This is a genomic window from Gordonia jacobaea (genome assembly GCF_001186365.1).
GTDB classification, from domain to species: domain Bacteria; phylum Actinomycetota; class Actinomycetes; order Mycobacteriales; family Mycobacteriaceae; genus Gordonia; species Gordonia jacobaea.
The window spans coordinates 285,394-642,467 of record NZ_LDTZ01000014.1 but is presented as its reverse complement, the minus strand read 5'-3'; the positions used below and the strand labels follow the sequence as shown (position 1 = coordinate 642,467).

Here is a 357,074-nt window from a genome sequence, read left to right as displayed (position 1 = left end):
TGCGCGATCGGTGTGCATCGAGGTCGACACCCGCCAGCCGACGACCATCCGATCGAACAAACCCAGTATGAACGCCGACTACACGTAGCCAGCGTGAGTGCGACTACATGTCAGATCCGGCCACCAAAAGCGCGTTCGGTGCTTCGGCGCGAAACTTGCGGCCGACCCAGTAGGCACGCTGCGGCTCTTGGCAACCCTCACTGACGGTTGTCTCACGCTTCTTCAGTCGTGGTGTCCTCTACAGCCCATCGGCATTCATCAGTTGTTCAACAGCGCCGCGCTCCACATTGATCCCGTTGCGGCGCGACTTACGGGCGCCGTAAACCACAGGTTGTTCGGCGTGAACGGTGCGAATCTCGTCGAGGAGGTGACGATCGCACACTACACGGGGCGCGTCGACCTTGCGTGGCCTCAGATGGGCCGGCCAGTGGACACAGCGATGCGCGTGGCCCGATCTCGCAGGGCCGCGCAGATCGGATCGACTCTGTGTTCGTCGCGACGAGCGGCGACAAAATCCACAAGCATCGCTGTGGGCGGTCGATCTCCGCCGCAAAGGAATGCCGAGGCCTGCTTCGAGATCGTGTTTGTCCGACGTAACTCGCGGTTGTCCCGCTCCAGGGCGGCGATTCGCTCAGCGTCGCTTGTCGAGGGTCCCCGCCCCGCACACCGCCATCGATTCCGGCCTGACGACCCCAAGTTCGTACAGCCTCCGGTTGACCCCGAATTGATCACCGATCCGATTGATCGCACCACGCGCTGAATCCGGGTCTCGTCGCGCCTCGAACGCCATCCGCGTCGCCCGCTCTTTGAGTTCCTCACTGTACTTCCGTGCGATGCTCTCCATCCTTCACAGATTCGAGAGCCCCGACAGACCCGGGGCGATTCACGTGAACTCCCGACGCCACGGTGAAACCCTCTGCGTTGCGTCTGAGCGACTCGCGATCGAACGAGAAGCTGCACTTGTTGCCTTCGCTGCGTGCCTAGGCGAGTCTGCCACCGGTGACTCGTAAAGGCGACAGCCTCCTGAAGCCGGTACGCTCCGGCCCGCTACTCGGTGACCAACGAGTTCATCGGCACCACCGTGACCCTCATCCAGGATGGAAAGCGGCGCTGGTCACCGCACAGGCTCGCCCGCGGATATCGGTTCCATGGTCAGGGGAAACACCATAGCAAAGTACACAGCAGCGCCAGCCAAAGCGCCTAACGGCCACCAATCCACTGCAGGTGGTAGATGCCTAACTACAACAGATGCTAGTACACCAACAAATACAGGTGTGAAGATGGATCGCGGGAGCAGAACTTCGAACAGTACATCGTCGTTGGGTGACGCGTCCGCAGAATTTGTGCGGCGCACCGACTTCCTTCGTGTGTACTGTAATACTCGCCAAATGCGGGGAGCGGTCGCGATGGCCCCTCCCGCGAGCACTACTACGATCCCCTTTGCATAGGTGGCGTTGTCCGCCAAATTCCAGCCGAAGGCTTGTGATGCAATCGCCACTCCAACAGGCATAGCGAACGGGTCAAGTCGCTCGGCGCAGGCCCACCGCTTGCGTATCTTGGTGCTCTCGAGAGCAGAGCCCTGATTGGGTTCAACCGTCACAGACCCTCTGGCGCTGCCCGGAAGTAGGTGACGCAGGTAACCTCTCCAGAAGCCGCTTAGAACGTATACGCCGATGGTCAGTACAACAATGATCAATGTAAGCCCAGAGGCTGCACTCGCTACCGTCTTCGTCGACCAGCCCGCAAATTTCCCAACAGCCCCGATCAAACCAATATTGATCAGCAGAATCCCTGCGGTAGCGCACGTTACAACAACGAGATATGCGATTGCTGCGAGTATCCCCAAACCGATCGCGGCGATACGCTGCTTTATTGGGGGATTCTCAACGACCGTACGGCCGTCCGCCCACACCCCGAAGCGCCACGTTCCGTAAGCGAATGCGAGAACGATAACGCCTACTACAACTCCCAATAGCACTCCCCACCAACTCATTCAAGTCGCCTCCGACGAATTCTTCGTTGAGTCCACCGCTTAAATCCTCGCATAGGTCGCCCTCGCTACACAGCGAGAGATAAATCTCTATGCCACAGCTTCCAGCATGACAACCGTACGCCATGCGGATTTGGGCCTTGCCTCGGATGGCAAACACGGGATTGGATTGAGCAGTTTTGCCAGCGCAACCGACTCACGGATGACTTCGTAGCGCGCCCGGGGCCGGACCAGTCGCATTAAATCGTCCGAAGCGGCCTGACCGCACCATTGCTTTGAGCATGCGAATGATCGTTCGGCGAAGTTGCGGTCCTTATGGAGTTCGGCGTCGAATGCCGGTGGCCGCCCGCCTTTGCTGCGCGCTTCCTGCGAGATTTTATCAGGGTGGACTCATCCGAAATCACCGTGGCGATCCCCTTTCCTCACAGCATTTCTCGGGTGCGGTTCCGATAGAGTGAAGGAAGGTTACACGCCATCAGATTCGCGCTCAATGACATCTCATAGTTGATGGGGTTGAGAATTCCGATCGTTGAGTGCGGTTTCGCAATGTTGTAGCAACTCATCCAGTTATCAAACGCAGCAACCGATTGCGGCTTTAGAAGTAGCCGTGTCGGTAGTAGTGCTCATGTTTGAACGTCGACCATAACGATTCAGCACCATCAGTCCCAATACACTTTGGTCCGACCCGTCGACAGAGCAGACCGTGCGGCCGGAAGACCTTCAACATGCATGAGCTGTGTACTGAGACCCCCTGTCCTAGTGCGGATTTGTTCCTCTCGCTGCCCTCGACGTGTCGGCATTAGCGTCTCGGCTGCATCGATGCGCATGTGATCGGCGACCGCCTACCCCAGCACGTGCTTAGAGTGCTCATCTTTGATCGCACCCGGGGCACATATAGCCTTCACCGAAGGTCAAGTAGGTGATGTCCGACGTCCACAGTATCGATCCGACCCTGATCGAAGGCCCGATTAACCAGATCTGCTGCGGACGTCGCGAACGGACGGCAGCCGAGGCGAACGACATTTCCGCGATCGCGCGCACGGCGGGGGCACCTTTCTTGATCGCCCCTCAGACTTTCCACAGATCGGGCGGAGCATGCCTAGGTAGTCAGTACAGGCGACAAGACACAGCAACCGTGGAGTCTGGTCCCGATTGACCTGCGCCGACCAATCCAGCTGTCCCCAGTCGGGACTGCACTGCAGTGCGACGCGAGGCGGCACGGCATGACCCAGCGAACTGTTAGCGTTAGGGACCTGTCAGCAATCGGAGCATCTGTCTGGCGCCGGAACTGGGTCCTATCCGACGCTCAGGCGGCATTAGAGGTTATAGGTCGGATCAATCGGCTGGCCGCCAGAAACCCGACATCACTCGGGTTGACCTTCAATTCAAGCGGGCGGCGGTGGTCGGGTGCTAATCACCTCACCGCTCGAAAACGCCTTGACCTGCGCCTTCTCGTTGCTCCCCCACCAGGACTCGAACCTGGAATGCCTGAACCAAAATCAGAAGTGTTGCCGATTACACCATGGGGGATTACTCGCCTAGAAGTGTGCCACAGGCACGGCAGACGATTGTGCCACAGGGGCGTCGAGCTGGGCGGGGTGGTCTCGACAAGCTCGACCAGCGGTGGTCAGCCCCGCCAGCGGTGGTCGACTCGGCCGGCGGAGACCCCGGCCCAAATGTGTGTCGAACGTAAAGATGTGGGTGCTGCAGCGCACACATCCTCACAAACGACGCACATCTACCGAGCCAGGCCGCCGGGGGGGCGCGCGGACCGGTCCCGCGGGGTGGTCTCGACAAGCTCGACCAGCGGGTGGTCAGCCCGACCGGCGGAGCGTGCGCTCGGCCGGCGGAGTGGTCTCGACAGGCTCGACCAGCGGAGCGGGCCCAGCCTGAATGTGTGTCGAACGTAAAGATGTGTGTGTTGCAGCGCACACGTCCTTACGTTCGACCCACATCTACCCAGCGGGGTGGTCTCGACAAGCTCGACCAGCGGTGGTCAGCTCGACCAGCGGCGGGCGCGCTCAACCAGCGGGTGGTCAGCCCGACCGACGGAGCGTGCGCTCGGCCAGCGGGGTGGTCTCGACAAGCTCGACCAGCGGAGCGGGCTCGACCAGCGGTGGTCAGCTCGACCAGCGGTGGTCAGCTCGACCGGCGGTGGGCAGCGGTGGTCAGTCCCGCGGGCCGCCGGCGACGTAGATGACCTGGCCGGAGACGAAGCCGGCGCCCTCGGAGGCGAAGAACGAGGCGGTGTGGGCGATGTCCTCGGGCTTGCCGGTGCGGGCGACGGGGATGGCGGAGGCGTTGAGCTTCTTGAACTCCTCGAAGTCCATGCCGACGCGGGCGGCGGTGGCGGCGGTCATGTCGGTCTCGATGAAGCCGGGGGCGATCGCGTTGGCGGTCACACCGAACTTGCCCAGCTCGATCGCCAGCGTCTTGGTGAAGCCCTGCATGCCCGCCTTGGCTGCGGAGTAGTTGGCCTGGCCGCGGTTGCCCAGTGCGGACGTCGACGACAGGTTCACGATGCGGCCCCAGCCGGCGTCGACCATGTACTTCTGGCATGCGCGGCTCATCAGGAAGGCGCCGCGCAGGTGCACGCCCATGACTGCGTCCCAGTCGTCGACGCTCATCTTGAACAGCAGGTTGTCGCGCAGGATGCCCGCGTTGTTCACCAGCACGGTCGGCGCGCCGAGTTCGGCGGCGACCTTCTCGACGGCCGCGTTGACCGATGCCTCGTCGGATACGTCTGCGCCGACGGCGATCGCCTTGCCACCGGCGTCGTTGATCGCCTTGGCGGTGTCGGCTGCGGCCTCTTCGGTGATGTCGAGAACGGCGACGGCCAGACCGTCGTCGGCGAGGCGCTTGGCCACCGCCGCGCCGATGCCCCGACCCGATCCGGTGACGATTGCTGTCTTCTGAGCGCTCATTGCGAACTCCTCCGTTGCGTGTACGTCTCCTGTGACGTGCGTCCCCTCGGTTCTATCAGTCGCCGTTCGGGCGGTCGTCACCACCTGCACCCCGGCCACTACCTGCACTGACGCTTCTGCGCCGTAGACGAGTCAGTAGTATCGGTCCGTCGCCACGCCCGACGCCGTCACTCGGTGCGCGCGGCGCGCAGTCGTCGAATCCCGGAGGTGGACATGACAGAGAAGTCAGCCGCGACAGCCGTGATCGTCCTCGCCGCGGGCGCGGGCACTCGGATGAAATCCAAGACGCCCAAGATCTTGCACACCATCGGCGGACGCTCGCTCGTCGGCCATGTGCTGCATGGCGCAGCAGCGGCATCCCCTGATCAACTCGTCGCCGTCGTCGGCCACGAGCGTGAACGCGTCACTTCGGCCGTCAACGAGATCGCCGCCGAGATCGGCACCAATATTGTTGTGGCCGTTCAGGATTCACCCGCCGGCACCGGCGACGCCGCCCGCGCGGGTCTCACCGCACTCCCCGACGACTTCACCGGAACGGTGATCATCACCGCCGCCGACATCCCACTCCTCGACGGCCAGACGATCGAGGCGCTCGTCGCCACGCACACCGCGGGAGCAGGCGCCGCCGTCACGCTCACCGGCTTCATCGCCGACGAGCCGACCGGATACGGCCGGATCATCCGTACCAACGACGGCTCGGTGCAGGCCATCGTCGAAGAAAAGGACGCGAGCGACGCTCAGCGCGCGATCACCGAGGTCAACGCGGGCATCTACGCTTTCGACGCGCAGGCACTGCGCTCAGCGCTGCAACAACTCTCCACCGACAACGCACAGGGCGAGTTCTATCTGACGGACGTCATCGAGATCGCGCGCACCGCGGGCAAGACCGTCCGCGCGCATGTCGTCGACGATCCGCTGGTCGTCGCGGGCTGCAACGACCGTGCACAACTCTCCGCGCTCGGTGCCGCGCTCAATGCCTCGACCATCCGTCGCCACCAGCTCGCGGGCGTCACCGTCGTCGATCCAGGCTCGACGTGGATCGACGTCGACGTACGCATCGAGCGCGACGTACGCATCGAGCCGGGCACCCAACTGCACGGTGCCACCCGTATCGCCGAGGATGCCGTCGTCGGTCCCGACACCACGCTCACCGACGTGACGATCGGCCGCGGGGCGTCGGTGATCCGCACGCACGGCTCCGACTCGGTGATCTCCGACGACGCTTCCGTAGGCCCGTTCGCCTTCCTGCGGCCGGGTACCGAATTGGGTGAGCGCGGCAAGATCGGCACCTTCGTCGAGACCAAAAAAGCCACCATCGGTGCAGGTAGCAAGGTTCCGCACCTCACCTACGTCGGCGACGCGACGATCGGCGAGGAGTCGAACATCGGGGCGTCGAGCGTCTTTGTCAACTACGACGGGGTGAACAAGCATCAAACGGTGATCGGGTCGCATTGCCGGACCGGATCGGACAACATGTTCGTCGCTCCGGTGCAGGTCGGTGACGGCGCGTATACCGGGGCAGGTACGGTCATTCGGGACGATGTCCCGCCCGGCGCCCTCGCGGTCTCGTCGGGTCCACAACGCAACATCGACGGTTGGGTACCCCGCAAACGCCCCGACACGGCTGCCGCACGCGCAGCGATCGAGGCAGGCGCGGCCGATACTCAGCCCGAACAGCCCGGCTCCTAGCCAACGTGACCCGCTGGCAGAGCCGCCCACCGGCCGACGATCGAGTAGAAGAGTTTTCATGACCTGGACCACCGACAACCAGAAGAACCTGATGCTGTTCTCGGGGCGTGCACACCCCGACCTGGCGCAGGCTGTCGCCGACGAACTCGGCATCAAGCTGACTCCGCAGACCGCGCGGAACTTCGCCAACGGCGAGATCTTCGTTCGCTACGAGGAGTCGGTGCGCGGTTCGGATGCGTTCGTGATCCAGAGCTGCCCCGCCCCGCTCAACGAGTGGGTGATGGAGGCGCTGATCATGATCGACGCGCTCAAGCGCGGCTCGGCCAAGCGCATCAGCGTGATCCTGCCCTTCTACCCTTACGCACGCCAGGACAAGAAGGCCCGCGGTCGTGAACCGATCTCGGCACGCCTCATCGCCGACCTGATGAAGACCGCAGGCGCCGACCGCATCATCTCGGTCGACCTGCACACCGATCAGATCCAGGGCTTCTTCGACGGCCCCGTCGACCACATGCACGCCCAGGGTCAGCTCTCCGACTACGTCCGCGGCAAGTACGGCATCGAAAACCTCGTCGTCGTCTCGCCGGATTCGGGTCGTGTGCGCGTCGCGGAGAAGTGGTCGGATGCGCTCGGTGGCGCTCCCGTCGCGTTCATCCACAAGACCCGCGACCCGTTGGTCGCCAACCAGATCGTCGCGCACCGCGTGGTCGGTGAGGTCGAAGGCCGCACCTGTGTGGTCATCGACGACATGATCGACACCGGCGGCACCATCGTCGGCGCGGTGTCGAAGCTCAAGGAAGCGGGCGCGGGCGACGTCATCATCGCCACGACGCACGCGGTCTTCTCCGATCCGGCCGCCGAGCGCCTCGCCAACTCCGAGGCCGACGAGGTCATCGTGACCGACACGCTCCCGATCCCGCAGGAGAAGCGCTTCGACAAGCTGACCGTGATCTCGATCGCCCCGCTGCTGGCACAGACCATCCGCGAGGTGTTCGAACACGGTTCGGTGACAAGCCTTTTCGACGGCAACGCCTGACACTTCGATGACGACCACCGCCGCCCGACGCGATTGGGCGGCGGTGGTCTCGCTTGGCCTCGGTGTGTTCACCATCACTACCACCGAGATCATGCCCATCGGATTACTCCGTCCGATGGCCACCGACCTCGACGTCTCCGAGGGCACCATCGGCCTCACTGTCACGTTCTTCGCGTTCGTGGCCGCGGTCAGTGCACCCACGCTCTCCACGGCGACTCGACGCCTCGACCGCCGTCCGATTCTGCTCTGCGTGATGGCCGCATTCGTCGTCGGCAACACGCTCACCGCGCTCGCCGTGAACTACGCGATGCTCCTGGCGGTGCGCATGGCGATCGGTGTCGCCCTCGGGTTGATGTGGGCGATCGTCGCGGCGACCGCCGTGCGCCTTGTCCCGCCGAATGCTGCCGTGCGCGCGACCACCATCGCGTTCTCGGGAGTGTCGCTGGCGTCGGTGCTCGGCATGCCCGTCGGCACCGTGATCGGGCAGGCGTTCGGCTGGCGGGCCGCCTACTGGACGCTCGCCGGGCTGAGCTTGGTCAGCCTCGTCGCGCTGGCCGTGCTGCTGCGCTCGGTCCCCGGCGACAGCGAGACCATCGGGCTGCGGGGCCTGCCGCGGTTGCTCCGCATGCGCAACCTCCGGACGACGCTGATCGTCACCGCGCTCGTCATCACCGGCGCGTACGCCGCCTACACCTACGTCACCCCGTTCATCGTCGAGATCCTCGGAATCGACGCCGACCTGGTCGGTGTCGTCCTGCTGGTGATGGGCGTGGCAGGGGTCGCGGGCAACTTCACGGCCGGGGCATTCCTGTCCCGCACCCAATCCGTGCGGTGGTCACTCGCGGCGATCATCGCGGTCCTCGCGGGTGCACTGATACTCACGCCCGTCGCGAGTCTGTGGCTTCCCGCGGCTCTCGTCGGACTCCTCGTGTGGGCCGCCGGATACGCCGCTGCCCCGATCGGCCTGCAGACGACGGTGTTCCGCGTGGCGCCCGCCTACCGCGAGTCGGCGACGACGCTCTACTCCACGACGTTCAACTTCTCGATCGGCGTCGGCGCACTGATCGGCGCATTGGCGATCGAGCACGGCGGCGCGCTGGCACCCGTCGTCGTCGGAGCCGTGTGCGCGGTCATTGCCCTCGCCGTGGCCCTCACGCTCCCCCGACGCGTCACACCCGACGACGCCGCCGCAGCGTCCGGGTAGCGCTAGGGGTCCGAGTGGTTGGGCGCTTGGGTAGTGTCACCCTCATGGCTGCTGCGACCGACAACGCGACGATCTATCACAACCCCAAATGCTCGACGTCGCGCAAAGCCCTGCAGCGCCTCCGCGACGAGGGCGTCGAGCCGACGATCGTGAAGTATCTCGACGAGCCGTACACCCGCGAACAACTCGAACAACTCTTCGCCGATGCCGGCATCACCGTTCGCCAGGCCGCGCGCAAGCGCGAAGCGCTCTACAAGGAACTCGACCTCGACGCCGCGTCGGACGAGAAACTGCTCGACGAGATGGTCGCGCACCCGATCCTCGTCGAACGTCCATTTGTGGTGACCGCCAAGGGAACTCGCCTCGCCCGCCCACTCGACAAGCTCGACGAGATCCTGTAGCCGCGCCACATCCGACAGGACACAGCCGCACTCAGAACAGCAGCGGCCCGACGGCGTTCGCGAGTCCGCGCGCCGCGTCGGTGAGTGAGCAGATCGCCTCGAGCCTGCTCGATACCCCGCCGATCATCACCGCCCCGCGCACAGCGCCGGTGACGTCGTAGATCGGCACGGCCAGGTGGGCGTGGGCCACCACGAGTTCGCCGTCGTCGCGCGCAACGTCGGTGCGTCGGATCTCGGCGATCTGTTCCTCGAGCCGCGCCAGGTCGATGATCGTGGCGGGCGTGACGGGTAGCAGCGGCATCTCCAGCGCGTCGCGCCACTGCGACAGCGACGCGAGCAGCAGTTTGCCCGCCGCAGACGCGTGCAGGTACCGCATGAGCTCACCCACCCCGTCGAGCGGATGGTCTGGGTCGGCGTCGAGAACGCGCACCGACGCGGGGCGGAAGTAGAGCAGATGCACGGCGAACCGCACCGAGCCGCGGAACTCGTCGATCAGCTCCGCGGCACGCGCCGGGACCGGAGGCGTGACCACGCCGTCGACGAACGACGCGAGGCGCGTGCCGATCGCGAAGCCACGCAGATCAGCCGTCCGCACCAGAAACTCGTCGGCGACGAGACTGTTGAGCAGCCGATAGGTGCTCGCGGAGGGGAGGTCGAGCCGATCGGCGATGTCGCGGGCCGTCGTACCGATTCCGAGGTCGGCGACGGTCTCGATGATCTGCAGGGCGCGCACCACCGAATCCGACCGCGGCGCACGGCCTATCGCCATGTCGCCCCCTCACCGTGACATGCGCACGCGGGTCGCCGAGTTGTCACCGCAGAGTCGCAGTCGTGAGGATGTCGGCGCTGGTCGTCGCATCAAAGACACCGACACCGCCGAGCAGATGAGGTCGGCATCGCGCCACAAACAGCACGAACACGGTCACTACCGCCATCGACGCGACGTAGACAACGCCCAGAATGCGGCCGTGTCCGACGCCGGTCCCGAAGGCGGTCAGCAACAGCACTCCGAGAATGGTCGCGGTGAAGACGCCGAGCACCAGGATGCGCCTGCTGCTCTCCCCGATCCGCGCCAGTAGCCGCGGCGATGCGAGACACGCGGTGAGGTAACTGCCCATGTAGCCGAGGGCGCTGAGCGTCAGGAAGTCGCGGATCCCGTTCTGCGGATCGCCGCCGCACCAGAGGAACACCAGCGGCCCGAGCGTCACGACCGCCATCGCGCAGATCGTGGCGAACGCGGGGGTGTGAAAGCGCGGGTGCGTGGTGCCGAATGCCCTCGGTGCCACCCGCTCGCGCCCCAGCGTGAACAGGACGCGCACCAGCGCGTTGACCGAGGCGAGCGCGCATGCGAAGAACGACGTCGCGATCCCGATGTCGAGGATGACCGCCGTGACGCGGGTGCCGTCGGAGAGGAACAGGGCGGCCAGTGGTGTGGAACTCTCCCGTACGCCCGCCGGGGCGTCGAACATCGCGAGCGACTGGGTGGTCACCGCGAGCAGATAGATGACGCCCGCGGCGATCGGTGTCCAGCGCAGGGTGCGCGGAACGCTGCGGAAGGGTCGACGCGCCTCGGCCGACAGCGTCGTCGCACTCTCGAATCCGACGAACGCGCTGACCGCGACCACGATCATCAGACCCATCGACCCGACGTCGACCTGCGGTGCGAACACCTTCGACCAGTCCGCCGAATGATGCGTGATCCCGAGCCACACCATGAGGCCGACCAGGATGACAACGGCGACGACCTCGATCGCGAGTGTCGCGGTCGCAGAGACCTTGATCCCGCGAACCATCAGCACGGTCATGACGAGGGCGGCCACGACGATGATCACACAGACAATCGGCAGCCACACCGACGTCGACACCCCGATGCTGACGGCAATGTGGTTGAGGTACAAGCCAACTGCGAGAAGTCCCGCCATACTCACCGAGCCATAACCGACGATCGCCGACCATGCCGTCGGAAGGGCCACCCGCGGGCCGAATCCCTGAGCGACGTACGAATAGAGACCGCCCACGACGGCGAGTCGCTGCGCCATCGGCCGCACGCACGCCGAGATCATCATGACGACGACCATCGCGACGGCGAACGAGATGACACCACCTGCTCCGCTCATCGCGGCGATCACGAACAACGGCGTCACCGCCGACGTCCCTGCCGGCGCGATGGCCGCGACGGACTGCGCGAAGACGGGTATGAAGGGAAGCTGACGACGAGTCAGGCCGCGCACCGGCGACTCGTCGGCGACCAACGGGTACGTCGCTGACGGCGATTCTGCGCTGGACGATGATTCGGCGGTGGAGGATGTCGGCATAGCGCCCTCTACCGTGACGGAGCGGTCGTTGCGACGCATCGTTTTCGTGTTTCCAGCGTGTTAACCCGCGTGAGAAATCCGGGGTTCTCATTTCTCAGCCGCTCTTACGTCGACGCCATTGTGATGTGACACACACTCCGTACCGTCTTGCCGGAATCAAGTAAGCAGCGAGACCGACGGTCATCTCGCCTCCGCACGAAAGGCGCGTTCATGAGCACAATCGAATCCGGAGGCGGCACGACGGCTGCCACGTCGTCGGCAGCGAGTTCGACCGACTACCTCGACAAACGTCGACTCAAGACCGGCACGGCCGGGTGGGTGCTGCTCGCGGGTCTCGGGGTCAGCTACGTCATCAGCGGCGACTACTCCGGGTGGAATTTCGGGCTCGAGCAGGGCGGCTTCGGCGGCCTGGCCATCGCGGCCGTCATCATCGCCGCGATGTACTTCGCGATGGTGCTCGGCATGGCCGAGATGAGTTCCGCACTGCCCGCGGCAGGAGGCGGATACACCTTCGCGCGCCGAGCCCTCGGCACCTGGGGCGGGATGGCGACCGGTACCGCGGTCCTGATCGAATACGCGATCGCGCCCGCAGCGATTGCGACCTTCATCGGCGCGTACGTCGAGTCGCTGCACCTGTTCGGCATCACCGACGGTTGGTGGGTGTACCTCGCGGTCTACGCATTGTTCATCGGCGTACATCTCGCCGGTGTCGGTGAGGCACTGAAGGTCATGTTCGTGATCACCGCGGTCGCACTCGCAGGCCTCATCGTGTTCGCGGTCGCGGCAATCGGCGACTTCTCGTGGTCGAACCTCACCGATATCGCCCCGACGGATGCCGCGGGCGCGAGTTCGTTCCTGCCCCACGGATACCTCGGCATCTGGGCGGCAATCCCGTTCGCCATCTGGTTCTTCCTCGCCGTCGAAGGCGTGCCCCTGGCCGCAGAGGAGGCCAAGGACCCTGCCCGCAACGTGCCGCGCGGGATCATCGCGGCGATGTGCGCGCTGATCTTCACGTGTGCGCTGGTGCTGTTCCTGGTGCCGGGCGCCGGTGGGGCATCGGCCATGCAGAGTTCGGGTAACCCGCTCGTCGAGGCGCTGGGAAGCGGAACCGCACACACGGTCGTCAACTACATCGGCTTGGCGGGGCTCGTGGCGAGCTTCTTCTCGATCATCTACGCCTACTCGCGGCAGTTGTTCGCACTCTCGCGCGCCGGATACCTGCCGAAGTCGTTGTCCGTCACCAACTCTCGCAAGTCTCCGACGCTGGCGCTGATCGTCCCCGGCATCGTCGGGTTCCTCCTGTCACTCAGCGGACAGGGCGCGACGCTGCTGAACATGGCCGTCTTCGGTGCCGCGCTGAGTTATGTGCTGATGATGGTGAGCCACATCGTGCTACGCATCCGGGAGCCGGAACTGGCGCGCCCCTACCGCGCACCCGGCGGCATGGTCACGACGGGCTTCGCCCTCGTGATCGCTGTGCTCGCATTGGTCGCGACGTTCCTCGTCGACATCAAGGCCGCGACCGGCTGTCTCATCGTGTTCGCGCTCTTCATGACGTATTTTGGCTTGTACAGCCGCAACCGGTTGGTCTTCGCCAGCGCCGACGAAGAGTTCGAGGCCATTGCCGACGCCGAAGAGGGACTCTCGTGATCTACCGCCACACGCTTCGTGGGCACACCTACCAGTTCGCCGACCTGATCGATGTGATGGCCAAGGCCACCCCGGCACGTTCGGGTGACGAATTGGCCGGGTGCGCAGCACAATCCGACGCCGAGCGGGCCGCAGCAGCTTGGGTTCTCGCCGACCTTCCGCTCACCGTCTTCCTCGAAGAGATGCTCGTCCCCTACGAATCAGACGAAGTCACACGGCTGATCATCGACACCCACGACCGAGAGGCATTCGCCCCCATCGCGCACCTGACGGTCGGCGGTCTACGCGACTGGCTGCTCGAGCAGGTCGTGGCGTCGGGTGGAACGCAGCGCCTGCAGGCCGTCTCCCCCGGGTTGACCCCGGAAATGGTTGCGGCGGTGAGCAAGTTGATGCGCAATCAGGATCTGATCTCCGTCGCCCGCCGCATGGAGGTAACCGCCGGATTCCGCACGACGATCGGACTGCCCGGCCGCCTCGCGACACGATTGCAGCCCAACCACCCCACCGACGATCCGCGCGGCATCGCGGCAGGACTGCTCGACGGCCTGCTCCTCGGTTGCGGCGACGCGGTCGTCGGAATCAACCCCGCAACCGACTCACCACAGGCGACGTCGACGCTGCTCGAACTCCTCGACGACGTGCGGCAGCGTTTCGATATTCCGATGCAGTCGTGCGTGCTCTCGCACGTCACCACGACGATCGGCTTGGTCGAGGCGGGCGCACCGGTCGACCTGGTCTTCCAGTCGATTGCGGGTACCGAGGGCGCCAACCGCGGATTCGGCGTCGACCTGGCAGTTCTCAACGAAGGCAATGAGGCCGGGAGGTCGTTGCACCGCGGGACCGTCGGCGACAACGTGATGTACCTCGAAACCGGGCAGGGCTCGGCACTGTCGGCGGGCGCACACCTCGGGACCGGCGGGCGGCCCGTCGACCAGCAGACCCTCGAAGCGCGCGCCTACGCGGTCGCCCGGTCGCTGGAACCGTTGCTGGTCAACACCGTCGTCGGATTCATCGGCCCCGAGTATCTCTTCGACGGCAAGCAGATCATCCGCGCGGGACTCGAAGATCACTTCTGCGGCAAACTCCTCGGGCTGCCTATGGGCGTCGACGTCTGCTACACCAACCATGCCGAGGCCGACCAGAACGACATGGACACGCTGTTGAGCCTGCTCGGGATGGCCGGAGTCGGATTCGTCATCACCGTTCCGGGCGCCGACGACATCATGCTCGGGTACCAGAGCCTGTCGTTCCACGACGTGCTCTACCTGCGCGACGTCCTGGGCCTGCGCGCCGCACCGGAATTCGAGGCGTGGATGCAGACCATCGGCATGGCCGACGAGGGCGGCCACGTCGTGCCACTCGACCCGCAGACGTCGGCGCTGCGCGGACTGGCGGCGTCGTGAACACGCCCGAGACGCAGTCAATCCCGTCGGTCGATCCGTGGAAATCGATGCGCGGACTCACCCAGGCCCGAATCGGGTTGCAGCGCAGCGGAAATGCGCTGTCGAGTGCTGATGTGCTGCAGTTTCAGGCCGATCACGCGGCAGCACGCGACGCCGTGCACACCCCCATGGACTCCGACGGCGTCGTCGACGGTCTGAAGGGGCTGGGGTTGGGCGAGCCGGCGGTCGTCACGAGTCAGGCGTCGTCGCGGGCGGAGTATCTGCGCCGACCCGACCTCGGCCGAATCCCGAATGACCTTTCCGCAGTGCAACATTCGGGCGCCGACATCGGTTTCGTGATCGCCGACGGCTTGTCGGCGACGGCGGTGGACACGCACGCGGTAGCGCTCATCGAGACGATCGCTGCCGAACTCTCGCCGCAATTCTCGATCGCTCCGCCGGTCGTGGCCACCCAGGCGCGTGTCGCGCTCGGCGATCACATCGGGGAGGCGCTCGGCGTCGAGATCCTTCTCGTGATCATCGGGGAGCGCCCGGGACTGTCGGTCGCCGACAGCCTCGGCATCTACCTGACGTATCGCCCGGAGCCGGGACGTCGTGACTCCGAACGCAATTGCATCTCCAACATCCATCCGCCGGACGGGCTCGGATACCGCGACGCCGCCCGGATCGTCGGAGCACTGGTGTCCGGGGCACGGCAACTCGGCGCGTCGGGCGTCGCACTCAAAGACACCTCGTCTGCCGACCCCGCCGTCGCCGCAGCCGCTGCGCAGGGCGAACTCGGCTAGGTCGCGGGACTAGGTGATCCCGGGGGCGTCGACCCTGCGCGCTGGTAGCGACTGCACCGCCGACGGAACGACGACACCCGCAAGTCCACGCACGAAGCCCTTGGTGATGTCCCAGAAGTCGAAGTAGTCGCGCCACACGGCGATCGCACCGTCGAGAATCTCGAAGCGCCCGCACACCCAGAACCGGATACGTACGGGACCGAGCCGGATCTCGTCGATCCGCTCGGTGAGCACCACGGTGTCGTCGGTGGCGATGTTGATGATCCCGTAGTCGAAGCCTGCGAACGACGACGCGTCCATGGCACCAAAGACCTTGGCGACGTTGCGTTTGCCACGGATCGTCGGCAGTCCGACATTGGTGTAGACGATGTTCTCGTCGAGATCTGCCATGGCTGCGGAACTGTCGTCGCGGGCGAGAGCATCGAGGAAGTCGGTAACGACGCGATCAGGGGTACGGGAGGTCATGGTGTCACCGTACGGTGCGCGATGTGACTTCACCGCTGGTCGTCGTCTATCCTTGACGGGTTGTCTCGGCGAGGGTGAGCAGTCACCGTAATCGGCGCGACCATCGCACATCTCCTTGCGGACTCGAGTTTCCGCAGGTGGTCGTGGATTGTCGGCCTGCGGAACCGCTACGGAACGCCGAGCACCGACCACCCGGCTGCACGCACCGACGCGGCCGAACCACCAAGGAGAGTCACATGGCAACCCAGGCAAACGCACTGGCAGTCACCACCCGCACCGAAAAGGGCAAGGGCGCCGCTCGACGCGCTCGTCGCGCAGGCAACGTGCCCGCCGTGCTGTACGGCCACGGCACCGACCCGCAGCACCTCAACCTCCCGGCTCGCGATTTCGCCACCATCCTGCGTAACAACGGCACCAACGCCGTCCTCGACCTCGACATCGAGGGAACCAGCCAGCTCGCGCTGACCAAGCAGATCGACATCCACCCGATCCGCAACTACATCGAGCACGTCGACCTGCTCGTCATCAAGCGCGGCGAGAAGGTCACCGTCGAGGTCACCATCGTCGTCGAGGGCGACGCCGCTCCCGGCACCCTGGTCACCCAGGACGCCAACACCGTCGAGATCGAGGCCGACGCACTGTCGATCCCCGAGCAGATCGTCGTCGACGTCGAGGGCAAGGAAGTCGGCACGTCGGTCCATGCGTCGGACCTGGTCCTCCCCGAGGGCGTCGAGCTCATCACCGACCCGGAGACCCTCATCGTCGCAGTCAACGAGGCGACCACCGCCGCAGAGCTCGAGGAAGAGACCGACGCGGAGCAGGCCGACGCCGACGCTGCCGCCGCTGAGGCCGAGGCCGAGTAATTCGGCGTCACCTCCTCCGACGCTCCGCACCTACTGATGACACAGGAATCATGAAACTTGTTGTCGGACTCGGTAATCCCGGTTCCAAGTATGAGCGGACGCGTCACAACATCGGCGCGATGGTCGCAGACCATCTCGTCACGACGGCCGGCGAGCGATGGAAGGTGCACAAGCGCTCCGGCGCAATGGTGGCACCCATCACGCTCGCCGGCCAGTCGGTGTTGGTGGCACGTGCACGCACGTACATGAACACCACCGGCCGCGAGATCGGCCCACTCGCGAAGTTCTACTCGATCGGCCCGTCGGATCTGATCGCACTGCACGACGAACTCGACATCGACTTCGGTGCCGTACGCCTGAAACTCGGCGGCGGCGAGGGCGGCCACAACGGGCTGCGCTCGATCAGCCAGGCACTCGGATCGCGTGACTACTACCGCGTCCGACTGGGCATCGGTCGTCCGCCCGGCCGCCAGGATCCCGCCGACTTCGTGCTCAAACCCTTTCCGTCGTCCGCACGCGACGACGTCGAACTACTCATCCAGCACGGCGCCGACGCCACCGAGGCGCTGATCTCCTCGGGTCTCGAGGCAGCGCAGAACGTCGTCCACACCTGGTGATACCGCGATTCGACGACGCCGCCACTGACTGAGAAGCGGCACGCACTGCCCGACACCGCAGCATGAGTGCACTCTCGGTGCAACGATGGTCAAATGTCGGACGCCGCCCTGAGCCTCATTGTCCTCGGCGTCACGGTCGTGTTGTTCATCATCAACAAGCTGCCGGTCGGACTCGTCGCCATCGGGTCGGCGCTGGCGCTCTACTTCCTCGGACTCGTGCAGTTCGACGAACTGACCTCGGGTCTCGGTCAGAGCGTCATCGCCTTCATCGCGGCCCTGTTCGTGGTCAGCGAGGGACTCGAGGCGTCGGGAATCACCGCATGGCTGGGCAGCGTGCTGGCGCGCGTCGCAGGTCGCACACGCACCAGGGTGGTTGCCGCCATCATGGTTCTCGCCGCGGCGTTGAGCCCACTCATCACGATCAACGGTGCGGCGGCGGCGTTGGTCCCGGTCAGTGTCGCCGTTGCGCGGCGGGCATCTGTCACCGTCGCGCGTACTGCTCCCTCTCGCGTTCGCCGCGAGCGCCGGTTCACTGCTCACGCTGAGCGGCAGTCCGGTCAACGTCATCATCGACGAAGCCGCCACCGAGCAAACCGGTTCCTCGATCGGCTACTTCGGCTTCTCCCTCATCGGTGTCCCCCTGGTCGTGGTGACACTGGTCGTCATCGCGCTTGTCGGCGACCGGCTGATCCCGCGTCGCGAATCACAGTCGCTGCCAGAGGATTTCAGCAGATATCAGCGCGACGTCGTCGAGCATTACGAATTGTCGGGATTGGCGACGACCGGCGTGCGCACCTTTCGCCTGCACGTCAAAGCGGCGTCGACGCTCGTCGGGAAGACCGTCCGCGCGGCCATCACAGACGACGCGATCGACACGGTCGCCGCACAGTCCGAACGTGGCCGCGTACTCAGTTCGACGCATAAGCTCGAACCGTCGGACATACTCGTCGTCTCCGGTGTGGGCACCGCCGTCGAGACGCTCGCACGGGACACCGACCTCACCGTCGAGGACACCATCGGCAGGCGCATGAGCGGCCAGCGCGACAGTCTCATCAACCGCGACAACGGAATCTGTGAGTTGGTGATCCCACCGCGCTCGTCGTGGATCGGGCGGCCGGCGTTCGGCGGGATGGTGCGCGCAGAAGACGGGCTGCTCGTGTTGTCGGTGCGCAGGCAGAACGACGACGTCTCGTCACGTGCGTCGACGCTGCAGGAAGGCGACGCACTACTGGTGTACGGCCCGTGGGGCGCGCTCGACGCTCTCGCCGACGACAAGGACGTTCTGGTGGTCGCATCGTCGGAAACCGTTCGGCGGCAGACGGTTCCGCTCGGGCGAAGCGCTCCACGTGCGGCAGTCATCCTGGTGGTGACGATCGCGCTGCTGGCCAGTGGGGCCGTGCCGCCGGTGGTCGCGGGTCTGCTCGGAGCGGGTGCGATGGTGCTGTTCCGCGTGCTGTCGAGCGAGCAGGCATACCGTGCCGTTCCCTGGGCGACGCTCGTCCTGATCGCCGCGCTGATCCCGATGTCGGCGGCGATCACGAGCAGTGGCGGTGCCGAATTGATCGCACGACCCATCGTCGACCTGGTGTCCGGACACAGTGCGTATCTGCTGCTGGCCATGCTGTTCGTGCTGACCGCCGTACTCGGGCAGTTCATCTCCAACGTCGCCACCGCGCTGATCGTCATACCGATCGCGCTCGTCGCCGCGGCCGACGTCGGTGTCGACGCCCGAACGGTGCTCATGGTGGTCTGCGTCGCTGCCGCCGCTTCCCTGCTGACGCCTATCGCCACTCCCGCCAACATGATCGTGATGAATCCGGGCGGATACCGCTTCGGCGACTATTGGCGGCTGGGGATCGTCCTGATGGTCTGCTGGTTGGTCGTCACCGTGACCCTGGTCCCGGTGTTCTGGCCGATCAACGGCTGACGAGCAGGCGCCGTGAGAAGCGGCCTTGTTCGTCACCGGATGTGGCGGGGCCTACACTCTTTTCGGGCGCAGGGCTATCCGCTGCGTGATCCGTTTGTCGAAGGGAAGTACGCGTGACCGTCATCGCCGCCAACACAGGCCATCAGAACGTAGCGATGTTGGGCATCGGCGCGTACCGACCAAAACGCCTGGTCAGCAACGATGAGGTGTGCGAGGTTCTCGACAGTTCGGATCAGTGGATCTTCGAACGCAGCGGCATCCGTAATCGCCGGTGGATCAGCGGCGACGAGTCGGCACGGTCGATGGCCGCCGCCGCAGCCGAGCGGGCCATCGAAAACTCCGGGATCGACAAGGACAAGATCGGTGCGCTGATCCTGGCCACCAACAGCTGGAAGACCAAGATTCCGCACGGCGGCCCGATCGTGGCATACGACATCGGCCTCAACGGGATTCCCGCCTACGACATCGCCGCGGGATGCGGCGGCTTCGGGTACGCCCTGGGCGTCGCGGCCGACACCGTGCGCGCGGGCTCGGCCGAGTACGTACTTGTCGTCGGCGTCGAGACGATGTCGGTCGTCATGGAGCCCACCGACCGCAACACCGCCTTCATCTTCGGCGACGGCGCCGGTGCGGTCGTCGTCGGACCGAGCGACGAGAACGGGATCTCCCCGACCGTCTGGGGTTCTGACGGCGAGAACGCCGAGGCGATCGGCCAGAACTACGACATCCCCGAGTACATGGATCGCGCTCAGGAATACCAGCACAAGGATCCGGAGACCGAGCCTGTCGGCCGCATGGTGGTCACCATGGAGGGTTCGCGCGTATTCCGCTGGGCGGCAATCACACTGCCCAAGGCGTTGTCGTCGGTGATCGAGAGGTCCGGCATCGGACTCGACGACATCGAGGTGTTCGTCCCCCACCAGGCGAACGCCCGGATCAACGACTTGATGAAGAAGAACCTGGGCTTCCCCGACGACCTACCGATGGCCAACGACATCGAGAACACCGGCAACACGTCGGCGGCGTCGATCCCGCTCGCGATGGAAGAGATGCTGGCCACCGGCAAGGCCAAGGGCGGACAGACCGCGCTGCTGCTCGGGTTCGGCGCTGGCCTCTCCTACGCCGGGGCCGTCGTGACGCTGCCCCCGGCGCCGAAGGTGAGCAGCTTCGACGACCTCGGGTAGCACCGTGACGCTTCCCCCGGCACCCAAGGTGAGCAGCTTCGACGACCTGGGTTAGAACCGCTACGCGTTTTCCTTGCGGAAGACCGCTGTGCCCCACCATGTTCCGAGAAACGCGAGCGCGATGGCGGTGAGCAGACCCCACGCGACCGTCGATGTCGCGACGCCTCCGACGAAGCTGCTGCGGACGGCGTCGACGATCCAGCGGAACGGCATGAAGTCGCTGGCCCGTTGCAGCCACATCGGTCCGAGCGTCATCGGCAGCAGGATTCCCGACAGCAACAGCACCGGCATCATCACCATGTTGATGACCGGCGCCATGACGTCTTCACTCTTGGCGGTCAGGGCAAGCGCATTCGACGCCGCGGCGCACGCTGCGCCGATCAGCAGCGTGATGGCGATGCCGACGATCGCGCCGCTGACGGATCCACGCATGCCCATGGCGTAGCCGAGGAACACCAGGATCAGCGCCTGGACGAACAACTGCAGCACGTCGCGCATGAGCCGACCGGTCAGCAGTGCGGAGCGGCTCGCGGGCGTCACGCGTTCGGCCTCGACGACGCCTTCGCGCCACTCGCCGATCAGACTGAACCCGGCGAACATCGCGCCGAAGAACCCGAGTTGCACGAGAAGTCCCGGCACCAGGAACGTGTAGGCGTTGTCGGCGCCGCCGGGAAATTGGTCGACGATCGGTTTGAGCAGCGGGCCGAAGAGCACCAGATAGAGCACGGGTTGCAGCACCCCGATCAGCACCCAGGCCGGGTTGCGCAGATTCATCCGGATCTGTCGACGGAACACGATGGTGGAGTCGCGGAGGAAGTTCATCGGATGGCTCCTTCGTTGTCGAGTTCTTCGAGTGCGGCGTTTTCGGTCCCGCTTTGCGCGTCGCGCAGCGAACGCCCGGTCATCGTGAGGAAGACGTCGTCGAGGGTGGGTCGCAGCACCTCGATGCTGTCGAGCGCGATGCCCGAGGCGTCGAGTTCGCGGAGCAGTCCCGGTATCTCGCGTCCCGCGTGCCGCACACGTCCGCGCACGTGGCGGCCATCGGTCTCGACGGAGTTGGCGATGCGTCGTAGACGATCCGCGGCGATGTCGACCTCGGCTGCCATGTGGACCTCGAGGTCGACGAGGTCGCCCGACACCTGATCTTTGAGGTTCTGCGCGGTGTCGGCCGCGACGATCTTGCCGTTGTCGATGATGAGGATGCGGTCGGAGAGTTCGTCGGCCTCGTCGAGGTAGTGCGTGGTGAGGAAGACCGTGGCGCCACGCTCGGAGCGCAGCCTGCTGATGTGGTCCCAGAGGTTCGCTCTCGCCTGCGGGTCGAGGCCGGTGGTCGGTTCGTCGAGGAAGACCAGCGAGGGATCGTGGATCAGGCCCATCGCGATGTCGAGGCGTCGTTTCTGACCGCCCGACATGTTCTTGGGCTGCCGTTCCCACAGTCCGTCGAGTTGCAGTCGGGAGAACAGTTCGTGCCCGCGTCGAGTGGCGTCGGCGTGTGAGAGTCCGTAGAGCATCCCGTGGTCGACCACCTCGTCGCCCGCTCTGGCCTGGCTGAACGTTCCACCCGCCTGTGACACGTAGCCGATGCTGCGACGGACCATCACCGACTCGCGCACGACGTCGTATCCGTTGACGGTCGCGGTTCCGGCGGTTGGCCGCAGCAACGTCGTCAACATGCGCAGCGTGGTCGTCTTCCCCGCTCCGTTGGGGCCGAGAAATCCGACCACCTCACCCTCGTGAATATCGAGGTCGACGCCGTCGACGGCCCGCACCTCGCGTTTGTTCTTGCCTCGCCCCGTCGTGAAGGTCTGCACCAGACCTCGCGCTTGGATCGTCGTCGGTGTCACAGCTCGTCCCCTCTCTGTGTGAACGTCGAGTGAGCCGCTCACGCATCGTGTTCAAATTTGAATATAAGCCATCTAGTCAAAGTTGACTAGATGCTCACTTCGTCGCAGAAGTAGTCGTCGAAAGGCCCCTGAAACCCGACGGCGTCGTCGTGACTGTCTGCGTGTACTGATCACCTACGCGTCGATGATTCATCGAAATGCGGACAACCCCTGCCCTCGATTCGAAATCTTTCTCGACGCATTACTGTCAGGTCATGGCTTCCACGCCACCCATCCCACCGACGACGCCGCTACTCCTGCTCGGCGTCGTCGGCATCTTGGGGCCGGTCAACGGCTATCAGATCCGCCGCGAACTGTTGTCGTGGCAGGTCGACAAGTGGGCCAACGTGAATCCGGGCTCGATCTACCACGCGCTCGGAAAGCTCAGCGACTCAGGCGATCTCACACGCCGCGAGGTCTCCGACGGCTCGCGCGAGGTCAGCGTCTACGAGATCACGGAGTCGGGTCGGGCCAGGCTGCACAGCATGATCGAGCGCGCGATGATCGGCGTCGACGTCTTCGACCGCAGCGCGTTCCAAGCGGCGTTCAATCTCCTGCCACTCCTCGGCGACGACCATGCGACGACGCTGCTGCAGCAGCGTTTGGTGACGCTGAGGGAGGTCATACGCGAATACAGCGCGGACACCGAACCCGGCGCCAACCCCTACGCTCCACCACATGCCATGGAGGGCGCTCGCCTGTGGTTGCGTCTCGCGCAGGCCGAGGCGGACTGGCTCACCGACGTCATCGCCGACGTGCACGAGGGGAAGCTGTCGTTCCTGGAGAACGCCGACTGGACGCCACCGCCCGACGATCCCGGGCACCAGATGACCGCAGACCGCACTGACTACAGGCGCATTCTCGAAGGTCAGCCCGGCCACGATGTCCCCTCCTCGCGCATCGGTACTTCCGAGTAGCTCCGCGATGTGAGACGGTCTATGTCGGGTCGCATAACGGAAGGAAGATCATGGCAGAGATCGCGGACACATCGGGCGTCAACAACATCGGCATGCTCGGCATCGGTGCGTACCGCCCCGAGCGCGTCGTCACCAACGACGAGATCTGCGAGCACATCGATTCCTCCGACGAGTGGATCTACACGCGGACCGGCATCAAAACCCGACGCTTCGCGCGCCGCGACGAGGACGTCGTGGAGATGGGCATCAAGGCCGGGCGCACGGCGATCGCCAATGCTCTGCTTTCCGGCTCCGACATCGACGCCGTCATCCTCGCGACCAACACCCATCTGCTCATGACGCCTGCAGGCGCCACGAAGGTCGCCACCGAACTCGGCGCGAACGGTGTCCCCGCGTTCGACGTCACCGTCGGCTGCGCCGGATTCGGTTATGGGATGGCACTCGCCGCCGACATGGTGCGCGGCGGCAGCGCGACGCACGTCCTCGTCATCGGCGCCGAGCAGTTGTCCGTGACCCTCGACATGACCGACCGCACCAACTGCTTCATCTTCGGCGACGGCGCCGGCGCCGTCGTCGTCGGCCCCACCGAGGACCAGCAACTCGGACCCGTGATCTGGGGTAGCGACGGCAGCCAATACGACGCGATTCGTCAAGACATCGACTGGGTGACCTTCCTCGACGGCGACCGGGTGCAGCGGCCCTACGTGCGCCTGCAGGGCACCGCGGTATTCCGTTGGGCCGCTTTCGAAATGGGCAAGGTGGCGCAGCGCGCGCTCGACGCAGCGAAGATCGGCGCCGAAGACCTCGACGTCTTCGTCCCCCATCAGGCCAACACCCGCATCAACGATCTGCTCGCGAAGACACTGCATCTGCCCGAGGGCACCCCCGTGGCCAACGACATCGAGTACACCGGCAACACGTCGGCGGCGTCGATCCCGCTGGCCATGGAAGATCTGCTCTCCACCGGCAAGGCCAAGCCGGGCGACACCGCCCTGCTGCTCGGCTACGGCGCGGGCCTCAGCTACGCGGCACAGGTGGTCAAGATGCCGCCGGTCCCGTTCGAGTAGCGGCTGACCTGACCGTCGGGCAGCGTCGAGCGTTTTGCTCCGACGCTCGCCCGGCTAGTAGCCTCGTCTGGTGAGTTCTGACGCGCGTGAGCTGCGGCTCGAGGCCCAGCGTCGACGTACCTTCGCCATCATCTCCCACCCTGACGCGGGTAAGTCGACGATGACCGAGGCACTGGCGTTGCACGCGCACGTGATCAGCGAGGCTGGTGCCATCCACGGCAAGGCCGGCCGCAAGTCGACGGTGTCGGACTGGATGGAGATGGAGAAAGCTCGCGGAATCTCCGTCAGCTCGACCGCCCTGCAGTTCAACTACGCCCTCGAGGGCACCGACGGCCCCGGCGCGGTCATCAACCTCGTCGACACCCCCGGTCACGCCGACTTCTCCGAGGACACCTACCGAGTGCTGACCGCGGTCGACGCCGCAGTCATGCTCATCGACGCCGCCAAGGGGCTCGAGCCCCAGACGCTCAAGCTGTTCCAGGTGTGTCGCCATCGAGGCATCCCGGTCATCACCGTCATCAACAAATGGGACCGCCCCGGCCGCACCCCGTTGGAGCTCATCGACGAGATCAGCGAACGCATAGGCTTGATCCCCACCCCGCTGTTCCTGCCCGTCGGCATCGCGGGCGATTTCCGCGGGCTCCTCGACCGCCGCACCGGCGAGTACATCCACTTCACCCGCACCGCCGGTGGAGCCAAGATCGCGCCGGAAGAACTGCTCGACCCCGACGCCGCTCTCGAGCGCGAGGGCGACGCCTGGATCGCGGCCGTCGAAGAGAGTGAACTCCTCTCCGAGATGGGCCAGGATCACGACGAGGAACTCTTCCTCGCAGGCCAGACGTCGCCGATGATCTTCGCCTCGGCGATGCTGAATTTCGGTGTCCGCCAATTGCTCGACGCGCTCGTCGAGCTCGCACCCGCACCGTCGGGTCGCACCGGCATCGACGGGACCGAACGCGAGGTCACCGATCCGTTCAGCGCCGTCGTGTTCAAGGTCCAGGCAGGCATGGACTCCAGCCACCGCGACCGGTTGGCCTTCATGCGCATCGTGAGCGGCGAATTCGAACGCGGCATGGTCGTCACCCACGCGCAGACCGGAAAACCGTTCGCCACCAAGTACGCTCACACCGTCGTCGGCCGCGACCGCTCGACGGTCGACACCGCCTACCCCGGCGACGTCGTCGGCCTCGTCAACGCGACGGCACTCGCACCGGGCGACACCCTCTACGACGGCCCACGCATCCAGTACCCGCCCATCCCTTCCTTTGCGCCAGAACACTTTTCGACGCTCCGCGTCACCACCGCGGACAAGTACAAGCAGTTCCGCAAGGCCATGGATCAGCTCGACAGCGAGGGCGTGGTGCAGGTGTTGCGCAACGAGACCCGCGGAGACGCGTCTCCCGTGCTGGCCGCCGTCGGACCGATGCAGTTCGAGGTGGTCACCGCACGGATGAAGACGGAGTTCAACGTCGACACCGTGATCGAGCCGCTCGGGTACAGCCTCGCCCGACGCACCGACGCCGACAGCGCGTCAGAACTCAACCGCCAGCGCGGCGTCGAGGTGTTCACGCGGACCGACGGCGCGATCCTCGCTCTGTTCAGCGACAAATGGCGACTGCAGTACATCGAGAAGGAACACGGCGACCTGACGCTCGAACCGCTTGTCGCAACGGCTGATTGACCAGGGCGGGCTGACGTGATCGGACGATCGACCGCACGCCGCTCGAGCACGCTGCGGATCTGCGCGCTGCTCGCGGTCGCTGCCGCGCTCACATCGATCACCTCGGCGTGCGCCGACTCGACGTCGGTAACGCGTGCGGCGCAGTCGTCGTCAGCAACGCCAACCGTCTCCGCGCAACAGGATCCGGCGCGCTGCGCCGAGAAGCCCCCGTCTGGACCCATCGACCGGCAGGGCTCCGACCTGAGATTCACCCGGGGACACGTCCTGATCTCGCCGCGACAACTCACGGCATCGACGGGCCAGCCCGCCGTTGGCGGGCAGGTGGGCGTGGATGGACAGGTAGGGGCGGACGGGCAGGTGGTCGCACCCGCCAGCCCGACTGCGCAGCAAATGTCGCCTGCCCCAACATGTTACGAGTTCGGCCGCTGGGGTGAGCCGACGCCCGATGTCCCGCCCGACTCCCTGCTGTTCGTGTTCAAGGGCGACGGCACCGAGGGCGCACAGATCGAATTCCCGGTGGGCGCGCTGACCGGCGAACACCTACCGCCAACCGATGGTCCACGCCCGCCGGTTGGCCCCCTGACCACACCGATCAACGCCACCGTCGGACTGTCGGAGAAGGGGACCTACAGGTCGTCGACGGCGTGCAGGCTGACGCTGACCGCGATGTCATCGAAGCGGGCCGCAGGATCATTCGACTGCCCCGAAACGATTGTGTCCGAACAGAATCCGCTCGATCCGAACGACGATGTGCCCGTCGACGACGACAGCGCGGCGCCTGCTGCCGCACCGACGCCGGGCGCACCGACGACTGCTGCCGCACCGACACCGGGCGCGCAGCCCGAGCGCCCGACAAGCCTCACCGGATGGTTCGACCTGCAGCCGTGATCGGCTCAGTCCTCGACAATCGAGGCGACCACAGACTGATCGACAGCGTCGACGGTCGACGGCTCGAAGGACGGGCTGCGATCCTTGTCGACGAGCATCGCTCGCACGCCCTCGGAGAAGTCGTTGGTCTTCGTGATCGTTGTCGCCGCGTGCAATTCGCGGTCGAAGCACTCGTCGAGCGTCGAATCGCGGCCCACGTCGAGAAGCGCTGCGGTCACCCACAGGCTCGTCGGCGACGCACCTTCGAGGAGTTCGACCATCTCCGCGGCCCAGTCATCGCCTGCTGCGCCGCGTAACCCACCGAGGATCGCGGCGACGTTGTCGTCGCCGAAGTACTCGCCAATCGTGGCGATCGGGATATCGGAGACGGGCAATTCGCTTCTGCCACCGAGGATGTCGACGAGCGACTCGCCGGCGCGCAGCGCGTCTGCGACGGCTTCCAGCTCGGCCGCTGGCACGAAGTGAGTGGCAAGCCCCAGGTGTACGGCCTCGGCACCACGCACGCGCGAACCGGTGAGCCCCAACCACATTCCGACACCACGCGGCAGGCGAGGCAGAAAGTAGGTTGCGCCGATGTCGGGAAAGAATCCGATCGCGGTCTCGGGCATGGCCATCAGCGAGTTCTCGGTGACGACGCGAACCTCGCCGTGCACGCTGATCCCGAGTCCGCCACCCATCGCCACTCCGTCGATCAGCGCGACGTACGCTTTGGGATAGTGCGCGATCATCTGATCGAGTCGATACTCTGCGGCGAAGTAGTTTCGGATCTCGTCGTACTCACCAGCGACGGCATGCTCGCGGATCGCCCGGATGTCGCCGCCCGCGCAGAAAGCGCGATCGCTCGCGGAGGTCACCAACACCGTCTCGATCGAATCGTCGTCGCCCCAACGCCCGAGGACGTCGTGCATGTCGTCGATCATCGTCTGATCGAGCGCATTGAGTGCCTTGGGACGGTCGAGGATGATCTCACCGACGCCGTTGCCGACCTGAGTTCGGATGAAGGACATGCGTTTCACGGTAGCGCGTCGTCGAACACCGACTCCATCGGCTGGCGAACACAACTCTGTTGACAGGGGGTCGGTCGTCGGAGTTATGGTTGATTGGGTTCGCACGATGTGCGGCACCATTCTTCGATGAGCACAGGGGTGATCTGACAGACATGAACATCTGAGATTGGCATTCAGCGCGACCGCGTCGATCCGACGCCGTACGCACCCACCAATCTCTCGGAGTTGTTCATGTCCACACCGTCATCCGTCGATCTCGCACCGTCGATCACGCTCTCGGACGTCTCGTATAGCTGGCCGGACGGGACACCGGTATTCGACGAGCTCTCGTTCTCGGTTCCACGCGCTGTGTATTCGCTGGTCGGCGCCAACGGCGCAGGAAAGACGACGCTACTGCGGCTGATCGCGGGCCAGCTCGTACCGACATCGGGAAGTATCGCCACCACCGGCGAGGTCTCGCTCGTTCCCCAACACGCCTTCTCCGACACCTCGCTGACCATCGCGTCGGCGTTGGGGATCGAGCCGATCAGGGCCGCGATCAGCGCAATCGAAGCAGGCTCTGTCGACGGCGCACACTTCGATGCCGTCGGTGACGACTGGGACATCGAGGCGCGCGCGACCTCCGAACTGGCGGCGCTGGGGCTGCCCACCGACCTCGACAGGTCGGTCGGAACACTGTCCGGTGGCGAGGCGACGCTGCTCGCGATCGTGTCGCAGATCGTGCACTCGCCGGCGGTACTGCTGCTCGACGAGCCCACCAACAATCTCGACACCGATTCCCGGGCCAGGGTTTTCGAGCTGATCGACAGATTCGCGGGAACCGTACTCGTCGTCTCCCACGATCTCGAGCTCCTCGAACGCGTCGACGCCACACTCGAGCTGTATCACGGCGACGTGCGCGTGTTCGGTGGCCCCTATTCGTTCTATCGCGAGGTGGTCGAGTCTGAACAGGCGACGGCGCAGGCCGCAGTTGCCAACGCCGCCAACGATCTTCGCAAGCAGCGTCGGGAGATGGTGAACGCGCAGATCGCCCTCGACCGACGAGCACGGACCGCGGCCAAGGCCGAACGGGAGAAGCGTGTCCCCAAGATCATCGCGCATCTCCGACGCGACGCCGCCGAGAAGTCGGCCGGACGCTTCCGCAACGAGCACCGCGACGACGTGACCGCCGCCGCCGGACGGCTCGAGTCCGTCCGCGACGACGTGCGCTCCGATCGGGGCGCGCGGATCACCATGCCGGATGTGGCACTTGGCAGTTCGGCTCAGGTGATCGTCGACGATCGGCTACGAATGGACGGCCCAGAACGCGTTGCACTCACCGGACGCAACGGCTCCGGCAAGACCACCCTGATCGCCGACCTCATCGACAACGAGCGCATCGTCGTTCCTTACGCATATGTGCCGCAACAGATCTCGTTCGACGATCCGGCGCAGACCGTCGTCGAATTCGTCGGCAAGCGGCACCCAGAAGTCGACGGTCAGGATGTGCGAGCTCATCTCGCGCGATTCCTGTTCCGCGGCTCACGTGGCGATCGGCGCCTCGACGAACTCTCCGGCGGCGAACGGCTTCGCGTCGCGTTGGCGGATGCGCTACTCGTCGACCCCGATCCCAAGCTCCTCATCATGGACGAGCCGACCAACAACCTGGACATCGACACCGTCGAGGAGTTGGTCACGGCGCTACGGGACTGGTCGGGCGCGCTGCTGCTCGTCTCGCATGACGCGGGTTTCCGCGACGAGGTCGGAATCGACCGCGAGGTCACGCTCGGGTGAAAGTTGCGTGGGATCCACGGGGGCATTTTTGTACCTGTGGATCCCACGCAACTCTTTGTGGATACTGACTTTCGATGAGCACCGACAGCGCTGCCACCGACTTTCCCCCCACCACAGCACGCACACCGATCGTTCTGGTGCACGGATTGCGCGTGAGCGGACAGACCTTTCGACGCGTGGCCGGCTCGCTCGCCGACCGTGAGGTGGTGTGCCCCGACATGCCCGGCCACGGTTCACGCGCCGATGAGACGTTCACGTTGGACGGAGCCGTCGTCGCGGTGAGCGACGCGATCGACTCGGTCGGCGGCTCAGCGCTGGTCGTCGGTATGTCGATGGGCGGCTACGTCGCAATGGCGACGGCTGCGAGACATCCCGACCGCGTCGCAGGCCTCGGTGTGCTGTGTGCAACCGCGCAGCCGAGTGGCCTGCTCGCCGCGCCGTTTCGCCTCTTCGGCGCGGCGACCAGCGTCCTTCCGTCCGAAGCCGCCCAGGTCAGCAGGGTTCTGACGCGCATCGCCGTCGGCCGAGAGGTGTCCGACGACATGGAGGCAGGCGGCCTCGCGCTGCATTCGATCCGCGACGTCGTCGACGCGGTGCTCCACTTCGACGCCCTCGCCGCCCTCGCGGCCTATCCCGGACCGACGCTGTTCGCGAACGGCGCGTGGGACCAGTTCCGGCTGCACGAGAAGAGGTTCGTCGAGACCGCGGCCGACGGACACCTCGTCGTCGTACCGCGGGCCATGCACCTGTTCCCACTGATCCAGCCGGAATTCACCGCCGGGCTCATCGACGACTTCGCGGACACGGTCGACTCCGCTGACCGGGCCCCGCTCCACTGATCGAGCCCCCCGGCCCTAAATGTGTGTCGTATCGAAAGATGTGGCTGCTGCAGCACCCACATCCTTCAATTGGACACACATTTGGGGCCGGCTCCCCATCTCCGCCTAGCAGCACCGCCCCTGCGGGTTGCGGTCCTGGTCGGCGAAGCGTTGTCGCCAGTACTCGCGCTCGGTCAATGGAGCCGACGCGCCGTGCTCCGATGCGTGGTGTGCGAGGTAGCGGTCGTAGTCTCGATCGCCCATGACGCTCTGCACGTACCAGCGCACCGAGGTCAGGGCGTGGGTGAGGCCGGTCTTCATGTCATCGCCTTCTAGTGTCCGCTACTCCGAGCTGAAATCCCTTGGGCGGCATCATATTCGTCCCATTCGCGCTGCACCGCCTTCTCGGCACGTGTTGGGAACAGTCCGCGCGGCCCGAAGATCTTCGACGGAACGGGTTTCTCCTCGGTGGTGGGTAGTCCGCCCGCGCGCACGGCCTTGACCGCGACCCAGAGACCCGCCGCCACGACGATCAACACGAGCACGGCGAAGATGATCGACAGTGTTCCCTGGATGAACGTGTTGCGGATGACCGCATCGATCTCCGAGATGCTCTTGGCGGTCTTGAACGTGGTCAGACCGTCGTCCTTGGCGTTCACGAATGCGCGGTGCTGCGCCCAGTAGCCGATGGCGGGATTCGACGAGAAGATCTTCTGCCAAGACGCCGACATGGTGACGATGAGGTCCCATGCCAACGGCACACCGGGTATCCAAGCCCACTTCCACTGGCGCCGCTTGATCAAGACCACCGTCACGACCGTCAGCGCGATAGCGGCAAGTAGCTGGTTGGCGATGCCGAACAGCGGGAACAACGTGTTGATACCGCCGAGTGGATCGGTGACACCCATCAGCAGGATGGAACCCCATGCGGCACAGACGATCAGGGTGCACACCCACGCTCCGGGGCGCCACGACGGGTCTTTGAAACGACGAGCACCGGGCAGGTTGCCGATACCGTCGGACAGCATGAAGCGCGCCACGCGCGTCCCGGCGTCGACCGTGGTGAGGATGAAGAGCGCCTCGAACATGATCGCGAAGTGATACCAGAAGGCGCGCAACGATTCTCCGCCGAACCCACGCTGCAGCGTCTCCGACATTCCCATCGCGAGCGTCGGTGCACCGCCGGTCTTGGAGACGATCGACTTCTCCTCGACGCTCTGCGCGGCGTCGGCGAAATACTGTGCGTCGACCGGCTTTCCGCTGAGTCCGAGGCCGTTGACGTAGTCGGCAGCTCCCTGATTGGTTCCCTGAGTGAGCGCCTTCGGTGCGTTCATGCCGAAATAGAGGTGCTGATCGAGGATGCATGCGGTGATCAGCGCCATGATCGCGACGAAGGACTCGGTGAGCATGCCGCCGTAGCCGATGATCCGAGCCTGTCCCTCCTTGGCCAGCAGCTTGGGGGTGGTGCCCGACGCGATGAGCGAGTGGAAGCCCGAGAGCGCGCCACAGGCGATCGTGATGAACAGGAACGGGAACAGGGCACCGGCAAACGCCGGGCCGTTTCCGTTCCACGCGAACTCACTGACCGCGGGGGCCTTCATGACCGGCTGTACCACCAGGATGCCGATGGCCAGCAGCGCGATGGTGCCGACCTTCATGAACGTCGACAGGTAGTCGCGCGGAGCGAGCAGCAACCAGACCGGCAGCACGGCCGCTGCGATGCCGTAGATGATGATCGCCCAGCTGAGCACCACCGGCGAGAGGCTGAACCAGTCCTGCCCCCACGACGTCTCGGCGACGTACCCGCCGGCGACGATGGCCAACAGCAGCAGCACGACGCCGATCACAGACACCTCGCTGATCCGGCCCGGCCGCAGATACCGCAGGTAGACACCCATGAAGAGCGCGATCGGGATGGTCATCGCGATCGAGAAGACACCCCACGGACTCTCGGCCAGTGCGTTGACGACGACGAGCGCGAGCACCGCGATCAGAATGACCATGATGACGAGCACCGCCACGATCGCGGCCGTGCCGCCGACGGACCCGAGTTCGTCACGGGCCATCTGGCCGAGGCTGCGTCCTCGACGTCGAGTCGAGATCGCGAGGACGAGGTAGTCCTGCACACATCCGGCGACCACCGCGCCGATGATGATCCAGATCGTGCCCGGCAGGTAGCCCATCTGCGCGGCCAGCACCGGCCCGACGAGTGGCCCTGCACCGGCGATCGCCGCGAAGTGGTGGCCGAACAGCACCCGACGGTCGGTCGGCATGTAGTCGCGAGCGTTGTCGTACTCCTCGGCGGGAGTCGCGATGTCGTCGCGCGGCTTCACGACCTTCATCTCGATGAGCCGAGCGTAGAAGCGATACGCGACGACGTAGGTGCACAGCGCCGCGATGACGAACCACACCGCGTTCACCGATTCGCCACGGACGAGGGCGATGACCACCCAGGCAATGGCACCGAGGAGGCCGATCACCGCGAAGATCGCCTTCTTCGCGGGTGTCATCGGACTCCGGTCGATCACCGCTACGGGTGGTCGGTCGGGATCGGTAGTCACGAACTCGACGTCGGGAAACTCGTCACGCGTCGACGTCGAAGATTCTGACACGGTTGTCATCGCTCACTGCCCTTCCTTGGAAGCTCGCACATGCCGCGGATCACTCTACTCACGGATATGTGATTCACACCGCATACCAAAAATGTGTGCGAGACAACCTAAAGTTCATTCTGTGCAACCTGATGGGCTTGATCTGAAGCGGTTCCTACGACGGCCGATCGTCGCGATCGCGCTCGTGGTGCTGTGCACTGCGACCCTGCTGGCCGGCGGCGGATTCACGTCCTCGCGGGCCGGCGCGGATCCCGGCAGCACACCGGTGCGCTACTCGGGCGGGCCGTACGTGGCGCTGGGCGATTCACGCGCCTCGGGCAGCTTCTTCACTCCGACGCCCGGCTACTTCGGAGGATGCAAACGCTCGGCGCTGAACTACCCGACCGTGGTCGCGGCGCTGACGTTGCCGCGACGCTTCATCGACATCTCCTGCTCGGGCGCGTTGGCCGAGCATCTCTACCGCGTCGGCCAGCAGACCAGCGGTGGGTACAAGCCGCCCCAGGTGTGGTCGGTCCCGTCGGATGCGCAGGTCGTCACCGTGAGCATCGGCGGAAACGACATGGCGTGGGGACGCATCGTCGGACCCTGCGGCACTTCGCCGTTCGGCGACAGACACTGCCGCTCCAACCGCGGGCTGGCGCAGCTCGCCATCAACCGCATCGCCGTCATGGAGAACGCCGTCACACCGGCGCTCGCCGCCATCCGCAGAAAAGCCCCCCACGCTCAGATCATCGTCGTGGGTATCGGCGGTTTCATGGGTTCGCACGGATGCTGGCCGCTGGTACCGATCAGCGATCCAGACGTGCGGTGGCTTCACGGGGTTTTCGATCGGGCCAACCGTGCTCTCGCACGAGCCACCGCGAAGATCGACGGACAGTTCGTCGACGTCAATCGTGCGTCGGCAGGCCATGATCCGTGCGGTCTCACGTCGTGGTACGAGTCGAGCCTGAGTAATCGCATCGCGTATCCCTATCACCTGAACAAGGCGGGGTCGATCGGTGTCGCGACACTTGTCAACGGCGCGATACGCCGCTGACTACGCGCAAACAACTACTCTCGCAACCTTATTCGAGCTGCTCGGCGACTTCGAGCCACTCCATCTCGGCCGTCTCCTTCTCGTCGACGACGCCGCGCAACTCGGCGCCGAGCGTCACGAGACGGCCGGGATCGCTTGCCGCGTCGGCCAATTCGACGTGAAGCTTCGCCTCCCGCTCGTCCAGCTGCGCGATCCGCCGCTCGAGTCGGTTCATCGCCTTGCGTGCCTCGCGGTGCTCCGACGCGCTCAACGAAGGCGCGGCGGGCTGCGAGGTACCGGCCGTCACCGCCGACTTCTCCCCTGTCGATACCGTCGCCTTGTCCGCCACGCCCGACAGCACCGCAGAACGGTTGTCGCCGGAGCTGCTCGCCGCAATCTCCTTGCGCCGCTGCAGATATTGTTCGATCCCACCGGGAAGATTGGTGAGCTTGCCGTCGCCGAACAGAGCCCACGTGCTGTCGGCGACGCGCTCGATGAGGTAGCGGTCGTGACTGATCACGACCATGGTTCCGGCCCAGTTGTCGAGCAGGTCCTCGAGTTGCTGCAGGGTGTCGATGTCGAGATCGTTGGTCGGCTCGTCGAGTAGCAGCACGTTGGGTTCGCCCATCAGGATGCGGGTCAACTGGAGTCGACGTCGCTCGCCGCCGGAGAGATCCCCGACTGGGGTGCGCTGGCGTGCCGGCGAGAAACCGAGCCGCTCGGCGAGCTGGCTGGCCGAGATCTCTTTGTCGCCCAGCGTGATTCGCGTTGCCACCGACTCCACGGCGTCGAGCACCCGCTGGTTGGGGTCGAGGTCGTCGAGTTCCTGTTTGAGCCAACCGATGCTGACGGTCAGTCCCTCGACCCGGCGCCCTGGCTCGACGTCGACCTCACCGGCCAGCGCCCGCAGCAATGTCGTCTTGCCCGAGCCGTTGACCCCGACGAGACCGACACGTTCGCCTGGCGCGAGTCGCCAGGTGAGGTCGTCGAGCAGGACGCGTCCCGGCGCGCCGTCGTCGCTCGGAGGTGTCTCTATGTGCGCGTCCTCGAGTTCGATCACGACGCGACCGAGTCTGCGTCGCGCAAATGCCGAGAGCGCCACCGAATCTCGCGGTGGCGGGACGTCGGCGATCAACTTCTCGGCCGCCTCGACCCGATACCGAGGTTTGGAGGTACGCGCCTGCGGTCCGCGCCGCAGCCATGCCAACTCTTTGCGCGCAAGGTTCTGGCGACGTTCCTCCGCGACGTCGGCCTGTCGTGCCCGCTCGGCGCGCGCGAAGATCCAGTCGTTGTATCCGCCCTCGTACTCATCGACCTGACCGTCGTGCACCTCCCAGGTGCGCGTGGCGACGGTGTCGAGGAACCAGCGGTCGTGAGTGACGACGACGAGCGCGCCGCGTCGAGAAACGAGGTGCTCTGCAAGCCACTGCACGCCTTCGACGTCGAGGTGGTTGGTCGGCTCGTCGAGGATCAGCACGTCGGAGTCGGTGACCAGCGCGGCCGCCAGCGCGACGCGACGCCGCTGCCCGCCGGACAGTTCGTCGACGCGTCGATCGAGAAGGCCGTCGATACCGATTCCCGCGAGGACGCCGCGCACTCGCGCATCGCCCGCCCACTCGTGGACTTCTACATCGTCGCCAACGACGACGTCGGAAACTGTTGCGCCTGCAGGTAGTTCACCGCGCTGCGTGACGACCGCGACGTGGATACCGCCGGTCTGAGAGATGCGCCCGGCGTCGGGTTCGGTGACGCCGCCGAGGATCTCGAGGAGCGTGGTCTTGCCGCCGCCGTTGAGTCCGACGACACCGATGCGCTGACCCTCGTGCACGCCGAGGCTCACCTCGTCGAGCAGCGGTTTGATCCCGTAGCTCTTACTGATGCGGTCGGCGTTGATCAGCGCGGTTGGATTGGCAGGTGACACCGGTCGAGGCTACCAATGCGCGCGGCGCAGGTCGGCGTGGCCGTCTGTGGCCCCGTGCCCTGCCGACAGGCCTAATCGCGTCCGAACGCCTGCCCGATAGTGCGCATTTCGTCGTCAAGAGACTGTTCGACGACGCTCGTGTGATCTGCACGCGGGTGTGTGACGAACGAGACGTCGGCGCCCGCCGAGCGCAATCGACGCACCAGCGAGGCCGAGAGTACGTATGGCACAACAGGATCGAACAGGCCGTGGTCGATCCGGATCGGCACGTGCCAGTCGTTGGACGGAACCGATGTGTAGTCCGCGAGCGCGTCGGTGAATGCCTTGTCGGTGAAGGCGCGCGCCACGAGCGACCCCGGCGACACCGAGCGCAGCGCATCGGAGAAGTCGCCGGAGCACTTCTGGTGCGCGAGTTCGAGGTACTTCTCCCCGGTGTCGGTCAGATGATCGCGCACGTTCAGATCGGGGCGGGCGTGGTCGAGGCCCGCGAGGATGAACAACAGCAGCCCGCCGACGATGTTTCCCTTGCCGAGGCTCGGCACGTTGGGTGTGAACGCACTGAACACCGACTCGATCCCCGACGCGGGCGCAGCGGCGACAACCTCATGTAACCGCAGTTCAGGGGCATATGCGGCAGCCATGTGTCCGGCCCAGAGTGCGGCATGTCCGCCCTGCGAATGGCCCATCGACACCCAGTCGTTGCTCAGGCGGGATTCTTCCCATCGCGCCGCACGCAGCATGTCGAGCACGGAGTGCGCGGCGGCACGACCACCGAGGTACTCCGTCTGCTCCGCCGTACCGAGGCCCGCGTAGTCGGTTGCGGTGACGGCATATCCCGCCTTCAGCGCGGCGATGACTGCGGCGTCGACTCCCGACCCCGTCTTGGTCTTCGACGGCGCGCAGGAGTCGCCGATTCCGGTGGTGCCGTGAGCCCACGAGACGATCTTCCACCCGCCGGGAGGCGGCGTGCCCTGCGGAATCCAATAGATTCCCGACGACGGCGCGCTGCGTCCGGTCTGGTCGCGTGTGACGTATTCGACGCGCTCGGCCGCTGCGGCGCCCGGCGGGAGTTGTTCGGCGGGCACCCGCTCGCGCGTGATGACGGTCCCGCCGGGCACGAGATCCTCGGCGGCGGCCTGCGGTGCCAGCATCACGCTCGCCGAGGCCGACACGACCGCGGCGAGCAGTACACCGACACCACGCGGCAGACCGCGCCGCCCGTATCGCGTTCGCACAGCGGAGCGGCGTCGAAGACGGCTTGGTTGGGCGTCGCTCATCAACACGTCACTCATCGGTCACGCGTGCGCCGGGGACAGGTCCGCTCGCGGTGCGAACCGCGCGGGCGACACCCGCGCCCGACAGTTCGGCTGCGACGTTGACCGCTGACACGTCGTCGGCGCACAGGAACGCGCATGTGGGTCCAGAGCCCGAGACGATTCCGGCGAGCGCCCCGGCGTCGACCCCCGCACGCAGGGTTCGACGCAGCGTCGGCTGCAGGCTCAGTGCGGCGCGCTGCAGATCGTTGTGCAGGTGGGAGGCGACGGCGTTGGCGTCGCCGGATGCCAACGCCGAGATCAGGGCATCGGGGTGTGCGGTCTCCGGATCGACGTCGCCCTCGGGGACATCGTGAGAACCGTTGTCCCGCAATCTATCCAGCTCGTGATAGACAGCTGGTGTCGACAGTCCGTCGCGTGCGAGGGCCAACACCCAGTGCAGATCTCCGCGGGCAAGGACGGGCACGAGGCGCTCGCCGCGGCCGGTACCGAGTGCCGTGCCGCCGCGCAACGAGAACGGGACGTCGCTGCCGAGGCCCGCGGCGAGCTCGACGAGTTCCGCGCGGTCGACGTCGAGCTTCCAGAGCGCTGCCAACGCGACGAGGGTTGCCGCGGCGTCGGCGCTGCCACCCGCCATGCCACCCGCTACTGGGATGCGTTTGACGATGTCGATCGAGACCGCGGGCTCCCTGCCGACGTACTCGCCGAGAGCGATGGCCGCGCGTGCAGCAAGGTTGGTGTTGTCGACAGGAATGTCGGAGACATCGCGCGAGCCGGAACCCCTGCCGCTGTCCCTGGTCACAGACACACTCAGCGTTGTCGCCGGGGCAACGGAGACGTCGTCGTAGATCGAGAGCGCCTGGAACACGGTCACGAGATCGTGATAGCCGTCGGCACGCAACGGTCCGACGCCGAGGTGCAGGTTGACCTTCGCGGGCACCCGCACACGCACGGCGTCGGACACGACCGACAACGACGTAGGAGACACAATGTTCCAGCGTAATGGACTGCGGTCCGAGTGAGGGTCTGGGCGAGGAGCCGGGAGAGGTGCTGACGGCTCGACAGCCGGTGTGACGAATCGATGAGCGTAGCGTCGATGTCGAGGCGGATGTGTTGTCGAGGCGGGTGCGATCCGGTCCTGCGCCACATGCGTCGGTCTCATCGCCTTCCTCCGGGTCCAGCAAGCGGCCATCTCTCCTGCCAGAGTCTCGACGTTCGCGACCGATGGAGTTCACGACATGGCAATTCGATTCGGCTACACCTTGATGACCGAGCAGGCCGGGCCCCGACAACTCGTCCGGGACGCGGTCAGTGCCGAAGCCGCGGGCTTCGACTTCGAGGTATCCAGCGACCACTACTCTCCCTGGCTGTCGGCGCAGGGACACGCGCCTTACGCGTGGACAGTGCTCGGTGCCATCGCGCACGCGACCGAGCGCGTCGGGCTGATGACCTACGTGACATGTCCGACGATGCGCTACCACCCGGCCGTCGTCGCGCAGAAGGCCGCGACGCTGCAGATTCTCGCCGAAGGACGGTTCACGCTCGGCCTCGGCAGCGGCGAGAACCTCAACGAGCACGCTGTCGGAAAGGGGTGGCCGTCGGTCGGTGACCGGCAGGAGATGCTCGTGGAGGGCATCGAGATCATCGGAGCACTCCTCGACGGCGGACTGCTCGACTATCGCGGCGAGTTCTTCCAGGTCGATTCCGCGAAGCTGTGGGACGTCCCCGAGGACGGCGTGCCGATCGGTGTCGCAGTCGCAGGTGAGCGCGGCATCGGACAGTTCGCGCCGATCGCTGATCACCTCATCGCAGTACAGCCGGAGGCGTCGCTGATCTCGCTGTGGAACGAGGTCGACGACGCTCCGACGATCGGCACGGACGCACGCGCGATCGGCCAGATCCCGATCTGTTGGGATCCCGACGCAGACGTCGCGAAAAAGCGTGCCCACGAACAGTTTCGGTGGTTCAGCGGCGGCTGGGACGTCAACGCCGACCTACGCACCACTGCAGGATTCGCCGCGGCAACGAAGTACGTGACACCCGACGACGTCGCGGCGTCGATCCCGTGTGGACCCGACCTCGACGCGATCGTCGAGGCTGTGAGCGCCTACTGGAAGGCGGGCTTCACCGACGTCGCGCTCATCCAGATCGGCGCCGACTCACAGCAGGCATTCTTCGACGAAGCCGCCGAGCCACTGCTCGCGAAGCTGCGGTCAGCTGCGGGGTGAGCGCCCGGTCGACGGTCTCAAGCGCCCAGTCGACAGTCTCGAGCGCACAGTCGACAGTCTCGAGCGCCCAGTCGACGGACTCGAGCGCCCAGTCGACAGCTCAGGCGGGCTCGACGCCCGCGAGGCGCACGAAGTCGCCGACGTCGAGCTTCTCGCCGCGGATCTGTGGGTCGATGCCCGCCGCGCGGAGTCGTCGTTCGGCTTCGGCGGGCGATCCCGCCCAAGTGGCCAACGCCGATCGCATCGTCTTGCGGCGCTGCGCGAAGGCGGCGTCGATGACGGCGAAAACCTGTGCGCGGGTGGCTGATTCATCGACGTACGGGTCCGTACGGGTGATGCGGACGAGACCCGACTCGACCTTGGGCTCCGGCCAGAAGACGTTACGTCCCACGGCACCTGCGCGGGCCACGTCTCCGAAATATCGTGCTTTGACGCTCGGCACACCGTAGACGCGGGAGCCGGGGCCTGCCGCGAGTCGGTCGGCAACCTCGGCCTGCACCATGACGAGAGCCGTTGCAATCGAGGGAATTTCGGTCATCAGGTGCAGCAGCACGGGCACCGCAACGTTGTACGGCAGGTTCGCGACGATCGCGGTGGGGGTCACCGGCAGATCGTCGGCGGTCACGGCCAGTGCGTCGGCGGTGACGACGTCGAGTGCGTCGGCACGCTGGGGAGCGAACTCGTCGACGGTGTGCGGCAGCCGCTGAGCGAGTTTCGGGTCGATCTCGACGGCGACGACCCGTCCCGCGGTGCCCAGCAGCGCGAGCGTCAGCGAGCCGAGGCCTGGTCCGACCTCGAGGACGGTGTCGTCAGGCCCGACACCCGACGCCGCGACGATGCGTCGAACCGTGTTGGCGTCGTGGACGAAGTTCTGTCCGAGTGTTTTGGTCGGACGAACGTCGAGCTCCGCGGCGAGGCGTCGGATCTGTGCCGGGCCGAGCAGCCGCGGAGCGGGCGATTCCGCGTCGTCTGTCAGCGCAGGCCCAGACTCGACGAGCAGGCGGGCCAAGCGCCCCACCCCTGCGCTGCCTGGGTCTTCGAGGCAACCGCGATCTGCTCCTCACGCGTGGCGAGGTCGGCGCGCGGCGCGTACTCCTGGCCGCCCCAGCGATCCCAGGTGTTCTGGTCGAACTGGATGCCGCCAAAGAAGCCGTTGCCGTTGTTGATGGCCCAGTTTCCGGTCGACTCACACTGCGCGAGACGGTCCCAGACCGAACCCGACGGCACGTCGGGCGCGCCTTCCTTGGTGCCGATCTTGACGGTTGCGGCGATCGGAGCAGCGAGCTGGTCGGCGGAGAGCTTGTCGCGCTTGACGACCTTGCCGTTGACGATCGTGACGTTGTAGGTGACGTTTGCGCGTCCCGGCTTGCCCGCCTTCACGACGACCTTCTTGTCGCGGATGAGGGTCGGATCGTCCTGCTTGATCTCCGGCGGGGCGACGTCTTCGAGCACGGTGTCCCGCTCGGTCCGGATACGGGTGACGTCGATGACCATGTTCGGCGCGACCTTGGTGTCCGCAGCCGGAGTGACCTTGTCCTCGTCGGACAGCGGCTTGCCGGTCGCGGTGAGAACATCGGCGACGGTCGCAGCGGGCACGGTGGTGTTGAACCGCACTCCGCCGTCGACAACAGTGACGGCCTTGGGCAGGGTGACGTCGACGACGGCACCGCTGACCGGGATGGCTCCGCCGGCCGAGAAGTTGGTCTGGTCTTCGCCGTGAGCGAGTCCCTTCTCGGCGAGAAGCTCGTCGACCTTGACCGCGGTGGTCTTCACCTGCTGCTTTTGACCCTCGACGTCGAGGACGACGGTCTTGAGGCGCTTCATGGTGATCGTCGAGCCGTCGTCGAAGCCGGAATCTGCTCCCGGGCTGACCTGGTCGCCTTCGGCCGGGGTGTACCCCTGCGAGCGGAGCACCGAATCGACCGACATCGCCATGGTCGAGACCTTCATGGTGTGACCGTCGACGTCGAGCGTCACGTTCTTGTGCATCGCAACGCCCGCGACGCCACCGGCGGCGAGGGTGGCGAGCACGGCGCCAACGGCCACGCGAGCGCGCATCGATTCTGAGTTGTGAATTCTCGCAAGTACAGACAAGGTCCAAGCATCCTGATCGGCGACAGAGTCAACCCACGTCAGGCGTCGCAGGAGCGAGTTACAGAGGCTCTGTGGCCCCGAGATCACTCCCGAAGAAAGACCGAATCATCCGATCAATCGACGCCCACCATCACGCGGGATCACAATACGATAACGAGACGGGGCGATTACCGCAAAGGTAGCTGGTAGGCGCGTCGCGCGTTCTCGCCGAGCGTCCTGGCCAACGATTCGGCGTCGACTCCACGCGTCGACGCCAAAGACCTCGCCGTGTACGGCAGACAGTACGACTGATTGGGTTGTCCCCGATAGGGATCCGGCGTCAGGAACGGAGCGTCGGTTTCGACGAGCAGCAACTCATCCGGCACAACGCGTGCGGCATCTCGCAGCGACGCGGCATTGGCGAAGCTCACAGTGCCCGCGAAACTGAGGAAGTAGCCTCGTTCGACGCACTCGCGTGCAACGTTTTGGTCACCGGAGAAGCAATGCATGATCACGGTGTCAGGAGCGCCCTCATCAGCCAAGATGTCCAGCACATCGCGGTCGGCCTCGCGGTTGTGGATCATCAACGGCTTACCGATGCTCTTCGCGAGCCTGATGTGCCAGCGGAAGGCTTCGTGCTGGATCTCGGGCTTCGCACAGTCGTCGGACCGGGCGGGCCAATAGTAATCGAGACCGGTCTCGCCGACCGCCACCACCCTCGGATGCTGCGCCATCTGCTCCAGCTCCCGCGAGGTCGCGTCGTCGAGGTCGCCCGCGTGCATCGGGTGCAGCGCGACCGCCGCGTAGACCCGGTCATCCCAGTCCGCCGCCGATACGGCCCACCGAGCGTCGACCATGTCGTCGGCAACTGTGACAATCATCTCTACGCCGACACTTTCGGCATGGTCGACGATGGCGCGAACGGTCTCCGGCGAACGCCCGCCGCACGCGGCGAGGTGCGTGTGCGCGTCGATCAGCCCGTAGAGCGGCGTCGGGTCCGGCGGCGGCTCGCGGCGTCGACGCTTCTTTGCGGCCTTGGCGCTCTCGGTCGTCGATTCTCCAACCGGCTGCGTGCCGGCCGAAGTGTCTGCACCATCCGTCATGGACTCGACTCTAGAAGGTGACGGACGCGACCCCGTCGGAGAGCTAGAGAGCAGAAAGCAGCGATCAGAGATCGACGGTCCCGCTGATGACCGTCGTCGACTGCCCGCCGACCCAGATGTGCTCGCCGTCGTCGTCGATGTGGACTCGTCCCGAACGCTGCACGGCGGTGCCCTGCGATGCCACATAGCTCGCGCCCACGCGGCCGTTCGAACGCAGCCACACCGCGATCCCCGCGTTGAGACTGCCGGTGACGGGGTCTTCGCCGACGGCCTCGCCGCCCGCGAGACCGCGCACCTCGAACTCGACGTCCGGGTCGTCGGGGTGCCCGGACTCGTAGCGTCCGAGGAGGCCGACGTCGTGCGGCCCCAGTGCAGCGAGGTCGGGTCTCGCCGAGAGCACCCGTTCCGCGGAGTCGAGTTCGAGCACGAACCACGGCGGACCGTTGTCGATCCATTCCGCGGCGCGGACGTGCTCACGTGAGAGTCCGAGGGACGGAAGAACCTCGTCGACGAGGGCGTCGTCGACCGGACCCGATCGGCGCAGCGGGGGCGCCGCGAAGGCGAGCCGATCGCCGTCACGACGAATCGTGACCAGTCCGACGCCGCACTCCTGAACGACGTTCGCACCGCGCGGCGATCCGCCCGCGGCGAGCCACGCGTGCGCCGACCCGAGCGTCGGGTGTCCCGCGAAAGGGAGTTCGCCACCGGGAGTGAAGATGCGCAGTCGATAGTCGGCGGCGGGGTCGGTCGGAGACTGGATGAACGTCGTCTCGGAAAGATTAGTCCAGCGAGCAAATGCCGCCATATCATCGTCGGAGATCCCGTCTCCATCGACAACGACGGCAACGGGGTTGCCGCGCAACGGTTTCGAGCTGAACACGTCGACCTGGGCGAAACGTCGGGACTGCTGCACTGAAGACATGAACCCATGCTCGCCGCCGCGACCGAGGGTTGTCCAGCGATTTGCGACGACGGATCTCGCGCCGCCGGGCACCGGCGCGACGCGCCGCTGCGCACCTGGGCTCGACGTGTGGTCTGTGCGCATACCGCGCCGTGAACCCCCCAGGCGGGTAGCGTGTCGGACGTGTTGGGTTTGCCAGAACAGATCTCGGTCGCCCTATTCGACCTCGACGGTGTTCTCACGAGTACCGCCGTCCTACATCGCGTTGCGTGGAAAGCCGCCTTCGACGACTTCCTACGTGACCGCGACGGCGACGACTTCGTGCCGTTCACCGAACAGGACTACCTCGACTACGTCGACGGTCGTCCACGGGAGGACGGTGTGCGCGCGTTCTTGTCGTCACGCGGCATCGACGATGTCGATGAGACGACGACCGAGCGAATCGGCTCGGAGAAGAACGCGATGTTCCTGGACAAACTCTCCAGTGACGGCGTGAATCCCTATCCCGGGTCGGTGCGTTATCTGCAGGCCGCCCAGGAAGCCGGGCTACGCATCGCAGTGGTGACATCGTCGAAGAACGGAGAGGCCGTACTCGACGCTGCAGGACTGTCGAAGTACGTGGAAGTGCGTGTCGACGGACAGGAAACGGCCGCACGTGGACTGCGCGGGAAACCCGCGCCCGACTCATTTCTCTTGGGGGCAGAATTGATGGGCGTCGAACCGACGGCAGCAGCCGTCTTCGAGGACGCGATCTCAGGTGTACAGGCAGGCGTGGCAGGCCACTTCGGCTACGTCGTCGGTATCGACCGAGTCGGCGGCACCCAGGCTGAGGCGATGCGCACCACGGGCGCCGACATCGTCGTCAACGATCTCGACGAGCTGATCCCCGCATGAGCCGCACCACAGAACAGACCACCGGATTCGACATCGATCCGTGGCAGTTGCACTGGCGCGGAGTCGATCTCGAGAAGCTCGGTCGAAACGAGACGCTGTTCGCCCTGTCCAACGGCCACATCGGACTGCGTGGGAGCTTCGAAGAGGGTGAGCCGGTCGACCATCCCGGCACCTACCTCAACGGCTTCTATGAACTGCGGGATCTGCCGTACGCCGAAAGCGGCTACGGTTACCCCGAATCCGGCCAGACCGTCGTCAATGTGACCGACGGCAAGATTATTCGCCTCCTCGTCGAGGACGAGCCGATGGATCTGCGATACGGCCGCACCGAAGAACACTCGCAGACACTCGATTTCCGTACCGGAACGCTGCGTCGCAACACTCTCTGGACCTCGCCGACCGGCCGCACGGTGCGTATCAAGTCCGAGCGGCTGGTGTCGTTCACCAAACGCACCATCGCCGCAATCCACTACGAAGTGGAGCCCGTCGGCGAAGACATGAAGATCGTGCTGCAGTCCGATCTGCTCGCCAACGAGCCGGTTCCGGTGCCGGGCAACGATCCCCGACTCGCCGCAGCGCTCGAGTCGCCACTGGTCTCCGACCTCGCGACGTGTCGCAACTACTGGGGCATCCTGGTGCACCACACCAAACAGTCCGGGTTGCACATGGCGGCGGGCATGGATCATCAGATCGACTTCCCCGGTGCGGCAGACAGTTTCATCCGTGCCGACGACGATCTGGCCCGGCTGACCATCGCGGCGAACGTTCCGGAAGGAACGTCGTTGAAGATGACCAAGTACATCGGATACGGGTGGTCGGCGCGACGGTCGGTTCCCGCACTTCGTGCTCAGGTCGACGCCGCCCTCGCCATGGCGATGGAGACCGGCTGGGAATCGTTGAAGGCGATGCAGACCGCCTACATGGACGACTTCTGGCGCGACGCCGACATCGAACTCGACGGCGATCCCGAGGTTCAGCAGGCGGTGCGCTTCGCGCTCTTCCACGTGCTGCAGGCCGGTGCGCGCGGACAGTCACGCGCGATCCCCGCCAAGGGACTCACCGGACCGGGATACGACGGCCACACCTTTTGGGACACCGAGAGTTTCATCCTGCCCATGCTCACCTACACCGTCCCGGCGGCAGCAGGTGAGGAATTGCGTTGGCGCCATTCGACGATGGACAAGGCGAAGTCACGCGCAGCAGAACTCGGACAGCGTGGCGCCATGTTCCCGTGGCGCTCGATCAATGGTGACGAGTGTTCGGGCTACTGGCCTGCCGGTACCGCGGGTGTGCACGTCAGCGCCGACATCGCCAACGCGACCGCACGCTACATGCGCGCCACCGAGGACGAACAGTTCGAAACCGAGTGCGGCGTCGAGCTTCTCGTCGAGATCGCCCGTCTCTTCGCCGGCCTCGGGCATCACGACGTCAACGGACACTTCCGGCTCGACGGTGTGACCGGACCCGACGAGTACACCGCCGTCGTCAACAACAACGTGTTCACCAATCTCGCTGCGCAACTGGCACTTCGCGACGGAGTGGCCTGGGTCCATCGCCGCCCCGATCTCGCGCAGAAGTACGGCGTGACGAATGCTGAAGCGGCGCACTGGGAATCGTGCGCCGACGACATGACGATCCCGTACGACGACGCACTGGGAGTCCACCAGCAGTGCGAGGCGTTCACCCTGCTCGGCGCGTGGGATTTCGCGGCGTCGGTCGGCAAATACCCACTGCTGCTGAACTATCCGTACTACGACCTGTACCGCAAACAGGTGGTCAAGCAGGCCGACCTCGTGTTCGCGATGTACATGTTCGGCCGGGCGTTCACCGAGGAACAGAAGCTCCGCAACTTCGACTACTACTATCCGCTCACCGTTCGCGACTCCTCGCTGTCGGCGTGCTGTGAGGCCGTGACGGCTGCCGAAGTGGGCTATCTCGACCTCAGCTACGACCTCCTCGCCGAATCGGTCTTCACCGATCTTCACGACCTACACAGCAACGTCAGCAGTGGTCTGCACATCGCCGCGCTCGCGGGTGCGTGGATGGACTGCGTCGCGGGATTCGGCGGCATGCGCGACTTCGGTGGCCACATCACGTTTGCGCCCCGGCTCCCACCGCGACTGACCTACATGTCTTTCCGTATGACGGTGCGGGATTCGAAGATCGTCGTCGCCGTCGACAAGAAGACCGCGACGTACCGCCTGCTGTCCGGTCCGAAGATCGATCTCGCGCACCACGGTGAGAAATTCACGCTCACCGCGGAGCACCCGGTGACGCGCGACATCGCAGAGATCGAACATCGCGAGCCGCCGAAGGCACCGGTGGGCTGCGAGCCGTATCATCGAGACTGATTCCCGGGTGGCCGAGCCCGACGCCTCAGTGCGTCGGCTTGGCCTCCGGGTCGGCCTTGATGTTGCGCGCGATGCGCGTCCGCAGTTCTCTCAGAACGTCTTTCGACGCCTCCGCCCACGGCATCAGGATCGGGAAGACGTGGAACATACCGCGACCCTCGTATCCGTACACGCCGACACCGTTGGCCTCGAGTTTCCCGACGAAGTCGCGGATGCCGTCGCGGAACATCTCGTACTCGCCCCAGCAGACGAACGTCGGGGGAAACCAGTCGGGACTCGGTTCGGCGTAGACGATCGACACCCTGACGTCGTTGGGCTGCACGCCGTGCAGGTACGGGGTGACCGGGATGCTCCACGGCAGGATGTCGTACTTGGCGTTCTCGGTCACCGAGGCGTTGTCGAGGTCGAGGTCGATCTCGGGCGAGAACAGCGCAAGCGCCGCCGGCCGAGGCATGCCCTGGTTGTGCAGATAGCTGATCAACGACGTCGCGAGACCACCACCGCCGGAATCTCCCGCAACCATCAGGTGATCGGCGTCGATCCCCCGGTCGAGTAGGCCCTGGTAGACGTCGGCGGCGTCGAGAACTCCTGCGGGAAAGGGGAACTCGGGTGCCATTCGGTAGTCCGGGATGAAGATCTCGAAACCGGTGATCCGAACCAGCGCTGCGGCGAATGCCGAGTACATGATCGGCGTCGTACCGATGTATCCACCACCGTGCAGGTACAGAACAGTTGCCCCGATGGATTCCTTGGTTTCGTCGTCGTCGACGAATTCGTCGCTGCTGGCCTTGGCGCGGCACCAGATTCCCGACACGCCGTTGATCTCGTCTTCGGAGATGTCGACCTTGCCCGCGAGTTCGATGACCGGCGGCAGGACGACGTTGCAGATGTCGTCGAGCGCCTTCTCCATCGAACGGAACTCCTCGATGGGCAGTCCCATCGAATACCCCATGAACGCGCGAATGGTGTTCCTGGTGACGGACTGGCCGACGTTGTCGAGGAATCCGGCAGGCCCCTTCCACGGTTTTGAGAAGGGCACTCGCGCGAGACCGTTCAGCAGACTCTCGCCGAGGCCAACCATCGTCAACGCCGCGACGGGCTTGGATGCGGTCTCCACCTCGGGTCGATCAGCCATCACCATGCGGTCAGAATACGGGACGTGTCACTTCGATCGGCCTCGATGAACGCACGGTCGGCTGTCTCGAGCGCCCAGTCGGCACGATCTGGCGCACAGTCGGCACGATATGGCGCACGGTCGGCGATATCGAGCGCCCAGTCGGCCGTCTCGAGCGCCCAGTCGGCCGTCCCCGAGCGCGCGGTCGACGCGGGGCGCTCGGGCGTCGGGCGACCAAGTATCCTGGCAGGCACTATGCCCACTGATCTGACCAGCACCGACACGCGTACATCACACGGCGCCGGGCGTCCGTACTACATCACGACGGCCATCGCCTACCCCAACGGCGCACCGCACATCGGGCACGCCTACGAGTACATCTCGGCCGACGCACTCGCCCGGTTCAAGCGTCTCGACGGATTCGACGTCCGATTCCTCACCGGAACCGACGTGCACGGGCAGAAGATGCAGCAGACCGCGGAGAAAGAGGGCATCCCGACGGCGGAGCTGGCCAAGCGCAACTCCGATCGCTTCCAGGCTCTCCAGGACCGCCTCGGCTCCAGCTACGAGCGCTTCATCCGAACCTCCGACGACGACCACAAGCGCGCGTCGGAAGTCATCTGGAAGCGCATGGCCGACACGGGCGACATCTACCTCGACACCTATTCGGGCTGGTACGACGTCCGTGACGAGACCTTCTACGCCGAGACCGACACCACGGTCAACGAGGCGGGCGAGCGCGTGGCCTCCGACAACGGGCACGTCCTGACCTGGACCGAGGAACAGACCTACTTCTTCCGACTCTCGGCGTATCAGGATCGACTGCTCGAACTGTACGAATCGCACCCGGAGTTCATCGGACCAGATGTCCGACGCAACGAGGTGGTCAGCTTCGTCAAGGGCGGCCTCACCGACCTGTCGGTCTCGCGCACCACGTTCGACTGGGGCGTCCCGGTGCCCGGGCATCCCGATCACGTCATGTACGTGTGGGTCGACGCGCTGACCAACTACCTCACCGGCGTCGGCTTCCCCGACGACGCCGCCACGTTTGAGCGGTACTGGCCCGCCGATCTGCATGTGATCGGCAAGGACATCATCCGCTTCCACTGCGTCTACTGGCCGGCGTTTCTGATGAGCGCAGGAATCGAACTGCCCAAGCGGGTCTTCGCGCACGGCTTCTTGTTCAACAAGGGCGAGAAGATGAGCAAGTCGCTCGGCAACGTCGTCGATCCGGAGAGCCTCCTCGACGAGTTCGGCCTCGACCAACTCCGCTACTTCCTGCTGCGCGAGGTGCCCTACGGCCAGGACGGCTCGTACTCCGCCGAGAGCATGACCGCACGCGTCAACGCCGACCTCGCCAACGAGTTCGGTAATCTCGCGCAGCGCACGCTGTCGATGATCGGCAAGTACTTCGACGGTGCGGTCCCGACCCCCGGCGCCTACACCGACGCCGACTCCGAGATCCTCGACGCCACAAGCACACTGCTGCCGCGCGTGCGCGACAACTTCGACGTGCAGGCGATCCATCTGGGACTCGAGGCACTGTGGTCAGTGCTGGCGCAGACCAATCGGTACATCTCGGCACAGGAACCGTGGAAGCTCGCGAAGACCGACCTCGAGCGGACGGGCACCGTGCTCTACGTGTGCGCAGAGGTGGTTCGCGTGGTCGCACTGCTGGCGCAGCCGGTCATGCCGACGTCGTGCAACGCGCTGCTCGACCTACTGGCTGTGGGCGACGATCGAGAGTTCACAACCGTCGACGATCGCCTCACGCCCGGAACCCAATTGCCCAAGCCCACAGTGATTTTCCCGCGCCGCGACGCGTGAGCGGTGTGCGGTGACGCGTTGACCCCGACCGCGACGGACCTGCTACGCACGCTGCAGGTGGCGACCGCGCGTCGCGGATCACCGCCTCCCGCAGCCCTTGTGGGCGACTGGTGGGATGCCGACGCGGTCATCGCGCCGTCGATCGAGTTGCGCCCAGGTCTTACACCACCCGATCGTCCCGACCGATTCTGGTTGGGATACTTGGGTTTTCCGGTGCGCGGCGTCGAATCAGCATTGCCGACGATCGCCGGTGGTGAGACCGACCACCTCCTGGTGCTCAAGGATGGGCACTGGCAGCACGTCAGCGCCTCCGGCACCGGGCCGCCCGACTGGGTGCGCGAGGTATTGGCCGATGCCGCAACGGAAGTCGACGACTCGACCCGAGGGTGGTCGACCCGGTGGGAACCGCCAGACCCTCGACCACACCTGGCAGCGATCGAACACTGTCTCGAGGCCATCAGCGCTGGTGAGATCTATCAGGCATGCCTGTGTACCCGATTCACCGGAACACTCACCGGATCTGCGTGCGGGTTCTTCGCAGATCTCGCGTCGCACACCCGACCCGCGAAATCCGCTTTCCTACAGGGCGATTGGGGCGCAGTGGCGAGCTTCTCCCCCGAGACCTTCCTGTCCCGACGTGGCGAGCGTGTGTGGTCGGCACCCATCAAGGGCACGATCGCCGCGGGCGACGACCCGACGGTGCTCGCGGCGTCGTCGAAGGACATCGCCGAGAACATCATGATCGTCGACCTCGTACGCAACGACCTTGGTCGTGTGGCATGCACCGGGTCTGTGCGCGTCGAGAGGTTGCTCGAGGTCGTCGGCGCGCCGGGCGTGTGGCACCTCGTCTCGCGGGTCGGGGCGCAACTGCCGCCGGAGATCGGCAACGTGGCGTTACTCGATGCCACGTTCCCCCCGGCGTCGGTCACCGGAACACCCAAGCTCAGGGCCATGCAACTGCTGGCCGACTGGGAGCGCGACCCACGCGGGGTGTACTGCGGGGCAGTCGGATTGGCAGGTCCAGGAGGCCTGCTCGACCTCAACGTCGCGATCCGGACAGTCGAGATCGCACCCGACGGCTCGATGGCGCTGGGCGTCGGTGGCGGCATCACCGCCGATTCGGATCCGCGTCGTGAATGGCAGGAATGCCTCGACAAAGCCGCAAGTGTGATCAACGCGCGACCGAGTGTGCTCGGCTAACGTTATCGATATGAATTGGGCCGCGACCGTCCAGCAGGCCGCCGAGATCACCACCGACCTCGCCGATATCCGAGCCTCGATCATCAGTGAATCACTCGGCGCTGACGCGGTCGGCTCGACACAGACTGCGCACCGCTATCCGGACAACTACACGCCGCCGACATCAGTTCTCGAATCGTGGCTGCGCGCCCGCACCCGCGGACACCAACGCGACACTCATCAACCCGAACTGGTCAATGCCGACGAACTCGACCGTCGCCGTGAACAGAGTTCGCTTCGGCACGCGTCGACGGCAGCCCGGGCGATCGTCGAGGCAAGCGCCGACGAATCCGAGCTCGTCTTCGGGATGTTCGACGCCGACGGCGTGATGCTGTGGGGACAAGCGGATTCCCGACTCCGCGACGCGGCGCACGGGTTGCACATCACCGAGGGTGCGCGCTGGGATGAAGAATCGGCCGCAACGACCGTGGTGGGACAGGTACTCGCCGACCCCAGACCGCAGCGCGTCTACCCCGCCGAGCATTACGCGAAGGCACTGGGCGACTGGTACTGCACGGGAGCTCCCGTCCTCGATCGGGTCACCGGCGACGTCGCCGGGGTGATTGCCTTCGGAGGGCAGATGAATGCCGTCCAGCCCGCGACGCTCATGCTTGCAGCGTCTGTCGCCGAGTTCTGCGCCCGCGACGTCTCTGACGAGCACCAGCGCAGACTGAGCACGTTGCGTGAGGTCGGCGGAAAGACGTTGTCCGCCTTCAAGGCTGCGCTACTCGTCGACGACGACGGTCTCGTCGCAGACAGCCGCGGAGTGATCGCCCCGACCAGGATCGCCCCACCGAGCGACGGTGAGCTGCGCTTCGTGACGGGGCTCGGTGTGTGCGTCGCCGAGCGCATCGTCGGCGGCTGGGTGGTACGCCCGGCAGGACCGCCGGGTCCGATTCTCATCGAGCTCGACCTCCGCGGCGAACCGTCGATTCATGTCACCGACGGTCCCGACCACATCACCATCGTCATCACGCGACGTCACGCGCAGATCCTGCTACTGCTTTCCGACGCCGGGCGCGCGGGCCTCACCTCTGCGGAGTTGAGCAAGATGCTGTTCGGCGACGCGACCCACGAGGTGTCGGTGCGGTCCGAGATGTCGCGCCTGCGCCGGGCCGTCGGCACCCTCGTGGCCAGTCGGCCGTACCGGCTTGCCACCGACGTGACGCTGACCGTCGTCCCCGACTGACGGTCGGCTGATTGTCCAGCAGTCCCGGTCAGCTCGGTGACCTGCGACGCTAGTCCGTCTCGGTGCGTGCGGCCAGGACCGCCTCGTAGATGTCGCGCCGCGACACGCCCGTACCCTCGGTGACCTGTGCGCAGGCTTCCTTGAGTCGTAGACCACCCGCGACGAGCTGTTCGGCCTGTTCGACGAGGTCGTCGACGGCCGGTACCCGACGTTCCCCCGGCGCCAGGACGACGGTGATCTCGCCACGGACGCCCTCGGCCGCCCACTGCGCGAGGTCGGCGAGCGGGCCCCGACGGATCTCCTCGTACGTTTTCGTCAGTTCCCGACACACCGCCGCCTCGCGATCGGGTCCGAGAACGTCGACGGCGTCGACGAGGGTGTCGGCGAGGCGGTGGGGCGAATCGAAGAAGACAACGGTGCGCGGCTCGTCGACGAACTGGGTCAGCCAGTCGAGCCGTGCCTGATGTTTGCGTGGCGCGAAACCCTCGAAGCAGAAGCGGTCCGACGGTAGGCCGGAGACCGCCAGCGCAGTGGTCACCGCCGACGGTCCGGGCAGCGCGGTGACTCGCAGACCCGCCGCCGCACATGCTGCGACGATCTTGTGGCCCGGATCGCTGACCGATGGCATGCCGGCATCGGTGACCAGTAGCACTGTGCTTCCGGCGCGGATCGCATCGAGGAGCGCCGGGGTCCGTGCGGCCTCCACCTGGTCGTAGTAGCTGACGACGTTTCCGGTGATCGTCACGTCGAGCGCTTGGGCCAGCGCCCGAGTGCGTCGGGTGTCCTCAGCCGCCACGATGTCGGCGGTCGCGAGGGCATGCCGCAGACGCGACGACGCGTCGTCGACCTGACCCATCGGGGTCGCGGCCAGGACGAGTCGACCGTTGCCCGTGTCGGTGTCGGACGCGTCCGGAGCGGGAATCATGCGAATCACTGTACGAGCGGGACATTACGATGGTCCGGGTGACCATCGTCGACGGACCCATCGCTGCGCCCGCCGCCGATCCGACGCCCGCCCGCGGACGCCTGCTCAAGGTGGCCGCGCTGCGTTCGACGCGGGTCCGACCCGACCCCGAAATCGAGGTGCCGCTCTTCGGCGCACCCGACCGAACGCGGGGCCTGATCGTCGGTCTGATCATCACTCTGGTGGCCACCGCCACCCGCTTCTGGGGGCTGAACCACCCCACAGACCAGGGCACACCGGTCTTCGATGAGAAGCACTACGTTCCGCAGGGCTGGCAGGTGCTGACCGGCGGCAACTGGATCGAGGACAATCCGGCCTACGGACTCGTCGTGCATCCACCGGCCGGCAAGTGGCTGTTGGCCGTCGGCGAGTGGATGTTCGGATACAGTCCGCTCGGTTGGCGGGTCATGTCCGCGGTCGCGGGCGTCGCGATCGTGGTGTTGATCTACCGGGTCGTGCGTCGAATGGCACGGTCGACACTCATCGGAGCGATCGCCGCGGTATTCGCGATATGCGACGGCGTGCTGTTCGTGCAGTCACGCATGGGCATGCTCGACATCTTCCAGTGCCTGTTCGTGGTCGCGGCATTCACCGCGGTCATCTGCGACCGCGACCAGGTACGCGAGCGGATGTTCAACGCCTACCTCGACGGCCGCATCAACGACTCACAGTTCGGACCTCGCCTGGGCTTCCGGTGGTACCGCTTCACCGCGGGTGTGATGCTCGGACTGACGTGTGCGACGAAGTGGTCGGGCATCTACTACATCATTTTCTTCGGCCTGCTGGTGATCGGATTCGACGTCGCAGCGCGCAAGGCCTATCACGTTCGACGCCCCTGGGCGGGCGCGCTGGTTCGCGACGCCGTACCCGGCGTCGCGAGCCTCGTCGTGATGCCGATCGCCATCTACTTCGCGAGCTTTGTCCCGTGGTTCACGAGCGAGACGTCGGTGTACCGCTACCAGGTCGGCAACACGATCGGGACCGACGGACCGTACGCGTGGGTGCCCGGCGCGTGGCGATCGCTCTTGTACTACGAGGCCGGGGTGCTCAAGTTCCACGCCGGTCTGACGAACTCGGCGGGCAACCACCACCCCTGGGAGTCCAAGCCGTGGACGTGGCCCATGAGCCTGCGCCCCATGCTGTACGCACTGGAGAACGGACCCGACCAATGTGGCGGCGGCCAATGTGTCCGCGCCCAGATGCTGATCGGCTCACCGGCAATGTGGTGGCTGGCGATTCCGATGCTGCTCTGGGGGTTGTGGGCCTTTCTGATCCGACGCGACTGGCGCTACGCCGCGGTGATCGTCGGATACGGCGCGGGCTTTCTGCCATGGTTCGCCGAACTCGACCGCCAGATGTATTTCTTCTACGCGACGGTCCTGGCACCGTTCCTCGTGATGGGCCTGGCTCTGTGTTGTGGCGACACACTGCGCGCGACCAGATCGTCGCCGACCAGACCCCGGCCGGAACGGCAGGTTCTCGGCATCATCGTCGTCGCGATCTACATCGGGCTGGTCGTCGCGAACTTCGCCTGGCTGTGGCCGATCCTGACCGCGAGTCCCATCTCGCCCGAGGAATGGCACCAACAGATCTGGCTGCCGAGCTGGGGCTGACGCGCGGGCGGGGTGGTTTCGACAAGCTCAACCAACGATGGGCGGGGTGGTTTCGACAGGCTCAACCAGCGGCGGGGCGCTCAGCCAGCGGGGTGCTCGTCGCCGCCGACGGCCCGCGTGACCAGGTCGACGATCGTGGCGTCGTCGACTCCCATCGCACGCAGCGCGGCGACGTGGTCGACGGTGGCGCGCTGGGCATCGTCGAGCGTCGTGTTCGATCCGGCTTTGACGAATGTTCCGCGTCGGCCCCTGGTCTCGATGATCCCGGCGGCCTCGAGTTCGCGATAGCTTTTCGCGACCGTGTTGGGGGCGAGGTCGAGGTCGGCGGCTAGTGCGCGCACCGTCGGAAGTCGTTCTCCGACAAGCAGTTGGCCCCGTGTGACGAGGTCGATGACGCCGAGGCGGACCTGTTCGAAGGGTGCGTGATCGGAGTCGTGGTCGATGGCGAGCCGTGCGGCGAGGTCCATCGTCGACCTCAGAGCGGGTCCCGCGACAGCGGACACGACATGCACCGTGGACCGCCACGGCCGGAGCCGAGTTCACGGCCCTCGATCTCGATCACCTCGATACCCGAGTCGACGAGTCTGCGGTTGGTCTCGACGTTGCGGTTGTAGGAGACCACGACGCCCGGTTCGACAGCGAGAGTGTTGTTCCCGTCGTCCCACTGCTCGCGCTCTGCGGTGACCGGGTCGAGGCCGGTGTCGATGACGCGGAGTTTGCCGATGCCCATCGCGTCCGCGGCCGCCTCCACGAACGGGCGTGGCCCGCTCACGTCGACGTCGCCGTCGCCGAGGTCGCGCAACGTGAACGCCGACATGCTGTCGCGGATGTTCGGATACATCACGACGGCATCGGCGTCGACCATGGTGCAGACCGTGTCGAGGTGCATGAATGCGCGCTGCTGCTCGATCGGAACCGCCAGCGCGGTGTGCGCCAGTCCGTCGGCGAACAGGCTGCGCGCCAAGGCTTCTGCGCCGGCGGGGGTGGTGCGTTCACCGACTCCCACGGCGACGACTCCCGGCGCCAGCAGCAGCACGTCGCCTCCTTCGACGGGGGCGACCTGCGATTCGTACGCGCGGCGCGCACCCGTGAACAGCGGGTGGTGCGCGTAGATCAGATCGGTCAGTGAGGTCTCTCGCACGCGGGCGGGCAGAGCGAGCGAGGTGATCGCGAATCGAGGCCCGATCCAGAACGAACTGTCGCGGGTGAACAGCAGATTGGGCAGCGGCGCTATGGCGAACTCCGGCCCGACGTGCATGCGACGCACCAGCGACGCCGACTCCGCCGCCGGGGTCAACGGCAACTCGTCAAAGGTCATGCCGGCGGTCAACACGTCGGCGAGTTGTGGTGCGGGCAGGCCGCGCAGGTACCCGGCCAGTTCTTCGGCAAGGTGCGGTCCGAGTAGTCGGGAGTTCACTGCTGCTGCGATTCCCTGGATTCGCGCGGCGCCGCTGTGGTCGAGCGTCTCGGTGAGCAGATCGCCGAGGAGAAAGACGTCGACGCCGCGCGCGGTGAGTGCGGCCGCGAACTCGTCGTGCTCCTCTTGAGCGCGGGCGACCCAGGGCAATCCGTCGAACAGCAGTTGGTCGCTGTTGCGCGGGGTGAGGCGCAGCAGTTCGTCGCCGGGACGGTGCAGCATCACCGCGCGTAGTCGGCCGACCTCCGTGTTGGAGCCGAGTGTGTAGTCACCGCTGGCAGTCGACGCAGGCATGGATCAAATCTAGTCGCCGAGTGCCGCGCATGCTCGACGCCGAACATCAGGGTGCGTCGGGATCGGACTGCTGCGTCGGATGCAGTCGCGGGACGGCACCGACAACTTCGGGAGCCGACTCGCGGGCGAACAGCCATGCGACGAACGCAACGGCTGCCACCGCTCCGGTCAGCACGAATGCCGGGCCGAATCCGACAGCTCCAGCAACGAACCCGACGATCAGTGGACCGGTGACCGCACCGAGATCCGACGACATGCTGTAGGCCGCCAGCGCCGAACCACCCTGCCGTCTGGCGCCGAGAACGTCGGCGAGCGCGGCCTGATGCGTCGGGGCGAACAATCCCGATCCGACACCGGCGAACAGCGAGAGCACCAGCGCGAAGACGATATTCGGCGAAAACCCGAGCAGGGCTGTCGAGATCGCCATGATGGCGAGGCCGGGAAGCATCACCGGTCGACGACCGAGCCTGTCGGACATCCTTCCCGCGACCAGGATCGCGGCGACGTTACCGGCCGCGTACACGGCGAGGACCACACCGGTCATGGCGGCCGACTCGTCGAGTCCCTCGGTGATGAACAGCGGCACCACCGCGACGCGCACACCCATCGACGCCCAACCCTGCGTGAAGTTCGACGCGATGATCGCGCGGTAGGCGCTGTCGTGCAACGCGGTTCGCAGCGACATCGCACCTCGTTGCGGAACGTCGGAGACCTCGGGCGCTGCGGTGTCGCGCAGTTGCGTTGCGACGACCGCCGACGCGATCAACAGTGCGACGGCGTACACCACGAACGGCATGCGCAATCCGAACCCGACCAGCGCGCTGCCGATCAGTGGGCCGGTGATGTTGCCGATCAGGAAGCCCGCGGAGAAGAACCCCGAGACCTTGCCGCGGATCTCGTTGGGCGACAACCTGATCAGCAGTGCCATCGCCGACACCGTGAACATCGTCGAACCGATACCACCAGCACCGCGGAACAGCAGGAGCTGAATGTAGTTCTGCGCGAATGCACATGCCAATGTGCTCGCCGCGACGATCAGCAGACCGGTCAGGTAGATGCGTCGTTCGCCGAGGACCGTCACCAGGCGTCCGGTGGCGGGCGCGAAGACCAGTCGCATCACCGCGAACGCCGACACCACTGCCGACACAGCGGTGTAGCCGACGTCGAAACTGCGCGCGAAGGTCGGGAGTGCGGGCGCGATCAGACCGAAGCCGAGCGCGATGACCACGTTGGCAGCCAGCAGCACCCAGATCCCGCGAGGAATCTGCTTCACTCAGATCACGGCTCCTCCGGAAGCTTGTCGAGCGCTTCGGCGGTCAGTGCGCGACCCAGCTCGATCATCTCCGTGGCCTTGTGAAAATCCAACGTGCGCACGGCTTTACGTGGCACCCGAATCAGAATGTCCGGCGGGTATCCCGCGATCTGGTAGCGGGTCAGCGCGATCGACATGATGTCGAGAGAGCGCAGCAGGATCTCGATCCTGCCCATCGGAGCCGCTTTGGCACCGTCGTCGACCTCGCTCGCCGTTGACAGCGTCTCGACGTCGTCGGATCCGTCCGACAAGGCGGGCGCGTCCTCGTCGCGAGCGTCGTGGCTCCCGGAATCGTCGGCCTCGACGCCGAACCGTTCGCGAACCGAGCGCACCCAGTCGTTTTCCAACAACGGGGTGATGTTGCGGCGGATCACGCCCTTGGTCTTGGGTGCTCGACTCGCGCCGTGTTCTGCGCCCTCGTCGGCGTCGAGCACCACGCCGATCGTCACGTCGCTGCTGACCGCCGACGTCGGCGCGACGGGCAGTGGGTCGAGGATGCCGCCGTCTGCGAGGAGTCGGCCGTCGACCTCGTGGGGCCGGATCACACCGGGGATCGCGATCGACGCCCGGATGGCGTCGACGAGGCTGCCCTTCTGGAACCACACCGGTCGACCTGCGGCGAGGTCGGTGGCGACCGCGGTGAACGGGATCTCGAGGTCTTCGATCACGGTGTCGCCAAGGATCTCCCGGACCCGCGCCAGGATGCGCTCAGCGCCGATCATCCCGCCCGGCTTGGACAGCGAGACGTCGAGCAGACGCATCACGTCGAGCTGCGACAAACCGCTGATCCAGTCGACGTAGTCGTCGAGACGCCCGGCACAGTAGAGCCCGCCGACCAGCGCACCCATCGATGATCCGGCGACGCTGACGATCTCGTACCCGCGGGCGTCGAGTTCGGTGACGACGCCGATGTGTGCGTAACCGCGAGCTCCCCCGCTACCCAGAGCGAGGGCCACGCGAGACGGTCGGGCCATGATGCTCAGCCTAACGATGACGTCCGACGCCGCACGCGTCAGTCGATCGGAAGCCGCCTCGGACCCGGACCCTGCCGGTTCAACTCATCGCCAGGGTTGAGCAGGTGGCACGCACCCAACGAGAGGCAACCGCATCCGACGCACGATCCGATCATGTCGCGCATCGTCTCGAGCAGGTCGATGCGGTGATTGATGTCGGCGATCCACCGCTGCGACGCCGCCTCCCACATCGCCCGCGACGGCGACTCGTGATCGCCGAGCTCGGTGAACACCTCACCGATCACCGCAAGCGGTATCCCCGCAGCCTGGGAGGCGCGGATGAACGCGACCCTCCGCAGCATCGCGCGGTGGTAGCGCCGCTGATTACCCGACGTGCGCCGCGAGAAGATCAGCCCCTGGTCTTCGTAGAACCGCACGGCCGACGGCGCGATGCCCGCGCGCTGCGCCAGCTCACCGACGGACAATTCGATCTTCTTCAGGCCCATACAACGACAATAGGCGACTTCAAGTGAACTTGAAGTCGCCTTGCCCGCTGATCGAGCTTGCCCACCGCTGATCGAGCTGCCCACCGCTGATCGAGCTTGCCCACCGCTGATCGAGCTTGCCCACCGCCGATCGAGCCGCCCACCGCTGATCGAGCTTGCCCACCGCTGATCGAGCTTGTCGAGATCACTCACCCGAGCTCGCCGACCCGCCAGACCTAAACGTGTGTCCTATCGATAGATGTGGGTGCTGCAGCACCCAACTCCTTCGATTGGACACACATTTAGGGTGCGGCTCTCCGGTGGCCCAGCCCGGTCAGCTCCGGACGACCATCACGGGGGCGTTGGCCTCCCGCAGCACCTTCTGGCTCGTCGATCCCAGGAGCAGGCCGGTGAAGCCTCCGCGACCACGGCTGCCGACCACGATCAGCGACGCCTTGTCGCCTGCGGCGTCGAGCACGGCCTTGGCCGGGTCCTCGGGGATGACCTTCCGCTCGATCGTGACGTCGGGGAAGTCGGAGGCGAAGCCTGCCAGCCGCTCGGCGAGTGCCTCGACGGCATCCTGCGACATACGGGTGACCTCGTCGGGATCGATTCCGTAACCATGCAGGGCGTCGACGTCGAGCGGGGTCCAGGTGTGCACCGCGACCAGCGACACATTGCGCAGTGACGCCTGCCGGAATGCCTCCTTGATGGCGGCCTCGCTCACGGGCGAGTCGTCGATGCCGACGACGACAGGTCCGTCGGTGTTGCCCTCGCCGTCGATCACGACGACGCGGCCGTGGTGGTGTGCGGCAACCGTGATGCTCACGGAACCGAGGAAGAGTCCCTTCACGCTGCCGAGCTTGCGTGTTCCGACGACGATCAGAGCAGCGTCCTTGCCGAGTTCGAGGAGCACACGCGCAGCGTCACCGTCGACGATCGACGTATGGATGGTGATGTCGGGCGCAACTTCCTTGGCTGCGGCCGCAGCGCTCTGCACCGCATCGGTGGCGTCCTGCCGGATCGCATCGATCACGTCCTGCGGGATGATGAGCCCAGGCGCGTAGTCGCTCGTGCTCGCGTCGTAGACCCCGACCAGCTTGAGGTCGAGGTGCTCGAGTTCTGCTTCCTTGGCTGCCCAACGGACTGCTGCCGTTGCCGCTTCAGAACCGTCGACGCCGACGAGAATCGCATTCATCTGTTTTCCAACTCCTCACAACTGTCTGCTCAGTAACCCTCACCATCCATCGTGCCCGCCGACGGTTGCGAGGGCAATGGAACAAGGTCCCGAAGGTGCAGGCAGCGACTGCTGCAATGACCGACAGATGTACGGTGAATGAACCGCCGCCTACATCCCGAACAGCCGCACCCTTCACCCGAACCGATTGGTGGTGACCCAAAAATGACTGGGCCGCAAGATAATTCGCACAGCGATCAGCCTGGTCGCACCGATGGCGAAGCAACCGGCAGCCCGTCACCGTCTGAGCCGAGTGAGTTCCGTCGCGCGATGACGTCGGTCGTGATCACGGTGTTCTTCACGGTCGCCATCGTGCTGGTCGCGGCCGCGTCATCTGGCGGCCTGCAGACGCTCCTGCTCATCGTCGCCCCGATCGTCGTACTGATCGCAGCGCTCACGACAGCGGTACGCACGTACCGGGTCTGGCGCGCAGGCGGCCGCTGGCAGATCTGGCAGGGCGCAATGTGGTTCGAGTTCGCCTTCTTCGTCATCGTGCTGTTCAGCACGGCACCGCTGCTGCTGGTGGATTGACACCCACCCACCAGTTCGGCACGACCCCTACCCCGCCACCGGAGTAGTGGCGGGGTGCAGATGGGTTGCGACACAACCTGATTCGACGCTGCGCCCGGTTCGTTGGGCGGGCAGGCCAGCCAGGTTGGCGCGTCGTACTGGTCGCCGCGGTGGTCAGGCGGCGTCGGCCAGCGGTGGGCCGAGGCTGTCTGGCGGGTCGACGCCGTGGGGTGCGATGGGGTCGCCCGGTGGAGCTGGACCTGTTGGCGCGCCCGGGATTGTGGGCGGGTTGGGGTCTGTGGGCGGGTCGGGGTCGAGTTCGAGTGGCCTGGTTAGGTTCCATCGGATGTCGACCCGCCTGCTGAGGCGAGGAGTATCAGCGGAAGGCATCCCATCCGCCAGCGCGAGTTCGACGCCGGTGAGCGTCTGACGTGCCACCTGCCTGCTCGGCGGGTCCGGCACCGAGGGCGACGCCATCCAGGCACCCACTGCGTCCGCGACCACCATCTGGCCGCTGGCCGTGTCCGGGACGTTCTCGGCGCCCACTCTGCCTGTTGCTCGCGCACCGATCTCGGTGACCGTCGCGTCTGTGCCTGACCCGGTTGCTCGTGCAGCAGCTGCGGCTTGATTGCTGGAGTGTTCGGCGGCGAGGTAGTCATGGAAATCGGCTGTGACGTCGGCGATCCGGTTGATGCGTTCCGGATTCTCCGGCATACCCGGCTTGGCGTTCAATCGCCACGCAACCCGGCCGGTATCAGGTCCGTCGGTGATCATGCGGGTGGTGAACTGCCCCGGTTTCGTGCCAACTCTCCGGTTGTGCACATCGCACGCGGGCACCAACTGGTCGATATCGGTCAAGCCGCCGTCAGCCCAGTCTTTCGCCGCGTGATGCATCTGCACCCTGCTCGCGGGCTGATTACAACCCGGGGCCGAACACATCTTCCCGCCCGCCGAAGCGAATGAGGCCAACCGTTGCCCCAGCGACGCGATCCGCTTCGACCGACCCAAATACAGCGGCACGCTGGTGTGGTCGCCGAACACCGCCAAATACGGGCTCGCGCCACTCGCTGCGGCCATCTCGATCACGTCGTGGATGGGCAGGAGTGTTCCGGATGTGGTTTGTGCGATCCCCGCCTGCTCCTCCAACTCACGCAGGCTGGTGGTGACGATCACCTGGATCGGCAAACCGCGATGCGTGTTGCCCAGCATCCCGAATTCCAACACCTGGCCAAGTAGTGCGGAGAAGGCGTCGTGGTTGCGTTGGGCGGGTGAGCGTTCATCACGTAGCGCCGCGGCCGCGACCTGCTCAGCATTCGCGGTGGTGATCGGCCCGACCGGCGACTCCGGGTCATCCGGGTTGTTCATGCCCGGTTTGGCCCACGCATCCAACACTGTGTCGAGCCGGGCGCGGGCGATCGGATCGAGATCGGCGGTCAACCGCGACATGAGTTGCGCGTTCTGCCGGTTCACCCACAGGCGGCGTCGACGTTGACGGTCCTTCGAGGTGGTCAGCGTCCCGTCAGGATCGAGATGCGCCAACAATCGTGAACCGAGGTTGGTGATTTCGGCGGGCGTGAATTGGCTCGCGTAGCCGGCCATCTGCGCTTCGGCAGCAGCTTTCGTCTCGGCCGACACCTCACTAGGGATTGCCTCCAACACCTCGAGCACCGCCCGGACGTGCGCGCCCGCGACCCGGCCCTCGGCGACGTAGCCGGCCAGCGTCGGGCATGCGGGTGGTAGGCGGTCACCGCAGATCGTGGTGAACGAGCCGGTCGCCGCGATCACCCGATGCCGCGCCGCCGGGTCACCAATGTGTAGACCATGCCCCAGGAAACTGCGAACATCGCGGAAACCCAGGGCGCGGGGCAGGTCGCGGTCGGAGGCTTCCACAATCAAGCGATCGGTGACCGCACCGGCGGTCCGCAACGCCAGGCGTTCGGCCTCCACGGTGGCTTCCACCAGCGCGGCGTCCGATACCAACGACACATCGACGGCAGCCAACTCATCCAACACCCCAGCAAGGCGTGACAGTTTCTCCGCCACGACAGCGTCCGCGGAACCCACCGCAGCAGTCGCCAAAGCCGAAGGCGCGCCACCGGCCTCAACGTCATTGCTGTTGCTGTTCACGTGCCGCCACCCCCGCCCCACGTCATGTCGAATATGTGTTCTACATTACCCGACAAGACCGACAGCGTCGAGGAAATCTCGAACACAAGATCGAATCTGTGGAGACTCGTCGCAACGGACAATCCCGAGCGCGCGCAGCCGCTCTTCTACCGAACCCCTCCCCTTCCCGATGCGCCCTTCGCCGCATACTTCCGCCGGAAACGCTCGACGCGCCCCTCGGTGTCTACGACCCGCGCGGTGCCCGTCCACAGCGGATGCGACGCGCTCGTGATGTCGACGACGATCAGCGGATAGTGTTGTCCGTCATGCCATTCCACGGTCTGCGTCGACGTCGAGGTCGACCGGGTGAGGAATTGCGTGCCGGTCGCGGCGTCGCGGAAGACGACCGGGTGGTAGTCGGGATGAATGCCAGATTTCATGGGAGATCCCCTTTCTCGGAATCGTTGCGTTGTTGATCGGGGTCGAGACCGTCAGTGATGGAAAGCAATCCGGACCCGGGAGGCGTGGTGTCGGCGCACGGGTCCTCGTGCCGAGTGCCGAACGGGTCGTCGTACTCGCGCCAGGCATCCGACCCCTCCGCCATTTCGACGTCGGTGAGCGTGGCGGCGTTCAATGCCTCGACAATCTCGGTGACGTCCGCGCGGTGAGCCAGGATCGTCAGCGCGTTGTGACGGTCACCGAATACCTCGTCCCACCGAAGCGCCGCCATCGCGAGGCGCGTCTCCTCGACGTCGGCGCGCTCGTCGGCCGACATCGCACCGACCCACTGTCCGGCCTCCTCGACCCGTAGCGCCCCGCCGGCGGACTCCAGCCAGAACACGTCGTCGAACCGCGTTGCCAGCCAGATTCGGCCGCGGGAGCAGATCACGCCGTCGAGCAGATGGTCGAGGGCGTCGTGGAGGCGCGTCGGATGGAAGGGTCGGTCACTCTCGAATACGGCCATGGACACACCACATTCAGTGGTTAACGGTGGCGCCCCACGCAGGAGCGGGTCATGCGGACCGAAGACTGCGCCGCGTCGGGCGGTCGGGCCTATCGCGCGCAGCAACTGGATCAGGGTGCCCGGCCGGATGGGTCGTTGAGGCAGCTCCATCACGATCGGAGCGCCGGGCGCGAGGCGACGCAAGACCTCCATCAGCCTCGCCGACGACCATGCGTCGCGAAACGCCGGGTCGGCGCCCGCGAGTACCAGCGCGTCGGCGAAGGCGACCTGACCAACCGCCACCTGCGCCAGGGTGCGATCGTCCTCGGCCACGGCAGAATCCCACTCAGCAGACCACTCGACAAGCCCAGCTTCGCCGAGTGTGACGTCGCCGCTCGCGGCGTCGAGCCACTCCATCTCCGACACGCACGCGATCGTTGCGTCGACGGCGACGTCGTATCCCGCTGGCGCGTCGACGAATCCCGGCATGTCCGAGCAGACGACATGCTCGATCGACCAGCACAGCGCCTCGGGTTCGATGAGCGGATCGAGTTGCAGCACAATACGTTCCACCGTTGATCGCTGGTGCAGTCGACGCAGCAGCGGGAGAAGGTCGATCCGTAGCGTGCACGACACGCACCCGTGCTCGAGCGAGATCTCGCGGATGTCGGTGTGCTCGACGCCGTCGAGGTCGATCGTGCGCGTCGTGCGCAGCACCCGACCACTGGGCAGCGACGAGAGGTCGTGGTGGACCAGCGTGGTCCCTGCCATCGCGAGCGCGTCCGCGGTCCGCGCCACCGCTTCCCTGTCGAGCCCGGTGACCAGCGTCATCGGGGTACGCGGTCTCGACGGCCGGCGTCGAGCATCAGTTGAATCGGCCTGCACAGCGTCGCTCCTTTCACCCTAAATTATTGGCAATGATTTCCATTTAGTGTGCCGCCACGTTAGCGTGGAATACCGCACTAACGCCAATCGTTTCCAACAAGGAGGTTGTGCCGTGGCAGCACGATGTCAGGTCACCGGGAGAACGCCGGGGTTCGGCAATCAGGTGTCGCACTCGCACCGAAGGACCTCACGTCGCTGGAACCCCAACATCCAACGACGCCGCTACTACCTGCCCAGCGAACGACGTTTCGTGACGCTCGACGTGAGCGCCAAGGGCATCAAGACCATCGACCACAAGGGCATCGAGGCCGTGGTCGCACAGATACGCGCACGAGGAGAGAAAGTCTGATGGCTCGCAACGAGATCCGACCCATAGTCAAACTCCGGTCAACCGCCGGAACCGGCTACACCTATGTCACCCGCAAGAACCGCCGCAACGACCCCGACCGCATGGTGATCCGCAAGTACGATCCGATCGCCAAGCGTCACACCGAATTCCGTGAGGATCGCTGATGGCCAAGAAATCCAAGATCATCCGCAACGAGCAGCGTCGTGAGATCGTTGCCCGCTTCGCCGAACGACGTTCGGCACTGAAGCGCACCATCGTCGACGCCGCCGCATCACCCGAAGAGCGTGCACAGGCTCAACGCGACCTGCAGGCGCTGCCCCGCAACGCGAGCCCGACGCGCGTCCGCAACCGCGACGTCGTCGACGGCCGCCCGCGCGGCTACGTCGGCAAGGCAGGCGTGTCGCGCGTCCGCTTCCGCGTACTCGCCCACCGCGGCGAACTACCGGGCATCCACAAGTCGAGTTGGTGAGTACCGTCGGGTGTGGGCGCTCACAGCGCCCGCACCCTGCGGCCAACCACCCCATCACCCACTACAGAGGACTTCACCCATGGCGAAGCGAGCACCGCGTCGGCCACGGCCAGGCGCCGACACCAAGCCCAAGCAGACCCGCAATCAGCTCAACGCGCTCGGCATCACCGACGTCGACTACAAAGACGTCAACCTGCTGCGCAAGTTCCTGTCCGACCGCGGCAAGATCCGCAGCCGACGCGTCACGGGACTGACCCCGCAGCAACAGCGCCAGGTGGCCACCGCCATCCGCAACGCGCGCGAGATGGCGTTGCTGCCCTTCGTTTCTCAGCGCTGACTCTTCGCCACTGCTGAGTCTCAGCCGGTTCCGGTTGCCCACAAGCGCGGTATCCGCGCGTCTGGGCAACCGGAACATCCAGCGAGTCACGACCCGCGCTGCATGTCGAGGCTGATCTCCTCGGCGTCGAGTTGCCCGAGCGCGCGGCTCAGCGCCGACGAGCTGTACGTTCCCTGGCTACGCAGCGTGAGCAACTTCTTGCGCTGCGCGGCAATGATCTCGCGGCGGGTCCGGCGGATCTGCACGCGTTCTTCGAAGTTGAGGCCGTACGGCGTACTGGCGCCCGCGGGCACCACACCGCTCTGCGGATCGTCGGAATCACCGGCATCCGAAACGGCGTCGGCGTCCTCATCGGCCTCGCGGCTGACCTGTTCGAGTCGTGGTCGCAACCACGGGATCTGTCTGACAGTCTCGGACTCAGCCATCACTTTCTGGGCGGTCGCGTCGAGTTCTGCGCGCAGCCGTCGACGTTCGGCGAGCATCGATTCGGTGTCGTCGCCGATCTTGAGCTTGCGGATCAACCACGGAAGCGTGCCGCCCTGGATCAGCAACGACGCCGCCGCAACCACGAACGCGACGAGAACCAACAGTGGCCTGCTCGGGGTATCGTCCGGCAGCGTCTGTGCAGCGGCCACCGTCACAACACCGCGCATTCCGGCCCACACCACGATCGCCGACTCCTTCGGCCCCAGCGGCGCTTCGGTGTAGTAGTCGATGTCGGCGAGGGTGCGCGTGATCCGCGAATTGATGCGGGCCGCGGTGTCCGTGGAGACGGGCGGCATGTCGCCTGCCGCGAGTTTGGTGGTGTCGCGGTGGCGGCGGCGTCGAAACGCCCTGCGCCACCACTGCCGACTCCGACGTTCCTGATCGCGGTCGATGTCGGCGCTCGGCGTCACCGAGAAATCCGCGAGCATCGGGCGGATCTGATCGCCGCGTCGTCGCTTCCTGTCTAGCCACCACGCCAGCGGCACGACGTACAGCGCCCGCACGAGCAGCGCGACGCCCAACACCGACAGCCCGATCCACACCGCGTTCGGCACGCCTTCGTGGTCGTTGTGGACGTCGGACATGAGGGTGAAGAGCTCCAGACCCATCAGCAGGAACACCGCGCCCTCGGCGATCAGCTCGACGACGTGCCAGTTCTGCATGTCCGAGATGCGGTGCTGCGGCGTGAGATATTTGACCGCGCCTGCGCCGGTGATCAGACCCGCGGTGACCGCGGCGACGAGACCCGACGCTCCGATCGCCTCCGCCGGCACGTACGCGATGTAGGGAACGGTGAACGAGATCGCGGTGTTGGCGGTGGCGTCGCGCATCCGTGATCGCACCCACAGGTTGGCGACGCCCACCGCTGCACCGATGGCGACCGCGCCCGCAACGGCGAAGACGAAGTTCAACGCCACGCCCCAGAACGAGATCGTGGCCGCTGTCGCCGCTACAGCGGCCCGCAGGAGCACCAGCGCCGACGCGTCGTTGAGCATGCTCTCGCCCTCGAGCACGGCGACGACGCGCGACGGAACGCCCATTCGCTTGGCGATCGACGTCGCCACCGCGTCGGTGGGACTCACGATGGCACCCAACGCGACACCCGTTGCCAGCGAGATACCCGGCACCACAAGCGTCAAGAACCACCCGACGACCACGGCACTGAGGATCACCAGCACCACCGACAGTGTGCTGATCGCGGTGAAGTCCCTGCGGAAGTCCATCGTCGGCATACCGATGGCCGCCGAATAGAGCAGCGGGGGAAGCACTCCGACCAGAATCCACTCGGGATCGACGTGGAAAGCGGGTACGAACGGCATGATGCCGATGACCGCGCCGACGAAAACCAGGACCAGGGGCGCCGGAATCCGCAGGCGAGGAGCGATGTCGGTCACCAGCGCGATGAAGAGAACCGCTGCAACGACGATCAGCACTTTTTCCATCGCGTCTGCCCCTTCCAGGGTCTGTCGCCGGCCACCGAACAACACTTCCACCGAAAACTGTGCCATTGACTGTTGACAAAAATTTCGGTCCCACTTACCGTCGAAAGCCTACGGTGTGACACCCCACACTGTCGGTTGCGCTCAAGCACCGAATGCATCTCGCGGAAGGCAGTTCTCATGACGAAGGCACTGAGGTACGACCCCGACGAGACGGTGTCGATCGACGCCCAGCACGGCCTCCCCCGCGCTGAGTACGAGCAGGTCCTCGACGACCTTTCGTCGGCGTCGGTTCATCGAAACTTCGACCCCTACCTCGACATCGATTGGGACGCTCCCGACATGGCCGTCGTGCCCGACGATCCGCGATGGGTGCTCAACTACGAGGTCGATCCGATCGGCCGTCACCCCTGGTATCAGGAACAGCCGCTCGACAAGCAGATCCGCATCGGCATGTGGCGACAGGCGAACGTCGCGAAGGTCGGGCTGCAGTTCGAGTCGATCCTGATCCGCGGCCTGATGCAGTACAGCTTCAAATTGCCCAACGGCGCCAAGGAATTTCGCTACACCACGCACGAATCGAAAGAGGAGTGCAACCACACACTGATGTTCCAGGAACTGGTGAACCGCATCGGCATGGACGTTCCGGGTGCCAAACTCGGCTACCGCCTGATCTCTCCCGTGGTGCCGCTGGTATCCACGACGTTCCCCACCATCTTCTTCTTCGGCATCCTCGGCGGCGAGGAGCCCATCGATCATCTCCAAAAAGACTTCCTGCGTATGCGTTCCGACCTACATCCCGCGATGGCGGCCGTCATGCAACTACACGTCGCCGAAGAAGCACGTCATATCTCGTTCGCGCACCATCACCTCCGTGAGAACGTCGCCCGTAAGGGCCGTTTCCAGCGTTTCGTGCTGTCGCTGATGTTTCCCCTGGCCATGCGCATCCTGCTCGGTGCGATCATGGTTCCGCCGCGCGGATTCAGGAATGAATTCGACGTCCCGCGCGATGTGATGCGCGACATCTTCTGGCGCGCCGAGTCATCGAAGCGAGTGCGCCGCAACGTGTTCGGCGATGTACGGATGCTTGCCGAGCAGTGCGGCCTGATGAATCCGGCCTCGCGCGCGATGTGGCGAGCCCTCGGCATCTCGGGCCGTTCGTCGCGGTTCCGCAGCGAGCCGACCTACACCGCGACCTGAGCCCGATCACTTCACTTATGTCACCGAAAGAGTAACGGGCCCAACACATGCCACATGTCGTGACCCAATCGTGCTGCGGCGACGCCTCATGCGTTTACGCGTGCCCCGTCAACTGCATCCACCCGACACCGGACGAGCCGGACTTCGCGACGTCGGAGATGCTCTACATCGATCCGACGACCTGCGTCGACTGCGGAGCATGCGTCAGCGCGTGTCCGGTCGGGGCGATCGTTCCTTCTCATCGAATCCCCCTGGGGCAGGAACGTTTTGCCGACATCAACGCCCTCGCCTACGCGGCCGACGGACAGCTCGGTCTCACCGACGCACGGTTTCCCGTCGACCCGGTGCAGCGGCTTCCACTCGCGCCGATCGAGCACCCGCGGGCACTCGGCATCGAAGAGCCCGTGTCAGTGGGCATCGTCGGATCGGGGCCGTCGGCGATGTATGCGGCCGACGACCTGCTCCGCCACCGCGCGGTGTCGGTGATTATCTACGAACGCCTCCGACGCCCCTTCGGCCTCGCGCGCTACGGCGTCGCCCCGGATCACACACGAACCCGACAGGTCATCGACCTGTTCGACGACATCGCCCGCAATCCACGAGTCGAGATCCTTCTCGACACCGAGATCGGCCGTGACATCACGCTCGACGACCTGCGCGCACGGCATCACGCGGTGATCTGGGCGGGAGGTGCGCCGACGGATCGTCGCCTCGAGATCGAGAACATCGACGCTCCCGGCGTCGGATCGGCCACGTCGTTCGTCGGTTGGTACAACGGCCATCCCGACTTCGCCTCGCTCGATCCCGACCTGTCGCACCCCTGTGCGGTCGTGGTCGGAAATGGCAACGTCGCGCTCGACGTCGCGCGCATCCTCGTCGGAGGTGCAGGGCGCCTGGCCGACACATCGATCGCGCCTCGTGCGCTTGCCGCGCTGGAGTCTTCGTCGATTGAGCAGGTCACCGTGCTCGGGCGTCGAGGTCCGGAACATGCCGCCTTCACGTTGCCCGAACTCGTCGGCCTCGTCGACAACGGCGTGCGAGTGGTCACCGACGTCTCCGCCTTCACGGACGTCTCGCACGACAACCTCGACCCGGTGGCACGGACCAAGCTCGAACTCCTGGCAGAACTGGCGACCGACGAGCCCGTCTCGGGTCGCCACATCCGCCTCGCGTTCCACCACACACCGCAGGCGGTGTCGGTCGACGGGTCGGGGGCCGCCGATGGGCTCGTCGTCGCAAACTCGCAACGAACGGGCCCTTCCACGACGACGACGCTCCCCGCGGGACTGATTCTCACCTCGGTCGGGTACCGGGGTCAGCCCGTCCCGGGACTTCCCTTCGACGCCGCGCGCGCACTGATCCCGCACGACGCAGGACGCGTCGTCGACGACGGTCGTCGCGTGCCGGGCATGTACGTGACCGGCTGGATCAAGCGCGGGCCGTCAGGCTTCATCGGTACCAACAAGACCGACTCCGGCGAGACCGTCGCCTCGTTGTTGGCCGACCTCGAAGCCGGCCTGTTGCCGAGACCGACCCGGGGATCGAAGCGCAGACCGACGCGGGGGTCGCGCGCAACGCTCGTCCGGGCCGGCCGCTGATCGGTAGATTTGCGGGCATGAGCCCTTCGAAGCCGACTCAGCACGCCGAATACAACCGCACGACGACCGAGGCCAACCTGCCACTGCTCGCGACGGAAATGCGCCTCGGACTCCGCGAGTACGTCAAGGACGAGGGACTAGAACTTGACGATCAGTCCCCCGCGTGGGTGACGCGCAGTTCGCAGTCGGTGAAGCCGGGTCCGCTGGCGCCACAGAGCTTGGAGCCCGACACCGAGGACACCGATTTCGGGACTCTCGTCGTGCTGACGCCCGCGCATCTGATCGTCGAGGTGGTCGGGTCGAGTAAGGGGGTCGTCGTGACTTCGGTGCCATTTGCGCAGGCCACGCTGTCTCCGACGGACTCGTTGTCGACCGATCCTGCCCAACGCGGGTTCACGGTGTCCGGCTTCGGCGACGCCGGGCCGCTGGGCAACACCTGTCACATCGGGCTCGGGCCAGAGTCGGACGCCGACGACTGTTTTGCCGCTGTACGCTCCGCAATTTTGAGTGCCGCCGGTATCTGAATCGACGCAATGTCACAATTCGGTTTCCTACGTTCGAATGACACCGCCTGAGCATCGCATAGACATGCGCTCGCGAGTATCGTCATCCCGCGACGGGGGTGGCCTGGGGATGAACAACACGCTTTCACGCTTTGCCTATATCGACGCCGCACGAGCGACAGCTCAGAATTTCGTCGACCTCGTGTGCAACATCGACAATCCAGACGTGTCGCTGGGCAGGCGGTCGAAGTGGACCATCGCGGAGTGCGTCGGACACGTCGCCAGCGAGCCCTCCCGCTACCTCGAACTGGCATGTGGCGCCACGGCGTGGCCGAGCCGCCCGTCTGATCTCAAGGACATCTACGCGAAACAGATCGCGAATTTGCCCACGAGGGACGTGCACAAGCTCGCACAGAGACTCGTCGACGAACTCGACGAACTACTCGATCTCGTCGGCCGCTTCGGTGCGCGAGTGCCCGTCATGGCCGTCGAGGGCGACTGTCGTGGGGTCCGTGCCGACTCCGCACTGGGCATTCTGATCGGCAAGATGACCGTCCACGGCCACGACATCGCACGGGCGATCGGCGCCCACTGGGAACTCGACCCGGGCGTCGCACCGCTGGTCGCACGGGGCAGGCACCAGCTGTTGCCGTGCTGGATCGATCACCTCGGAGAATCGTCGCCACCCGACGCCACATTCGAAATCCGGTTCCGCGGAACCGACGAACGCTTTATCTACCAGTTCACCGACGGGCATCTCGAGATCAACCCCGACGAGCATGTCGACCCTGATCTCTATGTGAGCGTCAAACCAGCCGCGGGGGTGCTCATCGGCTACGGCCGCATGTCGCCGATGCGTGCACTACTGACAGGACGAGCCATGGCCTGGGGTCCCAGTCCATGGCTCGCTACCCATCTGATCAAGCGGTTCGCGCCGCTTGATGCCTGACGCGACCGCCGCCGCGCTGCTGACCGCGACTCTGCGTGTTCTGCTGACCGCGCGACTGTCCGCCGCGCGCCTGGCCTGAGCCGCGCTGGCTCGAGGCGCCCTGTCCGGAACTGCGCTGTCCGGAACTGCGCTGACCTGAACCGCCCTGCGCGGAGCCACGCTGGCCGGAGCCGCGCGAGCTCTGCGCACCGCGTCCGTCACGAGGTCCGCCGCTGCGGCGTCGTGCCCCGTTGGCGCCTCCGCGACCACGTCCACCGCCGGCTCCCTGACGGGACTGTCCGGCCGGGCGGGCGGGCTCCGGTGTCGGCTCGACTCGCTCGGCGCGTGCGCCGACGAGAGCGTCGACCTCCGCCGAGCTCGGGCGCACCCGAACCGGCTTGACCTTGATCGCAGCCTTGCCGAGCAGGCCGGCAACGTCGCGACGCTGGTCCGGCAGGCACAGCGTGACGACGTCGCCCGCGTTGCCCGCACGTGCGGTGCGGCCGGAGCGGTGGAGGTACGCCTTGTGCTCGGCAGGCGGGTCGACGTGGACGACGAGCTCGATGGCATCGACGTGCACACCACGCGCGGCGACGTCGGTGGCCACGAGCACGCGCACACCGCCCTCGCCGAACGCCTTCAGGTTCCGATCACGTTGCGGCTGAGACAGATTGCCGTGCAGGTCGACGGCGGGGATGCCATCGGAGGTGAGCTTCTTGGCGAGCTTGCGCGCCTGATGCTTGGTGCGTGTGAAGAGGATTCGACGTCCCGTTCCCGATGCGAGCTCGGCGACCATGGCGTTCTTGTCGGCGTGCTCGATCTCGAAGACGTGGTGCGTCATGGCCTCGACGGGCGATGTGGCCTCGTCGACCGAGTGCATCGTCGGATTGTCGAGGAAGCGCTTGGCCAGCTTGTCGACGCCGCGGTCGAGGGTGGCCGAGAAGAGCATCCGCTGTCCGTCGGCAGGCGTTGCGGCCAGGATTCGGGTGACTCCGGGAAGGAAGCCCAGGTCGGCCATGTGGTCGGCCTCGTCGATGACGGTGATCTCGACGTTGTCGAGACGAACGATGCGCTGCTGCATCAGGTCTTCGAGGCGTCCGGGGCATGCGACGACGATGTCGACGCCGCGCCCGAGCGCCTGCTCCTGACGAGCCTGTTTGACGCCACCGAAGATCGTGGTCACGGTCAGGCCGACGGCCTTTGCCAGCGGCTCGACCGCGGTGGCGATCTGTGTGGCCAGCTCGCGCGTCGGCGCGAGGATGAGGCCGGTGGGTGCGCCGGGGACGCGGTCGACGTCGAGCTCGGCGAGCCCGGCCACGAGCGGAATCGAAAACGCAAGTGTCTTACCAGATCCCGTGCGGCCGCGGCCGAGGACGTCGCCGCCGTCGAGCGTGGCGGGAAGGGTGTCGGTCTGGATGGGGAAAGCCTCGGATTTTCCATCCGCGGCAAGGACTTTCACGATCTCGGCAGGTACGCCGAGCTCGGCAAATGTAGTCATGTAAAAGGTCTCTCTACGTGCTCATCAGCACTGTGGACCACTATGGCCTGTGCTGTGGTGGCGAAATCGCGGGTGCGCGAAGTCGTTTCGCCGTATGAAGTCAAAGAGCGGTGGTCGACCCCGGGCTATGTGGGGGACCCGCCGCGAGAATTGCGATCTACGACGCGTTGGCTATGTCTGTGCACGCCAATATGTACACCGTACGCGAGGTCGTCCGAGTGAGCGAATCATGGTGAGCGCGGTCACGTTTGCGCTCCGAAGTGGTTGCGGCGGAAATGTCAGAAAGCTTCGCTGACCAGTACCGCGAACGTGCCGGGCTCCAGCGCGTCGAAGACATGGTCGGCATCTCCGGGATAGGAGATGAAGTCGCCGGGCAGCAGTTCCACCGGATCATCGAGAGGACCGACCAGCGCCTTCCCCGCGCACAGAACGACATGTTCGACGACGCCGCGCGCGTGCGGGCGAGACACTTTCGGCTCTCCCGGCTCGGCGCGCAGCAAGAAGATATCGCGCCGCGACGACGGCGACGCCGCGGACAAGAGCGTCGAGATGTACTCGGCGGTCGCAGAGGGAATCGCCGGCCCGTCGCCGAACCTGATCACCTCCACTCGACGGGGCGGGGTGTCGACGAGGTCGGAGAAGGTCAGGCCGAGCGCCTCGCTCAGCGCCCAGACGGTCTCGATGCTCGGGTTGCCGAGACCCTGCTCTAGCTGCGACAACGTCGATTTCCCGATGCCTGCACGCCGTGCGAGTTCGCCGATCGACAGGCCCACGCGAGCCCGCTCACGCTTGAGCGCCGCGGCGATCACCGCGGTGGGGCCGGACGCCGTCGGCGCAGCCTCGGCCCGACCAGCGGCACCACCGAGGTGATCGTTCGATGAATCGTCCGAGTGTTCATCTTGACGAACAGTACCCATATGTTCATCATAGTGGTCATGCGTTCGTCATGGGAAACACTCGGCTACGGCACGCTGCGCAGCGTCGCAGTGATGGCGATGTCGGTGTTCGTCATCGGATGCTCGTACGGCGTCGCCGGTCACAGCGCAGGGTTGAGTTGGTGGCAGATCCTGACCATCGCCTGCGTGGTGATGGCCGGTTCGAGCGAGTTCGTCTTCGTCGGCATCATCGCCACCGGCGGACTGCCTATCGTCGGCGCGCTCGCCGGCCTGCTCGTCAACACCCGCAACCTCGGCTACGGCTTGTCCGTCGGGCCGTACCTCGGGTCGGGCATGCGCCGACTCGTCGGCGCTCACATGGTGAACGACGAGACGGCCGCCCTGACCGCCGCTGCACCCGACGCCGAGCGTGCGCGTGCCGCCTTCCTGTGGTGCGGGATCGGTGTGCTCGTCTCGTGGCCGGCGGGATCAGCCGTGGGTTCCGCTGCGGGGCAGATCATCTCGAGCCCCGAGACACTTGGACTCGACGCCGCGTTCCCCGCACTCTTGGCCGCACTGGCGATCTCGGCAGTGCGCGCACACCGTTCCGAGCGCGGCAAGCTCGGCGCGTCGCTGGCCCTGGGCGCCGTGATCGCCGTTGCCACAACGCCGTTCGTCCCCGCGGGCGTCCCGGTCCTGCTCGCCCTTACCGGGCTCCTTGCCGGCGTGCCGCTCCCCCGCCGCGGCGCGGACCGTGCGCTCCGTACTGCCGAGCGTGCGCTCCATCCCGCCGACAGTGCGCCCTATACCGTCGAGCGTGCGCCTCATTACGCCGAGCGTGCACTCCATGCCGCCGAGCGTGCGTCGTGACGCACGGGACGCAACTGTTCATCGGCGTCGCAGTACTGGCCGCGGGTACCTATGCCCTGCGGTTGGCCGGCCCCCTGCTCCGATCACGAATCACAGTGTCGGACAATGTGCGAGCGCTGATCGACCGTGCCGCGCTGGTTCTCCTTGTTGCGGTCGCCGCGACCGGCGCCCTCTACGCCGGGCAGGATCTGTCCGGATGGGCGCGGCCGGCGGGAGTTGCCGCCGGGGTGGTGGCCGCACTGCTCAAGGCACCGCTGATCGTGGTGATCTTGCTGGCGGCAGGCGTCGCCGCTGGACTCCGTGCAGCCGGCGTCGGGTGAGTTTGCTCCTACACGGGGTACGCGGCGTGTACGTTATGCGCGCTTGACCCAAATCCCTTCTCCGCGAACCGGACACGACAGGACCACGGTTTCAAATCACCCCGCGTGAGAGCTTGTCATCGGCACACGAACGCCCGAAGATCGTTGAGTTCGCATCGATCTACCGAGGGACCCTCATGCGTAAGCGCTCGACGCCGCGTCTTCTGGCCATACTGACCGCAGCCATAGTTGGACTGGGTTCGGCCGTCACGTGTGCCGCAACCGCGCAAGCGGCTCCTCGCCTTCCGACCAACCCGATCGGCACCCCGACCTACACGGTGAACGTCAACAAGCCCGGCGGACCTTCGGGATACATCTTCTACACAACGGGGTGGGCCGCAGCGGTACCGCTACCAGTCGTTCCACGCGGACTCGGCAACACCGACCAATCCGCCGTGATCGTGGACAAGACGGGTCGGGTCGTGTGGCGATACACCGTCGCCCAAGGCGGCAGTATCTCGAACTTCCGCACGCAGACCTATCAGGGACGCAAGGTGCTCACGTGGTGGGAAGGCTCCGGCCAAGGTGGTCACGGCGCGGGCGTCGACGTCATCGCCGACACCCGTGGCCACATCATCAAGAAGATCACCCCTGCGGGACTCGGCTCCGATGTCCACGAATTCCGGCTCACGCCAGACGGTCGGGCTCTGATCACGTCATACCACCAGGTCAGCGCCGACCTCACGTCCGTCGGTGGCCCCAAGCACGGGACGCTCCTCGATTGCGTCGCCTCGGTCGTCGACGTCGCCAGTGGCCGGACACTGACCGAATGGTCTGCACTACAACATATTCCGCTCACGGCGTCGGCCGCCCAATATACCGGGCTCGGCGGCGCAGCCACCTTCGATCCGTTCCACATGAACTCGATAGTGCTCGACCCGGTCGGAAACCTGCTGATCTCTTTCCGAAACCTGAACGCCGCCTACAACATCGACGCTCGTACCGGTCAGATCCTCTGGAGCGCCGGCGGAAAGCACTCGAGCTTGCGCATGGGGCCCGGAACAGACTTCTTCGGCCAACACGACGTCGAGTACGCCGATCCCCACACGATTCGCTTGTTCGACAACAACATCAACGTTGCCACCCAACTCGGCGACTCCAGCATCAAGTGGATTCGACTCGACCCCACCAGACGCACCGCGACTCTCGTTCGACGCCAAGCGCATCCCGCAGGCCTGGCCACAGCCGCCACCGGCAATGCACAAGCTTTGGCCGACGGATACACCTTCGGGAGCTGGGGTACCGCCCCGCACATCTCGGAGTTCTCACCCTCGGGCGAAATGACCTACGACGCAACGCTTCCGGTCGGCACCTATCGCGCCTACCTCGACACGTGGCCGTGAACGCACGCGTTCGGCATTGAACGACACAAGATAGCGCCCACCGCTCAGCCGAGGGCCATCCTTAGATCCCACAGCGGCGCATGGGGTTCCATCTGCCACTGGCGTACGGCGTTGAGGCGGATGATCCGCGTGGTGCCCAGAATCAAGAGCGCGGCGAGGGGTAGTTCGGCGAGGAACGCGGTCAGTAGCGAGACCCACCGGTCGTCGGGGGCCGCGGTCATGATATCGAACCAGGCGTCGCAGATGAGCAGGATTCCGGTGGTGAATCCCGCGAGGACCAGCAGTTGGCGACGCAGGAACGCCAGCACCGCGGTCGCGGTCATCATGGTGACGAGCAGAACGTCGAAGCCAATCCAGGTGACCGACCAGTTGTGGGCGACGTAGTCGACCGGCAGGGTCAGCCCGAGAAAGACGATCCACGGGATGAGCGCAGTCGCGCCGATCGCCATCACGCCGATGCGCACACGCCGAATCCTGCTGCGCACAACCGGACTCGGCGCGATGCCGTCGAGCGGGCGGGACAGTCGGGCAATCAGATCCCGACGCTGCTGCGCAGTCAGTGCTGCGATCTCGGGGTCGGACAGGATGTCATGGCTCATGACGATCACCTCTCGGAGCGGACGATTCCGTCTTACCCGCTCGGGAGCCTCATCTGCCAACTACGCACCCGTTGCGCCGAAGAGTTGCTCGTAGCGTTGCTTGGGCTCGAGCGTGAGGCCGGACTTCACAAGCTTTGCCCAGTCGTCGGCCAGCACTTCCTGCTCCCCCGACTCGATGGCGTCGAGGCCAGCGTTTGCCAGCTCGGCGGGTGAGAGCTTGGGCGCGTCCATGCCCTGCGACATGTCGGTGTCGACCAAACCCATGTGGACGGCCGTGACCTGCGTGCCCTGCGCGGTCAACTCCAGCCGGGTGCTGTCGGTGAGCATCCACGCCGCTGCTTTCGACGCGGCATACGCGCCGGCGCCCGGTGCGGTGAACCACGACAACGCAGACACGACGTTGAGGATTGCTCCCCCACCATTCGATTCGAGGATCGGCGCGAAAGCACGGGTCAGAAGCAGCGGCCCGTAGAAGTTGGTGTCCATCTCGCGACGGATCGCCGCCTCATCCCCGGACACCAGCGGGGTTCCCGTGGAGATGCCCGCATTGTTGATCAGCAGATCGACGTCGGTCGCCGTCGCGGCAGCAGCGGCGATGTCGTCGGGATTGGTGACATCGAGCGAGATCGCCTCGACGCCGTCCGCGTGGATGGTGCCGGCGTCGCGAGCCGCCGCGTAGATTTTCGACGCCCCGCGGCGCTTGAGTTGTTCGACGAACGCCGCTCCGATTCCCCTGTTTGCGCCGGTGACGAGCACAACCGCACCCTCGATGTTCATGATGATTCCATTCTGTATCGATCGCTAGCTTATTAACTCAGCCACCGTAACACATTCTGTAACGGTCACTATGTTATTGTTTGCCCGTGGCTGGCCGACCTCGGAGTTTCGATCGCGACGCCGCCCTGCTGGCGGCCGTCGAGGAGTTCTGGCGTTCCGGGTACGACGGCTCCTCGATCGCGCGGCTCACCGCCGCCATGGGCATCACGGCACCGAGCCTCTACGCGGCCTTCGGCGACAAACAGCACCTGTTCGACGAGGCGTCGGCGCTCTACTTCGACCGCGCTATCGCAGCAGTCGACGACGCAACCGCGCTCCCGACCGTCGAGCAGGCGATCGCCCGAGTACTCGACGACACCGCGCACGCCCACACCGGCCCCACGACACCGCCCGGCTGCCTGATGCTCACCGAACCGCGCCTCGGTGCTCAGCGGGAGACCTTGCGGGCGCGTCTGCAGGCCCGACTCGACCAGGGCATGCGCGACGGAGACCTCGCGGACACGGTCAACAGCAATCAGTTCGCGGAGTTCCTCGTCGCCGTTCTTCGCGGAATGTCGGGATGCGCGCGCGACGGCGGCTCGACGCAAGACCTCCTGAACATCGCCGACACCGCGATGACGGCGCTACGGGCGGTGAGCACCGCAGCACAGGACACTGCGTGACCTGCCGGACATCACGCCTTCGAGAAACATCCCGCACAATGGCTCACTCGCGGTGAATCGCGCCTTGGAGAACGTCTTGGATGTATCCGGGTTCAGCAGGGCTGTTGTCGAGGAGGATGGCGGTGCATAGCCCGTCGGAGGCAGCAACCACGGCCGCGATGGCGGTGGGGTCATCGGTGAGGGCGGATGCGAGCTCGGCGATGTTCTCGCGCCAGCGTCGAGCAACCGGTCGCAGAGCGGGCCGTCGAGCAGCGAGAGTGGAGAGTTCGCGTTCGGCCAGGGCGCGTTCGCGTCCGGAGCCTGCGGTTTCGGCGATGAGTTCAGCCAGGCCCGTGAGCTTGTCGCCGGGTGAGTCGATTATCGCTCTGATCTTCGCGGTGTACGCGTCGGCGACGCTGGTGAGGGCGGCGACGAGCAGGTCGTCGAGAGTAGCGAAGTAGTACGTACTCAGGGACGTGGTGATTCCTGCCTGTTTGGCGACGGTGCGGTGCGTGACGCCTGCCGCACCGTCACGAGTCACGACTGCGAGCGTGGCATCGATGATCTCGGCCCGGCGCCTCGCGCCCCGAGCCCGGCGCCCATCGACGTGCCCGTCACCGCCCGTCACGTCACCATCTATCACGCCCCAACGATAGTCGAACCATCGTTCAACTGGCCGGGTCCTGCTGATGCACTTGATCGAGTCGGGGCACGTGCCCAAGCATTCGCAAGCAGAACGCTGTGACGACCGCGATCGCGATCCCTGCAACCGCAGAGGCCACGTTCAGGCCCATGGTGAAGGCCTGTTGCGCTTCGACGAGTGTGCCCGCGGGGAGCTCGTCGTCGATCGCCGTGGCCGTGGTGAGACCGTCGACCAGCGCTGCCCCCTCCTCCTCGGAGAGACTTTCTGGAATCGACAGTTGAGAGCGGTAGATCGCGGCGGTGAGGCTGCCCAGCGTGGCCACGCCGATCGCGATCCCAAGCTCTTGAACGGTCTCGGACAGAGAGGCGGCCGATCCGGATTTCGACGCCGGTGCCGCACCGACCACGATGTCGGTTCCCAGCGCGGCGATCGCACCGAGGCCGAGGTAGACGAAGGCGAATCCGGCAGCGACGGTGAGTTCGTCGTTCAGGCCTGCCGTAGCCAAGAGCACGTATCCGATCAAGGAGATGGCCAAGGAGCCGCCCATGACGTAGCCGGGCCGGATACGCCTGGCCAGCAGGGGCGCGCCGATGGCCGCACCGAACATCGCCAGCGCGGGCGGCCCCATCCATAGGCCCGCGACGAACGGGTCCAGCCCCTCGACCAGTTGCAGATACTGGGTGACCAGGTACATGCTTCCTCCCACCCCAACGAGCCCGATGAGTAGGACCGCCAACGCCACACTGAACGCCTTATTGCGGAAAAGGGTTACGTCCACAAGAGGGTCGTCGAGGCAGCGTTGTCGACGCCAGAAGACTGCGCCGGCGACTACGCCGACCATGGCCGCGACAACGGCACTGACGTTTGGGCCGTGGCCTGCGATGTGCTTGATGGCGTAGATGATCGGCAAGATTGCCGTCAGCGACAGCGCCACGCTGATCAGGTCTATCCGGCCACCACCGGGGTCGCGATACTCGGGCAGCACCGCTCGTCCCAGCAGCAGCACAACGATGGCGATCGGCACCGCCACGAGGAACGCCGCTCCCCACCAGAGTGAATCGACCAGCACTCCACCGACGATCGGTCCGGCCGCCATACCTCCAGCGAACAACGTCGCCCAGACACCGATCGCCACAGCCCGCTGTCGCGGGTCGGGGAACATGTTCGAGACCAACGAGAGGGTCGACGGCATCAGCGTGGCTCCCGCAATCCCGAGCAGCGCCCTGGCCGCGATCAGGAGCTCCGCACTCTGCGCGAACGCCGCAAGTAGTGAAACCACCGCGAACGCGGCGATCCCGACCATCAGCAAGCGGCGTCGTCCCACGCGGTCGCCGAGAGTGCCCATCGTGACCAAGAAACCCGCGAGCAGGAAGCCGTAAGCGTCCATGATCCAGAGCGTCTGCGTAGCCGATGGAGCCAGATCTTCGGCCATCGCCGGCATCACCAGATACAGCATCGTCACGTCGAGCCCGAGCAGAAAAGTTGGAAGCGCCAGCATCGCCATCCCGGCCCATGCCCGCGCCCCCGAGGGTGCCGCCGCCTGTCCACTCATCAACACCCCTCACTCGACTGATAGTAGTTGTACGATAATTCAACTAGAACTATCGTACAACTACTATCTGAGGGCAAGGTGTCCCCACACTTCCCGAGACTCACGTCATGGCTTCACCCTGTCGCCCGATCCGTTCGAGAAGGTAGCGGCGCTCGGCGGCGTTGTCGGTCAGTCCGGCAGAGATGCGGTAGTGGTCTGCGGCTCGGCCGTGGTCGCCGAGGCGCTCAAAGAGGTGGGCCCGAACAGCGTGGGCGCGCTGGGTGACGAGAGGGTCGTCGGTGAGGTGGTGCTCGCGGTCGACCTGATCGAGGAGCGCGAGTCCCCGCTGAGGGCCGAAGGCCTCGGCAACCGCGACCACGCGGGCAAGACGTACCGGAGCGGTCGGCTGAAGGCGCTCGAGCCAGATGGACAACGGAATCGCAGAACTGTTGAACCGCGACCGCGACACCCTGGCCAGACTCACCACAGTCGACACCGACGGATATCCACACGTGACACCGATAGGGTTCCTCTGGACGAGTGGCCGCTTCCACCTCACCAGCCGTCCACATCTGGCACGCATACGCGCCAATCCACGGGGTCGGGCTGGTTGTCGACATCGAAGACGACTTACGACCCGACGGCGAACGACCCAACAAGCAAGTACGCGCCTCCGGGCAATCGGAGTTTTCAACCGGCATCCAGCCGAGGGAATTCCACTCCGACCTAATCGCTCAGGCTAGCTCAGATAGGCACGCGCACGTTCAGCCATTGCCCACAGCTCGGTGTCGCTAATCTCGACTCCTGAGAATATGAGACTCACATTGACTACATCAGAGAACAATGACCACCCTCTGCGACCTGAATCGTCTGCCATCGTTCGGACGTATGAGTGTTGCCCGAATGTTGCCGCCTTTGCGGTCGGAATCGGCGCGAAAGAGTACGAAGACCCTTCGTACAATCGTCGCTCCTCATCCATGTCACCGACCTCGGAAGGATGTTGCGGAACAGTCATAACAAATGTGGCCGTCCGCGCGTAATCTTCTGATAGCACCAGGTTAGCGGCAAGAAATCGATCCGGCGCGACTTCGTCGTTGTCAATTTCGATGGCATACGCCCGAAGCTGGTTCGGAAGAATTTCGACCAACGCGGCATGATCGCCGCGAAGCGCAACTAGTCGACCTTCAGTTGCAGACACTGGCGCCGATGCCCCCGAACTCGAGCTTGTAGGTCTTATACTTTGATCTTGACAGCCCGAAACGCCAATGATCGCGATCGCCGAGACGGTACACCACCGAACGCTAGCTTGCCAGCGCCGCTGAGGGAGACCCTTCATGAGAACCCCCCACAGGCCGACGTCGATCCCGTCGATGGGTAAGCCGTGATTATCTTGAAACTGGAGTCGCTCACGACGACATTCGACCAGAAATACGAATTAGTGAGTTGTCCGGTTCGCTTGTTGAACCTCCAGATCTTACGCGCATAACACCGGGTCGAGTCTCGACCAGAGCTGGTCCGCAGCGAGAACTCTTCAGGATGTTTGAGCGTGGCCTCTATAGAATAGTCCATTAGGTCCATCCACTTATCCCCGGTAATCCCGGCCATATTGCTCAGTCGTCCAGATGATTGCCCTTTATGTGCCCGAAACCCCACTTGTTGGTTCCACAGTACATCCGCGCAATTCCACCGGTCGTCGTGTATCCAACTGTGTCAGTAAAGTCCGCGATATCGTATTTTGCGATCTCGCGCATTTCTGACGACGCGCCGCACGGTCGATAGGGTGGCACACCGGGCGAGTCGGCTTGAATCCTGCCATTGAATATCGGCCCCCGGACGACGGCACCCGAATCACTGGCGGTGTCGAACTTGGTCGAGCGGAGCCGGACTGTCCGGCCGACGGCACCGGCACGATGGGCTCCTGCCCCGGTGTTGGTGACGGAATGTCTGTCGGCGCGTGAACAAACGGCTGAGGTCCTGCACCTGACGTGGTGGCCGACGCTGTCGGGATCGTCGGCGCGGTGACCGACGGCATCGAGGTCGTCGTAGTCGGTGTGCCCGGATCGTGGCATATGTACGGCGGTGTCGGCTCAGGAGCATCCGAGATCGTCGTCCCGGGATGTGCTGCCACACACGCTTGCTTCCACGACTGGTTGTATATCGCAGTCTCTCGCGCGCAACGCTCCGCCGGTGAGCGAAGAGGGTCTCTGACCTGTAGTGGAGCTAGGGAGAATCGAACTCCCGACCTACTCGATGCGAACGAGATTCGTACCGAAACCACCCGACCCAGGTCAGGGCGTTGTTCTGTTCGGAACTCGTTGTCTGCCTGCGCTTCTCGACCCAAACGGTTACGTGCGGCTGCGTTGGCAACACGCACTCGTGTTGGTCGTCCTGCGGGACCACTGCGGGACGGCTGCGGGACGGGTCCCGCCGATCGAACACATGTACTCACGCGGCTGTTCCCGCGCGACGGGGGTCGGCGGATCGGTGCAGGAGGTGCGAGACGTCCACGCCAGAACCCAGGAGGGGCGCAAGTGAATGACATCTTGTCACTCACTCGTAGACCCCTCGTCTCGAACGGCAGACCATCTCACCGTGGCGCGAGCTACTTGCTGCGCACTCCCCACGAGTGCGAGAGTCCCAGGAGCAGAGCATCGAATACCCCGCACGGCCAAGGGTCACCACATGCCGCACACGGTTGGTTGACCTCATGCACGTCTGGTCGGTGCTCGCGATAGAGCTTCGGTTCGATGGGCTGCTCGGGGTGCTGAATGTAGCTGTAGGCGTACTCATCGAGTCGGCTGTACTCGTTTGCTTCGTAAGTCACTCGACGATTGTGCCGCGACTCGTACAACGAGGATTGTCAGTGGTCGGGTGTTCACTCGCAGCATGAGCACATACACAATCCGAGTGACCACACCCGACAATCAAACGCGGCCCGTGGAGGTCCGAAGTCATAGCGTCCTCGATAGCGGGGTTCTCAAGGTCGAGCAAGCAGACGGTTTCGTTCAGCACTACTCCCCAACAGGGTGGCTGCGGGTGCTAGTTAGACAGCCCAAACCAGCGTCTCCTGTGATGGCCTCCCGCAACAGCATGTCGACCGATCCGTTCAGACGCTCATAGCTCCCCGTAGACAGCACTCATCGCGCTACTCACGGCGGTCTTGCCCGCTGGGGCGAGGGCGTCGAGTATTCCGGTGCGCTGGAGGCTCTCCCGCAGTGCGCCCAGGCGTCGAGCGACCTCGTCGGCGAGGAACGAGACGGTAGTGGGGTGTCCTAGTTCATCGACTACCAGGCCGTTATCGAGGGCGTCGTCGAGACAGCGGGCGGCGGATTCGATGTCGTGGCAGCGGGCCAGGGCTTCGGATGCCTCGGGGGTGGCGGGCACCAAGAGCGTCGGGTTGAGCACTCCACGTTTCATCGCGACGAACTGAGTCACAGTTGATGTCAACGCGATGGCCGCGTTGTGGGGATTGGTCACAAAAGGCTCCTCAAGGTGTCGCAGGGCCAGGGGTCCCGCAGGTGCGGCAGACTCCCAGACGTGCGGGGTCGGTGTGGGTGCGGAGAATCTCCGCGTCGAGGTCGTGGGTCGGATGGCGGTAGCCGCGTCGGGCGATGGCGGCGGCTGCCTGCTCGGGGATGGTCACTGCCCCTCCTCGGGTGCGATGCCGGAGCGCACCGCGTCGATGGTGTCGTGGAGTTGGTCGGCTAGGGCGAGGGCTTCGCGTTCGGACAGATGCCAGTTGATGCCCGCGAGCCGGAGGCAGATCGGGTATGGCCCCCTGCCGATGTCGACCACGGGACGGATCGGGCGGCGTCCGCAACTGACCTTCATTAGCACCCGTCCTCGGCGATGGCGTCCTCGATGTCGTTGGCCAGGTCCCATATCTCTTGGGCAAGCTCACGCGCCCGATAGGGGGTGAGGTCGGTCTCGCATCCTCCGGTGATCAAGGTGACCGTGGGGACGGGGAGAGTCCTACCCCAAGCGATCGCCGGAGAGTCGACCGAGGGAACCCCGGTGAGGTCGAGGTCTAACTCGGTCTCGCGCAGGTGCCATCGGGTGGACCACACCGCGAGCCGAGAGGCGATAGCCCGCCTGAGTTCACGCAACATCGTTTGATCCCATCGTTCGAGCTGCCATCCGCAGACCGGAGGCTTGGCCCAGGAGGTACCAAGAGTCACCCGCGTGTGTCTGCGGGTACCCGTCCGCGATTCGGTCAAGCTGTTCAGCAAGCTCGCGCAGTTCTTCGGGGGTCATGCGTTCCACGCCTTTGCATTCATCGGCCCCCAGGAGAGGGGCATCGGGTCGGTCATGGGTCGCGGCGTTCTGGGAATCACCGTTTTCCCTGGGGTAGTGAGCATCTCGGGGCGTTTCGACTTGATGAGGTATTGAGGCCGCTCGGGTTCGTAGTAGGTGTTCAAACAGCTCGCGGCCTGCATGAGTGCCATCACGAGGTCGTCGTGCCCTTGGGACTCGGGAACTGAAATTCGGGTGAGACCGGAGTCGAGCGTCTCAAATGACAAGTAGGACAACTGTTTTAAGAGTTCCGGATGTCGCGGAAGAACCAGCCGCCCCTGTTGTAACAGCAGCTTGATTGTGGAGAAGCCCGCCATCTTTCGCCGCGCCGTTGTGGTTACCGGGAGCACTCCCGGCATAAGGGGCTCGTGTAAGAACTTCTCATAGAGAGCTTGTGTCGGCCCCTGACCAACACCATTGGTCTCACTGACAACCGAGACGAGTTCGTATCCCCTGCCCACCTGAACGATCCGCTCGACGAACTGGGTGAACGGCATTCTGTAGTGGTGTTCGAGCCACGGCACGTAGAACACAGGCAGGTCGTCGCGCCGTCCGATGAGGTGTTCCTCGTCGACGGCCCCCAGGAGGACTAGGGCATTCGCGTCCAAGCTGTAGCCCCAATCCACCCCCGCCACTGCGGTTGCGCCCCTGGCCCTCTCGGGGGCTAACAGTTCGTAGTCCGCTGTCGCGCTCTCGATCTCATTGGTAGAGAAGTACGCCCCCGCCTCGTCGGGCCACTCCGCGAGGTACTCACGGGCAAAGTAGTTCGACGGCTCGCGGGCTTCGATGTCGGTGAGGTCTTCGTCGCTGATGAGAGGTGAGACGATCGACGGCCAATGCCACGACGCAACTTTCGTGTCGGGCACCCTGCCGAGGGTCCACAGCCGTCGGAAAAAGTGCTGCGGGTTACCCCAGGGCGAAGAGGACAGGACCACGCGACCGCGTCGGGCGATCACCGCTGGTTCTGCCGCCCGCCAAATATCCTCAGCGACGAACCCCGCCTCGTCGATGATGAGGAGATCGACGGCCCAGCCGCGAATCTGCCTCTCCGACGCGGGAACCGAGACGATCCGCGACCCGTTGCTCAGCGTGAGAGTCGTCTTATGGTCGTCGACGACGCTGCCCCGCAGGATCGGTGCTTTCGTCGCGAGGGTCCCGCACTCGTCGAGCAACCGCAGAGAGGCCGTCTCACCGGCACTCACTAACAGGGTCAGCGAGCCGGGCACGGTGAAGGCTTGGTGCAACGCCAGGACCGCGAGAAGTCGCGACTTGCCGACCTGCCTGCCCGCGCAGACGATTCGGTACCGGGCCTCGGATTCGGCCATCTCTAACTGATGCGACCACAGTGGTTGCCCGATCAAGTTGTCGGCGAACCTGCCGACGTGCTGGAGGTCGTCGAGGGTTGTTGTCACGCGCTCCCCCTCTGCTCGCGGAGATACTCCTCTTGCGCTTTGGCGATGTCGACCTGAGACCGACCAGCCTCCCCCAGGTCGCGTAATACCCGAGCATGAGATACGGGCGTAAGCCCAAGTGCGCCAGCGAGATTGAGAGCCAACTTATCGAGATCGGCACGGAACTTGGCTGCGGGCTTGATGCTGCCGCCCTTGCCGATGACCCCGTGTTCCTCCAGCCAGGCGTCGAGGCGTTCAATCTGTGCGAGGGTCGTCCCGTACCGGGACAGTTGCGGGCCGTAGCCCTCGTTGTCCAAGTGCGGCATAGCCTGTCGTAGCCCCGCGACGATCTCGTCACGGCGGGGGTTCACGAGCTTCGGAGAGTGCGCACCGTGCCGGAGGGCGCATTCGTTGCCGTCCTTGAAAAACGGGGGCCGCTGTCCTGGGAATGCAGGCACCCACTCGTTCACGCGGCCACCGCCTGCCTGATCTCGACCATATGGCACCGGCATGAGGGATGGAACAGCCCCAGCCTCTCGGCCTGGGCCACCGTGAACATCCCCGGGGTCGGTCGCAGGGCGAGGTGTCGATTATGGAAGGGGCGACACTTGCCGCAGGCCCCCTGCTCGGTGATCACCTTGACCACCGTCGACCCTTTCGCGAGGAGTGTCCCCGTGTATGCCTGCCGCGCAGCGTTGAGAATCGCTGTGTCGACGGCTCGTTCGGTCCACTCGACCGCGTCGTACTCACGCCCCAGAGAGTCGGTAATCCGCAGGATGCCGCGTGCGACGAACTCCCGCACAATCTCGCGCAGCACGTCCTCCCGGGTCTCAGTAGTGATCCGGGAGAGGGCCTCGTCCGCGAGTTCGTGGAACCGCTTCACCGAGATCGTTTCCATCCGCCCCAAGGCCAACAGGACGGGAAGCGTCAGCTTCCGGAGGGACGGACGGTAGCCGCTGCCTGCGGTCCTCCAGGCGTTCACCGTGCCCGTCATGACATAACTACTCAGAGTCGTCACAGTGGACGAGATCGAACGCCTAACTGCCCCCTCCTGCCCCGCAGGGTTGCGAGTCACGATGGCACGCTCGAACGCCACCTGGACAGCGGTTTTCAACTTCTGGAGCGCACGCGCCACCGCCCCGGCGGTGTTCGCCGCGATCCGGTAAGCGCGGTTCAGATTCATCTCACTTGACCCAGCGCTTCCGGAGGCGGGCTGCGGTCTCATCGGCAGAGGCCGCGATGGTGTTCTGCACCTTGCGGGCACGAGTGCGAGTCACCTTCGCCCGCCCCTGCGGGGTGAGCTTGGCGTCGTCGACCTTCACGTCGGTCGCACCACATACCGGACAATCGTCAAGGCCCTTCTCGGGTCCGCCCTGCGGGCTGTCTGCGTTGCGGTAGCGGGCCGCGAGGTCTTGCGCTGCCAACTCCTCGCGCATGTTCCCCTTGGCGCGCCTGGCCATCCGATCCGCCCGCAGCGCTGAGATAGCGTTCTCGTCGGTGACCATCGTTTTGTCGATCTCCCCCGGCTGGGCGGGCTTCCACTTCGGATCGGCAGTCGGCAAGGGTTCGTGGAATCCCTGGGTGGGGGTGTTACATGCCGGGCACGGAACACCCGGCGACTCCTCAATTGCTTTCTTGCGCTTGGTGATTACTGCGTTGGGCTTCGTGGGCTTCATGGTTCTCCTAGCTTCGGCCTCCGGCATACGCCATCGCTTCTTTCTGCTCGCGCAGACGGGCTAGCCGCATAGCGGTTTGGGCGTCGGTGCCGCTGATGTGATAATTCGTGGTGCGATTGTGCGAGTTGACGTTCTTGGTAGCTGTCTCCTCGTGGGTGGTGAGGGTTTGGGCTGCGGAGTTCTTAAACGTCTGCGCGACACCGAGACCCGACTCGACCGCCGAGTTGAACGTGCGCATCGCACCTATCCCCGCCTGTACCGCAGGCCCAACCCCGGGCACCGTGTTCGCCGCGCTCGTCATGGCAGTTGCCGAGGTGTCGGCGATCGTGCGGTTCAGGTTGTCGAGTACGGGGCCAGAAAGCGCACCGAGAATCCCGGACACGTCCGACCATTGCTCATCTGTGAGCACCGCTTCGGGTTTGCCGGTCTGGTTGCGTACCCAGGTGTCACCCACGGGAATCCTGCCGCCTGCGTCATACCAGTGCGGCGACTGCGATGACCAGAACTGCCACGCGTCCGAGGGCGTGTGATAGCGACTCTTGATGTACTGCCCGCCACCGACGGCTTGCTCGGCTGCTGTTGCGCCGTAGGGGAATTGCGCTCGGGTCGTGTCGAGGAACTGGAAGAGACCCTGTGCAGTGCTCGACGGGTTCGCCGCCCCGACATCCCAGGAACTTTCCCCGTTGATGAGGCGAAGCGTATCGAGCCACTGCGCGGCCTCGGTCCACCCGTACTTGAGCCACTCCGAGTAGACGGCTTCCTTGGCCCCTGGGGTGCCTGCGGCGATTCCGCCCTCGGGGACATCGGTCGGCATAGACGGGGACGCGGGTTGATCCGACGCGGGGCCTTCCAGCTTCGCCTGACCAGGGGTGGTCTGTCCCGAGGTGGTCGGTCCCGAGGTGGTCTGTCCCGGGGTGTTCGTAGGCGTGTTGGGGTTGTTCTGGTCCGGAACGGTGACGGTCTTCGGTGCCGTGTACGCCCCGCGACTGTTCGTCTGGGCCTTCCCCGCCAACCCCGCGAGGCCTGACAGGGAGTCGTTGCCCTGGGTACCCACCGCGTTGCCGACGACGAACGCCGCATTGACCGCACCGGGGAGTTCGTCGGGAATCCCGAACACTCCCAGTGTGTCCTGTGCGTAGTACGTCGCGGCGTCCTGAGCGAACTTGCCCGCCCAGCCGGAGATGGTGGTGGGCTTGTCCGAGTCGGTCGTGGCACTGGGGTCAGTGCTAGCGGTGGTGTTTGTGCTGTTCGGTGTCGTTCCGGTGCCTGGGTAGGTCGGGTTCGGGAGATTGCCTCCCGATACGTTCACGTTGGCGTTCAGGAGGTCCTGCGGGGCAATGGCGAGATGCCAGAAGTCGGTAAAGATCGACTGGTCTGCACCTTGACCGGAGCCGTACTCGATCGGGGTTCCATCTGGCCCGTGCGCCTCGAAAGGGGTCCCCCCGGGCAAGGTTCCGGCTGTGTGCCCGAACGCCCCTCCACCCTGGTCGTAGAAGCCGATGGTGATGGAATCGTTGCCACCCTTGCCCAGGGTGAACCCTCGTGCGGATAGCCACGGACCCTCGACGGTGGTGTTCATCCGACCGACAAACGGGTCTTCGCCAAACAGCGCGTTGATGCCCGCCGAGACGAGTCCAGAGCAGTCGATATCGGTGCGCGAGAATCCGCCCATCGCATAGAGCGCCGTGCTCGCCATTGAGGAGAGAAACGACATCATGCCCGCGAGGTCAGAGGGCTTGCCGGTGGGCGACGTTGGGCCAGAGGGCTTGCCCTGCTCGGAACCCGGCACAAAAGTGCTGTTGCTCTTGGCGTTCGGGTCCTCCACGGCCCCGCCCGTAGCCAACCCGGGAAGGTTGAACTTCTCCCCCTGGTTCATCGCGGTCAGAATCTTCTGGTTACCAGGGTGATTCGAGGCGTCGGCGGTAACCACTGTCTCCTTGTCCGCCACGCGAACAATAGGGATTCCGTCGGCATTAACGCCCACGATTGAGTCAGAGGTTCCCGTACCTGGTCCCGACAGGCGACCGTTCTCATCACGGACCGCGCCACCTGCATAGAGCCGGGGAATCTGCGGCATAGAGACAGTGAGAGATGGCAGCTTTTTGCCCATGATCTCCCAACCGCCGACCTTGATCGTGAAGGCGTTCCAGCGGTCGATAATCCAGTTCAACGACTCTTTAAACGCCTCCGAAATTCCGTTCCACATGCCGGAGGTCTTCTGCGCGATCGAACTACCCAGTCCCCCAAGCCAATTCAGCATGTCGTCCATCTTCTGAACGACGGCGTCTTTCGCGCTGCCCGCCTTGGTGCCCAGGTCGGCGAACCACTGTCCGACGCCCTGCGCGGCTGTCGAGATCGTCGACCCCGCCGTCGATGCGGCGTTCGAGATCGAACCCCAGGCACTCGACCCGACGTTCTGGAGCTTGTCTAGCGCGGTCGAGCCGATGTTCTGCATACCTTGCACGAACGAGGTAATCGTCGGACCGATGTTTTTGTCGTAGCTGTCTTTGACCGACTTTCCGACGTTGGCCCAACGCTCGCCTGTTTGCTTCCAGGCTCCACCGTCCCAGGACCCTGCCCCGTCGTCTCCGTCGCGTGAGGAGTAGCCGAACAGACCCGCAACACCACGGCCTGCCTTCCCGATGATGCCGTTCTTTGGGATAACCGGGATCGTGGCCGCGAGACCCGACTCGCCCGGGTTCCATGCCGGGTTGCCCTCGGAGTCAACGGTGTTGCCGTCCTTGTCTTTCAGCCGTGCGGAGTTCGCCCCTGCGCCTGTTGACTTCGACTCGTCGATGTTGGTCGGCTTCTTTTTGCCGTCGTCACGGGGACCCATACCGGAGACGAGATGCACGATGTCTGCGGCTGCCGAGATCGTGCTCGCAATGTCTTTGGCCGACTGCTTGACGTCCTCGAAAAAGTCTTTGAGCTTCTGTTGCCCCTCCGGAGACCCGAGGAACTGATTCCACTTGTCGAGGGTCGTCGAGATGCTCTTGAGCATGTCGTCGCCGGTGTCTTTCCCACCAGAGAAGATGTTCTTGACGAGTTCGACAATCTTCGACCCGATGTCCCAGAGTTCGTGAAACTTGTCGATCGCACCTTGGATGAACTCTTTGAGCTTGCCGTTCGAGTCGAGGCCCTTAATCCACTCGTCGAACTTTTGCATCGTGTCTTGGAAGCTCTGCCCGATGCCGGGGAGAAAGTCAGACCCGACGGACGCGATCGTAGTCAGCGCCGACCCGAGGTAGCCCAGGCCGCCCAGGAACTTGTCCACCGACGCAGCCGTGTTCGAGAAGATGTTCGACCACGCGCTGATGTTCTCGGGGCGCGACATCTGGTCGATAATCTTCGACAGACCCGAGTTGAACCCCGATGCGATGTCACCGAGGCCCTTGTTCAAGGTGGGCAGATAGTTGTTGCTCAGATCGACAATCTTCTGACCTAGACCATCAAATAGCTTGTCCTGCACATTATTTCGCAGTTCGCCGAACGCCCCGGACAGGCTCTTGATGTCGGTCACGAACTGGCGTGCGTTGGGCGATAGCTTGCTCATCGCCTCGGCGTACTTGTCGACCCCGCCCGCAGCCGCAGCCGTGGAGTGCGCCTGCTGGTAGTAAGCCTCGTTCAGTGCCCACTGCGCATCTCGCAAACGACGATTCGCGTCGGTCTCGCGGTCGGCAGCGTCGCTGAGTCGCTTCTTCGCCTCGACCACCTTGTCGCCGCCGTCGACGCCTTTCTGATTGGCATCCCGGGCATCCTGACCGGCTCGTGTCTGGTCGGTGTTCGCCTTATTGAGGCGGTTCTGCGCCTGTTGGACGCGGAGTTGGTCCTCGGCAACGTCGAGGTCACTCGCCTTACCCAGGGCGCGATCCTGCCGAGTCTTCTGGAGGTCGGCCTTGGCCCGCGCGAGACCCAGCGCCGCGTCCTGGGTGTTGAGCGTCGCGTCGGTCAACTGCTGGTTGACGTCCTCCAGCTCGCGCGCCTGGTCCTTATAGGCGTCGTTGAGGTCCTTTGCGGCGTCTCGGGCGTCCTGCTGCGCGTCGGACACAGCCCTAGCGGCGTCGGTCACCGACTCCTGAGCCTGCGTGACGCGCTGCGCGGCTTGCTCTTGGTCGTGGGCCGCGTCGGTCGCAGCACCGCCCGCAGAGGTGGCCGCGTCGCCGGATGCCTTGAACGCGTCCACGACCCCGCCGAGACCCAGGCCCAGGGTTGCCACCGACGCCCCAGCGGCCCCGATCACCCCCGGCAGGAGAGCAAACACCCCAAGAGCCTGAGAGGCAGACGCGATGAGCGGAACGAGCGAGATCGCAGCCAAACCAGCGAGTGCCGCAGCCGCAAGGCCGATCGCACCACTCAGATTGCTAAACGACCCCGCAGCGGATGCTGCCGCGTTCCCCGTACCTCGAACCCCCGTTGAGGCAATACCTCCGAGGACGCGCCCCAACCGGTCAATCGCGGAGCGGTCGTAGTCGATGTTCACGTGGACCGTGGGCCGCAACGACCTTGCCCAGGTCTCTATCCGTGCGGTCGCTCCCGCGAAGTCGGGGTCGAGACCGACGTTCACTCGCGTGGACGACGCCAGGGTTGCCCGCCTGAGAGAACGTTCCAGGGAGCGAGGATTGACCTCCGCATCAACCTTGACCGTGGCGTTCGACGACCTCGTCGCAGTGCGCAGCGAACGCTGTAGAGAACGATTGTCGACCTCGACGGGTATCTTCACCGACGCGCTTTTGCGGGCCTGCTCCGCGACTGCGCGAACTTCGGAAACAAACCGGGAGGCATCCGGAGTGATGCGCAGTTTGAGAGTGCCGCCGTAGCGATCGGCCAACGCTGCTCACCTCCGAAAGGACAAGTGGCCCAGGCCCTTATGGGCTTGGGTTCCGTCCTTTCTCGGGTAAGCGCGGGGTTGCGCTTCTGCTCTCTATTCTACGGGTCGCGTTTCAAACGCGACCCTTGAAACGCCGTACGATCGGCGGCTTTTTTCAGAACACACGCTAGGGTTTCGGTGTACCTGGTTTCTCCTGAACTCGGAATCCGGTAGGCACAGGTACACAACACCCCCGGGGCGAACGCGAGCCGTCCCCGGGGGTGTTTCTGTGTACGCGGAAATACCGTGCAATGACGCGGAAATACCGTTCAGAACCGCCCGTAGACAACAGCGTTCATGTGAAACGCGAACATCTTCGGCGGTGTTACGGCGACACAAGGAGCTAGGTAGATCGGGTCCTCATGCTCTGGGACAACCCAGTCTGCACCGATCCTCAAGGGCTCAAAACACACGGGGCACAATGACTCGATCAGAAGGGGGCGCTGCTGATGCTCCACGGTGATGACTCCTCGTGTTCGTCCTGTGCGTGCCAATGATAATCGGCGATCAGCTCCTCTGCGTTTTCCGAGTAGTACCGCTCATCAAATACGGGGCTTAGCTCAAAAGCATCGTCGATGTCGTGGGCGACGATCTGGATAGCCGCCATGAGGTCAGCGCCCCAATTCGCACTGACCCTTTGCTTCCCGGTCGGCGTTTGAACTGCCGACTGCTCCCAGGCTGCGAACAGGGCGTCGGGATTAATGACTATGCCGTGGTCGCAGCGAAGGCTGTGAATCATGCGCCAATGCCGAGCGTTCGGCTCCCAGTCCCTCCACAGCGGTCCCTGGGCATCGTTTAGCCGTTCCGTCGGCAGAGTGACCCTTCCGTTGTGACCTGGGTCATTGGGGAAAAGTGCACTTTTGATCGCGCGCAGTTGATCCGGGACCCGAGTACCAGCATCCGCGAGGTCGTCTGTTTCGGTCCTCATCCGGTCAACTGCGCCATCACGAGAACCATCACTAGGAACGGTCTGTGAAGAGTTCTTAGGAACGGTATGTAATTGCTGTCCCGATTCTGGGACATCGCGTTGTCCCGATTCTGGGACATCGTGAGAGGTCGTTTCGGTCGTCTCGGGGTCTGTTTTCGACTTGTTGTCGCGACCCTTCAACGAGTCCTTGACGACCACGGACAGTCGATACTCACTAGTGCGATACCCCCCGCCGTTGCGGTACTGGTGTCGCCGCGTGAGGAATCCCTTATGCTCCAGAGCACTCAAATGCCGCAGTAGAGTTGAGCGCCCGATCTCCAGTTCCCGTGCCAACTTCTCCTGGTTGACGTAGAGCACGCCGTTCTGATCGGCGAAGGTGTACATCTGCGCAAGTACCCCGCGCTCAGCGAGAGTCAGACCCCCGCGCTCGATACTGGGGAACTTGCCGAATCGCGTTGGTGACATATCCTTGGTCTGTGCCTTTCTTCTGGTGATCGGTGCGACGCAGGAACACCCCCGGCTGACTACTCGCCGGGGGTGTTTCCGTTTCTGTTGATATGCCGGTGTCGACATTAATCGACCACGGTGACTCCGTCGACGATCAGCGTGACCCCCTCGCGCCTGGCGTAGTGGGAGAGAACACCCAACATGTCGGGTTCGGTGTTCCCCGTTGCCGCCTCGTATTCCTTGCGACGACGGATGCCTGAGCGAACAGCGGACTCCGACAACTTCTGACCTCCCGCGAGATCAGAGGCATCGACGCCCAGGAGGAGCGCAGTGCACCGGGCATCCAGCATTGGTTCGCCGTTGATGGTGCGAACTTCTGCGCGATTTTTCATCCCTCGCCCCCCGCAGGTTCACCGTCTCCGAGACCCGAATCTTCGATCCTGCCGAACTTTTCGGCTCGATCGTCAAACGACAGTGCCGATTCCCGCTGTTGGTTGGCGATTCTGGGCGAGTTTTGAGCCTTTGGGGTCCTACCAGACCCCCCGCTCCCTTTACTGGCCTCAGAACTCCCCTCCAGTGCTCGATAGGTGTCTACCCCCGCTGCCTCAACTCGCGCCTTCATCAGCGTGAGCACTTGAACACGATTCTTCATCTGGGTCATCTCGCCGCGTAGGCGAGCGATCAAGCGACCCAGCTCGATCGGGTTCATGTCCTCGGGGTCGGTCACGATGCATCCTTGAGCATGTCCGCAATCCACTGCTCAATGACCGCCCGTTCCCAGTACCGCCTGCGGCCAATCGTGATTGAACGGGGAAGCCGCCCCTGCGACTGCATAGCCCGCAGGGTCCCCAGAGGCAGATCGGGCAAGAACTCCCGCCTGATCCCCTCGTAACCGAGAAGCTCGGTTGTGTTGTCGTCCAACATCTTTCCTTTCGTTGTCGGTCGTGGGACAACACAACGATATGCGTTCAGAGATAGCCAACAACGACGAAAACATCTGCACCACAGTCGGTTTGACGACTACTGCCAGACGTCGCCAGACGTTGCAAGGCGTACGCCATTCGGCATTGTTACCCGATCGTTATTCCGTTCAACCCATCAAACAAAATGCCTCATGATGACGAACTCTGGTAATCTGTGAGGCATGGCAAGAACGAGACCCAAAGGCGACGACATGAAACAGCTACTCCAGCAACGCGCAAAGGTGGCAGAAGCCATCTCCGAGAACCGAGACTGGTCGGAGACGGCTGCGCAGAGGGCGGAACGCGCCCGCCACGAGTTCCATTGCTCGATTGTGCGGGGGTACCTCTGCGGCCTGCGCAAGGTCGACCTCATCGAATTGTCAGGGCTATCGCGGGCGACGATCGACAGGCTCACCACTCACGACTCGATGGTCGAGTTGATCGGTGAAGACCTCGTGAGAGCGGGTATGCGATGAGCCAGCACCGCAATCGCCGGGAAGGGATCACCGACGCCTGGCATACCTCCACCGGGGAGAAGTCCGCGAAGTACGGCAGGGGGCGGCGTTGGCTCGTTCGCTACGTCGTCGAGGGCCGCGAGCTGTCCAAGTCGTTCGACAAAAAGTCAGACGCCACCGCGTTCCTGTCCGAACTCACGACCTCGCGCAACCTGGGCAGGTTCGTCGATGACCGCGCGGGCAAGGTGACCGTGGCGTCGCTGTGGGAGGACTACAAGCGCCAAGCGGGGCACCTCTCGCAAAAGACCCTCGCCTCCCGCGAGACGGCCTACAGCGTCCACGTCGCTCCCCGATGGGGCACCGTCCCCGTGGGGGAGATCAGGGTGACCGCCGTGCGGGCCTGGGTGTCTGAGATGGCTACCGAGACAGAGGACCACCGCCCCGTGGGAGTCCCCACCATTGAGCGTGCCGTGGGTGTCCTGCGGGGCATCTGCGAACTGGCAGTCGAGGACCGACGGCTCTCGGCGAACCCGTGCAGCAACGTGAAGCTGCCCAGGCGGGCACACGCGGAGCGGGCCTACCTCTCCGTTTCCCAGGTGTCGGCGTTGGCCCAGGCGGTCACCTTCCGCCCCGAGGTCGTCGAGTTCCTGGCCTATACCGGGCTGCGGTGGGGCGAGATGGCTGCGCTACGGGTGCAGGATGTCGACATGCTGCGGCGTCGGGTCGAGGTCTCGCGGTCAGTAACCGAGGTCAGGGGCGCGTTGGTGTGGGGCACGCCGAAGACACACGAGCGACGCTCCGTGCCGTTCCCAGCGGTACTGGCACCGGCACTGAGTCAGCTCATGGTGGGCAAGGGCCGTGAAGACCTCGTGTTCACCGCCGAGGATGGTGGGGTCCTGCGAAACACGAATTGGCGTCCACGAGTGTTTGACAAGGCCGTCAAGAGCTGCCAGGAGGCCGCGACCAAGGCCAGGGCGCAGGAGAAGTCCAAGGGTGGCGAGCCGGTCACCCCAGAGTTCCCGCGCCTCGCACCCCACGACCTCCGACACACTGCGGCCTCCCTCGCGATCTCGGCGGGGGCCAACGTGAAGGCGGTTCAGCGGATGCTGGGCCACGCCAAGGCGAGCATGACGCTCGATACCTACGCCGACCTGTTCGACGACGATCTCGACCTCGTAGCGGGTGCGTTGGACCAGAAGATTCGAGGCGAGATGATGTCTCAGAACACTGCGATCAGGTCAAAAGTTTCTGGCCTGAGTGAAACTACTGCGGGACCACTGCGGGACGGTACCGCCGAGGGCTAAGCCCTCACCCCTCGAATAACGCCCTGACCTGGGCTTTCTCTGGTGGAGCTAGGGAGAATCGAACTCCCGACCTACTCGATGCGAACGAGTCGCGCTACCAACTGCGCCATAGCCCCGGGTGACCACTGCGTGATCAGCCGTAGGTCACTCTAGCAGCCATCTCGCGCGTGATCACAAACGCCTCGTCGTCGTGGCGACAAGCCGGACGTCGACGCCGCTCCGATACTCTCGGCACGTGGCCACAATGTCCGATAAAGAGCTCGCAACCGCCCTCGACCGCGCGGTCGCCATCATCAACCCGATCCTCGACGCACTCGCGTCGTCGGATCCGCTGGGGATCAAGGCAAGCACATTCGACGACGACTCCGAGGATCGTTCTCGCCTCGACAAGCTCCGACACGTCGTCGCCCACGGGTTCGACGTGGCCGATTGGCCGGGCACGCATGGCTGGTCGGAGCTGTCGATCAAAGAGCGCGGCAAGTGGTGGGTCAATCGCATCGGCGCGCTCAACACGATTGCCGTCTCCTACCCCGGCGTCTTCGGCGCATGGGCCAAAGCTCTGCCGCTCACCAGCGCGCTCGGCTACGCCAATCAGGCCATCGTGCTCGTCGCCATCGCACGCGAGTACGGGGTCACCGATCGCAATGATCAAGTGCGACTGCTTGCTTCGGTACTCAGCGATCGAGAACTGAGTTCCGACGCCGCGTCGAACACCGATCCTTTCGACGACACGTCGTCAGGAAAGAAGCGTCGCGGATGGTCGGTGATCGGTGGGCTCTGGGAGGTGGCTCAGATCCTGCGCAAGGTCAACGACGAACTCGATCGTCGACCCGGCCCGCCCAAGCTCCTCGGAATGCTCGGCTACATACCGGTTGTCGGTGCTCCGGTGACGTATGTCGGTGAGCGCGTTGCGCTTTGCCACGCTGTCACGGACGCAAGCAAGTGGATCAAAAACCACCCGGAGGCAATCACCGTCAGCCAGCAGCAGCCCGACGGAAGTCCTCGTCCTCACGCATGACACGACGCCGCTGGAACGGCGGGATGTGATCGAAAATCGGGTCCTCGTCGTCGATTTCGACGACGACGGCTCCGCCGGGCCTGCGCATCTGAGGCGCGGGCTCGACCACCGGGACGAACTGCGGCGCAGCCATCTCGCGACGTCGACGCTCCTCGTCCTGCCGACGCTGCCGCGCCACACGGGCTGCCCGCTGCGCGCGTAGCCGCTGCTCGTTGCGGACCGCACTACGCAGGTATGCCAGGTAGGCAAAGAGCATCACGACGGTGATCCCGGTAGCGATCCAACCGATGAGCCCCAGGAACGCTCCGAGCGCGATCGAGATGACCACAAACGTCAGCAGCGCGATGGCCACACGCTGACGCTCGCGGTAGCGAATCTTCCTGTCCCGCTCGTCAAATGACGTACCCGAACGTCGTGCATCGCGGGTGCGTCCGCGGTCGACGACGGTCGCGGGCTCGGCTTGTGCTGCGGCGGAACGCTTGTCGCGCGGCACCGGGTTTTCATAGCCGTCGACCTCGTCGAGGTAGTCGTCTTCTGCGTCTACGTCGTCTACGTCGTACTCATCCTCGACGTCGTACTCGTCGTCCTCGTACTCGTCTTCAACGTCGTAGTCGTCGTCCGAGCTGTCGTCTTCTACGGCGTAATCGTCCTCGTACTCGTCGTCCTCGTACTCATCGTCGAGGTTGTCGTCGTATTCGAGATCGTCGTACTCGGCTTCGTCCTCGACGTCCTCGACGTCCGAATCATCCTCAAGCTCAGCATCTTCAGCCTCAGCGCCCTCAGCCTCGTCATCCTCGACCTCGGCGTCGACGACGTCCGAAGCGTCCGCGGAGTCGTCGACCTCGTCAGCCTCAGTCTCGTCAGTATCGACGAGTTCGCCTGTGAGCGTGACGTTGTCGTCACCCGACTCGACGTCGTCGGCGTCGAGGTCATCAGCGTCGAGATCCGCCTCGACGTCCGGATCAGCCTTGGGCGCCTGCACCTTCGCCCCAGTTGCACGCTTGGTGCTGGTCGCCTTCTGCGACGTCGGAGCGTCGTCGGTGTCCGCGCCGGACTCGGTCGACACCTCTTCGTCGGACTCGGTCTTGTCGAGAAGCGATGTCGCGGCGCTACTCGCCGAACGTGACGAGCGGCGCGACGTCCACGACGGGTCGTGCGGGTGTGCGCCCGCCGAGCGTCGAGCAGTCGACGTGCGGGTCTTGGTGCCGCCGCGGTGAAGGAGGCGCGTCATGCGCGCGGCTTCGGTCGACTTGCGCATCTGAGGTCGGCCCTTGATGACCATGGGAACGAGGACGAAGAGCCACACCACGACGAGGCAGACCCACAGCACGGAGTTCGGCATTCGACCTCTCCCTTCAATCACTCTGGTTACACCGGACCACCCAATAATCTAGGTGCGACCATTGCGCGAACTGCGCAGACGCGCCGAGCCCCCGCCAGATTGGAGTGATTCATATGGCTTTCTCAGCGACTCGCGCGGTGCCCGGGTTCGCAACCGGCCGCTAGCTCGCGACGAAGCGCGCGTCCACCGAGACCGCGATGTCGATGTCCTCGGGCCGCAACTCCAACGTCGGTGCGTCAGCGGGCGCGCCCGCGAATGTCACCCGAGCCATCCGTTCGGGTCCACTCGACAGCATGTCCGGGTCGGCGAGCTGCACAGCCCGCACCTCGCCCCGACCCACCGCGTCGGCGTAGGCCTGCGCCTTCGCCACCGCGTCGTCGACCGCGCGACGTCGAAGTTCCCTCTCGTGCTCGGCTCGCCCCTCACGCGTGACATCCCAACGCACGCCAGCGACGTCGACCCCCTCGACCGTCGCCCACTCGTCGATGAACGAATTGAGTTCGTCGAAGTCGACGAACTCGGTGGTCACGCGAATCTTCGTGACGTACAGCAGTTCTCGTGGCTTACCCTTCGCATCGACCGGTCGATACGACCAGACGCGCACCGACTCGCTGTGCCACGTCGACACCGCTCCCCGCGCTTCAAGTGAGTTCAGCGACTCGACGATTCGCCCCTGCACCCCGATCGCGTCGGTGTATACAGTTTCGCGGTTCGAGCCAGAGAAGTCGATGCTGAGCGAGAGCAGCGCGCGCTCGGGCGGGTAACTGTCGCGCGCGTGTCCGCGCACCACGATCTCGAGCAACTCCGATGCGCTATGCGATGACTCAGCCATACGGCAACCCTACGCAGAAGGACAGGTCGCCCAGACAAACAACCAGAACTAGCCCTGCAAGAAGTTCGCCCGGCCCGATCGCACCAGTCGCTCGACGGCCCCTTCGGGAACCTCCTCGGCAGTCAGGGCGAACAGGTTGTGGTCGCGCCAACGCTTGTTGACGTCCATATAGCGTTCGAGGAGACCTTCATGCCGGAATCCGAGTTTGGTCAGCACCGCCTGCGACGCCCCGTTCGACGGCTGAACCGTGGCCTCGAGGCGATGTAACCCCACCGGACCGAAGCAATGGTCGACGCCCAAAGCGACTGCGGCAGTGGCGATTCCCTGACCGAAGTGCGCCTGGTCGATCCAGTACCCGATCCATGCGGTCCGCACGGCCCCACGTTGGATGTTCCCGACGGTGAGCTGGCCGACGTATGCGCCGTCGAGTTCGATGACGAACGGCAGGATGGTGCCGCGCTTCGCCTCGGATTTGAGGATCGCGTACAGCGGCGGCCACGACGCCGGCTGATGCCGGTCGGCCCAACTGCCGACGCCGGTCGGCTCCCACGGCAGCAGCGAGTTCTGGTTGCGGATGCGAAGGTCGCTCCAACTCTTGGCATCACGAACCCGCACCGGACGCACGGTCACCGCTCCACCACGAGAAAGCAATGGTCCCAACGTCGCCGGCCACCCGGGACTGGCCGGAACACCGCTCAACCATCTGAACACGCCAGTGAGTCTATTCGGTGAACGTCGTGGTGTGACCGGCTCGCGCACACGCGCCAATCGAACAGAATCGACGCAACCCGAACGCACTCATCCGCGCTGAGCGAGGAACGCGACCTCGACCTCGTCGCCCGTGCCCAACTCCTCAACGTCGGGCTCGACGATGATCAGGCAGTTCGCGTCGGCGAGCTCTGCCAGCAGATGCGACGATCCGGTCGGCGACGCCCCGAGCACCTGCACCAGGTACTCCCCCGACTTCTCGTCGCGCATCAACTGGCCACGCAGATATCCCTTGCGGCCCGCGACGGACACGATCGGCCCGATCGTCCGTGCGGTGATCACCCGTCGCATCGGCTGCCGCTTGCCCAGCGCGATCCGGATCAACGGTCGCACCATGACCTCGAAGGTCACGAGCGCGCTCACCGGATTGGCCGGCAACAGGAACGTCGGCACCTCGTCGCGGCCGAGTCGGCCGAAGCCCTGCACCGAGCCCGGATGCATCGCGACCCGAGCGATCTCGAGGTCGCCGAGGTCGGCCAGTGCGTCGGCGATCGCCCGCGACGCCGTTCCACCCACCGCTCCGCAGATCACGACGATCTCGGATCGAATGAGTTGCGCCTCAACCACTTCACGCAGCCGCGACGACTCGCGCTCGGCGAGTCCGACCCTGTTCACGTCCGCACCAGCATCACGTGCGGCGGCGGCGAGCGAGTAGCTGTTCACGTCGTAGATCTGGCCGGGCCCAGGAGTGCGGTCGATGTCGACGAGTTCGCTGCCCACCGAGATCACCGAGAGCCGCGGTTTGGGATGAACCAGCACACGCGACTGACCGACCGCGGCGAGCAACCCGACCTGCGCCGGGCCGATGATCGATCCGGCACGAACCGCGACATCGCCGGGCTGTACGTCGTCGCCGACTCGTCGAACGTAATCACCACTGTCGACGCCGTGCCCGACTTTGACCTTCTGATCGCCGCCGTCGGTCCAGCGGAGGGGCACCACGGCGTCGGCGAGCGTCGGCATCGGGGCGCCCGTCTCGACACGTACCGCCTGCCGCGGCTGAAGCCTGGTCGGGGTACGCGCACCCGGCGCAACCTCGCCGACCACGGGAAGAGACACGATCATCGGCTCACCGGGCTCGAGATCGACCAATTCGGCACCGCCGGCGTCGAATTCCTCGAACTCGTCGGGATCGCTCGGTGCCGACGCTCCGGCGAGCGCAACGTCGACTGCCCGCACGGCGTAGCCGTCGATCGCGGCCTGGTCGAAACCGGGCATTGGTCGCTCGGTGACGACCTCCTCGGCGCACATCAAACCCTGCGCCTCGGAAATTGCCACCCGTACCGGCCGCGGAGCCACCGCCGCAGCGGTCACCAGCGTCAGATGATCTTCGACGGACCGCATCTCACCTCATCGCCTCGCCGGACACACGTCAGGCAATGACGTTAGTGGCCGTGCCCGCGTCTGCGACGCAGGCGCGCTGAGGCAACGTCGAGTCGGACTGCGAAGTCGAGTCGAACGCGCAGCCGTTCAGTCCACCGACAGTCGGCCCACGAGCCATTCGCGCAGGTCGGGTCCGTAGTCGTCGCGGTCGAGAGCGAAATCGACAGCCGCTTTCAGGTAGCCACCGGGGTTGCCCAGGTCGTGTCGGGTGCCCTTGTGTACGACGACGTGCACCGGTTCGCCCTCTTCGATCAGTAGCGCGATGGCATCGGTGAGCTGCAACTCGCCGCCTGCACCCGGCTTGATGCGGCGCAGAGCGTCGAAGATCTTGCGGTCGAGGATGTAGCGTCCGGCGGCCGCGAGATTCGACGGGGCGTCTTTCGGCTCCGGCTTCTCGACCATGCCTTTGAGCTTCATCACATTGGGGTTGTTGGCGTCGGGCAACGTCTCGACATCGAAGACGCCGTAGGCGCTGATCCGGTCTTCCGGCACCTCGATCGCGCACAGCACCGAACCACCGCGACGCTGACGCGTGCGGGCCATCACCTCGAGAACGCCGCCCGGCAGGACGAGATCGTCGGGAAGCAGTACCGCGATGGCGTCTTCGTCGTCGTCGAGATACGGCTCGACGCACCCGACCGCATGCCCGAGCCCGAGGGGCTTCTCCTGGATGACCGACGCGACCTCCAGCAACGACGGTGCCTTGCGCACCTTGGCAAGCATCGCGGCCTTGCCCCGTGTGGCCAGCGTGTTCTCGAGGACAAGGTCTTCGACGAAGTGCGCGACGACTCCGTCTTTGCCCGGCGACGTGATGATCAGGAGACGCTCAGCGCCTGCCGACTTCGCCTCTTCTGCCACGAGCTCGATGCCGGGTGTGTCGACGACGGGCAGCAGCTCTTTGGGGACGGTCTTGGTCGCGGGCAGGAATCTCGTTCCCAAGCCTGCCGCGGGCACGACCGCGGTTCGCGGGATAGGCGGGGTGTTCGGTACAGACGAGTACTCGCTGAATTCGTCGGTGCTCGCCTTGCTCACGCTGGACGTCATACCGACACCCTAATGTCGGAGTCTGACGGCGTCCTTGTGAAGAGTTGCGGATCACCCGACTGACGGACGCGAGCGTGCGTTATACGTCACTTTCGAGCGCTACAGTGCGAGTGCGGATCGGGACGAGTGTATGTCGGGGCGAGTGCAGGTACGCAGAAAGGCGGAGGTCGCGGTGCCCACCCTCAAGAATCAGTTGCGCGAGGAGATAGCGGCAAAGCGACGAGACATGTCGCCGTTCGCGCGCGAACAAGCCGCGGGCGACCTCGCCGATTGGATCTACGCCGCGCCGTTCCGACTCGAATACGACGTCACCGTCGCCGCCTACGTCCCGGTCGGGACCGAGCCGGGATCACCGGCGATGCTCGATGCCCTCATCGATCGTGGGGTGAGCGTCTTGGTCCCGATCGTCCCCGACGGCGACCCCGCCCCCCTGGACTGGGTCCGCTACGACGGCGCGACCACCCTGCAACCCGGACGCTGGGGACTGCTCGAGCCGTCGGGCGAACGACTCGGCGTCGACGCCGTACACGCGGCGTCGGTGGTGCTTGTGCCCGCTCTCGCGGTCGACAAGACGGGTGTTCGTCTGGGCCGCGGCGCGGGCTACTACGACCGAACACTCATCGGAAGCTCTGCTGAGCTCGTCGCCGTCGTCTACGACGACGAGGTCGTCGACGCACTGCCGTCGGGCAATTACGACGTCCCGGTCGGGTGGGCTCTCACGCCCGCCGGGGGATTTCGGAAACTCAGCTAGGGTCCGAGCCTGGAATCAGCGGCGCCCAGCAATCACGAGGACGCAGCAATCACGAAGACGCAGCGGCGCTGCTCTTCGACTCGCTCTTCGACGACGTACTCGAACTGCTGCTACTCGACGACGAACTGTCCGACGACGAGCTGCTCGACGAACTCTCCGACGACGAACCGCCGTCGGACTTGCTGCTCGACGACGCCGTTTCGGAGCTCGACGAGCCCGAGCGGGAGTCGGTGCGATAGAAGCCGCTGCCCTTGAACACGATGCCGACCGAGTTGAAGAGCTTGCGCAGACGCCCTGAGCACTGCGGGCATTCGGTCAACGAGTCATCGGAGAACGACTGAACAATGTCGAACTTGTTGTCGCACTCCGTGCACGCATACGAGTAAGTGGGCACCGGTACCTCCGAAGACTTGAGTGATTCGCCACTGATTCTAACCAACTCTGGCACTCCTACATTCCGAGTGCCAAACCGGACGCCTCCCCGTTCCGCGACGGGTCCGCTCAACCGCCGATGACGTCGAGATCGGAGTCGACGACGCCGTCGCGATTCATGTCCGGATCGCGTGCTTTGCGCGCATTCCAGCGCAGCAGGACTGCGGCGGCGCACGCCGCGATCACCGATCCGGCGAGTATTGCCCCTTTCGCCGGCGCGGCGTGCTGGCCCTCTTCGAAGGAGAGCTCGGCGATCAGCAGCGCGACCGTGAAGCCGATCCCGGTGAGCATCCCCACCGGGATGAGGTCGCGCATACCGATCGCATCGGGAAGCCGTAGCGGCGTGAACCGGGTCATGAGCGCGGTGGCTCCGAGTACACCGACCACCTTGCCGACGCACAACCCCAGCACAATCCCTATCGAGACCGGCTGGAGCAGCGGTTCGTCGGCTCCCACCAGCGAGACGCCGGCTGCGGCGAGGGCGAATAGCGGCAGGGCCACCGCCGACGACCAGGGACGAACCGCCTCGTCGAGCTGTTCGGTACGCGGAAGCTCTTCACCGCGGATCGTCAATGCCGGAACGACGAGGCCCAGCAAGACACCCGCGACCGTCGAGTGCACACCGGAGGCGTGCATGCAGCCCCAAGCGATCAGCGCCAGTGGCAACAACAACCACCGGTACGCGCGTGACAGACGGACGACGACCCCGAACACCGCGATGGCCAACAGTGCGCAGCCGAGCATCACGAAGTTGATGGAGTCCGTGTAGAACACTGCGATCACGGTGATGCCGAGGAGGTCGTCGACAACCGCGAGGGTGAGCAGAAACGTCCGCAACGCCAGCGGCAGACCACGTCCGAAGATCGCCAGGACGGCGAGCGCGAACGCGATGTCGGTGGCGGTTGGAATTGCCCAGCCGCGCAACGCTTCTGGGTCGAGCGTTCCGACGACTGCCACGTAACACAGTGCGGGAACGACCATTCCGGCCACAGCAGCGGCGATCGGCACACCTGCCAGACGCATATCGCGCAGGCTTCCGGCAACGAACTCCTGCTTCAGTTCGACGCCGACGACGAAGAAGAAGATTGCGAGCAGACCGTCGGCCGCCCACTCACTCAGCGACAGGTGCAGGTGCAACGACTCCGGACCGATCTCGTAGGCCAGAATCTCGTGATAGGCCTCTCGCCACGGCGAATTCGCCAGGATGACCGCCACGGCCGCGCTGACGAGCAGCAGCATGCCACTGGTGGTGTCGAGGGAGAGATAGCGGCGCAAGCGCTCACGGGCGGGTGGGCGCCCGTCGAACGAGCTCTCTGCGGGCATAAATGATCCTGTCGGGCGATCCCGGCGCCAAGGCCGAGATGGGTCGAATACAAACCCGGATCGAGGTCCGGGTTGCCGACCAGACTTCCCGGCACACCGTCGTCCATTCTCCCCGACGACCGGCTGTGGCACCACTCGTGCTGGTCAGGCGGCGCGTCGCCACCGGACGCAGGCCACGCGTGCGCCGCGTCGAGTTATCCACCGACGACTACGAATGGACGGGTTGTCCACAACCTGCCGCGGCGTCGGTTTCCGCGACCTCCGGGCGGCTAACTTGCGCGCATGCGAACAGCCCGTGGAGACAGTCTCAGCCCGCGCCTCGTCGACCGTCTGGGAGCTGCCGTGCGTCCGGGTTGGGCGAGGTCGTTGTTGATTCGACGATGCGCCGCAGCGCTACTCGTCGTGGCCGCAGTGGGTTTCGCGACCCTCGGCGGGGCGGAACACGACGACGAAGCGGTCATGGTCGCCGCGCACGACCTGCTGCCGGGCACCGAACTTGCCGCGAGCGATCTCGTCGTGCGCAGGGTTGGCGCCGGGATGGTCCCGGCGGGCGCACTACGTATGTCGCGCGACGGCGCGGGCAAGACGGTGACGAGCATGGTCCGAACCGGCGAGATTCTCACCGACGCACGACTTCTCTCACCCCGGCTGCCGCAACAGTTGACCGGGTCGGCCGACGCCCGTCTCGTCCCGGTGCGTCTCTCCGACGACGCCGTGTCGGCGCTGTTACGAGCGGGCGATGTGGTCGACGTCGTCGGGCCTGAGGCGGATGTACTCGCCACACGTGCCGTAGTCGCGCTGGGCACCGAACGTCCGGTGTCGAGCGGGTTGTCGGCGCGGAATCAGGCATCGGCGCCGGTTGTACTCGCGATGGACCAGAAATCAGCGCTCCGCGTAGCCGCAGCCGGACTCGACATCGCCCTCGCCGTAATAGTGCATTGAACTGTGGTTTCGCGATTCCTTGCACAGCATCGAAGATTCATTGCACAGGACACAACATCGTTTGGTTCCACAACGCACATGCCTATCTCTACTAACATCACGGAGAACGGGCTGTGCACCACTGAGCAGATTCCGTCAACACCTCACCACAGGCACGTACCACCGACCGAATGAGAGGACCGGAAAGTGCTCAAGGGTTTCAGGGATTTCATCATGAAGGGCAACGTGGTCGATCTGGCCACAGCGGTCATCATCGCCACGGCCTTCACCGCGATCGTCACGGCTTTCACCGACGGCATCATCAAGCCGATCATCAACACCATCCCGTGGAGCCCGAACGAAGCCGACGGCCTCGGATTCGAGCTGGTCAGCGGCAAATCGTCGACGTTCGTCAATATCGGTGGAGTGTTGACGGCGGTCATCAACTTCCTGATCATCGCCGCTGTCGTCTACTTCCTGATCATCGTTCCGTACAACAAGCTCGCAGAGCTCGGCGGCTTCGGCAAGAAGGCCGAGGTCACCGAGGTTGCACTGCTCACCGAGATCCGCGACCTCATGGATCCCGATGGCGTATCGAAGGCCAAGGCCGAGGCCGAGAAGGATCTGCCCGACCACCTGAGCGACTCAGGCGGAGGCGGCGATTCCTCATCCGGTTCGGGAGCTTCCGATTCGCCCGACACGTATTCGCCGTCCTCCGACGCCTATCCCTCCGGTCGACTTGACGCTGCACCGCCCACACAGCGCCTCACGACGCCGCCACCGGCATCCCAGGCCCCGTATGAGGCACCGTCGACCTACGGCAACCCGCCGTCGTACCAGGCGCCCTCCGGGCAGCCGCAGCAGAACCCGCCGACCTATCCGGCAGGCGGCCCAGGTGCACCGCAAACCGGCTACCCGACGCCGAACCCGGCTCCGGGCAACTATCCCCCGCCCGGTAACTACCCGCCGAGCAGTTACCCGCCGCCGGGATCGCAGTTCCCCGGCGACAATCCCGGCGACTCGGGACGCCACTCCCGCTGATCAGAAGCCACAACGAAACGGCCACGCCCATCTCGGGCGTGGCCGTTTCGCTATGTCCAGCGGTTTGACAGCGACTTGACCATCGCATCCCAAGGTTCGATTCCTAGGTTGAAATCCGTTGGCGCTGATCTTGATTCAGAATGCGCCAACGAACGTCACGTCAACCGACGGCAACGTCACATCAACCCAACGGAGGAGCAACGATGCCTCAGCCTCACGGCAACCAGCGACCGGGCCAGAACAACCACGGCCGGCCGCAGCCCCAGCCGCGCCCACGTCCGCGTCCGTGGTTCCCGTTCCCCTTCTTCGGGAGCTGAATCCGGTAGCCGAGTCGATCGGTAGCTGACCGCTCCTGGCGTCTCAGACGCCACCGCGCAGATGGGTTCCGCTGCGTCGATAGTCGATCCCCGAGGCCATCGGCACACCGGCACCGCACTCGCTGAGCGAAAAAAGACCGCGGGGCGGGAACCATATCGGTTCCCGCCCCGCGGTTGTGTTCTGTTGTGCGACAGGCGCGATCAGCCGAGGCTGAAGGGCTTACCCGTGTAGGTGACGATCCCCTTGACGGAGTCCGTCTTGACGGTCACCTGGACGATCGTCCGGGCTGACGCGTATCCCGCGCAGCCGTTCAGTACGAAGTGCTCCTGGCTGTAGGTGACTCCACCGGTGGAACCGGTGAAGGTCAGATTGCTGGCGGTGTAGTTGTCATCATCCTTGTTCGTCACGTCCGACGACTGGATGCTGTTTCCGAGGCTGTCACCGCTGATGAGCCAGTACTTGGTCACGCCGCCGGGCCCGAGGGTCACCGACCCGTTGCCACCAGCGGAGCGACTCCAGTCGGCGTCGGTCCCACCGATGGCATTCGGGTTGGCAGCCCCCGGCTTGAACCCGCCGCCGGCTCCGAGACCGCCGGACACGCCGAAGTCAACCTGGCATCCCAGCTCATAGCCGACCTTGATGGTGCCGCCCTTGGCCTTGCCGCCCACGTTGACGCTGACCGTTCCCGATCCCCAGGCTTCGCGGCTCAGCGCACTCTGGTTGACCGGACGCTGGACGCTGATGCTCTCGTTCGAAAGCGTGATGCTGACCGGAGTTCCGTCGACAAGCGTCTTGGTGACCTTGCCGCCGGGCAGTGGCCCAGCGTCAGCGTGTCCTGCACTGACACTGCTCAGACCCATCGCGGCGGCACCCGCGACGGCGGCGACAGCCGCCAGGCGGCGAGTGTTGCTCTTCTTCATGATTCCCCTTCGTGGAATGTCAATCTGCCTACGAGCAGATAAATCTCAGAGTGAGTTGTTGAATTACCTGCTGCGGCTTAACTGACGTTGAAAGGCTGGCCGTACAGAGTGGACTTCACCAAAGGTCCGTCGACGTTCAGCGTGCCGCCCTTGGCATCGAATCCCTTGGCCGCGTAGACGGAGACGTACGAGCGTGCCGACGCGTAGCCGCCGCACTTGTCGAGAATCACCTGGAGATCGGAAACCTGGAGCGATGCCACGCCCTTGTCCGAGATGCTCATGTCGGAGAGCGCGTAGTTCGCGATCTGGCCCGGCTTGATCGGCAGAGTGACGCTGCCGCTGCCGGTCAGTCCGCCACCAACGATGTCAAAAGTGCCACCAAGGTCGAGGCTGATGCCGGAGATGTCGACCTGGCAACCGATGATGTAGCCGACGTTTACCTGGCCGCCGACACCGGCAGCGGTCTTCACGGTGTAGGTGCCGGAAATCGCCAGCCCCCGCGACAGCGGGTTGTTGGCCACTGTTCCGACTCGAGTGAAGTACTCACCGTTGCGCCAGGTCTCAACAGTCGTACCGTCGCTCGCGACGGCCTTCTTGTACCCGGGCGCGAGCTTCTGCGCCTCGGCGTGTCCCGCCCCCATGCTGGTTGCGCCAATCACCGCGGCAGCGGCGACGGCGACCGCAGCAGCTCCGCGGCGCCCAAGCTTGCTGAACTTGCTCATTCGTTCCCTCTCACAGGATTCGGCTGTTATCCGAGGGAGACGAACTCGTTCCCTCGGGTTGACCTTGGCGGCTCGCGGGAATCATCGTCCACTCCGGTTAACACGGTGTTTCATCGTGCTCTCCGAGGCGTTAAAGTCCCTGCCCCCTCGTTCCACTGCTGCTGGCCGACGTTGATCGGACTGCAGGACCACGGCCCCGGCCTCCCGCAGGGGCCGAGTGTTGTCGCAGCGAACGTTATCCGAGCGATATCAAGACGGGCAACAGCAACGCTCAGCGCGATCTCAAGATTCTCTTACACGATTACACAGGGAGAATTCACGTCAGCGTCAGGAAAAGTGTTAACAAATGGAAAACACCCTGCGCCCGCTATGCCGGAAGCGACATTTCACTCGTAATGCGGCGGCCGCTGGGCCCGGTACCACTCCTGAGAATCGCCTATGTGACCTTCGTCACTCTCGTCCGACGTGGTCTCGGGGAGGTCGTCGCCGAAAACGTCATCGATCCTGCGACGATGCCTCGATTTCCGTCGTGAACCGTCCGGCGTCTCACGATTCGAGCCTTCTTGCGACATATCGACTATTCCGTCTCAGCGAGAGAATGGCATGCTTTCGAATTCTCCGTGAACACAATGTGAACCGAAGTTATGCACACGTGCGCATTTCCTGATATTTGCGCACTATTCGATTAGCCCGACTCAGAACTCGCTGATCGACTCGATTACGTGCTTCGCGAGGGGCGCAACGGTAGCCATTCCGTCGCGAACGGCCGCACGCGACTCGGCGATGTTGACCACGAGCGTCTGCCCCGAGATGCCCGCGAGCCCCCGCGACAGTCCACCGTCTGTCGCCCCCGCGGCGAGACCGGAGCTTCGGACCGCTTCTTCGATACCGCGAAGTCGGCGGTCGAGCAGCGGCTCGGTGGCCTCGGGAGCCACGTCGCGAGCACCGACACCGACGCCACCGACCGAAACAACAAGGTCGACGCCCCCGATGACCGCGGTGTTGAGCGCGTTGCGGATCTCGATCTCGTCGCCGGACACCGCAAGCGTCGCGTCGACGTGGAAGCCCGCCTCGTTGAGCAGCTCGCCGACCAGCGGGCCGAGCGAATCGGCAACCTCACCGTGCGCAATCTGGTCGTCGACGACCACAACCAGTGCTCTACCGATCTCGTCGCCCAAGGTCCCGGCCGCCTCACTGCTATGGCGGGCAACGAACTCGCGCGCGGCAGCGTCCGCGGCGACCACGTCGGCGGGATCGACCTCGGAGGCCTCCAGCGCGATCGGATCGATCACGCTCGACGCGTCGTCGGTAAGGGTTGAGCCTTGCGGACTGCGGCTGGATTCGATCATGCTCGCCTCTTTCTCGTTCTCGCCTGTTCTCGCCCCTTGATCATGGTCTCAGATCAGGGGCTTCGATGATCAGTCGGCGACAGATCGCTCGGGGGCAGATGCTCGAGCGGTCGGCCGCCGGCGCCGTCAATTGGTGGTGAGCGTTCCCAGCGTCACCGACGCTGTTCGGGTCTGTCCGTTCGCCACATAGGTGACCGTCACCTTCTCGCCGGGTGCGTGGGAGCGCACCGCGGCGACCAACGCGTCACCCGACGCGATGGTCCTGTCATCGAGCTTGGTGACGACCGCATCCTTGGGGATACCCGCCTGCGCAGCTGGGCCACCGGCCGTGACATCGGAGACCACAGCACCCGGCGTGCTCGCGGGACTGTTCGGGCGCACCGACACCCCGAGGCTGGCGTGCGTCGCCCTACCGTTGTTGTTTCGTAGTTCGTTGGCGACGCGGATGGCCTGGTCGATCGGGATCGCGAAGCCGAGCCCGATGCTGCCGCTCTGCTGCTGTTCGGACGCCCCGAGCGACGCAATCGCGGTGTTGATACCGATCAGGGCGCCCCTGGCGTTGACCAGAGCGCCACCCGAGTTGCCCGGATTGATCGCGGCGTCGGTCTGAATGGCGTCGATCACCGACGTCGTGCCGCCGTCGCGCGAGGTTGATACGGGACGGTTCAACGCGCTGATGATGCCCGTGGTGACGGTTCCCTGAAGCCCGAGGGGTGCGCCGATCGCGATGACCGACTGCCCGACTGCCAGGTTCTTCGACGTTCCGACATTGATGGGTAGCAGGTCGTTCTTCTCCACCTTGATCACCGCGATGTCGGAGATCGAGTCGGCGCCGATCAGTTTCGCCGCTGCGCGCGTGCCGTCTTGGAAGTTCACCTGGATCGCCGACGGCTTACCGCTGCCGGAGGAACCGGCGACCACGTGGTTGTTGGTCATGATGTATCCGTCTTCGGAGAGGATGACGCCCGAGCCCTCGCCCGCCTCCGACCCGCTGACAACGTCGATCGACACCACGGACGGGAGCGTCTTGGCGGCAACCTCCTGCACCGACCCCGCGGGCGCGGCAGCAACGCTTTCGCTGTTGGTGTTCGGATCGCCGCCAAGCGGCGCCGAACTGCTCGACGTCGAATCATCGTCGGAGACCTTTGCTCCGACGACGCCGCCGATGCCTCCTGCGACCAAACCGATCACGAGCGCTCCACCGATGAGTGCTGCGACGAGGCCGCCGCGCGACTTCTTGGGTGGCGTCGACTGGCCTGTGTCCGACGTGTCGAATCCCGACGGAGACCCGGGCTGGAAACCACTGAAAGTCTGGTCCTGCGGAGTCGTCGACCCCGGCGCGCTCCACTGGTTGGGCTGCTGACCGGCGGGCGGTCCGTAGTACTGCTGCGTCGGAGGTGCGCCGAAACCTTGCTGCCCACCGAAGCCCTGCTGGCCGCCGGGACTCTGCTGGCCGCCGGGACTCTGCTGACCATCGCCGTGACCCGAGCCGTACGCAGGAAATCCACCGGTCTGCGGGTCGTTTCCGTACGGATTCCCCCCGTGCGGGCCTCCACCTGTCATCGTCGCGCTTCTTTCCTCGCCTTGTTCGGACCGCGCCTTGCCAGCCTGCGGACCAATCGACCGATATTCGACGCCGGACAGCGTTCTCGTCCAGCGCTCACTTGTGGCTCAACACTATGGGACCCGCTGTTCGGGTAGGTAAGCGATAGGCCTACGTGTCGTCTCCCGAAACTATTGACGAATCACCTTCGGCGAAGGTTCCACGGGCGTCGGTCGTCCGGGCAGCGTCATCGTGATCATCGCGCCACCGAGACTCGATTGATCAGCGCGGACGGTCCCACCCATCCGGTCGACGACCTGCCGCACGATCGCGAGGCCGAGCCCGGAACCCGGCATCGACCGCGACTGCGTCGACCGATAGAAGCGTTCGAACACCAACTCACGGTCCTCCGGTGGGATACCAGGGCCTGCGTCGGAGACGGCGAATTCGGCCATACCGGTGTCGAGTTGTCGCAGCGTCACAAGCACCGAACGCCCACGCGGACTCCACTTGGCTGCGTTGTCGAGGACGTTGACCACCGCACGCGAGAGCCCGTGCTGCTCTCCGAACACGAACCACGGCTCGAGATGCACCTCGAATTCGACGTCGACGCGGCGTCGACGCACTCGCTCGAGCGCTGTTTCGACGAGTTCGTCGAGGTCGACCTCCTCGAAGACCACCTCCGGGGTGTCCTCGCGCGCGAGGTCGACGAGGTCGCCCACCAGAGTCGACAGTTCCTCGATCTGGGCCACGATGTCGGAGCGGAGTTCGATCATGTCGGCCGCAGGCACCGCGGGCGCGCCGGGTTCGCTTGCGGCCATGAGCAATTCGAGATTCGTGCGCAATGACGTGAGCGGAGTACGTAATTCGTGGCCTGCGTCGGCAACGAGACGCGCCTGCTGGTCACGCGACTGTGCCAGCGCGTGCAGCATGGTGTTGAAACTCTCGGTGAGACGGGCCAGTTCGTCGTTTCCCGCCACCGGAATCGGCGTGAGGTCCTGCGTGCGGGCGACCCGTTCGGTAGCGCGAGTGAGGCGGGCCACCGGTCGAAGACCCGCGCGCGCGACGGTCGTGCCGGCAACCGCCGCGAGCGCGACACCACCGCAACCGACGACGAAGAGCACCCACGCCAGTCGTTTGAGGACACGATCGGTGTGCAACAGACTCTGCGCGAGGATGAGGGTGTTGCCGTCATCGAGCTTGCGCGCGAGCACCCGCTGATTGTTGACCGTTCGCAGACTCTGCAGGTTGTTTCCCGGATTCGACGGCGAGCGCGCGACTTTGCGTTCCACGTCCTCGAACGGCACCGAACCGACGAGGTAGGTCTGCCCGCTCGGTTTCACCAGCGCGAGAGAAATGTTGGTGGAGAACACCGTTCCCGCCACCAGCGACTCGGGCCTGTCGTTGAGTGTCCCCATCTTCGCGAGCGCGGTCATGCCGTCGGCGCGGGACTCGAGTTGGTTGTCGACCTCGTTGTACATCGCGCGATACACCACGAAATACGCGGCGGCGGCCATCAAACTCACCGAGACCAGAACGACCGTCGCCGACAACAGCGTGACGCGTAGGCGCAGCGAGACCAACCGGGTCAAGGGCATCGGGTCGCGCATCTCGCCTGACTTGCCCTTCGGACGCACCCGCAACCACAGCCGTGCGAGGCGGAGTCGAAGCACAGACGGCACTACGGCGGCGTCTCACGTAGCACGTAGCCGACGCCGCGCACGGTGTGGATCAGCCGCGACTCGCCGTCGGCTTCGGTCTTGCGACGCAGGTATCCGACGTAGACCTCGAGCGCGTTGCCCGAGGTCGGGAAGTCGTATCCCCACACTTCCTCGAGGATGCGGCTGCGCGAGAGCACTCGGCGCGGATTGGCCATCAGCATCTCCAGGAGCGCGAACTCCGTGCGGGTGAGACTGATCTGGCGTTCGCCGCGTGACACGTCGCGCGTCACCGGGTCGAGTGAGAGGTCGGCGAAGGTGAGCGCCTCCGAGTCGGCGTCTTCCTCTGGTGCCGCGCGACGCAGCAGTGCGCGCAGTCGCGCGAGCAATTCTTCGAGAGCGAACGGCTTGGGCAGGTAGTCGTCGGCGCCCGCGTCGAGGCCGGACACCCGCTCGGAGACCGTGTCGCGGGCGGTGAGCACCAGGATCGGCAGGTCGTCGCCGGTCGACCGGAGTCGACGACACACTTCGAGACCGTCGAGCCGGGGCATCATCACATCGAGAATCGCCACATCGGGCCGTTCGGCCACGATCTTCTCCAGCGCTTCGATGCCATCACCCGCCGTGTCGACGGTGTATCCGTTGAACGTCAGCGAGCGGCGCAGCGACTCGCGGACCGCCCGGTCGTCGTCGACAACAAGAATGCGCATGTAGATAGTCTTATCCACTTCGACTGAGAACCCGCTGAGCAACTCGCGGATTACCCCTAACTTCGTGATGCCTGGCGGGCGTCGACGCACGACGTCGGGCACGTAGATGGGTTGTTACCTGTGCGCAACAGCTCGCTCACGGTGCCGCACCCGAGGCGTCGGACACTTGCGCGATGACAACAGACATCGCTCTCTCGGAAGGTCCGGTCGAGTCGTCGAAAACACCGTGGTACCGATCGATGTTCACCTGGTTGCTGGTGGCGATCGTCGCGGGCATCGTCGTCGGCGCGGTCTGGCCGGACTTCGGCTCTGCTCTCAAACCGCTGGCAGACGGTTTCATCAAGCTGATCAAGATGCTGATCGCGCCGATCATCTTCTGCACGGTGGTTCTGGGGATCGCACACGTCGGCGATATGAAGGCCGTCGGGCGGATCGGGATCAAGGCACTCACCTACTTCGAGGTCGTCACCACGTTCGCCCTGATCTTCGGGCTCGTGATCGGCAACATCGTCAAACCCGGCGCCGGCTTCAACGTGAATCCCGAAACCCTCGCGACCGGAGCCGAAGCCGTCGCGAAGAAGACCAGCGACGGCGAACTCCCCCACACCGTCGAGTTCTTGATGAACATCATCCCGACGTCGGCGATCTCGGCCTTCGCTGAGAACGAGCTACTGCAGGTGCTGTTCTTCGCGGTCCTCTTCGGACTCGCACTCGCCAAGGTCGGCGCGAAGGCACCCATCGTGCTCGGGTTTGTCGATCAGTCCAGCCACGTCTTCTTCACCATGATCGGCTGGATCATGAAGCTGGCTCCGCTCGGAGCGTTCGGCGCGATGGCGTACATCATCGGCCAGTACGGCATCTCGTCGCTGGGCAGCTACGGCAAACTCATCGCATGCTGCTACCTCGCGGCGGTGCTGTTCATCCTGGTTCTCGGGGTGATCGTCCGGGTCTTCGCAGGCGTCAACCTGTGGAAGTTCATCGTCTACATCAAGGACGAGCTGTTCGTCGCACTCGGCACCGCGTCCACGGAAGTGGTGCTGCCGCGCATCATGACCAAGCTGACGTACGCGGGGTGTTCGCGGTCCGTCACGGGTCTCGTTGTCCCGACCGGCTATTCGTTCAACCTCGACGGCGCGACCCTGTATCTCTCGATCTGTGTGCTGTTCCTCTCACAGGCGATGGGCGTGCACCTCAGCCTCGGCGAGCAGTTGACGGCGGTGCTGGTGCTGATGCTGACGTCGAAAGGCATGGCAGGCGTACCGGGTTCGTCGTTTCTGGCATTGTCGGCCACGATCTCGGCCATCGGTCACGGATCGATTCCCGTTGCCGCCGTTGCCCTTCTGCTCGGCGCTGACCGCATCATGGACTCGATGCGGGTGTCGGTGAACCTGATCGGCAACTGCGTTGCCACCTTCGTCGTGGCCGCGTGGGAAGGCGAACTCGACAAGGAGAGAATGACACTCGTGCTCGACGGCCAGCCGGTTCCCCCGCTCGAGGAAACCAACCCGCTCACCGGCGAGAAACAACTACTCCCCGAGGAGGAGGGACTCGGCCTGCACACCGTCGAGTCCGAAGCCAAGCAGGACTAGGCGGGGCAGGTCGAATGCCCTGGGCTGCTACCGCTTACGCCAGCCGGCGGCGCCGACCATGTCGCCCACGCGGGTGAACTTCACCCGCGGACGGCCCTGTTCGGAGCCGCGTCGACGTTCGATCCGGTCGATCGCGCGCATACCGCGATAGCCGATGACGTGTCGAGTTCGCTTGCGCAGCAAAGAGGTGAACTCGCCGGGCTGACGCGTAGTGCGAATCAGTTTGCCGTCGACCGCGTCGCGGATGAAGTCCTCGACAGTCAACTGGGCGCACTTCTTGTTCGCCCCGATGCCGCCACTGGGACCGCGCTTGGCCCAGCCGAGCACGTACGAACCGGGAATGATCTCGCCCGAGTCGTCGAGCATCCGTCCGTCGACGTTGGGGAACAGTCCGCGAGCGTCGTCGAAGGGAAGTCCCGCGATGGGAACCGAGCGGTATCCGATGCTGCGCACGGCGAGGTCGGCGTCGATCCGATGTGTCTGCCCGCCGGTCGTGACGGTCACGCCTTCGACGCGCTCGTCGCCAAGGATCTCGTCGGGAGTGCTGTGGAACAGGAACACAATTCGTCGGTGGTCGGGGTCCGCAGGCCCGGTGAGGTCGGGAACTCCGGCTCCGTCGGCGTCGTCGACGACGAGCACCTCGACACCCGGAATCGTCGACAGCGCACGGTATTCGGCCGATGTGTAGGCGGCGTGCGCCTGATCTCGACGGCCCAGCAGGACAACCTCGTGGACGTTCTGCTCCTCCAGGATGCCCAGCGCGCGGTCGGCAATGTCGGTGGTGGCCAACAGTTCCGGTGGCGACACCAGGATTCGCGCGACGTCGAGGGCCACGTTTCCGGTTCCGACGATGACGGCGCGGCCGCTCGCCGGATCGGCGTCGGTCGAGCGTCGGATCGGCGGAGCCGCGTCGGCACCCGGAACCGCGTTGTACCAGGCGACGAGTTCGGTCGCCGACGTCGAGCCGGGCAGGTCCTCACCCGAAATGCCAAGGCGCCGTGACTCACTCGCGCCGACAGCGTAGAACACCGCGTCGAAGTGCTCGGCAAGTTCGGCGGGCGTGATCTGACCGTCCGACTCGCCGACCTCGACGTTGGTCGCCATCGTGACGCGAGGATCGCGGTAGAGCAGATCGAATCCGCGCAAGACGCCCTTGGTGCCGGGATGGTCGGGCGCGACGCCCGCGCGAACCAGTCCGCCGGGTGTCGGCAGTTTGTCGATAACGGTGACCGACGCCTCGGTGCGGTCGAGCAGCGTACGCAGCGCGTAGCCGCCCGACGGTCCGGTGCCCACCAGCGCAACCCTAAGTCCCGCAGGCAATTTCGGAATCTCGGGATAGACAACGTCAGACCAGCCCGACTTCACGTCCGGGTTGTTCTTGTAGTAGTCGGCGTTGATCTCGATGAAGACCTTGTCCCTGGTGCCGAGGTTCTCGGCCGGGAAGATCGCGTCGACGGGGCACGCATCCGCACACGCACCACAGTCGATGCATGCCTGCGGATCAATGTGCAGGATGTCGGAGGTGCCGAAACCGCGCTCCTCCGGCGTCGGATGGATGCAGTTGACCGGACACACGGATACACATGCTGCGTCGCTGCAGCAGGACTGAGTGATGACGAACATCAGAGCATGTGCACTTTCCGGTAGTAGTACGCGGCGGGCTCGGTCAGCAGGCCGACCTCGTCGAGGAACTCCATGAGGTGCGCACAGCTACCGCGGATCATCGAGTGGAAGTGCGAGTTGGTATTCATCTCTGCGACAGCGCGATCGGCGTCGAGCCCGGCGTCGACGAAGGCCTGACGCTGCACAAGGCTCGACACGATGAAGTAGCCGCCGAGCGCGACGTAGAGCGCGCTGAACTGACGGCGGAACCAGCCGACACCCTTCATCGAATCGCGAACCTCTTCACGCGCGAATTTCATGTGGCGCGACTCTTCGAGGACGTGAATCTCGTTGACGGTACGGATGAACGGAAGCACCCGCTCGTCGCGCATGCAGCCGCGCTGGAAGACGTCGAGCACCTCTTCGGCGACCAGGATGCCTGCGAACGCGACCTCGTTCTTGGCGGTGCGCTTGAACAGCTTGCCCGCGCGGCCAACCCACTTGGTCGGCTTGTACGACGTACCGACCATCTTCTCCGACGCCTTGGCGAACATGATCGAGTGACGGCACTCGTCGGCGATCTCGGTGAGCGCGAACTGGAACTCATTGCTGTGATAGGCACCGAGGTACTGGTCGCGGATGACCATCTCCTGCAGGATCATCTCGAACCAGATGCCGATGTTCATGATCGACGCGAACTCGTGACGGGTCACCGAGATCCGCTGTTCCTCGGTCATCTCGTCCCAGTAGTCCGTGCCGTAGAGCGACGACCACTCCGGGCTGCACCCGTACTTGGTCGGGTCCATCGGAAGGCTCCAGTCGATCTCCGTCATGGCGTTGCGCGAGAGCCGCGCCGCCGACGCAAGGAGACGCTCGGACACGGCGTCGGCACCCTCGTCACGAATACTCACGACATTGCCGACGACATCGTCGGTGGGTTCGGTGCGGTCCATTGCAGCAGTCATGATGCTCGACTTCCCATCTCCGCCTGCGGCGGAACTTGGCGACCTGGATTCACTGGCACAGCAGTAAGGTGATGACGATCTGTTTCGTATCAACAACCAGTGTCATATCAACAACCGATGTCATATCAACGCTTGTTGTCAAGATAGCACCCCGGTGTGACGTAGTAAACAACTCGGACATCTATACTGGCGAGTAAGTTACGGAAGCGGAACGTCGTCGCAGTTCAGAAGGGCAGGAACCTCATGTCATCGATCTTCATCACCGGCGGGGCCGCGGGTATCGGCCTGGCCACGGCGGAGCGTTTCGCACGTGAGGGGTGGACCGTCGGCGTGTACGACGTCGACAACGACGCGCTCGACAAGGTGAAGGCGAACCACCCCGATTTCATCACCGGCAAGATCGACGTCCGCGACCCCAAGGAATGGGACGACGCTCTCGCCGACTTCACCGCACACACCGGCGGAACCCTCGACGTCCTCGACAACAACGCCGGCGTCCTCACCGAGGGCAAACTCGCCGACATCTCCCCCGACGCCGTGCGCCGCCAGATCGACATCGACGCTCTCGGCGTCACACTGGGCGCTCAGGCCGCGCACAGATACCTCAAGAAGACGCCGGGATCGCACCTGGTGAACATCGCGTCGGCGTCGGCGATCTACGGGCAGCCGGGCATCGCCACCTACAGCGCGAGCAAGTTCTACGTCGCGGGTCTCACTGAGGCGCTCGAACTCGAGTGGGAACCCGACGGCATCCGCGTGGTGAGCATCTGGCCGCTGTGGGCCAAGACCGCGCTCGCGGCCAACGACGCCAAGTCGACCAAGACGCTCGGCGTGCGGATCACGCCCGAGCAGGTCGCCGACAAGATCTGGGAGTCGGTCCATCCCACCAAGAACGATCTGCGGCTGCACCGCACGAGTTACTCCGTCGGCACCCAGACGCTCGTCCTGGGCAACGCGGCGAAGTTCATCCCCAACTCGCTCAACCGACTGGTGAACAAGGTCATCGCTCAGTAGTCACCGCGAGACGGGCGGTGAGGAAGGTATATCGCCGCCCGTCATCCGCGACGACGCCGGTTGTAGCCGACGCCGCGTGGCGCCATCGGCAGTCGCCAACCGAGGACGAGCGCAACCAGACGTAGCAGCGCGCCGACGACGAGTCCTGCGACGACCCAGACCTGCGACGGCAGATCGGAGTACGTCCTGCCGATCGCGACCACCGCGGCGGCGACGATTGCGGGCACGGCGTAGAGATCAGCCGGTTGCAGCAGCAACGGAATCTCGTTGGCGAGCACGTCACGCAAGACGCCGCCGCCGATCGCTGCCAGCATCCCGATGAGGGTTGCAGCGAAGGCGTGCGCGTGATGATCGATCGCGATACTCGCACCGGTGGCCGCGAACAATCCCATGCCTATCGCGTCGAGGACGACAATCGTTCGACGCAGCAGCGCAAACGACGGGTGAAAGATCACCGTCACCAGTGCGGCGATCAGGGCTGTCGTGACAGGGACCCAGTTGTCCAGCGCCGAGGGCGGGGTGATGCCGAGCAGAAGATCGCGCAGTATGCCGCCGCCGACTCCGGTCAGCACGGCGACCGTCGCGATCCCCCAGATGTCGAAGTCCTTGCGGATTCCGACCAACGCTCCCGACGCAGCGAACACCCCGATACCCACGATGTTCAAGATCGCGAGCAGCATCGGCACCTCGCCTTCACGTCGTACTTCTCTAGCGGCGTACTTCACAGAACAGCACAACTGCCGCAACGTCTGGGACGTTGCGGCAGTTGTGCTGGATTTAAGTCGCTGAGGTTATGTCGCGATCAGCGGCGGTCGAGATCGATGATGCCAGCGCGCGCAGCCTTGACCAGACGACGCGGGATGCGCTGAGCGACACCGTTCACCTTGACCTCCTGCAGCGCGGGGTTGTCCGCTTTCCACTGCGAACGACGGCTGCGGGTGTTGGCCCGCGACATCCGGCGCTTCGGTACAGCCATGGTTGTGCCCTTCTCTACTGTGTCCTTACGGACTGTGTGTCACTGTGGTCCTCGCGGACAGGTCACTGTGGTCCTCGCAGACCTGCAACCGTGGCCCTCGCGGACCGTGCCCTCAGGTCGTCCGTTCTCCACAGAGTGGAGCGTCGACCGGCGTGGTGGACGTGCCACGCAACCCTCGGGCGCAGCACGCAACCTCTCTAGACTACCGGTCGCGCGGTCAACCTCCAAAACGACCGAGCTGACCGGCGCCGACGTCGGGTGCGAACTGTCACCGTCAGTACGTCGAGGTGTCGCTCAGATCCAGGTTGATCGCGTTCACGCCGACGAGAATCCAGTAGAGCACGCCGATGATCACGCCGATCGCGCCGACGATGATGCCCGCCAGCGCCATGCCGTCACCCGTCTGGGTTCCGTTGGAGTCACTGATCTGTTTACGAGCGACAAAGCCCAGCACGAGGCCGACTGCCGGAACGACGATGGTGAAGCAACACGCAAGGGTTCCGACGACCGACACGATCAGCGACGCGATCGCCATGCCGTTCGTCGTCTGTCCCGCTGCCGGGTAGCCCGGCTGACCGTACGCGGGTTGCCCGTACGCCTGCTGACCGTAGCCGGGCTGACCATAGGCGGGCTGGCCATACGCCTGCTGACCGTAGCCGGGCTGACCGTACGGGGACTGGCCGTAGCCCGGCTGACCGTACGGGGATTGCTCGGCGGACGGCTGACCAAAACCCTGCGGGGTGCCATAGTCGGGCTGCGCCGAGGGCTGGCCGTACTGGGGAGCCTGGCCGTAGTCGGGTGTCTGACCGTACTGGGGAGCCTGGCCGTAGTCGGGTGTCTGACCGTACTGAGGAGCCTGCGAGCCCGAGCCATAGTCCGGCGTCGAACCGTACTGGGGCGGCTGATAGGTCGGCTCGCCCTGTGAGGGCTGGCCGTAAGCAGACGGGTCGAACTTGGTTGTCGGAGACTCAGGCGCACCTGCGCTCGGCGTCGAACCCGATCCTGCTGAACCCGATGCCGCCGAACCTGATCCCGAAGAGTCGGCGGGGTTGGGCCGCTTGATCAGCGAGGTGGCATCGTCGCTCGGCGTCGCCCGTGGTGCGTCAGCACTTGGTGAACCGGTGCCGTCGGAGCCGGTCGGGGTCTTGTCGGGACGCTCTGGATCCGATGCGTTCGAACCTCCGTGCGGAGTGGACATCTGCGTTCACCTCTCTGGGTTCGTCTCTGTGGGATTCGCCGTCGGCGTCATCGCCGCGCCGACCGTACTGCTAGAGGGACCGTGCACACCCAAAAGGGCCAGGCCACTCCAAACCTGACGCCAGCTTAGTGAAAGCACACAAAGTGCGGCTGCATACACTCATCCGAGTGTCAGGCGTCGTCTCCGGTTTCACCGTCATCTTCATCCTGGTGGCCATCGGATTCGCCCTTGGGCGCACGCAGGTCCTCGGTGAACACGCACATGACGTGCTGTCACGACTGGTGTTCTTCGTCTGCACGCCAGCACTGCTGTTCACGTCGTTGGCGACTTCCGATCTCTCGGTCATCTTCTCATCGACGCTCGTCATCGCGGGAGTCTCGGCGTTTGCCACCGGAACGCTCTATATTGTGCTCGCGCGCGGGCTGCTGCGGCGTCGCGACATACCCGAGCTGACCATCGGCGCACTCTCGTCGTCGTACGTCAACAGCGTCAATCTCGGTCTGCCGATAGCGATCTTCGTTCTCGACGACGCCTCGTTCATCGCACCGCTGCTGCTGTTTCAGATCCTGATCTATTCGCCGCTGGCGTTGGGCGTACTCGACGTCACGGCGCTCGACCGCACCGCGGGAAAGTCGGTGCTGCGCGACACCGTGCGACTCCCGCTGACCAACCCGATCGTCATCGGAGGGCTGATCGGAGTGGTCGTCTCGCTGATCGGGTGGCACCCGCCGACCGCGATCCTCGAACCGATGAAAATGCTCGGCAGTGCGTCGGTGCCCGCAGCGCTCCTGGCCTTCGGAATGTCGCTGACTGGCGTGCCTCTGTTCAAGAAGGGGCAGAGTCCACGGCGCGAGGTCGCGCTTGCGACCGTGCTCAAGATGCTGTTCATGCCCGCGCTGGTGTACGTGGTCGCGCGATGGGGCTTCGGCGAGTCGGGACACACATTGTTCGCGCAGGTCGTGATCGCAGCATTGCCGACCGCCCAGAACGTGCTGGTCTACGCGACGCGCTACCGGCGAGGGCAGGTACTCGCACGCGACACCGCGCTACTCACCACCCTGGTGTCGATCCCTGTTATCGCGGTAATCGCCTGGTTGCTGGCCTGACCATTCTGGTTGCGTGGGATCCTCGGGGGCACTTTTGTACCTCTACGTCCCACACAACTGAGGCCGGTCCCGCGCAACCGGGCCGCGACCAGCTCAGTCGACGTCGACCGACCCGGTCGCGAACTCGCCCGCAGCACCGAGCGCGATCTCTTCCTCACGCTGATGTGCCGTGAGGTGGTGCCGGCTTCGACGTGGAATCCCGAAGAGCGCAAGCAGGGCAGCGAGCGCGAACGCACCCGCGCCGAGTAGGAACGCCACGCGGTAGGCATTCTCCGTCGGAAGCGAGACCGCGGTGCCTCCGACGAAGTGAATCGCGACCTCGGCAGCGAGCACAGTGATGATGACCGCACTGCCGATCGCGCCACCGACGGTGCGCATGATGGAGTTGATCGAGTTGGCGATGCCGGTCTCGTGCGGTTCGACGTTCTCCACCAAGAGCGCAGGCATGGCCGAATATGCCGCGGCCACAGCCACATTCGCAACGATGAGTCCCGCGATCATCTCACCGGTGTTCTCGTGCAAGAAGGTCAGCATGAGCATCCCGACGACACCGATCACGGTCGCGCCAAGCAGCACGACTCGAGGACCCACCCGTCCGACCAGCCCTCCCGCCACCGGCCCGACGAGGATCGACACGATCGCGCCGGGAAGCATGAACGCGACGCTCGTCCGTAGGACCGAGGCACCGAACCCGTAGCCCGCCAACGCATCCGGCGTCTGCACAAAGTAGGTCGCGCCGAGGAACACGCTGAACATCGCGAACCCGACACACAACGACGCAACGTTCGTGGCGAGAACCGCTCGTTGCTTGAGCAAGTCGACGGACACCAGCGGCTCGCCGCGTCGACTCTGCAGTGCCCAGAAACCGATGAGCACGACGACGGCGGCGACATAGAACCCGATCACTCGCGCCGACCCCCAGCCCCAGGTATGACCCTGCGACGTCGGCAGCAACAGACACACCAGGCCGACCGCGAGCACCAGCGCGCCGAAGTAGTCGACGCGTCCGCCCGCTCCCGGTCGAGACGGAATCGCGAAGATGACCAGCGCCAGCACGACGACCGCCATCGCGACGCACAGCCAGAAGATGCGACGGTAGTCGGCATTTCCCTGTGTGAGCAGACCTGTTGCCACAAGCGCCAGCCCGCTGCCCACTCCCAACGACGACGCGGTGATCGCCATCGCGCCGGTGAGACGTTCGCGGGGCAATTCTTGCCGCAACACGCTGATCGCGAGCGGGAAGAGCCCGAAGCTCGCACCCTGCAACACTCGACCGACGATCAGCCACTCGATCGAATCCGCCAGTGCTGCAATGAGACTGCCCACCAGCGTGATCACCAGCACCGCGACGATCACGCGCTTGTGCCCGTAGACGTCGCCGAGACGACCGAACAGCGGAGTGAATGCCGACGCCGCAAGCATCGTCGCCGTCGTCACCCACCCGACCGTCGTCAGCGATACGCCGAGTTGCTGACCGATCTGCGGCAGGGCGGGCACCGCGAGGGTCTGAATCATCGAGAGCAACAGCACGGACGCCGCCGCGGCAACGACGATCAGTGATGTCGACGAGCGCACCTTCGAGGGTGCCTGCTCCTGAGCTGCCGCTTGTGTCATAGGAGCCAATCTAGAACAGAATCGACGCTGCGTCGATTTTTATCGACGACTAGTCGAAATTGTCCGGATTTCCTACTATGGGATGTATGACGACCAAGGCGCCCGACGAACCGCAGGCCCACCCGGCCCGCCGTAGAGGTGCTCGCACCAAAGGCGACGAGCGTGAAGACCAGATACTGAGCGCGATGCGTTCGCTTCTCGCCGATCATCCGATCGACGACGTCACCATCGACGACATCTCTTCCGCGGCGGGCATTTCGCGAACCAGCTTCTACTTCTACTTTCCGTCGAAGCAGGCCGTTCTCACGACGCTCATGGAACGGATCTGGGACGACTTCGCCAGCACTCACGACTGGTTCGACGCCGACGGACCCGACGCCGACGGCCTGCGCGAGCAACTCGGCGCCGTCGCCGCGATCTGGAAAACGAACGGATCGATCATGGCGTGCGCAGCCCAGACCGGATACACCTCCGGTTACGCGCCGCTCCAGGACTTCCTCGCGAGAGCGCGCGCCCGATTCGTCGAGCGACTCGCGGCCAAGATCGAGCGCGATCGATCAGCAGGACTGGCACCCGACGGTCCGCCCGCAGCAGACTTGGCACTTCTCGTGGCCGTGATGCGCGACGCGGGCCTGAGTGAACTGACATCGTCTACGGCCACTACGCCGGCGGGCGACGGACAAAGTTCAACCGCCACCACTGCCGACGACGACGCCGCGCTGGACACACTCACCATTGCGATCCTGCGGATGATCTACGGTCGCATCGACTGACGACGCCGCGCGGGCGCGATCAGCGACGCCGCGCGGGCGCGATCAACGACGCTCCTTGCGCTTCACGTCCACGCCACCCATCAACGCGAATCCGGTCACACGGACCGTCGGGGCCCCCGGACGCCCGGGCCCATCGGCCTTGCTCTCGAATCCGCCCATGATGGCGAGACCACCGACTTCGAGGGTCACATCCGGCGGCACGATGACGTCGACGCCACCCATGATCGCCACACACTGGACAGTCAAGACCGGTTCGGTGAACTCGACTTCGCGTAGGTCGATCTCGACACCGCCCATGATCGCTGTCGCCTCGAGCTGATCTGCAACCGATGCATGGCCTTTCAGCTCTGAGCCGGACATGATGGCGAGGCGATGCCGCACCGGCTTACGTCCCGATCCCGTGCCGGGACGCGTCACACCTGTCGGGTACGGATCGCCTGGCCGCGGCAGGGGCACGCCGAGTTGCCCGACGGGAAGATCGTCGGTCAAGGCATCGAGATCGCCGAAAGTCTTTGCGGTAGAAGCCTTCAGCGCCCGCTCCTCGTACTCACTCGGCGTCAGTGCGCCACTCGTCATCGCCGCGGAGAGGATTTGGTGGACGAGTTCGCGGTCGGCGTCGGCTGCTCTGAGTCGGTGATCCGGCGCGGGTGTGTCGCCGGTGGCCGCGATCTCGGACCGGGCGGTCTCGTACGGGGCGGGACCGGGCTTGGTCAGATCAGGCTTGGTCAGATCAGGTTTGGCGGGCTCAGCGTTGGCCGGCTCAGGCTTTGTCAGATCCGGCCCGGTCGATTCAAGAGCTGCCGGGTCATGCCCGGTCGAATCGGGTTCTGGCAGTTCAGGCTCTGGCAGTTCGGCGGGAACGCTCATACCGTCGACGTTAGTGATCGCGTCCGGCGCCCAACACCCTGAAACACCCTGACTAGTCCCCTGATTTCTCCTGGATCAGCCCCGGGCCGCGATCAGCCGCGGCGCGGACGTCGTGACCGCAGGTAGTCTCCGACCACCGCGGCACCGAGTCCGTCGACGTCGGGAGCAACCACCCGACCACCGATCCTGCGGGCGATCTGGTCCATGAAGTGCGCGAGGCCGGGGTCCTCCCCCAGTCGGAAGAACGTGACCTGCGCTCCCATTCGTGCGACGTGGTCGAGTTCGCGCACGGTGAGCGCGATGGTCTGCGGGTGCGGCGGATAGAAGAAGAACGGCTCGCCGCTCGGGTCGAGGTGCGCGGTGGGCTCGCCGTCGGTGACAACCAGGACAACCGGCTGCGCGTTGGGAAATCTGCGCAGGTGCCGCTGTGCGAGCAGTAGTGCGTGATGCAGGTTGGTCCCCTGCTCCATCCGCGGCTGTAGCCCGGTGAGTTCGGCGATGTCGATGCTCCGGGCATACCGTCCGAAGGCGATCACTTCGAGCTCGTCGCTGCGAAACCTGGTGGAGATCAGGTGATTCAACGCGATCGCGGTCCGCTTCATCGGCGTCCAGCGACCCTCCATCTCCATCGAGAACGACGTGTCGACGAGCAGCACCACGGCGGCCTGTGTCCGGGCCTCTGTGTCGGCGACCTCGACGTCGCGCACGGAGATGTGCACACCGTCGCGGGCCATCGCCGACGGCGCGTGCGCGGGGTCGGAGCTCTCGGTGATGGTGCGCAGCACCGCATTCGAGACAGTGCGCGTAACATCCCACGGGTCGGTGTCGCCGAACTCCCACTCGCGCGTCGCCCCGGTCGGCTCGCCGAGCAATCCCGATTTGCGGGTCTGTCGGTCACCCCGACGCCCCGACATCTGGTCGGCGATGTCACGAAAGATGGTCTGCCCCAACTGCCTCATCGCCTTGGGGCTCAGGCGCAGAGTGCCGTCGGACGTACGGTCGAAGAATCCCTGCTCGGTCAACGCCTTCTCGAGCTCGGCGAGTGTTCTGGCGTCGACGGCCGCCTGGTCGCCGAGTTGTCGTGCGAGGGCGTCGAGGTCGATGTCGTCCATGCGCGCACCGGCGTACTGCTGCGAGAGTTGCTCGGAGAGTGCGTCGAGTTCGGAGATGTCGTGCAGCGCCGCCGCACCCTGCCCCAGTCCCATCTGCTGATCGCCCGAGAACGACTCGCCGCCGTCCCAATCGAGACCCGGTCTGGCCTCCCGCAACGCCGAATCCATTTGCGCGAGTTGATTCATCAGATCGGGTGAGCCGAACGCCTGCTGCGCGAGCTGATCGAGTTCTGCTCGTTGTTCGGGCGTCAACGAGTTATAAAACTGCTGCGCCGCTGCGGCACGTTGTGCGAGCGAATCGATGAGTTCCTCTGTGTTGCGCGGGTTTTCGGGGAAGTACTCACCGTGCTTACGCATGAAGTCGTCGAATTGCTCAGTGGTGTCCTCGCCACGATTGTGGGCGTCGAGAAGCTTGTTGAGGTCTGTGAGCATCTCGGAGATGGCCTCACGGTCCTGGTCGGAGGCACCCTCGAGCGCTTCCTTCATCCCCGCGAAACGCTGGTCGAGCAGTTCCCGGCCCAGCAGATCCTTGATCTTCTCGAAGTCCTCGCGCGCCTGCGGGCTCCGCCAGTTGTACTCCGACAGTTCCTCGACGGCCTGAGCAGTCGAGGGCGGCAGACTCCCGATCTGCATCTCGGCGAAACGCGCGTCGTCGTCGAGGTCGCGTGCGAGTTGTTTGCGCTCCTCGAGTACCGCACGGTCGAGGAGCTCGCGGATCTCATTGAACGTTCCGTCGAGGTTTCGTTGCTTCAACAGCTCCTGCCGCCGACGGTTGACTTCCTCACGCAGCTTGTCCAGGCCGCGCATGTCCGACGTTCCGCGGCGCAGGAATTCGCGGAGCGCGCGCTGCGGCGACGCTCCCGCCATCACGTCGTCGCCGATCTCCTCGAGCGCTTCGCGTAGATCGACCGGCGGCGCGAGCGGGTCGGGGCCACCGGTGTACCGCTGGTAGCGCGAACGGTGAAAGTTCTTCTGAGCCATGTGTATACGTCCAGCCCGATGTCGAACGGCGTAGATCAGCCGTAGATGGTCTGCCCCTCGTCGTCGGCTTCCTTGCCGATGCGACGGGCCAGAAATAGTCCCTCGAGCGCTAGTTCGAGTGCGCTCGCACGCTCGCCGTCCGCCTCGGCGTCGAGTCGCTCGGCGATGCCGTCGAGGACGCCGGCCGTCGTCTCGGGTGAGGGGATCGACGCCAAGAAGTCCGACGCCGTGACCCTGTCGCCGGTGACAACGGGTTCTCCGTTCTCCAGGGCGTCGACGAGCGGCGCCATGTCGATGCCACCGAGGTGTGCGCGAACGGTGTCGGCGACGGACTTACGGAGCAGGTGCTCGAGGATCTCGAGCTCGCGCCCCTCTTCACCCGACTCGAACTCGATCTTGCCGCGCAACACCTCGATCACCGATTCGAGATCGACGACGCGCGCAACGGGCACGTCCTCCCCGGTCACGGTGGCGCGATGCAACGCTGCGGCGGCCACGGTCTCTGCGGCCGCGATCGAGAACCGCGCCGAGACGCCCGACCGCTGATCGATCGACGGATGGTCGCGCGCATAGCGGGTGAAGCGGGCGAGGATCTCGGTGATGAAAGTCGGAACCGTCGCCGTGAGGTCGGCTTCCTGCTCGATGACGGAGATCTCGTCGTCGAGTTCTAGTGGGTAATGCGTCCGGATCTCGGCGCCGAAGCGGTCTTTGAGCGGTGTGATGATGCGGCCGCGGTTGGTGTAGTCCTCGGGGTTCGCGCTCGCCATGACCAGGACGTCGAGCGGGAGTCGCAGTGTGTAGCCGCGCACCTGAATGTCGCGCTCCTCCATCACGTTGAGCATGGAGACCTGGATGCGTTCGGCAAGGTCGGGCAGCTCGTTGATGGCGACGATGCCGCGGTGCGCACGGGGAATGAGTCCGAAGTGAATGGTCTCCGGATCGCCGAGGCTGCGGCCCTCGGCCACCTTCATCGGGTCGATGTCGCCGACGAGATCGGCCACGGACGTGTCGGGTGTCGCGAGCTTCTCGCTGTAGCGCCGGCTGCGATGACGCCATTCGATCGGGAGCTCGTCGAGAAGTGCGGCTGCGCGTCGAACCGACGCCGGCGTGATCGGCTCGTACGGATGCTCGCCGAGTTCGGAACCCTCGATGACCGGCGTCCACTCGTCGAGCAGGCCGACCAGTGTGCGCAGAATGCGCGTTTTGCCCTGGCCGCGTTCGCCGAGCATGACCACGTCGTGGCCCGCGATCAGCGCACGCTCGAGTTGCGGTATGACCGTCGCCTCGAACCCGACGATTCCCGGCCACGGGTCGTCGCCCTCGCGAAGCGCGGTGAGCAGGTTGTGGCGGATCTCGTCACGCACACTGCGCTGCACATGGCCGCTGGCACGCAACTCGCCGACGGTTCTTGGTGAGGGTGGGCGACTTTCGGTGGTTTGGGAGTTGGATGTGGTGAAGTTCTCCTCTGGCACCTTCTCCACGGTACTCCCGTCGAGCGTGCGGGCGCCGGGTTCGCGACTGCGTTCGCCGCCAGGGCTCAAGGGCGCCAGGCGGGATCGCGCCCGATGAATCCGACGAGCCTCGCGACCGGATCGGCGTCGTCGTCAACAGGCACCGCCGGTCCGTACTGACCCGACGATCGCAGCAGCTCCTCGATACCGGTCATGCCGTCGAGCAGGCGCTGCGCGAAGACGGGGTCGAGGTCGGGGGTCCTGCCCCCGGCCGCCGCGAGATCCCAGGTGTGCATGAAGACGTCGGCTGTATAGAACTGATCGACCGCGTCGGCGAGACGATGCTCACCGACCATCGGGTGCACGAAAGCCGAATTCGACGACGGGCCGTCGAGCAGTTCGCCGATCGCGGCACTGCGCGCCTGCCAGGCGGCGAGCGGGTCGTCGGCGACAGACGGCGCGTTGGGAAGCTGCACTCCCCCGGCGTCGAGGAAGCTCGCGAACCAGTCGATGAGATGAGCGACGACGTCGCGCGCCACCCATCCGTCGACCGGCGTCGGAGCATCCCAGTCTTGTACTGCTGCAACCTCTTCCGCGAATCCGTCCGCGATGATGCGATGACGGTCGGCAGCGCTGACCTCGGTGAGCGACGTCGTCATGTCAGACCTCTCCGAGCAGTCCGTCGAGTTTGGCGTAGCCCTCGTTGACCCCGACCTCCATGCCCGACGACAACCAGCCATCGCGGGCTTCGAAGCTGTCACAAAGGGATTGGGCGTGCAGGCGCGTCGTGCCGTCGCCGAGATCCTCGAAGTGCAGCGTCTCCAGCGCCACCTGATCGGGCATGCCCTCCCAGGTGAAGGTCTGCACGATCGTGTCGTCGGAAACGGTGTGGAAGCAACCGCGGAAGTAGTGGTCTTGATCGCCATGTGTCGCGGCGTAGCGCCAACTTCCACCGTTTCGCGCGTCCCACTCGATGATTCGACTGGAGATCACGTCTGGGCCAACCCAGCGTACGAACAGCTCGGGATCGGTGTGCGCTCTCATCAATTGTGCTGGGGTGCCGCGGAAGTCGCGTGTGATGCGAATGATCGGCACCTCCTTGTCGGCCTCGATGGTGGCTTCCGGATAGCGCGTCTGCGTGCTCATGATGCCTTGCCTTTCTTCGTCGGTGACTCGTCGCGGTGAACCGCGTCGTGCATCTCTGCGTTGTTCATCTCTGCCAGTACGACGTCCAGACGCTGATAGCGCTCCTCGGCCGCGCGGCGGTACCACTCGATCCACTTGGTCATGAGGTCGAACACCTCGGCTTCCAGGTGGACAGGGCGTGTCTGCGCCTCCCGGGTGCGGGTCACCAGGCCTGCGTCTTCGAGCACTTTCAAGTGCTTCGACACCGCCTGGATGCTGACGTCATACGGCTCGGCGAGCTGACCGACCGTCGCATCCGAGACCGCGAGCCGCGCGACCATGTCACGCCGGGTCGGGTCCGCCAGCGCGGCGAACACCTTGGACAACTCGTCTGCCACTCGCCCTCCTCAACCGTTTGGTTGAATACGAGTGTGCGACGCCGCCGCCTGGTTGTCAACCCTTTGGTTGAATACGCCGCGCGCTGGTGCTGGGGCTAGACCCGCTGGTCGAGCTGAACCCGCTGGTCGAGCCTGTCGAGACCACCCGCCGGTCGAGCCGCGCGCCGCCGGTCGAGCCGACACCGCTGGTCGAGCCGCGCGCCGCTGGTCGAGCTTGTCGAGACCACCCCGTCGCCGGTCGAGCCGCCACCGCTGGTCGAGCCTGTCGAGACCACCCGCTGGCCGAGTTGCCCCCGCCAAGGTGGTTTCGACTCGGGTGCTCGCTACGCTCGCGCCCGCTCAACCAGCGGAAAACGGGCCCAGCCCGCTGGTCGAACTGACCCGTATCCTCGCTACAGCCGCGCCCGCTCAGCCAGCGGAAGGCGGGCCCACCGGCTCGTCGCCGCGGAGCGTAATGCGGTGCATCACCCGGCGGTTGTCGCCGTAGTCGCGGTTGGCGTAGTGCAGGGTGTTGCGGTTGTCCCACAGCACCAGGTCGCCGAGGCGCCAGCGGTGTCGCACAATGTGTTCCGGCTTTGTCAGGTGCGCGTACAGCAGATCGAGAATGCCCCGGCTCTCGGCATCGGACACGCCCTCGATATGCGATGTGAAGCCCGGGTTGACGAACAACGACTTGCGCCCGGTCTCCGGATGTACTCGCACGACGGGATGGGTCACCGGTACCAACTCGGTGACTTCCTTTCCGTCCCAGACGTTTCCGCGACCACCCCGACGCTGCTTGAGGTAGTAGCCAAACTCTCGATTACCGTCGTGCACGGCAGAAAGATCTTCGACGAGCCGCTGTACCGGAGCCGACAACGACTCGTACGCGAGCTCGGCGTCGGCCCAGTTTGTGTCGCCTCCGTTGCGCGGCAACACAACCGGGCGCAGGATCGAGCCCATCGGCGGTCTCGGCATGAACGTGACGTCGGTGTGCCAGACGTCGGCGAAACCGTTGTCGGTGCTGTCGAGCGAGTACACCTCGGCAGGCACGTCGCCGCTGTTCCACACGGGATGTCCTGCGGTGAGATCGCCTACGCGACGGCCGAATTCGACGTGCGACGCGTCGTCGAGGTGCTGGTCGCGCAGCACGATCACCTTGTACTCGATCAGTGCGGCCCGGATGGCGCGGATCTCGTCGTCGGATGCCGAAGCGACGTCGACGCCGCGGATCTCGGCGCCGAATCGAGGGCCGAATTCGTCGATGTCGAACTCGACGCCCGACGCGACCGTCGCCGAATCAATAGGCGTCGAATCGAGTGGGGCTTGTGCGCCGGTACGTGAGGAATCAGGGAGTGAAATGGTCATGGTGGGTCCTTCTCGGGGAGTCGTAAGTGGTTGCGAGTCCGAGAGAGACCGGCGGCGAGCCGTGGTGGCTGCCGTCTGCCCATGTCATCCGGTGAATCATCTGCGCGTACCCCTGCTGCTCCTGAAAGGCCGTGGTCCGCGCCGACCCACCGTCGACAACAGAGTCCCACAGTCGACACCGATCGGCAGCGCGAAGCGTGCCGACGGGTGCGATGAGGTGGGAGGTTGTGCTCACACCACCTGTTTAGTCACCGACGAGCAGCCGGAACAGGGTTTACCGCAGCGCGATAAAAACCCCGACGCTCACTTCTTCCCAGCAGATTCGCCGCGCGCCGCACTCTTGACCGCGCTCGCGATCTCGGTGCGCAGGACGGTGTACTCAGCGGAGTCTCTGATGTCGTCGGCGCTGATACCGGTACGCGGAATCGGCGACGAGATGTCGAGGGCCACACGACCGGGACGGCTCGTCAACACGACGATCCGCGATCCGAGGAACGCCGCTTCCTCCGCGCTGTGCGTCACAAAGACATTCGTGCGGCCCAGCTCGGCACTAACGGTCCTGACGTCTTCCTGAAGCGTCTCCCGCGTCAGCGCGTCGAGAGCCGCGAACGGCTCGTCGAGCAGGAGCAGCGACGTGTCGCCCGCCAACGCACGCGCGATGGCGACGCGCTGCTGCTGACCACCCGAGATCTCCCAGATTCGACGATTCGCCGTGTCGGACAGACCGACTCGTGCGAGGAGTTCCTCCCGTCGTACCGGCCGGTCCGAACGCGGCACGCCCGCGTACTTCAGAGCGAGGTCGACGTTGCCTCCGACGGTGCGCCACGGAAACAGCCTCGGCTGCTGGAAGACCACACCGGATGAGGTGCCGGGCACCGGTTTGCTCCCAGAAACCTCTACGACGCCCGACGCGGGGTCCTCGAATCCGGCGATCAGCCTCAGGAGCGTCGACTTGCCACAACCCGACGGACCGACGAGTACGAGTACTTCACCGGGGTCGACCTCGAGGTCGACGGGCCCGACGGCCGTCACAGTGTCATTGCCTTTGCCGTACTGCTGGGTCACCGCGCGCAGGCTGATGCTGCCTTCGCCTTGCGCTGCAATGGGAGTCGACGACGCTTCGCCTTCGGTCACCGCAACGTCGACCTTCTTACCAGCGTCAACCTTGGTATCACTGTGCTGTGAGGACACCGGGAAGCCCCTTGGTGTAGATCGCGTTCTGGAACGTCGACAGCGGGGGCGCCGACGGGATCTGCTGTTGTTCCGCAAGGAATTCCGCGGCGCTGTGCAGGTTGTCGGCGACGTTGCCCGGCTTACCGTCGGTGCCGAGCCACTGCGGCGAGGTCAGCTCGTCGTTCGTCAGGTAGATACCCTGCTTGAGCTGGTTGGCCGCGTCCTCGGGTGTCGTATTCAACTGTGCGGCAATAGCCTTGGACGCCGCCTGCGGATCGTCGTGGATCTGCTTGAGAGCGCGTGCTTCGACCTTGCGCCAGGTGTCGACGACGTCGGGGTGATCCTTCGCGAAGCTCGACGACACGACGCCGAGGTCGAGCGTCGGCTTGCCCCAGGTGGCCACCTCACGGCTGGTCACGATGGTCTTACCGGACTTGCGCAACTCGTCGAGTGTCGGCAGCCAGGTGTAGACGGCGTCGACGTCTCCGCGCTGCCACGCGGCCAGCGATGCCTGCGGCTGAAGATCGATCAGATTGACATCTTTGGGATTCACACCGGCGTGGTTGAGTGCGGCGAGCAGACTGTAGTGCGAGGTCGATGCGAACGCCGTCGCCACGCGCTTGCCCTTGAGGTCGGCGATCGAATTGATCCCGGTTCCGTTGCGCGCCACCAGCGCCTCGTTGTCGCCCGCGACGTCGAGGATGAACGCGACCTGGTAGGCGATGTTCAACGGCGCGGAGAGTCCGCGCGCCACGGGACTCGAACCGATTGCGCCGAAGTCGATCTGCTTCGCCACGAACGCCGTGTTGATGTCGGCGCCTGAATCGAACTTGGTCCACTTGACGTTGTAGTTCGGTAGCGCGTCCTCGAGCCACTTGTTGTTCTTCACGATCAGATCGCCGCTCGGGAAGGACTGGTAGGCAAGGCGAATCGTCGGCTTGTCGCTGTCGCCGCCGGACTTGTCGACAGAGCAACCGGTGAGCACGACCGCAGCCGAACCGACGAGAGCACCGACCGTCACCCCCAGCGAGCGCAGCCGCGATCGACGAGCCTTGCTCGATGTCAGGAATGTCATTGTTGTTCAGGCCTTTCCGCGCCACGGCACCAGGCGGTGCTCGATCATCCGAAGTATTCCGTCAATGACAAGACCCGACAGTCCGATGAGGACAATGCCGACAAGCACGACGGGAGTGTTGTTGTAGTTACTGGCGTCCTTCACGACGCCTCCGATGCCGGGAATTCCGTTGAAGAGCTCCGCCGCGACCACCGACGAATAGGCGATGCCGACCGAAAGCCTGATGCCCGTGAATGTTTCGGGCAGTGCGGCCGGAATCACGACGTCGGAGATCACCTCACGCCTGCTTGCTCCCAGCGCGCGTGCAGCCTCGATCAGCGAGACCGGCGTGGCGCTGACGGCCGTGGTGGTCGCCACCGCCGCCGGCGGCAAAGCGGCCAACGCGAGAAGCGTGATCTTCGGCGCCTCGTCGATTCCCAGCCAGATGACCAGGAGGAAGAAGTACGCCAGCGGAGGCAGGGCGCGCAGGAATGTCAGCCACGGCTCGAGAAGTCGTCGGACCCACGGGATCGACCCCATGATCAGCCCGAGGACAACACCCGCCGCGACGCCGATCACAACACCGACGCAGACACGACGCAGCGTCATGTAGAGGTGTTCCCACCAGTAATAACCGGCATATCCGACGACGCCGTTGTGCGTCGTCGACATTTCGACGAAGGCGTGCCATACGGTGCCGAGACGCGGCACGAAGGTCTCGCTCCAGACGCCGCTGACGGCGACGGCTTGGTAGACAGCGAGGAACAGAACCACGGAGAGCACGGGGAGACCGAATTGCAGTGCAACAGAACGAAGCCTACTGCCGGTCGAGGTCTTCTCGACCCCTGGTTGCCCGCCCTGCTGCTCTTCGGGCGAGATGTCGACGAACAAAGTCACCGGCTATGTGTACCGGTCCGGGCAGCGCGCGACCATCTTTTTCCTCAGCGTGAGAAAAAGGCCCGCCGAAGTAGCGTGGTGGGTAGTCGCTTCTATGGGGACGTCGACGATTATGTGCGCCAAGCGTACGTTCGCGCAAGGGATCTCGACTCGACGACTGGTATCAGCTGAACGCCAACCACACAGCAAGACCGAGCCCGCCGAGTCCCACCGCGATACGCAGGGGCCCGGCGGGCAGTCGCTTGACCACAGGTGGACCGCACCAACCGCCGATCAAGCAACCGATCGCCATCGCGATCGCCGCGGGCCAGTGAACCGGGCCCCAGATGATGAACCCCACGGCCGCAACAAGATTGGCGACGCCCAGAAACAGAGACTTCAACAGCGTTGCGCGCCAGAGTGGTTCGCTCGTCACGACGAGAGTCAGGGCGAGTAGCACGATGCCCGCGCCCGCACCGAAGTAGCCGCCGTAGATGGAGATCAGGCCGAGTCCGACGACGAAGAGCCACGGACGGTCGGCATGACGTGAGGCGAGTCGTCGAAGCTGTGGTTGAACGAGCAGAGCGATCGCCGCAAAACCGACGAGGTACGGCACGATCACCTTGAAGCTGTCGGGGGGCGTGATCAAGAGAATGATCGCGCCGATCGTGCCGCCGATCAGCGACGCGACCACACCGGCGTACAGCGGCCGACGATCACCCGCGAGCAGTACTTTGCCGGACTGGCCGAGACTCCCCGCCCCCACCGCGACGAGCGACACCGTGTTGGTGACGTTCGCCGCGATCGGGCTGAGTCCCACTGCCAGAAGGGCGGGATAGCTGACCACCGACGCCAAGCCGGTGACGTATCCGATCAGCCCGGCGCCGAACCCCGCGACGAACAGCAGCACGAGGTCGAGCACGCTCATCGGTCACGCCCACTCGGCGCGACAGAGCGCCCACTCGGCAATACGGAGCGCCCAGTCGGCAGAACGCGACGCCCAGTCGGCTCGACGGAGCGCCCACTCGGCCCGACGGAGCGCCCACTCGGCCCGACGGAGCGCACAGTCGACGAGATCAGGTCAGTGCGCGAAGTGCCGTGCACCGGTGAGGTACAGGGTGATGCCGGCCTCGGCGGCGGCCTCGATGACCTCTTTGTCGCGGATCGACCCGCCCGGCTGCACGACGGCCGATACTCCACCGTTGATCAGCACCTGCAGCCCGTCGGGGAACGGGAAGAAGGCGTCCGACGCTCCGACGCTGCCACTGGCCCGCTCGCCTGCGCGGGTGACGGCGAGGTGCGCCGAGTCGACCCGGTTGACCTGCCCCATGCCGACGCCGACAGAGGCGCCGTCCTTGGCGAGCAGGATGGCGTTGGACTTCACCGAGCGGCATGCGCGCCAGGCGAATTCGAGGTCGGCGAGGGTGTCGGGGTCGGCGGGAGGTCCTGCGACGAGTGTCCAGTTCTTCGGGTTGTCGCCCTCGGCGTCGAGGATGTCGCGATCCTGCATGAGCAGGCCACCGGACACCGGACGGAACTCGAGTCCTGCGCGCACGGGCGGGACGGCTCGCAGGATGCGGATGTTCTTCTTGCGCTGCAACACCGAGAGCGCGCCGTCGGCGAAGCCCGGGGCGATGATCACCTCGGTGAAGATCTCGGCGACCTGCTCGGCCATCTCGACGGTGATCTCACGGTTGGCCGCGATCACGCCGCCGTATGCACTGACGGGGTCGCACGCGTGGGCTAGGCGGTGCGCCTCGCCGATCGTCTCACCGATGGCGATGCCACAGGGGTTGGCGTGCTTGATGATTGCGACGGCGGGTGCGTCGAAGTCATGGGCGCTGCGCCAAGCGGCGTCGGAGTCGGTGTAGTTGTTGTAGCTCATCTCCTTGCCGTGCAACTGTTCTGCCGACGCGAGGCCCTCGGGCGCCGCAGTGGAGAGATAGAGCGCAGCGGCCTGGTGGGGATTCTCGCCGTAGCGCAGCACAGCGGAACGCTCCCAGGTGAATCCGGACCATTCGGGGAACGTCGATCCGTCCGCTGCCGGCGCAACCTCCTGCGACATCCAGGAGGCGACGGCGACGTCGTAGTCAGCGGTGTGCCGAAATGCCTTGGCGGCCAACTCACGTCGCTGCGTCAGCGTGAATCCGCCCTCGGCAACGGCAGCGGAGACCTGCTCGTAGTCCATAGGGTCGACGACGACGGCAACGGTGGGATGGTTCTTGGCCGCGCCGCGCACCATCGACGGTCCGCCGATGTCGATCTGCTCGATGCACTCGTCGGGCGTGGCACCCGACGCGACGGTCTCGGTGAAGGGGTACAGGTTGACCACTACGAGATCGAAAGGTGCGACACCCAATTCCTCGAGCTGCGCGACGTGCGACTCCTTGCGACTATCGGCGAGGATGCCCGCGTGCACCTTGGGATGGAGCGTCTTGACTCGTCCGTCGAGGCATTCCGGGAATCCCGTAACCTCCGACACCTCGGTCACCGGAATACCTGCTGCCGCAATGGTTTTCGCAGTCGACCCGGTCGAGACCAGTTCGACGCCCGCCTCGTGCAACGACGACGCGAGATCGGCGAGGTCGGTCTTGTCGTACACACTGACCAACGCGCGCTTGATGGGGCGTCGACCTGTGTCTGCGGGGGTGGCTGCGTTCACGGAATCCGGGCCTTTCGTCCGTCGATGACAACTCCTCGGGTGACGAGTTTCGCCACAACGTCGGCGAGCAGGAATCGCTCGACCGACTTGATGCGTTCGTGCAGGGTCTCCTCGGTGTCGCTCGGTGAGATCATCACCGGCGCCTGCGCGAGGATCGGGCCGGTATCGACACCGTCGTCGACGAGGTGGATCGTCGCGCCCGTCACCTTGACGCCGTGCTCGAGAGCGTCGGCGACGCCGTGCGCGCCGGGAAACGACGGCAACAACGCCGGGTGAGAGTTGACGATGCGGCCACCGAAACGCGACAGGAACGCCGGGCCCAGGATCTTCATGAAACCTGCGGTCACCACCCACGCGGGCGCGACTGCTGCCACCTGCTCGGCCAGCGCTTCGTCCCAGCGGGCGCGGTCGGCGTGGTCGGAGACACGACACACGATGACGGGGATCTCGTGGCGTTGCGCGATCGACGCTGCGCGGCAATCACGGTCGACGACTACTGCCATCACCTCGAAGGCGGCATCGGGGCCGTCGGCACGGTCGATGAGTGACTCGAGCAGTGTTCCCGTACCCGACGCCATCACGACGATCGGGACGCGTACCGGGCTACCGGCAGCGTCTACGGGGGTTCTGTTCACATCTGCGAGCCTAGTGGATCGCTGTTCGCGCCCCGTGAGCGAGTCGCTGCGTCCGCGGTGCTGACGGAGTCGACGCCGCTTCCGTCATCGTCAAACCCGGTGCCGTCGTCCAGCACTGTGGCGTCGTCGAACACTGTGGCGTCGTCGAACACGGTGACGCTGTCATCCGCGCCACCATCGGGCTCGTCACTCGCGTCGTCGCTGACGTCGACGCCGCTGTCCTCGTACTCCGAAGCACTGTCCAAGTCCACGACGCCGTCGGCGTCGTCGTTCTCATCCCAGGAGCCATCCTCGTCCCACGAGCCGTCCTCGTCCCGGGAGTCGACGACGTAGTCGTCGTCGTATCCGGAGTCGTCGAGCCAGGTGTCGAGATCGTCGGAATCCTCACCGCCGGACTCGATCTGCAGCCTGGCGCGCCGAGTCGATGGCAGGCAGCCGTAAATGAGCGCGACGATCAGGCCGACGACGACAACCCAACCGAGCGTGAACACTCCCGCAGCCGCGACATTGATGCCCGTCGCGCCGATCTCGCCGAGTTGGCCGCCCGCGGGCCAGGCAAGCAGCACGATGATCGACGCCGCGACCGCTCCGGCCACGCCGACAGCGCGGACGTGCGCGATCGGGTCGAGCGATCGGCATCGCCAACCGACGTAGCCGGCGACGGCAGCGGGCACAACGAATCCGACGACGCCGAGCGTGCCGTAATCGGCATCGGGGAGCGCCGCGAGCAGTGGCACGGGCGGCAGCGGGCCGCTGCGTACGGACAAGAGGTCCACCGACATCGCCCCGACGTGGACGTCGGCGCCCACGAGAACTGCCGTCGCGCCCACGATCACGTTGGGAAGGTAAAGGATCGACAGCACTGTCAGCCCCAGGTAACCGTCGAAGCGGTAGCCGCCGCCGAGGAGCTGCCCGACGTCGGAGAAGCTCAGTAAGAGTCGCACCAGAACGAGCACCGACCCGGCCGCGAGGAGCGCAACCGCGGCAAGGAGACCGAAGCGAAACCCTCGACGGTCGGCGGGGGTCACCGAGGTCAGTGCTGCGAGGTCGCGACGTCGTCTCCAGACCACACCTGCGGCTGTCGCCAGCCCGTGCAGTGCGATCGTGCAGCCGAAGGCCAACAAGGCATTTGGCGCAGCAACGGGCATATCCGACGATCCGTCCATGAGGACAGCCAATGCCATCGCGGTGATCACGAGTGGTCCGCCGATCGCAGCGGCCGCGATCGCCGCGAGCTCAGACGGAGACCGTCCAACGCGGCTCGCCGACGATGCGAATCCGGCGGTTCCCGCTGCGACGAGGAGGGTCGGAAGCATGGGAAGTACGCCGAGCGTGACGCCGTTCATCGTCAGCGGCACCTGGTGGATCGCGAGCCAGCACGCCGAGATCACGTTCGCGATGCCCGACATATCTCCGCCGGACATGAGGAGCACTGCCAGCACACAGACCACGAGGACCATCAGCGTGATGACCGGAACCCCGAATGCGACGAGGATCAACTCGCGCGCGCTGCCCTCGGTGCCGAGACGCTGGGCACGGGTCGCCCGCCGCACCTGACGCAGACGCGCGGAAAGATTCTCTCTGGGCACAGACCTGATCGACGACATCGTTACGAGCGTGACACGAGTGACTGCAGTTGAGTCGGAGACGCGCCGAGAGACGACGCTCACGGCATACGCGCAGGGCCCCGCAACGTGGCGGGGCCCTGCGCGTATCGAATTATCTGGATGGCTCCCCCGGGGGATTCACAACCCAGGGGTGTCGGCCGCGTCGTCAGCTCGACTACGAACCGCCCCTGCCCGACTGATCTTCGGGCCGGTGGAACGCCGTGGTGCGCTCCCCGCGCTCCCCGTATCCGCTCTCGGCCGACGGCGCGGCGGTCGGCGAGGACCCCGCACCTCCCTTCGAGCCCTTCGAACCCGGCCCTGTCGACTCTGACGCTCCGGTGCCGCCCGGGTATCCGGGCTGAGCGGACGGACTCGCCGACGGCTGCGACTGCGAATACGACGAAGCCGAGTAGGGCGAGTACGACGATGAGTGGGGCGACGACTCCTGGGGCGACGACTCCGGTGCCGACGCTGCGCCCGCGCCGTACGCAGTTGAGCTGCCCGCCTGATGAGAGGGCGACTGGCCGTAGGTGTACGCCGACTGTCCGTAGCTACCGGCAGAGGAACCTGACGCTGGGGAATGAGAGCCAGCGGGACTCGAAGCGACAGGCGCCTGCGCCTTGCCCGATGCCTGTGCATCGCCGTAGCCGGTCGTTGTCGCCTGACCGTATGCCTGCGTAGCGGGCGTCGACTCGGCCACGATGGTCGTCTGCTCGACGGCCGTCACGGTCGCGCCGGTGGGCACCGAACCTGTCGTTGCGGCAGCGCCCGGCGCTGGTGCCACCTTGACCGCATCGAGCACGACGAGCAGCCAGAGGATCGCGAGTCCCGCGATCAGCAACGCCAGGACCAACTGCACGTAGTCCTGCCACGAGGTGGAGGCGGGCACGTAGCCGCCGTAGTTCGCGTAGTTCTGAGCGTCCGACACTGCGGAGCGAATGATCGAGTAGATCCGAGTCACCGCGTCGGCGCTGGTCCAAGCCGCCAAGACCGGAACGAGCGCGTTGACAGCGACTTTGTTCGGGAACAAAGCCGCGAGCAGCGACAGAGCGATCACGATGATGCCGGACGACAGCCCGGAGCCATAGCTCCAGAAGCCGATGAACAGGTTCAGCGCCGCGAGCGCGCACAGAGCGATGGCGAGGATGAACGAAATGTTCGCCGGAAGCCCCTGGCTCGCAGGCTTCGGCGCGGCACCGTAGCCGTATTGCCCCTGCCCGTATTGGTTGTAATCGGACTGACCGTATCCCGGCTGCGAGTACCCGGACTGGGGATATCCGGACTGTTGCCCATATCCCTGCTGCCCGTAGCCCTGAGCTTGTCCGTAGCCCCCGGCACCCTGCTGGCCATAGCCGGAAGGCTGTCCGTAGCCGTACTGACCGGGCGCCTGCTGTCCGTAGCCCTGCTGTGACGATCCTTGTTGGGACGATCCCTGCTGCGACGATCCCTGCTGGTCAGAGCTGCGCTGCCCGCTCCCGGCCTGCGGATATCCGGCCTGTTGTCCATAACCCTGGCCCGAGTCGGAAGCGCCGTAACCGGAGCTTCCCGGCTGATAGCTCATACGTCATATCTCCTGGTCGAAGCGTGCGAGCCGCACCCACATGCACACATGGCACGGCAGTTCCCCGACCACGCTAGTACATCGGTGTGAGACGCATCCCTCACCACTGATGTTCGCGACCGCGCTCCGAGTACCAGTCGATGAGGCCCGGATCGTCTATCGATCGAGGGTCGACGTCGACGCCGCTGCGGCCAGCGAGGATCGCCGTCACCGGCACCTCGAGCTTCTTGCCCGTGCGGGTGTGCGGGATGCCGGGCGCCTCGATCACCTCGTCCGGCACATGTCGTGGCGACAGTCGTGTGCGGATCGACGACGCGATCGTCGAGCGCAGATCATCGTCGAGCGTGGCGCCGGGCACCAGGGTCACAAACAGCGGCATCCAGTACTTGCCGTCGGGACCGTCGACGCCGAGCACGAATGCCTCTGCGATCTCGGGGAGGCTTTCGACGACCTCATAGATGTCGGCCGAGCCCATCCGCACGCCCTGCTTGTTGAGCGTCGCGTCGCTGCGGCCGTGGATGATGAGTGAACCCCGATCGGTGACCGTGACCCAATCGCCGTGTCGCCATACGGGTTCCGAGTCGGTCTCGGTGCCCGACCACTCGTGCGCAAAGTATGCCGCCCGATAGCGAGCACCGTCCGGGTCGTTCCAAAAGCTCACCGGCATCGAGGGCATCGGTGCGGTGACGACCATCTCGCCGACCTCACCGATCAGCGGCGTGGTGTCCGGAGCCCAACTGGCAAGCGCCACACCGAGGTACCGCACCGACAATTCACCGGGCACCACCGGCTGCCCCGACGATCCGCCCGCGAACGCGGTCACCACGTCGGTACCGCCACTGATCGACGACACCGGGATTCCGGGGCGCACGTTTTCGTCGATCCAGTCGAACAGGTCTGCCGACAACGCCGAACCGGTACTCCCGATTCCCCGCAGCGCCGCCAGGTCGTGGTCGCGGCCAGGTCGCAGACCTGCCTTGCGGCTTGCCTGCAACTGTCCGGGACTGGTGCCGAAGTAGGTGACGCGTTCGTCGGCGACGAGTGCCCAGAGCCGATCGGCGTCGGGGTAGAGCGGTGAGCCGCTGTAACAGACGATCTCGGCACCGACCAGCAATCCCGCTGCCTGAAAGTTCCACATCATCCAACTCAGTGCGGTGTGCCAGAAGAAGACGTCGTCACGCGACAGATCGGCATGCAGCCCAGCGGCTTTCAGATGTTCGACGACGACGCCGCCGTGCCCGTGCACAATTCCCTTGGGGCGCCCCGTTGTTCCCGAGCTGAACAGCACCCACAGCGGATGATCGAACCCGACCCGCACCGGGATGTCGGCGTCGCGAACGTCGGACTGCGCCTGCGAATTCGACGCAATGGCGCTCTCGTAGCTCAGAACTTCGATTCCGCGTGCGGGCTGGCGCGACGGATCGCCGACGACGATGTGGGAGCCCAGCCCTTCGAGAAGGCCTGCCAGTTCCGCGCTGTCGGCCGCCTTGTCCATGTCTTTGCCGTTGTATCGGTAGCCGTCGGCGGTGACCAGCACCTTGGGCTCGAGTTGGGCGAGGCGGCCCGCGGCACCTGAGGGTGCGTAGTCCTGCCCGCAACCCGACCAGATCGCGCCGACCGCCGCGGTTCCGAGGAACGCCACCAACGCCTCGGGAATGTCGGGCAGGTAAGCAGCGACCACATCGCCGACACCGACCCCGAGCCGGCGAAGCGTGCGCGCGAACGACAACGACTGTTCACGCAATTGTGCCCAGGTCAGCGACACAAGGGTACCGCTCTCGTCGACTCCGACGATCGCGGTCCGCGCAGCGGCGTCGGGATCGTCGGCATGCCGGAAGACCTGATCCACGTAGTTCAGGGTGACGTCGGAAAACCATTGCGCGCCCGGCATTTCCGTCGACGCGAGGACGGCGTCGTCTCCCTCGGCGAGCGGACCGGCAATGGCGTCGAGATCGTAGAAGTCCCACACCGCACGCCAGAACTGCGCCGGACTGTCCACCGACCACGACCACAGCGTCTCGTACGACGACGTGTCGACGCCGTAGCGCTCGGCGACCTGTCGCGCGAAGTCGTCGATGCGCGTAGTTATTTCGCCTCGCTCCGAAGATCTGGGGACGGTCGACGACGCCATTACGCCAACCCGAGAAGGTCGACGGACTCAGCGCGCATCGCCACCTTGCGCACCTTGCCGGTGACGGTCATCGGGAATTCCTTGACCACGTGGACGTATCTCGGGATCTTGTGGCGCGCGATCTTGCCCGTCGCGAACTCGCGCACGTCGTCGGCCGTGAGGTCGGCGACGCCGTCGCGCAACTGAATCCACGCCATCAGCTCTTCGCCGTAGCGCTCGTCGGGCACTCCGATCACCTGTGCGTCGAGGATATCTGGGTGGGTGTAGAGGAACTCCTCGATCTCACGCGGATAGATGTTCTCTCCCCCGCGGATCACCATGTCCTTGATGCGCCCCGTGATCCGTACGTACGAGTTCGGATCCATGACGGCCAGATCGCCGGTGTGCATCCAGCCGTCGGCGTCGAGCGCCTCATCGGTCTTCTCGGGTTCGTTCCAGTACCCACTCATCACGCTGTAGCCGCGGGTACAGAATTCGCCGGTCTCGCCGCGCGGCAGTGTCTCTCCCGTGATCGGGTCGATCACCTTGATCTCCAGATGCGGGCCGACGCGCCCGACTGTGCCGACCCGCAGTTCCAGCGGATCGTCGACTCTCGTCTGACACGACACCGGCGATGTTTCGGTCATCCCGTAACAGATCGAGACCTCGCCCATGTGCATGCGATCAACGACCTGCCGCATCACGTGTTCGGGGCACGGCGAACCCGCCATGATCCCGGTCCGCAGACTCGACAGATCGATCTGGCCGGGCTCGACGTGATCGAGGAGCGCCAGCTCGGCGATGAACATCGTCGGCACACCGTAGAGGCTCGTGCAGCGATAGTCCGCGACGGCGCGGAGCGCGGCTTCGGGATCGAATGTCGGCGACGGAATGACCATGGCCGCACCATGACTCGTCGCGGCCAGGTTTCCCATCACCATGCCGAAGCAGTGGTAGAACGGCACCGGGATGCAGATGCGGTCGGCGTCGGTATAGGCGAGGAGTTCGCCGACGAGATAACCGTTGTTGCTGATATTGGCGTGTGTGAGTGTCGCCCCCTTCGGGAAACCCGTTGTACCCGAGGTGTATTGGATATTGATCGAGTCGTCCGGCCGCAGCGTCGACGCGCGTTGCGCCACCGCAGCCAACTCGTCGTCCGACGGCCGGGTGAGCAGTTCATCCCACTCGGGCGTCTCGAACAGGATGACCTCACGCAGTTCCGGCGTCGAAGGCCGAGCGGCGTCGAGCATTCCCCGGTAGTCGGAGTCCTTGTAGCGGTCGGCGGCGAGCACGACGCTCGTACCCGACTGCGTGAGCGCGTAGTCGAGTTCGTTCTGGCGATAGGCGGGATTGAGATTGACGAGAATGGCACCGATCTCGGCGGTCGCGTATTGCACCATCACCCATTCGGGTCGGTTGGGCGCCCACAGCCCGACCCGATCGCCTGTCTGAACGCCGTGCCGCAGCAGTCCGGCGGCGAGCGCGAGGACCTCGGTGCGGAACTCTCGGTACGTCCAGGTGCGCCCGCTCGGCGCGTCGACCAGTGCGAGGTTCTCCCCGTACGCCTCGGTTGTTCGCGCGAGCGTTTGCCCGATCGTCTCCGTCAGCAGCGGCGGGTTGTCTTCACCACGGGCATAGGCCAATTCGACCGTCGGCTCGGCCATTCGGATCACTCTCTTCTCGTGGACTCATATCCTGATCATGCGGTCATTTAGGTGTCGAGGTTCTCGGCTGCGGCGGCACGCGCCAGCACAGCCTCGGCCTGACGAAGCACGGGGCCGTCGATCATCTGCCCGTCGAGGCTGAAGACGCCACCGTGATACTCCTCCGACTTCTCGAGAACCTGCTTGGCCCAGTCGATCTCGTCGGCATCCGGGCTGTAGCCAGCGCGGATGATCTCCACCTGCGAGGGGTGGATACATGCTGTCGCGGCGTATCCGAGTGCGACGGCGTCGCGGACCTCCGCAACAAGGCCGTCGGTGTCGGGGATGTCGATGTGCACCGAGTCGACGGCAAAGATCCCGGCGGCTGCCGAGGAGATCCGCACCATCGCGCGTGCGTAGCGGGCAACGTCACGATAGGTACCCGCTCCTCGCTCGCCCTGACCGAATCTGCTCGACTTGCCGCCGAGACCGGCAACGAGATCCTCTGCACCCCACATCAATCCGATGCAGTTGACGGCTTGAGCGATCTCGTTGACGTTGACGACCCCGAGTGGTGTCTCGATGAGTGCGATCGTCTGAAACGCCGTCTCGATGATCGACGTCGCGGTTTCGGCCTTCGCCTGCATGACCACCCGATAGTTGGTGTCACTCAGGGCTGCGAGATCACGCCGATAGTCGCCGGTACCTGCCGGGTTGATACGCACGACGGTTCGGTCGGGGTCGATCGGGTTGGCGATCAACGCTTCCCGCGCTGCCACGCGATTCTCCGGTGCGACGGCGTCCTCGAGGTCGAGGATGACGACGTCGGCTCGCTCGAGCGCCTTCTGGTAGCGATCGGGACGGTCCGCCGGACAGAACAGCATCGCCGGCCCCGAGGGCAGCCAGGCGTTGACCAACATCTGCGGTTCATTGCCGATCTGGCTGGAAATACCGAACTGATTGGGCGGCACGATCGGGCCGGTGGTCACGATTCTCACTCCTGTTCGTTCAGACGTCGCCGGAGTTGTCTCCGGCGGTGTCAGTCGTCGGGTCGCTTCCGTACCAGTGTGGCCCTCGCGGCTCGGGCGACAACCACCCCGTCCTGATTGCGACCGACGTGGAGCAGATTGACAACCCCTTCGCCGGGCCGCGACCGGGACTCGCGGATGCCGGTGCACTCCGTCTCCGCGTACAGCGTGTCGCCCGCGAACAACGGTGCGGGAAAGGAGACCTCGCTGAAACCGAGGTTTGCGACGAGCGTCCCCTGGGTCAGTTGCGACACCGACAATCCGACGATGGTCGACAGCGTGAACATCGAATTGATGAGTCGCTGACCGCCGAAGCCGGGTTGCTGCGCCGACCACGCAGCGTCGAGATGCAGTGCCTGGGTGTTCATGGTGAGCGTGGTGAACAGCACGTTGTCGGCCTCGGTCACGGTGCGTCCCGGCCGGTGCTCGTACACCGTGCCCTCGACGAACTCCTCGAACCACAACCCGCGTTGTATCACCCTCCGAGCAGTCGATGTGGGCGATTGGGCTCCATCACTCATGAGAACCCCAGCTCTCGCGCGATGAGCATGAGTTGCACCTCGGTGGTGCCCTCCCCGATCTCGAGGATCTTCGAGTCCCGGTAGTGGCGTGCCACCGGGTACTCGTTCATGAACCCGTAGCCGCCGTGGATCTGTGTGGCCATCCGCGCGTTGTCCATCGCGGCTTCGCTGGCGATCATCTTGGCGATCGACGCCTCCTTCTTGAAGGGCTTGCCCGCCAACATCTTCGCCGCGGCGTCGTAGTATGCGGTGCGGGCGACGTGTGCTCGCGCCTCCATGCGGGCGATTGAGAACGACACCGATTGATAGTTGCCGATGGGCTGACCGAAGGACTGCCGCTCCTTGGCGTACTTCACGCTCTCGTCGACGCACCCCTGCGCCACGCCCGTCGCGAGTGCCGCGATGGCGATACGTCCCTCGTCGAGGATGGACAGGAAGTTCGCGTAGCCGCGGCCACGCTCCCCCAGCAGATTCTCGGTCGGCACCCGCGCGTCGGTGAAGGTCAGCGGATGGGTGTCCGACGCATTCCAGCCGACCTTGTTGTACGCCGGCTCCGCGGTGAACCCGACCGTGTCCGACGGCACGATGATGGTCGAGATCTCCTTGCGCCCATTGTCTTTGACACCGGTCACCGCGGTCACCGTCACCAGCGACGTGATGTCGGTTCCCGAGTTGGTGATGAACTGCTTGGCGCCGTTGATGATCCAGCTGTCGCCGTCGTCGCGCGCAGTTGTGGCGGTTGCCCCGGCATCGGAGCCGGCTCCCGGCTCGGTGAGGCCGAATCCGGCCAGTGCGACACCAGATGTCAGGTCGGGCAGGTAGCGCTGCTTCTGCTCCTCGGTGCCGAACTTGTAGATGGGCATCGCTCCAAGCGACACACCCGCCTCGAGCGTGATCGCGACCGACTGGTCGACCTTGCCGAGTTCCTCGAGCGCGAGCGACAGTGCGAAGTAGTCGCCACCCATGCCGCCGTACTCTTCGGAGAACGGAAGCCCGAAGAGGCCCATCTTTCCCATCTGCGAGACAACCTCGTACGGAAAGCTGTGTTCCGCATCGTGTTTCGCAGCGACCGGCGCCACCACCGACTGCGCGAAGTCGCGCACGGTGTCGATCAGGTCGGTGTAGTCCTGTGTCAATTCCATCAGTTGGCCTGCTCCATCGAATTCTCGTCGGTTACGTGTGCAAGTGTCTGACCGGCCGCGACCTTGTCGCCGACCTGTGCCGCGAGCGCAACGACGCCTGCAGTCGGCGCCGTCAGCGTGTGCTCCATCTTCATCGCCTCGACGACGATCACGGGTGCGCCTGCCTCGACGGCGTCGCCGTCATCGACCGACACGGCAACGATGGTCCCGGGCATGGGCGAGGTGATCTCTCCGGCCTTCTCGTCTGCGGCCTCGTCGAGGATCGGTCGCGCGAGTTCGAGGGTCCACGATCCCGTGGGACCCGCGACCCACCACGATCCGTCGATCTCGGAGTGAGACCACGACTGACTGACGCCGTCGACGATCAAGCGGTCGACGTGATCTCCGTTGCCGCCCTGGTCGATTCGACGGTACTCGACGTCGGCTTCCCAGGAGTCGACGTCGTCGCCGGAGACCGTCGCATGTCCACGCAGAATATCGTCGGTGGCGGCGTCGACATAAAACGAGACCGTCCAGTGCCTGTTGTCGCCGTCGACGATGCGGGTCACCACCGGTGCGGGTACGCCGATGCGCCAACCGACTTCGGTATTCCAGACGTCGCCGGGCTGCCGAAACCCGGTGCGGGCAGCACCCAGGAGCACCAATGCTTCCGGAACCGGTTGCGGCGCAGCGTAGTCGACGACGAGCCTGTCGAGCAGTTCGGTGTCGAGTTCGGCGTCGCGTACGCGGTCCTGCGCCAACACGAAGCGACAGAAGTCGATGTTGGTCACCACACCGAGCACTCTGGTGTGCGCGAGAGCCTGGTCGAGGCGTTCGATCGCCTCGTCGCGGTCGCTGCCGTACGCGATGACCTTGGCGAGCATCGGGTCGTAGTCACTCCCGACGACCATGCCCTCGAACATCGCGGAATCGACACGGATGCCGCTGTATTCGGCATTCTCTCCGTGTCCACCCGGCTGTTCGAGCGCGACTATCGTGCCGCCGGTCGGCAGGAATCCTCGTGCCGGATCTTCTGCGTATACCCGCGCCTCGATCGCGTGGCCCGACAAGACGATGTCGGACTGGGTGAGCGCGAGCTTCTCACCGCGCGCAACCCGGATCTGCTGCTCGACGAGGTCGACTCCGGTGACCAGTTCGGTGACGGGATGCTCGACCTGCAGCCGGGTGTTCATCTCCATGAAGAAGAACTGGTCGGGTCGCTTGGCGGAGACGATGAATTCGACGGTGCCCGCACCGGTGTAGCCGACACTGCGTGCAGCGTCGCAGGCGGCCTCACCGATACGTGCGCGCGTCGCCTCGTCGAGGAGCGCCGAGGGCGCCTCCTCGATGACCTTCTGGTGTCGACGTTGCAGCGAGCACTCGCGCTCGCCGAGATGAATCACGTTGCCGTACTGGTCGGCTAGGACCTGCACCTCGATATGGCGGGGGGTGTCGACGAAGTGCTCGAGGAACAGCGAGTCGTCGCCGAATGCCGATCCGGCCTCTCGTCGTGCACGCTGGAGCGCTGCCGGGAGTTCGTCGGCGTTCTCGACGCGATGCATACCCTTGCCGCCGCCACCGGCGCTCGGCTTGATCAGCACCGGGAATCCGATCTCGGGCGCAGCCGCGATCAGATCCTCGTCGGTCAGCCCAGGCCGCGACAGACCGGGCACCACCGGGACGTCACGTTCGACGACGGCGGCCCGCGCGGTGATCTTGTCGCCCATCGTCGCGATCGCGTCCGCCGGAGGTCCGATGAAGGCAATCCCCGCGGCGTCGAGCGCGACCGCGAATTTCTGGTTCTCCGAGAGGAATCCGTAGCCGGGGTGCACCGCGTCGGCGCCGGTCTGCTGCGCGGCGCGCACCACCGCGTCGATGTCGAGGTAGCTGCGTGCGGCCGACGCGGGTCCCAGTCGTACCGCCACGTCGGCCATCCGCACATGCAGAGCGTCGGCATCGGCGTCGGAGTAGACGGCGATGCTCCGAATCCCCATGCGGCGCAATGTCTCAATGACGCGGCACGCGATCTCGCCTCGGTTGGCCACGAGCACGCTGCGGATCGGGCGGGCTGTCGGTGTCGTCATGACGTTCTCATCCATCTCGTGTCGCATCGGTCGGTCACATCCGGAAGACGCCGTAGCGCTGATCGGCCAGCGGTGCGTAACGGGCGGTTTCGAGCGCGAGCCCGAGCAACGTGCGGGTGTGTGCCGGATCGACGATGCCGTCGTCCCAGAGGCGCGCCGTCGAGTAATACGCATCGGACTGTTCGTCGAACTGCTCTCGAATCGGCGTCTTGAACGCCTCCTCGTCGTCGGCACACCACTCCTTGCCGGATCGTTCGATCTGGTTGCGGCGCACCGTCGCAAGAGTGTCGGCGGCCTGTGGTCCACCCATCACGGAGATGCGCGCGTTGGGCCACGACCACAGGAACCGCGGCGAGTACGCGCGGCCGCACATCGAATAATTGCCCGCGCCGAACGAGCCGCCGATCATCACGGTGAACTTCGGAACACGCGCGCACGCAACGGCATTGACCATCTTGGCGCCGTTCTTGGCGATACCGCCTTCCTCGTAGGCACGCCCGACCATGAATCCGGTGATGTTCTGCAAGAACACCAATGGAATTCGACGCTGGTCGCACAGTTCGATGAAGTGCGCTCCCTTGAGCGCTGATTCGCTGAACAGCACACCATTGTTGGCGATGAAGCCGACGGGATGGCCGTGCACGTGCGCGAACGCCGTGACCAGCGTGGTGCCGTAGTTAGCCTTGAACTCGGTGAATTCTCCTGCGTCGCTGATGATCTCGATGACCTGTCGAACGTCGTACGGGGTACGCGGATCGGTGGGCACGACGTCGTAGATGTCGATCTGGCTGCGCGCGGGTTCACGCGGGGCGATCGTGTCCCACTGCGGTTGTTCGCGCGGTCCGAGGGTCGCGACGATTTCGCGCACCTTGGCGAGCGCCTGCTGGTCGTTGTCGACGAGGTGGTCGGTGACCCCGGAGACCGACGAGTGCATGGCACCGCCGCCGAGGTCCTCCGCACTGACGTCCTCGCCGGTCGCCGCCTTCACCAGCGGGGGTCCCGCGAGGAAGATGGTGCCCTGATTGCGGACGATGACGGTCTCGTCGCTCATCGCCGGCACATAGGCGCCGCCTGCCGTCGACGATCCCAGCACCGCCGCGATCTGCGGGATACCTGCCGCGCTCATCGTCGCCTGGTTGTAGAAGATGCGTCCGAAGTGTTCGCGGTCGGGGAAGACCTCGTCCTGCGCGAGGAGCATCGCGCCACCGGAATCGACGAGGTAGATGCAGGGCAGCCGGTTGGCGGCGGCGATCTCCTGCGCGCGCAGATGCTTCTTGACCGTCATCGGGTAGTAGGTGCCACCCGACACCGTGGCGTCGTTGGCGACGATCATGCACTCGCGCCCGGCCACCCGTCCGACACCGGCGATCACACCGGCCGACGGCGCCTTGTCGTCGTACATCCCGAACGCCGCAAGCGATCCGACCTCGAGGAACGGCGACCCGACGTCGAGCAAGCCGTCGACGCGATCGCGAGGGAGCAGCTTGCCGCGCGAGATGTGCCGTTCCCGAGCCCGCTCGCCGCCGCCGACCGCGACCCGCGCAAGGCGCTCCCTCAGCGTCGCGACGTTGGACTCGTGCACCGCCCGACCGCTGGTCGAGCCCTTCCCGCCGGTAGAGCCCTTCCCGATGGTCGAGCCCTTACCGCCGGTCAAGCCGTCATCGCTGGTCGAGCTTGTCGAGACCACCCTGGTCGAGCCGTCATCGCTGGTCGAGCTTGTCGAGACCACCCTCGTCACAGGCAGACCTTTCGCTTGGCTGGAATGCGTGCAGCCACGCGCTTTCAGTTAGCTGCAATTAACTGAAAGCGACTCTAGCGGATCGCGGCGCGGCTGTCATCTACTTGTCATTGTTGTCCCTGACGTGACGGGCGTCACGCAATTTCGTAGTGTGGGTGATGAGGTCCACCACCCCCGGACCCAGCCCACACGTCGTCGGCCGTACCCCGTGCCGACGCCGACACACCACGAAGGCCAGGTGAACCCGTGACCCTCGCAGATGATCGAGCCGACCGATTCCGGCGCGACGCAACCGCGAAGAATTCAGCATCGACGCAGGCAGGAGCGCGTGCGACGACACGCCCCGCCGATTTCACACTCGACGACCGATACACCCGCGAAGAAGGTCCGATCTTCCTCGGCGGCATCACAGCGCTCGTCCGGATGATCGCCGATCGCGCCCGCGTCGATCGGAGACAGAATCTGCGCACGGCGTCGTTCATCTCCGGCTACGAGGGCTCGCCGCTCGCAGGCTTCGACCTCGAACTCATGCGACGTCAGTCGCTCCTCGCACCCTTCGACGTCGTACACCGCCCAGGTCTCAATGAAGAACTCGCCGCGACGTCGGTCATGGGATCGCAACTCGCCCCGACACTCGGCCCGCTCGCGGCTGACGACGACGGGCAGCAGCGCAACGGCGTCGTCGGCTACTGGTACGGCAAGGCACCCGGTCTCGACCGCGCATCCGACGCCATACGGCACGCCAACCTGATCGGCACGCATCCCGACGGCGGTGCCGTGGCGCTCGTCGGCGACGATCCCGCAGCCAAGAGTTCGACCGTCCCCTGCACGTCGGAGATGGCGCTCGCCGACCTCTACATTCCGACGCTCTACCCGGCCGATTCCCAGGACATCCTCGACCTCGGCGTCCATGCCGCGGTGATGAGCCGGGTCAGCGGCCTGTGGACCTCGCTCAAGATCTCCGCACACGTGGCAGACGGATCGTCGACCGCGGTGGTGCATCCCGATCGCGTCGTGCCCGTCTACGGCGATCTGGGGCGCAGCCCGCACGTACCCAGCGGCAAACTGCTCGGCGCCAATCTCATGGAGCTCGAACAGAATCAGTTGACGACGCGCATCCCCCGCGCGCTGGCATATGCACGACACAACGGCATCAACCGAATCGCGGTACGCAGTGGCGACGACAGGATCGGGCTGGTCGCCGCGGGAAAGACCTACCTCGATCTGCGGAATGCGTTGCGGCTCATGGGGCTCGACGACGCCGATCTGCAACGGGCCGGTATTCGCATCCTCAAACTCGGCATGGTCTACCCGCTGGACCGCGAGATCCTCGAACGCTTCATCACCGACACCGCCGCCGGTCGACTCGACGAGGTGATCGTCGTCGAGGAGAAGCGCGACTTCATCGAAACCATGATGCGCGACATGCTGTATCGCCATCCGCGCGCCCCGCGCATCGTCGGAAAGGTCCACGAAGACGGTTCGACGTTGTTCTCGCGTTTCGGCGAACTCGACGTCGACGCAGTCACTCTCGGCCTGGCAACACGCCTGGCAAGACACCATCACCTCGACGCCGCGCAGGCATGGCTCGACGAGCACAACGCGCGCCGGTCGAGTACCCGGATCGACCTTCCCCTCGCGGTGCGCACGCCGTATTTCTGTTCGGGATGTCCGCACAACAGCTCGACCAAGGTGAGCCCCGGCACGCTCGTTGGCGGCGGAATCGGCTGTCACGCAATGGTGTTGCTGATGGATCCGGATCAGGTCGGCGACATCGCCGGGGTCACCCAGATGGGCGGCGAGGGCGCGCAGTGGCTCGGTATGGCACCGTTCGTACCCGCGGACCACTTCGTGCAGAACATCGGCGACGGCACGTTCACGCATTCGGGATCTCTCGCCCTCCGCGCTGCGGTCGCCTCGGGCGAGAACATCACCTACAAGCTGCTCTACAACGGCACCGTCGCGATGACCGGCGGACAGGACCCCGTCGGCGAGTTCAGTCTCGCTCAGTTGACGCGTCTGCTTGCCGCGGAAGGGGTCTCGCGCATCGTCGTCACCTCCGACGACCCGTCGCGCACACGTTCCGCCGACCTCGCCGACGGCGTCGTGGTGCGTGATCGCGGCGACCTCGCCGACGTCCAGCGCGAACTCGCCGAGATCCCCGGCGTCACCGTCCTCATCCACGATCAGCACTGTGCCGCGGAGAAGCGCCGCAAGCGCAAGCGCGGCCAGATGCCAACTCCCACACAGCGCGTCGTGATCAACGAACGCATCTGCGAGGGCTGCGGCGACTGCGGCGAGAAGTCCAATTGCCTTTCGGTGCACCCGGTCTCGACCGAGTTCGGCCGCAAGACACGCATCGACCAGAGCTCGTGCAACCTCGACTTCTCGTGCCTGAAGGGCGATTGTCCGTCGTTCGTCACCGTCACGCCGGGCCACACACCCGCGACGCGGCGTGCAACCGAGATCGACGCCGCCGCCGTCCCCACTCCCCCGACCACTCGACCCGTCACCGCCGACACCGACTTCACGATGCGCATCACGGGCATCGGCGGGACCGGCGTCGTCACCGTCTCCCAGATCCTCGCCACCGCAGCGTTTTTGGACGGTCACGCTGCCCGCACGGTCGACATGACCGGCCTCGCCCAAAAGGGCGGCGCCGTGGTCAGCGACATCAAGGTCTCTGCGCTGCACTCCGCCGACGCCGCTGGTCCCGCTGGTCGAACCCCGAACGATGGTCGAGCTGATTCGACCGATGGTCGAGCTTGTCGAGACCACCCCACCGCTGGTCGAGCCGATCCCGCTGGTCGAGCCGATACCGCTGGTCGAGCTTGTCGAGACCACCTCCCCCGCCCCCTCGAGCAGGCCGCCAAGGCCGCGGCCGACACGTGCGACCTGTACCTCGCGTGCGACTCCCTCGTCGGCACCGACCCGGTGAACCTGAAGGTCACCGCGCCGGATCGGACCGTCGCGGTGGTGTCGACGACCCGGATTCCCACCGGCGCCATGGTCATCGACACCTCGGTCGGCTTCCCCGCCGACACCGCCGTCCATGACTCGATCGACGCGCGGGTCGCACGAGCCGCATACCTCGACGCGGGCGCGCTCGCGACAGAGTTGTTCGACGACGAGCAGTTCGCCAACATGCTGATGGTCGGCGCGGCATATCAGACCGGAGCACTACCGATCTCGGCCGAGTCGATCGAGCGCGCCGTCGAACTCAACGGCGTTGCGGTGTCGGCAAACCTGCAGGCGTTCCGGCGTGGTCGTCAGGTGATCGCGGATCCGGATGCCGTGTCGCGAGAGCTGACCGGCGTCGAATCGGTTGCGGTGGAGCCGAGTTCGTACGCTCGTGAGCGGGTCGCACGACTACACCTCGACGACGACCTCGCGCACAGCGTCGGCATCCGCGTCGACGAACTGGTCGCCTACGCCGACGAGCGTTATGCCGCTGAGTATCTGGACGTCGTCGACCGTGTGTCGCGCGAATCGGACAGCCCCGAACTCGTCGACGCGGTGGCACGCAACCTGTACAAGCTCATGGCGTACAAGGACGAGTACGAGGTTGCGCGCCTCACCGCCGATCCGACCTTCGCCGCGCAGATCACCGGCGAGTACGGCGACGACGCCAAAGTCGCTGTGCGACTGCATCCCCCGCTGCTGCGCGCACTTGGCCGCAAGGAGAAGATGTCGTTCGGTGCGCGGACAGCCCCGATGCTCGCCGGCCTCGCGAAGATGAAGAAGTTGCGCGGCACGCGCCTCGATCCGTTCGGCTACACCGAGATTCGACGCACCGAGCGCGAGCTCATCGTCGAGTATCGGGAACTCGTCGACGCGATCCTCGGCGCCGTCGGCTCAGGGTCTACCGATCCGGGCGCTCACGATCCTGGACGTCTGTCGGCGCTGGCCGAGTTGGCGGCCCTGCCCGACATGGTCCGCGGCTACGAGCAGATCAAGATGGACAACGTCGCACGGTATCGCGCCGAGGTCGCACGCCGCCGCGCCGAGCTCGGGATCTGACGGCCGTCCAGACTGGGTGCGCGGAAAGTGGGGGAAGGGTTCTTCCCCCACTTTCTGCGTAGCGCTCCGACCACCCCGCACCAGGCCGGCCGAACTCTTCCCCGTGGTTCTGACCGTTCCCCGCGAAACAACCCGCGGAAACGCACACAACCCGAGAAAACAACCCTTCCCCTAGTTTCTGCACGGCCCGACGCCGCCGAAGGCCCCGCTCACTCCCCCGCGCACTCCAGCGCGGCGGTGGCCATGGCGGTCAGGACGGTGCGGAGGCGGGAGCTGTCGAGTGAAGGCAGTCGCGGCGAGGAGTTGAGCAGGCCGAACATCGCGTGCACACGGACGCGGGCTTCCGGTCGCGCGAGGGTCGCGCCGCGTTCGGTCATCAGCGCGAGCAGCACGTCGACCCACTGCTCGACGTATCGGCGCTGCAGCGAGCGCACCTCGTGGTTGGCCTCGGGTGTCAGGTTGTGCAGATCGCGATCCTGCACGACGATCAGGTCCGGCTTGGTGACGAGCACGTCGATGTGGAAGTGGATCAGCGCCTCGAGGGTCTCCGCTGGCGCGAGGCCGCGGTCGACGACCTCGGCACCGCCGTCGCGGAGTCGGCGGCTGATGTCGAGCAGCATCTGATCGAGCAGGTCGGTCTTCGACGCGAAGTGTCGATACATCGCGGGGCCACTCACGCCGACGGCGCCGCCAATGTCCTCGAGGCGTACGCCCGCGAATCCCCGTGCGGCCATTTGCCGGGCGGCGGCGTCGAGCATTTCTCGACGTCGAGCGGCTTTCGCCTCGCCTCGCTTAGTGAGCGGCGGCGTGACAGACGCGGCGAACGTCGCGGTCTCAACGGGGTCTGCTGGGGTCATGGTGTCATCGAATCTACCGCCGGTACGGCGGTGCTCGCGCCGTTAATTCACCAACCGTTGATGTGTAGGACGTCGTCGAGCGGCTTGCGTTGTGCCGGGGTGAAGTCGGTGCCCTGCGTGTAGGCGACCGGCAGCAGCACTCCCTGGTGCACGCCGTCGGGAATCCCGAGCAGGTCGGCCACTTCCTGCTCGTACACGAGGTGCAAGGTGGTCCACGCCGAACCCAACCCGCGTGCGCGCAGGGCGAGCATCAGATTCCAAGCCCCCGGAAGCAACGACCCCCACACCCCGGCCTGGTTGCCCGTCGGCAGGTCAGCTCCCGTTTTGATCGCACCCAATATCAACACGGGCACCTCGCCCATCACGTCGGCAAGGTACTGGGCGCTGGCGGCGACGCGGCGGGCGGACTCGGTCGACAATGTGCGCTGCGCCGAGTAGTCGGCGAACGAGCGCGCGTAGTAATCGGCCACCTTGCGCTTGAGGTCGGCGTCGGTGATGACGATCCAATGCCAGCCCTGCGCGTTCGACCCCGTCGGGGCCTGAATCGCAACCTCGAGCGCTTCACGGACGACCTCGATCGGAACAGGTCGCTCCAGGTCAAGGCGCTTGCGAACCGAACGGGTCGTCGTCAACAACTCGTCGGGGTTCAGCGGCAGAAGGTCGGTCATCGTGCTCCTCGGGTCATCTGTGCCGTGCGCGGCGTGCCAGCCAGTTCCCAAAGTACTGGCCCGCTTGCACCAGGATGACCAGCAGGGCGATCACCACGACGGTCAGCTTCCAGTCGAACTGCTGATAGCCGTACTGGAAGGCGAAATCGCCGAGACCGCCACCGCCGACGTACCCGGCCATCGCCGACATGTCGACGATGGCGACAAAGATGAACGTGTATCCGAGGACCAGCGGCGCGAAGCCCTCGGGAACCACGACGGTCAGCAACGTACGCAGCCGACTGGCACCCGACGCCCGTGCCGCTTCGACGACGCCCGGGTCAACCGACACAAGACTCTGTTCGACGACGCGCCCGATGACCACCATCGCCATCAGCGTCATCGGGAAGATCGCCGCCTCGGTACCGATGCGCGTGCCCATCACAGCTTTGGTGAGCGGGGCGATCGCGGTGATGAAAATGATGAACGGGATCGGACGGACGATATTCACAACGACGTTGAACCCGTTGAAGATCCACGCGTTGGACCAGAGATTTCCGGGACTCGTCGCGTACAGGATCACTCCGATGACCAGCCCCAGCAAACCTCCGATCAGCAGCGTCACGCCGACGAGTTCGAAGGTTTCCCAGATGGATTGGATCAACAACGGCCGCAGCTCCGGCCCGAAGACCCGCGTGAAGCTCTCGCCGTCGGCGAGCACGAACGTCTGGGCGGTCACTGCTTCGTCTCCTCGTGTACGACGACGCCGTCGATGCGCACCAGTTGCGCACGCGCAGCGTCGACCGACGTTGCGTCGCCGGTGATCTCGTAGGTCAATGCGCCGAACGGTCGGCCCGCGATGTCGCTGATGCCGCCCGCGATCACCGTCGATCGAGCGCCGCGCTCCGCAACGGCCGCGGGCAGGTCGAACGTGGCGTCCTGGTGACCGCGAACCGCACCGTCGTCGCGTACCGACACTGTCGCGAGCAGTCCGGGGTGCCGCGCGCGCAAGGTCGCCAGTGCGTCGGCGTCTGGAACCCCCGCAACGGCATGCCGGAGCAGTCCCCGTGTGACGTCGGACGTGGGACGCTCGAAGACGGAGTACACATCTCCGTGATCGACGAGCCGACCGTGGTCGAGGACAGCGACCGACTCGCACACGTCACGTATGACGTCCATCTCGTGGGTGATCACGACGATCGTCGTACCGAGATCGGAGTTGATGCGGCGCAACAACTTCAGGGTGTCCGACGTCGTCTGCGGATCGAGCGCGCTCGTCGCCTCGTCGGCGATGAGGGTCGACGGTGAGGTGGCGAGTGCTCGCGCGATTCCGACGCGCTGCTTCTGTCCGCCCGAGAGCGCCGCCGGCCATTGATCGGCTTTGTCGGCGATGCCCACGAAGTCGAGAAGCTCGTCGATTCGACTGCGCCGCTTGGCCTTCGGAAAGTGAGCGACCTTCAATGCGAAGTCGACGTTTCCCGCGACGGTCCGCGAGTTGAACAGGTTGAACTGCTGGAAGATCATGCCGATGTCGGTACGCAGCCGGTTGAGCTCACGTTCCGACGCCCGACTGTGTTCTGCACCGTGCACGAATACCTGCCCGCCGGTTGGCCGTTCGAGACCGTTGATGAGCCTGGCGAGCGTCGACTTTCCCGCACCGGACGGACCGATGATCCCGACGATTTCCCCCGAGCGGACACTCAGATCGATTCCGTCGAGAACTGCCGGCCCCGACTTGTCGAAACGCTTTGAGACGCCGACGAAGTCAATCGCGGTGTCGGACCCGGCGGGTGAACCGATGTCCGACGCCGCGTCGACGTCAGGAGCCATTGGTGTTGACGGACGCCTGCAGGTCCTTCGTCGTCTGTTGGAGCTCGGAAGCCGAATTGTCCTTGATCACACCGCTGTCACCGAGCGAACGCTTGACGGCGGCGATCACCTCGGGGTCGTGGTAGATCTTCACGAGCTTCGCGTAAGTGGGGTTGTCCTTGTCGTCGTTGCGGGCGACGAACGCGTTGATGTATGGCTTGGCCCCGGGCGAGTTGGGATCGTCGGACGCGATGATCTGGTCCTTGGTCAGCTTTGCCGACGTCGCGTAGTTGTTGTTGACGATCGCGGCATCGACCGAATCCAGGTTGGCCGCAGTCTGACCGGCGTCGACGGCGATGACCTTCACCTTTGACTTGCCCTGGTCGATGTCGGCGAGGGTCGAGAACGCATTGCCCGGCTTGGTGAGGGTGATCAGGCCCGCCTGCTCGAGGACCAGCAGTCCACGCGCCTGGTTCGTCGGATCATTCGGGATCGCGACCTGCCCACCCTGCGGGATCTCCGACACCGACTTGTGCTTGGTCGAGTACAGCGGCAACGGGTAGACGGCCGTCGCACCGATCGGCACCAGGTTCTGCTTGTTCTTCGCGTTGTAGGTGGCGAGGTAGAGCAGGTGCTGGAATTCGTTGAGGTCGAGTTCGCCCTCTGCGAGCGCAGGATTGGGCTGGTTGTAGTCGGTGAAGTTCACCAGCTCGACGTCGATGTCCTGCGCAGAAGCCTTCTGCTTGAACACATTCCAGTATTCCTCGGACGCATCGGCGACGCCGATCTTGACCTTCGACGAGTCGTCGTCGCCACCACAGGCCGTCAGTACCGCCCCACCGAACACGAGCAACAACAAGACGGCGAGAACCTTCGAGCGCACGACGACCTCCGCGAATCACAATCGACACTGATCTGACTCTGCAAGACGCTAATGCCCACAAACCGGGCCTCCGACCACACGCCGATGTCACGATCATCACCCAACGTGCGGACCTGCGGATTCGACGCGTCGTCGAATTGTGTTCACGATGAACCGAATTGGCTCATTCGACGAACCCGCCCGCTGTCAGGTGCTCGAGCAAGCCGTCGGTGAGTGGCAATGCCCGCATCTCGTCGACCGTGAACCATCCGGCGTCAGCGGCGTCGTCGGCTGCGCGCACTGTGCCACCGACGGGGACCGCGACGAAATCGTGGATCTCGAAGGTCCCGCCCCTGCCGTCGGGTATGTCGACCACCCACGCCTTGGCGCCGACCTCGATGTCGAGTCCGGTCTCCTCGGCGATCTCGCGGATCACCGCGGCGACGAGTGTGCCTTCGTCGTCACGGATTCCATCGGGGCCGACAGCGTCGACCGGATCGACCTTGCCGCCGGGCACCGTCCACCGGCCTGCCTGGGGATCGCGAAGTCGTTGCACGAGGAGAAAGCGCCCGTCGACGTCGCGGACGATCGCGCCGACGGCGAGTGTCCGACGCCCGCCCCGGTCGGCCGAATGACGCACGCGCCGTGCATGATCGGGCACGAGTCCCGCCAACACCCGCCCGATGCTCGCGCGGAGACCGTCGGCTCCCCAGTGCACGATCTCGTCGATCTCACCGTGTTCGGCGAGGTCGGTGGCCGCGATGCCCTGCGCCGCGGCGAGTTCGGGTGCGTGTGCTGTATCGCGATGCACGATCACGCTCGCCCCCTCCGGCGGCAGCGGCGACAGCCATGCGTCGTCCACGGCAAGTCGACGATCCGCTGGGAACAACGCGAGCGCCGCTCCACCCGCCCCCTCACCGAGCAACACCGACACCGTCGGCCGCGGCACCGCGATGAGGTCAGCCAGGCAGAGCGCGATCTCACGCGCGAGGCCACCCTCCTCTGCGTCGACGGACAGGTCGGCGCCCGGTGTATCGATCACCGTGACGACGGGCAGGCGCAGTTCGGTTGCCAACGCCAGGCCCCGCCGCGCGACCCGCAGATCCGCCGGTCCGATCAGCCGACCGTCGGCCTGCACGGTTCTGTCCTGCCCGATCACCACGGCCGTCGTTCGCCCGAAACGGCTCAGCGCCAGGACAATTGGTCCGGTGTCGTGAATCATGGCGGCATCGGAAGCGAGCAGCAGCGCGCGCAGACCGGGACGATCCGCAGCGCGCGTCGCGAGCACGCGATCCCAGGTCTCGACAAGCTCGACCGGCGGCGGTGGCGGCTCGACCGACGGGGATGGAGCGTCGACCGACGGGGATGGAGCGTCGACCGGCGGGGAAGGAGCGCCGACCGACCGAGAAGGAGCGACGACCGGAGGTGACGCCGGCGGGTCAACCGGCTCGGCGAGCAATTCGACGACCCGGGCTACGCGGCCGGCGAGTTCGTCCACCGGCACGATGGCATCGACGATCCCGTGGGCGGCCAGATTCTCTGACACCTGCACGCCGTCGGGAAAAGGCTTGCGGTGCAGGCCTTCATAGACTCGTGGTCCCAGGAATCCGACGAGTGCACCGGGTTCGGCCCAGGTGATGTGTCCCATGGAACCCCACGACGCGAATACACCGCCGGTGGTCGGGTGGCGCAGATACACGAGGTACGGCAACCCCGCCCGTCGGTGACTTCCGACCGCCTCGGCGATGGATGCCATCTGCAGGAACGCCGCCGTGCCCTCTTGCATTCGGGTGCCGCCGGACGCGGGCAGAGCCAGCACGGGTAGTCTCTCGCGTGTCGCGCGTCGAACAGCGCCGACCACGCGTTCGCCTGCCGCACGCCCGATAGATCCGCCCAGGAATCCGAATTCGCTGACAACCAACACAATCGGAGCGCCGGAGATCTCTCCGACACCGGTGATCACCGACTCGTCGACGCCGGTTCGCTTGCGTGCCCGCCCCAACGCTTCGGCATAGTCCAGGTCGAGAGCAACGTAGCTGGGCGCCTCGTCCCAGGACTGCCAGGTGCCATCATCGACGAGCGCGGCTACCAGTTCGTCTGTCGTCATTCGCTCGACCACTTCACCAACGCTAGTCGCCGACGACGCCTCGGCGGGTGAAGAAACCCGGCGGGTGAGGAACCTCAGCGCGAGTACACGACCCGCGTCCGCAGCACCAGGTCGGCGACGGATCGTCGTTTCCTATCGACTCCGGCCCACAGCAATCCGATGGCGAAGAGCACGCAGATCGCAGCCCGAATCGCAGCCACGGATGGGCGCAGACGATCACCCTTGCGGTTCACCACCCGAATACCCATCACGACGCTACCCAGCGTGCGGCCCGACACCGCCCAACACGTGGCCAGGTAGACGATCGACACGACTATGAACGCACCGACAGTGAAGAACCCGTTGGTGCTCGGCATCGAAAAGTCGTGAACGTTGTAGAGCAGTCGGGCCATCACGACGCCCAGGTAGATGGCACTCATGATGACCAGCACGACGATCAGGTCGATCACCGCACCCGCTCCGCGACTCACGATGCCCGCTGTCTTCGAGGTGTCGTGCACCGCGTGGGCCTTGCTCTTCCTGGCCTCTGCGCGGGCTGCGTGCTCGTCGGCTGCGGTATCGGAGGGGTTGCTGCCGACGGACTCGTTGTGCGACTCGGGCTCAGAAGAATCAGGCTGGGACGAATCGGGCTGGGATTCAGTCACGCTCACGTGTCTCCACCTCCGCAACCACTCGTCGGCGCAACAGTCGGCCGACCATGTCGGCGACGGCGTCGTCGGCACGCTCGCTGGTGCTGCGCACATCAGTCATCACGTCCGCGGTCACCGACGTACTCGCCTCGCGGATGATCCCGGGAAGGTCGACGCCGTCGATGATGACGTCGGCGAGTCCGATGAGGTCGACGCGATTGATCACCGCGTCGACGTCCACATGCGAGACGGCACGGTCGAGGTCGACGGTGTCGATGATCGCGTCGAGGTCGACGGTCGCGATGACCGCCTCTATGTCGACGCGCGCGACCGCCGCGTCCAGATCCACCCGCGCAACCGCAGCGTCCAGGTCCACCCGCGCGACGGCCGCGTCCAGGTCCACCCGCGCAACCGCAGCATCGAGGTCGACGCGCGCGACAATGGCGTCGAGGTCGAGAAGGTCGACGATCGCGTTCATGTCGACCGACGCGATGATCTTGTCGAGGTCGACGTTGTCGAGCACCAGCGCGGTGAGGTCGATCTCGGACGTGAACACGTCGACGATCTCGCGGATCAGCGCGCCCATGCCGGTCTGCACACCCGCCGTTGCCAATCCGCTCGCCGAATCGACAACGTTGTGCGCGGACCGTCGCACATCACGAACAACCGAACCCGCCACGGGGACATGCTCAGCGGCGTCGAACACCGCCGACGCGGCGCGGAACGGGAGTTTCACCATGCCGGCGAGCGATACGCCGTCGACACTCGTCCCATAGCCACGATTTTGTCGCGCGCGAGCGTCACTGTTCACTGCCTGATTATCGCACCTGAAACACTGATGCGATCGGTTCCGAACCCTCGATTGCGATCGCTTTCGCACGTTAGACGGTACGAAAGCCGTCGGCGATGCGCGGATTGTCAGCCGAGGAGCACCGCGCTGGAGATCAGATGGTCAATCTTGCGAATATCCACGCCTTTGCCGAGCTTGACCTTGATATGCCCGGCCCGGGTCCACAGTTCCATCTCAGCGTTGAAATCGAGCATGCGCCCGGCGTTCTCGCTCGACCACATCGTGATCGACGAGTACGGCAGCGAGTAGATCTCAACCTTCTTACCGGTTAGTCCCTGAGCATCGCGAACGATCAACCGCTTGTTGGTGAAAATCGCCGAGTCTCGGAACGTCTTGTACGCGGCCCAGGGTTGCTCACCTTGCACCAATAGTGGACCGATATCTCCGGGAATCGGACACTCACTGACGAATGTCCATGCGGTGATAGCTGCGGTTTCCAAGTTGGATCCAATCGATAAGGCGACAAATACACATCGGGTACGACGCCGCGGTTGCGGCGTCGTACCCGATTGTGGTTTATGCGAAAGCTACGCGATCACAGATTCTCGTAGAGCTCGCGGGCCAGCTTGGCGGTCTCGCTCGGCGTCTTGCCGACCTTCACGCCCGCAGCCTCGAGCGCTTCCTTCTTCGCCTGAGCGGTGCCGGAGCTGCCCGACACGATCGCGCCGGCGTGACCCATCGTCTTGCCCTCGGGGGCGGTGAAGCCCGCGACGTAGCCGACGACCGGCTTGGAGACGTTGGCCTTGATGTAGTCGGCCGCACGCTCCTCGGCGTCGCCGCCGATCTCACCGATCATCACGATGACCTTGGTGTCGGGGTCCTTCTCGAAGGCCTCGATGGCGTCGATGTGCGTGGTACCGATGACCGGGTCGCCGCCGATGCCGATGGCGGTCGAGAAGCCGAGGTCGCGCAGCTCGTACATCATCTGGTAGGTCAGGGTTCCCGACTTGGAGACGAGACCGATCGGACCCTTGCCGGTGATGTTGGCGGGCGTGATGCCGACCAACGACTCCTCCGGCGTGATGATGCCCGGACAGTTCGGTCCGATGATGCGGGTCTTGGCACCCTTGTCCACGTTGTAGGCCCACGCGTACGCGGTGTCCTGCACCGGAACGCCCTCAGTGATGACGACGAGCAGCGGGATCTCCGCGTCGATCGCCTCGATGATGGCGTCCTTCGAGAACTTCGGCGGCACGAACGCGATCGACGTGTCGGCACCGGTCTTCTCGATCGCCTCGGCGACAGATCCGAAGACCGGCAACTCGATGTCGTTGCCGTCCTTGTCCTTGTGGGTGACGGTGGTTCCGGCCTTGCGCGCGTTGACGCCGCCGACGACGTTGGTGCCCGCCTTGAGCATCAGCGCGGTGTGCTTGGTGCCCTCACCGCCGGTGATGCCCTGGACGATGACCTTGTTGTCCTTGTTCAAAAAGATCGACATTGATTCTCCGCCTCTTACTTGCTCGCCAGTTCGGCAGCCTTGTCGGCGCCTGAGTCCATCGTTTCGGCGAGCGTCACCAGGGGGTGATTCGCATCGGCCAGGATCTTGCGGCCTTCTTCGACCTTGTTGCCGTCGAGGCGGACCACCAGAGGCTTGTTGGCCTCGTCGCCGAGCTTGTTGAGCGCACCGACGATGCCGTTGGCGACCGCGTCACACGCGGTGATGCCGCCGAAGACGTTGACGAACACGCTCTTGACCTGCTCGTCTCCGAGGATGACGTCGAGACCGGCGGCCATGACCTCGGCCGACGCGCCGCCACCGATGTCGAGGAAGTTGGCAGGCTTGACGCCGTTGTGGTTCTCACCCGCGTACGCGACGACGTCGAGCGTGCTCATCACCAGTCCCGCGCCGTTGCCGATGATTCCGACCTGGCCGTCGAGCTTGACGTAGTTGAGGTCGTTCTCCTTGGCCTTCTGCTCGAGCGGATCGGTGGCGTCCTTGTCCTCGAACTCGACGTGGTCGGGGTGACGGAAGTCGGCGTTCTCGTCGAGTGTCACCTTGCCGTCGAGGGCGAGGATCTGGTCGTCGGGCGTGCGGACCAGCGGGTTGACCTCGACCAGCGTGGCGTCTTCTGCGACGAAGACCTCCCACAGCTTGGCGATGGTCACGGCAGCGGCGTCGAGCACCTCAGCGGGCAGATGGCCCTGCTCGGCGATCGATCGCGCGGTGGCGATGTCGACACCCTTGACGGCGTCGACGGGCACCTTGGCCAGCCGTTCCGGCTTGGTCGCTGCGACTTCTTCGATCTCCATGCCGCCCTCGACCGAGCACATCGCCAGGTAGGTGCGGTTGGCGCGATCGAGAAGGAATGAGATGTAGTACTCCTCGGCAATGTCGCTGGCTTCTGCCACGAGGAGTTTCTTGACGATGTGCCCCTTGATGTCGAGGCCCAGGATGTTTTCTGCGTTGGTCTGCGCGTCGTCAGGGGTCGCGGCGTACTTCACGCCGCCTGCCTTGCCACGCCCGCCGGTCTTGACCTGCGCCTTGATCATCACGGGCTTGCCGATTTCCTCGGCGATCGCTCGTGCATCGGTGGCGGAGTCGGTGACCCGACCGGGTGTGGTGGGAACCCCATGCTTGGCGAACAGTTCCTTCGCCTGGTATTCGAAGAGATCCATTCAGCTCACCATTTCGTCGTTGTGCCCGCTGATGTTGGGTGTAACACGGGCCATATCGGACTCTAAACCTGCCGGACACAGCCCTGTTGGGGGCCTGCGTGGCTTGTGCGGCAGATCACTCGTTCGGTCGGCGTCCCCATCGCAGGACACCGGCCATCGATCAGCGCACCACGCTCCTCGTATAGAGTCTGCCCTCGGCTCGCCGCACGCGGGCACGAAGTCGGGAAGAAGGGCGTAGCGCAACGGTTTTGGGCGATGTTCGACATCTAGAACACCGTCTTTGCGATGGGTCCATGCACGGCTCTGACTCGTGACCCAGCTCACATTTGGGCGGGTTCTTACGGTCGATCGTTGGACTTGCCGCAATCGTTTCGTTACCGTCAGTCGAGCAGTACGGATCACGAATCGGTCACGAACGGTAACAAGATCGATATCGGGAACGAAGCAACAGGAATTGAGGTGGGCGACTTGGCGGAACGCGGAGCTCCGAGCAGGTCGACGTCGACGGTCGGCACCGTGACATCACGACGCGGCAGTACCTACGACGACATCCCAGCCGAGGAGATGACCGCGATCATCCCGATCGACGAGCTCGACTCGTACGATCCCTGGGCCACTGATACCGCCGAACACGAGTACGCGACGGACGGCTTCGACCAGACCACCTGGTCGCCTTCCACGTGGGACCCCTACTACCGGCCAACCCGCTCCGAACTGACGCAGGACATCCTCATCCCCGAGGGCGGATTCGAGGCGTATGCCGACGACCCCTTCGAGAGCGAGGGCGCGCAGCTCGATTCGTTCCCCTCCGACGCCGACCTCGACCTCACGCACAGCGGAGAGATCGACCTACGGCCCGCCGAGAAGCCTTTCCGCCAGATTCCTGAGCCCGGCCGTACCCGGACCCGCGGCAAGCACCGCCTTGCTGCACCTCCGACCGCCCTGCGCGGCGGTCGTGCCGCCCTCGTCGCGATGGCCGCAGGCGCAGCAGTGGCCGCGGCGGCCCACGCCGGCACCACCGAGAAGGCACCGGCACCCGCGACGGCTCCCACCAACACCGCGAACGTCGGCAACGCAGCTCCTGTCCCCGACCTGGGACCTGGCATCGCAGCACCCGACAACTCCTCGCAGGACATGAGCGTCTTCACCTCGCAGCTCGCAGAGGGTGAGCAGCTCGTCAAGGACGAGGCAGCGCGCAAGGCAGCAGCGAGCCGCCCGTACTACGAGTCACCGCTCCCGATGGGGCTCTACCAGTTCACCTCCGGCTTCGCGATGCGTTGGGGCAGCATGCATGGCGGCGTCGACTTCGCCGCCCCGCTCGGCACCCCGATCCACGCGGCAACCGACGGCGTCATCAAAGAAGCGGGACCGGCCTCGGGCTTCGGCAACTGGATTCAGGTGCAAGCCGCGGACGGCACCGTCACCGTGTACGGCCACATGTACTCGTCCGGCGTGCTGGTTCAGAAGGGTCAGACCGTCAGGGCAGGCGACGTGATCGGCCTCGTCGGGTCCGACGGTCAGTCGACCGGCCCGCACTGCCACTTCGAGGTCTGGAAGAACGGCACCACCAAGATCGACCCGGCCCCGTGGCTCGCCGAGCACGGCGTCCGGATGTCGGCCTACACGGGCTGATTCACCTCGCCCGGCCTTTGATCTGAGGGCCACACCGCCTGCCGCCTGAGTCTCCCCTTGCGGTGACGACGCAGCGCGCGTGTCAGAGCTTGTCGCCCGGGATTCCGCCCGCGGTCAGCAGGGTGATGCGACCGGTCTTGCCGCCGTAGTCGATGACCACTCGCTCGGTGGCACCGCTCCCCTCTTTGCCCACGACCTTCCCCATGCCGTACTTGGGATGGTTGTGTCGATCGCCGACGTCGAGGTGGATCTGCTTGTTCCGGCCGCGATTGGGGTCGGTCGAGTATTGCGAGCGACCGAGCGTGCGCGACGATCCGCCGTCGGATCGCCCGAAAACGCCTCCGGTGGAACCGAATCCACGCGCACCCCGCCTGGGCTCGGTGCGTCGCCAATCGATGAGATGCTGCGGGATCTCCTGCAGGAAGCGCGATTCCGGATTCGAGACGGGTTGTCCCCACGATGCGCGGGTCACCGAACGGGTCAGGTAGAGCCGTTCCTTGGCGCGGGTGATACCGACGTAGGCGAGTCGGCGCTCCTCGCTCAACTCGGCCGGGTCGCCGAGGGCACGCATATGCGGGAAATGGCCGTCCTCCCAGCCGGTGACGAACACGACCGGAAACTCGAGACCCTTCGCGGTGTGCAGGGTCATCAGTGTGACGACGCCATCGCCCTCGTCGGGCACCTGATCGGCGTCGGCGACGAGCGCGACCTTCTCGAGGAAGGCGGCCAGTGAGCCGGGTTCAGGTTCGCCGTCGGTTCCGCCCAGGTCTTCGTCGCCAACCGCTTCGTCGTCGAAGTCGACATCGAGTTCGGCTGCCTCCGTACTGAATTCGGCCGCGACGGAGATCAGTTCGTTGAGATTGTCGAGGCGCGCGGCGTCTTGCGGATCGCTCGATCCCTCCAGCTCCGCCCGATACCCGCTGCGATCGACGATCGCGGCGACCAACTCGCCGATGTCGGCGCCCTCCTCCGTGGCATCCGACACGGTCGCCACGTCGGCGCCCGCGTCGTCGGCCTGTCCGAAGGTGGTCAAAAAGTCGCGACGCAATCCCTCGATCAGGTCGACAAATGTGCCGATCTGCTTGACCGCACGCGAATTCAGCAGCGCCACTTTGCCTTCGGCGCCGTCGAGCAGTGCTTGATAGAAGCTGACACCCGCGTTCTCTGCGTGCACCGCGACGCACGCCTCGGCGCGGTCTCCGATGCCACGGCGTGGCGTGTTGAGGATTCGGCGCAGACTCACCGAGTCGTCGGGATTGGCGACGGTGCGCAGGTAGGCCACGACGTCGCGGACCTCCTTGCGCTCGTAGAAGCGGGTGCCACCGACCACCTTGTACGGAATGCCGTGGCGCACAAAGACTTCTTCGATGGGTCGTGAGCCGGTGTTGGTTCGGTAGAACACGGCGATGTCGGAGTACTTGTATGACTCCGAGACTCCGCCGATGGTGTGGTCGGTGAGGCGTTCGATCTCGGTGCCGATGAACATCGACTCGTCGCGGTCGGAATCCGACACGTATCCGACGATCAGTTCACCGTCGCCCGAATCCGTCCACAGCCGCTTCTCACGTCGATTCGGATTGCGCGCGATGACCGCGTTCGCGGCGGACAGGATGGTCTGGGTGGAGCGGTAATTCTGTTCGAGCAGAATGGTTTCCGCATTCGGGAAGTCGCGCTCGAACTCCTCGATGTTGCGAATCGTCGCACCGCGGAATGCGTAGATCGACTGGTCGGCGTCGCCGACGACGCACAGCTCCGACGGCTCGACGGCGCGAGCGTCGGGCTCGTCGTCGGAGTCGTCTGAAGTGCTGCCGAGCACCAACTCGCGGACCAGGACGTACTGCGCGTGGTTGGTGTCCTGGTATTCGTCGACCAGTACGTGGCGGAAGCGTCTGCGGTAGTACTCGGCGACCTCGGGGTGACGTTGCAGCAATCCGACCGTCTCGCCGATCAGGTCGTCGAAGTCGAAGGCGTTCGCCGTGCGCAGCCTGCGCTGGTATTCGGCGTAGATCTGCGCGATCGCCTGCTCGGTCGGGTCGCCTTCGGCCGTCGCGGTGATGGCTTCTTCGGGCTTGACCAGTTCGTTCTTGTAGTTCGAGATGATGACCGACACCCCGCGCGGCGCGAACTTCTTGGGGTCGAGGTCGAGATCTCGGATGATCATGCCGAGGAGTCGCTTGGAGTCGTCGGCGTCGTAGATCGAGAAGTTGGAGTTACGCCCCTCCAGTAGCGCCGACTGTGCGCGCAGGATGCGCACGCATGTCGAGTGGAAGGTCGAGATCCACATGAAGTTGGCGCGCGGACCGACGAGGCCGATGACGCGTTCGCGCATCTCGGCGGCCGCCTTGTTGGTGAAGGTGATCGCCAGCACCTGCCCGGGCGATACGTCACGCTCGGCGAGCAGGTACGCGATGCGTCGCGTCAGCACCGCCGTCTTGCCCGACCCCGCGCCCGCAACGATCAGCAGCGGCGAGCCGGAGTGCAATACGGCCTCGCGCTGCTGCGGATTGAGCCCTGCCAGCAGACGCGCGGACGCGTCGTCGGAGCTTGCTGCCGGGGCGCGGCCGGCGGGCGTGGCGGAGGTGCGGGTGGAACTGGTCATCGAGAGTTCAGGTTACTCGCCGCCACCGACAGACAGTCAGCCCCCGAGCAGGCGCGCGTCCACAACCTCACCCACGCGCCCGTCCCCGGTGTGCAGCGCGAGGCCGGGCGTGAGCGGCTGAACGTCGAGTTCGGTGCCGCGACCGCCCAACTGCACGTAGACGACGTGCAGACCAGCCGTCACAGGCACGGTGACCGGTGCCCCACCGTCGAGCGAGAAACGCACCTGCCCAGCGGAATTGGCGCAGTATCCCAGAGCGATGGTCCATTGCCACTGGATCAGCGGACCGTCGAGTTGGAGTCGACTCGGGCCGTCGAGTTCGGGACGCGCACACGACCCGCGCCCGGCTTTGATCGCACGCCGCGGCGTCACGGCACCGGGGACCGCGTTGCCCGAATTGTCGAGCACGATGAGACGGTCGGTGTGAGTGCCGAATGTCGGCCGATCGCGCAGCTTGCCGAAGGTATGGCTGATCTGGTTCTCCGGGTAGGCGACTGGGAGCAGCACTTCGAGGGGTAGCGCCTGGTCGAACATCGTCGTGTCCTTGTTCGCGGCGAGTGCTCGCTTCGCGTTCGCGAGATACGGGCCGGTCGCATCGTCATTCCACGACGCCGAGTAGGCCGCGGTGGAGATGATCGACGACGCGACAGCGAACGCCACCGCCATGACCCCGGCGAGCAGCAGCGGCGACGTCCCCGCCTCGCGCGCGTGCCGCGCGGCACCCCGATCGGTGCCATCCGGCTCCGACGCCCCGATGGACGCACGAAGCGGCGAGGCCACGAGCAGAGTGAACGCCAGGGCCAGCACGAGCGCGGCGTCGGGTAGATAGCGCATCGTCTGTGCGAGTTCGAGAGCAGTGTTGGCGCTCGACCGATTCCACATGGGCGGGATCTGCACGACCACCACGTACAGCGCGACGGCGACAAGCACGCCGATCGCACCGACGCGCGTCCTGATCGCCCAGATGACGAAACCGGCAACCACGATCCAGCCGAGGACGATCATCCAGATCGACGGGAATCCCATGGGCGGAGAAGGCACCCAGCGTTCCCAGTCCCACGGACCTCCGACCAGGGAGGGCACGAGTGCCTTGTTGATCGAGCGCCACACGAGTTGCGCGGTCTGCGACACCGAGTGCGTTCCCGCCGTCGCGTCGGAGACCGAGAAGTAGACGATGACCCACACCACGAAGACGACGGTCAGCGGCGTCCAGAGAGCGCGCCCACGCGTGAAGGCGGTGATGAGCGGGGTGCGCGGGAGCGCCGAGGCAGTGCGGTCGGCAGACTTCTCGCTGTCGTCCGAGGTTTCTGCGGTGCTGTCGAACCGCGCAACCAGCACGGCCGCGATGAAGGCCACCGGCAGGATGAACAGCGACTTCTCGAAGAAGGCGAGCGCGACGACGAAGATCACCGTCGACCGGATGACGACTAGTCGTCGCGACGACTCGGGGACGCGACCGGTGCACAGAAGCACGGCGTCGGCGACGATCCAGGCCATCGCCGCCTGCATCGGCAGCGAGTTCAGGCCGGCGGCCCACCAGATGTACGCGGGCACGGTCAGCGGAGTGAACAGATAGAACGCCAGGGCGGCCAGCGCGCCCACCTCGAGCGCGGGCCGTCGACGACCCGCACGGTCACCTCCCGCAGCCGATCCCACCACGCGAATCATTCGCCACACCGACAGCGACGCGAGCGCCTGCAACACGACCAACGTGACAGCCGGGATGACCCAGTTGACCGGCGCTGCCAGCGTCGAGAGACCAGCGACCAGGAAGGCTGCGGCCATGAAGTGGCCGTCGTGACTCTGGCCCAGGTAGTCCCACGACCAGATGGGCACGGTCGACGCACGTCCGATGAGGATGAGGTCGTCCCAGTAGAAGTTGCCGGTCGCGACCAGCCACGCGCGGACCACCAGGTGCGCAACGATCAGCACGATCGCCGCCACCACGGTGAGCGAACCGATCCGGCCCGCGAGGGATCGGGGTCGATGCGGCTCGTCGGATGTGTGTGACTGCGACGTCACCGTCGGGCTGCTCGGCATGGGATCTAGTAGAACCGCCGCGGGTGGCGCGTGGCAAAATCACCCCGGTGAGCGATGCGAGCAACGATCAGAACCCTGCGACGACACCCGACGCCGCGTCGGACGTGCCGGTGCCGTTCGAGGAGACGATCGATCTCGAGTACTACCGCCTCGACCCCTCCATCGACGACCTGTCAGACGAGATCGACGACCTGCGGGTCGAGATCGACCGCCTCGACGCGATCATCCTCGCCGCGATCAAGCGCAGGACCGCTGTGTCGAAGAAGGTCGGCGCAACCCGAATGGCGTCGGGTGGCCCGCGGCTGGTGCATTCGCGCGAGGTGAAGGTCATCGACCGGTTCGCCGCGCTCGGCCAGGAGGGCCACACGCTGGCCATGCTGCTGCTGCGTCTCGGCAGGGGTCCCCTCGGCCGCTGACCGCCCGCGGGTTCGCGATTGGTGAACCATCGGTTACGAGACGTCTGTCTGCCCTCTTATCGAGTACGCGCCACGCCGTGAAGACCTAGTGTTGGTTCATGGGCACCGACGTCTCGCGCAGCGGCAAGGACATCACCACTACTCAACCCTGGCAGGCGTTGGAGGCTCACAAGCCGATCCTCGCCGAACGCCATCTCCGGGAGTTGTTCGCCGACAACCCCTCCCGTGGGCGCGAGCTCACCATCGACGTCGGTGATCTGCACATCGACTACTCCAAACACCGAATCGACGCCGAGACCATCGAGCTCCTCCTCTCGCTCGCGCGTGAAGCAAATCTCGAACAGCACCGCGACGACATGTTCGCAGGCGTGCACATCAACACCTCCGAAGACCGCGCGGTCCTGCACACCGCGCTCCGCCTCCCCGCCGACGCGCAACTCGTCGTCGACGGCCAGGACGTCGTGCACGACGTCCACGAAGTGCTCGACGCGATGGGCGCATTCACCGACAAGCTGCGCAGCGGAGAGTGGAAGGGCCACACCGGAAAACCCATCACCGACGTCGTCAACATCGGCATCGGCGGCTCCGACCTCGGGCCCGTCATGGTGTACGGCTCGCTGCGCCACTACGTCGATACCGACATCCGCTGCCACTTCGTGTCCAATGTCGACCCGGCCGACATGGTCGCGGCACTCGCCGACCTCGACGCCGAGCAGACGCTGTTCATCGTCGCGTCGAAAACCTTCACGACGCTGGAGACGCTGACCAACGCGGCTGCCGCCAAGCGGTGGCTGCTGGACAAACTCGGCGCGGGTGAGGACGCCGTCGCCAAGCACTTCGCCGCAGTCAGCACCAATGCGGAGGCGGTGTCGAACTTCGGAATCGACCCGGTCAACATGTTCGGCTTCTGGGACTGGGTGGGCGGCCGCTATTCGGTGGATTCCGCGATCGGCCTCTCGGTGATGGCGGCGATCGGCAAGGAACGCTTCGCCGAATTCCTCGGCGGATTCCACACCGTCGACACTCATTTCCGTACGCAGCCGCTGGAGAGCAACGCGCCCGTACTGCTGGCATTGATCGGATTCTGGTACTCGAACTTCTGGGACGCACAGTCGCGGGTGGTGCTCCCCTATTCGAACGACATGGCGCGCTTCGCCGCGTACCTGCAGCAGTTGACGATGGAGTCCAACGGCAAGTCGGTCAAGGCCGACGGCGAGCACGTGACCACCGACACCGGCGAGATCTTCTGGGGCGAGCCGGGTACCAACGGCCAGCACGCCTTCTACCAACTGCTCCACCAGGGAACACGTCTGGTGCCCGCCGACTTCATCGGCTTCGCCAACCCCACCGACGATTTGCCCACCGCCGATGACACCGGCTCGATGCACGATCTACTGATGAGCAACTACTTCGCGCAGACCAAGGTGCTGGCGTTCGGGAAGACCGCGGACGAGATCAGGGCCGAGGGCGTCGACGAGAAGGTGGTGCCGCACAAGGTGATGCCCGGCAACCGACCGTCGACGTCGATACTCGCGTCCGAACTGACCCCGGCGGTGATCGGTCAGTTGATCGCGCTCTACGAGCATCAGGTGTTCGTCGAGGGCACGCTGTGGGGCATCAACTCGTTCGACCAGTGGGGCGTCGAATTGGGCAAGACGCAGGCCAAGGAGCTTCTGGGCGTCATCACCGACGCCGAAGCGCCTGCGCAGCAAGCTGATTCGTCGACCGACGCACTGGTGCGCTGGTACCGCGCCGAGCGCGGACGTAAGGCCTGAGTCAGGACCAGCGCTCGTCGTCGAACACCTCGGGCGGGATCTCATCGCCCGGTTGTACTCCGAGCGCCTCGAGCCGACCCATGAGCGCGGCCGCGACCGCAACGTAGGTGATGAGGTCCTGCGGCTCGTCGGCGCGTTCAGCCGGGTCGCCGCCGAGGAACTCGAGTACGAGCGGCGGCACACAGTCGCCCATCGCGAGTTCACGGGTGCCGGTCGCAACCCGCCAGGCGTCGAACCCGGACACGTCGACGGCCTCGGCGATCTCGCCGTCGCGAACCGCCGCGAGTACCTCATCGAGCGTGGCCAGCGGTCCCGACGCTCCGCTCGACGGGTCGAAGCCGACGACGGTATCGGGTGCGAGTTCCTCATCGTCGTCGAGGGTGAAGTAGACGATCCCGCGCCAATCCGCGCCGACCGCGGTGATGTCGTCGCGGCCGAAGATCGACTCGAGTAGTTCACTCATGTCGTCGACTCGTCGTCGTGAGAAGAGTGCGAACGCGCCATTGGCGACCACTTGCCCCTGTGTGGAACCCACATCCGCTACCTTACGCACGTGAGGACTACCGTTTTGCGGCCGCGACTGCTCGTGGTGTCGCTGGCCTGTGTCGCGGGCGTGCTCGGCGTCGCGGCATGCTCGTCCGACTCCGGTGGTACCGCCGAATCCGCGACGTCGGTGCCCCGATCAGCGGCCGTGACCGTCGCACCCGGGCAGCAGCATCCGCGCACCGCACCCGGAACCACGCTCGACTTCGGCGCCTCGGCGTCACTGCCCGCCGACGCCTATCGTGCGGGCGGGTCGACGGCGCTGTACACGGTCACCGGCATCACACAGGGCAAAGACGTACCCAGCGCGCAAACCCGCGGCGGCACAGCATATTTCGTCTACGTCACAGTGACGTCTCTGGCACAAGGGCCGGCGCCCGCCCCCAAGGTCCTCGGCCTCGCCGGTTCGGCCGATGGGCGCACCGCAGCGCTGACGCTGCCGCCGTCGACCTCACTGAAGGACTGCGCCAACCCGAAGCCCCCCGAGACGATGCGTCGCGGCGAGTCCTACGCCACCTGCCTCGTCGCCTACGCCGATGAGGGGCAAAAGCTGACTCAGGTCATCTACTGGGCCGACACCACCGGCGACGACTCACTCGACTACAAGCAGGCGCCCGTCGTGTGGCGCAATCCGGCCGACGTCGCGAGCAGTTCCCCCGCGCCACCCGCAGGCTGAGCCGCACAGCCGACGTCGCCTATTCGGATTAGAGTCTGCCTAAGGGGCAGCGAGTGCGACGACGGTCTGAGAGGTCTCCACGTTGACGACAACAGATGCGGTGCTGACCGATTCGCACGCCGTGGGACGCTCGGAGGTCCTCGCAGCACTTGATACCTCCGCGCAGGGCCTGACCAGTGCCGACGCGACACGACGACTCGAGCACGTCGGCCCCAATCGGCTCGCGGCCGCAAAGACTCGACCGGCGGTGCTGCGCTTCGCCGCGCAGTTCAACAACATCCTGATCTACATCCTCATCGGCGCAGGTGTGCTGAAGGCGATCCTCGGCGACTGGATCGACTTCGCGGTCATCGTCGCGGTCGCGGTGATCAACGCCGTCGTCGGGTTCGTCCAAGAGGGCAGGGCAGAGAGCGCACTCGCGGGCATCCGGAACATGCTGTCGCTGCACGCGCGTGCCCGCCGCGATGGCGAGTGGGTCGACGTCGACGCCGAGAACCTCGTTCCGGGCGACGTCGTGTCGATCAGGTCGGGCGATCGAGTGCCCGCCGACATACGGCTGCTCGAGGCGACGAATCTGCGTATCGAGGAGTCGGCGCTGACGGGCGAATCCGTCCCCGCCAGCAAAGACACCCTTGCCGTCGACGTCGACGCAGGCATTGGCGACCGACAATCGATGGCGTACTCGTCCACCATCGTCTCGGCGGGCACCGGCGTCGGCGTGGTCACCGCGACCGGACCGTCGACAGAGATCGGCCGAATCCAGTCGATGATCTCCGACATCGAGCAGGTCGATACCCCGCTGACCCAGCGCCTCGAGAAGTTCGGAACACAACTCTCGCTCGGCATCCTCGGCCTCGCCGCGGCGATCATGGTGATCGGCAAGGTCATCCACAACTTCACCATCGACGAGTTGATCTCGGCCGCAATCGGTTTCGCTGTCGCAGCAATCCCCGAGGGACTTCCCGCAGTCGTCACGATCACGCTGGCGCTCGGGGTGCAGCAGATGGCGCGACGACACGCGATCACACGCAAGCTCCCCGCGGTGGAGGCACTCGGCTCGGTCAGCGTGATCTGCTCCGACAAGACCGGCACGCTGACGCAGAACGAGATGACGGTGCGCACCGTCGTCACAGGCGCACAACGCTATTCCGTCGACGGCACCGGCTACGACCCGAGGGGATCGATCACCGCGGACGGACAGGTCGCATCGCTGAGCGCGGATCCCGATCTCGCACTGTTCGTCGAGACCATGGCGCTGTGCAACGACGCACGAGTCGCCGAGGTCGACGGGCGCTGGCAACTCATCGGCGAGCCGACGGAGGGCGCGCTACGGACTCTGGCCCTCAAGGCCGGGTTCGACGCCGACGTCGCGCGGCTCGGTGAAGTCCCGTTCGAGTCGCAGAACAAGTTCATGGCCACGCTCTCGGATCTACCCGACGGCGGGCGCACCATTCTCGTCAAGGGCGCTCCCGACCGCCTGCTCGACCGCAGCGAGTTCGAATTGGACGAGCACGGTGAACTCCGGCCCCTCGACCGACCTCGTTGGGAAAGCGTCATCGACGAGCTCAGCGCGCAGGGACTGCGAGTGCTCGCCGCGGCACGACGACCCGCACCCGACGCCGACTCGCTGACGCTCGACGACGTCGATCATGGACTGACATTCTTGGGCGTTGCGGGCATCGTCGATCCCCCACGGCCCGAGGCGATCACAGCGATCGCCAACTGCCACAGCGCAGGAATCCGGGTCAAGATGATCACCGGCGACCACGCGGGCACCGCACGCGCGATCGCGGCGGAAATGGGCATCATCGACGATCCGGCCGCTCCGGTGCTCACCGGCGCCGACCTGCAGAAGATGAGTCAGACACGGCTGCGCGAGGTGGCCGGTGAGGTCGACATCTACGCGCGCACCAGCCCTGAGCACAAGCTGCGGATCGTCACCGCACTGCAGGCACAGGGTGAGATCGTGGCGATGACCGGCGACGGCGTGAACGATGCGCCGGCACTGACGCGCGCCGACATCGGTGTCGCGATGGGCATCAAGGGCACCGAGGCCACCAAGGAGGCCGCGGGCATCGTCCTTGCCGACGACAACTTCGCGACCATCGAGCGTGCGGTCGAAGAGGGTCGTCGGATCTACGACAACATCCGCAAATCAATCCTGTTCCTGTTGCCGACCAACGGCGCGCAATCGCTGGTCATACTTGTCGCGATCCTGTTCGGATTCTCGCTTCCGTTGACGCCCGTCCAGATCCTGTGGGTCAACATGATCACTGCCGTGACCCTTTCGCTCGCATTGGTTTTCGAGCCCGCCGAACCGGGGATCATGTCGCGAACGAGACGGTCGACCGACGGTCCGCTGATCGCACGCGGCGACCTCGCGATGATCACCTTCGTCTCCATCCTCGTTGCCGCCGCTGCCATCTCGGTGTACTTCGTGGCGAAGTCGGACGGGCATTCCCTGGCCATTGCCCAGACGGCCGCGGTCAACATGCTCGCGCTCGGCCAACTGGCCTACCTGTTCAACTGCCGCTACCTCAGTGGTTCGAGCCTCAAAGTCGGTGCGCTGCGCGGCAATCCGATGGTCTGGTACACGTCGGCAGCACTCATCGTGCTGCAGTTGGTGTTCATCTACGCGCCGTTCATGCACACGTGGTTCGGGTCCGCTCCCCTCACCGGCGTCGGATGGGGCGTCACCATCGGTCTGGCCATCGCGATCTTCTTCATCATCGAAATCGCGAAAGCCGTTGCGCGACGATTCGAATCGGTCAGATCATCCGACGCGTGACAAACGCGGGCAGATACTTCAGTGCCGCGGCGATCGGAGTCCACGGCCACGGCGGCACCGGCGAGTAGCCCTTTTCGGCCTCGATGGCCTTGACCATCGCCGCGACTCCGGACTCCGTGTCGGCCATCAGAGCGGTCTTCACCCCGCGGTTGATGTCGGTCTCGATGTAGCCGGGCGCGACGACCGACACCGTGATCGGCGAGTTGACGAGTTCTGCCTGCAAACCCTGCCCGATTGCCGTGACACCGGCCTTCGACGCCGAGTACGCGGTCTGTGCCTTGGGAAGTCCACGGATTCCGCTGATCGAGCTGACCAGCACCAGATGGCCGTGGTTCTGCGCGCGGAAGATCTCCATCGCGGCCTCCGCCTGTGCGAGCGCTCCGACGAGGTTGGTCTGCACGGTCTCGATGTTGGCGTGCGCCTTGCCCGTCCCGATCGGGGCGCCCTTGCCCAGCCCCGCATTCACGATCACGCGGTCGAGACCGCCGAGTTCGTCGCGCAGCTTGCCGAAGACGACGGGCACGGCGTCGACGTCGGTGACGTCGAGTGCGCTCACGGCGACCTGCGACGCGCTCGGCCGGAGTTCGTCTGCGAGGGTCTCGAGGCGGTCGAGGCGTCGGGCGGCCAGGGCCAGCGAACGGCCGCGCGCGGCGAATTCACGGGCCATCCCCTCGCCGAGCCCCGAGCTCGCGCCGGTGATCAGGATCTTCTGTCGGGTCGTCACGCAGGACAACCTACCCCTGCGCGCGGGGACGTCGAACGAGACGTACCACCGCGGTCTGACCGTCGTCGCCGACGATCCGGTCGGCGTCGGCCCAGTCGTCGCTGCGCTCGGCGAGGATCTGCCCTGCCTGCGCGGTGTTCATCTCCATCAGCAGTGCGCCACCGTCGGCGAGCCAGTCAGGGGCGGCACCGACCAGCCGTCGAATGTGGTCGAGTCCGTCGCTGCCCCCGAGAAGTGCAGTCCGTGGTTCGTATTCGGTCTCGTGCGGTAGGAGCTCGACGGCACCGTCGGGGATATAGGGCGATACGGCCGCGATCACGTCGACCGCGCCGAGCAACCGCCGCGGCAACGTCGACAGTCCGTCACCGAGGTGAGCGTGCGCACCGGCGGGCAGGTTGCGGCGCGCGTAAGCCAGAGCCGTCGCGTCGACGTCGACGACGTGGATGCGCGCACCGCTCGCCGCTTCTGCCACCGCCGCCGCTACCGGCGCGACTCCGCAGAACGCCTCGATGACCACGGGGTGCTCGACGTGACGTTGGCGCAGCACCTCCGCAGCGACCTGCGCGAGCAACAGCGAGCGCTGTCGAGGGATGAACACCCCCGGCCCCACATGCAGGTCGATCGACCCGAACCGGACCTTCCCCACCACATGCTCGAGCGGCTCACCCGCACAACGCCGAGCGGTCATCTCTTCCAGCTGCTCGACGTCGCGCGCGGCGTCGACGAGGATGGCCGCCTCCTCCGCCGCGAACACACAGCCCGCCGCCCGCAGCCGCGCGGCCAGCGCTGCCGACTGGGCGCCTCGTACTGCCGACTGGGCGCCTCCTACTGCCGACTGGGCGTCTCCTCGCGCCGACTGTGCGTCCGTCACTTGAGCAGCCGTGACATTCGACGGTCCGCGAGCACCTTTCCGCCGGTCTGACACGTCGGGCAGTACTGGAATGATCGGTCGGTGAAGCTGACCTCCCGGATCGTGTCGCCACACACCGGACACGGCATCCCGGTGCGGGCATGCACCCGCAGCCCGGTTCGCTTCTCCGACTTCAGTTTTGCGACGCCGAGACCTTCGAGCCGCCCGGTCGCATCGGTGAGTACGCCCCGCATCGACTCGTAGAGTGTGTCGATCTGGGCGTCGGACAGTGTTTTCGACGACGCGAACGGCGAAAGCTTTGCGGTGTGCAGGATCTCGTCGGAGTAGGCATTTCCGATCCCGGCGATCACCCGCTGATCGGTCAGCACGTTCTTGATTCGGCCCGACGTGCCGTGCAGGATCTCGGCGAGCTCGTCGCGAGTGACACCCATCGCGTCGGGTCCGAGTGAGGCGATGCGCTCGACGTCGGACACATCCCGCACCACCCACACGGCCAGCCGCTTCTGGGTGCCGGCCTCGGTGACGTCGAAGCCCTCTCCGGGTAGCCCGCAGTGGACGCGCAGCGCGATCGGACTCTTGCCGCCGGGACGCAGCGGGCGCGGCGAGAGATCCTCGCTCCAGCGCAGCCACCCCGCGCGCGACAGGTGGATGACCAGGCTGATCGTCGGTTCGTCGACCTGTTCGGCGCTGCCGGGAATCGTCGTGATGACGAGGTATTTACCGATCCGCGACGCGGAGTCGACGATGCGCCCGATCAGCGCTGTGTACGGCGGATCTGCTGTTTTCAGTACCGACAGCGACGCGACGTCGACGCGTCGGATCGGGAAGCCGGCAGCGTGCTCGTCGACGTAATCGGCGATGGCGGCGACCTCAGGCAGCTCAGGCATGCCTCCAGTGTGCTCTAGTAAGTGCATGATCTCCGCACATTCCGACGCCGAGCTCGCCGCTCGGATCGCGGACGGCGCAGGCGAGATCCTCGTCGGAGTGCGCTCGGGGCAGTTGCTGGGTGGTCGACAACTCGGCGACCTCGGCGACGCGATGGCCCAGGCGTGGATCGGCAACGTGCTGCGCCGGCATCGCGGCTCCGACGCTGTGCTCTCGGAAGAAGCCGACGACGTCGGCGACCGCGCGAAAGCCGATCGCGTCTGGATCATCGACCCGCTCGACGGCACGCGCGAGTTCGCTTCCGGCACTGCCGACTGGGCAGTTCACGTCGCGCTCACCGAGTCCGGCGTGGTGACAGCGGCGGCGGTCTCGCTACCCGCGACCGGCGAGTTGTTCCGCACCGACACCGTCGAACCCACAAGCGAACCGCTACGACATCGCATGGCCGTATCCCGTTGGGGCGGAACGTATGAAGTGGCCGCGGTATCGCGCGCACTCGGTCTGGCGCCGGTCGAGATCGGGTCGGCGGGCGCCAAGGCGATGGCCGTGGTCCGCGGCGATGTCGACGCATACGTGCACTCGGGCGGCCAGTACGAATGGGACAACTGCGCCCCGGTCGGCGTCGCGCTCGCCGCGGGGCTGCACTGCAGCCGCCTCGACGGCTCGCCCATCGTCTACAACCGCCCACGCCCGTACATGCCCGACTTCGTCATCTGCCGATCCGAGATCGCCGACGACCTACTCGGCGTCCTCGCCCGGATCTGGTGACAACCCGCCCGCTCAGCGCTGTTTGCGCAGCAGGTAGATGTCCATGATCCAGCCCACGCGCTCGCGGGCCGCCGCGCGCTCCGCGGCGATGCGCTCGCCCACGTCGCCCACCCGGCCGCTGATGAGGATCTCGTCCGAGGTGCCCAGATAGGCGCCCCACCAGATGTGATCGTCGGGGTTTGCGGTCTGCCGGAACGCGAGGTCGGCGTCGAGCATCACGATCTGGTTGGAGTCGACGCCCGGCGGTGTGTCGGCGAGCCGACGCCCCGTGGTGATGTGGATGGGTTCGCCGATCCGGTTGGCGACGATTCCGTGCGCGGCGGTCAGCGCGCTCGCACTCGTCACGCCCGGAATGACCTCGACGTCGAGGGTCAGGTGGGGGCGGTCGGACAGATCGTCGACGATGCGCAGGGTGCTGTCGTACAGCGCCGGGTCGCCCCAGACCAGGAACGCCGCGACACCCCCGCCGGGCAGTTCGTCACGCAGCGCGGAAGCGATCAGCTCGGCTCGTGCCGCGTGCCAGCGCCGCACCTCGGCGTCGTAGTCGGCCGGCGTGCGATCACGCGGCGGGTCAGCGATCTCGATGAGCCGGTGCGACGAATTGGCATGGCTCGCAAGGATCTCTTTGCGGGCGTCGAGCAGCCTCGTCTTCGCACTCCCCTTTTCCAACGCGACGAATACCTCGACGTCGGACATCGCTTCGATCGCCTGGAGCGTGATCTGCCGTGGATCACCGGGACCGATCCCGATGACCCGCAACGTTATTCGCATCGTCGAAATCAGATCTTCACGCGCCGCAGCCCGTGTTTGCGGGCGGTCATGTCGAGGATGAACTGGCGCGGCAGGAGGCGTCGCAAGGCGAAGACGAGTCCCGCAGAATTTCCCTTGGCGTAGAACGGCTTCGGATGCTCGGCGAGTGCGGCGTCGACAATGACCGCCGCCATCTCCGCCCCACTGATGCCCTCTTCTTCGTTATGTCGCGTTGCGGCCGCGAGGGTTTCGTACTCGTCACGGTAGGGCGAGTTCTCACCGATGTAGATGCTGCGCCGATCGCCGATGCCGGTGGCGATCGTTCCCGGTTCGACGCTGATCATCCGGATCCCGTACGGCGCGACCTCACGTCGGGTCGCGAACGCATACGCCTTCAGCGCGGACTTCGTTGCGGCGTAGTTGGATCGGAACGCGACCGGGAAGCTCGACAGCATCGACCCGACCATCACGACAGTTCCCCGACGCCGCTCACGCATACCCGGGAGCACGGCCTTGGTCAGCGCGATCGGCCCGAACACGTTGATACGGAACAGATCTTCGACAGCACCGATCGGCGTGTCCTCGAGAGCGCCTGCCTGCGACTCGCCCGCGTTGTTGATCAGGATGTCGACGGCGCCGACCTCGTGGGCGCACTCCGTCGCGCTCTCGTAGTCGGCGTTGTCGAGACGTACGTAGGTCACGCCGGGAATCGGATCGGCCACCTTGTCGGGGTGTCGACTGGTGCCGAAGACTCGATGGCCCGCGGAGGCGAACTGCCGCGCCACCTCTTCGCCGATTCCACTGGTCGCGCCGGTCACGAGGACGGTGAGCTGAGATGGTGTCACCGCTTCACCGTATCGTCTCGCTGCGCCCGCGAGATCAGAAGCACCTAAGCCGAGCCCGCCCTGGCGCAACGGCTCCCGCTCCGATCGCGGATCGGCCCGTCACGTAGACTGCCTCCGTCGGTCTTCACGACCCGCCCTCGTAGCTCAGTGGATAGAGCACCGCTCTCCTAAAGCGGGTGTCGCAGGTTCGATTCCTGCCGGGGGCACACTGACATCCTTGCCGGCCTCCGGCCGGTGTGCGCCCACTGTGTGGCTAAAGAGAGATTCCCGCGGGCGCACCAAACAGTTGCGTGGGACACGCGGGTACAAAAATGCCCCCGAGGATCCCACGCAACTCGACGCCTCGACTCAGATCCGCGGCACTCCGGCGGCCAGGAGATCTTTGACCACTTCTTCGGGCTCCGTGCGCAATTCCACGGCGGTACAACGCAGCTGGCGGCGGCCGGGAGTAGACAATCGGCGCTGGCGACGTAGATCGTCCTCCCACGACGTGTGGTCCCTGTGAAACGACCCGTCGACCTCGAGCACCACCGTCGATCCGTCGGGCAGATCCCATTCGCCATCGGTGTAGCGGCGTCGACCATCGCTGTCGGTGCGAGGACGCTGACGCACGGGAGGTTGCAGGGAGAAGTCACGGCACATCGTGACCAGGTCGATTTCGGCCATCGACTCCGAGCCACCCGCGATGTCGTCGAGGAATCCGCGCAGCAGAGGCTTATGGCGCAGCCGCGGCAGCTTGTCGCACCAGGAGAGCAGAGCCTCGGCCGTTGTCAGTCGCTGTTGCACCACGGCGGCGAGAAGACCGCCCGCCGACCGTGCCGACGCATGCTCACCCCACGCACCAGCATTGAGCGCCGAAGCCAATGTGAGGGTCGCGGGCTCGACCCGCAGCGTCGCCATTCCCGCGCGTTGCACGGAGAGCGAGGTCAGGTCGTGGCGGGTACGGACGTAGTCGATTCCGTCAGGCGCCCTCCGCGCGCTGCGATCGTCTGCTCCGACAAGGAACACGACTGGCCCATCCTCCCAGCCCTTCAACCCATGCGCCGACAGAGCAGCGCGACCTGCCAGAGCTGTTGTGCCACAAGGGTGTAGCGCACCGATCCAGACGCGCTGAGTCTCGCTCGGAGCACCTGGAGCGAGCATCAGAACTCGCGGGCCGAACGCCTTCCACTCGCCGCTGCTGACTCGCCGCCGCACGGTTCGCTTGTCGACGCCTGCCTCAGCGAGCTGCGCACGTGTCGCGATGTTGTCCTGCCGGTGCGCGAGCGCCAGCCACCCCTCGTCGGATCGCACCCGCTCAGGATGTCGCACATCCGACGCGACGCCGAAAATCTATCCACAGGCCAAAGTTGTGTGGGACGTACGGGTACAAAAATGCCCCCGAGGGGACCACGCAACTCGGAGCCCGAGGCGTCAGACGAGCTGCGACCGCAGGTTGTTGTCGGTCTGCTTGATCGCCTGGCCGACGAACGGCTCGAGAATGGCACCGAGCGCACGCCCGCTGAGTCCGCCGGGCAGTTTGTACTGGAACTCCACCTCGACCTTCGTTCCACCGTCGGCGTCGGCGAATCGCCAGGTCGTGTTCGCGGGAAAGCCGTCGACCGACACCAGCGCGATCAGCTCACCGTCGACCCATTCCTTGGTCTCGACAGTGGACTTGAGCACCTTCGGCCCCACGCTCATCTCGGCATTGAACGTCGCGCCGAGACCTGAGGTGTGGTCAGTGGTCGGATCGAAGCGAGTGATCCCGAACATGTAGCCGGGCACGTTGTTGTAGTCGTTGACGTAGTCGAACACCCTTTGACGTGGCACATCGATCACCGCGCTGTGGCTCACCCCTGGCATCTGCACTCCTCGTGTTGTTCCGCCAAGACGGCGGTGGACGCAACTACGGACAATGTTCCATTACCCGTTGTCGACGTCGACAATCGGGTCGCGCCTCACTCGCCCAGGTCCGCCGAGATCCGTCGCAGAAGATCGACGAGTTGTGCGCGCTCGTCGGCGCTCAGCGGGGAGAGAACATCGGCGTCGTCGGCGAGTCTGTTGGGGAGTTCGGCGTCGACCAGTGCCCGTCCCGCCTCGGTCAGTTCCAGCAGCACCACCCTGCCGTCGCGCTCGGACTTTCGTCGCGCAAGCAGTCCGCGCCGCGAGAGCGTCTCGCTGATCTTGGTGATAGACGCCCCGCTCAGCATGGTCGTCGACACCACCTCACTGGCGCGCAGTGGGCGATCCGACCTGGCCAGAGCGCTGAGGACGTCGAACTCCGACCGTCCGATCCCGTGCGCCTCCAGCTTGCGGTCGAGTCGGTGGTTGGAGACCGTCGCGATGCGCTGAATCCGACCGAGGATGCCGATCGGCTCGATGTCGAGGTGCGGATACGACCGTGCCCATTCCGCTTCGATCCGGTCGACCAGGTCACGGCTCGCTCGGGCGTCGGGGATGTCGGTCACGTGACGATCATAACTAGCACCTTCATTTACTTCACTAGTAAAACAGTGATAAATTAGTCGAATGCAGAGCTCCCTGATCACCCCGCACGTCCGTGTCCGCGGCGCAGCCCTGCAGCACGTCGTGAGCCCGACCACCTGGCGCGACGCCCTGCGACTCGACTTCAGCCGCACCAGCGTTGCCGCCCCGCTGCGGGTGGGTGTGGCCGTGGGCGTTGTCCTCGTCGTCGGTGCACTGCTCGGCTTGCGCGACCTCGCGGGACTCGCTGCACTCGGCGCGCTGGTCTCGGCATTCTGCCGACCCGACCCCTACCCCGTCCGCGCTCCCCGACTCATCGCGCTCGGCGTCGGGGTCACCGCGGTCATCGCGGTCGGCGCGACGATGGGCACCTACGCGAATTCCATCGTCACCGAGATCGTCGTGACCGCCGTGCTGGCCGGGATCGCGTGCTATGTCGTGTCGGCGCTGCGCATCGTCGGACCGGGCGCCGTCATCTTCGTCTTCGCCGCGACCGGCGCAGCAGGGTACGCACACAGTGCAGCCGACATCGGCCGCGCGACGCTCGCCTCGGCGATCGGCGCCGTGATCGGCATTCTCATCGCGCTGGCTCCGTGGTTCGTCGAGCTACTCAGGTCGCGACTCCCGAAATCGAGAACACACGACAACACGTCGAAAACCGCTCCAGCGCAACGTGAATCGATCTGGGTCACCCTCGCGGGCGGACAGGCCCCCGCGCATCGCAAGCACCTCGCCGTCACCGCGATCCGCATCGCCATCGCTGCGGCGATCGCGGCGACGATCGCCGTCGCCGTCCATCTCGATCACCCGATGTGGGCCGCGATGGGTGCGGTCGCGGCGATGCAGGGCGTCGAGTATCACCTCACTGTTCGACGCGGAGTCCAGCGACTGCTGGGCAATCTGGGCGGCGCGGTGATCGCGGGAATACTCCTCGCGGTGCCGCTGGGATACTGGGGCGCGGTCGCGGGAATCGTCATATTCCAGGTGCTCGCCGAGATCCTCTCGACCGTCAACTACGCACTCTGCTCACTCGCGGTGACACCCATGGCACTCCTGCTCACCGGCCTCAGCGCGGGTTTGAGTCCCGAGGCGGCCGTCGATCGCGTTCTCGACACCGCGATCGGAATCGTGGTCGGCATCGTCGTGGCCGCCCTGGCGGTCCGCGGACACGATATTGCGGCGCTGCGTGCACACGCCGCGAACGCACCTGCGCCGGAGAACTCCGACACCGAGCTGTCCCAACCGAACTCGGCGTCGAATCGTTCGCGCAGCTAGCAACCTGACGGCTTCCGCACCATTGTGAAGCGTGTTTTCACGAGCGTCACATGGAGGCAATGACCTGGGTACCTGGTCCTCATAGCGTCGTTTTGCTTGAACCAACGACACTCACTCTTCGGGGCCACCCGGCCACGACAGGCGCACACGCGTCGCAACCGGAGAGCCGACCCAGGAGTTTATGTATGAGTGGCAGCATGTCCCGCCGTCAGGCCATCGAGGCCGTGACCACGTATGAGATGGAATGCGACGGCTTCCCCGAGCCCCTGGCAGACACCTTCGGCCGCAACGTCTTCACCCTCTCGGCGATGAAGACCCGCCTGCCCAAGCACGTCTTCAAGGCTGTCGCGGCAACCATCGACAAGGGCGTTCCACTCGACCCGACCCTCGCCGACTACGTAGCTTCCGCGATGAAGGACTGGGCCATCGAGAAGGGTGCGTCGCATTACGCGCACGTCTTCTACCCGCTGACCGGATTCACCGCCGAGAAGCACGACTCCTTCCTCGAACCCGACGGCGCCGACGGTTCGCTCGCCGAATTCGCAGGTAAGACGCTGCTGCAGGGCGAGCCCGACGCGTCGAGCTTCCCCAACGGCGGCCTGCGCGGCACCTTCGAGGCCCGCGGTTACACCGGATGGGACGTCACCAGCCCGGCGTACATCCTGGAGAACCCCAACGGCAACACGCTGTGCATCCCCACGATCTTCATCTCGTGGACCGGCGAGGCCCTCGACAAGAAGGTGCCGCTGCTGCGCAGCCAGCAGGCCATGAGCAAGCAGGCGATGCGCGTGCTGCGACTGTTCGGCCACGAGGACGTCGACACCGTCGTCTCGTACGCGGGCCCGGAGCAGGAGTACTTCCTGATCGACCGCCACTTCTACTTCGCCCGCCCCGACCTGATGACGACGAACCGCACGCTGTTCGGCGCCAAGCCGTCGAAGGGTCAGGAGTTCGACGACCACTACTTCGGGGCGATCCCCGACCGTGTGCTCGCGTTCATGATCGAGCTCGACCGCGAACTGTTCAAGCAGGCCATCCCGGCCAAGACCCGCCACAACGAGGTCGCACCGGGACAGTTCGAGATCGCCCCGGTCTTCGAGCGCTCGAACATCGCCCACGATCACCAGCAGCTCATGATGACCACCATCAAGAAGGTCGCAGAGCGCTACGGCATGATCGCGTTGCTGCATGAGAAGCCGTTCGCCGGAGTCAACGGCTCGGGCAAGCACGTCAACTTCTCGATGGGCAACTCCAACCAGGGCAACCTGCTCAACCCCGGCGACACCCCGCACGAGAACGAGCAGTTCCTCGTCTTCTGCGCGGCGATCATCCGCGGCGTGCACAAGTACGGCGGCCTCCTGCGTGCCTCGATCGCCTCGGCGTCGAACGATCACCGCTTGGGCGCCAACGAGGCGCCGCCCGCGATCATCTCGATCTTCCTCGGCGAGCAGCTCTCCGACATCTTCGACCAGATCGCGAAGGGTGGTGCCAAGGAGAGCAAGACGTCGGGCGTCATCGAACTCGGCGTCGACACGCTGCCGCCGTTCAAGGCCGACGCCGGCGATCGCAACCGCACCAGCCCGTTCGCCTTCACCGGCAACCGTTTCGAGTTCCGCGCGCCCGGCTCCAACCAGTCGATCGCCGACCCGATGATCGCGATCAACGCGATGCTCGCCGATTCGCTCGAGTACGTCGCCGACTTCCTCGACAAGGAGATCGCTGCGGGAACCGAGTTCCACGCCGCAGTGCAGAAACTGCTCGAGGGCATCATCACCGAGCACGGCAAGGTGGTCTTCAACGGCAACGGCTACTCCGACGAGTGGCAGGAGGAGGCCGCGTCGCGCGGTCTGCTGAACCTCCGCACCACCGTCGACGCGATGGAGCAGTACGACCTCCCGGAGATCAAGGAGGTGTTCAGCAAGTACGGCATCCTGTCCGAGCGCGAGCTCGAGGCGCGTAAAGACGTTGTGCTCGAACAGTATTCGTTGGCCCTGCTGGTTGAGGCCAAGGAGACACTCGAGATCGCCAAGACGATGATCCTGCCCGCGGCAACGCGTTACATGGGCGAACTCGCGAGCACCGCGGCCAGCCTCAAGGCTGCGGGCATCGAGATGGAGACCCCGGCGCTGGGCACCATGACCGGCAAGGTCAGCGAGCTCAACGCCGCCATGGATACGCTCGAGTCCGCTATCGAGGGCTTCCACGGAGAGACCGTCGAGGAGGAGTCGGAGTACGCACTGAAGTCGCTGATCCCCGCGATGAACGGCGTGCGCGACGTCTCCGACGCACTCGAGGGAGTCGTCGCCGACGATCTGTGGCCGCTTCCGACGTACAACGAGATGCTGACCATTCTCTGACGCGAACACCACGCAGCGTGCCCGCCGGGATATCTCCCGGCGGGCACGTCGCATTTCACGAACTTTCTTGGACGATCAGCCAGGTCTGGTCGGTATCTTTGTCGATATGGATGAATCCGGTGTCGGTGTGGGGCGGCTGTTGCTCGCGCTCGACGCGACGCTGGCGTCACTGGCTGCCGCACCGCGGGGCCTCGACGTCGTGATCGACTCGGTCGCGCTCATCGACCCCGACGACCTGCGCCTGCCGCTACACACGTCGGCGCGCGACGCGGACCTGTTCCTGATGGTCGGGGTCGACGCCGACGACGTTGTCGGTTGGCTCGACGGGTTCGGAGCGCAGATGCCCGTCGCCGTCATGCTCAAATCGCCGTCTGCCGAAGCCATCTCCCGCATCGCCGAGCATTCCGTCGCGGTCATCGACGTCGATCCGCATGCTCGGTGGGAACGCATCTACCGACTCGTGCTGCGGGTGCTGGATGCGTCGTCGGCACCGCCCGGGGCCGAATCCATGCAGGCGGGCAGCATCGGCGACCTCTTCGAACTCGCCGCAGAGGTCGCGCGCCGCACCGGTGGGCTCGTCAGCATCGAGGACGCGCGTTCCCATGTACTCGCCTACAGCAGCGCCGGCGACGAAGCCGACGAGCTTCGACGATTGTCGATCCTCGGGCGCGAGGGACCACCGGAGATGCTCGCCTGGTTGCGCCAGTGGGGCGTGCTGGATGCGCTGCGCACCACCGAGACACTGGTGTCCGTCGAGGAACGCAGCGAACTCGGGTTGCGCCCGCGGCTGGCGATCTCGATCCGCTCTCCGCACGAGCAGGGAGTCGGCGACTACCTCGGCGCGATCTGGTTGCAGGAAGGGCGAGATCGGTTCGCCGACAACACCTCCGACATTCTCGCGGGCGCCGCCGCTGTCGCAGCGCGCATCATTTCTCGACGACGCAGCGCGGGCAGCGGGCACGACGAACTGGTACGCAGACTTCTCGGAGCGCGCGGCGAGACGATCGACTCGGAGTTCCTTGGTAACCAACTGGGCATATCGTCCGACGCGGACCTTATGGTGGTTGCTTTCGGCGGCCTGCTCACCGACCCGTCGAGAGCATCGGTGGCCGCGCCAACACCCGCGATGATCTCCGCATTGACGTTGCACGCCAGCGCATTCAGCCCGTTGTCGGTGACGTCGACGCTCGGACCACGCGCCTACGTCGTACTTCCCGCTGCCAATCAGGCGACAACGGTCGCGTGGGCCCGCTCGGCGGTTGCGGCGGCGCGTCGACAGTTCGGTGTCGACGCACGGGCCGTGGTCGCTGGGCCCGCCGCGGGACTCGGGTCTGCACCGACATTGCGGACTCAGACTGATCGCGTTCTCGATGCGGCACAACGTGAATCGGATCTGATCGAGCCCGTCACGACGGTCGCGGCGTCGACGACGGGAGTGCTGCTCGGCGAGATCGTCGCGCTGATCGAAGAAAACCCGGAGCTGATCGACGCGCGCGTCCTCGACCTCGCGGCGCGCGACGAAACGTCGGGAAGTGAACTCACACCGTCGCTGCGCGCCTACCTCGACCATTTCGGCGACGTCCGCGCGGCCTCCGCCGCGCTTCACATCCATCCGAACACGTTGCGCTACCGCATTCGTCGCGTGCAGGAGCTGACGGGCATTGACCTCGACGACCCGACCACCCGCCTGGTCGTCGCGCTGACGCTCCGGGTCCCGCGGCCCGCCGGCTGAGTGCCCCGCTGGTTGAGCCAGCCGCGAGCGCAGCGAGCAGCCGAGTCGAAACCACACACCCACGCGAGGGTGGTCTCGACAAGCTCGACCAGCGGGAAATCGCTCGACCCTTCCGCTGGTTGAGCCGGCCGCGAGCGCAGCGAGCAGCCGAGTCGAAACCACTCGCCCCGCATCGCTCACTCCCGCAGCGTGGCCTCGAAGGCGATGCGGTCGCCGCGGAAGAGCGACCACACCACCTCGACGGGCAGGCCGGCGGCGTCGAAAGATCGCCTGCGCAGCAACAGCATCGGCATGGCGGTCGACGTTTCGAGTAGCTGGGCCTGCCGCGGGCTCGGCAGCGCCGTCTCGATCCGCTCCTCGGCGCTGGCGAACGTGACGCCCTCGGCACGGATCGCGGTGTACAACGAGGTCTCCGGATCGAAGGTCTCGTAGAAGTGCCCGAATCGCTCTTTCGGGAGAAACGTACTCTCCAGCCCGAGCTTCTGGCCGTCGGCGAGCAGCACGCGTTCAAGGTGCATCACGGTCGAACCAGGCGCCAAACCCAAACCTGCGCAGACGGATTCTTCGGGTACGGCGTCGGCGAATGTCACCATGATACGGCTGGGTACCCGGCCGAACTGGCGCGCTCCCTCGGTGTAGGACTTCAACGACAACGGCTGCACCATCTTTGGCGCCGACACGACCGTTCCGCGCCCGCGCCGTTCGATCCGGCCCTCGACGAGTAGTTCCTGCAACGCCTGCCGCACCGTCTCGCGCGCAACCGAAAAACGTTCGGACAGCACGCGTTCGGATGGCACCGAGTCGCCCTCTTCGAGATCGGCGAGGACGTGCTCGAGTTCAGTCCGCACCCGCACGTACTTCGGCTGAGTTTCGGGCGCCATCAGTGGCCACCCCGCTCGACGTCGAGCACACGCCGGGCCACCACCACGACCTCGTCGATCGAGAGTGCCGAAGCCCCGGGAATCTTCGCGGCGTCGTCGAATCGGCGCAATGCGAGGGCATCTGGCCACCACGGGTGCCGTGTCCACTCCGCACCGAGATCGCCTGCGCCTCCCTGCTCCGCGAGCGAGGCGACCGATGTCGCGGTCAGCCCATCCGTGTAGGCCGGATCGTGAGCCGCCAGCCACTTCTTCGCCGCGACATGCGAACCCGCAAGCCATCCGACACGTTCGCCGAATCGAGGAGTCAGCCAGGCCCGCGCATCGTCGTCGTGGCGAGCAGTGGACTCGACGAGGCGACTGTGCCCGACGTCGTGGAGCACAGCGGCGAGCACCAGTTCGTCATCCGCGCCTGCCACCACGGCATTGCGGCCCGCCTGCAGCGCGTGATCGAGCTCGTCGACGGCCTCTTCGTCCCAGACTCCGCGCAGCGAGCGCAGCACGTCCTCGACCTCTGCAACCACATCCGCACACATGAGATTCACTGTACCCAATCTGGTCTAGACCAAGAGTTAACCCAGAGTTCTCCGAAAGGACCTTTATTGGTCTAGACCAAACCAGCAGACTAGTTCGCATGAAGGTGATCATCATCGGAGGCGGAATCCTCGGTACGTCGCATGCGCGTGCCGCCATCGAGCGCGGACACGAGGTGCTGTTGCTCGAACGAGAGCGTGAGGCGCGCGGCGCTACAGTCCGAAACTTCGGACTCGTCTGGGTGTCCGGACGTTCGGCGGACGAACTCCCCGCGGTGCAGCGCTCACGTGACCTCTGGGAGAAGATCGGAGCCGACGTTCCCGGTATCGGCTTCCGGCCGTGCGGCTCGATCACACTCGTCCGCACCGCTGCTGAGCTGGCCGTCGCGGAAGAGACTCTCGCACAGAGTGATTCCGCCCAACGCGAGTTCACACTCCTCGATCCCTCCGACGTGCGCGCGATCAATCCCGCACTGCAGGGCACCTATGTCGCGGGTCTGCACTGCGCACGCGACGGAGCCGTCGAATCTCGTGTCGCACTCCCCGCATTGCGTGGGTTCCTCTCCACCACCGGGCGTTTCGAGTATCTCGGCGGGCGTGAGGTGCGGTCGGTGACGTCGACGTCGGGGACGGTCGAGGTCACCGACGACACCGGTGCCACCCATCGCGGCGACGCCGTCGTCGTGTGCACCGGCGCCGCGCACTCGGGTCTGCTACGCGAACTGGTCGGCGAGCAACCACCGGTCCGCCGGGTCAGGCTGCAGATGATGCAGACCGCGCCGTTCGATGAGAAGCTCACCACCGCGATCGCCGACGGCGACAGCTTCCGCTACTACCCCGCATTCGCAGGCGAGGCCCTCGACCACCTCGGCCGCGTGCAGTCGCAGTCACCGGTCGCTGCCGAACACCACATGCAACTGCTGTGCGTGCAACGCCTCGACGGCGGCCTGACGATCGGCGACACACACGCCTATGACCGCACCGCGGACGGCGACGACGCCGACATCTTCGGCTTCGACGTCACCGAAGACCCCTACCAACATCTGGTTTCGGTCGTCGAGAACCTGCTCGGGCGACGCCTTCCGCCCATCGCACGACGCTGGGCAGGTGTCTACTCGCAGTGCCTCGACTCCTCAGAACTCGTCTACCGCAGCGAGGTCTCGCCAGGCGTCTGGGTCGTCACCGGCCCGGGTGGGCGTGGAATGACGCTCGGCCCCGCGATCGGTGAAGACACCGCAGACCTCATGAACCTCTGACCACACGCCACACCTGAAGGGAAATACCTTGTCCGACAACCCGATCACACTCGCAGTCCTCGACATGGCAGGCACGACGGTCGCCGACGGCGGCTCGGTCCTCGCCGCGTTCGACGCCGCGGCAGCAGCCGCAGGCCTACCCACCGACGGCCCCAGCCACGACGAGGTGAGGCAATACGTCGTCGACACGATGGGGCAATCCAAGATCACCGTCTTCCGGCACCTCGTCGATGGCGACGAAGCACGCGCCCAGGCGGCCAATGCGGCCTTCGAGAAGGCGTACGACGCGCAGATCGCCGACGGCGGTGCCACCCCTATCGACGGTGCGGCACAGTCCATTTCACAGCTGCGTGACTCAGGAATCAAGGTCGCGCTGACCACTGGCTTCAGCGCGAACACTCAGAAACTACTCATCGACTCCCTCGGCTGGCACGATCTCGCCGACCTCGTCATCGCGCCGTCGGACACTCTGCGCGGCAGGCCCTTTCCCGACATGATCCTCTCGGCCCTCATCACGCTGCGCATCGACGATGTGCGTCAGGTTGCGGTCGTCGGTGACACCGCCAATGACATCACCAGCGGCGTGCGCGCCGGCGCGGGCATCGTCGCGGGCGTACTGACCGGCGCACATGACGAAGACACCCTTCGCGCGGCAGGCGCAACCGATGTCGTCGCCGACATCGGTGCCGCCGCAGCATTGTTCGGCAACTGATCACCCGGTCGACACCACCCAGAATTTCACCATCCATCCACATCCGTTGTGCTGCATCGGCGCAGCACAGCGCCATCCGCCACGCCCACTTCATCACCCACAGGGGGTTCTCTCATGCGCATTTCACGTCTCACTCGCACCTCGATGCGAGCCGTCGCTCTTGCTGCGACGGTCGCAGCGGTCACACTGACTGCGGCCTGCGGCGGTACGGGATCGTCCGATTCCGGCGGCGGCAAGACACTGACCGTCTACACCGCAGACGGACTCGGTACCTGGTACAAGAGCGAGTTCGCCAAATTCAAAGACCAGACCGGTATTTCGGTCAATATCGTCGAGGCAGGCTCGGGCGAGGTCGTCTCGCGCGTGCAGAAAGAGCAGTCCAACCCGCAGGCCGACCTGCTCGTCACGCTGCCCCCGTTCATCCAGAAGGCCGACGCCGACGGACTTCTCACGGCACCGGGCGTCGACACCACCGGCGTCGATCCGTCTGCCGTCGGCGGCAACTACGTCGGCATCGTCGACAACTATCTGTCATTCATCCGCAACCCGTCCGCACAGCCTGCGCCCGCGTCGTGGAATGACCTTCTCGACTCTCGTTTCAAGGGCAAGATCCAGTATTCGACGCCGGGCCAGGCAGGCGACGGCACCGCGGTACTCCTGCTCCTGCAACATCTGATGGGCAAGCAGGGTGCGCTCGACTACCTCGGCAAGTTGCAGGCCAACAACGTCGGGCCGTCGAGCTCGACCGGAAAGCTGCAGCCGAAGGTGAGCAACGGCGAACTCCTCGTCGCCAACGGTGACGTACAGATGAACCTCGCATCGATCCGCGACGACGGCTCGAAGTTCGACCTGTTCTTCCCCGCGATGCCTGACGGGTCGCGAACCACGGTGTCGCTGCCGTACTTCGCGGGAATCACCAAGGGAGCACCGCACGCCGACGACGCCAAGAAGCTGCTCACGTTCCTGCTCTCGAAGGACGTACAGAACACGGTCGGCACCGACGCTCTCGGCGTCTCCGTTCGCACCGACGTCGCCGCGCCCACCACGTCGCCGAGCCCCGCACAGACAATCCAAGGCGTGACGATCTGGCATCCGGACTGGAAGTCGGTGCTCTCCACGCTCGACGCCGACGTCGCCGCATATCAGAAGGCAACCGGTAACTGACATGGCACAGAATCCGTTGACTCGCAGGAAGGTCGACGCCGAGCTCTCGGCGTCGACCCCCTCGGGGGCCTCCCCACAGCAACCGGCGATCGCCTTCGATCGCGTGACCGTCTCCTATGGACGCGGTAAGAACTCCACAGATGCGTTGCGCGACTTCACGTTGCGCGTCAGCCGTGGTGAGACCGTCGCGCTGCTTGGTCCGAGTGGTTCCGGAAAGTCGACGGCACTCAAGTCGCTCGCAGGGTTCGTGCGCCCGACAGCCGGTCGGGTTCGACTGTCCGGCAACGACATCACCGACCTTCCGCCCGCACGTCGCGGGATCGGCGTCGTCGTGCAGTCGTACGCACTCTTCCCACACATGCGGGTGCGTGACAACGTCGCCTTCGGGTTGCGAGCACGCAAACTCTCCAAGCGCGAGGTCGGCGAGCGGGTCGAGGAAGCACTCGGCATGGTCAGCATGTCCGAGTACGGTTCACGCCTGCCCCGCGAACTCTCCGGCGGACAGCAGCAGCGCGTGGCCATTGCCCGGGCACTGGCCATCAAGCCCGACGTCCTACTGCTCGACGAACCACTCGCTGCGCTCGACGCCGCCCTACGCCAGACCATGGTCGGGGAGCTCCAACGACTGCGAGATGCATTGCCCGACACCACCATGCTGTATGTGACGCACGATCAGACCGAGGCCCTCGCGCTGGCAGATCGGATCGGCGTCATGCGCGATGCTCGCCTCGTCGACATCGGCACAACCGATGAACTGTGGTCTCGACCACCGTCGGGCTTCACGGCGTCGTTCCTCGGTGGCGCCAATCTTCTCCCCTGCAAGGTCGGACGCGTGTCCGGCGCAACGGCTTTGGTCGAGGTCGGTGAGAAGATGCTGTCGGCGACCGCCCCGGAACCGATGTCGAGGTGGACGCCGGGATTGCCTGCGCACCTGTGCATCCGCCCACACGAAATCGAAGTGACCGCAGTCGGTGCACAGCGATCACTGCGTGCCCGCGTGACGACGTCGGTCTGGCGCGGGGCGTCGACACGCTTGACGCTCGCCGTCGACGGTCTGCCCGATCAACTGATCGACGCCGACGTCGCGGGCCGCGCCGACCACCCGGTCGACGAGGTCGTCGGCGTGCGGTTGCCCGACCCGGCAGGCACATTGGTCGACACAGCCGGAGGTCCGCGATGACGTCGGCAACCCTCGCGGAGCAGGCGACGTCCGCACCACCGCCGTCGAATCAGGCACCGCGTCGCCTCGGAGCACTCGTCTGGGCGTTGCCGCCTCTCGTGGTGATCGCCGTCATCGCGGTGTATCCGCTGATCCGGATGCTGGCCGAATCCGCTGACGGTCAAGGTCAAAGCACCTGGGGCGCAGTGTTGAGCAGCGAGGCGTTCGTGCGGGCGTTGACCACGACCGCGTGGATCGCGATCGCGTCGACGGTCGGATGCGTTGTGCTCGGCACGTTTTTGTCCGTGGTCCTGGCGTTCGTGCCCTTCCCAGGTTCGGGCCTGGTGGCGCGCATGATCGATACAGTGCTCGCACTGCCCTCGTTTCTCATCACCCTGGCGTTCACATTTCTGTATGGCTCTGCGGGAGCGGTGAACTCGGCGATCGCCGCGGTGACCGGAGAACGTCCACTGCACTTTCTCACGACGCCGTGGGGCGTGATCCTCGCCGAGATCACCTTCTTCACCCCTTTCGTCGTCCGACCGCTGTTGGCCGCGTTCGCGATGATGTCGACGGATCAACTGAATGTGGCTGCATCGCTGGGCGCTTCGCCGTTGCGGGTGCTCCGCTCGGTGATCCTTCCCGAAGCGTGGCCCGCGTTGGCAGCGGGCGGAAGCCTGGTTCTGCTGTTGACGCTCAACGAGTTCGGCATCGTCGCCTTCACGGGCGCCAAAGACGTCACGACGCTGCCCGTCCTGATCTACACCCGTGGCATCGTCACGTTCGACCTGCCGGGGGCGGCGGTGATCGCGACTGTCCAGGTCGCACTGTCACTTGCCCTGTACGGCGCCTACCGATTGTTGTTCGCACGCATCACGACTCGCAGGGAGAAGATCTGATGTTGCTCTGGACTCGCGCCAGCCGGGTAATCACCTGGACGATCTTCGCGGTCGTCGTACTCGTGGTCTTCGTCGCACCGATTGCCACCGTCGTCATCGCCGGGTTCGCAGGCTCGTGGACGGGCCCACTGCCGTCGAACCTGGGTCTCAACCATTTCGGGGATGCGCTCTCGGGCGAGAACCTGGCATCGCTGTCGGTCAGCATTCAGACGGCCTTCATCGCCGGCGCCATCGCGCTGGTTCTCGGCACCTGGGCCGCGCTCTCGTCCAGGGAGGCGCCCGCGCCGATACGCCGATTCACCGACGCGGTCTTCCACCTGCCGATCGCGGTGCCTTCGGTCGCCATCGGGTTGGGTTTGCTGATCAGTTTCAACTCGAAGCCGTTGCTCTTGGGCGGCACCCGTTGGATCGTGATCGTGGCGCACACCGTGCTCGTCCTGGCCTTCGCGTTCAGTTCGGTCACCGCTGCGTTGGAACGACTCGATCCCGCCTACAAGCAGGCGGCGGAATCGTTGGGCGCCAGCCCGTTCCGCGTGCTGACCCGCGTCACGCTACCTCTGTTGACGCCCGCACTCGGGGCTGCCGCAGGTCTCGCGGTGGCACTCTCGATGGGTGAGCTCGGCGCGACGGTCATGGTGTACCCCGCGACCTGGAAGACGTTGCCGGTGACCATTTTCGGACTCTCCGATCGCGGTCAGGTCTTCTCGGCGGCAGCCTGCACGACGGTGCTGCTGGCGACGACGCTGGTCGCGCTCACTGTTCTCGGCAGAATCCGCACGCGAGCAGCGTAGGCGGCTGGCACGACGGACGTCCGGTTGCCGTGCAATCGGGCGCCGTTGCGCGATCTCCGTTGTGCAATCCGCTGAACTGTTTGCATCGACGTTGGCCGATTGGACATAGCCGAATCGTCTCCGTCTCGATGGACTGAGACCATGGATGCGATCACCACTCCCCCACGCCCAATCAACGAGCCGGTGCACACCTACGCGCTCGGCACCCCGGAACGTCGACGGATCGTCGAGGAACTCTCGCGACAGTCGTCGGCCGAACCGGCGGAGCTGCCGCACATCATCGGTGGCGCGGCGCACATCGGAGACGGTGAGCGACTCGACGTCGTGCAGCCACACTCTCATCACGAGGTGCTCGGCACGATGACCAACGCCACCCACGACGATGCCCGCGCCGCCGTCGACGCGGCGATGACAGCGCAGGAGTCCTGGGCGCACACCACTTTCGACGATCGAGCGGCCGTACTCCTGCGCGCGGCAGACCTGCTCAGCGGACCGTGGCGTGAAAAGCTAGCTGCCGCAACGATGCTCGGGCAGTCGAAGACTGTGCAGCAGGCCGAGATCGACGCGCCGTGCGAGCTCGTCGATTTCTGGCGGTTCAACGTCGAGTTCGCGCGGGAGATCCTCGCCGAGCAGCCGATGTCGTCGCCGGGTGTGTGGAATCGCCTCGATCACCGTCCGCTCGACGGATTCGTCTACGCCATCACACCATTCAACTTCACCGCCATCGCCGGCAATCTCCCGACCGCACCCATGCTGATGGGCAACACCGTGGTGTGGAAGCCCTCTCCGACACAGGCGTACGCCGCGCACATCACCATGAGGCTCCTCGAAGAGGCCGGACTCCCGGCCGGCGTCATCAATCTGGTGAACGGCGACGGACGCGCGATGTCCGACGTCGCGCTCGCCGACGAGAATCTCGCGGGCATCCACTTCACCGGCTCGACCGCAACCTTCCAGCATCTGTGGCGCGAAGTCGGCAACCGCATCAACGACTATCGCAACTACCCGCGCGTCGTCGGCGAGACGGGCGGCAAGGACTTCATCGTCGCGCATTCGTCAGCGGACCCGGATGTGTTGCGCACCGCCCTGATTCGCGGCGCCTTCGAGTATCAGGGGCAGAAGTGCTCGGCCGCATCGCGCGCGTATGTCGCGCGCTCGGTGTGGGATCGCATGGGCGACGACTTCCTCAGCGAGGCAGCCGAATTGACCTACGGCGATGTACGGGACCTGTCCAACTTCGGCGGTGCCGTGATCGACCGACGCGCCTTCGACAAGCAGGTCGCCGCGATCGACCGTGCGAAGACCGTCGCCTCGACGACCGTCGCGGTCGGCGGGCAGTGCGACGACACCGAGGGTTACTTCGTCCGGCCGACGGTGCTGCTCGGCGACGACCCGACCGACGAAGCCTTCTCCACCGAGTACTTCGGACCCATCTTGTCTGTCCACGTCTACGACGACGCCGACTTCGCATCGACGCTGCGCATGGTCGATTCCACCGCGCGGTACGCGCTGACCGGCTCGATCATCGCCACCGACCTCGCCGCCGTGTCGACGGCGTCGAATCTGCTGCGCAACGCGGCAGGCAACTTCTACATCAACGACAAACCGACCGGCGCCGTCGTCGGCCAGCAGCCGTTCGGTGGGGCGCGCGCATCGGGCACCAACGACAAGGCAGGTTCGAAAGCGAACCTGATGCGCTGGACGTCGACGCGGACCATCAAGGAAACCTTTGTACCGCCGAAAGATTCGGCCTACCCGCACATGGCAACTGATGCCACCGAGAAGGACTGAGGTGACATGACATGAGCGCACTCTTCGATTCGGTTCTGCGCCCGGTGATCACACGCGCGGCGGGGAGCCAACGCATCAAGCAGACATCGCAGCGGCTTCCGGTCACCGAACGCGTCGTCGACCGCTTTGTTGCGGGCGAGTCGGAATCCGACGCACTCGCGGCAATCGCCGACGCACTCGGCAGCGGACTGTCGGTGACCATCGACCACCTCGGCGAGGACACCACCGACGAAACTCAGGCGTCGGCGACGGTCGCGGCGTATCTGAGTCTCCTGCAGGGGATGTCGCAGTTCGAGGCGCCGCCAGGGGCACTGGAAGTGTCGTTGAAGCTCACTGCGCTGGGCCAGTGTCTGCCGCGGCATGGTCGAAAGATTGCCGAGGAGAACACGCACACCATCTGTGGTGCCGCTGCCGCGGCAGGCGTATTGGTCACGGTCGACGCCGAGGACCACGGCACCGTCGACGAACGACTCGACATCGTCAGGACTCTGCGCGGCGAATACCCTGAATTGGGAACGGTTTTGCAGGCATACCTGCGTCGCACCGAGGACGACTGTCAAGAGTTCGCGGCATCCGGCGCTCGCATCCGGCTGTGCAAGGGCGCCTACTCCGAGCCCGCGTCGGTCGCCTATCCCGAACGCTCACTGATCGACGAGGCGTATCTGAGATGTCTACGAATCCTGATGAAGGGCACCGGATATCCGATGGTCGCCAGCCATGATCCGACGATGATCGAGGCGGCCGAGCTGATGGCGATCGAGTTCGGCCGGGAGCCACACAGCTGGGAACACCAGATGCTCTACGGCATCCGAGCCGACGAGCAACAGCGCCTGGCCACCGCCGGCCACGCCGTCCGCGTGTACATCCCCTACGGCCAGGAGTGGTACGGCTACTTCGTCCGACGCCTCGCCGAGAAGCCCGCCAACCTGGGATTCTTCCTGCGCGCGCTGGTGTCGGGCTGAGGGGGGCCCTCCGCTGATCGAGCTGTTTTACCGCTGATCGAGCTCTACCCGCGGATCGAGCTTGTCGAGATCACCGCCGGCCAAAGTGGTCTCGACTCGGGTGCTCACTACGTTCGCGCCCGCTCGACCAGCGGTGGGGCCCGCCGATAGAGCCTTTCCCGCTGATCGAGCTTGTCGAGATCACCAGCGGGGGGCAGTGGTCTCGACTCGGGTGCTCGCTTCGCTCGCGCCCGCTCGACCAGCGGGGGGCCACCCGCGGAGCGAACCGTCTACCGCTGATCGAGCTTGTCGAGATCACCAGCGGGAGGGGTGGTCTCGACTCGGGTGCTCGCTACGCTCGCGCCCGCTCGACCAGCGGGGGGCTCGCTCGACCAGCGGGGGCTCACCCCAGCGGCTGCGCGCGCTTGACCTGTGCGGCGGCGCGGGCGGCGTCGAGTTCGATGTCGGTGACGATCGACGCCCGGCCCACGCGCAGCGTCCCCGAGGTCAGCGGCTGCGCCCGCAGGCCGCCGCGACCGATCAGCGCCTTACGGGCACCCTCGCCGGCCATCGTGTCCATCCACGCGCACGGGTGCGCCGGACGTCCGCCGCGGAATCGCACGGGACCGTCGCCGGTGTCGACGCTGAACTCCCTCCCGCGCAACGGGTCGAGTTCGAGGCCACGCACCACCACGTTGCGACGGGCGACAACCGGGTCGGCGTCACCGGCCGCCGCCTCCCACGCTTCTAGCGCCAAGAACGTCACGGCCGCTTCGGTGTGAGCGCGCACGCCGAAGAACCTGTCACCGCGAATCCCCTTGTCGGCGACTATCTCAACGCTCGACGGCGTCTCGGTCGGCACGTCTGCGGCCGGACCGTCCTTCGGTCGTCCGAAGTAGGCGTGTGCAGGCGAGACGACGAACGTCACGATCTCGACGTCGTACCTGAACTCCATGCTCCCAGGCTACGCAGCCCGCATCGACCGGTCATCTCTCCGAACGCGGCACGTACGTCAGCCCTCGGAACACCGCGCTGCTCGCGAACACCGATGCGTCGAGTTCGACGTCACGATGCCGCGCCATACGCAGCGCGAGCCGTAGGAGCATCTTGATGTCGCGCGGTGTGATGTCGGGGAACCCGCCCACGAGGTCGTCGAGCAGGTCCTCCCCCAGGATGACGTCGTTGCCGGCAGCCAGGATCTGCCAGACCTGTCGGGCGTCCTTCGGTCCGGGCGGCGCGTAAGAGATGATCGCTGCACAGCGGGCGAGGATCGCTTCGTCGACACCGTCGATGCGGTTGGTGGTGAGGAACAGCAAGCCGTCGAAATACTCGAGGGTGCGCAGGAATTCGGCGACGATGGCGTTCTGCGCGAGATCGAGTCCGCGCTCCATGACGAACACGTCGGCTTCGTCGAGCAGGAGAACCGCGTCCCATCGCTTGGCGCGATCGAAGATCACTTCGAGGTTCTTGCGCACCAATTCGGCTGTGATGCCCAGTGATCCGGAGTGGATCGAGTAGAGCGGACGTCCGGTGACCTCGGCATAGACCTCGGCGGTAAGTGTCTTCCCGACGCCCGGCCTTCCCTTGGCGAGGATGACGTTGCCTGCCGACTTACCGCCGATGATGTCGCCGGTGAACACCGAAATGTCTGTCGTGAGGATGTTCAGCAGTTCTCGTTGATCGTCGGGTAGAACGAGTTTGTCCTGCAGGTGTGTCTCGTAGACGTACTCGGCGAGGTCGGCGGTGTTGACGTCGAGGAAGTCCTGCGCTCCGAGATCGAATACCCGCACCGCTGTGGTGACCGGCACGGGACCGAAATCGTCTCCGCCGTAACGGTTGCTGTCGAACAGTACCGAGGCGGCGACCATGCGCAGTGGTGCGATCTCGTCGGGTGCGACGTCGTGCACCACCTTGCGATCGTTTCGCGAGTTGGGCGAGCGATAGTCGTCGTTACGAATCACCCTGCCGCTGAACGTGTATTGCTGTCCGAAACCGGTGTCGATGATGTGCTGGTAGCGGTCACGGCGCGCCTGGTACTCGGCCTTGAGGTCGCTGCTCTCCTTGTACGCACCGCCGGCCAACAGCACGTCCGCGGGTGTCTTTCCGACGACCTCGGTGTCTTCGAAGTAGAGAACCCGAGGCTTACGTGAGGGTCGCTTCACGGTGGCATTGTCTGCTTCCATCGTGAATTTGATTCGCGGACCATGTGTTCGGTCACCGTGCTCGAGCGTGATGTCCATGACGAGATACGGATGAAGGTAACCGTCGGACTCGCGGACGTAGAGCCAGCCGTCGATCATCTCGTGTCGTAAGAAGGTCCGGAAGATCTCGACGGCGGCGTCGAGGTGTGGGATCGGCGCAAAGTCGCCTGCCCGCGACGACACAATCGCGCCGACGACACGCGAGAACGAGTCCTCGCCAAGGGAATCCGCCGTCGCGATCAGGTCGCTCAGCGCCGCGTCGGTGAGATCCCGGTCGGCGATGGCGATCTCGGGCGAACGCCACGACGACGCCTGACCACGAACCCGCGCCAGGTCGTCCGACGTTGTACCCGCGACGAGTGTTGTCGGTGCTACCAACATGATCGACCTTCCCTGGTCGTCGATCGGGCGTCCGATTACGCGGACGCCCGATCTGAAAGCTGGACTCAGGCCTCGGGATCGAGGACGAAGTCGTACGTCACGGCGACGCCGCCGTCGACCGGCTGCGGGTCGAGCATCAGTTCAGGCTTGACGGCGGAGGCGATGTCGTCGTCGTTGTGCGGATCACCTGGGAAGTAGAGCTGCGTGGTGATCAGCTCGTAGCCCGGCGCGCTCACCTTGAAGTGCAGATGCGCGGGTCGCCAGGCGTGCCATCCCGCCGCCTCGATGAGCTGACCGCATGCACCGTCTGTGGGGATCTGATACGGCGCGGGCTGCAGGCTGTGAATCTCGAAGTGCCCCTCGCCGTCGGCGATCCAGGTGCCGCGGAGATTCCACTCCGGCAGTCCCGGCGCGAACTGCGAGTAGAAGCCGAGATCGTCTGCGTGCCAGAGCTCGAGCTTGGCGCCCGAGAGCGGTGTGCCATCGACAGCGCGCACCTGTCCGGAGAACACCATCGGTGTGCCCGGCTCGTCGTCGCGCATGGGAATGGTTCCGTTCCATGATAATTCGGGCGAGCCCTCGATGTAGTACGGTCCCTCGATGGTGCCCTTGCTGCCCTCGCGATGCTCGTTGGCAACCTCTTCGACCGAGTGCTCGAGCCAGACGTCGAGGAACAGCGGCCATTCGCCGTCCTCACCCACCCTGATCAGCCACGCCTTCAAGGCGTTGTACTCCTCGTAGGTGACGCGGTCGTCGAGGACGATGTCGTTGAGCGCCTTCACCGCCTTGCTCGCCAGGTAGTTGACTCGTTCGGCGTCGACGACGCCTGCACGAGATCCGCTGGTGGCCATGCGTTCACGGAAGCGCGCCGAGGCATTGGCGCCCGACTCGGCGGCCTTCGCGGTGACCTCTTCGTTGAAGCTGGCGTCGATGGTGTTCGTCATGATGGATACTCCTTGTTACTTCGGGCTGTGTGCTGGGTGACCAGGGGCTGCGAGTTGAGCGAGAAGTGGGCCGCGGGCGGGTCGGTCAGCCCGCGGCGATATCTGATGGGTGGGTGGCGAGGGGCGTCACGTGGATCGTCATGTACGGAAACAGCGGAAGTCCGGACAGGATGGAGTGCAGTTCGTCGTTGTCGGCGACGTCGAATATCGAGAAGTTGGAGTACTCGCCGACGATCCGCCAGATGTGTGGCCATGCGCCTTTGCGTTGCAGCTCTTGCGAATACGCCTTCTCGCGCGCGACGGTCTCGGCCCGGACATCGGGAGCGAGGTCGTGGGGAATGTTGACGTCCATGCGTACGTGGAAGAGCATCGGTGGTCTTCTCTCAGTGGTCGAGTCGATAGTGGGTGAGTTTTTCGGGATCGATCTCGACACCGATACCCGGCGCTTCGGAGCGATGCAGCAGGCCGTCGGAGATCTGCAGCGGCTCGGCGAGTAGGTCGTCGCTCATGTCGAGGAAGTTCGAGAGCTCACCGGCCTGCCGCGACGTCAGCTCGAAGGCCGTTCCGAACGCGAGAGTGCATGCGGTGCCGATCTGTCCGTCAATCTGATTGCCCATCACCACCTCGAGGCCGAGGCCTTCTGCGAGGTGGTGCGCCCGGCGCGATCTGGTGAAACCCGTTCGGGCCGTTTTGATGCTGATCGCCGTGGCCGAACCACCCAGCACCTCGCGTGTGATGTCCGCGGGTTCTGGCACCGATTCGTCGGCGATGAAGGGGACGTCGAGACGTTCGACGAGCCAGCGTCGACCCTGCACATCGTCTGCGGGACAGAGCTCTTCGGCAAAGAGCAGGCCGAGGTCAGCCATCTCGGTCATGGCGCGCATCGACTCCGACGCCGACCACCCCCGATTGCCGTCGACGTAGAGATCGATGGACTCGCCGAAGCTCTCCCTTAGTGCGCGGACCACCGCGGTGTCGAGCGACGCCGGCCGCCGCCCGACCTTCACCTTGAACGTGTTGATGCCGTAGGTGTCGCGCATGCGCGCGGCCTCGGCGACCATGACCGACGGTTCGTCGAATCCGAGCATGTGACTGACGCGCATACGGTCGGTGTAGCCGCCGAGCAGGTCGGCGACCGGGTAGCCGAGGATCTTGCCGAGTGCGTCCCAGACGGCCATGTCGATCGCCGACTTCGCGGTCGGATTGCCGACGGTGCGTGCGAGCCGTTCGCCGATGACCTCGCGTTCGAGCACTGTAAGACCAACGAGCTGCGGGGCAAATACCTTGTCGATGACTGCGACGATGCCGTCCTGCGTCTCGCCGTAGGTGAACGGTCGTGGCGGCGCCTCTGCGACGCCGACGATGCCCTCGTCGGTGTGGACCCGCACGAGTACGTGCTCGGCCGCGTGGACCTCACCGGAGGCGAAGCGCAGTGGTTTGGTGTACGGGATCGCGAACGGAATCGCTTCGATCTCAGTGATTTTCATGAGTGTGGTCCTTGTGGGAAGAGTTCGGCGAGCTCAGGAGCGCCCCGGCCAAGCCGAATGCGTCCGCAATCACCTCGGACACGGTCGCGACGAGTGGATTGGTGTCATCCGTGCGCCATGCGAGCGCTACTTCGATGGAGCCGGCGTCGGCCAGTTCGCGGATGACGACGCCTGCCGACTGCAGTGCACGCACCGAGCCGGGAAGTACAGCAACGCCGAGTCCCGCGGCAACCAGCGCGAGCAGGACGGGCGTTCCCGATGCCTCGTGCGACCGCTGCGGAACGAAATCCGCACTCCTGCAAGCCCGCAACACGGCGTCGTTGACCGCAGAGTCACGACTGTCGTACATCACGAATGGTTCGGTGCGCAGATCTTGCAGCGCCACAACAGGTTCGGATGCAAGCCGGTGATCACTGGACACGGCGAGGACCAACGGCTCGACGTCGATGGTGCGTACCTCGATGCCGTCACCGGCCACCGGCGGTCGCAGTAGTCCGAGGTCGATCTCGCCGGCGACCAGCGCGTCGCGCTGTGTCGGAGTCAGCATGTCCGCGGAGATCGCGAGCTCGACGCCCGGGAGCTGTTGTTTGACGGCGCGGGCGATCCTGGGCAGATGCGAGAAGGCCCCGATGCCGGTCAGTCCGAGTCGCACCAATCCACTGCGTCCGGCGGCGATACGTCGTACCTCGTCGACGCATCCGTCGACGTCACCGAGGATGCGCCTGGCCTCCGCCTGCAGGTAGAGGCCTGCGGGAGTGAGTGAGACCTGGCGAGTCGTTCTGGTCATCAACGTGACGTCGAGTTCTGCTTCGAGTTGCCTGATCGCGTACGACAGCGCGGGCTGCGCGACGTGCAGCGTGGCAGCGGCCTGCCCGAAGTGACATGTGTCGGCGACGGCCACGAAGTACCGCAGATGTCGTAGCTCCATGTCACCGCTCCTCTCACGCCGACTACTCGGAAGGAGCGAATTCTGAGTCACTCCCCTGGCGCCATGTGACTGTCACCACTTTCGAGATCCACGGTAGAAGCCCGATCCATACAAGACAAGGACTCATATTCGTGTGATTGATCGATGACATCGATCAATCAGAACGTGGGTCAGGGCTGCGACAGCCCTATGCGTGACCGGTCATAGAGGCGGGACAGCGCGAAACCCACGGAAGAGCGCGACCCCGAACCCGCCGGCCTAAGCCGACGCCAAGGCCCGCAGCGGCGCGCCGGTCTTCGCTTCGACGTCGGAGAATTCGACGCCGGGCGCGAGCTCGACGACGTCGAATCCCTCTGCCGCGACGTCGAATACGCCCAGATCGGTGATGACCCGACTCACCACGGAGCGCCCGGTCAGCGGCAGTGAGCATGCGGCGACGAGCTTCGGGTCGCCCTTCTTGGTGACGTGCTCCATGAGCACGATGACCTGGCCTGCGCCGTTGACGAGGTCCATCGCGCCGCCGATGCCCTTGACCATCGCGCCGGGAACCATCCAGTTGGCAAGGTCGCCGTTCATCGCGACCTGCATGCCGCCGAGTACGGCGACGTCGACGTGCCCGCCGCGGATCATCGCGAAGCTGGTCGCCGAATCGAAGAACGACGCGCCGGGCAGCGTCGACACGGTCTGTTTGCCCGCGTTGATCAGATCCGGATCGACGTCCTCGTCGTAGGGAAACGGGCCGACGCCGAGGATGCCGTTCTCGGCATGCAGTGTGATCCCCGAGTCGTCGGGCATCTGGTCGGGAATCAGCGTCGGAAGTCCGATGCCGAGGTTGACGTAGTCGCCGGGTCGCAGCTCTTGTGCTGCGCGCGCGGCCATTTCGTTACGGGTCCAGGTCATGATGCCACCTCTGCTGCGCCGACTGCCACGGGATGCGGCCGGGTTGTCCGATGTTCGATTCCCTTGTCTTCGGCCTGCTGCGGCGTCAGTTCGACGACGCGCTGCACGAAGATTCCGGGCAGGTGCACCTCGTCGGGGTCTAGTTCACCGACCTCGACGACGCGCTCTGCCTCGACGATCGTGATGCGTCCGGCCATCGCGGCGGGCGGATTGAAATTCCTTGCGGCAGCGTGGAAGCAACAGTTACCCGCGGTGTCGACGACGGCGGCACGGATCAGTGCGTAGTCGGTGACGATCGATTCCTCGAGCACCATCTGCCGCCCGTGGAAGGTCCGCACCTCCTTCGGCGCCGACGCGAGTGCGACCGAGCCGTCGGAGTTGTATCGCCACGGCAGACCACCCTCCTCGACGGGAGTGCCCACCCCGGTCGGCGTGTAGAAGGCACCAATTCCGCTGCCGCCGGCCCGCATTCGCTCGGCGAGCGTACCCTGCGGCGTGAGTTCGACGGTCACCTCGCCCGCGAGGAATTGGCGCCCGAACTCCTTGTTTTCGCCGATGTACGACGCGATCACCTTGTCGATGCGCCGCGCTTCGAGCAGCAGTCCCAATCCCGCACCGTCGACACCGCAGTTGTTGGAGACGATGGTCAGCCCACTCGCTCCCTGCGCGAGCAGGGCGTCGATGAGGAACTTGGGAATGCCCGAGAGTCCGAAACCTCCGACGGCGAGGCTCGCGCCGTCGGGGATGTCGGCGACGGCGCTGGCGGCCGAGTCGGCCACTTTGCTGTGCCGGGCAGGCGAATTGACGTTGGTCATGGGTGCTCCAGATGGTCGAGAAGGAGAGGTGTGATCTCTTGTGGCTGTTGGGCATTGGCCAGGTGGGCCGCGTGTCCGACGACTTCCAGCCGACCGTCGGGCACCGCATCGACGATCTCGGCGAGACGATCGGGCGGCGTCGCGGGATCATCGGCGCCTGCGATTGCGAGCGTCGACGCCTTAATGGCCCCGAGTTCGGCGCGCACATCCGCAGTGGCGAGCGCCTCGCAGCAGGCTGCGTATCCCTCCGCCGGGGTGCCTGCGATCATCGCGCGATACCACGCGACCGTGTCCGTATTACGTTCGTCGGCAAGGTATTCCGCAGTGAACCAGCGTGTGAGAATCGCATCGGCGATCGCCCCTGTGCCGTCGGCGCGCACGGTCGCCGCACGATCAAGCCAAGGTTGCGCAGGCGCGAAACACGCTGCGGTGCACAGGAGCGCAAGGGCATCGACCCGCTCGGGATTGCGAATCGCCACCCGCATCGCGGTCAGTCCGCCGAGGGAGAGTCCGACGACGTGGGCCGACGCGATGTCGAATCGATCGAGCACACCGACGAGGTCGTCGGCGAGGTCGTCGATCGTGTACGGACCCGTCGGCACCGGCGAATCACCATGTCCGCGTGTGTCGTAGCGCACCACCTGGAAACGTTGCTCGAGTGCCGAGAGCTGCGCGTCCCACATTCGATGAGTGGAGCCAAGCGAATTCGACAGCACGACGACCGGCGCATCGGTTCGGCCCGTTACGTGCGCACTGACCTCGACGGCGCTCATCGGGTTGCCTCGAAGATCGCCGCGATCCCCTGTCCGCCACCGATGCACATCGTCTCGAGAACGTACCGGGCATCACGACGCCGCGCCTCGTACGCAGCAGTGGCAAGGATGCGACCTCCCGTTGCACCGATGGGATGTCCGAGCGAGATGCCGGATCCGTTGGGGTTCAGGCGATCATCCTCGGCGTCGACCTTCCACTCAGCGAGCACTGCGAGTACCTGGGCGGCGAAGGCCTCGTTCAGTTCGATCAGGTCGATGTCGTCGAGGGTGAGGTCGGCGCGGCCGAGCGCTGCCGCGGTGGCACCGACGGGCCCGAGACCCATTGTCTCCGGGGCACATCCGCTGACCGCCCACGACCGCAGGGTGAGCATTGGATCGAGACCTCGACGTTCCGCTTCGGCCCGTGTCGTGACGATGCACATCGCGGCGCCGTCGTTCTGACCCGATGCGTTGCCTGCGGTGACCGTGGACTCAGAGTCGATGCGCTGGCGTACAGGGCGCAGTCCCGCAAGCGATTCCACACTCGCGTCGGCGCGGGGATGCTCGTCGGTATCGATGACCGTATCCGGCTTACCGCGTCGACCGGGCACGGTGACGGCAACGAGCTCGTCGTCGAAGCGTCCCTCGCGCTGCGCGGCGACCGCACGGTGATGCGATCGGACTGCCAACTCGTCCTGCTCGTCGCGTCCGATCCGGTACTCACGACGCAGGTTCTCCGCGGTCTCGATCATACCGCCGGGCACCGGATGCGACTCGCCTCCCGCTGTCAGACGCCCGCGTTCGAGCCGGTCCATCAGTTCGACGCCGCCCGCGCGTACGCCGGTGCGCAGTCCGAGCGCGTAGTGCTCGACATTCGACATCGATTCCGCACCACCGGCGATCACCAGATTCGCTCCTCCGGTAGCGACCTGCGCCGCACCGTTGAGGATCGCCTGCAGTCCCGAGCCGCAGCGGCGGTCGACCTGCATACCCGGTACCCCGACCCCGAGCCCTGCGTCGAGCGCGGCGATCCTGCCCAGCGCCGGCGCCTCGCCATTGGAGTACCCCTGCCCGAGGATCACGTCGTCGATGTCACCCTCGCCCAGACTTGTCCTCGTCGTCAGTTCGCGCAGCAAGCCGGTCGCGAGGTCGGCGACCGACAGCGACGCGAAGACACCTCCCATTCGTCCGACCGGGGTGCGCAGCGGCGAGCAGATCACGACATCTGTGGGGGCGTTCATGGTTTCAACACTAGGAACTGCGAGCGATATTGAGAAGTATTCATTTGGGATCGACTAAGATGTCAGAAGTATCAATACCGAGGAGACGCCTGATGGAGCTGCGCCACCTTCGCTACTTCCGCGCTGTCGCGGAGGAACTGCACTTCGGACGTGCTGCCGAACGACTGCACATCGCGCAACCACCGCTGTCGCAACAGATTCGCCAGCTCGAGAACGAACTCGGGTTCCCACTCCTCATCCGCACCACCCGCACCGTGGAACTCACGCCCGCGGGTCAGGCTTATCTCGAACGCACCGTCGCAATCCTCGACGCCGTCGACCATGCCGGAACGCACGCCAAGCGGATCGCAGAGGGCACACAGGGCCGCCTCGCCATCGGGTGTGTCGGATCCGCGACCTATTCGCTGCTCCCCCGTTTCGTCCGGGCCCTCCGCGAAGAGCTCCCCGACGTCGACGTGAGTGTGCGCGGCGAGATGCTCGCACCCGCACAGATCGCGGCGCTGTTGGCGGGCGACATCGATCTCGCCCTGCTGCGTCCACCGATCACGGCACCCGAGGTCATCGTCACGCCCGTGCGGCGCGACCGATTGCTGGTGGCGCTTCCCGACAGTCACAACAGGGCGCGTCAGCACCACGTTGCCCTCGCCGATCTGCACGACGACGACTTCATCTCCCATGCGGGACAAGGACGTTCGGTGATGCACACCCAACTGGCCACCCTGTGCGCGGCTGCCGGATTCGTCCCGCAGATCCGACACGAGGTACAGGAGACCTCGACGCTCGTCACGCTTGTCGCGGCGGGCCTCGGGGTCGCCGTCGTGCCCGAGCCGACCGCCGCGCTCGGAATCGCGGGGGTCCGCTACCTACCGATGACCCCCGACGCCGACCCCGTCGATCTGGCCGCGGCACGTCTGGTCACCGCCGACGCTCCGATCGTCGAGCGAGCGCTACACGTGCTCCGCGACGTCGCCCGCGACCTGTCAGCATTGCCGAGCTGACCAACGTCAACGGCCGGCAGCCTGCACCCGAGCACGGATCGCGTCGACGAACACCGTCTGGATGTCGCTTGCGTTTTTCGCCACGTACGACGACCCGCCGGTCGCCTCGGCGATCTGCTTCAGAGCATCGGTGTCGGCGTCGTCGGAGATCCCGATGGTGAGCACGAGCACGGGCCGCGCCGGATCCTCAAGCTGCTTGAGCTGCGAAAGCAGTTGCCTGAGACTGATGCTGTTCGCGTCCTCGTTCCGGCCATCGGTGAGGATGATGACGCTGTTGGAATAGTTCGGGTCGTAGCTGTCCTGGACGTTCTTGAACGCTGCCAAAGTGGTGTCGTAGAGTCCGGTTCCACCACCCAGCTCCGACGGCGCGAGTCCCGCCTTCACCGCTGCCGTGAGCTCGTCCAGGTGCGTGCCACCACCCGACGCCGGAGCGTCGAGTCGACGAATCGGCGACAGTTCCTTCCAGTCCTGCCCCTGTCCGCCCTTGTTGACACCGAACGACCACATACCGATCTCGGTGTTGTTCGGGAACAGCTTCAAACCGGTCAGCGACGCGTCGATGGTCAACTGCGCACGCGTCTCGCCGCCGTCACTCTCGGCCATAGACCCCGACGTGTCCTCGACGACAAGCGAGCGAATCGGCACGCCGAGAACCTGCCACTGCCGTAGAGCCCTGTCGACCTGCGACGGATCGCTGAGCTTCAATACCGTCAAACCCTGTGTGTCACCGGGCTTTCGGAATCCCGCGTCGGTGATCGACGACGCGCCGTCGCCAGAAGTCAGCGCGGTGGAGAGGTCTTTGCCCGCTGCCGTCGCCGTCTCCGCGCGCGACTCCGGCGCGGTATTGACGAGCGGATAGTCGAGCATCACTGTGCCGTCCTCGGGGATCGACGACTTGAGCTTCGAACCGGGATGCGTTCGCGTGAACAAGGTGAGCTGCTGCTCGGTGGTGACCACCGGCGTCGTCGACGTGTTGGCCAGATTGAGCCGCGTGCCCTCGTTGTCGTTGACCAGACGAGCGTTGTTCTGCTGGACCGCGAGCACGGTCATCGCTTCGGTCAGGTCGTCGTTGGTGAGCTTGCCCGCGTCGACCTCGGCGAGCGCTCCGACGATCGGCGCATCCCCGGTGCTGGTGTCGATCGGGTTGCCCGCGCGCAGACCGTCGAGCTTCATCACGTCGACCCAGTTCGATAGCTTTCCGACCTGCGTACCCGCCACCACGACGGGTGTGGCGGCGATTGACGGTGACACGGTGTCGAATTGGCGACGCACCTGCGTCGTCACCCGCCTCGCCTGTTGCGACGAATCGGGCACCCACAGATCTGGAGCTTTGTCACCGCTGGTCAGCAGGCCCGGGACGTCTGCGCCTGCCACCGCTGTGACGGTGTAGTCGTAGCAGGAATCCGACGACATCTTCGACGTGGCGTCGGCGACCGCGTCCCGGATCGCCGGGTCGGCCGCGACGCTGACCGACGTGCGGTCGCCACAGCCTCCGACGATTCCGGACTTCCAGATCGCTATGCCACCGACGATCGCGACGACCAGCAGCAGTGCGGCTGCGCTCCACAACCACATCCCTCGACGACCGCTGCGCGCCTCACGATGCTCGAATCCGAAACCGTCGCCCGAGCCACCCTTGCGCGTCGATCTGCTTCCACGCGGTGACGTCTGGCCGCTCGACGCCGCCACCCCGGCCGCCGCAGCCTGGCGACCCGAGGCGGGTTGCGCAGCCTGGCGACCCGAGGCGGGTCGGGGCATCGAGGACGGTGTCTTCGGCGCCGCAGTTGTTGACGCCCCGGTATTCGACGACCCGTCCGGTCGACGCTGCTGCACGGGCGTCTGGCCTTGCGGCGCCCGGCGCTGCGGAGCCTGGCTCTGCGGGGCCTGGGGCTGCGCGGCTTGGGGGCGCGATGTCTGGGGCCGAGGAGCTTGGTGGCCAGGAGTCTGCTGCCGAGGAGGAGTCTGCTGCCGAGGAGGAGTCTGTTGCGGAGGAGGAGTCTGTTGCCGGGGACCGGGAGGAGGTGGGGTCCGTCGCGGCGGCGTCGGACGCGCGCCGGCACGGGTCGGGTCGTTGGGTAACCCCTGATCCCTGAAGCCCTGCCCATCGAACCCCTGACCCTCGACCTCCTGGCCGTCGGAATCGGAGTCGGAAAAGTGCCGCCCCATTGTCGTGCGTCCCCCTGGTGTCATCGGCGCTGCGCGCGCCGAGAAGTATGTCTGCGGTCGACTCCGGAGAGTCCTACGCAAAGACCTCGGCGAAGGTGTCCAGCGACTTGTTCAGGTCGCCCGAGACGGCCATTGCCGCGGCCTTCCCCGCGGGGCCGATCAGCGGTAGCCCACCCAGATCAAGAGTGAAGACTACTGACGAGCCGGTCTCCGTGGGCGATATGGCGAGATCGAGTTTCGCCTTGATCCCACCCTTGCCGTTGCCCTTGAGACGGACCTGGCTCGTCGGGTCGTACGTCTCAACGACCCAGTCGAACCGGATGCGTGTGCCTTTGACCTTGACGACAGAGGAGACCTTCGTGCCCTTTTCGAGTTCGCCGGGGCCGGGTATCGGTGAACGCCAACCGTCGTGCAGAAGCAGCCACTCCGAGTACCGACTGAGATCCGACGCTGCTGACCAGGTATCTTCCGGAGAAAGATCGACCTCGATGGAGCTGCTCGTCTTAGCCATGGTTCGTCAGCCTAGCGTCACCACTGCCGCACGTTCGATGCTGGGCCGATTTCTGCGCGGGCACGATGTGACCATCCGGATCACCGAGGTCGAGGCGTATGCGGGCCCGCTCGATCCGGCCTCGCACGCGTACACCCGGACGCCCCGTTCGGAGATCATGTACGGGCCGCCGTCGAGGCTGTACGTGTACCGCATCCACGGTCACTTCTGCGCCAACGTCGTCACCGGACCCGACGGCGAAGCGTCGGCGGTACTGCTGCGTGCGGGCGAGGTCGTCGACGGCCTCGACGTTGCGCTCCGGAGGCGCGGGGAACACCTCGCACCGACGCGCCTGGCCCGCGGGCCGGGAAATCTGGCCAAGTCGCTGGGTATCACGATGGACGATCTCGGCGTCGACCTCGACGCTCCACGCTCGCGCGGGGTCCGATTCATCGCACCCGACGAGATCGACCCCCACCCCGCCGGCGCTGGGCCTATCAACTCCGTGCTGATCAGCTCCGGGCCCCGTGTCGGAGTTCGACGCAACGCCGACGTCGCGTGGCGATATTGGATCACCGACGATCCGACGGTCTCGGCGTACCGTCGCCACCCTCGGGCCCACTAGACAACAGTTGCGGTTGCCGAGAGGCGCGGATTCCGCACCCCACAGCAACCGCAACTCGGTTCGAACTCGCTCAGGCCGGTGGCTGCTGATCCCCGGCAGGCTTCTGCTCGGCTGCGGGCTGCTGCGCCGGCTGCTGTTCGGCAGGCTTCTGCTCAGCGGGCGCGTCTTCCGCACCGACCGCCTTGCGAGCCGCGTCCTGTGCCTTGTCGACCTGGTCGGCGTACTTGCCGCCGGTGGCCTTGTCGATGGCGTCGCCACCCTTGTCGATCAGACTCGGGTTGCCCCGGAGTGCTTCCTTCGCCTTGTCGACGAGTCCTTTGAGATCCATGGTCTGCTCCTGGTCACACTCGGTGATTGGGTCGACGTCGACGCCGCGGGAGCAGCGTCGCGTGCAGTCGAGTCTATGTCCATCGGCGGGTCGGAACCACGGACCAATGGACCAGAAATCAGGACTGAGCCGACCGCTCCTTCTCGGCCCGAAGGCTCGTCTGCTCAGCGTCGTCACGTTCACGCTCGTGACGAGCGATGATGCGCGGTCCGATCCGCGACATGATCTCGACGGCCACGATGCCGACGGCCGCTGAAATAAATGCAACCGAGTTCATCTGCCAGTTCGACGAGTCGAGTTTGAACATGTGCTGGGTGAACGGCCACGAGAAGATCAGCACGTATGCGCCCGCGGACACCGCGATCAGCAGCACCTTCCACCACGTATACGGGCGCGCGACAACAGCCAGGACGTACACCGCGATGGCGATCAGCGTGATCAGAGTTGCTGTCGCGGCCTGTGTCTGATGTGGCGACAGCTCCACCGAGTCGCCGCCCAGCGAGTTGCCGGACCCGCCCGGATTGACGATCAGATAGGTGACGAATGCGCAGAGCCCGACGATGATTCCGTTGGGCACCGCCTGTGTCAGCACACGCCGCACGAATCCGGGACGAGCCCGCTCGTTGTTGGGTGCGAGCGACAGGATGAAAGCCGGAATGCCGATGGTGAACCACGCGGCGATCGTCACGTGGATCGGCTGGAACGGATAGCTGATCGACGGTGTGCCGAACAGCTTTGCTCCGAGCCCTGCGATACCCACGAACAGCGCCAGCAGCACCGCGTAGACGGTCTTGGTGAGGAACAGGTTGGAGACACGCTCGATGTTGCCGATAACCCGACGACCCTCACCGACGACATAGGGCAGCGTCGCGAACTTGTTGTCCAACAACACGATCTGGGCCACCGATCGAGCGGCAGAGCTCCCCGACCCCATCGCGACGCCGATGTCTGCGTCCTTGAGCGCGAGCACGTCGTTGACGCCGTCTCCGGTCATGGCGACGTTGTTGCCATCGGACTGCAATGCGCGCACCATCGCACGCTTCTGGTCGGGCCGTACACGCCCGAACGTGACGCCGTCTTCGACGGCGTGCGCGAGTTGGTTCGGCTCGGTCGGCAAGTCGCGCGCGTCGACGGAGGTGTCGGGTGAGCCGAGGCCAAGCGACTCCGCGACCGCGCCCACCGAGCGGGCGTTGTCGCCGGAGATGATCTTGACGGCAACGTCCTGCTCCTCGAAGTAGTCGAGGGTGGGACGAGCATCCGAACGGACCCGCTGCTCGAGCACGACGAGTGCGACGGGGGTCAGGCGCCCGGGCGTCGCCGACCCCGCGTCCGGCTCGGTGTCGACAGCGACGTCGAGCCGTGCCAGGAGCAGTATGCGTAGGCCCTGTGCCCCGAGATCGCTTGCGACGCGCGCCGGTTCGGAGTCGTCGTCGAGCAGCACATCGGGGGCTCCGAGGACCCAGTTGCCCGCGTCGTTGCCGTCGGCATCGACGAACGACATGCCGCTCCACTTCTTGGCGGAGGTGAACGGCTCGACGGCCGAAGTCGTCCAGTCGGGCGCGTCGTCGTACACCTCGCCGACGGCCTGCATGCTCGCGTTGGGACTGCGATCGTTCTTCGCCAGCGCGGCGAGTGCCTGCTCGGCCTCCGTACGACGATTCGACGACGCGCCTGCCCCGCTGCCGTTCTCAGCCGTTCCGTCGTCGACTTTTCCGTCATCAACTTTTCCGTCGTCGCTGATGATCCGCAGCTCCGAGACGCGCATGCCGTTCTCGGTGAGTGTGCCGGTCTTGTCGGCGCACACGATGTTGACGCGCGCGAGGCCTTCGATCGCTGGTAGTTCGTTGACCAGACACTGCCGCTGCCCGAGACGGATGACGCCGACGGCGAATGCGATCGACATCATCAGCACGAGGCCTTCGGGAACCATCGGCACGAGCGCCGCGACCATGCCGAGCAGCGATGCGCGAAGACCGTTGTTGCTGATGAAAAGCTGGTTGACGATGGTCAGCAGCCCGGCGGGAATCAACAGCCAGGTGATGACCCGCAGGATCTGATTGATGCCGGACCGCAGCTCCGACGACACGAGCGTGAACTTCGACGCCTCGGAGGCCAACTGCGCGGCATACGCGTCGGCGCCCACCTTTGTCGCGCGGTAGGCGCCCGCCCCGGACACCGCGAAGCTGCCGGACAGCACCTTGTCTCCGGCGGATTTGTCGATGGGATCGGCCTCGCCGGTCAGCAGCGACTCGTCGACGTCGAGGACATACGACTCGACGACCTCACCGTCGACGACGATCTGATCGCCCGCACCGATCTCGATGATGTCGTCGAGCACCACCTCGTTCGGTGGGATCTCGGTGACCTCACCGTCGCGTCGCACACGCGGTTTGGCCTGTCCGACGATGGCGAGTTTGTCGAGGGTCTTCTTGGCGCGGATCTCCTGGATGATGCCGATACCGCTGTTGGCGATGATCAGCAGACCGAACAGCCCGTTGATGAGCGAGCCGGTGAAGACCACGATCGCGAACAGCACCCCGAGGATCGCGTTGATCCGGGTGAAGACGTTGGCCTTGATGATGTCGCCGACCGAGCGCCCCGAGCGGTCGGGCATGTCGTTGACCTTGCCGTCGGCGACGCGCTGTGCGACCTCGTCGGCCGTGAGGCCCCGCTCGGGGGCCGCAGTGCTCTGCTCGCTCACGCCGAGGTCTCCCACCACGTGGGTGTGCGCAGTCCGGTCCCGATACGCGCGGTGATGTCGATGGTGCCGCCGGGCTGCGGCACCACGACGGACGTGTTGTTTCGCTCGGCTGCGGGCAGCAGGCGTGTGATGGGATCGGCCCACGCATGCCTCGCGAGACTGAACGTTCCCCAGTGAATGGGCAGGAACACCGAGTCGGAGCCCGATTCGCGCGACAGCATCCGATGTATCGCGACGGCTTCCTCCGGGTCGACGTGCACCTCCGGCCACGACGGGTCGTATGCGCCGACGGCGATGAGCGTCAGGTCGAACGGTCCGTGTCGTGCACCGAGTTCTTCGAAGCGCTCGCTGTAGCCGGTGTCGCCGGAGAAGAAGAATCGGTGCTCGGGTCCCACCACGGCCCAACTCGCCCACTGTGTGAGGTTGCGGGTGAGTCCGCGCCCGGAGAAGTGGCGGGCCGGTCCGCAGAAGAACTCGAGTGAGGTCGCTCCGCACAGGACAGAGACGCTCTGCCAGACGTCGGCCTGCCGGATACGGTCAGCGGGGATTCCCCAGCTCACGAGGTGCGCAGCGACACCGACGGGCGCGATGAACACCGCCTCGGGCGATGCGTCTGCCAAGGCGACGACCGTGTCCATGTCGAGGTGGTCATAGTGATCGTGACTGAGCAACACGACGTCGATCTGCGGGAGGTCGGCAACGGTGACGGGCACCGGATGCAGTCGGGCCGGCCCCACCTGCTGCCACGGGGAGCACCGCTGGCTGAACACCGGGTCGGTGAGGATGCGGGTACCGTCGAGCTCTACGAGTGCCGACGCGTGCCCGAGCCAGGTGACGGTGAGCTTGCCGGGCTCTGCGTCGAATTGCGGCACGGTGACGAGGACCGGTCGGCTCGGCCTGCCGGGGCCGCGAGCCATGTCGAGGGCAACCTGGAAGTCGGGAGTCACTCCGGATGCCGACGGTTCGGGATTGACGAACGCGCCGTCGACGAGATACTCCGACGATTCGACGTACGGCCGGATCGCGTCGCGGTCGGCACCGAGCGCGCGGGCCGCGGGCAGTCCTGCTGCCGACAATGCGCCGGTTGCCGAATCGGCCACTCGCACCCCGACGTCGGCGAGACGACTGATCATGAGCGGGGTTCCCTGTCTTGTGGGGAATTCGGTGTCCTGCGAGAACTCCTTGCGACCATTCCGCCACACTATCGCTTCTGCACCACGATCAATCGGACGCGCGTCGAGTCGCATCGGTGGACAATCGTTCTCGTGGCGACATCGACCCTGATACGCTTCCGACACCTATCCGTTTCAACTGGGGAGTGAGCGGTCCGTTGGCTCGGATGTCCGTCGATGACAGGCGCACAGCGCTCGTCGAATCCGCGTATCGCGTGATTGCCGATCACGGCGTCGAAGGCGCGACCACGCGGCGCATCTGTGCGCATGCCGGAATGCCACTCGCGAGCTTCCACTACGCATTCGAAAGCCGTACCGCACTGCTCTGGGCAGTGATGGAAAAGGCTGTGCCCGAGGATGTTTCGCTCATGCTCGAGTCGCTGCTGCCGGTGGGCGAATCGTCTGCCGTCGGCGTCGAGGCGATGCGTACCAAGATGTTCGAGCAACTCGACGCGTTCTACATGATGCTCAAAGCCGACCCCGGGCGGCTCCAGGCGACCATCTCGCTCGGCATCTACGCGCACAACCATCCCGAATTGCAGCCGGCGGGCAAGCAGATGTACGAGCATCTCTATGCGCTTGCGGCACAAGGGCTGGCCGCGGCGGGCGAGCAGGCGCAGATCGATTGGCTCACACCGGTCGCTCGCATTGCTCCCGTGTTCATCGCCAACATCATCGCGATCACCCTGGTCTACCTGTCGACTGCCGACGACAGCGCTCTCGGCGCCATCACGGAGTCGATGGTGCGTGACGTCATGACGCACGTCGCGCCGCGCTGACACGGTGACGCCGAGTGGCGCAACCACGCCACGGAGCCGACACTGGATCAATGCGTGATGTTCTGCCAGTGGTGATCGATCGCCTCAGTCGTGGGCCGGTCGCCATCGCTCGCATCATCGGCACGAGCGGCCCGACCCCGCGCGGCGTCGGCGCTGCGATGGCTGTCACGGCCGACGGCGAGGTCATCGGGTCGGTCTCGGGTGGCTGCGTCGAATCAGCGCTCGTCCACACCTGCATGACCGTGCTCGACGACGGTTGTGCCGTCGTCGAGCATTTCGGTATTGCCGATCCAGATGGCATCGAAGTAGGCCTGACCTGCGGTGGATCTCTGGAGGTCTTCGTCGAGCGCATCGACTCCGGTCATCGACGCGCGTTGGACGACCTCACCGGACATCTCGCGGCGGACCGTCGAGTCGCCTGGGCAACCACGCTGAGTGACTCCCCCGAGTGGCACATCACGACGTCGACGAGCGAGCCATGGCGTCGGCTCGGCCGCGACGTCGCCGATCTCCTCGCGTCGGGGCGCAGCGGCATCATCGGCGTCGACGACTGCGACGAGCCCGCGGAGTCGGGTGCCGACCGTCCGCGCACGTTCGTACACACCTTCGCCCCTCCCCCGCGGTTGATCCTGGTGGGTGCCAACGACTTCGTGCGTGCCACGAGCAGCATCGGACGCTCGCTCGGCTATCGGGTGACCGTGGTCGACGCGCGGCCCGTATTCGCCACCTGCGCACGCTTTCCCGACGCCGACGAGGTCGTCGTCGACTGGCCGCACCGCTACCTCGAGTCCGAGATACGTTCCGGCACAGTCGATGCCACAAGCGCGATTTGCGTGATGACCCATGACCCGAAGTTCGACGTCCCGACGCTTCGCGTTGCGCTCGCCGACTCCGCCGCGGGTTTCGTCGGTGCACTCGGCTCCCGTCGGACGGTTGCCGATCGCAACGAGCGCCTCGTCGAATCCGGCGTCACCGCAGCACAATTGAGTCGTATACGATCGCCGCTCGGACTCGACCTCGGGGGACACACGCCTGCCGAGGTCGCCGTCTCGATCGCCGCGCAGTTGATCGCGGATCGTCATGCCGCTTCGGCTGCCCCACTACACACGACGTCGGGTCCGCTCCATCGCTGAAGCGAACCCGACCTGAAGCGAACCCGACGTCGTGCAATTCTTGCCCGTGAGGCTATGCGTCCTCCTTCGGCGACTCCGAGGACGAGCTCGGAGTAGCCGTCGTCGCCGCTTCGGTTGTCGCGGCAGGGATGTCGGAGGTCATCGACATCACGTCCTGCGCGGGCAGGACATGCTCACCGGTCTTGTCACAGGAGAGTGCAAGCGAGCTGATGTACTGCTTCTCGCCGTTCGGACCGGGCACCGCCGAGGCGATCATGTCGGGTCGCTCGAACTCGATCTTGGTGACGCAGCACAGCAACTTCACGTCGGTGGGGTTGCCGTGCTCGTCGTACATCGGGATATCGATACCGTCGTCGACGCGACGCAGGTAGTACTTGCCCTTCGTCGCGATCGCGAAAATGGGCGGCAGGACGATGGCGAGCACGAGCGCCACCAGCGGCGAGTACGGCTGGATGGCATCGCCAAAGACGTGGAAGTACACCAGGATCGACGCGCCCGCCGAGATCAGGAGCGAGCAGAATCCGACCGGGTTGACGCTGTAGATCATGCCGCGACGGAACTCCGGCTGCTTCGGCGAGATGCCCAAGATGTACTTGTTGATCACGATGTCCGACGCGACGACGGCGATCCACGCGATACCGCAGTTCGCGTAGAAGTTCAGCAGGTTGTTCAGGAAGCTGAACATGTTGGCTTCCATCAGCACGATCGCGATGATCACGTTGAAGAACAGGAACACCAGGCGTCCGGGGTAGGTCTTGGTGACACGCGTGAAAGCGTTGGTCCACGCCAGCGAGCCCGAGTAGGCGTTGGTGACGTTGATCTTCACCTGGCTGATGACGACGAGGATCACGGCGAGGGTCAGAGCGAGCCAGTGCGGCAGGAAGTCCTGGTAGATCTCGACGAACTGGTGGACGGGCTGGTTCGCAATGCCCGCGTTGTCGACGCTGATCCCGATCAGGTACACGGCGAGGAAGAGACCGACGATCTGCTTGATGGCGCCGAAGAACACCCACCCCGGTCCGGCGATAAGGGTTGCCGACCACCACTTCCGCTTGTTCTCAGGCGTACGGGGCGGCATGAAGCGTAGGTAGTCGACCTGCTCTGCGATCTGGGCGATCAGGGACAGACAGACACCGGCCGCGAGCATCGTGCCTGCGAAGCTGACACCCTTGCCCGCTGGGTTGCCGTCGCCGTCGACACCGCTGAACGCGAAGAAGTCACCGATGGCCGAGGGATGCTTGATCACCAGGTAGATGAACGGGAGGACCATCATGACCAGCCACAGCGGCGTGGTCCACACCTGCAGTTTGGCGAGTGTGTTCATGCCGTAGATGACCAACGGGATGACCAACAACGACGAGACCAGGTAGCCGATCCACAGCGGTATGTGTAGGCCGAGTTCGAGGCCCTGCGCCATGATCGAGCCCTCGAGGGCGAAGAAGATGAAGGTGAACGACGCGAAGATGACGTTGGTCAGCACCGAGCCGTAGTAACCGAAACCGCTTCCGCGCGTGATGAGGTCGAGGTCGATGTTGTATCGAGCAGCGTAGAACGCGAGCGGATAGCCCGTGATCACGATGACGACCGAGAAGAACAGGATGCCCCACAAGGCATTTCCGGTGCCGTTGGCAATACCGATGTTCGCGCCGATCGCGAAGTCGGCAAGGTAGGCGATGCCACCGAGGGCGGAGACGGCGACGACGCCCGGTCCCCACTTGCGGTAGCTGCGGGGCGCGAAACGAAGTGTGTAGTCCTCGAGGGTCTCGCGCATGGCAGCAGCCTGCGCACCCGTCGCGATGATGCTGTGTTCGGCGTTTTCTATCTCGCCGACCTCGTCGGCCACCTCGCCGACGTGTTCGTGATGCTTATCGGTGGCCATCGGCCCTCCTGCGTGATCCGAGTTACAGATCGGCCAAACGTACGAACGCCATGTTTCGGCGAGTTACTCGGAATGTTTCACGCAGGAAAACTAGGCATCACGGCCACGGCTGTTCGACGATGCGCCCGTAGACGCACCGTCGACGACGAAACACGTTGTCCGATCTACTTTCCCGTGAATTCAGGCTTTCTCTTCTCGGAGCGAGCGGCACGCCCCTCGACCACATCTTCGCTTTCCCACGCGCGACGCATCGCGGCCTGACGATCGGCGGGTGCGTCGTCGCGCGCACCGTCGCCGTTGAGTACCAACTTGTAATGCTGCAGCGTCAGAGGGGCGAGATCGGCGATGGTCGACGCCCAATGCTGGGCGTCGGTGAGATCGCCGATGCGATTGGCGAATCCGAGAGCATGAGCGCGGTCGGCCGACAACGGATCGCAGCCGATCAGCATGCCGCGCGCCTGGCCTGCACCCACCAGTGAGACGAGGCGTCGAATTGTCCACTCGTCAACGGCGACACCGATTTTCGCTGCGGGAATACCGGCAAGAGCGTCGGGGGCCATCACCCGAAGGTCGGCCGCCATCGCCAGTTGCAGGCCTGCGCCGAGTGCCGAACCGTTGAGTGCCGCGATCACCGGGACGGGCACCGACTCGATCTCGCGCAGTGTGGCGATGAGCTTTTCGAGGAACGCGGGGTCGTAGACGGGACCGGACAGGTCGGCGCCCGCACTGAATACGCTGCCGCGGCCGGTGACCACGATGGCCCTGGCGCCCGCGTCGACGGCGTCGGCGAAAGCCTTCCCGAGACCGTCGACCATGTCCTCATTGAGTGCGTTGCGCTTGTCCTGGCGATCGAGCTCGATCGTCGTCACCGAACCTTCTGCATGCGAGTGGATCATGCAGGAGAGACTACCCAGCCCCGCCATTTTCCGGCGGGCACACTGGAGAGGTGTCGAGTCCGTCGCTGTCGCCCGAGTCCACAAGCCCCGATGTGCACGAATCCGTCGCGCAGGAGCCCGACGCGTTCAGCGATGTCCTCGTCATCGGTGGCGGCCAGGCAGGACTGTCGGCGGCGTACTTTCTGCAACGCTTCGGCCTCGGTGACCGCTACCAGTTGCTCGACCACTCCCCGCGTCCCGGCGGTGCATGGCAGTTCCGATGGCCGACGCTGACGTTGTCGGGCACCAACCGTGTGCACGATCTTCCGGGATACGGGCTTGGCGAGGCGGTGGGCATCGACCGCGGCGAGTTCCCGGCGTCGTCCGTGGTTCCCGAGTATTTCGCGAAGTACGAGAACAGGTTTGGGCTGCGGGTACATCGACCAGTCGACGTACGTTCCGTCGAACGCGACGGCGACGGATTTCGAGTGACGCTCGGCGGCCGACTCCGCGGGCGTGAGATCTCCGCACGCACACTCATCAACGCCACCGGAACGTGGGAAAGGCCGTTCATCCCTCACATTCCGGGAGCCGCGGACTTTCGCGGCAGGCAACTGCACACACACGACTACACCGGACCCGAGGACTTCGCCGGTCAGCGCGTGTTGGTCGTCGGCGCAGGCATCTCGGCAGTTCAGCTACTGATCGAGATCGCTCGACGCGCTCCCGGCGTGCAGACATTCTGGTGCTCGCGCACCGAACCGCGCTTCGATTCGAATCCCTTCTCACCCGACCTCGGTCGCGAAGCCGTGGCCCGCGTCGAACGCCGGGTTCGTGCCGGCCTACCGCCGACGTCGGTGGTGTCGGTGACCGGCCTCGCGGTGACACCGACCATCGAAGCCGCGCAGCGCGACGGAATCCTCGACAACTGGCGACCGATGTTCACCCGCATCACCGAGACCGGCGTGTGTTGGGACTGCACGGGCGGGGCAGGCGGGAACGGGTCGGCACGCGGGAGCAGCAGCGCGGTCGCTGCGGGCGAGCAACTCGACGTCGACGTCATCTTCTGGAACACCGGCTTCCGAAGCGCGCTCGATCATCTATCGCCTCTCCACCTGCGCGGACCCGGCGGCGGAATCGTCATGACCGGACGCCTTGCAACCACCGTCGCCGACGACCCGCGGGTCCAACTGCTCGGCTACGGACCGTCGGCGTCGACGATCGGTGCCAACCGCGCGGGTCGCGAGGCAGCACGCAACGTCGCGGAGATTCTTGATGCCCAGCCTTGACAATTTGTTGTGTTTTCCCAACACTATGTAGTGTGAGTCCAGTACGGCGGGGAGAAAAGCTCCCCATCTACAACCGCATCGGAGTTCTACGCGCCGAGCGGAGGATGTCGCGTGCCGATCTGGCAGCACTCGTCGGCATCAACGTCCAGTCCGTCGGTGCGCTCGAGCGCGGCGACAACTACCCGAGCCTCGACCTCGCGTTTCGCATCTGCGAAGTCTTCGACCTCCCCGTAGAAGCGGTGTTCAGTCGCACCGAGTTCTCGGCGATGTCGGCCGAGCTCTACCCCCGACGCGCCATCCGCGTCGACGAAACACACTCACCGCAACCGTCGTCCACCACGGAGGAAGCACAATGAGGGATCCCAACTCGGCCATCCCGGCCGAAGCGACGCCCGAGCTGTGGCGTCGCTACGACGAGTGGCGTGGTCAACGCCATGTTCGCTTCAACCAACGTCATGCAGGCAAGCTGATGAGCTGGCGCAATCGTCGAGCCGCGCGACGAATCGTCCTTGCGGAGATCGTGGTGCTGGTCGTGCTCTTGGCCAGCGCGGTGGTGGCGTTCTTCACCTACGCGTTCTTCATCCCGTTCATCATTGCCATCGTCGGCGCGTTCGTCGTGCAGTACCTGCTGCGGATCGTGACCGGCTCCATTGCCGAAACCCCGGTCACCGCGCTCGACGAAATCCAACTCGCGCAACGTAACTCGGCCCGATCAGTGGGATTCATCGCCCTCTTCTCGCTGATGTTCATCCCGTACATCATCCTGATCGTCCTGGGCACCCGAGAGCAGGTACACGGCCAACTGGTGTACGGCACCGGCATTTTGCTCATCAGCCTCGTGCTGACCGGCGCCCTCGTGCCAACCATGCTGACCGCGTGGTGGAGCGACGACGCCGACCCCGAAGACTTCGCAACCTACGAGGAGAACGATCATGCCTGAATCCCTCACCGTCGACGGACTATCCAAACGGTATGGCGACGTCGTCGCACTCGATGACATGACTTTCACCGTCGCCCCCGGAGAGATCTTCGGCTTCGTCGGTAGCAACGGCGCAGGCAAGTCGACGACGATGCGCATCATTCTCGGTGTGCTCGAACCGGATTCGGGTCGGGTGACGCTCGGTGACGCACCGATCGATCTCAACACGCGGCGTCGAATCGGGTACATGCCCGAGGAGCGTGGGCTCTATCCCAAGATGAAGGTCGGCGAGCAACTGGTGTTCCTCGCGCGCCTCCACGGAATGAGTGCCGACCAGGCCACCGAGAGTGCCCGGCGCTGGACGCAGCGACTCGGCGTCGACGAACGGTACGACGACAACGTCGCCGACCTCTCGCTCGGCAACCAGCAACGCGTACAGCTCGCCGCGGCGCTGGTCCACGATCCAGACGTACTGGTCCTCGACGAACCGTTCTCGGGCCTCGACCCGGTGGCCGTCGATGTGATGAGCGACGTTCTGAAAGAGAAAGCAGCCGAGGGCATTCCGGTCATCTTCTCGTCGCATCAGCTCGATCTGGTGCAGCGACTGTGTGATCGAGTCGGCATCGTCGTCAAGGGCAGAATGCGTGCGCTCGGCACCGTCGACGATCTCCGCACACGTGCTGGCGTGATCCTCGAGGTCGACGGTCCTGACTCGACGACCCGCTGGGCCGATGGCTTTCCCGGAGTGCTGGAAGCCGAATACCAACCGGGCGGTGCTCGGCTGCGCGTCGACCCGACGACGCTCGACGACCAGGCAGTACTCAATCGCGCATTGACACAAGGACCGGTACATCGCTTCGCGCGGACAACACCCGACCTGACCGAACTCTTCCGAGAGGTGGTGACGGCATGACCTCCCACAATTCCACTGACAACACAGCCTCACAGGGCGCGAGTGCGCTGCAGACGATTCGCCTTGTGGCACAACGTGAGATCGCCACACGTGCCAAGACCCGATCGTTCGTCGTCAGCACCGTGGTGTTGATGCTCGTGATCGTCGTCGGCCTGATCGTCTGGAAGGCGATCTCCGGTGGTGGAACCGACCCAGAGCGTGTCGGCGTTGCGGGCGACAGTTCCCTGTCGACGACGATCGGCCAGGTGGGCGAGGCCAGCGGCACGCCGATCACCGTCGTATCAATCGCTTCTGGTCCGGATGCGTTGTCGCAGGCACGCAGCAGCGTCGAATCCGGTGATCTCGATGCCGCGGTGGTGCGGGGTTCCGGTGAGTCGTATGCGATCGTCAGCAAGACGGAGCTGTCCGACTCGCTGTCGGGTGTGCTGCGCGGCTCGATCCAGCAGCACGAGTTGGCCCAGGGTCTCACTGCCCGCGGTGTCGACGCGGCGTCGCTGCCGACACCGACGATCACCACTGTTCAGACCACCCCGGACAAGCCCGACAAGGCGCAGCGGATCGTGATCGCGCTCGTCGGCGCGATTCTGCTCATCACAGCAATCATGCTGGGCGGCAACATGATTGCCGTCGGAGTTGTCGAAGAGAAGACGTCGCGGATCGTCGAACTGCTGTTGGCGACGGTCAAGCCGCTGCACCTGATGTGGGGCAAGATCCTCGGGATCGGAGCGGTTGCACTCGGGCAGGTGGTGGTGCTCGGCCTGACTGCTCTGATCGCCGGGATCGCCACCGGGATGTTGACGATCGCCGGTACTGCCATCTGGATGTTCTTCGCGGTTCTGGTGTGGTTCCTGCTCGGGTACCTGTTCTTCGCGACGCTGTATGCCGCTGCGGGAGCACTGGTTTCGCGCCAGGAAGAGCTCGGCTCGACGATCATGCCGCTCACCGTGCTGTCGATGGCCGTGATGTACGCGGGGATCTTCGGAGTGCAGTCGCTGCAGTCGACGTTCATCGAAGTGCTGACGTGGATTCCGCCGTTCTCGGCCGTGCTGATGCCGATTCGGATCGCCACCGGCGACACCAACGCCATGCAGATCGTCATCTCGCTGATCCTGATGATCCTGGCCTGCGCCGCTGCCACCTGGTTCGCCGCGCGCATCTACCAGCGCTCGATCCTGCGCACCGGCAGCCGCGTCAAGTGGTCCGAAGTGCTCTCGATGGCGCGCTAGGGGCGCGCAGAAAGTAGGGGAAGGGATCTTTCCCCCAGAGACTGACCTCTCCTCGAGAAACAACACGAGCAAAGGCACGAAACCCGCGGAAAGAATCCTTCCGCGGGTTTCTGCCGGCCCGGCCAGCCGAGAGCAGTCTCAGGCCGCGGCCGTCACCCCGGCGCCCTCGCTCGACGTGTTGCCGCCCTCGGTGGTCGGAGCCGGGCCGTGCGGCACGAAGTCGCGGCTGCGGATCAGCAGCAGCGCGGCGAGGCCGCCGACAACCGCCACGGCGCCGCTGATCCAGAACAGCGCGTTGAGGGCCTCGGCGTAGGCGGCGTGTTTGCCACCGGCGGGGTTCTCGCGCATCGACGAACTCAGCTTCGAGCTGAAGGCGGTGCCGTAGACCGCGATGCCGACGGCGATGCCGATCTGCCGGAACGTGGTGTTGATGCCCGACGCCATGCCGGAGCGGTGCACGTCGACGACGCCGACGGCGGTCGCGGCGAGGGGCGGGTTGACCAGGCCGCTGCCGATGCCCGCGATGATCAGGCCGGGGATGAGGTGCGTCCACGACGAGTTCTCGTCGAGACCGGCCATCAAGAACAGTCCGACGCCGACGATGAGCAGGCCCGGTCCGATGAGCCAGCGCAGCGGCACCTTCTCCGACAGTCGGCCCGCGATCGTGGCGCTCACCATCGTGCAGCCCGACATCACCAGCAGCCGGACGCCGGTTTGCAGCGCTGAGTAGCCGAGCCCTTCCTGCAGGTAGAGCACCACGTACAGCAGCATCGCGAACAGCGAGCCGTTCATCGCGAAGGCGGCGATCAGACCGCCGGTGAAGGTGGGAATCCGCAGCAGTGAGAGGTCGAACATCGGCTCGTCGACACGCAGTTCGATGATCACGAACGCCACGAGCAACACCGCGGCGACGATGAACGAGCCGACGACGAGGCTGTCACCCCACGAGCGCTGCCCGGCCTCGGTGAGTCCGTAGACCAGAGCGACGAGACCAGCGGTGAATGTGACGACGCCCGGCCAGTCGATTCGACGGGCATGAGGCGAGCGCGACTCGTCGACCATCTTCCACGTGACGAACAGGGCGGCGATGCCGATGGGCAGATTGACCAGGAAGATCGCACGCCAGCTCACACCGGTCGTCAGCACGCCGCCGAGGATCGGGCCGAGTGCCGTCGAAATGCCGGTGACGGCACCCCACGCGCCGAAGGCGACGCCGCGTTCACGGCCGTGGAAGGTCGACGCGAGAAGCGCGAGCGACGTCGAGAACAGCATCGCACCGCCGACACCTTGCAGTGCGCGGGACACGATCAGCATGACCGGGTCCTGTGCGACGCCGCAGAGCAGCGAGCCAAGCGTGAAGATCACCAGGCCGATCGAGAAGATTCGACGTCTGCCGAACTTGTCGGCGATCGATCCGGATGTCAGCAGCAACGACGCCAGCGCGAGCGCATACGCGTCGGTGACCCACTGCAACTGACTGAAACTGGCGCCGAGTGCATGTTGAATATCGGGAAGTGCGACGACGACGATCGTGACGTCGAGCAGCAACATGAAAGTCGCTGCGCAGACGACGACAAGCGTCCACCATTTACGTTCCATGAGTGTGTACCTTTCGAGGATTTCGCCCGAATCCGGTGCGTCAACGCACCTCAGGCGGTATGAACCAAGTGTGATCCCACGATCGGTCGGCGTCGCCAGGAGGCCCCGATCCCGTTAGATTCATGACATGGGAGCCACAACCTCGCCAGAATCCTCCATTCTCGACGATCTGGATACGAGAATCGCTCGCGCCATCCAACTGTCGCCACGGGCGTCGTTCCGCGAGATCGCCGACGTCCTCGGTGTGGCCGAACAGACGATTGCCCGACGCTATCGCCGACTCCGACGCGATGGCCTCCTGCGCGTCACCATGGCCACCGATCCTCGTGCCCTCGGTAACTCGACGTGGGTCGTGCGTGTGCGGTGTCGACCGGAGGGAGCCGACGGTATCGCCGGTGCCTTGGCAGCGCGAGACGACGTCTCATGGGTATCCATCTACGAGGCCGGCTGGGAGATCGTCTTCAATCTGCGCGCAGCCGATCCGCACGGCGGAATGGAGCTCCTCACCCGGACACTCCCCAAGGCCGCACCCGTTCTCGACGTACGACCGGCCGCGGTGCTGCACACGTTCGTCGGCGGGGCACCGACGGATTGGGAGGGCTGGCATGACGCGCTCACCCAGACGGAGGCGGATGCGCTTGCGAAAACACGCATTCCGAGCGGACCCGACGGCGGTCGGCCCTCATCGACGTCGATCGATCGCACCGACAGAGCGATCATCGACGTTCTCACCCGCGACGGTCGGACGTCGTATACCGACCTCGCTCGCGCAGTGGGTTCGACGCCGGGCAAGGTGACCCGACGCGTCGAGCACCTCGTGTGGTCGGGCATCGCCTACTTCGACGTCGATCTCGCCACTGCCGCGCTGGGACGCGACGCGATCGCGATCTGGCTGACGGTGCACCCCCGACATCTGGCAGCGACCGGCGAGGCACTCGCAGCCCACCCCGCAGTGCCGTTCGCGGTTGCCGTCACCGGGGCGGCCAACATGACGGCCAGTGTCATGGTGCACGACACCGACGAGCTGTACTCCTTCGTCACCGATGTCCTCGGACCCCTCGACGGGATCACCTCGTACGAATTGCTCCCGCTACTCTCGCGCGTCAAGAACGCGGGTTCGCTCGTGAGTGGGGATCGCCTTGCGCCACCGAGGGTTTCGGCGTCTCAGATCTCGCCGTCTCAGAGCTCACCGAAACGTCGAAGTGCCTCTTCGCGTTCGGCTTTGTGATCGACGATCGGTTCCGGGTAGTCGTCGGTGTCGAATTCGGGAATCCAGCGTCGAATGTAGTCGCCGTCTGGATCGAACTTCTTGGCCTGCGTCTCCGGGTTGAACACCCGAAAGTACGGTGCCGCATCGGTTCCCGTGCCCGCGGCCCACTGCCAACCGTGCTGATTCGACGCCATGTCGCCGTCGGTGAGCTGGTCGAGGAACCACTTCGCACCCCACCACCACGGCAGGTGCAGGTCTTTCACCAGAAACGACGCGGCGATCATGCGCACCCGGTTGTGCATGAATCCCGTTTCGCTCAGTTGACGCATCCCCGCGTCGACGAGTGGGAAGCCGGTTCGCCCCTCACGCCACGCGTCGAAGTGCTTCTCGGCGGACTTTCCGGTGTCGAGTGCGATGTCGTCGAACTGGTCATTCCAGTTGTGCCAGAGGCTCTTTGGCCAGTTGTAGAGCACGTCGGCGTAGAAGTCACGGAACGCCAGCTCACGCAGATACGCCTGCGCCGACTGCGACCTGCCGAGGTCGGCGGCCATCGTGCGCGGGTGGATATTGCCGAACTTCAGATACGCCGACATCCTGCTCGACGCGTCGAGATCCGGCCTGTCCCTGTCGGACTCGTAGCCCGACAGGTCGTCGTCGACAAAGGTGCGCCATCGCTCGAGTGCCGCGTCTTCACCGGCAGGCAGGTCCAGCGTCGTGGGTGCTGCCGGAATCCTGATACGACCAGAGGGGTGAATGTCGCTGGGATTCAGGATGTTCGACGGCGCTTCGGTCTTCGCCGGCGCACGCCAACCGTGGTCGCGCCATGCACGGAAGAACGGCGTGAAGACCTTGTACGGTGTGCCGTCGGACTTCGTCACCCTGCCCGGCGAGACAAGGTAGGGCGAGCCGACGGGTTGCCACGTCGCGCCAGATTCTTCGAGTGCAGTGACGACGGCATCGTCTCGACGTCGCCCGAACGGCGAGAAGTCCTCGCTCACATGCACCGAACCCGCTCCGACGGCGTCGACCAGTCGCGGAATTTCCTCGTCAGGACGTCCACGCACGACGAGGAGCTTGCCGTCGAGCTTGGCGTCGAGTTCGCGGAGCGAGTCGTAGAGAAAGGCGAGTCGTCGCTCGCCTGAAGAGGATTCGAGACGCGGGTCGAGCACGAAGCAGACCAGAACCTCGCGATTGCCGTCGCCGATCGCTTCACCCAGCGCCGGGAGATCGCCTAGTCGCAGATCACGCCGTAGCCAGCACAACGCCGGTGCATCGACATCCGATGCACCGGCGTTGTTACGTTGCGAGGCGATCTAGCCCACACCCAGCAGGTCGATGATGAAGACCAGTGTCCGTCCGGACAACCGGTGGCCCGCACCCTCGGGGCCGTACGCCAGCGCAGGTGGCACGGTGAGGCGACGGCGGCCGCCGACCTTCATGCCCGGGATTCCCTGCTGCCAGCCGGGGATGAGCCGGTCGAGCGGGAAGTTGGCCGACTGACCACGGTCCCACGACGAATCGAACTCTTCGCCCGACTCGAAGTCGACGCCGACGTAATGCACGTCCACGACGTCGCTCGGCTTTGCCTCGTCGCCGTCGCCGACGATGATGTCTGCGATCACCAACTCACTGGGAGCGGGACCTTCTTGGAACTCGACTTCTGGCTTCTCGGTACTGGTCACGGGACTCTCCTTTGAGTCGTGGGGTGTACAGGTCGAAGCGTCGAACTCAGCGGTCGCCCATCGTGACGTAGTCACGCTCGGGGTAGCCGGTGTAGAGCTGACGCGGTCGGCCGATCTTGGTCGCGGGATCTGTGTTCATCTCACGCCAGTGCGCGATCCAGCCCGGCAGACGTCCGAGTGCGAAGAGCACCGTGAACATGCGGGTCGGGAAGCCCATGGCCCGGTAGATGACGCCGGTGTAGAAGTCGACGTTCGGGTAGAGCTTGCGCGAGATGAAGTAGTCGTCATTGAGGGCGACTTCTTCGAGTCCCTTGGCGATGTCGAGCAGATCGTCCTGGACGCCGAGCGATTGGAGGATCGTGTCGGCGGTCTTCTTCACGATCGCTGCGCGCGGATCGTAGTTCTTGTAGACGCGGTGTCCGAAGCCCATGAGCTTCACACCGTCTTCCTTGTTCTTGACCTTGGTCATGAACGCCTTGGTGTCGCCACCGGAAGCCTTGATGTCTTCGAGCATCTCGAGAACGGCCTGGTTGGCGCCACCGTGCAGCGGACCCCACAGAGCGTTGATGCCACCCGAGATGGACGTGAAGAGGTTGGCCTGCGACGATCCGACCAAACGCACGGTCGACGTCGAGCAGTTCTGCTCGTGGTCGGCGTGCAGGATGAACAGCATGTCGAGGGCCTTGGCGACCTCGGGGTTGACCACGTAGGGCTCGGCCGGGAAGCCGAAGGTCATGCGCAGGAAGTTCTCGACCAACGACAGCGAGTTGTCGGGGTAGAGGAACGGCTGGCCCGCCGACTTCTTGTAGGCGTAGGCGGCGATCGTCGGCAGCTTGGCAAGCAGACGGATCGTCGACAGTTCGACCTGCTCGGGGTCCTTGGGATCGAGCGAGTCCTGGTAGTAAGCACTCAGTGCGTTCACTGCGCTAGACAGCACCGGCATCGGGTGTGCGTTGCGCGGGAAGCCGTCGAAGAATCGCTTGAGATCCTCATGCAGCAGGGTGTGCCGCTGGATCTTGTTGTTGAACTCTTCGAGCTGGCTCGGAGTCGGCAATTCGCCGTAGATCAGCAGGTAGCTGACCTCGATGAAGGTCGACTTCTCTGCCAGTTGGTCGATCGGGATACCCCGGTAGCGCAGAATGCCTGCTTCTCCGTCGATGTAGGTGATCGCGGATTTGCAGGCTGCGGTGTTGACAAAGCCGCCGTCGAACGTCGTGAGATTCGTTTCTGCGAGGAACTTGCCCAGCGCAACCGAATCACTGCCCGCGGTGGCCTTGAGAATGGGAAGCTCGAGCTGCCCACCGGGGTAGATGAACGTCGACGAGGCGGTATCCGATGCCGAGTCGGCGGGAGCTGTTTCAGCGGACACTCCAAAACCCCTTTACTCAGGTATGAGACCCACAGGTACATGTGACGCACTGTGAGTCGGACTCTCCGTTACTAAACGTAGTCGGTTATCGACATGCGCGCCCACGGAGGGTGCATTGACGTTGGTCAACCGTAGCCGAATACCGTCTGACCTGCGCCTCGATCACGGGGCATCGAGCTCGCTCGCCCACGGAGGGTCGGCTCCGGGACGCGAAACGGTCACCGCGGCGACTCGTGCCGCGTAGTCCGCGGCACGTAGCCAATAGTCGGCGTCGCGCGACCGCAGTGCTGATGCGGACAAATCGCCCGACTCGTCGAAGAAATGGAGCAACCCTCCGAGCACACTGTCGCCCGCCCCGATCGTGTCGACGACGGTTGTCTCGGGAGCCTGTGCCAATACGGTGAATTCGCGTGTGCGAACGGAGATTCCGTCGGCTCCGTGGGTGATCACGACGGCCCCCGCGCCCTCCCGGAGCCAGTCGTCGACCGACGAGCCGTCTGCTCCGTCGCCGAGCCAGTCCACGTCTTCGTCGGAGAGTTTGAGGACGTCGACCATCGGTACCCAGTCAAGGAATCGTCGACGGTAGACGTCGGGTTCGTCGATCACGGAGGGCCGGATATTCGGGTCGAGTGCAACGAGACGCCCGGCGTCGTGAGCTCGACGCATCACCAGTTCGTAGACGCTCGCACCCGGTTCGAGGACCATGGACAACGTTCCGAAGCACACCGCGGAGACGGTCGCGGCGAAGTCGCCGGGCTCGGTGACCAGGCGGTCGGCGGTGCCCTCCACATAGAAGGAGTAGTGCGCTGCGCCGTCGGTACCGATCGTGGCCAGGGCGAGCGACGTGGGTTCGGAGCGACGTTGGACCAGTGTGGTGCCGACGCCCCCGGCACTCAGAGCAGCCATGATGGCGTCGCCGTAGGTGTCGGTGGAGACCGCAGAGCAAAACGAGACGGCGCTGCCGAGTCTGCCGAGGGTGATCGCGACGTTGAACGGTCCGCCGCCGAGTGCCGGCTGCAACGGTGGCAGGTGCGAAGGATCGGGGCCCGGAGCCGTTGTCGCCACCACGTCGACGAGCGCCTCACCGCACACGACGATCTCTCTCAACGATCTGCTCCCATGCGTGTCACGCGCCCAGTGTGCCATCCGGACGTGGCCGTCGACGGTAGATTCGATCGGTATGCAGGAGTTACCCGCCGGCCCCGATGCGGTGCTTCTCGACTTCGCCGATGCCGACGACCCGGCATATGCGGTACTCGAGTCGGCGACCGCGTTGCGGGCCGCGATAGCCGACGGTCGCCTCGTGGCCACCGAGGACCTTGTGCCGAGTGCGTCGTCAATTCTGGTGCAGGGCAAGACAGGTGGCGGTGTGGATGTCCTCGGCATTCATCGCGCACTGCGGCTCGGGATCGCAGGCGCCGACGTTGCGGATTCGACGCCCTCACCCGTCGAGATACCGGTGCACTACGACGGCGACGACCTCGACGACGTCGCCGGTGCACTCGACATGAGTGTCGACGCGGTGATCACGGCGCATCGGGGTACTGAATGGGTCGTCCAGTTCATGGGTTTCGCACCGGGTTTCGGCTATCTGGTGCCCGCTTCTGACGCCGCCGATGCCGCTCTCACCGGACTGCTGAACCTCCCCCGACGGCCACACGCCCGTACTCGCGTGCCGGCCGGGTCGGTGGCGATCGCCGCCGGATACAGCGCGGTGTATCCACGCGACAGCCCCGGAGGATGGAACCTGCTGGGACGCACCAGAATCAGCCTCTGGAGCGAACACGACGACCCGCCGGCCTTCCTCACACCCGGCACCCGTGTCCGATTCGTCGACGCCAGCGCCCCCGAAGACTCTGCCGCTCGACCCGACGACGACACGGAGAACCGGTGACTCGCGCAACGGTGATCGCCACCGGGCCGTTGGCGACGATCCAGGATCTCGGACGTCCCGGCTATCAACACCTCGGCGTGCCGAGGTCGGGTGCCGCGGATCGAGTCGCCATGACCCTTGCCAATCGCCTCGTCGGCAACTCCGAGGACGCCGCGACGATCGAAACCACACTCGGTGGCCTCGTGCTCCGTTGCGACACGGACACACTCGTGGCCGTGACGGGCGCCGACGCTTCGGTCTCGGTCAACGGTGTTGCCGTCGGGGTCAATTCGGCTGTCGTTGCCCGCGCCGGGACGAATGTCGAGGTCGGCACGCCGCACTGGGGTTGCCGCAACTACGTTGCCGCACGAGGTGGATTCGACGTCGAGCCGTCACTCGGATCGCGGTCGACCGACACTCTCTCCGGAACCGGACCCCCTCCCCTGGCGCAGGGCGACGAACTGAGGGTCGGGGATGCAGACGAGACGTGGCCGGCAACTCTGCATGCCCCGGCAGACACCCGGCGGGTCGGCGTCGTCGAACTCACCGCTTTTCCCGGCCCACGCGCGAATCGCCTCTCCGAGCCGGGCGACCTCTTCGCAGGCACGTGGGAGGTCACGACCGCGAGTAATCGGGTCGGGGTACGCCTACGACGTCGCGATGGCGACACCGCGCCGACCCTGACACACCGCACCGACCTTCCCGAGATGCCCTCCGAGGGCGTTGCCCACGGAGCGGTTCAGGTTCCGCCTGCCGGCGAGCCCGTCATCTTCCTCGCCGATCACCCCGTGACCGGCGGATACCCGGTCGTGGGTGTCCTGTCGGCGACGTCGGTCTCGGCCGCGGCGCAACTCGTCGCCGGCACGCTCGTCCGCTTTCAGCCCGGCTGATCAGGTCGGGCAGCGTTGACAGCACCGTGAGACGCACCTAGGGTTTCGTCTCATGACGCAAGTCACAGTCAACTCGTCGAGCTCGTCACCCGAAACACCCGACGCCGTCGAACGTGAGGCTGCGACGACCGACACCCCGCGTCGTGCCGAGTACCCGCATGTCGAGTACCCGCCGCTTGGCCCCGACTCCCTGACGTGGCAGGTGTGGGGAACCTGGACCGGAATGATCCAGAGCCTCTGGGCCGGGTCGATTCAGAACATGCACCCCAAGCTCGGGCAGGCCGTCTGGGATCACTCCGACTTCTTCGGCGAACGCTGGCAACGCCTCATGCGGTCGCTGTATCCGATCGGCGGAGTCGTCTTCGACGAGTACTGGGGCTTCGAGACCGGCAAAGAAGTGCGCGATTACCACCGCGAGATCAAGGGCACCATGCCCGACGGTTCGCGGTACCACGCCCTCGACCCCGACGTCTTCTACTGGGCGCACGCCACGTTTTGGTACGGCAACGTGCGCCTCTGCGAGAGGTTCGGCCCGTGGTTGACCGAAGACCAGAAGCGACAGCTCTTCGAAGAATCGAAGAACTGGTACGCCATGTACGGCGTGAGTATGCGGCCGGTACCCGAGACCTACGAGGACTTCCTCGAATACTGGGACCACATGTGCCGCAATGTACTTCGCGACCACGAGTCGGTGCGCACAGTTCTCGACATCTCGACGCTTCCCCCGCCTCCCTATCTCTCGTTCATCCCGACCGCGCTCTGGCGTCGCGTCATCGCTCCGGTGGTCGCCCGCAACTTCATCTGGCTCACCACGGGGTTCTACGACGAACCGATCCGCGAAATGATGGCACTGCCCTGGACCGACCGGGACGAGAAGCTGTTCCGTCTCCTCGGCAAGACCTACAACCTCGTGTTCCATCGGTTGCTGCCCCGGCGACCGTGGCGGCATCCCCGTGCACGCGATGCGTGGGACCGCGTGAACGGGCGGGTTCCCGCCGACGCACCGCTCGTCGAGACGCCGTCGCGCAACCTGCCGCCAGAATCCGAACGCGGCAAGTCGATGCACTACTGCCCCGTCCACGCGGCGCGCACCTCAACCTATCCGGGCAGGGTCACCCCCGCCGACTAACCGTTGCGACGCGCAGTGGTCTCGACTCGGGTGCTCGCTGCGCTCGCGCCCGCTCGACCAGCGGGGCGCCCCGCTGATCGAGCCCCATCCCGCTGATCGAGCCTCATCCCGCTGATCGAGCCCCGTCCCGCTGATCGAGCCTGTCGAGATCACCCGCAGCGCGCGTACACAACTCGGTCGTCAGCGCGACGCCAAGACAATAATCTCCTCGGCGCCCCGCTGACGTCACGATTGTGTACGCACCCCGGCTCGAGCCAGACCTTGCGACCCGTATGCACGGCAGCATCCCGGCCGGGCTAGATGTGTGTCGAATCGAAGGATCTGTGTGCTGCAGCACCCACATCTTTCAATACGGCACACATTTGGCGATACGCCCTCGGGGCCGCGCTGTCCCGCTGATCGCGCCCCGTCCCGCAAATCGAGCCCCGTCCCGCTGATCGAGCCCCGTCCCGCTGATCGAGCCTGTCGAGATCACTCCCCGGGCGCAGTGGTCTCGACTCGGGTGCTCGCTGCGCTCGCGCCCGCTCGACCAGCGGGGCCGCGGTTTCGCTGTCGTACCCGGGACCGCTCGTCGGGCCCGTGCGGCACCTTGCCCGACGCCCACTGAGTCGCCACACCCCTAGCGCGCGTACACAACTCGGTCGTCAGCGCGACGCCAAGACAATAATCTCCTCGGCGCCCCGCTCACGTCACGATTGTGTACGCACCCCGGCTCGAGCCAGACCCTGCCACCCGTATACATCGCCCAGCATCCCGGCCGGGCTAGATGTGTGTCGAATCGAAGGATCTGTGTGCTGCAGCACCCACATCTTCCGATACGACACACACTCTCGATACGGGTGCGCCCGCAACGCGTCGAACACGTTGCGCGGTGGCCGGAGCCGTTCCAAGCAACGCCGCTCAGCCGGCGTCCTTGGCCATATCCATCACGACGCGGCCTTCGATCTTGCCGTGCTCCATCTCGTCGAACACTGCGTTGATATCGGTCAGGCTGCGTACCGAGTAGGTGGGCGTGATCTTGCCCCGCGCGTAGAAATCGAGAGCCTCGCTCATGTCCTTGCGGGTTCCGACGATCGAGCCGCGCACAGTCAACCCGAGCAGCACCGTGCTGAAGATGTCGAGCGGGAACTGATCGGGCGGAAGACCGACCAGGACGACGGTCCCACCGCGACGCAGCGCGCTGATCGCCTGTGGAAACGCGTGCTTGTTGACCGCGGTGACGAGTGCGCCGTGAACGCCACCACCCGTGGCTTCCTGCAGTTCGGCGCCCGGGTCGGCGGACGTCGCGGCATTGACCGTGATCTCGGCGCCGTGATGGCGGGCGAGTTCGAGCTTCTCGTCGTCAACATCGAACGCCGCCACCCGACGACCCATCGCGATCGCATACTGCACCGCGATGTGCCCGAGTCCGCCGATACCGGAAATCAGCACCCACTCACCGGGTTTGGTGTCGGTGCACTTCAGACCCTTGTAGACGGTGACGCCCGCGCACAGGATCGGGCCGACGGCGGCGAGATCGGCACCTGACGGAATGATGGGACAGTAGCGTGAGTCGACGAGCATGTAGCGGCCGAACGAACCGTCGACCGAGTACCCACCGTTCTTCTGGTTGGGACACAGTGTCTCCCAACCGGTTTCGCACCATTCACATTCGCCGCAAGCACTCCACAGCCACGCATTTCCGACGACGTCGCCCACCTTGATACGGGTGACGTCGTCGCCCACCGCAACGACGGTCCCGACTCCCTCATGGCCCGGCACGAAGGGCGGCTCTGGCTTGACGGGCCAATCACCATGTGCCGCATGGAGATCGGTGTGGCAGACGCCGGTGTAGTCGACGCGCACCAGCGCTTCGTTTCCAGTGGGGGCCGGAACGTCGATCGAATCGACTGTCAGGGGCTTGGTGAAGTCATGGACGACGGCTGCGCGCATCGTCGAAGGGGTTTGCGAGGATGTGGTCATTGTGCTCTCCTGCACGGTCTTTGCACGTCTCGACGTTCGGACGCGGTGGCATCTGCCGTATCGTCCTTTTCCGCCCCAAAGGTTCCGCATGACGCCCAGGTTCCTCGGCTCCGGCGACGTTCCACCGACCCTCCCCGACACACGTGCCCTCACTGCCGTTATATCAGCGATGCGCTCGACGCCGCGCGGTTCGTTACAGTTCTGCCGCCCTCGAAACCTGTGACCCAAGCCACGGAACGTCGTGCTAATTTGTTTGCGCAAATGAACGATCACCGTTGCGTCCACGACGCCCAAACCCAAGGATCAGGTGCGTACATGCCCGTTTTCGGGTCAAAGTTCCGCAGTAAGAGTCGTCGGCTCGCCGCCGGGGTCGCTGTCGCAGCGTCGGCAGCTCTGGGCATCGGAATCGGCGGAGGTGGCGCGGATGCGGCGCCGGCGCCCCGACCGTTGCCCCACTACACAAGCACCGGCGACAACTTCGGCTTCTTCGGCGACCATGACTACTGTCGTGGCTCTGTCCATGTCACGTTGACCTCTCCCAAGCGCGGCGTGCTCAAGGCGACACTGACCTCGTTCGGCTTCACCGGCAACGGTGCCGGGTGGGCACGGAATCCGCGGTGCAGCTCGCTCATCATGCTCAGCAACGGTGCTTCATTGATTCCGCAGGAGAAGTTTTTGCGCGCTACGTTCGGGCGCAAACCAGGCGAGACCCAGTCGCTCGAACTGCGTACGGGCTCGGGCGCCGTCCAGGTGATGATCGGTGCGTACGCACTCAACACTCCGGTACGAGTTCTTCAGGGCTACGGGTTCGGCGGCTGGGTGATCGTTCCCTGACGAGTCCGACCGCGGCCCCTTGACCACCGGACACCGGCCGTGAGCGATCTACTGCTGCCCGAGTCCCCGCTGCATGGCGCGCTGGACTCGGGCAGCTTCACGTTTGGCGTACGGATTTGCCTGTCCCGCACGTGATCCGGCGAGTTTTGCGCCGATGTGCTCGCCCACCGTGATCGGCGAGTACCGGCTTCCGGCGCCGACGCACGACGGAAGCGTGGAGATCGTCGCGTCGATGTTGCCGTCGTGAAAGTAGGCGGCGGAGCGTCGGCGTTCAATACTCCCGTCGACGATCGGCGGCTTGACCCGATGCAACGTCGACATCCATCGCTCATTGGTCCAGCGGGCCATCAGATCACCGAGGTTGATCAGTAATGCCCCGTCTTCGGGAGCGACGTCGTGCCACTGACCGTTGCCGTCGAGGACCTGCAGACCGCGCACCTGGTCGGCCCAGAGCACGGTGACGATGCCGTAGTCGGTGTGCTCCCCCATGCCCGTCAGCTCGCCGTCGAGCTCCACCTCGCCGGGCGGCAGCGCGTAGTTGTTCATGCGCAGCACGTCGAGGGAGTGATCGGTGTAGCCGTCGAAGAAGTCGGACGGGAGGTCGAGTGCGTCGGCGAAGATCTTGGTCAGGGTGTGCGCGACCCGTCGAGCCTCGGCAAAGTACGTCGACACCGCGGCCTCGAAGTGGTCGACCTGCGGCCAGGTGTTGTCGGCGTACTGGTCGTCTGGGAGCTCGAGATCAGGGTACTCCTTGGCTTCGACGCCGACGTTGTACGCCTCGAAGAAGTCGTTCATGCGATTCGCTGATTCGACGCCGAGCGACAACGAGAGTGATTCGGACTTCGGCGGCGCGTACCCACGATTGATCTCCGGCGGGGTGCGATACGCCTTCTTCTGGTCGAGGGGTAGTGCGAAGAAATCGTCGAGCACCGCGGTGAACTCGTCGATCACGGCCGATGGAATCTCGTGCCCCACAATCTGCATGAAGCCCACCGAACTGGCGGCGTCGTCGATCTGCGCGGCGACGACAGCCTTGTCGGCGGCGCTGCCGCCCGCGATATACGGCGTGATGTCGATGAGCGGGACACGAAAGCCGCTGCGCGATTCCCCGACGGTGACAGTCATGCGCTCCATCTTGGCATCGAAATCTCTGGTCCGCTGGTCAGGGCATCGTCGGCGATCTCGACGCTCACCCCTGGCCTTCGGCCCGCTCGGTGATGGTGCGCCCGATGCGGTATCGCACGAATGCCGGAACCACAAGCGCGGCAAGGACTGTGCCGATCACGACGAGCACACCACCACCGGTCGTGGTGAGTGCGACGCCGATCGACACCGCGACCGCGCCATGTACGACGTCGGCGATTCGCGGACCACCGGCGACGACGACGATGAACACGCCTTGCAGTCGACCGCGCACGTCGTCGTTGGCCGCGGCCAACAGGATCGACTGACGGAATGCCGCCGACGCCATGTCGGCGGCACCACCGATCATCAGCAGCACCAGGGCAACCGGGAGCCACGGCATCGCGCGACCATGTGCAAATCCCACCGCGATACCCGCACCGGCGATCGCGACGCCCCAAATGATGACGCACACAATGACAGCCAGGCCCTGCCGTTGAACGCGACTCACCCATCCGGAGAAGACACCGCCGATCACGGCACCGGCAGGGATTGATGCGAACAACAGCGCGAACGCCCAGCCGCCGTCGATCGGCCCACCGAAGTTCTCGTGGGCCATCTGCGGAAACAGCGCCCGCGGCATGCCGAAGATCATGGCAATGAGGTCGACCACGAACGACACCATCAGGATCTTGTGCGCCCCGAGATAGCGCAGACCGTCGATGACCGAGCGCAGCCCGGGAACCTTGGGCGCGTCGCCACTGAGCGGTCGGAGCGCGGGCAACATCACGACCGCCGCGAGCGTCGGTACGAGGAAGATGGTGTCGAGGAGATAGAGGAGCGGATACCCAAGTATCGGGATCAACGCACCACCGACGAGCGGACCCGCTATCGCGCCGGCCTGCATGACCGTCATATTCAATGACAGCGCAGCAGGGAGCTCCTCGTCGGGAAGCAGCCTCGGCAGCACCGCCGTACGCGTCGGCTGGTTGACCGCGAAGAATGCCTGCTGAATTGCGAACAGCGACAGGATAATCCAGACATTTCCGACACCGAACGCCGACTGTGCCCAGAATGCCGCACTGCACGCGATCAGCCCGATCGTGGTGCAGATCAACAAGATTCGACGATCCAGCACGTCTGCGAGCGCCCCGCCCCACAGACCGAAGATGACGAGCGGCACCAAACCGAAGAGTCCGGTGAGTCCCACATACGCGGAACTGCCTGTGATGGTGTAGATCTGGGCCGGTACCGCGACGATCGTCAGTTGAGCACCGATGACGGTGACGATGTTCGCCACCCAGAGACGCCGAAAGTAGATATTGCGCAGAGGCGTCGTATCGGCGAGCAGGCGGGGCACCGAAGCAGTTTAGCGACACGTACTACCAGCGAGTGAATCCCGTTGGCGTATTACCTACTGGGCGATACCTCTACTGGGCGGCAGTGCCCTGCGTCGCCCGCGCGAGAGCCTGCAATGACACCCATGTCGCCGGGAGGAACTTCTCCTGCGCAACACGGCCCATTGCCAGCCCGCTGCCGAGCACCGGTTCGTAGTCGAATCCGACGACCGCAGCCACGCTCGCGCCGACGGTGTCGATCAGCAGTGTCCGGAGCGACGCTTGATTCGGTAGCGGAACGGGGTTGTTGATCACGACGACGGACCGTTCGAGTACGCCCGCCTTGTGCCACTCGGACAAGAACGGGCGCGCCCGGTTGAGGAGATCAGGCCGTACACCGAGCACGATCACCGGCGTGACTTTGTCGATCAATACGTCGTCGGTGAGATCGGCAAGTGATGTGAGTAGACGCGCACCGGCGTCGACGACCGGCACGGCGCCGTTGCCCCAGACTTCCTCGACCGTGTCGACCACCGATGCTCCTTCGGCGGCGAGGTGGAGGCCGGTACCGAGTTCGCTTCGCAGCAACGACGGGTCGCCACGCCCCTGTAGCCGCAACTCGATATCGCAGTCGTTGCCCGATGCGTCAACCCACCACGACGCAGCGCCGAGCGTCGTCGCCGCCCGATACTCAGCGAGAAGTGCTGAGATCACCGACGTTCCGACACCACCGGCAGAGCCCACCACGACGACCGCGTGTGGCATCGCGGCCGCCTGTTGAGCTCCCTGCACGCTGGTGTCGGACATGTCGATCAGCGGCCTGCTGCGTGCCGACCCACCTTGGCGACGGCGGGTGCTGCTTCTTCGGATCGAGATACGTCTGTCTTGGTCGCGTCCGCCGGGGCGTCGACGGTCGCTGCCACCGGAGTCGACTGTGCCGCAACGGCTTCCGATGCCGTTGCGTCGTCGGGTAGCGCGTGGCGACCCACAGCCTCCTGGGGCCAGTTGACCTCGGAGCCGGGAACCTGAGCGTCGAGACTGCCCGTCATCTGCTTGGTCAGCTCGCGGAAGTGCTTCTCGAGCGCAGCGCCGAGCGGCCCGAGTGCCTTGTACGGCGCCTGCGCCTGCTCTGCCGACCACGTGGTGGTCTGGTTGCCAACCTTCACGTTGACATCGCCGCGATAGTTGACCACGTAGTCGACGCCGGGCAGCCCCTGTTCGGCGGCCGACTCAGCAGGAACCGACAGCTCGAACTGGTTGATGCTGGGATCGACCGGCTCAGGCTTGGCGTGCTTGGGCTGCTTGGGATTTCCGTTCTCGTCGAGCTTCCAGGGCTCCTGCGGGTGCGCGCCCGGATCGCCTGCGCCGAGCGTGTACGCGGCGATGCCACCAATGGTGCCGCCGATCGTCGCGCCGAGGGCGGCTCCGCCGACAGCGCCCGCTGCCGCTCCGCCTGCCATGCCGATCGGGAGGCCGATGAGAGCGCCGACGGCGCCCCCCGAGAGTGTTCCCACGCCGGGCACCGAAACCGGGGTCAGGGCAACGGCACCGACACCGGCACCGACCCCCGCACCGACCGCTGCGCCCGGCAGCACGCCGACAAGCGCTCCGGGAATGACACCGGCGGCAGCACCTGCGGCACCACCGATGGCCACGCCGATGATCGTGGCCGCGGCCTGACGCGACGCTTTGTCCTTCGGCACGCCGAGGGAGATCAGGTTCTGGGCGATCTTGGCCTCACCGTAGGCCGACCACGCGTTGATGGAGTTGACGTCCTTGTCCGACATGCCGTCGGGGATGTCGGTCACGAAGTTTCCGACGCGAATCTTGTTGGGCGGCGGGGCAATCGGGCGCACCGGCGCAACGGGCTTCGGCGCCCGGAGCGGCGCGTCGGGTACGGGGCTGTAGTACGTGCTGTAGCCGGGGTCGGTGTAGCCCGACTCCTCATACTGCGGGGCAGCGGTGTACGGCTGGTAAGGAGCTTCTTGGGGCGGGGCCGGGATCGAACCGGCACCGGGGACGTTGATCGGCGCGGATGGTTCGGGCGCCGGCGTCGGAGCCGTACCGCCCTGTTGGGGAGCGGTATCGGTCGGCGCGGTGCCGCCCTGCTGCGGCGCGGAATCGTTGGGGTTCGTTCCGCCCTGTTCCACAGCTGCCGCCGAACCGGCACCCAACGCAGTCGCGATGGAGGCGACGAGAACCGCAGAGGTGACCGCCGTCTTCATCGAAGGTCGGCGTACGTCCAATGCTGCTTCGCGAGTCCGGTTCTTGGCTGACCGTGTCATCGTCGCGTTGTCCCCCTCATTACTTCTCGACCTGAGACCGAGAACCCCGAATAGTGGCGTTGAAAATCAGTTTTCAGACTTGATCGAAGTGATCCAGTACTTGCCACCGGCCTGCACAGTACTGATGGTCTGCTGGTAGACGATCGGCGCCCCGCCATTCGGTGGAGTCTCGGTGAGCGTCACACCATAGGTGTTGTTCCCGCGATCAGTGATCGAGAGGCAGTGACTGGTGCCGACGCCGCGTTGGTCGATGAACTTCTGCATGACATCGACAGCAGCGACCGCGTTCGGCGTCGTCACAGCTTTGGCTTTCTGAGCGTTTTTGTCGACGTAGTACGCATAGTTGAACGCCTTGATCACGTTGGGGCCCGAACTCTGGTCTCCCGCACCAGCTCCCGTGGTCACGGCGCCATTCACGCTGGCAGGGCATTTGCTAGACGCGGTACTGCTGCCTGTCGGACCGACGGCCGACGGCCGCGCAGTGGTCGACTCGCGTTCGTCGGACCCCGATAGAGCGACACCGAGAACAGTTGCGATCACCGCGATTACGAGGATCCCTGCTCCCGCGCCGACGAGTGTTCCCCGCCTCTTGTGCCAGGTGCGCGGACCTGCCGCGTTCTCTCGCTTCTGGCGAGTGTCCTCGCGCAAGCGTTCGGCCTGGGAGGTGAGGAAGGCGTCGAGCTCCTGCGAGGGAGAGGCCGACCCGGATCCCTCGCTCGACGAAGCGGTATCCGAACCGGCGACTTTCGAGGCCACCAACACACTCGACGACTCGCGCGCGAGTTCGTGCATCGGAGTCGTACCCGAGGTAGGCCACGGCGGGAGGTCGGCAAACCACTGCTCGAGATCGCTCTCGCTCAACCAGCCCTCCCCAACTGTCGCAACCACTCCCCGAACATGCTGCCGCGAAGCTTAACGCATGCGAAGAACTTGGTCACGAAAACACGGTCCCCTGTGGACCGGCAGATGGGTCTTGTCGTACCGCCCGCTTGGCTCCCGCCCCTGTGACCTTGGCGAAAGCTCTACGGCTGCAACCGAGCCGCCCGCCAGCAACCGTCGATCATGGTCAACCGCACCCGGTTGTGCAGTCGGTTGGCTCGGCCCTGCCAGAACTCGACGAAGACCGGTTCGATTCGGTACCCACCCCAATTCGACGGCGCGGGTACAGGGTCGCCGTCGTCGAATCCGCCGAACTGCTCGGCGACCGACGCGGCCTTGGCTTCGAGCTCGGCACGGCTACCGATCTCGCGTGACTGTTCCGACGCGTAACCCGACAATTGAGAGCCGCGCGGGCGGTTGTTCCAATACGCCTGCGTCTCGGCGTCGCTGACCTTGGTCACAGGCCCGCGAAAGTGAACCTGTCGTTCCAATGCGATCCATGGAAAGGTCACGGCGGCAAAAGGGTTGGCGGCGAGGTCGTGTCCCTTGTCCGAGTCGTACCCGGTGAAGAACACGACGCCCCCGGCGTCGACTCCCTTGCACAGCACGGTCCGTGTAGCCGGAAGTCCGTTCACGTCGACAGTTCCGAGCACCATCGCGTTGGGTTCGGGGATGCGCGCGGCAACGGCTTCGCGCAACCACACCGTGAACAGTTCGAGCCACGGCGGCTCACCGTCGAGCCAGCTCGGATCGAGATTGTCCCGCACCCCGTCTGCGCCAGCCGCTCGATCGCCATCGCCGACGTTGGGTGGGATGCCGCCGCCGTAACCGACGCGCATACCGGGCAGGTCGATGGGGTCGTTGTCCACGACGCCGACGGTACTCCCCGACCCGACCCGTCACCGCCCATTGGGTGAGGCGTCCCGCTGTGCCGCACCTGCTGGAGTGACCTAGAGTGCTGGGGTGGCGCCGCAGCCCCGCGCCGCGCACTTCCCACGGTGTTGCGTGGAGAGAGGTGGCCCCTGTGGCGAACAGCATTCCCGACGACTTCGTACCGGGACTCGAGGGCGTCGTCGCCTTCACGACCGAGATCGCCGAACCGGACAAGAACGGCGGTAACCTGCGCTATCGCGGGGTCGACATCGAGGATCTGGTCGAGAACGCCGTCACCTTCGCCGATGTGTGGGCCCTACTCGTCGACGGCCGGTTCGGCGACGGACTACCGCCCGCCGAACCATTCCCGCTGCCCATCCACACCGGCGATGTCCGCGTCGACGTACAGGCCGCGCTGGCCATGCTCGCCCCCATCTGGGGCTACCAGCCACTGCTCGACATCGACGACGCCACCGCACGCGCCAACCTCGCGCGCGCGTCGGTGATGGCGCTCTCGTACGTCGCGCAATCGGCACGCGGCATCCACCAACCCGCAGTGCCGCAACGGATTATCGACGAATGCCCGACAGTCACCGCCCGATTCATGACGCGGTGGAAGGGAGAACCCGACCCGAAACACATCGCGGCGATCGACGCCTACTGGGTGAGTGCAGCCGAGCATGGACTCAACGCGTCGACCTTCACAGCGCGGGTGATCGCGTCCACCGGAGCCGACGTCGCGGCGTCGCTCTCTGGAGCCATCGGAGCGATGTCGGGACCGCTACACGGCGGCGCACCGGCGCGGGTGTTGCCGATGATCGAAGAGGTCGAAAAGACCGGTGACGCAAGAGGTTTGGTCAGGGGAATCCTCGACCGCAAAGAGAAGCTGATGGGCTTCGGGCACCGCGTGTACCGTGCCGAGGACCCGCGAGCACGCGTATTGCGCCGCACCGCATCGGAACTCGACGTCCCGCGCTATGAGGTGGCCGCCGCACTCGAGCAGGCCGCGCTGACCGAACTGCGCGAGCGACGTCCGGACCGGGCCATCGAAACCAACGTCGAGTTCTGGGCGGCAGTCATCCTCGACTTCGCCGAGGTACCACCCCACATGATGCCGGCGATGTTCACCTGCGGGCGCACCGCCGGCTGGTGCGCGCACATTCTCGAGCAGAAGCAGCTCGGCAAGCTGGTCCGCCCCGCGGCGCTCTACACCGGTCCCGCGCCGCGTCGACCCGAGGACGTCGAGGGGTGGGGCGACGTCGTCAAACCGGGGTTGTAAGCGCGCGGGGAGGGGCGGAACGCAGTGGTCGGCGCCACATCCCTAGAATTGCGGGCATGAGCGACGTCGCCATCGAATCCATCACCATCCCCGCAGAGCTGCTGCCCTCCGACGGCCGGTTCGGCTGCGGACCGTCGAAGGTGCGCCCCGAGCAACTGCAGTCCCTGGTCGACATCGGAGCGTCGGTGATGGGTACCTCCCACCGCCAGGCGCCGGTGAAGAACGTCGTCGACTCGATCCGCGCGGGTCTCGCCGACCTGTTCTCGCTGCCCGAGGGCTACGAGGTGGTGCTGTCCAACGGCGGCACCACTGCGTTCTGGGATGCGGCGGCGTTCGGCCTGATCAAGCAGCGTTCGCTGCACCTGACCTACGGCGAGTTCAGCTCCAAGTTCGCGACGGTCGCCAAGAAGGCGCCGTTCCTCGACTCCCCCGCAGTGATCTCCACCGATCCGGGAACCGCACCTGATCCGGCAGCGCTGACCGTCGACGACTTCGGCGGCGTCGACCTCATCGGGTGGGCCCACAACGAGACGTCGACCGGTGTTGCTGTGCCCGTCGTCCGTCCCGCGGGTTCCGACGACGCGCTGATCGCCATCGACGCAACGTCGGGCGCAGGTGGCCTGCCGGTCGACATCGCCGACACCGACGTCTACTACTTCGCGCCCCAGAAGTGCTTCGCCTCCGACGGCGGCCTGTGGATCGCAGTGATGAGTCCCGCCGCCCTCGAGCGCGTCGACCAGATCGCCCACACCGATCGCTGGTGCCCGGAGTTCCTGTCGCTGCCGACGGCCGTCGACAACAGCGCGAAGAACCAGACGTACAACACGCCCGCACTCGCGACGCTGTTGCTCTTCGACAACCAGATCCAGTGGATGCTGGGCAACGGCGGACTCGACTGGTGCGTCGCGCGTACCGCCGACTCCAGCTCGCGCCTGTACTCATGGGCCGAGGCCAGCGAGTTCGCGACACCGTTCGTCGCCGACCCCGCGCTGCGCAGCCAGGTCGTCGGGACGATCGACTTCACCGACGACGTCGACGCCGCGCAGGTCGCAAAGGTGCTGCGCGCCAACGGGATCGTCGACACCGAGCCGTACCGCAAGCTCGGCCGCAACCAGCTCCGCATCGGCATGTTCCCGGCGATCGAGCCCGACGACGTCAGCACCCTGACCGCCGCGATCGACTACGTCGTCGGCAAGCTCTGACATTTTCCGCACAGACGCGGCTCGAGTCGGCAGACGCGGTTGGTACACCCGCCGCGTCTGCCAGTTCGGGCCGCGTCTGGCGCTTAGCAGCGCCGCGCGTTTGGGTGCGACCTGCGGATTTGCCGCGTGTCCCGACCGTCTCACGCGGATCTGTGGTCTAACCTGACGACAATGCCCGCACTCATGGCCACCAGAGGAGGAGCAGATGATGCGTGAACTTCGGGTCGTCGGCGTCGACGTCGACGGCTCGCATGTCATCTGCCAGGACACCGACTCCGGTGAGCGCTTCAAGCTCGACGCCGACGAGCGGCTCCGCGCGGCCGCCCGCGGTGACCTCTCCCGCCTCGGACAGATCGAGATTGAAATGGAATCGTCGCTGCGCCCCCGAGAAATCCAATCCCGCATCCGTGCGGGCGCGAGTGTCGAGGAGGTCGCGGCCGTCGCCGGAGTGCCGAAGGACAAGATCGAGCGCTTCGCCCACCCGGTGCTGCTCGAACGTCAGCGTGCGACCGAACTCGGCGCACTCGCCCACCCCGTTCGCCACGACGGACCGTCGACCGAAACTCTCGGCGACACGGTCACCGAGGGACTCGCCGCGTACGGCCAGAACCCCAACGAAGCGACCTGGGACGCCTGGAAGGGCGACGACGGGCAGTGGGTCGTCCAGGTCAACTGGCAGGTCGGACACACCGAGCATCACGCGCACTGGCGCTTTTCTCCCGGCTCGCACGGCGGGACCGCGGTTCCGCTCGACGATCTCGCCGAGGAACTCATCCACCCCGAGACGATAGAACCGCGACGTCGACTCATCCCGGTGAGCACGCCGACGATCACTCCCGCCGACGACGACCACGAAGAAGTCACCTTCGACGCCAACGCGTTGATCGGGGCCCAGCGTTCACGGCACGTCGAGGTGCGGGTCGAACACGACACGTACACCCTCGACTTCGGCATCGACGACGACGCTGCACAGGAGCCGACCGTCGTCGACGAAGCTCCTGCCACGGACTCCGAGCGCGGCACTCAGGACGCGTCGACAAGCCCCGACACCTCGACGTCGAGCACCGACGACAAGCCGACGGAGCATCGTCGTCGCAAGTCGCGCAAGCCTGCCGTGCCCGCCTGGGAAGACGTGCTGCTCGGTGTGCGCAGCAACGGGAACAGCTGAGCACCGGCCTCCATGTCCGCGCGCGCAGTCACACTGTGGTTCATCGACACCGACACTCCCGTCGACGTACTCCGATCCGGCGTCACCAACGACGTCGACGCGGCCAAGAAGTTGGCATCGGCCATCTATGGCGACAGCGTTCTCGTCCCGTCCGTCGACACCAACCTCGCCGCGGCGATGGACTCGGACAGTTCGCAGGTGTACGCGGGTTTCTACGGCCCGCTGACCGTGGTGTCGTGTTCGCTCTTCGCGACGTCGAAGCCGTCGACGCTGACGCGCACCGTCGAGACCATCCGCACGGCGGCGTCGATCCCCGAGAGCGCTGCCGCAGTCCTGCTCTACACCGAACCCGACTCTGCGACAGGCGTTTTCGCGCGGTGGGAAGACGGAACACTTCGACGTTCGTTTGCCGCCGACCCCGTCAGCATCATTGAGGACGACGGCCTGCCGTACCCCTTCGAGAAGCCTTTCTGGGGAGGCGAGCATCCGCTGCGGTACGCCCCCGGCGTGGCACCCGATCCGCTGGCATTGCCGTTCCATCCGCAGCAACTCGCCGAGCAGGGCAATCGGGAGTGGTTGGGTTTCCGGTTCACCCGACCCCTCGCGCCGAGCGATCTTGAACCGCTGACGATTCCCGTCACCGGCTTCGCCATCAGGCCCGCAGACTACGAGCCGACCGAGGCCGACGACGAGCGCTACCGCGAGGCCAGCGCCACGGCCGCCGCCGCAACTGCTGCTGCAACCGCGGCCGCGGCGAGCGCGCGCGAGCAGGTCCTGCAGGCCGAAGCCGCAGCGCAGCATCCCGTCGACGCTCCGCCTGCCCCGGTTCCAGGGAACACACCAGCGGTCGGCATCCCGGTCGCCGAACCGGTCGCGGCGCCGCCGATGGCCGATGGGCCGGGTGAGCCCGAGGTCGACGCTGACGTCGTGGACGCCGGGATCGTCGACACCGAAGTGGTCGACGCCGAAGCGGTCGAGACCGGGGCGGATAGGTCAGAGGAGAGTCGGCCGGTGGTCGAGTCCGAGCTGCGTGATGCACCAGCAGCGAGCGTCGAGGATGCTGTCACGGCGCCGGTTCCATCCGTGAACGCCGGCGAGGCAGCGAATTTCGACGAGCCGGGGAGTTACGGCGAGCCGGGGAGCGTCGAAGCAGAACTCCCCACCAACGGCGAGTACGTCGACGAGTCGGCGGGCTGGACGCGCCGCGTCGCGCGGTACTTCGGCTTCGGCGCCGACAAGTAGGCAGTTCGAGCAGGTCCGCCGGGTAGGTCTTCGCCGGGTGGATCAGGGATTCAGTAGCGCCAGGGCGATCGATGAGCCGACGCCTGCGAGAAATCCGATCAGCGAGCCCCACACGATCCACCGCCAGACGGGTCGGTCACGCAGTGGCCACAGTGTCCAGCCGAGTCCTCCCGCGACGAGCATCGCAACAGCAACCCCGATCCAGCGAGCCGCCACCGACCACGGCGTGATGTCGGCGACGAGCGTGTAGAGGCCGACGAGCAGCAGCGAGCAGTAGATCGCGCACGTCGTCGCGACGAAGAGTCCGCTCGCCCATGGCGTCGGTTCGCGGCGATAAAGGCCGACCGTCGACGCGCGGGCGGTGTCGAACTCGGCGAGGCTCACCGGTCTATCGTCCCTGATCGGACGCGCTCGTAAAAGGCGATTGCCGCAGCAGTCGCGACGTTGAGCGAATCCGTGCCCCTGCTCATCGGAATGCGTGCCGCGACGTGGGAGCCGCGGATGGCGGTCTCGCTGAGGCCGGGGCCCTCTGCTCCGACGAGTACGGCCACCTTGTCGGCCGAGACCGCGTCGGCGAGCGGGACCGCGGACTCGCGTGGGGTGAGCGCGACCGTCGTGAAGCCGTGATCAGCGAGGAGGTCGAGGGCGCCGCGCCAGTCGTCGAACCGCGCGTGCGGCACGAGAAGCGCGTGGCCCATGGACACGCGTACGCAGCGTCGATACAGCGGATCGGCGCAGCCCGCACCGAACAGGACCGCGTCGACGCCGAGGCCCGCTGCGTTGCGGAAGATGCTGCCGATGTTCTCGTGGTCGTTGACGCCCTCGAGCACGGCGATGGTCGTGGCTGTCGCGAGCACGTCGTCGACCTCCAACGCGGCTGGTCTGCGCGCGACGCCCAGGACTCCCCGATTGAGATGGAATCCGACGATCTCGGCCATCACCTCGGCGCTCGCGCGGTAGAACGGCACCCCGGACAGGCTGGGGTTCCGCAGGTCGTCGGACAGCTCGGTGAGTCTCTTGTCGACGCCCAGGAAGGCGTGCGGGGTGAACCGCGACGCGATCATGCGTTGAGCCACCAGAACGCCCTCAGCGATCACGAGCCCTTTGCCCGGTCGACCGCCCGGCAGCGTCGGCAGGTCGGGGCGGCGGTCGACGGAGTTGAGGTCGCGGAAGTCGTCGACGCGCAGGTCGTCGGGGTCGTCGATGTCGATGACGTCGACTGCCAGAGGTGGGGCTGAAACAGGCTCGGACACGCGGTCCAGTCTGCCGTAAGCAGTCCGAATTGCTTCTCCTGCCCTCCCATGTGACACGGTTGAGGAGTGAGATCACCGGACAATCGCAGCAGCACACTCGACCTGGGACGGGCCACGGACGCCGACTGGGACGAGATCATCACCACGGATGCGCGCGCGTTCGCGATGCGAAACCCTATTTCCGACGACGAGCGCGCGGATCTCCGCGGGAAGGTCTCCGACGACGACGTCGTACTGGTTCGGGACTCCTGGCACGACGACCGCCCGCTCGTCGGGGTGTCGATGTTCTATCGGATGCAGATGACGGTTCCCGGCGGGACGCAGGTTCCTGCGGCCGGTCTGTCCTGGGTGTCGGTCGCGTCGACGCATCGTCGGCGAGGCATTCTGCGTCGGATGATCACCGAGTTGTTCACCCAGTGGGAGCGTGAGGGTTTCGCGTTCGCGATCCTCACGGCGTCGGAGGGGACCATTTACGAACGGTTCGGGTTCGGCCCCGCATGCTTCTCCGAGAGCGTCGAGGTGACCCCGGGCCGTCCGACGTTGCGCGCAGAGGCCCCCGACCACCCCGAGGTCTACTTCGCGAACCCGCAGCAGGTCGCCGCGACGATCCCCGACATCCACGAGCGCTGGGCGCGCACACGCCCGGGCGCACTCGCGCGGACCCCGCAGTGGTGGCCTCCGATCCTCGCCGACCGTCCGTCGGAACGTCCCCCGGCCGCCAGCGGCCTGCACTACCTGCTGCACCCCGACGGCTACGCGAGCTACCGCATCCACAAGAGCTCTGCAGGCCAGGTCCGCGGCGAGGTGGAAGAACTCTTCGCGATCACCGACGACGCGCACACCGAGCTGTGGCGGGTTCTGCTCGGACTCGACCTGGTGCCGTCGCTGACGGCGTCGATCCCGGTCGACGACCCGCTGCGCGCGAAACTCACCGATCTACGGTCCGCGCCGACCACCGGACGCTCCGACGAGATGTGGGTGTCGATTCTCGACGTCCCCGCCGCGCTCAGCACGCGCACCTACTCCGCCGACCTCGACATCGTGCTCGAGGTCACCGACGGCTACCGGGAGCGGGCGGGGGTCTACGACGTATCGGTGCGGAACGGGGGCGCGATCGTCGCGCCGTCGACGTCGAAACCGACTGTGCGCATGGATATTTCCGTGCTGTCGAGCTTGTTCCTCGGCGGGGTGCAGCCGTCGCTGTTCGCGAGCGCCGGGCGCCTGTGGACAGACTCCGACTACACGCTGCGCGCGCTGACACGGGCGTTCGCCACCGACCGCGCTCCGTTCGCCGGGACGTTCTTCTGATCTCGACGGGCGGGTGATCTCGACAAGCTCGATCAGCGGGGCCGGCTCGATCAGCGGGTGGGGCGCTCGATCAGCGAAGGGTCGGCTCGATCAGCGTGGGGCCGGCTCGATCAGCGGGTGATCTCGACAAGCTCGATCAGCGAGGGGGCCGCTCGACCCGGGAGGGTCGGGGCGGCACGCTCAGTTGGGCTCGTCGGTTTCGCTGATGAGTTTGGCGAGGACCGGCAGAGCGCTGCGGAGGGTGGCGCGCTCGTCGTCGGTCAAGGCGTCGATCTGGTCTGACAGCCAGGCGCGTCGGGCGGCGTGCTCGGCGACGATCACCTCCTCGCCTGCGGGTGCGAGCGTCACGATCGCCTGACGCCCGTCGGTGGGGTGCGGCGCGCGCTCGATCATGCCGAGATCGGACAGTGATGCCAGCACGCGCGTCATCGACGGCGGCTTGACCCGCTCGGCGGCCGCCAGCGCGCCCGGCGTCATCGCGCCCTCGATGTGTAGCGTCGACAAGGCCGACAACTGGGTCAAAGATACGAGTTGGTTCTGCCTACGTAGGCGCAGTCGCCGCGCCAAGCGCACAATCGCTAGCGCCAGGGCACCCGATAAACCGTCGTCGGTCGGTGTACTCACGGGCTTTACATTAGTTTGCCGCACAGCATTTGCAGTACTGACCGACCGTTTTCACAACTCGAACGGACGACATCAGCCCGAATTGCCCGTTTTTCTGGTCAACTGATCAGGTTGGAGATGGGTTCGCGCGCGAAGTAGAGGGCGAAGACGATTGCGATCGCCCACATCAACGGGTGCACCTTGCGCGCCTTGCCCGCCGCTGCGGCCATCACCACCCAACTGATGAATCCGACGCCGATGCCGTTGGCGATCGAGTAGGTGAACGGCATGGTGACGATTGTCAGGAACACCGGGAGTGCGTACTCGAACTTCGTGAAGTCGATGCGGGTCACCTGACCCATCATCAGCGCACCGACGATGACCAAGGCCGGCGCGACGGCCTCGGACGGGATGACCTCGTACAGGGGCGTCAGGAACATCGCCACGATGAACAGTCCACCGGTCACGATGTTGGCCAGACCCGTTCGGGCACCTTCGGCGATACCCGACGCCGACTCGACGAAAACCGTGTTCGACGACGACGACGCCACACCGCCCACGATCGCGCCCGTGCCCTCGACGACCAGCGCCTTACCGACGCCGGGCAGATTGCCCTTGTCGTCGGCGAGTCCGGCTTCGCGGCCGAGGCCGGTCATCGTGCCCATCGCGTCGAAGAAGTTCGACAGCACCAGCGCAAAGACGAACACACAGGCCGCGAGCACACCGATACGTGTGAAGGCGCCGAAGAGGTCGACGTTGCCGACGAGACTCAGATCGGGCAGTCCGCCTGCCGAGTCGGGGATCTTGGGCACCGACAGCGACCAGCCGCCCTGTTTCTCGGCGCCCGAGCCGAGATGCAGCGTCGACTCCAGGATGATCGAGATGATCGTCGTGATGATGATGCCCAGGAGCAGACCACCCGGCACCTTCATCACCATCAACGCACCCATGAGCAGGACGCCGATCACGAAGATGAGCGTCGGCACCGTGGTGATCGAGTTACCGAAGCCGAGCTGGACGGGCGTGGTGGTGCCCGCGGCGTCGGGGATACGTCGGACGAACCCGGCGTCGACAAATCCGATGAACGCCACGAAGCAGCCGATACCCGCTGCGATCGCTGCTTTCAGCTCTGCGGGAACAGCATTGAACACCGCGGTGCGGAATCCGGTGATCGCCAGGATGACGATGATGATGCCGTCGACCACGACCAGCCCCATCGCCTCGGGCCAGGTGACCTCAGGGACGATGGTCACCGCCAGCAGGCTGTTGATGCCCAGACCGGTGGCAATGGCGAACGGATAGTTGGCGACCAAGCCGAAGATGATCGACATGACACCCGCGACGAGCGCCGTGACAGCCGCGACCTGCGCGATGGGCAGCACGTTGCCGAGGACGTCGGCGTTCTTGGACTCGCCCGGTATGCCGCCGATGATGATCGGGTTGAGCACCACGATGTAGGCCATGGTGAAGAACGTCACCAACCCGCCGCGCATCTCTCGGCTCAGCGTCGAACCGCGTTCGCTGACCTTGAAGAAGCGGTCGACGGCCCCGAACCGCCGCGCCGGTTGCGCCGGTTGCGCCGACTGGGCGCTCGGTTCCGCCGACTGGGCGCTCGGTTCCGCCGACTGGGCGCTCGGTTCCGCCGACTGGGCGCTCGGTTCCGCCGACTGGGCGCTCGGTTCCGCCGACTGGGCGTCGGAGTTCGATGGCCCAGTCGGATCACTCGAGGGATCGCTTGTCACAAGGGGGAAGTTACCCTGTCCTCCGTGGCCGATGAACCCGAGATCCCCCAATTGCCGCAAGCGCTGCGGGCGCCCGAGCCGGTGATCGTCGTCGGCATGGTCGCGTGGCTGGTGGCGACCATCGTCGTGTGGGCCACCGGATGGGGCGGCGGCCGCACGCTTGCCGTATGTCTTGTCGGTCTCGCCGTCGGCGTAGCGGGCACGGGACTCTTCCTCGTCCAGCGCGCCGCGTCTCGACGCGGCGACCGGACCGCGCAACGCGGTCTCGACTGAGCCCGACCGCCGAGCCGACGGCGGGGCGTCGAGAACACGGTTTCGACGCAACGCACCCACGCTCACCAAGCACTTGCTAGGTTCAGTGTTCATGCGGATTCGGGGATTCTCACTACTGGTTACGGTCGCGGCAGCACTCGCCTTGCTCGCCGGGACGACGACTGCGGGCACCGCGTCGGCGGCTCCTCTGCCGGTGACGTTCAACTTCTTCTCGGGCATCCCTGCCGAGTTGTCGAACCATGGCGGATCGCTACCGGGCTCCAACGACTTCTCCTGCCGCCCGACGTCGAAACATCCCTACCCCGTGGTGCTCGCACACGGAACGGGCGGATCACAGCAAACCAATTGGGGCACATACGTTCCGCTGCTGAAGAACGAGGGTTACTGCGTCTTCGCGCTCACCTACGGGGCGCTCGATGAGCTGCCGTGGCCTGGTCCCGCCGTCGGCGGAATGGGACTGATCGAAGACAGCGCAGCACAATTCGGACGTTTCGTCGACAAAGTCCTCGCGGCAACGGGTGCCTCCAAGGTCGACGTCGTCGGACATTCGCAGGGCACCGTCGTGCCCGCGTACTACGCGAAATACCTTGGCGGTCGGGGCAAGATCGACAAGCACGTATCGATCGCCCCGGCATGGCGAGGCTCGACGGTGGCCGGAGCCGACCAGATCCTGCCTACGGTCCGCAAGCTCGGCATCTCCGCGGCACAGACCCCGCTCTGCCAGGGATGCGCCGAACTCGACCCCACCTCCGACGTGATGCGCAAGATCGCGGCGGGCGGCTATTACTACCCCGAGATCAGCTACACCAACATCGCGACCCGCTACGACGAGGCCGTCGTCCCGTACACGCTCGGCCTGCCGCCGGGTGGCTCCAACGTGCGCAACATCGTCGTCCAGGACGGCTGCCCGGTCGATTACACCGAACACGCGGGCATCGCAGGCTCGCGTCGCGCCGCGTACTTCGTGCTCAACGCGCTCGACCCCGCACACCCCCGCCCGGTGCCTTGCGATCGAGCCGCACCGCTCAGCGGCGGCGCGTACTAGGTAGCGCCCAGTCGACGTGACGTAGCGCCCAGTCGGCGAAACGAAGCGCCCCGTCGACGGGCGTTGACCTGCGCGAACGACAATCCGCTTCTTTGTGACCCTTGACACGTCCAATTGAGTGAATGTACGTTCATTCACTATGAAGTCCGAGTCAGTCCGTCTCGGCGACCACCTTCGCGAAGGAGCAGCGACATGAGCTACGGCACCACCGACTACGAAGACATCGAGTACGTCGTGGAGGGCCCGACGGCGGTCATCACGATGAACCGCCCGCAGCGCTACAACGCATTTCGCGCCAAGACCGTCGAGGAGATGATCAACGCCTTCAGGCGCGCCTGGGCCGACCGCAACGTGCAGGCCGTGATCCTGACCGGAGCGGGAGAGAAGGCCTTCTGCACCGGTGGCGACGTCAAGCAGCGCGCCGAGACCGGCGACTACGGGCCGTCGGAGTCGGGCATGTTCGAGATCGGCAACCTGCACAAGGTGATCCGCGACATCCCCAAGCCCGTCATCGCGGCGGTCAACGGACTCGCGATCGGCGGTGGCCACGTGCTGCATGTGCTGTGCGACCTGACCATCGCCGCGGACACCGCACGCTTCGGCCAGTCGGGCCCCAAGGTCGGCTCATTCGACGCCGGATTCGGCTCGGCCTACCTGGCACGAGTCGTCGGCGAGAAGCGGGCGCGCGAGATCTGGTACCTGTGCCGCCAATACGACGCCGCCACCGCTGAGCGTTGGGGCCTGGTGAACTGGGTCGTGCCGGCGGCAGATCTGCTCGACGAGGCCAAGAAGGTTGCTGCCGAGATCGCCGAGAAGTCGCCGACGACGCTGCGCTTCCTCAAGCAGAGCTTCAACGCGGACTCCGACCATCAGGCCGGACTCTCCAATCTCGCGATGAGTGCACTGGACCTCTTCACCCACTCCCCCGAGGGACTCGAGGGCGCAACGGCTTTCGCCGAGAAGCGCGCACCCGACTTCAACAAGTACGTCGGCGCCTGACCGCAGCAACCACAGACCACAGGAGCAAAACCCATGAGCACCAACAGCATCGCCGTCGTCACCGGCGCAGGATCGGGTATCGGTAAGGCCATCACGCTCGCATTCGCCGAGCAGGGCACCACGGTCGTCGCGGCCGATCTCGACCTCGACGCCGCCAAGCGCACCGCTGAGCAGAATGCAGCCATCGTGCCGATGTCCGTCGACGTCGCCGATCGGGCCACCGTTGACTCGCTGCGCGACGCCGTCAATGCCGAAGTCGGGGTCGCCGACATCCTCGTCAACGCCGCAGGATGGGACCGCACCGACCAATTCCTCAATGCGAGCACCGAATTCGCGGAAAAGGTCGTCGCTATCAACTACCTCGGACCGGTCCACATGGCGAGCGCCTTCCTGCCGGGAATGGTCGAGGCGTCGAAAACCGAAGGCTGGCAGGGCGGCCGGGTGATCAACCTTGCCTCCGACGCCGGACGAGTCGGCAGCGCAGGCGAATCCATCTACGCGGGCGCCAAGGGCGGCGTCATCGCCTTGAGCAAGTCGCTCGCACGCGAAATGGCTCGTCACCAGATCACCGTGAACGCCGTGTGCCCCGGCCCCACCGACACCCCGCTTTTCCAGGCTCAGCCCGACAAGCTCAAAGAGGCCCTCGTCAAAGCGATTCCGTTCCGACGACTCGCCCGTCCCGACGAGGTCGCAGCGCCCGTTCTGTTCTTCGCCTCCCCCGCGGCGTCGTTCATCACCGGCCAGGTGATCAGCGTCAGCGGCGGACTCACGATGGCCGGCTAGGGCCCAACCCGAGGTCACTGGAGATCATCATGAGCACCCTCGACAGTCACGACGCCGCAACACCGTACGTCTACGACGCAGCACAGTATCGCTCGTTCTTCGAGCACGAGTTTACGTATCTGAACGGCTTCCGCCGCAACGTTTCCCGATACGCACACACCACCGCGATGATCGACCCGACCACCGATACCGAGTGGACGTACGCAGAGCTCGGCGCCGCCGTGGACTCGTTGGCCGCAGGCCTCGCGGCCTACGGCGTCGGCGACGGCGACGTCGTCGGATATCAGTTGTTCAACGGTCCCGAGTTCGCGCAGCTCTACCTCGCCACCCAGGCAGTAGGCGCCGTCGGATCACCGATGAACTTCCGGTTGGCCGCAGGCGAGACGGCGGTCATCCTCGACGTGAGCAGGCCGTCGGTCTACATCTACGACACCGAGCTCACCGACATGGTGTCGACGGCAATCGAGCGCGCGGAGCACACCCCAGAGGTCCTGATCGGCGTGGGCACAGGCACTCTCGTCGACGGCCCGCGGTCGATCCGGTTCGCCGACCTGCCGGCGGACGCTCCTGCACCGCGGACAACCCGCGGCGTGTTCGACGAGACCGCCCGGCTCTACACCTCCGGCACCACCGGCATGCCCAAAGCGGTGCCGATGAACAGCGCGATCGAGATCTTCTCGGCGCACGACGTGATCATGCACTTCCCGCTCTCGCCGGAGGATCGCACGCTGAACATGACCCCGTGGTTCCACCGGGGCGGACTCTATTGCGCCGGACCCAATCCCACGTTCTACCTCGGATCGTCGCTGGTGCCGATGCGTGTGTTCGACGCGGCGACGACACTCGACTGGGTCGAACGCTACGGACTGACATTCCTCATCGGTGCGCCAACCAACCTCGCGATGCTCGCTGCCGAGCAGCAACGTCGTCCGCGCGACCTATCCAGCCTGAACGGCATCGTCACCATGGGCGCTCCCCTCGAACGCGACGCCGCACTGCTCTATCAGCGGGTACTCACCCCCAGGATCTTCAACGGATACGGCAGCACCGAAGGCTTCTGGAACACCTTCCTGCGCCCCACGGACCTGCCGGCGCACGCCGGAACCGCGGGGCGTGCCTGCCTCGACGACGACGTGCGCGTGGTCCACGTCCGCGACGACGGACGGCTGGCCGACCCGGACGACGTCGTCGCACGAGACGGCGACGAGGTGGGCGAGGTGATCATCCGCTCGCCGAAATGTGCTGCAGCGTACTTTGATTCACCTCAGCAGGAGAAGGCGAAGTACAACGGTAGCTGGCTGCACATCGGCGATCTCGCCACCTGGGACGTCGACGAGTTCGTCACGATCGTCGGACGTAAGGACGACATGCTCATCTCCGGCGGTGAGAACGTGCATCCGGTACAGGTCGAGGAGGCCCTCAACGGCCATCCCGCAGTGGCGGATTCGCTTGTCGTCGGCGTTCCCGACGATCGGTGGGGTCAACTCGTCGTCGCCTACATCGTGCCTGTCGAGGGCGCCCGCCCGTCCCCGGAGGAACTCGACGACTTCTGCCGTGAGCATCCGATGCTCTCGCAGTTCAAACGTCCACGCGCCTATCGCATCGTCGGGTCGCTACCTGTTTCCGCGACCGGCAAGAAACTCCATTACCGGGCAACCACATCCGCTGCCGCTGAGATGACAGCCAGCGAATTCGATGCCCCCGCAACCCTCACAACGTCGACCACCAACGGAGCCGCCCGATGAGCACCACCGCCAGCACGAAGTTTTCCGCACTCGACCCCCTCAACCTCGATCTCGGATACTCCGACGACGAACTGGCCGTGCGCGATTCGGTTCGCGGATTTCTCGCCGACCAGGTGACCCCGTACATCGCCGACTGGTTCGAGGAGGGCGGAATCCCGATCGCGCGCGAGTTGTTCAAGCAGTTCGGTCAGCTCGGCGTTCTCGGCATGCACCTCGACGGATACGGTTGCGGCGGAGCGTCGTCGGTACATTACGGGCTGGCAAGTCTCGAACTCGAGGCCTGCGACTCGGGCATCCGGTCGATGGTCTCGGTGCAGGGTTCGCTCGCGATGTTCTCGATCTACAACAACGGCAGCGAAGAACAGAAAACGCAGTGGCTACCGTCCATGGCCGAGGGCACCACCGTCGGCTGTTTCGGCCTGACCGAACCCGACGCCGGATCAGACCCCGCGTCGATGAAGACGCGCGCCAGGCGCGACGGCGACGACTGGATACTCGACGGCCGCAAGATGTGGATCACCAACGCCCCCATCGCCGACGTGGCCGTCGTCTGGGCGCAGACCGACCTCCCCGACGGCGGCGTGGGTGTGCGTGGCTTCATCGTGCCCACCGACACACCGGGTGTTTCGACGCCGGAGATCAAGCACAAGGCGTCGCTGCGGGCGTCGACCACCGGTGAGATCGTGCTGGACAACGTGCGGCTACCGGCGGATGCGCTGATGCCCGGGAACGACGACCTGCACAAGGGCAAGGGAATCAAAGGGCCGCTCTCGAGTCTCACCGAGGCCAGGTACGGAATCATCTGGGGATCGATCGGTGCGGCTCGCACCGCCTGGGCGGCAGCACTCGAGTATGCCACGCAGCGAACACAATTCGGCAAGCCGATCGCAGGATTCCAACTGACACAGGCGAAGCTCGCCGACATGGCCGTCGAACTGCAGAAGGGCCAGTTGCTGGCCTACCACCTCGGACGCCTGAAGGATTCGGTCGGGCTGCGTCCCGACCAGGTCAGCTTCGGCAAACTCAACAACACCCGTGAGGCCATCGAGATCTGTCGCACGGCGCGAACCATATTGGGCGGCAACGGCATCTCGCTCGAATATCCGGTGATCCGTCACATGGTGAACCTCGAATCGGTGCTCACCTACGAGGGCACCCCAGAGATGCACCAACTCGTCCTCGGCCAGGCCTTCACCGGCCAGAACGCCTTCCGCTGAACGGAGACTCCCCATGAGCGCACTCACCCACGACATCGAGCACAAGCAATTCCGCGACACCGCAGCACGATTCGTCGCCGAGCAGATCACTCCCTCGCACGAGAACTCGGAAACCGCAGGCCAATGGGATCGCAGCCTGTTCACCGAGGCGGGCAAGAACGGGCTGATCGGATTCGAGGTCGACGAGCAGTTCGACGGGCCAGGCGTCGACGACTTCCGGTACAACGCAATCCTGATCGACGAGATCGCACGCACCGGCGCGGCTGCCGAAGCGATCGCGTTCTCACTGCAAAACGACGTCGTACTTCCCTACCTCACCGAGCTGACCACCGCCGAGCAGAAGGCGCGCTGGCTACCAGGCGTCGTCAGCGGTGAGACCGTGCTCGGCATCGCGATGACGGAGCCGGGGGCGGGCAGCGACCTTACCGGCATCACCACGTCGGCGGTGCGCGACGGTGATCACTACGTGGTCAACGGGTCGAAGACGTTCATCTCCAACGGCCGCAACGGCGACCTGTTCGTCGTCGCGACGAGGACGAGTGCGGACAAGCACAAGGGACTCACCCTGCTCGTCGTCGACGCTGCCACACCGGGTTTCGAGCGTGGCCGCAATCTCGACAAGATCGGGCTGCACGCACAGGACACCAGCGAGCTCTCCTTTCACGATATGCGGGTACCGGTGGCGAACCGACTCGGAGAGGAGGGCGAGGGCTTCTACCAACTGGTGAGAAACCTTCCGCAGGAACGACTCTCGCTGTCCGTGGGAGCCATCGCTGCCGCCGAGGGTGTTTTCGCCCGCACCCTGGAGTACGTGAAGGAGCGCACGGCGTTCGGTTCGCCGATCGCGTCGTTCCAGAACACCCAGTTCGTCTTGGCCGAGCTCGCAACCGAACTCGACATCGCACGGACGTTCCTCGACGACTGCATCGCAGAACACGTCCGGGGAGAACTGAGCGCTGCACGGGCGGCGCGGCTGAAGTGGTGGGCAACCGAACTACAGGTCCGGACCGCCGACCGGTGCCTGCAACTGCATGGCGGATACGGCTACATGCGGGAGTATCCGGTGGCACGAGCATTCGTCGACGCGCGTATCCAGACCATCTACGGCGGGACGTCGGAGATCATGAAGACCATCGTCGCCAAAGATCTGGGGATCTGAGCAGCTACAGTGATGAACGGCGATTCACCGTTCGATGCAAGAGGAGTACTCGTGGCGAAATCCGCAACCGCACGCTCGACGTCGGATCTGGCCGTCGAAGATGCGGTGCGTGCGGTCCGGGTCTCGTCACGTCGACGACAGTTGCTCGACGCCGCCGTCGCCGTCATGGAGCGCACCGGGTTTCACCAGATGTCGATGCAGGCGCTGGCCGACGAGGCGCAGGTCAGCGTCGGATTGTTCTACAAGTATTTCGGGTCGAAGGAGGACATCCTCCTCGCCGCGATCGTCGACATCCTGGAGAAGTTCCGCGATCAGTTGCAACCAGCGATGGACCTCGCGGGCGACGACCCCGTCGAACAACTCATCGCCGGTTTCCGGCAGTACGCGCGGATCGTCGACGAGAATCGCGATGCCGTCGTGCTGACGTATCGGGAGAGCCGCACGCTCGACGCCGAGGGTCGGGACCAGATCAAGCAACTCGAGGTGGAGACGTCGGCGCCGATGCGCGACGCGATCACTGCAGCAATCGAGAACGGGTCGATGAAGGCGGACGTCGACGTCGACCTCGCGGTGTTCGATCTGATGATGCTCGCGCACGGGTGGGCGCTCAAGCACTGGCATTTCGCGCCTGCGCTGACGATCGACGAGTACGCGACGGCACAGCTGCGGTTCGCGCTGCCGGCGCTGGTCGTCGAAGATCGGCTCGGCGGGTACCTGGCCGCGCTGTAGGGGTGGTCTCGACAAGCTCGACCAGCGGTGGGGTGGTCTCGACAAGCTCGACCGACTAGGCGGAGTCCGATGGCTCGGCCACGGGGCGGTCGGATCGGCCGCGCGAGGACAGCCAGAGCGACAGCACCCAGGTGCACAGCCCTACCCACACGGCGCCGAACAGCCAGCCGGCGAGGACGTCGGTGGTCCAGTGGACGCCGAGGTAGATGCGGGTCAGGCCGACGAGGATCGATATCACCGGCGCGAGCACCAGCGTCCAGGGATGCGCGCGCACCCACGGAATCACCCGGTACGCCGCGATGGCGATGAGTCCGTAGACGACCATCGTCATCATCGAGTGGCCCGAGGGAAACGAGTAGCTCTCGATGTGGAGGAGCCGGTCGTCGCGCGGGGGCCTCTCACGCCTGACGAGATGTTTGAGGATCACCATCAACGACGCTCCGAGGAGTGAACCCAACCCGACGTAGACGGCCTCGGTCACGTGCTTGCGGGCGGCGAGTGCGATCACGACGAGTGTCGCGACGATCCAGAGGGTGATCGTGTTGCCGAACACCGTGACGACGTGCGCGAGGCCCGTCAGTGGCGCGGTTCGGTGGTCGACCACCCACGTTGTGATGTGCTGGTCGACGTCGGTGATCTGCACGATCATTCTCGCCACACTACCGACGATGCCCGTCGATCAGCGGTGAATGTGTGTCGTGTTGAAGGAAGTGGGTGCTGCAGCGCACACATCTTTACGTAGGACACACATTTAGAGGTGGGCCGGACGCCTCACGCAGTGGGCTGCGTGGCGGCGAGGGCGCGGCTGATGACGAGGCGCTGGATCTGGTTGGTGCCCTCGAAGATCTGGGTGATCTTGGCTTCGCGCATGAACCGCTCGACGCGGAAGTCGCGGGTGTAGCCGTAGCCGCCGAGCACCTGGACGGCGTCGGTGGTGACCTTCATGGCGGCGTCGGTGGCGATCAGCTTGGCGGTGGCAGCGGCGCGCGAATACTGTTGTCCCGCATCGCGACGACGCGCGGCGTCGAGGTAGGTTGCGCGGGCGGAGTCGACGGCGGCGGCCATGTCGGCGAGTAGGAAGCCGATGCCCTGATGGTCGATGATCTTGCGGCCGAACGTGGTTCGTTCGTGTGCGTAGTCGACGGCGGCGTCGAGTGCAGCCTGTGCGAGGCCGGTGGCGACGGCCGCGATGCCGAGTCGGCCGGAATCCAGTGCAGAGAAAGCGATCTGGAGTCCCTGGCCCTCGGCGCCGAGTCGACGTCCCTCCTCGATGAAGGCGTCGTCGTAGTGCGCCGAGGTGGTGGGCACCGCGGCAAGGCCCATCTTCTCTTCGGGTTTTCCGAACGAGAGGCCTGCGGTGTCGCGGGGAACGAGGAAGCACGATATGCCCTTGGAGCCTTCGCCCGTCCGCGCGAACAGGTTGTAGACATCAGCGATGCCGCCGTGGGTGATCCACGCCTTGGCGCCGGTGACGGAGTATCCGCCCTCGGCGGACGCGGCTTTGCAGGTGAGTGCAGCGGCGTCGGATCCGGCTTGCGGCTCCGACAGGCTGTACGCGCCGATCAGCTTGCCCTCCAACAGATCCGGGAGCCACTGCTGCTTCTGCTCGTCGGTGCCGAAGGTGAACAACGGGTGGCAGGCGAGGCCGTGCACGCTGGTCGCGACGGCAACCGACGCCCAGCGCGCGCCGAGTTCTTCGAGCACCTGCAGGTACACCTCGTAGGGTTGGCCGCCGCCTCCCCACTCCTCGGGATAGGGCAGACCGAGGAGTCCTGCCTCGCCCATCTCGGCGAACAGGCCGTCTGGATACCGCTCGGCCTTCTCGTACTCGTCGACGATGGGTAGGAACTTCTTGTCGGCGAAGTCCCTGGTCAGCGCGATCAGATCACGGGCCTCGTCGGTGGGCAGGAGACGGTCGACGGGCATGAATCCTCCGATGGTGCGTGATCTGGACTGCGAACAGTGCCTACAGCTAATAGTACTCAGGTACTCTTCCTAGTACTATTCGAGCGAGAATGCAATGCTCCCGCCACAGCCCAGGAGGTGACCGATGACCCGAGCCGAGCTCGCGACGCGGCGTCGAACCGAGTTGTTCGACGGCCTGCTCGCGCTGATGCTCGCCGACGGCTTCGCACACCTCCAGATCGCCGACCTCGCAGCGCGCCTGCACTGTTCACGCTCGACGCTCTACACCCTGGCCGGCAGCAAGGAACAGCTCGTCACCAAGACGGTCACCCATTTCTTCCGCACGGCGACCGAACAGGTCGAGTCGCGAGTTGCCGACGCCGCGACGTCGCGCGACGCCGTCGTCGAGTATCTGATCGCGGTGGGCGACGCGCTCTCGCCGGCGTCCGCGCAGTTCATGGCAGACCTGCACGCCTTCGCACCGACGCGCGAGCTCTACGAGCAGAACACCGCAGCAGCCGCCGCACGCGTGCGCGAACTGATCGCCGCAGGCGTGGCCGCGGGCGAATTCCGTGACGTCGACGCCGCTTTCGCGGGCGACCTCGCGGCGACGATGATGAGTCGCATCCAACGACGAGACGTCGAAGCACACACCGGCCTCGACGACGCGCAGGCCTACCGGCAGCTCGCGTCCATACTCATGCGCGGGATCGACGTCGACCGAGGTTAGCGCCGCGTGCGGCGTCGAAGGTGAGTGATGCCCCGGTCGTCGACCCACCAGTCGAGGGACACGTCGACGCTCTCACCGTCGCGGGCCACGGTGACAACCAGGTCGTCGTGGACTCTGACTTCGCCGTCCACTGCGCGCCCGCTGAGCGCGGTGAAGAGCACCGCGTCGGTGTCTGCAGCGGTCGACGGCTCTCCCTCCGAAGCGACGACGGCGCTGAGGACCTCCGACGAGGTCGGAACGTCGAGAATGTCGGCGAGCAGAGCGGCGTCGTCTGCGTTAGCGCTCGCGAACACCACCATCGCGTCGGCGTCGACGACCTGCACGTGCCACGGGCGATCGATCACCATCGCGTCGGTGACCGCTCTGCCCGACACCGCGCGAACACGTTCGGGCACAGCGAGATCCATCGGTTCGACGATCCCGTGTCGGCACGCACGCACGATCGCGGCGTAGGTCGTCGACGCCGCGCCGGCCGATACTTCGCGCGCCGGATCGGCGAGATTGTGCAGCAGGGTGTCGGCATCGGCGACCGATTCGACGTCGCTGCCGCCGAGCGCCGCGGCGAGCGAGTCGGCGTACGGATGGTCGAGGACGTCGCGGACTCCTGCCAGCGCCGACTCCGACGGCGCGCGGTACCAGCCGAGCGCGTGCCCGTCGATCTCCGCTTGATGACGCAACCACCACGCCGTGTAGCCCTGGCGGTCGGCCAGCACCGATTCGAGCGACTCGTCGCGAGCGAGGAGCGTCAGGGCCTCGGGCCAGCGCTCGTCGTCGACGAGATCGAGATCGCGCACCGCGGTGAGGGTTTCGGGAAGATCGGCGAGGCCGTCCCACCAGAACTCCTCGTCGGGGAGGTCGTGATCCGGCGCGGTCGGGAACTCGTCGGAGACGGTCGTGAAACCCCACCCGACGCCGATCCTGCGCAGCACGTCGACGCCGACACGCGCCACCAGCTCGTCGTCGACGATGCCGAACGGATGGTCGTCGACGAGCACGGAGAGCAGCGGGGCGTTCGGCAGCAGAAGTTCGTCGGCGCTGCGCCACTCGCCGTCGGCGGGTAACGTCATGCGCGACAACCACTCCGGTGCGTCCGCGGCGGGGTCCGCGACGAGCAGTTCGACGATCTCATCGAGAAGTGTCGAGTCCTCGTCGTCGATTGCGTCCTCGTCGTCGACCGCCTCCTCATCCTCGACGAGTGCGCGCAGCCCGTCGTCGGCAAGCGCCTCCGCCACCGAGAGCCGTTGCACGCCAAGACGTTCGAGGAGCGGATGGTCGGCGTCCGGATCGACGGTGCGAATCCACCGCAGTGGCCGCGACGTCGCGACAACGGAGAGCCCACGCGCGCCGATGTTCATGCGACCGTCCGCACGCGGGACCGGCAGCGCAGCCAGCTCCTCGACCTCGCGCGCCGTCGGAACGAGCGGCGCGAGCGCGGCGTAGAGCCGCTGCCACCAGGACGCGGGCCGGTCGACCCCGACGAGCCGGTCTGCAAGGGCCGCAAGCCCGATCGGCGTAACCCCCAGGCGTTCGAGCGCGACAAGCGAGCTGGACGTCGAGAGGTCGGGGTGCACGAGGTCGGCGAACAGATCACCGAGTACGTCAGCGAGTTCGTCTGTCAGTCCGACGAGAAGCGTCGCACGGGACGGCACGAGGTCGGGACCTTCGGCCGCGGGCAGCCACGGTGCGTCGCGCACCTCGTCGACGACGGCCTCGGTGAGCCGCGCGTCGTCGAGTCCCGCGATCCGATGCGACGCGGGTAGCAGGGCGAGCCGATCGGACGGTTCGACGATGCGCAACAAGTCTGCGTAACCAGCTGCGGCAGAGGCTATGTCGACGTCGGGAAGGAGTCGACGTCGGTCCGGCGTCGGCGGCAGCGATGTGATGATTCTGGCGGGCAGCCCGAGCTCGATGTCGGTCGCCGTCGGCGCGTACAGCACTCCCCGCACCGGACGAGCGGCCACAGCTGCATCGGACTGCGGTGCGAGCCAACGGTTCACAACTCCGTCGCGCGTGTGTGTCACCTCGAGCCACGAGGCGTACACCCGCTCGGCACCGTCGGCGTCGACGAACACGCGCAGCCGTCGAGCACTACTGTCTGGGCCAAGCTGCGCGCCGTCTTCCTCTGCAGCGTCGAACTCCGTCCGCTCTATCCGAAAACTCCTGTCCGGCAGCGTGATCGACTCAACGGCCTCGAGCGAGAGCAGTAGATCGGGCGCCTGCGCCGCAATGTCGGAAAGCAGCGCTTGCGCGTCGACGTCCGGCGTCAACCCCAGCACGACGTCGGTGTCGAAGTCGGCAGCGGGCGCAGCCTCGACGGGCCACGCCAGGCGCAGCAACGGAACCGACGCGTCGTCGCGCAGCGAAATGCCCGAATTCCGCACCGCCGCAACGGTATCGGCGCGATCGAAGCGGATGGAGCCCGTCGTCGAGCGGATCTCGACGTGGTCGGCGACGGTGGCGGTGGCCGTGAAGCCGACACCGTAGCGGCCGATCACACCTGCGGCGGTGTCGTCGGATTTCGCCGATGCCCGCAGCGCAACAAGCGAACGCACGCCATCTGCGCTCAGCGGAGCACCAGTGTTGGCGACGTGCAGTTCGCGGTCGTCGAGCCAGACGGCTATGCGCGCAGGCGAATTCGAGACGGCTGCCGCGTCTGCGGCGTTGACTGCGAGCTCGGTGAACAGTCGGTCGCGGTAGCCGACGGTGACCAGGTCGTCCTCGGCGTTACTGTCTTCGACCAGCCGGGTCGGCGACGAGCGCCAGGCGTCAAGAGTGGCTGCGCGCAGGCGCCCCGTCCCGAACGGGTCGTCGTTGTCGCGCCGGTCGGTCGTCAGGGTCGGCCGTTCTCAGACGATCTCGAGCACGCCGTCGTCGAATGCCTCGTACGCGGGCGATCCCTCGCCCCGATGCGGCTCGACGTCGGAGTGTGCGCCGCAGCCGTACTCGGCCGACACCACGCGGCCGTCTGCGGCGAGTTCGTTGGCGCACGCGCCGAACGCAGCCCGCAGCGCGCCGGAGAGGGGAATGTAGAAGCCACATGTCCCGCACGAGAACGGTGCGGCCTGAGCCATTTCCGACTCGGGACCGAAGTCGCCGTCGTACCAGCGTTGCGCGGCGTCGTCACGTCCCTCGCGGCTTAGTACGCGTCGTCGGCCGAGTCCGAGTTCGCCCGCCACCTGCGCGACGTCGTCGTCATCGGCGAGGAACTCGTCGCCGGTGTCGATCTGGTTGGGCACCAGCCGCGGGTCGTCGTCCTCGGCGGCGAGCACATCGCCGGGATGCAGATCGCCCGACTCGACGCGCTGCGACCACGGCAGCCAGTCGGGCGCGAGCAGCGCACCGTCGGCGGGTAGGAGCGCGGTCTCGCTGATCGTCACCTCGTCGCTGTTCGGGGAGCCCGCGACGACGACACACCACTGCCACCCCTGGTAGCCGGGGATGTCGGAGTCGAAGTAGTGGGCGACGGCCCACTCCCCCTCCGCGATGGCGGCGCGGTGGTCGCCCGGATGCTCCCCGTCGGCTTCGAGCGCTGAGCGAGCCGACTCGACGGCGTCGAGCAGGAGCTGGTTTCCGGTCACTGCGATCACTGTTCCAGTGTGCAATATCGACGCCGCGCCAGGCCAACCGCCCACCTCGACGCGCTGTGGCGCCCCACACGATCGACGGTTGCGCCACACAGTCACACCGATGAGGAACAATTGATCAGGTGATCCGATGGAGGCGGGCCGACGGGGGCCGATCGAACGACGACCCCCCGACGACGCCAGTACCCGAGAGCGAGACCTCGCGCATCGACGAGTACAGCCGACGACGCCCAGCGGCCCACCCGGGCAGCGCGAACTATCCCGCGGGCGACGGTCGGCAACGCGGTCGTGCCCACGCATCCGTCGGCGAGGCCTACCTGCCGCCCCGTACACACAATCCGCACCTGCCTCCCCTCGACGAATCGCCGACCGTCGGCGCCACGCGCGCGATGCCCGACGACTCCGCGTCCGCTGCGTCGGCCAAGGGTCCGAAGAAGATCACGGTCATGCGCGTGGCCGCGATGCGCGGACGCGAACTGACCGGGCGCGGCGTCGACAAGATCTATCAGGCCGCGACGGCCGACGGCGCCGACAAGTCGGGGCTGACGGCGCTGACCCTGCCGGTCATCGCCAACTTCGCGGTCGACGCCGCGATGGCCGTCGCACTGGCCAACACGCTGTTCTTCGCGGCCGCGACCGGCGAGTCGAAAACGAACGTCGCCCTGTATCTGGCGCTGACGATCGCTCCCTTCGCGCTGATCGCCCCGGTGATCGGGCCCATGCTCGACCGTCTCCAACACGGTCGACGCATCGCGATGGCCACAACGTTCGGCCTGCGTACCGTGCTCGCGCTGCTCATCATCAGCAACGTCGCCTGGAACCCCGCCACGCAGCAACTGCAGTACGACCCATGGGTGCTCTACCCGTGCGCACTGGGTTTGCTGGTGCTCTCCAAATCGTTCGGGGTGCTGAAGTCGGCGGTGACGCCACGTGTGGTGCCACCGAGCATCGACCTTCCGCGCGTCAACTCCCGACTCACGACGTTCGGGCTGATCGGCGGGACGATCATCGGTGGTGCGGTCGCCGCGCTGTTCGAGGTGGTGCTGGCCAGAGCGCTCCCGATCCACATCCCGGGTGCGATGGTGTGGCTGGCGATCATCTCGGTGGTCGGCGCCTACCTGTGCCTGCGCATTCCGTCGTGGGTCGAGGTCACCGAGGGCGAGGTTCCCACCACCCTGACCTACCACGAGCCGCATCAGCCGGAGGCCGGGTCGAGTTCGGGACGCACATCCCGCGCAAGGCGCGGAGCACGCGAGATCGCCAAGACCATGCGCCAGCCGCTGGGCCGGACCGTCGTCGCTGGTCTGTGGGGCAACGGGACGATCCGCATCCTCACCGGCTTCATGACGCTCTACATCGCGTTCTACGCCAAGTCGCAGGGCTCGCACAGCGGGTGGATGCAACTCGCCCTGCTCGGCGCGGTCGGCGCGGCAGCCGGGGTCGGCAACGCGATCGGCAACGGGGTCGGGACTCGGCTGGAGCTGAAGAATCCCCCGAAGGTGATCGTGTGGGCGACCGCCGCCTGCTTCGTCGTCGCAGTGCTCGCCGCGATCTTCGGCAACGTCCTGCTCGCGGTGGTCGCGGGCTTCGTCGCATCCGGGACCAGCGCGATCGGCAAGGTGTGCCTCGATTCATCGATCCAGGACGACCTTCCCGAACGTTCCCGAGCATCCGCCTTCGGCCGTTCGGAGACCGTCTTACAGCTGTGCTGGGTATTCGGCGCCGCGCTGGGCGTGCTGCTTCCGCCGAAGCTGTGGATCGGGTTCACCGTCGTCGCCGTGCTCCTCGGCCTCGGGTTGGCGCAGACCGTGATGACCACTCGCGGGTCGACGCTGGTTCCCGGCTTCGGAGGCCACCGTCCCGACCAGGCGGCTCCGACCGTCTCGTTCGCCGCCGCCGACACCACGCGATTCACCCACCCGACCGAGCGGGCTTTCCGCGCTGGTGAGCGACCCGAAACAGCCCACCCGAGACCATCGGAAGCGCCCACCCGGCCGCAGCCGAGCAGACCGCCACACGGACCTGTCCACCCGAGCGGTCACGGCACAGGCCATCATTGAACCGTGCAATTCAACAGCGGTGAGAAGAAGGCAGTCGCGATCATCGCGATCGTGGCGGTGGTGTTCACGGGCGTGGTCGGCGGCATCGTGAGCGCTCTGGTCGTCGGCAAGCATCATGACGAGCGCGGATATCTGCACGTCGCAATCGACGACCAACTCATCACCGTGAAGCCGACTGAATGGTGCGACGTACTGATGCAGAACTGCACAGCCGACCAGGACCAGGCGCTGCGCGGCCAACACGCTCCGTTGCCCATCGGGCAGAGCGCCATGCTGTCGGTGTCGGAGAACATTTCCGACCACCCGTGGCTGCTCTACCTGCTCTACGCCGACCGCAACGGAGTGATCATCAACCCCGACCCGACGCCCGAGTACAAGACGAGCGGATCGGCCTTCACCCTCGAACTGCCGTCACGGCCCGATCGGGTGCTCGTCAACATCGAGGTGCAGCCGCTGTCTGCGGTCGTCGTCGACGGCCAGTTCCAGGTTGCGCGCGGGGTGCTCGCACTGAACACCACCCCGGACGGATTTCGCGTCAAGCAGCCGTCGCCGCAGAACCCGAGCGCGCCAAGCGAGCGTGTCGAGGAACCGTCGGCAACGGGATAGCGGGTCGGGTCAGGCGTCGAGTTCGCGGGCGACGGCCCGCACGACCTCAGAAATGCGCTGCGCCGTCTTGCGATCCGGGTAGCGCCCCTTGCGCAGGTCGGGCTGCACCTTGCCCTCGAGCAGCGTGATGAGGTCGGCGACCATGCCGTGCAACTCGTCGGGGCTGTGCCGCTTGGCCTGCTGTTCCTTGCGCGCGGCCCCGCGGGTGTTCTTCGCGACGCTCGGGGCGGGTTCGAGCACGGTCACGGTCAGTGCCTGCGGCCCACGACGACCGGCAGCCATGCCGAATTCGACGCGCTGGCCTGGCTTGAGAGCCTCGACGCCTTCGGGCAGCGCGGACGAGCGGACATAGACGTCCTCCCCGCTCTCCTGAGCAAGAAAGCCGAAGCCCTTCTCCGCGTCGTACCACTTCACCTTGCCGGTCGGCACTGTGCTCACCCTCATCTTCGCTCGGTCTCACCACCGCGGTCATCTACCGCAGCGGGTCTTGCCGTAACAACTGGCTTCTCGTTCACAACAGTTGCCCTGTCACAGCAAAAGACGCCCAACCCACGACAATCAGATGAGCAGGGCGCCTGGTTACCCACCATTCTAGCCAATGGCCTGCTGCACAGTCACCTCACATTCGGTCCGGAGCAGCGACTCTCGAATGTGTTCTACCGTTGAGGTATGCAGAAGAAATCGTCCACGGCTCTTCTCGTCCTCGCGGGGATCGTGTTCGGCGTCGGAATTGTCGCGCTGATCGCGCTGTTCGTGATGCCTGCCGTCGATGATGGCGGTACCGCTCCCACATGGGTCTACCTGCTGGCGATGTGCACTCCGATCGGTTTCCTCCTCGGCATCGTCTACGCGCTCCGCTCCGGGCGGCGCGTGAAATGACGAGTCAGGGCGACGCGAGCCGCAGTGCGTTCGGTGCTCTGTCGCCGGTGTCCGAGCCCGGCGCACTCAAGCGTGCATACAGCTGCTTTCCCACCGGAGTTGTCGCGGTGTGTTGCCTCGGCACCGCCGACGCCCCGCTCGGCATGGCGGCGTCGGCGTTCACGACAGTCTCACTCGACCCCCCACTGGTCTCGGTCTGCGTACAGAACACCTCGACGACGTGGCCGCGGCTGCGCGAGGCACCCGCGCTCGGCGTGAGCGTGTTCTCGCACACGCAGTCGGCGCTGTGTCGTCAACTCGCCGGGCCCGCTGAACATCGATTCGACGGCACCACCCCGCGGGCCACAGACGACGGCGCGCTGTTTTTGCCCGACTCCGCGGCGCAACTGTCCTGCCACATTCACAGCGAGGTACCCGCGGGCGATCACACCGTCGTGTTGCTGCAGATAGACGCACTCGACTGCGATCCGGACGTCGAACCGCTCGTCTTTCACGCCAGCACGTTCCGTGCGCTCGAAGCACGCCCGCGACTGCAACCGACGACGACCGGGCCGACATGAGCATCATCGACCTCGGACTTCCGATCACCCCGCGCTCCGTACGCGACGACGACGCGCCGTCGTCGGGGCCATTGATCGACACGTTCGGTCGCGTTGCCTCTGATCTGCGGGTATCGGTGACCGACCGCTGCAATCTGCGGTGTACCTACTGCATGCCTGCCGAAGGTCTGGACTGGTTGCCGTCCGAGGATCTGTTGACCACCGACGAGTTCGTGCGGGTGCTCACCGTCGCCGTGCGCGACCTCGGTATCCGACGCATCCGCTTCACCGGCGGCGAACCGCTGCTGCGCCGCGACCTCGAGGAATTGATCGCCGCGGCGTCGAACATGCCCGAAGCGCCGGAACTCGCTCTGACCACCAACGGTCTGGGGCTGCGACACCGCGCACAGGCACTCGCCGACGCAGGCCTGCACCGCATCAACGTCTCACTCGACACCATCGACCCCGCCCGCTTCGCGCAGATCACTCGCCGTGACCGGCTCTCGAACGTGCTTGACGGGCTCGCCGCAGCCCGCGACGCGGGACTCCAGCCGGTCAAGGTCAACGCGGTCGTGCCGAACCGTGACGACCTCGCGGGCCTACCGGACCTGCTGCGGTTCTGCCTCGGCGAGGGCTACCAGCTGCGCATCATCGAACAGATGCCGCTCGACGCCGATCACCGGTGGGACCGCGGCGCGATGGTCACGGCGGACGAGATCCTCACGACGCTGCGTCGGACCTTCGAACTCGACCCCGATCCCCGCCCGCGCGGCGGGGCACCGGCGGCCACGTGGCTCGTGCGGGGGCACACCGACCCGACGGGACAGACAGCCCGCGTCGGGGTGATCGCGTCGGTGACGCGGCCATTCTGCGGCGACTGCGACCGCACCCGACTGACCGCCGACGGCGCCCTGCGCAACTGCTTGTTCGCCGACGCCGAGACGTCACTGATGCCCGCGCTGCGCGGTGGGCTCAGCGAAACCGCCCTCGACGCCGAGATCGCGCGACGCTGGCGGGGTGACATGTGGCACAAGGCTGCGGGACATGCGGTGAACACCACGGACTTTCGTCAACCCGACCGCCCGATGTCGGCCATCGGAGGGTGAGCGACTCGATGACGCTGACCGTTCGGTTCTTCGCGGCCGCACGTGCCGCCGCGGGCACCGATCTGACCGAGATCGACGTGCCGGCCGACGCGACGCTCGGCGACCTCGAACGCGCCCTGGTTGTCGACCACCCCGACCTCACGCGCGTGCTCGCCCGGTGCTCATATCTGCGGGACGCGATCGCCGTCTGCGACCGCACGACGCCTCTCGGCGACTGCGAGACGATCGACGTTCTACCGCCATTTGCCGGCGGCTGAGGCGTCCGAGGCCATGTGACCTTAGTCACATAACGAGCCGATAACGGGATGGACACGAACCGACCATCGTCGGGTTGAGCAGCGATGACGACGGAATTGGGTCCAAAGTCCCACGCGCAGCCCAAAAAACAACTTGCGGACGAGGGTGATTCAGCGGCGCATCCGTCGTACTGTACGAACAGTCTCCTCCAGGGAGATCACAGGACAGCCAAAAGAACACAACATTCGACCGGGCGCGCCAAGCCTCGTTCCCCCGATCGAATGACGAACAACAAACTCAGGAACGAGGACGGGGGACCCAACATCTCCGACGGAGATACGGACATCCAGACCCGGATGCCCTTGGGGTTAAGTCCACCGGCCGCCACGGCGACCACGGACCGAGCAACCTCTCGTTCGAACCCGACAGCTGACTTCGTAGGCGCGTGGAGAGAGGAAAGAAAACTCATGGCCGGACGTCATCGCAAGTCGACGACCAACACGACCACCAAGACCTTCGCGAAGGTCGCCCTCACCGGCGCAGTGCTCGGCGGCGGAGCCGCTCTGCTCGGCACCGGTTCAGCGCACGCAGCCTCCGACTCCGAGTGGGACCAGGTCGCACAGTGCGAGTCCGGCGGCAACTGGGCCATCAACACCGGAAACGGCTACCAGGGCGGACTGCAGTTCAGCCCGAGCACCTGGGCGGGCCACGGTGGCACCGCATACGCACCGAGCGCCGATCAGGCCTCCAAGGAGCAGCAGATCGCCGTTGCAGAGCGCGTGCTGGCATCGCAGGGCAAGGGCGCATGGCCGGTGTGTGGCACCGGACTGTCGGGCTCGACCCCGCGCACCGCTCCCACCGACTCGCCCAAGCCGCTGCAGGCCCCCAAGCCTGAGGTGAAGCCCGAGGCGCAGCCGCAGACCCCGCTGGAGAAGACTCCCGAGGCCAAGAGCACCGATGACGTCAAGGGCCAGGTCGACGGCGCGCTCGACGCCGCCAACGTCAGCCCCGAGGTCAAGAACCTCTGGAAGGCAGCCAAGGACAGCGGCTACCAGCTCACCCCGGACCAGCTGAAGATCTACAACCAGAACAAGGGCCTGATCCCGCTCCCCTGAGCGATCTCGCCCGAGTCCCGGCTGCACTGACCGCCGGACCCCGAGACGAAGGGCCCCGCACGACGCCATAACGGCCGTGCGGGGTCCTTTTCCAATCTCTAGGCGGAGCCGACTTCCAATCTCTAGGCCGAGCCGACCCATTCGTCGGAACCGTCGGCGAACACCTGGTGCTTCCACACGGGCAGGCGGGCCTTGACCTCGTCGACGAGGCGCGCGCACAGCTCGAATGCGGGCGCCCGATGGTCGGCCGCCACGGCGACGACGAAAGCCACGTCGCCGACGTCGAGTTCGCCCACGCGATGCGACACGGCCACCGCGCGAACTCCCGCGACCGACGCCGACACCTCGTCGACCACCTCGGCGAGCACCTCGGGTGCGCTCGGATGCGACGAGTACGACAGCTTGGTTACCGCCGACGCGTGATCTCCGTCGTGATTGCGCACTGCGCCCGCGAACCCGACGACCGCGCCGGCCGAGCCTGCAGCGGCGTCGGTGACGAGTTGTTCGTGAGATGGAAGGTCGATGGGGTCGGCGGCGAGAGCGGCCTTCACGACTCGCACGGTCATTCGTCGCTCCGCGGGTGATCGCCACCGCGGAGCTGGTCGAGCGCGTGGTCGAGGACGCCGTCGAGTACGTCGAGACCGTCGCGGACTCCGCCGGTCGACCCCGGCAGGTTGATGACGAGCGTGCGGCCGGCCACGCCTGCGACACCGCGCGAGAGGATCGCCGTGGGCACCGTCGGAAGTCCCGAGCTGCGAATCGCGTCGGCAAGACCCGGGATCTCGACGTCGAGCAATGCTCGCGTCTCCTCCGGGGTGCGGTCGGTGGGGGTGAGACCCGTTCCGCCCGTGGTGATCACGAGCGCGTCGGAGGCGTAGATCCCGGCGCGGATCGCGTCGCCGACCGGTGCGCCATCTGCGACGACGTCGACCTCGTCGACGACGAATCCGCGGGCGGTGAGCCACTCCGCGATGATCGGGCCGCTGCGGTCGACGTAGAGGCCGCGGCTTGCGCGTGTCGACGCCACGACGACGCGGGCCACGAGCTTCTCGTCAGTCATTTTTCTCGTCTGTCGCTCGGGCGCGAGTCCAGGTTCCCGACCGGCCGCCCGACTTCTCGAGAAGTCGGATCTCCCCCGTGCTGGCGCGTCGATCGACGGCCTTGGTCATGTCGTGCAGGGTCAGTCCTGCGATTGCGACCGCCGTGAGCGCTTCCATCTCGACGCCGGTCTTCCCGGCTGTCTCGACGGTGGCCACGATGTCGATGTGATCGTCGGCGACGGTGAAGTCGACGTCGACCGCCGACAGCGCCAACTGGTGGCACAGCGGAATGAGTGCGTCGGTGCGTTTGGCCGCCATGATTCCTGCGATGCGGGCGGTGGCCAAAACGTCGCCCTTGGGCAGCGCGGAATCGCGCAGTAGGTCGATGACCTCGGTGGTCGTGTGAAAGGTACCTGCGGCGACAGCGCGTCGTCGTGTCGTGGTCTTGTCGCCGACGTCGACCATCCGCGCAGCACCCGTCGAGTCGAGGTGCGAAAGACGAGAGGGATTCGACGTCTCGTCTTGGCCGCTCGCGTGCCGGGGAGGCATCAGGTCGACGTCACGTCGTCAGCGATTGACGACGGTCTTCGGTTGGACGTAGTTGACCTTGTCAGCAGGCAGCGGGAACTCGACATCGCCGAACGGCGAGAGTGCACCGGGGATCTCCGCCGCGAACTCCGAGACCGCGTGGTCGGGGACGCTGCCGTCGTCATGACGAGGCCAGCCGTTGTCGACGTAATGGTTCTTCTTTTCCTTCTCAGCCACGGGCATATTGTGCCATGCCACCCGCTGTCCGACGACTCGCCTGCTGTTTTGGTTCGACCACTAGACTTGATCGAATGAGCACGGACGACCAGCGGATCGGCCTGGCCGACGATCTGGCCGCGCGCACCGACGACGACCTGCGCGATCTGCTGTCGCTTCGCCCCGACCTCGCCTCCCCGCCGCCGCAGGGGACCTCGGTGCTCGCTCAGCGTGCGCTCGCCGCGGCGTCGATCGCGCTCGTGGGTGAGGAACTCGATCTGCTGACGCTGGCGGTGATCGAGCAGTTCATCGCGCTCTCCACCGGTCCGGGCGTCGCGCGGGTACCCGCCAACGTCGACGCCGATACCCTCGTGAAAGCGCTGTCGAACCGTGCCGAGTCCGCCGAGATCACCCGACGCATCGACGATCTACGACGTCGCGCGGTGTTCTGGGGCGTCGCCGATTCACTCACCGCGGGCGCACACCTCGCCTCGGCCCTGCCGTGGAAAGCGCTGCACCTCACCGGCCCTCTCGCCCACCTGACGCCCGACGACGTGCAGAAGCTGATCGACGGCATTGACGAGCGCCAGCGCGATCTGCTGACGACACTGTCGCGAGGCCCCGCGCTCGGACGAAGTCGGGACGCAGCACCCGGTGCAGATCCGGACAGTCCGGTCGCTCGGCTCATCGCGCTCGGCCTCCTCGCACGTATCGACGACCAGACCGTCGAACTACCGCCGATGGTCGCAGCGCTCATCCGCGGCGAACCTCCGCTGCACACAGACACTCTCGCGCCCCCAGGCCTCGCCGACGAACACGCGTCACTGCGGTTCGGCGCCAAAGCCGTCGACGCCGCCGCAGGTGGTGAGGCGCTCGAACTCATCCGCCACACCACGGCGCTGCTCGACGTGCTGGGACGGGCACCCGCAGCGGTGCTGCGCTCAGGTGCGCTAGGTGTCCGCGAATTGCGCAGGCTCGCAAAGGTAACCGGGCTGGACCAGAAACGCGTCTCGTTCCTCGTCGAACTCCTGGGCCACGCACGTCTCATCGACGTCGGGTTTCCCGATCCCCCACCGGCGGGAGATCGGGGTGAGCAGGCGTTCGCACCGACGTCGTCGGCCGATACCTGGCTGCACTCGGCACCCGAAAGGCAGTGGGCCACACTGCTCGACGCGTGGCTGTCGATGCCGCGACGCGCGTGGCAGGTCGGCGAACCCGACCGCGACGGCAACGCGTATCCAGCGCTCTCGTCGGAGCTCTACGACGCGACCGCGCCCGTGCAGCGTCATCTCATCCTCGACCTGCTCACCGAACTCGACGGTGCCACACCGTTTTCCATCGATACGGTCACCGCATCACTCGCCTGGCGACATCCGCATCGGATACGTCGACTCTCCCCGCGCGTCGTCGGCGAAACGCTTGCCGAGGCACAGAGCCTCGGAGTGATCGCACATCAGTCACTGACCTCGATCGGTCGAGTCGCGTTGTCGGACACCGACCCCGAGGCCGTCGACTCGCAGGTGCTCGCCGCGATGCGTAAGGCGCTGCCAGAACCCGTCGACCACTTCCTGACCCAGGCCGACCTCACGCTCACCGTTCCCGGCCCGATGACCCCGGAGCTCAGCGACCAGGTCGAGTTGGTCGCCGACCTCGAATCCGGCGGCGCCGCATCGGTGTATCGCGTCTCGGAGGCGAGCGTCCGACGAGCTCTCGACGCGGGCAAGACCAGCAGCGAACTGCTCACGATGTTCACCGCCCATTCGTCGACGCCGGTTCCGCAGTCGCTGACCTATCTGATCGAAGACGTTGCACGTAAGCACGGGCAGCTCCGCGTCGGCATCGCGTCGTCGTTCATCCGATGCGAGGACCCGACGATGCTCGCCGCCGTATTGCGTAGCGACGCAGCCGAACACCTCGCACTGCGCGCACTCGCACCGACGGTAGCGATCTCGCCGTCGGAGGTTCGCACGGTCATCGACCGACTCCGGGACGCGGGATTTGCTCCCGCGGGCGAGGATTCATCCGGCTCGCTCGTCGACTTGCGCGAGCGCGGTAGTCGCGTGTCGTCGGGACGGGGGCGTCGACGCCCGACACCCCGACGCTCGACACCGACCCCGGAACAGCTGCAATCGGTGGTGAGCCGCATGCGCTCCCACGACAGGGCGACGCGGGCAACCCCGGCGACTCCCGGAAAATCCGACGCCGCACCGGTACGCGCCGTCGGCGGTGGCGAATCCACCACTGCCCTCATCCAATTGGCGCTTCGTGCGAACCGACGTCTACTCGTCGGCTACGTCGACGCCCACGGCTCGGCCAGCAGACACGTCGTCACACCCCGGCTGCTCGGTGCCGGACAACTCGTCGGCACCGAAGAGGGCTCAGACGACGAGCAGCACTTCACCCTGCACCGCGTCACCAGCGTCGAGTTGCTCGACAGCTAGGCCAGCGCCGTCTCTGTCTCGGCGCCGTGTGCCTCACCGATCGGCCGTTTGACGTCGATGAGCAAACCGGCGACCAGCGCCACGCCAACCAGGATCGCCGCCGCGACGTAGAAGCCGATGCTCTGCCCGTGCACCATCGCCTCCGCCTGCAGCGATTGCGCGTCGGCGGGTCCGCGAACCGACGCCATGTGGCTGGTCACGTACGACGCCGCCGCCGTCGCGGCGATCGTGTTCAGCAGCGCGGTGCCGATGGCGCCGCCGACCTGCTGCGAGGTGTTGACCATGGCCGACGCCACGCCGGCATCCCGCGGTTCGACGCCGTAGGTGGCCAGGTTGATCGACGTCATGAACACCGTGCCCATACCCATGCCGAGCAGGAACAGCGCCGGGAAGATCACGGTCCAGTACCGCGTCGACTCGGCCGAGATCTGACTGAGCAGCAACATCCCGCACGCGGCGAGCAGTGCACCCGGCACGAGTAGGTATCTCGGCGGTACCCGCGTGATGAGCCGGGCTGCGATCTGCGTCGACCCGACCAGCATGCCGCCGACCATCGGGAGGAACGCCACGCCCGCGCTCAGCGGCGAATAGTGGTGCACCACTTGCATATACAGCGTCAAGAAGAGGAACGACCCGAACATCGCGACCACCGCGAGCGCGACGCTGAGGTATGCCCCACCGCGTGCGCGGTTGGCGACGACGCGCAACGGCAGCAGCGGGTGTGGGCTGCGCGCCTGCCACGCGACGAACGCCACCAGCAACACCACCGCCGCGATCAGACAGATGACGGTGCCGGTGTCGCCCCAGCCCTCTTCGGCGGCGCGGCTGAAGCCGTACACAACGAGGGCGAGTCCGCTACCGCCGAGAATCACGCCGAGGATGTCGAGGCCCGGCGTGTGGTCGGTGGCGCGGGGCGGCTCCTTGATCTCGACGATCGCCCCGAACAGTGCGATCGCGGCGAACACCACATTGATGTACATGGTCCAGCGCCAGTCGAGGACCTGGGTCAACAGGCCGCCGAGCAGCAGTCCCACCGCTGCTCCACCGCCGGCGATCGCGCCGAAGATGCCGAACGCCTTTGCCCGCTCTTTGGGCGCTGTGAACATCACGGTCAGCAGTGACAGTGCCGCCGGCGCCAGGAGCGCACCGAACGCGCCCTGCAGCGCGCGGGCACCGAAGAGCATGCTCTGGTTCAGCGCGGCGCCGCCGAGCGCCGAGGCGAGTGCGAATCCGACCAACCCGACCATCAGTGCTCGCCGACGCCCCCACAGGTCGGCGATGCGACCACCGAAGAGCAGCAGTCCGCCGAATGCCAGCGCATACGCGGTGATGACCCACTGCTGATTGGCCGTACTGATGCCGAGGTCGACCTTGGCGTCGGGCAGGGCGATCTGGACCACCGTGCCGTCGAGCACGACCATCAACTGCGCGATGCAGATGAAGACCAGGGCCTTCCACCGGCGCGGGTCGGGCTCGGCGGCCAGAGTCGGCTTTTCGGAAGCTGGCGACCCAGAAGATGGCTTCTCGGAAGTTGACATGAAGAGTGAGATCCCCACTTGCGTCGTAGTACCGCGAACATATCCGGAGGTTTGCTCCGCTTACTCTACGCCGCGACAGCCACGCAGAACAGTGTCATTTAACGGGCATAAGGGACACACGTCGGCCGGTGGCACACGACGCAGCCACGAGCCGCGCAGATGAACCCTTATACAATGGCGCGGGTGACTGATGGACCCCTGATCGTGCAATCCGACAAGACGCTGCTGCTCGAGGTGGATCATCCCGACGCGGCGGCGGCGCGTGGAGCGATCGCCCCGTTCGCCGAGCTCGAGCGCGCTCCTGAGCATGTGCACACCTACCGGGTGACGCCGTTGGCGCTCTGGAACGCGCGCGCGGCCGGGCATGACGCCGAGCAGGTCGTCGATGCTCTCGTCTCGTTTTCGCGGTATGCCGTCCCGCAGCCGCTGCTCATGGACATCGTCGACACGATGGGTCGGTTCGGTCGGCTGCAGCTTGTCAAGAGTCCGGTGCACGGGCTGACCCTGGTCAGCTTCGACCGCGCGGTCCTCGAGGAGATCCTGCGCAACAAGAAGGTCGCGCCGATGCTCGGTGCGCGGATCGACGACGACACCGTCGTGGTGCATCCGTCGGAGCGTGGTCGGCTCAAGCAGGTGCTGCTGAAGGTGGGCTGGCCCGCGGAGGATCTCGCCGGCTACGTCGACGGTGAGGCACATCCGATCGAGCTGGAGCAGGACGAGTGGCATCTGCGCGACTATCAGGAGATGGCCGCCGACTCGTTCTGGGCGGGCGGCTCGGGCGTCGTCGTGCTGCCCTGTGGTGCGGGCAAGACGATGGTCGGTGCCGCGGCGATGGCCAAAGCGCAGGCGACGACGCTCATCCTGGTGACGAATACCGTTGCGGGACGGCAGTGGAAGCGTGAGCTCATCGCGCGTACGTCGCTCACCGAGGAGGAGATCGGCGAGTATTCGGGTGAGCGCAAGGAGATTCGTCCCGTCACCATCGCGACCTATCAGGTGATGACGCGAAAGTCGAAGGGCGAGTACAAGAATCTCGATCTGTTCGACTCCCGCGACTGGGGCCTCATCGTCTACGACGAGGTGCATCTGCTGCCCGCGCCCGTGTTCCGCATGACCGCCGACCTGCAGTCGCGGCGTCGACTCGGTTTGACCGCGACGCTCGTGCGCGAGGACGGCCGTGAGGGCGACGTATTCAGCCTCATCGGACCCAAGCGCTACGACGCTCCGTGGAAGGACATCGAGGCGCAGGGCTGGATCGCGCCCGCCGACTGTGTCGAGGTGCGCGTGACGCTCACCGACGAGGAACGCCTGCAGTACGCGGTCGCCGAGAACGAGGAGAAGTACAAGCTCTGCTCGACGGCGCACACCAAGGTCAACGTCGTGAAGTCGATCCTCGCCAAGCATGCGGGGTCGCCGACGCTGGTCATCGGCGCGTACATCGACCAGCTCGAAGAACTCGGCCGTGAACTCGACGCCCCGGTGATCCAGGGTTCGACTAAGAACAAGGAGCGCGAGGCGCTGTTCGACCGCTTCCGCTCGGGAGAGCTGCAGACGCTCGTCGTCTCGAAGGTCGCGAACTTCTCGATCGATTTGCCGGAGGCGTCGGTCGCGGTGCAGGTGTCGGGCACGTTCGGGTCTCGCCAGGAGGAGGCACAGCGACTCGGTCGTCTGTTGCGCCCCAAGAAGGATGGGGGCCAGGCGCACTTCTATTCGGTGGTGTCGCGCGACACCCTCGACGCCGACTACGCCGCCCACCGGCAGCGTTTCCTCGCCGAGCAGGGTTACGCGTACCGCATCACCGACGCCGACGACCTGCTCGGCCCGGCCATCGGCGAGGAGTCCGTGGACTGATCCACGGTTAGCCTTGACCCCATGACCGTCGAGCGCCTTCGTCCGTTCTCCAGCACGATCTTCGCCGAGATGTCGGCGCTGGCCGTGGCTCACGATGCAGTGAACCTCGGCCAGGGTTTCCCCGACACCGACGGGCCCGCATCGATGTTGGCCGCCGCGAAGGACGCGATCTCGACCGGACACAACCAGTACCCGCCGGGCATCGGTGTCCCCGCGCTGCGTCACGCCGTCGCGCGGCACCAGCGTGAGCACTACGGTCTCGACTACGACGCCGACTCCGAGGTGCTCATCACCGTCGGCGCCACCGAGGCCATCGCGGGCGCGATCGTCGGGCTGGTCGAGCCCGGGCGCGAAGTGGTGATGATCGAGCCGTACTACGACTCCTATGCCGCAACGGTTGCGATGGCGGGAGGGGTTCGACGCGTCGTCCCGCTCATCGCCGACGGCGACGGATTCCGGCTCGACCGCGAACGGCTTGCCGACGCTTTCGGACCGAACACCTCTGTCGTGCTGGTCAATTCACCGCACAACCCCACCGGGACGGTGCTTTCCGACGATGACCTCGCCGAGATCGCGCGCCTGTGCATCGAGCACGACGTCGTCGCTGTGACCGACGAAGTGTACGAGCACCTCCTGTTCGACGGCCGCACCCACACCCCGCTGGCGACGCTACCCGGAATGCGCGAACGAACCCTGCGAATCTCCAGCGCCGCAAAGACATTCAACTGCACCGGCTGGAAGGTCGGCTGGATCAGCGGCCCGCCCGAACTGGTCGCGGCGGCACGCGCGGCCAAGCAGTTCATGACCTACGTCGGGTCGGGACCCTTTCAGCCCGCGGTTGCCGTCGCACTCGACAACGAGATGGAGTGGGTGCGCAAGTCCGCGGCAGAGCTCGAGGCCAAGCGTGACCTCCTCACCTCCGCGCTCGTCGACTCCGGGTTCGACGTACATCGCAGCGAGGCAACCTATTTCGTCTGCGCCGACCCGCGGCCGCTCGGGTACGACGATGGCGTCGAGTTCTGCCGCACACTACCCGAGCGGATCGGGGTCGCGGCGGTGCCGGTCAGCGTCTTCGCCGACGACAAGGAGCCGTGGAAACACATGGTGCGCTTCGCATTCTCCAAACGCGACGACGTCATCGCCGAGGCCGCGCGGCGGCTGCGGACACTCTGACCGTCACCCGACAGCCCTCACCTACAGACGCACGACCATCTTTCCGACGTTCGCGCCGCGCATCATGTCGAGGAAGGCGTCGATCGCGTGGTCGATGCCGTCGACGACGGTCTCGTCGAAGACCACGTCGCCGGCCGCAAGCCACTCCGACATCTTGGCGGTGAACTCCGGAGCCTTGTCGAAGTGATGCCCCACGGTGAAGCCGGTCAGCGTCAGTGCGCGGGTGATGATGTTGGACATGTTGTCCGGGCCGGGGACCCGCTCGGTGGAGTTGTAGCTGACGATCGCCCCGCAGAGCGCCGCACGCCCGCCGTCGTTGAATGCGTCGAGGGCTGCCTCGAGGTGGTCGCCGCCGACGTTGTCGAAGTAGACGTCGATGCCGTCGGGAGCGGCTGCGCGCAGCTGCTTGCGGATCGGGCCGTCCTTGTAGTTGACCGCAGCATCGAATCCGTAACGGCCGGTGAGCAATTCGACCTTCTCGTCGCTACCCGCCGAGCCGATGACCGCCTTGGCGCCGAGCAGTCGTGCGATCTGGCCCGCGGCGGTCCCCACGGCACCCGCGGCGCCGGAGATGAACACGATGTCGCCCGGCTTCATCTTCGCGATCTCGGTCAGGCCGACGTAGGCGGTCAGACCCGTCATGCCGAGCACACCGAGATAGAGCGACGAGTCGAACGCCCTGTCGCCGTTGGCATCTGACGGCGGCTCCGGTAGCACGGTGAACGCCTTCGCCGGACCTTGCGCGACGTCGCGCCAACCGTACTGATGCAGCACCAACGCGCCGACCGGCACGTCATCGGAGCGAGATTCGACGACGCGCCCCACAGCGCCCCCGGTCATCGTCTCGTCGAGCTTGAAAGGCGGAACATAGCTGCGGGTGTCGATCATCCGCCCGCGCATGTACGGGTCGACGGACATGAACTCGTTGGCCACGCGCACCTCACCCGGCTCGAGATCGTCGAGAACGACTGTCACGGTGCGGAAATCGGACTGCTTCGGCCATCCGACCGGACGGGACACCAACTGGATCTGGGTACTGGTTGCGGTCATGTCTCCACTCTCCTCGGTGTGCGTGCGCAGTCAAGGCACATTCTGGTTCAGGGCACATTCTGGACTGTTCATTGCACTATAGGCATAGTAGAATGATCGTTGCAAAATCAGTGCGAGGAGGCAGCCGTGGGACGCACAGCAACGTTCGATTCGACCGAACTCATCGCTTCTGCTCGAGACCTGTTCTGGCAGAAGGGTTTCAGCGACGTCTCGGTTGCCGACGTCGAGTCCGCGTCAGGTGTCGGCCGCTCCAGCATCTATCACGCGTTCGGCAGCATGCGCGGACTGTTCGACGCCGCGGTCGACGACTACCTGACCACCATCGTCACACCGCTGCTGACCGAGCTGAACCGCGACGACGTGCACCCCGACGCCATCTGCTCGTACCTCTCGGAACTGCGCGACGCCATCACGGCAGCGTCGGCGGCCGACGCTGCGACGCCGTCGGGATGCCTCATACTCACCGCGTCGGCGACACCGATCGGCGCCGACGATGCGGTGCACAGCGTCATCGAGAACTATCGGGCGATGTTGTCCGACGCTGTCCGACGCGGCATCGCGGCACGCATGCCCGACGCGTCGTCGAACATCGTCGACCATCACACACGACTCACCGTCGCCGCGATCATCGCTGCGCAGTGCCTCGCGCGCATCAATCCCGACGAAGCGGCACGCACGGTCGACGCAGCGACCAGCGCACTCGGCACGTCTGCGTAGCGCGCGAACTCACAGCGGTAGGCCCTGCTCCAGCAGGTCGATCGCCTCGAGAAGCGTCTCGAGGAATCTGCCGTCGCGCACGTCCTCGGTGCCGTTGGCGATGTGGAACATCATGCCGCCGACCGCCGCGATGAAGACGCGTAACCGTGGATTGTCGCGCTCCACGCCGAGATAGTCGGCGATGAAATCTGCCGCCTCCGAGATCGCGCGGTCGGATTCGATCTGATTGACCAGCAGCAGCGCGGGCTCGGACTGGATGAGCTTCATGCTAGCCGGGTCCGACGCCCAGTCGTCGGCCAACACCAACTCGACCAGTCCCCGCACCATCGCGCGGAGCAGATCGAATCGGCCGAGCCCCGGCGGGATTGCCTCGAGGACCGCCTGCCACTCGTCGTCGAGGTCATCGCTGATGACCACCTGCTCCTTGGATTGGAAGTAACGGAAGAAGGTGGTGTGCGAGACGTCGGCCGCCTCGGCGATCTGGGCGACCGTCGTCTGGGCGTAGCCGTTGGCGTCGAAGAGTTCCATCGCCGCCGCCCGAATCGCCGCCCTGGTACGACGTTTGTGCTTCTCGCGCAACCCGATCGGCGGCACCGGGGCGGCTGGCGCATGCGAGACCGAGGCGGGCGCGGAAGCCATCGCTGCCGTACTCGTCGCCTCGGTCATCGCAGTGCTCTCCCTATCTACTCTTTATCCCAGTCCGCTCAACTCGACGCCGCGGCCACCTCGCGAGGTTCGTCGGTGCTCGCCTGCGGGATGCCTCGGTCGCGCACCTTCTCACCCTCGATGTCGAGGTTGGGAACCAGCTTGTCCAGCCATCGTGGCAGACCCCATGCCCTATCGCCCAGCAAAGTGATCACAGCGGGCACGACCATCATGCGAATGATGAAGGCGTCGAACAGGACCGCTGTTGCCAGCGAGAAGCCGAGCATCTTGGCCGTCGTGTCGGGCGAGAGCATGAACGCGGCGAACACGCTGATCATGATGATCGCCGCCGATGTGACGACACGCGCACCGTGCCGGTAGCCGGCGATGATCGCGTCCTTCGCACTCATCCCGTGGATGTACTCCTCGCGTATTCGCGTCACCAGGAACACCTGGTAGTCCATCGCGAGGCCGAACACCACGCCGATCAGGAAGATCGGGAGGAACGACAGGATCGGCTTGGTGTTGTCGATCAGACCGAACCAACCCTCTTGGAAGATCGCGACCGTCACACCGAACGTCGCCAACACCGAGAAGATGAAGCCGATCGTTCCGATCAGCGGGACCCAGATCGACCGGAACACCGCGATCATGATCAGGAATGCCAACCCGACCACCACGATCAGATATGGGATCAGCGCCTTGTCGAGTTTGGCGGACAGGTCGGACATGATCGCCGTCTGGCCACCGACGTGCAGCTCTGCCCCCGCCCGCTGAGCCTCGGGGCTGAACGCGCGGATCTGCTCCATGAGGTCGTGCGTCGCCTGATCCGACGGCGCGCTCTCGGGCGTCACCGAGATCAGCGCGGCGGTTGCCCCGACATTCGGCTGCGGTGTGCCGTTGCCCAGCCACGTCATCGTCGACGCATTGGCGACGTCGGGCAGCGACTTGATGTGCGCGACGGTCTCGGTGGCAGCCTTCTCCACCGTGCCGTCCTCGGAGTGCAGCACGACGAGCAGCGGGCCGTTGATGCCCTCACCGAAGCCGCGCTGCAGCAGCGCCTGGGCGGGGGCCTCGTCGTCGCTGGAGAGCGAGAGTCCCAGTTGCAGCTTGCCGACCGGGATCGCCGCGAGCACCAGCACCGCGAGACCCGCGACGATGAACGGGATCGGTCGTCGAACCACCATGCGGCCGAAGCGAACTCCGTTGGTGTCGGCGGTGTCGGATTCTTCTGCGTGCTTGATCCACGGGATGCGCGGGGTGAACGCGAAACGTCCGACGGCGCCGAGCAGCGCGGGGATCAGGGTGAGCGCGGCGATCACGGCCATGAACACCGCGACGGCGGCGCCCGCCCCCATCTGGGTGATCAGCGGGATCCCGACCACCATCAGCGCGACGACAGCGATGATCACGGTCAAACCGGCGAAGACCACCGCGGAGCCTGCCGTACCGACCGCGCGACCCGCGGCGTCGGCCCTGTCTCCGCCGCGTTTCACCTCGCCGCGGTAGCGCGAGACGATGAACAGCGCGTAGTCGATCGACACGGCGATGCCGAGCATGGTGACGATCGCGGTCGCGGTCTCGTTGACCGTCATGACCTCGGCGCTCAGCCGCAGCAGCATGATGGTGATCATCACGCCCATCAGTCCGGTGATCAGCGGGATGAACGCGGCGACCAGCGCCCCGAAGGCGACGATCATCACCACGAAGGCGACAGCGAAACCGATCAGCTCGGCCTTGCCGCCCGCCTCCATGACACTCATCAGCGAGCCCGTGGCCTCGACCTGCAGGCCATTGCCCCGATGCTTCTCGAGGATGTCGGTCAACTGCTTCTTGTTCTCGACGGTGAGGTCGGTCAGCTCGATGTTCTGCCGCACCTGGATCAAACCGACCTTGCCGCCGTCACCGAGAACCGACGACGCGAGCTCGGGTTTGGCCGCGGCGACGGTGACCGGGTTCAGCACCGTTGCCTTGTCGGTGAGGTCGGGCAGGGTGTGCAGGTCGGCGACGAGTGCGTCGATCTGACCGGAATGGGCGGCCAGCCCGTCGTCCGCGGCGACGAGGACGCTGGTCGACGCCTGCGATTGCTGCTTCATCGCCTCGGGGAAGTACTCCTCGACCTGCGAGGTCGCGGTCCCGGAGTCGGTTCCTGGAAGCTCGAAGTCTTTCGCGAACTTCGGATTCAACGCGCCCACTAGCCCGATGAGCAACGCGGCGATGACCACCCAGGCCCCGATCACCCACCACTTGTGGCGGAACGAGAACCGTCCCACCCGAAACAACAACGACGCCATCTGTGCACTCCCTCGAGAAGACTCCGACATTCCGGTAGCAACTAAGAAGTGTTAGTTGCTAACACTTGTGCTCCGGTATACAGATCGTTCCGGCCGATGTGCCACCTCCGAGCCGCGATTGTGAGCGACGTCCCACGCGAGCGCCTGCGACTACATTGCGAACACACGTTCGATATCGGTGTAGGCTGACGTCCATGAGCGCAGGAGTCCAGGGATCGATCTTCGACCTCGACGCCGAGTCACCGCGGCTGCGCGATCTCGGATCGCACGTCGAGCGTCGAGTCCTGACCAACGGCGCGTGGGTAGATCTGCGGCCGGGATGGATCGCAGGCAGCACCGACCTCTTCGACGCTCTGCGCGACGTCGTTCCGTGGCGGGCAGAGCGTCGTCGGATGTACGACAGGGTTGTCGACGTCCCGCGTCTGGTCTGCAATTACCAGGCGAGTGACGAACTCCCCGACCCGTTACTCGCCGACGCGCGAGCGGCCCTGACAGCGCATTACCGCGACGAGTTGCGCGAGGGCTTCGTGACCGCGGGCCTGTGCCTGTATCGCGACGGGTCGGATTCGGTTGCGTGGCACGGCGACCGGTTCGGGCGTGGCGCCACGCACGACACGATGGTCGCGATCGTCTCCCTCGGCTCACCGCGCCCGTTGGCACTGCGTCCGCGCGGAGGCGGAGCGTCGTTGAAATTCACGTTGTCGGCGGGCGATCTGTTGGTGATGGGCGGGAGTTGTCAACGCACCTGGGAGCACGCGGTGCCGAAAGTCCGCGGCGTCGGGGCGCGAATGAGCGTGCAGTTCCGCCCACCCGGCGTGTGGTGAGCGGGAGACTCCCAGAAGATCTTTGGAACCCAAAGATTTTTGGAACCTTTGCCCCCTTGGGTGCGTCAGAGTCTGTGCCGTCGGTGCCAGCCGACGGGAACATCTGACCGTGACATCAGGGGGACCGACACGTGACAGCACCTCAACTGCCGCTCGATGGCATGGCGGATGTCATCGGAGAAGGTTTGGCCGAACTCCTCAACAGAGCGAGGAAGCCGGACCGCGAGGACAGCACCCCTACTCCTGGACCCGGCCCTAATCGATCAGACACTGACCAATCCTCCTCTGCCCGAGCACCTTTCGGTGTTCGACCCGAGGAGATCGAACAGACCGCGAGTGCATGGCGACGTGAATCGAAGGTCGTGGCGGATCTGAAACTCGACGCGCTGTCGTCGGTGTCCGGTGCGATGAGTGACGTGACGACGGCACTTCACTCGGCGTCGACCTCGGCGGTTCCGACGATCGCCTCGATCTCGGCTCGACTTGCGACACTGGCCGATTCGCTCGTCACGTTCAACGCCATGGCGATCGATCGCGACGATCGCGCAGCGGCATCCCTACGCAGTGTGCCGACCCGCTGATGAAACCGACCATCTCAGCGGTGCGCGGATGGAGTACCAACGCGATCTCGGCCGCAGGCGCGGCCGCACAGGCCGCGGCTCAGACGCTCGACACGTCCCTCGCGGCAGTCGAGCGATCACTGAACGACGCCGCCTCGTGGCGAGGCGCAACCCACGACGCCGCGCAGATGCGGATCACCGAAGAACGCGACCACGCCTCCGAGGTACGTAATGTGCTGAACCAGATCGCCGACGAGGCCAAGGACGCCGCCACAGACATCGCCCATGCACGGGCGTATCTGATCCGCGAGGTCGACAACGCGATCGCCGACGGGTTCACCGTGTCCGACACCGGCGAGGTGACCCACGCCGATCCCGACGAGGACATGAACGCCTTCGTCCGCGAGAACCGGATCGCCATCGGCATCGACACCCTCACCGAATTCGACACCGACTACGGCCGTCGGATCGGCGAATTGGCATCCGACATCGCAGCCATGGTCAACGGACAGCCCGACGTCACGCTGCCCGGCGGCACCCGCGCCGACCCGGACCGGGTGGTCGCCGATCTGCGTAACCTACCCGCCGAACACCGACGCCAGTACCTGGAGTCAATGAGTCCCACCGACGTGCGTCGTCTGATCCAGGCCGATCCGAACGTCATGGGCAACCTCGACGGCGTGCCGTTCGACACCCGCGCCGATGCCAACGAGATCAACATCCGCACCGCACTGGCAGCGGAGATCGCAGCCGGACGTGGTGAGGGTCAACGCGCACAGATGCTGACCGACTTCCTGCGACAGAAGAACGACCCTGCCTCCGCGATCGACCGCGACAACGCAGGCGCCTACCTCGCCGACGACAACAAGACCGAGCGCAGATTCATCGCATTCGACAACACCGGCAACGGCCGGTTCATCGAGATGATCGGCACTTTCAACAAGGACACACGTAACGCTGCGGTGGTGGTACCCGGAACGAACAGCAACATGAATGGCAGCCTGCGCAACAGCAACTCCGCGTGGAACCTCGCAAAGCAAACCGACGGGCCGGTCTTCGTCTATATGAACGGTGAACTGCCGCAGAAGATGGGTTACGAGGGTGCGCCCTCCGCCGCGCTCGACGGACTGGAGGGCGGGCTGCGCGACGGCATGCCGGGTGCGCGGGACGGCATCCGGTCGGGGATGGAGAAGTCCTTGGACAATTCTGCAGCCGACCCCGTCTTCGCTCGCAGCATGGCACCGGGACTCGTCGATTTCGGTCGTGAACTCGACGCCGAGATCGCCCGCCACGCCCCCGACGCGAAGACCACGTTCATCGGCCACTCCTACGGGGGTTCGGTCGTCGGATCGGCCGAACAGTTGGGACTGCGCGCCGATCGGGTGATCTATGCGTCGTCGGCGGGCACCGGAGTGTTCGAGGGCGGGTGGGACAACGCCAATCCGCGCGTCGAGCGGTTCTCGATGACCGCACCGGGCGACCTCATCCAGGGCATCCAGTCGCTACCCGGCAACCCGCACGGCGCCGATCCCGACACCGCCCCTGGTGTGACGCGCATGGATTCGGGTTATTTCGGTGGTGACGGACAGCATCCCCGGCGGCTCGTGGAAGGCACCGCAGGCCACGGCGACTACTGGGACGACCCGAACTCCGATGCCTTCAACAACATCGCGCGCGTCATCGTCGGCGAGCAACCAACACCGTACGTCTATCGAGCACCAGACATGCCCCTCGTCGGGGCACTGAAGCACCTGCCGCCCGCGGTCCTGATCGACGTGCTCGGCCTTCCCGACATCCCGCTGCGCCTACCGAAATAAGCTGCGCGCGTTCACTTATCGGAGTGTTTGGACGAGCCCGTCGCCATCCGGATCGCGGGGCCGAGCAGTCCGGAGATCAACCCGCCGATCGACAACGGGGTCTGGCCGTCGAGGCCGATCGGGGCATACATCTCGGTGATCTCACTGCGCCCGCGCACCACTCGACGATCAACCGCCGTCCAGTGTTCGCTCTCGTCCTCCGACGCGTTTATCGCGTCGCCGCTGGCAAGAACCGGATACCGACCGCTGCGGGCCGCCTCCGACAGACGGGCACACTCGTTGACCGGGTCGCCGATCACGGTGTACTCGTAGCGCCGTTCGGCACCGATGTTGCCGGCGAACACGGTTCCGTAGGAAACCCCGATCCCCCACCGGATCTCGAGCGCCTCGGTCAGGCCCCTGGCGAGGTCGCGCGCGGCGGCGAGTGCCGCGGCCGCGGGGTCGTCGAGTTCGACAGGGGCACCGAACACAGCAAGCGCCGCGTCGCCCTCGAATTTGTTGACGAAGCCGCCGTGTCTATCGACCACATCGGCGACAACGGAGAAGAACGAGTTGAGCAGCGCCGCGGTATCTTCCGGCGCCCGATGCTCGGCCAGCGTCGTGGATCCGACGATGTCGACGAACAGCACCCCGACCTGACAGTTCGATCCGTGCATCCCTGCGCCGTGTTCGATGGCGAGTTGCGCGACGGTGTCGCCGACGTGCCGCGCGAACAGTTCACGCATCCGCTCACGTTCGTCGAGGCCCTCCACCATCTCGTTGAAGCCGTGCTGCAGCACGCCGAGCTCCGACGAGTCGTACACGTCGACGTGGGTGGTGAGGTCGCCATCCTGGACCCGCTGCACCGCGTGCCGCAGTTCGGTGAGCGGATCGATGATGGCCTGCCCGACCAGCATGATGACGCGCACTCCCGCAGCGAGGCCGACTGCGGCCAGCACCACCGTCGTCCAATCGATCCGGCCGGCAGCCGGGGGCAACAGTCCCGATCCCCTCCCGAGGTTGATGATCAGCAATCCGCTCATCGGCACGAGGCAACTGATCGCCCACACCGCTGCCATACGGGCTCGCACGCCCTGCACCGCATGGGTCGCCGGGTGATCCTGCAGCGCAATGATCAGTAGCGGGCGGGCCGAGCGTTCGGCGAAGAGGTAGGTGAGGCATCCGATCGACAGACCGGCAAGCGCGAAGGCGACCGCGACGCCGAGCAGGTCGTCGGCGCTGAGCCTGTCCAACGACAGCAACACGTAGCTGAGCACGGCCAGTAGCCAGCCGACAATCGTCGCCGCAGCCTGCGCGAACGGAATTCGTTGGACGGATCGTCGACGCTCCCGATCGGCCTGCTCGCCGCTGATGAACCAGCGCAACTGCGGCACCATCACCGCGAAGACCAGCACCACATTGACCACGAGGCCAACACCGATCGCTGCGACGACGGCCGGGAAGTTCGGTGCGCCCAGCGTCGTGGCGAACGTCATCTGGCCACCGTTGTACGCGAGCTGGACCAGCAGGAACGTCTCGAGGCCGACGAGCACGTTGCTGCCGACGATTGCCGAACCGGCGATCACGCTCGCGCGGCGGGCGAGCCGAATACGCTCCGCCCGGCCGATGCCACCCCATTCGCGCAACGTCGGAGGTCGCTCGACGCCCCACACGAATGTGGAGTACCGACGCCGCGCGCGAGACCACCTGTCATCGTGGTCGCGGGAGCGTTGCGGATGCACCGAGGCGCCTTTCTGCCTGTTGTGTCACATAAGACAGTTCATTGTGACAGGCGAAATGCCGCGATCAGAACTCGATCGTGTGTGACGACGCAAGCCGAAACGCCAAAAAGGCCGGCGCCGCACCCGGGGGACTAACGGGAACGGCACCGGCCGTGGACTCGTACGTCATGTCGAGGTCATCGACTCATCGCACGAGTGGTCTTGAAGGGATCAGGCCTGCGCCTTGAGCGCCTCGATCTCGAGGTTGATGGTGACCTTGTCGCCGACGACGACGCCGCCACCCTCGAGGGGCATCTCGATGTCGATGCCGAAGTCCTTGCGGTTGATCACGGTGGTTGCCTCGAAGCCGGCAACAGCGCCCTGGCCCATGCCCGGGTTCGATCCGTTGAACTCGAGTGCGAGGTCGACCGACTTGGTCACGCCGTGCAGGGTGAAGTCGCCGGTGAGCACGAAGTTGTCACCGTCGGGGCGCACGCTGGTCGAGACGAAGGTCGCCTTGGGGAACTGATCGGCGTCGAAGAAGTCGGCCGACTTGATGTGGCCGTCACGCTGCGGGTTTCCGGTGGTGATGGTCGTGACGTCGATCTCGGCCTGCACCGAAGGGGTGCCGTCCTCGGCGACGGTGATGGTTCCGCTGAACGACTCGAACTTGCCGCGAACCTTGCTCACCATCAGGTGCTTCACGACGAAGCCGACGGTCGAGTGGGTGGGATCGATGTTCCAGACGCCGGCCTCGATGGGGGCCTTGACGGTGCTTGTGGTCATGGTGAAACTCCTCGGCTTCTTGTCGTTTCGGGTTGTGGTCCGTGGACCGTCTTCTCGGCCCATCGCTCATTCTAAACGGACCGCGGTCCGATTTCATTCCACCGGGGCAAAGTTTTTATTTCCAGGCGAATACTGGCTGCTCAAAGCCGTCGACGCGGGTGTCGCGACCTCGCAGGACGACCTCGACGAACTGATAGATCACCGCTGCTGTCGGTGCGTGGAGCAACGCGGAGTGACCGCTCGGCGAGTAGTCGTCGGGGTCGCGGCGCAGCCCTGGGATACGGAGTTGGATGACCGGACGCGGCGATTCGGGGATCGCGATGAACCGTGGTTCGTCGAGTAGGTCGTCGAGAGGCACGAAGAACAGTTCCGACACCTCGTCGGGGCTCGGCGTCGGAGGCGGCGCGTCGTCCGGCGCCCAGCAGACGACGGGCGTCATCACGAAGCCCGATCGCGTCGGATAGTCGTCGAGCAGTCCGAGTACGTCGTCGGTGTCGAGCGCTACCCCGAGTTCCTCGTGCAGTTCCCGTAGCGCGGCGTCGACGATCCCCTCTCCCGGGTCGAGGCGTCCGCCGGGAACTGCGAACTGTGCGGCATGGCGACGCATGGTCAGTGGGCGGCGCAGAACCCAGATCCCCTGTCGGTCGGCTTGATTCGAGATCACGATGGCGACCGCGGCAGGTCGGGCTTCCGGATCGTCGACGACGCGACGTTCAAGTGCTGCGATGCGATCGGTGGCGATCGTGCGATCGATGGATGTCACACATTCAGTTCACCACGGTCGAAGAATCGCTAACCGATGTGCCTGCACACACACTGGCGACGCACGCGTGATCTGCATCGGCGAACCTTTTCTCCACCACGACGATCGGCCACCATTGACGCACTTGCGAATCGAAAACTTCTCCCAGACAAGGCAGATCATGTCCGCGATCGTTGTCACCCTCATCGTCCTGGTTCTTCTCGCCGCGCTGAGCAACCGACCGGGGTTGAACTTCTATGCGCGCAGCATGGGCGGTTCGGGGCGCTAAACGCGTAGCTGTCCGTGCTCGTGGTTCGCGCTCGCCCGCGCGACTGCCGCTCGCAGGTGATAGTCGATGATCGCCAGCGCGAACAGACCGAGCGCCAGGTTGTAGAGCGCTCCGAAGCCGTCGAGCGCGAAGTCGACGAGGGCGTTGGCCATAGTGAAGACGAGCGCCGCCATCCGTAGCGCGCGCAGCGGCCAGACGCGGTCGGTGTGGCGGCGACCGATCATCGCCGACGCCGAGCACGCGAGCGTCACCACGCCGCTCACGAAGAGAATCCATGCCGCGGTGGGGTCGCGACTGAGTTCGAGATAGATCCCGTAGTCACGGTGATTCACGTACAGCGCGAGCGCACCCACGATGACCGTCAGTGCGGAGCTGATGACCAGCAGCCAGCCGATCAGCGTCAACCACCAGCGTCGTCGGAAGAAGCTCGGGATCAACGCGAGCGCACGCGCACGCACCCGGGTCAACCGGTCCGGGGTGTCGACGCTCGCGTCGAGTAGACCGCGAATGTGCGCCACGAGTGCAGGATCGGCGTCGCGCGCCTCGGCGAAGTCAAGAAGGTCGGCGGCCTGGCGGCGTCGACTCTCCGGAAGTCCGTGCGCCACACCGTCGGCCGCGATCACCGCTGCGTTCGCGATCGCCTCGGGCACCGATGGTCGCTTGAGATCGCGGACGAACCGACTGATCAGCAAGATCAGCACCACCAGCAGGTACATGATCTCGGCCGATGGACCGTAGAAGTAGTCGTTGTCCTTGGTGACGAACTTGCCCACTTCGTCGAGGAACAGCCCGAATCCGATACCGCCCATCACCACCGCGACGACGCGAGGCGTCGAACCGAGCAGGAGCCAACCGAAGACCAGCGCGAGCATCATGAGCGCCCCGCCCCACAGTGCGTGGGCGATGTGCAGCGTGCCGTTTCCGATCTGCGGGTAGCCGGTCAGACGCAGGTAGGCACGCGTCACGAGGATCGTGCCGATCGCGAAGATGAGGAACCACTGCACCGCCGCTGTTCCGTAGACGCTGCGCACGAGGACGGTTGTTTGCCGAGCCGACATGAGGCGATTGTTGCGCGTGACGGTGCAGCGTGAGTTCGAAATCGGACTCGGTCACTAGAATGGCGTGATGTCCGACCTCGGCCGTTGGGAGCTTGAGCCGTTCACGTACGACGAGGTCGGCGCGACCCGCGGCACGCCTCCGGCGCGTGCTCACGTCGTACGGGCTGAGCGCCTCGTCGGTCACGGCCAGTCCGACTTCGACACGATCAGCGACGCGGTTCTCCGGTACGGCATGCAGCGAGGTGCCGGGCTGCAGGTTCACGCGAGTACGACGTCGGCGCAGGTCGGCACCGTCATCGTCCTCACCGCGTGGTTTCTCGGGCCGGTTCGCATTCCTTGTCGGGTGGTGTACGTCGTCGACGAGCCGGATCGTGCCGGGTTCGCCTACGGCACACTTCCCGGGCATCCGGAGAGTGGCGAGGAGTTGTTCGCGGTCGAGCTACGAGCCGACGGCTCGGTGGTCGCGACGGTCCGCGCCTTCTCTCGTCCTGCCCGCTGGTACACCCGCCTCGGCGGTCCCGTCGCGCGTCTCGCTCAGCGGCTGATGACCCGGCGATACTTGGCCGCGATGGCGCGACTCGGGGGCGGCTTGCGGGGATGAGCGCGAGCGAAATTCTGTAGCCCCTAGTCATTCCCGCCCGTAGCGTCACGGCGATGCGCCTCTACGTCGATGACTTACGCGACCCGCCCGACGACACCTGGACCGTTGCCCGATCGAGCGCCGAAGCCTTGGCGATCTTGCGGAGCGAGGCGGTCGTAGAAGAGTTGTCCTTGGATCACGACCTCGGCGGCGACGACACGACGCGGCCGATCGCCCTCTACCTGTCCGAGCACGACCAATGGCCTCCGATCGTGCGCGTGCACAGCTCGAACCCCGTCGGAGTGGAATGGCTTGTCGGAATGGCGGAGCGCTACGGGCCTGGGGTCACCCGCTGAATCGGTCCCAGGCACTCAAGGGTTCGGGCTACCGTCATCGAAAGCAAAAGACCATCCGGCAAGCCGGATGGTCTTTTTCGAGTAGCTAACTGGTGGCCAGAGTCGGGATCGAACCGACGACCTTCCACTTTTCAGGCGGACGCTCGTACCAACTGAGCTACCTGGCCAGGAGGTCCGGCGTAAAACCGAAACCTTTGGCGACCCTGACGGGACTCGAACCCGCGACCTCCGCCGTGACAGGGCGGCGCGCTAACCAACTGCGCCACAGGGCCATCTTCAATTTTCCTGCTCCCCCGTAGAGGACCAGTTGTACCCCCTACGGGATTCGAACCCGCGCTACCGCCTTGAAAGGGCGGCGTCCTAGGCCGCTAGACGAAGGGGGCCGGTTCTCCGTTGGGAGCCGACTTAGCTTAGGACACCGCTCGCGCAATTCACAAATCAGCTGGTCAGACTGCATTTCGCACGAGTTGACGCCCTCCGAACACCATACCCGTATCCGACGCCGACGGCATCGACAATTGCAAGCCCACCGTCGATGCACCGCCGCGTAGCCGACCTGTAAACTCACTTCCTGCGTCGGCCGCAGCGCCGAGGCGTCCGCCCCTATAGCTCAGTTGGTAGAGCTACGGACTTTTAATCCGCAGGTCGTAGGTTCGAGCCCTACTGGGGGCACTCATGACGGAGTCCGCGCTGGCACGCGGCGAGTCCGTCGAGCGTTCCGCTGAACGTCGTCACGCGGCTGCCAGCGAGGCAGGTCGGTCGGCGCGGGCCGCGGCGGATTGCTTGAAACGCCAACTGGCGTACAGCACCTCGGTTGTGTAGCCCAGGTCGAGCGGTCCGGGGTTTTCGGGGACCACCGCGTCGTCGGATATCGCCGCGGGCCGCCAACCGTGTGGCGCACTGATCGGCGGCGCCTGTTCGATCAGCTGCCCATTATCCTGACGATGAAATGTGAACTGCTGCAACGCATGCGCCGTGATCGAGAACTCGCCGCGATGCAGCGCGCGGTGATGCGACGAACACAGCAGCACCAGGTTGTCGGGAGTCGTGGCACCACCACGCGACCAGAACCGGACGTGATGCGCGTGTAGATGCTTAGTCCGTCCACACCCCGGGTAGCGGCACCCACCATCGCGAGCGAGGATCGCGCGCAGCGTCCGCGTCGAGGGCGTCCGCGTTCGACGGCCCCACGACGTGATGCTGCCCTGCCTTCCGTGACGCACCTCGGTCTTGGTGCCCGAACACGACGCCTCCGCCTCCTCGACCGCTGAGAGCGCAGGCCCACCCTCGACGTACGAGTCAGCCTCAGACGACTGGCTGTGCACGACCACCTCGGCCCCGGGAGTGAACGTCGGCACGTCGATCGCCGACTGCATCGTCTCCGCCATCAGCACCACCGCGGGCGCAATGTTGGCAGGGGTATGCCGCCACAACCGTTGATCGGCGGGCTCGAGGCCGGCCTCCTCGATCTCGGCCTCCCGGTCAGAATTACCTGCCGAATCAATCTGTGCGGCAACCAGATCCGTCACCGACGGTCCGGCGTCACCGGGCGACGTGCGCGTTCGTTCGTATTCGGCACGCACCGTCGCTGCAAGGAACGACGCCCCGTCCAATGCCGACAACCGCATGCGCACCGACAACGTGCCGTCGGAATTCCACTCCCACGACGCCGTCGATTCGACCTCGCCCTCGCTCGCCTCTCGCTCACGCTGATCGATCGAACGAATAGCTCTCACGACCCGCTCGAGCTGAGCAGCGTCGGCAGACAACGCGACGCTGAGCAACTCGTCCTCGCGGTCGGGCATCACGACTCGCGTCAGCGCACGCACCTTCGAATACGACAGTCGGCCCTCGACGAACGCATCCCGAATCCGGGGCACACCGTCGAGCGTGCGCGCCACCCGCACGTACTCCTGTGCCGTCCGCGGCGACAAGCCGGTTCGCAGCGTCAACCAGTGCGCACAAGAAATGATCCCCTCGCCCGTCCACCCTTTCCTGCGATCGAACTCGGACAGCAGCAGCAAGAACCGCCCTGTCAGGCTCGCGATCTGACTGGCGTGCCCCACAAGGCGGTCTGCGATCTGATCCAACTCCAACCCGGACGGGTCGGCGTCGTCGAAAATGGTTGTGCTGCTGGCGTTCACGATGCCCCCTGACAATCGACAACATGTTCGAGTATCAGAGTATCGGTGGGCACCGACAGAGAATCTGGAGTTCGACCGCCGGTGTCGTGACTACTCGTCGACGAGTGTCAGCGTGACGTCGATATTGCCGCGCGTGGCGTTGGAGTACGGGCACACCTGATGGGCCGCAGCGGTGAGTGCCTGCGCGTCGTCTGCGCTCAGCGCAGGCAACGAGATCTCCAAAACGACGGCCAGCTCGAACCCGCCGGAGTCGTTGGAGCCCAACGACACTCGGGCGCCAACGGCCGAGTCGCTGACGTCGGCCTTCTCAGCCCGCGCAACGGTGCGCAGCGCACTGTGGAAGCACGCGGCGTAGCCGGCTGCGAAGAGCTGCTCCGGATTCGTCGCGCCGCCGGGACCTCCCAGCTCCTTGGGGATAGCGAGGTCGAGATCGAGTTGTCCGTCGCTCGTCCTGGCGTGACCGTCCCGGCCTTCGCCTGTCGCAAGCGCCTCGGCTGTGTACAGAGTCTTCATGGTGACATCCCTTCTTTTCAGCGAGCCTGGTTGGCGCGCAACACATCAGATAGTTGGTGCAGTGCCGCACGCAGCTCGACGGCCGCGTCGACGTCGAAGTCGGCATCGGATTCCACAGGATCGGTCAACGCGTCGACCAAGGCGGCCATCACGCAGTCAGACTTTTCGCCCAGCGCCGCGCCCGATTCGGTGAGTGACACGATCGTCGACCGCTCGTCGTCGGGAGACCTGTGACGTTCCACGTGTCCCATCGACTCCAAACGACGAACCAGTGGTGACACGGTGCCCGAGTCCAGTTGTAGACGCTCCCCGAGCCGGCCGATCGGGACAGATTCTTCCTCCCACAGCACCAGCATCACGAGGTACTGCGGATACGTCAGTCCGAGTTCGCGCAAACCCGGTCGCTCGGCGGCGATGATCGCGCGCGACGCGGTGTAGAGCGCGAAGCACAGATGGTCGTCGAGGCGAATCTTTCCCACGTGAAGAAGACTAGGCCCGATTTAGATTGTGCACAACCTAGTTGCTCGCAATATTTCTGTGGGCGACGTCATATCGACGCGCAAGGAACGTTCAGCGGAACGCCGTGACGTCGTATCGGGCGCAGACGAATCCCTGATTGCGCGCGAGGTCACGCAGTTCGAGGTCGCACCTCGCGGTGAACAGTGGACGCCCGGAGCCGAGCAGCACGGGCGCGATCGACACCACGAGTTCGTCGAGCATTCCCGACGCCCAGAACTGCGCGGCCAGGTCGCCACCGCCGACGATCCAGACGTCACGTCCGGCAGCGGCGTCGACCAGTGCAGCGCGATGATCCGCAGGCGACCCGGACACCACGCGGATGGTGTCGGCGACAGCAGTCAGGTCGCGCGTACTGAAGACGAACGTCGGGACCTCGTACGGCCACGGATTACCCTGTTCCACTTCATGTTCGACGAGCCACTCGTACGTGGTCGACCCCATCGCCAGGGCTCCGACGTCGCCGATGAACTCCGCGTAATTCATCGGACCGTCCTCGTCGATCGGCTGGCTGAGCAACCAATCGAGCGAGTCGGCCGTGTCGGCGAGGAAACCGTCGAGACTCGTGGCCGTGTAGAAGCGGAATCGCGTTGCCGCACTCATCGAGCACCTCCTACCCTGCAGTGTCGCATTCACCGCCGAGTACCGCTTCGATTCTGTTGGCACACACCTCGGGAAGCAGTCCGCCGAGCCCCATGGACCTGTCGAGGCGTATGAGCGGAAGTCCGAGCAGCAACGCGCTACTGATGAAGTGAAATGTCATGTGCTCAACCCGCCCACCAACCGCATCCTCGTAGCGGGCTATGGTCTCGGCGGCAGTGGGTACACCCGGCGATGGCGCGTGCCCCTCATGCGGGCTGCTGATCCAATCCGTGGTCAACATCCATGCAATGTCGGCCGCCTGATCTCCGAGGTATGCCATCTCCCAGTCGAGCGCCGCTACCGGCTCGAAGTCTCTGCCGAACAACAGATTCGACATTCGAGCGTCGCCCCAGCACAGGCCGATTCGACGTGGTTCGTAGAGATGGGCGTCAAGCCAGTCGAGCCCGCCCAGCAGTCCCGGATGAATGGGCTCACCCGCATACGCCCATTCGATAGACGTGCGCAGATAGCGCGCGAGGCCCTCAGGGCCCGGTGACGAATCGGTGTTCAGACGGAGGAAGCCCAGACGGTCTCGCCCGACATCGGCACGATGTATCCGCGCGATCATGTCCACGCAGCCGTTCCACAATCGAGCCCGGCCCGCATCGTCGGTGTCGGCAAAGATTCCCGCCTGATGATACGGAGGAACATCACCGACGGTGTAGACCGAATCGACGAAATCCATGACTAAGTACGGTGTTCCGAGATCGGCAGGGTCAGCCTCAAAGAAGCGCACCCGCGGCACCGGCACATCGGATTCGGTGAGCCGGTGCATCACACGGAACTGCTTTTCGAGGTCGTAGTCGGGCAGGATCGCCAGCCGGGGAGGTCGTCGCAGGACGTATCGCCGAGTGCGCGACCGTGTGTCCGGCTCGGCAACCCCGTCTACGGTCACGATGAACGTCTCCGTGGAATACCCCGTCTCCGTTCGCACACAGGAGATCACATCGGCCGACGCCGCCTCCGCAAGTCTCGCTCGAAGAATGGGAGTCAGCACCTCGGCCAGATCCGTTTCAGCGCAACGCTGTTCGACGTCGTGTTCCATACCGCTCACCATCCGGTGTAGCCGTAGCGCGGATACGCGCCGAGAAAGACCATCTCGACGAGCCCGTGGCCGACCTTGCCGTCCATCCGAACCTCACACAGCGTTTCGCTGAGCATCGAGGCCGGCCGGATCTCGTCGATCTCCAGAGTATTGACGGTGAAACTGTCGATGAAATCCGTTCCACGCCAATACCCGCTGGCATAGCCACGATAGTCGTCGTAGCCCGCGATACCTGGCCAAAAGTCGGTCAGCGGCTTGACTTCGATCTGAGAGCGAGAACGGTCGTCGCGAATGATCGAGAAACTACCTCCGCTCACGACACGCAGATCATCGCGGAAAGTCAGATCGTGCTCGACATCGATGAGGCGGCCGGGAGCGCGTTGGGTGTCACTCGGATACAGGAGCTCGCCCTCGAACTGGGTGCGACGCCCCGCGCTGTCCTCGCGCTGTGCGAAATGCACAAGCTGGTCGTCGAATTCGAAGATTCCCATGTAGTAGAGGACCCCGTCGGGGATCTCGGTGGGCTGTCGCTCCGGGCCCTCGGAGATGCTGCCGCCACCCCCGCCGTGACGCACACCCCACGAGTGGTCGCGGCCGAACCACCATTTCCGCGAATCGATCTCGATGCGCTCGTCCCCGATGGACAAGAATCCCTCGACCACACCATTCTGATAGAAGCGTCGTGCGTCCTCGAGCACGCGTCCACGACTGCGATGAAACGCCGGCGTCTGCTCATACGCGTCGAACCGACCACGTAGACTCAGATCCAGCGAGATTCCGGACTCGTTGGGCGCCAGACGAACTCGCACCGCACGCAGAGGCTCCTCGATCTCGTAGGTGAACGGTCCGATCTGGTAGACGCCGAGAGCTCCGGCACTCTCCGGCTGCAATTCGGTCGACATTCGAGCAACGTGCGCGGTGCCGTCTTTTCGGGTGACCATCGCGTAGGCATCCGTCACATTGCGATTGGGATATCTCGCCATCCCGGTCATGACATTGACGTCACCGGAAATATCGAAGCCGTACATGACGATCCGCTCGACCCAGCGCAGGTCGCTCTGACCGACATGGTCGAACGTCGTCGCCATTTGGTGGCACAGGATCTCATCGTGAGGAACAAGCAACGGTCACACCCTTCGTCGGATTATCGTTACATGCTGACACGTAATGTAACTACGAGGAGCCGCTTCCGATAGATTCGCTTCATGACGTCAGCGACCAGCGGCACCGGCCGCCCCCGCGATCCCGAGAAGGATCGTGCGGTGATCGCGTCGACCAAACAGCTACTGCTCGACGAGGGATATCGAGGCGCGACCGTCGCGGCGATCGCGCGCCACTCGGGGGTTGGTGCACCTACGATCTACCGGCGCTGGCCGCGTCGCGAGATGCTCATCGAGGATGCCGCCTTCAGGCAGACGGACAGCGTCTCGCTACCCGAGGACCAGGGTGATCTGAAAAGGAACCTTCGGGCATGGGCGACAGTGTTTCTCGCTACGCTCGCCGACCCCGTGACCCGAGCAGCCCTACCGGGCTTGATCTCCGACTATCAACAAGACCCGGAGTTGTACCAACGGCTCCTCGACCGTGCCGATTCGGGCGCACGAGCGGTATTCGTCGAGCGACTGGCTGTCCACGTAAGTGGTGATGATCCGGCCCAGGTCGAACAGAGACTCGACGTGGCATTCGACATCCTCGTGGGCCAGACGCTGCTGCAGGCTCTCACCTTCGGTGAGACCGGGCGCGACGAGTTCTGCGACCGCACAGCCCAAGCTCTGACCGCCATGCTGCTCTCGCAGACCTGGACCTGACGACTGCACCGCCACCCGATCCGAGGATCACCGAACCACTTCGCGATGCCCCGCATCGAGGCGTCGTGTCCAGCCGCGCTCGTCGAGGTGCTCGAGCAAGGGGATGGCGACGCGGCGCGTGGTGCCCAATGCCTTTCGGGCCTCGCTCGTCGTGAAGGGCTGATCAATAGCAGCCAGAACCCGCATCGCCAACGCAGGCGATCGAGGCGAGAGCACAACACCGTCACGTAACCGAAGTAGCCTGTCGAGGCGCTCGGCTGCCGCCAGTTGTTTGGGGCCGAGCCCGAGTGCGGCGAGGTCGTCGGCTTCCGGCGCGGCAAAGGCATCGTCGGCAAACCGACGCTCGAGTGCCGCGATGGCTTCCTCCGCATCGCCGAGTCCGCGCGCCACACCGGGTTTCGACAGGAACCCGCCCGCATGGTCCAGACCGGCGTCGGCGATGAGAGGCGCGACAAGCGCATCCGACGGTAGTCCGACGACGCCTCCCACGCTTGCGCGAGGCAAACCCTCTGCGAGCGAGTCTCGTTGATAGACAGCATCAACAGCGTCGCGGAGCCGTTCGACCCACTCCGCCCACGCCTGCTCGTCGACCCACCAGTCCCCGACAACGCGCACGCCCTCGGGCGGCGTTGCCTCGGCTCCGACGACACCGAGCCGTCGCAGATGCTCGACGGCTACGGCACCGCGACGCTCGACCTCACGTCGTGTGTCGCCTCGATCACTCATGCCCGACAACGCATCTGCTCGACGCGCCGCATCACCGCGACGCCGCAGGGGCGGTGGCTCCGCATCCACCACGACACCCCCACCGATCCGACCGCTGCCCGCGTCGCGGAGCACCAGTCGATCACCGAGAATCAGCGGAACGGCTCGCTCGAGCGTGATCCGCGCGTGGTCGGCGTCGAACGGGCGGAGCCGAACTCGCAGCGCGGCCGTGCCGACATGAACACTCAGAGCGCTTGGTACCGAGTCGAACTCAGGACCACTGACACGTCGAATGTCGACACAGTCGGTCAGCCGCCACACCCCGGGACTCAACAGCAGATCACCCCGCGCGACGTCCGACGCCGACACGTCGCGCAAGTTGATCGCCACCCGGCTCACCGGCCCGACACGTTCGCGCGGCGTGTTCTCACTCTGCACACCACGCACGGTGACCGATCGAATGCCTCGGCCCGTCAACACATCCAGCGTGTCACCACGTCCCACCGACCCGGCCGACAACGTCCCGGTGACCACGGCACCCGCACCTTTGATGGTGAACGCACGGTCGATCCAGAATCGAACGGGTGCGGCATCTGAGGGAAACGGGTTGCGCTGCAGCACGTCTGCGATCGTCTCGCGCAGCTCGTCGATCCCACGCCCCGTCAACGCCGAGGTGACGACGACAGGTGCGTCGGCGAGACCTGTCCCCGACAATTCGTCGCGTGCCTGCGCGACGACGTCGGAGATCCGCTCCGCGTCGGCGAGGTCTGCCCGCGAGATCACGAGCACGCCACGATCGATGCCGAGCGCGGCGATCGCATCGCGATGATCCGACGACTGCCTGCTCCACCCCTCGTCGGCAGCGACGACGAACGCCACCACGGGCGCCGGACCGATTCCCGCCAACATATTGCCGAGGAATCGCTCGTGACCCGGAACGTCGACGAATGCGATGTCGGCGCCGGATGGTGTTGCCATCCAGGCGAATCCGAGGTCGATCGTCAGTCCTCGACGTCGCTCTTCGGCCCAGCGGTCCGGTTCCATCGTCGTCAGGGCACGCACCAACGCACTCTTCCCGTGATCGACGTGCCCCGCCGTGGCGACGACGTACACCTCAGCCAGTCGCCCCCGACACGCGGACGACGCCGAGCGCATGCGCGACCGCTTCGGCGAGAATCTCGTCGTCCGTCTCCGGGATGCATCGCAGGTCGACGAGACATACGCCGTCGTGGACACGTGCGAGCACTGCGGGAGTGCCGACGCGCAACGCCTTGGCGGTCTGTTCCGGCAGCGCAATCGCCCAGCCGGGCAACGGAACTCCCGGAGCTCCTCCCCCGCCTACCCTGCCGTCGTGGGGCACCACGTTCACGCCTTCACCGACTCTTGCGGTGACCGCCTCGGCCCGCTGACGTAACCGCCCGTTGTCGGCGTGCAGGTACTCGGCCACCGGCGGCAGAGGTCCGACGAGCGTCGCCTCCATCGCCGCGAGGGCGAGCTTGTCGGCACGAACCGCCCGCGCGAGTGGATGTTTCGACAGTCGACCGACCAGATCGGCGTCGCCGAGCAGGATTCCGGCCTGCGGACCTCCGAGCAACTTGTCGCCGCTGGCGATCACCAGATCGGCGCCTGCGGCCAGCGCAGACGACGCGTCCGGTTCGTCGGGGAGCGCGGCGTCGGGGACGAGGAGTCCGCTCCCGAGGTCGGCGATGAGCGGAACGCCCTGGGAGGCCGTCAGTTCCGCCAGCTCGGCGATGGTCGCCTCCGCGGTGAATCCGCTGACCCGGTAGTTGCTCGGGTGGACCTTGAGTACGCAGCCGACGTCACCGTCTGCGAGTGCTGCGGCGTAGTCGCGCAGGTGTGTGCGGTTGGTGGTCCCGATCTCGCGCAGTCGCGCACCGGTCGACTCGATGAGGTCGGTGAGCCGAAAACCCGCGCCGATCTCGATCATCTCGCCGCGACTGATGACCACCTCGCGTCCGGCCGCGAGCGCGGTGGTGGCCAGCACCATCGCGGCAGCACCGTTGTTCACCATCAGGGCGTCGCCTGCGGCGGGACAGGCGCGCAGCAACGCCTCGCGGGTCGCGACGCCGCGACGCGAGCGCGTACCCGACTCCAGGTCGAGTTCGACGTCGACGTAGCCGCACGCATCGAGGACCGCATCGCGTGCGGCCGTCGACAACGGTGCTCGACCGAGGTTGGTGTGCACCACGACCCCCGTCGCGTTCAGCACCGACCGTCCGGTGCCGACGCGGCGTCGGACGAGTGTTTCCCGAATGACTCCCAGCACGTCGTCGGGATCGACGTCGCCTCGCCTGGCCGACTCCTGAACATCGCGGACGACGCCGCGGACGGCTTGCTCACCGAGTCGTCGTGCAGCCGTGGCGATCTCGGGATCGGCCAGCAGATGGTCGGTGCGCGGGATCCGCCGTCGGGGATCGGATCGGGTCACCGCGCCTCCTTCAAGAACAAGCTGTGGCGGAGGCGGACGGGAATCGAACCCGCCAGACCGAGATACTCGACCTCCTCGGTTTTGAAGACCGGGGGGCCCACCAGGAACCCAGACGCCTCCTCGGCGACCATACCGCCGATCTGGCATCACCCCTGCAATTACCCTCGGTGAGATGAGCACCGTCGAGACGAATCCGGATTCGCAGAGCCCGACGATCAGGTTGACCGGCTACGCCCACGGTGGCGGCTGTGCGTGCAAGATCCCGCCGGGCGAGCTCGAGGCCGCAGTCGCGGGGTTGACCGGCCAGAGCGGCGACAACATCCTGGTCGGCCTCGACGACGGCGACGACGCCGCAGCCGTACGCATCCGCGACGACCTCGCCGTCCTCTCCACCGCCGACTTCTTTACCCCTGTCGTCGACGACGCCTACGACTGGGGACGCATCGCAGCCGCGAACGCACTCTCCGACATCTACGCAATGGGCGGATCGCCCGTCGTCGCGATCAACCTCGTCGGCTGGCCGCGCGACCTTCTGCCGATGGAACTGATGACCGAGGTGCTGCGCGGCGGACTGGCCGTCGCAGCGCAGGCCGATTGCCCGGTGATCGGCGGCCACAGCATCGACGACCCCGAGCCGAAGTACGGCATGGCCGTCACCGGTGTCGCGTCGCCAGACGCGCTCATCCGCAATGACGCCGCGACCGTCGGACTGCCGATCACCCTGACCAAACCGATCGGCGTCGGGATGCTCAATAACCGGCACAAGCAGACCGGCGAAGTATTCGACGCCGCGATCGACGTCATGACAACACTCAACCGCGACGCCGCCGACGCCGCCCTCGCTGCAGGTGTCCGCGCGGGCACCGACGTCACCGGATTCGGATTGCTCGGGCACCTCCACAAACTGACGAGGGCCTCGGGGGTGCGCGCGGTGATCGACGCTTCTGCCGTCCCCCTGGTCGACGGCGCCCGCGACGCGCTCGACGACGGATACGTCTCGGGCGGAACTCGCCGCAATCTCGACTGGGTTCGCGACCACCTCGACGTCGGACGCGGTGTCGACGAGAACGACCTCCTGATGCTCGCCGACGCCCAGACGTCCGGCGGGCTGCTGCTGGTCGGCGAAGTACCCGGATACCCGATCATCGGCGAGATCGTTGCAGTTGCAGGGACTGAAACGCCAGGTTCCGGGATCGACATTCGCTGACACTGACCCCCTGGCGCTCTATTGTTTCTACACACGTCGAGTCCGAGGGGGAGACGGGTGCAGCGTCGCAGCGCTATCGCGGTCTCGGAATGGCTGCGTGACTCAACGCCACTGCAGTGGCGCGTCGCACTCTTCGATCAACTCGGAAATGCACCCCTCAAACGGCTCGTGTTGTCGCTGGGCGCGGCCCTGTTGGGATTCGCCTCAGCGGCCGCTGCCGCGTCGTCGAGCTCGGGGTTTTCGCCCCTCGTCGAGAACATTCTGCTGGTCACAGCCGTCGTCGCCGCGACGCTGGTCCTCCGGTGGTGGCTGCTTCCGCTGCCGACACGAACCGAAAGCCTTCTGGTACTGGTGTTCGCCGACGCCGTGATCGCAACCGCATGCTTTGGGCATCACGACCGCATGCTCGGCATCGCAGGCGTCACCCTTTTCTCGATCATGAGCGCATTCGCGGTGTTCTTCTGCACGCCACGGTCACACATCCTGCACGCGACATTCGCGTCCGCAGTCATTGTGAGTTTGATCACGTTGGTGGCTATCGACGACGGGCGGCCGATGCTGTTGGTGGCCATGTCCAAGGGCATCGCCCCCCTTGCCCTGGTGGCACTGATCATGCCCTCGATGCACTACTTCTTCTGGGTTCTGGGCACCAACGCCATGGACGCCGGCACCGATCCGCTGACGCGCTTGGCCAATCGGCGAGGCCTTACGCGATACGTCGGTGGGCTCGACAACTCAGCCCGAACGGTCTCGGTGATCATCATCGACATCGACGGATTCAAGGCGATCAACGACACCCACGGCCACCAGGTCGGCGACCTGGTGCTCGTGCGCGTGGCAGGTCGGATCATGGAGGCGTGTCATCGGCTGGCAGGCATCCGCAATGTCATCGCCTCGCGAACCGGCGGCGAGGAGTTCGCCGTGATTCTCGACGACGACCTGCGCACCGCCCGTTCGCTTGCCGAGCGCATCCGCATCGGCGTCGCAGCCGACACCTCACCGTCGGTGACCGTCAGCGTCGGAATCAGCGTCACCTCACCGGACGTCAAGGCGAACGTCGACCGACTCCTCGAAGACGCCGACGCCGCCATGTACCTCGCGAAACGACAGGGCGGGAATCGCGTGGTGGTGGCGCCGTCCAACGACCACCGACCACTGGCCCGACACGCTCGGCGCGAACGCCACGACGCGATCAGTCCGCAGTCGTGATCGAGTCGTCGGTGAATCCGGCGGCGCGGCGAGCGGCGAGGCGTCGCTTCTGCGGTTCGATCGTGTAGCGCGGGTCCTTCGCCGACTCGATGCCCGCGTGGAACACACCGAACCTGGTACAGGCCGACGCCGCGAGCAAGGCGAGTCCCGACGCGGCTGACGCGACCCGCGAACGACCACTGAGCAGTGTGCCCACTCCCCCGATGACCGCCAGGCGTTCTGCCCAGCGCATCAGCGTGCCTGCCTTGCCGTGGTGGAGCGGTTCTGCGGCAATCGGATCTATGCGCGCTTCCATGACGCGGGTGGCCGCCACATCGCCCACCACGCCGAGCACGGCCAGCGTCCGTGCCGGGCCCACCTCGTCGAGCGGTGTGGTGACCAGGGCCAGTCCGCTCGCCGCGAGACTTGCCGAGCTGACGAAGACAAAGGGCAGGTCGCGGTGCATCGCGTTCCACGTCGGTGTGGCCGTATCGCCCAGCAGCGCCGCGGTGTACACGGCGAGCAGCGGCCCCATCGCGCCGCCGACGAGTCCCGCCGGCGCCTCCACGACGTGCAGAACAGTACGCAACGGTCCGAGCGGAAGTCTTTCTCGGAGAAGCCGATCCACTTCCGCCGCGGCCGCGACCCCGATGCCGCCGGAGAAGCCGGACAGTATCCATGACCCGACGCTCATCGGCGACGTCACCTTGAAGGTGCGCAGCATGTTGTAGAACCGATCGGGTCGGCCCAGGTCGGCGATGAGCGCAACCCCACCCAGCCCGGCCGCGGCGAGACCACTGAGACGGGCGTTGCGGCGCAACACTTCTCGCCCCGTGAACTGTGCACCCGCCGCGAGTACTCCCGACCCACCCGCGACGCCACCGAGGAACAGGTACGCCGCGACCTTGTCGTCCCACGGCGCAGGCTTGACCACGTTGTGTCCGTAGTAGCCCTCGACGTCGACCTTCTCGAACTCGACGTCGGGCACCATCGACATCTCGCGCGCGCCGTCGCCCTGGCCGAACAAGCCGCGTCGACGACCCTTGCCGCCCTTGCGCTTTCGGCGACCGGGCTCGGGCGGGCGCAGCGAATCGTAGTCGGAGGTCATCGCTTTCTGCCGGTCAGGAACGAGACCGCCGCCGCGGCAACCATTCCGAGGGCGGCAGCGCCCGCTCGTCGGTACATGGTGGGGAGGTCGGCCGTGCACACGCGTGGGTCCGGCGGAAGGCCGTAGACCTCGGGCTCGTCGAGGAGAAGGAACACCGACCCGGTGCCGCCGACTCCGTCGTTGGAATTCGCCCCATAGAGCCGGGCTTCGGTCATCCCCTGCGCGTGTAGTTGCTCGACGCGTTCGCGCGCGGTGTCGACCATGTCGTCGTGATCGCCGAACTTGATCGACGTCGTCGGGCAGGTCTTGGCGCATGCGGGCGTCTCGTCGTCGACGAGTCGGTCGTAACAGAGCGTGCACTTCTGTGCCACACCACGTCTGGGCACTGGAGGCTGCTCGCCCTTGCGCTGCCCCTCGCGCGTCGTCGGCTCGACGGTGCCGTCGGATCGACGTTCGACGACGCCGAAAGGGCAACCTGCGACACAGGTTCCGCACCCGTTGCACACGTCGTGCTGCACGACGACCGTCCCGAACTCCGTGCGGAACAACGCGCCGGTCGGGCACACGTCGAGACAACCCGCGTGCGTGCAGTGCTTGCAGACGTCCGACGACATGAGCCAACGGAACTCGGGCGTGTCGGGCGGGGTGGTGTCCACGGCGTCGGGAATCGTGGCGTCGGCCGAGATAGTACCCCCGGGCATCGTCGGCATCCCCAAACCGACCAGGGCACGGCCGGATTCGCGTGCCTTGTCGATGCGGTCGCGGTCCTGCTCGATGAATGCGACGTGTCGCCACGTACTCGCACCGAGCGCGACGGTGTTGTCGTACGACATGCCCGTCAGCTCGAGGTCGCCGTCACGTGGGTTCTGGTTCCATTCCTTGCACGCGACCTCGCATGCCTTGCAGCCGATACAGATCGACGTGTCGGTGAAGAACCCCTTGCGCGGACGTTCGGCGTCGCCCCAGTGCGCGTCTGCACTGGGATCGGTGGGACCGGACAGTTGATGACTCATCTCGCACTCCTCACCATCGGGTGAACCCCTCTCCGTCCGCATCATCGGAATCGGTTGGCGGATAGATTGTCTCGTGCTCGGGATCGGTGATGCGCACGTTGTCGGTCTCGGGTGTCACGCCTGCGCGCTGCTGGTAGTCGTGCACCAGGTCGAGTAGCGCCTGCCCGTGAGGTCGACGCCCCGCGATCACCTCACACGACCCGACCTTGGACTCCTGGATCTGGACGTTGGGGTCGAGCGTGACACCGATCAGGTCGTTCGCGGCGTCGCCACTGACGACGGCGTCGCTGCCGACGCCCCAGTGATAGGGCAGACCGACCTGATGGACGTCACGTCCGTTGATACGCAACGTCTTCACCCGATCGGTGACCAGTACACGTGCCTCGATGGCCGCGCGCGGCGAGATGATCGTCGCCCAACCCTCGTTGACCAGCCCGCGTTCGGCGGCGAGTGCCGGGGAGACCTCGCAGAACATCTCCGGTTGCAGCTCGGCGAGATACGGCGACCAGCGACTCATCCCGCCCGCGGTGTGGTGCTCGGTGAGGCGGTAGGTGGTGAACACATACGGGTAGACGTCGACGCCTTCGTCTCCCGCGCTCGGAGCGTCGAGATTGTCGTTACGCGCGAACATGATTCGTGCGGGGGCCTGCTGCTGCGGGTACAACGCGTTGGCGACCGGCGACTCCTGCGGCTCGTAATGCGCGGGCAGCGGGCCGTCGACGAGCCCCTTGGGCGCGAAAAGCCAACCCTTGCCGTCGGATTGCATGATGAACGGGTCGTCGCCCGCGAGTCCCTCAGCTCCCCCGAGATCGGGATCGGGGCGGGCATCGGGCGCCTTGTCGACCGGGAAGTCGGGCACGTCGTCGCCAACCCACTTGCGCGCCTGTGCATCCCACCAGATGTAGCGCTTGCGCTCGCTCCACGGTTTGCCCTCGGGGTCGGCGGAGGCGCGGTTGTAGAGAATTCGACGATCCGCCGGCCACACCCAGCCCCACTCGTGCTGGCTCACCGAGTCGCCGCCGTGCGGTACCCGCCGCGCGGCCATGTTCGTCGCGTGCGCATAGATGCCGGTGTAGATCCAGCAGCCGCCCGCCGTCGAACCGTCGGCCTTCATCTGCGTGTAGCTGGTGAGATTCTCGCCCGCGTGCTCGCCAGATGTGAAGTAGCCGTTGATCTCCGAGAGCACCGACTCCGGTTCGGGGTTGCCGTGCTCGTCGAGCGGGTAGTCCCATGTCATGTCGAGGAGCGGTCGGTCGCGCGGGTCGTCGGAGTCGGCCAGCCGCGCGCGGATGCGCTGCCCGAGTTCGTAGAAGAAGTCGAGTTCGCTCTGCGCCTGTCCCGGCGGCGCAACCGCCTGATGCCGCCACTGCACCATGCGTTGGGTCTGGGTGAACGAGCCGGCCTTCTCGACGTGCGTTGCTGCAGGCATGAAGAAGATCTCGGTACCGATGTCTTCTGTGCGCAATTCGCCGGAGGCGATCTCGGGTCCCTCCTTCCACCAGGTCGCCGACTCGATCATGTTGAGGTCACGCACCACCAGCCACTTGAGATGGCTCATCGCCAGGCGCTGCTGTCTGCCGTTGGCCGATCCGACGGCAGGGTTCTGGCCGAGTACGAAGTAGCCCTCGACCTCGTCGTCGAGCATCGACACGGTGGTCTGATATGTGCCGGCGGGCCCGTTCAACCTGGGCAGGTAGTCGTAGCACCAGTCGTTGTCGGCAGTGGCGGCGTCGCCGAACCACGCCTTGAGCAGGCTCACCATGTAGGTGTCGGCGTATGCCCAATACCCCTTCTGTTGTGGCGATCCGACGCCCGCGAGGTACTCGTCGAGAGTGTCGTGCTTGCCAACCGACGGCATCGGCAGATAGCCGGGAAGCAGGTTGAACAGGGTCGGGATGTCGGTGGAACCCTGGATGCTCGCGTGTCCGCGCAGCGCCATGATGCCGCTGCCGGGGCGACCGACGTTGCCGAGCAACAACTGCAGGATCGCCGCGGTACGGATGAATTGGGCGCCGAGGGTGTGCTGCGTCCAACCGGTCGCATAGCCGAAACACGTTGTGCGGTCACGGCCGGAGTTGTCGGCGATCGACTCGGCGAGGTAGGTGAACTCCTCGACCGAGATCCCGCACATGTCGCGGACCATCTCCGGCGTGTACCGGGAGAAGTGGCGTTTGAGGACCTGGAAGACCGTGCGCTCATCGGTCAACGAGTCGTCGCGGAGCACGTTCGCGTGTTCGAGAGGCGGACCGCCCGAACCGTGCTGGTCGCCTGCCGCACGCGCCGCTGCCGTCTCGCCGTGCTCGTCGCCGCCTGGCGATTCGATACCGGGCGATTCGATGCCGCCGCTGTCCTCTGCGTCGGCGTAGGCCCACGTCGACGGGTCGTACTGTCCGGTCTCGGGGTCGAAGCCGGAGAACAGTCCGCCGAGGTCCTCGGTGTCGCGGTACTCGTCGTTCACGATCGTCGCGGCGTTGGTGTACGCGACGACGTACTCACGGAAGTACCGCTCGTGGGTGAGCATGTAGTTGATCAGCCCACCGAGCAGCACGACGTCGGAGCCGACACGGATCGAGATGTGCTTGTCGGCGTTGGCCGACGTCCTGGTGAACCGCGGGTCGACATGGATGACCCGCGCACCACGCGAGCGCGCCTCAACCACCCACTGGAAGCCGACCGGGTGCGCCTCGGCCATGTTGCCGCCGATGAGCACGATGCAGTCGGAGTTCGCCATGTCCTGCAGTGATTGCGTTGCGCCGCCGCGTCCGAATGAAGCTCCCAAACTGGGAACGGTTGCGGAGTGTCATATGCGCGCCTGGTTCTCGATCTGGATCGCGCCCGCCGCGGTGAAGAGCTTCTTGATCAGATAGTTCTCTTCGTTGTCCAGGGTCGCGCCGCCGAGCGATGCGATGCCCATGGTGCGTCGGAGTACGCGCCCCTGCTCGTCGGTGTCCTGCCAGGTTCGACGACGCGACTCGACGAAGCGGTCGGCGATCATGTCGATGGCGGTATCGAGATCGAGGTCTGTCCACTCGGTCGCGTACGGCGCGCGGTAGCGAATGGTGCGCTGCCGCATCGGATTGTTGACCAGTTGCTCGCTCGACGCGCCCTTGGGGCAGAGGCGTCCGCGCGAGATCGGCGAGTCGGGATCGCCCTCGATCTGGATGACGCGTTCGTCCTTGACGTAGACCTTCTGCCCGCAGCCGACTGCGCAGAACGGGCAGACGCTCTGCACCACGCGGTCGGCGGTGGCGGTCCTCGGTTCGGTTGCGCGGGTGCGCGCCGACTGCACGGCCGGACCGCGGCCGAACTTGTCGCCGGTGCGTAACTGCCGGAAGACCGGCCACTCCAATGGGCTGAAGGAGGGCACGTAATAGACCCTACGTCAGATTGCACCCTTGTCGGGGTCACCCGCGGGCACGGCGTCGAACGTCTTGATGTCGAGCGGTGCGGCGAGCAGATCGTTCAGCGCTGCGCCGAGTTCGGCGAGGGCGGCTCCCTTGCCGTGCGTAGCCAGGGCGTCGAACGACTCCCACTTCTCGATCATCACCAGATCGGTGCCATCGCCGGTGGCCTCGTGCAGTGAGTACAGCTGGCAACCCGGCTCGGTCTGCACCTTGGGGACCGCCGCGATCACTGCCTCGCGCACCGCTGCCTCCTGTCCGGGCTTCGGCGATAGCGTTGCGACGACGATGACGGGCGACATATGCACTCCTACTTGGGGTTCCGCGCCCAGTTGGATTTCCGGGCGCACTCAACGCTACGGGCGGCAATGGCTCACGTCCCGAATTTCAACGGAACTCAGATCTCAGACAGCGAAGGTTCGTTGCGCTCGCACCTATTTCGAGCTTCCAGTGGTCTCGATGATGTTCACTTCAACCTCTGGAGCAGTCACGCTCCCACCTACTGTGGTGTCATATGTCTTCGAGCCTTTGACTACTATCCACATGGTGACGAGGTCGTCCTCTACGATGTCGACAAAGGTTGCTGCGCCGGCTTTGGCGATTGTGTTGATATTCATCTCGTAATAGTCGACTTGCGCGCCATCCGTATCTGCGCGGATCGTCGAAGACCCCATCGCCGCGTCAGCCTGAGTGACGTGGCCATAGATCACGTATTTTTCGCCCACGTGGGAGTCCGGGTTCTTGGCGACGAGTTGCCAACCACGCGAATCAGTAGCTTGGTAGGTCGACTTGTCGAGATCTGCGGCCCGTTGCTGCTCCATTTCACGCTGAGCCGACTGGGCTGCTGCGGCCTCCCTGGACTGCTCGGCGGGGTCGACTGTTGTCGACTGAGCAGCGCCAGAGGATGCACGGTTGGTCTTGTTCGCCCCTTTGTCAGATGCGGCTACCGATACGGCGACGGCGACCACGACTACCAGCGCAACTGCACACAGCGCCCCTATCAGGTACCAGATCTTCCGAGAATTTTTCTCCTTGGTCGCCACCGGCGGGGGCGCGACGCTGGAAGTCGGATCAATCCCCGGCGCTTCAGCAGTCCCCGGCGGCTCTGAGGGAGTGTGCGTATCCGTTGTCCATTTGTGGCCGTCCCACCATCGGTAGCGACCGCTACGCGGACTCTCCGGGTCGGGATACCAGTCGGGCGGCGGAGTAGGCGTGGTCATCGTGATCTCCTTCAGACTCGCGGACTGCACGCGCGCGAGAAATGCGATCACTGTAACTGCTGGTCAGGACCGGTGACGCTCCTGGCGAGAAATCTGGCACAGACTTGCACAAGATTTCAAATCTGCGCTCCTTGTAGGAGATTCGGCCTCAGATGGAACGTCGGATGGCGTCAGTTGCCGCTTACGAGCACCGGGGATTCGAGCGCGACGGCGTCGACCGCCGCGACGAAAGGCGGCAGGAAGTTCTCGACGCCGATCACGCAGCAGGCGTGGCCGCCGTCGACGTCGAATCGGCGTGCACCGGGGATGCCGTCGACGAGAAGTTGCTGACGCTCGGGTTCGACGGTGTGATCCCTCGTCGACACGACGACAGAGGTGGGCACGTCGATGTCGCGCAGCCACGAGCTGGAGTCGAAGTTGCCAAGACCCTCGCCGAAATCGCCCGCGTGCGAGAGCGGCGTCGAGAGGAACTGCTTGGTGGCCCAGATGCTCGTGTGTTTCGCCGGGCGGTCGAGGCTGGCGTCGGACGGGCGGGGCAGCGACTCGTAGATCGGGCGCAGGATTCGTCCGATACGGGCGTCGCGGTCGCGCCGGTGCGGATCGCGTTCGCTGAAGAACGGCCCGGTCGAGCACAGCACGAGTCCTGACACCCTGCGCGGGTGTCGACGCCAGACGAGCTGTGCGATGCCGCCGCCCATCGAGAAGCCCGCAGCGGTGAACCGGTCGATGCCGAGAACGTCGGCGAGCGCGACGACGTCGTCGGCGCAGTCGCGCAGATCGAAACCCTCGGCCTGAATGCCTCGGCCGTGCCACCGCTGATCAAGTGTGATGACCCGATACCGACCGTTGAGCTGCGGAATCGACGGATACCAACAGAGAAGGCCGGTGGTGAGCACCGAGTGCAGCAGGAACACCGCCGGCGCGTCTTTCGGCCCGGAATCGGTGACGTAAGTCGTTCCGCGGCCGGGCAATTCGACATGCCGCCCGGCGGGAAGGTCGCGTACCGGGTAGGGCGTCGCAACGTGACGAACGCCGCGCACGATCCGCTGAATCGACGACGGCGTCGAAGCCTCGGTTGTCGGGGAAACGTCTGCACTCACCCGGTCAACGGTACGCGCCCACGCTGCGGGTTCGCTGAATTCGGCGCGTCAACGAATGTTCGTGCTGAACAGGTGCCGTTCGTCGGCTAGGTGGCAACGTGAGACCCTTGTCACATGATCGACGTCGATCGCCCGAAGATCGAGGGCTCCGTAGCTGTCGGAACGCACGCAACTGACCGCACGAAACGACGAATGGGGTTCGCCGAGTTCGGTTCGGCGTCCGGACGCCCGATCCTGTGGTTCCACGGCACGCCGGGTGCTCGTCGACAGATCCCGCTCGAAGCCCGCGAGTACGCCGCTGCCCGCGGAGTGCGGCTCATCGGTATCGACAGGCCGGGTGTCGGATCGTCGACGGCCCACCCCTACGACTCCGTGCGGGACTTCTGCGCCGACCTCACCGACGTCCTCGACGCGCTCGGCATCGACGATTTCGGTGTCATCGGCGTCTCCGGCGGCGGCCCGTACGCGCTGGCCGTCGCGCACGAGTTCGGTCCACGCGTCCACGTCGCCGGAATCGTCGGCGGCGTGGCCCCGACCGTGGGACCGGAGGCGATCGGCGGTGGCGCGGTCGCGTTGGCACGCCGCGCCGCACCCGTCCTACCCGTCCTCGGGGCACCCGTCGGGCAGGTGATCAGCACCGCACTGCGCTTCGTACGGCCGATCGCCGAACCCGCGATCCTGCTCTACGGCAGGCTCTCCCCCGCCGCCGACCGCGAGTTGCTCAGCCGCCCGGAGTTCCGCGCGATGTTCCTCGACGACCTCCTCAGCGGCGGGTCGCATCGCATGGAGGCACCGTTCAACGACGTCCGGGTGTTCTCCCGCGACTGGGGCTTCTCGGTCAGCGACGTCTCCACCCCGGTGCGCTGGTGGCACGGGGACCGCGACCACATCGTCCCCTACGCGCACGGCGAGCACGTGGTCTCGCTCCTGCCCGACGCCAAGCTGTTCAGCCTGCACGGCGAGAGCCATCTGAGCCTGTTCGGGATGTCGACCGACGTGATGGACGAACTGCTCGCCGTCTGGGACCAGGCGACGGTTGCGCCGCCGAGCCCCGCGGGCGAGTAGGACCAGAAAAGTTCACCTCATCTGTGTCGATTTACCTTCGGCAGTGCCGAAGGTGGCGTGCAACAGATGAGGTGGATTTTCGGCATTTAGCCACATAGGGGTTTCCTCACGGGCTGTGAGTCGACGGGTGTTTGTGGCGCTCGGTTGCGCCGTGGTCGGATCAGATGATGAGTACGTCGATCGTGGTCACCGGCCATCGCCAGCGCGAGGCCTGGGTGCGTAAGGAGATGCCGCCCGTCGAAGAGGTCCGGCCGGGCCTCTGGTCGATTCCGGTTCTCATTCCCGAGAACCCGCTGCGCTACATCCTCGTCTACGCATTGGCGACGGCAGACGGTCGGCTCGCGCTCATCGACACCGGCTGGAACACCGACACGGGCTGGAAGATGCTCGTCGACGGAATCCATTCCACCGGACACGACCTCGCCGACGTCTCGCACGTCTTCGTCACCCATCTGCACCCCGACCACTTCGGACTCGTCCCGCGCCTGCTGGAGCCCACCGACCCGCAACTCGCGATGCACAACGCCGATGCCCGTCACCTGCGGTTTCACAGCGAGGAAGAACTCGCGGGCGAGTTCGTAGCCGCTCAGGAGGACCTGCGTGTCCTGGGCGCTCCGACCGACGTCGCCGACACCGGCCTCCTCGAATTCGTCCGGCTCCCGGGAGGTCGCACGATGGACGTCGAACTCGACGACGACGTTCCGCTGAACGTTCCCGGGTGGAATCTGCGTGCGGTGTGGACCCCCGGCCATACGGCGGGACACCTGTGCTTCGCCGACGACGACGCGGGCGTCATCTTCACCGGCGATCATCTGCTCCCCCGGATCAGCCCGAATGTCTCGACCAATCCGTTCCAGACGCCGAGCCCGCTGGCCGACTACCTGACGTCGCTCGCGCGCACCGAGCACATCGGCGACCTCGAGGCCATGCCCAGTCACGAGTACCGGTTCCGCGGGCTCGCCGATCGGGTGACCGATCTCCTGTCGCACCACGAGGAGCGACTCACCGAGATCGCCGAGGCGATCTGGAACCAGCCGGGCGCCACAGCGTGGGACGTCACCCGCGCTGTCACGTGGTCTCTCCCGTTCTCCGACCTGTCGATTCCCCTGTCCCGCGTGGCATTGCGAGAGACCAACGCGCACCTTTTGGTACTGGAAGCGCGCGGCATCATCTCGTCGACGGGCCACGAGCCGGTGCGCTGGACGGTCACCGACACCCGACCCGCCGATCACAGCATCGAATCCGCGACGATCGAATCCGCAACCACGAGAGGAACTCTGCGATGACCCCGGTACGCACCGAATTCGCCGACGGCGTAGCCGTTTTCACCATCGACCGCCCGGAGGCGCGCAACGCCGTCAATCAGGAGGTCGCGCAGCAACTCGCCGCAGCGATGGACGAGTTCGAACGTCGCGACGACATCACGATCGGCATCCTCACCGGGGCGGGTGGAACCTTCTGTGCCGGTATGGATCTCAAAGCGTTTACCCGTGGTGAGCTGCCCAGCGTCGAGGGTCGTGGCTTCGGCGGTATCGCCTCCGCTCCCCCGAGCAAACCACTCATCGCGGCCGTCGAGGGTTGGGCGCTGGCGGGCGGGTGCGAACTGGCGCTCTCGGCCGACCTGATCGTCGCCGCCGACGACGCGAAGTTCGGTCTGCCGGAGGTCAAGCGCGGACTCGCGGCCGCAGCGGGCGGTCTGCTACGACTCCCCAAGATCCTGCCCTATCAACTCGCCATGGAGATCGCACTCACCGGCGATCCGATCACCGCCGCCCGCGCCCACGAGTTCGGTCTGGTGAACACCCTGACGCCGTCGGGTGGGGCACTCGACGGCGCGCGTGAACTCGCCGCGCGGATCGCCGCGAACGGCCCTCTGGCGGTGCGTGCCACCAAGCAGGTCGTCAGCATGGCGATCCGCTACACCGACCCCGATCTGTTCGCGGCGCAGCGCGGCATCCTCGATCCCGTCTTCGTCTCCGACGACGCGCAGGAAGGCGCCCGCGCCTTTGCCGAGAAGCGCGCACCGAAGTGGACCGGCCACTGATCGAGGTACCCCCTCGCCTACGATCGAGAGGTGGACCTGCACCTTGCCACCTATTTCGTCGCGGTCATCGATCACGGCGGTATCACCAAGGCTGCGCAGGCGCTCTACATCTCCCAGCCGTCGCTGTCGCAGGCGATTCGTACGCTCGAACGCAAGCTCGGCGTCACGCTGTTCGACCGCACGGGGCGTCGACTCGAACTCACCGAGGCGGGCGCACGCGTCGAGGTGATCGCGCGGCGCGTCCTCGCCGATGTCGAGCGAGCACGTCTACGAGTCGGCGCCGTCCGCGAATTACGTTCCGGGACAGTGGATATCGTCACCGAATCCGCGTTCGCCGTCGCACCCCTCGTCGCGATCGTGCGTGATTTCCGTGCCCGCTTCGACAAGGTGATCGTGCGAATCCTCGCCGCCGACGGTCCCGCGGGCATCCTCGCGTCGCTACGCAGCGGGCGAGCCGAGATCGGACTGATCGATTCCACCGCCGACCATTCCACCTTCGTATTCACTCCGCTGGGCACACAGGAACTCGTCCTTGCCGCATCGCCATCGCTGAGCGTCGACGCCGACGAGGGTGTTGTCGCACGCGAGTCCGTCCGGTCGCTGCCACTGCTGCTCGACCTCTCCGATCCGTCGACCGGGGGTCTTCTCGCCGACATCATCTCCGACGGCGCGCGCAACGTGATGGTCGACTGCTCGCACCCGCCGACCATCCGCGAGTTGGTCACCCGCGCCGTCGGCGCGACCATTGCACCGCGGGAGTCGGTCGCCGAGCAGATCCCGGACGCCACGACCTACAGCCTGGACCCTCCGCTACGACGAGACTTCGGTCTGATCATGCGCTCGGGCCAACCGTCGCCCGCCGCAGCGGCCTTCGTCGCCGTTGCACGCCAGACATGCGGCGCCCCAACACGAGTCGACGACTCGGTCTTCGAGTAACCCGTGGAACTGCGCCAGATCGAGTACTTCCTCGCCGTGGTCGAGCACGGCGGCATCGGCGGGGCGTCGGTGTCGCTCGGCGTGACACAACCGACGGTGTCCCAGGCGCTGCGCGCACTCGAACGTGAGCTCGGGGTGCAGTTGTTTCACCGGATCGGCCGCGGGATGGTGCCGAGCGCTGCCGGACGTGCACTCGTCGGCTCGGCGCGACAGATCGTGCGCGACGTCGAGTCGGTCGACGACGCGCTTGCCGTCGGCAGTGATCAGATCACCGGACGGGTGGAGATACTCGCCTCACCGTTCGCCGACGGTGCCACGATCGCCGAGGTGGTCGCGGCATTCGTCGACGCGCACCCCACCGCCACCATTCGGGTGGGTGAGCTCGACGACGAATCACTCGCAGCAGCAGTGATCGAGGAGGGACGCTGCGACTTCGTCGTCACGCATCTCCACCCCGTCGAGACGGCGGTCGACGACGCTCTCGAGGTGATCGTGCTCGGCGAGCAGGAGTTCTGGCTCGTCTGTCCGTCGGGCACCGTCCTGCCCGACGGTCCGATCGACATCGCCGACCTCCCCCACATCCCGATGGTGTTCGTTCCGCGCGGCGGGACAGTCGCCGACGAGATCGAGAGCGCCATGCGCGAAGCGGGCGTGCGGCCACCGATCGCGGTGCTCGCCGAAGACCGCGAAGAGCGACTACCCATGGTGCTGGCAGGAATCGGCGCGACGTTGCTCGAACGCCGTGTCGCGCAATCGGTTGCCGATCGCACCACCGTGCGGCCGGTTCGACCGCGATTCGTCCGCAACTTCGCGCTCATGTACGACCCGACGGCGTTGTCGGTCGCCGCACAGGCTTTCGTCGACGTCGTCAGCGCCCGGAGCTGATGAGTTCGGGGCTGATGAGCTCGTAGATGGTGGCGTTGGCCATGCCACCGGCTTCGCACATCGTCTGCAGTCCGTAGCGAATACCGTTGTCCCGCATGTGATGCGCGAGGCGCGTGGCAAGGATGGCACCGGAACCCCCGAGTGGATGGCCGACGGCGATCGCCCCGCCGAGCGGGTTGAGTGCCTTCTCCGCCGCGCCCGTGTCGATCTGCCAGGCCAGCGGCACCGGCGCGAAAGCCTCGTTGACCTCGAACGCGCCGATCTCGTCGATCGAAAGTCCCGACCGCTCAAGCGCTTTGGCCGTCGCGGGGATCGGCCCCGTGAGCATGATGACCGGATCGTCGGCTGCGACGACGGTGGTGTGAATCCGCACCAGCGGCACCAGACCGTGGGCCGCAGCGGTCTCGCTCGACATCACCAGCAGTGCGCCCGCGCCGTCGGAGATCTGTGATGCGTTGCCCGCGTGAATGACGCCGTTCTCGTCGAAGACCGTCCGGAGTGCGCCGAGTGACTCCAGTGAACCGCCGCGTCGAATTCCCTCGTCACCCTCGAGCACACCGGGCAACGTAGCGAGCTGGGCGTCGAATGCACCCGAATCGGTTGCTGCGGCTGCGAGTTCGTGTGATCGAAGCGCGTACTCGTCGAGTTGAGTGCGGCTCAGTCCCCACCGTCGTGCGACCTCTTCTGCCCCGATGCCCTGACTGAAACGGTCGACGCCGAAGCGGTCGAGGACGGTTGCCGGCTGGCTCTCCCCGTTGGGCGCCGCCGTACCCATCGGCACGCGACTCATGGACTCGACTCCGCCCGCCACGACGACGTCGAGTTGTCCGGAGATCACTGCGGCCGCGGCCATCGCCAGCGCCTGCTGACTGGACCCGCACGCCCGTGTGACCGTGGTTCCCGGGACCGTTGTCGGCCACCCCGCGGCCAGCACCGCCGTACGTGCGATGTTTCCCGCCTGCTCGGAATGTTGGCTCACGCAACCCCACATGACGTCGTCGATGATCGCGGGGTCGATCCCGGTACGTTCGACGAGTGCTTCGAGCACGTGCGCCGAGAGGTCAGCGGGATGGATGCCGGCCAACGCGCCATTTCGGCGTCCGATAGGGGTGCGCACCGCGTCGACGATCACTGCATCTGTCATGCATTCGAGCCGACCACTTCTCACCCGGTGACCACAAGTAGATTCGCGTTCACGGACCCATAGCCGCGACCTATCCTGATTCGCCCAGTCCCCCTGACGTCTCTACACATTGACTCGCCCTATCGGTGTGTTAGCCGATCCGGCCGTTCCTTCCGGGTATGCCACGGGTGCATGCTGGAGACCATGCAGCGCACCGTATTCACCGAAGACCACGAGGCCTTTCGCAAGACGATCCGCGACTTCATCGCCAAGGAGGTCGTGCCGGTCCACCACGAGTGGGAGAAGCAGGGACACCCTCCGCGTGACTTCTACCGCAAGCTCGGCGAGTTGGGTGTGCTCGGCATCGAGGTGCCCGAGGAGTACGGCGGCGGAGGCGTGCACGATTTCACGTATTCGCTTGTCGTGTCGGAGGAAACCTCGCTTGCAGGCGTGACCTTCGGCAGCGAGTCGGTGCACACCAACCTGATCCTGCCGTACCTGATGGAGTACGCGACCGACGAGCAGAAGCAGCGGTGGCTACCCGGATTCGCCTCGGGCGACATCATGTTCGCGATCGCCATGACCGAACCGGGCACCGGCTCCGACCTCGCGAACATCTCGACGACGGCCAAGCTCTCCGAGGACGGCAGCCACTACATCCTCGACGGCGCAAAGACGTTCATCACCGGTGGCGCGCTGGCCGACCGCATTCTGGTGGTCTGCCGCACCGCACCGTTCGATCCCGACAATCGTCGTGCCGGACTCTCGATTCTGGTGGTGGACACCACGTCCGAGGGCTTCGCGGTCGGACGGAAGCTGGAGAAGATCGGCCTCAAGGCATCGGATACCGCAGAACTCTCCTTCTCGTCGGTGCGCGTACCCGTCGAGGATCGGCTCGGCGAGGAGGGTAAGGGGTTCTCCTACCTCACACACAACCTGGCGCAGGAGCGCCTGAGCATCGCGATCGGAGCGTCGGCAACCGCGAACGCTGCTCTGCAGCACGCCCTCGCCTACACCCGAGAGCGCGACGTGTTCGGCAGGCCCGTCGCATCGTTCCAGAACACCAAGTTCGTACTGGCCGAGTGCTCAGCCGACGTCGCGGCGGTGCAGCAGTTCGTCGACCAGGCGCTGATCCTGCACAACCGGGGCGAACTCTCGGTGGCCGACGCCGCGCGCGCCAAGCTCTTCGCCACCGAGACCGCCGGCCGCGTCATCGACAAATGCCTGCAATTGCACGGCGGATACGGCTACATCACCGAGTACCCCATCGCGCGCCTGTACGCCGACACCCGCGTCTCCCGCATCTACGGCGGCACCAACGAGGTGATGAAGACGATCATCGCCAAGGACCTGGGGCTCTAGAGGGGCCTCGACATCAGCGACCCTTGAGTTGGTCCAGCCAGGTGCGGGCGGAGGCGTCCGACGGCGAGCGCCAGTCGCCACGCGGCGAGAGTGACCCGCCCGAACCGATTTTCGGCCCGTTGGGCATCGCGGTGCGCTTGAACTGGTTGCTCATGAATCGCTTCAGGAACGTCGAGAGCCAGTGCTCGATCGTCGCGGCGTCGTACTGGTTTCGACGCTCCGGCGCGATCAACTCCGACCACGCGCCGCGTTCCCGGTCACCCCACGCCTGGCCGGCCAGGTAGGCGATCTTGTCGGGGCGATACCCGAAGCGCGTCAGGTAGTACAGGAAGAAATCGTGGAGTTCGTAGGGGCCGACGGTGTCCTCGGTGCTCTGGATCGCGCCGTCGTCGCCCGGCGGGACGAGTTCGGGCGAGATCACATCGTCGAGGATCTCTGCGAGCGTGTCGGTGGTCTCCTGCGAGTACTGTCCGGTCGAGATCATCCAGCGAATCAGGTACTGGATCAACGTCTTCGGGACCGAGGTGTTGACGTTGTAGTGCGACATCTGATCGCCGACACCGTAGGTACACCAACCCAGAGCGAGCTCGGACAGATCACCTGTCCCGAGCACGATTCCGCCGTGGAAGTTCGCCAACCGGAACAGGTGCGAGGTCCGCTCGCCTGCCTGCACGTTCTCGAAGGTGACGTCGAAGACCTTCTCGCCCTTGGCATATGGATGCCCGATGTCGGCGAGCATCTGCTCACACGACGGCCGGATGTCGAGTTCGGTGCCGGTGACGCCGAGAGAATCCATCAGCACATGTGCGCGCCGCAGCGTCGCGCCGCCGGTGGCGAATCCCGGCATCGTGTACGCGAGGATGTTGGTGCGCGGCAGGCCGAGTCGGTCGAAGGTGTCGACGGCGACGAGCAGTGCGAGCGTCGAATCGAGACCACCGGACACCCCGATGACGATCTTGTCGATGCCGGTGGCGCGCAGACGTGCAGCCAGGCCCTGAACCTGGATGTCGCGCACCTCGCGGCACCGTTCGTCACGATCACCGGCGTCGGCGGGAACGAATGGGAATCGTGCGACCGAGCGTCGCAGATCGTCGTCGGCGAGGTCGAGGTCACCGAACTCGAAGTCGATGTGGCGCAACGACGTCAGACGATCCTCGAGATCACCGACCTGATCGTGGAAGCTGCCCATCCGGATGCGTTCCTGGCGCAGTCGGTCCAGGTCGACGTCGGCGACGACGAGTTGCTCGGCCGTCGCGAACCCCGTACTGCGAGTGAGTAGTCCACCGTTCTCGGCGATCAGGGCGTCACCGTCCCACGCGAGATCGGTTGTGGATTCGCCATATCCGGCGGCAACGTAGACGTAGGCCGCGATGCACCGGGCGGAAAGACTGGTGCACAACGACTTCCGATACGACTCCTTGCCGATCGTGACCGGCGAACCCGACAGGTTCGCGAGAACCGTCGCACCTCCCAGGGCGGCCCAGGTGCTCGGCGGGATCGGCACCCACGCGTCCTCGCAGACCTCGAGATGCAGCGCGAAACCCGGCAGGTCGACGGCGTCGAAGATCAGGTCGGTGCCGAACGGAACCGTCTGTCCGAGCAGCGTCACCGTGTCGGCGAGTGCGTCGCGGGCCGCGCTGAAATAGCGCTTGTCGTAGAACTCGCGGTAATTCGGCAGGAACGCCTTCGGTACGACGCCGAGAATCCGACCATCACGCAGCAGGACGGCGCAGTTGTACAGCCCGGCGTCGACGACGAGCGGCAGGCCGACCGCCACCAACGGGCGCAAACCCTCACTCGCGGCGACGACGGTGGCGAGGGCGTCGAGCGCGGCGTCGATAACCGCGTCCTGTTGGACAAGATCGTCGATGCTGTATCCGGTGAGTCCCATCTCGGGGAACACGACGAGCGCAGCACCCTCGGTGGCCGCCTGCCGCATCAATTCGACGGTGGCCTGCGCGTTGGCCACCGGGTCGGCGATACGGACGACCGGGACCGCGCCCGCTACTCGGGCAAATCCGTGGCGATAGATGGACACAGGGCAAAGCTTAGTGACCGGATGACCCCATCACCGCAAGACCTCAGTCGCCACACACCTCGAGAAGCGTCTTGAGCTGCTCGTCGAAGGCGTGGGCGAGGAAGTCGACGTCGGGGATCTGATCGGTACACCCGAGGATGCCGACGTTGAGCTCGCCGTCGGCCGAGAACACCGTGATGTTGAGGCCGAGCCCGTGGAAGATCGGCCCGAGCGGGTAGACCGCGGTGACACGCGCGCCGCAGAAGTAGACGGGAATGTCGGCGCCCGCGACGTTCGACACCGTCACGTTGAAGATCGGCGGATGCTTGAGTGCCAGTTTCCGGTCGCCGTAGAACTTCATCAACGTCGACATCGTTGTTCCTGGCGCGAACTGTGCCCACGCACGCAGGATGTTCGCGTCGATGTCGGCGTGGTGTGCCTTTGCTTTCCGCGAGAGTTCTGCAGCGCGCTCGATCCGTTCGACGGGATCTGCGACGTCGGAGGCCAACTGCGTGAACATCCCCGACACCTTGTTGGTGCCCTGCACCATCAAGCCGCTGTCGTCGGCGCCGTGGACAGATACCGGCACCATCGCGACGAGTGGTCTGTCCGGCAGCTCGTTGTGCGCCAGCAGATACTCGCGCAGCGCCCCGCCGGTGATCGCCAGCACGACGTCGTTCACCTTGACGCCGAACCGATTCTTGACGCGCTTGATGTCGGCGAGTGAGAGCTGGGTCAGTGCGATCGAGCGGTGCGGGGTGATCGGCCCGTTGAATCGGGTGCGCGGCGCCCCGAACGGCGCGGGCATCGCCTCGTGCGAGCGCGCCCGACGCAACCACGCGACCGGAACCGAGACCGTCTCCGGGAGCAATCGAGCCATCGCGATCGGACGTCGGATCAGGTAGTGCACCGCTCCCGTCGCGGCGAGCAGCGCATGCGACGACCCGCCCGCTGTCTGATGCAGCAGATCGGCGTCGAGGTCGGGCTGCTCGGGCGACAGCGAGAAGAGCTGCGACAGCACCTCGGCGCTGCCGACGCCGTCGACCGCGGCGTGGTGCATCCGCAGCATGATCATGATCCGCCCGTTGGACAGTCCCTCGATGACCCACAGTTCCCACAGCGGCTTCGCCCGGTCGAGGGTCTGCCCGGCCAGATGCCCACAGAGTTCGGTGACCTCGCCGATCCCGCCCGGCGCCGGAACCGCGACACGGTGCACATGCCGGTCGATGTCGAAATGGTCGTCCTCCACCCAGGCGGGGTGGTCGATGTTGATCAGCGAGTTGTCGAGCTTGCGTCGGAACTTCGGGGTAGCACGGACGAGCTGTCGCATCTGATCACGGATACCGCTGAACGAATACCCACCGGGAATCGTCGACGGATCGATTTCGATCAGGCCGATGATCTGCATCAACTGTGACCGCGTCTCCATGTACAGGAACGAGGCATCCAAACCGCTCAGCCGCTCCATCGCAAATCCTCCGCATCCTGCTCGCCCGCGCCGTCGCGCGCACGCCCGTCTTCGTCGTCGGGCCGATGATGAAATCGAACCACGTCGATGCGTCGTCGCGCTCCTTTTCCATAACGCTTCGCGCACCCGCCGTAGTTCCCTACGATCAGCCCGATGCGCACCGAAAACGCCGCGTCTGCCGCGGATGCCCGATTCTCGCCGACCCCATTCGATCTCGACGAGTTGTCGGAGGCGTTCGACGTCTTCGAGGCCACCGTCGCGGGCATCGCCGCGGAGGCCCGAGCACAGCCGTCCGAGGCGCCCGCGGCATGGGCCCGATTCGCCGACCTCTTCACTCCCGACGCCGACTACATCGAGCACGCACTCGGCACCATGCACGGCAGGGACGAGATCCGCCCGTGGATCGTGAAGACGATGACGCGCTTCCCCGGCAACCACATGGTCGCCTTCCCCAACCTGTGGAAGGTGTTCGACGCCCCCACCGGTCGGGTGATCTTCGAGGTCGACAATCCGATGTGCGATCCCGGCGACGGAAGCGTGATCACCGCCACCAACATTTCGATCATCACGTACGCGGGTGACGGCCTGTGGCGGTGCGAGGAGGACATCTACAACCCCATGGAGTTCGGCAGCGCCGCGATGCTGTGGTGTGACAAGGCGCGCGAACTCGGTACTCTTGACGACGACGCCGCCACGTGGGCGTCGACGTTCGGCCGAGCGTTTCGGGGGTAACGCTTGCGAGCCAAGTTTCGACACCGTAAGTGCGTACTTGGGTAACGCCTGCTCGGTGCCGTAGCCTTACTGACTGACTTGGATACATGTCGGTCACCGAGCCAGGCATGACAACCAGAGACGACAGTCGGAGACTACGACAGTCCGACCTGTTTCGATGTGGACCGTTCGGAGGAACGAACAATGGCACGTGAGCTCACTCAGCTTGATCTGCTCCGCGAGCTGGCACCGGTTGCCGAGGACAACGTCAACCGGCACCTGAAGATCGCGAAGAACTGGAACCCGCACGACTACGTCCCGTGGGACGAGGGTCGTAACTTCGCCGCGCTCGGCGGCGTCGACTACGACCCTGAGCAGTCGCAGCTCGATGAGGTTGCGAAGGCCGCGATGATCACGAACCTGCTGACCGAGGACAACCTGCCCTCCTATCACCGGGTGATCGCCGACAACTTCTCGATGGATTCGGCATGGGGCTTCTGGGTCGGTCGTTGGACCGCCGAGGAAAACCGGCACTCGATCGTCATGCGCGATTACCTCACGGTGACGCGCGGCGTCGACCCTGCCCAGCTCGAGGCCGACCGCATGGTCCACATGACCAACGGTTACTCGCCCGAGTCCGCTGCAGGCGACCGCGTCGAGGAGATGATGGAGAAGGGCGGCGAAATGGGCCTGCTGCACTCCGTCGCCTACGTGACGTTCCAGGAGCTCGCGACGCGCGTCAGCCACCGCAACACCGGCAAGGCGTGCAACGATCCGATCGCCGACAAGATGCTTCAGCGCATCGCGGCCGACGAGAACCTGCACATGATCTTCTACCGCAACATCTGCGGCGCCGGTATGGACATCGCTCCCGACCAGACGCTGCGTGCCGTGACCGACATCGTCACCAACTTCCAGATGCCCGGCGCCGGAATGCCCAACTTCCGCCGCCACGGCGTGTTGATGGCCAAGCACGGCATCTACGACCTGCGTCAGCACCTCGAAGAGGTCATCCAGCCCGTCCTGCGCAAGTGGAACGTCTTCGATCGCGACGACTTCTCCGCCGAGGGCGACCAGACCCGCGAGGAGCTCGCAGCCTTCCTCGAGCAGCTCGAGAAGGACACCATCAAGTTCGAGGAGATGCGCGACCGCGCACTCGCCCGCGAAGCCAAGAAGCGCGAGCGTCAGGCGTCCTGACGCAACCATTGGCTTGACGACGACGATCCGAACCCCAGCAGCGCCGGCGCCCTCCACGATCCACGAGGGCGCCGGTGCGCTGTCGGCTGCGCACGCCACCCCGCTCCAAGCAACCCCGCTGCGCGACACCCGCTTGCGAATCGGCACGATCGAGCTCGCCAGTCCCGTGGTGCTCGCACCCATGGCGGGCGTCACCAACGTGGCGTTCCGCACGCTGTGTCGCGAACTCGAATTGGCCCGCACCGGCACGGTGTCGGGTCTGTACGTCTGTGAGATGGTCACCGCCCGCGCGCTCGTCGAGCGGCATCCGGTCACGATGCACATGACCACGTTCGGCCCGGACGAGAATCCGCGGTCGATGCAGCTCTACACGGTGGATCCGCGCTACACCTACGAGGCAGCCAAGATGATCGTCGACGAGAATCTCGCCGACCACATCGACATGAACTTCGGCTGCCCTGTCCCGAAGGTGACCCGCAAGGGCGGCGGCTCGGCGATCCCGTACAAGCGCACCCTGTTCCAACGAATCGTCGCAGCCGCGGTCAAGGCGACCGAGGGCACCGACATCCCCGTCACCGTCAAGTTCCGCATCGGAATCGACGACGAGCATCACACGCACCTCGACGCCGGACGCATCGCCGCGGGCGAGGGCGCGAAAGCTGTTGCGCTCCATGCCCGTACGGCTTCACAGCGGTACTCCGGCGAGGCCGACTGGGCCGAGATCGCCCGGCTCAAGGAGCACGTGACCGACGTACCTGTGCTCGGTAACGGCGACATCTTCGAACCCAAAGACGCGGTCGCGATGATGGCGCAGACCGGATGCGACGGCGTCGTGGTCGGACGCGGCTGCCTCGGTAGGCCGTGGCTGTTCGCCGAACTCGCCGCCGAACTCAACGGGCTGCCCGCACCCGCCGCACCGAACCTCGGCGAGGTCGCACAGATCATCGTCAGGCACGGCGAGTTGCTCGCCGATCACCACGGCGAGGACAAGGGCATGCGCGAGATGCGCAAACACGTTGCCTGGTATCTGCGCGGATTCCCGGCCGGTTCGGAGATTCGTTCGCGCATGTCGCTGGTGTCGACGCTCGACGAACTCCGCGACCTCGTCGGGTCACTTCCCGCCGACACACCGTTCCCCGAGGACGGGCACGGTCCGCGTGGGCGGCAGGGGTCGCCCGCCAAGGTCGCGCTCCCCGACGGCTGGCTCGACGATCCCTACGAGGATGTCGTCCCCGCAGGCGCGGAAGTGATGCACTCCGGCGGCTGAGGCGCTTCTCAGGACCTATCAGTACTATGTCCGAAGGTCCCGCAGGCGGGATCTGAGTTCTTCCTGCTTGCCGCAGCGTTCAGCCCCGACGGGGCGGCAGCGTCACCACGGGGTACGAGGATATGTGACGTGAGTCGTTGGACACCCAAGCCGCACGGCGACGAGCCGGGCGACCGGGACGATTCGACGTCCTCATCGACTCCACGCGCTTCACGCACCTCACGACCAGCGAACCCCAATGACGGCAGGCTTCGTGAGCCGCGCTCCGCCGATCGGTACGTCCGCGGCCGTAGTCGCATGACCGTCCGCGAGCTGATGGAGCAGATGAACGCCGATCCCGGCGCACGCTCCGATTCCCCGTCCGGCACCGCGGCTCCCGCCGACAAAGCGACCGATTCTGACAAGCCGCCTGCATCTAGCAAGCCGACTGCATCCAACAAGCCATCTGCGTCCGACAAGCCGTCTGCTTCTGACGAATCGACCGGCGCCGGCACGCAGCCACGAGGTGATTCATCGCCGACCGAGGCCATCCCACGAGTCGGCGGCTACCGTTCCGGACTGCGTCGAGCTCGGCGTGGGACAGACCGCGCCGCCACGGACAAGCCGTCGAATCGCCCCTCCGACACGCCAGGGGCCAACGAGGTCACGCGCAAGATCCCGATCGTCGGTGCCACCCCAGAACCGGTCGTCGACCTCAGTGACAGGGCGACGACGGAGCGGGTCGTCGAGGAATCACGGGCACAGGGGTCACACCTCGAGCCCGCCGCATCCGGAAATTCCGCCACGTCCGGAGATGCCGCCGCACCCGACACGCCCGAGCAGACCCCCGCTGCTCCTGAACCGGAGCGCGAGCCGGCGTCCCCACCGCTCGAGCCCACTCCCGACCTCACCGAGACGATCGCGCTGCGTTCACGCCCGCAACGTGTGGGGCGTCGACGTCACGACCGCACGACACGCCAGAACGTCGCGTTCACCGGCCGCATCATGGTCGCCATCGCGTGCGTCATGGCGCTCGTCGGGACCGGCTTCGTGTGGGGGTACATGAAGTCGAAGAACAGCGATTGGCGGACCATCGCCGCCGTCGACCCCGACGACACGAACATTCGCAACAAGGACGCCCAGTACGGCGACGAGAACTACCTGATCGTCGGCACCGACACACGCAGCGGCAAGAACGGCAAGGTTGGCGCGGGCACCACGGCCGACGCCGAGGGCGCACGTTCTGACACGGTGATCCTGGTCAACATCCCCGCCAACCGCAGCCGCGTGGTTGCGGTCTCGTTCCCGCGGGATCTGCAGGTCGACCGACCCGAATGTCAGGATTGGGACAACGACGCCGGAACCTATACCGGCGACCTACCCGCGGCCAGCCAGGTGAAACTGAACAGCGTCTACGCCGACGGCGGACCGAAGTGCCTGGTCAAGGTCATCACCGAGATGAGTGGTCTGAACATCAACCACTTCATCGGGATGGACTTCTCCGGCTTCGAGAAGATCGTGCGCGCTGTCGGCGGCGTCGAGGTGTGCTCCACCACTCCGGTGTACGACTACGAACTCGGCCAGATCCTCTCCAAGCCGGGCAAGCAGACGATCACCGGTCGCAAGGCGCTCAACTACGTTCGCGCCCGCACGGTGTCGACGGATGGCAACGGCGACTACGGACGCATCAAGCGCCAACAGTTGTTCATGTCGTCACTGCTGCGGTCGACGCTCTCAGGCAACGTCCTGTCCAATCCGGCCAAGCTCAACAGCATCGTCAACACCTTCATCAAGAACAGCTACGTCGACGGCGTCGACACGCAGTCACTGCTCAAACTCGCCGACTCGATGCAGGGTATCGAGGCGGGTCGCGTGACGTTCCTGACCATCCCGACGTCGGGTACGGCGACCGACGGCTCGAATAACGAGATCCCGCGCACCGACGACATCAACGCCATCTTCAACGCGATCATCGACGACGACCCGCTACCCGGCGAGCAGGCCGCGAAGAAGAAGCAGAGCAGTTCGTCGAAGAAGCAGACCACGGCTGCGGGCGCCACCACGAGTACGTCGCAGACGCCGTCGACGGTCTCGGCCACCGCGCAGAACCCGAGCAACGTCGGGGTGCGTGTGCTCAACGGCACGGGCAAGGCCGGGCAAGCCGCCGACGCGTCCGACCAGCTGACCGCCCAGGGCTTCGACGTCCGCGGCGTCGCGGATGCGTCGGAGAACCGCACAGACACTGTCGTGCGCTACGGGCCGGGTGAACAGGACTCTGCTGCAACACTCGCCGCGATGTTCCCCGGCGCCAAGATCCAGAGCGACAAGACAGTGAAGTCGGGCGTCGAGGTCATTCTCGGCAGCGACTTCGCCGGCAGCGTCACCAGTGCTCCCGCCGCAGGCGAGACGCTATCGGCGCAGGCACTGCCTCCAGCGGCGAACTCCAGCAATCTGCCCAACGATCTCGCGGTGACCAACGCGGGAGACACCACCTGCTCCTGACGGGCGCACGTACCGCGAGCAGAGCTACTCACCGCGCGTTCACGGTGTGTTCACCACGCGGAAGATCGTGATCTGCGGCACGCACAGTACCCTTGAGGGTATGCGTACCGCGTATCAAGAACAGCTGCATTCACTGAATGCGGTGCTCGGAGAAATGTGCGATCTGGCCGGTTCAGCAATGGACCGTGCCACCCAGGCCCTCTTGCAGGCCGATCTCGCCATTGCCGAGGAAGTGCTGTCGGAGAACGACAAGCTGTCCGAACTGTCCGCGCGCGCCGAGGAGCAGGCGTTCGCGCTTCTCGCGCTCCAGGCTCCCGTCGCAGGCGACCTGCGCGGAGTCGTCAGCGGGTTCCAGATCGTCGCAGACGTCGACCGTATGGGCGCGCTGGCGCTGCACGTCGCCAAGGTCGCCCGACGACGCCATCCCGCGAAGGCCCTGCCCGAAGAGGTCAACGGCTACTTCGCCGAGATGGGCAGGCTGGCAGTCCAGCTCGCCACCAACGCGCGCGAGGTCCTCGACACGCAAGATCCCGAGGCTGCGGTTCGTCTGCAAGAAGACGATGACGCCATGGACGATCTGCATCGCCACCTGTTCACGGTGCTGATGGACCGGGACTGGCAGCACGGAGTTGCCGCAGCCGTCGACGTCACCCTGCTGGGCCGCTACTACGAGCGCTTCGCCGACCACGCCGTACTCATCGGCCGTCGGGTCGTCTTCCAGGCCACCGGCCAGACGCCCGAGCAGTTCCAGGACGCTTCTTAAAGCACAGACGCTTCCCGACACACCCCCACCACCGACGTCGGTGGATCACACCCCGGTTCGGATGTGATTCACCGACGTTTCTCGTCGTGGAGGGCGTCCTGACTTCACGCACACCAGGCGCGCAGTCTAGGGTGAGCGCCATGGGCGTGCACTATCCGGCAGAACCTGATTTCAATGCCGAATCCGACGACGAAGCCGAAGCACATCTCCGGCGACGCCAGCTGTTCGTCTATGTCGGCGTGACGCTGTCGCTCGTCGCTCTGCTGGTCATTCTGTTGCTCAACATGTAAGCCCCCCATCAACGCAAAAGACCCGCGACGATTCCTCGTCGCGGGTCTTTGTCTGCTTGTGGGCCTGTGCGTTGTGCCCTGCCGGTGATCAGCCGAAGCGGCCGGAGATGTAGTCCTCGGTCTCGCGCTTGGTGGGGTGCGTGAAGATGGTCTCGGTGTCGCCGATCTCGACCAACTGTCCCGGCTGGCCGACGCCCTCGAGGTTGAAGAACGCGGTCTGATCGCTGACACGCGCAGCCTGCTGCATGTTGTGCGTGACGATGACGATCGTGAAGTCCTTCTTGAGCTCGCCCATCAGATCCTCGATGGCCAGCGTCGAGATCGGATCGAGCGCAGAGCACGGCTCATCCATCAGCAGGACGTCCGGCGACACCGCGATGGCACGCGCGATGCACAGTCGCTGCTGCTGACCACCCGAGAGACCGCCACCGGGCTTGTCGAGACGGTCCTTGACCTCTTCCCACAGGTTGGCGCCGCGAAGGCTGCGCTCGGCCACCTCGTTGAGCTGCTTCTTGTTGCGAATGCCCTGCAGGCGAAGACCTGCGACGACGTTGTCTCGGATCGACATGGTCGGGAAGGGATTCGGCCGCTGGAACACCATGCCGATCGTCGTACGGACACTCGTCGGGTTGACCTCTTTGGAGTAGATGTCCTCACCGTCGAGCAGCACACTGCCGACCGCATAGGCTCCGGGGATCTCCTCGTGCATGCGATTGAGCGTGCGCAGCACCGTCGACTTGCCGCAGCCCGACGGACCGATGAACGCGGTGATGCTGCGCGGCGGCACTGCAAGAGTCACGTCCTTCACGGCGTGGAACTTGCTGTAGTAGATATTCAGGTCTTTGATGTCGAGGCGCTTGGCCATGGCATTACTCTCTCGTGCTGTTGATGTACGACGCTGTTGCTGGGCGTGCGGTCTTACCTGGACTTGGGTGCCAGGAACTTCGCGAGCAGCGCTGCGACGATGTTGAGGATGGCGATGATGATGATCAGCGTCAGCGCTGCACCCCAGTAGTAGAACGACGACGCCGGCTGACTCGCCGCCCACATGTCCTTGATGAACAGAGGCAGCGAGTTCATACCGCCCTCGAAGGGGTTGGTCTTGACCAGCGAACTCGCCGGACCCGCGAGGATCAGGACTGGGGCGGTCTCACCCATGATGCGTGCGATGGCGAGGAAGATGCCGCTGAGCATGCCCGACAGCGCGGTCGGGATCACGACACGCATGATCGTCTTCCACTTGGGGATGCCCAATGCGTACGACGCTTCGCGCAGTTCGTCGGGTACGAGCTTGAGCATCTCCTCCGACGATCGGACGACGATCGGGATCATCAGCAGGATGAGCGCGAGACTGACCATGAAGGCGCTCTGCCCCATCGAGAGTCCGATCACGAACACCGTGAAGATGAACAGCGTCGCGACGATCGACGGCACGCCCGCGAGAATGTCGACCATGAAGCTGACCGGTTTGACCAGCTTCGACGTCGGGTACTCGACCAGGAGAACGGCCGTGAGCACCGCGATCGGGACCGAGATGATCGTGGCGACGAGCGCCTGGATGATCGAACCGACGATCGCCGGCGCGATTCCCGCGCCGTAGTCGGTTGTGGTGTCGACTGCGTAGCCGTCGCCGAACCACCAGTTCGGGTCGGTGATGGCGCTCGCTCCATTCGAGAGCACCGTCCACAGCAACCACACCAGTGGAATGACGCCGAGCGCGAAGCAGATGAAGAAAGCGGCGCGCGCACCGTTGTTGCGGATTCGACGACTCAGCGAGATCTCGCGGAATGCCGACGGATGTTGTTTGACCGGGCCGCCGCCTGCGCCCTTATCAAGTGCGATGCTCATCCGTTGACCTTTCCGCCTGCGACCGTGCGAGCGACCGCGTTCACCACGAATGTCAGGAGGAACAGCACCAGACCGGCCGCGATGTAGGCGCTCTGGGTGTCCTGGCTACCGACGAACTCGCCGACGTCGCGAGCGATCTTCGACGCGAACGTGTCGCCGCCTTCGAACAGCGACCACTTGAGGCGGCCGACGGCGGCACTCAGGATGATCATGACGGCGATGGTCTCGCCGAGCGCACGTCCGAGCGCCAGCATCGCCGCGGCGATCATGCCGGAGCGTCCGTACGGGAACGAGGTCATCCGGATGACCTCCCACTTCGTCGCACCGAGGGCCAGTGCCGCTTCTTTCTGGCCGGGAGGGGTCTGGCGCAGCACCTCTCGGGTGATCGAGGTGATGATCGGCAGCATCATGATCGCGAGCACGATGCCCGCGGTGAAGATCGTGCCGCCGCCGCTGACTGACGTGCTACCGGCGGAGAAGAGGAAGAACCAGCCGAGCACGCTGTTGAGCCATTCCGCGAACGGCGCGATCACCGGAGCGAGGACGTAGATGCCCCAGAGACCGAAGATGATCGACGGCACCGCTGCGAGCAGATCGATGACCGCGGCGAGCGGGCGGGCGACCTGTCGCGGGGCGTACTCCACGAGGAACACCGCGATGCCGATCGCGATCGGGGTGGCGATCACCAGGGCGAACAGCGAGGTCAGAACCGTCGCTCGGAACAACTCCCAGATGCCGAAACGCACCGTGTCGTTGTCGAAGTTCGCCGAACTGACGTCCCACTGGGACGAGAAGATGAAGTTGGCGTGGTTCGCCAGCATCGCCGGTATGGCATTGACGATCAGTGCAATGCCGATACCGGCGACGAGGACGACCACGAAGAAACCCGTGCCCCGCGCGAGGTAGGAGAAAAGCTGGTCGCCGAGTGCGCCGCGGTGGCTGCGCAGGCCCGGGTGGAGCTGCTCTTCGAGCTGCTCCTCGGAATCCGGAGGCAACTGGTCGGACGATTCGGGAGGCTGCGTGCCGGGTTCGGGCGGGGTCTCCGCCTTCCCCCGGCCCACACCGGTGGTGTCATCCACAGACATAACTCATATCGCTTCGGGTCGGTGTTTTCGTGTGGTTACTGAAGGGCGTTGATCGACGAAGTCAGCTTCTGCTGGAATTCGCTCGGCAGCGGGATGTAGCCCGCGTTGATCAGATCCTGGCCCTGGTTCTGCGGTGCAGACGCCACCGAGAGGAACGTCTTGACACCCTGGCCAACCGAAGTATCGGCGTACTTCGAGCAGACGATCGAGTATGTTGCCAGAATGATCGGGTACGCGCCCGCCTCGGTCGGCTTGTAGAACGATTCGGTGTCGATGACCATGTTGTGGTTGTCCGGACCGTTCTTGAGAGTCGCCGCCGCGATGGTCTTGCCGCCGGTCTCAGAGTTCAGCTCCACACCGCTCTTGTCCTGATCGGTGATGATCTTCGCCATCGACAGCTTGTTGGACTGCGCGTACGCCCACTCGACGTAGGCGATCGATCCGGGGGTCGGCTTCACTGCGGAACCAACGCCGGGGTTGCCCTGCTTGCCTTCGCCGACACCACCGTTGAAGGTCTTGCCCGCACCCTTGGTCCATCCGCCCGCGGCGGTCAGGTACTTCTGGAAGTTGTCCGTCGTGCCCGACTGGTCAGCGCGGTAGATCACGCTGATCGCAGTGCTGGGAAGGGTCTTGCCCGGGTTGTCGGCGGCAATCGCCGGATCGTTCCAGGTCTTTGCCTCGCCGCTGAAGATCTTGGAGAGCGTCGGACCCGACAGCGCGAGATCGTTGACACCATCGACGTTGTAGGTCACGGCGATCGGACCGAACACGAGCGGCAGCTGCCATGCTTCCGAGCCACAGCGCTGTGCGGCCTTCTGGATCTCGTCGCCCTTCAGCGGCGAGTCGGAGCCACCGAAGTCGGTGAGATTCTGCGTGAAGTCGGAGACACCCTGTCCCGAGCCTCCGCCACCGTAGGCGAGCTCGTGACCGGGGCAGGTCTTCGCAAACGAGGTGGAGAAGATCTTCATGGCGTTGGCCTGGGCTGTCGAACCACTCGCCTTGAGTGACTGCTTGCCCTCGCACTTGATGTCAGTCACCGCTGAGGCGGGCGCTGCGCTCGTGCCGCCCTTGTCAGCATTGCTGCTACACGCACCGAGAACGAGGGCGGAGCTGGCGGCCATCACGGCGACAGCGGCTCCTGTACGACTCAATTTCACTTTCTGGTTCCCTCCAGCATCAGAACATGGCAGTCCCGCCAAGCGGCTTTGCCCGGTCGCAATGACAGTAGGGTGCCGTGGTGGACGTACCGGGCACCGAAGGTGAACGGAAGATGAATTGGACATCTCCGGCGCGGCCTGCGCGTATTAGGTAAGCCTTTGTTAAAGTCTCCAGGAAGATGAGTAGTTCAGCCACTTCCCCCGACGCGTCGCGCACTTTCACAGGCGCGGCCATCGACGCGCATCACAGTGGCCATCGCAGCGCCGTCGTCGTCGGTCCGCTCGATCTCCCGGACGCGAACTGCGCGTCACACCGACTCATCCGCTTCGCGAAGCGTGGCCCCCACACACGCATCGGGCTCGTACCATCACACGATCGTCGCGCCTGGTCATACGAGCCCGACAGGTTGGCCGACGCCGTCCACACCGCGCCACCGACCGACGATCCCCTGGCGTTGCTCGACGTATTGGCGGCGCTTCCACCTCGGCATCTGCGCGTCGTACTCAGTGGCCGCTACCTGGCAATCGACTACGACCACGGCCTCGGCGACACCACGCTCCTCAACACCATCGTCGACGTTCTACTCAGCGAGGAGATCCCCGAAACCATCACGACATCTCCGAGCGGGTGGACGCCGACGCGTGCTCTCGCGCTCGCAGGTGCGGCCGTGTTGTCGAATCCGCGGCGGCTCATCGCACTGGCCCGGATGCATCGGTCCCGCGACTATCTGGCATCGCAACCCTCGGCGTTGGTGCCGGTCGATCCGCCGCGGTCGGCGACGAGCGTATTCGTGCGGACGCCGCGCGACGTCGTCGAATCGATGCGCGCCGCGCGGACGTCGCGCGCGCCAGGCGTCGGGATGTTCACATTGCACACCGTCGCGCTCGTGCGCGCTCTGACCGCCGCCGGGTTGCGGGTCAATCCGATGGTCACACTTCCGTTCGACGCGCGGGCCTACCTACCCCGGTCAGTGGGCACCATGGCGAACTTCGCGGCAGGCCTCGACTTCGCCGTGCTTCCCGACACCGCGCCGGTCGCGCTACAGGTAGAGCTGTCAGAGGCGGCGTCCATAGGTCGCCCCGTGGCGAATCTCCTTGTGACAGCAGCAAAGTCGAGAGCAGCCGAGTCAAGAGCCGCGGGGAGGTCGAGGTCCACAGAAGGCCGAAGTGTGGAGGCGACCGGCCAACAGTCGTGGGCGCCCGCCGGCGAGGCGGCGATCGACCTACTGCACTCGTCGGGCGGCGTCGTACCGGGACGTGGGCGAGGGTGGGATTTCGTCGACACCGACAGGGCGCTTGTCATCGGCATCGCCGAGCCTCCGTCGCCAACCGGGATCACGGTCACAAGCACGTCGGTCGCCGGAAGCCTTTGTCTTACAGCAACCTTCCGCGACGATGTCTTTCCCGCCGACGCGGTGACAGCCGCGCTGGCGGACCTACCGGCGCAGGCGCTGGCGGCGCTCGAAGGGACGATCACCGCACCGAGGTAGTGGGTCGATCACATCAGGCTACTTTGGTTAGCCTTCCCTAATATTTATGGGTTACGCTACCGAGGTCCGCCGTCCCGCATGCCGTCCGGAGTCGAAGTTGCCGCACCCGCACCAGCAGTCCGTCACGCCCACCCTGTCGGCGATCATCTGCTGCTATACCTCCGATCGCGCAACGCTTCTCACGCGCGCCATCACCGCGACACGCGCGCAACTCCTCGACGTCGACGAGCTCCTCGTCGTGGTCGATCACAACGACGACCTGCTCATCTCACTGACAGCGCAGTTCCCCACAGACCACTCCGCGGTCACGGTTGTCGCGTCATCGGGGCCGCGGGGACTGTCCGGAGCCCGAAACACCGGCGCTCGCGTGGCACGCGGTGACGTGTTGGTCTTCATCGACGACGACGCCGAGCCGGTACCCGGGTCGTTCGCCGCGGTTCGATCGCGATTCGCCGACGACGACATCAGTGCCCTGGGCGGTGCAATCGATGCCCGGTGGCTTGCCCCCAGGCCGACATGGTTCCCCGAGGAGTTCGGCTGGGTCGTCGGCTGCGATTATCGCGGCCTACCAGGGCACAGTGCGCAGATCCGCAATCCGATCGGGGCTGCCATGGCCGTGCGGCGCGATCGGCTCGAGGCCGTCGGAGGCTTCTCGACGGCGCTCGGTCGGCGCGCCAATCTCCCCGCCGGCTGCGAGGAAACATTGATGGGAATCGCTCTGCGCCAAAGGTTCCCGGATTCGACGATTCTGCGCGACACGCATTTCCGTGTCCTCCATGCGGTGTCACCCGACCGCGCCCGCTTCGCGTACTTCGCACGTCGCTGTTACGAAGAGGGACGCTCCAAGGCAACCCTGTCACGCCTGACCTCAACCGACACAGCGCTTTCCACCGAGCGTGGGTACGCGACCCGCACTCTGCCGCAGGGTGTGTGGCGTTCACGCCACACACCGACGCGGGTCGCGGCGCTCACCGCCGAGGCCCGTTCGGTGCGAACCGCGATCCTCGCAGGCGCACAACGTTTCACCGACCGCCCGGCCATCCGCATGGCGGGTCAGAGCCTGACGTACGGCCAACTCGTCGACCGAGCCACGTCTGCCGCGGCGTCGATCACCGCGCATGCGAGTGGAGCCTCGAATCCGATTGTCGTGCAGGTGGGATTGTCACCCGATGCGGTCGCACTCGTTCTCGGGGTGTTTCTCTCCGGACATCCGATCGTCGCCCTCGACCCGCACCTACCCGCAGAACGCGTCTCGACGATCCTGGCCGAGCTCGAGAAGCACGACCGCCGTGCCGAATTCATGATCGCCGACGCCGAGCACCTCGACGCCGCCCGCGCCGTCGCTGCCGCCCACGAGCTTCCGGTGACCGACCTCGCGGCGATCACACAGCGAGGCGCCGCCGCGGGCCCCGGAACAACCGCGGGTCTCGACAATCCCGACAGCCTCACCAGCATCCAGTTCACGTCCGGCTCGACGGGCACACCCAAGGGCGTCCTGCACCCGAATGGCATGTGGCTCTGCGATTCCGAGCTGATGCGCACCGGATTCTCGATCACGCCGGGACGTCGGGTCGCGCTGTGCCTGCCGATCAGCTTCGGTGCCGGACTCAACGTCCTGATCGGTTCGCTGATCAACGGGGCCGACATCACCGCCGTCGACCCGCGTGACCGCACCGCAGCTGCGGTACTCGACGAGCTCGCCGAGTGCGCCGCCGACGTCACCTTTCTCACCCCGGCACTGCTGCGTGCGCTCACGAGCGCACGCGAGGCGACCGGCCATCCGGCGTGGACATCGTTGCGTCGCATCATCACCACCGGCGAGGCACTGACGTCCGACGTCGCACAGGCCGCGCTGTCGCACGCTCCCGAGGCCACGGTGACGAACTGGGTGGGATCGTCGGAGACGTCGGCACTTGCTTACTTCGATCTCCGCGCGGGAGAGCACGTCTCTCCCGGCCCGCTTCCCGCAGGCGTTCTCGCGCCACACAAATCGGTCACCATCGACGACGACGGTCGCGTCGTCGTCTCGTCGCGTCACCTCGCACTCGGATATCTCGACCCGGCCGCCGACGAGGACCGCTTCTCCCGCGACGCCGACGGAGTACTCAGCTTCCGCACCGGCGACAGGGGTACGTGGGACGGCGCGACGCTCATCCTCACGGGCCGCGTCGACGACGCCGTGAAGATCAGGGGCTATCTCGTCGAGCCCGCGGAGGTGCACCGCGCGATCATGTCCGACGGCGACCTCGCCGAAGCCGCAGTGATCGCACGGAAGGAGCCCGATTCCGGCAGGACCGAGCTGCTCGCGTACGTCGCACCAGTGCCCGGTGGCCGCACCCCACCGGCGGCCGAAATCCGCACCAGACTGCGACAACGACTGCCCGAGTGGATGATTCCCGCACACGTTGTCGAGCTCGCCGCCCTCCCGAGAACTGCGCGCGGCAAGATCGACCGGGCCGCACTACCCGCGCCGACCCGACACATCGACCCGCCAGTCGGCGATCTCGAGATGTCGGTGGCAGCGATCTGGTCCGAGGCCCTCGGGCTCGACGAGATCGGACGTGACGAGAACATCTACGCACTCGGTGCCGACTCGCTGACGGTGGCACAGATCCTGGTCGGAATCACCCGGCGCCACGGCGTTGCACTCACCCAGGCCGACGCCGCGTCGGCACCGACGGTCGCGGCGATGGCACGCACGCTGGATGCACGCCTGCGACCGGATTCCGTTGCCAGCAGTAGCGATTCACTCTCCCCGACGACGGTACCCCTACGCCGCGGCGACGGGCAGACGGTCTTCTGCTTCGCGGGCGCGGGCGCGTCGGCGTTGGTGTTCGTCGCGCTGGCAGATCACCTCGCCGGCGATGAACGGATCGGATCGATCTACGGATTCCAACCCCACGGCCTGGAGAATCGCGGTTTCCCCGACTGGACGGTCGGTATGGCCGCGCGCAGACATCTGCGCGATCTGCGTCGCCTCCAACCGAGCGGACCCTATGTGCTGCTTGGCCATTCGTTGGGCGGATTGATCGCACTCGAGGTCGCCCGACGACTCCGCCACGCGGGCGAGCAGGTCGAGTTGGTGATGACGCTCGACACGTTCGTCCCGCAGCACACCGCTCGCGCCGTCGGCTCGTCGGCACAGACCCCCGCGACCACCGAGACCACCGAAGGTCCCCAGTTGTCTCGATCAGAGTTGTGGCGCAATCGAATTCAGTTGCTCCGCGCCGGGTTCCTCACCGACGAACCCGTCGAGTCGGCACGTGCGATGGAGCAGGTCGGTTGGCGTGTCGGCCGGTTCCACCGCCCCGCGCCGTATCACGGCCGGGTACTCGTCGTGCTCGGAGCCGACAACCACCACGACGAGCGGGTCTGGACCGACCATCTCACCCCGGGCGACATCACGATAACCCGGATTCGGGCCGATCACATGTCGATCGTGCGCGAGCCACACATCACCGAGGTGGTGGGGCACTTCCTCCACGCGCTGCCCTGACGCATCACCTGTGCCGCAACGCATTCGCGTAGCGGTGCGGTGCTGTCAGCATCGCGACGGCGAAGACGGCAGAGCGCATCTCACCCGCCGCGAGCAGCGGGAGCACGTCCCGACGCGATACGCGAGCACGAGCGATGCGCAGCAGTTCGTTCGTCATGGGGCCCGCACCGCCTTCGTGCTCTGCGCGCATCGCCATGTGCGCCGCGGGGATCAGAACCTCTCGATACACGAATGACCTTGCAGTCGAACGCCATTGCCTCGTGTCGGGAACGGTGTCGAGCATCTCGAGGACCTCGTCGCCCATCTCGAAGATCGCGCGCGTGTCGGCCGTGACACGGTGCGACACCGAATCGTTGCGAAGTCGATAGCGGTACAACGCCTCTGGCACCGTCGCCACGGCGCGTGAGTCCAGCGCCACCCGCGCGATGGTCGACAAATCCTCGTACGCGCGGCGCGTACCCCAGGGGTCGTCGCCGAGAACGTCACGGCGGAAGAGTTTTCCACTGGCATACGACCGTGCCCTACTGCGCAGCAATAGGTTCGCGTACTCGTCGCCGGAGAGCGCGCCGGTCGGAAGTACCGGAGTGAAATCTCCCGTCGGTACCCCACTCTCGTCGACGAATCGCGTTGTGCACGTGGCGAAATCGGCGTCGGAACGAAGCAGTTGGTCCAGCATTGTCGCCGTGAACGCCGCGTCGGCGATGTCGTCGCTGTCGAAGAACCAGATGATGTTTCCCGACGCTGCCGCAAGTCCCGCGTTGCGTGCCGGCCCCACACCGCTGTTGTGTGGCATACGCACGACCCGATGCGCGACCTCCCCATCAGCGAGCACGGCTTCTGCCCGTTCGATGGAATCGTCACCGCCGCGATCATCGACGAGCACGATCTCGTCGACCGGAGCGTGCTGGTCGATTATCGAGCGCACACATGCCTCGATGTAGGCAGCGCTGCGATAGACCGGCACGACAACAGACACCGACACGTCTTGCATCGTCAGTCGAGTCCGGCTCGTGGCGGATTGAAACATCGCGAGATGCGCTCCCCTCAAAATCACTCCGCGTAAGGGTAGCCTAACCGCGATACCATGCGCCTGTCGGGCACCGCCGCGGACGAGGTCAGGGCCTGACCGTGGCGATCACGCCGGTGTGGTCGGAACCGGGCAACTCGACTCGACGAAAGCTCGTCGGCATCGGACCGCCGCGCGTCATCACCCGATCGAGAGCGAGCACGGGCGGAAAGCGCCTGTTGGCGGGATACGTTGCGACGATCCCCGCCCCGAGGTGGTCAGCGGCGTCGACGAGACCCGGCGGTTGCGCGAGCAACCGCCGAAAGCGTGCGTGATCGTAGGTCGAGTTGAAATCGGCGCCGAGGATCAGCGGGAGTCGCTCCTCACCCAGCGTCGAGGACAGCAGATCGACCTCGTACGCCCACCGCCACGCCGGCTCCGGCCACGGCGGTATGGGATGAAGCGCATAGATGGCGCGACGCCCGACACCCGGCAGGTCGACGACGGCCCGCAGATTGGCCATCGCCATCTTGCCGATGCGGAACTCGTCGGTCAACGGGTAGCGCGAGTAGATGCCGGCCCCGCCCCCACCCCGCCTCGGAACCACGAACCGATACGGCAGCGCACTGGCGATTCCGGCGGCGTCGAGCTTGCCGATCGCGTCGTCGGTGAGTTCGACGACGGTGGCGATGTCGACGCGATTGTCGCGTATCTCCCGCACCACCGACGCGGCGTCGGCCTGTCCGAGATAGATGTTCGCCTGCATGACGGTGATGTCCGACGCCGCGCGCGCTTCGTCGGTCCCGACGAAGAGCGGTACCTGTGTGCCGATCCCGATGGCGACGACGACTGCAGCGACGACAGCACACATCCATGCCCGCGACGCGAGCAACACCACCAGACCGACGATCCCGATCACGATCAGGATCGGGGTGCCCGCGGCCAATCGTGCCCAGGTGTTGCTGACGAATGGCACAGCATGCGCAACGGCCCCGAGAAGACCGACCGCGGCCAGCAGGCAACCGATGATCGTCAGCGCTCGGCGCAGCCGACTCGACCCGGTCCTGCCCGACTCAGCCGTACGCGACGTCGACGGCGTATCGGGCAAACCCGAGCCTCTCGTAGGTGTGTAGGGCTGCGGTGTTGTCGCCTTCGACGTACAGCATCACAGTCCCGATCCGACGGTCGGCAAAGTAGTGAAGCCCGGCCAGCGTGAGCATCCGGCCCAGGCCACGGCCCTGAGCCGCCGGGTCGACCCCGACGATGTAGACCTCGCCGAGATCGGCGTCCTGCTGCTTGGTCCAGTGGAAGCCGAGCAGCGTCGTCGGGTCGTCGACGTCGTAGGCGAGGAACAGCCCGGCCGGGTCGAACCACTCGGCCGATGTCCGTTCGGTGATCTGCTCCGACGACCATCCGCCCTGCTCCGGGTGCCACGCGAACGCGGCGTTGTTGACCCGGAGGATCTCCGCGTCGTCGGCGGGTCCGGCGTAGGTGCGCAGCTCGATCGACGGGTCGACGACCAGCGGTGGTAGATCAGACCCGTCGGCTGCGACGTCGCGGCGCAGTTGTAGCAGCTCCCGCTGCTTGTGCAGGCCCATGCTCGCCGCGAGCGCCTGCGCGCCGAGGAGATCGCCGTGCGCCCAGGCGCGGGGCGTCGGGCCGTCGGGATTCGAGACAGCGCGCGCGGCGTCGAATGCTGCGTCGAACAGGGCCTTCCCGTGCCCGCGGCGGCGCAGGGCCGGGTCGACGACCCCCTCGATCATCGAGGGCTCCCCCTCGCGTCCGGGGGTGATGTTGGCGTAGCCGGCCGTCGAGACGACGTGACGCACGCCCGACTCCGCGTGAGATCCGGCGGCGTCGTCGATGGACAGGACGGACTGCTCGGACAGCGGGCCGACATCGTCGGCGCTGGTCGCGTCGGCCACCAGTCGGCGTGCGTGCGCGACACCGGCGGCGTCGAGTCGATCGGTGACGACCGGGGTGTCTCCGATCGCGTCAGCTTCCGCTGGCACTGAACTCCTCACCGAATCCCGAGGCGTCGAAGGAGTCGCCCGCAGACCTGGCGTCCTCATTCACGTCCCCACCGTCGAGGTCGTCATCGAGATCTGCATTCTCAGCAATATCGCTGTCGGACAGACCGTCATCGGCAATGTCATCGTCGGCAATGTCATCGTCGACCGGGTAGTCGCTGGCCGCTCCGGAGCCTGCGCCGCGACCGCGCGTCGGACGTACTGCTTTATATCCGACGTTGCGCACGGTCCCGATGAGCGACTCGTGCTCGCTGCCGAGTTTGGCGCGCAGGCGTCGGACGTGGACGTCGACCGTTCGCGTGCCGCCGAAGAAGTCGTAACCCCACACCTCTTGCAGTAGTTGTGCGCGGGTGAACACCCTGCCCGCGTTCTGCGCGAGGTACTTGAGGAGTTCGAACTCCTTGTAGGTGAGGTCGAGCGGGCGCCCTCGCAGTCGAGCGGTGTACGTGCCCTCGTCGATCACGAGTTCACCCAGCGTGACCTTGCCGGACGCCTCCTCCGTGCCCACCCCACGGGTACGAACGACCAGAAGCCGAAGCCGCGCGTCGAGTTCGGCTGGTCCGGTCGCCGGGAGGAGGAATTCGTCGAGGCCCCAGTCGGCGTTGACCGCGACGAGCCCGCCTTCGGTCAGCACCGCAGCCACCGGCACGGCTGAGCCGGTGCTGCCGAGGAGTCTGCACAATCCGCGTGCCGCGGCGAGGTCTGTTCTCGCGTCGACGATGGCGATGTCGGCGTTACTGGCCTCCATCAGCGACGACACCTCGGTGGGTGCCACACGGACCGTGTGCGCGAGCAGCGACAGGGATGGCAGCACCGCCTCCGGATTCGGATCGGCTGTCAATAACAAGAGATCCACGTGATACTCCGATCTCGTCTTCCCGCCCTGAACTCCACCACTACTACTGCGACCGCCGGGCAGAAGTTCGCCGGGACGTCAGCATCACACACGAACGAACCTCATTGTTTACGTCGGCTTACCACCGTGTGCGCGATAGATGACAGAATAGCGCCAATGTCGGGTTCTGCTGTTAACAAGGCAGCCGACGGGGGTGGCGCAACTGCGTCGGGCAGCCACGAGCGCGGCACATTCCGCGCCCGTCGCGCACTCATCGTCGGCGTCTGTGTCGTCGTCGTAGTGCTGGTCGGGGCGTTTCTCGCCGATCTCGGCGCCGCCGCGCGCGGCGAGTACCGCCTGTCGCGATCGTTGCAGGCCTCGCCGCAGATCACCTTCGATCCCGAGGTCACGCTCAGCGGATTCCCCTACGTGACACACGCGTCACGCGGCGAGTTCTCCGGTGCGACCATCACCGCGCGCGGCGTCGCGGTGGCCGGCTGCCAGATCCGACGCGGGTGTACCGCAGAACTCGGCGCCCGTCTCGGGACGCTGTCTGTGCCCGACGGGTGGAACATCGGGCCGTCGGACACGATGCACACCGAGTCGGTCGACGCGTATACACGGCTGGACTCGGTCAATCTCGGCCGATTCCTGGGCATCCTCGACCTCACGGTGAACACTCCCGCTCCCGAGGGCAAGGCAGGCGGCGGTGGCCCGCAGGACGGCCTGCTGCACCGATCATCCGGGGTGCTGCTGACCGGAACCGTCGCCCTGCCCCCATCCGATAGTCCTCTGCCCTCCGCAGGACCCGAGACCACGCCCGTCCCCGCGGACACCCCGTCGGCGTCGGAATATCGGGGTCGCAAAGCAAAGGTGAGCGTGAGCGTCGACCTCTCGATCCGCGACGGTCGGCTACACCTGCAGGCCACCGACTTCTACGACGGCCCGGAAGAACACGAGAGCGCTCCCGAACTCGACGGCCCCGACAACGCGGCGCTGCGCGCCCAAGTGCTGCAACGATTTTCGACGACGCTGCCACCCCTCCCCCTACCGTGGGGCATCACTGCCACGGGTGCGCACAGCGAGGGAAGCGACGTACTCCTCGTCGCCGACACCGGTCCGCGCGATCTTCGCCCGAGAGACTTCTGACCACCGTCGGCATTCAGCGCGCGAGCGTAACTCCGCCGCCGCGCGCCAGCGCAACTCGTCGTCGCAGTCGAAATCACGGGGGCCGCTATTGAAGTGTCACGGGGTGGCTGTTGTACCCTCGTTGGCATGCAACTGCGCCGTGAGCTTCTGCTCACCCGTCGGCGGGCGATCGACTTCTGTCGCGTCGCCGACTGTTGCTGTCTCTAGTCCGGTGATCGCGCCACCTCGGCACGCTCACCACAGGTGACGGCCGGTGTGTGCAGTGTGCGCGCTCGTGACATCGCAAGTCCGCATCTCCTCAGATGCCGCCGTCATCGTTCGACCGTCATTCGACCGACGTCCGGCCCATTCTCATCACTCCGGTGACCGGACACACTTACCGAGAAATCCCACCTCTGGAAGGAACCAGACATGGCACGTTCCGACGTCCTGGTCAGCGCTGATTGGGCTGAGCAGAACCTGAACAACGACAAGGTCGTCTTCGTCGAGGTCGACGAGGACACCAGCGCTTACGACGGCGGCCACATCGAAGGCGCCGTCAAGCTCGACTGGAAGACCGATCTGCAGGATCCGGTCCGTCGCGACTTCGTCGACCGCGAGCAGTTCTCCGCGCTGCTCAGCGAGCGCGGCATCTCCAACGACGACACCGTCGTCCTCTACGGCGGCAACAACAACTGGTTCGCCGCTTACGCGTACTGGTACTTCAAGCTCTACGGCCACCAGGACGTCAAGCTGCTCGACGGTGGACGCAAGAAGTGGGAGCTCGACGGCCGCCCGCTGTCGACCGACGCCGTCTCGCGTCCCGCGACCGAGTACAAGGCTGCCGATCCCGACAACTCGATCCGCGCCTTCCGCGACGAGGTCGTCGACGCCATCGGCGTGAAGAACCTCGTCGACGTGCGTAGCCCTGACGAGTTCTCCGGCAAGATCCTGGCTCCCGCGCACCTCCCGCAGGAGCAGAGCCAGCGTCCCGGCCACATCCCCGGCGCCATCAACGTGCCGTGGAGCAAGGCTGCCAACGAAGACGGCACCTTCAAGTCCGACGACGACCTCGCCGAGCTGTACAAGGAAGCGGGCCTCGACGGCTCGAAGGAGACCATCGCGTACTGCCGTATCGGTGAGCGCTCGAGCCACACCTGGTTCGTGCTGCAGGAGCTGCTCGGACAGACGAATGTGAAGAACTACGACGGCAGCTGGACCGAATACGGTTCGCTGGTCGGCGTTCCGGTTGAACTGGGAGAAGGAAAGTAAGTATGTGTGCTGCACCCAAGCAGGGACAGAAGTTGCCCGCGGGCGTCGACGTCGAGAAGGAGACCGTCCTGACCGGACAGGTCACCGACGCATCCGGTAACCCGGTTGCGGGCGCGTTCGTGCGACTGCTCGACTCGACCGGTGAGTTCACCGCCGAGGTCGTCGCAAGCCCCACCGGCGACTTCCGCTTCTTCGCCGCCCCCGGCACCTGGACGCTGCGCGCCCTCTCGTCGGTCGGCAACGGCGACGTGACCGTCAGCCCCGAGGGCCCCGGCGTTCACGACAAGGACATCACCGTCTCGAAGTAGACAAAAGAGTCGCAATCTCGAAGTAGCGCAGTTCTGAAGTAGCGCAACGCTTTTGAGGCTGCTGATTCGCAGAGCAGGCCCGGTCACCCGCAGGGTGGCCGGGCCTGTTTGTTCGGCGGATAGGTCGATGCGTACCGCGTGCAGTCGGGGCACCGGCTGAGCAGATCATGCCTGCAACCGATGACGTGTTCGAGGAAACTCTCCGCGTCCGCCAGCTGGGCGCGTTGTGAACGTATCCATCGGAGCTTCTGCTCGATCAGTTCCGTACGACCTTCTTCGTCGCGGTGCAGCACCAGCCGGATCTCGGCAAGACTCATGCCGACGCTCTGGCAGGCCTGAACTATGCGGATGCGACGAATGTGCTCCTCCGTGTACAAACGGTGGCCCGACGCTGCGCGATCGGGTACGACCACACCGAGGTCGTGCCAGTGGCGTAGCACGTGGTCGTCGACGCCAACTCGCCTGGAAGCCTCTCCGATCTTCACTTTCCGTACGACCTTCCGTCTTGACCTCAGGTCAACCTGAGGTTTTAGCGTGTCGCCATGATGACACACGATCCGCTGCCAACCGCTTCGATCATCACCGTGGACGAAACCTCTATCGCGACAAGGATTCTCGAGCCCCCAACGGCCTCGGCGGGCGACATCGTGCTGTGCCACGGCACGCCATGGTCGTCTCAGGTCTGGACCAGTGTTGCCACCGACTTGAGTCGCGACTACCGAGTTTTTCTCTGGGACATGCCCGGCTATGGCGAGTCGGAGAAGAGCGCGGCAGTCACGACCGACTTGGCCGCGCAAGCCGTACGACTGGGCTCGCTCATCGAGTTGTGGGGATTGCAGCGGCCACATGTCATTGCGCACGACATCGGAGGCGCCGTCGCACTCCGCGCACATCTGCTCAACGGCGTCGAGTACGCAGACGTGTTCCTCTGGGACGTCGTCACCCTGGACCCGTGGGGGTCGCCCTTCTTCCGGCTGGTTGCCGAGAACGCACATGTCTTCGAGCAGCTCCCAGCACATCTACATGCGGCACTGGTCAAGGAATACATTGCCGCAGCAGCCTTTCGGCCGTTACCCGACGAAGACGTCGAGGCGCTCGCCTCCCAGTGGCTCGGCCCCGTCGGACAGGCGGCGTTCTACCGGCAGATCACAGCACTCAGCGCAGCGGACACCCGCCCAGTGGCAAATCGACTGGAAGCCACACGCAGCCCGGTTCGTATCGGCTGGGGTCGGGATGATCCGTGGATACCGCTCGGGCAGGCCTATGAACTCCAGTCCAGATTCCCAGATCACCCGGGGGTCGTCGTGCTCGACGACGTCGGACACCTCACGCCCGTCGAAGACCCTTCTGCGGTGACGGCGGCCGTTCGCGCATGGCTTGCGCGGCAACCGGCCCCATAGCGCCGTCGCCGCGTGGGCCATGGTCGGAGCCGACCCACCATCAACACCGTCTGCGGCCCAGGGCGGAC

General features: G+C 65.5%; 322 protein-coding genes, 9 tRNA genes, 1 pseudogene and 1 riboswitch. Of the genes and pseudogenes, 133 read left to right on the top strand and 199 right to left on the bottom strand.

Annotated features, from left to right (window positions below):
* Nucleotides 1-3,448: 3,448 nt before the first annotated feature.
* Both ABW18_RS05965 and ABW18_RS05960 read right to left on the bottom strand, forming a co-directional pair.
* Nucleotides 3,449-3,520: transfer RNA gene (locus ABW18_RS05965), tRNA-Gln, on the bottom strand.
* 638 nt (nt 3,521-4,158) lie between these two features.
* Nucleotides 4,159-4,914 (bottom strand): SDR family oxidoreductase, encoded by a 756-nt coding sequence (locus ABW18_RS05960; RefSeq protein ID WP_049698121.1) that lies wholly within the window; start codon nt 4,912-4,914, stop codon nt 4,159-4,161.
* Nucleotides 4,915-5,127: 213 nt separating this feature from the next.
* Here ABW18_RS05960 and glmU point away from each other — a divergent pair, with 213 nt between their 5' ends.
* Genes glmU through arsC form a run of 4 tightly spaced genes read left to right on the top strand, consistent with a single transcriptional unit; the run spans nt 5,128 to nt 9,244 of the window.
* On the top strand, nt 5,128-6,603 hold the full coding sequence (glmU, locus tag ABW18_RS05955) for a bifunctional UDP-N-acetylglucosamine diphosphorylase/glucosamine-1-phosphate N-acetyltransferase GlmU (RefSeq protein ID WP_049698120.1): 1,476 nt from the start codon (nt 5,128-5,130) through the stop codon (nt 6,601-6,603).
* A 58-nt stretch (nt 6,604-6,661) separates the two neighbouring features.
* Nucleotides 6,662-7,639 carry a ribose-phosphate diphosphokinase gene (locus ABW18_RS05950; protein WP_049697995.1) on the top strand — a complete coding sequence of 326 codons (978 nt, stop codon included), beginning with the start codon at nt 6,662-6,664 and terminating at the stop codon, nt 7,637-7,639.
* Between the two features lie 7 nt (nt 7,640-7,646).
* The gene (locus tag ABW18_RS05945; RefSeq protein ID WP_049697994.1) at nt 7,647-8,843 is read left to right on the top strand and encodes an MFS transporter; all 1,197 of its coding nucleotides are present in this window, start codon (nt 7,647-7,649) and stop codon (nt 8,841-8,843) included.
* A gap of 44 nt (nt 8,844-8,887) precedes the next feature.
* A complete protein-coding gene (gene arsC, locus ABW18_RS05940) occupies nt 8,888-9,244 on the top strand; it encodes an arsenate reductase (glutaredoxin) (protein WP_049697993.1) in 357 nt (118 codons plus the stop codon).
* Between the two features lie 31 nt (nt 9,245-9,275).
* On the opposite strand, the gene ABW18_RS05935 is transcribed toward arsC, so the two are convergent.
* Both ABW18_RS05935 and ABW18_RS05930 read right to left on the bottom strand, forming a co-directional pair.
* Nucleotides 9,276-10,013 carry an IclR family transcriptional regulator gene (locus tag ABW18_RS05935; RefSeq protein WP_049697992.1) on the bottom strand — a complete coding sequence of 246 codons (738 nt, stop codon included), beginning with the start codon at nt 10,011-10,013 and terminating at the stop codon, nt 9,276-9,278.
* Nucleotides 10,014-10,056: 43 nt separating this feature from the next.
* Complete coding sequence (locus ABW18_RS05930; protein ID WP_049697991.1) at nt 10,057-11,559, bottom strand: APC family permease; 1,503 nt, start codon at nt 11,557-11,559, stop codon at nt 10,057-10,059.
* A gap of 210 nt (nt 11,560-11,769) precedes the next feature.
* On the opposite strand from ABW18_RS05930, the gene eat reads away from it, so the two are divergent.
* Genes eat through eutC form a run of 3 tightly spaced genes read left to right on the top strand, consistent with a single transcriptional unit; the run spans nt 11,770 to nt 15,397 of the window.
* Nucleotides 11,770-13,209: an ethanolamine permease gene (gene eat, locus ABW18_RS05925; RefSeq protein ID WP_049697990.1), complete on the top strand. Its 1,440-nt coding sequence runs from the start codon at nt 11,770-11,772 to the stop codon at nt 13,207-13,209.
* The gene (locus ABW18_RS05920; RefSeq protein WP_049697989.1) at nt 13,206-14,612 is read left to right on the top strand and encodes an ethanolamine ammonia-lyase subunit EutB; all 1,407 of its coding nucleotides are present in this window, start codon (nt 13,206-13,208) and stop codon (nt 14,610-14,612) included. The genes eat and ABW18_RS05920 overlap by 4 nt, the downstream gene beginning before the upstream one ends.
* On the top strand, nt 14,609-15,397 hold the full coding sequence (gene eutC, locus ABW18_RS05915; protein ID WP_082946629.1) for an ethanolamine ammonia-lyase subunit EutC: 789 nt from the start codon (nt 14,609-14,611) through the stop codon (nt 15,395-15,397). Before ABW18_RS05920 ends, eutC begins: the two co-directional genes overlap by 4 nt.
* Nucleotides 15,398-15,406: 9 nt before the next feature.
* Here eutC and ABW18_RS05910 read toward each other — a convergent pair whose 3' ends face one another.
* Nucleotides 15,407-15,862, bottom strand: coding sequence for a limonene-1,2-epoxide hydrolase family protein (locus ABW18_RS05910; RefSeq protein ID WP_049698118.1), 456 nt, complete (start codon nt 15,860-15,862; stop codon nt 15,407-15,409).
* 236 nt (nt 15,863-16,098) lie between these two features.
* Here ABW18_RS05910 and ABW18_RS05905 point away from each other — a divergent pair, with 236 nt between their 5' ends.
* From ABW18_RS05905 to ABW18_RS05890, 4 genes and pseudogenes are all read left to right on the top strand, one after another.
* Complete coding sequence (locus ABW18_RS05905; RefSeq protein ID WP_049697988.1) at nt 16,099-16,725, top strand: 50S ribosomal protein L25/general stress protein Ctc; 627 nt, start codon at nt 16,099-16,101, stop codon at nt 16,723-16,725.
* Nucleotides 16,726-16,775: 50 nt separating this feature from the next.
* Nucleotides 16,776-17,342, top strand: a complete 567-nt coding sequence (pth, locus tag ABW18_RS05900; protein ID WP_049697987.1) for an aminoacyl-tRNA hydrolase — start codon at nt 16,776-16,778, stop codon at nt 17,340-17,342.
* Between the two features lie 93 nt (nt 17,343-17,435).
* Nucleotides 17,436-19,269 (top strand): annotated as a pseudogene (locus tag ABW18_RS05895) (SLC13 family permease).
* A gap of 113 nt (nt 19,270-19,382) precedes the next feature.
* Nucleotides 19,383-20,453, top strand: coding sequence for a beta-ketoacyl-ACP synthase 3 (locus ABW18_RS05890; protein WP_152930013.1), 1,071 nt, complete (start codon nt 19,383-19,385; stop codon nt 20,451-20,453).
* 60 nt (nt 20,454-20,513) lie between these two features.
* Here ABW18_RS05890 and ABW18_RS05885 read toward each other — a convergent pair whose 3' ends face one another.
* Both ABW18_RS05885 and ABW18_RS05880 read right to left on the bottom strand, forming a co-directional pair.
* Entirely contained in the window at nt 20,514-21,275 is a 762-nt protein-coding gene (locus ABW18_RS05885) for an ABC transporter permease (protein WP_049697986.1), read from the bottom strand.
* Complete coding sequence (locus tag ABW18_RS05880) at nt 21,272-22,297, bottom strand: ATP-binding cassette domain-containing protein (RefSeq protein WP_231895502.1); 1,026 nt, start codon at nt 22,295-22,297, stop codon at nt 21,272-21,274. The genes ABW18_RS05885 and ABW18_RS05880 overlap by 4 nt, the downstream gene beginning before the upstream one ends.
* Nucleotides 22,298-22,551: 254 nt before the next feature.
* On the opposite strand from ABW18_RS05880, the gene ABW18_RS05875 reads away from it, so the two are divergent.
* The 4 genes from ABW18_RS05875 to ABW18_RS05860 all read left to right on the top strand — a co-directional run bounded on the left by ABW18_RS05875 (nt 22,552) and on the right by ABW18_RS05860 (nt 26,889).
* Nucleotides 22,552-23,253, top strand: a complete 702-nt coding sequence (locus tag ABW18_RS05875; RefSeq protein ID WP_049697985.1) for a PadR family transcriptional regulator — start codon at nt 22,552-22,554, stop codon at nt 23,251-23,253.
* A gap of 50 nt (nt 23,254-23,303) precedes the next feature.
* On the top strand, nt 23,304-24,320 hold the full coding sequence (locus ABW18_RS05870) for a beta-ketoacyl-ACP synthase III (RefSeq protein ID WP_049697984.1): 1,017 nt from the start codon (nt 23,304-23,306) through the stop codon (nt 24,318-24,320).
* A 70-nt stretch (nt 24,321-24,390) separates the two neighbouring features.
* Nucleotides 24,391-26,001, top strand: coding sequence for a peptide chain release factor 3 (locus tag ABW18_RS05865; RefSeq protein ID WP_049697983.1), 1,611 nt, complete (start codon nt 24,391-24,393; stop codon nt 25,999-26,001).
* A gap of 15 nt (nt 26,002-26,016) precedes the next feature.
* Complete coding sequence (locus ABW18_RS05860; RefSeq protein ID WP_235434294.1) at nt 26,017-26,889, top strand: hypothetical protein; 873 nt, start codon at nt 26,017-26,019, stop codon at nt 26,887-26,889.
* A gap of 5 nt (nt 26,890-26,894) precedes the next feature.
* Here the strand turns inward: ABW18_RS05860 and ABW18_RS05855 are convergent, their stop codons facing one another.
* A complete protein-coding gene (locus ABW18_RS05855) occupies nt 26,895-27,896 on the bottom strand; it encodes an enoyl-CoA hydratase/isomerase family protein (RefSeq protein ID WP_049697982.1) in 1,002 nt (333 codons plus the stop codon).
* A gap of 231 nt (nt 27,897-28,127) precedes the next feature.
* Here ABW18_RS05855 and ABW18_RS05850 point away from each other — a divergent pair, with 231 nt between their 5' ends.
* On the top strand, nt 28,128-29,669 hold the full coding sequence (locus ABW18_RS05850) for an ABC-F family ATP-binding cassette domain-containing protein (RefSeq protein WP_049697981.1): 1,542 nt from the start codon (nt 28,128-28,130) through the stop codon (nt 29,667-29,669).
* A gap of 74 nt (nt 29,670-29,743) precedes the next feature.
* The gene (locus ABW18_RS05845; protein WP_049697980.1) at nt 29,744-30,508 is read left to right on the top strand and encodes an alpha/beta fold hydrolase; all 765 of its coding nucleotides are present in this window, start codon (nt 29,744-29,746) and stop codon (nt 30,506-30,508) included.
* 105 nt (nt 30,509-30,613) lie between these two features.
* Here the strand turns inward: ABW18_RS05845 and ABW18_RS05840 are convergent, their stop codons facing one another.
* Both ABW18_RS05840 and ABW18_RS05835 read right to left on the bottom strand, forming a co-directional pair.
* Nucleotides 30,614-30,808 (bottom strand): YbdD/YjiX family protein, encoded by a 195-nt coding sequence (locus ABW18_RS05840; RefSeq protein WP_049697979.1) that lies wholly within the window; start codon nt 30,806-30,808, stop codon nt 30,614-30,616.
* 11 nt (nt 30,809-30,819) lie between these two features.
* A complete protein-coding gene (locus ABW18_RS05835) occupies nt 30,820-33,108 on the bottom strand; it encodes a carbon starvation CstA family protein (protein ID WP_049697978.1) in 2,289 nt (762 codons plus the stop codon).
* Between the two features lie 175 nt (nt 33,109-33,283).
* Between ABW18_RS05835 and ABW18_RS05830 the strand changes: the two genes are divergently transcribed.
* Complete coding sequence (locus tag ABW18_RS05830; RefSeq protein ID WP_082946634.1) at nt 33,284-34,135, top strand: SGNH/GDSL hydrolase family protein; 852 nt, start codon at nt 33,284-33,286, stop codon at nt 34,133-34,135.
* Nucleotides 34,136-34,163: 28 nt separating this feature from the next.
* On the opposite strand, the gene ABW18_RS05825 is transcribed toward ABW18_RS05830, so the two are convergent.
* From ABW18_RS05825 to ABW18_RS05815, 3 genes are all read right to left on the bottom strand, one after another.
* The gene (locus ABW18_RS05825) at nt 34,164-36,035 is read right to left on the bottom strand and encodes an ABC-F family ATP-binding cassette domain-containing protein (RefSeq protein ID WP_049697977.1); all 1,872 of its coding nucleotides are present in this window, start codon (nt 36,033-36,035) and stop codon (nt 34,164-34,166) included.
* Between the two features lie 71 nt (nt 36,036-36,106).
* A complete protein-coding gene (locus ABW18_RS05820; RefSeq protein WP_152930024.1) occupies nt 36,107-37,243 on the bottom strand; it encodes a lipase family protein in 1,137 nt (378 codons plus the stop codon).
* Nucleotides 37,244-37,319: 76 nt separating this feature from the next.
* Entirely contained in the window at nt 37,320-38,297 is a 978-nt protein-coding gene (locus ABW18_RS05815) for a 4-(cytidine 5'-diphospho)-2-C-methyl-D-erythritol kinase (protein ID WP_049697976.1), read from the bottom strand.
* 250 nt (nt 38,298-38,547) lie between these two features.
* Here ABW18_RS05815 and ABW18_RS05810 point away from each other — a divergent pair, with 250 nt between their 5' ends.
* Nucleotides 38,548-39,537 (top strand): TIGR03557 family F420-dependent LLM class oxidoreductase, encoded by a 990-nt coding sequence (locus ABW18_RS05810; RefSeq protein ID WP_049697975.1) that lies wholly within the window; start codon nt 38,548-38,550, stop codon nt 39,535-39,537.
* Nucleotides 39,538-39,637: 100 nt separating this feature from the next.
* Here the strand turns inward: ABW18_RS05810 and rsmA are convergent, their stop codons facing one another.
* The 4 genes from rsmA to ABW18_RS05790 all read right to left on the bottom strand — a co-directional run bounded on the left by rsmA (nt 39,638) and on the right by ABW18_RS05790 (nt 43,635).
* On the bottom strand, nt 39,638-40,546 hold the full coding sequence (rsmA, locus tag ABW18_RS05805; protein WP_049698112.1) for a 16S rRNA (adenine(1518)-N(6)/adenine(1519)-N(6))-dimethyltransferase RsmA: 909 nt from the start codon (nt 40,544-40,546) through the stop codon (nt 39,638-39,640).
* Nucleotides 40,510-41,595, bottom strand: coding sequence for a resuscitation-promoting factor (locus ABW18_RS05800; protein ID WP_049697974.1), 1,086 nt, complete (start codon nt 41,593-41,595; stop codon nt 40,510-40,512). Before ABW18_RS05800 ends, rsmA begins: the two co-directional genes overlap by 37 nt.
* A gap of 203 nt (nt 41,596-41,798) precedes the next feature.
* Nucleotides 41,799-42,713, bottom strand: coding sequence for a TatD family hydrolase (locus tag ABW18_RS05795; protein WP_049697973.1), 915 nt, complete (start codon nt 42,711-42,713; stop codon nt 41,799-41,801).
* Nucleotides 42,714-42,777: 64 nt separating this feature from the next.
* Nucleotides 42,778-43,635 (bottom strand): PhzF family phenazine biosynthesis protein, encoded by an 858-nt coding sequence (locus tag ABW18_RS05790; RefSeq protein WP_049698111.1) that lies wholly within the window; start codon nt 43,633-43,635, stop codon nt 42,778-42,780.
* Between the two features lie 162 nt (nt 43,636-43,797).
* On the opposite strand from ABW18_RS05790, the gene ABW18_RS05785 reads away from it, so the two are divergent.
* Entirely contained in the window at nt 43,798-44,508 is a 711-nt protein-coding gene (locus tag ABW18_RS05785; protein WP_049698110.1) for an HAD family hydrolase, read from the top strand.
* Nucleotides 44,505-46,859: a glycoside hydrolase family 65 protein gene (locus ABW18_RS05780; protein WP_049697972.1), complete on the top strand. Its 2,355-nt coding sequence runs from the start codon at nt 44,505-44,507 to the stop codon at nt 46,857-46,859. The genes ABW18_RS05785 and ABW18_RS05780 overlap by 4 nt, the downstream gene beginning before the upstream one ends.
* Before the next feature lie 25 nt (nt 46,860-46,884).
* On the opposite strand, the gene ABW18_RS05775 is transcribed toward ABW18_RS05780, so the two are convergent.
* The gene (locus ABW18_RS05775) at nt 46,885-48,000 is read right to left on the bottom strand and encodes an alpha/beta hydrolase (protein ID WP_049697971.1); all 1,116 of its coding nucleotides are present in this window, start codon (nt 47,998-48,000) and stop codon (nt 46,885-46,887) included.
* The gene (locus tag ABW18_RS05770) at nt 47,994-48,227 is read right to left on the bottom strand and encodes an alanine-zipper protein (protein ID WP_049697970.1); all 234 of its coding nucleotides are present in this window, start codon (nt 48,225-48,227) and stop codon (nt 47,994-47,996) included. The genes ABW18_RS05775 and ABW18_RS05770 overlap by 7 nt, the downstream gene beginning before the upstream one ends.
* 1 nt (nt 48,228) lies before the next feature.
* Between ABW18_RS05770 and metG the strand changes: the two genes are divergently transcribed.
* From metG to ABW18_RS05755, 3 genes are read left to right on the top strand one after another with little or no spacing between them, the layout of a single operon-like run.
* On the top strand, nt 48,229-49,800 hold the full coding sequence (gene metG / locus ABW18_RS05765) for a methionine--tRNA ligase (RefSeq protein WP_049697969.1): 1,572 nt from the start codon (nt 48,229-48,231) through the stop codon (nt 49,798-49,800).
* Nucleotides 49,801-49,818: 18 nt separating this feature from the next.
* Entirely contained in the window at nt 49,819-51,000 is a 1,182-nt protein-coding gene (locus ABW18_RS05760; protein ID WP_049698109.1) for an aminodeoxychorismate synthase component I, read from the top strand.
* A gap of 10 nt (nt 51,001-51,010) precedes the next feature.
* Nucleotides 51,011-52,228, top strand: a complete 1,218-nt coding sequence (locus ABW18_RS05755; protein WP_049697968.1) for a GAF domain-containing protein — start codon at nt 51,011-51,013, stop codon at nt 52,226-52,228.
* 49 nt (nt 52,229-52,277) lie between these two features.
* Here the strand turns inward: ABW18_RS05755 and rsmI are convergent, their stop codons facing one another.
* A complete protein-coding gene (rsmI, locus tag ABW18_RS05750) occupies nt 52,278-53,153 on the bottom strand; it encodes a 16S rRNA (cytidine(1402)-2'-O)-methyltransferase (RefSeq protein ID WP_049697967.1) in 876 nt (291 codons plus the stop codon).
* A gap of 29 nt (nt 53,154-53,182) precedes the next feature.
* On the opposite strand from rsmI, the gene ABW18_RS05745 reads away from it, so the two are divergent.
* The gene (locus ABW18_RS05745) at nt 53,183-54,805 is read left to right on the top strand and encodes a dolichyl-phosphate-mannose--protein mannosyltransferase (RefSeq protein ID WP_083444311.1); all 1,623 of its coding nucleotides are present in this window, start codon (nt 53,183-53,185) and stop codon (nt 54,803-54,805) included.
* A gap of 80 nt (nt 54,806-54,885) precedes the next feature.
* Here the strand turns inward: ABW18_RS05745 and ABW18_RS05740 are convergent, their stop codons facing one another.
* The 7 genes from ABW18_RS05740 to ABW18_RS05715 all read right to left on the bottom strand — a co-directional run bounded on the left by ABW18_RS05740 (nt 54,886) and on the right by ABW18_RS05715 (nt 60,464).
* Nucleotides 54,886-55,272, bottom strand: coding sequence for a GntR family transcriptional regulator (locus tag ABW18_RS05740; protein WP_049697966.1), 387 nt, complete (start codon nt 55,270-55,272; stop codon nt 54,886-54,888).
* 8 nt (nt 55,273-55,280) lie between these two features.
* Nucleotides 55,281-56,516, bottom strand: coding sequence for an arginine deiminase (locus ABW18_RS05735; RefSeq protein WP_049697965.1), 1,236 nt, complete (start codon nt 56,514-56,516; stop codon nt 55,281-55,283).
* Nucleotides 56,517-56,562: 46 nt separating this feature from the next.
* Nucleotides 56,563-57,789, bottom strand: a complete 1,227-nt coding sequence (locus ABW18_RS05730) for an MFS transporter (protein WP_049697964.1) — start codon at nt 57,787-57,789, stop codon at nt 56,563-56,565.
* A gap of 5 nt (nt 57,790-57,794) precedes the next feature.
* Nucleotides 57,795-58,802, bottom strand: coding sequence for a patatin-like phospholipase family protein (locus tag ABW18_RS05725; RefSeq protein WP_049697963.1), 1,008 nt, complete (start codon nt 58,800-58,802; stop codon nt 57,795-57,797).
* 38 nt (nt 58,803-58,840) lie between these two features.
* Nucleotides 58,841-59,287: a redox-sensitive transcriptional activator SoxR gene (gene soxR / locus ABW18_RS05720; protein WP_049697962.1), complete on the bottom strand. Its 447-nt coding sequence runs from the start codon at nt 59,285-59,287 to the stop codon at nt 58,841-58,843.
* Between the two features lie 19 nt (nt 59,288-59,306).
* Nucleotides 59,307-59,450 carry a hypothetical protein gene (locus ABW18_RS23110; protein ID WP_156528179.1) on the bottom strand — a complete coding sequence of 48 codons (144 nt, stop codon included), beginning with the start codon at nt 59,448-59,450 and terminating at the stop codon, nt 59,307-59,309.
* 150 nt (nt 59,451-59,600) lie between these two features.
* On the bottom strand, nt 59,601-60,464 hold the full coding sequence (locus ABW18_RS05715; protein ID WP_049697961.1) for a universal stress protein: 864 nt from the start codon (nt 60,462-60,464) through the stop codon (nt 59,601-59,603).
* A 309-nt stretch (nt 60,465-60,773) separates the two neighbouring features.
* On the opposite strand from ABW18_RS05715, the gene ABW18_RS23105 reads away from it, so the two are divergent.
* The gene (locus ABW18_RS23105) at nt 60,774-61,034 is read left to right on the top strand and encodes a hypothetical protein (protein ID WP_049697960.1); all 261 of its coding nucleotides are present in this window, start codon (nt 60,774-60,776) and stop codon (nt 61,032-61,034) included.
* Nucleotides 61,035-61,187: 153 nt separating this feature from the next.
* Here ABW18_RS23105 and ABW18_RS05705 read toward each other — a convergent pair whose 3' ends face one another.
* From ABW18_RS05705 to mrf, 3 genes are all read right to left on the bottom strand, one after another.
* Complete coding sequence (locus ABW18_RS05705) at nt 61,188-63,140, bottom strand: HNH endonuclease signature motif containing protein (RefSeq protein ID WP_053117375.1); 1,953 nt, start codon at nt 63,138-63,140, stop codon at nt 61,188-61,190.
* A 146-nt stretch (nt 63,141-63,286) separates the two neighbouring features.
* Nucleotides 63,287-63,559 carry a type B 50S ribosomal protein L31 gene (locus ABW18_RS05700; protein ID WP_049697959.1) on the bottom strand — a complete coding sequence of 91 codons (273 nt, stop codon included), beginning with the start codon at nt 63,557-63,559 and terminating at the stop codon, nt 63,287-63,289.
* Nucleotides 63,556-64,893 (bottom strand): ribosome hibernation factor-recruiting GTPase MRF, encoded by a 1,338-nt coding sequence (gene mrf, locus ABW18_RS05695; RefSeq protein WP_049697958.1) that lies wholly within the window; start codon nt 64,891-64,893, stop codon nt 63,556-63,558. The genes ABW18_RS05700 and mrf overlap by 4 nt, the downstream gene beginning before the upstream one ends.
* Before the next feature lie 166 nt (nt 64,894-65,059).
* Here mrf and rpmB point away from each other — a divergent pair, with 166 nt between their 5' ends.
* The 4 genes from rpmB (at nt 65,060) to rpsR (ending at nt 66,102) form a co-directional block, all read left to right on the top strand.
* Nucleotides 65,060-65,296: a 50S ribosomal protein L28 gene (gene rpmB / locus ABW18_RS05690; protein ID WP_005202545.1), complete on the top strand. Its 237-nt coding sequence runs from the start codon at nt 65,060-65,062 to the stop codon at nt 65,294-65,296.
* Nucleotides 65,296-65,460 (top strand): 50S ribosomal protein L33, encoded by a 165-nt coding sequence (gene rpmG, locus ABW18_RS05685; protein ID WP_005179659.1) that lies wholly within the window; start codon nt 65,296-65,298, stop codon nt 65,458-65,460. Before rpmB ends, rpmG begins: the two co-directional genes overlap by 1 nt.
* On the top strand, nt 65,460-65,765 hold the full coding sequence (gene rpsN / locus ABW18_RS05680; protein WP_049697957.1) for a 30S ribosomal protein S14: 306 nt from the start codon (nt 65,460-65,462) through the stop codon (nt 65,763-65,765). The genes rpmG and rpsN overlap by 1 nt, the downstream gene beginning before the upstream one ends.
* 79 nt (nt 65,766-65,844) lie before the next feature.
* Nucleotides 65,845-66,102 carry a 30S ribosomal protein S18 gene (gene rpsR / locus ABW18_RS05675; protein ID WP_049697956.1) on the top strand — a complete coding sequence of 86 codons (258 nt, stop codon included), beginning with the start codon at nt 65,845-65,847 and terminating at the stop codon, nt 66,100-66,102.
* An 86-nt stretch (nt 66,103-66,188) separates the two neighbouring features.
* On the opposite strand, the gene ABW18_RS05670 is transcribed toward rpsR, so the two are convergent.
* A complete protein-coding gene (locus ABW18_RS05670; RefSeq protein ID WP_049698106.1) occupies nt 66,189-68,030 on the bottom strand; it encodes a cation:proton antiporter in 1,842 nt (613 codons plus the stop codon).
* 177 nt (nt 68,031-68,207) lie between these two features.
* On the opposite strand from ABW18_RS05670, the gene ABW18_RS05665 reads away from it, so the two are divergent.
* From ABW18_RS05665 to ABW18_RS05650, 4 genes are all read left to right on the top strand, one after another.
* Complete coding sequence (locus ABW18_RS05665) at nt 68,208-69,227, top strand: AurF N-oxygenase family protein (RefSeq protein WP_049697955.1); 1,020 nt, start codon at nt 68,208-68,210, stop codon at nt 69,225-69,227.
* Nucleotides 69,228-69,274: 47 nt separating this feature from the next.
* Nucleotides 69,275-70,825, top strand: a complete 1,551-nt coding sequence (locus ABW18_RS05660) for a 4Fe-4S binding protein (protein WP_049697954.1) — start codon at nt 69,275-69,277, stop codon at nt 70,823-70,825.
* Nucleotides 70,826-70,842: 17 nt separating this feature from the next.
* On the top strand, nt 70,843-71,349 hold the full coding sequence (locus ABW18_RS05655) for a hypothetical protein (RefSeq protein ID WP_049697953.1): 507 nt from the start codon (nt 70,843-70,845) through the stop codon (nt 71,347-71,349).
* 109 nt (nt 71,350-71,458) lie between these two features.
* On the top strand, nt 71,459-72,277 hold the full coding sequence (locus ABW18_RS05650; protein WP_049697952.1) for a maleylpyruvate isomerase N-terminal domain-containing protein: 819 nt from the start codon (nt 71,459-71,461) through the stop codon (nt 72,275-72,277).
* On the opposite strand, the gene ABW18_RS05645 is transcribed toward ABW18_RS05650, so the two are convergent.
* The gene (locus ABW18_RS05645; protein WP_049697951.1) at nt 72,249-73,754 is read right to left on the bottom strand and encodes a DEAD/DEAH box helicase; all 1,506 of its coding nucleotides are present in this window, start codon (nt 73,752-73,754) and stop codon (nt 72,249-72,251) included. The genes ABW18_RS05650 and ABW18_RS05645 overlap by 29 nt on opposite strands.
* A 278-nt stretch (nt 73,755-74,032) precedes the next feature.
* Nucleotides 74,033-74,671 (bottom strand): XRE family transcriptional regulator, encoded by a 639-nt coding sequence (locus ABW18_RS05640; RefSeq protein WP_049697950.1) that lies wholly within the window; start codon nt 74,669-74,671, stop codon nt 74,033-74,035.
* Between the two features lie 18 nt (nt 74,672-74,689).
* Between ABW18_RS05640 and ABW18_RS05635 the strand changes: the two genes are divergently transcribed.
* From ABW18_RS05635 to ABW18_RS05625, 3 genes are all read left to right on the top strand, one after another.
* Nucleotides 74,690-75,499, top strand: a complete 810-nt coding sequence (locus ABW18_RS05635; protein WP_049698105.1) for an AzlC family ABC transporter permease — start codon at nt 74,690-74,692, stop codon at nt 75,497-75,499.
* A complete protein-coding gene (locus ABW18_RS05630; protein WP_049697949.1) occupies nt 75,496-75,819 on the top strand; it encodes an AzlD domain-containing protein in 324 nt (107 codons plus the stop codon). The genes ABW18_RS05635 and ABW18_RS05630 overlap by 4 nt, the downstream gene beginning before the upstream one ends.
* A gap of 176 nt (nt 75,820-75,995) precedes the next feature.
* Complete coding sequence (locus ABW18_RS05625) at nt 75,996-77,201, top strand: arylsulfotransferase family protein (RefSeq protein ID WP_049698104.1); 1,206 nt, start codon at nt 75,996-75,998, stop codon at nt 77,199-77,201.
* Nucleotides 77,202-77,245: 44 nt separating this feature from the next.
* On the opposite strand, the gene ABW18_RS05620 is transcribed toward ABW18_RS05625, so the two are convergent.
* Together ABW18_RS05620 and ABW18_RS05615 are read right to left on the bottom strand one after the other, a co-directional pair.
* Nucleotides 77,246-77,800, bottom strand: a complete 555-nt coding sequence (locus ABW18_RS05620; RefSeq protein WP_049698103.1) for a hypothetical protein — start codon at nt 77,798-77,800, stop codon at nt 77,246-77,248.
* 60 nt (nt 77,801-77,860) lie between these two features.
* Nucleotides 77,861-78,577, bottom strand: a complete 717-nt coding sequence (locus ABW18_RS05615) for an SDR family oxidoreductase (protein ID WP_049697948.1) — start codon at nt 78,575-78,577, stop codon at nt 77,861-77,863.
* An 86-nt stretch (nt 78,578-78,663) separates the two neighbouring features.
* Here ABW18_RS05615 and ABW18_RS05610 point away from each other — a divergent pair, with 86 nt between their 5' ends.
* On the top strand, nt 78,664-79,239 hold the full coding sequence (locus ABW18_RS05610) for a TetR/AcrR family transcriptional regulator (RefSeq protein WP_200903210.1): 576 nt from the start codon (nt 78,664-78,666) through the stop codon (nt 79,237-79,239).
* A 43-nt stretch (nt 79,240-79,282) separates the two neighbouring features.
* Here ABW18_RS05610 and ABW18_RS05605 read toward each other — a convergent pair whose 3' ends face one another.
* The 18 genes from ABW18_RS05605 to ABW18_RS05530 form a co-directional block, all read right to left on the bottom strand.
* Nucleotides 79,283-79,759, bottom strand: coding sequence for a TetR/AcrR family transcriptional regulator (locus ABW18_RS05605; protein WP_235434293.1), 477 nt, complete (start codon nt 79,757-79,759; stop codon nt 79,283-79,285).
* Between the two features lie 127 nt (nt 79,760-79,886).
* Nucleotides 79,887-81,413 (bottom strand): MFS transporter, encoded by a 1,527-nt coding sequence (locus ABW18_RS05600; protein WP_049698102.1) that lies wholly within the window; start codon nt 81,411-81,413, stop codon nt 79,887-79,889.
* Nucleotides 81,414-81,513: 100 nt separating this feature from the next.
* Nucleotides 81,514-81,888, bottom strand: coding sequence for a hypothetical protein (locus ABW18_RS05595; RefSeq protein ID WP_162491222.1), 375 nt, complete (start codon nt 81,886-81,888; stop codon nt 81,514-81,516).
* A 243-nt stretch (nt 81,889-82,131) separates the two neighbouring features.
* The gene (locus ABW18_RS23100) at nt 82,132-82,590 is read right to left on the bottom strand and encodes a hypothetical protein (RefSeq protein ID WP_235434292.1); all 459 of its coding nucleotides are present in this window, start codon (nt 82,588-82,590) and stop codon (nt 82,132-82,134) included.
* Between the two features lie 1,017 nt (nt 82,591-83,607).
* Nucleotides 83,608-83,670, bottom strand: a tRNA-OTHER gene (locus tag ABW18_RS22680).
* A gap of 324 nt (nt 83,671-83,994) precedes the next feature.
* A complete protein-coding gene (locus ABW18_RS05585) occupies nt 83,995-84,216 on the bottom strand; it encodes a hypothetical protein (protein ID WP_049697943.1) in 222 nt (73 codons plus the stop codon).
* 290 nt (nt 84,217-84,506) lie between these two features.
* Nucleotides 84,507-84,869 (bottom strand): hypothetical protein, encoded by a 363-nt coding sequence (locus tag ABW18_RS05580; protein ID WP_049697942.1) that lies wholly within the window; start codon nt 84,867-84,869, stop codon nt 84,507-84,509.
* A 10-nt stretch (nt 84,870-84,879) separates the two neighbouring features.
* Nucleotides 84,880-85,035, bottom strand: a complete 156-nt coding sequence (locus ABW18_RS22875) for a hypothetical protein (protein ID WP_160318040.1) — start codon at nt 85,033-85,035, stop codon at nt 84,880-84,882.
* On the bottom strand, nt 85,032-85,223 hold the full coding sequence (locus tag ABW18_RS05575; RefSeq protein WP_049697941.1) for a hypothetical protein: 192 nt from the start codon (nt 85,221-85,223) through the stop codon (nt 85,032-85,034). The genes ABW18_RS22875 and ABW18_RS05575 overlap by 4 nt, the downstream gene beginning before the upstream one ends.
* Nucleotides 85,223-85,501: a hypothetical protein gene (locus ABW18_RS05570; RefSeq protein ID WP_049697940.1), complete on the bottom strand. Its 279-nt coding sequence runs from the start codon at nt 85,499-85,501 to the stop codon at nt 85,223-85,225. Before ABW18_RS05570 ends, ABW18_RS05575 begins: the two co-directional genes overlap by 1 nt.
* 141 nt (nt 85,502-85,642) lie before the next feature.
* Nucleotides 85,643-87,097: a terminase large subunit domain-containing protein gene (locus tag ABW18_RS05565; RefSeq protein ID WP_053117372.1), complete on the bottom strand. Its 1,455-nt coding sequence runs from the start codon at nt 87,095-87,097 to the stop codon at nt 85,643-85,645.
* On the bottom strand, nt 87,094-87,546 hold the full coding sequence (locus ABW18_RS05560; protein ID WP_049697939.1) for a P27 family phage terminase small subunit: 453 nt from the start codon (nt 87,544-87,546) through the stop codon (nt 87,094-87,096). The genes ABW18_RS05565 and ABW18_RS05560 overlap by 4 nt, the downstream gene beginning before the upstream one ends.
* Complete coding sequence (locus tag ABW18_RS05555; RefSeq protein ID WP_049697938.1) at nt 87,543-88,259, bottom strand: phage minor capsid protein; 717 nt, start codon at nt 88,257-88,259, stop codon at nt 87,543-87,545. The genes ABW18_RS05560 and ABW18_RS05555 overlap by 4 nt, the downstream gene beginning before the upstream one ends.
* Before the next feature lies 1 nt (nt 88,260).
* A complete protein-coding gene (locus ABW18_RS05550) occupies nt 88,261-88,752 on the bottom strand; it encodes a hypothetical protein (protein WP_152930009.1) in 492 nt (163 codons plus the stop codon).
* A 7-nt stretch (nt 88,753-88,759) separates the two neighbouring features.
* On the bottom strand, nt 88,760-93,580 hold the full coding sequence (locus ABW18_RS05545) for an aggregation-promoting factor C-terminal-like domain-containing protein (protein ID WP_049697936.1): 4,821 nt from the start codon (nt 93,578-93,580) through the stop codon (nt 88,760-88,762).
* Nucleotides 93,581-94,049: 469 nt separating this feature from the next.
* On the bottom strand, nt 94,050-95,012 hold the full coding sequence (locus ABW18_RS05540) for a helix-turn-helix domain-containing protein (protein WP_049697935.1): 963 nt from the start codon (nt 95,010-95,012) through the stop codon (nt 94,050-94,052).
* Nucleotides 95,013-95,119: 107 nt separating this feature from the next.
* Complete coding sequence (locus ABW18_RS05535) at nt 95,120-95,344, bottom strand: hypothetical protein (protein ID WP_160318038.1); 225 nt, start codon at nt 95,342-95,344, stop codon at nt 95,120-95,122.
* Nucleotides 95,345-95,382: 38 nt separating this feature from the next.
* Nucleotides 95,383-95,721, bottom strand: coding sequence for a hypothetical protein (locus tag ABW18_RS05530; RefSeq protein WP_049697933.1), 339 nt, complete (start codon nt 95,719-95,721; stop codon nt 95,383-95,385).
* A gap of 417 nt (nt 95,722-96,138) precedes the next feature.
* On the opposite strand from ABW18_RS05530, the gene ABW18_RS05520 reads away from it, so the two are divergent.
* Nucleotides 96,139-96,432: a hypothetical protein gene (locus tag ABW18_RS05520; RefSeq protein WP_152930007.1), complete on the top strand. Its 294-nt coding sequence runs from the start codon at nt 96,139-96,141 to the stop codon at nt 96,430-96,432.
* Complete coding sequence (locus tag ABW18_RS05515) at nt 96,429-97,715, top strand: tyrosine-type recombinase/integrase (protein ID WP_083444306.1); 1,287 nt, start codon at nt 96,429-96,431, stop codon at nt 97,713-97,715. Before ABW18_RS05520 ends, ABW18_RS05515 begins: the two co-directional genes overlap by 4 nt.
* A 40-nt stretch (nt 97,716-97,755) precedes the next feature.
* Here ABW18_RS05515 and ABW18_RS05510 read toward each other — a convergent pair.
* Nucleotides 97,756-97,831, bottom strand: a tRNA-Ala gene (locus tag ABW18_RS05510).
* Nucleotides 97,832-97,950: 119 nt separating this feature from the next.
* On the opposite strand from ABW18_RS05510, the gene ABW18_RS05505 reads away from it, so the two are divergent.
* Complete coding sequence (locus ABW18_RS05505) at nt 97,951-98,733, top strand: polysaccharide deacetylase family protein (RefSeq protein ID WP_049697930.1); 783 nt, start codon at nt 97,951-97,953, stop codon at nt 98,731-98,733.
* Here ABW18_RS05505 and sepX read toward each other — a convergent pair.
* From sepX to ABW18_RS05480, 5 genes are all read right to left on the bottom strand, one after another.
* Complete coding sequence (gene sepX / locus ABW18_RS05500) at nt 98,690-100,075, bottom strand: divisome protein SepX/GlpR (protein WP_049697929.1); 1,386 nt, start codon at nt 100,073-100,075, stop codon at nt 98,690-98,692. The genes ABW18_RS05505 and sepX overlap by 44 nt on opposite strands.
* 160 nt (nt 100,076-100,235) lie before the next feature.
* Nucleotides 100,236-100,907 carry an SIMPL domain-containing protein gene (locus ABW18_RS05495; protein ID WP_049697928.1) on the bottom strand — a complete coding sequence of 224 codons (672 nt, stop codon included), beginning with the start codon at nt 100,905-100,907 and terminating at the stop codon, nt 100,236-100,238.
* A gap of 48 nt (nt 100,908-100,955) precedes the next feature.
* Nucleotides 100,956-101,618, bottom strand: a complete 663-nt coding sequence (locus tag ABW18_RS05490; protein ID WP_049697927.1) for a GNAT family N-acetyltransferase — start codon at nt 101,616-101,618, stop codon at nt 100,956-100,958.
* Between the two features lie 87 nt (nt 101,619-101,705).
* Complete coding sequence (gene glp / locus ABW18_RS05485; protein WP_049697926.1) at nt 101,706-103,019, bottom strand: molybdotransferase-like divisome protein Glp; 1,314 nt, start codon at nt 103,017-103,019, stop codon at nt 101,706-101,708.
* Between the two features lie 126 nt (nt 103,020-103,145).
* Nucleotides 103,146-104,102, bottom strand: a complete 957-nt coding sequence (locus ABW18_RS05480; RefSeq protein WP_049697925.1) for a UTP--glucose-1-phosphate uridylyltransferase — start codon at nt 104,100-104,102, stop codon at nt 103,146-103,148.
* Nucleotides 104,103-104,274: 172 nt separating this feature from the next.
* On the opposite strand from ABW18_RS05480, the gene ABW18_RS05475 reads away from it, so the two are divergent.
* Nucleotides 104,275-104,853, top strand: coding sequence for a 5-formyltetrahydrofolate cyclo-ligase (locus ABW18_RS05475; protein ID WP_049698099.1), 579 nt, complete (start codon nt 104,275-104,277; stop codon nt 104,851-104,853).
* Nucleotides 104,854-104,902: 49 nt separating this feature from the next.
* Here the strand turns inward: ABW18_RS05475 and ABW18_RS22330 are convergent, their stop codons facing one another.
* Together ABW18_RS22330 and nhaA are read right to left on the bottom strand one after the other, a co-directional pair.
* Nucleotides 104,903-105,247, bottom strand: a complete 345-nt coding sequence (locus ABW18_RS22330; RefSeq protein ID WP_082933545.1) for an FmdB family zinc ribbon protein — start codon at nt 105,245-105,247, stop codon at nt 104,903-104,905.
* Between the two features lie 107 nt (nt 105,248-105,354).
* On the bottom strand, nt 105,355-106,608 hold the full coding sequence (nhaA, locus tag ABW18_RS05465) for a Na+/H+ antiporter NhaA (protein WP_049697924.1): 1,254 nt from the start codon (nt 106,606-106,608) through the stop codon (nt 105,355-105,357).
* Nucleotides 106,609-106,890: 282 nt separating this feature from the next.
* Here nhaA and ABW18_RS05460 point away from each other — a divergent pair, with 282 nt between their 5' ends.
* Nucleotides 106,891-107,550, top strand: coding sequence for an SAF domain-containing protein (locus ABW18_RS05460; RefSeq protein ID WP_197500839.1), 660 nt, complete (start codon nt 106,891-106,893; stop codon nt 107,548-107,550).
* 186 nt (nt 107,551-107,736) lie between these two features.
* Nucleotides 107,737-108,570: a large conductance mechanosensitive channel protein MscL gene (gene mscL, locus ABW18_RS05455; RefSeq protein ID WP_049697923.1), complete on the top strand. Its 834-nt coding sequence runs from the start codon at nt 107,737-107,739 to the stop codon at nt 108,568-108,570.
* 518 nt (nt 108,571-109,088) lie between these two features.
* Here mscL and ABW18_RS05450 read toward each other — a convergent pair.
* From ABW18_RS05450 to ABW18_RS05425, 6 genes are all read right to left on the bottom strand, one after another.
* Nucleotides 109,089-109,808 (bottom strand): MspA family porin, encoded by a 720-nt coding sequence (locus ABW18_RS05450; protein WP_049697922.1) that lies wholly within the window; start codon nt 109,806-109,808, stop codon nt 109,089-109,091.
* Between the two features lie 77 nt (nt 109,809-109,885).
* Entirely contained in the window at nt 109,886-110,530 is a 645-nt protein-coding gene (locus ABW18_RS05445; protein ID WP_049697921.1) for an MspA family porin, read from the bottom strand.
* 695 nt (nt 110,531-111,225) lie between these two features.
* Nucleotides 111,226-111,879, bottom strand: coding sequence for a MogA/MoaB family molybdenum cofactor biosynthesis protein (locus tag ABW18_RS05440; RefSeq protein WP_049697920.1), 654 nt, complete (start codon nt 111,877-111,879; stop codon nt 111,226-111,228).
* A gap of 126 nt (nt 111,880-112,005) precedes the next feature.
* Nucleotides 112,006-113,442: a S1C family serine protease gene (locus ABW18_RS05435; protein ID WP_049697919.1), complete on the bottom strand. Its 1,437-nt coding sequence runs from the start codon at nt 113,440-113,442 to the stop codon at nt 112,006-112,008.
* A gap of 171 nt (nt 113,443-113,613) precedes the next feature.
* Nucleotides 113,614-115,104, bottom strand: a complete 1,491-nt coding sequence (locus ABW18_RS05430; RefSeq protein WP_049697918.1) for a sensor histidine kinase — start codon at nt 115,102-115,104, stop codon at nt 113,614-113,616.
* Nucleotides 115,104-115,790: a response regulator transcription factor gene (locus ABW18_RS05425; protein WP_005207267.1), complete on the bottom strand. Its 687-nt coding sequence runs from the start codon at nt 115,788-115,790 to the stop codon at nt 115,104-115,106. The genes ABW18_RS05430 and ABW18_RS05425 overlap by 1 nt, the downstream gene beginning before the upstream one ends.
* A gap of 173 nt (nt 115,791-115,963) precedes the next feature.
* On the opposite strand from ABW18_RS05425, the gene dctA reads away from it, so the two are divergent.
* Nucleotides 115,964-117,379 (top strand): C4-dicarboxylate transporter DctA, encoded by a 1,416-nt coding sequence (gene dctA / locus ABW18_RS05420; protein ID WP_049697917.1) that lies wholly within the window; start codon nt 115,964-115,966, stop codon nt 117,377-117,379.
* A gap of 27 nt (nt 117,380-117,406) precedes the next feature.
* Here dctA and ABW18_RS05415 read toward each other — a convergent pair whose 3' ends face one another.
* Entirely contained in the window at nt 117,407-119,002 is a 1,596-nt protein-coding gene (locus ABW18_RS05415) for a 4Fe-4S binding protein (RefSeq protein ID WP_049697916.1), read from the bottom strand.
* Nucleotides 119,002-119,946, bottom strand: coding sequence for an AurF N-oxygenase family protein (locus tag ABW18_RS05410; RefSeq protein ID WP_049697915.1), 945 nt, complete (start codon nt 119,944-119,946; stop codon nt 119,002-119,004). Before ABW18_RS05410 ends, ABW18_RS05415 begins: the two co-directional genes overlap by 1 nt.
* 243 nt (nt 119,947-120,189) lie before the next feature.
* On the opposite strand from ABW18_RS05410, the gene ABW18_RS05405 reads away from it, so the two are divergent.
* Nucleotides 120,190-120,960: an SDR family oxidoreductase gene (locus ABW18_RS05405; protein WP_049697914.1), complete on the top strand. Its 771-nt coding sequence runs from the start codon at nt 120,190-120,192 to the stop codon at nt 120,958-120,960.
* A 41-nt stretch (nt 120,961-121,001) separates the two neighbouring features.
* On the opposite strand, the gene ABW18_RS05400 is transcribed toward ABW18_RS05405, so the two are convergent.
* The 3 genes from ABW18_RS05400 to ABW18_RS23355 all read right to left on the bottom strand — a co-directional run bounded on the left by ABW18_RS05400 (nt 121,002) and on the right by ABW18_RS23355 (nt 123,134).
* On the bottom strand, nt 121,002-121,640 hold the full coding sequence (locus tag ABW18_RS05400; protein WP_049697913.1) for a trimeric intracellular cation channel family protein: 639 nt from the start codon (nt 121,638-121,640) through the stop codon (nt 121,002-121,004).
* A 122-nt stretch (nt 121,641-121,762) separates the two neighbouring features.
* Nucleotides 121,763-121,936: a 50S ribosomal protein L32 gene (gene rpmF / locus ABW18_RS05395; RefSeq protein WP_005174583.1), complete on the bottom strand. Its 174-nt coding sequence runs from the start codon at nt 121,934-121,936 to the stop codon at nt 121,763-121,765.
* Between the two features lie 274 nt (nt 121,937-122,210).
* A complete protein-coding gene (locus ABW18_RS23355) occupies nt 122,211-123,134 on the bottom strand; it encodes a DUF4190 domain-containing protein (RefSeq protein ID WP_049697912.1) in 924 nt (307 codons plus the stop codon).
* Nucleotides 123,135-123,301: 167 nt separating this feature from the next.
* On the opposite strand from ABW18_RS23355, the gene ABW18_RS05385 reads away from it, so the two are divergent.
* Complete coding sequence (locus ABW18_RS05385) at nt 123,302-124,240, top strand: AEC family transporter (RefSeq protein ID WP_049698096.1); 939 nt, start codon at nt 123,302-123,304, stop codon at nt 124,238-124,240.
* Between the two features lie 93 nt (nt 124,241-124,333).
* Here ABW18_RS05385 and ABW18_RS05380 read toward each other — a convergent pair whose 3' ends face one another.
* A complete protein-coding gene (locus ABW18_RS05380; RefSeq protein ID WP_049697911.1) occupies nt 124,334-125,854 on the bottom strand; it encodes an MFS transporter in 1,521 nt (506 codons plus the stop codon).
* Nucleotides 125,855-125,940: 86 nt separating this feature from the next.
* Here ABW18_RS05380 and ABW18_RS05375 point away from each other — a divergent pair, with 86 nt between their 5' ends.
* Nucleotides 125,941-126,627, top strand: coding sequence for a TetR/AcrR family transcriptional regulator (locus ABW18_RS05375; protein ID WP_049698095.1), 687 nt, complete (start codon nt 125,941-125,943; stop codon nt 126,625-126,627).
* A gap of 42 nt (nt 126,628-126,669) precedes the next feature.
* Here ABW18_RS05375 and ABW18_RS05370 read toward each other — a convergent pair whose 3' ends face one another.
* From ABW18_RS05370 to ABW18_RS05260, 22 genes are all read right to left on the bottom strand, one after another.
* The gene (locus ABW18_RS05370) at nt 126,670-127,296 is read right to left on the bottom strand and encodes a DUF1707 SHOCT-like domain-containing protein (RefSeq protein ID WP_049698094.1); all 627 of its coding nucleotides are present in this window, start codon (nt 127,294-127,296) and stop codon (nt 126,670-126,672) included.
* A gap of 290 nt (nt 127,297-127,586) precedes the next feature.
* Nucleotides 127,587-129,587: a vWA domain-containing protein gene (locus tag ABW18_RS05365; RefSeq protein ID WP_049697910.1), complete on the bottom strand. Its 2,001-nt coding sequence runs from the start codon at nt 129,585-129,587 to the stop codon at nt 127,587-127,589.
* 35 nt (nt 129,588-129,622) lie between these two features.
* Nucleotides 129,623-131,068 carry a sigma 54-interacting transcriptional regulator gene (locus ABW18_RS05360; RefSeq protein WP_049697909.1) on the bottom strand — a complete coding sequence of 482 codons (1,446 nt, stop codon included), beginning with the start codon at nt 131,066-131,068 and terminating at the stop codon, nt 129,623-129,625.
* A 56-nt stretch (nt 131,069-131,124) separates the two neighbouring features.
* Nucleotides 131,125-131,697 (bottom strand): maleylpyruvate isomerase family mycothiol-dependent enzyme, encoded by a 573-nt coding sequence (locus ABW18_RS05355; protein ID WP_049697908.1) that lies wholly within the window; start codon nt 131,695-131,697, stop codon nt 131,125-131,127.
* A 1-nt stretch (nt 131,698) separates the two neighbouring features.
* A complete protein-coding gene (locus tag ABW18_RS05350; protein ID WP_049698093.1) occupies nt 131,699-132,187 on the bottom strand; it encodes an SRPBCC domain-containing protein in 489 nt (162 codons plus the stop codon).
* Entirely contained in the window at nt 132,181-132,561 is a 381-nt protein-coding gene (locus ABW18_RS05345; protein WP_049697907.1) for an ArsR/SmtB family transcription factor, read from the bottom strand. Before ABW18_RS05345 ends, ABW18_RS05350 begins: the two co-directional genes overlap by 7 nt.
* A 408-nt stretch (nt 132,562-132,969) precedes the next feature.
* Nucleotides 132,970-133,908, bottom strand: a complete 939-nt coding sequence (locus tag ABW18_RS05335; RefSeq protein ID WP_049697905.1) for a TauD/TfdA dioxygenase family protein — start codon at nt 133,906-133,908, stop codon at nt 132,970-132,972.
* A gap of 303 nt (nt 133,909-134,211) precedes the next feature.
* The gene (locus ABW18_RS05330; protein ID WP_049698092.1) at nt 134,212-135,042 is read right to left on the bottom strand and encodes an ABC transporter ATP-binding protein; all 831 of its coding nucleotides are present in this window, start codon (nt 135,040-135,042) and stop codon (nt 134,212-134,214) included.
* A 37-nt stretch (nt 135,043-135,079) separates the two neighbouring features.
* Nucleotides 135,080-136,156 carry a taurine ABC transporter substrate-binding protein gene (locus ABW18_RS05325; protein WP_152930006.1) on the bottom strand — a complete coding sequence of 359 codons (1,077 nt, stop codon included), beginning with the start codon at nt 136,154-136,156 and terminating at the stop codon, nt 135,080-135,082.
* A 6-nt stretch (nt 136,157-136,162) separates the two neighbouring features.
* Nucleotides 136,163-137,032: an ABC transporter permease gene (locus tag ABW18_RS05320; RefSeq protein WP_049697904.1), complete on the bottom strand. Its 870-nt coding sequence runs from the start codon at nt 137,030-137,032 to the stop codon at nt 136,163-136,165.
* A 163-nt stretch (nt 137,033-137,195) separates the two neighbouring features.
* Nucleotides 137,196-137,939, bottom strand: coding sequence for a sulfite exporter TauE/SafE family protein (locus tag ABW18_RS05315; RefSeq protein WP_049697903.1), 744 nt, complete (start codon nt 137,937-137,939; stop codon nt 137,196-137,198).
* A gap of 153 nt (nt 137,940-138,092) precedes the next feature.
* The gene (purH, locus tag ABW18_RS05310; protein WP_049697902.1) at nt 138,093-139,673 is read right to left on the bottom strand and encodes a bifunctional phosphoribosylaminoimidazolecarboxamide formyltransferase/IMP cyclohydrolase; all 1,581 of its coding nucleotides are present in this window, start codon (nt 139,671-139,673) and stop codon (nt 138,093-138,095) included.
* Entirely contained in the window at nt 139,670-140,251 is a 582-nt protein-coding gene (gene purN, locus ABW18_RS05305) for a phosphoribosylglycinamide formyltransferase (RefSeq protein WP_049697901.1), read from the bottom strand. The genes purH and purN overlap by 4 nt, the downstream gene beginning before the upstream one ends.
* A 53-nt stretch (nt 140,252-140,304) precedes the next feature.
* Complete coding sequence (locus ABW18_RS05300; RefSeq protein ID WP_231895402.1) at nt 140,305-141,915, bottom strand: cell division protein PerM; 1,611 nt, start codon at nt 141,913-141,915, stop codon at nt 140,305-140,307.
* A 175-nt stretch (nt 141,916-142,090) separates the two neighbouring features.
* Nucleotides 142,091-143,476, bottom strand: coding sequence for a hypothetical protein (locus tag ABW18_RS05295; protein ID WP_049697900.1), 1,386 nt, complete (start codon nt 143,474-143,476; stop codon nt 142,091-142,093).
* 100 nt (nt 143,477-143,576) lie between these two features.
* Entirely contained in the window at nt 143,577-145,607 is a 2,031-nt protein-coding gene (locus tag ABW18_RS05290) for an acetoacetate--CoA ligase (protein ID WP_049697899.1), read from the bottom strand.
* Entirely contained in the window at nt 145,607-147,250 is a 1,644-nt protein-coding gene (locus tag ABW18_RS05285; protein WP_049697898.1) for an AMP-binding protein, read from the bottom strand. Before ABW18_RS05285 ends, ABW18_RS05290 begins: the two co-directional genes overlap by 1 nt.
* 47 nt (nt 147,251-147,297) lie before the next feature.
* Nucleotides 147,298-148,149 (bottom strand): HpcH/HpaI aldolase/citrate lyase family protein, encoded by an 852-nt coding sequence (locus ABW18_RS05280; RefSeq protein ID WP_049698089.1) that lies wholly within the window; start codon nt 148,147-148,149, stop codon nt 147,298-147,300.
* A 119-nt stretch (nt 148,150-148,268) separates the two neighbouring features.
* A complete protein-coding gene (locus tag ABW18_RS05275; RefSeq protein ID WP_049697897.1) occupies nt 148,269-148,778 on the bottom strand; it encodes a MaoC family dehydratase in 510 nt (169 codons plus the stop codon).
* The gene (locus tag ABW18_RS05270) at nt 148,775-149,920 is read right to left on the bottom strand and encodes an acyl-CoA dehydrogenase family protein (protein ID WP_049697896.1); all 1,146 of its coding nucleotides are present in this window, start codon (nt 149,918-149,920) and stop codon (nt 148,775-148,777) included. The genes ABW18_RS05275 and ABW18_RS05270 overlap by 4 nt, the downstream gene beginning before the upstream one ends.
* Nucleotides 149,920-151,983, bottom strand: a complete 2,064-nt coding sequence (locus ABW18_RS05265) for an acetyl/propionyl/methylcrotonyl-CoA carboxylase subunit alpha (protein WP_049698088.1) — start codon at nt 151,981-151,983, stop codon at nt 149,920-149,922. Before ABW18_RS05265 ends, ABW18_RS05270 begins: the two co-directional genes overlap by 1 nt.
* A gap of 34 nt (nt 151,984-152,017) precedes the next feature.
* Complete coding sequence (locus ABW18_RS05260) at nt 152,018-153,565, bottom strand: carboxyl transferase domain-containing protein (RefSeq protein WP_231895407.1); 1,548 nt, start codon at nt 153,563-153,565, stop codon at nt 152,018-152,020.
* 402 nt (nt 153,566-153,967) lie between these two features.
* Here ABW18_RS05260 and ABW18_RS05255 point away from each other — a divergent pair, with 402 nt between their 5' ends.
* Entirely contained in the window at nt 153,968-157,741 is a 3,774-nt protein-coding gene (locus ABW18_RS05255; RefSeq protein ID WP_049697895.1) for an indolepyruvate ferredoxin oxidoreductase family protein, read from the top strand.
* A 209-nt stretch (nt 157,742-157,950) separates the two neighbouring features.
* Here ABW18_RS05255 and ABW18_RS05250 read toward each other — a convergent pair whose 3' ends face one another.
* The 11 genes from ABW18_RS05250 to sucC form a co-directional block, all read right to left on the bottom strand.
* A complete protein-coding gene (locus ABW18_RS05250) occupies nt 157,951-158,598 on the bottom strand; it encodes a TetR/AcrR family transcriptional regulator (protein ID WP_049697894.1) in 648 nt (215 codons plus the stop codon).
* Between the two features lie 47 nt (nt 158,599-158,645).
* Nucleotides 158,646-159,266 carry a nitroreductase family protein gene (locus ABW18_RS05245; RefSeq protein WP_049697893.1) on the bottom strand — a complete coding sequence of 207 codons (621 nt, stop codon included), beginning with the start codon at nt 159,264-159,266 and terminating at the stop codon, nt 158,646-158,648.
* Between the two features lie 13 nt (nt 159,267-159,279).
* A complete protein-coding gene (locus ABW18_RS05240) occupies nt 159,280-159,966 on the bottom strand; it encodes a methionine ABC transporter permease (protein WP_082946514.1) in 687 nt (228 codons plus the stop codon).
* 14 nt (nt 159,967-159,980) lie between these two features.
* Nucleotides 159,981-161,075, bottom strand: coding sequence for a methionine ABC transporter ATP-binding protein (locus ABW18_RS05235; RefSeq protein ID WP_152930004.1), 1,095 nt, complete (start codon nt 161,073-161,075; stop codon nt 159,981-159,983).
* Nucleotides 161,065-161,937 carry a MetQ/NlpA family ABC transporter substrate-binding protein gene (locus ABW18_RS05230; RefSeq protein WP_049697892.1) on the bottom strand — a complete coding sequence of 291 codons (873 nt, stop codon included), beginning with the start codon at nt 161,935-161,937 and terminating at the stop codon, nt 161,065-161,067. The genes ABW18_RS05235 and ABW18_RS05230 overlap by 11 nt, the downstream gene beginning before the upstream one ends.
* A 163-nt stretch (nt 161,938-162,100) precedes the next feature.
* On the bottom strand, nt 162,101-164,023 hold the full coding sequence (locus ABW18_RS05225; protein WP_049698084.1) for a carboxyl transferase domain-containing protein: 1,923 nt from the start codon (nt 164,021-164,023) through the stop codon (nt 162,101-162,103).
* Between the two features lie 74 nt (nt 164,024-164,097).
* Nucleotides 164,098-164,523 carry an RDD family protein gene (locus ABW18_RS05220; protein ID WP_414651984.1) on the bottom strand — a complete coding sequence of 142 codons (426 nt, stop codon included), beginning with the start codon at nt 164,521-164,523 and terminating at the stop codon, nt 164,098-164,100.
* 136 nt (nt 164,524-164,659) lie between these two features.
* Complete coding sequence (locus tag ABW18_RS05215; protein ID WP_049697890.1) at nt 164,660-165,391, bottom strand: hypothetical protein; 732 nt, start codon at nt 165,389-165,391, stop codon at nt 164,660-164,662.
* A gap of 179 nt (nt 165,392-165,570) precedes the next feature.
* On the bottom strand, nt 165,571-165,942 hold the full coding sequence (locus ABW18_RS05210) for a PH domain-containing protein (protein WP_049697889.1): 372 nt from the start codon (nt 165,940-165,942) through the stop codon (nt 165,571-165,573).
* 95 nt (nt 165,943-166,037) lie between these two features.
* Nucleotides 166,038-166,940, bottom strand: a complete 903-nt coding sequence (sucD, locus tag ABW18_RS05205; RefSeq protein WP_005207310.1) for a succinate--CoA ligase subunit alpha — start codon at nt 166,938-166,940, stop codon at nt 166,038-166,040.
* 14 nt (nt 166,941-166,954) lie between these two features.
* Nucleotides 166,955-168,118, bottom strand: coding sequence for an ADP-forming succinate--CoA ligase subunit beta (gene sucC / locus ABW18_RS05200; RefSeq protein WP_049697888.1), 1,164 nt, complete (start codon nt 168,116-168,118; stop codon nt 166,955-166,957).
* A gap of 459 nt (nt 168,119-168,577) precedes the next feature.
* On the opposite strand from sucC, the gene ABW18_RS05195 reads away from it, so the two are divergent.
* A complete protein-coding gene (locus ABW18_RS05195) occupies nt 168,578-169,750 on the top strand; it encodes a M23 family metallopeptidase (protein ID WP_053117384.1) in 1,173 nt (390 codons plus the stop codon).
* An 82-nt stretch (nt 169,751-169,832) separates the two neighbouring features.
* Here the strand turns inward: ABW18_RS05195 and ABW18_RS05190 are convergent, their stop codons facing one another.
* The gene (locus tag ABW18_RS05190) at nt 169,833-172,349 is read right to left on the bottom strand and encodes a UvrD-helicase domain-containing protein (protein WP_049697887.1); all 2,517 of its coding nucleotides are present in this window, start codon (nt 172,347-172,349) and stop codon (nt 169,833-169,835) included.
* Between the two features lie 36 nt (nt 172,350-172,385).
* Complete coding sequence (locus ABW18_RS05185; RefSeq protein ID WP_231895404.1) at nt 172,386-174,389, bottom strand: hypothetical protein; 2,004 nt, start codon at nt 174,387-174,389, stop codon at nt 172,386-172,388.
* Nucleotides 174,390-174,436: 47 nt separating this feature from the next.
* On the opposite strand from ABW18_RS05185, the gene ABW18_RS05180 reads away from it, so the two are divergent.
* A complete protein-coding gene (locus tag ABW18_RS05180) occupies nt 174,437-174,805 on the top strand; it encodes a chorismate mutase (protein WP_049698082.1) in 369 nt (122 codons plus the stop codon).
* A 98-nt stretch (nt 174,806-174,903) separates the two neighbouring features.
* A complete protein-coding gene (gene pgi, locus ABW18_RS05175) occupies nt 174,904-176,580 on the top strand; it encodes a glucose-6-phosphate isomerase (RefSeq protein WP_049697885.1) in 1,677 nt (558 codons plus the stop codon).
* Between the two features lies 1 nt (nt 176,581).
* On the opposite strand, the gene ABW18_RS05170 is transcribed toward pgi, so the two are convergent.
* Entirely contained in the window at nt 176,582-177,115 is a 534-nt protein-coding gene (locus tag ABW18_RS05170) for a hypothetical protein (RefSeq protein WP_049697884.1), read from the bottom strand.
* 18 nt (nt 177,116-177,133) lie between these two features.
* On the opposite strand from ABW18_RS05170, the gene ABW18_RS05165 reads away from it, so the two are divergent.
* Nucleotides 177,134-177,799 (top strand): hypothetical protein, encoded by a 666-nt coding sequence (locus ABW18_RS05165; protein WP_231895405.1) that lies wholly within the window; start codon nt 177,134-177,136, stop codon nt 177,797-177,799.
* A gap of 82 nt (nt 177,800-177,881) precedes the next feature.
* Nucleotides 177,882-180,587, top strand: a complete 2,706-nt coding sequence (locus ABW18_RS05160; RefSeq protein ID WP_049697882.1) for an HAD-IC family P-type ATPase — start codon at nt 177,882-177,884, stop codon at nt 180,585-180,587.
* Here the strand turns inward: ABW18_RS05160 and ABW18_RS05155 are convergent.
* Genes ABW18_RS05155 through ABW18_RS05145 form a run of 3 tightly spaced genes read right to left on the bottom strand, consistent with a single transcriptional unit; the run spans nt 180,568 to nt 183,069 of the window.
* Nucleotides 180,568-181,311 carry an SDR family oxidoreductase gene (locus ABW18_RS05155; protein WP_049697881.1) on the bottom strand — a complete coding sequence of 248 codons (744 nt, stop codon included), beginning with the start codon at nt 181,309-181,311 and terminating at the stop codon, nt 180,568-180,570. The genes ABW18_RS05160 and ABW18_RS05155 overlap by 20 nt on opposite strands.
* A 10-nt stretch (nt 181,312-181,321) precedes the next feature.
* The gene (locus ABW18_RS05150) at nt 181,322-182,182 is read right to left on the bottom strand and encodes a class I SAM-dependent methyltransferase (protein WP_082946511.1); all 861 of its coding nucleotides are present in this window, start codon (nt 182,180-182,182) and stop codon (nt 181,322-181,324) included.
* Entirely contained in the window at nt 182,179-183,069 is an 891-nt protein-coding gene (locus tag ABW18_RS05145) for a DNA-formamidopyrimidine glycosylase family protein (RefSeq protein WP_049697880.1), read from the bottom strand. Before ABW18_RS05145 ends, ABW18_RS05150 begins: the two co-directional genes overlap by 4 nt.
* A gap of 25 nt (nt 183,070-183,094) precedes the next feature.
* Here ABW18_RS05145 and ABW18_RS05140 point away from each other — a divergent pair, with 25 nt between their 5' ends.
* The gene (locus tag ABW18_RS05140) at nt 183,095-183,835 is read left to right on the top strand and encodes a 3'(2'),5'-bisphosphate nucleotidase CysQ (protein ID WP_049697879.1); all 741 of its coding nucleotides are present in this window, start codon (nt 183,095-183,097) and stop codon (nt 183,833-183,835) included.
* A 12-nt stretch (nt 183,836-183,847) separates the two neighbouring features.
* On the opposite strand, the gene cobF is transcribed toward ABW18_RS05140, so the two are convergent.
* Nucleotides 183,848-184,606 (bottom strand): precorrin-6A synthase (deacetylating), encoded by a 759-nt coding sequence (cobF, locus tag ABW18_RS05135; protein ID WP_049697878.1) that lies wholly within the window; start codon nt 184,604-184,606, stop codon nt 183,848-183,850.
* An 8-nt stretch (nt 184,607-184,614) separates the two neighbouring features.
* The gene (locus tag ABW18_RS05130; protein ID WP_049697877.1) at nt 184,615-185,430 is read right to left on the bottom strand and encodes an SDR family oxidoreductase; all 816 of its coding nucleotides are present in this window, start codon (nt 185,428-185,430) and stop codon (nt 184,615-184,617) included.
* Nucleotides 185,431-185,563: 133 nt separating this feature from the next.
* Here ABW18_RS05130 and ABW18_RS05125 point away from each other — a divergent pair.
* Nucleotides 185,564-185,636, top strand: a tRNA-Arg gene (locus ABW18_RS05125).
* A gap of 142 nt (nt 185,637-185,778) precedes the next feature.
* Here ABW18_RS05125 and ABW18_RS05120 read toward each other — a convergent pair.
* The 3 genes from ABW18_RS05120 to ABW18_RS05110 form a co-directional block, all read right to left on the bottom strand.
* Complete coding sequence (locus tag ABW18_RS05120; RefSeq protein ID WP_049697876.1) at nt 185,779-186,723, bottom strand: type IV toxin-antitoxin system AbiEi family antitoxin domain-containing protein; 945 nt, start codon at nt 186,721-186,723, stop codon at nt 185,779-185,781.
* Between the two features lie 120 nt (nt 186,724-186,843).
* On the bottom strand, nt 186,844-187,275 hold the full coding sequence (locus ABW18_RS05115; protein WP_049698080.1) for an SRPBCC family protein: 432 nt from the start codon (nt 187,273-187,275) through the stop codon (nt 186,844-186,846).
* Between the two features lie 95 nt (nt 187,276-187,370).
* Nucleotides 187,371-187,880, bottom strand: coding sequence for a MarR family winged helix-turn-helix transcriptional regulator (locus tag ABW18_RS05110; protein WP_049697875.1), 510 nt, complete (start codon nt 187,878-187,880; stop codon nt 187,371-187,373).
* A 61-nt stretch (nt 187,881-187,941) separates the two neighbouring features.
* On the opposite strand from ABW18_RS05110, the gene ABW18_RS05105 reads away from it, so the two are divergent.
* The 3 genes from ABW18_RS05105 (at nt 187,942) to ABW18_RS05095 (ending at nt 193,260) form a co-directional block, all read left to right on the top strand.
* Nucleotides 187,942-189,171, top strand: coding sequence for an FUSC family protein (locus ABW18_RS05105; protein WP_049697874.1), 1,230 nt, complete (start codon nt 187,942-187,944; stop codon nt 189,169-189,171).
* Nucleotides 189,172-189,356: 185 nt separating this feature from the next.
* A complete protein-coding gene (locus ABW18_RS05100) occupies nt 189,357-191,528 on the top strand; it encodes a glutamine synthetase III family protein (RefSeq protein ID WP_049697873.1) in 2,172 nt (723 codons plus the stop codon).
* A 106-nt stretch (nt 191,529-191,634) separates the two neighbouring features.
* A complete protein-coding gene (locus ABW18_RS05095; RefSeq protein WP_049697872.1) occupies nt 191,635-193,260 on the top strand; it encodes a PucR family transcriptional regulator in 1,626 nt (541 codons plus the stop codon).
* 176 nt (nt 193,261-193,436) lie between these two features.
* On the opposite strand, the gene ABW18_RS05090 is transcribed toward ABW18_RS05095, so the two are convergent.
* Both ABW18_RS05090 and ABW18_RS05085 read right to left on the bottom strand, forming a co-directional pair.
* Nucleotides 193,437-194,144, bottom strand: coding sequence for a GntR family transcriptional regulator (locus tag ABW18_RS05090; protein WP_420841301.1), 708 nt, complete (start codon nt 194,142-194,144; stop codon nt 193,437-193,439).
* On the bottom strand, nt 194,141-194,674 hold the full coding sequence (locus ABW18_RS05085) for an HD family phosphohydrolase (RefSeq protein ID WP_049697870.1): 534 nt from the start codon (nt 194,672-194,674) through the stop codon (nt 194,141-194,143). Before ABW18_RS05085 ends, ABW18_RS05090 begins: the two co-directional genes overlap by 4 nt.
* A gap of 98 nt (nt 194,675-194,772) precedes the next feature.
* On the opposite strand from ABW18_RS05085, the gene ABW18_RS05080 reads away from it, so the two are divergent.
* The 8 genes from ABW18_RS05080 (at nt 194,773) to ABW18_RS05045 (ending at nt 203,405) form a co-directional block, all read left to right on the top strand.
* Entirely contained in the window at nt 194,773-195,927 is a 1,155-nt protein-coding gene (locus ABW18_RS05080) for a TIGR03364 family FAD-dependent oxidoreductase (RefSeq protein ID WP_049697869.1), read from the top strand.
* Nucleotides 195,928-195,955: 28 nt separating this feature from the next.
* The gene (locus ABW18_RS05075; protein ID WP_082946513.1) at nt 195,956-196,639 is read left to right on the top strand and encodes a phosphonatase-like hydrolase; all 684 of its coding nucleotides are present in this window, start codon (nt 195,956-195,958) and stop codon (nt 196,637-196,639) included.
* Between the two features lie 114 nt (nt 196,640-196,753).
* Nucleotides 196,754-197,803, top strand: coding sequence for a 2-aminoethylphosphonate ABC transporter substrate-binding protein (locus ABW18_RS05070; RefSeq protein ID WP_049697868.1), 1,050 nt, complete (start codon nt 196,754-196,756; stop codon nt 197,801-197,803).
* Nucleotide 197,804: 1 nt separating this feature from the next.
* Nucleotides 197,805-198,983: an ABC transporter ATP-binding protein gene (locus ABW18_RS05065; protein WP_049697867.1), complete on the top strand. Its 1,179-nt coding sequence runs from the start codon at nt 197,805-197,807 to the stop codon at nt 198,981-198,983.
* Nucleotides 198,980-199,861, top strand: coding sequence for a 2-aminoethylphosphonate ABC transporter permease subunit (locus ABW18_RS05060; protein ID WP_049697866.1), 882 nt, complete (start codon nt 198,980-198,982; stop codon nt 199,859-199,861). The genes ABW18_RS05065 and ABW18_RS05060 overlap by 4 nt, the downstream gene beginning before the upstream one ends.
* Nucleotides 199,861-200,652 (top strand): ABC transporter permease, encoded by a 792-nt coding sequence (locus ABW18_RS05055; RefSeq protein WP_049697865.1) that lies wholly within the window; start codon nt 199,861-199,863, stop codon nt 200,650-200,652. The genes ABW18_RS05060 and ABW18_RS05055 overlap by 1 nt, the downstream gene beginning before the upstream one ends.
* Before the next feature lie 141 nt (nt 200,653-200,793).
* Nucleotides 200,794-202,443, top strand: a complete 1,650-nt coding sequence (pruA, locus tag ABW18_RS05050) for an L-glutamate gamma-semialdehyde dehydrogenase (RefSeq protein WP_049697864.1) — start codon at nt 200,794-200,796, stop codon at nt 202,441-202,443.
* Nucleotides 202,444-202,454: 11 nt separating this feature from the next.
* On the top strand, nt 202,455-203,405 hold the full coding sequence (locus ABW18_RS05045) for a proline dehydrogenase family protein (RefSeq protein ID WP_049697863.1): 951 nt from the start codon (nt 202,455-202,457) through the stop codon (nt 203,403-203,405).
* 382 nt (nt 203,406-203,787) lie between these two features.
* Here the strand turns inward: ABW18_RS05045 and ABW18_RS05040 are convergent, their stop codons facing one another.
* From ABW18_RS05040 to ABW18_RS04995, 10 genes are all read right to left on the bottom strand, one after another.
* Entirely contained in the window at nt 203,788-204,339 is a 552-nt protein-coding gene (locus ABW18_RS05040) for a molybdenum cofactor biosysynthesis protein (RefSeq protein ID WP_049697862.1), read from the bottom strand.
* A 31-nt stretch (nt 204,340-204,370) separates the two neighbouring features.
* Nucleotides 204,371-205,966 carry an AAA family ATPase gene (locus ABW18_RS05035; RefSeq protein WP_049697861.1) on the bottom strand — a complete coding sequence of 532 codons (1,596 nt, stop codon included), beginning with the start codon at nt 205,964-205,966 and terminating at the stop codon, nt 204,371-204,373.
* 65 nt (nt 205,967-206,031) lie between these two features.
* Nucleotides 206,032-206,910, bottom strand: a complete 879-nt coding sequence (catA, locus tag ABW18_RS05030; RefSeq protein WP_049697860.1) for a catechol 1,2-dioxygenase — start codon at nt 206,908-206,910, stop codon at nt 206,032-206,034.
* An 85-nt stretch (nt 206,911-206,995) separates the two neighbouring features.
* Nucleotides 206,996-207,280, bottom strand: a complete 285-nt coding sequence (gene catC, locus ABW18_RS05025) for a muconolactone Delta-isomerase (RefSeq protein ID WP_049697859.1) — start codon at nt 207,278-207,280, stop codon at nt 206,996-206,998.
* Between the two features lie 13 nt (nt 207,281-207,293).
* A complete protein-coding gene (locus ABW18_RS05020) occupies nt 207,294-208,397 on the bottom strand; it encodes a mandelate racemase/muconate lactonizing enzyme family protein (protein WP_049697858.1) in 1,104 nt (367 codons plus the stop codon).
* Nucleotides 208,384-209,325, bottom strand: a complete 942-nt coding sequence (locus ABW18_RS05015) for a LysR family transcriptional regulator (protein WP_049697857.1) — start codon at nt 209,323-209,325, stop codon at nt 208,384-208,386. The genes ABW18_RS05020 and ABW18_RS05015 overlap by 14 nt, the downstream gene beginning before the upstream one ends.
* Before the next feature lie 258 nt (nt 209,326-209,583).
* Nucleotides 209,584-210,225 carry a 3-oxoacid CoA-transferase subunit B gene (locus ABW18_RS05010; RefSeq protein ID WP_049697856.1) on the bottom strand — a complete coding sequence of 214 codons (642 nt, stop codon included), beginning with the start codon at nt 210,223-210,225 and terminating at the stop codon, nt 209,584-209,586.
* On the bottom strand, nt 210,222-211,040 hold the full coding sequence (locus ABW18_RS05005; RefSeq protein WP_049697855.1) for a CoA transferase subunit A: 819 nt from the start codon (nt 211,038-211,040) through the stop codon (nt 210,222-210,224). Before ABW18_RS05005 ends, ABW18_RS05010 begins: the two co-directional genes overlap by 4 nt.
* Nucleotides 211,037-211,813: a 3-oxoadipate enol-lactonase gene (pcaD, locus tag ABW18_RS05000; protein WP_049697854.1), complete on the bottom strand. Its 777-nt coding sequence runs from the start codon at nt 211,811-211,813 to the stop codon at nt 211,037-211,039. The genes ABW18_RS05005 and pcaD overlap by 4 nt, the downstream gene beginning before the upstream one ends.
* Nucleotides 211,810-213,033, bottom strand: a complete 1,224-nt coding sequence (locus ABW18_RS04995) for an acetyl-CoA C-acetyltransferase (RefSeq protein ID WP_049697853.1) — start codon at nt 213,031-213,033, stop codon at nt 211,810-211,812. The genes pcaD and ABW18_RS04995 overlap by 4 nt, the downstream gene beginning before the upstream one ends.
* A gap of 92 nt (nt 213,034-213,125) precedes the next feature.
* Between ABW18_RS04995 and ABW18_RS04990 the strand changes: the two genes are divergently transcribed.
* Entirely contained in the window at nt 213,126-214,031 is a 906-nt protein-coding gene (locus ABW18_RS04990) for a LysR substrate-binding domain-containing protein (protein WP_049697852.1), read from the top strand.
* 6 nt (nt 214,032-214,037) lie between these two features.
* On the opposite strand, the gene ABW18_RS04985 is transcribed toward ABW18_RS04990, so the two are convergent.
* Entirely contained in the window at nt 214,038-215,789 is a 1,752-nt protein-coding gene (locus ABW18_RS04985) for a VWA domain-containing protein (protein ID WP_420841300.1), read from the bottom strand.
* 481 nt (nt 215,790-216,270) lie between these two features.
* A complete protein-coding gene (locus ABW18_RS04975; RefSeq protein ID WP_049698077.1) occupies nt 216,271-216,708 on the bottom strand; it encodes a type II toxin-antitoxin system Rv0910 family toxin in 438 nt (145 codons plus the stop codon).
* Between ABW18_RS04975 and ABW18_RS04970 the strand changes: the two genes are divergently transcribed.
* The gene (locus tag ABW18_RS04970) at nt 216,686-217,312 is read left to right on the top strand and encodes a DNA-3-methyladenine glycosylase (protein WP_049697850.1); all 627 of its coding nucleotides are present in this window, start codon (nt 216,686-216,688) and stop codon (nt 217,310-217,312) included. The two genes, ABW18_RS04975 and ABW18_RS04970, sit on opposite strands and share 23 nt — an antisense overlap.
* 70 nt (nt 217,313-217,382) lie before the next feature.
* On the opposite strand, the gene ABW18_RS04965 is transcribed toward ABW18_RS04970, so the two are convergent.
* From ABW18_RS04965 to ABW18_RS04955, 3 genes are all read right to left on the bottom strand, one after another.
* A complete protein-coding gene (locus ABW18_RS04965; protein WP_049697849.1) occupies nt 217,383-217,640 on the bottom strand; it encodes an antitoxin in 258 nt (85 codons plus the stop codon).
* Between the two features lie 118 nt (nt 217,641-217,758).
* Complete coding sequence (locus ABW18_RS04960; RefSeq protein ID WP_049698076.1) at nt 217,759-220,341, bottom strand: HAD-IC family P-type ATPase; 2,583 nt, start codon at nt 220,339-220,341, stop codon at nt 217,759-217,761.
* A complete protein-coding gene (locus ABW18_RS04955; RefSeq protein ID WP_049698075.1) occupies nt 220,338-221,474 on the bottom strand; it encodes an MBL fold metallo-hydrolase in 1,137 nt (378 codons plus the stop codon). Before ABW18_RS04955 ends, ABW18_RS04960 begins: the two co-directional genes overlap by 4 nt.
* A 206-nt stretch (nt 221,475-221,680) precedes the next feature.
* Here ABW18_RS04955 and ABW18_RS04950 point away from each other — a divergent pair, with 206 nt between their 5' ends.
* Both ABW18_RS04950 and ABW18_RS04945 read left to right on the top strand, forming a co-directional pair.
* Nucleotides 221,681-222,292: a TetR/AcrR family transcriptional regulator gene (locus ABW18_RS04950; RefSeq protein WP_049698074.1), complete on the top strand. Its 612-nt coding sequence runs from the start codon at nt 221,681-221,683 to the stop codon at nt 222,290-222,292.
* A 50-nt stretch (nt 222,293-222,342) separates the two neighbouring features.
* A complete protein-coding gene (locus ABW18_RS04945) occupies nt 222,343-223,425 on the top strand; it encodes an XdhC family protein (RefSeq protein ID WP_049697848.1) in 1,083 nt (360 codons plus the stop codon).
* A 52-nt stretch (nt 223,426-223,477) separates the two neighbouring features.
* Here ABW18_RS04945 and ABW18_RS04940 read toward each other — a convergent pair whose 3' ends face one another.
* Complete coding sequence (locus ABW18_RS04940; protein ID WP_049697847.1) at nt 223,478-225,304, bottom strand: purine-cytosine permease family protein; 1,827 nt, start codon at nt 225,302-225,304, stop codon at nt 223,478-223,480.
* 164 nt (nt 225,305-225,468) lie between these two features.
* The gene (locus ABW18_RS04935; protein WP_049698073.1) at nt 225,469-226,200 is read right to left on the bottom strand and encodes an enoyl-CoA hydratase; all 732 of its coding nucleotides are present in this window, start codon (nt 226,198-226,200) and stop codon (nt 225,469-225,471) included.
* Nucleotides 226,201-226,292: 92 nt separating this feature from the next.
* On the opposite strand from ABW18_RS04935, the gene ABW18_RS04930 reads away from it, so the two are divergent.
* From ABW18_RS04930 to ABW18_RS04910, 5 genes are read left to right on the top strand one after another with little or no spacing between them, the layout of a single operon-like run.
* Nucleotides 226,293-227,468 carry an NAD(P)-binding domain-containing protein gene (locus ABW18_RS04930; protein ID WP_049697846.1) on the top strand — a complete coding sequence of 392 codons (1,176 nt, stop codon included), beginning with the start codon at nt 226,293-226,295 and terminating at the stop codon, nt 227,466-227,468.
* 32 nt (nt 227,469-227,500) lie between these two features.
* The gene (locus tag ABW18_RS04925) at nt 227,501-227,824 is read left to right on the top strand and encodes a helix-turn-helix transcriptional regulator (RefSeq protein ID WP_049697845.1); all 324 of its coding nucleotides are present in this window, start codon (nt 227,501-227,503) and stop codon (nt 227,822-227,824) included.
* Nucleotides 227,821-228,408, top strand: a complete 588-nt coding sequence (locus ABW18_RS04920) for a hypothetical protein (protein ID WP_049697844.1) — start codon at nt 227,821-227,823, stop codon at nt 228,406-228,408. Before ABW18_RS04925 ends, ABW18_RS04920 begins: the two co-directional genes overlap by 4 nt.
* Nucleotides 228,401-229,300, top strand: a complete 900-nt coding sequence (locus tag ABW18_RS04915) for an ABC transporter ATP-binding protein (protein WP_049697843.1) — start codon at nt 228,401-228,403, stop codon at nt 229,298-229,300. The genes ABW18_RS04920 and ABW18_RS04915 overlap by 8 nt, the downstream gene beginning before the upstream one ends.
* Nucleotides 229,297-230,526 (top strand): ABC transporter permease, encoded by a 1,230-nt coding sequence (locus ABW18_RS04910; protein ID WP_049697842.1) that lies wholly within the window; start codon nt 229,297-229,299, stop codon nt 230,524-230,526. Before ABW18_RS04915 ends, ABW18_RS04910 begins: the two co-directional genes overlap by 4 nt.
* A gap of 138 nt (nt 230,527-230,664) precedes the next feature.
* On the opposite strand, the gene ABW18_RS04905 is transcribed toward ABW18_RS04910, so the two are convergent.
* Nucleotides 230,665-232,125: an MFS transporter gene (locus ABW18_RS04905; protein WP_049697841.1), complete on the bottom strand. Its 1,461-nt coding sequence runs from the start codon at nt 232,123-232,125 to the stop codon at nt 230,665-230,667.
* Between the two features lie 127 nt (nt 232,126-232,252).
* Here ABW18_RS04905 and ABW18_RS04900 point away from each other — a divergent pair, with 127 nt between their 5' ends.
* Nucleotides 232,253-233,353, top strand: coding sequence for an Lrp/AsnC family transcriptional regulator (locus ABW18_RS04900; protein WP_049697840.1), 1,101 nt, complete (start codon nt 232,253-232,255; stop codon nt 233,351-233,353).
* Here the strand turns inward: ABW18_RS04900 and ABW18_RS04895 are convergent.
* The 4 genes from ABW18_RS04895 to ABW18_RS04880 form a co-directional block, all read right to left on the bottom strand.
* Nucleotides 233,305-234,597: a cryptochrome/photolyase family protein gene (locus tag ABW18_RS04895; RefSeq protein WP_049697839.1), complete on the bottom strand. Its 1,293-nt coding sequence runs from the start codon at nt 234,595-234,597 to the stop codon at nt 233,305-233,307. The two genes, ABW18_RS04900 and ABW18_RS04895, sit on opposite strands and share 49 nt — an antisense overlap.
* 51 nt (nt 234,598-234,648) lie before the next feature.
* Complete coding sequence (locus ABW18_RS04890; RefSeq protein WP_049697838.1) at nt 234,649-235,017, bottom strand: FKBP-type peptidyl-prolyl cis-trans isomerase; 369 nt, start codon at nt 235,015-235,017, stop codon at nt 234,649-234,651.
* A 46-nt stretch (nt 235,018-235,063) separates the two neighbouring features.
* The gene (locus ABW18_RS04885) at nt 235,064-236,386 is read right to left on the bottom strand and encodes a citrate synthase (protein ID WP_082938088.1); all 1,323 of its coding nucleotides are present in this window, start codon (nt 236,384-236,386) and stop codon (nt 235,064-235,066) included.
* A 162-nt stretch (nt 236,387-236,548) separates the two neighbouring features.
* The gene (locus ABW18_RS04880) at nt 236,549-237,493 is read right to left on the bottom strand and encodes a carbohydrate kinase family protein (protein WP_049698071.1); all 945 of its coding nucleotides are present in this window, start codon (nt 237,491-237,493) and stop codon (nt 236,549-236,551) included.
* Between the two features lie 73 nt (nt 237,494-237,566).
* Between ABW18_RS04880 and ABW18_RS04875 the strand changes: the two genes are divergently transcribed.
* From ABW18_RS04875 to ABW18_RS04865, 3 genes are read left to right on the top strand one after another with little or no spacing between them, the layout of a single operon-like run.
* Nucleotides 237,567-238,280 (top strand): 5-oxoprolinase subunit B family protein, encoded by a 714-nt coding sequence (locus ABW18_RS04875; protein ID WP_049697837.1) that lies wholly within the window; start codon nt 237,567-237,569, stop codon nt 238,278-238,280.
* Nucleotides 238,277-239,149 (top strand): 5-oxoprolinase subunit C family protein, encoded by an 873-nt coding sequence (locus ABW18_RS04870; protein WP_049697836.1) that lies wholly within the window; start codon nt 238,277-238,279, stop codon nt 239,147-239,149. The genes ABW18_RS04875 and ABW18_RS04870 overlap by 4 nt, the downstream gene beginning before the upstream one ends.
* A 52-nt stretch (nt 239,150-239,201) precedes the next feature.
* Nucleotides 239,202-240,278 carry an oxygenase MpaB family protein gene (locus tag ABW18_RS04865; protein ID WP_200903209.1) on the top strand — a complete coding sequence of 359 codons (1,077 nt, stop codon included), beginning with the start codon at nt 239,202-239,204 and terminating at the stop codon, nt 240,276-240,278.
* A gap of 900 nt (nt 240,279-241,178) precedes the next feature.
* Here the strand turns inward: ABW18_RS04865 and adhP are convergent.
* Nucleotides 241,179-242,240, bottom strand: a complete 1,062-nt coding sequence (adhP, locus tag ABW18_RS04860; protein ID WP_197500814.1) for an alcohol dehydrogenase AdhP — start codon at nt 242,238-242,240, stop codon at nt 241,179-241,181.
* A 315-nt stretch (nt 242,241-242,555) separates the two neighbouring features.
* On the opposite strand from adhP, the gene ABW18_RS04855 reads away from it, so the two are divergent.
* Entirely contained in the window at nt 242,556-243,074 is a 519-nt protein-coding gene (locus tag ABW18_RS04855; protein ID WP_049697834.1) for a hypothetical protein, read from the top strand.
* Between the two features lie 48 nt (nt 243,075-243,122).
* Here the strand turns inward: ABW18_RS04855 and ABW18_RS04850 are convergent, their stop codons facing one another.
* The 6 genes from ABW18_RS04850 to pdxH all read right to left on the bottom strand — a co-directional run bounded on the left by ABW18_RS04850 (nt 243,123) and on the right by pdxH (nt 249,536).
* Nucleotides 243,123-244,208, bottom strand: coding sequence for an isopenicillin N synthase family dioxygenase (locus tag ABW18_RS04850; RefSeq protein WP_049697833.1), 1,086 nt, complete (start codon nt 244,206-244,208; stop codon nt 243,123-243,125).
* A 55-nt stretch (nt 244,209-244,263) separates the two neighbouring features.
* Nucleotides 244,264-245,556 (bottom strand): MFS transporter, encoded by a 1,293-nt coding sequence (locus tag ABW18_RS04845; protein WP_005206629.1) that lies wholly within the window; start codon nt 245,554-245,556, stop codon nt 244,264-244,266.
* Between the two features lie 70 nt (nt 245,557-245,626).
* Nucleotides 245,627-246,340: a hypothetical protein gene (locus ABW18_RS04840; RefSeq protein ID WP_049697832.1), complete on the bottom strand. Its 714-nt coding sequence runs from the start codon at nt 246,338-246,340 to the stop codon at nt 245,627-245,629.
* Nucleotides 246,341-246,345: 5 nt separating this feature from the next.
* Entirely contained in the window at nt 246,346-247,758 is a 1,413-nt protein-coding gene (locus ABW18_RS04835) for a hypothetical protein (RefSeq protein WP_049697831.1), read from the bottom strand.
* A gap of 126 nt (nt 247,759-247,884) precedes the next feature.
* Nucleotides 247,885-248,679 carry a DUF8176 domain-containing protein gene (locus tag ABW18_RS04830; protein ID WP_049697830.1) on the bottom strand — a complete coding sequence of 265 codons (795 nt, stop codon included), beginning with the start codon at nt 248,677-248,679 and terminating at the stop codon, nt 247,885-247,887.
* Nucleotides 248,680-248,840: 161 nt separating this feature from the next.
* Nucleotides 248,841-249,536, bottom strand: coding sequence for a pyridoxamine 5'-phosphate oxidase (gene pdxH, locus ABW18_RS04825; RefSeq protein WP_049698069.1), 696 nt, complete (start codon nt 249,534-249,536; stop codon nt 248,841-248,843).
* A 185-nt stretch (nt 249,537-249,721) separates the two neighbouring features.
* On the opposite strand from pdxH, the gene ABW18_RS04820 reads away from it, so the two are divergent.
* The 4 genes from ABW18_RS04820 (at nt 249,722) to ABW18_RS23420 (ending at nt 254,461) form a co-directional block, all read left to right on the top strand.
* On the top strand, nt 249,722-250,849 hold the full coding sequence (locus ABW18_RS04820; RefSeq protein ID WP_005206634.1) for a citrate synthase 2: 1,128 nt from the start codon (nt 249,722-249,724) through the stop codon (nt 250,847-250,849).
* A gap of 56 nt (nt 250,850-250,905) precedes the next feature.
* A complete protein-coding gene (gene serC / locus ABW18_RS04815; protein ID WP_049697829.1) occupies nt 250,906-252,051 on the top strand; it encodes a phosphoserine transaminase in 1,146 nt (381 codons plus the stop codon).
* Between the two features lie 208 nt (nt 252,052-252,259).
* Nucleotides 252,260-253,219, top strand: a complete 960-nt coding sequence (gene sepH, locus ABW18_RS04810; RefSeq protein ID WP_049698068.1) for a septation protein SepH — start codon at nt 252,260-252,262, stop codon at nt 253,217-253,219.
* Between the two features lie 12 nt (nt 253,220-253,231).
* Nucleotides 253,232-254,461, top strand: a complete 1,230-nt coding sequence (locus ABW18_RS23420; protein ID WP_049697828.1) for a DUF6928 family protein — start codon at nt 253,232-253,234, stop codon at nt 254,459-254,461.
* Nucleotides 254,462-254,503: 42 nt separating this feature from the next.
* Here ABW18_RS23420 and ABW18_RS04800 read toward each other — a convergent pair whose 3' ends face one another.
* Nucleotides 254,504-254,845 (bottom strand): DUF2537 domain-containing protein, encoded by a 342-nt coding sequence (locus ABW18_RS04800; protein WP_049697827.1) that lies wholly within the window; start codon nt 254,843-254,845, stop codon nt 254,504-254,506.
* Nucleotides 254,842-255,714 carry a TrmH family RNA methyltransferase gene (locus ABW18_RS04795; protein WP_049697826.1) on the bottom strand — a complete coding sequence of 291 codons (873 nt, stop codon included), beginning with the start codon at nt 255,712-255,714 and terminating at the stop codon, nt 254,842-254,844. Before ABW18_RS04795 ends, ABW18_RS04800 begins: the two co-directional genes overlap by 4 nt.
* A 66-nt stretch (nt 255,715-255,780) precedes the next feature.
* On the opposite strand from ABW18_RS04795, the gene ABW18_RS04790 reads away from it, so the two are divergent.
* Nucleotides 255,781-257,022 (top strand): GNAT family N-acetyltransferase, encoded by a 1,242-nt coding sequence (locus ABW18_RS04790; protein WP_049697825.1) that lies wholly within the window; start codon nt 255,781-255,783, stop codon nt 257,020-257,022.
* Between the two features lie 180 nt (nt 257,023-257,202).
* Here the strand turns inward: ABW18_RS04790 and ABW18_RS04785 are convergent, their stop codons facing one another.
* Together ABW18_RS04785 and ABW18_RS04780 are read right to left on the bottom strand one after the other, a co-directional pair.
* Nucleotides 257,203-257,646, bottom strand: coding sequence for a MarR family winged helix-turn-helix transcriptional regulator (locus ABW18_RS04785; protein ID WP_049697824.1), 444 nt, complete (start codon nt 257,644-257,646; stop codon nt 257,203-257,205).
* Nucleotides 257,647-257,744: 98 nt separating this feature from the next.
* Nucleotides 257,745-259,118: an NCS2 family permease gene (locus ABW18_RS04780; RefSeq protein WP_231894325.1), complete on the bottom strand. Its 1,374-nt coding sequence runs from the start codon at nt 259,116-259,118 to the stop codon at nt 257,745-257,747.
* 273 nt (nt 259,119-259,391) lie between these two features.
* On the opposite strand from ABW18_RS04780, the gene ABW18_RS04775 reads away from it, so the two are divergent.
* The 8 genes from ABW18_RS04775 to ABW18_RS04740 all read left to right on the top strand — a co-directional run bounded on the left by ABW18_RS04775 (nt 259,392) and on the right by ABW18_RS04740 (nt 267,317).
* Nucleotides 259,392-259,640 (top strand): DUF2530 domain-containing protein, encoded by a 249-nt coding sequence (locus tag ABW18_RS04775; protein WP_049697822.1) that lies wholly within the window; start codon nt 259,392-259,394, stop codon nt 259,638-259,640.
* 91 nt (nt 259,641-259,731) lie between these two features.
* Nucleotides 259,732-260,685, top strand: coding sequence for an esterase/lipase family protein (locus tag ABW18_RS04770; RefSeq protein WP_049698067.1), 954 nt, complete (start codon nt 259,732-259,734; stop codon nt 260,683-260,685).
* A 192-nt stretch (nt 260,686-260,877) separates the two neighbouring features.
* Entirely contained in the window at nt 260,878-261,684 is an 807-nt protein-coding gene (locus ABW18_RS04765; RefSeq protein ID WP_049697821.1) for an enoyl-CoA hydratase-related protein, read from the top strand.
* Between the two features lie 33 nt (nt 261,685-261,717).
* On the top strand, nt 261,718-262,467 hold the full coding sequence (locus ABW18_RS04760; protein ID WP_049697820.1) for an SDR family NAD(P)-dependent oxidoreductase: 750 nt from the start codon (nt 261,718-261,720) through the stop codon (nt 262,465-262,467).
* Between the two features lie 29 nt (nt 262,468-262,496).
* Nucleotides 262,497-264,212 carry a class I adenylate-forming enzyme family protein gene (locus ABW18_RS04755; RefSeq protein ID WP_049697819.1) on the top strand — a complete coding sequence of 572 codons (1,716 nt, stop codon included), beginning with the start codon at nt 262,497-262,499 and terminating at the stop codon, nt 264,210-264,212.
* On the top strand, nt 264,209-265,429 hold the full coding sequence (locus tag ABW18_RS04750) for an acyl-CoA dehydrogenase family protein (protein WP_049697818.1): 1,221 nt from the start codon (nt 264,209-264,211) through the stop codon (nt 265,427-265,429). The genes ABW18_RS04755 and ABW18_RS04750 overlap by 4 nt, the downstream gene beginning before the upstream one ends.
* Before the next feature lie 13 nt (nt 265,430-265,442).
* A complete protein-coding gene (locus ABW18_RS04745; protein WP_049697817.1) occupies nt 265,443-266,588 on the top strand; it encodes an acyl-CoA dehydrogenase family protein in 1,146 nt (381 codons plus the stop codon).
* A 51-nt stretch (nt 266,589-266,639) separates the two neighbouring features.
* Nucleotides 266,640-267,317 carry a TetR/AcrR family transcriptional regulator gene (locus ABW18_RS04740; protein ID WP_049698066.1) on the top strand — a complete coding sequence of 226 codons (678 nt, stop codon included), beginning with the start codon at nt 266,640-266,642 and terminating at the stop codon, nt 267,315-267,317.
* A 55-nt stretch (nt 267,318-267,372) separates the two neighbouring features.
* Here the strand turns inward: ABW18_RS04740 and ABW18_RS04735 are convergent, their stop codons facing one another.
* Nucleotides 267,373-267,966 carry a phosphatase PAP2 family protein gene (locus ABW18_RS04735; RefSeq protein ID WP_049697816.1) on the bottom strand — a complete coding sequence of 198 codons (594 nt, stop codon included), beginning with the start codon at nt 267,964-267,966 and terminating at the stop codon, nt 267,373-267,375.
* A 122-nt stretch (nt 267,967-268,088) separates the two neighbouring features.
* Complete coding sequence (locus ABW18_RS04730; RefSeq protein WP_049697815.1) at nt 268,089-269,243, bottom strand: acyl-CoA dehydrogenase family protein; 1,155 nt, start codon at nt 269,241-269,243, stop codon at nt 268,089-268,091.
* Between the two features lie 124 nt (nt 269,244-269,367).
* Here ABW18_RS04730 and ABW18_RS04725 point away from each other — a divergent pair, with 124 nt between their 5' ends.
* Nucleotides 269,368-269,952 (top strand): TetR/AcrR family transcriptional regulator, encoded by a 585-nt coding sequence (locus tag ABW18_RS04725; RefSeq protein WP_049697814.1) that lies wholly within the window; start codon nt 269,368-269,370, stop codon nt 269,950-269,952.
* On the opposite strand, the gene ABW18_RS04720 is transcribed toward ABW18_RS04725, so the two are convergent.
* On the bottom strand, nt 269,949-272,786 hold the full coding sequence (locus ABW18_RS04720; protein ID WP_049697813.1) for a sacsin N-terminal ATP-binding-like domain-containing protein: 2,838 nt from the start codon (nt 272,784-272,786) through the stop codon (nt 269,949-269,951). The two genes, ABW18_RS04725 and ABW18_RS04720, sit on opposite strands and share 4 nt — an antisense overlap.
* 12 nt (nt 272,787-272,798) lie before the next feature.
* Complete coding sequence (locus ABW18_RS04715) at nt 272,799-273,539, bottom strand: DUF3027 domain-containing protein (protein WP_049697812.1); 741 nt, start codon at nt 273,537-273,539, stop codon at nt 272,799-272,801.
* 119 nt (nt 273,540-273,658) lie between these two features.
* On the opposite strand from ABW18_RS04715, the gene ABW18_RS04710 reads away from it, so the two are divergent.
* Nucleotides 273,659-275,596, top strand: a complete 1,938-nt coding sequence (locus ABW18_RS04710; RefSeq protein ID WP_420841299.1) for an MFS transporter — start codon at nt 273,659-273,661, stop codon at nt 275,594-275,596.
* 3 nt (nt 275,597-275,599) lie between these two features.
* Nucleotides 275,600-276,202, top strand: a complete 603-nt coding sequence (locus ABW18_RS04705; RefSeq protein ID WP_049697811.1) for a DUF2771 family protein — start codon at nt 275,600-275,602, stop codon at nt 276,200-276,202.
* A 9-nt stretch (nt 276,203-276,211) separates the two neighbouring features.
* On the opposite strand, the gene ABW18_RS23400 is transcribed toward ABW18_RS04705, so the two are convergent.
* Nucleotides 276,212-276,631, bottom strand: coding sequence for a cold-shock protein (locus ABW18_RS23400; protein ID WP_049697810.1), 420 nt, complete (start codon nt 276,629-276,631; stop codon nt 276,212-276,214).
* 240 nt (nt 276,632-276,871) lie between these two features.
* On the opposite strand from ABW18_RS23400, the gene ABW18_RS04695 reads away from it, so the two are divergent.
* The 5 genes from ABW18_RS04695 (at nt 276,872) to ABW18_RS04675 (ending at nt 280,078) form a co-directional block, all read left to right on the top strand.
* A complete protein-coding gene (locus tag ABW18_RS04695) occupies nt 276,872-277,081 on the top strand; it encodes a hypothetical protein (protein ID WP_049697809.1) in 210 nt (69 codons plus the stop codon).
* Nucleotides 277,078-277,641 (top strand): flavin reductase family protein, encoded by a 564-nt coding sequence (locus ABW18_RS04690; protein ID WP_049697808.1) that lies wholly within the window; start codon nt 277,078-277,080, stop codon nt 277,639-277,641. Before ABW18_RS04695 ends, ABW18_RS04690 begins: the two co-directional genes overlap by 4 nt.
* Nucleotides 277,638-278,726, top strand: a complete 1,089-nt coding sequence (moaA, locus tag ABW18_RS04685; protein ID WP_049697807.1) for a GTP 3',8-cyclase MoaA — start codon at nt 277,638-277,640, stop codon at nt 278,724-278,726. The genes ABW18_RS04690 and moaA overlap by 4 nt, the downstream gene beginning before the upstream one ends.
* Before the next feature lie 8 nt (nt 278,727-278,734).
* Nucleotides 278,735-278,983: a MoaD/ThiS family protein gene (locus ABW18_RS04680; protein ID WP_049698064.1), complete on the top strand. Its 249-nt coding sequence runs from the start codon at nt 278,735-278,737 to the stop codon at nt 278,981-278,983.
* A 259-nt stretch (nt 278,984-279,242) separates the two neighbouring features.
* Nucleotides 279,243-279,423, top strand: a riboswitch (cyclic di-AMP (ydaO/yuaA leader).
* A gap of 7 nt (nt 279,424-279,430) precedes the next feature.
* Complete coding sequence (locus ABW18_RS04675; protein ID WP_049697806.1) at nt 279,431-280,078, top strand: transglycosylase family protein; 648 nt, start codon at nt 279,431-279,433, stop codon at nt 280,076-280,078.
* A gap of 122 nt (nt 280,079-280,200) precedes the next feature.
* Here the strand turns inward: ABW18_RS04675 and ABW18_RS04670 are convergent, their stop codons facing one another.
* Genes ABW18_RS04670 through ABW18_RS04655 form a run of 4 tightly spaced genes read right to left on the bottom strand, consistent with a single transcriptional unit; the run spans nt 280,201 to nt 281,889 of the window.
* Nucleotides 280,201-280,644, bottom strand: a complete 444-nt coding sequence (locus ABW18_RS04670; RefSeq protein WP_049697805.1) for a molybdenum cofactor biosynthesis protein MoaE — start codon at nt 280,642-280,644, stop codon at nt 280,201-280,203.
* Nucleotides 280,641-281,138 (bottom strand): MogA/MoaB family molybdenum cofactor biosynthesis protein, encoded by a 498-nt coding sequence (locus tag ABW18_RS04665; protein ID WP_049697804.1) that lies wholly within the window; start codon nt 281,136-281,138, stop codon nt 280,641-280,643. Before ABW18_RS04665 ends, ABW18_RS04670 begins: the two co-directional genes overlap by 4 nt.
* Nucleotides 281,131-281,667, bottom strand: coding sequence for a cyclic pyranopterin monophosphate synthase MoaC (gene moaC / locus ABW18_RS04660; protein ID WP_049697803.1), 537 nt, complete (start codon nt 281,665-281,667; stop codon nt 281,131-281,133). The genes ABW18_RS04665 and moaC overlap by 8 nt, the downstream gene beginning before the upstream one ends.
* 18 nt (nt 281,668-281,685) lie before the next feature.
* Nucleotides 281,686-281,889: a hypothetical protein gene (locus ABW18_RS04655; protein ID WP_053117369.1), complete on the bottom strand. Its 204-nt coding sequence runs from the start codon at nt 281,887-281,889 to the stop codon at nt 281,686-281,688.
* 68 nt (nt 281,890-281,957) lie between these two features.
* On the opposite strand from ABW18_RS04655, the gene ABW18_RS04650 reads away from it, so the two are divergent.
* Complete coding sequence (locus ABW18_RS04650) at nt 281,958-284,303, top strand: helicase-associated domain-containing protein (protein WP_049697801.1); 2,346 nt, start codon at nt 281,958-281,960, stop codon at nt 284,301-284,303.
* On the opposite strand, the gene ABW18_RS04645 is transcribed toward ABW18_RS04650, so the two are convergent.
* Nucleotides 284,300-285,841 (bottom strand): MFS transporter, encoded by a 1,542-nt coding sequence (locus tag ABW18_RS04645; RefSeq protein WP_049698063.1) that lies wholly within the window; start codon nt 285,839-285,841, stop codon nt 284,300-284,302. The genes ABW18_RS04650 and ABW18_RS04645 overlap by 4 nt on opposite strands.
* A gap of 183 nt (nt 285,842-286,024) precedes the next feature.
* Here ABW18_RS04645 and ABW18_RS04640 point away from each other — a divergent pair, with 183 nt between their 5' ends.
* Together ABW18_RS04640 and ABW18_RS04635 are read left to right on the top strand one after the other, a co-directional pair.
* Complete coding sequence (locus ABW18_RS04640; protein WP_324288136.1) at nt 286,025-287,692, top strand: DNA repair helicase XPB; 1,668 nt, start codon at nt 286,025-286,027, stop codon at nt 287,690-287,692.
* A gap of 21 nt (nt 287,693-287,713) precedes the next feature.
* The gene (locus ABW18_RS04635) at nt 287,714-288,865 is read left to right on the top strand and encodes a pyridoxal phosphate-dependent aminotransferase (RefSeq protein ID WP_049697799.1); all 1,152 of its coding nucleotides are present in this window, start codon (nt 287,714-287,716) and stop codon (nt 288,863-288,865) included.
* Nucleotides 288,866-288,886: 21 nt separating this feature from the next.
* On the opposite strand, the gene ABW18_RS04630 is transcribed toward ABW18_RS04635, so the two are convergent.
* Nucleotides 288,887-289,915 carry an NADP-dependent oxidoreductase gene (locus tag ABW18_RS04630; protein WP_049697798.1) on the bottom strand — a complete coding sequence of 343 codons (1,029 nt, stop codon included), beginning with the start codon at nt 289,913-289,915 and terminating at the stop codon, nt 288,887-288,889.
* Nucleotides 289,916-290,041: 126 nt separating this feature from the next.
* On the opposite strand from ABW18_RS04630, the gene ABW18_RS04625 reads away from it, so the two are divergent.
* Complete coding sequence (locus tag ABW18_RS04625) at nt 290,042-290,632, top strand: TetR/AcrR family transcriptional regulator (protein WP_049697797.1); 591 nt, start codon at nt 290,042-290,044, stop codon at nt 290,630-290,632.
* Between the two features lie 9 nt (nt 290,633-290,641).
* Here ABW18_RS04625 and ABW18_RS04620 read toward each other — a convergent pair whose 3' ends face one another.
* Entirely contained in the window at nt 290,642-291,298 is a 657-nt protein-coding gene (locus ABW18_RS04620) for a TetR family transcriptional regulator (RefSeq protein WP_152930000.1), read from the bottom strand.
* 38 nt (nt 291,299-291,336) lie between these two features.
* Nucleotides 291,337-293,571: an MMPL family transporter gene (locus ABW18_RS04615; protein ID WP_049697795.1), complete on the bottom strand. Its 2,235-nt coding sequence runs from the start codon at nt 293,569-293,571 to the stop codon at nt 291,337-291,339.
* Nucleotides 293,572-293,765: 194 nt separating this feature from the next.
* Here ABW18_RS04615 and ABW18_RS04610 point away from each other — a divergent pair, with 194 nt between their 5' ends.
* The 3 genes from ABW18_RS04610 (at nt 293,766) to ABW18_RS04600 (ending at nt 296,772) form a co-directional block, all read left to right on the top strand.
* Nucleotides 293,766-294,395 carry an alpha-ketoglutarate-dependent dioxygenase AlkB gene (locus ABW18_RS04610; protein WP_049697794.1) on the top strand — a complete coding sequence of 210 codons (630 nt, stop codon included), beginning with the start codon at nt 293,766-293,768 and terminating at the stop codon, nt 294,393-294,395.
* 362 nt (nt 294,396-294,757) lie between these two features.
* Entirely contained in the window at nt 294,758-294,976 is a 219-nt protein-coding gene (locus ABW18_RS04605; protein WP_053117365.1) for a hypothetical protein, read from the top strand.
* Nucleotides 294,976-296,772, top strand: coding sequence for an alpha/beta hydrolase (locus ABW18_RS04600; RefSeq protein WP_049697793.1), 1,797 nt, complete (start codon nt 294,976-294,978; stop codon nt 296,770-296,772). Before ABW18_RS04605 ends, ABW18_RS04600 begins: the two co-directional genes overlap by 1 nt.
* Nucleotides 296,773-296,783: 11 nt before the next feature.
* Here ABW18_RS04600 and ABW18_RS04595 read toward each other — a convergent pair whose 3' ends face one another.
* The 4 genes from ABW18_RS04595 to ABW18_RS04575 form a co-directional block, all read right to left on the bottom strand.
* Entirely contained in the window at nt 296,784-298,493 is a 1,710-nt protein-coding gene (locus ABW18_RS04595; protein WP_197494555.1) for an adenylate/guanylate cyclase domain-containing protein, read from the bottom strand.
* A 210-nt stretch (nt 298,494-298,703) separates the two neighbouring features.
* On the bottom strand, nt 298,704-299,258 hold the full coding sequence (locus ABW18_RS04590) for a YceI family protein (RefSeq protein ID WP_049697791.1): 555 nt from the start codon (nt 299,256-299,258) through the stop codon (nt 298,704-298,706).
* Between the two features lie 115 nt (nt 299,259-299,373).
* Nucleotides 299,374-300,021, bottom strand: a complete 648-nt coding sequence (locus ABW18_RS04585) for an NUDIX hydrolase (RefSeq protein ID WP_049697790.1) — start codon at nt 300,019-300,021, stop codon at nt 299,374-299,376.
* Between the two features lie 264 nt (nt 300,022-300,285).
* On the bottom strand, nt 300,286-301,347 hold the full coding sequence (locus ABW18_RS04575) for a hypothetical protein (protein WP_049697788.1): 1,062 nt from the start codon (nt 301,345-301,347) through the stop codon (nt 300,286-300,288).
* A 67-nt stretch (nt 301,348-301,414) separates the two neighbouring features.
* Here ABW18_RS04575 and ABW18_RS04570 point away from each other — a divergent pair, with 67 nt between their 5' ends.
* Both ABW18_RS04570 and ABW18_RS04565 read left to right on the top strand, forming a co-directional pair.
* Nucleotides 301,415-301,948, top strand: a complete 534-nt coding sequence (locus ABW18_RS04570; protein WP_049697787.1) for a DUF1990 family protein — start codon at nt 301,415-301,417, stop codon at nt 301,946-301,948.
* A 53-nt stretch (nt 301,949-302,001) separates the two neighbouring features.
* On the top strand, nt 302,002-302,283 hold the full coding sequence (locus tag ABW18_RS04565) for a cyclic-phosphate processing receiver domain-containing protein (RefSeq protein WP_049697786.1): 282 nt from the start codon (nt 302,002-302,004) through the stop codon (nt 302,281-302,283).
* A 90-nt stretch (nt 302,284-302,373) separates the two neighbouring features.
* Here ABW18_RS04565 and ABW18_RS04560 read toward each other — a convergent pair.
* From ABW18_RS04560 to ABW18_RS04550, 3 genes are all read right to left on the bottom strand, one after another.
* A tRNA-Phe gene (locus tag ABW18_RS04560) sits at nt 302,374-302,450 on the bottom strand.
* Nucleotides 302,451-302,478: 28 nt separating this feature from the next.
* Nucleotides 302,479-302,555 (bottom strand) — tRNA-Asp (locus ABW18_RS04555).
* 38 nt (nt 302,556-302,593) lie between these two features.
* Nucleotides 302,594-302,666 (bottom strand) — tRNA-Glu (locus ABW18_RS04550).
* 216 nt (nt 302,667-302,882) lie between these two features.
* On the opposite strand from ABW18_RS04550, the gene ABW18_RS04545 reads away from it, so the two are divergent.
* Nucleotides 302,883-302,955 (top strand) — tRNA-Lys (locus tag ABW18_RS04545).
* Between the two features lie 59 nt (nt 302,956-303,014).
* Here ABW18_RS04545 and ABW18_RS04540 read toward each other — a convergent pair.
* From ABW18_RS04540 to ABW18_RS04515, 6 genes are all read right to left on the bottom strand, one after another.
* Nucleotides 303,015-304,427, bottom strand: a complete 1,413-nt coding sequence (locus ABW18_RS04540) for an HNH endonuclease (protein WP_231894250.1) — start codon at nt 304,425-304,427, stop codon at nt 303,015-303,017.
* Between the two features lie 90 nt (nt 304,428-304,517).
* Nucleotides 304,518-304,940, bottom strand: coding sequence for an organic hydroperoxide resistance protein (locus tag ABW18_RS04535; RefSeq protein WP_005204332.1), 423 nt, complete (start codon nt 304,938-304,940; stop codon nt 304,518-304,520).
* A gap of 17 nt (nt 304,941-304,957) precedes the next feature.
* The gene (locus ABW18_RS04530) at nt 304,958-305,419 is read right to left on the bottom strand and encodes a MarR family winged helix-turn-helix transcriptional regulator (protein WP_049697784.1); all 462 of its coding nucleotides are present in this window, start codon (nt 305,417-305,419) and stop codon (nt 304,958-304,960) included.
* A 91-nt stretch (nt 305,420-305,510) separates the two neighbouring features.
* Nucleotides 305,511-306,059 carry a dihydrofolate reductase family protein gene (locus ABW18_RS04525; RefSeq protein ID WP_049697783.1) on the bottom strand — a complete coding sequence of 183 codons (549 nt, stop codon included), beginning with the start codon at nt 306,057-306,059 and terminating at the stop codon, nt 305,511-305,513.
* A 10-nt stretch (nt 306,060-306,069) separates the two neighbouring features.
* On the bottom strand, nt 306,070-307,143 hold the full coding sequence (locus ABW18_RS04520) for a phosphotransferase family protein (protein ID WP_049698061.1): 1,074 nt from the start codon (nt 307,141-307,143) through the stop codon (nt 306,070-306,072).
* A 5-nt stretch (nt 307,144-307,148) separates the two neighbouring features.
* The gene (locus ABW18_RS04515) at nt 307,149-308,267 is read right to left on the bottom strand and encodes an Rv3169 family protein (RefSeq protein ID WP_049697782.1); all 1,119 of its coding nucleotides are present in this window, start codon (nt 308,265-308,267) and stop codon (nt 307,149-307,151) included.
* An 81-nt stretch (nt 308,268-308,348) separates the two neighbouring features.
* Here ABW18_RS04515 and ABW18_RS04510 point away from each other — a divergent pair, with 81 nt between their 5' ends.
* The gene (locus tag ABW18_RS04510; RefSeq protein WP_049697781.1) at nt 308,349-308,951 is read left to right on the top strand and encodes a TetR/AcrR family transcriptional regulator; all 603 of its coding nucleotides are present in this window, start codon (nt 308,349-308,351) and stop codon (nt 308,949-308,951) included.
* 27 nt (nt 308,952-308,978) lie between these two features.
* Here ABW18_RS04510 and selB read toward each other — a convergent pair whose 3' ends face one another.
* The 3 genes from selB to ABW18_RS04495 form a co-directional block, all read right to left on the bottom strand.
* A complete protein-coding gene (gene selB / locus ABW18_RS04505) occupies nt 308,979-310,769 on the bottom strand; it encodes a selenocysteine-specific translation elongation factor (RefSeq protein WP_049698060.1) in 1,791 nt (596 codons plus the stop codon).
* A gap of 1 nt (nt 310,770) precedes the next feature.
* Nucleotides 310,771-312,105 (bottom strand): L-seryl-tRNA(Sec) selenium transferase, encoded by a 1,335-nt coding sequence (gene selA / locus ABW18_RS04500; RefSeq protein WP_049697780.1) that lies wholly within the window; start codon nt 312,103-312,105, stop codon nt 310,771-310,773.
* Between the two features lie 24 nt (nt 312,106-312,129).
* A tRNA-Sec gene (locus ABW18_RS04495) sits at nt 312,130-312,225 on the bottom strand.
* Nucleotides 312,226-312,277: 52 nt separating this feature from the next.
* On the opposite strand from ABW18_RS04495, the gene selD reads away from it, so the two are divergent.
* Both selD and ABW18_RS04485 read left to right on the top strand, forming a co-directional pair.
* Nucleotides 312,278-313,312 carry a selenide, water dikinase SelD gene (gene selD / locus ABW18_RS04490; RefSeq protein ID WP_049697779.1) on the top strand — a complete coding sequence of 345 codons (1,035 nt, stop codon included), beginning with the start codon at nt 312,278-312,280 and terminating at the stop codon, nt 313,310-313,312.
* Between the two features lie 57 nt (nt 313,313-313,369).
* Complete coding sequence (locus tag ABW18_RS04485) at nt 313,370-314,521, top strand: GGDEF domain-containing protein (RefSeq protein ID WP_049697778.1); 1,152 nt, start codon at nt 313,370-313,372, stop codon at nt 314,519-314,521.
* On the opposite strand, the gene nrfD is transcribed toward ABW18_RS04485, so the two are convergent.
* The 6 genes from nrfD to ABW18_RS04450 all read right to left on the bottom strand — a co-directional run bounded on the left by nrfD (nt 314,505) and on the right by ABW18_RS04450 (nt 322,282).
* The gene (nrfD, locus tag ABW18_RS04480; RefSeq protein WP_049697777.1) at nt 314,505-315,608 is read right to left on the bottom strand and encodes an NrfD/PsrC family molybdoenzyme membrane anchor subunit; all 1,104 of its coding nucleotides are present in this window, start codon (nt 315,606-315,608) and stop codon (nt 314,505-314,507) included. The genes ABW18_RS04485 and nrfD overlap by 17 nt on opposite strands.
* Nucleotides 315,605-316,621, bottom strand: a complete 1,017-nt coding sequence (locus tag ABW18_RS04475) for a 4Fe-4S dicluster domain-containing protein (RefSeq protein WP_049697776.1) — start codon at nt 316,619-316,621, stop codon at nt 315,605-315,607. Before ABW18_RS04475 ends, nrfD begins: the two co-directional genes overlap by 4 nt.
* A 10-nt stretch (nt 316,622-316,631) precedes the next feature.
* Complete coding sequence (fdh, locus tag ABW18_RS04470; RefSeq protein ID WP_197494556.1) at nt 316,632-319,988, bottom strand: formate dehydrogenase; 3,357 nt, start codon at nt 319,986-319,988, stop codon at nt 316,632-316,634.
* A 15-nt stretch (nt 319,989-320,003) separates the two neighbouring features.
* On the bottom strand, nt 320,004-320,324 hold the full coding sequence (locus tag ABW18_RS04460; protein WP_049697773.1) for a putative quinol monooxygenase: 321 nt from the start codon (nt 320,322-320,324) through the stop codon (nt 320,004-320,006).
* Between the two features lie 132 nt (nt 320,325-320,456).
* The gene (locus ABW18_RS04455) at nt 320,457-321,242 is read right to left on the bottom strand and encodes a DUF2510 domain-containing protein (RefSeq protein ID WP_064866269.1); all 786 of its coding nucleotides are present in this window, start codon (nt 321,240-321,242) and stop codon (nt 320,457-320,459) included.
* A 170-nt stretch (nt 321,243-321,412) separates the two neighbouring features.
* Complete coding sequence (locus ABW18_RS04450; RefSeq protein WP_082938034.1) at nt 321,413-322,282, bottom strand: alpha/beta fold hydrolase; 870 nt, start codon at nt 322,280-322,282, stop codon at nt 321,413-321,415.
* Between the two features lie 174 nt (nt 322,283-322,456).
* Here ABW18_RS04450 and ABW18_RS04445 point away from each other — a divergent pair, with 174 nt between their 5' ends.
* The 5 genes from ABW18_RS04445 to ABW18_RS04425 all read left to right on the top strand — a co-directional run bounded on the left by ABW18_RS04445 (nt 322,457) and on the right by ABW18_RS04425 (nt 327,272).
* Nucleotides 322,457-323,407 carry an alpha/beta fold hydrolase gene (locus ABW18_RS04445; RefSeq protein WP_049697771.1) on the top strand — a complete coding sequence of 317 codons (951 nt, stop codon included), beginning with the start codon at nt 322,457-322,459 and terminating at the stop codon, nt 323,405-323,407.
* Between the two features lie 167 nt (nt 323,408-323,574).
* Entirely contained in the window at nt 323,575-324,693 is a 1,119-nt protein-coding gene (locus tag ABW18_RS04440; RefSeq protein WP_200903218.1) for an MBL fold metallo-hydrolase, read from the top strand.
* Nucleotides 324,690-325,451: a crotonase/enoyl-CoA hydratase family protein gene (locus ABW18_RS04435; protein WP_049697769.1), complete on the top strand. Its 762-nt coding sequence runs from the start codon at nt 324,690-324,692 to the stop codon at nt 325,449-325,451. Before ABW18_RS04440 ends, ABW18_RS04435 begins: the two co-directional genes overlap by 4 nt.
* A 30-nt stretch (nt 325,452-325,481) precedes the next feature.
* Nucleotides 325,482-326,387, top strand: a complete 906-nt coding sequence (locus ABW18_RS04430; protein WP_049697768.1) for a LysR family transcriptional regulator — start codon at nt 325,482-325,484, stop codon at nt 326,385-326,387.
* Nucleotides 326,388-326,390: 3 nt separating this feature from the next.
* Nucleotides 326,391-327,272, top strand: coding sequence for a LysR family transcriptional regulator (locus tag ABW18_RS04425; protein WP_049697767.1), 882 nt, complete (start codon nt 326,391-326,393; stop codon nt 327,270-327,272).
* Here the strand turns inward: ABW18_RS04425 and ABW18_RS04420 are convergent.
* Nucleotides 327,256-328,416, bottom strand: coding sequence for a thiolase family protein (locus ABW18_RS04420; RefSeq protein ID WP_049697766.1), 1,161 nt, complete (start codon nt 328,414-328,416; stop codon nt 327,256-327,258). The two genes, ABW18_RS04425 and ABW18_RS04420, sit on opposite strands and share 17 nt — an antisense overlap.
* A gap of 183 nt (nt 328,417-328,599) precedes the next feature.
* On the opposite strand from ABW18_RS04420, the gene ABW18_RS04415 reads away from it, so the two are divergent.
* A complete protein-coding gene (locus ABW18_RS04415) occupies nt 328,600-329,757 on the top strand; it encodes an acyl-CoA dehydrogenase family protein (protein WP_049698058.1) in 1,158 nt (385 codons plus the stop codon).
* 13 nt (nt 329,758-329,770) lie between these two features.
* On the opposite strand, the gene ABW18_RS04410 is transcribed toward ABW18_RS04415, so the two are convergent.
* Both ABW18_RS04410 and ABW18_RS04405 read right to left on the bottom strand, forming a co-directional pair.
* The gene (locus ABW18_RS04410) at nt 329,771-331,795 is read right to left on the bottom strand and encodes an NAD(+) synthase (RefSeq protein WP_049697765.1); all 2,025 of its coding nucleotides are present in this window, start codon (nt 331,793-331,795) and stop codon (nt 329,771-329,773) included.
* 43 nt (nt 331,796-331,838) lie between these two features.
* Nucleotides 331,839-333,242 (bottom strand): WS/DGAT/MGAT family O-acyltransferase, encoded by a 1,404-nt coding sequence (locus tag ABW18_RS04405; RefSeq protein ID WP_049697764.1) that lies wholly within the window; start codon nt 333,240-333,242, stop codon nt 331,839-331,841.
* Between the two features lie 153 nt (nt 333,243-333,395).
* Between ABW18_RS04405 and ABW18_RS04400 the strand changes: the two genes are divergently transcribed.
* From ABW18_RS04400 to ABW18_RS22970, 6 genes are all read left to right on the top strand, one after another.
* A complete protein-coding gene (locus tag ABW18_RS04400; RefSeq protein WP_049697763.1) occupies nt 333,396-333,974 on the top strand; it encodes a nuclear transport factor 2 family protein in 579 nt (192 codons plus the stop codon).
* 183 nt (nt 333,975-334,157) lie between these two features.
* Nucleotides 334,158-335,150, top strand: a complete 993-nt coding sequence (locus tag ABW18_RS04395) for an acyl-ACP desaturase (RefSeq protein ID WP_049697762.1) — start codon at nt 334,158-334,160, stop codon at nt 335,148-335,150.
* 133 nt (nt 335,151-335,283) lie between these two features.
* Entirely contained in the window at nt 335,284-336,417 is a 1,134-nt protein-coding gene (gene dusB / locus ABW18_RS04390) for a tRNA dihydrouridine synthase DusB (RefSeq protein WP_268760657.1), read from the top strand.
* Between the two features lie 129 nt (nt 336,418-336,546).
* Complete coding sequence (locus ABW18_RS04385) at nt 336,547-338,898, top strand: LCP family protein (RefSeq protein ID WP_049697761.1); 2,352 nt, start codon at nt 336,547-336,549, stop codon at nt 338,896-338,898.
* A gap of 100 nt (nt 338,899-338,998) precedes the next feature.
* Nucleotides 338,999-339,661 carry a phosphate signaling complex protein PhoU gene (phoU, locus tag ABW18_RS04380; protein WP_049698056.1) on the top strand — a complete coding sequence of 221 codons (663 nt, stop codon included), beginning with the start codon at nt 338,999-339,001 and terminating at the stop codon, nt 339,659-339,661.
* Nucleotides 339,662-339,801: 140 nt separating this feature from the next.
* Nucleotides 339,802-339,951 carry a hypothetical protein gene (locus ABW18_RS22970; RefSeq protein WP_168431243.1) on the top strand — a complete coding sequence of 50 codons (150 nt, stop codon included), beginning with the start codon at nt 339,802-339,804 and terminating at the stop codon, nt 339,949-339,951.
* Between the two features lie 88 nt (nt 339,952-340,039).
* Here ABW18_RS22970 and pstB read toward each other — a convergent pair whose 3' ends face one another.
* From pstB to pstS, 4 genes are read right to left on the bottom strand one after another with little or no spacing between them, the layout of a single operon-like run.
* Nucleotides 340,040-340,816: a phosphate ABC transporter ATP-binding protein PstB gene (gene pstB, locus ABW18_RS04375; protein WP_049697760.1), complete on the bottom strand. Its 777-nt coding sequence runs from the start codon at nt 340,814-340,816 to the stop codon at nt 340,040-340,042.
* Nucleotides 340,817-340,869: 53 nt separating this feature from the next.
* Nucleotides 340,870-341,799 carry a phosphate ABC transporter permease PstA gene (gene pstA / locus ABW18_RS04370; RefSeq protein WP_005204269.1) on the bottom strand — a complete coding sequence of 310 codons (930 nt, stop codon included), beginning with the start codon at nt 341,797-341,799 and terminating at the stop codon, nt 340,870-340,872.
* Nucleotides 341,796-342,884, bottom strand: a complete 1,089-nt coding sequence (pstC, locus tag ABW18_RS04365) for a phosphate ABC transporter permease subunit PstC (protein WP_049697759.1) — start codon at nt 342,882-342,884, stop codon at nt 341,796-341,798. Before pstC ends, pstA begins: the two co-directional genes overlap by 4 nt.
* Before the next feature lie 35 nt (nt 342,885-342,919).
* Nucleotides 342,920-344,041: a phosphate ABC transporter substrate-binding protein PstS gene (gene pstS, locus ABW18_RS04360; RefSeq protein WP_197494557.1), complete on the bottom strand. Its 1,122-nt coding sequence runs from the start codon at nt 344,039-344,041 to the stop codon at nt 342,920-342,922.
* Nucleotides 344,042-344,220: 179 nt separating this feature from the next.
* Between pstS and ABW18_RS04355 the strand changes: the two genes are divergently transcribed.
* The gene (locus ABW18_RS04355; RefSeq protein ID WP_049697757.1) at nt 344,221-345,531 is read left to right on the top strand and encodes a hypothetical protein; all 1,311 of its coding nucleotides are present in this window, start codon (nt 344,221-344,223) and stop codon (nt 345,529-345,531) included.
* A 46-nt stretch (nt 345,532-345,577) separates the two neighbouring features.
* Nucleotides 345,578-349,027, top strand: a complete 3,450-nt coding sequence (locus tag ABW18_RS04345) for an AMP-binding protein (protein ID WP_082938027.1) — start codon at nt 345,578-345,580, stop codon at nt 349,025-349,027.
* A 4-nt stretch (nt 349,028-349,031) separates the two neighbouring features.
* On the opposite strand, the gene ABW18_RS04340 is transcribed toward ABW18_RS04345, so the two are convergent.
* From ABW18_RS04340 to ABW18_RS04325, 4 genes are all read right to left on the bottom strand, one after another.
* Nucleotides 349,032-350,018: a glycosyltransferase family 2 protein gene (locus tag ABW18_RS04340; protein WP_231894258.1), complete on the bottom strand. Its 987-nt coding sequence runs from the start codon at nt 350,016-350,018 to the stop codon at nt 349,032-349,034.
* A 124-nt stretch (nt 350,019-350,142) separates the two neighbouring features.
* Nucleotides 350,143-351,141, bottom strand: a complete 999-nt coding sequence (locus ABW18_RS04335; protein ID WP_049697755.1) for an endonuclease/exonuclease/phosphatase family protein — start codon at nt 351,139-351,141, stop codon at nt 350,143-350,145.
* The gene (gene mshD / locus ABW18_RS04330; protein WP_049697754.1) at nt 351,107-352,045 is read right to left on the bottom strand and encodes a mycothiol synthase; all 939 of its coding nucleotides are present in this window, start codon (nt 352,043-352,045) and stop codon (nt 351,107-351,109) included. Before mshD ends, ABW18_RS04335 begins: the two co-directional genes overlap by 35 nt.
* A complete protein-coding gene (locus ABW18_RS04325) occupies nt 352,029-352,919 on the bottom strand; it encodes a winged helix-turn-helix transcriptional regulator (RefSeq protein WP_049697753.1) in 891 nt (296 codons plus the stop codon). Before ABW18_RS04325 ends, mshD begins: the two co-directional genes overlap by 17 nt.
* A 156-nt stretch (nt 352,920-353,075) precedes the next feature.
* Here ABW18_RS04325 and ABW18_RS04320 point away from each other — a divergent pair, with 156 nt between their 5' ends.
* From ABW18_RS04320 to ABW18_RS04310, 3 genes are all read left to right on the top strand, one after another.
* Nucleotides 353,076-354,047: an LmeA family phospholipid-binding protein gene (locus tag ABW18_RS04320; RefSeq protein ID WP_082938028.1), complete on the top strand. Its 972-nt coding sequence runs from the start codon at nt 353,076-353,078 to the stop codon at nt 354,045-354,047.
* Between the two features lie 411 nt (nt 354,048-354,458).
* Nucleotides 354,459-355,298, top strand: a complete 840-nt coding sequence (locus ABW18_RS04315) for a sulfurtransferase (protein WP_005204219.1) — start codon at nt 354,459-354,461, stop codon at nt 355,296-355,298.
* A gap of 2 nt (nt 355,299-355,300) precedes the next feature.
* Complete coding sequence (locus ABW18_RS04310; protein ID WP_005204217.1) at nt 355,301-355,606, top strand: DUF1416 domain-containing protein; 306 nt, start codon at nt 355,301-355,303, stop codon at nt 355,604-355,606.
* 83 nt (nt 355,607-355,689) lie between these two features.
* Here the strand turns inward: ABW18_RS04310 and ABW18_RS04305 are convergent, their stop codons facing one another.
* The gene (locus ABW18_RS04305; protein WP_049697752.1) at nt 355,690-356,091 is read right to left on the bottom strand and encodes a helix-turn-helix domain-containing protein; all 402 of its coding nucleotides are present in this window, start codon (nt 356,089-356,091) and stop codon (nt 355,690-355,692) included.
* Nucleotides 356,092-356,148: 57 nt separating this feature from the next.
* On the opposite strand from ABW18_RS04305, the gene ABW18_RS04300 reads away from it, so the two are divergent.
* On the top strand, nt 356,149-357,006 hold the full coding sequence (locus tag ABW18_RS04300) for an alpha/beta fold hydrolase (RefSeq protein WP_049697751.1): 858 nt from the start codon (nt 356,149-356,151) through the stop codon (nt 357,004-357,006).
* Nucleotides 357,007-357,074: the final 68 nt, after the last annotated feature.

What these genes read in the sequence shown, in the direction of transcription:
- ABW18_RS05045 (WP_049697863.1), top strand. Translation starts at nt 202,455, where the DNA reads ATGAGCGCACTCTTCGATTCGGTTCTGCGCCCGGTGATCACACGCGCG.
- pgi (WP_049697885.1), top strand. Translation starts at nt 174,904, where the DNA reads ATGGGCACCGACGTCTCGCGCAGCGGCAAGGACATCACCACTACTCAA.
- ABW18_RS05375 (WP_049698095.1), top strand. Translation starts at nt 125,941, where the DNA reads ATGACGACCAAGGCGCCCGACGAACCGCAGGCCCACCCGGCCCGCCGT.
- ABW18_RS04680 (WP_049698064.1), top strand. Translation starts at nt 278,735, where the DNA reads ATGACGCTGACCGTTCGGTTCTTCGCGGCCGCACGTGCCGCCGCGGGC.
- ABW18_RS05405 (WP_049697914.1), top strand. Translation starts at nt 120,190, where the DNA reads ATGTCATCGATCTTCATCACCGGCGGGGCCGCGGGTATCGGCCTGGCC.
- ABW18_RS04510 (WP_049697781.1), top strand. Translation starts at nt 308,349, where the DNA reads ATGACGTCAGCGACCAGCGGCACCGGCCGCCCCCGCGATCCCGAGAAG.
- ABW18_RS22970 (WP_168431243.1), top strand. Translation starts at nt 339,802, where the DNA reads ATGGGCGTGCACTATCCGGCAGAACCTGATTTCAATGCCGAATCCGAC.
- ABW18_RS04765 (WP_049697821.1), top strand. Translation starts at nt 260,878, where the DNA reads ATGAGCTACGGCACCACCGACTACGAAGACATCGAGTACGTCGTGGAG.
- ABW18_RS04725 (WP_049697814.1), top strand. Translation starts at nt 269,368, where the DNA reads ATGACCCGAGCCGAGCTCGCGACGCGGCGTCGAACCGAGTTGTTCGAC.
- ABW18_RS05005 (WP_049697855.1), bottom strand. Translation starts at nt 211,040, where the DNA reads ATGACCAACGTCAATTCGCCTGCCCGGCACAGCAAAGTGGCCGACTCG.
- ABW18_RS05535 (WP_160318038.1), bottom strand. Translation starts at nt 95,344, where the DNA reads ATGCTGGATGCCCGGTGCACTGCGCTCCTCCTGGGCGTCGATGCCTCT.
- ABW18_RS04460 (WP_049697773.1), bottom strand. Translation starts at nt 320,324, where the DNA reads ATGTCGCCCGTCATCGTCGTCGCAACGCTATCGCCGAAGCCCGGACAG.
- ABW18_RS05845 (WP_049697980.1), top strand. Translation starts at nt 29,744, where the DNA reads ATGAGCACCGACAGCGCTGCCACCGACTTTCCCCCCACCACAGCACGC.
- ABW18_RS05435 (WP_049697919.1), bottom strand. Translation starts at nt 113,442, where the DNA reads ATGACAGGTGGAGGCCCGCACGGGGGGAATCCGTACGGAAACGACCCG.
- ABW18_RS04850 (WP_049697833.1), bottom strand. Translation starts at nt 244,208, where the DNA reads ATGGAGCGCATGACTGTCACCGTCGGGGAATCGCGCAGCGGCTTTCGT.
- ABW18_RS04695 (WP_049697809.1), top strand. Translation starts at nt 276,872, where the DNA reads ATGCAGAAGAAATCGTCCACGGCTCTTCTCGTCCTCGCGGGGATCGTG.
- ABW18_RS05840 (WP_049697979.1), bottom strand. Translation starts at nt 30,808, where the DNA reads ATGAAGACCGGCCTCACCCACGCCCTGACCTCGGTGCGCTGGTACGTG.
- ABW18_RS04750 (WP_049697818.1), top strand. Translation starts at nt 264,209, where the DNA reads ATGAGCACCACCGCCAGCACGAAGTTTTCCGCACTCGACCCCCTCAAC.
- ABW18_RS05355 (WP_049697908.1), bottom strand. Translation starts at nt 131,697, where the DNA reads ATGACGACGTCGCTCACCGAGGTCAGCGCTGCCGACCGTCATCGCATC.
- ABW18_RS05875 (WP_049697985.1), top strand. Translation starts at nt 22,552, where the DNA reads ATGGCTTCCACGCCACCCATCCCACCGACGACGCCGCTACTCCTGCTC.
- rpmG (WP_005179659.1), top strand. Translation starts at nt 65,296, where the DNA reads ATGGCTCGCAACGAGATCCGACCCATAGTCAAACTCCGGTCAACCGCC.
- ABW18_RS04455 (WP_064866269.1), bottom strand. Translation starts at nt 321,242, where the DNA reads ATGACCACGCCTACTCCGCCGCCCGACTGGTATCCCGACCCGGAGAGT.
- ABW18_RS04940 (WP_049697847.1), bottom strand. Translation starts at nt 225,304, where the DNA reads ATGGCCACCGATAAGCATCACGAACACGTCGGCGAGGTGGCCGACGAG.
- pstA (WP_005204269.1), bottom strand. Translation starts at nt 341,799, where the DNA reads ATGAGCATCGCACTTGATAAGGGCGCAGGCGGCGGCCCGGTCAAACAA.
- ABW18_RS04345 (WP_082938027.1), top strand. Translation starts at nt 345,578, where the DNA reads ATGGGTTACGCTACCGAGGTCCGCCGTCCCGCATGCCGTCCGGAGTCG.
- ABW18_RS05145 (WP_049697880.1), bottom strand. Translation starts at nt 183,069, where the DNA reads ATGCCTGAGCTGCCTGAGGTCGCCGCCATCGCCGATTACGTCGACGAG.
- ABW18_RS04475 (WP_049697776.1), bottom strand. Translation starts at nt 316,621, where the DNA reads ATGAGTCATCAACTGTCCGGTCCCACCGATCCCAGTGCAGACGCGCAC.
- ABW18_RS04655 (WP_053117369.1), bottom strand. Translation starts at nt 281,889, where the DNA reads ATGCCCGTGGCTGAGAAGGAAAAGAAGAACCATTACGTCGACAACGGC.
- ABW18_RS05190 (WP_049697887.1), bottom strand. Translation starts at nt 172,349, where the DNA reads ATGACCAGTTCCACCCGCACCTCCGCCACGCCCGCCGGCCGCGCCCCG.
- ABW18_RS04570 (WP_049697787.1), top strand. Translation starts at nt 301,415, where the DNA reads ATGTCCGACCTCGGCCGTTGGGAGCTTGAGCCGTTCACGTACGACGAG.
- ABW18_RS04395 (WP_049697762.1), top strand. Translation starts at nt 334,158, where the DNA reads ATGGCACGTGAGCTCACTCAGCTTGATCTGCTCCGCGAGCTGGCACCG.
- ABW18_RS05950 (WP_049697995.1), top strand. Translation starts at nt 6,662, where the DNA reads ATGACCTGGACCACCGACAACCAGAAGAACCTGATGCTGTTCTCGGGG.
- ABW18_RS05515 (WP_083444306.1), top strand. Translation starts at nt 96,429, where the DNA reads ATGAGCCAGCACCGCAATCGCCGGGAAGGGATCACCGACGCCTGGCAT.
- ABW18_RS05640 (WP_049697950.1), bottom strand. Translation starts at nt 74,671, where the DNA reads ATGGGTACTGTTCGTCAAGATGAACACTCGGACGATTCATCGAACGAT.
- ABW18_RS05290 (WP_049697899.1), bottom strand. Translation starts at nt 145,607, where the DNA reads ATGGCGTCGTCGACCGTCCCCAGATCTTCGGAGCGAGGCGAAATAACT.
- pstB (WP_049697760.1), bottom strand. Translation starts at nt 340,816, where the DNA reads ATGGCCAAGCGCCTCGACATCAAAGACCTGAATATCTACTACAGCAAG.
- ABW18_RS05080 (WP_049697869.1), top strand. Translation starts at nt 194,773, where the DNA reads ATGAAGGTGATCATCATCGGAGGCGGAATCCTCGGTACGTCGCATGCG.
- ABW18_RS04355 (WP_049697757.1), top strand. Translation starts at nt 344,221, where the DNA reads ATGAGTAGTTCAGCCACTTCCCCCGACGCGTCGCGCACTTTCACAGGC.
- ABW18_RS05440 (WP_049697920.1), bottom strand. Translation starts at nt 111,879, where the DNA reads ATGATCGAATCCAGCCGCAGTCCGCAAGGCTCAACCCTTACCGACGAC.
- ABW18_RS05285 (WP_049697898.1), bottom strand. Translation starts at nt 147,250, where the DNA reads ATGGCCGAGCCGACGGTCGAATTGGCCTATGCCCGTGGTGAAGACAAC.
- nrfD (WP_049697777.1), bottom strand. Translation starts at nt 315,608, where the DNA reads ATGACCTCCGACTACGATTCGCTGCGCCCGCCCGAGCCCGGTCGCCGA.
- ABW18_RS04970 (WP_049697850.1), top strand. Translation starts at nt 216,686, where the DNA reads ATGGAGCTGCTCGTCTTAGCCATGGTTCGTCAGCCTAGCGTCACCACT.
- ABW18_RS05335 (WP_049697905.1), bottom strand. Translation starts at nt 133,908, where the DNA reads ATGACCATTTCACTCCCTGATTCCTCACGTACCGGCGCACAAGCCCCA.
- serC (WP_049697829.1), top strand. Translation starts at nt 250,906, where the DNA reads ATGAGCGACGTCGCCATCGAATCCATCACCATCCCCGCAGAGCTGCTG.
- ABW18_RS05250 (WP_049697894.1), bottom strand. Translation starts at nt 158,598, where the DNA reads ATGACCCCAGCAGACCCCGTTGAGACCGCGACGTTCGCCGCGTCTGTC.
- pstC (WP_049697759.1), bottom strand. Translation starts at nt 342,884, where the DNA reads ATGTCTGTGGATGACACCACCGGTGTGGGCCGGGGGAAGGCGGAGACC.
- ABW18_RS04780 (WP_231894325.1), bottom strand. Translation starts at nt 259,118, where the DNA reads ATGCGCGGCGGGTTGGTGACGTTCTTCACCATGGCCTACATCGTGGTG.
- ABW18_RS05040 (WP_049697862.1), bottom strand. Translation starts at nt 204,339, where the DNA reads ATGGAGTTCAGGTACGACGTCGAGATCGTGACGTTCGTCGTCTCGCCT.
- ABW18_RS05415 (WP_049697916.1), bottom strand. Translation starts at nt 119,002, where the DNA reads ATGTTCGTCATCACTCAGTCCTGCTGCAGCGACGCAGCATGTGTATCC.
- ABW18_RS05235 (WP_152930004.1), bottom strand. Translation starts at nt 161,075, where the DNA reads ATGGCTCCTGACGTCGACGCGGCGTCGGACATCGGTTCACCCGCCGGG.
- ABW18_RS05555 (WP_049697938.1), bottom strand. Translation starts at nt 88,259, where the DNA reads ATGAATCTGAACCGCGCTTACCGGATCGCGGCGAACACCGCCGGGGCG.
- ABW18_RS05520 (WP_152930007.1), top strand. Translation starts at nt 96,139, where the DNA reads ATGGCAAGAACGAGACCCAAAGGCGACGACATGAAACAGCTACTCCAG.
- mrf (WP_049697958.1), bottom strand. Translation starts at nt 64,893, where the DNA reads ATGACGCTGGTCACCGGGCTCGACAGGGAAGCGGTGGCGCGGACCGCG.
- ABW18_RS04975 (WP_049698077.1), bottom strand. Translation starts at nt 216,708, where the DNA reads ATGGCTAAGACGAGCAGCTCCATCGAGGTCGATCTTTCTCCGGAAGAT.
- ABW18_RS04865 (WP_200903209.1), top strand. Translation starts at nt 239,202, where the DNA reads ATGACGCAAGTCACAGTCAACTCGTCGAGCTCGTCACCCGAAACACCC.
- ABW18_RS04420 (WP_049697766.1), bottom strand. Translation starts at nt 328,416, where the DNA reads ATGACAGATGCAGTGATCGTCGACGCGGTGCGCACCCCTATCGGACGC.
- ABW18_RS04730 (WP_049697815.1), bottom strand. Translation starts at nt 269,243, where the DNA reads ATGCCCGTCGACCGTCTCCTGCCCACCGACGAGGCCCGTGATCTGATC.
- ABW18_RS05660 (WP_049697954.1), top strand. Translation starts at nt 69,275, where the DNA reads ATGCCACATGTCGTGACCCAATCGTGCTGCGGCGACGCCTCATGCGTT.
- ABW18_RS05400 (WP_049697913.1), bottom strand. Translation starts at nt 121,640, where the DNA reads ATGCTGCTCGCGATCTTGAACATCGTGGGTATCGGGGTGTTCGCTGCG.
- ABW18_RS05645 (WP_049697951.1), bottom strand. Translation starts at nt 73,754, where the DNA reads ATGACTACATTTGCCGAGCTCGGCGTACCTGCCGAGATCGTGAAAGTC.
- ABW18_RS04690 (WP_049697808.1), top strand. Translation starts at nt 277,078, where the DNA reads ATGACGAGTCAGGGCGACGCGAGCCGCAGTGCGTTCGGTGCTCTGTCG.
- ABW18_RS05275 (WP_049697897.1), bottom strand. Translation starts at nt 148,778, where the DNA reads ATGAGTGATGGAGCCCAATCGCCCACATCGACTGCTCGGAGGGTGATA.
- pdxH (WP_049698069.1), bottom strand. Translation starts at nt 249,536, where the DNA reads ATGCGCGTCGGTTACGGCGGCGGCATCCCACCCAACGTCGGCGATGGC.
- ABW18_RS05115 (WP_049698080.1), bottom strand. Translation starts at nt 187,275, where the DNA reads ATGCCAGGGGTGAGCCACAGCGCGGTGATCGATGTGCCACGTCAAAGG.
- ABW18_RS04900 (WP_049697840.1), top strand. Translation starts at nt 232,253, where the DNA reads ATGGGAGCCACAACCTCGCCAGAATCCTCCATTCTCGACGATCTGGAT.
- ABW18_RS05570 (WP_049697940.1), bottom strand. Translation starts at nt 85,501, where the DNA reads ATGTTGCGTGAACTCAGGCGGGCTATCGCCTCTCGGCTCGCGGTGTGG.
- ABW18_RS04675 (WP_049697806.1), top strand. Translation starts at nt 279,431, where the DNA reads ATGGCCGGACGTCATCGCAAGTCGACGACCAACACGACCACCAAGACC.
- sucD (WP_005207310.1), bottom strand. Translation starts at nt 166,940, where the DNA reads ATGTCGATCTTTTTGAACAAGGACAACAAGGTCATCGTCCAGGGCATC.
- ABW18_RS04915 (WP_049697843.1), top strand. Translation starts at nt 228,401, where the DNA reads ATGCCTGAATCCCTCACCGTCGACGGACTATCCAAACGGTATGGCGAC.
- ABW18_RS05140 (WP_049697879.1), top strand. Translation starts at nt 183,095, where the DNA reads ATGATCTCCGCACATTCCGACGCCGAGCTCGCCGCTCGGATCGCGGAC.
- ABW18_RS05780 (WP_049697972.1), top strand. Translation starts at nt 44,505, where the DNA reads ATGAGCCGCACCACAGAACAGACCACCGGATTCGACATCGATCCGTGG.
- sepX (WP_049697929.1), bottom strand. Translation starts at nt 100,075, where the DNA reads ATGCCGAACTCCGTGCTGTGGGTCTGCCTCGTCGTGGTGTGGCTCTTC.
- sucC (WP_049697888.1), bottom strand. Translation starts at nt 168,118, where the DNA reads ATGGATCTCTTCGAATACCAGGCGAAGGAACTGTTCGCCAAGCATGGG.
- ABW18_RS23355 (WP_049697912.1), bottom strand. Translation starts at nt 123,134, where the DNA reads ATGTCCACTCCGCACGGAGGTTCGAACGCATCGGATCCAGAGCGTCCC.
- ABW18_RS05790 (WP_049698111.1), bottom strand. Translation starts at nt 43,635, where the DNA reads ATGTCTTCAGTGCAGCAGTCCCGACGTTTCGCCCAGGTCGACGTGTTC.
- ABW18_RS05020 (WP_049697858.1), bottom strand. Translation starts at nt 208,397, where the DNA reads ATGAAAATCACTGAGATCGAAGCGATTCCGTTCGCGATCCCGTACACC.
- ABW18_RS05960 (WP_049698121.1), bottom strand. Translation starts at nt 4,914, where the DNA reads ATGAGCGCTCAGAAGACAGCAATCGTCACCGGATCGGGTCGGGGCATC.
- rsmI (WP_049697967.1), bottom strand. Translation starts at nt 53,153, where the DNA reads ATGATTCCCGCTCCGGACGCGTCCGACACCGACACGGGCAACGGTCGA.
- ABW18_RS05495 (WP_049697928.1), bottom strand. Translation starts at nt 100,907, where the DNA reads ATGGCTGAGTCATCGCATAGCGCATCGGAGTTGCTCGAGATCGTGGTG.
- ABW18_RS05665 (WP_049697955.1), top strand. Translation starts at nt 68,208, where the DNA reads ATGACGAAGGCACTGAGGTACGACCCCGACGAGACGGTGTCGATCGAC.
- ABW18_RS04400 (WP_049697763.1), top strand. Translation starts at nt 333,396, where the DNA reads ATGCGCACCGAAAACGCCGCGTCTGCCGCGGATGCCCGATTCTCGCCG.
- cobF (WP_049697878.1), bottom strand. Translation starts at nt 184,606, where the DNA reads ATGCGAATAACGTTGCGGGTCATCGGGATCGGTCCCGGTGATCCACGG.
- catA (WP_049697860.1), bottom strand. Translation starts at nt 206,910, where the DNA reads ATGACGAACACCATCGACGCCAGCTTCAACGAAGAGGTCACCGCGAAG.
- ABW18_RS05425 (WP_005207267.1), bottom strand. Translation starts at nt 115,790, where the DNA reads ATGCGCATTCTTGTTGTCGACGACGACCGGGCGGTCCGCGAGTCGCTG.
- ABW18_RS04735 (WP_049697816.1), bottom strand. Translation starts at nt 267,966, where the DNA reads ATGATCGTGCAGATCACCGACGTCGACCAGCACATCACAACGTGGGTG.
- ABW18_RS05410 (WP_049697915.1), bottom strand. Translation starts at nt 119,946, where the DNA reads ATGACTGCTGCAATGGACCGCACCGAACCCACCGACGATGTCGTCGGC.
- ABW18_RS05745 (WP_083444311.1), top strand. Translation starts at nt 53,183, where the DNA reads ATGGTCCGGGTGACCATCGTCGACGGACCCATCGCTGCGCCCGCCGCC.
- ABW18_RS05885 (WP_049697986.1), bottom strand. Translation starts at nt 21,275, where the DNA reads ATGAACTTCCTCCGCGACTCCACCATCGTGTTCCGTCGACAGATCCGG.
- ABW18_RS04935 (WP_049698073.1), bottom strand. Translation starts at nt 226,200, where the DNA reads ATGATCCACTCGCATGCAGAAGGTTCGGTGACGACGATCGAGCTCGAT.
- ABW18_RS05870 (WP_049697984.1), top strand. Translation starts at nt 23,304, where the DNA reads ATGGCAGAGATCGCGGACACATCGGGCGTCAACAACATCGGCATGCTC.
- ABW18_RS04415 (WP_049698058.1), top strand. Translation starts at nt 328,600, where the DNA reads ATGCAGCGCACCGTATTCACCGAAGACCACGAGGCCTTTCGCAAGACG.
- ABW18_RS05315 (WP_049697903.1), bottom strand. Translation starts at nt 137,939, where the DNA reads ATGAGCGTGCTCGACCTCGTGCTGCTGTTCGTCGCGGGGTTCGGCGCC.
- ABW18_RS04600 (WP_049697793.1), top strand. Translation starts at nt 294,976, where the DNA reads ATGAAACCGACCATCTCAGCGGTGCGCGGATGGAGTACCAACGCGATC.
- ABW18_RS05095 (WP_049697872.1), top strand. Translation starts at nt 191,635, where the DNA reads ATGGATGAATCCGGTGTCGGTGTGGGGCGGCTGTTGCTCGCGCTCGAC.
- ABW18_RS05930 (WP_049697991.1), bottom strand. Translation starts at nt 11,559, where the DNA reads ATGCCGACATCCTCCACCGCCGAATCATCGTCCAGCGCAGAATCGCCG.
- ABW18_RS05600 (WP_049698102.1), bottom strand. Translation starts at nt 81,413, where the DNA reads ATGAGTGGACAGGCGGCGGCACCCTCGGGGGCGCGGGCATGGGCCGGG.
- ABW18_RS04620 (WP_152930000.1), bottom strand. Translation starts at nt 291,298, where the DNA reads ATGACCGAGGCGACGAGTACGGCAGCGATGGCTTCCGCGCCCGCCTCG.
- ABW18_RS05245 (WP_049697893.1), bottom strand. Translation starts at nt 159,266, where the DNA reads ATGACCGACCTTCTGCCGCTGAACCCCGACGAGTTGTTGACGACGACC.
- rpmF (WP_005174583.1), bottom strand. Translation starts at nt 121,936, where the DNA reads ATGGCTGTACCGAAGCGCCGGATGTCGCGGGCCAACACCCGCAGCCGT.
- ABW18_RS05060 (WP_049697866.1), top strand. Translation starts at nt 198,980, where the DNA reads ATGACGTCGGCAACCCTCGCGGAGCAGGCGACGTCCGCACCACCGCCG.
- catC (WP_049697859.1), bottom strand. Translation starts at nt 207,280, where the DNA reads ATGCTCTTCCACGTACGCATGGACGTCAACATTCCCCACGACCTCGCT.
- ABW18_RS04670 (WP_049697805.1), bottom strand. Translation starts at nt 280,644, where the DNA reads ATGACCGTGCGAGTCGTGAAGGCCGCTCTCGCCGCCGACCCCATCGAC.
- ABW18_RS04630 (WP_049697798.1), bottom strand. Translation starts at nt 289,915, where the DNA reads ATGACCGCAACCAGTACCCAGATCCAGTTGGTGTCCCGTCCGGTCGGA.
- ABW18_RS04405 (WP_049697764.1), bottom strand. Translation starts at nt 333,242, where the DNA reads ATGGAGCGGCTGAGCGGTTTGGATGCCTCGTTCCTGTACATGGAGACG.
- ABW18_RS05910 (WP_049698118.1), bottom strand. Translation starts at nt 15,862, where the DNA reads ATGACCTCCCGTACCCCTGATCGCGTCGTTACCGACTTCCTCGATGCT.
- ABW18_RS04520 (WP_049698061.1), bottom strand. Translation starts at nt 307,143, where the DNA reads ATGGAACACGACGTCGAACAGCGTTGCGCTGAAACGGATCTGGCCGAG.
- ABW18_RS04745 (WP_049697817.1), top strand. Translation starts at nt 265,443, where the DNA reads ATGAGCGCACTCACCCACGACATCGAGCACAAGCAATTCCGCGACACC.
- ABW18_RS04535 (WP_005204332.1), bottom strand. Translation starts at nt 304,940, where the DNA reads ATGAAGACTCTGTACACAGCCGAGGCGCTTGCGACAGGCGAAGGCCGG.
- ABW18_RS05035 (WP_049697861.1), bottom strand. Translation starts at nt 205,966, where the DNA reads ATGTTGGTAGCACCGACAACACTCGTCGCGGGTACAACGTCGGACGAC.
- ABW18_RS05935 (WP_049697992.1), bottom strand. Translation starts at nt 10,013, where the DNA reads ATGGCGATAGGCCGTGCGCCGCGGTCGGATTCGGTGGTGCGCGCCCTG.
- ABW18_RS05280 (WP_049698089.1), bottom strand. Translation starts at nt 148,149, where the DNA reads ATGTTGGTCAACGCCTGGCTGCCCTCGGGGCCGGCGATGCTGTTCTGT.
- ABW18_RS04920 (WP_049697844.1), top strand. Translation starts at nt 227,821, where the DNA reads ATGAGGGATCCCAACTCGGCCATCCCGGCCGAAGCGACGCCCGAGCTG.
- metG (WP_049697969.1), top strand. Translation starts at nt 48,229, where the DNA reads ATGCCCACTGATCTGACCAGCACCGACACGCGTACATCACACGGCGCC.
- ABW18_RS05800 (WP_049697974.1), bottom strand. Translation starts at nt 41,595, where the DNA reads ATGCGCGCTCGCGTGGCCGTTGGCGCCGTGCTCGCCACCCTCGCCGCC.
- ABW18_RS05635 (WP_049698105.1), top strand. Translation starts at nt 74,690, where the DNA reads ATGCGTTCGTCATGGGAAACACTCGGCTACGGCACGCTGCGCAGCGTC.
- rpsR (WP_049697956.1), top strand. Translation starts at nt 65,845, where the DNA reads ATGGCGAAGCGAGCACCGCGTCGGCCACGGCCAGGCGCCGACACCAAG.
- ABW18_RS05460 (WP_197500839.1), top strand. Translation starts at nt 106,891, where the DNA reads ATGCGAACAGCCCGTGGAGACAGTCTCAGCCCGCGCCTCGTCGACCGT.
- ABW18_RS05850 (WP_049697981.1), top strand. Translation starts at nt 28,128, where the DNA reads ATGTCCACACCGTCATCCGTCGATCTCGCACCGTCGATCACGCTCTCG.
- ABW18_RS04610 (WP_049697794.1), top strand. Translation starts at nt 293,766, where the DNA reads ATGAGCGCAGGAGTCCAGGGATCGATCTTCGACCTCGACGCCGAGTCA.
- ABW18_RS05225 (WP_049698084.1), bottom strand. Translation starts at nt 164,023, where the DNA reads ATGACGACAGACGAACTGGTAGCCGCGCTCGTCGATGATGGCACCTGG.
- ABW18_RS05650 (WP_049697952.1), top strand. Translation starts at nt 71,459, where the DNA reads ATGAACAACACGCTTTCACGCTTTGCCTATATCGACGCCGCACGAGCG.
- ABW18_RS05855 (WP_049697982.1), bottom strand. Translation starts at nt 27,896, where the DNA reads ATGTCCTTCATCCGAACTCAGGTCGGCAACGGCGTCGGTGAGATCATC.
- ABW18_RS05065 (WP_049697867.1), top strand. Translation starts at nt 197,805, where the DNA reads ATGGCACAGAATCCGTTGACTCGCAGGAAGGTCGACGCCGAGCTCTCG.
- arsC (WP_049697993.1), top strand. Translation starts at nt 8,888, where the DNA reads ATGGCTGCTGCGACCGACAACGCGACGATCTATCACAACCCCAAATGC.
- pth (WP_049697987.1), top strand. Translation starts at nt 16,776, where the DNA reads ATGAAACTTGTTGTCGGACTCGGTAATCCCGGTTCCAAGTATGAGCGG.
- ABW18_RS04955 (WP_049698075.1), bottom strand. Translation starts at nt 221,474, where the DNA reads ATGATCAGTCGTCTCGCCGACGTCGGGGTGCGAGTGGCCGATTCGGCA.
- moaC (WP_049697803.1), bottom strand. Translation starts at nt 281,667, where the DNA reads ATGCCTCCCCGGCACGCGAGCGGCCAAGACGAGACGTCGAATCCCTCT.
- ABW18_RS04770 (WP_049698067.1), top strand. Translation starts at nt 259,732, where the DNA reads ATGCGGATTCGGGGATTCTCACTACTGGTTACGGTCGCGGCAGCACTC.
- rpsN (WP_049697957.1), top strand. Translation starts at nt 65,460, where the DNA reads ATGGCCAAGAAATCCAAGATCATCCGCAACGAGCAGCGTCGTGAGATC.
- ABW18_RS05700 (WP_049697959.1), bottom strand. Translation starts at nt 63,559, where the DNA reads ATGAAATCTGGCATTCATCCCGACTACCACCCGGTCGTCTTCCGCGAC.
- ABW18_RS05655 (WP_049697953.1), top strand. Translation starts at nt 70,843, where the DNA reads ATGAGCCCTTCGAAGCCGACTCAGCACGCCGAATACAACCGCACGACG.
- ABW18_RS04300 (WP_049697751.1), top strand. Translation starts at nt 356,149, where the DNA reads ATGATGACACACGATCCGCTGCCAACCGCTTCGATCATCACCGTGGAC.
- glmU (WP_049698120.1), top strand. Translation starts at nt 5,128, where the DNA reads ATGACAGAGAAGTCAGCCGCGACAGCCGTGATCGTCCTCGCCGCGGGC.
- ABW18_RS04310 (WP_005204217.1), top strand. Translation starts at nt 355,301, where the DNA reads ATGTGTGCTGCACCCAAGCAGGGACAGAAGTTGCCCGCGGGCGTCGAC.
- ABW18_RS04965 (WP_049697849.1), bottom strand. Translation starts at nt 217,640, where the DNA reads ATGGATCTCAAAGGACTCGTCGACAAGGCGAAGGAAGCACTCCGGGGC.
- ABW18_RS05450 (WP_049697922.1), bottom strand. Translation starts at nt 109,808, where the DNA reads ATGAAGAAGAGCAACACTCGCCGCCTGGCGGCTGTCGCCGCCGTCGCG.
- ABW18_RS04665 (WP_049697804.1), bottom strand. Translation starts at nt 281,138, where the DNA reads ATGACTGACGAGAAGCTCGTGGCCCGCGTCGTCGTGGCGTCGACACGC.
- ABW18_RS04990 (WP_049697852.1), top strand. Translation starts at nt 213,126, where the DNA reads ATGGAGCTGCGCCACCTTCGCTACTTCCGCGCTGTCGCGGAGGAACTG.
- ABW18_RS05625 (WP_049698104.1), top strand. Translation starts at nt 75,996, where the DNA reads ATGCGTAAGCGCTCGACGCCGCGTCTTCTGGCCATACTGACCGCAGCC.
- ABW18_RS04910 (WP_049697842.1), top strand. Translation starts at nt 229,297, where the DNA reads ATGACCTCCCACAATTCCACTGACAACACAGCCTCACAGGGCGCGAGT.
- ABW18_RS05380 (WP_049697911.1), bottom strand. Translation starts at nt 125,854, where the DNA reads ATGACACAAGCGGCAGCTCAGGAGCAGGCACCCTCGAAGGTGCGCTCG.
- ABW18_RS05265 (WP_049698088.1), bottom strand. Translation starts at nt 151,983, where the DNA reads ATGACGACACCGACAGCCCGCCCGATCCGCAGCGTGCTCGTGGCCAAC.
- ABW18_RS04835 (WP_049697831.1), bottom strand. Translation starts at nt 247,758, where the DNA reads ATGAAGACGGCGGTCACCTCTGCGGTTCTCGTCGCCTCCATCGCGACT.
- ABW18_RS05755 (WP_049697968.1), top strand. Translation starts at nt 51,011, where the DNA reads ATGAATTGGGCCGCGACCGTCCAGCAGGCCGCCGAGATCACCACCGAC.
- ABW18_RS05300 (WP_231895402.1), bottom strand. Translation starts at nt 141,915, where the DNA reads ATGTCGTCGATCAGGTCTGTGCCCAGAGAGAATCTTTCCGCGCGTCTG.
- ABW18_RS04905 (WP_049697841.1), bottom strand. Translation starts at nt 232,125, where the DNA reads ATGGAACGTAAATGGTGGACGCTTGTCGTCGTCTGCGCAGCGACTTTC.
- ABW18_RS05725 (WP_049697963.1), bottom strand. Translation starts at nt 58,802, where the DNA reads ATGGCCCGACCGTCTCGCGTGGCCCTCGCTCTGGGTAGCGGGGGAGCT.
- adhP (WP_197500814.1), bottom strand. Translation starts at nt 242,240, where the DNA reads ATGACCACATCCTCGCAAACCCCTTCGACGATGCGCGCAGCCGTCGTC.
- ABW18_RS04855 (WP_049697834.1), top strand. Translation starts at nt 242,556, where the DNA reads ATGCCCGTTTTCGGGTCAAAGTTCCGCAGTAAGAGTCGTCGGCTCGCC.
- ABW18_RS05085 (WP_049697870.1), bottom strand. Translation starts at nt 194,674, where the DNA reads ATGTGTGCGGATGTGGTTGCAGAGGTCGAGGACGTGCTGCGCTCGCTG.
- ABW18_RS04950 (WP_049698074.1), top strand. Translation starts at nt 221,681, where the DNA reads ATGTCCGTCGATGACAGGCGCACAGCGCTCGTCGAATCCGCGTATCGC.
- ABW18_RS04445 (WP_049697771.1), top strand. Translation starts at nt 322,457, where the DNA reads ATGATCGACGTCGATCGCCCGAAGATCGAGGGCTCCGTAGCTGTCGGA.
- ABW18_RS04945 (WP_049697848.1), top strand. Translation starts at nt 222,343, where the DNA reads ATGCGTGATGTTCTGCCAGTGGTGATCGATCGCCTCAGTCGTGGGCCG.
- ABW18_RS05945 (WP_049697994.1), top strand. Translation starts at nt 7,647, where the DNA reads ATGACGACCACCGCCGCCCGACGCGATTGGGCGGCGGTGGTCTCGCTT.
- ABW18_RS05100 (WP_049697873.1), top strand. Translation starts at nt 189,357, where the DNA reads ATGAGTGGCAGCATGTCCCGCCGTCAGGCCATCGAGGCCGTGACCACG.
- ABW18_RS05270 (WP_049697896.1), bottom strand. Translation starts at nt 149,920, where the DNA reads ATGGAATTGACACAGGACTACACCGACCTGATCGACACCGTGCGCGAC.
- pruA (WP_049697864.1), top strand. Translation starts at nt 200,794, where the DNA reads ATGGATGCGATCACCACTCCCCCACGCCCAATCAACGAGCCGGTGCAC.
- ABW18_RS04575 (WP_049697788.1), bottom strand. Translation starts at nt 301,347, where the DNA reads ATGTCGGCTCGGCAAACAACCGTCCTCGTGCGCAGCGTCTACGGAACA.
- pcaD (WP_049697854.1), bottom strand. Translation starts at nt 211,813, where the DNA reads ATGAGCGCCGTCGAGGTCAGTGCGCACGTAACGGGCCGAACCGATGCG.
- ABW18_RS05810 (WP_049697975.1), top strand. Translation starts at nt 38,548, where the DNA reads ATGGCAATTCGATTCGGCTACACCTTGATGACCGAGCAGGCCGGGCCC.
- ABW18_RS05325 (WP_152930006.1), bottom strand. Translation starts at nt 136,156, where the DNA reads ATGACATTCCTGACATCGAGCAAGGCTCGTCGATCGCGGCTGCGCTCG.
- soxR (WP_049697962.1), bottom strand. Translation starts at nt 59,287, where the DNA reads ATGGGCCTGAAGAAGATCGAATTGTCCGTCGGTGAGCTGGCGCAGCGC.
- ABW18_RS04840 (WP_049697832.1), bottom strand. Translation starts at nt 246,340, where the DNA reads ATGTCCGACACCAGCGTGCAGGGAGCTCAACAGGCGGCCGCGATGCCA.
- ABW18_RS05540 (WP_049697935.1), bottom strand. Translation starts at nt 95,012, where the DNA reads ATGTCACCAACGCGATTCGGCAAGTTCCCCAGTATCGAGCGCGGGGGT.
- ABW18_RS04755 (WP_049697819.1), top strand. Translation starts at nt 262,497, where the DNA reads ATGAGCACCCTCGACAGTCACGACGCCGCAACACCGTACGTCTACGAC.
- ABW18_RS04875 (WP_049697837.1), top strand. Translation starts at nt 237,567, where the DNA reads ATGCAGGAGTTACCCGCCGGCCCCGATGCGGTGCTTCTCGACTTCGCC.
- ABW18_RS05070 (WP_049697868.1), top strand. Translation starts at nt 196,754, where the DNA reads ATGCGCATTTCACGTCTCACTCGCACCTCGATGCGAGCCGTCGCTCTT.
- ABW18_RS05010 (WP_049697856.1), bottom strand. Translation starts at nt 210,225, where the DNA reads ATGACCTGGACCCGTAACGAAATGGCCGCGCGCGCAGCACAAGAGCTG.
- ABW18_RS04590 (WP_049697791.1), bottom strand. Translation starts at nt 299,258, where the DNA reads ATGACCACAAGCACCGTCAAGGCCCCCATCGAGGCCGGCGTCTGGAAC.
- ABW18_RS05740 (WP_049697966.1), bottom strand. Translation starts at nt 55,272, where the DNA reads ATGGACCTCGCCGCACGGCTCGCCATCGACCACGACTCCGATCACGCA.
- ABW18_RS04635 (WP_049697799.1), top strand. Translation starts at nt 287,714, where the DNA reads ATGACCGTCGAGCGCCTTCGTCCGTTCTCCAGCACGATCTTCGCCGAG.
- ABW18_RS05905 (WP_049697988.1), top strand. Translation starts at nt 16,099, where the DNA reads ATGGCAACCCAGGCAAACGCACTGGCAGTCACCACCCGCACCGAAAAG.
- ABW18_RS23105 (WP_049697960.1), top strand. Translation starts at nt 60,774, where the DNA reads ATGACGTCGGTCGTGATCACGGTGTTCTTCACGGTCGCCATCGTGCTG.
- ABW18_RS05550 (WP_152930009.1), bottom strand. Translation starts at nt 88,752, where the DNA reads ATGAAGCCCACGAAGCCCAACGCAGTAATCACCAAGCGCAAGAAAGCA.
- ABW18_RS04320 (WP_082938028.1), top strand. Translation starts at nt 353,076, where the DNA reads ATGTCGGGTTCTGCTGTTAACAAGGCAGCCGACGGGGGTGGCGCAACT.
- ABW18_RS04650 (WP_049697801.1), top strand. Translation starts at nt 281,958, where the DNA reads ATGAGCACGGACGACCAGCGGATCGGCCTGGCCGACGATCTGGCCGCG.
- ABW18_RS05215 (WP_049697890.1), bottom strand. Translation starts at nt 165,391, where the DNA reads ATGGTGAAACTCCCGTTCCGCGCCGCGTCGGCGGTGTTCGACGCCGCT.
- ABW18_RS04525 (WP_049697783.1), bottom strand. Translation starts at nt 306,059, where the DNA reads ATGAGTGCGGCAACGCGATTCCGCTTCTACACGGCCACGAGTCTCGAC.
- ABW18_RS04760 (WP_049697820.1), top strand. Translation starts at nt 261,718, where the DNA reads ATGAGCACCAACAGCATCGCCGTCGTCACCGGCGCAGGATCGGGTATC.
- phoU (WP_049698056.1), top strand. Translation starts at nt 338,999, where the DNA reads ATGCGTACCGCGTATCAAGAACAGCTGCATTCACTGAATGCGGTGCTC.
- ABW18_RS05015 (WP_049697857.1), bottom strand. Translation starts at nt 209,325, where the DNA reads ATGGAGCTACGACATCTGCGGTACTTCGTGGCCGTCGCCGACACATGT.
- nhaA (WP_049697924.1), bottom strand. Translation starts at nt 106,608, where the DNA reads ATGCCCGCAGAGAGCTCGTTCGACGGGCGCCCACCCGCCCGTGAGCGC.
- ABW18_RS05735 (WP_049697965.1), bottom strand. Translation starts at nt 56,516, where the DNA reads ATGCCTGCGTCGACTGCCAGCGGTGACTACACACTCGGCTCCAACACG.
- ABW18_RS05365 (WP_049697910.1), bottom strand. Translation starts at nt 129,587, where the DNA reads ATGGCTCAGAAGAACTTTCACCGTTCGCGCTACCAGCGGTACACCGGT.
- ABW18_RS04565 (WP_049697786.1), top strand. Translation starts at nt 302,002, where the DNA reads ATGCGCCTCTACGTCGATGACTTACGCGACCCGCCCGACGACACCTGG.
- ABW18_RS23420 (WP_049697828.1), top strand. Translation starts at nt 253,232, where the DNA reads ATGTCCGCGCGCGCAGTCACACTGTGGTTCATCGACACCGACACTCCC.
- ABW18_RS04340 (WP_231894258.1), bottom strand. Translation starts at nt 350,018, where the DNA reads ATGCAAGACGTGTCGGTGTCTGTTGTCGTGCCGGTCTATCGCAGCGCT.
- ABW18_RS05445 (WP_049697921.1), bottom strand. Translation starts at nt 110,530, where the DNA reads ATGAGCAAGTTCAGCAAGCTTGGGCGCCGCGGAGCTGCTGCGGTCGCC.
- ABW18_RS05615 (WP_049697948.1), bottom strand. Translation starts at nt 78,577, where the DNA reads ATGAACATCGAGGGTGCGGTTGTGCTCGTCACCGGCGCAAACAGGGGA.
- eat (WP_049697990.1), top strand. Translation starts at nt 11,770, where the DNA reads ATGAGCACAATCGAATCCGGAGGCGGCACGACGGCTGCCACGTCGTCG.
- selD (WP_049697779.1), top strand. Translation starts at nt 312,278, where the DNA reads ATGAGCACCGTCGAGACGAATCCGGATTCGCAGAGCCCGACGATCAGG.
- ABW18_RS05105 (WP_049697874.1), top strand. Translation starts at nt 187,942, where the DNA reads ATGCAGAGCTCCCTGATCACCCCGCACGTCCGTGTCCGCGGCGCAGCC.
- ABW18_RS04615 (WP_049697795.1), bottom strand. Translation starts at nt 293,571, where the DNA reads ATGGCGTCGTTGTTGTTTCGGGTGGGACGGTTCTCGTTCCGCCACAAG.
- dctA (WP_049697917.1), top strand. Translation starts at nt 115,964, where the DNA reads ATGACAACAGACATCGCTCTCTCGGAAGGTCCGGTCGAGTCGTCGAAA.
- ABW18_RS05795 (WP_049697973.1), bottom strand. Translation starts at nt 42,713, where the DNA reads ATGACGGATGGTGCAGACACTTCGGCCGGCACGCAGCCGGTTGGAGAA.
- ABW18_RS05055 (WP_049697865.1), top strand. Translation starts at nt 199,861, where the DNA reads ATGTTGCTCTGGACTCGCGCCAGCCGGGTAATCACCTGGACGATCTTC.
- ABW18_RS04985 (WP_420841300.1), bottom strand. Translation starts at nt 215,789, where the DNA reads ATGCCCCGACCCGCCTCGGGTCGCCAGGCTGCGCAACCCGCCTCGGGT.
- moaA (WP_049697807.1), top strand. Translation starts at nt 277,638, where the DNA reads ATGAGCATCATCGACCTCGGACTTCCGATCACCCCGCGCTCCGTACGC.
- ABW18_RS05835 (WP_049697978.1), bottom strand. Translation starts at nt 33,108, where the DNA reads ATGACAACCGTGTCAGAATCTTCGACGTCGACGCGTGACGAGTTTCCC.
- ABW18_RS05670 (WP_049698106.1), bottom strand. Translation starts at nt 68,030, where the DNA reads ATGGAAAAAGTGCTGATCGTCGTTGCAGCGGTTCTCTTCATCGCGCTG.
- ABW18_RS04435 (WP_049697769.1), top strand. Translation starts at nt 324,690, where the DNA reads ATGACCCCGGTACGCACCGAATTCGCCGACGGCGTAGCCGTTTTCACC.
- glp (WP_049697926.1), bottom strand. Translation starts at nt 103,019, where the DNA reads ATGCGGTCCGTCGAAGATCATCTGACGCTGGTGACCGCTGCGGCGGTG.
- ABW18_RS04645 (WP_049698063.1), bottom strand. Translation starts at nt 285,841, where the DNA reads ATGTCAACTTCCGAGAAGCCATCTTCTGGGTCGCCAGCTTCCGAAAAG.
- ABW18_RS05295 (WP_049697900.1), bottom strand. Translation starts at nt 143,476, where the DNA reads ATGAGCTATCAGCCGGGAAGCTCCGGTTACGGCGCTTCCGACTCGGGC.
- ABW18_RS04315 (WP_005204219.1), top strand. Translation starts at nt 354,459, where the DNA reads ATGGCACGTTCCGACGTCCTGGTCAGCGCTGATTGGGCTGAGCAGAAC.
- ABW18_RS05480 (WP_049697925.1), bottom strand. Translation starts at nt 104,102, where the DNA reads ATGACGTCCAGCGTGAGCAAGGCGAGCACCGACGAATTCAGCGAGTAC.
- ABW18_RS05185 (WP_231895404.1), bottom strand. Translation starts at nt 174,389, where the DNA reads ATGCCGAGCAGCCCGACGGTGACGTCGCAGTCACACACATCCGACGAG.
- ABW18_RS05775 (WP_049697971.1), bottom strand. Translation starts at nt 48,000, where the DNA reads ATGGTGATGGCTGATCGACCCGAGGTGGAGACCGCATCCAAGCCCGTC.
- purN (WP_049697901.1), bottom strand. Translation starts at nt 140,251, where the DNA reads ATGGCGTCGGGTACGGGAACACTGCTCGAGTCACTCATCGACCGTGCC.
- ABW18_RS05715 (WP_049697961.1), bottom strand. Translation starts at nt 60,464, where the DNA reads ATGAATGCGATTCTCGTCGGCGTCGACGGTTCTGAAGCGGCAACGGCA.
- ABW18_RS04995 (WP_049697853.1), bottom strand. Translation starts at nt 213,033, where the DNA reads ATGAACGCCCCCACAGATGTCGTGATCTGCTCGCCGCTGCGCACCCCG.
- ABW18_RS05575 (WP_049697941.1), bottom strand. Translation starts at nt 85,223, where the DNA reads ATGAAGGTCAGTTGCGGACGCCGCCCGATCCGTCCCGTGGTCGACATC.
- ABW18_RS04440 (WP_200903218.1), top strand. Translation starts at nt 323,575, where the DNA reads ATGAGTACGTCGATCGTGGTCACCGGCCATCGCCAGCGCGAGGCCTGG.
- ABW18_RS05620 (WP_049698103.1), bottom strand. Translation starts at nt 77,800, where the DNA reads ATGAGCCATGACATCCTGTCCGACCCCGAGATCGCAGCACTGACTGCG.
- sepH (WP_049698068.1), top strand. Translation starts at nt 252,260, where the DNA reads ATGCGTGAACTTCGGGTCGTCGGCGTCGACGTCGACGGCTCGCATGTC.